Here is a 451617-nt window from a genome sequence, read left to right on the forward strand (position 1 = left end):
CGGCCCTTGTGTGCTCCGCTACGGGCCGATCCCGTCAACGGATGCCGAAGCCATGAGCCTCATGGCGCAGTTCAGGGGGATCCCGGTAAGGCAGTCGCGATGACCTGCCAAGAAAGTCCAGCGAGTCTGTTCTCTTCAGCGACGAGCCCGGTGCGACGCGGAAACGAGGGCTCCCTACGGGTCATTGCCATCATCGATGCCGTTCTCAGCTTGCCGGGCCACAACACAGCCAACGAACGGGACACCGCCGCCGGCACACGGCGGTTCACCTCATCGATGGTCACCATCCCGGAACCAATGGCACCTCCCGGCAAAGATGCCACCGGCCAAGCACCCGCCCGCGGACGCCGCCGAGCAGAAACGCCGAGAACCCATTGGCTGAACACACTTTTCCCACGGAGGTCCTAATGCTGCAGATCCCAAGCAACCGGGACAAACAAATTGAACGGCAGCCCCATGAAAGACACACGATAGCCGATGCGTCCCTCCCCAAGGGCCGCTTTAAGCCCCCCTTCCTTGGAACGTGGCATCCATCGGATCCCACGGCTCCGGGCGCCTTCTCGGCGTGCCCGCTGCCCGGCATCGGAGTGCGCCTGGTTCACTACGCAAACAGGGCCAGCGCGGCTCCTCACGAAACCTTGGCCTATTCCGCGTGGATCATCAATGATTCAGGGGAAGAGCTCACCAACGCCACCCTTGTCCTGCGGTCCTTCACCAACGCAGGAATGGAAGAACTGCACTACACGACTGGCCCATCAGCCTTGAGTGTCGGCCCTGTGCCCGCCGGAGGGGAAACCGAACTGGTCTTCACGTATGTCGTCACTGAAAACGACCAAAGCCATGCAGGAGAGCTCATCAGTGCCATGGCTGTCCAGGCGGTCACCGTCACCGGGACGAAACTCTGGGACGAACACGATGCCATCACACCCATTTCCTTGCCTTCATAGCCCCTGAGTTCACTCCGGGTCCCGCTCGGGTAACACAAGGCAGTTTGGCTACACAAGGCAGTTCGGCCTCCGTAGAGCTACCAGCCAGGAGTGATGCTGCCCTGCCGCGCCGTTTTGCGGATCTTACATGACTGACTTCGGGTGCCTCTGGAAAAAAGTTGAGAGTTTCCTACCGGAATCGTCGTCACGTTCTTCCGGAAACCGATACATACCTGTCAGATGCAAAGTTCCGGGCGTGGGCCTGGTCGTTACTACTAGTGAGGTGTCCGGTGATATTGAACAAATTCACCACAGCAAGGCCTGGGATCAGGGGCGGTTCCTGATGACCGTCCCGACATATCCGGGGGTCTTCAAGGAAGCGTTCGTAGGGCTGTCCCCGAAGTCACCCCACGTCTGGTCACGGCTGGCCTTGGGTTTTGCGGCTGTTCTGGTCCTGCTGCTGCAGATTGTGGCGATGCCGGCGACAGCGAACGCTGCCGGATCCTCCCCAGCAGCGGCCGGCCAGTCTGTCCCGGCGAATACCGGCATGGCGGCGTTGCCCATGGCGATGACCACGTCCCAGGTGTGCGCGCCCAACGTTTTCTACTCCATCGATAGCTCCGGGGGGATCTACCGATCGCACGTGAATTCCAGCAACAACCCTGTGCTCGACTACAAAATGGCAAACACCAATACGGTCCGCAACAACGCGAATGGGCTGGCCGTCAGCAGCCAAACCGGGATGATGTATTTCGTCGATCGTTTCGACAACGGCCCCACGGACCCTTCCTACGTCAACATCTACTCCTACGATCCCAAACCGACCACTCCCGGCGCTCCTGTTCTCGTCAAAGCGAATGTCGATACTTCGCTGGTAGGCAACAGTGTGGTGGCCGGTGCGGTCAACCCGGTCGACGGCGCGTACTACTTCGGCGGCTACCGGGCCATCCCTGTGACCGGGAGCAACCCGCAGCGGTGGACCGTCAATCTGTTCATCTGGCGCTACGATCCTGTATCCGGAGCCGTTGCCCTGGTCGTCAACGGTCTTCAGGTTTCCTCCTCCGCCTACCTGGGTTACAACTACAACCCTGTAACGGATTTCTGGGACCCGGTACCTGCCAACCGCAACGGCGACTTTGCCTTTGACAGCCAGGGAAATCTTTACGCCATCCTTTCCCAGGTCGACAACGCCGAGACGGCCTACCCCGGAAGGGTCAATATCTTCACCATCGCCGGGGTGGACGCCACCCCGGGCGCGACCCTGGCCAACTCCAGTGGAAGCATTCTGATCGGCAACGCGACCAACGATCCTGGGTACAACGGCATCGCCTTCGACTCCAACGGCTCGCTCATCATCCAGTCGAACAACAGCGGCACGAGCACCAACGTCACCGTCTATGACCCCAACACCTTCCAGGCTTTGGGGACCAGGACAGCACTCGCCTACGGCAACGGTACGGATCTGGCATCCTGCCAGCCAGCTCCGCCGCACGTGAAGTTGCAGAAGGAAATCGTCGGCGGCCGAGTCAGTGCCAGCGACCAGTTCAATCTGTCCATCAAACGTGGCGACACAGGGGCCAATGGGGCAGTGCTCGGAACCACTACCACCACCGGCAGCGCCTCAGGACTCCAGAGCAACGAGGTGGGCCCGGCCGCCGTGCTCGCCCAGGTGAGCGGTGTCTACTACACCTTCTCCGAAAGCCAGACCACGGCCACCGGCGGTTACACCACCACCTGGAAATGCTGGAACACCCCGGACCTCACCGCCGCACCGTTCAAGAGCGGCACAGGGACCTCGTTCAACGTCAACAGCACCGAAATTCCGGTTTCCTCGGGCACTGTCTCAACCGAGGTCACCTGCCGGTTCGTCAACACAGCCCTCCTGCCCAATCTGGTCGCCTCCAAGAGCGTCGATCCGGCGGCCGGAACCATGGTCCAACCCGGACAGGTTCTGACGTACACGTTGACCTTCGACAACACCACCGGTACCGCCCCGGCCACCGTCAGTTACACCGACTGGCTCGGGGACGTCCTCGATGCTTCGACCCTTGTAGCCAATTCCATCACCACGACCACCACAAGCGGGACTCCGTTGGTTGTCACGAACAACTCGGGTGCAGCAACGAAGACCCTGGGTATCACGGGCACTGTGGCTGCCGGCGCCAAGAGCGTGGTCACCTATCAGGTGAAAGTCAACAACGCCGGCAACCTGGGTGATGCTTCGCTCGAGAACTACCTGACCCCCTCGACCATCGTTACGCCTCCGACTTCCTGCCCCGCCGGCAACACCACCTGCACGGTCAATCCCGTGGGTGTGTGGACGCTGGGCAAGACCGCGTCGCCCGCTTCCGGGACCTCCATCAATCCGGGCGACCCGGCCGCGAGCAGGGTGATCACGTATACAGTGACGGCCACCAACTCCACCGTCAACCCGATCACCGGTGTCATCCTCACGGATGACCTGAGCCAGGTGCTGAACAACGCCACGTTCACTGCCGGTTCGGCGAAGCTGACCATCAATGGCGGTGCACCCGTCGCCGTTGCGGATCCTGGCGCGGACAGCAAGCTGGTCACCCCGTCATTCACTCTCCCCGGCAACGGCACGGCGGTTTTGACCTACTCGGTGACGGTCAACGCCAATGCGTGGCTGGTCACCCTGAAGAACGGGGCAACCGGCAATGGGGTCGTCCCGCCGGCACGATGCGTTACGGGCAGCGCGGCTCCGCTTGACCCGGCGTGTTTCACCACGAACCCCACCACGGGCCACCTGTTCCTGCAAAAAGCAGGGCCCGGTCCGACCCAGGGTTCCACCGTCCCCCTGACCGGCTCAACCTTTGAGATCCACAATGATGCCGCAGGGCAAATGGGCACCACGGTGATCGGCGTGAGTAGTGCCGTGTCCGGGTCACCTGGACTGGTCGAGGTCAGGAACCTGCTTCCAGGGACGTACTGGCTGCTCGAGACCAAGGCCCCGAACGGTTACTCGCTCCTGGCGACTCCCGTGAAGTTCACTGTTGCGGCCAACGGCAGCATCACTTTGGACGCGGCCACCGCTGGCACATCCGTGACGGCAAACGGCCTGACCATCACCGTCCTGGATATGGCGGCCGTGAAACTTCCAGCCGCCGGCGGACCCGGCAACGCCGGCCTCTTCGGAGGTGCCCTTCTCGGGATCCTCCTCCTCATGACTTCGCTCGCCCTCATCATGACCAGGCGAGCGGACAAAACCCCACATACCCAGATTGCTGAGCGCAGCTCCGTGCATCTCCCTGGGGACAACAAGAAAGGAAAACGATGAAATCATCGAAGGTGAGGCGCACAATAGTTGCTTCGCTAGCCGCAATTGCCTCAGCAGCAATGCTTGCCCTCGGGGCAGGGGGCGCGCACGCGGCGAACATTGCCAACATCGATCCGTCCAAGACCGGTTCGCTGACCATCCACAAGTACCAGACGCCGGCCACGCCGACCAACCTGCCCAATAACGGAACAGCGCTGACCCCTGCCCAGCTAGCGGGCCTGACGCCCATGGCCGGAGTCACGTTTACGGTTCAGAAGGTCAACAACATTGACCTGACGACCAACGCGGGCTGGACTGCCGCAGCAGCCCTGACACCGGCCCAGGCCGCCGCGCAGGCGGCCACCCCGGGCACCGCGGTCACGACCGACGCGACCGGAACAGCCACCCTGGGGAACCTTCCCTTGGGCCTGTACCTGGTGACGGAGACCGGCTACCCGGCCGGCGTCACTCCTTCGGCTCCGTTCCTGGTCACGCTTCCCATGACGGACCCCGTGAACGAGAACAACTGGATGTACAACGTCAACGTCTACCCCAAGAACGCGGTGACCGGCGCCACGAAGACCGTCACGGACGCCCCGGCCATCAAGCTCGGCGACAACGTGCAGTGGACCATCACCGGCGACATCCCCAATGTCAATCCGATTGACGGCTACCGGATCGTGGATCAGCTCGACCCGAAACTGACGTACAGCAACTCGACGGTCGCGCTCTCCAACGGCGCCACACTGACGTTGAACACGGACTACACCATCGCGTTCAACGCGGCCACGAACACCCTCACGGTCGACTTCACCGCCAGCGGCCGGGCGATCCTTGCCGCCAACCCCACGGCCAAAGTCGTCGTAACGGTGAACACCACCGTGAACACGGTCGGCCAGATTTCGAACACGGCCCTCGTCTACCCGAACGCGGCCAGCTTCACCATCACCCCGGGCCAGCCCGGCGGTCCAGTCGTCACCCCTCCGGTAGTTACCAAGTGGGGCGACATCGTCCTTCACAAGCAGGACTCCAAGACCTCCGCGAGCCTGGCCGGCGCCACGTTCTCGGTGTACCCGACCCAGGCTGACGCTCTGGCCGGCACCAACGCGATCACCATCGCCGGTGTCAGCTCCTGGACCACCGATGCCAGCGGCAATCTGGTGATCTCCGGACTGCGCTACTCCAACTGGGCCAACGGGGCTGCGGTAAGCCCGGGCCAGCCCGGCTACCAGTCGTACTGGCTGGTCGAGACCAAGGCCCCGGCCGGCTACGAACTCCTCGCCCAGCCGGTCGAGACCACGGTCACCAGTTCGGACCCGACGGTGGTCACCGTGACGATCAACAACGTCCTGCACAACGCCGGATTCCAGCTGCCCCTCACCGGTGGTGTGGGAACCTGGGCCCTGACCGCCGGCGGGATTCTTGTGCTGGCAGGTGCCGGTCTCTTCATGGTCACCGGCCGTCGGAAGCGCAAAGAGGCAAAGTAGCCATCCCTCGGTGACCTGCGTCCCGTGATGCAAGGTGTGGGGCATCCGCCAGCCTGGTGGAGGCCCCACACCTCTCCCGTCCATCAAAGCAAGAGGCTCCAATGACTCAAACCCTCGAAGAATTCATGGAGGGTTCCGAACCCGGCCCGAAAGACCCCCCTCGTCGCCGCAGAACCCGGAGACGGGCGGCTGGACGCTACGGCATCCGATCCGGTCTTGCTGACCGGAGGTTCGTGACGATGATGGTGATCGCGGCCATCGGGCTTGGCCTGGTCCTCTACCCACAGGCAGCGGACTGGTTCAGCTCGATATCCCACAACAGCCAGCTTTCCGGCTACGCACAGGAAGTTGAGCAGCTTGAACCTTCGGCCCGGACGAAAGTGCTGGACCGCGCACGAGAATACAACTCCCGCATCCCCCAGGGCAGCTGCGTGACCCCTACTCCGCACAGGCCCCGACGCCTGCCGCGGAAGGGCAATTGCGGGACTATCAGAGCCAGTTGAACGTGGCCAACGATGACGTAATAGGGCGGTTCCGTTACCCCTCGCTGAACATCGATCTGCCCATCTTCCACGGAACCAGCGACGACGTCCTGGCCAAGGGAGTCGGCCACCTCTACGGATCCTCCCTTCCCGTAGGGGGCCCCGGTACACACAGCGTCCTGACATCACATTCGGGAATCCCCAACGCCGAACTTTTCAACCCCCTCCACAGTGCCAAAACGGGCGACATCTTCTCCACCGAAGTCATGGACCACACGTTTCTGTACAAGGTGAACAAGATCGAGGTGGTGAAGCCGGACGACATCTCATCCCTCAAGGTCACCGCGGGCGAGGATTCCATCACCTTGGTGACGTGCACCCCCATCGGCGTGAACTCGCACCGGCTCCTCGTCCATGCCTCCCGGATCGCAGACATCCCCAAAGACGCCCCCGAACAGAAAACCCTGGCAGGACGCCAGACCAACATCGGATTCCCGTTCTGGGCTATCTACTTCATCGGTGGTTTGTTGGCGTTCTGCCTGGCCGCTGCCGTCCTGAAACGGCGCAAGAACGATCAACCTCCTGCGCCGTCGGTTCAGTGTCCCAAGCCGTGACGGGCATGTTCCTGCGAAGTCACCGGACGCGCAGCCAGTGCGTCAATCGCCGTCGTCAACAGGGAATGCGCATGGGCTGTAGTGATGAAACCGCTGAGCCAGCGGCCAGAGATCCCTTCCACCAAACACGTGAGAATCTCCGCCGTAACCGCGGACTCCTCTTCGCTGGTGCCTTCGGTGGCGGCAACAATGGCCTGAGCGATCTCACGGTTCCATTCCGCCGTTGTCCGGGACAGCGGTTCTGCCAGTTCGGGTTCGAAGATAGAGCAGGCCCGGAGCTCGTTCCAGGCCACCGAATTTCGGCGAACGCCGGCGTCGTCCTTGATTTCGTCGAGAAGCAGGTGCCTGAGGTACCGGTCGCGGTCGTCAGCGTCGGTGTCCGGGGAGGGCGCGGCGTCGTCCTTGCTGACCTGCTTGTTGATGAAGTCAAGCGTTGCCGCGAGCAGGCCGGCCCGGTCCGTGAAGTGGTAGTACAGGAGCCCTGGCGAGACGCCGGCTTCTTTCGCAACATCGTTGATCCGCATTCCCCGGACTCCGTTCCTGGCGATGCAGGTGGTGGCGGCGGTGAGGATCTGGGTTAGTTTGTCACTCATGGTTTGACACTAATACGTGTTCACCTTCCTCCTGTGCGGACTCCCGCGTGGCTGCGGGTTCAGGCCAAAACCGCAGGGCAATCAGGTACCCTGCTGCGCCTATGAGCGTGGAGCCAAGGAAGCTGAGGTCGATTCCTCCGGCGAGCTGCGAGAGCGGGCCGGTGTAGAGGGAAGTCTCCGTAGCCAGCAGACCGAACACTGATCCGACAGCCCAGGGAATGACCGCGCGCAGGTTCCAGCCGTTGCTGAACCAATACCGGCCGCGCGGTCCGCTGGCGCGGAAGAGCTGGAGGTCCGCGGCGTGGTATTGGCCTCGGCGGGCGATCAGGAATCCCAAAACGTTGATGGCCACCCAGGGCCCTGCGAATCCGTTGAGCACCAGAGTCATGGCAGTGATAGAGTCCACCGCGTTGAACACGAAGACGCCGAGGTAAAGGAGTCCGACGGCGATGACGGACGTTATCAGCGTGGTGTGGATGCGGCGCAGCCGCGGGAAGAGTGCTTCGAGGTCCAGACCGCTGGCGTAGAGGTTGAGCACGCCCTGTCCGAGGCCGCCGGCCAGGGCGATGATGAGTATTGGCAACAGGTACCAGGCCGGAGACGATCTCACGAGGTCCGCGACGTAGGAGCCGCCGAGCTCCGGAATGGCCGAGGCTGTGAACGCGCCGAAGAGTGCCGTGACAAACAGTCCCAGGAACACACCCAGGCAGGTGGCGCCGACTACGGACTGGTCCGAGTGGACCTTCCGAGAGATGCGCCGGCTGTAGTCGCCGAGGGTGGGCGCATACGAGAGGGGGCCGCCAACGGAAATGACCGCGGACAAAATCCATGTGGGCCAGAAACTGCCCAAAAGATAGTCGGCGTGGACGGTTGTGGGGCTGAAGGTGGGAGCGAAGGCGACGACGCCGATGAGCAGCAGGATACCGACCACCGGGGCAACAAATTTCTGCATCGCCACCACCGTCCCGTGGCCGAACAATGCAACCAGCACGATCTCAATGGAGATCACTGCGTACCCGATTGCCAGCGTGGTGCCATCGACAGGCACGCCCAGAAGCCGCTGGGCGGCGGCAACCAGTGCATCGCCCGACGTCCAGACAGCGATTGCGGCGTAGGCGAGGGCAAAGAGCAGCGTCAGGGCGGAACCGATCAACCGCCCGCGCGTGCCGAAGTGCGCGGCACTGGAAACGGTGTTGTTCGTGCCGGTCCGCGGACCGAGAAGTGCCATCGGAGCGATCAAGGCGGTACCAACGAGGAGCCCGGTCAGGCTGGCCGTGGCGGCGCCGACGAAGTCCAGTCCAAACGTGATGGGAAGCCAACCGAAGACGATGACCGAAAAGGCGAAGTTGCCCCCGAAGAACACTGTAAACAGGTTCCGGGGGCGGGAAGAGCGTTCCTCGTCGGGAATGAATTCAATACCGGCTGATTCAATACGGCCAAAGCTGTCCTTGTGCGCGGATGCGGCACCGGCGGAACCCGCGTCTTTGCGGGAGCGCGTGCTGATCATGGCAAGCCTTTCGTGAGCTGCATCACGGCGATGCGATTGCTCAACCATAATCCTGACTGAATTTTCAGTCAAGAGTCCACTGCCGGAGAATCCGTCGAAGGCGCCAAAAATAGCCCTTCCTTTTCCTCTACAGTGTCATGTACCATTGCACATATCACGTGACATAGACCACATCGTCGATGTTCACTTGCTCACCACATGGAAGATCACTATGACCCTTTCAGAAATTGCGGACGGCAGGATCGCTCCCCGTTTCGGCATCAAGCTAGACAACATTTCGAAGCACTATGGCGACCACGTCGTCCTTGATGATGTTTCCCTGCACGTCCAGCCGGGGACTGTCACTGCCCTTATCGGCCCCTCTGGCGCAGGCAAGAGCACCTTCTTGCGGTGCATCAACCTCCTGGAGCGGCCCGATTCCGGCACCATTCAGGTGGCCCAGCACACCATCGAGCCGGGCAAGGACGTCAGCAGCCGGGATCTCGCGGCACTTCGGCGCACGGTGGGCATGGTGTTCCAGTCATTCAATCTCTTCCCGCACATGTCCGCGCTGAAGAACATCAGCTTTCCACAGCAGAAGGTCCTCGGACGCAGCAAGGAAGAGGCCGACGAGCGCTCGATGCAGCTGCTTGAGCGGGTGGGCCTCAAGGAGAAGGCATCGCAGCACCCGGGGCGATGCTCCGGCGGCCAACAGCAGCGCATTGCCATTGCCCGCGCCCTGGCCCTGGATCCGGGCATCATGCTCTTCGATGAACCGACGTCGGCGCTCGATCCGGAGGTAGGGCTCGAAGTCCTGGCCGTCATGCGCGAGCTCGCCGCCGATGGCATGACGATGATCGTGGTGACCCACGAGATGCAGTTCGCCCGCGACGTCTCCGACACGCTCGTGGTCATGGCCGATTGCAAAATCATCGAGCAGGGTGATCCCCGGGCCATCATGAGCGATCCGCAGGAGGCCCGCACCCGACGCTTCCTGCGCGCAGTGCTGGAGCGCTGACATGGACGCACTCTCCGCGGTCCTTCAGGGGCTTCCCATGACGATCATGCTGACACTGTCTGCGTTCGCGATTGGCATCGTCGGCGCCGTTCCACTCGCGGTGGGCTTGTCGTCGTCGAACGTCCTGGTTCGCCTGGCGTCGCGGCTCTTCGTTGACCTCGTCCGCGGCGTGCCGATCATCGTGTGGCTGTTCCTGCTCAAGTTCGGCATCCAGATCGGCACTTTCAAGTTCAACCCGGTGGGCGCAGCGGTGGTGGGGCTCGGCGTCGTCTCCATTGCCTACCTTGCCGAGATCTACCGAGGCGGGCTACAGGGCGTGCCGCGCGGCCAGGGCGAGGCAGCGAATGCCCTCGGGTTGACCCGCGGGACCACGTTCTACCGCGTGATGGTCCCGCAGGCCTTCCGGATCGTCTCCCCCTCCATCGCGACCTACCTGACGGGCCTGCTGAAGGACTCCTCCATCGCCTCGACGATCATCGTCACTGAAATGGTCTTTCAATCCCAGGCCTTCGCCCGGCAGCACCCCAGCGTGGAAGGGATCCTGCCCTACATCATCGTGGGCATTCTCTACATCGTGCTGAGCCTGCCGGTGGCCTACTTGTCCCGCCGACTCGATTCCCGCATGAGGAAGGCCATCTACGCATGACCTGGCTAACAGAATGGGCGGGCTACCTCCCGCAGATGATGTCCGGCCTCGGCGTCAGTCTCCTGATCGCCGGCATCTCGATCTTCTTCGGCTATCCATTGGGACTGGCACTCAGCCTCATGGTGACCGCCAAGAACCTGGCCGTCCGCACCCTCGGACTCGCCGTCGTCGAGGTTGGCCGCGGCGCACCGGCCTTGGTGATCCTCTATCTCTTCTACTACGGCTTGCCGAAGTTCGGGATCGCCTTCGAAAGCATCACCGCAGCCTGCCTCGCCCTCACGTGGAACTCAGCGGCGTACTCAAGCGAGATCATGCGGGCAGGCCTACAGTCGGTGGCCCGCGGACAGCTTGAGGCTTCCAACGCCCTTGGCTTGTCGCAGCGCGACACCTTCTTCCGGGTCATCATGCCGCAAGGCATGCGCTCGGCAATCCCCGGGCTCATGGGAGTCGCGATCCAAATGTTCCAAGGGACGTCCCTGGCGTACGCGATCGCGGTCCCGGAGCTCATGAAGTCCGCGTACAACATCGGCAGCCAGGACTTCAACTACCTCCAGATCTTCACCCTCGCTGGCCTCTGCTACGCCGCCATCTCCATGCCGGCCACGTGGATCACCGTCTTCTTCGAGAAGCGCATGGCCCGGCACGCGTGAAGATCCCCCACCCCACCGCTCCACCGCTCCACCGCTCCACCGCTCCACCGCTCCACCGACATCCTGCAGCACCCCCAACACCACCAGGAGGAACCATGAATACCCACCGTCTCAAAGGCGCCGGCATCCTGACTGCCAGCGCGATCGCCCTCAGCCTCGGCCTGACAGCCTGTGGCGGATCCTCGGGCGCAAGCACCGCTTCGTGCACGCCAAAGCACCAGGGCGTCCAGACGGTCGCACCGGGAAAGCTCACGGTCGGCGTCATCGACATCCCGCCGTTCAGCAGCTACAACAGCGGAAAGCCCAATGGCATCGACATCGCGATCGTCAGCAAGATTGCGAAGGACGAGTGCCTCGAACCCGCCTACCAGCAGGCCACCTACGCAGATGCCGTGCAATCCATTTCCGGCGGCAACATCGACCTCGCGGTGGGCACCATCGACGCAACCGAGAAACGCCTCAAGGCCGTCGATTTCTCCGCGTCCACCTACCTCGACGGCATGGGCATCGTTTCCAAATCGGGCGCCACCACCGTCTCGGACCTGGAGAAGATGAACAAGGTCGGCACGATCGATGGCTACCTTTGGGTTGAGGACCTCAAGAAGATCCTGGGCGACAAGCTTGTCACCTACCCCAGCAGCGTCGAGCTCAAGGCGGATTTCGACGCCGGACGCCTGGACGCCGACGTCGACGCTTACGGCGTGCAGGTGCTTCAGTTCAAGGGCGCCTCCGGAGTCAAGGTCGCCCTCGCGAACGAGAAACCGGACGCACGCGTCGGGGCCATCGCCCACGCACCCGAGGCTGCCTTCCCCATGACCAAGGGCAACAAGAGCCTGCAGGAGGCACTCAACGCCGGCATCACCGCACAGCGCGCGGACGGCACCATCACCAAGCTACTGACCGACGCCGGTCTGTCCGAAGGCCTCGGCAAGGTCGCCGAGAAACAATACGTCGTTCCCGCGAGCTAGCCCCTTCAGCTGACGTAATTCAGCAAACCCGGGTGCCGGGTTTCGGCCCGGCACCCATTTTTAGACCACCTGTGCAATGTCACATGGTAGATTAGGCTGTGAGGTATCTCACGGCAGCACAATGACGGCGCCGCGTGTGCCCCACCGAAAGGACCAACCATGACTGAAACCCGCAAACCCTGGCACGGCGTACTCGTCGCAACCGCACTGCCGTTCAAGGACGATCTCAGCATCGACTACGACGCCTACGCTGAGCATGTCCGCTTCCTGGCCAACGCAGGCTGCGACGGCGTAGCCCCCAACGGATCACTGGGCGAGTACCAAACGCTGAGCGATGAAGAGCGTGCCCGCGTCATCACGACGGCCGTCGAGGCCGCGCCCGAGGGCTTCACCGTGATGTCCGGCATCGGCGCATACGGCGGGCTGCAGACGCAGAAGTGGGCCGAGCAGGCGGCCGAGGCTGGCGCCAAGGCGCTCATGTTGCTCCCTCCGAATGCGTACCGCGCCAACGACGACGAGGTGGTGGACCACTACCGCCGCGCCGCCGCCGTCGGGCTGCCGATCGTCGCCTACAACAACCCCATCGACACCAAAGTGGACCTGACTCCACAGCTCATCGCCCGTCTCCACGGCGAAGGCCTCATTGTCGGCGTCAAGGAATTCACCGGCGACGTCCGCCGCGCCTACGAAATCAAGGAACTCGCCCCTGAGGTGGACCTTCTCATCGGCACCGACGACACCGTCGTCGAGATGGGCCTCGCCGGTGCCGTCGGCTGGGTAGCCGGCTACCCGAACGCGATTCCGGAATCCACGTTGGAGCTCTACCGGCTTTCAACCTCAGGCGATCTCTCAGACCTAAACCGAGCCCGCGAGATCTACCGCGATCTGCACTCCCTGCTGCGTTGGGACAGCAAGACAGAATTCGTCCAGTCCATCAAACTGTCCATGGATATCGTTGGCCTCCACGGAGGAGCCTGCCGCCCACCCCGGGGACCCCTCGCCCCCGCAGTGCGCGACGCCGTCATCCGCGACACAGAAGCAGCCCTCGCCAAGGGCTACAAATAGCCCAAACGTGAGCGAGCGTCCACGCAAAACCCGCCAAACGTGAGCGAGCGTTTGGTGGGAGACGCACCAACCGGGCCGCGGTCCTTCGGAAAGGAGCGCATCGCGACCGACCGCGTCGCTAAGGTCGCTCAGCGACCGCAGTGACGCTTGTCGGTTGTGTCTAAGCGACGGCGAAGGGCCGTTGCCCGGCGAAGCTGCCCCTGACCGCCCACAAACCCAGCCACAACAAAGAGGAGAAGGAAAGCATGAGAACCAGCCGCATCTTCCACGCCGTGGACTCACACACCGAGGGCATGCCCACGCGCGTTATTACGGGTGGCATCGGAACGATCCCCGGCGCCACGATGGCCGAGCGCCGGCTGTGGTTCATGGAGAACAGCGATTGGATCCGCACCCTCCTCATGACCGAGCCGCGAGGCCACGCGTCCATGAGCGGGGCAATTCTTCAGCCTCCCACACGAGCGGATGCGGACTTCGGCGTCCTTTTCATCGAGGTCTCCGGGCTCTTGCCGATGTGCGGGCACGGCACCATCGGCGTCGCAACAGTGCTGGTGGAAACTGGAATGGTCGAGGTAGTCGAGCCGGTCACCACCGTCCGGCTCGACACCCCGGCCGGCTTGGTGGTCGCCGAGGTGGCGGTGAAGGACGGGCATGCCGAGTCCGTGACCATCCGCAACGTGCCTTCCTTCGTGGACCGACTGGATGCGGCGGTCGAGGTCCCTGGCTACGGCACCGTCGCTTACGATCTGGCTTTCGGCGGCAACTTCTACGCGATCGTGGACCTGGACAGCCTCGGATTGCCCTTCGAGCGCTCCCGAAAGGACGATCTCCTCAAGGCCGGTCTCGCCATCATGGACGCCATCAACGCCGACGACGAGCCTGTCCACCCTGAGCGCGAGGACATCCGCGGTTGCCACCACGTGTACCTCAAGGCCCCTGGTTCCACGGCGGAGCACTCCCGTCATGCCATGGCCATCTACCCCGGCTGGTTCGACCGCTCCCCTTGCGGCACCGGCACTAGCGCTCGGATGGCGCAGCTGCACGCGCGCGGCGAACTCGCCTTGGACACAGACTTCATCAACGAGTCCTATATTGGTTCGCGCTTCATCGGTCGGCTGGTGGAAGAGACCGAGGTGGCAGGGCACTCCGCGGTGGTCCCCACCGTGACTGGACGGGCTTGGCTGACCGGAACGGCCCAGTATTTCCTCGATCCCACCGATCCTTTCCCGGAAGGGTTCCTGCTGTGACCCTCCCCTACTTTGATGCGGCGGCGGTGCGGGCGGCCGCCCCGTGGACGACGGCGATCGCCGCCCTCGAGCGGGCACTCCTGGATGGCGTGGACCCGGAGGAGGACAGCCCCAGGATTTTCAGTCCCGCTCCGGGCGGGGAGTTCCTGCTCATGCCCGGGATCGGCCAACACTACAGCGGGGTCAAGGCCCTCACGGTTGCCCCTGGAAACCCGGCGCGGGGACTTGAGAAGATCCAAGGCGTCTACCTGCTGCTCGACTCTGACACCCTGGCTCCCCTCGCCGTCATGGATGGCAACGAGCTCACGGCCATCCGCACTCCTGCCACCACCCTCCTCGCCGTGAAGCATATTCTCGCCGCCGCTCCCGACAGCGGAACCGGTGCCCCGGAGACGCCGCGCGTGCTCGTCTTCGGGTCGGGCGTCCAAGCCCTCAACCACCTGCGGGCGGCGAGCGCCGTGCTCCCGGCGGCGAGCTTCGCCGTCGTCGGCCAGCGCCCCGAGCGCGTGAAGGTTCTCGTCGAGAAGCTTGCGTCCGAGGGAATCGAGGTCCGTCCGGCGAGCCCGGCAGGGGTATCCAGTGCCGATGTGGTGCTCTGCACGACGTCGTCGCGTACTCCGGTGTTCGACGGCGGTCTCGTGGCTCCAGGTGCCGTGGTCGCCGCGGTGGGCCAGCACGGGCTGGACGCACGTGAGGTGGATGCATCCCTCGTGCTCCGCAGCGACGTCGTGGTGGAGGGGCGGGCCTCGGCGTGGCGGGAAGCTGGAGACCTTATTCCTGCCCGCAGCGTCGAGGAATGGAAGACGATCCGTCCGGCCAACCTGCGGGAGCTGGTCAAAGGCGAGTTCGAACGGACTCCGGGCCGGCCCTGCCTGTACGCGGGAGTGGGCATGGCATGGGAGGACCTCGTAACGGCGGCCTTGGTGTATGAAGGAGGCACCAGACCATGACGCCTGCACAAGGAGTGCCCACCGTGCCAGCCAGCAACAAGCTTCCCATCGCGCCCCTGGGCCGCCAGCGAAGCCTCCGCGAGTCCGTTACTGAATCGCTTCGCGCGGCAATCATCGCCGGCACCCTCGAGGAAGGCACCATGTATTCGGCGCCGGCTCTCGGTGCGGCCTTCGGCGTCTCGGCCACTCCGGTGCGCGAGGCGATGATGGACCTCACTCGCGAAGGCCTGGTCGAAACAGTGAAGAACAAGGGCTTCCGCGTCACCAGCATGAGCGATCGTGAACTCGACGAAATCACCCAGATCCGCCTGCTGATTGAGCCGCCGGTCATGGCGGACGTCGCCGGAACGGTCCCACCGTCTGGCATAGCCGTATTGCGCTCACTGGCTGACAACATCGTCGAGTCGGCGCGCGAGGGAGACCTGGCCGGTTACCTTGCCGCCGACCGGGACTTCCATGCCGAGTTGCTCCGCTATTCGGGCAACAAGCAGCTCGTTGAACTAGCCACCAGCTTGCGCACCCGTACCCGCATGTACGGACTCAAGACTTTGAGCGAGAGCAACCGCCTTGCCGACTCGGCCCAGGAACACCACGAACTGCTTGACCTCGTGGAAGCCGGCGAGGGGGCCGCTGCGCAGGAATTCATGCGCCGCCACATCGGCCACGCCCGGGGGCTCTGGGCCACCGGCGAGAACGAGGCACCACCCGAGGAGCAACAGACATGAACCAAGGCAGCGACGTCCTCGTCATCGGTGCCGGGGTCATCGGGGCGGCCACCGCCTACTTCGCCGCGCGGCAGGGCCTCACGGTCACCGTTATCGACAAGGGCCTGCCTGCGAGCGGAACCTCATCCGCGTGCGAGGGGAACATCCTCGTCTCTGACAAGGAACTCGGCCCCGAGCTCGAGCTCACGCGCTACTCCCTGGGGGTCTGGCACGGGGATCTTGGCGAACACAAGAAGCTCTGGGAGTTCGAATCCAAGGGCGGGATCATCGTGGCCTCACGCGAGAGCAGCCTGGCTTCTTTGAATCGCGTCATGGCCGTGCAGACCGGCTATGGCGTGGCCGTTGAGGAACTGGACCAAGATGCGCTGCGCGAAGCCGAACCGCATATTTCCCGCGAAGCCCTGGGCGGCGCACGCTACTCCGAGGACTGCCAAGTCCAGCCAATGCTCGTCGCTGCCCACCTCGTCCGGCTTGCAACCGAGGCCGGAGCACGATTCCTGGCGGACACTCCCGTGACCGGCTTCCTGCGTAGCAGCAACCGTGTCACCGGCGTCAAGACTCCCCGCGGAGACTTCTCCGCGGACGCCGTGGTGAACTGTACGGGCACTTGGGCGGGCGAGCTCGCCGCAATGGCCGGGGTCAGCGTGCCGGTCCTCCCCCGTCGCGGCTTCGTCATGGTCACCGAGCCCCTCCCTCCGATGGTTCACCACAAGGTCTACGCCGCCGAGTACATCGACAATGTCGGCAGTTCCGATGCCGGCCTGCAGGCATCGCCGGTGGTTGAGGGCACCCCCAGCGGAACCATCCTGATTGGCTCCTCGCGTGAACGGGTGGGCTTCGACCGCACCGTGAGCACGAACGCACTGAGCCTGCTGGCCCGCAACGCCACCGCGTTGTTCCCCTTCTTGGAGCATGTCAAAGCCATCCGGCACTACCACGGATTCCGCCCGTACTGCCCGGACCACCTGCCCGTGATCGGACACGACGAGCGCGCTCCCGGGCTATGGCATGCCGCCGGCCACGAAGGGGCCGGGATCGGCCTCTCCGCGGGGACCGGCAAGCTCCTTGCCCAGGCGTTGGTTGGCCAAGCCCCGGACCTCGACCTCTCACCCTTCGCTCCGGCCCGCTTCGGCGACCGTGTTCCCCACTCCATTTCACCCCAGTCCGCAGAACCCCAGTCCCCAGAACCCCGAGAGGAGGCCAGCGCATGAGCACCCCAACACGAGGCGACGCAGGGGCGCCCCCAAGCGCCGGCGTCGTTCGCGTGAGCTTTGATGGGCGCCCGCTTGTAGCGGCTCCGGGCCAGAGCGTCGGCGCCGCGTTGACCGCGCAAGGCATCACAGCCTGGCGCAGCACCCGCAAAGGGGAGAGGCCGCGCGGGCTGTTCTGCGGCATCGGCGTGTGTTTCGACTGCCTGTTGACGGTCGATGGCGCCGCCAACCAGCGCGCGTGCCTTGTTGAGGTTCGCGAGGGCATGGAAATTGCAGGATCCTGCCCGGAGGACCCCTCGGAAGAACCCGGAGGACTAGCATGAATCCCATCGTCAGCGCGGACGTCGCCGTCGTTGGCGCGGGTCCCGCCGGTCTTGCCGCAGCCGTTTCGGCCGCCGAAACCGGAGCCACCGTGGTGCTCGTGGACGCAGGCGCCCAGCCGGGCGGCCAGTTCTGGCGGCACCGGCCCGAGACCGTGGTGCCGGTGCCGGATGGCCGCGGGCACCACGGGTGGAAGAGCTACCTTGACCTCCGTACGAGGTTCGACGCCGCCCGCCACCAAGGACGAATCACGTACCTTCCCGGACTCCAGGTCTGGATGGCACAGCGAAACCAGCCAGCTCAAGACGACGACGCCGGCTTCACCTTGCGCACGACGCCCACCGTCGCGGGGGTCGCTCCGGATGCCGCTTCGGACGCAACCACCGCCGGTGCCCAAACCGTCGTCGCGCGCCGCCTGGTCCTCTGTCCCGGCGGCTACGACCGCCAGCTTCCGGTTCCCGGCTGGGATCTCCCCGGCGTGATGGCCGCCGGCGGCATCCAGGCCTTCATCAAGGCCAACGGAATTCTGCCCGGGAAGCGCTTCCTGATCGCCGGAACCGGCCCTTTCCTGCTCCCGGTTGCCGCGAATATCGCCGAGGCCGGCGGCAAGGTCCTCGCGGTGCTCGAGTCTTCCTCCCCCACCGCCTGGCTGCCGCATTTGCATGCTGCCGTGGGAGTGCCGGAGAAAGCACTTGAGGGGGCGGAGTACGCCGCAGTCTTCGCCCGGCACCGGATTCCGTACCGCACGCGCAGCATCGTCACCGAAGTCCTCGGTACGGATCGCGTGTCCGGCGTGAGGACGGCCAAGGTCGATGCTGACGGGAACGTCAGGCCAGGCACAGAGCGCATCTACGAAGACGTGGACGTGGTGGGCTTCGGCTGGGGCTTCACGCCACAGATGGAACTGCCCCTGTCCTTCGGCATCGAAACCCGGCTCGACGCCGACGGCTCGCTGGTCGGAGTCGTCGATGAGCGCCAGCAGTCCAGCGTCCCGGGCCTTTATCTCGCGGGCGAGGTCACCGGCGTCGGCGGGGCAACATTGGCCGTCCTTGAGGGCATCACGGCCGGCACTGCCGCAGCGGGCGGCCCCGTTGTGCAGGAGAAAACCGCCGCACGGCATCGCCGCTTCGCAGAGGCGATGCACGGGGCGCATCCGGTTCCCGCTGCTTGGCAGGACTGGCTCACCCCGGAGACCACCGTGTGCCGCTGCGAAGAAGTCACTGCCGGCCAGATCACTGAAGCCCGGGAAAGCCTGGGTGCCCGCGATGCCAGGACCCTCAAGTCCTTCACCCGCGCCGGAATGGGTTGGTGCCAAGGCCGCGTGTGCGGCTTCGCGTCGGCCTGCCTTGGCGCAGGTCCGGGCGCTTCGCCAACCGCCGAGTCCCTCTCCGGCGTCGCCAAACGGCCCCTCGCAGCGCCCGTGGGCATCGGCGAGCTCGCGGCGCTGGTCCCTGACATCGAAGACCCCACGAACCCCCTCCTGAAAGGAGACCGAGCATGACCACCGTCGCCCAAAACACGCCCGGCAAGCAATCCAACGCCAGCGCCGTAACGCCCACTACTGACGCCGAGCTGGAAGCGTTCCTCGCTGCGGCCCAGTCCGCCGCGGCGCCGCTCGCCGCCTTGCGGCCTGCCGAACGCGCAACGCTGCTAGACGCCGTCGCCGCCGCCCTCGACGCCGCCGCAGACCAATTGCTCCCCGTGGCACAGCGCGAGACCCGCCTGGCCGAGGGCCGCCTCCGCGGCGAGCTCAAGCGAACCACGTTCCAGCTGCGCCTTTTCGGGGAGCTGTTACGCGACGGCGGTTACCTTGACGCCCGGATCGACCACGCCGACGCCGATTGGCCCATGGGCGCTCCCCGGCCGGATATTCGCCGTGTACTGGCACCCGTAGGGCCTGTGGTCGTGTTCGCGGCCAGCAATTTCCCGTTCGCATTCTCGGTGGCGGGTGGAGACACTGCCTCGGCACTTGCTGCCGGCAACCCCGTGCTGCTCAAGGCCCACTCCGGCCATCCCGGACTTTCCTTGCTCACCGCCGAGGTTGTCACGTCCGCACTTTCCTCCGCAGGCGCTCCCGACGGCACTTTCGCCCTCATCACCGGCACCGCCGCCGGAGCCGCCGCCCTGCGCGATCCGCGCATCAAGGCCGGTGCCTTCACGGGTTCCATTCCGGGCGGACGCGCACTCTTCGACATCGCGAGCTCACGCCCGGAACCCATCCCCTTCTTCGGCGAACTGGGCAGCAACAACCCCGTCTTCGTCACCGAGGCCGCGGCCGCAGAGCGCGGCCCGGAGATTGCCGAGGGCTTCGTCGGTTCCTTCACGCTTGGCGCCGGACAGTTCTGCACCAAGCCCGGCACGCTGTTCGTCCCGGCTGGTTCAGGGCTTGTGGATGCATTGCGTGGCGCCGTCCTCCCGCCGGCCGCGCCTCTCCTCAACGAGCGGATCCAGTCCGGCTACCTCGAGGGCCTGCAGGGTTTGCAGTCCAACCCCCGGCTGGAAGTCCTGGTCCAGGGCACTGATCCCCTCGCGGACCCGCCGAGCCCTACCCTCCTGCTGACCACAGCCACGGACATGCTTGCCGAACCGCACGCACTCCAGGCCGAGTGCTTCGGCCCCACCGCCGTGGTGGTGGCGTACGACGACGAGTCCCAGCTTCCGCTGATCGCTGAGACGTTCGAGGGCCAATTGACCGCGACAATCCACGGCACGGATTCCTGCCGTGTAGACGATCTCGTGGAGATCCTCGCACGCAAGGCCGGACGGGTGATCTGGAACCAGTGGTCTACTGGCGTCTCGGTCACCTATGCCCAGCAGCACGGCGGTCCCTACCCGGCGACGACGGCGGCCGGCAGCACCTCAGTGGGAACAGCCGCGATCGAACGGTTCCTTCGGCCGGTCGCATATCAGGGCTTCCCACAGCACTTGCTGCCTGAGGCCCTCCGCGAGGAGAACCCGCTGGGAATGCCGCGACTCGTGGACGGACGACGGGAGTGAAAGGTCTTATGGTTTGGGATGGGCGGCACCCTTGGGTCTCAGTCTTGCGGGTGCCGCCCGGGGTGCTGGCTGATTCTTCACGCAGGCACCCGGTGGGCAGGTCATCGTCCGGGGTTAACGGGGGCAGTCTCCGGACGGCTGGGTAGGCCTGCACACTAAGGTAACCGCCCAGGCTAGGAATCCTGACGCCAGAACCCTTTCTGGCCGTCACTGCCCACGCAGGTACCCACATGGGCACCACCCTGGAAAGGGGCGCGGACCGGGGAGGGGTGTTTGCGGCGCCCGCGGATGCCGTGGACGACGGCCACGATAGTGAGGACCAGGACCACGACAAGACCGATCGCGGCGGCACAACCAAGGAAGAGCACCAGCACGCCCAGATAGACCACGAGATGGACATCGATCATCTTCTGCCTCTGCCCGCGTCGGTGAGAACCCTGCGCACAGCCGCCAGGACATCGCCAGCCATGTTCAACACCCTGACCGGATCCCCGAGTTCGCCGAGGGCCTGCTCGTACAGGGTGTAATTATCGGCAAGATCGCGCATCACAGCCGCGTCCACGGCCACAACCGCATTCTCGCGCTTGGAAGGGTCCGGGAAGGTTCGGGTGTTCATGCTCTCCTCAAGATGCGGTTCATGCGCCGGCGGCCGAGACGGTCGGTCCGGTTGTGGTTTGGTGCTCATAAGCCGCGCGCAGCCCAGCCCTGGCACGGATTAGAAGGGCCGAGACCGCGTTCGCCCCGATCCCCATAAGCGGCGCGATGTCCCTCGGCTTCTCTTCCAGAACCTCCGCGTACCACAGCACCAGGCGCCAGCGCCTCGGCAGCGAACGCATCGCCACCGCGATCTGCTTTCTTTCATGCAACGACAATGCCGATTCAAGGCCAGGATCATCGAAAACCTCCCGTACCAGATCCTCGACGGGTGCCGGCCGCTCGGTCCCGTGTTTCTTCCAGAACGTATTCGCCGCCGAACGGATCGAGGTGAACAGGTAAGCCCCGAAAACATCGGTGGGCCCGTTTCCGTTCTGGATGGCACGCACGACCTTCGCGAAGGCATCGTGCAGAACGTCTTCGGCATCCTGCACACCACCCATCAGCCCGCTGGCGAACCGCAGCCCCGGTTCCCGGTAGCGCTCGTACAACACTGCCATCGCCTCCGGATCCCCCGCCCGGACACGGGCAAGCAGATCCGGCTCTTCATCAATGTCCACTGTTGCCCCCGCCCTACTGCATCGCGACCCGAAATAGCCAGGAACGCGAACCCCGCACGTCCATGCTTCCTAGTACTCGGCAATCGCGATTCATGACGCGGAAAATCAAAAAAGATTCCGGGAACAGTGAAGTGCACATGCTCGTGGGGGCTGGGGAACATAGCCAAGAGCCGACGCGGCATGCGTGGGTAGAGGAGAGAAAGAGTTCGGCAGGGTCCCGTCACACGCGGTTGTGCGCCACCTCGGGAAGGACCGGGGTTGTTTCAGCGGTGAAGGTGATTTTTCATCCTACTGAGCCAGTTCGGCGACTGCCTTCCGCACGGCGGCGCTCAGCTCGAGGTTGCGGCACCCAGCTCCACCCGGCTCGGCCTGTTGCGGCACGTACCCGAACGCGAGTTCATACACAGGGTCAGCGAACCCCAAAGACGCGCTGGCGCCGTCGTGCCCGAACGCCCGGTAGCTGCCGTATGGCGAGCGTGCATGCGATTTCATGAACACCGTGCCAAAGCAGCTGGTCTCGCCGAACACCCGGTCGATGCCGAAGACCTGTTCGGCCGTGACGGCCTGGATGGTCTCTTCGCTGAGGAGGGGCGCGACGGCGGGACGGTCGCCGTCCGGGGCAAGCCCGGTGAGTGCCGCGGCGTAAACGCGGGCCATGCCTTCGGCACTGGCAACGCCGGCGGCGGAGCTCAGGCCCGCTGCCCGAACCTCGCGGACGTTGGGCAGGTCCAGGATGTCACCCACCACCGAGTTGGCCGAAAGGCCGAAGTGGCTGGCGGGGTCGGTCCACGGAGCGGAGGGGTCGGCAACCCAGCGGAGGGTGGCATAGCGGGGTTCTTCGGAATCAGGAAGCCCCAGGAAGAAGTGGGCGCCCGTCACGGAACGGATCCGCTGCTCGTAGATTTCCTGGAGCGTCGACCCCGTGATTCGGCGGCACAGCTCCTCCATGAAGACGCCGATGGTCAGCGCGTGGTACCCAAACGCGGTCCCAGGCTTCCAGAGTGGCCGCAACTGCGCGAGTTTGGCCGCTGCCAGTTCGGAGTTGTTGTATTCCGCAAGAGTAAGGCCGCCCTCAACACCCAGCAGTCCTGCCTGGTGCGAAAGCAGCTGCGCCACCGTAATCGTGGCTTTTCCTTCGACGCCGAATTCCGGCCAGTACTTGACCACCTCTGCGTCGAGATCCAGGCGGCCTTCCTGGACCAGCAGTGCGATGACCAGTCCGGACACGCCCTTGGAGCAAGAGAAGACCCCGGTCACAGAATCCGGGCGGCGGTGGGGTCCACCGCTGATATCCAAAACTTTGACGCCGCGGTGGTAGGCCGCGAGCTGTGCTGAATATTCCGGGTCCTCACTGAGGTAGCGGCCAAAGAGTTCGGCGACTGGCTCGAATCCGGGGGCAATCGTCTGTGCATCCACCCGGACAGCCTAGCGGGTGTCCATGGTCACCACGATCTTGCCCTTGGCGCGTCCCTGCTCCAATGCGGCGAAGGCGTCCGCGATCTTTTCGAGCGGATAGCTGCTGTCCACCACCGGTTCCAGCTTTCCCTCGGACACCAGGCGTGCCAGGAATTTCAGATCCTCGCCGCTGGGGTGCATGAACAGGTAGCGGTACCGGACCTTCGCGTCGCGGGCACGGCCACGGATCCCGAGGCTGATGGCCCAGAACAGCACGGTCATCCAGGCCGGGGCGGCAAGATCCTTCAAGGCAGTCTGCGGTTCGGGCATGCCGGCGATGCTGACCACTTTGCCGCCCGGTTTGAGGATCTTGAACGTCTGCTCCAGCGTCTCCCCGCCCACCAGGTCCAGCGCCGCGTCGAAGCCACTCAGGACTTCGGCCAGGTTTTCCTTTGTGTAGTCGACGACGGCGTCCGCCCCGAGCCGCCGCACTAGCTCTTCTCCACGGGGAGACGCAGTGGTGGTCACCTCGGCGCCAAAGTATTTGGCCAGTTGAATGGCGAGGGTTCCCACTCCGCCTGCGCCTCCGGAGATGAAGAGCTTGGTTCCCGGTTTGACCTTGAGTTCATCACGTAGTGCCTGCAAGGCGGTGAGGCCGGCCAGGGGAAGGCTCGCGGCCTCGCTGTAGCTGAGCGACCTCGGCATGAGGGCCACAAGATCCTCATGGACCGCGGCGTGCTCGGCAAAGGCACCCAGCAGGGCTTTGTCCACGCGGGCAAACACCCGGTCTCCTGTGGAAAAGCGCGTGACGCCGGGTCCCACGGCTTCAACGATCCCGGCCAGCTCACTGCCAGCCACCAAAGGCAGCCTCGGCCTGGTGATCACACGCACGGCACCTTCGCGTTGCTTGTAGTCCACAGGGTTGAGGCCTGCGGCAAACACCCTGACCAGGACCTCGCCCGGACCGGCAATCGGCTTGGGGACGTCCTGCAGCTCCATTGCGTCGGCACCGCCGTAGCGGGTCAGCACGTAGGCCAGCACTTAGGCTCCTTTCCGGAGGGTCGACTGCTGATGGCCGCTCCACACCCACGGCTTGCGGGGCAAACTGGCCGGGTCAAAACTATCCAAGGCGTCACCGAGCGGACCTTCCGGCAACCCGAGCGATCCCAGGATCACGTCCCGCACCTCCCCGGCGGACAGTCCGACGGCGGCAAGGTCGCCTAGTGTCACCGCACCGTCGCGCTTGGCCAGCCGGGCGCCGTCGCGATTCAACACCAAGGGGACGTGCGCGTATTCCGGAACGGGCAAGCCCAACAACGAGGCCAGATAGGCCTGGCGGGGGGTGGAGGACAGAAGGTCGTCGCCGCGGACCACTTGGTCCACGCCTTGCTCCGCGTCATCCACCACCACGGCCAAATTGTAGGCGGTGACACCGTCGTTCCGTCGGAGCACAAAGTCATCCACGATGCCTGTGTAGGGCCCGTGTAACTTGTCCTCCACAGCCCATTCCTGGGCTTCGGAGCGGAGGCGAATGGCAGCCGGACGCGAGGCCCTGCGGATCTCGAGCTCCGCCGTCGAAAGGTTCCTGCACGTCCCCGGATAGGCGCCTTGCGGAGCGTGCGGGGCGGATGGCGCTTCCTGGATCTCGCGCCGTGTGCAGAAGCATTCGTATGTCAGCCCGGCGTCGGTCAGCCGCTCGATCGCGGCGTTGTAGAGCCCGGAACGGTTCGTCTGGCGAACGACGGCGCCGTCCCACGTCACGCCGATGGCTTCCAAGTCGCGGAGCTGGACTTCCTCGGCACCGGCCCGCGCGCGATCGAGGTCCTCGACGCGCAGCAGGAAGTCGCGGCCCGTGGAGCGGGCGAAGAGCCACGCAAGCATGGCGGTGCGCAGATTGCCCACATGAAGCTCGCCGGAGGGGCTCGGTGCGAAGCGGCCAGCCGAAGTCATGGCACAAGACTATGCGTCGCCGGGCGCGCCTGCAGGATTCCGGCGAGGGTGCGGGCCACTGGGACAATTACCTGCGTCTAGCTTCCAAAGAGAGGACCAACATTGAGTTCAGCTCGAGTCAAGGCGACGGTTTCCTTCTGGAAAGCCGAAGAAGGTTGGGGGAACTTATTCTTCCCGATGGGAAGAAATGCTTCGGGCATTTCTCGGTCATACAGCAATCAGGCGGATACAGGTCCCTCGAAGCCGGTGATCTGGTGGAGGTCGAGTGGACCGCCGCCTCTCAAGATGAATATGACTATGTCGCGGTGTTGATCCAGCCTCTCTGAGAACATGCCCGGACAGCACAAGAGCCCCTCAGCTACCGCAACGCGTTCGGTGGCTCAGGGGCTCTTATGATGGTGCCGGCCGCTGTGATGACAGCCCCGGCGGGGTGCGGAAAGACGATGCGTGAACAAGAGTCAATCAGCGGCTGCGTCTTTGCGGGACGGTGTTTCGGGTGGCCGGGTGGTGTACCGGGGGATCCGTAGCCTGCGGGGTCCGGCGGTAGCCATTCCCCTCGTTGCCACAATTTCAACAGGAACACTGCAGTTGGTGCAACAGACTCAATTGACACTGGTCAATCTGACCAATTCCTGTCCAGAAGATGAACAGGCGATGGTCACTTTGCCGAAGTTGGCTCTGCAGCGGCCCACGCTGCCATGGCTCCCCGAAGCGCAGCGCACAGCTTCGTGGACACTTGGTCCTTGTCCAGGCCGACCGTGTTGAGCAGATCGAAAATTTCACGGGGGTCAAAGAGGATGTTCCACAGGAACATGGCCTCGTCCCCCAGCGGCGGGAGGCCGAGTTCCTCACAAGCCTCCCGGAGTGGCCGCTCCAAAGCCTCGGCCTGGATGGTCAGGTAGTACGCACCGGAGCGAAGACGGGCCAGGTATCCCTCGCCGGAGCGGGTGTGGACCATGGAGCCGCCATGCTTGATGACGAGACCCACCCAATGCCGGCTGACACTCTCGAGCAGTTCCACTCCGGACGTTGTCTGGGCCACGCTGAAATCGCGCAGCTTCTCGCCAACGCCGAAGCGAAACGCGGCCAGCACGTCCTCCACCGACGCGAAATGGCGGTAGGCCGTTGCCGGGGAGATTTCGGCTTCACGGGCTATGTCCGTCATGCTCACCGGGCCCTTGGCCTTGGCGAAGAGCTTCCCGGCGGCTCGTACCAGCTGGCGGCGGTTGCGTTGGGTGTCGCTGCGCATGGGCGCCCCCTTCCGTGTCAGATTCCAGCGTAGCGCCTGAGCGGCAGGCGCTACGCTGGCCACGTCCGCGGCACTCACCGGAGCTCGGCCAGACCGGCCGCCAAGCGCTCCACACCGACGGTTATGGCCTCGGAGCTGGCTGCGTAGGACAAGCGCAGGTGGAACTCGCCGTTCCGGCCGAACTCGCTGCCGGGACGGACGGCCACTCCGTGGTTGCGCAGGTGAGCCACCATCGCGGCCGCCGGCAGCTCGACGTCGTACTTCGGGAAAAGGTAGAACGCGCCTTCTGGCGAGCTGACCGTGAGGCCGGGAATCTGCTGGAGGCCGCTCGCCATGAGCTCCCTGCGCAAGGCATAGGAAGCGTGCATGCGTTCGATGTCCGGTCCGCACGTCTTCAGGGCGGTCAACGCGGCATACTGCACGGCCTGGTTCATAGAGCCGTTGAAGGTGTTGTGGACCCGGGCGGCTGAGGCGATGACGTCGGACGGGCCCCAGAGGTAACCCACGCGCCAGCCGGTCATGGCGTAGCTCTTGGAAAAGGTCTGGCAGTAGATGGTCCGGCCGGCCAGGGTTTCGATTTCCAGTGCGGAGGTGAAGGGTTCGGCTGTGTAGACGAGGTCGCTGTAAGCCTCGTCGGAGAGGATCAGGGTATCGGTTCCAGCCACCATGTCGGCGAGGGCTTCGAGTTCGCGGCGGGAGTGGACGATTCCGGTGGGGTTGGAGGGGTTGCAGAAGACGAACATCTTGGCGCCCTCAAGCGCGGTGGCCAGTGCCTCGAGGTCCCAGTGCAGGTCATCGGCCAGCGGCACCGGCACGGTGATGCCCCCGGCCATGCTGACGAGGTCCGCGTACAGGGAATAGGTAGGGTCCGGGATGACCACTTTATCGCCCGGGTTGACGATGCCAAGGATCGCCGCGGACAGGCCGGCCGTGCCGCCCTGCGTGATGAGCACGTCGCCGGGGCTGGCCACTCCGCCGAGGAGCTGGCCGATACGGGCAGCCAGCTCCTCGCGAAGCACCAGCTCGCCAAGCAACGGCGAGTAGTGGGTGAAGCCGTCCTCGAGGGCGCGGGCGGCCGCTGCTCGAACCTGGGCCGGGGTGTCGAAGTCCGGTTCGCCCATGGCCAAGGAGACGAGGTCACCTTTGGATTGGGGCTGCTGAACGCGCAGTGATGTGCGCTGGATGCGCTGCACAGCTTCGGAGGGCTGGAAATCGGCGACGGCGGTGGCTGGCTCGAGTGTCATGAGGGTCCTGATCTGGGTGGTTGCTGAGGTTGTTCTGGCGGCGGTCTGCGCGGGGCCGGGCCCCTTGGTGGTTGCTCCGGAGGACGGCGCGTAGAGTCTGCGGGGTTTCATCGCTGTGGTGCCTCGTCGGTAGGCGACTGGTCGGCGGGGGCTCCGGCCCAGCGGCTGATCTCGATGTCGCCGGAGGTATCCCGCTGGATCGTGGGGGCGATGACGAGTTCCTGGACCACGGTGCGCTGGGGCAGCGTGGCGACGAGGTGGATGGCGCGGGCCACGTCCTCGGGCTGCACCATGGCATCGCGCTCCTCCGCGCGGGGCGGGCGGGCGCGATTGTCCAGGATGGGCGTGGCGGTTTCTCCGGGCAGGATGGTCACCGCGCGCAGCCCGTCGTTGCGGAAGGTGTTGTGGAGGTACGTCATGAAGTTCCGGACGGCGGCCTTGGCCGCACCGTACGCGGCACCACCCAAGAGGTTGGGGTTCACGGCAGCGAGCGAGGACACGGTGATGATGGTTCCGGTCTTGCGGGCCAGCATGTCCGGAAGGACCGCCTGGCTGAGCAGGTAGACGGCGTTGAGGTTGACGTCAAGGACGTCGTTCCACTCCGCCTGGCTGATCCAGCGGACGTTGAGGACCTTGCTTGCGCTTCCGGCATTGTTGACCAGGATGTCCACTTGGCCCAGATTCTCGTGGATCCAGTCCAGCAGCGCGTCCACATCGTCTTTGGAAGTGATGTCCGCGGCCCGGGCGGCGGCGCGGCCGCCGTCGGCGACGATTTCCGCAGCGAGTTCCTGCAGCACGTCTTCACGCCGCCCTACCAGCACCACCGCGGCACCCTCGGCTGCTAGCAGGGCCGCCGTCGAGCGTCCCATGCCAGTCCCGGCGCCGGTGATGATCGCGAGCTTGCCGTCCAGAAGTCCCATGGTTTCAGTTCCTTGCGTTCTTAGTGTGAATCATTTGAGATGCTCATCACATATGAGAAGAGTTTCTCACTTCAGGAGTTGATGGTCAAGTGTTTCCTAGGGCCGGAGCGTCACGCCGCGGCGGGACTCGGCGAGGACGCCGCTGCGGAACTTGCGGGGACGGGGAGCCCGACGGCGGCAAAAAGGGAATGCACGCGATCTTCCAGATGCGCCACGAGGCGCTGCTGTTCACGGTATTGCTCCACCGCCTCGGTGTTGCTGATCCAGCGGAAGGTCATCTTTCGGCCAGGGCTGGCCTGGCCCAACATGGACAAGGAAGCCTTAGCTGCCACTGCCACAATGGGGTAGCCGGCGGTAAGTGTCCGCGAGCGGCCCAGGATGATGAGCTCATCGCCATGCGGGATTTCGAACGCCCCGATCGGCACACCGTGGGACACAATTTCCCCGAGTCCCTCTGGATGCACCACCGGCCCGTCCAAACGCAGGCCCACGTGGTTGGATTTGGCGCCCACTGTGTAGTGGCTGGAGCTGAGGAGCTTCCGGATACCGGGGGTCCGGTCCGTTTCAGGGCCGTCGACGACGTCGATAGTCCACACATCCGGGCTGAAGTCCGGCGCCGGAACAGGCAGCCGGAACAGGGGCTGGGTCAGGAACGGGTGCGTGAATCCGCGGTACCGGCTGTGAAGGGTGAGCGTCTGGCCTGAGGCGAGTTGTTGCGGGAAGCCCATGCGGGATTCCGGCGCGGCGCTGCCCATGAACCGGGCAGTTTCCAGTTCGCCGCTGAAGGCCAAGTAGTTCCGCATGCCGCCGCGGGCTTTGGAAAGCACAACCCGGGTCCCCGCCGGAAGACAAAGGGGCTCCCACATGGCGACCGGATCGCCGTTAACGGTGACTTCCGCCGGGACTCCGGTCACGGCGCACATCACGTTGTGCGTGGCGGTGAATGCGAACCGTCCTCCCATGATTTCCAGGCACGTGGCCTTACGGCTGTTTCCGACCAGGATGTTGGCGACCGCCGCAGAGTGCTGGTCCGCCGCACCCCCGCAAGGGACGCCCATGAACTCGGAATTCTCGCGGCCCAGGTCCTGGAACGTGGACAGCCAGCCGGCTTCACTTACTTTGATGCTGATCGCGCGTTCAGGGAAGGTCACTGTTACCCCCTTCCGGTCCGTCCGAGGGAGTGCCGTCCGAGGTTGTGCCGTCCGAGGCCCGCAGGAATTTGCCTTCAAGCCGCGCCCATTCGCTCTCCGGAACAACCTCAAAGCGCACCAGATCCCCCGGCCTGTAGGACGTCGCGGGATCTTCCCGGATGTCGCAGATGGTGAGCGGAGTCCGGCCGATCACCTTCCAGCCGCTCGGCCCGGGGAACGGCTGGATGATGGCATTGGTGCCGGCAACCATCACGGATCCGGGTTCCACGTTGGTCCGCGGCTCGACGCAGCGGCTGACTTGGCCGGGGAATTGCACGCCGCCCATCATGGGAGCCATGGCCGCAGCCAACAGGTTGATGGTCTGCACCGAAGACTGGAACTGCTGCAGCACTGCCTCCGGACTCATTCCCAATTCCTGGGCGACTCCCGGAAGGTCCGGCGAGAATTCCTCGCTGACCACCATCGGGATGACGAAAAGTGATTGCGAGGCGGTATGGGCCCCCGGTTCCAGGCTGTTGCCGGCAACAGCCAAACGAATGGTCTGGGCCAGTTGTTTGTGGGTCACAGCCAGGCAATCGAACTCGACCAACAAGGACTCAACGCCTGCCACGATGTCCACCACCCCGTACGGCCGGACCTCCAGCAGCACATCGCGGAGCCGGCTGCCCGCCGCCCGGCGGAAGTCGGCGTCGTCGTCCTTGACCCTGAGCATGAGGGCTGAATCGCCGAATGGCTCGGCTTCCAGTTCGGGCGGGTGGTGCAGCCGCTCCGCGGATGCTGTGTGCGTGGTCATGAGTCCTGCTCGGTGGTACGGGTGATGGATCCGGGTTGCTCAGCTTCAGACCGTGGCGAGCCGGGCCTTTTCGGCGAGGACTTCCTGCAGTCCGGCGGCTTTGATGCCTGCCTTGTCCAGGGCCGCGCGGAGGGCGGTGCCGTTCTGGAGGACCTGCGGGTGGTCGCCGTGGAGGAGCACGACGTCGGCATCGTGGCCGAGCGGGACCACCTTGCCGGTGACGGCGCGGACGGTCCCCTCGGTGACCACCTGGACCACGCGGCGGCCGATCTCCTCGGGGTCGTGCAGGAGTGCGCCTTCGCTGTTGCGGGAGACGGGCATGCCGTCTTCGCCGTAGCCGCGGTCCGCGAGGAAGACGTAGCCAACCTGGAGGCCGCGCTTGCGGGATTCATCAGCCAGGAGGCCGTTCTGGCAGATCACGATGTAGGAGGGGTCGTAGGCCTTGATGGCGTCCGTGATGGCGCGGGCGTGCTTGGCATCGGTCTGGGCGATGCTGCCCATGCGGCCGTGCGGTGCCACGTGGCTGATCTTGCCCCCGTGGATGCGCGCGAACGCGTCCAGGGCACCGATCTGGTAGAGCACGTCGGTCCGGATTTCTTCTTCGCTGGCTTCGATCAGGCGGCGGCCGAAGCCCACAAGGTCCGGGTAACCGGGGTGTGCGCCGAGTTCGATGCCGCGTTCCACGCAGGCCTTGACGGTGGCATCCATGACCCGCGGATCGCCGGCGTGGAAACCGCAGGCGATGTTGGAGGCAGTGACGAGGCCCAGCAGGGCGTCGTCGTCGCCGATCGTGTAGTTGCCGTAGCTTTCGCCGAGGTCTGCGACGACGGCGACTGAATTGATGCTCAAGGTGACTCCCGCTTCTGTTCCTGTTCAAGGGGTTCTGTTGTGTTGCTGAGGGCTCGACGGCGGCGGCTGCCGTTTCGGTGGCGGGCGACCGCCGCCGTCGGGGTTCTGGTGGTCCGTTACTAGTGCGTCTGCAGGGGCTGGCCCTTTGTTTCCTTCAGGAAGAAGACCGAGGCGAGCGTGATGATGGCCGTGCCGATCGAGGCGTAGGCGGGAACCATGCTGTTGCCGGTGGCCTTGATGAGTTCAGTCATGACCAACGGTGCGCTGCCGCCGAAGATGATAGTGCTGATGCTGAAGCCGATGCTGTACGCGCTGTAACGGACCGTGGTGGGGAACATTTCGGTCAGCACAGTGTGGACGACGGCGGCGTGACCAGAGAATGCGATGGCCATCACGACAGTGGCAACGCAGGCCAGAGGCATGTTTCCGGTGGTGATCATGGCAAACATCGGGTACGAAACCAGTGCCATGAGCACGGCGGAGAGAGCCAGTACAGGCTTGCGGCCGATGCGGTCGGACAAGCGGGCCATGAGCGGGATGGAGATGATGATGGCCACGAGGCTGACGGCAGTGACAAGGAGCGCCTGGAGCATGGTGAAGTTGTTGCCTGCACCAAGCTGGGTCTTCAGGTACGTGGGCATGTAGGCGAACAGAAGGTAGTAACCGGGACCGTTCAGTGCCGGGAGGAAAATGGTCAGGGCGATGGCCTTAAGGTGGCGCTTGGAAGTGAAGACGGTACGCAGCGGGTTGCGTTCCACCTCGTTGCGCTCTCGGAGTGCCGCGAAGTGCGGGGTGTCTTCCATCTTGGAGCGGATGTAGAAGCCGACGTAGCCCAAGGGCAGGGCGAAGAGGAACGGAATGCGCCACGCCCAGGATTGCATGGTCGAGTCGCCGAGGGTGGTGATGAGGCCGGCGGAGAGGGCGCTACCGAAAAGCAGGGCGCAGAAGGAACCGACCGCGATGAAGCTCATGGAGTAGTTGCGGTGCTTGTTGTGGGCGTATTCGCCCACGAAGGCCATGGCGCCTGCCACTTCGCCGCCCGCGGAGAAGCCCTGAAGGATGCGGAACAGGATCAGCAAGGCCGGAGCGGCCCAGAAGATGACCGAGTAGGACGGGATGAGGCCAATGCAGGCGGTGGCCCCGGAGATGAGGAGCAGGAGGACGGCGAGCAGATTCTTGCGGCCCAGCCGGTCACCTAGGAAACCGCAGATGACGCTGCCGAAGGGGCGGGCCAGGAAGCTCACCAGGAAGCCGACGTTGGTCAGGAGCAAGGAGCCGACGTCCTTGGAACCCATGATGTTCATGGCCAGGTACGTGGTCAGCAGGCCGTAGATGCCGTAGTCGTACCATTCCACGAAGGAACCCATGGTGCCGGCAAAGGTTGCTTTGCGCACCATCCTGCCGTCAGCGGTTACGACTTTGATTTGAGCGGTGTTCAGTTCCACTGAGTCCGTCGATTGCTTTGTCATGGTGGGTGCTTTCAGTCTATGAGGGGGCTGGGGTGGGAGAAAGCGCTAGCTATATTCGCGGGTGATTTCCGCTGTCATCTCGGCCTCGTGCGCGGCCACTGCGATGACTCGTTCCAGGATTTCGGCGGCACGGGCCTGCGGGATGATGACCACTCCGTCGTCATCGGCGGCGACGATATCGCCCGCCGAGCAGACGATTCCGCCGATTGCTACGGGTTCACCGATGACACCCGGGCCGTTCTTGAACGGACCGGCGGGGGTGACACCCCGGGCAAAGACGGGGAACTTGATTTCGGTGATGGTGGCGCGGTCCCGGATGTAGCCGTCAATGACCGCGCCGGTGGCGCCCGCGGCTTCGAATCGCTGGGACAACTGCTCGCCCACGAGGGCGCGGTGTTCGTGGCCGAAGCCGTTGATCACCACCACGTCACCGGGCTGGATGTAGTTCAGCGCTTCGATGACGGCGGCGTTGTCTCCCGCGGCGCCCAGGACGGGGAGGGCCGAGCCGACACAGCGGGCGCCTTCCCAGACCGGGCTGATTCCGCCGTCGACGATTCCCAGCCGCTCCATGGCGTCACCGATGTTCGCCACGGGGAACGCTTCGAACGCGCGGACCAGTTCGCGGGGCGGCCGGGTCCAGGATGCGGTGCGGACGGTGAGTTCGAGTGTTGTTGCCATTTTCTTCGCCTTTGGTTTCTTCCCAAGAACCGGCGCTGAGGGCGTCGATCGTCTTGAGACGTCAATCACATATGAGAAGAGTTTCGCGTTTTAAATTCATGCCGTCAAGGGTTTCCCGTTACGGGCATGTAAATGATTCGCAACCATGGTTCGCGGATTGCCGGCTCCCGGCTGCGGGGTTCGGGGCGGAATTGTGCGGGAGAATGGGACCTGGTTGGACATTCTGACCAGCCGAACCTTCGGCGACTAGGCAGAAAGCGGCAGCTATGCAGGAATTGGACTCAACGGACAAGCGCATCCTTGCCGCGCTCGACGACGACCCCCGGGTGCCGATCATGGTCCTCGCCCAGCGCTTGGGCTTGGCGCGCGGGACGGTCCAGTCGCGCTTGGAGCGCATGACGGCGTCGGGCGCTTTGCGTCCAAACAGCAGCCGCGTGCTGCCTTCCGCGCTCGGACGGGGCGTCGCGGCAGCCGTGAGCGCGGAGTTGGATCAGAGCAGGCTGAACGAGGCGATCGCGGCCCTGCGCAACATCCCCGAGGTGCTTGAATGCCATGCTCCGGCCGGCGACACCGACCTCATCATCCGCGTGGTCGCGACAAGCCCGGACGATCTCTACCGGGTGTCCGAAGAGATCAGGCTATGCCCGGGAATCGTGCGCACGTCCACAAGCATGTTCCTGCGTGAGGTGATTCCGTACCGGACCACGGGGCTGCTGCAGAACTGAGGCGCCTCGCCGGACTCGGCCGCCATTTTTGGAAAGTGACTGCACAAACCTCCCCGAATTTCCGGGGTTTGTGCATACTGCTTCTGGCAATGCCTGGTCGGCACCCCTCGACACAAGAGCTGCGGAATCACGCGGATCTGAACGGGCGCTCAAGGCTGCCCGGAGGCGTCCGGTGGACGACCGGCTTACGGGCGGCGCGAGTCGTCTAGACTGTCCCCGATTGGAGGGCTAGCCATGTTGTTGAGTCATCGCGGTGTGGAACCATCAGTGGACCCGTCCGCCTACGTCGCACCATCGGCCGTCGTTGTCGGAGACGTCCACATCGGGGCTGGCGCCCGGGTGCTGCACGGCGCCGTCCTGACCGCTGAAGACGGTCGGGTCCGCATCGGCGAGAACACCGTGGCAATGGAACACGCCCTTATTCGAGGCCGTGATGGTCATCCCGCACTGGTGGGATCTTCAGTGATGGTCGGGCCCAACGCTCACGTGAACGGCAGCGTGATCGAAAACGGGGCCTTCATCGCAACGGGCGCTGCCCTGTTCCCCGGAAGCCGGATCGGTGCAGGTGCCGAGATCCGCATCCACGGTGTGGTCCAAGTCAACACCACGATCGCGCCGGGCGAGATCGTGCCGATCGCCTGGATCGCGGTCGGCACCCCTGCGCGCATCTTGCCCCCGGACAGACACGACGACATCTGGGCGGTACAGCGCGAACTCGACTTCGTGGGCACGGTCTACGGCGTCGACCGAGGAACGTCCATGGACGAGCTCATGCGTCGACAGTCGGAGTTCTACGGCGCACACAGGGACGATCGGATCCTCGAAGATTAGTCGAGTTCTCCCCTGTCCGGTGAGGGATCCCTTAGCGGGGTCCGTGGGTCACAGTGCCGTCGACAAGTGGGCTGCAGAGGAAGCTAGGAACAGTTGCAGACGGTCTACCACACAGTCAGTGCTTGGCGGGCAGCGTCCATGATCTGGGCGCCAATGACGTCCCGTTTTTGCGGCATGTCGTCCCAGTCATCCATGAGAGCAACCAAATGATCCAGTTCCGTGGGCTGCCCCAGCACCAGCCAACCCTTCCCGAAGACCAGACCCACACCGGTGCGCGGCGCCAAAGTGCCGCCAACAATTTCACTCAGCCAGCTTCTAACCAAGATGCGGCGGGCAACGCCGTCGTCCTCAAATGGCTTCCCCAATTCCTTCCTGGTTTGGATCCATAAGTCTCTGGCTCCCCGCGGATCATTTGGTGGGTAACCAGCCAATTCCCGGAGCGCCGGGGAATCGTAGCCAACGACAAGCAAATTTGCCGCGACATCCGGATATTGTTCGCTGGGCAGCAAGCCAACCTGATCCCGGAGAAACACCAGTCTCACGCTCTCAATTTCCTCGCCGCTCATGAACAAATCGTAATTGCAAGAGCTGCCATCGTGTCCCGCAGGGGGATCCTTACCGGACGCCGGCCTTTTGCGTCAGTGCCGTTGGTAGCTTGACGTGGGGTCCAAAGATGCCGTTGTGCGAGCCACAGGCTCGGGAGCACCCGCGGGCTCGAAAACTCTTTGGCAGATCGGGAACCTTTTAGGGTCCTGCGGACACGACAAGGCATGAGGCTAATGGGGGAAACCGACAAAGACCTGTGGCGTGAGTGCGTCGCGGGCGACGCCGATGCATTCGGGGTGCTGTTCAACAGGCACGCCGATGCGGTCTTCCGGTACTGCCTGTCCCGCTGCGGCTCCTGGCACGACGCCGAGGAACTCGTCTCGATCACCTTCCTGGAGGCGTGGCGGCAACGGAACAGACTCAGACCGGAGAGAGATATGGGACAAATGAACCCAGACGGACTCACCAATGACCTCATCCCCGCCGGTTTCGTGGATCCTCCCTACGGGCCTCCGGATGGCCGTCCCCTCCCTGAAGGGGCAGGCAAGGACCAGAACGGCAAACCCCTCTGGCCAGATCCAGGCATCAAGGCAATCGGCCACTACATTCCGTTACTGACCGAGTGCGTCGTCGACAACACCGTCGCCGTCGTCCCCGGAGGACCCGAAATCTGCGCCAGGCTCGGAATCCCCACCGTGGAAAAATAGCAGTAGCTCCTCGCATGAGTAGCCGGCTGGGCGGCACTCCAGCGAGGAGCCCACAGGCACTTCGCCGCCACAGATCACGTCCGTTGAAGGATCCTTCACCTGACATGTTCGGATTTGCTCAGTTGCGGCTACGGGCCGCCCATGAGATCGCAGGTGTAGGTGGCTTGGCCCGTCATGATTACGATCCAAGTCGCTGCGCCGCTTTGTGTTCCTGGCGCGGCTGAGTAGATGTCAGCTCCGCCTGCGGTCCTTCCTTGCTTGGTCAATCCGTCGAGAGAGTGCGTGTTTGGCATCGGGTTTGCCCCGCATTGGTAGTCACGATTGGCGAACTGGACTTTCGACGGCACTTCCTTTGGCCAGAGCGCCCAGTCAGAGGTCATCTGATGGACGTCCCAGACCCGAACCCCCGCTGCAACGAGCGCGACGACAATGACCGCGCCGAGGACCCCGCCTGCAACCCGTTTCACTCCGCAACTATCGCACGGGTCGCTCTTCCCTCACCATGGGCGCACCGTTTCGCCGCAGTTACCCTGTTTTGGGGTGCCCGTATGCCGATCCCAGACCGGGCATAGACCGCGGATATCGTGATGCCGTGAGCGGCAGTAGGGCGAAGAAGGAGCGCCAATCGAAGCGCGTGCGTTCCTGGCTGGCTCCGGAAGTCTCGGGTTATGAGATTGAGCGATGAGGGCAGCCATCCCTGTTGCGGGGGCCGCCCGAACTCAGGGAATCTAGGGGATAGAATTCCCGTCCTTGTCTGGGCGGCTGCCTGAGCTAGGCCCACTGGGTGCGGCCTCCGCGGCTCCAAGTTCATGCAGGCGGTTCTGCTGTGCTGATGGCTTCTGGCATTTGTGCAGCGACTCCTGAAACTGACATCGGCACCCGTCTCCGGCGTTGCGCACTCCCGACAGGCAAGACACGGCCCGTTTCGGGGTCATGTCTGGAAGTAGTGGTTTCTTCGGGGTTTCCGGTCCGGATCGGTGTGGGGTGGCGGGATGAACCAAGGGATCTGGTTGCGGACCTGGATGAGCCAGTCTTCCTTGTGGATCAGGTGATGGTGATGGCTGCAGAGCAACGTCCCGTTGGCGGCGCTGGTGGGTCCGCCGCGGGACCAGTACTCGATGTGGTGGGCCTCGCACCACGGTGCCGGCATGGTGCACCCGGGGAAAGCGCAGCCCTTGTCCCGCGCTGTGATGGCTTTGCGGATGTGGGCGGGGAAGATCCTTGAGGCCCGTCCGATGTCCAGCACCTGGCCTTCTCCGCCGAGGACCACGGGGATGATGTCCGCGTCGCAGGCGAGTTTGCGCAACGTGGCCGCCGGGACCGGCCCGGTGAACGTGAAGGACCCGGTGCCCCTGCCCCGCCGGGGGCGGTTGAACAGGGCAGGCTGGCTCGACGGCGAAGCTTGCCCCGACGGTGAAGGTTGCCCGGTGGGTGAAGGCTGCCCGGGCTGCGGATCCCGGCCGTATTGGGGGAAGAGTTCGCGGTGGTCGATGGTGGCCAGGATCTGCGGGCGGTGGCCGCCCGCGGCGGGCAGGGACCCCGTGGCCAGGGCGAGCCTGCAGGCGCCGATCAAACCGTCCAGGAGCTTCTGCGCCCTCGAACGCCCCTCCAGCGGCGCAGCAGTGTCCAGCGGCGCAGCAATGTCCGACGCCCCGCCGAACGAATCGCCGGACGGGTCGCCGGAGGGTTCCACGCAGCCAGGAACTGTGCCCCGACGTGTGCGGGTGCGGGGGTTCGCGGCGGTGTTCATGACCGTGAGCAGGTGTTCGTATTGCTCGGTGGTGGCGAAGATCTCCACATGCGCCAGTCCGTGCTTGGGACGGCGCAGGAACGCCCCTTGATGGTGGCGGAGGGATTCTTCGGACGGTTCCGGGCCGTCCTGGTCGATCGCCTCGACCCAGCGCCGGGCAACCCTGGCCAGGAAATCCTGATCGTTTTCCTCCGCGGTGCGGGCCAGGGCGTGTTCCATCTCCGCGGCCTTCTCCGGGCCGCACAGCGGACGCACCTTCCCCACGGCCATCGTGATGATCCCGGCCGAACGGGATCCGATCACCCCGGACGCCAGCGCCGCGGCGGTTTCCCCGTGCCGGGGAGGGACCGTTTGTCCGGTGAGGCCGCGGCCCGGTAGCAGCTCCTGAGCCGCGGCGAGCCGGCGCCTGGCCTCGACGGCACTGATGCGCAACAACGAACGCAGATGCTCGACCGTGGACCTGAACTCCCCGCCACGAACCCTCCCCGTTCCCATGGAAGAAGACGCACCGGCCTGCACCGGGCCGGAGGCACCACCCTGCCCGTCCGAGTGGGCTGCCGGGGCCCCGGACGTCCACCCCAAGCCGGGGGTCGTCTCCGCTTCAGCGGCCCAGCCCGTTGTCCATCCTGTTGTCCAGCCCTGCCGGGCGTCGGGTTCATCGTTCCGGGCCCCATCGTCCCGGGCCCAGTCCAGCCCCGACGCGGCGAGCAGTTGGAGATAATCCAGGGTCCGGGAGAGTTCCTCCACTCCGGACGCGAACGCGACAGCCTCCTGGAAACCCGGCCGCCCGACGTCGGCGGCCGCCTTTTCGGCCAACGACCTCACTGCCGCCACGGCCCCGCCCAGAGCGGCCTGCCGACCGCCCCGATCGCGCGGATCCACCAACGCCAGCCCGCCCGGAAGCCCGGCCAAGCGCGGACCGCGGGCATTGCGGGACACCCCGAAATACCCACGGTCCGCAAGGCCCGGCCGGGTGTCAAAGTATCCGATCGCTTCCATGGAAACACGCTGCCAGGAGGCTACGACATTTAACCGAACTCAGACCGGCGGCCCCGCGTTCGGCTTCAGGTTCTTCATCACCAACGTCGAATTGAGGCGCTCGACGGCGGGAAGTGCCGAGAGCTGGTCGTCGTAGAAGCGCTGGTAGGCCGGGAGATCGGCGGCGATCACGCGGAGGAGGTAGTCCGGCGAGCCGAAGAGTCGCTGGGCCTCGACGATATTCGGAATGGCCGCCACCCGGTCTTCGAACTCCGACATCGTGGCGCGGTCAGCCTGACGGAGGGTCACAAAGACTATCGCCTCGAATCCCAAGCCAATCGCACCCGGATCGATGTCTGCCCTGTAGCCGCGAATGACGCCGGAAGCCTCGAGATCCCGCAGCCTGCGATGGCAAGGAGCCACGGTCAATCCCACCTTGGCGGCGAGCGCGGTGGCAGTCATTCGGCCATCCTCTTTGAGGTGGCGCAAAATAGTTCTATCTATTCCGTCAATCACGCAAATATCTTACCGAAATGACGGCAAGTCTGGCTAAAAATGGGAACACTTATGGGCCGATTTTCCATAAAGTTCATGGTGTAACCGCCAGCCAGGAGCCACCATGAATCCCCAACTTTTCATCGCCTTCGTCATTGTCGCCGTCACTTTGGCGTGCACCCCGGGCGTCGATTGGGCATATTCAATTGCAGCAGGCCTGCGGCAGCGCAGTTTCCTCCCCGCCGTAGCCGGCCTGTGCAGCGGTTACGTGCTGCACACGGCCCTCCTGGTGGCCGGACTCGCGGCCCTTTTGACGGGCGTTCCGGGGCTTCTCGGCTGGCTGACGATCGCGGGCGCAGCCTACTTGCTCTGGCTCGGCGCGAGCACCATCCGCTCGTGGCGCGGCGCAAGCTTCAGCGCGGATGACGCCGTCGGGCAGTCCCGAAACCAGTTGCGCACCTTCCTGCAAGGAATGGGCACCAGCGGCATCAATCCCAAGGGCCTGCTGTTCTTCCTCGCCCTGGTGCCGCAGTTCGTGAGCCCGGAAGCGTCGTTGCCGGTGCCGGTGCAGTCAGGCGTGCTCGGCCTCACCTTCGTGTTGTTCGTAGGCATCATCTACACGGCGGTGGCGATGACTTCGCGAAAGCTGCTGCAGTCCCGGCCTTCCGCCGCACGCGTGGTGACCCTCAGCAGCGGCATCATTATGGTGGGGCTCGGGGCGGTCTTGCTCGGCGAGCAGTTGCTTCCGCTCTTGCGGTGACGTGGCCTCGGCCTCAACCGCCCGGCTCGTCGAAGTCCTTGTTCCACAACCGGCGCACCTCGACGTCCCTGCGGATCCCGTCGACAGCCTCAAGCTCAGTCCCTTCCGGCTTGGTGCCCCGAACCCGCTTAACGACAAGCGGCCGCAGGTTGGGCTTCCGCCTGATCTCTAGCATCGAAAGAGCCCGGTCCGTAAGCGCGTCATTGCGCAAAGCAAGGCTGGTCTTCTTCCTGCGCAGTACCTCGGCGAGTGCGGCCTGGGCCGCCGCCCGCTCCCCCAACGCCCGGAGTGACTGCGCCCGTATCAGCAAGAGCGCCGCCGAGAGGTCGTCCGCGTTACGGAGCCCGTTCGTCCACCCGACGACGTCGGTGTGCCGCTCAAGTGCCGCCGCTGCGGTGCAGCGGGCCAAGGCGGAGGGCAACGACGGCGGCAGGCTGGCCAGGATGTCGAGGGCTTCCACCGTCTGGCCAGTCTCCCGAAAACAATGCGAGAGGGCAAGGTACACCGATTCCTCGCTAAAGAGGACGGAAACGTCAATCCGTTCCGCAACCTCGACCCGAGTGACCACCCTGCCAAGGTAAGTGGCGGAGAACTGGCTGGCGGCGTCGTCGATCCGTATGGAGAGGCCCCGTTGCAACAGTTCCGACGCGCGCAGATATCCACCGTGCTTGTACGCAAGCAGCCCGGCAATCACGTAGCATAAGCCGGCCCAGCCGGGGTAGGCGCGGGCCAGGGTGATGAGGCGGTCCGGTTCCGTGCTGGTGAAAATGGCGTCGTACACAGATTTGGCAGTCTTGCCCGCCATCCGCTTGAGCTTGGGCACGTCCCCGTCGACGTCAATCCGGCCGGCGGCCTTCCCTTTCAGGACACCCGCGATCGCGCCGCTCAAGCCCTCAGTCAATCCACTCACCGAGGTGCGGACATGTCCATTCCGGAAGGGCGTGATGTCCCTGGTGTCGCCGAAAATCGCTCCCCGGGTGCCGGGAACCGATGGCTCACTCACGGTTGCCCTGCCGTCGCAGGATAATGCAGCGCAGAATTGGGAATCACAGAACCATGCTAGCTGCGCTATGTCCCACGCCCTCCCCTCTATTTCCGGGGTTTTCGGGAGTATGATATCCCCGTCGGCAGGGTTCCGACTCCTTGCCGCGATACGGCCCTCCATTTGAAGGGCCGATGGAAATCGTGATCGGGAGGAGCTATGACCACTGCTTCACACCCCGCGCAGCACCACCACGTGATGGGGCTGACGCTGCACAACACAGCACTGGGTTTGGGCTGGGTTTTCCTGGCTGTTGGCGTCTTGGGATTTATCCCGGGCATCACCAGCAACTACGGCGCCATGACCTTTGCAGGACATGATTCGGGCGCCATGCTACTCGGAATCTTCCAAGTATCCGTCCTACACAACATTGTCCATCTGCTGTTCGGCGCGGCGGGCCTGTACTTCGCGAGGACTGGAAGGATGGCGCGCGGTTACCTCATCGGTGGCGGCGCAATCTACCTCGTCCTTTGGATCTACGGCCTCATCACCAGCTCTAATATGAGCGCTGATTTCGTGCCAATGAACTCGGCGGACAACTGGCTGCACCTGGTTCTCGGCGTTGCCATGGTCGCCCTTGGCCTGTGGCTTGGGCGCGATGCCAGAGAGGAGATGAAGGGCCGCGCCATGTAGCGCACCCTGACTCTGCAGCACCTGCAGTTGCACGACGGCGGCCGTCCCCATCGGGGCGGCCGTCGCGCTGCGCCGTGGGTGCCTAGCCGAGAAGCCTGCGTTCGTCGGCGAAAACGCCGTCAAAAGTGAGCGAGGGTTTGTCAAAAGGGCGCTAAAAGTGAGCGAGGGTTTGTCGAGGCAAACCCTCGCTCACATATCCGGGTCCAATCCCCAACCCTCGCTCACATATCCGGCCAAAAGCCCTAACGCTCGCGCAGCAACGCGGACCGTAGCCCCTGCGAAAAATTTCGTAAACAAAAGAACGACGGCGACGATCCCCAGCACGGGAGCGTCGCCGTCGTCGGCTATTCGGGCTGAACGCGCGGGATTATTCAGCCGCTGCGGCAACGGCCGCCGTGACCGCAGGCGCAACGCGGGGATCCAGCGGGCTGGGCACGATGTAGTCAGCAGCGAGCTCTTCCTCGGCGAGCGCGGCGATGGCGCGGGCCGCGGCGATCTTCATGGCCGGGGTGATCCGGCGCGCGCCGGCGTCCAAAGCTCCGCGGAAGATCCCGGGGAACGCCAGGACGTTGTTGATCTGGTTCGGGAAGTCGCTACGGCCCGTAGCCACGACAGCCGCGTACTTGACGGCAACCTCGGGCAGGACTTCCGGATCCGGGTTGGACAGAGCGAACACGATCGAATCCGGGTTCATGAGCTTCAGGTGTTCCTCGGCCAGCTTGGACGAGGAAACGCCGACGAACACGTCGGCGCCTGCGAGGGCTTCGGCGGGTCCGCCGGAAAGGCCGCGGGGGTTGGTCCGCTGGGCGAAGCGGGCCTTGACACTGCCCGAATCCGCCACCAGATCGGCCCGCTCGGCGTTGATGATGCCCTTGGAATCCATCAGGACGACATCCTTGACGCCCGCGGTCAGCAGGATCTCGGACACGGCGATCCCTGCGGCACCCGCACCGGAAACCACAACCTTCAGTCCTTCAAGTTCACGGCCGGTCACCTTGGCGGCGTTCGTCAGGGCCGCGAGAACAACGACGGCGGTGCCGTGCTGGTCATCGTGCATGACGGGGCAGTCGAGGGCTTCGATGAGACGCTCTTCGAGTTCGAAGCAGCGGGGTGCGGAGATGTCTTCGAGGTTCACGGCACCGAAGCTTGGGCGCAGACGGACCAGGGTCTCGATGATTTCGTCCACGTTGGTGGTGTTGAGGACCAAGGGGATGGAGTCGAGATCGCCGAAGGCCTTGAAGAGCGCGGACTTTCCTTCCATGACAGGGAGCGAGGCGCTGGGGCCGATGTTGCCAAGACCCAGGACCGCGGTGCCATCGCTGACGACCACCACGAGGCGCTCGGCCCAGGTGTGGGTCCGGGCAAGCTCCGGATTGGCGTGGATCGCCCTGCTCACCTCAGCGACGCCAGGAGTGTAGGCAATGGAAAGATCACGCTTGTTCAAGAGCGGCACGGTGCTGGAAACGGAGAGCTTGCCGCCCACGTGGGCGGTGAAGATTTCCTCTTCGCTCAGCGCCAGGGCAGTCAGGTTCTGTTCAGGGTTGATGGTCTCGACGGACACGTCGTTGTCTCCTCAGGCTAGCCGTGAACCCACGGCACAATTCGGGCAGGTGTAGAGGCTTCGGTGCCGGACCAAGGGTGGTGGTCCTGCTGTGAAACTCCTGCGGATATGGGCTGCTAGCCGCTTAGCTCCTGGCTTCGTAGACAGGTGCTTGATAGGAAGACTAGAGACATCCAGCCATAAACACATACTTTTGGTCGTAGTGGTCTAGACCAATTACGTCGATTCCGACGAAAAGCTACGCCTCCGCAATCAACTTGCAGGCGTTCTTCAGGTCCTTCTCTGCATCGAAAAGTGAGATCCTACGGCAGTTGACCGACTGGACCAGACCACTGATCACGTGCAACAGAATCCGCGCCCTCCCGGCGTCGCCGATCGCCGCCGCGACCATCTCGGCGGAGAGCATTTCGATGTCGCGCAAGAGCACGGGGATGTCACCATCGCGGGTATCCCACGTGCGGGAAAGGCAGTGTTCGACGGCGGGCTGCATGACCCGCATATGGAAAATCTCCATCCCGAGCCCGGTGAGCTCCTGCTGGCTGCACCGCGAAGACGCCGGCTTGGCGTCGTTGAGTTCCCGGAGCTGCTGTCGGTAAACCGCGAGCATCAGATGGACCGTGGACGGAAAGTAGCGGTAGAGCGTCCCCAGCGGAACGTGGGCCCTGGTGGATACGTCCGAAAGGCTCACGGTATCGAACTGCCGCTGGGCGAATCCTGCGGCAGTCTTCAGTATCCGGGCGTAGCGCAGTTGCTGTCTCGGCGTGGTGGGAGCAGCCGCCATTTGGGGCAACCCCGCGGCCAGATCCAGCGAATACGGTTCCAAGGAGTTCGGTTCGGACATTTCCGGCGTTCTGTTGGTTTGGGCTTCGTTCGGGGAGATTGCGCGGCCCCCCATAGACCGAGCGCGTCCTGACAATGATACGGCAGCAAGTTGTCAGTTCCCTGAGAACGGATTCCCAGGCCTACAGGACGCCCTTGATCTTCACCACGAATACCGCTCCCAGCAAGCCAATGACAGCTGCGGCCACATACAGCGAGACGTACCCACCCCAGAACACAACGAAAACGGAGGCAATCGCCGGCGCAATCACCTGCGGCAAAGAATTGGCCACGTTGATAACCCCGAGGTCCCGGCCCCGGTCCAGCGCAGTCGGGAGCACCTGGGTAATGAGCGCGAAGTCGACCGCGAGGTACGCACCGAAGCCCACGCCGAGCACCACGGCACCCGCAACGGCCCCTGTCCACGTGGGTTCGAACGCGAGGATCAGGCTTGCGATCGAAATGACGATGGAGGAAACAATCACCAGAGGTTTGCGTTTGCCCATGCGGTCGCTGATGGCACCGCCCACCACACTGGTGATGATCACCATGACGGCATAGAGGCCTGTCAGGATGAGGACCCCGAACTCAGGCTTGAGGCCCTGGGTCTCCTCGAGATGCACGGCATCCTTGAGGAAGAACAGCAAGTACAACGTGACCATGTGGTTGCCGATATTGACCAGCAGGCGCGTCAACCAGGCCCACGCGAAGTCCGGGTATTTGACGGGCGAGATCCAAAATCCCTTGACGAATGTCCAGAGTTTGAACGGTGGCCTGGCCTCCGGAACGAGAGGCACGTCGCCACTCTTGAAAAGATAGAGCACGACGCCGGCCAGCAGCGCGGCAGCACACACGATGTAGCCGAGGGCAAAGTTCCCCGAAACTACGGAAGCGATCACAGCACCCGCGAGAATGCCCACGGTCTGGCCCATGGCCGCAAGGCCACCGACCGCGCCGCGTTGGGGCACCGGCACTTGATCCGGAATAGCCGCTGTGATGGCCGCATAGGCTCCATTACAGCCGGCCTGGACTAGGCACCACAGAATAGTCATGACCGCCACATTGGGAGCTCCCGCTAGGGCAAGCAATGCGGCGGTACCCAGGATGGCACCGAAGAGCACCCAAGGGACGCGCCGTCCGAAGCGGGACGTGGTGCGGTCGCTGAACGCACCGAAGAGGGGATTCGCGACCATCGACACCGCAGCACCACATCCCGTAACGAGCGCAAGGATGGCTTCCTTCTGGCCCTCATCGAAGTGGATGGCCTGCTGCCCTAGCAAAACCTGGAGAGGGCCGAAGAAGGCGGCGTTGATGCCCACATTGACGAGCACCACTCCGGTGACCCACAGGGAACGGACGCGTTCAACGGGCTCGGCGAGCGCCGTCGTCGGGCCTTGTGTTCGCGCAGGATCGCGGCCAGGATCCGTCGCCGGTCTTTCAGGCAGTGAACCGGGCAGATCGGGCAGGCTCATAATGGTGCTCCCCTAGCAGCTTGACGTGTGGATTCAGCCTAGCGCCGGAGGAGTCTGATCGGCCGTCATGAAGGCGCCTATGTGGATAAAGGCACCGTCCCGGACGCGCTAGGGCGAGTCCGCACGCGTTAGGGTAACTCCAACGGACCGAGGAGGATCAACGATGAACATGCCAGCGAACCCCATCAACACCGCCGATCTTTACGACGAGCGCGGCGAAGATGTTGAGTCAATATCACTGCAGTTCCAGGACCTCGGCGGCGCCTCGCACTTCAGTGGCCCCGTGCGCACCATCAAGTGCTTCGAGGACAATGCCCTGGTAAAGACCATTCTGGCAACTCCCGGCGAAGGGGCCGTGCTGGTGGTGGATGGCTACGGCTCGCTGCGCACAGCCCTCATGGGGGACATGATCGCGGAGAGCGCAGTAGCGAACGGTTGGGCCGGCGTCGTCATCAACGGCGCCATCCGCGATCGCGTGGCGATCGCGAAGCTGCCTTTAGGCGTCAAGGCCCTGGGAAGCAATCCCAAGAAGAGCTCCAAAGTGGGCCGCGGAGAAGTGGACATCCCCTTGGTGATTGACGGCGTGCACATCGAACCCGGCAACGTGATCTACTGCGATCCCGACGGGGTTCTTGTGGAGCGGTGACAATTCGTGGAGCGGTGACAATTTTCTCACCGTTCGGGTAAGACAGGGAATACAGGAGCGATTAGGATAGTTACTGAAAGCAACTATCCTGCTTAGTCCCCTTTTCTTCCACCCTTGGAGAAGCAATGTCCAAAGCCACGCCCGTCCGGGCCGCCGGTGAGGTCCTGACACACCGTCAGACGCTCACCGTCATGGTGGGCCTCATGCTCGGCATGTTCCTGTCCTCCCTGGATCAGACCATCGTGTCCACGTCCATTTACACGATCGCCAATGACCTCGATGGCCTGTCCTTGCAGGCATGGGCCACCACGGCGTACCTCATCACGTCCACGGTAAGCACTCCGCTGTACGGCAAGCTCAGCGACATCTTCGGGCGCCGCCCGCTCTACCTGGCCGCGATCCTGATCTTCCTGGCCGGCTCCTTGTACGCCGGTTCGGTGCACTCCATGACCGAGCTCGCCATTGCCCGCGGCATCCAGGGCATGGGCGCCGGTGGTCTGCTGGCCCTCGCCCTGACCATCATCGGCGACATCGTTGCCCTCAAGGACCGCGCAAAGTACCAGGGCTACTTCATGTCCGTCTTTGGCGTTTCCTCGGTGCTCGGCCCCGTCATCGGCGGTGCGTTCGCCGGTACGTCCAACATCCTCGGCTTCGACGGTTGGCGCTGGGTCTTCTTCATCAACCTGCCCATAGGCCTGGCCGCTTTGGCCGTGGTGTTCCTTTATCTGCACCTGCCCGCAAAGCACGTCAAGCAGAAGATCGACTACTGGGGAGCGGCCGCCATCACGTTGGCAATCGTTCCGCTGCTCCTCGTGGCCGAACAGGGCCGCAGCTGGGGCTGGACCTCCGTCAACTCATGGATCTGCTACGGCCTGGGCATCGTGGGCATCGTCGCGTTCCTGCTGGTTGAGAGGCGCGCCGGCGATTACGCGCTGATTCCCCTGCGACTCTTCAAGAACATCACCTTCGGCTTGTCCTCCCTACTGAACTTCATCATCGGTATCGGCATGTTCGGTGCCATCGCGATGCTCCCGATGTACTTGCAGTTGGTCAAGGGGCTCACTCCCACCGAGGCCGGCCTCATGATGATCACCTTCACAGTGGGCATCCTCTTCGGTTCCATTACGGCGGGACGGACCATCTCGGCGTCGGGCGTTTTCCGGATATTCCCCATCCTCGGCACGGCCATCCTCACCGCCGCCGCGATTGTCATGGGCCTTTCACTTGGCGTTGATACCGGGCTGTGGGTTCCCGGCCTGATCGCCGTGTTCTTCGGCATGGGCCTGGGCTTCTGCATGCAGCCGCTCACCCTCGCCATGCAGGTTTCCGTGCCGCCGAAGGACATGGGCGTGGGCACGTCAACCGCCGCGTTCTTCCGTTCCATGGGCGGCGCCGTGGGTACCGCGGTGTTCATCTCGATGCTCTTCAGCTTGGCGGCCGACAAGATCGCCTCGGGCATGAAGGACGCCATTGGGAACGCGGACTACCTGAAGGTGCTCAAGGATCCCGCGGTTGCCGCCGACCCCGCCAACGCCAAGCTGTACGACTTCTTCAAGAACGGTGCCAGCAACGATTCCCTGAACGACACCAGCTGGCTGCACCACGCCAACCCGGTGCTCACCCGGCCCATCACCGAGGGCTTCGCCCAGTCGATCGACGCCGTCATGCTCACCGCGGCGGCGCTGACGGGAATTGCATTCCTGATCAGCTTCGCCTTGCCGAACAAAAAGCTGACGGACCCGACAGCGGCAGCGAAAGAGTCGGTCTCGGCTCACTAGCCTCCGCTAGTCAGCGGACCGCGTCACGGCAGGCAGTCTTGTGGACTGCCTGCCGTTTCCGTTTCCGTTTCCAGCGTTCGCGCGTGGGAGTGCCCGACGGCGGCGCGAAAGTTTGCGTGGCGTGACACGTACGGCGGCGCCCCCGGCGTCGAGGGGCCTGCCCGACGGCGGCGCGCGTCACTGACTGGAAGTCACGCTGGCAGCGTGCCACACTGTGTAGCGCGAGTGCACCGGCGTCCCCGTCGGAACCAGCTGCCGACGACGACCGCGCCGCACAATCCACCAATTTTCCTCAAGGGAGAGCCATGCCCATTTCCAGCTCCGACACCCATTCGGGCGTCCCACGCAAGGTCATTGGCTTGGCCGTCGCCGGGGCCGTGGGCGGTTTCCTCTTCGGCTTCGACTCTTCCGTGGTCAACGGCGCCGTGGATGCCATGAAGGACGAATTCATGTTGAGCGAAGCCGTCACGGGCTTCGCTGTGGCGGTCGCTTTGCTCGGCTGTGCAGCCGGGGCCTATCTTGCGGGCAAGGTTGCCGACCGCTACGGCCGCATCCCGGCCATGAAACTTGGTGCGGCCCTTTTCCTGGTCAGCTCCATCGGGACGGGTTTGGCTTTCAGCATCTGGGACTTGGTTTTCTGGCGCCTGGTTGGCGGCCTGGGCATCGGCCTCGCGTCGGTGATCGCTCCCGCCTATATCTCGGAAATCTCGCCGCGCCAGGTCCGTGGTCGGCTCGCGTCGCTGCAGCAGTTGGCGATCACCACCGGTATTTTCGCGGCCCTGCTGTCCGATGCCGTCTTGGCAACGTCCGCAGGGAGCGCCCATCACGCGCTGTGGCTGGGAATTGAGGCCTGGCGCTGGATGTTCATCGCGTGCGCCGTACCGGCAGCGGTCTACGGCCTGATTGCCTTCCGACTGCCGGAATCCCCACATTTCCTGGTCCTCAACGGCAAGGAAGACACCGCACGCACAATCTTCGACACCCTGATGCCCGGTGACGATACCGAACGCCACATTCGCGAAATCCGCGACTCCATCCAGCAGGACAAGCTCTCCACCACAAAGGGCTCGCTACGTGGCAAAGCGTTTGGCCTTCAACCCGTGGTGTGGATCGGCATCATCCTGTCGGTGCTGCAGCAATTCGTGGGCATCAACGTGATCTTCTACTACTCCACCACCCTCTGGAAGGCAGTCGGCTTCCACGAGCAAGACTCCCTGGCCATCTCCGTGGCAACCTCCATCACCAACATCCTGGTCACCCTCGTGGCCATCGCACTGGTAGACCGCATCGGCCGCCGGCCCATCCTGCTGGCGGGCTCCATCGGCATGGCCGTGTCCCTGGGTGCCATGGCGCTGGCCTTTTCTTCCGCCACTGGGACGGGTTCTTCGGTGTCGTTGACCGGCGCCTGGGGTCCGGTGGCCCTGGTGGCTGCCAACGTGTTCGTGGTGAGCTTCGGCGCTTCGTGGGGACCGTTGGTGTGGGTGCTCCTGGGAGAGATCTTCCCCTCGCGCATCCGCGCCCGCGCGCTCGGCCTGGCCGCCGCGGCCCAGTGGATCGCCAACTTCGCCATCACCTTGAGCTTCCCCATCATGGCGGCCGGTTCGCTGCCGCTGACTTACGGCATGTACGCGCTCTTCGCCGCGGCGTCGTTCTTCTTCGTCATGTTCAAGGTGCCTGAGACGAACGGCATGTCCCTTGAACAGGCGGACACCTTGTTCGTCCCGAAGGGCTCCAATCCCGCAGAGCTGGCGATTGCGCCCAAGTAACTCGCATTTGTTGTCGTTTTGAAGCTTCATAACGACAACAACTGCTAGTTAGTTGGGCCCTCCTACACGAGGTGCGGTTCGTGCGACTTCAGGAACCGGCGGCCGCCCACGGCTACCAGGATCGCGAACGCGAGGGCAACGGCAGCGGCGAAGAACGGGACCTGCGGGCCGAAGTGCTCGCCCAGCTGTGCCGCGACAAACGGGGCCAGCGCCCCGCCCATCCAGCGCACAAAGTTGTAACCGGCCGAGGCCACTGGGCGCGGAGAATCGGAGACTTCCATGGCCAGTTCGGTGTAGAGCGTGTTGTTGATGCCCAGCAGGGCTCCGGCCACAATGACCAGCACGACGACGGCGGTCACCGAGTGCCCCGCGGCCAGTCCCAGGCCGGCGAGGTCCAGAAGGAGAGCTCCGAGGGTGCCGACCAGGACGTTGGTGGTGCCGAAGCGCCGCTGCAGCACGGGTGCCACGAAGACCGAGAACACGGCCACGGCCACACCCCAACCGAAGAACACGGCACCGATACCGTAGGCGTCCATTCCGAGGATGAAGGGCGTGAAGGCCAGGATCGTGAAGAAGCCGTAGTTGTAGAACAGGGCGCTGGCCGCGGTGGTGCGCAGGCCCTTGTGGCCCAGGGCAAGGAGCGGGTCACGCAAACGGGCCTTTGTGGCCGGCGTCGGGGTCTTGGGCAACAGGGCCAGCAAGGCGATGAAGGAAACGGCCATGAGGACCGCCGTACCGAAGAACGGTGCGCGCCACTGCCAGCCGCCGAGAAGCGCGCCGAGCAACGGGCCGAGGGAAATGCCCAGGCCAAGGGCGGCTTCGTAGAGAATGATCGCCGTTCCGGTTCCGCCGCTGGCGACGCCGACAATCACGGCAAGCGCGGTGGCCACGAAGAGGGCGTTACCGAGTCCCCAACCAGCTCGGAACCCGACCAGCTCACCTACGCTGCCGGACATGCCTGACAGCGAGGCGAACACGACAATCAGGGCCAGGCCGATCATGAGGGTCTTCTTGCCACCGATCCGCGAAGAGACGAATCCCGTTACGAGCATCGCGACTGCGGTCACCAGGAAGTAGCTAGTGAAGAGCAACGACACTTGACTGGGGCTGGCCTGGAGGTTTTTGGCGATGGCCGGCAGGATCGGGTCCACCAGGCCGATACCCATGAAGGCGAAGACGGCGGCAATCGCCGTGGCCCACACAGCTTTGGGCTGTTTGAGGAACGAGGCCTTCTCGGCCTCGAGGGTTTCTTCCGCTGGCTGCAGTTGATCTGCAAGCTGGCCTTTCATGGACTGCTCTCCTAGTTTCGGCTGGTTTTAGTTCTGGACTGAGTTGTTGATCTTGTCGAACACCGGAAGGGCGGCCTCGACGGCGTCGCGCTCGGCTTGGCTCAGGGTCCCGAGGATCCCTGCGATGAATTCATTGCGCCGGCGGTCCGCGTTCTCGACGGCGGCACGCCCCGCTGGAGTCGCGGCGACGCGGACGGCGCGGGAGTCGTCCGGATCTGCTTCGCGTTTGACCAGGCCCGCGCGCTCAAGCTTGATGATCTGCTCCGTGGCGCTGGGGACCTTGACCCCAAGGTTCCGCGCGATTCCCCCGACGCGGGCACCGCCGTCGAGCGCCATCTTGAGGACGCCAAGCTGGGCCGAGCTGAGTTGCTCCTCGGAATCGAGGCGACGCATCACATAGACGCTCTGCCGCAAGGCTTCCCGGAATGATTGGGCGAGGGCGAGCAGCGCGTCGTCAGCTGGATTGGTGTTCATATTTAGGTATCCTAACAGTTAGGTAACCTAAATATCAAGGGAGGCGCATCCCATTGCCAGGGCCCCCGTCGGAATTCCCGGCTACAGCGCCAGCTTCATTCCCTCGTGACTGGCGACGAAGCCCAGCCGTTCATAGAAGCGATGGGCGTCCTTGCGCGACTTGTCGCTGGTGAGCTGGACCATGGTGCAACCACGGCTCTTGGCCTCCTCGATGGCCCATTGCATCATTGCGGCACCCACGCCATGGTCCCGCAACTCGGCTGCGACCCGCACAGCCTCGATCTGGCAGCGGAGCGAGCCCTTCCGCGCCAAGCCCGGGATGAAGCTCAGCTGGAAGGTCGCCACGCAGGCCCCATTCAAGTGGCCCACCACCAACAACTGGGCGGGATCCTCGTTGATCTGTTGGAACGCCTGCAAATACGGGCCGACGTCCTCGGCGTTTTCGCGGGAGCTGCCCAATTGATCCGCTGCGAGCAGTCTCAGAATTGCCGGGAGGTCCTCCCAGTGGGCCCGGCGGAGCGTAAAGACCCCTTCGTCCAGAACCATGCTCAACAACGGCTTCACTCCTGGATTTGCGTGACTCATAACACTAGCCTGACACAGCCCGAGGCTTGTTGCATGAATTTCGAGTGAAACGTTCAATCACAATTTCTTGGATGGTTCGAGTTACTTTGGACTAGCAGATTTGTTAGCCACGTCACCATTGCGGCGAATCACCCGAAGGATGCAGATATGTCTGACCAGACAACAACGGGGCAACGCACTGCCTCCAGCAAAGACAGCGAGCCGCACCTGGCGCGCTCCTTGAGCAACCGCCACATCCAATTGCTCGCCATCGGCGGCGCCATCGGCACCGGCCTGTTCATGGGCTCCGGAAAGACCATTTCCGTGGCCGGCCCCTCCGTGATCTTCGTGTACATGATCATCGGCTTCATGCTGTTCTTCGTCATGCGCGCCATGGGCCAGCTCCTGCTGTCCAACCTGAACTACAAGTCCTTCAGCGACTTCGCGGGTGACCTCCTCGGCCCGTGGGCAGGCTTTTTTACCGGCTGGACCTACTGGTTCTGCTGGGTAGTAACCGGAGTGGCCGACGTCATCGCCATCGCGGGCTACGCCAATGAGCTCTGGCCGGGCGTCCCCCTTTGGATCCCGGGATTGGCGACCATCGCCATCCTGCTCCTCCTGAACCTCCCCACGGTGAAGGCCTTCGGCGAGACCGAATTCTGGTTCGCCCTCATCAAGATCATCGCGATCGCCGCTTTGATCATCGTGGGTATCGTGATGATCTCCACCGGTTTCACCTCCGACGCGGGAGCCGCGAGCTTCACCAACCTCTGGAGCCACGGCGGTTTCTTCCCGAAGGAGTTCATGGGCTTCGTCGCGGGCTTCCAGATCGCGGTCTTCGCGTTCGTGGGCATCGAACTGGTGGGCACCGCCGCGGCCGAGACCAAGAACCCGGAGCACAACCTGCCACGCGCCATCAACGCCATCCCGGTCCGGGTCATGCTGTTCTACGTCGGCGCGCTGATCATCCTGATGTCCGTCATCCCTTGGACTGAGTTCAAGGCCGGCCACAGCCCCTTCATCGCCATGTTCTCCTTGGCCGGCCTGGGCATCGCGGCCACCGTGGTGAACCTGGTGGTCCTGACCTCTGCCATGTCCTCGGCCAACTCCGGCATCTACTCGACGTCGCGCATGGTTTTCGGCCTGGCGAACGACGGCGATGCCCCAAAGGTATTCGGACGCCTGTCCAGCCGCAAGGTTCCCCAGAACGCCCTGTTCCTGTCCTGCGTGCTGCTGCTGGCCGGCGTCGCGCTGCTCTACGCGGGGAAGGACATCGGAGCAGCCTTTGATATGGTCACCACCGTGTCCGCCGTCTGCTTCATGTTCGTCTGGTCCATCATCCTGGCCAGCTACCTCGTTTTCCGGAAGCGTCGGCCCCACCTGCACGAGGCATCCACGTTCAAGATGCCCGGGGGCATCTTGATGGTGTGGGTGGTCTTCGCGTTCTTCGCTTTCCTGGTCTGGGCACTGACAACACAGCCGGACACCCTCACGGCCCTGCTTGTGACGCCGATCTGGTTCGCCATCCTTGCCGTGGCCTACGCCTTGGTCCGGAAGTCGCCGCTGCACCAGGCCCGCGTGGCCGAGTGGAAGGCCATGGCCGAAACCGAAACGACCGCCGTCGAGGCCGCCTCGCGCTAGGACCCCCGCTCACCTATAGCGGCGGCCCCACCCCACGCTCGCTCACCTTTAGGGGCCGTTCCACCGACGCTCGCTCACATAAAGGGCCAAATCCGGAAACCCTCCTTCACATCATGTGAAGGAGGGTTTCGCGTATCCGCCAAAGGTGAGCGAGCGTTTGGGAAAAACCCGCCAAAGGTGAGCGAGGGTCGGCAGTTCGGCCGGAAGATCTGCAGGAGCGTTAGCTGTGCCGATTTGGACAAGTGGCGTTCGCTCGCAGACAAGTCCCCAGCGCGGGGCCAATTTACGCTGGACCATACCGTCGCGCCGAAGTGATCTATCCCACAGTGCCGATGTCCACTTGCATTGCCGCTCCGAGAGAATTGAGAGCCTTCATGATTTCCAAGCTGACGAAAATCGGTGCCATCGCCGTGGCCAGCGCTCTGCTGATGACAGCCTGCGGCGAGGACACCAACAGCACCAAAGCGGCCGCGGCCGGAGCGAGCGGAGACGCCATCGTCGTAGGCTCGGTCAATGCGCTGAGCGGCGGAGCCACGTTCCCCGAGGCATCGGCTGCGTCCAAGGCCGTCTTCGATGCCGTCAACGCTTCGGGCGGCATCAACGGCAAGAAGATCAATTACGTCATCACAGACGACAAGGGCGATCCCGCCACCGCCTCCCAATCTGCCCGGGACATCGTTGAGTCCAAGAAAGCCGTTGCCATGGTCGGCTCGGCCAGCCTGCTGGACTGCGATGTCAACGCCAAGTACTACCAGCAGAACAAGATCCTCTCCCTGCAGGGAACCGGCGTGGACCCTGCATGTTTCTCCAGCCCGGCGGTCTCGCCCGTCAACGTCGGCCCGTTCCTCGATACCGAAATGACCCTGACGTACGGCTCTGAGAAGCTGGGCCTTACGGACATCTGCGGGTTCCTGGAAATTGCAGGCAGCACGGGCCCTGCCTACAAGGCGGCCATCGACAATTGGTCCAAGAAGACCGGCAAGAGCCTGAAATTCCTGGACGACAGTGTTCCCTTGGGCAGTCCTGATTTCACGCCCCAGGTGATCAAGGCAAAGAACTCCGGTTGCAAAGCGGTCTTCATCAACGCCATTGAGCCGGACGCGATCGGCCTGCTGAAAGCCGCGGAAGCCCAGGGTCTCACCGATGTGACGTGGCTGTTCCTGACGTCCACCTACACCAGCGAGTTCGCCAAGGCCGCGGGCAGCGCAGGCAAGGGCGTGTACGTTCCGGCGGAGTTCGCACCGTTCACCGACCCGAACGAAGCCGCCAACAAGGACTGGCGGGCCCTGATGGAAAAGAACAACATTCCGCTGACCTCCTTCGCCCAAGGTGGCTACCTGGCCGCAACCTACTTCATCGAGGTCCTCAAGGGCATCAAGGGTGACATCACACGCCAGTCCGTCACGGATGCGCTACTCGCCATGAAGCCGATTGAAAACCCCATGGTCGGCACCCCGTACGTCTTCGGCCCCGGCGACAAGCACGGCTCCAACACGGCCGCGTGGCCAGTCCAGCTCAAGGACGGGGCCTGGGTCAAGGCCTCCGACACCTGGATGCGCCAGAACTAGTGGTCTCAGGCAGGGCGCCAGTAACGGTCCGACAAGGCCGGAACCAGCACCCTGCCCCGTGGTCGAGAAAGAAGGGACACCATGCTCCAAGGCGCATTGGCCGGCCTGGCCGCCGGAGGACTCTACGCGGTGATCGCCGTGTGTTTAACCCTCATGGCGAGACTTGTGCGGGTCGTGAATTTCTCCCAAGTGGCGATCGGCATGTTCGCCGCCTACTTGGCGGTGATCTTCGCCGAGCAACACCTCCCCCAGTGGGCGGCAACCGCAGCGGGAGTCTGCGTCGGGGCCGTCGTCTCCGGCCTGATCGGCTGGATCATCGCGCAGTGGCTTCCAGAAGCCGGCATCGGAGCCCGCTCAGCAATTTCAGTCGCCTCCCTGCTGCTTCTGGTGTCCTTGTCGTTCATCCTCTTCGGCAGCAAGCCCAAGACCTTCAAATCACTGCTTCCGGGGCCCGCATTCAGCGTAGGCAACGTTGTGGTGACCCAGGTGACGGTGGTCATGGTGGCGTTGGCCTTGGTAGTTGCCGTCGGATGCCATGTGCTGCTCACGAAAAGCAAGATCGGCACCAAACTGCGCGCACTGTCAGAACGCCCGACGACGGCGGAACTTCTGGGAGTGCCGGCCAAGGGACTGAGCATCGCCGTATGGGTAGGCACCGGCCTCATCAGCGCGGCCGCGGTGTCCATCGTGGCGCCGACCCAGACGAACGACCCCATTTCCCTGTCCTTCATCATTGTTCCGGCCTCGGCCGCGGCATTGCTCGGCGGCTTCCGCAGGCTTGACCTGGCTGTTCTGGGCGGACTGGCCCTAGGCATGCTGCAGGGTGCTTTGGCCCAGTTCGAGCAAATGTCGGTTCTCCGCTACTGGGTCCCGTTCCTGATCATTGTCGTTTTCCTGCTGTGGACACAGAGAAAGGAAGTCTGGGATGTTGCGCGCTAACTCCTTTCTTGCCCGGGGGCCCGTGAAACCCGTTGCGATCGCCGTTGCCTGCGTGCTGGTCGGCTGGCTCCTCAGCGCGGTTTTGCCCGCCTACTTCGTCTTCCTCGGCACCACCGCGATCGTCGCCATGATCTCCTTGCTGGGCCTCGGCATTGTGACCGGGAGTGCCGGAATGATGGCCCTGTGCCAGCTCAGCTTTGCCGCAGTGGGAGCCTGGGTTGTGTCATGGCTTAACTCCGTGGATGCCCCAGGTGGCCTGATGGTGTGGCTCCCGCTAGGCGGGCTGGCCGCGGCAGCCGCGGGCGTCGTCGTCGGCCTTCCGGCACTCCGCCTCCGGGGCGTGAACCTCGCGGTAGTCACCCTCGGCTTTGCGGCCGCCGCAGACCTGACCTTGGGCAAGATCCAATTCCCCGGAACCCAAACGGGGATCCAAGTGACTCGTCCGGATCTCTTTCCCGGCGACCGCAGGTACTTCCTCTTCGCCGTGATTGTCCTGGTGCTGTGCAGCCTCCTGGTCCACTATCTCCAGGCGAGCCGCTGGGGAAGTGGTTGGAAATTCGTCGCTTTCTCGGAGCGCGGAACTGCTTCGGCCGGGACCAGCGTGACCGTAACCAAGCTGACCGCATTCGGGGCGAGCGCGTTCCTGGCGGGAATCGGCGGCGGGCTGCTCTCGGGCCAAGTAGGGCTCGTCTACCCCAGCAGTTTCACCACCATCCAGTCCCTGGCCCTCTACGTCCTGGCCATCGTCTCCGGCTCCTACTTGATCGACATGGCCGTGCTCGGCGGGATCCTCTGGGTGCTCGTTCCGGAATTGCTCAAACGCTTTGGGATTTCGCAGGACTGGGGATTTGTCATCTTCGGCGCCCTCGGCATTCAGTCCCTGACAACCGGCTCCAACCTCGGCGCCGACCTTCGCGCCATGTGGTGGCGCAGGACCCAGGGGCGTCGCAAGTCTGCTCCAGCATCTGCCGTGCCCGACGCCGAAGCTAAGGTCCTGACTGCGGCGCCACTCCCGGCGTCACTCCCGGCGGCGACCAGCCCGACGGCGGCTGTCCCGGCGGTGACCAGCCCGACGGCGGTGAGGCGTCCGACGTCGGCGGCGTCTGGGTCGGGGGCCGGCGCGCTGCTTTCGGTGCGCGGATTGTCGGTCACGTTCGGCCACGTGACCGCGCTCAGCGAGGTGGACCTGGACCTCGCTGAGGGCTCTGTCACGGGGCTGATGGGCCCCAACGGTGCCGGGAAATCAACCATGGTGGACGCGCTCGCCGGGTTCTTGCCACAGCACCAGGGAACCATCCAGTTGGCCGGCCAGCCCCTCAACGGGCTTTCCCCCATGGAGCGCGCCCGGTTGGGAATCCGCAGGACCTTCCAACAGGACCGCGTGCCACCCACGCTCAGCGTCGGCGCCTATGTCCGCTTTATCGCACGCGGACAGGCATCGGACGAGCGGGTGAAGGAACTCCTGGCGTTCTTCAACTGTCCGCCGCCGTCGACGCAATTGGCGAGGGTCGACGTCGGGACCCGCCGGCTGATCGAGGTCGCGGCCAATATGGCGGCGTCGCCCCGCCTCCTGCTGCTTGACGAGCCAGCCGCAGGGCTGTCCCACGAAGAACACGTTTCCTTCGCCGAGCAGTTGGTCCAGTTGCCCGATCGCTTTGGCACCACGCTGCTGCTGATTGAACACGATCTGGATATGGTCCGCTCGGTGTGCAATGACTTGGTGGTCCTGAACTTCGGCGAGGTCATCGCATCCGGCCAACGCGACGACGTGCTCGCAAATCCGCAGGTCATGACTGCCTACATGGGCGAATTGGAGGTCTCATGAGCGAGCTGATCCTCAACGACGTGAGCGTCAGCAGGGGCTCCGGTCCCGTGGTGTCCGGCGTCTCGTTGGTCGTGAAACCGGGGTCCTTGTTGACCCTGGTTGGCCCGAACGGTGCCGGGAAGACCAGCCTCCTGGAGTCGATTTCGGGCATTGTTTCCACCAGCAAGGGGGACATGTCCCTTGATGGTGTTCCGTTGGGCAAATTGTCCAGGATCAGGCGTTCGCGTTTGGGACTTGTCCACGTGGAGCAAGGCCGCACCGTCTTCCCGTCCCTGACCGTCCAGGAGAACCTGGAACTGACGGCCAAGTCTCCTGCTGGGGTTGATGAAGCCCTTGAGCTCTTCCCGGAGCTGCAAAAGCGAAGGAGTTCCGCGAGCGGCTTGCTCTCCGGCGGTGAGCAGCAGATGGTGGTTCTCGCCCGGGCCTTCGCTGCCCGGCCCAAGTACCTTCTGATCGACGAAATGTCCTTGGGACTCGCTCCAGTGGTTTTCCTGCGGCTTTTGCCCGTCATCCGGCACATCGCGGATTCGGGCGTCGGCATCCTGATGGTGGAACAATTCGCGCAACTGGCCCTCAAAATTGCGGATGAAGCCATCGTGGTGACTGGCGGACGAGTGACCTATGGCGGCCCGGCCGAACCGCTGATGACGGACCCCGCGCTGCTGCACCGCGCTTACCTCGGTTTGGCGGAAGTCTAGTTTCGCCCCCGCCGGGGCCCGACGTCGGCCCTCATCACAGCGACTGCCTGCCGGATGTGCAGGCCTCACCGAGCAAAAGGACAACACCATGACACTGCAGATCTTCGTCAACGCGGTCATCCGGACGCAGGACCCGAAGCGTCCCTGGGCCCGCTCCATGGCCGTTTCCGACGGCCGGGTGGTGGCCTTCGACGCCGACGCCGAGGCACTTGCGGGTGCCGGTACGGAATCTGTGGACTTGGACGGCGCCTTCCTCATGCCGGGCCTGATCGACGTCCACAACCACCATTCCCTGGCAGGGGCGGCCGATCTGTTCGAGTGCAATTTCCTTCCGACCGACGACGTGGACACCATTCTGGAGACCGTTGCCCGCTGGAGCGCAACCGTCGAGCCCGGCGCCTGGGTCATCGGAGGCAGCTGGGGCAGCGGCCTGTTCGCGGAACTCTCCCGCTTGGACACGCTCGCCCGGCTCGACCAAGCCAGCGGAGGTCGGCCTGTCTTGCTCAAGGACGACAGCAAACACAACCGCTGGGTCAATTCCGCCGCCATGGCATTGGCCGGGATCGATGCGACCACCAGCGACCCTGAAGGTGGCGAAATCCTACGCGACCCTGTGACCGGGACCCCCACGGGTGTCCTAATCGAGGCCGGCGGCGTGTTGGTTGAACGGGTCGTAGCAGCATCGCAGGGCTACAGCCTGGAACAGATGGCCCGTGCGTGCGCCCGGGGCATCGAGATTCTCCATTCCTACGGCGTCACAGCCTTCCAGGACGCAGCAACCTCGCTGCAAATAATGGAAGCCCTGCGGCACCTGGACCAATCCGAGGCTTTGGAGGCCTGGGTGGTCAGTTCCATGCAGGTCAACGACTTCATCTTCGGCACAACCCCGTTGGGCGAGGAACTGGTCTCCAGGGGTGAGGAATTCCGGACCGCCCACCATCGTCCCGACTTCATCAAGATCTTCCTCGACGGCGTGCCACCATCGCGCACCGCAGCTTTCCTGGAGCCCTACTTGCCGGACGAACACCACGCGCATGACTTTGCCGGCTACACCACCATGCCCGCGGAAGATCTGTTGGGGTGGCTTCGGCGGACCGCAAAGTCGGGCATCTCGGCCAAGATCCACTGCACGGGCGACGCTTCGGTCCGCATGGTGCTCGACGCCGTCCAAACCATCCGGGACGAGGGGTTCCACGAGGCGAAGTACCAGATAGCCCACGGCCAGTTCATCCACGAAGACGATCTCCCCCGCTTCGCGGCCCTGGACGTCAGCGCGGACATTTCGCCGTCGCTCTGGTTCCCGGGCGTCATCTACGAGGCCATCAAAACGGTGCTCCCACTGGAACGCGCCACGAAGATGCAGCCCAACCGCGACCTCCTGGACAGCGGCGCGACCATCGGCGGCGGCTCGGACTGGCCCGTCAGCGTCTCCCCCAATGCATGGGAGGCTATCCAAGGGCTCATCACCCGTGCCGACCCCACGGGACAATTCCCTGGAACCCTCTGGCCGGAACAAGCCATCACCCTCGAAGAAGCGCTGGCCTGTTACACGACTGCGCCCGCTCGAATGCTCGGACTGTCGGATCAGCTTGGCTCCTTGGAACCGGGCAAATCCGCGGATTTCATCCTGCTCGACCAGAACCCCTTCGAGGTGGAGCATACCGCCCTTGGCAGGATCCAGACCCTTCAAACGTGGTTCGCCGGCAAGCAGGTCTTCCAACGCGCCTGACCTCGGTGCCCACCCGCCGACGCTCGCTCACCTTTAAGGCGGGCAGGACGAACCCTCCATCACTTTTGTGGGTCCACATCGAAACCCTCCTTCATGTGAAGGAGGGTTTCGGCTATCCCCACCCAAGGTGAGGGAGCCGCTGGGGGCGGGAACTTATGCTGGCGCCGCCTGCAAATCCCGATGCCAGATCGGTTGCCGCGCGATGCTGGCGCACAGCGCCACGAAGGCCAATAGAGCAGCAAAAGTTCGTACGGCGTGGCCCAACTGCCACCGGTCACGAATGCCGGCCCAGTCCCCCGGCGGGTTCCGGACATTCCATCCGCCTTCCGACAGGTTGATGGGAACGTTGACCACAAGGGTTGTAACCAACGCCAAGAGCAGCAGCGCCAGTGCACCAGCCACCAACCAGAATCCGCCACCCCGCGTCCTTCGCTCCAGAAATACCAAAACCGCTGTGGCAGCCAGCCCGGGCAATAGCAGCACCGAGGCCAAAATAGGTAGCCCGATAAGGGCGATCTGCTGGAACTGGGCATAGACGGGGCCGTCAAATTGGCGAAGTGATAGCTCGAGGATGAGCACTCCGATGAGGAATCCAGCGAACAGGCCGACGAAAAGAAGCGCCGCGACACGAGCCACGGACTGGAACGGACGACGGTTCATGACAGCCTCCCCTCGGGCACACTGTCCGGCGAGGCCTTCTTGCTGCTGGCCTCACGGAAAAGGAGTTGAATAAGGCTTGGCTTCTGAGCGAAGGTGGCGACAGCCACGGTTTTGCGCACGAACTCATCCGAGGCGAGCTGCTGCAGCATGGAGTCTGCAAGGTCAGTCCGCGACGTAAAGATGCCATCGATATAGTCGACGGCCATCTTGTAGTCCGTGACGGACTCGGTCTCGAAAAGGCCGGAGGGCCGCATTATTGTCCAGTCCAAACCACTCGCGGCGACGGCCGTTTCCATCCGCCGCATGTCCTCGTACAGGGTCTTCCCCAGCAGCTTGGTAACGAGGGGCTGCAGTACTTTGTCGAAAAGGAACCCTCCGTGCGGGCCGGCCGTAGTGTCGGTGGCGCTTGAGCTCACGCAGACCAACCGACGGACGCCATGGCTGCCCATTGCCCGGATGATGTTGCCGGTGCCCACTGAATAGACCGTGATCGGCTGGCGGCTGTAGGGAACGCCGAGGGTTGAGAGGACGGCATCACTTCCTTCGACGACGGCGCTCACGTCCTCGAAGTTGTACACATCGGCGCCGACCACACTTAGGCCGGGAGCGGAAATCGGGAATTCGTGCGGCCTGCGCGTGACAGCGGTGACGACGTGTCCGGCGTCGAGCGCTTGTGCGGTGAGAATCCTTCCGGTGGGGCCGTTCGCCCCGAATACTGCAATCTTCATGTGATGCGGCCTCCGGTATTCTTGTCCTAGGAAAACCATACAATACAGAAACGATATCATATGAGTTCCATATCAAATCAAGAGGCGGCAACTCCCCGCCGTCGGCGGCGTGCTGTCGCTGAGCTCAAAGCCGAGCTTCGGGGCGTGCGCGTGCAACTAGCCGTACTCAATCACCAGGTCGGCACCCAAGCCGAGCTGAAGGACGTTGACCTTGATTGTCTTGACCTGATCTCAAGCCGCGGGCCGCTCAGCCCGAGCATGTTGGCCAAACACGCGGGCCTGCACCCGGCCACCATGACTGGCATCCTCGACCGGCTTGAACGCGGAGGCTGGATTGTCCGGGACCGCGATCCGTCCGACCGGCGCGCCGTAGTGATCCGGGTTCTTCCCGACAGAAACGCCGAGATGTTCCGCCTCTACTCGGGAATGAACAGCCTCATGGACACCATCTGCGCAGACTACGACGACGCTGAAATCGCAGTCATTACCGACTTCCTGCGGCGCGTCCAGGCCGCCGGAAGAACGGCGTCGGAAGAACTCGGCAGCTAATTGATGCTCGTTCACCTTTGAGGCATGAATGACGGAACCGTCCTTCACATGATGTGAAGGACGGTTCCTCGTTAACCCCCAGATCTGCAGGAGGATCGCCCGAAAGTGCCCCAAAGGTGAGCGAGCGTTCGGGAAAAAGCCCGCATATCAGAGCGAGCGTCGCCAGCCTGCCCCCGGGAGCCTAGGCCTCGGCCTTGCGGTCTTCGATGAGTTTCTGCACCTGCGGGAACAACGGGTGCGACGGCGGCAGGTCCGTGATGCGTTCCGTGGCCTCGGCGGCATCCATTTCCGCGAGCATCCGGGCGAGTTCCACGGCTTCGTCGTCTGCTCCGTCGTCGAAACGCAGGGCAGCGGACATCGCGTCGAGCAAGGCAACGGGAGTGACTCCGCGCTCGGCTAGTTCCGCGGCCGGTCCGATGAACCGTTCATGCCGGCCCAGCTTGCGCAGCGGAGCGCGGCCCACCCGGTTCACGGTGTCCGGCAGGTACGGGTTGGTGAAGCGGGACAGGATCTTCTGAACGTACGCTTCCTGCTCGGCCTCTACGAAGCCGTGCTTGGCCACGAGAAGCTGCTTCGTTTCCTCCAGCACGGCCCGTACTCGTGCAGCCACGGAGGCATCGGCCATCGCTTCGGAGATCTTCTCCAAGCCAGCGCCGTAGCCGAAGTAGGCTGCCGAGGCGTGGCCAGTGTTGACCGTGAACAGCTTGCGCTCGATGTACGGACCAAGTTCGTCCACGAAGGTCGCTCCCGGAATCACAGGTGCAGCACCCGCGAATGGGGTGCGGTCGATGACCCACTCGTAGAAAGTCTCCACGGTGACGTCCAAGCCTTGGCCGGGCGCCTGGTTGGGGACAATCCTGTCCACGGCGGTGTTGGCAAACACCGCCACAGAGGAAAGATCACCCGCGGCACCGTCCCACGCGGACTGCACTTCCGAGTGCAGCAGGTCGGTCGCGTTGATCGCGTTCTCACAGGCCATAACCTGGAGCGGAGCCAACGACGGCGACCGGCCGGCCAGGCCGCGGGCGATCACCGGCGCCACGAACTTGAGGATGTGCGGCCCCACCGCCGTGGTGACGAGGTCCGCCGTCGCGATTTCCGCGACGACGGCAACCTCCTCGGTGCCCGAATTCAGGGCCCGGAAACCGGACACGGTCTTGACCGCCGCATTTTCGCCAACCTCGTGGACCTCGTAGGAGGATGCGGAGGCGAGCTGGCTGATCAAGGCGTCCGCGACATCGGCGAAGACCACCTCATACCCAGCCTCGTGCAGCAGCAAACCGACGAATCCCCGTCCGATGTTCCCGGCCCCAAAATGGACTGCCTTCACTATGCGTTGACCTTTCCGAACAGATCCAGCACTTCCTGCACCGACGTGGCCTGCTCAAGCTGGGCCACCTGCGCCTTGTCCGTGAAGATCTTGGCGATGGAGGACAGGATGTGGAGGTGCTCGTTGTCGATGCCGGCGACGCCGACGACGAACTTGACCTGCTTGCCGCCCCAGTCGATGCCTTCGGGGTAGCGGACAATCGACACACCGGAGTGCAGGATGTGGTTCTTTGCGGCGTTGGTGCCGTGCGGGATTGCCAGGAAGCTGCCCATGTACGTGGACACGGATTCCTCGCGCTCATGCATGGCGTGAATGTAGCCCATGTCTACGGAGCCGCGGTCCAGCAGGAGCTTGCCTGCCTCGTCGATGGCCGAGTCACGGTCCGTCGCGGTGCCGTTGAGGATCACGCTTTCGGCGAGCAGGACATCCTTGCCCTCGACGGCGGTGGCCGGCTGGGCGGCAGGCTCGGCCGCCGTCGTCGAACCTTGAGCGCCGGGAGCCGCGTTGCTGCTCTTGACCAGCTCGACGATCTCGTCGTACCGCGGGCTGTTCATAAAGTTGTCCACGGAGACGTGCACGGCTCCGGTCGTGAGCGGCTGCGCGCGTTCGGCGAGATCCTGGTGCGTGATGACGACATCGTAGGTGTCGGTTAGGTTGGCGATGGCCGCGTTGGTGACCTTGACCTCGGGGAAACCGGCTGCCTTGATCTTGTTCCGCAGCACCGATGCACCCATGGCGCTGGAGCCCATGCCGGCGTCGCAGGCGAACACGATGTTCTGGATTGGGCGGGTCAGGAGAGCGGTACCGCCACCGGCACCCAGGAGGGCGGAGGAAACGGAACTCTTCTTGCCTTTCATTTCTTCCATCTTGGAGGTGGCTGCGCCAAGGTCAACCTCGTCGCTGTGATGCGTGGTACGGAGAATCAGCGAGGAGACGAGGAACGATACCGTCGCTGCCAAGATGACCGCCAAAATGACGCCCACGTAGCTGTCCCGGGAGGTCTGGGCAACGACTGCGAAGATGGATCCCGGCGCTGCCGGAGCCACGAGGCCGGAGTTGGTGATTGCGAGTGTCGCAATGCCTGTCATGCCGCCAGCGATAGCTCCGAGGATCAGCAGCGGGCGCATCAGGACATACGGGAAGTAGATCTCATGGATCCCGCCAAGGAACTGGATGATCAAAGCGCCGGGTGCCGAGGCCTTCGCTGCCCCGCGTCCAAAGAAAATATAGGCGAGAAGAATTCCGGCTCCCGGACCGGGGTTGGCTTCAAGCAGGAACAAGATGGACTTACCTTGGTCAAGCGACTGCTGGATCCCCAACGGCGTCAGTACCCCGTGGTTGATTGCGTTGTTCAGGAAGAGAACCTTGGCGGGCTCGATGAAGATGCTCGTAAGCGGAAGTAGTCCGTTGTGGACCAGGAACTGGACGAAATTGCCCGCCGCCGTACTGAAGGCCTGGACCAGGGGAGAAATCCCGAAGAAACCGAGCATCGCGAGCAAAGCTCCCCAAATACCCGCGGAGAAGTTGTTCACCAGCATCTCGAAGCCCGGACGGATCTTGCCATCCCAGATGGAGTCGATCTTCTTCATCGTCCAGCCACCGAGTGGGCCCATAATCATTGCACCGATAAACATCGGAATACCGGCGCCGACGATCACGCCCATGGTACCGATAGCACCCACCACGCCGCCGCGGACGTCGTAGACCATCTTGCCGCCGGTGTATGCAATCAGTAGCGGCAGCAGGTAGGTGATCATGGGGCCGACAAGGCCCACGTTCGGCGTGCCCGCGGCGTTGTTGCCGAAGCCGCCCAGTTCGGGGACGGGCAGCCAACCGGTCTTGATGAACAGGGCGGTAATGAGGCCCCATGCAATGAAGGCCCCGATGTTGGGCATGATCATGCCGGAGAGGAAGGTTCCGAACTTTTGGACACCAACGCGCACGCTGGTGCGCGGCTTCGCAACTGACGCTGTTGCCATGTGTGAATTCCTAACGTGAGTCCCGCATCAGTGCGGGATCAGTCGATATCTATCGAAGGAGGACAGCTCTAGGAGCTGCTGGAGATTCGGTGAAGCCATTCAAGGAAAAGCTTCAGTTCCGAACTGGATAGTTGGTCTGAATGCGAGGCTTGGAGTGCCGCATTCAGTGCGATTGCCGCAACAACAACGGACGACTTGCCGGAGTCGTCTGCTGCGGCGCCACGGGCTGTTTCCGTGGACACGGCGAAAATCATGGAATCCCGGGTCATGGTGGAGAGCTCGAGGTTCCGGTCTTCCAATGGCTCTGCAATGAGCATGAGCGTGACACCAACGTTGGCTGCCAGGATGCTCCTCGCTGCCTCTCGCGGGGGTACGTTGATCTGCCCGGCAATGGCCGCCTTGCCCAGCATTTCCTCCAGAAGCGACTCGGCATCAGCCACGATGGCCGGCCTGCTCTCCGGACGGATGTTACCGAACATCACCAGGTAAAGGTGCGGTTGGGTAAGCCCGAACTTGACGTGGTTGTCCCACATCCGTCGGACGTCCTCCAGGGGTTCCCCGGAGGGTGCGAAGTCCCGCTCTCCCGCCACGTACTCCTCGAAGCCGGCTGCAACGACGGCGTCGAACAGCCCCTCCTTGTCGCCGAAGTGGTGGTAAAGCGTGGGCGCCGTGACGCCGGCAAGTTTGGTGATTTGGCGCGTAGAGACCGGCGACCCGTCCGAATTCGCCAGCAACTCGGCAGCTGCACGGAGCAGCCGAGTTTTAGGCGGAAGCTGGTCATCGAAACTCATAGCCGCTACCCTAGCACCTATAGCAACGCTATATGAAGTGAGTCACAGGAGATTTTTTCGGACCCCGAGGCGCCGCAGCCGGTGGGTCCGATCCAAGAGCAGGAACAGAGGATTTCAGTGCAGAATTTCCAAGGAGTAGGCGTCAGCCCGGGCCGCGTCATTGGCACTATCCGTCAGATGCCCAAGCCAGTCAGCGAACCGCCGTCGGGCGAGCAGCTAGCCGTTTCCACCACGGCGGAAGAAGCCGTCGCCGGACTGAAAGCGGCGGCCCAATCGGTCCACGACGAACTCAAAGCACGCGCGGACAGGGCCAGCGGAGACGGCAAGGCCGTACTGGAAGCTACGGCGCTGATGGCCAAGGACACCATGCTCCTGAAATCGGCCACCAAGCTCATCAACAACAACGGCAGCTCAGCCGAACGCGCCATCTGGGAAGCCGGCGCCTCGGTATCGGAAATGCTCCACAACTTGGGCGGGTACATGGCCGAGCGTGCCACTGACGTCTTGGACGTGCGCGCCCGGATCGTCGCCGAACTTCGCGGCGTCCCCGCCCCGGGGATCCCGGCGTCGGACACTCCGTTCATCTTGGTGGCCGAAGACCTGGCCCCGGCGGACACGGCAACGCTGGACCCCTCCATCGTGACGGCACTGGTCACTTCAGGCGGCGGACCGCAGTCCCACACGGCGATCATCGCGCGCTCGCTCGGCCTGCCCGCCGTCGTCGCCGCCCGCGGAGTGGACGAAATCCCGGACGGCGCCGAGGTCTTTGTGGATGGCGCGGCCGGCTCCCTTTCCCTCGAACCCTCCGAAGAGCAGCGCGCCGCCGCCCTCGCGTGGGTCGAAAATGCCGCCACGCTGGCGGTTTTTGACGGAAACGGCACGACGGCGGACGGCCACTTGGTGCCGCTTCTCGCCAATGTAGGCGGAGCCAAGGACGCTGCCGCGGCCGCCGCGCTGGGCGCCCAGGGCGTAGGTCTTTTCCGCACCGAATTCTGCTTCCTGGAACGCGATACCGAGCCGACTGTGCTGGAACAAGCCGCCGCGTACAGGGGCGTGTTCGACGCCTTCCCGGGCAAGAAAGTGGTGCTCCGGACCCTCGACGCCGGCGCCGACAAACCCCTTCCGTTCCTCACCGACGCCACTGAACCCAACCCGGCCCTCGGTGTGCGCGGCTACCGCACCGACTTCACCACGCCCGGCGTCTTGGAGCGCCAACTCGAGGCAATCGCCATCGCGGCCGAGGAATCAGAAGCCGACGTGTGGGTCATGGCGCCCATGATCTCGACGCCGGCCGAGGCCGCCCGCTTCGCCTCGCTCTGTGACGCCGCCGGGATCAAAACTTCAGGCGTCATGGTGGAAGTTCCGTCCGCCGCTCTGACCTCGGCCTCGGTCCTGCGCCACGTAGGCTTCGCATCCCTGGGCACCAACGACCTCACGCAGTACGCCATGGCCGCCGACCGGCAACTCGGCCCCCTCGCCGAGCTCAACACCCCATGGCAGCCTGCCGTTCTGCGCCTCGTCCAGCTGACCGTCGCCGGCTCCGCCGAAGAGGGCAACAACAAACCCGTTGGCGTGTGCGGTGAAGCGGCCGCGGACCCGGCCCTCGCCGTCGTACTTGTTGGCCTGGGTGTGTCCACGCTGTCCATGACCGCACGGTCTTTGGCCGCCGTCGGAACCGTGCTCAAAACCGTGACGTTGGAACAGGCGCAGGAGCTGGCCCGCTTGGCGCTCAGCGCTCCCGATGCCCTCGATGCCAAAGCCTGGGTTCGTGCCAAATTGCCGATCCTCGAGGAACTCGGGCTCTGAGTCCGGCCGTACCAAACCCCTACCTGAACACAAGGAGTACCCATGCCCGAACGCACCGCCACCATTGCCAGCCGCTCCGGACTGCACGCCCGCCCGGCGGCGATCTTCGCCGAAGCTGCGGGGGAATCCACGGTTGAAGTGACCATCGCGATGGCCGGGGCGCCTGCCGATGACGCGCTCGACGCCGCCAGCATCCTTTCGCTCATGACGCTCGGCGCCGCGAAGGGGGACGTCGTCGTGCTTCGGGCCCAGGGCGACGGCGCCGACGCCGCCCTGGATTCCCTGGTAACCCTGTTGGAAACGGACCTCGACGCGGAGTAGGGCTAAAGCGCCGTCACCACCACGTCTTGGTAGGCGGCGCGGCCGTCGAAGACGTTGACGCCCACCCTTCCGGACGAGAACTGGGAATCCGCGATGTCGATCAGTTGCGCCCCGTCGATGGAAACCGTGATCCGGTTGCCCTGGACGGCGGCATCCAGGGCGTAGCTCACGCCATGGCTCAGCGCCAGGGGCACTGTTGCCAAGATGCTTGTGGCGGGATCGAACACGCCGTTTGTCAGCGTGAACACCCGGACCACGCGGAGATTCGGGTCCAGGTTCACGTAGTATGCGCTGGTCCCCTCGGTAGATGACCTCAGCAGCACCGATCCCGCCCCTCCATAGCCACGCTCGGGAGCAAGGTCGCGGTTGAGGGTGGCCCCGGCAAACGGCTCTCCGCCGAAACGGACGGTCGCCTGGACCCGGACGTCCGCGTAGGAACCCGGGCTCATGGCCGTGGAGTCCTTGTCGAACATTCCGGCCAAGCCTGCGCCCGTGCTTTCCCAGCGGCCGCCGGGAACCACCGAATAGCTGCCCAGGTTCTGCCGCGCCGCACCTGTTGAGGGCGGAAGCGGGTTCGACGGCGGCGCGTCGCCTTGGCCGGAATTGCTCAGGCGCGCTGTGTCGGCCAGTTGGTGGACTTTGACCGAAACCAGCCGGGCATTACCGCCCGTGGCCGTGAACGAAAGCCCTATGGAGGACGGGTCCGGGAAGGCCAACGACGTGATGGCCGCCGTGCCGTCAGCGCCGAATACTTCCACGGAGGAGGCATCCACCAGCACGCGCAAAGTTACGCGCCGCTCCGTTCCCACGGTGGTTGAGCCCGCCGTCGTCGAGTTGACCATTGTCGAACTCCAGGGGGCAGAAGAATTGTCGGCTGGGCTGCTCGCGAAGTACCGGCTGAAGTCCGCACGACCGGAAGCCGAGCGGTCCACCGTCATGGTGCCCGCACCGGCGTCGAACGCTATGGCCGTCTGCTGCGCGCCCGTGGAACCGGTCCCCTTCCGCAGCTCGAAGGCGAAGGACGTGGCCCCGCCACTCGTGGGAATCCCCACTTCGGCTTCGAGTTCGAACGATCGCCCGGACGCAGCGGCCAGTGGATTGGCCGACGACGGCGTCACGGTCACGTTTGATGCCTCCCAGCTCGACGTGCGCAGCGACTCCTCCTCCACAACCGGAGCCTGCGCCAATCGCAGCCCCGCGCCGGGAATGTCCTTCAAGGTCAACTCGCGCGGAATACTCAACTGACCGTTCCAGCGGCCTGTCGGCGAACTGAAGGCGTAGTCCCAGTTGCTCACCCAGCCGATCATGATCCTCCGACCATCGGGGGCACCGAAGAAGCTCATGGCGGCGTAATAGTCGCGCCCGTGATCCGTCTGGAGCACTTGCGAAGCGGAGGTGTCGGGCGTGAACGAGGTGCCATTCCACGTCCCAGTGACGTACTGTGCGGACGAGCCGTTGGTGGTCCTGACCGCCCCGGTACTCCAATACAAAACCCAGCGCGACACCCCGGGCTGTCCCTCCACAGGCATGGAGAAGAAGTCCGGACATTCCCAGACCCCGCCGCGGACCCAGCTACCGTAGCCGAAGGAGCTCGTGTAGCTCCAGTGGACCAGATCGGTGGACGTGTGGAACCTGATGTTGTCCCCTGCTGCCACCACCATGACCCACTTTCCCGCAACAGGATCCCAGCTAACCTTCGGGTCACGGAAGTCCCAGCCACCGTCGGGGCCGCCAGGGTTTTGTACTACCGGCGCTTCCTGGACCAGTTGCCACGAGCGGCCTTTGTCCGTGCTGTACGCAGCGCGGACCGACTGGTTTCCGTTGGGAGCGTCGTGGTTGAACGTGGTGAAGAACGCCACCAACCCACCACCCGGCTGGCCGCCGAACAAGCCGCTCGTGTTCCCGGTATCCACCACTGCAGAACCGGACCACGACTCCCCCGCCGCCATATGCGGCAACGCAATGGGCAGCTGTTCCCAGTGCAGGAGATCCGTGCTGACGGCGTGCGCCCAGCGTCCGCGGTCCTGGTGGAAGAGGTGGTACTCACCGGCGAAATAGACCAGGCCGTTGGGGTCCGAGCTGCTTCCCGCCTGCTGTGTGTAGTGGTAGCCGGGCTGATAGAGCCCGTTCATGAACTGCTCGACGCCGTCCGCGCGGACGTTCTGGAACCACGCCGTACCGCCGCTTGCCAGCAACGCGAAGCCTGTTCCGGATGCCGTCCCCACGGATCCTGAGAGAACAGCTGTCCCGTTGATGAGCACGGATGCGTCGCTCCCCCGCACCGTGAATTGCACGCGGTTCAGCTCCACGGGATGGGCAGGATCCGCGGTGAAACTCCCGGCAGGGAGCGCGGCAGACAGCAGCAGTGCCGACGTCGCGCGGTTGTAGAGCGATGCGGTCCCCGCGCCTGGATCGATCCTTAGCTCCGTCCCGCCGGTGCCGTCGGCACCGCTCCGCACCACGGCGGAGGCGGTTGCCGGAGAGGTGACGGTCAGATCAAAGCTGACGACGACGTCGGACGCTACCGCCGGGATGTACCGGACCGCGGTGCCGCCGGACGCTGTTCCGCGCAGGCCCTTCACGTCCGGTTCCCAGGTGCCGGCGGTGGTCCGCCAACCCTGCAAGGAAGATTCCAGGCCACGCAGGGTCATCCCCTGGAACACAGTGGTGCCGTTGTAGGACAGCAGCCCGACATGCCCCTTAGTTTGGCTCGAATCCGTCGCCGTAATGACGGGCATGGTGCCGTTCGGAGTCAGGAAATCGGTCTGCCAATAGACATTGAGTTGGCTACCGATGGCCGTGACGCGCAGACGGTAGACCTTGTTGAGGGCGATGGGGGTGGTGAAGGTGCCCAACGTGGCGTTGTCCGACATCCGGTACAGCCGCAGCCTGCTGGCGTTGGGATCCACCTCCGCCGCATAGCCCGTAGTGCCTTCCGCATTGCTGCGGAATAGCACGGCGCCCACCCCGTAGGTGGAGGTGAGCTGGATATCGGAGGTGAAGTCGGTATCCGTGGGGGTTTGGCCAGTGGCGATGGACCGAATGTTGGTGTTGGCCGGGGCGGCGGCACGGAAGCCCGTGGCAGTCGCTTGCCAACCGGTGGTTGAAGCGCCGCCCGTTGAAGGGACGGTCCAGCCATCAACGTTCGCGTCGATGGTCCGCACCCCCGGGGTCCCGAAGTTCACGGTTCCGTTGTACGCGTGCAGGCCGACGTGCCCGCTGCTATAGCGATAATCCGTGGCGTCGATCCTCTTGACCCCGTCCACAGCCACGTAAATCCGCGGTCCGTCAACGTGGACATCCACGGTGTAGGACTGCCCAGCGGACAACCGAACCGAAACCGGCGCCGCGATGTCCTCCCCCGTGCCGAGGTCGAACAGCCGAACCCGGTCCAGATTGGGGTCGATCGTGGCCGCATAGCCGGCCGAGGCGTCGGCAGTTGCGCGGAAGATGAGCGCCCCCACACCGTAGGGACTGCCGGCGTCGACCGCTATTCCTGCCGTGTAGCGCGCGGTGCCGGCCACGAGCTGCTCGCTCACGGCGGCAATATTCTGGCCAGAGGGCGCGACGGCGGTGTACCCGCCTTGCGGGGTCCGCGTCCAGTTGCCCGTGACCCCGACGGCATCCGGGATGGGGCTCGTGGTGCTGCCCAGGGTGACTGGGTCGTCGTCGTTGGCCGCGAAGGCCGGCGCGGCAACCCCCGTTCCCGCGAAACCCAGAACGAGGACTGTGGCAGCAAGGCCTGCAACTATTCTTTGGTGCATTTCAGATCGCCTTTGATCTCGGAAGGACCCGAACGGATGTGAAGGAGCGTTCGCCAAAAAGACCCCAAAAGTGAAGGAGGGTCGGTGGGAAACGCGCCAAACGTGAGCGAGGGTTTTATGGGAAGGGGGCTATGGAAAGAGGGTGCGCGCACCTCCGAAGATGTCCCGCATGGTCCAGGCGTCGAAGCCGAGGAGCCGCGCGCTGCCCGCTGCGGCGGCGAGGCTCACACGTCCTCCCCCGAGGGTTGGATACACCCGGGCCGTGAGCGGCTTGCCGTTCGCGAAGATTTCGACGGCGGAACGGTCCACCAGGACGCGCAGCGAGACGCGCCCTTCGATGGTCGGCACGGGCCCGGACTTCTCTTCGATATCCACGGTCGGATCGAGGCTGCTGCGATTGCGATCCAGCCTGAGTGACGCCGTGGGAGAATCCATGGGCAACGCCAACTCCACAATGGTTTCTTCCACCACATCGCCGTGTTCGTCTTCCGAACCGAGCAAGCCCAGGCGCACCACGGCACCGGGAGCGAGCTGCAGTTCGAGTTCCAGGTCCAGTTGGTTACCGGCGATCTCGGGCATCGTATCCCCGGAACCAGGAACTGACGCAGCGGTTTCCGGGCCCACCAACACACGCGGCGGCAACTGGACATGTCCATAACGCAGCTGCTCAATCTCCGGGACCGGCGCAAAATTCAGCGAGCCATCCGGCGCAGGCGTGGTCAGGCGGGGCAAGCTCATGACTCCGGACCAACCAGCTTCCACCATGGCTGCGTCGCTGCGTCCTTCCTGCAGCCAGCCGAACATCACGCGACGGCCGGAATCGTCCACGAAGGACTGCGGCGCGTAGAAGTAGCGTCCACCATAGTCGAGCCTGTGCAGCTGGGCGGGTTCAAAGGAATCGCCTGCGTAGCGACCGGTCCAGTACAGGGGGTGCCGGGTATCGCCGTCGTTCCAGGCGGAGAAGACGAGCACATCGGGTGCCGCCCGCTCGCTCGGAGAACCCAATGTCCCCGAACCGGCGCGGAACAAGTCCACGCATTCCCACATGGTGCCCTGCCAATCAGTAGCCGCCGGGTCACCCGCTGATGCGTCCCCGATGAACAAAGGCCCTACGTAGTCCCACGAGCGCAAATCAGACGACTCATAGAGGAACGCCGTGCCGCCGCGCCCTCGAATGCCCGAGCCCACCAACTGGCGCCACACCGTTCCCTCACGCCATACACAGTGGTCCCGATAGGCGGTGATCTCGACGCCGGCCGGCGGGGCTGCGATGACCGGGTTTTCCGGCGCTTTCGTCCAGGAGCGGAGGTCCGGGGAGCCCACTGCCACGCAGGGAAGTTCTTTGTCCCCGTGCCGCCCGGAGTACACCAAGGTGGGGGTACCGGCGTCGTTCACCAGCACGCCCGACCAGCAGCCCTCGGCATCCGGGCCGTCCGACGGCGAGAGCGCCACCGGCTCGTCGATCCAGTTCACCAGGTCCGTGCTGGTGGCGTGGCCCCAACGAATGCGGTGGTGGAAGGCGCCTTCGGGGTTGTATTGATAGAAGAGGTGGTACGTCCCGTTCCACTGGCTCACACCATTGGGATCATTGAGCCAACCCGCCGGGGAAACGAAATGGAAGCGGGGTCTGAGGGGATCGGCCTCGGCCCGGGCCAGGAGCTCGTCCCGAGGAACGGTGGCGAAGGGGTGGATCAATTCGGTCATGCTGAAGCCTGCGTTTCTGTGGTGAGGGCGTTGCTCGCGGCGCCTGCCCGGGGCCGGTAAAGGTGGCAGCGCACCCAATGCTGGCTGTCGGCTCCGCCAACGCGGTGGCGGACCGGATGCTCCGCGGAGCACGGTTGCTCGGCGTCGCCGTCGAACGCGCACGACGTCGACGCCATGACTGCCTGCCTCAGCCCGCCTCTGCGGACGGGATCGTAAGAGCCCGCCCGCGCGGGGTCGGGGACCGCGGAAACCAGCAGTTGTGTGTAGGGGTGCGCGGGATTGGCCAGGAGGTCCAACGATTCGCCTTCCTCGACGAGCTCGCCGGCGAACATGACGGCAATCCGGTCCGCGAGGTAGCGGGCGGAAGCGAGGTCATGCGTGATGTAGAGCATCGAGATGCCTTGATCGTCGCGGAGTTTGCGCATCAGGTTGAGGATCCCGATCCGCACGGAGACATCGAGCATCGAAGTGGGTTCGTCAGCCAGGATGACCTGCGGTTCCACGGCCAGCGCCCGTGCGATCGCGACGCGCTGGCGCTGGCCGCCGGAGAGCTCGTGGGGGTAGGAGTTGAGCATGTCCACTTGCAGGCCCACGGTGGTCATGAGCTTCTCGAGGCGGCCGCGCGATTGTGATTCGTTACCGGCTTTGCCATGGATCACAAGCGAACGTCGCAGGAAGTGCTCCACCCTGTGCACCGGGTTGAGCGAGCCAAAGGGGTCTTGGAAGACCATCTGTAGCTGCGAACGGTACTCACGGGACGCTTGGAAACGGTCACGCTTGAGGACGTCGACGCCGTCAAGCAGGACCTGCCCCGTGCTCGGCTTTTCGAGCCGGGCAATACAGCGCGCCAGGGTGCTCTTGCCGGAACCGGACTCGCCCACGAGGGCAACGATCTCGCCGCGTCCCAGGGTGAGGTCCACGTTGCTGAGGGCCGTGACCGCGCGGCGCGAGAGGAACCCGCCCAATGGAAAAGTCTTGCTAAGGTCGCGGACCTCGAGGGCCGGCGTCGTACCCTCCGCCGCCTGAGGTGACATGCGGGACAAAACAGAGTTGCTCATCGCGTTGCTCCTTCCAGGACGGGCGCGAATGGTGCCACAAAATGGCCAGGGGAAAGCTCGGCGAGGTCCGGGATGTTGGTGAACTTCACGCCGTCGGGCAGGCCCGCGAGGGGAACGCGCGGGCCGGTGAGCGGCGGGAAGGCGCCCATGAGCGCCTGCGTGTACGGGTGTCGCGGTGCGGCGTGGATTTCCTTGGCCTTGGCTGTTTCCACGATCCGGCCGCCATACATGACCGCCATACGGTGCGAAAGTTCCACCATGAGGGACATGTCGTGGGTGATGAACAGGACCGAGAAGCCAAGCTCGTGCTGCAGTTCCTTGATCTGGGCCATGATTTCCTGCTGCACCACCACGTCCAGGGCGGTGGTGGGCTCATCGAGAATCAACAACGAGGGCTTGAGGGCCACCGCCATGGCGATCACCGCGCGCTGGCGCATGCCGCCGGAAAGCTGGTGCGGGTAGGACTTCAAGCGGGCGGAGTCGATCCGCACGAGTTCCAGCAACTGGGCCGCCCGGCGGAGTGATTCTTTCCGGGAGTAGCCTGCGTGAGTGGTGTAGATGTCCACGATCTGCTCGCCGATGGTCAACACCGGATTGAGGGAGTTCATGGCCGATTGGAACACCATGGCCACGTCTTGCCAGCGGAAGCGGCGTAGTTCCTCGGGGCTCATGGCCAGGATGTCCTTGCCGCCGAACTTGATGCTGCCCCCGGCAATCTTCGCGGGATCCTTGAGGAGGCGCATGATCGAGTTGGCGATAGTGGACTTCCCGCAGCCGGATTCGCCGGCGAGGCCGAAGACTTCGCCCGTACCGATGCTGAAGGAAACGCGGTCCACGGCAGTGGTGGAGCGGGTGTCGCCGATGTACTCCACCGTCAGATCCTGGACTTCCAGGACGGGCTCGTGGGAGCCGAAGGAGATTTGCGAGATGGTCATTGTGCTGTGCTCTTTCCGGGAGTGGCCAGGGTTGCGGTCTTGGGCACCCGAATTTTCCGCAGGCGCGGGTTGGTCACTTCATCCACCGCGTAGTTGATGAGGGCCAAGGCAAACGCCACCAAGGCGATACACAGGCCGGAAGGAACAAACACCCACCAACTGCCGGTCAAAAGTGCGCCCTCGTTGCCGGCCCAGTAAAGATTCGTTCCCCAGGAGACCGTGCTGACGTCGCCGAGGCCCAGGAACTCAAGGCCAGCCTGCGCACCGATGCCGTAAATGACGCAACCCAGCAGGGTTCCCATCACAATCGAGGCCATGTTCGGCAGGATTTCGCGGAACATGATCCAGCCCGCCCGTTCGCCGGACACCACAGCAGCAGCCACGAAATCCTTGGAACGGATGGACAGGGCCTGCGAGCGCAGCACCCGGGCGGAACCCGCCCAACCGGTCACCACCAGCACCAGGATCACCGTGCCCAGTCCCGGCGGGAGGAACGCCGCCAGGATGACCAGCAGCGGCAGTCCGGGCAGGAGCAGGAAGACGTTGGTGACCAAGGACAGTGCTTCGTCGATGACTTTGCCGAAATACGCGGACGCCAGTCCCACCAGGATGCCCACAAACGTCGAGGCGAGGCCCACGGTCAGTCCTACGAAGAGGGAGCTGCGGGAGCCGTGGATGGTCAAGGCCATGACGTCCTGGCCCTTGGCAGTGGTGCCGAGCCAGTGTTCAGCCGACGGCTCAAGGGAAGCCATATCCGTGATGCGGGACGGATCGCCGGGGAACAGCACGGGAGCCAGCAGGGCCAAGGCGATGAAAGCGAAGAGGATGAACGCGCCCACCATGGCCTTCTTGTTGGTAAGGAGCCCGTGGATGAAGCTTTGCTTCGTTTTTCGTACACGGCGGGAACGCCCGACGGCGGGTGGCGGGGTCGGGGTGTCCGGCGTCCCGCTGTCCTGTGTGGTCGCGCTGTCCGGGGCAGAGGCAGGGGTGACGTCCGCGGGAAGCTGCCCGCCGGCGTCGGGCGCTGCTTCCTGTTCCCCTGCGGAGGCGGGTGTGGTGATGGAGTGTGTCATCGCGTTCTCCTAGTTGCTGCGCACGCGCGGGTCGAGGCGGACGTAAAGGACATCCACCAGGAAGTTGGCCAGGAGCACGGCGGCTGTGATGGTCAGGAACAGGCCCTGCATGAGTGGGTAATCCAGGCCTTGGACGGCGTTCAGGAGCTGGTAGCCGACGCCAGGGTAGGCGAACACCACCTCGGTCAGCAGGGCCCCACCCACCACGAACCCCAGGCTCATGCCGAAGCTCGTCACCGACGGGAGCATGGCGTTTCGAGCTGCATAGCGGAACATGATGCGTCCGGGGCGCAGGCCCTTCGCTTCGGCCATGGTGATGTAGTCCTCGGCGTTGGTGGCGATCATGGTGTTGCGCATGCCGAGCATCCAGCCGCCGATCGAGACCAGGACGATCGTCAACGCCGGAAGCACAAGGTGGGCACCGACGTCGCCGATGAACTCCCAACTGAACGCCGGATCCAAGCCGTCGGTAAACGCGTGCCGCAACGGGAACCAGTTAAGGATCACGCCGAACAGGTACAGCGCACCCATGGCGAGCCAGAAGTACGGGAAGGAGCCGATGAAGATCAGGAGCGGCGGCAAGGCGGAATCGATCGCGCCGCCACGGCGCCACGCCGCCAGGATGCCCAGGAGGTTGCCGACGACGGCGGCAATCACCAGGGCGGTGCCGCCCAGCAGGAGGGTCCAGCCGATCTGGCCGGCGATGACCTCGGTGACCGGGGTGGGGAAACGCGAGATGGAGACGCCCATCTGGCCGGTGACCACGTTGTGCAGGTAGTCGACGTATTGGGCCCAGAGAGGGCGGCCGTCCACGCCGAGCAACTTGCGCAACTGGTCGATCTGTTCGGGCTGCATCTTGTCCTGGGAACGGGCAAACATGCGCGAGACGGGGTCACCGGGCATGAAGCGCGGGAGCAGGAAATTCAAAGTGATGGACACCCAGAAGGCGATCAAGTAGAAACCCAGGCGGCGCAGGATGAAGCGCACGGTTTCCCTCCATTCGGGAATTGCGGAAAGTTTGGGGGCACGCCCGGCGCCGGGTGGTCAAACGCCGGGCGTGCTGGTTTGGGACCGCGGTGCCCGCGGTTGCGGTGCCCCGCGGTTGCGGAGCGGGCCGCGGTTGCGGAGCGGGCCGCTAGGACTTGGCCGGTTCCAGCGTGGTGAGGACCAGGACGGTGGTAGGTGCGCGTACCGAGAGGGTGGCGTACGGGTTGTCCTTGGTGGGCCAGCCGGTGAAGTGGGTGTCGTTGTAGGCGCCCCACTCCGGTCCGGAGAAGAGCGGAACAGCGGGGGCAACGGCGTCGTACTCCACCTGAAGCTTGTTGACGATATCGTGCTGCTTGCCCTGGTCCGCGGCGGCCGCGAAGTCCTTCAGGAGGGCATCAGCTTGGGGGTCGCCGAAACGGTGGTAGTTTTCGAAGGCTTGCGTGCCTACCGGCTTGACCGTGGAGGTACCCATCATGCCTGCGAAGTACTTGTACGGGTTGGGATCGTTGGCGGTCCACACAATGCCAGTGTCGAAGTCACCCTTCTCGTAACCCGCGACGACCGCTGCCCAGTCCGGCGAGTCAACCTTGGCGGTGATGCCCACGGCCTGCAGGTTCTGCGAGATCACGTTGGCGACCGAGAGCCAGTCGGAGGATGCGGAGCCCACGGAGATCTTGAACTCGAAGGGCTTGCCGTCCTTGAGCGTGCGCTTGCCGTCCGCTCCCTTGGGGTAGCCGGCCTTGTCGAGGAGCTTGTTGGCTTGGTCAACGTTGAGCTTGGTCCAGTCGCAGTTGTCCTTGACGGCGGCGTTCTTCCAGGTCTCGTAGTTGCCGGAGAGGCCTGTGCAGTCGGCAGGTGTGGCGTATCCGCTCATGCCGATCTTGGTGACCTGCTCGCGGTCAACCGCCATGCTGAGGGCCTTGCGGACATCGACGTCGTTGAACGGCGCCTTGGTGGTGTTCAGCTGCCAGTTGATCATGGAGCCGGTCGGCGGGAACCAGTAGTGACGGTGGGCAGGATCCTTGGAAACGAAGGTCTTCTCGATATTCGGCATGAACTGGGGAGCCCAGTCGACGTCGCCATTGACTGCGGCGAGGTTGGCGCCGTCGTTGCCGGCGAACGCGAGCATCTTGATGCCGGCGATCTTCTGCTTCCCAGGCTGCCAGTAGTTCGGGTTCTTGGTCAGCACGAAGGACTGAGCTTGGAACTTGTCCACCTGTGTGTAGGGGCCAGTGCCCACAGGGTTCTCGTTGGTGTACTTGGCGGGGTCGGCGATTGTAGACCAGATGTGCTTCGGGATCAGGGTCAGCTGTCCGACGTCGAACAGGGCCGGCGACCATGCGGACTTGAAGGAGAATTTGACCTTGTTGGCGCCCTCCGGAGTGACCGAATCCAGGTAGTCATAGCCACCCTTGAGCTTCTTCTGCAGCTCAAAGGTGTAGGCCACGTCTTCGGGAACCAGGGGTTGGCCATCGGACCACTTCACGCCGTCGCGCAGGGTGAAAGTGATGGACTTGCCGTCGTCGGCCGCTTTCCATTCCGTGGCGAGCCAGGGCTTGGTACTGCCGTCTGCCGGGTTGAAGATGAGCAAGGACTCGTAGATCGCCTGTTGCGTCATCGGGGCGACGTTGGGAGAGAACGGGTTGAAGTTGCGCACGAACGTGCCCATGTCTTCGCGGGGAATAGTCAGTAGCTCACTCTGGCTGGCCGAGCTGGCGGGTTTGTTGGCCGTGGCTGCACAGCCGGTGAGGAGCAGCGCCCCCACCGCCAGGCCGGCGGCGGTAATCCGCGCAGACCTCAAGAACCGGGATTGTGTCATGATGGTTGTCTCTTCCTATCTTTCATTCCTGAACGGTGGGTAGGGGTTTTGCTCTTCAGTAGTGATTTCGCGGTCAGACTGAAGAACGTTCTAGCAGCGGACAGTCGACCAGCTGCTGGTCGGCAGCTATCGGCTGTCCTGCTGTGAGAGCTGCGAGCGTCTGGACTCCCAGGGCGCCCATCTTTTCGAAAGGCAACGCAACCGTGGTGAGCTTGGGCCTGAGGTAGGCCGCAATCAGTTCTTGGTTGTCGAAGCCGATCACGGCGATGTCTCCGGGGATGGTCAGTCCCCGTTCCTTGATGGCGTCATAGGCGCCCATCGCCATCCGGTCGTTGAGGCAGAACAGTGCTGTTGGCCTGCCTGCCGCTCCCGGTTTTCTATCAAGAATTTCGCAGGCGGCGTCGTAGCCGCCATCCGCCGTCGCATGCCCCGAGACGACGAGTTCCGGGTCCAGTTCCAGCCCGGCGTCCGCAAGCGCGTCGCGGCAACCTTGCAAGCGTCCGACGGCGGCGGGAATGTCCGGGTCCAGGTTGATGACGCCGATCCTGGTGTGGCCCGCTTGGAGCAAGCGTTCGACGGCGCGACGGCCGCCCGCACGTTCGTCCGGGACGATGGACGGCAGCTTGCCCTCCGCGTCGAAGCAGTTGATGAGGACAGTCGGCACCTCGCGGGCGATCTCCGGGACGTGCACGGCCCGGTGCCAGGTGGCAGCGTACAGGAGGCCCTCGACGCGCTGTTCCAACAGCTTCTCGATCGCTGCGTCTTCCATGCCGTCGTTGGGTCCCGCCGAGGCAGTGTCGCCCTGCTCGGAGGAGGCGATCAGAAGGAAACGACGGTCCAGCCAGGCCTGGTCCTGGGCACCCTTGATGATGTCGACGGCGAATGGTGCCGTGACGATTTCAGTGACAATGCCGTACCAATCGCTGCGCTGGGACGCCAAGGCCCGCGCTCCGGCGTTGGGACGGTATCCCAGGGTGTGCACGGCTTCGTTGATGCGGTTCCGGGTTTCCTCGGAGATGCTGGCATTCTCCCGATTGCTCAGGACGAAGGAAACGGCGGTCCGGGAAACTCCCGCGTAGTTGGCGACATCCGTCATGGTCACGCCCCGCTGCCGCAGTTTACCTGCGGGCTTGCCAGTGGGGTTGCTCTTCGCCATTGAATGCTCCGGATGCTTGGGACAACTCGTGGATATTGGGGTAACACCTGGTGGTAACGCGCGTTACTTGGAACGTGTGATTTAGGTTACGCGCGTTACTCAGCGCTGTCAACGACTAGCTGTCAACGACCCACTCACCGACGCTCGCTCACAAATGGGGCGCTTTTGACCGATCCTCCTGCAGATATGTCCGCCTTCAATACGACGCTCGCTCACATATGGGAGAAAAATACGGAACGCTCTTGCAGATCATGATCTGCAAGAGCGTTCCGCCGTTTCGGCTCAAATCTGAGCGAGCGTTCCGCCGTTTCGGCTCAAATCTGAGCGAGCGTCACAAGGGGGCAAGGGGCACGTTTCAGGCGAAGGCGGACATGCCCGTAATGGAGCGTCCGATAATCAAGGCCTGGACAGTCTCCGTGCCTTCATACGTGTGGATGCCTTCGATATCGGCGAAGTGCCGCGCCACGCGGTTGGCCAACAAGATTCCGTTGCCACCCAGCAGGTCGCGCGCGTTGGAGGCGATGCTGCGGGCGGTACGGGTACAGGTGAACTTCGCGAGCGCCGCCTGCGCGGGGGCCAGCGCTCCCTCCTCGTCCAGCTTGGTCATCTGCATGACCATGAGCTGCATGGTAGCGAGCTCCGAGTGCATGCGGGCAAGACGCTCTTGCACAATCTGCGAGGCCGCCAGCGGGCGTCCGAACTGCCGGCGCTGGGCGGCGTACTGCACCGCAGTCTCGTAGCAGGCAGTTGCGTGCCCGACGGCGGACCACGCAACTCCCAGCCGGGTCGCCAAAAGGACGCGGGCGGTGTCCTTGAAGCTCCGAGCCCCAGGGAGGACGTTGTCCGTCGGCACGAAGACATTCTCCAAGCGGATGTGCGCCTGCCAGATGGCCCGCAGCGAGAGCTTGCCCTCGATGGTCGCGGCGGAGTACCCGGGCGAATCCTGCGGGACAAGGTAGCCATGGACCTGACCGTCGTCGCCACGAGCCCAGACCACCGTCAGGCCACCGATCGAGCCGTTGCCGATCCACTTCTTTTCGCCATTGAGGACATAACCGCCCTCGACGCCTGTTGCGGAGGTTTCGAGCCCTACCGAGTCGGAGCCGTGCGCGGGTTCGGTCAAGGCGAACGCGCCATATTCCTCGGCCCGGGAAAGCGCCGGAAGCCAGCGCGTCCGCTGCTCAGGGGAACCGCATTCGGCCACGGAACGCAATGCCAAACCGCCTTGGACCGCCACCACCGTGCCGATGGAGCCGTCACCGCGGCTCAGCTCCATGGTGACCAGCCCGGCAGCGGTCTTGCTCATGGCCGGGAACCCGTCGACGTCGATCCCGTCTCGCAGCAGGTCCAGGTCACCCAGGCGCTTCACCAGGTGCAGCGGGTACTCCGCGCGTTCCCAGTACCCCGAGATGACGGGGAGCACCTCGTCCTGGACAAAGGTCCGGGCACGGTTCCAGTAGGCGCGATCCTCGTCGCTAATGTCCTTGAAGACGGATGCCGGGTCCGGGTCCAGGGATTCGTTCAAGACATACTCGGGTTCCATAGTGCCGTGCGGGAAAGCAGTGCCGTCCGGGAAAACGGCATTCAGCTCTGCGGAAGTCTCGTCGGACGTCGTGGTCATGGGTGAATCCTCGCTCTGGGGTTGCATTCTGCGACTCCCAGCATGCGCTGACACTCAGTTTCATGTCAAGGAACTCAGTTCCAATGAGGGCTTCTGCTGGATCATTCCGCCCGCGACGAAAAAGGGCTACGCCAGGGCGTCGCGGACCGCGTCGAGGATCTGTTCCGTGCCTACCGTTGGATCCAGGACGGCAACCACGACGGCGGGACGGCCACTTTCCGCGGACGGCGCACCGGCCGCCTCGCTACCCGCCTCACCGGCCGAAACCCTGGCGAAGGTGTCAGCCAGCGCTCCCAAATCCCGCGCGAGCCGGGCGGTCAGCTCTTGGGCCTCAATTTCCCGCGCCTTGCCCTCGGTGTGCTCGCGGTCAACGGCCGCCCGCAGCCATTGGCGCAGGACGCCGTTGTGCACCGCGACTACCGACGCAGAAAAGGCCACGGCAGTGAGTTCCCGATTCTCGTCCTCGGGAAGTGCAGCCTGGAGATGACTTCGAAAAGCCCGCTGATAGCGATGCGTCATGACGAGTTCACGATCACGAAGGGCGGGTACCCGGCGCAGGAGCTCGTAGCGTGCCAGGGAGGTTTCCCTGTTGCCCATGTGGTGGTCGAAAACCAAGAGCGCCGCATCCACAACGGAACGTAACGGAGCCGCCGTCGTGCGCGAAAGCAGCTCCTGAACCCGGGCCAGAATCCGGTCGTGATCAGCGAAAACGATGTCCTCTTTGGAGCCGAACTTGCGGAAGAACGTGCTGCGGCTGATTCCTGCGGCATCGGCGAGATCGTCCACGGAGGTCGCGTCGTAGCCTTGCCGCACCAGCAGCTCGATTGCCGCGGCCACAGCGGGGCCTGGATCCGGATTGACGGGGTAGTTGACCATAGGCGTGAATCTAGCGCAGTTCCAACCAACAAGCAGTTCCGGGCAACAAATCGATGCGGCTAGGCTTCTGCCATGGCATTGATAGCTCCCCGCGTGACGCCTGGCCTGCCCGCAGACGACGCCCGGAACCTGGCGCGCTCACTCCAGGACAGCAACGACATCACGGTTTTCGTCGACGGCACGGTCCACCGGTTGCCAGATGAGGCGAGGGACGCCGTCGTCGATCTCCTCGGCCGGCTGGGCCGCGGCGAAGCGGTGACCGTCAGCAGCGTGGAGGAAATGCTCACGACGTCGCGGGCGGCCGAACTCGCAGGAATCTCGCACACCTATCTGCGCAACATGACCGATCGTGGCGAGATTCCCGTCGAATACCGTGGCACGCACCGCCGCATCAGGCTCGCGGACATCATGGCGTGGCTGGAGACGCAGAAGAAGAAGGCCGTGAGCAACGAGGAAACCACCAGCGAGTAGCGGAAGGCTACGCGAGGGCCGCCTTCAGCGCCGCGTGGATCCAATCCCGGTACCGCTCCGGTTCCCAGCCGAAATCCAGGACCAATGATCGATAGGTGTCCGGGTGACCGACCGACCAGATCAGGGCCGCTGCTTGCTCATCATTCATGCCGGAGGTCAGTGCGCCGCGTTGCCGGAGCGCGTCCGCCGCTTCGGCGTAGTTTCGCAGCCGGAGCTCGGCCCGGTCCTTCAGCACTTTGGCCGCTTCAGCATCGACGGCGGACGCCTGCCTCATGACGCTGAACAATTCGCTGGTACGCGGGTGCACCTCAGCGAACCAGTCAGCCAACAATGCAATGACCGCACCTGCGTCGGCGGCTGCGGCTGTCCGCTCGCGCATGGTCTCCGGAACGGAACGCGGGGCCTCCGGGCCCGCAGCCGTGGCATCGACCACGGCCGAGAGCAGCGCGGTCTTGTTGCCCACGGAGTTGTAAATGGTCTGGATGGCCACGCCAGCTTCCTCGGCAACGGCCCCGATAGTGGTGGCCACGTATCCCCTGCTCAGGAACAGTTTCCTGGCGGCCTCAACCACCGCAGCTTTAGTGGCGACAGCTTGAGCCATTCGCCTGTCGTTGTGCCGAATCTCCACGGAAAAAAGAATAGCATTCCAGTGACTGGAATGCTATTCTAATCGTGCCAGGACACCTCAGGAGGCTTCGCGATGGACAGCATTGAGCCAGTGAACACCGTGGTTGTGGGGGCCGGACAGGCGGGGCTCGCCACCGGATTCCACCTGAAGAAACAAGGGCAAGACTTCCTCATCCTGGATTCACGGGCCCGCACAGGCGATGTGTGGCGGAACCGATGGGACTCCCTGCGGCTGTTCACCCCGGCACAGCACGACTCCCTGCCCGGCATGCCGTTCCCCGCCGACCGCGGCACCTTTCCCGGCAAAGACGCCATGGCCGAATATCTCGACGCGTATGCCAGCAATTGGAACCTCCCCGTACGTCACGGTGTCCGGGTCACTGGAATCGAGCGCGAAGACGGGCGATACCGAGTCCAGTCAAGCTCCGGAGCGATCCTGGCCAAGAACGTGGTTGTTGCAACGGGCCCGAATGCGCACCCAAGGACTCCAGCCTTCGCAGAGGCCTTGGACCCCGGCATCCACCAACTGCATGGCGCAGAGTACGCCAACCCGGACTCCGTTCCGTCCGGAGATGTCCTGGTGGTCGGCTCCGGCACATCCGGCGTCGAAATCGCGCTGGAGCTCGCACCCACGCACCGTACGTATGTTGCAGGAAGTCCACCGTTCCACATTCCGGGCCCAGTGACGCGATACGCCGGAGGGCTTTGGTGGCTCTTCATCCACAATGTATTGAACCGATCCACCCCTATCGGCCGTAAAGTTGCGGTCGGCTTCACCAAACACGGCGCGCCCCTGATTCGGACCTCAACGAAAGAACTCGACGCCGCGGGAGTCACCCGCCTGCCACGCCTGGCCGGCACCCGCGATGGCCAACCCCTGACTGAGGACGGCAGGACACTCCCGGTCTCCACCGCGATCTGGGCAACCGGTTACCAACCGGAGTTTTCTTGGATCCAAGGACTTCCCGAGGACGAGGACGGTTGGCCGCTTACCTGCCGGGGCGCCGTGGAACAACTGCCGGGGCTGTTCTTCGTGGGCATGCCATTCCAATACGGACTGACCTCGGGCCTCGTGGGTGGCGTCGGCCGGGACGCCGAACACGTCGCCGGGCTCATCGCCAAGCAACCCGGAGCGCGGCAGGACTAGATCCGCGGGCGAAATCCCGCGGAATACCGGTCGCCCGGCCCGTTATCTAAATGTGACATTGCTGGCCGGCTGTTGTACCGTCGAAGGGCGACCCAATCCCCAGCTGGGCCGCTTCCGGGTTGACGCCGAGCTCTGCCGCAACCCGGATTCCGCTAGATCCGCGGCAGAGACGGGGGACCCAGAGTCTCCGGGCCTACTTCTCCACAGGCCCTTGGGGTGAAGCCGCCTTGGCGGCCGGACGGCCTCGTCCGAACCCGACAGCTAACCTCGAAGGCGTTGAGAGGCAATCACCATGTCCCCAACCATGGATCAGCCTCGCCGTGCCCACGTGGCGCGCGAGCGCACCAAACCAACCGGACGCCGTCGGGCCCAAGACAGCGGAACGTTCATCCCTGAGCCGGCACCCACCACCCCGACGAACCTGACGACGCCGGCACCCACCACGCGAGCGGCCGCCCGCGCGGCCGAGCGGGAGCGGGCCGCCCGGGCCAGCGAGACCGGGGACCTTCCGGCCCCGGCACCCGCAGCGGCGGAACCAGCCACCTCCCCGGAACCAGCCACCGCGGCCATTCCGACGGTGGCAACAACGACGGTGGCATCAACGACGGCGGCCCCCGCCACCGCGGCCCTCCCGACAGCCGTACCAGCCACCACGGTGCCCACGGCTCCCACAGCTCCTCGTGCCAGCTTCACTCCGGTGTCCTTTGCCGGTTCGTCGTTCAGCCGGGAACCACATGCAGTCCTGAAGAAGGCTGCGACCATCCGGTCCATGAGCAACCGAATGGCAGTGGTGGCCGGAGCCCTTGGCATCTTGTTGACGGCGGGTTCCTTGGGCCAAGCCCTTGAGTTGCCCTTCTTCGGCCAGGAATCCCAAGCCCAGGACGCGGACAGTCAAAGCTCCGTACAGCCCGAGGTTCCTTCCGCGGAGGCGAGCATCTCCCCTGATGCAACGGCTTCACCCTCGGCAACCGCAACAGCCGCCAAGGCGGGTCAAACCGCGGCAGGCCCGGCGCGAGGTCAGCAAGCGCCCGCCGTCGAGCCGTCGAGTGCGGGGACACCATCGGTCTCCATTCGGGTTCCCTCCGTCATCCCCTCAGCGCTGCCCCCAAGCCTCACACCGGTGCAGCCTGCTCCGGTTCCCAGCCCGGCTCCGCCGGTCACGGTCACTCCAACCCCGACGCCGACCCCAACGCCGACCGATCCGCCCTCACCAACACCTACCCCGACCGACCCGTCCTCGCACACCCCGCCTGGTCAATCGAAGCCGAAGCCGCCGGTTAATCCCAGCAGCGCACCGACGCCTTCGCCGGAGCCCACTCAGCCGGGCTTCGACCTGGGAGCGATTTTGGACGCTGCGAGCGGGGTCTTTAGGTGAGGATGGGACAGCATCGAACATCTTCCATCCAGTGGCATGGGCGGTGCTGCCAAAGCAACCGGACCGCAGCAGTCCGGCACCGCCCGGACCGCTGGCGCTGCAACCTTAAGCTGAGGGCTTTCAAGCGTTAAACCGGCGCAGCTCAAAAGACAACAACCTCAAATCCGCGGGCGCCCCGCCCAGCGGCGCGCTTTGAGCGTTGCGTGGAGTTCGAGGCGGATAGCGCCGTTCAACGGATCAGCACCAATGAGCTGCCGGACCCTGGCCAGCCGGTTGTAAATGCTGCTCCGGTGCAAGTGCAGCTTCGTTGCCACGTCCTGGACCGAACCGTCGCTGTCGTAAAGCAGTTCGAGCACGGGCAGGAGCTCGCCGTTGCGGTCCGCGTCCTCGATCGCCTGAAAATGCGAAGAGCCAGAATCATCCCAGCCGCCGGGCGCCTGTAGCCGTTCGAACAACTGGTAGATGCCGGCCGAGCGACTGTCCACGAGCTCGCCGAGTGGAGGATCGACGGCGGCAGCCTGGGCCGCGAGCTTCGATTGCCGGTAGGCCCGCCCTAGTTGGCGGACCACCGAAAACGGCTCGCTGATGCCCAGGATGACCCGGTCCACCTTCCGGCCGGCCCGTTTGGCGAGCTCGAGCTGATAATGGACCAGGACTTGGGCGTGCTCCGCCCGTCCGCCGGTTTCGCGGAACAGCAGGACCGAATGAGTCTCGGTGCCGGCGCTGAAAAGCACCGAATCGACGCCGATAGTGGCCTGCAGCGCCGCAGAACGATGCGTCAGGGTGGCCGCGATAGGATCGGCGACGCCGCGGCTGTCCTCCGCGTCGAGCACGGTAACCAACTGCCACGGTCCCCGGCCTTGGATCTCCTTCCATCCGGCCACGGCCGCCAACGCGTTGGATTCTCCTTGGCACGCCGCCAGGAATTCCTGCTCGCGGCGGCGCCGGAACTCCGACTCGGCAGTATTGGAATCGAGCAGCAGTCCCGCCAGGAGGTCCAGCTCGTCCCGGACGCCCGGCAGTTGGGCGAGGATCGCCGTCGCGGTCTGCTCGTCAAGGTCCTGCTGGACCCAGAGGTACCCCACCCGAAAACCGCGCACCAGCAGCGGGACGCAGACCCGCCCCACCATGCCGAGTTCTTCATTGGCGGGTACGACGACGGGACGCACCGCAGTGGCGATGCCGTGCGAAAGCTGCCAAGCACTGACGTCCACCGGGACTCGTTTGCTGAGGAGGAAATTCACTCGCACGCGATCTGCGTGGGACTGGTTGGAACTGTAGGCGAGCAGGACGCCGTCGAGGTCTTCCAGGGAGAGTCCGCGGCCCAGTTTGAGTGCGACGTCCTCGACGATCTTCTCCACGTCCTGTTGCATGCAGAAAAGACTACTTTGCCCACCGAACATCAGGCGACATCTGACGCCCCGGGATTCGACAAATGTCGAGCCTTGGAAGGCAAAAACCCCGAAAATCCAAGGAAGTTCACGACGGCTGTCATCGCCCTTCGTGTCGCCTGGCTCACAGCGGATTTATTCTGGAATCACAGTCCCCGCAGAGAAAAAAGGCCGTTGAAGCCTTTCGAACCATGGAGCCCAAAAAATGATTATCGGTGTCCCCAAAGAGATCAAGAACAACGAATTCCGCGTTGCCATCACCGCAGCCGGGGTCAACGAGTTCCGTACCCACGGACACACCGTCCTGGTGGAGCGCGGCGCCGGCCTGGGCTCCGGCATCACCGACGAGGAATACGCGGTTGCCGGCGCCGAGATCGTGGCCGAAGCCGACGACGTCTGGGCACGCGCCGACATGGTCATGAAGGTCAAAGAACCCATCAAGGCCGAGTACCACCGCTTCCGCAAGGGCCTCATCCTCTTCACCTACCTGCACCTGGCCGCCGAGCCCGAACTGACGCAGGAGCTGATCAACTCCGGCGTCACGGCCATCGCCTACGAAACCGTGCAGGAAGGCCGTACCCTGCCCCTGCTGGCACCGATGTCCGAGGTCGCTGGGCGACTGTCGGTCGTCGTTGGCGCTTCCTCTCTCATGGCCCCGGCCGGCGGCAAGGGTGTGCTGTTGGGCGGCGTTCCGGGTGTCCGCCCGGCGAAGGTTGTTGTCCTCGGCGCAGGTGTTGCCGGTACGAACGCCGCCGCAATGGCCCTGGGCCTCGGTGCCGATGTCACCATCATGGACATCAACATCAACCGCCTGCGCGAACTGGACGCCCTCTACCAGGGCCGCCTGAAGACGGTCGCCTCCAACGCCTACGAGATCGAGAAGTCAGTCATCGACGCAGATCTCGTCATTGGCTCCGTGTTGATCCCGGGCGCCAAGGCTCCCAAGCTGGTCACCAACGAGTTGGTCTCCCGCATGAAGCCCGGTTCCGTGCTGGTGGACATCGCCGTGGACCAGGGCGGCTGCTTCGAGGACACCCACCCCACCACCCACCAGGAACCCACGTACAAGGTCCACAACTCGATCTTCTACTGCGTCGCCAACATGCCCGGCGCCGTTCCGAACACCTCCACGTACGCGCTGACCAACGTCACCTTGCGCTACGCGGTGGCACTGGCCAACCTGGGCGTCAAGGCCGCCTTCGACCGCGACCCCGCCCTGGCAGCTGGCCTTAACGTCGTCGCCGGCAAGGTCACGCATCGCTCGGTTTCCGAGGCGCACAACCTGCCCCTCGTCGCCGACTGGCACAACCTGGTTTCGGCCTAGCCTTAGCGAGCGCGACGGCGGTTTGACGAGCCCGACGGCGGGGTGCGGCTTCCATGGGAAGCGGCACCCCGCCGTCGTGGTTTTTGGCGAAGACGGCCCCGGCCTCGCATTGTGAAACACCGGTGGCCCTCCGCTTCCGGAATCCCGAAGGTGGAGTGATGGGATTTAGTCGGTCTGCCCTTGATTCGTTCCGAGGCGGGAGCCTGCCGGACCTACTCGGGGACCACACACGGCTTTTGTTCGTCGGCATAAATCCCGGCCTGCGCGCCGTCGCGGTGCAGGCGCATTTCGGCGGCGGGAGCAACCGCTTCTATCCTGCTCTCTACCGGGCGGGCATCGTCGATCGGCGGATAGATGCTTCGGCGGGCTTCCGCCCCGAAGACCTCGCGCATCTGCGTGAGCGTGGCCTCGGCATCACGTCTCTGGTCGCGGGAGCGTCGGCGCGCGCGGACGAACTCACCGCAGAGCAGCTCGTCGCTGGAGCCGAAGCACTCTCAGAGCGCGTCGAACGCATCGCTCCGGCAGTGGTGGCGGTATTGGGAATCACCGCCTACCGGACTGCGTTCGCCCGGCCCCGGGCAACGGTCGGACGTCAGCAGGGCCATCTCGGCGGCGTCCCCGTCTGGGTGGTCCCGAACCCGAGCGGCTTAAACAGACACGCGAGCCTGGACGACCTGGCAAACGCGTACCGAGAAGTCGCAGTCGCATCCGGCATCGAACTGTTCACAACATCCGTATGACCGGCACGCTGCTCACGTCTGATCGTGGATTCCTTGCGACGTCACAATCCGTCGACGATGCCGTCGACGACGGCGCGGAACCTCCCCGACGCCATGCCTGCCTTGACGAGCACACTGAGCCCGATCACGGAGGCAAGCAGTTGGCTGGCGGCAGTGCCGGCATCGCGATCCACACCGAGTTCTCCGGACTCTTGTCCTTGCACGATTGCTTGCCGAAACACGGCTTCGATCTGCGTGAAGAGGTCGTCCGCGATGCGATTCACCTCGACGTCCGCGGGGCCGAGCTCCGCTGCAGCATTGACCATAACGCACCCCCGCTGATGCTCGCCCATGCCAGCAAGGACAGTCATGGCCCCTTTGAGACGAGGCCGGACCGGCCCAGGCGTTGAGAACAGCTCGGCCAGGTACTCGAGTCTTTTCAGGCTATAGCGTCGCAGGGCACGCAGGAACAGTGCGTGCTTGCTCTCAAACGTGTTGTAGAGACTGCCTTTGCCGATGCCCAGCTCACTGGCCAGTTCCTGCGGCGTCGTTCCGGCGTACCCCTGACGCCAGAACAGATCCATCGCCCTATCGACAGCCTCAGCCGCCTCGAACTGCATCGGTCTACCCATGGAAAAAGAGTAACCCGCATGATATTGTACTTCAAGGTCAAAAACTCATTTTTCGACCACATCTGGATCCAGCTGTCCTTTCAGGAAGGCACTCCTTGTCCATTCAACAGCCCCGGGCACACGTCACCCCGGTAACAGGCCTGCGCACGCGCGTCCCGTTGAACACGCTCGCCATCCCACTGGGCCTGGCCGGCCTCGCCCAGGTCTGGTCCGTGGCGGCTTCCGCGCTCGGTGCCCCGTTCGAGCTCGGGCAAGCGTTCTGGCTGGTTGCCGGGATCTCCTGGATCTGGACCATCGCGGTGCACATGCATCGCGGCAAGCGCACCGGCCAACCGCTCTCTCATCAGCTCACGCACTTCGCGCAGGGTCCTCTTGCGGCATTGCTTCCCATCGCCGCGATGCTGCTCGGAGCGAACCTTCACCGCACGATTCCGCTGGCCGGAACTGTGCTGACGTTGATCTCCATGGGCGCCGCGGCCGCGTTCGCCGCATGGATTCTAGGCTTCTGGATGCGCGGTCAGTTGCCGCTTGAATCCGTTCATGGCGGCTACTTCCTGCCCATCAGCGCAGCCGGTTTAGTCGGTGCACTCGCCGCGGCTCAGGCGGGGCTTGACTGGCTCGCCGTCGGAAGCTTCGCCGTCGGCATCTTCTTCTGGCTGGTGATCTCCGTGTTCTTCTTCCTCCGGCTCGCGCTCCGTCCAACGATGCCGGCACCGCTCCTCCCGACACTTGCGATCATGATGGCTCCCCCGGCCGTGGCGTCAGCGGCGTGGCTTACGATCTCAGGCGGCCAGCCGGATCATGTGTTCGAGGGGTTGACGGCGATCACGGTGCTGATGGTGCTGATCCAGGCGACACTCTTGCCGCGCTACAGCGCGCTGCCGTTCTCGCTCGGGTTCTGGTCATTCACCTTCCCCGTGGCGAGTGTCGCTGCACTCGCCATTACCTGGTTGCACCTCCTCCAACCGCCTGCCTGGCAGGCCATCACCATTGGAGTGCTCGCCGCCGTTACGCTCCTCGTCGTATCGATCGCGACGAAATCGATCCTTCTGCTCAACGCCACGACCCGCGCGGCACGGCAACATTCGTAGACAACATCACTGAAAGTCCTTCCGACCTTCCGGGTTTTTCGATTGGACGGGTTCTATGGGCCTAAAAATGTCGTAGGTCCCTGAAATGCTTGGTTTATGGCCGGCATTCGGGGAACACAGCTGATCGGACCAGGCGCGCCAACCGGCGGCACGGCTTCGGATGCCCCGGTGTCAGATACCTGGGTGCGGGATTTGATCGATGCCGTTGCCTCGTTCCGGCCCGACGCCGGCGGCACCGAACCGGGCGGGGGCACCGAACTGATAAGACAGTTGCGTGCCCTGGAGGACCTGAAGTCCGCGGCCGCGGCTGCACAGGCCCGGATCGCCGTCGCGTTCGACGCCGCCCAACGCAGCGCCGACGCGGCTGCGGGTGTTCCGGCCGAGGAGCAGGGACGCGGCGTCGGAGCGCAGGTGGCTTTGGCCCGGCGGGAGTCCCCCGCCCGCGGATCCCGGCTCCACGGACTCGCGAAAGCCCTCGTCACCGAAATGCCGCACACCCTCGCCGCCCTCGAGACCGGCCAGCTGAACGAGTGGCGGGCCACCCTGCTGGTGAAGGAAACAGCCTGCCTGTCCGCCGAAGACCGCTGTGCGGTGGACGAGGAACTCGCGGCCGACACCGGAACCTTCGACGGCGCCGGGGACAAGGCGATCATCGCGGCGGCCCGGACCGCGGCGTACCGGCGGGACCCGCGCTCGGTCACCCAGCGCGCTGCCCGTGCCGCCGAGGAACGGCACGTCAGTCTCCGCCCGGCACCGGACACCATGACCTACCTGACCGCCCTGCTTCCCGTCGCCCAGGGCGTGGCCGTGCACGCGGCCCTGTCCCGGCACGCCGACACCCTCCGCTCCGGAGGGGACACCCGCACCCGCGGACAGGTCATGGCCGACACCCTCGTCGAGCGCACCACCGGCACCCCCGCGGGGATTTCCGGGGTGGAGGTCCAGCTCGTCATGACCGACCGGACCCTCTTCCAGGCCGACAGCGAACCGGCACGCCTGCCCGGCTACGGCATCGTCCCCGCCGGCTGGGCCAGGACCATGCTCACCGCGAACCACAACCAAGCCGGGCCGGAGCGGGCGCAGGATCTGAAGATCTGGCTCCGGCGCCTCTTCACCGCTCCGGAGACCGGTGATCTTGTCGCCGCGGACTCCCGGGCCCGGCTTTACCCGCCCGGACTGCGGCGCTTCATCCAGGCCCGCGACGACACCTGCCGGACCCCGTATTGCGATGCACCGATCAGGCATTTCGACCATGTCGTCCCGTGGCACGACGGCGGACCCACCAGCCTGGACAACGGGGCGGGCCTGTGCGAGGCGTGCAACCACACCAAAGAACTCCCCGGCTGGACAGCACGAACCCGGACAGCACGAACCAGCCCCGGCAGGAGGCACCTCCTGGAAATCCGTACCCCCACTGGACACCACTACCGGTCAACAGCCCCGCCCCTACCCGGAATCGGGATACAGGGCACTGGCCCGCCCCATACCGTCGCATCAGATTCCAGACACCACCGGCGCGCGCTCCGACACCAAGCCAAAGCACTCAAATACGCCCGCGTCACTGAACTAGAAGCCGCCTAAGCAGCTCAGCCGAGCACGACGCCAGTTACGGCTTGGCCGGGTTGCCCGGGAGGATCTCCGAAGGAACGGGCTCAGGCAACGGCAGCTCGGGCGTAGGGACCACCGGCGTCGGGATCGTGACAGGTCCCGGACGGCCCTTGGCAATGTCTCGAAGTCCCTCACGCGGATCCGAGCCGGACCCGGGGGAGGTAGTGGAGTGCGGGGCTGGATGCGCACTGCTGCTTGGAGCGTCGGAGCTGGTGGGCGCCGTTGTGGGCGCCACGGGAACGCTTGTCTCGCGAGTGGGCATCTGCTCTGGACGCGTCCCCTGCTGTTGCGGAGCGTTGCCGCCCGATCCCGGAGTGAGCTGGGAGACGACCGATCCCACGACGGCGCCTAAGTGTTCAATCGTTCCCTGAATGCCGCCGTCGGAGGCAGCAGCTGCGGTAGCCCCAGCGGCGAGGGAAGCCGCAACTGCTAGTGCTGCGATGCCGGCACGGCGCTTACGACGGCGGCGCGCGGCCAGCTGGTCGATCGGTGCGGCGGTTACCGGGACGGCCGCAACGCTCGCAGGCACCATCAAGGCTTGCACAGCCGCTGATGGCTGCGGCCGGCTATTTGCAAGGGCGCGCAGTTCCAGCAGCTCGGTCCGGATCTCGTGCGCTTCGTCGAGCCCGGCTTCAGCAAGCAGGCGGTCAACGCCTTGCTCCCCGAAGGATGCGGATTTTTCGCTCATGATGTGCCATTCCTTAGTAGTGCACGTTCTCTCAGTGCACTCAATGCCCTGCGCTGCAACTGCTTCACGGCTCCTTGGGACTTGCCCATGATGTCCGCTGTTTCTTCCAAGGACAGGTCCGCCACGACCCGTAACGCCAGGACCTCGCGGTAGTCGGAGTTGAGGTCGGCCAGTAGCTCTGTCACGCCCAGCCCTTCCCCGTGCCCGAATGCTTGATCCTCCGCCGAAGGCGTTCGCCGCGCGTCCAGATCGGGCTCATAGGGCGCGGCATCAGGAGTGCGCTCCCGCTTGCGGTAGTGATCCACCATTCGGGCGTGCGCGATGGAGAAGAGCAGAGTTTTGGCCCCTTGGAGGCCTCCGCGGAGGGAATCCAATTTGGGATAGAGGGCCAGGAACACGTCCTGCGTGACTGCTTCCGGGTCATCTACGCCACGGGCGCGCAGGTATCCAAAGACCGGTCCGGAAAAATTGTTGTAGGCAGCCGTGAAGAGCAGTGCGGGATCGTCCTCGTCCGCCTGCAAATATTCATCAGCCAAAGGGTCAAGCACCCGCGACCCCTCCATCCCACGCAGTATGGTCATCGTCCCTGGCCTGGGAAATGACCATTACCGCCGTCTGTTGCGTCGCGGGGCTCCTTGTCAGTCTGCCAAGGAGCCCCGCCGTTCAAGCGTAGCTGTCGCGTTACGGGCGGACAGAATCCACAGGTGCAGTGGGGACGTGGGACGGCACTGCAGGAACAGACGGCACTGCGGGAACGGCCGGTGCGGACGGCACTGCAGGAACGGCAGGCGCAGACGGCAGCGTAGCGGTGCCTTCGGCGTCGGCCTTCGCGGAGACAGAACCGTCGGCGTTCAGACCGGCAGCCTTGCCTTCGGTCACTACTGTTGCGCAGTGTGCCTTGACGTTGGCTTCTCCGCCAGCGTCAACAACCAAGGAGGAGTAGCCGGGTACCTTAGCATCACCCTTCAGGCCACCGTTCAGCAGGGCCGTGCAGAGGCCGAATGCCTCGGGGTCGGTGGCCTTGGCGGAAGCGACTGCTGCTGCGGCCTTGGACTTGGCATCGCCCACGGCGTCAGTGGCCTTGGTCTTTGCGTCTGCAGCGGCGTCGGAAGCCTTGGACTTCGCGGCGTCCACAGCGTCAGCCGCCTTCGACTTAGCGGTCTCGGCTGCGTTGGAGGCGATGGGAGCCGGGGCTCCAACCAGCTCGTGGGCGGTCTGCTGGATTTCGGTGGGAAGCGCTCCGCTGAAGGCTGCGACGCCGGTTCCGCCAACCGCGACAGCTCCGGCAGCCAGGGCGCCGGCGGCGATTTTGCTGGTGGCAAGGACAGTGAACAAGGACATGAGACCTCCGACAAACGTTTTTGGACTGCTCCGGCAGCGGCTTTGTCGCTACCGGATGATCAGTGCGGACGTTGCCCACACTCCCCTTACATCGCTGGGGTCCCCGGAGAAGTTACGCCCGATCCAAAAAAACTTTCCGGCGAACTGGCAGTAGATGACCCTTCCCAAGCGTTTTGGGGTCATTTGATGCCAGTTCGCGCCGGTCAAACGAGCGCCCTGGCCTGCTCGATCAGCCTGAGTACCTCGACCGGCCCGGCCGGATCCACGGGGAGCGGCAACGCGGAGGCGGCACCGCCGTCGGCGATCTTCTCCCCAAGGATCCGGTAGAACTCCTGGTAGGCGCCGCGCTCGGTGGGAACGGTGGTCCGCACGCCGTCGATTTCCAGGGTGCCGTAGTGGTGCGGATCGTCCACGCCGTAGGCGCCGTCTGTGGGCAACCCGCCTCCCAGGATGAACGGTTCCTGGGGATCGATTCCGTACTTCACGAAGCCGCCCTTGGTGCCCAAAATGCGGAACCGTGGAGCGTGGAGCTGGCTGTTGACGTTCATGGCCACGTGGCTGATCACACCGGACGCGTGCTTCAGGACAAGGAAGACGTCGTCATCAGCCTTTTCTTGCGGGCGGCGCGCCAGTATTTCGGCGTGGATGACCGCCGCGGGACCAAACATCTGCACGGCCAGGTCAAGCAAATGGGTGCCAAGATCGAAAAGCAGCCCACCGCCGTCGTCGGCCGTTGCGCTGGCCTTCCACGCCTTGCTGATTTCGGGCGCCCACCGTTCCATCGACGCCTCGCAGCGCATGATTTCGCCCAGCGTCCCGGCGTCGAGCAGCTTCTTCACGGTCAGCGCGTCGCCGTCCCAGCGGCGGTTTTGGTAGACCGTGAGCACGCGGCCCAGCCTCACCGCGAGTTCGATCAGCTCCTGCCCCTGCGCGCTGGTCACGGCGAACGGTTTGTCGACGACGACGTCGAGCCCGGCTTCCAGCGCGGCCTTCGCGAGCGGGTGATGGGTCGCGGGCGGCGTGCCGAGCACCACGAGGTCCAGCTCCCCGGCAAGCGCCAAGACATCTTCCGGACTGTCCACGACCCTCGTGCCGGGATACCGTTCCTGCGCTTTGGCCTTGCGACCCGCGTCCGAGGTGGCGATGACCTCAAGGGAATACGCCGGATTGGCTGCGATGAACGGCGCGTGGAAGACGCTGCCGGAAAGGCCATAGCCAACGACGGCGGTGCGGATCGGTGTGTGGGTCATGCCGCTACGCTACCGGGCCAAGGCAGCCCGGCGAAGGTTTGTCAGGCGTCTTTCAGCAGGCGGGTGACGAGCTCGCGCCACGAGGCCGCCAGTCGCTCAGGCGCGACGCCGTGCATCCGCAGGGAATGCAACACGCGCTCGGGGTCCAGGGCGGCGCCCAGCGATTGGGCCAGCAGCCACGGATCGCGGTCCAAGCCCGCCTCCCGAAGCAGCATCTCGATGTGCCGGTGCCACAACACCACTGGCGGGGCGTCATGCCGGTTTAGCGGAGAATGCTCGGCCGCGGCGCGGGCCAGCTCGCCGTATTCTTCGACATACTTGATGCGCGCTTCGCCAAAGGCAATGAGACGCTCAAGGGGAGGGGCTCCCGGGCCTAGCGGCGGCGGACCGAAGATGAACTGGCGCTGGAAGTCCGATTCGGCGTCGCTCAAGAGGGTCATCATGAGTCCTGCCCTGCTGCCGAAGCGGCGGAATACCGTCCCCTTCCCGACGTCGGCACGGCAGGCGAGCATGTCCATGGTGATGGCGTCCACTCCATGTTCCGCCACAAGTTCCCTGGCAGCTTGGAGGAGCCGTTCGCGGTTGCGCGCGGCGTCGCTACGTTCCGGAGGTGCCCCAAAAGGCAACTCCGGCCGGATGGGAATGAGGCTCACAAGAAACATTCTAGCCTCGGGAATAATAAGCGGACCGCAGTCCGTTTAGAATCTACGAAGGCAGCAAAGCCTCAGAAACCGAGAGCCCGCGGCACCCCGCCCGCGGCCAGACCCAAGGAGTTCCCATGTCCAAGAACACCGTTCTCGCCCTTGTTGGCAGCCTCCGCGCCGATTCCCACAACCGCAAGCTCGCCGAAGCCATCCAGCTCAACGCCCCGGAAGACGTTGAGGTGCAGATCCACGGCTCCCTCGGCAACATCCCGTTCTACAACGAAGACATCGACGTCGAAGGCCAGGTCCCGGCCGAAGCCGCGGCCCTCCGTGCCGCCGCAGCAGCAGCCGATGCCCTCCTCCTCGTCACCCCGGAGCACAACGGCACCATGCCGGCATCGCTCAAGAACGCCATCGACTGGCTGTCCCGCCCGTACGGCGCCGGCGCGCTGGCAGGCAAGCCGACCGCCGTCGTCGGTACCGCTTTTGGCCAGTTCGGTGGAGTCTGGGCACAGGACGAGGCCCGCAAGGCCGCTGGCATCGCCGGCGCCAAGGTTCTCGAAGACGTCAAGCTGGCCGTTCCGGGTTCCATGATCCGCTTCGCCGAACTGCACCCGAAGGACGACGCGGAGGTGGTTGAGCAGATCAAGGGCATCTTCGAGCCCCTGACCGCCGTCCAGGAAGACGAAGTAGCAGCGTAGTCTCACCGGTTCGCCCTCGTCCCGCCATTGAGGCGTGGGCGGGGGCATTCTTTGTCGATACGATGGCGGCATGGCCAGCTACAAGCGCCACCCCGAGGTCGATGCCTACCTCAAGACCCTCCCGGACTGGCAGCACGCCATCGGCGAGCAATTGCGCGACCTCATCCACGAGGCCGAACCCGAAATCGTCGAAACGATCAAGCGCCGCACGCAGCCTTACTTCGTCCTCGACGGCAACGTCTGCGCACTCCTCGCCGCCAAGGACCACATCAATCTGTTCCTGTACGACGGCGCCATTGTTCCCGACCCGGGCAACATCATCACCTCCGGACACGGCAACAAAACCGCCCGGATGATCAGCTTCTACCAGCACGACGAGATTCCGAGTGCACCGCTCATCACCATGCTGAGGCAGATCGCGGCCAATAACCGCGCCGGGGGCTGGCGAAAGATCAAGGGAACGGATTAGCCGGGCTCCGACGGGCCGGGCTGGCGCCTCAATTCCGACCCCGCACCGCTACCATTCCGTGACTGAGCTGAGGCCGAACTGTCATGGACGGATCGGCCCACACCCGGATAGCCAGCCGTAACGTTGATTTACAGGCACCACGGGTGGATCAGGGCAGGAGCGGGGCTGTCATGGGGGTCAGGCGCGGCGTGGAAGGCACGACGACGGCGATCGCCGCATTGTGCCTATCGCTCGCGCTCTGCTTGGCTGGCTGCGCTTCCCCCGACGGCGGCTCTCCGGTCAGTTCGCCCTCAGCCCTGTCCGCTTCACGGGGTGACGCCCCCACGACGGAAGGGCCGGTGGCTGGACTGGTTCCGACGCCCCGCCCTGCGCCTCCTCCGACTGTCAACGAGCTGCCCGCGGCCACCCCTTCGGGCCCGGCAAGCGGCGCCTCCAGGCCATCGGCGACGCAAAGCCACGCCCCAGGGTCCGCCGGTCTACCCAGCACGGCCGCAGCCATTCCGTCGCCTGGGCCATCGTCCGCGCCGTCAGGAAGCCCGGGTTCGCAGGCGCCCTTGCCCCTCCCGACCGCTGGCGTGCCGTCCGGCACCGCCGTGTATTTCGTCGCAATCGGCGACGGCGGCAGCCGCGGCGTGCGGTTTGGCTGCGATGACAGCCTGGTGGCTGTGCAATTCAGTGCGCCAGCAGGCGGCGACCCGCTCGCCGTGGCAATGGGCGAGCTGCTTGCGCCCGACGACACCGCAACCCAGGCGGGCTTGTACAACGCGCTCTCAGGCTCGGCTTTGCGCTATGTTTCGGGCTACCTCGACGGCTCCACCGCCGTCGTGAACCTGAGCGGGTCCCTTCGGCCCGGAGGCGTGTGCGACCACCCGCGGATCGAAACCCAGCTGACCCAGACCGCAGTGGCGGCTACGGGGGCGTCCCAGGCCGCGATCTACATCGACGGGCGCACCCTGGCGGACGTCCTGAGCTTGCGTTGAGGCCGGCCGCGCTACCGCCCGCCGAAGAGCGCGTCCATGTCTGCATAACTCAGGGTTCCGGCGAGGCCCGACCAGTTCCCGTCGCCAAGAACTTCCATTGCGAGCCGGGAGACCGTCGCGTAAGCGGCCCTGGCAGTGCTGCCGCCGATGCTGATTCGCCGGACTCCGGCGTCGTGCAATTCTCCGGGCGACGGCGAACCCAAACCGGCCAGCGCATTGAGCGGCACGCTGATCCGTCGGGAAAGTTCGTGAAGAATATGGAGATCCGTCACCCCCGGCACGAATATTCCGTCCGCCCCGGCCTGCTGGTAGGCGTCCGCACGGCGAAGCGTTTCCTCATATGCAGTGTCCGGAAACTTTCGGGACCAATAGGTGTCCGTGCGCGCATTGATGAAAAGCCGGACGCCGGCATCTTCTGCTGCCTGTCTGATCAAGGCAATGCGCTTTGACTGTTCCGCGATGTCGCTGAGCGGCTGTTCCGCTGAGTCCTCGATATTGATCCCGACGGCGCCCGCGTCCAGGACCGCCCGGATCGTGGCCCGGAGTTCCTCGTCAGTGCGTCCGTAGCCCGTCTCGATGTCTGCAGTCACCGGCAAGCGGGTGGCTTTTGCGATCCGCGACAGTGCTTCCATCGCGAGCTGCCGCGGCAGGTGGTCCCCATCCTGGTACCCCAAGCTCCACGAGATTGCCGAGCTGGAGGTGGCCACCGCCGTCGCGCCCGCTTCCTCGACCATCCGCGCAGATGCGGCATCCCACGCATTCACCAGCACCAAGGGCGCTTGCGGCACAGCATGGAGCTCGTGGAAGCGGAGGGCCTTGGATTCGAGTTCAGGATGCATCGTCATGGCTCTATTCCAGCCTCCCGCCAGCCGGACGTAAAGCGAATCGCACCCCGAATCGTGAAATTGGGATGAAACATCTGTTGCCTTGCTGGCAACTCTGGGGAGTATCCTGTCCATGTGACCCACGAAACATTGGATGCAGGGCCGGAGTTGCCCGCTGAAGCAATTGACGCAATAGAGCGAGCAGCAACTGCCGCCCACCGCCACGAGGAACTCTTCTCGGAGCGCGCCGCCAACATCAAGCAGTCCGCCGTGCGTGATGTCTTCGACATTTCAATGCGCCCGGGGCTCGTCTCCCTCGCTGGCGGAAACCCTTACCTGCAGTCCCTCCCCCTTGAGAAGCTTGGCCAGACCGCCGCGCGCATCATTGCCGAAGAGGGCATGACGGCACTGCAGTACGGCGGCGGCCAGGGCACCGAGGAACTTCGCACCCAGATCTGCGAGATTATGGCTGCCGAAGGTATCACCGACGCCCGGCCGGAAAACGTCGTGATCACCGCAGGCTCCCAGTCGGCCCAGGACGTGGCCACCAAGGTCTTCTGCAATCCGGGCGACGTCGTGCTCGTGGAAAACCCCACCTACGTGGGCGCCCTGAACACCTTCGAGGCCTACCAGGTCCAGGTTGAGACAGTGGACATGGACGACGACGGCCTGGTCCCGGAGCTGCTCGAAGCCAAGATCGCGGAGCTTCAGGCCGAGGGCAAGAACATCAAGTTCCTCTATACGATCCCCAACTTCAACAATCCTTCCGGCATCACGCTTGCCCCAGCGCGGCGTCAGCGGATCGTAGATATATGCCGTAACGCGAATATCTTGGTCCTCGAGGACAACCCGTACGGTCTCTTGCGTTTCGACGGCCACCCCTTGGCCCCGATGCGGGCCGCGAACGCGCATGACGTCATCTACATGGGGTCGTTCTCCAAGATCTTTGCCCCGGGACTGCGGATCGGGTGGGCGCTCGTTCCCGAACACCTGCAGCGGCGCTTCTACCTGGCATCGGAAGCCGTGACCTTGTGTCCTCCCACCTTGAACCAGATGATCATCTCGGCATATCTTCGCGACTACGACTGGCGCGGGCAGATTGAGACTTATCGCGCACTGTACGAGGAACGCTGCAATGCCCTGCTCGTAGCGTTGGAGGAGCACATGCCTTCCGGCCTCAGCTGGACCAGGCCCGAGGGCGGTTTCTTCGTCTGGGTAACCTTGCCCGATGGCGTGGACACGTACCCGCTACTCAAGAAGGCGATCGAGGCAGGGGTCGTGTTCATCCCCGGCGCGGCGTTCACGCACTCGGACGAACCATCCAACAAACTGAGATTGGCCTTCAGCGCAGTCCCACCTGAGTCCATTGCCGAAGGCGTCCGCCGTTTGGCACCAGTACTGCGCGGGGCGATCGACACCATCAACAAAGGAGTTACATCATGAGCGGAATCGTAGTGGTCGGCGTAGACGGCAGTGAGACCGCAATGAGGGCAGCCGAGGCAGCCAGGGACCTCGCGGTCGCCCTGGGAGCCAGCCTTCGCGTCTTGACAGCATTCGACAGCGACCGCACCGAGGTCTTTGAAAGCGGCAGCGACCGGTGGATCGTCTCGGACGCAGACGACGCCGAGAAGGTTGCCCGTGGAGTTGCGGACAAGCTGAACGGCGACCAGCTTGAAATCAGCTACACAGCGGCACGCGGCAAGCCTGGAGAAGCCTTGATCCGCGAGGCCGAACGCGTCGGGGCGCGCTTGATCGTGGTCGGCAACCGTCGCATGCAGGGGCTGGCGCGAGTTCTCGGCAGCGTTGCCAACACCGTGGCCCACAACGCCCCGTGTGACGTCTACATCGCCAAGACGGACGAACCCTAAGCCAGCCAGGCACTAGACGGGGATCACGCGTTGTGGTGGGCGGTCTCACCCCCATTTGGGCCGTGCGGCTAGGAGGCCGCCGGTAAAATTGGAGTGGCCCCCAAGGGCGCGAGCCGTCCATCACAACAACCCGTAGGGGATCCCTTTTGCTTACTCTGCAGCCGCGCCAGCGCGTCGGACATGACATTCTGCTCGCCCGCCACGGAAACCACATCAGCTCCATGCGCTTCGACCGCGCGAATGACCGCATTGTGGCACTTCTTGACGACGGCTCCGTGGACAGCGCTCCAAACATGATTTCCCCGATGCTGCAGATGCCGGAGACGTTCCGCAGCATCATGCGTTCCGACTGGAAGTTGCTGCTTGTGGTTGGTTCCGCCATGTTGGCCGTTGGTGCCCTGGCATTGGTGCTGTCGTTTGGAATGGTCGGCGGCATGAGCGACCAGCAATTGCGCGACCTCGCGGTCAGCTACACGTCTTATTAGATCAGCCAACCCCGCAGGACCCACCAAAGGCCGGCGATAACCACTCCGCCGAACAACGAGCCGGCGATGACCTGGCCGCGAGTGTGGTCCCGCAGCACCACCCGGGACCAGCCGACGGCTGGCACCAGAAGCAGTAGCGGAAGCCACGCCGGTCCGAACATGAGCGCCGCAATGACTGCGGCCGCGGAGATCGCCGAGGCATGACCGCTGATCTTCCACACAAGGCTGACCGCGGCCAACACTGCGATCCCGCCAATCAGGGCAAGGATCATCACTGAGACGCTGGTCGGCGCGTGCATGAGGTTGAGCACCAGCAGTCCGAGGACCACCGACACGAGCGCGAGCATCAGCAGGGGAGCACGCTCCTTGCGATCGCTGACGTGGTGGTCACTCAGTTTGCCAAGCCTCACCAGGACCAGCACGTAGGCCAGCGGCAGGACGCACACAAAGAGCGCGCCAAGGATTCCGAACCATATCGTTCCCGGGAAACCCGGTTCCACCGCTGGGCTGATGAGCAGCAAGATGGACACCACCGCTGGCGGCTGGAAGACCTCGGTCAGGATCCGCGCAACACGGTGCCGGACGCCGAAGGAGGGCATAGCCACCGCCTGGGCACTTCCTCCGCTGCCCTCGAGGCCGCGCTGCCCTACCCCAACGCCGCGCCGCCCTCTCCCAACGCCGCGCCGCCCTCTCCCAACGCCGCGCCGCCCTCCCTCAACGCCGCGCCGCTCAGTCAAGCAGCAGCGCCGGCTCTTCGAGGATGGATGCGACGTCGGCCATGAAGCGGGCGGAGAGGTCCCCATCGACCACCCGGTGGTCGAACGAGCCGCCCAGCGTCGTGATCCAGCGAGGGATGACTTCGCCATCGAGCACCCAAGGCTTTTGCTTGATGGTGCCGAACGCGACGATCGCCACCTCGCCCGGGTTGATGATGGGCGTTCCAGTGTCGATGCCCAGGGCGCCGATATTGGTAATGGTCAGCGAGCCACCCTGCATCTGCGAAGGCTGGGTCTTGCCCGCACGCGCCGTGCTCGCCAGCTCGTTGAGCGCTAGGGCCAGTTCCTTGAGGGAAAGGTCCTGTGCATCCTTGATGTTCGGCACCATGAGCCCGCGCGGAGTGGCGGCCGCAATACCCAGGTTCATGTAGTGCTTGACGTGGATCTCCGCGTTGCCATTGCCGTCGGCATTCTCCACCCAGGTCGCGTTGACGCTTGGATTGCGGGCCGCGGCCCAGATGACAGCCTTGGAGAGGATCAGCAGCGGCGACACCTTGATGCCCTCAAAGTCCCTGGAGGCCTTGAGCCGCTTAACAAATTCCATCGTGCGGCTGGCATCGACGTCCACGAAGATACTCACGTGCGGCGCCGTGAAGGCCGATTCCACCATGGCCTTGGCTGTGGCCTTGCGGACGCCCTTGACGGGAATCCGTTCCACACGCTGATCCTGCGGTTTCTTGGACGCACCCCAGAACGTGTCGGCCTGGTCCACCTCGGCATCGCGCTGCGCCTGGTAGCTGACCAAATCCTCGCGAGTCACTTCACCGCGGGCTCCCGTGGGAACAACGTCGGCAAGGTCAATGCCCAGTTCGCGGGCGATCTTGCGTACTGGAGGCTTGGCCAAAACGCGGTTGACGAGGCCGCTTACGGTTGCACCAAGGCCCGTGAGGCCCGGGGCCTGGGTCGCGACTCCTTGGGACGCAGCTGCGGCCTGTTGTCCGGCAACGGTCCGCAGCGGCGACGCCGTCGCGGCGGGTCCGACGGCGGGTTCGACGACGGCGGGGGCCGTCGTCTGCTCGGCCGCGAGTGTGGCGGAAGCAGTGGGCGCACGATAAGCGGCGGCAGCAGAAGAAGCGACGGTTTCCGGGCGCTTACGCGGGCGGCGCTTGACGGCGTCGGCCTTGGGACCGGAGCCCACCAGTGGACCGCCCGCCGGACCCGCGTCGGACGTTCCCGGGTCTTCGGGCAGCTTGCCGTACATCGAAGCCTCGAAGGCCTGTTCGGCGGCAGGCGTTGCCGAAGCCGCGGGGGTCTGCGCAACGGCAGGCGCGGCAGGCTGCGCGGCGAGCGGTGCAGCGGGTGCTGGCGTGGTCGCGGTCTCGTCCGAGGCATTGTCCGAGATGCCGATAATCGCGGTTCCCACTTCAACCGTGATCCCCTCAGGGACGAGCAATTCCGCCACCGTGCCTGCGTATGGGGACGGCAATTCCACGAGGGACTTAGCGGTCTCGATCTCGCAGATGACGTCGTTGATTGCCACGGTGTCCCCGGGCTTGACCTTCCAGGAGACAATTTCTGCCTCGGTCAGGCCTTCGCCGACATCCGGCAGGTTGAATTTCTTAACAGTCACTTAGGTCCTCGATTTCGGCTGGCCCGTCCGCGTGGCGGAGGGTGCAATCAGGGGCGGCTAGTAGGCCAGGGAACGGTCCAGGGCTTCGAGGATCTTGTCGATGTCCGGCAAGTAGTCCTCCTCCACCTTGGCCACGGGATATGGCATGTGGAAACCGCCCACCCGGATGACCGGGGCCTCAAGGTGCAGGAACGCACGCTCACTGATCCGCGCAGCGATCTCGCCGCCGATACCACCGAACGTTGGCGCCTCGTGCGCAACGATCAAGCGCCCGGTCTTCTTGACGGAAGCCGTGACGGTGTCGAAGTCGATGGGGGAAATCGAGCGGAGATCGATCACTTCAACACTATGCCCGTCCTCTTCCGCCGCTGCGGCGGCGGCCAGCGCAACGGGAACAAGCGGACCGTACGCCACGATGGTGGCGTCGGAACCTTCCCGCAGGACGTGCGCCTGGAACGGGTCCGACGCCGGTCCGGGGTTTTCAGTGTCTACCTCGCCTTTGAGCCAGTAGCGGCGCTTGGGTTCGAAGAAGATCACCGGGTCCGTGCAGTCGACGGCCTGCTGGATCATCCAGTAGGCGTCGTGTGCGTTGGACGGTGTGATGATGCGCAGGCCGGCCGTGTGGGCGAACAGGGCTTCCGGCGATTCTGAGTGATGTTCGATCGAGCCAATGCCCCCGCCGTAGGGGATGCGGATGACCACCGGAACAGTCAGTTTGCCGCCGCTGCGTGAGTGCATCTTGGCCAGCTGCGTGGTGATCTGGTTGAAGCCGGGGAAAACGAAACCATCGAACTGGATTTCGCAGATGGGACGGTAGCCGCGCAAGGCAAGACCTATCGCGGTGCCGACGATGCCGGACTCGGCCAGGGGGGTATCCACAACCCGGTCTGCGCCGAAGTCCCTGATCAGTCCGTCAGTCACGCGATAGACGCCGCCCAGCGGCCCGATGTCTTCTCCCATGAGCAGGGACTTCGGGTTGTTGGTAAGTGAAGCACGCAGGCCTTCGTTGATGGCCTTGGCAATCGTCATGGTGGTCATCAGTTACTTGCCTCCCTCTTCGTGGTCGCCTTCGAACCCGGCGGAGTATTCCTCGAACCAGGCAAGTTCCTCGGCCACCAGGGGGTGCGGCTCGGCGTAGACTCCGGCGAATGACTCGCGAAAGTTCGGGCCCTGTAGGCTTTGGGTGGTGCTGCGGACGTGGGCTGCAAGTTTGTCTCCGTCAACCCTGACTTGCTCAAAGAAAGCTTCATCGGCCAAGCCTTCGCTGCGGAGGTACTTCTCCAGGCGGTCCAGCGGATCCTTCCCGCGCCAAGCGGCTTCTTCGGCGGATTCACGGTACTTGGTGGGGTCGTCCGCCGTAGTGTGCGCGCCGACGCGATATGTATATGCCTCGATGAGCACAGGACCGCGGCCTTCGCGTGCATGCTCAAGAGCCCATTCAGTGACTGCATGGACCGCTATGACGTCGTTGCCGTCCACTCTGATACCCGGGAAGCCGTATCCCTTGGCCCGGTTGAAAAGGGGAACCTTGGTCTGGACCTCAGTGGGAACCGAGATAGCCCAGTGGTTGTTCTGGCAGAAGAACACCACCGGAGCGTTGTAGGACGCCGCGAAGACCATGGACTCGTGGACGTCGCCTTCAGAGCTGGCGCCGTCGCCGAAGTAGGCCACAACAGCGGCCTTCGGGTCGTTGGAGCCGTTGGATTCTGCGAACTTCTGGTCCCGCTGGATTCCCATGGCGTAGCCAACTGAATGCAGTGTCTGGGCTGCCAACACCAGGGTGTAGAGATGGAAGTTGTTCTCGGTGGGATCCCATCCACCATTCGAGATTCCGCGGAACAGCTTCAGGAGCTCAGCCAGATCCACGTCGCGGGTCAACGCAACGCCATGCTCACGGTACGTGGGGAAGATGTAGTCCTGCCGCTGGGTGGCCCGTCCGGAACCGATCTGGGCGGCTTCCTGACCGGTCAGGGGGACCCAAAGGGCCAGCTCGCCTTGCCGCTGGAGGGCCGTGGCCTCCTGATCGAAGCGGCGGACCTCGGCCATGTCGGCGTAAAAACCTCGCAGCTGCTCCGGTTCAAGTCGCTTCGCATAGTCCGAGAAGACAGGATCGGTTCCTAGCTTGCCGTCCGGCCCCAGCAGCTGGATCATCTCGGCTGCGGGATTGCTGGAGGCGCCTTCCGCAGGAGACTGCAGGTGCAGTCCCGTCCCGTTGATCCCGGGGGTGGGCAATTGAGTTGCGCCCATTCCGTCTCCTTGCCTGCTTCAGCCAGACGCTGAGCAATATTTCGCTGATATATGCCGATTCCGGAATGCATTCCGGAATCGGCATATCTTGGCTTTCGTCCCTTACTTTATCCGCAGTAAGGGACGCAGGGGCATTTGTTAACCGCTAGGAAGCCTGCGGCGCTTTTGTATAGGACGCACAGAGCTCCAGGAATCGGGTATTGGCCTCAACCTCGCCGATGCTGACCCGGACGCCTTCGTTGCCGAAAGCCCGCACGGACAACGCCCGTTCACCTGCCAGCGTGGCGAATTCGGCGCTGTTCTCTCCCAGATTCAACCAGACGAAGTTGCCTTGGGCCTCAGGGACGAACCATCCCAACTCCCGGAGTCCTGCCGTAACACGGTCCCGCTCATCAACCAGGCTTTGTACCCTTTCAACAACCTGGTCGAAATTCTGCAAGGAAGTAATAGCGGCGCGTTCAGCTATCTGTGACACCGCAAAGGGCGTGGCCGCGACTCGCAGGTGCTGGGTGAGATCCGGACCGGCAACGCTGTATCCAACGCGCAGCCCTGCAAGGCCATGAGCCTTGGAGAATGTGCGGAGGACCACCACATTGGGGTACTTGCGGTACAGCTTGATGCCGTCCACGGCGTGCTGGTCCCGGACGAACTCCTGGTAGGCCTCGTCGATAACAACAACCACGCCGGCCGGCACTGACTGGATGAACCGCTCCGTCTCCTCCGCGGTGAGGATGGGGCCCGTGGGGTTGTTGGGCGTGCAGAGCAAGACCACCTTGGTGCGGACGGTGACAGCAGCCGCCATGGCCTCGAGGTCGTGGCGTCCGTCGGAAAGCAAAGGGATCTGGACACTCTCAGCACCAGCCAACCCCACGCAGATGGGATAGGCCTCGAAGGAGCGCCATGCGTAGATGACCTCGTCGGCTTTACCGTCGTGGTTCTGTCCCGCAAATGTGGAAAGAATCTGGTTCAGGGCCCCGAGGCTTCCGGCTCCCGTGACGACGTCGTCGGCGGGGATTCCTAGAAATTCAGCGAGCGCCGTGCGCAGCTTGGTGGAAAGAGGGTCCGGATACCGGTTGATGTCCGACTGATCGGCAATGGCCTTGAGCACCGCGGGGATCGGGGGCAACGGGTTTTCGTTGGAAGACAGTTTGTAACTGGTCAGGCCTTCTATGGCTGCGGGGGGCTTGCCTGCCGCATATTTGGGGAGCCTGTCCACAACCGGGCGGGGACGCACGCCCTCCGGTGCGTTGTCAGAAGAATTCATGGAACCAGCCTACTTGTAGGCATTCGAGACATGAGTGTGGGCCTTCCGGTCTGCGCATGTGAAAGCATGGGCGGATGGGTTCATTCATTGTGCGTGTCCTGATCAACGGGCTGGCCCTCTGGGTTGCCAGCTGGATTCTGCCCGGGATGGATATTTCCACCTCGGCAACCACCAACGCAGTCAACAACGCAGGGGTCACACAAGGCAGCGACACCTTGGGTGTGGTTCTTGCCTATCTCTTCATAGGGCTCATTTTTGGCATCGTCAATGCCTTCGTCCGGCCATTGGTCAAGTTGCTCTCCCTTCCAATCACAATCCTCACTCTCGGCTTGTTCACGATTGTCATCAACGCGGCCATGCTGTCCCTGACTGCTTGGCTAAGCAGCTACACCCCGGTACACCTCACCATCGATAGCTTCTTCTGGACCGCAGTTCTCGCCGCCATCATCATTAGCCTCATCTCCATGGTGTCCAGCTGGATCCCTGGCGCTAACAGGCGCTAGGTCCGCGAGTTAACGGGCGCTAGGTCCGTCCATTAGCAGGCGTTAGGAAGACTTGGACCTGTCCGCTCGGCGGCCTTCCTAGCGCCCTCCCGATCCGGAGCGGATATCTGACGGGGCGGGCGGTTCGATCCTCGGAGCGGGCATCGATGGGGAGGGCACGGGCACCCGGGGAACCGGAACCCGTGCAGGCCGGGCCGCTTCACGATTCAGCCTGAATCTACTCACCTTGGCTACTCCGCCAGCACCCAGTATCCCGCCCAGGGTGGCTGTGGACGCCGCTAGGGAAGGATCGGAACTGAGCTGCACAAGGTTCGCCCCTTCCTCATAGTGCGCGAGCTTGTGTGCAGGACCCAGGCCTGGGTCCTCCCCAGGGGCCAGGCTCAGCGGATTGGTCATGGTGACCGTGACCCTGTCCTTGGTATCAGCGTTGGCTTTGCCGTCAGCGCCCGGCACCCAATCGTGTTCGTGCTCCAAGTGCAAGCTCCCGATGCCGGCTTCCGGCGTGATTCCCCCGACAGGCGATCCTGCCGTCACGACAAACTTGAGGTCGTACTCGGCGAGGAACGCCTTGTCCTGGCTCAGGTTCATGGCGTGGATCCCTCCCTGGCTGTGACCCACCGCCACCACCGACTCACCCGCAGCCGCGCCTGCCTCGCGCAAGGCCTGACGGATGGCCTTGCTGGTTTCCGCGGACTCGTAGCCAAGTGCTTCGGCGATGCCGGCCTCATCCAACGGATTGCTGCCCCCTGGCGGTTTGCCAAGTTGGGTACCAGGAATCAATACCACCCATGCTCGTTCTCCGTCCCTATCTACTTGGACTACTTCAATTTCTCCCTCCGAACTAGCTGAGACGTGGTTCAGCTCCCGGAGCAATCCTGAAGCTGAGAGGTCAATGCTTTTCGTGGTGGTCTCGCTCCGACTGACGTTGATGGGACGTGGCCTCAGGAACGCCAAACCAGGGGCAGCTACGATGGCTCTCAATACGGCGCCCACGTCGGTTGGTCCAGCCATAGTCCCCGCAAGGTTGGCCGCTGCGAGTGGCAGCCCCATCATCCATGCCAACATCAGGGGTAGATTCTGGACTGCTCCCTCCGTGGCGTCTCTTGCCCCGAGGCCCAGAGGATTGAGACCCGCCCCGAAGACGGGCATTCCTAGGCCCATTCGCAGACGGATCGCCGCATGTGATTCCGCAAACTCATATTCACGGTGGCTTGCCCTGACATCGTCGCCAATCCGCTGAAGCTGTTCACGGACCCTCCCAATGTCCCGGCCACTTTCCCCGACGGCAATGATGGCATTGCTTCCACTCGTGTAAGAGGAGGCTTGGTACGGAAAAAGAGCCACCCGCACCGCCTCGGCCTCCCTTTCTATGGCCTGCAGTTGGTGCACAAGGTCGTCCAGCGCGGCCGCGCCAGCAAGCAGCTCTTCGAATTGGAAGTTGATTCCGCCAACACCGCCGCGAATACGCAGGGGGCCGTCCGGCTCGGGTGTTTTGGGGCGGGGCGACCCGCCACCGCCGACGGGAGCGATCTCGACCATCAGACGCCTGGCTGGCCGTTCGATGCCACATTCTGGGAATGCCGGAGAGTCACTACGGCAGCCTCACGCAACGCGTCACGCCCCCTTCGGAGGGACGCGGCCTGCAAAGCGACAGTAGTCCTGTAGGCGCGGCCTGCCGGCGACTCCCAATGATCGAGCTGCAGCTGTGCCAACTTGGCAAGCACGGCGTCGGCCTGGTCTGCACAGACGGTCATCCGCCATCCGAGCTGCTGGACTTCCGCTCCACGTGAAACACATTGCCGGGAATCCAGGTCCGGTCCTCCAGCCGTCATCTGAATGACGCTCACGATGTTGCCCCTCCCCTAGGTCCAATTGATGTTGTGGCACCGACGCTACGTACGCTCAGGTGCGTGCGGAACCACCATGGTGGGCTATGTGGACAAACTGCCGGAAACACTGCTGTGGAGGGGAAGCCGAGGGGTTATGCACATAGAGAAGTACCGCTTAATGACGCAGAGCGAGTTCATGAAAGAATTGCCTCATGCCTGAAACCGTCGCCGCCGCTGTTACCCGTACGCCCTCTGGACGCTTGGCCCTTGCCGCGTCGCCGGAGCCGATCGCCCTTGGCCCGCTGGACGGCCGGTACCAGTCCGCCGTCGCCCCCCTCGTCGACTACCTTTCCGAGGCCGCCCTCAACCGCGACCGTGTGGCCGTCGAGGTCGAGTGGCTCATCCACCTGACCAGCAACAATGTGCTCCCTGGTGCCGGCCCCCTGACCCCCGAACAGCAGGAGAAGCTGCGCGGCATCGTCACCGAGTTCGACGCCGCTTCGGTCACCGAACTCGCCGAAATCGAAGCAGTCACGGTCCACGACGTCAAGGCTGTTGAGTACTACATCGGCCGTCGCCTTCCCGCGATCGGTATCGAGAACCTGACCGCGATGGTGCACTTCGGCTGCACCTCGGAAGACATCAACAACCTGTCTTACGCCTTGGGCGTCAAGGGCGCTGTGGAGGATGTCTGGCTCCCCGCTGCCAGCGCCTTGGTGAAGCAGATCGAAGCGATGGCCGAGGAAAACCGCGCCGTCCCCATGCTTTCCCGGACCCACGGCCAGCCCGCCACACCTACCACGTTGGGCAAGGAACTGGCAGTCATCGCGCATCGCCTGAACCGCCAGCTGGACCGCGTTTCCAGGACGCAATACCTAGGCAAGATCAACGGCGCTACCGGTACATACGCGGCACACGTCGCTTCCGTTCCGGGCGCCGACTGGCAGGCCGTAGCCCAGTCCTTCGTTGAGGGCTTGGGCCTGACCTGGAACCCGCTGACCACCCAGATCGAGAGCCACGATTGGCAGGCTGAACTCTACGCCGACGTTGCGCGCTTCAACCGCATCCTGCACAACGTCTGCACGGACATCTGGAGCTATATCTCCATCGGATACTTCCGCCAGATCCCGGTTGCAGGCGCCACCGGGTCCTCCACCATGCCGCACAAGGTCAACCCGATCCGCTTCGAAAATGCCGAGGCCAACCTTGAGATTTCCAACGGGTTGTTGGACACTTTGGGCGCCACCCTGGTTACTTCCCGGTGGCAGCGAGACCTCACGGACTCTTCTTCGCAGCGCAACATCGGCGTCGCATTCGGGCACTCGCTCCTTGCAATCTCAAATGTCGCCAAGGGATTGAAGGCCCTGGACGTTGCTGAGGAGGTACTCGCGGCCGATCTCGACACCAACTGGGAAGTCTTGGGCGAAGCCATTCAGATGGTCATGCGGGCGGAGGCCATCGCCGGCGTTGAGGGCATGGAGAACCCGTACGAGCGGCTCAAGGACCTCACCCGCGGTCAGCGCGTCGACGCCGCCCGCATGCAGGAGTTCGTCTCCGGCTTGGGGCTTTCTCCAGAGGCCGAGGCACGGCTGCTGGCACTGACTCCGGGCAAGTACACCGGTATCGCCAACCAGCTTGTGGACCACCTGAAGTAGAACGCAGCACTGCGGAACGGTAGCAGCCGTTCGACGGCGGCCAGGGCACGGAGTTCCTGGCCACCGTCCGGGTCTGGCCACCGTCCGCGTCTGAGTCGGCTTGTCGACCGCCTGGGTCCGCGTCTGAGTCGGTTTGTCCAAGTCTGGGTCGGCTTCGATCCGGTTCGTCCCTGGTTGCGCTGTCTGACGAACGGCGTGTCGGCCCGGCGCTTAAGTGCCGGGCCTGCTTGGCTGAAAGCCACCGGGTCGAAACGCTGCGTGGACCCGGCATTTCCGAATCGAGCGTAAGGAACTGTGTCAGCATGAGGCTCTTGCTTATCCGCCACGGGCAAACCCCCGGAAACGTCCTGGGACAGTTGGACACTGCGTTTCCCGGTCCGGGACTGACTGAACTCGGCGAGCGCCAGGCCGCCGCACTCCCAGTGTCGCTCGCCAACGAAGACATCACGGCCATCTATGCGTCCACGCTGATCCGCACCCAGCTGACCGCCGCACCGCTCGCCAAGGCCCTGGGACTCGAGGCCACCGTGTTGGAGGGCCTGCAGGAGATCGAGGCAGGTGTTTTGGAGAAGCTTACCGACCACGAATCGCACCACCGGTATATGAGCACCGTTTTTGCGTGGACGGACGGCGAATTGGACGTCCGCATGCCAGGAGCGGGTGACGGGCACGAGTTCTTCGCCCGCTACGACGCGGCCATCGCCAAGGTGGCAGCGGCGGGCGACGAGACCGCCGTCGTAGTCAGCCATGGTGCCGCGATCCGCTGCTGGGCCGGTCGCCGTGCAGTCGATGTCGGCCGCGAATTCGCCGCTACCCACCAGCTCCAGAACACCGGAATCGTGGTGCTTGAAGGCGATCCGGAAGGTGGTTGGCGCCTGCTGCATTGGGACCAAAGCCCTGTGGGCGGACTTGCCTTGGCCGACCGGACGGCGGAAGATCCTACCGGCGACGCCCTCGAATAGCCCGTGTCTGAAGGTCAGGCTAACGCCCCGGTATTTCTCCGGACGCTTACGCGGAGGAAACACCGCGGTAACCCCCGCTTCCTAGGCTTGATTTGCATAACCCCCTCCGGCGAAAGAGGTTCCGATGCAGACCAATCCGCGGCTCAACATCAGACAGGTCACCTGGGGCAACCCAGTGGGTGCAGACCTCCGCGCAGCGCAGCAAGCGGAACTGGACGCGCGTTTTGGCAACTCAGACCACGAGCCCGGACCTGCACCATCGGAAGCTGATACCGCGGTTTTCGTCGTGGCCTACGAAAAGTGCTCAGGACAGCCCCTGGGTTGCGGCGGTCTGCGGATCTTGGATGCTGAGACCGCAGAAATCAAACGCCTCTACGTTGTCCCTTACGCCAGGGGTTCGGGAGTGGCCAGTTCCATTCTGGCCGCGCTGGAAGCGCAAGCGCACTCCCACGGCTTCAGCGTGATCACAGCGGAAGCAGGATCGGCCCAATCGGACGGTCGCAGCTTCTACGAAAGCGCCGGCTTCGCCCCAGTGCCCAACTTCGGCCCGTACATCGGCGTCAGCCACTCGCAGTGCTACGCGAAGCCGATCGATTCGCACAGCGCATCGCACACCGCGATGGCCTAAGGACCCCCGCCGGCCGCCTGGAGATCAGTCCAGGCTACGTCCGCCTTGCCCCAGATGTGCCCGATTCAGGGCTTCGATTTCTTCATCGCTAAGGTCGTCAAAGCTCTTGGCCTCGTGTTTGTCGCTACGGGAGAACCGGACAAACATCAGGATGATGAGGGGAAGGTCCACGATCTCCGCGAGGAACCACATGAGGTCCCCGGCGAGTTGCTGGTCCCGCAGCGGTGAGGGGAACCAGCCTGGTTGATTGCCCAAAACCGATGTGGCGCCGTCGAGGATTCCCGGGCTGAGCCGCATCAGGACGCCTGGCACGGCGTCTGCAAGCAACTCGATGAAGACGAAGATGAATTCGACCACAATGAGTGATCCAGTGCGTCCTGCACCGTCTTCCATGATCGGCACTGTCATGAGGAGTCCCATGACAGGCACCAGCAGAGTCAGGATGATGTCGGCGGCCGGGTTGGTCCGGAGCACATAGAACAGCGGGGTCAAGAACACGGTGAACATGGCGAGCCCCAGAAGCGCCGCCACGAGTGTATTGCTAAGCATGCGGACCAGCCTGTGCCCGAGGACCGCTTCCACCCTCGCCGCACCCACGGGGCCAAGGGTCTGCCTTGCCAACGTTAGCGGCTTGCCCAGGCCAATCAACAGCGGGACCACAAACAGATAAGACGTCACTTTGAGAGTGAAGGCCCACCGCAGATCGTGACTATAGCTGCCCGGGAATCCAAAGCTCAGCGCCGCGAAACTACCCAGTCCAAGGGCGAAGAAGGCGAACGAATTCCACAAAGGCCAGCGGATATCCCGGCGCTTGGCGGCAACCAGGCCCTTTGAATACAGGACGACGGCGGCAACAAGAATGGCCAGCGCGGGCCAGTTCATCGACCAGGCGCCCAGCACAACGTTCAGCGGTGGCATGGTCAGCGGTTCCAGCCGGAAGCCAAGGCGCTCAGCCCAGCACTACGGTGGGTCTTGTCGATCTTCATGGTGTTCCTCCAGAGCGTTCCCGGTGTGCCGCGTGGTGCGCGAATCGGCGTGTCGTTTTGTGCCCTGAACCGGGTGCACCCTATCCATGTTACGGAGTCGCGCAAAGCATGGCACGCCGTATAAGACGCAGGCGTCCGGCCTCGGCTAATCTCGCATTATGGAAAAGGCTGACATCACGTTCCGGACCCGCAAGTGGGTACGTCCGGAGGACCTCAATGCCAACGGCACGCTGTTCGGTGGAAGCTTGCTGAAATGGATTGACGAGGAAGCGGCAATCTACGCGATCCTCCAGCTTGGAAACGGCCGCGCGGTCACCAAGTACATCTCCGAAATCAACTTTGTCAGCTCAGCCGTCCAAGGCGATCTGGTGGAGATGGGCCTGACGGCAGTCCGCTTCGGCCGGACTTCGCTGACCATGCGCGCGGAGGTGCGCAACATGATCACTCGCGAGAGCATCCTAACCATCGAGGAAATCGTCTTCGTCAACCTCGGGCACGACGGGCGGCCGGAACCGCACGGCTACACGGAAATCACCTACGACCGCGACCGCATCCCCACGCACCACCTGACGCAAGCGCTCCACGAGGACTAAGCGCCCGACGTCGGGCCCTCCTAAAGCGTCGGGCCCCCTGAAGTGGCGGCCCAGTCCAAAAGCTTCTCCGCCGGAAACGGGTGCTGGCGGCCGCGAAATTCGCGGCCGCCAGCTTGTATTTCCGGTGACGGGAGTGGTGTCATCGGAACCTTTGGGGCGCCCAGGGCGGGGCGCGGCGCCTCAGGCGAGGCGAGGGTTAGCGCCGGTCGAAGGTGAGACCGCCGGGAACCTGGAAGGTTGGCATGAGTTCAAGCATGCCCACATTGACGTGGCGCGGGGTTTCGATGGCGTAATCGAGGGCGTTGACGATGTCGTCAGTGGTCAGCGACTCGTAGCCTTCGTAGTACGTCTTCCACGCTTCTTCCATGGCCTCAGGCGTGCCGCCCATGTTCCGGCCGAAGATCTCGGTTTCCACCCGGCCGGGGCAGATCTCGGTCACGCGGATGCGTTTGCCGACCGTGTCGTTCCTGAGCTGCCGGGAGATTTGGTGCACCGCCGCCTTGGTGGCGTGGTAGACCGTGTGGCCGTAGAAGTTGTAGACGCCGGCAATCGAGCTGATGTTGATGATGTGGCCAAGGTCGCGCTCCACCATGCCCGGCAGGACCAGCCGCGTGAGCTGAAGCAGGCCGCGAAGGTTGACATCAATGAGCTCGTCGATGTCCTGCTCGGAAGAGTCCAGGAGGTTGCCGGGCCGGGAAACCCCGGCGCAGTTGACCAGGACGTCGACCTTCAGGTCACTCACGACGGCGGTCAGGGCCGCTGTGTCGGTCAAGTCAACTACGTGCGGGATAGCACCCGTACGATCGGCCAGTTCGCTGAGGCGTTCCTCATTGCGGGCCACGGCGTGAACGGTCAGGCCCCTCTTGGCCAGCCGCTCGGTGATCGCGGCACCCATACCGGTTGACGCTCCGGTGACGAGGGCGGTGTTGTAGTCGGAAAAAGACATCGGTTCTCCAAAAGAGTGGAAATGGAAGGCACGAGCTGTGCCCGGAGGTCAGCGGCGCCTAAGCGTCGCGCAGGGGTTCGTGTGCCCGGTCCTTGACCGTGCTCACGGCTGCCAGCGTGCCGAGGGCCGTGATGACTGCGTAGAAGGCCGGCATGTAGATGTTGCCGGTGCTGCTGATAAGCCAGGTCATCAGCAACGGAGCAGTTCCGCCGAAGAGCGCGGAAGAGATGTTGTAGCCGAGTCCGTAAGCGGAGTACCGAACCCGGGTGGGGAACAGCTCAACGATCAGGATGTGGATAACGGCCGTGTGGCCGGCGAAGACGATGGCCATGATCGAGGCGCCAAGGATAGCCAGGCCCATGTTTCCCGTTGCGATGAGGGCGTAGGACGGGATGCCCAGGATGGTCATGGCGATTGCGGAGCCGGCGATGACCTTCTTGCGGCCGATGCGGTCGGAGAGGGCACCCATGAAAGGAATGGCGATGCAGATGACAACCAGGCTGCAGGCGGTGATGAACAGTGCCTCGCCGATGGTGAAGTTGAGCTGCTTGCCCTTGAGGAACGTAGGCATGTAAGAGAACAGGACGTAGTAGCCGGAGCCGTTCATGAGCGGGATGAAGAGGGCCAGAACCATGGCCCGGCGGTGCTCAGCGGACTGGAAGGCTTCCTTGAGCGGGTTCTTGGAGAGGCCGCCCTCTTCCTTGAGCTTTGTGAAGTTGGGGGTGTCCGCGATGGCCTTGCGGATGTACCAACCGATGACGCCCATGGGAATGGCGACCAGGAACGGAATGCGCCATGCGAAGGAGCCGAAGCCACCGCCGTCGATGGCAGCCGCGGTGAGCCACGGAGACATGGAGAACGCCACAAGGGTACCGGTGAGCAGTGCTGCGAACGAAGCGATCTGTGCGTAGGAGGTGATGATGCCGCGCTTGCCCTCGGGAGCGTGTTCAGCGAGGAAGGTCATAGCGCCGGCGGCTTCGCCGCCAACCGAAAAGCCCTGCAGGAGCCGCAAAAGGACGAGCAGGATGGGCGCCGCGATGCCGATAGCCGCGTACGTGGGCAGGATACCGATACCGGCGGTGGCCACGCTGATCAGCAGAATGACGAAGACCAGTAGCTTTTGCCTGCCGATCCGGTCGCCCAAGTAGCCACAAACAACGGCGCCAAGGGGCCGGACGAAGAACGACACGGCGTAGCCGGCGAACACGAACAACAGGGCGTTGTCCGGGTTGCCCGGGGCGAGGAACACCAGGGCAAGTGTTCCAGCCATGAAGGCGAAGATGCCGTTGTCATAGAGTTCCACGAAGATGCCAACGCAGCCTGCGGTGACAACCTTGCGCGTTTGACGGCCCGTGAGCCGTTCATGCTGCACTTGTGCAGCGTTGGTGTTTGCGGTCATGACATTTCCTTCTTGATGTTGAGCGTAGCAACGCCTATTGGTTTTGACGACGGGTTTTTAGCTGCATGCGGCAACCGGGAGGTCCTGCCACTGGGGTCGGCATCCAATGCCAAGTAGTCCGAAGACTGTGTTGACTGATTCGCGGAGGGTTTCAAGCTGCGCCCGCGAGCGCCGGTGGGCGGAAGTTGCCTCCGCCACTGTTGTTTTCCTGAAGTGGACCTTGTCGCCCGGGCGGGCTTGAGCAAGGACGTCCAGGCCATTACTGGTGACCACAGCGAGGACCGGATATCCGGCAGTGACGCCGCGTCCCCGATGCAGTACCAGCAACTCTTCCCGGGAGGGAACCTCGACGGCTCCCACCGGCACCCCGCGTGAAAGCACTTCACCACTTGAGGTTCTTTCCGGAAGTTCGCCACCGAGCCTCAGGCCGATGTGATTGCTCCGGCCACTCACGGCGTACTCCGACGTGAAGAGCAGCTCGGCGGAATCGCCAAACTCGGCGACGTCCGGACCATCGGTCACATCGACCATCAGCTCCTGCCCCATGTTCGGCCGTTCAAGACCAAGCCGGAAGAGCGGAAGGTCGAAGTACGGTTGGCGAACCGGGCCCACGCTGCGGCGGGTCAGGAGCGTGGTTCCTTCCTTGAGCTGCAGGCCGAAGCCCACAACGGTGTCCGGAGCACAACTACCCAGCAGCGTCGGCGCCTCCACGGAGCCGTGGACGGCCAGGTAGGCACGGAGGCCCCGGTTGATTCCCCGGATGGCCACCGTCTCGCCCGCTCGGACCGAAACCGGTTCCCATTGGCTGCACAGACGCCCGCCGACGGTGAGCGTCAGCGGAGCCCCCGTGACTGCGATCAGGATGTCGGAGTGCGCCTTCATCCTGAAGTCGAGGGCCGTGATCTCCACCAGGGGATCGTTGTCCAGGTTGCCGGCCAGGATGTTGGCGGCCCGGGCCGAATACTGGTCCAAGGCGCCGTTGACCGGCAGTCCAAAGCGAGGTCCGCGGAACCGGCCAAGGTCTGTGACCACGGCGTTACCGGGTTGCTGGATGAGAATATGCCCGCTCATGGCCGTGGTTCCAATTCCTTGCCGAGGTACGAGTGGAAATCTCCGGCCTCGACACGACGGAACCGAAGAATATCTCCGGGCTTGTAGGGGACCAGTGGTTCACGGCGAATGTTCAGGACGGTCAAAGGGGTCTGGCCGATAACGCACCAACCACCCGGCGCGGACGCGGGGGCGATGACGGCTTGGCGTCCTGCCACTGCCACCGCCCCTGCCGGGACGCTGAGTCGCGGATCCTTGAGGCGCGGCACGGGCTTGGGGAAAGCGGGGCCGTCCATCATGGGCGAGCCGGCAGGAGCGCCCAGGCAGCGGACAGTGTACGTCTTTTCGGTGTGGAGGCGGATGACTTCCTCGGCGTCGATGCCTTGGTATTCGGCAACCCGCTCCAAGTCGGGACCGTAGTCGCCCCCGTACACCACCGGGACGTCAAACTCACGGGGTGCCGTTGCGGCGCCGGCGGAACGGCCCATTTCGAGGAGTCCCAGCTTGACGAACGCGCGCACCTGGCGTGCCGACACCACGACGGGGTCGAATTCCACCAGCACGGAATCGTAGGTGGGTACCGCGCCGTAAAGGCCCTCGGCACCACAGCTCTCCAGCCAGTCCGCAAGACGGTGGACCGTGAGCCAGTTATCCTCGCTTGCTTCAGCAAGGGCGACAACGCGCAGTGCGGAGTCTCCGGATTCGTAAATCTCGGTGGGAGCCGCAGTGAGAACGGACATGTCAGGCCGCCTTCCTCTTGGCATCCATGACCTCTACCAATGGGGCGATACGGACGCCGGCCAAAATGAGTTCCGAACGGATGAGCCGGGCAAGTTCCACCGCACCCGGGTTGTCCCCATGAAGCAGGACGGTGTCCGTGGAGATGTCGATGTCAGTGCCGTTGGAACAGCGGATCTTGCCCTCACACACCATGCGGACGGTTCGTTCGACTATGGCCGAGGGATCGTGAAGGACGGCGCCGGGCTGGCTGCGCGGGACGAGTGTCCCGTCTTCCTGGTACGCGCGGTCCACAATGCCCACAATGGCCACGTCCAGGCCGGCGGACCGCGCCGCTTTGGCCAGCTCGCCCTCCTGGGCGACCACGATGAGATCGTTGTCCACGCGGGCGGCGGCCTCAGCCACGGCGGCGGCGTAGTCAGCGCGAACGGCTACGAGATTTCCCAGCCGGCCGTGCGGCGCAATGTGGTTGACCTTGGTTCCATGGAAAGCCGCGAAGCCGTTCAGGGCGCCGAGTTGGTACAACACATCGGAACGCACCTCGTCAGCACTGAGGCCCATGTCCCGGCGGCCGAAACCACGCAGGTCCGGGAAGCTCGGGTGCGCTCCGATGCCGACCCCGCGGCGAACACACTCGGCGACTGTGGCATCCATGATGTCGGGATCGCCCGCGTGGAACCCGCAAGCGATATTGGCGCTTGAAACGATCTCCAGAAGATCGGTGTCGCTGCCCATGGTGTAGGCACCGAATCCCTCTCCAAGATCCGCTACAAGATCAATTATCGGGTTCACGTGGTTCTCTTTCCGTGGTTCTGCATTGGGGTCCCGTAATTCCACACGAACGGCTGGAATATCGGAAGAATTCAGTTGCCTGTTCGATTGAAAGTGTTTAGCTAAACTTCTTCAATCAGATGCACTGTCGATAATTCTTTGGTGATAGAAGTCTCGCACCGACGAACTTCCCGCACAAAGACCTATTCGCTATCACGGGATAGCTCCCGGTTATGACCTACGGCACATGTGCTGCCCTGGCGGGGACCGCATGGCGCCGGACCGCCGTCGTCGACCTCTTTACTGGAGGTCGACGACGGCGAGCCACCAAATGCGTCTATATTTGGGTATCGGGACAATTGGTTGATGGGGAGTCAACGAAGTGCCAGTAATGGTTGGGAAACGCCACCATGGGGATGTGGATCTCAAATTAGTCGCTGAGAGACAGGTCACACAAAGACGGATTGTGTGTCCCTACATAGAATTTCCTTATGGCATCCAGGCCCCAATGGGGGCTTGGAGGAAGGCAGACCCATGGACACGCGGAAGCTCTCATATTTTGTAAAGATCGTCGATTCGGGGAGCATCACCAAGGCCGCCGCGGCGCTCCACGTCGCCCAGCCTGCCCTTAGCCAGCAGGTATCAGCGCTGGAAAGCGACCTGAAGCAACGCCTGCTGATCCGCAGCAAGCAAGGAGTCGAGCCAACTGCCGCAGGGCACACCCTGTATCGCCATGCCCAGACCATCCTGCGCCTCGTGGAACAAGCACGGCAGGATGTGGCGACGTCCGGCGCGGCACCGTCGGGCAGGGTTTCCATCGCGATCGCACCTTACAGCATGGCCTCGAGCCTGACGCCGCAAATCATCCGCGAGGTTGGCCGGCGGTACCCTGACATTGTGGTGCACCTGACGGAGATCTTCGGCGGAGTGCTGAGCGAGGCAATCAAGAATGGCCGCCTGGACATGGCCCTGATCTACGAGCCGGGGAAGATCCGTGGAGTGCAGTTCACCACCATGATCGTCGAAGACCTGCACCTCGTGACCCATGAAGACGTCGATGTGGCCCAAGGCCGAACAACGGTCACCCTAGAAGAAGCCAGCACCCTTGGACTATTCCTCCCCGAAAAGAACCACACCCTGCGCCAGATCATCGAGAAGGGGCTGGCCGAGCAGGGGTTGCCCCTGCGGCTCGTAGGAGAAGTGGAATCGGTTCCGTCGCTTGTTCGGCTCATCCGTGCAAACCTCGGGGCGACGGTCCTTCCGAAGTCAGCCGCTGATGCGCTCTTCCCCGATGAGAACTTCAAGGTATTGCGGATCGTCGAACCCGCCCTGCAGAGCAAGATTGCCCTGTGCACCCCTGACCATGAGCCACTGTCCGAGGCCGCCTCGGCCGTGCTCATCCTGGTCAAGGAGATGCTGCAGCAACAGTTGATCAGCAAGTACGCGGCCGATCCATCCGAAGCCTGATCCATCCATAACATTGCCTTATCCGGACAGATATCTTTGGTCTTATTCACGGAAGTTTTAATTTCCTATTATCGAATTATCAAGTAATTCGAAAGCGGCTCACGGATCCCGTGAACCAGACTAAAGGAACCAGCGGTGAAAAAGATCAGCCAGACCAGGTGGGCTTCGAATCCAACCATCGGAACGATCAGCGCACGGACCGGATTCCACTGCCCAAGGAACGGTTTCTGGCGTCCCTTGGGCGGCGTGGGCGAACCTCTCTTCGTCTTCGAAGGAAGCCTCATGCCGGCGCACGCTGGACACAGCATCGAATGGTATCTGGTCGACGCCCGGCCAGGACACCCCGGGCTGGACTGATTCAACCGGCCACCCGCCGCACCACGAAGGCGCCTTGCCCCCGGCAAGGCGCCTTATTCGTGCCCGGAAACGCGCGCGCAAAAGCTCTCCGGTGCGCAGACTCTCCGGGCGCGCAAAAGGCCGGCCACCGCATTCGGTGACCGGCCCCTTCGAGGCAATCAGTCTTCGACCAGGAGCCCCTTGGCCTTCAGCTTTTCCGTCAGTCCGCACAACTCGATGGTGTTGCCGCCGGCGTGGTACTGCTTGATGAGTTCGCGCTCGTGGTCGTCGCGGGCCTGGGAGAGCGCGATGACCTCCTCGGCTTCCTCACGGCGGACGACAACGACGCCGTCAGCGTCACCGCGGAGGATGTCTCCGGGGTAGATGATCTCATCGCCGAAAACGAGCGGGTGGTTGATCGGCCCAAGAGTTTCCTTGACCGTGCCCTTGATACAGACGCTGCCCGAGAAAACAGGCAGGCCCAGCTCGATGAGGTCCTGGGTGTCGCGCACACCGGAATCCGTCACCATAGCCGCAATGCCTTTGGCCTTCATGGCGTTGCCCAGGACGTCGCCGAACGTCCCTGCATCGGAGAATTCCTGCGCCCCCACCAAAACGACGTCACCGGCCTGGGCGTAGTGGATCGCGACCTGCAGCATGAGGTTGTCCTGCGGGGCACACGCCACGGTCACGGCCGGACCACAAAAGGACATCGAACGGTCGATTGGCTTGATCTTCGAACTCAGGGCGCCGCGGCGGCCCTGTGCTTCGTGGATAGTCGCGGAGGAGAACGCCGCGAGGCGGCTGACGACGTCGGCGTCGGGCCTCTGGAATTTGGTCTTAACGTGGATCATTTGCTGAATCTTTCTCTTGGCTGACTTCTGCGGTGCCCTTGGGGCTTAGTTGAGGGCGCTGACTGCCTTGCGGATCGACTCCACGCCAGCGTTGATGGTCTCCAACGATGTCGCGAAGGAAATCCGGAAGTAGGGGCCGAGGCCGTAGGCCGAGCCCTGGATGACAGCGACGGAGGCCGCGTTGAGGAGGTACAACGTGAAGTCCTGGTCGTTCTCGATGACCGTCCCGTCCGGAGCGGTCTTGCCGATGACGCCGCTGCAGTTCACGTAGGCGTAGAAGGCCCCATCGGCCGGCGCGACGGACAACCCGTCAATGGCGTTGAGGCCTTCGACGGCGACGTCCCGGCGCTTGCGGTACACCTCCACGCTGTCCCGGACGAAGGACTGATCGCCGTTCAGCGCAGCTGCCGCGGCGGCCTGGCTAATGGAGGAGGGGCAGGAGGACGTCTGCGACTGCAGCTTGTTCATGGCCGCGATCAAGGGTGCCGGACCCACACCGTAACCAAGTCGCCAGCCGGTCATCGCGTAGGCCTTGGAGACACCATTGACCAGCAGGATGCGGTCACGCAGGGACGGAACCGCGGCGACGAGGCTGGTCACCCGGCCGTCACCGAAGTGGATTTCGTCGTAGATTTCGTCGGTAAGGATGTAGACGTGGGGGAATTCCTCAAGGACGGCACCCAGCGCCTGCAGTTCTTCGCGCGAGTAGACGGCGCCGGTCGGGTTGGACGGCGCGTTCAGGATGAGCCACTTGGTCTTGGGCGTGATGGCTTCGCGGAGCGCGGCCGGCGTGAGCTTGAAGCCAGCGTCCTCTCCGCAAGCGACGATCACGGGCGTGCCATCGTTGGCGAGGACCATGTCCGGGTAGGACACCCAGTACGGTGCGGGGACGATGACCTCGTCTCCCTCGTTGAGCGATGCCATGAGGGCAACGTAAAGGACTTGCTTGGCGCCACCGCCGATGGTCAATTGATTCGGTTCGTAGTGCGCTCCGGTGTGGCTTTCGATCCGGCGGAGGATGGCGGTCTGCAGTTCCGGGGTCCCAGTGACCGAGGTGTATTTTGTCTCCCCGGCGTTGATCGCCTCGATAGCGGCTGCCTTGATGTGTTCAGGGGTGTCGAAGTCCGGCTCGCCGACGGTCAGGTCGATGATCGGGATGCCTTCAGCTCGTAGTTCGCGGACGCGGGCAGCGGCCGCAACGCTCGCTGAGGACTTGATGCGGGTGACCCTCGACGCCGGCAGGTAGTCGGACATTGTCTCCTCCAGAATCGTAAAACTCAGGACCCGCGGATTCGCGAATCCCCAATTTCGAGACTAGGCACTGCCGGGCGCCATGGATAAGACCTAATGTGCGTGGATCAATAAGGGGCACTTATGACCGCCTCAGCCATATGGGGCATTTGGGGTGGTTTGCGACTTTTCTACCCCATATGGGGTTCTTTCCATGCACTTTCCTTATGGGTTCACGCGGTATTGGTATTTCCGCAGCTCTGCGAACGCCGCCTAGATTTCATAGATCAGAAGTTCGCGAAGCGTCCGAAAGGGATCCAATGCCAGCCCAATCCGGGTCCCTTCGGGGCCCGTCAACCACCGGCAGGTACAGCTACCGGGCCAAGGTTCCGGCCCGGCCCCAAACCGCGGCCAAAGGAGAGCGTGCCAAGCTCACCCACGCCCTCGCGGCGCACAGGCAACTCCTCACCCATGCTTCGAGCGCCATCCGCACATTGACCGCAGCCCGCAACGAGATGATCGCCCAGGCCCTTGAAGACGGGCTCACCCTGGCCACAATTTCGGCGGTGACCGGGGAAAACATTCGAGCTGTCCGGACCATTGGCTTGGCTTATGACGACCTCCACCCGAGCGGGGTTCCGCGCGGCGCACATCTGGACGCCTTGAGGTCGAAAAGCGAGCAACTCAAGGCAGCCGAAAGGCACCGGGACCAGATCGTTAATCAGCGGGAGGCGTTGATTGTCATGGCACTCCGCACCCAAGCCTGCGATGACCTTGAACTTGCCTCGCTGACCGGCCTCACGCCCGACCATATCCGCAGGTCAACAAGGGGGCTTGCGCGTCCAGCCTAGTTTCCGCGGGACAGTCCAGACCGCGCCTCTGACCCAACTGACTGACAATTGTTGTCGTTATGAGGCGTCAAAACGACAACAACTGCGAGTTAGTTGGGAGTGCCTACTTCGTTGCCTCTTTCTTTGTCAGAGGCGTCCTGCAGCTAAAAAGTTCCTGTGTTCCTGTTTTCCTGGCGATGAGCACCGTCAATGCGCGGGCTGACGTTGAAATCGGTTCAAAATGTTGGATCGATCGCGCACCAACGTTCCAGATGCGCTTCACGCCAAGCACACGGTCGTGCTCATCCGTGGCAACCAGGGGCGGACTTCCCTGCCCTGCCATGGGCCTGCGTTTCCAGCACAGACTGACTACCGTCGCGTGCTCCCAGAATTCCACGGCAGTTACGAAGAATTCGCGCCCCTCATCATCCAGGAAGAGCCCGGACTGCGGGACGTAAACCGCCCGAAGATCGTACTCCACGGGGCCTGAACGCCTTGCAGCCGGCGGTTGGACAGTGGCTACAGCTTGTTGAGGATTGAGATCTGGTTGCGCGACCACGGCATGCTCCATTGAAATTGCGGACGGCCGCCTCCTCGACCGCCCCCGAAGGGCCTCGGGGATATCCAATGTAGCTCCGTCCACGGTCCTCCGGAAGAGTACCGACTACCTACCTAGTTCAGTAGCTCGACGGCGTGTCACCTGTCCCGCCAAAGGTCGCTCCGCCGTCGGGGGCTGCTGGGATGAACGTGTCGGCGAGCGCTTCGGTACCGCGCGCCAACAGCGCGACATCCGCGCCGACCAGCACGAACGACGCCCCGGCGTCCATATACGCGCGCGCCGTGCCTTCGCTGAAGGCGTTGACGCCGGCCGGCTTGCGTGCCGTCTTCGCCGCAGAAAGGCAGTGTTCGACGGCGGCCCGCACCTTCGGGTGTTCCTGCTGTCCCAGAAGGCCCATGGACGCTGCGAGGTCGGACGGCCCGACGAAGATGGCGTCGACGCCGTCGACCGCCAGGATCTCCTCCACGGCGGCGACGGCGGCCTCGGTTTCGATCTGGACAGTGACGCTGACGGTCTCGGCCGCGCGGGCGAGGTAATCCGGGATGCGGTTCCAGCGCGAGGCGCGGGCCAGGGCCGAGCCGACGCCCCGCACGCCGTGCGGCGGGTAGCGCACGGCCGAGACAGCGGCCTTGGCCTCCGCGGCGGAGTTGACCATGGGGATGAGCAGGTCCTGCACGCCCAGGTCCAGGTATTGCTTGAGGAGCACGGTGTCGTTGGCCGGAGGGCGGACCACGGCCTGGACAGGGTAGCCGCGCACTGCCTGCAGCTGGGAAAGGATGGATTCGAGGCCGTTGGGGCTGTGTTCGGCATCGATCAGTAGCCAGTCCAGCCCGGCCCCGGCGCACAGTTCGGCGATGAGCGGGCTGCCGGAACATACCCACATCCCGGCGAGGGGACGGTCCGCTGCGGCCAGGGTCTCGCGGAACGTGGGGTCTGGATCTACTCGAACCGGCATGTGACAACTCCCAAGGGTCCGTAGTCGGCGTGGATGGTATCGCCTTTGTACACCCAGAGCGGGCGGGTGAAGGAGCCTGCGAGGATGATCTCCCCGGCCTTCAGCCCGTCACCGTGCGGGGCGATCTTGTTAACCAGCCAGTGCACGCCGTTGGCGGGGTGGTCCAGGACGCCGGCAGCGACGCCGGTCTCCTCCACGGTCTGGTTCTTGTACAGGATCGCCGACACCCAGCGGAGGTCGACGGCGTCCGGGCGGACCGGGCGTCCGCCCACCACCATGGCGCCCATGGCCGCGTTGTCCGAGATGGTGTCCACGATGGTCCGGCCCTCCATCTCAATCCTGGAATCGAGGATCTCAAGGGCCGGAACCACGTAGTCGGTGGCGTTCAGGACGTCGAAGATGGTGCAGCCGGGACCTTTGAGCCCGGATTTGAGCACGAACGCCAGCTCCACCTCCACCCTTGGGTGGGTGTACTGGTCCCACGCCACGGAGCACCCGGTGTCGAGGACCATGTCGTCGAAAATCGCGCCGTAGTCCGGTTCGGTGATGCCGGTGGCGTCCTGCATTGCCTTGGACGTCAGCCCGATCTTGCGGCCTACCAACTTCCGGCCCGCGTCCTCGTTCCGACGGCGCCACAACTGCTGCACGGCGTAGGAATCCTCCACCGTCATGCCCGGGTACCGGGCAGTCAGGCGCGGAACCGGGGTCCGGCTCCGGCCGGCTTCCAGTAGTTCGTCCGCAATGGTTTCTATCGTCTTCGGGTCAAGCATCTCCACACTCCGTTCGGCCATCCTGCGGTCAGCATACTTTTTGGCTGCGGGCCTAGAGCTGCGAGCCGACCTTGAAGCCGGCGGTGTCGCCGTCGGGCTGGCGGGTGTAGGAGAACCCGTCGGCGCCCACGGTCACGGCCATTTCACTCTTTTCCTCGCGGATGATGACGGGCTGGGGGTTGCCGTCCAGGTCCAGGACGAGGGAGGCCTCGGTGTACCAGGACGGGACCACGGGGTTGCCCCACCAGTCGCGGCGCTGGTTGTCGTGGACGTCCCAGGTGACGGTGGGGTTGTCCGGGTCCCCGGTGTAGTAGTCCTGGGTGTAGATCTCGATGCGGTGCCCGTCGGGGTCCAGGATGTACAGGTAGAAGGCGTTGGAGACGCCGTGCCGGCCGGGGCCGCGTTCGATCCGGTCGCTGATGCGCAGGGCGCCCATCTTGTCGCAGATCTGGATGATGTTGTGCTTCTCGTGTGTGGAAAACGCGATGTGGTGCAGGCGGGGTCCGTTGCCGCCGGTCAGGGCGGTGTCATGCACGGTCTGCTTGCGGTGCATCCACGCAGCGTAGGTGACGCCGTCGGAGTCCTTGATGTCCTCGGAAACACGGAAGCCCAGGTCCTCAAGGTACTTGCGTCCGCGGGGCACGTCGGGGGTGACCTGGTTGAAGTGGTCCAGGCGCACCAGCTCACCGGCGGAGTACAGGTCGTAGCGCTGGGTGAGGCGTTCGACGTGCTCCACCTCGTAGAAGAACTCATACGGGAAGCCCAGCGGATCCTCCACGCGGACCGAGTCTCCCACGCCCTTGGTGAAGCCGTCCTTGCGGCGCTCCACCCGGCAGCCGAGCTCGCGGTAGTAGGCCTCGGCCGCGTCCACCTCGGCCGGTGACTTCACCCTGTAGGCGAACGCCGCGGCCGCTGCAACGGGTCCCTTGCGCAGGACCAGGTTGTGGTGGATGAACTCCTCGAAGGAGCGCAGGTAGATGGTGTTTTCGTCTTCCTCGGTGACGTGCAGGCCGAGGAGGTCCACATAGAACTCGCGGGACTTGGCGAGATCCGTGACCACGAGTTCCAGGTAGGCGCAGCGGACGATGTCCGGAGCGGGGACGGTGGGCTTCGGGATGATGTTGTTCATGGGGTTCTCTCTTCTTTGAAAGGGGTGGAAGCGCTCTTAGGCGCCGAACTTGGGGGTGTGGACAGTGCCGAGGGTGATGTGCACGGCCTGCTGGTCGGTGTAGAAGTCGATGGAGCGGTAGCCGCCTTCGTGGCCCAGGCCCGAGGCCTTGACGCCGCCGAACGGGGTGCGGAGGTCCCGGACGTTGTGGCTGTTGAGCCACACCATGCCGGCTTCGACGTTCTGGGCGAAGTTATGGGCGCGGGTCAGGTTCTGGGTCCAGATGTAGGCCGCCAGGCCGTACTTGGTGTTGTTCGCCAGGGCGAGGGCTTCGTCGTCGTTCTCGAACGGGGTGATCGCGACGACGGGGCCGAAGATCTCCTCCTGGAAGATCCGCGCGTCGGGCGCGACGTCGGCGAACACGGTGGGGGCGATGTAGTTGCCTTCCGGGAGGTGTTCCGGGCGTCCGCCGCCGGCCAGCAGCCGGCCTTCGGACTTGCCGATCTCCACGTAGGAGGCCACCTTGGCGTAGTGCTCGGGGTGGACGAGGGCGCCGACTTGGGTCTTGGGGTCGTGCGGGTCGCCGACGACGATGTTCTTCGCGCGGGCGGCATACTTTTCGCAGAACTCGTCGTAGATGGCGCGTTCGACGAGGATGCGGGAGCCGGCGGTGCAGCGTTCGCCGTTGAGGGAGAAGACCCCGAACAGGGCTGAGTCGATCGCAGCGTCCAGGTCGGCGTCGGCGAACACGACGCACGGGGACTTGCCGCCAAGCTCCATGGACAGGCCCTTGAGGTTGGCCGCGGCGTTGCGGAAGATCGTCTGGCCCGTGGTGGTCTCCCCCGTGAAGGAGATCAGCGGCACGTCCGGGTGCTTCACAAGGGCGTCGCCGGCTTCTTCGCCGAGTCCGTTGACGAGGTTGAACACGCCGTCGGGCAGGCCCGCGTCCTTGAAGATCTGTGCCCAGAGGGAGGCCGAGAGCGGGGTGAACTCGGCCGGCTTGAGGACCACGGTGTTGCCGGTGGCCAGGGCCGGGGCGAGCTTCCAGGACTCGAGCATGAACGGGGTGTTCCACGGCGTGATCAGGCCCGCGACGCCGATCGGCTTGCGGTTCACGTAGTTGATCTGGGAACCCGGAACCTTCATGGCGTCGTCGAACTGGGCCACGATCAGGTCCGCGAAGAAGCGGAAGTTCTCCGCCGCGCGCAGCGCCTGGCCCTTGGCCTGGGTGATCGGCAGGCCGGTATCGAAGGTCTCGAGCTCGGCGAGGCGTTCCTCCTGGGCTTCGACGGCGTCGGCGATCCTGTTCAACACGCGGGCACGCTCGCGGGGCTTCATCTTCGGCCACGGACCGTTCAGGAACGCTTCGCGGGCGGCGGCGACGGCGAGGTCGATGTCTTCCTTCTGCCCTGCCGCGGCGGTGGCGTAGTTGGTGTTGGAGACCGGGTCCAGGACGTCGAAGGTCTTGCCGCTGACGGAGTCAACGAACTGGCCGTTGATGAAGTGCTGGATGTGGCCGGGAAGGTCCTCCGGGATGTAGTGGGTGGTGGTTTCTGGTGCAGTGAACGTCATTGTTTCTTCCTTTACTGGTGCAACGCGGGGTCATTTACGGCCCATGTTGGGCCGTTTAATGGGCGCGAAGTGACCCCGCGTTGGCTTGTGCGAGCGGTTGGGCTTGCGCGAGGTACGCGTCGAGGGTGGCGGCGCGGTGCCGACGGGCGGCTTGTTCGATGGTGCCGGCGTCGGCGTTGCTTTCGATGAGTTGGAGCAACGCCTCGTGTTCGTCCACGGATTCATGCGCGCGCCCGGGAACGAAGCGGAACGTCGAGGCCCTGATCGAGGCGAGCCGGTTCCAGCCGCGGTGCACGAGGTCCAGGATGTGCGGATTGGGGCAATGTTCAAAGAGCACACTGTGGAAATCCTGGTTCAGCGCCGTGAATCGGACGGGATCGAAATGCTCCAGGCAGTCACGCATCTCGGCGTTCACCGCGCGGGCCCGGGCGATGTCCGCGGCGCCGATCAGGGGTGCGGACAGCGCCGTCGCCGCTCCTTCGATGATGCTCAGGGTCTGCATCGTGTACAGGTATTCCGTCGGGTCGATCCCGGAGACCGTGGCGCCGACGTTGCGCTCGAACTTCACGAGCCCCTCTGCCTCCAGGCGGCGGATGGCCTCACGGACCGGAACCACGCTGACGCCGAGGTCCTCGGCGATCTTGGCCAGCACCAGCCGGTATCCGGGCGAGTAGGTGCCATCCACGATGCGCGCCTTGACGGCGGCATAGGCCTGCTCGGACTTGCTCCCGACGGCGGTGCTGCTTACGGCGGTTTCAGTCACCTTGGGTTCCTTCCCACTCCTCGTAACGGGCACGCCACTGGGCGTTCATCGGATACAAACCGTCCACGCTGTTGCCCTGCTTGACCATCTCGAAGATGAAGGCCTCTTCCTTCTCCTGCTCGATGCACTCGTCCACCAGTTCCTCGGCGATGGCCGGCGGGATCACCAGGATGCCGTCCGAGTCGGCCACGATGATGTCGCCGGGCTGGACCGTGGCTCCGCCGCAGGCGATGGTGATGTCGGTGTCCCAGGGGATGTGCCGGCGGCCCAGCACGGCGGGGTGTGGGTTGGCGAAGTAGGTGGGCATGTCCAGTCCTGCCACCGCGGAGTAGTCGCGGACACCGCCGTCGGTGATGATGGCCGCGGCGCCGCGCATCTGGGCACGGAGCGCCAGGATGTCGCCGACCGTACCGGTGCCCTTTTCGCCCCGGGCCTCCATGACAAGGATTTCGCCCTCGTTGACGGAGTCGATGGCACGCTTCTGCGCGTTGAAACCACCGCCGTGGGTCTTGAACAGGTCCTCGCGGTTCGGAACATAACGCAGCGTCCGGGCGAGCCCGACGACGCGACGGTCCGGGCGGGTGGCCTGCAGGCCGTCGATGCTCACGTTGTTCAGCCCGCGCTTGCGCAACTGGCTGGACAGTGTGGCGGTCGCGACGCTTTCGAGTTTCTTCTTCAGTTCCGGAGCCAGGACTGGCGCCGGATTTTCCAGCAGCGGCAAACCGGCGGCTTCACGGGAACCGTACGCTTCCTCCCGCTGCGTGTCATCGGTCTTGGGCCGGGCACCGAAGTCAGCGAACGGCGTCGTACCTTCCGTCACTTTGGTGGCCAGGCGGCCGCTGCTGAAGTCACCAGTGGTGACCTCAACCTCGACGACGTCGCCGGGCTGGGCGACGGAGGCGCCGGCCGGGGTGCCGGTCAGGATGATGTCGCCGGGTTCGAGCGTGAGCAGTTGGGACAGATCGGCAACGAGGCGCGCGAAAGGGAACAGCAGTTCCTCAGTGGTGTCGTCCTGGACGAGTTCGCCGTTGTGCCACGTGCGGATGCGCAATTGGGAGGGGTCGACGTCGGCTGCCGGGATGAGCGCGGGGCCTACCGGGGTGAAGCCGTCGCCGCCCTTGGACCGGAGGTTGGAGCCTTTGTCCGCGTAGCGGAGGTCGTAGACGCCGAGGTCGTTGCTGGCCGTGACCCACTGGACGTGGTTCCAGGCGTTCTCCATGCTGACTCGGCGGGCAGGCTTACCGATGATCAGCGCGATCTCGCCTTCGTACCCGAGGAGTTCACAGCCGGCCGGACGCTCCACCGTTGAAGGGGCTCCTGCCGAGCCGAACGTCAGGGACGACGAAGGCTTCAGGAAATACGACGGCTGCTCCGGGGTGCGGCCGCGCTGGGCGGCACGGCTGGGGTAGTTGATATGCACCGCGATGACCTTGCGGGCCGCGGCCAGGATGTGGTCGGTGACCTTTTCCAAGATTGTCTCCTCATCGAGTACGAAATCGTATACGATAACTATGTCTGGGGAACTTCGAGACGTCAACCCCCCGATTCCGGGAGTTTTCAAGAGCTCTTGTAACCCGTGTCATATCTACCGTACAGTTTTGAGTCAGATAATTGGTTCGATTATTGAACATCAAATTCTAATATCGAACACTCCGAACGGTTAAGACAACCACACAACGAAGTGAGGAAAGCCCGTGCAGTTCCACCACCACGGTTATGTATCCGGTGACCCGCGAGTCCAGCCGGCCGCCGGCGTCGGCATCGATCGCCCCACCGACCTTCCCGATGAGGTCGACGTGCTTATCGTCGGCAGCGGGCCTGCCGGCATGCTCGCCGCCGCGCAGTTGTCCCAGTTCCCGGGTGTCACAACCCGGATCGTGGAGCGCCGCGACGGGAGGCTCGCGATCGGCCAGGCCGACGGTATCCAGGCCCGCAGTGTCGAGACCTTCCAGGCATTCGGCTTTGCCGAGCGGATCATCGCCGAGGCGTACCGGATCACCGAGATGGCGTTCTGGAAGCCGGACCCCACGGACCCCTCGCGCATCATCCGGACCGCCCGCGCCCTCGACGATCCGACGGGAGATATCAGCGAATTCCCGCACCTCATCGTCAACCAGGCGCGCGTGCTGGACTACTTCGCCGAGTTCATGGCGAACTCCCCTACACGCATGTCTCCCGATTACGGATACGAGTTCCGTGGCCTCGAGGTCACCGGCGAGGGCGATTACCCTGTCACGGTCACCCTTCTCCACACCGCCGGACCCAACGAAGGCCAGGAGCGCACAGTCCGGGCCAAGTACGTCGTGGGGGCGGATGGCGCGCGGAGCAAGGTACGCGAATCCATCGGCTGCACCCTCGCCGGCGACCAGGCCAACCACGCATGGGGCGTGATGGACGTCCTTGCCGTCACAGACTTCCCCGACATCCGCACAAAGTGCGCCATCCAGTCCGGCACGGGCGGCAGCATCCTGCTGATCCCCCGCGAAGGCGGCCACCTCTTCCGCATGTACGTCGACCTCGGCGAGGTGGACCGGAACGACAACCGCTCCGTACGCAGCACCACCATCGAGGAAATCATCGCCAAGGCCAACGAAATCCTCCACCCCTACACCCTCGACGTGCGCAACGTCGCCTGGCATAGCGTCTACGAAGTGGGCCACCGCCTGACAGACCGGTTCGACGACGTCCTGCCGGACGAGCGCGGCACCCGCACCCCGCGGGTATTCATCACCGGCGACGCCTGCCACACCCACAGCGCCAAGGCCGGCCAGGGCATGAACGTCTCCATGCAGGACGGCTTCAACCTAGCCTGGAAGCTCGGACACGTCCTCGAAGGCCGTAGCCCGGAAAGCCTGCTCTCGACGTACTCCGCCGAGCGCCAAGTCGTTGCCAAGAACCTCATCGACTTCGACAAAGAGTGGTCCACGCTCATGGCGAAAAAGCCCGAGGAATTTGAGGACCCCACCGAACTGGAAAACTTCTACGTGAACACCGCAGAGTTCCCCGCCGGCTTCATGACCCACTACGCCCCCTCCGTGCTCGTCGCCGAGCCAACACACCAAGGCCTGGCCACCGGGTTCACGATCGGCAAGCGTTTCAAGTCCGCGCCGGTGGTGCGCGTCTGCGACACCAACCCGGTGCAACTCGGCCACCAGGCAAAGGCCGACGGACGGTGGCGCATCTACGTCTTCGCGGACGCGGCCGAGGCTGGCGCGCTCTCGCCGGTCGCGGACTTTGCCGGGTGGATCGCGAACTCGCCGGACTCACCGCTGGCCGCAACGCCGTCGGGCGCGGACCGTGACGCCTGGTTCGACGTGAAGGTGATCTACCAGCAGGAGCACACGAGCATCGACATCGGGGCCGTGCCGGACGCATTCAAGCCGCAGGTCGGACCGTTCAAGCTCACGTACCTCGAGAATGTCTACGGCACCGATCCTTCGGCTGACATCTTCGAGTTGCGCGGCCTCGACCGCGGCGGCGTCGTGGTGGTGGTGCGCCCGGACCAGTACGTAGCGAACGTCCTGCCCCTGACCGCGACGGCGGAACTCGCCGCGTTCTTCGCGCCGCTCCTGCGATCGGGACGGACCGCGGCAGTTTGACCTGCTGGCACGGCCTGGCGCAGCCTGGCGCGCGGGACCAGGGGAAGGGTTCATTCTGTCGGTGGCCCGTCGTAGGGTACCGGCATGGACATCATCATGGTTCCCGGATTCTGGTTGGACGCGTCTTCGTGGTCGGAGGTCACGCCGCCGCTCGTTGCTGCGGGGCACACGGTCCACCCGCTCACGCTGCCCGGGTTGGAGGCCGTTGACGCCCCGAGGTCCGGCATCGGCCTCAGGGATCACATCGACGCCGTAGTGGCCGCTATCGACGCCGTTGGCAATCCCGTTGTGCTGGTCGGCCACTCCGGTGGAGGTGCCATCATCCACGGCGCCGTCGACGCCCGCCCGGACCGCGTGGTCCGGGCGGTGTACGTGGACAGCGGCCCGCTCGGCGAGGGCGGCGTCATCAACGACGAGCTGCCGGTTGAGGGCGATGCCGTGCCCTTGCCGCCATGGGAGCTTTTCGAAAACGAGGACCTCGTTGACCTCAATGAGGAGCTGCGGGCAGCCTTCCGCGCTCGCGCCATCCCGGAGCCAAAGAACGTGACCACCGATAAACAGCGCTTGCACGATGTTCGCCGCTACGACGTCCCGGCCACGATCATCGCGTGCGAGTTCCCCTCCAGTCTGCTCGGCGAATGGATCGAATCCGGCCACCCCTTCGTGGCCGAGCTCGCGCGCATCAACGACGTCGAATTCATGGACCTGCCCACCGGACACTGGCCCCAGTTCACCAAGCCGACCGAACTCGGGCAAGCCATTCTTGCTGCGGTTGAGCGGACGGGGTAGGGCTTCAACTCAGCTGCCCGTTGGGGGCTTGCGGTAGCTGTCCACCGTGATCTCCAGCGCTTCGTCCCATGGTGTTGCCGTCACACCCAGGATCTTCTGCGTCTCCGTGGAGTCGATCACGAAGGGCGTCCTGAATTTGGTAGCTGGAGGCGGAGACCTCGCGCAGGATGGGAACCACGGCGCCGATGGCCCTGAGTGACCATTGCGGGATCGAGGCGACCCGGCCTTGCACGCCCCAGCGCTCATTCACCTGCCGCACGATTTCCGAGCGCGGGACGGATGCGCTCGGCACATGCCAGGCACGACCCCATTCGCCCGTGTGGCCTGCGGCCGCGATTAGTGTCGCGGCTATATCAGGCAGGAAGGTCCAACTGTGCTCTAGAGCGGGGTCCCCTACGACACGCGCCGTTTTGGAGGCCAGGAGTGGTTCGAAAAAGCCACCGCCAAGGTGCGTCGACATCCCCACCGCCCCAGGACCGAAGTAGTCGCTCGCCCGAACCTCCACGGCCCGGATTTCACCACGTTCGTGCGCGGCGAGCACCTTCTCCCAACCAGCCTTGCGTACCAGGCCCTTTTTCTCGGTCGTGGCGAGCTGCGAATGCTCGGTCATCGGCCCGTCCGGCGATCCGTATGCATAGAGGTTGCCCATGAGCACAAGCGCGGTCCCGGAGTCACGCGCCGCCCTAATCACGGCGTCGAAGATCGGAGGCCAGTCAGCCACCCAGTCGGTGTACGGCGGGTTGGTGCAAACAAAGATTGTGTCAGCGCCGCGCGCAGCCTGCGTGACAGCGGCCGGGTCACCGGCGTCCAGCTCCACGGGTGTCGTGCTAGGGACTGCAGTGCCCCTGCGGGTGCCGAGTGTGACCTGGTCTCCACGGGCGGTGAGCTGCCTCGCGAGCGTCCCGCCTACGAGTCCCGCGCCGAGGATGAGATGGCTTGCCACGATGGTTACTCCCTAACTCTCCGGCGATGCGCTGCTGGGTGACATCGCACACCCTACAACACAACGGAGGCCATCACCCTTGACAAGATCCGAGGGGGCATGAATGATACGAGCCTCACCAGCTTTGCCCCTATCTCTTGGACATGGCTGAATTGGTGTCCGGCATCGTCGAAAGAGTGTATTGACAGTAATCGTGTGGGCGTGTTTTTCAGTCGGGTTGCTAGGGTTGCTCCTGAACTGGATGAGTGTGATCGGAACGCTGATCGTGCCGCGACCGCTGCACAGCAACCTTTCACGGGTGACCCATTTGGTCACTGCGAAAATCTTCTTTGTCATCACAAAGCCCCTCACCTCGTACGAAGTACGTGATCGGATCCTTGCCTGGCAGTCTCCTATGGCGCTGTTCGTCCGCCTGCTGGTTTGGGTGATCGTGTTCGACTTGTCGTTCAGTCTCCTGCTTCTTCCATTCGTCGACGGTGACCTCTGGCAAGCCGCAAGCGAGGCCGGCTCCGCGATGTTCACGCTTGGCTACGCTGCTCCATGGAATGTCGGCAACACGGTGTTGGTTTACGTAGCCGCTTATACCGGGTTGATCGTGATTGCTTTGCAGATCGGTTACCTCCCAACGCTCTATGCGGCCTTCAACAGGCGGGAGGCGGAAGTAACGCTCTTGGTATCGAGGGCGGGCTCACCCTCATGGGGACCGGAGCTCCTGGTGCGCACGCGGTTCGGGATGGCCGCTCAAACCAGCACCAGCGAGCTCAGCGAGCTTTACCAAAGGTGGGAACGATGGGCCGCGGACGTAGCCGAATCACACAGCACCTACCTCACTTTGGTATGGTTCCGTTCGCCTTCACCGCAATCGAACTGGCTCAATTCCCTCCTCAGCGTTATGGACGCGGCCGCGTTGCAGCTTTCCCTGAGTCCGGGTTCTGCCCCGAGCACCCGGGCGCGGCTGGTCATTCGGATGGGGTTCACCTGCCTGAATCAAGTGGCCCGGGCTATTCGTATTCCTGTCGAGGAAGACCCCGATCCCGATTCCGAACTCGATGTGACTTTTGAAGATTTTCAAGCGGCCGTGGAACTCATGAGGACTGTCGATTACCCGATTGAGGTGACGGCGGAGCAAGCCTGGCCCCATTTCAGGGGCTGGCGCGTCAACTACGAAAGGGTCGCATACGCCCTCGCCTACGCGATCGACGCCCCGCCATCAATGTGGAGCGGCCCACGACGCTTCGCGTCCGAACCGATCATGCCGCACCGGCCGAAGAACCGCACTTCCAAGGACGTCAAGCCAGATGACCCGCAAATGCTCGGCCGGCGGAAGACTGGGTGATCCGGACGGCGCAGGGTTCACCCGCTACCGTTCGTGAGCGCCTTGAGCTGGTCAATAGTCGCTCTCGCGACGATGTCGAGCGGTTCGATCCTGGCAGCGGCGCGGCTCATGACCACCGCGCCTTCGCTGGCGGCGATCAGAGCTACAGCCTGCGCATCAGCAGCTACCGGCGGCAGCCCGCCCTGGGTGAAGAGATCGGCAAGGCGGGCACGCCATGATTCGAAGATCAAACCCGAGCGTTCGCGCAACTCAGGCGAGTCGGTCTCGATCGTAACTGCGGCCACGGAACAGCCGGCTCGATAATTCGATCGGGTCAGGAGTTCCCGCCACGAGGCGAAGAAGCGCTCCGCGACTGCCGCCGGGGACTCGCCGTCGAGCCCATCGAGGATTTCTATCGAGCGAACCCCTGCTCTTGCGATGGCCTCCGCAACGAGCTCGTCCTTGCCTCCCGGGAAATGGTGATAGACCGAGCCACGGGGCGCCTCTGCGAGTTCCAACACATCGGCGAGCGAGGCGCCCTGCAAGCCGTGAGTCGCGAGCAGGCGCAGCGTAGCAGCAATCATCCGTTCTCTCGTGTCGCGTCCCATGGCCTCCAACTCCGAATCTCTGCACTGAGCATGTTTCCCGGTCAGAACGAATCTCCGAATAACCCTTGACGCGGGTTCCGCGACGTTCCACCATCGATATTATGACGGTTGACCTACATAAAAAAGGAGAAGCATCATGCCCATGATCGACGTATATGCCACCGCCGGGACTTTTGCAGACAAGCACCAGCTCGCGATTGACCTGGCATCGACTGTGATGCGGGTGGAGCAGGTTCCGGACATTCCGATGTTCCGCAAGAACACGGCAGCATTCATCCATGAGCTCCCGGAAGGGGACCTGTCGAACGTCGATGGCGACAGCGGATACGTGCGGGTCCAGGTGCTCACGAACGCGGGCGCCTTGGATCGCGACAAGCAGATTACTTTGGTCGAACAGCTCACCGCCCTCATCGCGACGGCCGCGGCGGACCCGACGCTACCCGAACGCACCTGGGTTCTGCTCACGGAAGCGCCCGACGGCGGTTGGGGCCTCAACGGCCACGCCAACACCAACGATGAGCTCATCGCAGCCGCGCGTGCACAGATCGCTTCTCTCCAAGCAGGGGCGCCGCAGTCCTGAACTTCCGGTAGTAGCCGGGGAAAGAGGTGCCCGGCACCCTCGGGCGCGAACGCTGCTACTCGGCAAACACCTGCTTGGCGACTGCCATGGCGGACATCGCCTTCGGCCAGCCCGCGTAGAACGCCAAGTGCGTGATCGCCTCGCTCAATTCGGTCTCGCTCAGTCCGTTCGCCTTCGCCAGGCGCAGGTGTCCAAAAAGTTGTTCGGTGCTGCCGCTCGTGACGAGACTCGCAACGGTGATGAGGCTCCGCTCACGCTTGGCCAACTCGGTCCGTTCCCAGACGTCGGCGAAAAGGACGTCGTCTGTAAGGGAGGCCAGTTTGGGCGAGATGTCCCCGACGAGTTGCTGGGCGCGGGATTGTTCGGTCATGTCGTTCTCCTTGTTCGTGTTCCGGGTGCAGAAGGGGGTCGGCTTCGCGTTCAATCCTAGGAACGCACGACGGAATGAGGGAGGGCCGGTCATTACCTGTTTCCCGGCGAGTCACACGCTCCTTGGGCCCGGCAACTTTGAGTCTGCGGGAAGCTCTACGCTGGCGAAGCCAGCTCTGATGATGTCTTTGAGTTCTTCGCGTTCGTCCAAAGGGAGAAAGGCTGCCGCTGCGGCGTTGCGCTGGAAGGCTTCGATGTCTTCGAGTCCATAGTTGAATGCGCTGATAAGGAGCGACAGTTCCTTGGTAAGGGTCGTGTTGCTCATGAGTCGGTTGTCGGTGTTCACTGTGACGCGGAAGCCGAGGCGGTAGAGCAAGTCGAATGGGTGATCCATTAGCCGGGTACCCCAGTGCGCGATCGCACCGGTCTGGACGTTCGACGACGGGCTCATCTCAAGCGTAATCTGGCGGTCCCTCACCCATTGGGCCAGGTCTCCCAGGACAAAACCCGTCCCGGCTTCTTCCGGTACGGGGGCTATGTCTTCGGCCAGCCGAACGCCGTGGCCAAGGCGCAGGGCCCGGCCATCGAGTAGTGCGGAGCGAATGCCTTCAAGTCCGTCGCCTTCCCCTGCATGCACGGTAACGGGCAGGAGGCCTGCGGCAAGGTGGTCGAGTGCCTCCGCGTGCATGGAGGCGGGGAATCCCGCCTCTGCGCCGGCTATGTCGAATCCGACGACGCCATGGTTCTTATGTCGCATTGCAAGCTGGGCAATCTCGTGTGCCCTGGAATCGTGGCGCATAGCGGTGATGAGTTGGCCAATCCTTATCCGCTTTCCGGTGGCTTCGACGTCGTCTATTCCGACCTGAATCCCTTCCTGGACAGCGTCGACAGCTTGGTCGAGAGATAGTCCGCGTCGCTGGTGGTTTTCAGGTGCCCAGCGGATTTCGCCGTAGACGACTCCGTCTTCGGCAAGGTCCTGAACGAACTCCCTGGCAACGCGCACGAGGCTGTCGCGCGTTTGCATGACAGCTCCGGTGAAGTGGAATGGCTGAAGGTAAGCGGCTAGGGAACCGGCGTTTGACTGCTCGGCGATCCATGCGCCGAGCTTGCCTGCGTCTTCATAGGGCAGTGAGAGGTTTGCCGCGTCCGCGAGCTCAATGATGGTCTCCGGTCGCAGTCCGCCGTCGAGGTGGTCATGTAGCGAGACCTTGGGCAGGGATCTGAGGGTGGTCCTGACCGCGGCCAGATGAGCCGTCGCGCTGAAAGTGTCCATGTTCTGCGTACTCCTGGTCGTTCTGGTATTGAAGGTCGGAATTTTGAGCGCGACGCACCGCAATTCGCGTCCGCCGGGCAGGGCTGTGTGGTCAGGCCTTGGATGACTTTCGGACGATCAGTTCGAAGTCGAAGATTTCGCTCACGATCGGATCGTCGGCAGACCTGTCTACAAGGATCTCGACCGCCCTCCGGGCGATGGCTTGAGTGGGCTGGCGGATGGATGACAGCGGCGGCACGGAATAGGCGGACGCCTCGGTGCCGTCGACGCCGATCACGGCGATTTCCCCCGGGACGCTCAGTCCAAGGGAATATGCAGCGAAGAGCACCCCATGAGCCTGTTCGTCAGTGGTGGCGTAGATGGCGCGCGGGGCATCCGGGGAGCGCAGCCACTCTGCGGTCACTTCGGAAGCTCCTGCCCTGGAAATGGCAGAGGCCCGCTCCGTCACCCGGACGCCTGATCCGGAAACTGCACGCGCGAATCCTGCTGCATGCTGCCTGGTTCCCACAGAGTCGACCGGCCCATTGAGCAAGCCAATACTGTCGTAGCCCTGTTCAATCAGGTGGCGTGTCGCTACATACGCGGCCTGTTCGTAATCGATTGTCAGCGACGACGCTTGCTGCTCTTCGGAGAGCGGGTGGAGGGCAACTACCGGCAATCGAGCCGCATAAGCGGGCTTGAGGTCGGGTTCGTCCAGAAGCGAGATGAGAATGAGAGAGTCAACCTGGCGCTCGATGAAGGTTTCGATGAGACGGTGTTCCTGGTCCTCAACCGTCGCGGAGTCTCCGATAAGAAGCAGGTGGTCCCTTCCGGCTGCCGCGACCTCTACCGCCCTGGCAAGTTCTGCGAAGAACGGGTTGGCAATGTCCGGAACAATCAGACCGATCGATCGGGTCTTGCCGGCGCTGAGCGCCCGCGCCAGTGCGTTCGGCTTGTAGTCGAGCTCACGGGCGGCCCTCAGAACCCGTTCCCTGGCATCGGCTGACACAGCCCGGGGACCGTTGTTGAAGACGTAGCTCACCACCGCATTGGACGTTCCGGCCAGTTTCGCGACATCCCTGGCTGTTGGCATGGTCCCCTCCTCTTCAAACGTCGAAGTCTAACCGCATAGACGTGTTGATCATACCGGCTGTTGCCGCAGAGCGAATCGCAAAGAAATCCCTTGTGAAACCATTCGCCCCGGAGTAGTCTAACCGGTTAGATGCTCCAAGGCATCCCCCCACACATCAGAAAGGCTTCCCGTGAAGCGCAAACTTCTCGCAGCCACGTCGCTGCTTGCAGCCGGAACACTCTTCCTTGCGGGCTGTTCAACGAGCTCCCCGAATTCCGGTACGGCAATAGGAAGCGAAGGCTCTGGAACCGGAACCGTGAATCTGCTTGGTCCCGAAGATCCCGCGACTTTCGCGCCGGTCATCGCGGCATTCAAGGCAAAGAACCCGGATATTTCCGTCAAGTACTCCCAGGTACCCTTTGACCAGCTCAACCCGACGCTGCAGCAACGCCTCGGCGCAAAAGACGAGACGATCGACGTTTACACCGTGGACCAGCCACGTTTGTCGCAGCTCGCTGCCCAGGGTTTCCTCGAGGATCTCAGCAGCCTGAAAGGCCAGACCAAGGCAGCCGTACCTGACGCGCAATACAGCGTGAATCTGTTCCAGGACAAACTGTGGGCCCTGCCCGTATGGAATTCAACCCAGCTGCTGTTCTTCAACAAGAAGGCCCTCGACGCGGCAGGCGTCAAGTACCCCTCCATTGACCCGGCACAGCGCATGACCTGGGAGCAGATCGTCAAGGACGGCAAAGCCGTGCAGGCAGCAGGAACCCAGTTTGGGCTCCTCTTCGAACAGGTCGAGGCCTACTACCAGCTGCAGCCGCTGGCCGAATCTGCGGGAGGCGGCTCAGGCATCAAGGGCGACAAAATGCTCACGACCGACATCACCAACCCTGGCTGGGAGAAGGCCATGCAATGGTATGCGGACACGTTCTCCTCGGGCCTGTCCCCTCGTGGCGTTGGCGGATTCCAGACCAGCCCTGTCTTCACCTCAGGGAAGGTGGCCTACTTCATCGGAGGTCCGTGGGACATCGGCAACTTCGCCAAATCAAACATTGACTGGGGCGTAGCCCCGATGCCGTACTTTGCCGGCGGAAGCCAGGCCACCCCGACCGGTTCCTGGTCCTGGGGCATCAACCCCGCGTCGAAGAACAAGGCCGCAGCCAAGAAGTTCCTGGAATTCGCGTCCCTTGACCCTGCAGGCAACCTCGCCACCACCGAGGCCCAGACCATCATTCCTGCCAACACGGCGGCAACCGCCCAGTACCTTCCCAAGCTCGAAGCCCTCGGCGGAGACAAGAGCAAGGGAGTGGCCGCCCTGATCGCCCACGAAAATACCGAGACGGCAAAACCCCGCCCGGTGAGCGTCGGCTACATCCAGTTCGAGGAAATCATGGGCAAGGCCTTCGCCGACATCCGCAACGGGTCCTCCGTAAGTGAGAGGCTCAAGCAGGCTTCTCAACAGATCAACGATGCCTGGAAGCAGCTGTAGCGATGTCACAGACAACTGATCGCCGAGCTCCGGTAGAAGGGCGGGCCGCCCTCACGCGGCCCGCCCGCCGCAGGCGGCCGGCACCACTGATAGCAGTAGCGGCGGCCTTCCTGGCCCCGGCCTTCATTAGCCTGCTCGTGTTGCGGATCGCGCCGGCAGCGGTGGCCCTGTGGGAGAGCTTCTACCGGCACAGCTTCCTCCAAGGCGGAACGGTCTTCGTCGGCGTTGAAAACTACGTTGATCTCTTTGGCAACGCGGACTTCACCAACGCCCTGCTGGTCACCCTCGTCTTTTCCCTCGTCGTGAATCCACTCCAGATCGGAGCCTCCTTCCTCCTCGCGGTCCTCTACACCAGGAAAGCCGCGGGCGCGAAGATCTGGCGGTCCCTTGTGGTCCTGCCGATAGCCGTTCCTCCCGCCGTCTCTGCAGTCGTTTGGAGCGTCATCTACCGACCCGACGGATTCGGCAACTCCTTCCTCTCCCTGCTTGGCGTGCCCGCCCAGCCGTTCCTGACCTCGCCCCAGCAATCACTAGCCTCCATCATGGTGCTGCTGAGCTGGATCGGCGTCGGCTACTGGATGCTCTTCCTGATCGCCGGCATCAACGACGTTCCGACCGAGCTCTACGAAGCAGCGTCCATCGACGGCGCTTCAGCATGGCGAAAACTATGGTCAGTGACCCTGCCACTGGTCCGCCGCCCGCTCGCCTTTGTCCTCGTTGCTGACACCGTCTCCAACTTCCTGATCTTTGCCCCGGTCCAGATCCTCACAAAGGGCGGACCGTCAGGATCAACAAACCTACTCATGTACGACATCTACACCCGGGCCTACACGCTCGGAGACCTCAGCAAAGCCCAAGCAGAAGTGATCATCCTCGTGCTAGTAACACTCGTCATTGTCGCCTTGCAGTTCCGGCTACTTCGCAGCTCTGATGCCGCATGAGCGCCACAACAACACAAGCCGGAGGCACGAGACAGCGAACGGTCGCCTACCTCGGATTGAGCGTGCTGGGAGCCTGTATCGGCATCCTCTTTCTGGTACCGCTCTGGTGGACATTCGTGAACTCCCTTCGCCCCGGAAGCGATACATTCCGCTACCTGAATCCCCTACAGTGGGAGACGTTCTTCACCGCGACTCCCTCGCTGGACAACTACGCCACCCTCCTGCGCAGCGATCTCGGACTGGCGACCCTGAACTCGATCATCGTCAGTGGCATCACTGTGGTTGTGGGCCTGGCAATATGCTCCATGGCAGCGTTCGCCCTCGCGGCCATCCCCTTCCGCGGAAGCGGCATAGTGTTCGTGGTCGTCGTCGTGAGTTTCCTGATCCCCTTCGACGCGATCGCCATCCCCTTGGCAAATCTGTTCCGCGACTGGAACCTCCAAAACACCTATGCGGGACTGATCCTCCCAGGCCTCGGGAACGGCATGGCCATCTTCCTGCTGAGGACCTTCTTCCTGGCCATACCCAAGGACCTGGTCGAAGCCGGACGGCTGGACGGCTTGGGATGGTGGGGAATCTTCCGCCGGATCTACCTCCCGTTGTCGGTGCCGTCACTCATCGGGGCGGGACTGACGCTCTTCCTGTTTCAATGGCAGTCATATGTCTGGCCACTCCTGAACGGAACCGACAGCCAGCACATCCTTGGACCAATCGCACTATCGAACATGCAGGGGCAGTTCAACGTCGATTACGGGGTGATGTTCGCCGGCTCGATGATCCTGACACTGATCCCGCTGGCCATCATCATCGCGTTCCAGCGCTACTTCATCCAGTCGGTTTCCACCACCGGACTCAAATAGCCTCCCTCCCAATCCTGCCTGGCACAGCCATGCCGACAAACGACCTCTTAAGGAAGACCCCATGGGTGCTGAACACCGCATCATTCTTGACACCGACATCGGATCCGATGTCGACGACGCCCTCGCCCTCGCCCTCATTCTCGGCTCCCCGGAGGCCGAACTGCTCGGAGTCACCACCGTTTACGGCGACACGCTGCTTCGGGCTCGGCTCGCCAAACGGCTGGGGAAGCTCGCAGGGTGCGATGTACCCGTGTATTGCGGGATCGGAACACCTCTGTCAGGCCGCGAAGTCTGGTGGCCTGGTCACGAAGGGTCCCTGCATGAGGGACTGGAGAATGAAAGCATTCAGCACGAAGATGCCGTCAACTACCTCTTGCGCCAAGTCTCTGAGCACCCCGGTGAAATCGACATTGTTGCTATCGGCCCGCTGACCAATATCGCAGCCGCACTCAAAGAAGACCCAGCCTTCGGGCGGAATGTGCGGCACCTGTGGATCATGGGCGGAGCCTTCGGCTCAGATGAAGCCGAGCACAATTTCCGAAGCGATGACCTATCAGCTTCAATCGTTTTCAGTTCCAACCTCAACATCACCGTCACCGGGCTGGAAATCACCCGCGAAGTTGAAATGCGCCGCGACCAACTGGAACTCATCGCCGCGGCAGGTCCCCTGGGAGCGGCCCTGAACGCAGACATCCGCCAATGGTGGGACTTCTGGAACGAGGAATGGAACGTACCGCACGACCCGATCACGGTCCTGACCCTTCTCCGGCCCGAACTCTTCGGGTTGTCTGCCCAGGGCGCTGTGTCCATCGCAGGCAGAGGCGACTCAGCTGGGCTCAGTACGTTCACCCCGGACACGAGCGGCAAGGTCCGCCGCGTCACCACCATTGATGCCGACTCCGTGGCCGCCGAAATCAGCTCAAGAATCGTGAAGGCCGGCACACGACAACTACACGAAATTGACTAGCTCACCCATCACCCGGCGAGTCCAAGAACCTTGGACTTTGGGCGAGATCCAAAGACGAAAGTAACCGCACCATGACTTCAAACCACGAAACGGCCGGAACCATCGTCGTCGTGGGGTCAATGAACGCAGACCTCACCGTCCACACCAGCAGGCTCCCGGCTGCCGGCGAAACCGTCATCGGAGGGGGCGTCAGCCGCCGGCCCGGCGGCAAGGGATCCAACCAGGCCGTCGCCGCGGCCCTCCTTGGCGCAGCAGTCCATCTCATCGCAGCCGTCGGAGACGACGACAACGGCACGTACTTGATTGGCCAAGCCGCGGAAGCAGGGGTGGCAACCGACATGATCAGAATCGAACCAGGGACAGCGACCGGGACTGCCCTCGTAACCGTCGATGATTCGGCCGAGAACGTCATCGTCGTTTCCCCCGGAGCCAACTCCTGCCTCCGACCGGTTGCAATCCAGCAGTCTTTGCGCTCCCTGGGGCGTGCGACCGTCTTGAGCCTGAGCCTTGAGGTACCCACCGAGACGGCGTACGCGGCTGCCCGTGCAGCTGCAGCGCTCGGTGCAAAAACGCTTCTGAATCTCTCGCCCTACTCACCCGACGCCGCAACAATCCTGCCGATGATCGACGTCGTAGTCCTCAACGAGCTGGAGGCCCTCCAAGCCGTCGGCTTGGCACAACTCCCGGCGGAGCGGCCATGGGAAGTAGTCGGTGCCCTTCTCGGAGAGAAGGGACCGCGAAACGCCGTCATCACGCTAGGCGCCGCCGGTGCCATCGTCATGGAAAACCTCCAGGCTTGGCCGATCAAACCCGCGCATATTGCTGCCACAAAAGTCCGCCCGGTAGACACAACCGGCTGCGGGGACGCATTTGCCGGCGCGCTGGCCGTCGAGCTGGCCAATGGAAGGGACCTGATTCCAGCTGCCATCCTGGCGAGCACCGCCGCCGCATACGCCGCGACGGGACACGGCGCGCAGAATTCCTACCCAAACCGCAGCCGTCTTCAAGACTGGCTTAAAGCGAAGGATACCTTCTGAGACCTACCATGCCCCCGGCGGTGATCAGTGCTCCGCCAAAGGCCAACAGCAACCCCGCCACAGAAAAGGACGATGCTACGGGCTGACTGTTCCTGGCAGGGCCGCCCGGGTCAAACCTGGGGCCGGCCGCCGACGCTGAGTTCTGGGTCGAAGGAGCAGGATGGGTGGCGGTCGACGACGGCGCTGCGCCCCCTGCCGTAGGTGATGGCGCGGCTTTAGTGGGGGCGGGCTCCGCAGCCACCGCCGGTGACGGAGGCGAGGCCCCACCATCTGGAACCGTAGCTCCCGGATCAGGCTGCGGTTGCGGTGGAGCCGGTGGACTGGGCGTAACTGGCTGGGTGGGTTTGCCCGACGGCCGGGGAGTTGGGGAGCTACTTGGAGAGCACGCACCCACCAGTCCAAGAAGGCCCGGCGAATCGCAGGGCGCCGCCACTGCAGTCCCCGCCGCGGCAAGTGCGATCAGGCACAAAGCGAAAGGAATCGCGACAAGGGCAACTGGAACCTTCCGGCGAGTCATGGCTTCGACTCTACCTACTGAGCGCCAACTTGGGAGACCGGTACGGCCGGGCCGAGTCACAAGGCCAGCTCACCAACGACCACTGCCGTATGCACAAGCCGCTCGGACATCCTGGGATTCTCAGGGCGTGATTGGCCCTTGGAGGACTCGGAGCGCAAGGGAAGCGTCGCCGTCGATGGCGGCAGCGCCTGCGAGGTCTGAACGTCCCCAGAGACCGAGATACATGCTGCGCAGAGGTGCAGTAATCGATGCCGCGACGGGACCCGAACCAACCGTCCAACTGCCGGATCCTGGGATGTTGAAGGTCACGGCCGCTTCAGGTTGCGGCATCCGCCCCAGCCGCAACTGGCGTGGGGTGAACATTTCCAAGACCTCGTCGATTCCATCCAGCATGAAGTCTTTGCTAAAGGCGGGGGCCTCCAAACCCGATGCCAATCGGGCGTCAACAAGGTGGATTGAATGTTCGTGTGCTTGGCGCCTGAGCCAGAAACCGGCCTTGCGCGGAGCGGGCCCGAAAGTCCAGCATTCTTTCTCGGGATCAAGCCCGGCCATTGTCTCAAGAAAGGTTTTCGTACCCTTGAGGAACCACGCTGCAGCGGCTACGGCCGGTGCAGGACGTTCTTCGACGAGCTTCCCCCAAGAACTATCTCCGCAGCCCATCGTTCGATCGAGCCGAGGTGCCCGAAAAGTCCGTCGAGTGTCCAACCCGGACATGTGGGAACCGAATGTGCAAGCTCTTCTTCAGGTTGTCTCGCAAGGGTGCTGAGCTGATCGACAAAGTTGGACAGCTCGGCAAGGTAGAGATCGGGCGACATGGGTAGAGCATAAACCGCCCCTAGCTTCAATCCCCGAGCTGCCCCAGAATCCGCGCCAGCTCGGCGCGATCCCCTGCGCTGAGCCGGGCAAAGTACTCGGAGGACTTGCCACGCCGTTCGGCACTGATCTTCGCATACAGCTGCTGCCCTGCGGCCGTGGCGGCGACCAGGGTGGCCCTCCGGTCCGTAGGATCCGGGTCGCGACGGACGAGGCCCTTGGCCTCGAGCTGGTCCACCACCTCCGTGGCCGAACGCGGGGCGATGCGCAACCGCTCCGCGAGGTCTTTGAGGCGCATCGGGTCCCCGGCCGCTTGGGAATCCGCCGCGGAACCCGTCGGGCGCCGTCGCATCAGCGTCATGAGCGCCCGCCACTGGTGCGGTGTCATCTCCCACGGCGCCAACTGCTCGGCCCAGGTCCGGCGCAGCCCTCGGAAAGCGGCATGGAAGAGATCGCCGAGGTCGGCAGAATCAGAGGGCTGTGAGTGCATGCTGCCAGTCTAGCAATTTGACCCGCTACCACATAGTGAGGTAGCCTCTGTATTACCAAAGCGCGATTCCCGCGCACGTTCACCACTGGAGGTGGTGCTCATGACGGAGAACATCCTCACCCACAATCCCCATCGACCGCGCCCGGGCGCCCGAAATCCCGGCCGCGGCCCCGCCCGCCTCAATCCCGCCGACCGCACCCAGTTGAAACAGCATCCCGTGAGCCTCAAACGGATCGCCGGGCTGTTCACCCCGCACAAGGCGACCATCGCCGTCGTCGTGCTTCTCATCAGCGCTTCAAGCATCATCGGCCTGGCGCAGCCGTTCCTGGTCCGCCACATCATCGACGTCGCGCTGCCCGGCAAGGATCTGCCACTGCTCGCGTGGCTGGCCGCCGGATTGATCGCCGTGGCCGCCGCAACCGCGCTCATTGGCGTGGTGCAAACCTGGATGACCACGGGTATGGGACAGAAGATCATGCACACACTGCGCACGCGCTTGTTCACACACTTGCAGCAGCAGTCACTCGGATTCTTCACCCGGACCCGCAGCGGCGAGGTGCAGTCGCGCTTGAACAACGACATTTCCGGCCTGCAGCAGGTCATCACCTCCACCGCCACGGGTGTCGCTTCCAACCTGACCACGGCCATTGCCACGGCGATAGCGATGGTGGCCATTTCCCCCGGGCTCTCGCTCCTGTCGCTGATTGTGGTTCCGCCGGCGGTCTGGTTCTCCCGCCGGGTGGCCCTCCTCCGGCGGGACATCACGTCCACGCTGCAGGGCGAATTGGCCACCATGAACACGCAAGTCGAAGAAGGGCTGTCGGTCTCCGGCGTCCGGCTCTCCAAAACCCTCGGAACCACCAAGCGCGACGCCCACCGCTACACGGAAAGCTCCAAACGGCTGATCGGCCTGGAGATGCGCTCCCAGTTGGCCGGACGCTGGCGGATGTCCACCATGGGCATCATCTTCTCGGCCATTCCGGCGCTGATCTACCTGGCTGCCGGGTTGCCCGCCACCAGAGGCGGCATGACCATCGGCACCCTGGTGGCGTTCACCGCACTGCAGGGCGCCATCTTCCGCCCCGTCATGAGCCTGCTGGACCTCGGCGTCCAATGGGTCACCGCGATGGCCCTGTTCAGCCGCATCTTTGAGTACCTGGACTTGACCCCCGAGATCACTGCCCCGGCACGGCCCATCCCGCTGGACCCGGCCGCAGTGCGCGGCGAGGTTCGCTTTGAGGGCGTCCGTTTCGCGTACGACGGCGGCACTGACGTTTTGCTCGGCATCGACCTTGCGCTCCCGGCCGGCACCAGCACGGCAATCGTGGGCCCCACCGGCTCCGGAAAATCGACGCTGGGCTCGCTGGTCCCTCGCCTGCATGACGCCACCGCCGGGCGGATCACCATCGACGGCGTGGACGTGCGTGACATCGCACCGGAGGACCTGACGAAAATCGTGGGTGTGGTGTCCCAGGAGACGTACCTGATTCACGACAGCATCCGGGAAAACCTGCTGCTAGCCGCCCCCGACGCAGACGACGCAGTCCTCTGGAGCGCGCTGGCCTCGGCACAGATCGCGGACCTGATCGCAAGCTTGCCCGACGGCCTGGACACCATGGTCGGCGCCCGGGGCCACCGCTTCTCCGGAGGAGAACAGCAGCGCTTGGCGATTGCCCGAACCATCCTGCGCAATCCGAAAGTGCTGGTCCTCGACGAAGCTACCTCCGCCCTGGACAACGCAACCGAGGCCCATGTCCAGGCGGCGCTCGACCGGCTGGCCGTCGGCCGGACTACGCTCACCATCGCCCACAGGCTCTCCACCGTGGAGAAAGCCGATCAGCTGGCGGTCCTGGCCGGGGGTTCGATCGTCGAGGTCGGATCGCCCGGCGAGCTGCGCGATGCCGGCGGCGAGTATGCGCGGCTTGTCGAGGCAGGAGAGACCATGGAGTTCACGGCATGAACCGGTACCCGATCCCTACCTCGGTGATCAAGTGGCGCGGGTTTCCCGGCTCCGGTTCAAGTTTCCGCCTGAGCTGCGCCATGTACACGCGTAAGTAGTTGGCCTCCTTGGCATAGGCCGGCCCCCAGACCTCGCTGAGGAGCTGCTGCTGGGTGATCAGCTTCTCCGGATTCCGTACGAACAGATCCAGGATCCTCCACTCGGTCGGCGTCAGCCGGACGTCTTCGCCGTCGCGCGTCACGCGCCTCATGGCCAGGTCCACCGTGAACGAGTCGGTGACCAGCACGGGCAGCTCTTCCCCCGGATCCGCGGTGCGCCGCAGGATCGCCCGGAGGCGCGCCAGCAACTCGTCGAGCCCGAACGGCTTGGTGATGTAGTCGTCCGCGCCGGCGTCGAGTGCTTCAACTTTGTCATCGGAGCCATGGCGGGCGGACAGCACGAGGATGGGCACGCTGCTCCAAGCCCGCAGCCGGGTGATGACCGTGGTTCCGTCGATATCCGGCAACCCCAGGTCAAGGATCAAGACACCCACGGGATGCTGGGCGGCAGAGCGCAAGGCCGATTCGCCGTCGGACGCGGTAGCCACGGTGTAACCGTGGGCTTGAAGCGTAATCCGCAAGGCCTTGACGATATGGGGATCGTCGTCCACCACCAAGACGTTGCTCATCTCGCCTCCCCGGAGGCGCTACCTGGACTGCCCGACGGCGGCATGTGGCGGCGCTCCATGAGCACCGATTGCGCTTCCAAGGGAGCTTCCGCCTCCCCGTGCGGGAACGCGGCACCCGTAGACAGTGGCAGCCGGACGACCATGGTCAGTCCGCCACCCGGAGTCTCTTCCGCGGTGAGCGTGCCTCCCATCGCTTCCGTGAATCCCTTGGCCACGGCGAGGCCAAGGCCAACCCCGGTGGTGGAGGGGACGTCGTTGAGCCGCTGGAACGGCTGGAACATCCTGACAACACTTTCGGCTGGAACTCCCTGGCCGTGGTCGATGATGCGCAGTTCTCCGGACGGCCTTCCGTTCAGGGTTGAGGAGCTGAGCCCGCCGGCGGCACCCACGAGCACCACATCCGAGTCCCGGGCGTATTTGATGGCATTCTCCACAATGTTGGCTATGACGCGTTCCAGCATCCCGGCGTCGGCGTCGATCTCCGGCATGTTTCCGGGAAGGTCGACGCGCACCCTCCCCGGGGGTATGCCATGCAGGGCGGCCGGAATCACTTCGTACCAGCGCACCGGACGGATGAGCGCGTTCACCGAGTCCGAGGTAATGCGGGACATGTCCAGGAGATTCCCCACCAGGACGTCGAGTCTGTCCGAGCACTCCTCGATGGTTGCCAACAGTTCCTGCTCCTCCTCCGGCGTGTAGTGGACGTTGCTTTGCCGCAAGCCGCCCACGGCCAACTTGATCCCGGCCAGCGGAGTCCGGAGGTCATGCGAGACGGCCCGGAGGATAGAGGTGCGCATGGTGTTGCTCTCCGCCAAGCGCCTGACTTCACGGCGGCTGGCCGCCAATTGCCGCCGTTCGAGCTGGGCCGAAAGGTGGGCGCCGAAAGCGCTGAGGAGCCGGCGGTCGCTCGCGGGCAGGATGCGGCCGGACAGGACCAGCCGGGTTCCGGCGTCGATCTGTTCGGTGTTGTCGCCGCCGTCGGACGATATGGGCGCGACCTCCCCTGCTTTGGCGACAAGCCGCCAGCCACCACTCCCTGTACTGGCACCCCCAGCCGGGCTCCCGGCCCGGTACAGTGCCGCGCCGCGCATCTGGAACACGTCCAGCGCCTGCTTCAAGAGTCCTTCCACAGTGTCCTCCGCGCTCGACGCCCCACGGGTGAGGTCGCCCAGGGTGGTGGCCTCCGCCCTCGCCCGGGCAGCCTCCTTGGAACGCCTGGCCGAGACGTCCACCACGGCGGCAACAGCGGCTGAAACACCCACGAAAACCAGCAACGCCAGGAGATTTTCGGGGTCGCTGATGGTGAGGGTGCCCACCGGCGGAGTGGAGAAGTAGTTCACCAGCAGGCTGCTCCACAGGGCGCCGAGGAGGGCCGGCCACAATCCGCCGACCAAGGCCACGGCAACCGAGCCCGTCAGCTGCACAAGCACGGCCGTCGCAATGTTATGGGAAGGACTCGCGGCCAAGAGGAACTGCAGCAGGGCCGGCAGAATCACGGCCAGCGCAAAACCGATCGTCACCCTCGCACGGCCAAGGTCCCGCTGCCGCGGACGGTCGACTCCCCGGCCGCCCAGGGGATGCGAAACCATGTGCACGTCGATGTCGCCGGAGTCGCGCACTACCCGGTTGCCGATCCCCCGGCCAGTCAGCCTGCCAACCAGCGATCGACGCCGGGAAATCCCGACGACGATCTGCGTCGCGTTCACGCTGCGGGCGAAGTCAAGCAAGGCTTTGGCCGGGTCCTCCCCTGCCACCGTGTGGTAGCTGCCGCCCAAATCCCGGACCAGCAATCGCTGGGCTTCCAACGCTTGCGGAGATTCCGAGGCAACGCCGTCGGCGGCGCGGACGTGAACGGCGAGCAAGTCGCCGCCGTTGACCCGCTTGAGGATGCGTGCGGCACGCCGGACGAGGACCTCCCCCTCGGGCCCTCCTGTGAGGCCAATGACGATCCGTTCCCGGGCGGGCCAGCTCGCCTCGATTCCCTGCTCCGAACGGTACTTCGCGAGCCCTTCGTCCACTCGATCAGCCAGCCAGAGCAGGGCCAGTTCCCGCAGCGCGGTCAGGTTGCCGAGCCGGAAATAGTTGGACAGCGCTGCGTCGATCTTGTCAGCGGAATAGATCTTGCCGTCGCCCAACCGTTGCCGCAGCAGCTCCGGTGAGATGTCCACAAGGTGGATCTGGTCGGCGCGCCGCACGACGTCGTCGGGCACTGTCTCGGCCTGCCGCACATCGGTGATCGCGCTCACGACGTCACCCAAGGAGGCCAAATGTTGGACGTTGACGGTGGAAAGGACGTTGATGCCGGCGTCGAGCAGTTCCTCGACGTCCTGCCAGCGCTTGGGGTTACGGCTTCCGGGGATGTTCGAGTGGGCGTATTCATCGACGACGGCGATGCGCGGCTTGCGTGCCAGGACCGCGTCGACGTCCATCTCTTCGAAGGTGGTGTCCCGGTACGCGATGGTGTGCGGCGGGATGACTTCCAATCCGTCCATCAAGGCACGGGTGTCGCTGCGCCCATGGTCCATGGCGAAGGCCACCACCACGTCCTCGCCACGTCCGCTCAGCCGGTGGGCCTCCTCGAGCATGGCGTAGGTCTTACCGACCCCCGGGCTGCCCCGAGGAAAATGCGCAGCGTTGCCCGTGCCATGTGGTCATTCTTTCACTTGTTGAACGCGCCGGTTCTTTGCGCGGGTCCTGGCCCTCCCGCGGATCCAGCCACGCTCATTTGGCGGGTTTCTTTCACTTGGTCGGCACCGCTGCGGCCACGTCCAGGTTCAACTCCGTGACATTGACGGACGGCTGCCCCAGGAAGGCCTCAAGCCCCGTGACCGTGCGCCGGTCCACCATTGCCTGAACGGTCCCAACACTCAGCCCGTGCGCCTTGGCCACCCTGGGCACTTGGAGGCGGGCGTAGGCCACCGAGATCTGCGGGTCCAGCCCGGAACCACTCGCCGTCACGGCGTCGGCGGGGACGTCGGACTCCTTGACCCCCTCTGCAGCAGCGATGGCGGCACGGTTGGCCTTGACGGCGTCGAGCAGTTTGGGATCGTTGGGTCCCAGGTTGCTGGCAGTGGATGCCCCCGGGTCCCACTTGGCCGCCGAAGGGCGGGCGTGGAACCACAGCGGGCTCTGGGCGCCGGCGTCGTTGGCGGAGACTTGCGCAATCAGCGCGGAAGCAGCGGGCTTTCCGGCCGCGTCTTTTACGATGGAGCCGTTCGCTTGGAACGGCGCGACGGCCTGCCCGATACCGAAAATCGCCAGCGGGTAGATCATTCCAAGGACCGCGGTGGCGAGGAGCAGGAACCGCAGGGCCGTTCCTGCTTGCCGAAGGTAGCCGGGAAAGGTGTTCATGGTTGCTCCTAGCCGATGCCGGGGATGAGGGAAGTGAGCAGGTCGATGAGCTTGATCCCGATGAAAGGTGCCACGAGACCGCCAAAGCCGTAGATCGCCAGGTTCCTGGCCAAGGCCTGCGTCGCCGAGACTGCACGGTATTTGACGCCGCGCAAGGCGAGTGGAACCAAGGCGATGATGATCAGCGCGTTGAAGATCACCGCGGACAGGATCGCCGACGACGGCGAGGACAAGCCCATGATGTTCAAGAGGCCGAGCCCTGGAAACGCTGCCGTGAACAGCGCCGGAACGATCGCGAAGTACTTTGCGACGTCGTTCGCCACCGAGAACGTGGTCAGGGCGCCACGGGTGATGAGCAGTTGCTTGCCGATGCCCACGATGTTGATGAGCTTGGTAGGGTCTGAATCCAGGTCCACCATGTTGGCGGCTTCCTTGGCTGCGGGAGTGCCCGAGTTCATGGCGACGCCGACGTCCGCCGCGGCGAGCGCGGGAGCGTCGTTGGTACCGTCGCCGGTCATCGCCACCAGCCGGCCTTGCGCTTGCTCTTCCTTGATGACTGCCAGCTTGTCTTCCGGGGTGGCTTCGGCAACGAAATCGTCAACGCCTGCCTCGGCTGCGATCGCCTTTGCCGTGATGGGGTTGTCACCCGTGATCATCACCGTCCGGATGCCCATCTTCCGGAGTTCGGCGAAGCGGGCGTGCATGCCCGGCTTGACCACATCGGCAAGGTGGATGGTGCCGAGGACCCGGGCTCCGCCGTCGTGCCCGACGCCGGCCACCAACAGTGGGGTGCCGCCCTGGGCGGAGATTTCCCGCACCTTGCGGTCCACCTCGGCGGGCGTCTGGCCGCCGGCGTCGGCGACAAACTTCGCGACGGCGGTTGCGGCGCCCTTGCGGATCTTCCGTCCGTCGAGGTCCAGGCCGCTCATGCGCGTGCTGGCGCTGAACTCGACAACCGCGAAGTCCTCCGAACCCTTCAAGAGCGCTGCAAGGTCCGGACCACCGACGCCCTTTTCCGCCGCGAGATCCACGATCGAACGGCCCTCCGGTGTCTCGTCGGCCAGGCTGGAGAGCCGGGCCGCTTCGATGAGTTCGGTCCGCTCGACGTCCTGGGCGGGGAAGAAGCTGACCGCGCGGCGGTTTCCGTAGGTGATGGTGCCGGTCTTGTCGAGCAGGAGGGTGGTGATGTCGCCGGCGGTCTCCACCGCACGGCCGGAGGTCGCCAGGACATTGTGCTGCACCAGGCGATCCATGCCGGCGATGCCGATAGCCGGCACCAGCGCCCCGATCGTCGTGGGGATCAGGCAGACGAGAAGCGCCACCAAGACAATCGGCGACGGCGTTGCGCCCGCCAGGGACGCGAACGGCGCCAGGCTCATGGTCACCGCCAGGAACACGATGGTCAGGGAGACGAGGAGGACGTGGAGTGCGATTTCGTTGGGCGTCTTTTGCCTGACTGCGCCTTCCACGAGCTTGATCATTCGATCGATGAACGTCTCCCCGGCTTCGGCCGTGATACGGATGGCGATACGGTCCGAGAGGACCTTGGTGCCGCCGGTCACCGAGGAGCGGTCGCCGCCCGATTCGCGGATCACGGGCGCCGACTCACCTGTGATGGTGGACTCGTCCACGCTGGCCAAGCCCTCGATGATTTCGCCGTCGGAGGGAATGACGTCACCGGCTTCGCAGATGACGACGTCGTTCTTCCGCAGTTCCGTTCCCGGCACCTCCTTGAGGGTGCCATCCGCACGTTGGAGCCTGGCGACAACGCCTTTCCGGCTGGCTCGGAGGCTGTCCGCTTGGGCCTTGCCCCGCCCTTCGGCGATGGCCTCCGACAAGGTCCCGAAGAGCACTGTCAGCCAAAGCCAGGCCGTCAGCGCGATGCCGAACACAGCCGGCTTGAGGATGCAGATGACCGTGCAGAGGGCCGCCCCAACGAGCACGGTGAACATCACAGGAGAATGGATCATCTGGCGCGGTGCCAGCTTTCGAACCGCGACCGGCAGGGCAGACCGGATGCTGGCAAGATCGAGCTTGGCTGGCGCCTTGGTGTGGTGCTTGTGCTCCCCGGGCGTACCCAGGGGATTGCCGTCTGCGTAGGTCTGGGCCGCTGTGTCCTTGGCGAATGCCGTGCTGGACTTGGTCATTTGAGGAGTCCTTCTGCGAGGGGGCCCAGGGAGAGAGCCGGGAAGTAGCTCAAGGCGGTCATGATGACCGTGACGCCGAGCAAGAGGGAACCGAACAGCCAGCCGTGGGTCGGGACCGTACCGGACGATGCCGGGATCCGGGGCTGTTTTGCCAGGGAACCGGCCAAGGCCAGCACCAACACGATCGGCAGGAAACGGCCCAGCAGCATGGCGAGTCCCATCATCGTGGACAGATACGGTCCAGAGCTGGTGATCCCGCCGAAGGCCGAGCCGTTGTTGTTGGCTCCGGACGTGAAGGCGTACAGCACTTCGCTGAACTGGTGCGGTCCGGAAGCAGGCGCATTGGCCATGGCGTCCGGAAGCAGGACCGTGATGCCGGCGAGCGCCAACACCACCACGGGCGTCACCAGGATGTACATGGCCGTGAGCTTCATTTCCCGGGGTCCGATCTTCTTGCCCAGGAATTCCGGAGTCCGGCCCACCATCAGGCCAGCGATGAACACGGAGACAATAGCGAGGATGAGCAGGCCATAGAGCCCTGATCCTGTGCCGCCGGGAGCCACTTCACCGAGCATCATGTTCACCATGGCGACGCCACCGGCCAGGGGCGGCAGGGAATCGTGGGCCACGTTGATGGCTCCTGTGGACGTCAACGTGGTGGCCGTGGCAAAGATCGAACTCTGGGCGGCGCCGAGTCGCTCCTCGAAGCCCTCCCCCAAACCTCCGGCAGCCGCCGTCGCGGTTCCTTGCGCCGAGGCGACGGCCCAGCCCATCAGGGCGGTGGAACTCAGCCAGAGCGTACCCATCACACCGGCCACCGTGTATCCCTGCCGCTGGTCCCCCACCATGCGGCCATAGGCATATGGCAGGGCGGAGGGGATGAGCAGGATCAGGAAGACCTGGAACAGGCTGATGAAGACGTTGGGATTCTCGAACGGGTGCGCCGAGTTGGCGTTGAAGTAGCCACCTCCGTTGGTGCCCAGGACCTTGATGGCTTCCTGGGAGGCGACCGGCCCGCCCGGGATCGTCTGGGTAATGCCGGTTGCCTGGTTGGTCACGTCAGTTGACCAGAAATTCTGCACGACGCCGCCGATCACCATCACGATGGCCGCGAGGGCAGCCATCGGGAGCAGCACGCGGAACGACGTACGGGCCAAATCCACCCAGAAGTTCCCCAGCCTGTGCGTCCGAGTTCGCACGATGCCACGGATCAGCGCGACCACCACCACAATTCCGACGGCGGCCGACAGGAAGTTCTGCACGGCCAGGAGGCACATCTGCGCGAAGATGCCCACCGTTGCCTCAGGGACGTACGTTTGCCAGTTGGTGTTGGTGGCAAAGGAGATGGCCGTGTTCATGGCCGTCCAAGGGTCCACGCCAGGCAGGGAATTGTTTCCGGGCAGGACGCCTTGGAGCCGCTGGAGCAGGAACACCACCAGGATTGAGACGGCGGAGAAGACCAGGACACTGCGCAGGTAGATGGACCAACTCTGCTCGGTGTCTGGATCAACCCCGGACAGCCGGTAGAACAACCGCTCCACGCGGGTCGATTTCCTGCCCTCGAACACGCGGGCGAGATATATCCCCAGAGGCTTGTGGACCAAGACCAATAGCAGGAGCAGGACGGACGCTTGGGTGATGAAGGAGGCAATGCTGAAAACCATCCGTCATCACCACTTTTCCGGGTGGATCAAGACGGCCAACAGGTAGCCGAAGAGACACAAGCCTGCAATGAACAGGAGCAGCCACATCACGGCGTCCGCGCTCACTGCCCGTTCACCGGCCCGTCGCTGTCGACAATTTTCCCCAGAAGGTGGGCTATCCACATCACGATCCCCATGGACACCACGAAGATCCCCACAACAGCCACGTCGGCCACTGGAACGTCCTTTCATCCGCGCCCCGTTTGCGGGGCTGATGTCAGTCAACTCCTCGGCATACGGCGAAAAGCCGTTTCTAACGGTTCCTTAACACGGTGCCGGCTTATCTTGACGCGGTCTTAATACCGGGCGTCAATGCCCCGGCCTGATGCCCGACGGCGGCGGGTCACTTTGGCGTCGTCGGAACCCTGCAAAGGTGAGCGAGCGTTCGGGAAAACAACCACATAAGTGAGCGAGCGTCAGATGGTGCGGACGCTCGCTCACTTATGCGCCACAAAAGCACGATCCTCGATCAGATATACGGCCTCAAACCCAAACGCTCGCTCACAAGAGGCGCCCGACCGGCCCTGACAGTACCTACGCCGGCGGCGCCGTGGATTCGCGGACTACCAGGTGCGTAGCAAGCTCCACCCGCCGCGAGTCCACCGCATCGCCACGCATTTGGCGCAGCACGAACCGCAGGGCGGCGCGGCCCATTTCCTGCAGCGGCTGGGATACGGACGTCAGAGGGGGCACTGATTCCTCTGCCTGGTAGGTGCCGTCAAAACCGACCACACTGATGTCCTCGGGGATGCGGATCTTTTGCCGACGGGCCTCGGCGAGCACTCCCAGGGCGATGCTGTCGCTTGCGGCGAAGATCGCGGTTGGACGATCTTCGAGCTGAAGCAGGGTTTTCATTCCCGCCACACCGTTCTCGGAGCGGAAGGGTCCTGACAGGACGTAGCGCTCCTCGACGGGCACCCCTTTCGCCATCAGTGCGGCCATGTAGCCGTGAAGCCGGGCCTGGTTGCACTCGGCGGCTTCCGGCCCACCCAGGTAGGCGATCCGGCGGTGGCCAAGATCCAGCAGATGGGCCGTGGCAGCCTTGCCACCAGCCCAGTTGCTGGCGCCGACGCTGACCACGTCGTCTGGAGGCGGGTTGAGCGGGTCGATGACAACGATAGGTATCTGCCGCCGTCGAAATGGATCCAACTGGGCCGAGCTGAAGGCCGAGGTCACCACGATCATGCCGCTGCGCCCCTCGTCGATGATCCGCTGCGCCCTCTGCTCGGGGCTCAGCGTCGATGCCGATTGCTGGCCGGTGATGTTGAGCAGGACTTCGACGTCGGAGGCGGCGGCGTGCTCCAGCACGCCATTGAGCACTTCCACTCCATACGCCGAGTTCAAGGTGTCGAGCACTACCTCCACCACAGGCCGCCGGCCGGCGATGGTCTTCCGCTGCAGCGGTGACTTGTACCCGGTCCGCTCCAGGGCAGTCAGAACCTTGGCGCGAGTAGCCGCGGCAACATCCTCGCGCCCGTTGACTACCTTCGAGACTGTAGGCATCGAGACGCCCGCTTCCCGCGCGATGGCGGCCAATGTCAGCTTGGCCGGGCGCTCGTTACTAGCCATGGCTCCCTACTCTTTCGAAATATTTCGTTTTCACAAGTCTGGGTGCCAACGCCCGCAGAGTCAATCATCATTTCGTAAAAGAGTTGAACTTTATCCACGAAAGTCCTTGACGGTGACTCAGGCCACAGCTAAATTTGCCTAACGGACCGAAAAGATTGTCGAAATATTTCGAGGATTCGGATCAAGCATATTCAGCGGCAGTGCAGCCTCGCTCCCCGAAGGCCGGACTCCCGAAACCAATAGCCGGGCAATCAACGTCGAGCCCGGAGGACGAATGGAATTGCAAATGGTAAAACTCACGTTGCGTTCAGCAGCGATCGCCGTCACTGCTGCGGCCGTATCGATCTCCCTCGCAGCTTGCGGATCCAGCGGACCGGCAAGTTCTGCAGGCAACGCCGATTCGGCCACCATGTGGGGCCTCACGGGCGGTAACCAGCCCGTGCTCCAGAAATCCATCGATGCATGGAACAAAGCACACCCGGATGAGGCCATCAAGCTCGACTTCTTCGCGAACGACGCGTACAAGACCAAGGTCCGCACCGCCGTCGGCGCCGGCCAAGGGCCCACCTTCATCTACGGTTGGGGCGGCGGCGTCCTAAAGTCCTATGTCGATTCCGGCCAGGTGGCCGACATGTCCGATTTCATCGCGTCAAACCCCGACGTCAAGAGCCGCTACCTGCCGTCCGTGCTCAAGAACGGCGTGATCAACGGCAAAACCTATGCCCTGCCGAACAACAACGTGCAGCCGGTGGTCCTGTATTACAACAAGGAAGTCTTCGACAAGATCGGCGCCCAGGCACCCAAGACCTGGGATGAACTGATGGCACTGGTCCCGAAGTTCAAAGCGGCCGGCGTTGCCCCGTTCTCCCTCGGGGGCCAGTCAAAGTGGCCTGACCTGATGTGGCTGGAATACCTGGTGGAGCGCATCGGCGGACCGGACGTCTTCGCGAACATCGCCGCGAACAAGCCCGGCGCCTGGTCCGATCCAGCCGTCAAGGAAGCCCTGACCAAGATCCAGGACCTGGTTGACGCCGGCGGATTCATCAATGGCTTCTCCTCCATCGCTGCCGACAGCAACGCAGACCAGGCCCTCCTCTACACCGGCAAGGCAGCCATGATCCTGCAAGGCGGCTGGATCTACCAGGGCATGAAGAAGGACGCGGCGGATTTCGTCAAGAACGGCAAACTGGGCTACATCACGTTCCCGAGCGTTTCCGGCGGCAAGGGCGATCCGGCCAACGTGGTAGGCAACCCGTCCAACTTCTGGTCGATTTCTTCCAAGGCCACTGACAGCCAGAAGAAGGCTGCGCTCGACTACGTCAAGAGCGGAATGTTCACCGACGCGGACACCCAGGCCTTGATCGACTCCGGAGCCGTTCCCGTGACCACGGGCATCGAGAGCAAGCTGGCAGCATCGCCGGACAAGGACTTCCTGAGCTACGTGTACGGCATGGCCAAGAACGCCCCGAGCTTCACCCTCTCCTGGGACCAGGCCCTTAGCCCCGCCCAGGGAGACGCTATGTTGGCGAACCTGGACCAGATCTTCCTGAAGAAGATCAGCCCCGATCAGTTCGTCTCAACCATGAACGCAACGATCGGAAAGTAACCAGTGTCCTTCTCTTCCGGTTCTTCCCGGCGGGTCCTTGAAAAGGGCCCGTCGGGGTGGCTGGCCGCACCAGCCCTCGTCTTCTTCCTCCTCTTCGCCATCATCCCGCTCCTTGGCGTGCTCTTCCTCAGCTTCACCAAGTGGGACGGGCTGGGCGAAATCAAACTGGACGGCTTGTCGAGCTGGACCACGGTCCTGACTGATCCTGTCACCGGCAACGCGCTGTGGGTCACCGCCAAGATCATGTTCTTCTCCTTCATCGTCCAGGCTCCCATCAGCCTGCTGCTCGGCGTCTTCACTTCCGCTTCCCAGAAATACCGTGCAGCCCTCGCGGTCCTGTACTTCGTGCCGCTGCTGCTCTCCTCGGCCGCCGTCGCTATCGCGTACAAGGCCCTGTTGGACCCGAACTTCGGCCTTGGCCCGGGCTTGGGCCTTCCGTTCCTTGCCCAGGACTGGCTCGGCAACTCGGATCTGGTGCTGTTCGTCGTCGTCTTCGTCATCGCCTGGCAGTTCGTGCCGTTCCACACGCTCATCTACCAAGGCGGCGTGCGCCAGATCCCGGCGTCGCTGTACGAAGCGGCCCAAATCGACGGCGCAGGACGCGTCCAGCAGTTCTTCGCCATCACCTTGCCCCAGTTGAAGTACACCATCATCACCTCCTCCACCCTCATGGTGGTCGGCTCGCTGGCTTACTTCGACCTCGTCTTCGTCCTCACCGGAGGCGGACCCGGCTACTCCACGCGGCTGCTACCGCTGCACATGTACCTGACGGGCTTCAAGGCCAACGACATGGGAGCCGCGAGTGCCCTGGGCGTCATCCTCGTGGTGATCGGCCTTGCATTGGCCCTCATCCTGCAACGACTCGGTGGCAAGAACCGCAACGCAAGCCAATTGGAAGGTGCCTGATGGCTTCCACAACCCAGCTTCCCGTACCGCCGGCAAGGCGCACCGCGCTAAGCAACAACCAAGACCACAATCATGGCCCCCGAGCAAAACGGACCAAAGGGCCCGGACGCTTCCGTCCCAACTATCTGGGCGGTCTGGGCGGTTGGCTGTGGTTGGCGGTCATCATCGTTCCCATCTATTACGTGGTGGTCACCAGCCTGAAGAACCAAGCCGGCTTTTTCACCTCGAACCCGATGATGCCGCCCACCGAGCCGACCCTGGACAACTACAAGCTGGTCCTGGACAACGACTTCGCCATGTACTTCGCCAACAGCCTGATCGTCACCGTGGGCAGCGTCGTGCCTGCTCTCTTGGTCTCGTTCATGGCCGCTTACGCGATTGTCCGCGGCAAGGGCCGGTTCCTGGCGTGGACGAACAACACGTTCCTCCTGGGCCTGGCGATCCCGCTCCATGCCACGATCATCCCGATCTACTGGATGATCACCAAGGCGCATCTCTATGACACCTTGTTGGCGCTGATCCTCCCGTCCATCGCGTTCGCCATTCCTATTTCCGTCCTCATCCTGAGCAACTTCCTGCGCGATGTTCCCAACGAGTTGTTCGAGTCCATGCGGCTCGACGGTTGCTCGGACTGGGCCATGATGTGGCGCCTCGCGCTGCCCATGACGCGCCCCGCCGTCGTCACCGTGGGCATCTACAACGCACTGGGAGTCTGGAACGGCTTTCTCTTCCCGCTGATCCTCACCCAAAGCCCGTCCACGCGAGTGCTCCCGCTGTCCTTGTGGACCTTCCAGGGCGAATTCAGTGTCAACATCCCCGCCGTGCTGGCTTCCGTGGTGCTCGCCACCTTGCCGCTGCTGGTCATCTACGTGGTGGCCCGCCGTCAGCTGCTCAGCGGACTGACTGCCGGATTCAGCAAATAGCCAACGCTCTTTGAAGAGCACGAAAGGAAACTCAATGACCACCGCAAAGCCCTTGCGCGTCGGCATGGTCGGCTACGCGTTCATGGGCGCCGCCCACTCCCACGCCTGGCGGACAGCGCCGCGGTTCTTCGATCTCCCGCTGGACCCCCAGCTCACCGCACTGTGCGGCCGGAACGACGACGGCGTCCGGGCCGCCGCGGGCAAGCTCGGCTGGGGATCGGTGGAGACTGATTGGCGCCGGCTCCTTGAGCGGGACGACATCGACCTGATCGACATCTGCACCCCGGGCAACACGCACGCCGAGATCGCGATCGCGGCCCTTGAGGCCGGCAAGCACGTGCTCTGCGAAAAGCCGCTGGCCAATTCGGTGGCGGAGGCAGAGCGCATGACGGAAGCCGCCCAAGCCGCAGCGCAACGCGGGGTGGTCTCAATGTGCGGGTTCAGCTACCGTCGCACCCCCGCGTTGGCGCTCGCCAAGCGGATGGTCGAGCAAGGCCGGCTGGGAACCATCCGGCACGTGAGGGCCCAGTACCTGCAGGACTGGCTCAGCGACGAAAACGCGCCCATGACCTGGCGGCTGGACAAGTCCAAGTCCGGATCGGGCTCCTTGGGCGACATCGGAGCGCACAGCATCGACGCCGCGCAGTGGGTCACCGGGCAGCAGATCACGGGCGTTTCCGCACTCCTGGAAACCTTCGTCCACGAACGCCCGCTGGCCGGAGACCTCGTGGGACTCGGCGGTCATGGCGACGTCGGCGCGGATGCGCCGCGTGGCTCGGTCACCGTCGATGACGCCGCCATTTTCACCGCCCGCTTTTCTGGCGACGGGCTCGACGGCGGCACTACTTCCGCGGGCGCCGTCGGGGTCTTCGAGGCCACGCGTTTCGCGCTCGGACGCAAGAACGCCATGCGCCTGGAGGTCAACGGCACCAAGGCGTCCCTCGCGTTCGACTTCGAAGACATGAACGTCTTGTCCTTCTACGACGCCGCCGAATCGCCCGACGCCGGATTCCGCCGGATCTTCGTGACGGAACCCGAACACCCCTATGTCGGCAACTGGTGGCCCACCGGCCATGGCCTTGGATACGAGCACGGCTTCACGCACCAGGTGGTGGACCTCGTGACCGCGATCGGCGCAGGCGAGCAGCCCTCGCCGTCGTTCGCGGACGCCTTGCAAGTGCAAAAGGTGCTTGCCGCCGTCGAAGGCAGCGCCGCAGAGTCCAGCCGCTGGCAGAAAGTCTAGGAGGGAACCCCGATGACAAGACCCATCACCCTGTTCACCGGCCAGTGGGCCGATCTACCCTTCGAAGAGGTCGCCCGGCTCGCCGGCGAGTGGGGCTTCGACGGGCTGGAAATCGCCTGCTGGGGCGACCACCTGGACCCCTACCGGGCCTCCATCGACGACGGCTACGTCCAGGAACGCCTCGACATCCTTGAGAAGAACGGCCTCAAGGTCTTCGCGATCGCCAACCACCTCACCGGCCAGGCCGTGTGCGACGACCCCATCGACGAGCGCCACCGGGACATCCTGTCCGATGAAGTCTGGGGCAACGGTGATCCCGAAGGGGTGCGTCAACGCGCTGCGGAGGCCATGAAGGTCACGGCACGGGCCGCGGCACGCCTCGGCGTCAAGACCGTCACGGGATTCACGGGCTCCTCCATCTGGAAAGCAGTGGCCATGTTCCCGCCCGCCTCGGAGGCGATGATCGAGCGCGGCTACCAGGATTTCGCGGACCGCTGGAACCCGATCCTCGACGTGTTCGACGAAGTCGGGGTCCGCTTCGCCTTGGAAGTCCACCCCTCCGAGATCGCCTACGACTACTGGACCGCAAAGCGTGCCCTGGAAGCTGTGGGCTACCGGGAGAGCTTCGGGCTGAACTTCGATCCGTCCCATTTCATCTGGCAGGACCTGGATCCGGTGATGTTCCTCCAGGATTTCGCGCCGAAGATCTTCCATATGCACGTCAAGGAATCCATCCGCCAGCTCAACGGACGCAACGGCCGGCTCGGGTCCCACTTGCCATGGGCGGACCCGCGCCGGGGCTGGGACTTCGTCACCGCAGGCCACGGCGACGTGAAATGGGAGCCAATCTTCCGCACCCTCAACGCCATCGGCTACGAAGGGCCCACCAGCGTCGAGTGGGAAGACGCGGGCATGGACCGACTCGTCGGCGCGCCGCAATCCTTGGCCATGGTCCGGAAACTCGCCGCCATCGCCCCGCCGGTCGCCGCTTTCGACGCGGCATTCTCAAGCCGCTGACCATTCGTTTTTCGGCTGTATGGCCGTATTTCTAAGCAAAGGAAACCATGACTGACAAGAAGACCGCCCTGGTGGTCCGTGGCGGCTGGGATGGCCACCAGCCATTCGAGGCCACAGAACTCTTTATCCCGTTCCTCAAGGACAACGGCTATGACGTCCGGGTGGAGGAATCCCCCAAGGTATATGCCGATTCAGCATATATGTCCGGCGTGGACTTGATCGTGCAATGCGTGACCATGTCCACCATCGAGAAGGACGAGTTCGAGGGGCTCCGCACCGCCGTCGAAAACGGCACCGGACTTGCCGGCTGGCACGGCGGCATCGCCGATTCCTACCGGAACAACTCGGACTACCTGCACATGATCGGCGGCCAGTTCGCCTGCCACCCGGGCAAACATCCGGACGAACGCATCGGCGAGCAGTCGGACAACTACGTGCCGTACACCGTCAACATGCTCCCGGCCGCCGCCAGCCATCCCATCACGCAGGGGCTGAGCGACTTTGAGTTGGTCACCGAGCAGTACTGGGTCCTCTCGGACGACTACATCGACGTCCTCGCCACCACCACCCAGAAGGTCCGCGAATGGGACCCGTGGAACCGGGAGGTCACCTCCCCTGCGATCTGGACCCGGCAGTGGGCCGAAGGACGGATCTTCGTGTGCACCCCAGGACACAGGGTGGAAATCCTCCAGGACAGCAACGTCCGCACCATCATCGAAAGGGGCATGCTGTGGGCAAGCCGCTAGACACAGTCAAGCCAATCAAAGTAGGAATCATTGGGTGCGGCGCCATCATCGCCCAGTACCTCACAAACTTCCGCCGGCTGGACGCCATTGACCTGGTGGCTGTCGCGGACCTCGATGCCGCACGCGCGCAAGCGGTCGCCGATTCTTACGACGGCGTTCGCGCGGTGACCGTCGACGAGCTCCTGGCGGCCGACGACGTCGAGCTCGTCCTGAACCTCACCATTCCGGCTGCGCATGCGCCGATCGCTTTGAAGGCGATCGCCGCCGGCAAGAGTGTGTATGGGGAAAAACCGCTCGCCGCGACGACCGCCGAGGCACGGCAAGTGCTCGACGCGGCGCGGGAGGCCGGCGTCGTGGTCGGATGCGCTCCGGATACGGTGCTCGGTACCGGCATCCAGACCGCCCGCAAGGCAATCGACGACGGACTGATCGGCGCGCCGATCTCGGCCACGGCGACCATGGTCACCCCGGGTCACGAGCGCTGGCATCCCAATCCTGATTTCTACTACCTGCCCGGCGGCGGACCCCTGCTGGACATGGGCCCCTATTACGTGAGCGCGCTGGTCACGCTGCTGGGCCCGGTGGTCTCGGTCATTGGAGCCTCAAGCCACACGCGGAACACGCGCACCATTGGTTCGGGACCGCGCGAGGGCGAAGTGATCCCGGTGACCATCGATTCGCACGTGACCGGGGTCCTGGTGCATGCTTCGGGAGCATTGTCCACGCTTGTGATGAGCTTTGACGCTGTGAAAACCAAGTCGCCCAACATCGAGGTCCACGGCGCCACAGGGTCCCTCGTTGTTCCTGACCCGAACCACTTCGACGGCGACGTTGAGCTTTTCACGCTCGGCGCCGACTCCTGGCAGACGCTTCCGGTCTCGGCCGGCTACATCGATTCGGGCCGGGGCTTCGGCATTGCCGACCTCGCGGCAACCCCGGCCGGGGCCGAACCGCGGGCGGGAGGCCAGCTGGCGTTCCATGCGCTGGAGGTCATGGAATCCGTGTTGGCATCTGCCCGCAGTGGCTCAGCGGTGTCGATCGAAAGCACGGTTGCACGGCCGGAACTCGTGGAGCTGACCGCGTTGGCGGCTCCGGTCGCAGAGGTTCAGGGAATCAGCTCGTAGGCCTGGCCCAGAATTCTCCGGACTGAGGTGGCCGCGGCACCCCTGATGGCCCCCATCTGCCCCAGTCCGGAGAACGCCACGTTTCCTTCCGGGATCAGTCCCGGCGCGTAGTGGTCCAGACTCCGGCGCAGTGCGGGCGCGATCCACGCCTCAAGTGCCGCGAAGTGCCCGCCCAGCACGACCGAGGAAATGTTCGCCACCCGTGCCGTGGAGGCCACCGCGATTCCGAGGTATTGTCCGGCCTGTTCCACCGCTGAAACCGCGAGCTTGTCGCCGTCGGCAACGCGGCTCAGCAGGTGATCCATTTGCTTTGAAGTCGAACCCTGATGTATTCCTGCAGCAGAATATATGGCGTCCTGGCCCGCGAGGGTCTCAAGGCAACCGTGGCCGCCGCAGGCGCACAGCGGGCCGTCGGGATGCACCACCACATGCCCGATCTCACCGGCATGACCCTGGGGGCCGTCGAAGAGCTGGGAGGCCATGACCAGGCCGCCACCAACGCCCACTTCGCCGGAAATGTACAGGAAGTCCCGGAACCGATCCCTTGTACCGTGATCTGCGCCGTGGCCAAACCAGAGTTCCGCGAGCGCGGCGCTATTGGCCTCGTTCGAGAGGGTCACTCCGAAGGGGGCTTCGGGCAGGAGCCGGGGCAGCTCTTCGGAGAGCCCGACGTCGGCCCAGCCCAGGTTCGGTGCGGCCACCACCACGTTGTGTTCCGTATCCACCAATCCGGGCACCGTCAGTTCCCCGCCAAGAAGCTCGACGCCCGCGTCCGCCGCCTTTGCCGCTGCCCGCTGAGCCATGGCGACGAGGAGCGGCAGCATGTCGGAAGGCCGGCTCCCACGGTTGTGCCGTTCAAGGGTTTCGTGGAAGACCAGTTCCCCTGCGAAGTCCAGGACTCCCACCGCGAGGTAGTCCACATTGATTTCCGCGGCCAAAGCGCCGCGAGCCGGATTGAGGACAAGACCGGTTCCGGGCCGTCCCCGTTCTCCGTCGCGGGTGACACTTGTTTCCATGACCAGGCCGGACTCAAGCAGATCGGCTACCAGGCTCGAAACGGAGGCCTTCGTCAGGCCGCTTTCCGCGGCAAGCTGCGCGCGCGTGGCCCCGCTGTTCCCCTGGATCCCGGCGAGCACGAGTGCCAGGTTCTGCCTGCGGACATCGCCCACTCTTCCGGGCGACGACGTGGCGGGCATGTTTCCTCCAGAATCCTGTTTCGACAAGGTGATCTTCATCATCATTCAGGGTTCCGCGGTTCCGGGCCATTTGGACCGTGCCGTGCGGCCTGGCGACGATCCTGCGCCGGGGGCGGGGACGCGAGTCGCCCCCAAACGCAACGAGGCAGTCTCAGGCTACTTCGGAACATTCCCGTTTGGTCGTGTCAGCGCAGTTGGTCCACCTGGACGATCAAGTAAGAGGTCTTCTTTGAGAACCGTCCAGTCCGGACGCCCGTGAACTCGTTCTGGGCTAGCTTCCCGTCAACATGGAACACAACATTTAATGCGACAAACCGTATCGGCTGGCTCTGACAAAAAGTCATGCGAAGCCCCCGCCGTTGGTCCCCAGTCCCCCGGGTAGCTGATTCCCGCTTGGCTACGTGCTTCATCCAGGAGGGACATGGTGGTCAGGGTATCCGCCAACGGCATCGTGGGGCTCTCGAGCAGGCCCTGCTGCAGGCAGCGAATCACTTCGCGCAACTGGTACGTATAGCCATGGCCGACCGTAGCGAATTTCTCCACACGTTGCTCGCCGGAGCCGGAGGTGATGGTTAGCTCGCTTGGATTGAACAGCGGGGCGTTGCAGCGCAGCATCCCCTTCGTGCCGCATACGGTGGCCGTCTGCGGGGTGGCCGCGGTCAATGACGTCATGGCCTGGACCTGCGCCCCGGACGAGTAGGACAACGTCAGCGCGGTCTCGGAATCCACTCCGCCATCGGTGATGTGCGCCGTGGCGGCCAACGAGTCGGGGCGTCCCAGGCTAAACAGCGCCCACGTCAGCGGATACACACCCACATCCATCAGGGCGCCTCCGCCGTCCTCGCGCTTCCACAGCCGGGATTCCAGGTGGTGCGGCGCGGGAAATCCGAGATCAGCTTGCAGCCACCGGATCTCGCCGAGTTCGCCGGATGCGATGATTTCCGCCGCCCGTTGCACGCTGGGAAGGAAGCGGGTCCATACGGCTTCCATCAGGAACAGGCTTTTCTCCCGTGCCAGGCGGACCAGATCCACTGCTTCACGGGCGCTGATGGTCAACGGTTTCTCGCACAACACGTGCTTCCCTGCTTCGAGGGCAGCCCTCGTCACCGCATAGTGGCTCGTGTGCGGCGTTGCCACATAGACAACATCTACCGCAGGATCCTGGAGCAGACGCTGGTATCCCGGAAGCCCGCCGTCGTCGCCATAGGCGCCCTGGAAACCGTGCTCGGCGGCAAACGCCTCCGCGTTCTCCTGGGTCCGGGAACTCACGGACTGCAGGACGGCGTCGGGCAGGAGCGCGAGGTCCTGCACGACGGTCGACGCGATCCGTCCGGTGGAAATGACTCCCCACCGGACGGGATCGCCCGATGCAGGCACCGGGTCCTGGTTCAGGGAATCCAGAAGCGGTGTCCTGACGAGCAGCGGTTCAGTTGCCGGTGTCAACGCGGGCACTGGCCTTCCTGTAGTTCCGGCCGATCGAGGCCCGGAAATCCGGCTCGGGCGTGGCATCCACGGCAACCGGCCAGTCCGGACGGTGCCCTGCGAGCGCCCATGCCGCCTGCACCGCCGCGCCGCGGGCCACGTATTCGCCGGGGCTTGGAACCACAACGGGAAGGTCGAACACCTGCGCTGCAATCCGTTGCACGGCGGGATTCTGAACGGCACCTCCGATCAGCAGCAACCGCTCAGCGCGGCCACCTTGGGTACGCAGCGCCTCAAGGCCTCCGGCGAGCCCGCACAGCATGCCCTCGATGGCCGCCCGCGCTATGTTTGGGCGGGTGGTGGAGGCGATGCTGAGGCCGTGGAAACTAGCTTTTGCATGAGGCAGGTTGGGTGTCCGTTCCCCTTCGAAGTACGGCACCAGCACCACACCTCCCGCGCCAGGTTCGGCCTCCAAGGCGAGCCGGGAAAGCTCGTCGAAGTCGACGTCGAGCACTGCCGCAACAGAGCTGAGCACGCGGGCGGCATTCAGCGTCACCGCGATCGGCAAGTACTCCCCGCTGGCATCCGCGAAGCCCGCCACGGTCCCGCTCGCATCACGTCCGGGTGAAGAGTCGACGGCGAACACGGTGCCGCTGGTGCCCACGGACACGACGACGTCGCCGGGTTTGGCTCCAAGGCCCAATGCCGCGGCGGCATTGTCCCCCGCCCCGACACCGAGCAGGATCCCACCATCCAGCGTCTCGCCTGCGCTGATGCCGCCGAAACACGCCGGATGCACGCGGCCTGCGGTTTCGCCAGGGCCCAGCACGCGTGGAAGAACGACGACGCCGGGCGCCGCCGTCGCTGTCCCGCCCGAGGCTTCCCGCGCGTCTTGGCCGAACGCCAGCTTGAACAAGTCCAGATCGTAGCGTCCGGTCAGCGGGCTCCAGTAGCCGGTGCCGCTGGCATCCGAGCGGTCGGTGGTCAGCGCGTCCAGGTCCGGCCCCAACGGGCTGGAGCCCGCCGGGCCGTAACCGCGGAGACGCCATGTGAGCCAGTCGTGGGGGAGCGCGACGGCGGCCACCCTCGCCATGCTTTCTGGTTCCTGGTCCCTGACCCAGCGGATCTTCGTGATCGTGAACGAAGCCACAGGCACCAGCCCGGTCCGCCGGGCGAAGTCCTCCGCCCCTACTTCAGCGGTGAGATCCTCGGCGGAGCCGGCCGAGCGGGTGTCGTTCCACAGCAGCGCCGGCCGCACCACGTTGCCCTCGCGGTCCAGCAGCACCATGCCGTGCTGCTGGCCCCCGACGGACAGTGCGCTGACATCGGCCAGCCCGCCGGCGTCGTCGAACGCTGCGGACAGCGCCCGCCACCACTCGTCCGGATGGACTTCTGTTCCCTCCGGGTGGCTCGCCCGGCCCGAACGCACAGGCGCACCGCTTTCAGCGTCCAGGACCACCACTTTGCAGCTTTGAGTAGAGGAATCAACCCCGGTAACCAGCGTCATGAGATCAGCGCGCTCCGAGAAGGTGCTCAATGAAGAGCTGCTGGAGCTTGACGAATCCGAAGCCCTTGCCGCCGAAGTAGGCGTCGGCGTCGAAGTCCTCATAGGCGGACTTGTCGGCCCGCAGCTGCTCATAGCCTTCACCCGGGTTCAAGGTCGGCTCGTTGATTTCGGCCACCCGCGAAGCCTGGAGGGCTTCCTGGACCTCGGGGTCGGCGCGGAATGCCTTGGCGCGCTCCTTGAGCAACAGGTAGGTCTGCATGTTCGCGGCAGCCGAGTCCCACACGCCGTCGATGTCCTCGGTGCGGCTGGGCTTGTAGTCAAAGTGGCGCGGGCCCTGGTAGGACGGGCCGTCGGGACCGCCGTTTTCGAGCAGGTCCACAAGGGAGAAGGCGTTCTGCAGGTCACCGTGGCCGAATACCAGGTCCTGGTCGAACTTGATGCTGCGCTGGCCGTTGAGGTCGATGTGGAAGAGCTTTCCCTGGTACAGGGCCTGGGCGATACCGTGCGTGAAGTTCAGGCCGGCCATCTGCTCGTGGCCGGTCTCGGGGTTGATACCCACGAGCTCGGGGCGTTCCAGGGTTTCGATGAAGGCCAGGGCGTGGCCCAGGGTGGGGAGCAGGATGTCGCCGCGGGGTTCGTTCGGCTTCGGTTCGATGGCGAAGCGGATGTTGTAGCCCTTGTCCGTGACGTAGTCGCCCAGCAGGTTCACGGCCTCGCGGTAGCGTTCCAGCGCGCCGCGGATGTCCTTGGCAGCGTCGTATTCGCTGCCTTCACGGCCGCCCCACATGACGAAGGTTTCGGCGCCGAGTTCAGCGGCGAGATCGATGTTGTCCAGCACCTTGCGCAGGGCGAAGCGGCGGACGCCGCGGTCGTTGCTGGTGAAACCGCCGTCCTTGAAGACGGGGTGGCTGAACAGGTTGGTGGTAACCATGGGAACGATCATCCCCGTGGACTTGAGCGCTCCCTGCAACCGGTCGATTTCGCGCTGGCGATCGGCAGCCGAGCAGCCGAAGGGGAACAGGTCATTGTCGTGGAACGTGATGCCATAGGCGCCGAGGTCACTGAGCCGGTTGACGGCTTCCACGGCGTCCAGGGGAGGGCGGGTGGCCGAACCGAATTGGTCCTGCGCCTCCCATCCCACGGTCCAAAGGCCGAACGAGAACTTGTCTTCACGGGTGGGCTGAATCGTCATTGAGTGCTCCGGGTAGTTGAGGTGGGTTTGCCCGCTGGGGCTAATTGTTTCGCTATCCAACATATTATGGATTCCTGTGATGTCAACCACCTGCGCCAATAAAATTCCTTGGGAGGCCGCGCCGAAATTTCGCGAAAGTTCTGGTGTAGCGGCCAGCGCACTGTTATGTTGTTGTAAACATCAAATATGCCGGGCACCTCTGGCCCGGACCCCTGAACGAAGGATTCAACCGTGACTGATCAGCTGGTGGCCGAACGCAATTGGGCAGGAAACTACAGCTACCAGGCACCGCAGATCGCCCACCCCGCAAGCGTGGAGGAACTCCAGGCGCTGGTGGCAGGGTCCCGGCAGGTCCGGGCGCTGGGGTCCCGGCATTCGTTCAACTCCATCGCGGATACGGCCGGCACCCTCGTGGTGCTGGACCGGCTGGCCCCGGGGATCAGCGTAGATCGGGTGAACATGACCGTCACCGTGAGCGGTGGCACGCGGTACGGGACACTCGCGGCAGAACTCCAGCGTCAAGGTTTCGCCCTTCACAACCTGGCATCGCTCCCCCACATTTCCGTGGCCGGAGCTGTCGCCACTGCCACGCACGGCTCCGGGGACGCCAACGGCAACCTGGCCACCGCCGTCGCGGGCCTTGAACTGGTCACCGCGGACGGTAGCATTCTGAGTGCTCACCGCGGTGACACCGATTTTGACGGCATGGTGGTGGGGCTCGGCGCACTGGGCATCGTCACCAAGCTGACCCTGGACATCCAACCAAGCTTCGACGTCGCCCAGAGCGTCTTCGAAAACCTTAACTGGGACCTCGTCCTGGAAAACTTCGACCAGATAACCTCTTCTGCGTATAGCGTCAGCCTGTTCACCGATTGGAGCGGAGAGACCGTGGGGCAGGCGTGGCTCAAGCGACGCAGCAGCGATCCCGCGCCGGAAACGTCGGATTTCTTCGGCGGTACCCCAGCAACGGAAGCCCGGCATCCCCTTCCCGGCGTGTCCGGGAGCAACTGCACCCAGCAGCTTGGCGTCCCCGGGCCGTGGTCCGACAGGCTGGCCCATTTCAAGATGGAATTCACGCCGAGCCAGGGCGACGAGCTGCAAAGCGAATACCTCATCCCCCGGGAGCACGCCGTGGACGCGCTCCGCACCATGCGCAGGCTTTCCGACGTGGTGACTCCCCTGCTGCTGGTGGGCGAGATCCGCACAGTGGCTGCCGACCAGCTCTGGCTAAGCGCCAACTACGGCCGCGACGGCATCGGTTTGCACTTCACTTGGCGCCAGGACCAGCCAGCGGTCGAGGCTATCCTGCCGCTGCTGGAAGCGGAACTGGGCCCGTTCGCGGCGAGGCCGCACTGGGGCAAACTGTTCGACGCCGGTGCTGCCGCCGTCGCGCCCTTGTACCCCCGCTTTGGTGACTTCATCGCACTGGCAGGCCGCTTGGATCCGTCAGGAAAGTTCCGCAACGCTTTCCTGGACCGCACGGTGTTTGGCAGCTGATATTGTCGCGATGATGCCCTCCCCCACCCGAACTCCCGCCACCGCCAGCGAGCCCGATCCCTCGCGGCGAAACAACCTGGCGCTGCTGACCTCGCTTGTCCATCACAACGGCGTGCTCAGCCGCGCCCAGCTGACCAAACGCACCGGACTCAACCGGTCCACGGTAGGGACGCTGATTGGGCAACTCGTGTCCCTGGGACTCGTGTATGAAACGGCGCCGTCGGGTGAAGCCCAGGTGGGAAGGCCCAGCCCCAACGTCCATCCGATCCCGTCCATCGCTGCGCTGGCAGTGAACCCCGAGATCGACGCCGTCACCATAGGACTTGTCGGCCTCGGCGGGAAGGTCCAGAAAAAGATCCGTTTCGAGACCGAGCGGATCCCGACGGCCAGGGAAGCAGTGAACATTGCCGCCGCGGTCATCGCCGGCATGCGGTCCGAGCTGGACGCTTCGTACCGGATCACCGGTGTGGGCATCGCAGTGCCCGGGCTCGTCAACCGTGACAACGGCGTAGTGCGGCACGCCCCGCACCTGGGCTGGCGCAATGAACCGGTGGCCAGCATGCTTAGCGAGGCCACCGGCTACCCCTGCCACGCGGCCAATGACGCATCACTGGGCGCGGAGGGCGAGCTACTCTTCGGCGCCGGTGCAGGGCAGAAGAACCTGATCTTCCTCAACGGCGGCGCGAGCGGCATCGGTGGTGGAGTTATCGCTGACGGAGAATTGCTTCGCGGGGCATCGGGCTACGCCGGGGAACTCGGTCACACCTTTGTCCGCTCGTCCGGCAAGGCTTGCCACTGTGGCGCCACCGGTTGCCTTGAAACGGAAGTCTCCCAGTCACCGCTTTTTGAACTGGCAGGGTTGGGTGGCGGCGACGCCAGCCAACTCGAGCAAGCGCTTCGGGCGAACAGCAGCGAAGCTGTGGCCACCGAGGTGGCACGCCAGCTCGAGTATCTTGGCATTGCCCTTCGGAACGCCGTGAACATCTTCAACCCGGAAGCGATCGTCCTGGATGGCTTCCTTGGTGTCCTGCACACTCTGTCTCCCGGGACATTGGACAGCCTGCTCCGGTCCCAGGCCATGGACGGACCGGCTGGCCAAGTAAAGATCTACCGAGCTGCCCTCGGCTCCGACCTGATGATGATCGGAGCGGCAGAACTGGCGTTCACGCAATTCCTTGCTGATCCTGCCGGCGCCTTCCCTATCCCTACTCCTTAGTCAGGCCGACCATGCCGAATCAAGCCCCCTCCCTCAATCAAGCACCGCGTCACCGTGCGCCATCGCCCATGGGCGAACACTTCGAACTCACGGCTCGCATCGGCGGCCGCAGCCAGCGCGTTGTGGTGACGGAAGTCGCCGCAAGCTTACGGGAGCTCGACGTCGACGGCGTGGCCCTCGTTCAGGACTACCCTGCCGACGTCCAACCGCCGTGGTGCGCTGGCTGGGTCCTGGTCCCATGGCCCAACCGGGTGGCCGGAGGTACCTGGAGCTACAACGGCATCCCCCAGCAACTCGACATCACGGAACCGGACAACGGCAACGCCTTGCACGGACTGCTGACGCACACTCCATACGGGATCAGTGCGCGCACCGCGGACAGCATCACGCTCGACGCCGGGCTCTCCCCACAGCCGGGATACCCCTTTGAGCTGGCGACGTCGGTCCGCTATCAGCTCGTGGAGGACGGTCTGCTTGTCACGCATCGCCTGGAAAACACGGGCCACCGATCCGCGCCGGTCGCGCTCGGTGCACATCCTTTCCTCCGTCTGGGCAGCGTACCGACGGAGGAACTCACGCTCTACATCAACGCCGATACCCACATCGAGGTGGACGAACGCTTGAACCCGAGCGGAATCACCACGGACGTCAGCGGCACGCCGAGCGATTTCCGCACGGGCCAGCTGGTTGGCTCCGTGGACCTCGACGATGCATGGGCCGATGTCCGCCGGGAGGACGATGGCAGCTCACTGCACTATCTGGAGGCGCCCGACGGCAGCCAAGTTCAGCTGCTCATGGACGCCTCCTTCGGCTACGTCCAGGCATTCACCACGAACGAGTTCGCCACCGACCGCGGCATGGTGACCGCCGTCGCGGTTGAACCGATGACGGCCCCGGCCGACGCCTTCAACAGTGGCGAAGGCCTACGCTGGCTGGAACCCGGCGAGGTCTGGGAAGCCAGCTGGGGCATCCGGTACCTGACGACGCGCAAATAGCCAGCCGGTCCGGGGAATGCCTGACGACGCCGGAATACTCGCCGCGCCAGGCATCCAGGGTGGCGCCAGGCCGCTCGCGGCGGGACTACTTCGCCCCCGGCCATCCCGTGTACGACTCAGCCAAGTACGCACGGGCGTGCCGGGAAGAGACCACGGAGTGGAGTTCGCCCAGCTGGCGGGCACGGCCGAAGGCGTCCGAGCCGGGGACGGTGTGCAGCATGGACGTCATCCAGTAGGAGAAGTGCTGGGCCTTCCAGACGCGTTCCAAGGCGCGGTCGCTGTAGGACTCGAGCAGCGCGTCGGAACCGTTTGAGTAGAAGGACTCGAGGCCTTCGAAGAGCACTTTGACGTCGTGGAGAGCCAGGTTCAGCCCCTTGGCACCCGTCGGCGGGACGGTGTGGGCTGCGTCGCCGGCGAGGAACAGGTTCCCGTGGCGCATCGGGGTGTGGACGAAGCTGCGGAACGGCAGGACCATCTTTTCGAGGACCGGCCCCTCCTTGAGCTCAAAGCCGTTTCCGTTGACGCGCTTGCGGAATTCGGACCAGATGCGCTCGTCGTCCCAATCGTCCACGTTTTCCTTGGGGTCGCACTGGAAGTACATGCGCTGCACATTCTCGGTCCGTTGGCTGATCAGGGCGAAGCCGCTCTCGGAATTGGCGTAGATGAGTTCGTCTGAACTGCGCGGAGCCTGGGCGAGGATGCCGAACCAGGCGAACGGGTATTCGTGGAAGTACCACTTACGGTTCGCTTCCGGGACCTGGAAGCGGCAGTGGCTGCGGGAACCATCGGCACCCACCAGGAAGTCCGCTTGGATTTCGAATTCCTGGCCCTCGGCGTCGGTGAACCAGACTTTCGGCTTGCCTTCGAGGTTGTGGATAGTGGTGTCCGTGACGCTGTAGCGGATGTCGCCGTCGTCGCCATTTCGCCGTGCGGCGAGGTCGAGGAACACGTCGGTCTGCGGGTAGAGCCACACCGATTCCCCCACCAGCTCCTTGAAGTCGATGCGGTGGCTTTCGCCGTTGAACCGCAGTTCGATTCCGTCGTGCCGGTCGCCGTCGCGCAGCACGCGGTCGGAAACGCCGCTGTCCACGAGCAGGTTCACTGAGCCGTGTTCCAGGATTCCCGCACGGACTGTTTCGGCTATTTGCTGATGGCTGCGGACCTCGATGACGGTGGATTCGATCCCCGCTGTGGCCAGCAGGTGGGAGAGCATGAGGCCGGCCGGGCCTGCGCCCATGATGGCCACTTGGGTGGTGATGGTCTTGCGTGCCATGGTGTTCCTCGCTTCATTGCGGAACCGCGGCTGGAGGGCTGCGGTGGGTTCTGCTGATCAGTGTGACTCCCACCGCATGGTCGGTGTTAGACGAATTCCGTTCAACGGAAATTCGCTAAGCCTTCCGTTGTTCCCCAAGCTGACGCCCGATGCCGCGGGCCGCGGTCTGCAGCGCCGGGACCAGCGCCTGCAGGCGCATCTCAGCAAGCGGGACCACGACGCCGAGCGCCGCCACAGTGCGCCGCTTACCGTCCGCGACCGGTACCGCGATGCCCCACGTGTCCGGATCCACCACGCCCGCAAGTTGCGCGTACCCCTGCTGGGCGGTTTCGGCCAAAAGGTGACGGACGACGTCGGCCGTCACCTTTCCGGCAGGGTCCCTGAATTGCTTGAGGTACTCAGCCTGGTGCTCGCGTGGCTGGTTGGCCATCAGCGCGAGCCCGGCCGAGGAGATGTGAACGGGCATGCGGCCTGCCACACGGGCGCGGTTGGCCACGGATCCCCGGCGGGACAACCGCTCAACGAACAACGCCTCCCAGCCGTCCAGCACCGCGAGGTTCACGTTCTGGTTCAGGACCTGCTGGATGTCCTCCATGAACGGCAACGCGGCTTGCCGGAGGGCCAAAGTGGGTGAATTGCGGTTGACGAGTTCCCACAGCCGCAGGCCCAGGCGGACATTTCCGCCAGAGGCCAGTTCCAAGAGACCGTGATCGGCTAGTTGCCGGACCAAACGATGGGCGGTTGTGAGCGGCAAGCCGGCAGTGTCCGCGAGTTCGGAAAGCTGCAGGGACGTGGACCCTTCGGGGAAAGCTTCGATGATCCGGACGATGCGATCCACCACGGAATCACCGGACGCCGAGTTGGCCACGGAGCGCTTCCCACCTCCCTATGGATTCCATTGAATGGTGACGCGCTCCAGCTTACACGGGCTCGGCGGGACTGGCGGGCGCGCTTTCCGTGGGGGCCTTCCCAAGGGGATCCACCGCGGCATCGCAGGTCTTCCGCCGCGAGATTTCCATGCCAATAGCGTCGTAGTGCGCCAACACTACCGGAGAGGCAGATGCACCGGGCTGGTCCAGCAACCCAAAAGCGAAATCGCTGGCGGCCAGAAGTTCGTCATCGGAGTACTTGTCCAGCGGCCGGAATCCCCCGGCGTCGATCGAGGCTGCGAACTCGCCGGTGATCTCGACGAATTTCGTCCCCGCCGCGGCCTCGACGGGGACTGTGGCCGGCCGATCCATGAATTCCAGCGAAACTCCGGATCCGGTGGCAAGTCCTACTTCCGTGGCACCGCCGTCGATCGCGTTGAGGTCGTTACGGAGCCCCGCCAAGGCCTGCGATTCCACAAGCGCTGAGCGGGAAAAGTCCACTCTAATGTGGGAAGTGATGCCCATGCGTCGGATCCGGCGAACGATGTGGACGAGAGCGGGGCGGGAATCCTCGTTCAGGCTCCCCCGCACGTCTATCTCAACTGCATCCGTGGAAACATCGAACTTTACGAGGGCGTGCAATCTGCGGTCCATAGGTACTCCAAAAAAAGGGTGTCTATGGCCGGCTGCTCAACCTCAAGAAGCCTAGCCTCCGGCACCCTGTTGAGGCAACAGGCCCACGCGCCGCCTCACGAAAACCCCGACTCATCCCGCCCGGTTGTGTCCTTGGCGGTGGTCCGGTTCCTCGAAATGGGTCAGGGTGCCCGCCGCGTCGACCGAATCCACCAAGGACTTGGCGACATCGCGCAATTTCACGTTGCGGTTGCTTGAGGCATCTGTCAGGATCCGGACGGCGTCCTCCTGGCTGCAGCGGCTCTGTGCCATAACAACTCCCACGGCGATGTCGATGATCGTGCGGGACTCCATCGCAGCCCGGAGATTCCTGGCGCTGTCCGCGTGGAGTGCGAACCTGACGGCAAGACGCAAGGCCTGCGATACCTCGCGGGTGTACCCCCGGGCCCGCTCAGCGGCCCTCTCGTCGAACTTGTACGGGGCCTCCGAGTAGAGGTTGAGCGCGGCCTTCGCCTCTCCCTCGAGGTTGAAAGGCAATGACAGCACCGACCTCAGCCCGTAAGACGCAACGGCGGTCGCATAGTCAGGGCCCCAGCGATCCTCTTCCAGAAGATCCGGAACGTGGACTTCCCGCTCCTCTTCGGCGGCCGTCAGGCAGGGACCTTGTGCCAAGGAATACTGGATCTCGTCCACTTTGCGCGCCACATCACTGCTCCACCCAACCGTGACTGCCTTGCGCTCGCGCAGCAGCGTGATCCCACAAAGCGCGTCATCGCCGTCGCCCGCCATCTGGTGGGCCGAAAACCGTGCCAGTTCATTGAGGAAGTCCTCGAAATCGGCACTCTCCAGGATCAGGTTCTGGATTTGGTCAATGGTGGTGGGGGCAGAATCTGCAGGGAGCATGGCGCGTTCTCCAGGTGAATATGCTGATGGGGGCATGCGGAAATAATAAGTCCCCTTACATACTCTGGCTAGCGCCGCATGAAGAGCGCTGTCTTCGCGTACATGGCGCTCGCCGCAAGTTCATAGAACACGACGATCAGTCCGAGCACTTGGCCAGCATCCGCTACCGTGCATTCGACCGAGCGGTCGCTCGTGCGTCGCGCACCCGGAATCGACATCGCAAGCTCAGCGGCGCTTGCCGTCGGCATATCCACAGCAACCGTGAACTGCTTTGGCAGTTCCGAAACTGTGAGAGTTGCCGCGTTACGCACGACGCGCGCCGCGGCTTCGCGAATGGCGTCGCGAGCCACCGAAGGCGCAACCGATGCTGTGGAAGTGTAACCGTGCGCGGCTTTGACCTCGACTACCTCGACCCCCGGGAACTGCTCCCGAGCGATACGGCAGATCACGTCATCGCCGCTGACGAGCCCGACTGGTACACCGAGTGAACTCGCGTACATGGCGTTGACCTCGGCCTCCGAGACCACCGCTCCGTTCACCCGCACCTCCGTGAAGTGGCTCGAAAAGGTGTGCGCAAGTACCCCGTATTCTCCTGCGGGGGCGTGGTAGCCGATGAACAAGGCGACGTCGCAATCCGCGGTGAGTCCCTCGGCCATGCACTGTGCCTTCGGACTGCCGAACACGACAATGGCCCGAGGGTCGAGAAGCTCGTGAATCAGGTTGTCCATGGTGCCGTGCGAATCGTTGATGACAACCTCGTCCGCACCCCCGTCGAAGGCACCCGCGATTGCGGCGTTCGCCTCGAGCGTCATCAATTCTTGCGCACGTGGATAGCCATAGCCGCCGCGGACGACCTGGTCAAACGTCGCGACGCCGGCGACGCCCTCCATGTCGATCGAGATGAATGTCTTGACGCTCACGAGCTCTCCTTCGAATGTGGGGCGCGCAGACGGGGACTGCGCTTACAGAACCTCAGTATTGCAATGGCACACCTAGCCGCGCCTGAGTCAGAGCAACCAAACAAGGCCTAAGCATTGTGCGATCGGACGAAGTGCGGGGGCGGTGGAGCGTCGATTGTAGAGGGACAAGACACCAATGGACTCACCGCCACGAGAAGGGGAATCACCGTGACGAGCAACACCTTTACGAACCGCCCGCTTGAGCCCGAAGATATCGCGCGCTTCGTTGTGCCAGCGGAGACCGCCATCTCGCCAGATGGCAAGCTCGTGGTCTTCACACGCACGGAAACCGTGAACGGCAGGGCGCACAGCTCACTCTGGGCGGTCAGCGACGGCTCCGAGGCTCGCCCTCTGACGAGCGGCCCGGCCGATTCCGCGCCGCAATTCGTTCCCGATGGCTCCGCAGTTCTATTCCTGCGAGCATCCGCTGGACCAGCCCAGGTGTATCTACTGCCGATCGGAGGCGGCGAAGCCCGGGCACTTAGCCGCACCGCCGATTTCCCCCGGGGTGTTACGGCTGCGCGCGTCAGTCCAGACGGCCTCCGCCTCGCCATCACCGCACCAGTTTCGCGCAACGAAACGGTATCCGCGGTGGAAGAGCCGATCGTGATCGACAGGCTCGGCTTCAAGACCGATGGGGTCGGATGGAACGGCGCCGTTCGACTGCACCTCTTTGTGGGTGAGATCGCATCCGGCCGAGTGCGACGACTCAGCGACGGCGACTGGAATGCGAGCGAGGCAAACTGGTCGCCCGACGGCCTGCTGATCGCCTTCACGGCCGCCATCGAACCTGGCAGTGACGTCGATTGGACGAGCGGCGCCTACGTGCTCGAAGTCGACGCCAAAATGCCGCTGCCGCGCCGCATCGGCCAGGCCAACAGCCTCAGCGGGGCACTCGCATGGTCACCGGATGGTGGCTCCGTGATCGCGGTCGGGAATCCCGCCCCGCGCATCGGGAATGCCGAGCTCCTTCGTCTTTACGTCGGCACGGATGCGACCGACGCCTCGTTGGCTGCGCCGCTCGACCGCAATGTCATGGCTGGTTTTCCGGGCTACCCAGGTGGGCGCCCAACGTTTCGTGCCGACGGCTCCGAGGTCCTCTACTGTCTACGAGACCGCGGCTGGACGCAGCTACACGCGGTCACCCCCGATGGCACGAGCTCGCGGGTACTGGTCGCGGGGCCCCACCAGGTGGTGTCTGCCCTGTCTGTTGCGTCTGCTTCCGCACATGTCGCGTTCGTGCTCACGACTCAGCAGAGCTTGGGTGAGGTCGCGACGCTGGACCTGACGACGGGCGTTCTCACGGTGCTCACGAGCTTGCGCGAGAGCACCCTCGCCGGCATCGAGCTGTTCGAGGCCGAAGAACGCGAGTTCACAATCACGGATGGCACGCGCGTTCATGGCTGGTTGCTCTCGGCCCCGGAGACGGATGGCGCGGCGCCCCTGCTGCTCGACATTCACGGCGGCCCACACAACGCCTGGAGCGGTGTCGCTGACGCCGTTCATGTTTACCACCAGGTCTTGGCGGCGAAGGGCTGGCGCATCCTTATGGTGAACCCACGCGGCTCGGATGGGTACGGGGACGCCTTCTACCGGGCGGTAAACGCGGGATGGGGCACCGCTGATGAACGCGACTTTCTCGAGCCGATCGACACGCTCGTTGCCGAGGGCCTCGCCGACCCCGATCGACTCGCCGTGACCGGTTACAGCTATGGAGGCCTCGGCACCTGTGCGCTCACGGCGGCGACCACGCGATTTGCCGCGGCCGTCGCCGGTGGCCTGATCTGCAACTTCTCCAGCATGGCGGCCGACGGCGAGCACGCCGCGTACTTCTCAGAAATGAGCACCGGGGTTGCGCCGCTCGGCCACTACCGCGAGCTTCTCGATGCCTCGCCGATCGCTCGCGTCACCAATGTCACGACGCCGACTCTCATTCTGCACGGAGCCGAGGACGCATCCTGCCCCGTCGGGCAGGCAGAGGAATGGTTCAAGGCCCTTCGCCTCGCCGAGGTACCGGCTCGCCTTGTTGTCTACCCGGGCGGGAGCCACTTGTTCATCCTGGACGGCCCGATCGAGTATCGCATCGACTATAGCCGCCGTCTCATCGAGTGGCTCGAAAGCCACGCGCGGCCCGTCTCGCGCGCGCGGCCGCGCGGTCTCACGGCCGTCGGTCAAGGTGCCAGCTTCTGGCGCCGTCGCCTGGACGTCCTTCGCACGCGCTACGGGGTCACGGCTGCGCAGTTCGGTATCGTACGGCTCAACGAGAACGGCACCCCGATCGAGTGCACCACGGCGAGCTCGGGAGTACTCGACGTCGGCTCTGGCGTATCCACGACGGACGACGCGCTTTTCCAGATTGGCTCGATCACCAAGGTTTGGACAACGGTCCTGATCATGCAACTCGTCGACGAGGGGCGCCTGGACCTGGATGCGCCGGTGCAGAGCATTCTGCCCGATTTCGCCCTCGCGGATCACGCCACCGCTGCCGCCGTCACCGTGCGGCACCTGCTGATTCACACGAGCGGCATCGATGGGGACCTCTTCACAGACACCGGCCCCGGCGACGACTGCGTCGAGCGCTACGTCGAGTCACTGAAGAGTGCCAGGCAGGTGCACCCGATCGACGAGCGTTTCTCGTACTGCAACGCGGGCTTCGTCGTCGCGGGACGGATCATCGAGGTGCTGCGAGGCTCCACCTGGGACGCGGCGCTACGCAAGCACATCATCGCGCCCATGGGACTCGAACACACGATCACCCTGACCTCGGATGCCCCACGCTTCGCCACCGCAACAGGGCACTCTGGTTTCGGCGATGCGGCCCAGCCGGTTTCGACCTGGTCGATCACACGGTCCATGGGGCCAGCTGGCCTGATCACGGCGAGCATCGGCGACCTGCTCAGCTTCGCCCAGACCGCGCTCCGTGGTGGTGTCGCTCCCAACGGCACACGCATACTCTCCGCCGAATCGGCCAGGGCCATGCTCGAGGAGCAGGTGAGCCTGCGCGCAGTGTCGCCCGCGACCGTTGGCTGGGGGCTCGGTTGGTTCCTCGAAGACTGGAAGGGAACATTCGTCTACGGCCACGATGGTGGCACCATCGGCCAACGGGCCTATCTGCGGGTCTTCCCGGAGGACGGTTTCGCGCTCGCGCTGCTGACCACGGGAGGCCAACCGGATGGTCTGTACCGGGAATTATTCGGCGACGCCGCTAGTGCCGTCTCGGCGGCGCAGATTCCGGATGCCTTGCAGGTGGACTCGAACGGCGCGTCCGACGCGCTTGCCGGAGAGACTGCTTGGAAACCGGTTAGCTACGCCTCCGGCGGAGCGGCGCTCACTTTCGAGAACGGCGAGAATGGTCCGCAGCTCACAATGCGCGAACTCACCGACATACTGCAGGACGGCGCGGAGCCCAAGGCAACCACTCTCAAGCTTGTCCCCGCTACCCAGCCCGGGGTCTTGCTCTTCACCGCGCCCGACTCCGCGGGCTGGGCACAATTCCGTCCGCTTGAGAAGGGCGCCTATCTCGGTTACCGCTACATGCCGCACGGTGATGCCTCGTGATCAGTGGTTTGCTCACGAGCGAGGCCAGTCGCGACAAGATCGCCTCACTTGCCGAGGCCGAGGCTGACGCACTAGCTGTAGCCAGCGGGGTCAACATTCGCACCCTGCACGACCCAGCCGAAATGGAGCTGGCGTCTGCTCTTCTCGCGACGATCTGGAAGGCCGAGGGAAACGAGCCGCACATCGATCCGGGCCTTCTTGTCGCGCTCGCCCACGCGCACAACTACGTGGCGGGCGCTTACCGCGGCGCGGAACTGATTGCCGTGTGCGTCGGGTTCTTCCACCCGCCGCCCGACCGGGCGCTGCACTCACACATCGCGGGCGTCGTCGGCGGGAGCGACGGGGCCGGGGTCGGCAAGGCGCTCAAACACCATGAGCGGGCCTGGTGCCTTCGCCGCGGGACCGACACCATGACGTGGACCTTTGACCCGCTCATTGCGCGCAACGCCTACTTCAACATTCACCGGCTCGGGACAGCCGCAGTGGAATACTTGCCCAATTTCTATGGAGCGATGACCGACAGCATAAACCGCGGCCAGGACAGTGACCGGATGCTACTGGTCTGGGATCTGCTGCGGGAGCCCGGCGCCCGCATTGCGGCGGGCACGCCGGAACCGGAGGCCTGTGTCCTGTACAACGACGACGGTCTGCCGCGTCTCTCCCTCCACTCCCTGGGCTCGGCGCAGCGCGTCCGGGTCGAGATCCCCTCCGACATCGAAACGATGCGGATCGAGCATCCCGATCGGGCCGCTTGCTGGCGCTCCGCGCTCCGTGACGCGCTCGCAACACTCATGAACGACGGTTGGCAAGTCACCGACTTCGCCCGCCGAGGCCACTACAGTCTCGAAAGGACCCCCACACGTGCGCATTCTCAGCATTGACCTCATCGATATCACCCTGCCCCTTGTCTCGCCATTCACCACCTCGTTCAGCACCCAAACCTCGCGCGCACCGCTGCTCGTCAAGGTGACGGCCGAGCACAATGGCCGTGAGGTGACCGGTTGGGGCGAGTGCGTGGTTCTCGACGAGCCCGTTTACTCGCCTGAGTACCTCGATAGTGCGCGCGAGGTGTTGCAGCGCTTCCTGATTCCGGCGCTCTACGCCTGGCAGGATACGGGCAAGGCGCTCACCGCCGAGCTTGTCGGCCACGTGCTTGAGCACTTTGTTGGCCACCGCATGGCGAAGGCCGCGCTCGAGATGGCGATCCTCGATGCCCAGCTGCGGGCGACCGATGTCTCCTTCGCCTCCTATTTCGGCGCGACAGTCGACGCGGTCCCGTCCGGCGTTTCGGTCGGAATCCAGAAGTCAATCCCGGAGCTGCTTTCTGCGGTAGGCGACTATGTCGACCAGGGTTACGTGCGCATCAAGCTCAAGATTCAGCAGGGCTGGGACATCGAGCCTGTCCGTGCAGTGCGCGAGCGCTTTGGCGATATCCCGTTGCAGGTGGACGCGAATACCGCCTACCGGCTCGTCGACGCCCCGCACTTGCGCAAGCTCGACCCTTTCAACTTGCTGCTGATCGAGCAGCCGCTTGCTGAGGACGATCTGCGTCAGCATGCCCTCCTCGCCCGTGAAATCTCGACACCGATGTGCCTGGACGAGTCGATTGTCTCTGCCGCCTCTGCCGCCGACGCCATCGCCATGGGAGCCGCCGCAATTATCAACATTAAGCCCGGACGCGTTGGCGGATACCTCGAAGCCAAACGCATTCACGACATCGCCGTTGCCAATGGGGTCGCTGTGTGGTGCGGCGGGATGCTCGAGACCGGCCTCGGCCGCGCGGCAAATGCGGCACTCGCCGGCCTGCCCGGATTCACCTTGCCCGGAGACATCTCGGCATCCGACCGCTTCTACAAGCAGGACATCACCGAACCCTTCCGCATCGAAGACGGCCAGATCCGGATCCCGAACGGCGCGGGCATTGGCGTCGAGCCGATCCCTGCGGTGCTCGCCGAGGCGACGACACGGACCGTGACGGTCGCCCCGCGGCGAGCTCAGACGCTACGGCGAGCGATCGCCGTCGGTAAGTAGGCGCAACTGGATCATGGCTGCGAAGCGTGCTTCCGGGTCGTTCAGGTCGATCTGTCCTATGGCGGAGAGCCTGCGTAGGCGATAGCGGAAGGTGTTCGGGTGGGTGTACACGAGAGCGGACGCCGCGGCGACGTCGCCGAAGGCATCCAGCCAAGCGCGGAGAGTTTCAACAAGTTGTGCGTTGCGTACCCGGTCGTACTCAAGCAGCCGCGCGACCGGGCCGCTCGGGCGGTCGCCGCGGGCGGCGGCAAGATCTCCGAGTTCGACGAGAAGCGCCTCAACCTGCACATCGTCGAAGATCACGACCTGCGCGTGCGACTTACCGAGTTGAAGCACGCGCAGGGCGCGATCCGCGCTGACGCGGGAAGCGGGGAGTGCCGAATGGTCGTCCGCGATTGTGCCGATACCAAGCAGCAAGCGCCGGTCGCCCCCGATGCGCGCGAGGAATTCGTTGGCAACTCGTGCGGTGCGCCGGTCGGCATCCGCTTGATCCGGGCGAACGCTGACCACACCGTAGACGATGTTGCCGATGAGAGCGGCGGCGGAGCGGGGGTATACCGCGCCCAGGTGCATCGAGAGGGCGTCGGCGATGCGTTGCCGTGCGGCGAGAACGCGCGCATGTGCGGCCCCGCCTTCCTCGTCCTCTTCGGAATCCGCGGCAGCGAGCGCAAGTACAACACAGCGGTGACCGGTGAGGCGCAGCTGTGACGCGGCATCGGCCGCGCCCGAGCCGCCCTCAAGCACCGTGGCAAGTAGATCGGCCCGCAGCCTGCGCTCGACGTCTGCGCCGGCGCGTATGCGCAGCATATGGAGCGCGACGAGCTTCGCGGCATCCTTGAGCGCCCCGATCCGATCTTTCGGCATTGGTTCGCGCACCGCAACCCAGATGGAGCCGAGAATCTCGTCGCCCGCACGCACGGCGAGCGCCACACGAGGGTAGGAGGCCACTTCGGCGTCGACATCGACGGGGGCGACCTGGATGGGGTCGGTGCTGCGGTACAGCTCGCGGAACACGCCGCGCTGTTCCAACTGGCGCATGTAGCGCTCGGGAACCTGACGGCCGAGAATTGTCTCGACGCGGGCGGGATCGGCTTCGTCCTGCTTGCCGGAGAAGGCGACGACTCGGGAGTTGCGGTCCTCGATCGTGACGGGCGCATTGAGAAGCGTCGAAATTGCATTGGCGAGCGAGAAGAGGTCACCGGCGGGCATTCCACCGAGGCCTTGTGGTCCGCTCTCGCCGACATCGCCTTCCGCGATGAGCGAGCGCAACATAGAAGTGAGTTGGGCCCAGGATGCACCGCGGGTCAGCGCGAGCACGGGAATGCCGGTTTCCTCGGACGCGCGTATGATCGCCGGGCCTGCATTCACTGGCGCCCGGAGCACGAGGCCGGCAGCGTCTTGCGTGGCGAGTGTTGTGAGCAGCTCGACGATCTCCTCGGTCTCGCGCATTCCAACGCCGAGCACGAGCGCACCGTGTGAGGGGATCGCATCGTCGAGGGAGTCGTGGATGATCACAGTCTCGATCGGCTTTTGACCCTCCGCGTTTCCGCAGACGAGTTCAAGAAGGGTCGTTCCGAGGTCTTCGAGCACCCGGCCAAGGCTTGAGCGCGGCTGCGTCGTCATTGACATAAGCACGCCTCCGACACTACGGGCAGACGGTACGACTCGACATTGTTGCGCACGACGAAATCGTACCCCGATTTCGTCGGCCGCTACCGAATGTAGTCCGGCTGTGTTCCGCGGACGACCGGGGCGGGATCCGCCTGTGCAAACTCGTGTATGAGCTCGGCGATAAGAGCATGGACGAGGCCGGTACGTTCGATCCATGCGCTCACGAGCGCGTGTTCATGGTTCGCGTGCGCGCCACCGCCCACTGCGCCGAGCCCGTCGAGCGTTGGAACGCCGATCCCGGCCGTGAAGTTGCCATCGGAGGCTCCGCCCACCGAGGCGCCCTCGAGGCGGCCGAGCCCGAGCTCCGCAGCCAACCGGCTGGCGCGGGCGAACAATTCCAGCGCGGCCGATTCCTCGAGTGGCGGACGGTTCGCCCCGCCGGTGATGCTCAGCACGGCATCAGGTAACGTCGCTGCGAGCGCGCGCATTGCCGTGTCCACTCTGTCTTGCTCGGCGATCGTCCGCACGCGCACGTCCACGGCGAAGCTGGATGCGGCGGGGACGGTGTTCGTGGTGGTGCCGGAGCGTAGCAATGTCGGTGTGACCGTCGTGCCGAGTTCCGCGTCGCCGAGGCTTGCGACGGCAAGGATCTGGTGCGCGGCCTCGATCGAAGCGTTGACACCTCGCTCGGGCTCGAGACCGGCGTGTGCCGCCCGCCCCTGTACTGCGACCTCGTAGAGTGAGACGCCCTTGCGGGCAACCTTGAGGGCGCCGCCGTCGGCCGATGCTTCAAGAACGAGGGCAGCGGCGCATCCGAGAGCCTCCTCTTCGATGAGCTGGCGGGAGCTGGGCGAACCGAGCTCCTCGTCGCCGGTTATCAGGAGGCTCACGCCATCGCGGTTCGGAAGTGCCGCAATGGCATGGAGCGCCATCACGAGTCCCACCTTCATATCGAAGGAGCCCGGCCCGCGCAGCACGTCTCCGTTGATCTCAAACGGATGCTCGATGAGCGATCCGATCGGCCAGACCGTGTCGTGGTGGCAGAGTACGAGAACCCGGGGGGTACCGAAGCGCCAGCGCAGGTGCGTTCGCCCCTCGATCACAATCCGCTCCGGGGAGCAGCCGAGCAAGCGTTCCCCGAGCTCGGTGATCGTGTCCGCGCTGCGGGCTATGGCAGCCAGGTCTGTGGAAGGCGACTCGCATTCGACGACCGTACGCAGGTCTTCGACCATCTGCTTGGTGTCAAAGTTCACTGCGCCACCTTGGGCATTGCCCGAGCACCGAAATGCACGTACTGCTCGCCCGTCGGCAGTGCATAGAAAACCAGCGAGAGCCACCCCTGGGTGCCGGGCGCCCGCAGCGCGAATTGGCCATCGCCCACCGGGGTGAGGGCGTACTCTTCGACGGGGTTCGGCATGGATTCGGCGACGACGCCGCTCACGGTCGTGCGCATACGCACGGCCTCCTCCTCCATAAAGACCTCCATGACAACGCTGGAGCGCTCGTAGGTACCAAGGTACGGCGACATGTCGCCCGTGTACGGCTCGGCTGGCGGGCCGAACGATCCCGTAATGGAGATCTCGGCCAGCTCGCCGAAAATCTCGTTGTAGAGCTCGGTGTACAGATCGTGTGTGTTGCCGCCGTTGGTGAGCAGCGTCACGGCGATGCCATCTTCTGGCAGGATGCGCAGGAAGGCGGCCTGGCCGATCGTGTTGCCGTCGTGACCGTAGAGGCGCTTTCCGCCCCAGTCGAAGCGGATCCAGCCCAGGCCCCAGGAATCGCCGAGCACGTACGGGTCGGGAACGTCGGTCTGGTGCGTGGTCATGAGCTCGGCGCTCTCCGCCGACAGAATGCGGGTACCGTCGGCCGCGAGCCCGCCCTTGAGATGCATGCGGGCGAACTCGAGCACGTCTGCCGCGCTGGCATCGATGAGTCCGGCCGGGCCAAGCGAACGGGGGAGTGACCACATCGGGGCGAGAATCGGGCCGTTCTCATCCGCTCCCACATGGCCGGCGGCGGCACGGTGAAGCAGAGCCTCCTCCGGCAGAGTCACGGTGTGCTTGAGGCCGAGCGGCGTGAACAGGCGATCGCGAAGGGCGTCATCCCAGCTGAGACCGGTGAGCTTCTCGATCACGCGGCCCATGAGTGCGAAGCCGGAGTTGCAGTACGAGAAGGTCGCCCCGATGGGGTGGTTCTGCTTGACCTCGGAGAGGGCATCGACGTACTTTTCGAGGCAGTCGTCGCCACGGCCGGTGTCGGTGAAAACGTCACCGTCTATGCCGCTTGTGTGGGTGAGCAGATGGCGCATTGTCACCGCCTTGCTCACCTCGGCGTCGGCAACCCGGAACTCCGGGACGACGTCGAGGATCGGAGCATCGAGGTTGAGCTTGCCCTCGTCGACGAGCTGCATGATGACGGTCGCCGTCCACACCTTCGAGATCGAGCCAATCTGGAAGACGGAGTCGTCGGTGGTCTCGACACCGGTGTTGATGTTGAGAACGCCGTGACTCGCGAGGACAGGCTCCTCGCCGAGGCGCAGGATGCCGAGGGTGGCCCCGGGAACTTTATGGGCGGCCGCCAGCTCGCTCAGGCGCTGCTGCCAGTGCGCGGCGTTGAGGGCCTTCTTGCGAACGGGGGTGCCGGCGGCCGGGGCATAGCGCTCCACCCAGTCGACGATGCGCTCGTTCCAGTCGGCGCGGTGCGAGGGCGCCCCGCCGAGAATAAACAGGTGCGAGCCGCCCGGGTAGAGCACGAGCTCGCTCGGCACATCCTGTTCGCGGAGGGCAGTGAACCACTGCTCGGCCTGGCCGACTGGGCAACGGTGGTCCTCGCCGCCCTGCACGATGAGCGTCGGAGTGCGAACCTGGCCCACCTGGCTGTAGGGCGATTGCGGGACGAGGAGTTCCGGGTTCTTCCACGGCATGGCACCGCTCTCGAGGCGCGACAGGAAGTGGCCGGCGTCCGACGTGCCGGCGACGCTCGTGAGATCGGCAACAACGCCACCGGCGACGGCAGCGGCGAAGCGGTTGTCGCGCGAGGTGAGATAGCAGGTCATGAAGCCGCCATAGCTGTAGCCGGTGACGGCGAGGCGTGCGGGGTCGGCAACACCCTCGGCGACGAGATCGCCGATCGGCTCGAGGAAGTCCTTGGCGTCACTCGTGCCCCAGCCGCCGAGAGCTCCGCGGAAGAAGTCGTTGCCGTAGCCGTCGCTCCCGCGCGGGTTGACCGTGAGCACAGCCCATCCGCGGGCAACGAGTTCGTGGTGGTAGGCGTGGAAGGGGTCGGCGGCTCCGTTCCACGCATTGTGCGGCCCGCCGTGCACATCGAGCAGGAGCGGGAGGGGGCCGGTGCGTTGCGGGTCGCGGCGCAGCCAGCCGTGCACGACCAAGCCATCCGAGATCGTGAAGCTCCGCGGCTCGGCGACGATGACGCCGGTCTCCTCTGGCGAGTAGCTCGTGAGCGCCGTAACGGCGCCAGAGGACAGATCGACAGTGGCGACTTCACCGAAGGACGTTTCCGTCGCGAGCACGATCGCGGCGGTGTTGCCGACTACAGAAACGCCGGACACGTTGGCCGCTCCCCCGACGATGACACGCTGCACCGCACCGTCGATGCTCGTAGCGTAGAGGTGGGTGTACCCGCCGTCGCGCAGGCAGAAGATGATTGTCTGGCCATCGGCACTCAGCTGCGGGAGAGCGCCGGGGTAGCCCGCGCCACCTGGCATGACATTGCGGTCGAGGGCCGAAGTGATGTCTCGCGGCGCTTCGCCGTCGAGGGGAAGGAGCAGCACGCTCGCGTTTCCCACCTCGGCATCGGTGCGGCCGACGGCGATGAGCTCGGCGGCATCAGGTGTCCAACCGGTGACGGAGAGCTGCACGTCGGCGGCACCCACGAGGCGTGGCCTGGCATTGCCATCGCTCGAGGACACCACATAGGCGGCCGACTCGAAGGTGAGGTCTGAATCGGCCTCTTTGCCGGTGGAGAAGGCGATCCTATCGCCATCCGGCGACCAGACCGGATCGCCAGCGTGCCAGTCGCCACGGGTCAGCTGGGTGATCTCGCCACTGCCGAGGCTCACGACATGGATGTGGTTGCGAAGCGTGCCAAGGAGACCGGCACCGTCGGCCTTGTAGCCGAGCCTGTTTGTGACGATTGGTGCCGTGCGGCGCTTCGCGAAGTCATCGCTGCCTTCTCCGGGCAGCGCAGCAGAGTCGATGGGGCCGGAGAACGCGATGCGCGTGCCGTCGCCGCTCCACACGGGGGCGCCGGCGCCAACGGTCTGCGTCGTGACCTGCTCGGCTTCGCCGCCGCCGATCGGCAGAACCCAGATCTGCGGCGGCCCATCCTGGGAGCGCAGGAAGGCGAGCCGTGTCCCATCCGGGCTCCACCTGGGGGTCGAGTCGCCGGTTCCCCGGGTCAACCGGCGCGGCTCGCCGCCCTCAGCGGCAACGAGCCACAGCGAGCGTTCGTCCCGGTCTTCGGCGCGGTTGGTGGTCTTGAGAACATAAGCGATGCTGCCGCCGTCCGGCGACAGAGCGGGCTGCTCTGGAAGCTGCGTGGCAATGAGGTCGTCAATGCTTACACGTTGTTGTGCCATCGTGGGTCTCCTGATCAATGAGTTACGCTGTGCGGGGTTTAGCTGGAGCGGATGCTCTTACCAAGCGGGTTCGAAAGGTTGAGATAGACGGTCCCTTGTGAGCTCGACGAAGTGGCAGGCTGCTGCGTGCGGCGGCGTCGCGGGAAGCGGTGGCGAGCTCTGCACGCAGATCTGGCGCTCGGGGTGGACGAGCGGCCCAATCGGGCAACGGGGGTTGAAGCGGCAACCGCTCGGCGGGTGATGTGGGTCTGCGGGTTCGACGTCCAACGGAGCGGCCGGATCAACGGCAAGAAGGTTGCCGTTGCGGGTCGGCACGGATGCGAGCAGCTCCCGGGTATACGGGTGCTTGGCGTTGTTCAGCACCTCATCGACCGGTCCGAGCTCGACGATGTGGCCGAGGTACATCACTGCGATGTAGTCGCTCAGATAGCGCACCACCGAAAGGTTGTGCGAGATGAATAACATCGTGAGCTCCAGCTCGGCGCAGACATTGCGCACTAGGTTCAGAACCGAGCCCTGCACCGAGACGTCAAGCGCCGAGGTGATCTCGTCGGCGATGATGACCTCGGGTCGTGCGGCGAGCGCCCGGGCGAGCCCGATGCGCTGACGTTGGCCGCCCGAGAGAGCGCCCGGGAGCGAACCCGCACGGTCGGGGTCAAGGTTGACAAGCTTAGCAAGCGCCCCACCTCGGCGCGCTTGGCCGCGGCTGAGGAGAACGTGCCACGCGGAATCATCTCGGCGATGGACTCACCGATCGTCATGCGTGGATCGAGCGAGGAGAACGGGTCCTGGAAGACCATCTGAATTGGATGCCGGCGCCGCAGTTTCGTGACGTCGACGCCGTCGAGCGTGATCGTGCCGCCCGTGATAGGGGCGAGCCCGATGGCGGCGCGGGCGAGCGTCGACTTGCCCGAGCCTGATTCGCCGACGAGGCCGACGACCGAACCGGAGGGGATGGTCAGCGAGACGTCATCGACGGCGGTCAGGCCCGTGCCGCGGGATCCGTATCTCACGCTGACATGATCAAAACGCAGCTCGCTCACTGAGCGCCTCCCACAGTTGCGACCGGCGCAGCTTCAGCGTGCGCGGCGGCGGTGCTTAGTTCCGGTAGTGTCACGCGGATATCGCCTTCAACGGGGTTCCAGCAGGCGACCCGGTGCTTATCCGTGTGGATCTGAAGCTCGGGGTCGGATTCGCGACATTGTGCCGTCGCCAGCGGACAACGAGCGGCGAAGGCGCATCCGAGCGGTACCTCGCCGGGAGCCGGCGGGCGGCCGGGAATCACGCCGAGGGGCTGTTCGCGGTCGGTGTCGAGATCGGGCACGACCTCAAGCAGGGCGCGGGTATAGGGGTGGCGTGCGCCCGTGTAGAGTTCCGCCGTCGGAAGATCTTCGACGACGCGGCCGGCATACATGACAAGCACGCGTTCACAGCTTTGCGAGACGACGGCGATGTCGTGGCTGATCAGCAGGATCGCCGCGTTCGTCTCGGTGCGCACCCGTTCAAGGAGCCGAAGAACCTGGCGCTGCACCGTGACATCGAGGGCGGTGGTCGGTTCGTCGGCGATGATTAGTTTGGGGCTGTTCATGAGGCCCATCGCGATCATCGCGCGCTGTCGCATCCCGCCGGAGAACTCGTGTGGGTACTGTTCGGCACGCCGGGTGGCCGCGGGCACGCGCACTGCCTGAAGCTGCTTGACGGCGCGCTTCATGGCGTCCTTCTTGCTCATGCCCTGGTGTTCCTGTGCGGCCTCGGCGAGTTGGCTGCCGATGCGGCGGGTGGGGTTGAACGAGGTCATTGGATCCTGAAACACCATTGCGAGTGACGTGCCGAGCAGCCCACGAATGGTCTTCTCCGGCGCGGTGAGCATCTGGATGCCGTTGAACTCGAGTCGATCCGCGTCCACGACGCCCGGCGGCTCGATGAGCCGGGAGGCGGCCAACGCGGTCAGGCTCTTGCCCGAGCCGGATTCGCCGACCACCCCCAGCGCCTCACCCTCCCTGACCTCGAAGCTCACTCCGCGAACGGGGTGCACCAGGCCGCTGGGTGTTGGGTAAGAGACGCGGAGGTTCTCGATGCTGAGAATCGTGGCAACGGAAACGGTAGAAGAGACGGGCACCGCACGGGTGGTGGGCTGCGGCAGCGGCGGGAGCGTCCACCGACCGGTGGCGACGCGGCCGCCCGCAACGGATGCGGCGGTCTCGCCGAGCAGGTTGAACGCGAGGCCGGCAACGACGACGGCGACTGCCGGGCCGAAGGCCGCTGCGGGGTTGATGTAGATGCGGTTGAGTCCCTCGCTGAGCAGCTTTCCCCAGTCGTAGGCGGGAACCTGTACGCCGATACCGAGAAAAGACAGGCCGGCGAAGGCCAGTAGCGCACCGCCGGCCGCAACGGTCGCGTTGACGATGAGAGGCTCGGCAATGTTTGGCAGTACGTGCCGGATGAGCACGCGCAGCCGCGAGACGCCGGCGGCGCGCGCGGCAGAGATGAAGTCACGGCCGGCGATCGCGGCAGACATGGTCTGGGTGAGGCGGGCAAAGCTCGGTGCCATGGCCAAGCCGATGGCGAGCACGGCCCCGGTTGTGCCGACGCCGAAGACCGCGGCGAAGAACAACGCGAGCAGGAGGCCGGGGAAGGCGACGGCGATGTTGACGATGCCGACGACGATGCGTCCGGCCCAACGCGGGAGTACTGATGGGGCCGTGCCGAGCAGGGTTCCGACCGTGACGCCGATGACGACTGCGATGACCGCGAGTGCGACCGAGAGCTGGGTGGCGATCAACACGCGGGCGAGAACGTCGCGACCCAGCGCATCCGTTCCAAGGAGGTGCCCAGCGCTTGGACCCTGCTGTGTGCCGAAGGTATCGATGGCCTCGGCCTGTGCGCCCCAGACCAGGGGGGCAAAGATCGCAAGCAGGGCAACGAGAAGGACGAGAACAGTGGCGGTGGCCCCGACCGGGCTACGGACGATGGAAAGCCATTTCAGACGAGCGGGCATCAGGACTCCCGAATTGTAGAGCGCGGATCGAGAAGTGCAAGCACGACATCGATGACGAGGTTGACGAGAAGTACGCCGATTCCATAGATGAGCACGATGGACTGCACCACCGGGTAGTCCTTGGACAGGATGGACTGCACGATCATGGTGCCGAGGCCGGGCCAAGCGAAGATGTTCTCGACGAGGACGGTGCCCGCGACCATGCCGCTGAGGAGGAGACCGGTGAGCGTGAGCGTCGCCGTCATGGCATTGGGCAGGGCGTGGCGGATGTAGATCTTGCGGGGCGCCAGGCGCTTGGCGCGGGCGGTGCGAACGAAGTCCTGGCTGAGGACGCTGAGGACCTCGACGCGGATGATGCGTGAGAAGACAGCGACTGGTCCGACGGCCAGGGCGATAACGGGTAAGACCAGCGCTAACGGACTGTCATTGCCCGCGATCGGGAACCACCCGAGGTTGACCGCGAAGATATAGACGAGCCCGACGCCGAGGAGGAACTCGGGGATCGCGGCGAACACCACACAGATGATGGCGAAGGTGAGTTCGAGCCCGCGTCTGCGGCTGCCGCGGGTCGCCACGGCCATTGTGACGCCAAGCGGAAGGGCGATGAGTAGAACGAGGAGGCAGGCGAGCAGGGCGAGCTGCAGGGTGGCAGGGAACCGTGTCGCGATTATGTGGGCTACCGGCTCGTTGGTGATGGTGGAAACCCCCAGGTTGCCGGTGAAGAGCTTGGCGAAGTAATTCACGTATTGCACGATCAGCGGCTGGTCGAGACCGAGCGCGGCGCGCCGGGCCTCGACCAACTCGGCTGGTGCGTTCATGCCGAGTGCCGCACGAACGGGGTCGCCGGGCACGAGGTGGATCATGAGGAAGGCCGCCGTGATCAGCACCCACAGCGAGAGGATGAACTGTCCGCCGCGTCGCACCGCGAAGGTCAGCCAGGGGCTGATTCCTGCGCGTGAATCGGCAATGGGTGCCGCCACCGTTTCGGTCATGGTGCTGGTCATGGGGCTACCAAACTTCTCGGGTTACTTGAACAGACGAATTGACGTGGGCACGAGGCTGTCGCTCTGAACGAACTCTGCCTTGCTGCCGAACACTGACACGACCGAGTTCGCGAACGGGATGACGTCTGCGGCGGCGATGAGTGCTGCCTCAGCGCGCGACCAGTCGTCACAGCCTTCTTTGCCCGGCTTCGTCGCGGCAGAGGTCGTGGCGGCGATGTAGTCGGCGTTGTCGGTGTAGCCGAAATTTGAGCCTTTCGGCGGGGTTGAGCCGGAGAAGAATGGCACAATCTGGCTGGGCAGGCCAACGCCGAGCGAGATGAGTGAAATGTCCCAATCGCCGGTACCGAAGAGCGTCTTGCTCACGCCGTTGGCATCAACACCCTTGAGGCTCGCCTCAACGCCGATCTCTTTCCACATCGACTGGAGCAGCTCCGCGGTCGCGCCGAAGGAGTCGGAAACATACGAGGGGTAGATCACGGTGAGTGAGAGCTTCACTCCGTCCTTCTTCCGTATGCCGTCCGATCCGGGCTTCCAGCCGGCGGAATCGAGTGCATCGGCTGCGGCCTTCACATCGAATGCCGGGATGTTGGCCGTCGCCACGTCGGCATGGCAGGGGTTCGGCGCCAGGTTGACGAGGTTGGTCGGCGCGGTGCCCGTGCCGCTCGAGAGAACCGCGCGCAGCTTTGCGAGGTCCAGGCCCCGGGTGAGTGCAATGCGAAGTGCCTCATCAGAAAGCAGCTTCTTTGGGTTCTTGTTGAAGTGAATCTGTCCCAAACCGGCCTGAGCATCATGGGAGAAGAGCTTCTTGGCACGCAGCCGCTCGGAATCGGGCCCCACAACCTGTGCGGCGTTCAGCTCGCCGGAAAGCAGCAGATTTGTCGCAGTGGTCTCATTGGGCAGGACCTTGAAGATGACCATGGCGGGGATGCCAGCCTGCTTCGGGTCCCAGTCGCCCGGGCCCCAAACGAACTCCTTGCGCCTGGTCAGTGTGTACTGCGAGTTCGGGGCGATCTCAGTCATCGTGTACATGCCGGTCGCGCCTTCACCCTTGGCGAGCGCATCCGCGTGGCCGAGAGCCGGCCCGCACACCATGTGCACGCTGCCGACATTTTCGAGTAGGAAGGCATCGGGCGCGCCGCTCTTTACGCTCAGCACGCCGGTGGCGTCATCGCCTGTCGCGACGGTGCCGGCTTGTACGTTTAGCCCGACGAGCGGCGAGCCGTTCTTCGGGTCCGCAATGAAGTTGATGTTGTCCGCGAGCATTGACGCGGTGATCGCGGTGCCGTCAGCGCAGGTGGCGTCCTTGCGGACGGTGAATGTGGCGTTGGTGGTGTCGGCCTTCCACTTGCTCGCGAGCCCGGAAAGGATGGTGCCGTCATTTCCTACCTCGACGAGGCGCGAATAGAGGAAGCGGTCGATGGTGCGCGCGACACTCATCGCGGTGATCATGGGGTTGAGGTTTCCCGGGTCGGCGCCGATTGCCATCGTGAATGCGCCGTCGGTAGCAAGGTCGTTACCGGAGTGGTTGCCGGAAGCGCCAGGCGCCGCGCAGGCCGTGAGAGTGAGTGCTGCCGCCCCAACGAGGGCGACGAGTGGGGTAATGGAACGCATGGGATGCCTCCAGCTGGTCGTGTGCGGGATGGGATGTGTGCGGGTGGAGTTACGAGGAGAGCGCCCGGAGGTGCTCAACCGCGAGGTGGCCGGCCACGCCGATGGAGGCGTCGACGGCGGGCAAACGGTCTGCCAGCGAGTCGGCTCTGGTGAAGACGGCGACCGCATACTGCCGTCCGTCCGGGTAGGTGACGACTCCCGCCTCATTGCGCACTGCGGGCACGGTTCCCGTCTTCGCGGCAATCAGCACGTCACTCGGGAATCCCGACGACAGCCGGTGCGGCCAGATCTGCTGCGCCATGATGTCCCTGGCGATCTTGCAGGCCGCTGGAGACGCCGCGGTGTCAGTCCAGATCGCATTCAGGAGTGTCGTGATGTCCCGCGGAGTCGACGCGGCAGTACGCAGCGGATCAAGGATCGAGAGGCCCCAGATCTGCTCGGCCGTCGCCGCCTCCAGCAGTTCCGCGAGGGCGCTCTCCGCCCCGCCGCCGAGGTCTTCGACGACCGAAGCGAACAAGTCTTCGCAGCAGCCGATCAGACGCGTTTGGCTGAGCCCGAGGTCGCTTACCACCTGGTCAACTGCCTCCCGACCGAGTTGGTGGTAGAGGACGTCGGTTGCGGCGTTATCGCTCATCACCATCATGTTGTGGGCAAGGTCGCGCCAGCTGGCCTCGACATCGTCGGCGAATCCCGCGGTGCCAACTCCGCCAGTGCGGTAGCGCGCGGTGACAGTTGTCCGCCCGCTTGGATCCAGCCTTCCGGCATCAACCGCGCGGACAAAGGCGACCAGGACGAAGATCTTGAAGACGGACGCGAGAATTACGCGCTCGTCGGAGCGGACGGAGACCTCGTGGTCGCAATCCGCTCCGATTTCCCGCGCGTGCAGGAAGCCGGTGGCTCCAACCCGTGTGAAGACATCCGAGATAGCGGCGTTCATGCCGACACCCGCCGGTCGGCGCGACCGGTGTGCAGGTACAGAGCGTTGCCGTTGCCGTCGTTGCCCACGAAGGCGTGCGGCGTGTGTATTCCGTTGCGGGCTTTACGCGGGATGAGGGTGTCGCCCTTCCAATGCACCAGCTCGACCGGGGGCCGCTCCGGGCCAAGCTCGGCGAAGATTCCCTTCATCTTCTGTTCGATCCAGATCCGCCCCTCTGTGTCCTGGGTGACGTGGGAGTCCGCGAGCTGTGAGCTGTAGGTGCCGACGTAGCGCGAGGCATCGATGGCGTGGACGTCGTTGGCGGGGGTGGGAAGCTCCGGCACGACAATGCCGGTGAGACGGTTGATGACGGTGGAGATGAGCTCCTTGTAAAGGCCAATAACGTCGCCGCCGTTTGTCAGCACCGCAATCGCGGCCTTGTGCCCAGGGATCACGCGGAGGAAAGCGCTCTGGCCGATTGTTCCTCCGTCGTGGCCGATGACGGGGCCGCCCTCCCAGTTGAAGAGCTCCCAGCCAAGACCCCAGCTGTCGCCCATGAGACCGAGCTCCGGAAGCTTGACCTGCTGTTCCTGCATTGCTGCGACGCTTTCGGCGCTCAGGATCTGTTTGCCATCCGGGCCAACTCCGCCGTCGATGTGCATCTTTGCGAAGGCGATGAGGTTGCTCGCGCTCATGGCGAAAACGGATCCGGCCGGAGCGTTCGAACGCACAAGTGACCAGACCTGTGCCGGCTCTGGGGCGGCGTCCTCGGTGGGGCTGATGTGACCAAGCGCCGCCCGGAACATGATTGCCTCGCCCGCCCCCGTGGCCGCGTGCTTGAGTTGCAGCGGATCGATGAGGTATTCGCGCAGGCAAGCCTCATAGTGCTTGCCACGAACAACCTCGACGATGCGGCCGAGAACCGAGAAGGCAGCGTTGTTGTAGGAGAACATTTCGCCGGGTTCGAAGAGCTGTGGCACATCTGCGAGGATCGGCATGAACTTCTCGACGGCGTCTTCGCCCTCGGTCGTGGCCGTGAAGATGTCGCCCTCAAAACCGGAGAGGTGGCTGAGGAGCTGACGAACGGTGATCTTCGCCGCGGCGGCCTCGTCGGCGATGACGAAGTCCTTGACGTAGCGGCGAACGGGTGCGTCGAGGTCGACGAGTCCCTCATCGACAAGCTGCATCACGAGCGAGGCTGTCCAGACCTTGGTGATGGAACCGATTTGGAAGACCGAGTCGGTGGTGGCCTCAACACCGCTCGCTTTGTTCAAAATTCCTGCCGCGGTCCGGACCACGTCGCCATCACTGAGAATCGCCACGGATGCGGCGGGTACCTGGTATTTGGCGATGAGGTCGGGCAGCTTTTCCTCGACCCAAGCACCGATCTGTGACAGTGATTCCACCATGAAAGTTCCTCCTCGTTGAGAATGCGAATTCGCTGAGCCTATTCGCTGCGGCTGCAGTACGAACTGGTAGCAAACGACGAGACTTGCGTGCAGCTTGGTTCGATCGCACAAAGTCGCGCGCTCGCCGGTAGATGCGTCGCGCACGCATCCCGAGCAAAGAAGGTTTTGGTCATCGGGGGTCTCCCTTGAGTGCGCGGCCGGGGAACGCGTCCGTCAGCATGAGACCGCCCCGCACGACGGCTGTACCGCCGACGAAGAGATGGCGCACACCGACGGAGGGACGGGTGGAATCGAGGTAACTTGCGGTGTCGGAGAAGCGCTCCGGCTCGATCACGACGATGTCGGCGTCCGCACCGATACCGATGTGGCCCTTGGCCCGTGCGCCGGATGCTGCATCGTCGAGAACGCGCGCCGGCAAGTAGGAACAGCGCCGGAACGCCTCGAGCCAGCTCCAGGCGCCGGTCTCACGCACCATCATGCGAATCGACCGGGCAAACGTTCCTGCCGTGCGGGGGTGCGTGGCGCCGCCGGCAGGTAGCGGCCATCGAAGCGATTCGCGAACTTCGCCGGCCCAATTGACGGGCATGGCATCGCTCGCGACGATGGCATCGGGAAAAGCGAGGGCGCTCTGGAGCAGGGACCGGTCCCTCGGATCCTCTTCGTTGAGGAACGCGACTACGCATTCGGCGGCGGGGTCGGTGTGGCGAATCTCGCTCAGGCGCGCGGCATCCGCGACCCGTTCGCCGGTGGCGACCATCGTGATGTCGCTCGGCTTGATGCCCCAAGCGCCGAGGCGTTCCGGAGCGAGGAAGAATGCGCCCACCGCGGTGCTGCCCGCGCCATAGGGGTAGGTCTCCACGGTGACGCGGTTTCCCTCGGCCTGGGAGCGTTCGAGCATGCCAAGCACACGGTCGATGTGGCGGCGGGAGGTGCTGTTGACGTGACAGTGGTGCATGGCCGCGCCGGTCTCGGCGGCGGCAATCATGATCTCCGCCGACCCGTCGATCGGTGTCGTCGGGTCGGCCTCGATCAGTTCACGCACGTGGGTGAATGTGGGAGCGTTTGCTGTGGCGGCGAGACGCGCGACCGCAAGGAATTCCGCCGGATCGGTGCGCGGCGCATAGCCGAGCAGGATGCCGATTCCGAGAGCGCCGTCTGCGATCTCCGTCTCGAGCTGCGCGAGCCAGGTGTTCAACTCACGCGGGGTCGAACTGCGCTGCCACTCCGGTTTGGCGAGTAAGCCGAGGGCGTTGTGCACATCGGCGACCGGAGCCTCGCCTAGGTGGGCAAAAGCGCGCGCCTGCGCCCAGGAGGCCGAAAAGCCGTAGTTGAGGGGACGGCCCTCGCGGGCGGCATTGGCCATCGCCGCAGACACCGGGGCCAGCCCGGCTTCGAGGTCGAGCGCCGTCGTGACTCCGTCCATGGCCTGCAGGCGCTGCCCGGCGACAGAATGAACGTGGCTGTGGAGGTCGACGAAGCCCGGGCCGACTATGCATCCGCTGACGTCGATGACCGTGGCCCTCTCGGATTCGGAGCGGGACAGCTGGGCCCCTGCCGCGGCTATGCGGCCGTTGTCGATGAGGAGATCGCCGATGTCGTCGTGTCCGGTGCCGGGGTCAATGACCCGCCCGCCCTTCAGAAGTGTGCGCATTGGGCCAGCTTTGCAGAATTCGGATGCATGCCAATTGGTCATTCTGACGATCGGCACCCGGTGACATCGTCGGGTTGAACCACAACGAGCGCCGTCGTTCGCTTAGCTCCGGGCGCGCTCGGTCCCGAGCCGGGACCACGCTGTCGGCGCCAATACCACCGCGACGCCGACGACGGCCCCGATCACGGTCTCCACGATGCGGTCCCGCAGCAAGAGCCCAGGCGGGACGTTGGCCACCAGAAGAGTGGAAATCAGCGCGAGCGGCGTGACGAAGATCTGTGCCACAAGATACTGGCGGGCAATGAAGAGCTCGGCCCCGAACTGGCACACGGCAATCACCAACACCATTTGCCACGGCGCCGGACCTAGCCACAGGATTCCAGCCAGCACCAGCAAACCCAGGACAGTACCAATGATTCTCTGGATGCCCCGCTGCACCCGGTGCCGGGTACTGCGCCCCACCAAGGGAACCACCGCTGCGACCATCGCCCAATAGCCGTGTCCGAACCCGAGCGATTGCCCGGCCAAGGTAGCGAGGGTCCCGGCCAACCCGGCAGCGACGAAGTAGCCCAAGCCTTCCAACCACGCGGCCCGGATTTCCTGCGGCAACAGCCGTTCCGCCGGTGGTCGCTTCCAAGGCGTCCGGTGGCTGGGGACAAGCCGCGCCGACATTCCGATCAGCAGGGCCAACGCCGCAGTCACCACAGCCGCCAGCATCCCCTCCCAGAGCGTCGGCTGTTGCGGCACGGAGGCGATCGCAGCGAAAGCGAAAATATGGAACAGGGAGCCTGCCGGGCGGAGCCGCCAAAGCGCAGTCACTACAGAGCAAAGCGCAGCAACCAACGTGGTGCCGAGCGTGAGGATCCACACGTACGCGTCCGAGCCCTGTCCAACCCTGGCCGTCAGGGTGGCGAGCAGGATGATGGCCAGCAGCAGCGAACCGGCTCGGAGCTGGCTCCGAAAACGGTGGCTGTGCGGCTCGTTGCGGCCATAGATATTCGTGAACGCGGCAAAGCTGGCGAAGACCACAAGGTCGAGCCGCCCTATCAACACGAGGGTGATCAGTGGCAGAAAGACGCCCACCGCGCAGCGCACAGCGGGGTGGTGGTCCTTGTTGCCGGGACCGATCCTGAACATCTCTGCCAGGGCGTTCAACGGATTGCCTGCCTCTGTTCGCTTCTTTTGAGAGTTGTACTGCTCACCTAATACTGCTCGACGGCGGCACTGGCATCCGTTACGAGCTTACGCCGGGCGGCCCTGGCAGCCCGATTGAGTACCGTTGAATGGTGAGCGCAGACCCGGCGTCACACTCCGGGCGACGTTCGATTGATAGTGTCATTCCGGTTGTTCATTGCCGGGCCGGCCCCATTCGGCCACATCCCAAGTACCGATTCACAAGTACCGATTCACAAGCACCGACTCACCGGAGGATTTTCCATGCTCAAAGGTTTCAAGGACTTCGTTCTTCGAGGCAACATCATCGAACTGTCCATCGCCGTAGTCATCGGCACCGCGTTCACGGCCTTGGTCACAGCGTTCACAACCAACATCATCAACCCGCTCATCGCCGCCGCCGGCGGAGTCAACGCCGAGGGACTGGGCTTCTCAATCTGGCCGGACAACGCGAAGACCTTCGTCAACTTCGGCGCGGTCATCACCGCGTTCGTGACCTTCCTGATTACGGCCGCAGTGGTGTATTTCATCTTCGTTGCGCCCATGAACAAGATCAACGAGCTGACCAAGCGCCGGGCGTCGATCGAAGAGCCTGAGGACGAGCCGCTGCCGGCAGACACGGCCCTGCTGGTTGAAATCCGTGATCTCCTGACCGATCTCGCCGCATCCAACAAGGAAATCTCCCGCTAAGTCCTTCGCGGGCCGGTTCAGTACTTCCGCCTATCGCTGGACTGGCCCGCACTAGCGTTATATAAGATCGTGACGCAGGCGCAATCCGCCTGAAACAGGGTTCGGGCACGATTGGTGCCATGAAGCCCAACACGAGGACTCCCGCTACCGCAGAGCTCTCCTGCGAGGTCTGCGGCCAGATGCCCGAGGCTCCGAAGGCCCGGGTGACAGTGGCCCAAATCGCCGTGATGCTGCCGATCGAACTTCTTGTGCACGCCATCGTGGTTGAAACTCATCTGCCCTATCTGGCCAAGGTGCTCCTCCTGACCGTAACCGCCACAGTGCTGGTGATTTGGGTGGCCGAGCCCTCCGCGGCCAAAGTCCTGCGGCGCTGGATCCATGCCCCGGCCCTACGCCTCCGCCGGAAGCTCCATTCGGCCCCGGCGCTTTGGCGGGCGAGGACCGTGCTCCGAGACCAACCAGGCTCCCTCCAACGGATCACCCAATCACTGGCCCGGACAGACATCAACATCCTCAGCATCCATCTCCATCCGGTGGATGGCGCCGTCATGGACGAATTCGTACTATCCGCCCCGGGCCACCTCAGCGAGCAGGATCTGCTGACAGCCCTCGACGACGGCGGCGGCCGGGATTCGCACGTGTGGCCCACCACCGCACTCGCTATGGCGGACGGCCAGACCAAAGCCTTGAGCCTGGCTGCCCGTATCGCGGACAACCCGAACGAATTGTCCCTTGCGGTCGCGGAACTTCTCTCGGCGAAAATCGTCACTCCGGAACCCGAAGGCCCGGCAGCCGAGGCGGGCTCCGCCGTCGGGCCTTCCACGACGCTCCTCAAGATTCCTACCGCGTGGCACGGACCGCTCCTGTTTTCCCGGCCGGGTGAACCGTTCACGCCGGCGGAATCAGCACGCGCCCATCGCTTGGCCGAGCTGGCGGAAATCCTGGCACACACCCGGAGCGCCGAATCCAAAGACCGGGCCTAGGCCCGGACCCTAACTGGAAGGTGGTGGCGGGATGAACGCCATGGACACGACGCACCTGGATGCCGCTGAGACACATGGGGCGCCTAGTCCTGGCCTACCCAGTGCCGAGGCGGTGGCGACGAGCCGGGATCACCACCACTGGGGCCGGGCGATGGCCGTTGCCATCGGCAAACTCGCGGACCAGCTGGCAGCGGAAGATGGGCATGAAGCTTTGATGGGCCGGAACCTGGGTCTCCGCATCACGGAAGATCCCGAAGGTGTACGCATCGCAATATGGTGTTCGCCCGAGTAACTGGGCGTCGATGCCCGCAGACCAGCTACGCCGGAAATCTCCGCATGTACAGTTTGTCGAGTGACTACCAAGATTGATCTCGAGCGTGCTGCCGATACCCTCCGGGCGTGGGCATTGGATGAAGACCTGAAGCAACGTGTCATGTCCTCGCCTGGCCTAGCGACGATGGCTACGCGCGTGGCAAGGCGATACTCGGCCGGGGATACTACCGCCGACGCCATCGAGGTGGCCACAGCGGCGGTGGCCCGCGGGCACGCCGCCAGCATCGAATACGCCGGCGAGAGCGTGCGCGACGCTGGCCTCGCAAGCTCGGAAGCCGGGGTGTTCCTCGATTTGGGGGCCGCCCTCGGGAAGTCCGGCCTCCCAAGCACCATCTCTTTTGACCTCTCCCACTTTGGCGCACTCGTGGACCGCGATCTGGCCATGGACCATGTACGCCAGCTCGCCGCAGTTACTGAACCGTCCGGAACGAAACTGATGATCTCGGCCGAAGGTTCGGATCGCACCGACCTGGTCCTCGACCTGTACGACGAGCTCGCGGCCGAGATCCCCCGCGTCGGCATCACACTCCAAGCCCGCCTGCACCGCACCCCGGGAGACCTCGAGCGGGTCCTTCGCCACCCGGGTACCGTTCGCCTGGTCAAAGGGGCGTTCCTAGAACCCGAGTCCGTCGCCTACCCTCGCAACAGCGCCGAACTGACTTCCGCATACCTCGATCTGGCGAGCCAACTCATCCTCTCCGGCCACCCGCTTTCCCTGGCGACGCACGACGATGCGCTCGTCAACACGCTCATCGCCAGGCACGGCGAGGCGCTGAAGACCGACGCGATCGAATTCGAGATGCTCCTCGGACTGGGGACCGACCTTCTCGACCAGCTCCACAAGGACGGCTACCGGACGCGCGAGTACGTTATCTTCGGTGGCGAGTGGTGGTTGTACGTCCTCAACCGCATCGCGGAACATCCTGAACGCGTACTGACGGCTCTCGCCGACCTCAACCCGAGCTAGCTGCTCGCCTCTCGACGCCCCGAAGACCTCGTGACGCGGAAATTCCATATCGACACGGGTATTCGCGCGTCACCAAGCCTTCTCCTCGTCGCATAGCTCTTAGCGCGTCGCCAGCCAAATAGGGCGTCGCCAGGCAGACAGCGCGTCGGCGGGCGGGTCCACGCGCGCCCGGTATCCCACCGACAGCCTGCAGGGCCTCGTCATCGCTTCGGTATCCCATCTCCGCACCACCGCAAGTGACTGCGCCTACATTCCGGCACACCTCGCACCAGGTCACATTTCGTTTCTTATGTTTGTATACCAAAACCCTTGACAGTGCGCGGGGTCACATCTAGCTTTGATTTTGGGATCCCAAAACGGGATCCCAAAACGGACTCAATGAACCGGCAGCGTCCCTCCTCCCAGAAAGAGGACCGGCCGCTACAGTTGCCGCCGGCGCGGGTCCGGCTGCCGCGGCAACCCGCCCAGCTCAAAAATTCAAGACTTTCCCCGCTCCCCAAACTCCCCCTGAAGGAGAAACTGTGTCTCTCCAAAACACTGAAGCAACAGCGCAAGCAGTCGAAGGAAAAACAGAAGAAAAATCCGGCAAGGACGGCGTGCAGCGACGCACGAGTGTCCGTTGGCGGCTCTTCGTCCTGCTGCTGATCCTGGTAGCCGTCAACTACATCGACCGCGGCTCCATCTCCGTGGCCCTGCCCATTATCCAAAAGGAATTCAACCTCGCACCGGAGCTCGTCGGGCTCCTTCTCTCGGCATTTTTCTGGACTTACGCCCTCATGCAGATCCCGGTCGGCTTGTTGATCGACAAGTTCGGGCCCCGCAAGGTCGTCACGGCCTCGTGCGTCGGCTGGGGAGCTGCTACGGCAGCATCCGGCCTGGCCGGCGGCTTCCTGAGCATGTTCATCGCCCGCCTGGGTATCGGCGTCGCTGAAGCAGGAGTCATGCCGGCCGGCGGCAAGCTCAACGCCATCTGGATGCACAAGAAGGAACGCGGCCGCGGTGCCACGATCCTTGACGCAGGCGCCCCGCTCGGCGCAGGCCTGGGCGGCATCCTCATCACTTGGCTCATCGCCTCCACCGGCAGCTGGCGCTACTCGTTCATCATCGCCGGCGCCGCCACCGTCCTCATGGGCCTTGCAGTCTGGTGGTACGTCCGCGACAACCCCCGCAACCACAAAGCCGTCAACGACGCCGAGGCCGACTACATCGAGGCGTCCCACGCCGAAGAGGACGCCGAGGCCACGAAGGACGGCGTCAAGGGCAAGCGCGCACTCCTCCCCTACCTGAAGTTCCGTTCCTTCTGGGCCATGTGCTTTGGCTGGCTGGGATTCAACGGCGTGTTCTACGGCCTGCTGACGTGGGGCCCGCTCTACCTCGCCCAGGCCAAGCACTTCAACCTGAACACCATCGGCTGGTCCACGTTCGTGATCTTCGGTGCAGGCTTCGTCGGTGAGATCCTCGGCGGCACTATCGCTGACAAGTGGCGCGCAGCCGGCGCCTCGGCCAACCTGGTCATGCGCACCCTACTGGGCATCTCCAGCGTCGTGGTGGTCGGCGGCCTGGTTGGCGTGACGGTCGTCGCAGACCCGATCACCGCCGTCGTACTCCTCTCGGTGGTCCTGTTCTTCCTCCGCTGGGTAGGCCTCTTCTGGTCCATCCCGGCCATCCTCGGCGGCCGCACCAACGCTGGCGTTCTGGGCGGTGCCATGAACTTCAGCGGCAACATCGCAGGGTTCGTCACCCCGATTGTGGTAGGCCTGATTGTCGGGGCTACCGGCTCCTACACCTGGGCGCTGCTGTACTTTGTAGGATCCGCCGTGATCATGGGCGTCTCCGTCCTGACCCTGAATTACAACAAGCGGCTTCCGGTCTAACTCGCCTGACCGGGCCGGCCGTGCGGTCCTGAACCGCCGCACGGCCGAACCGCCTCCGGGACTGCCGGGCGCAACGACCCAAGAGAACACGAATGGAGCAAAGATGCTGATTGCGGCTGAAACCCCCACCACGGACCGTCCCCTTCGGGAATCCGTCCGGGACACCATCCGTTCGCGAATCTTCGAAGGCCACTATGCGCCCGGCACCCGGCTGGTGGAGCGCGACCTTGCCGCCGAATTCAACGTGTCGCGCCTGCCCATCCGGGAAGCCCTCCGCATGCTGCGGCAGGAAGGCCTCATCCAGGACCGGGCCTCCCGCGGTTCGGAAGTGGCAGGGCTGAGCCCGAAAGACGTCGAGGATCTGTTCGATGTCCGGCAGTCTCTCGAAGTACTCGCTTGCCGCCTGGCCGCGGCCCGGGCCACGGACACGGACCTCAAGCGCCTGGCAGGGCTCCTTGACGAGGCCGATCGCTTCCTCGGCAAAGGCTCAATCCTCGAGGCCCACCGCGCCAACAGCGAATTCCACGATGCCATCACGGCCATCGCCAACAATGATTTTCTCCGCACCGCGTTGGAACCGCTCCAAGGCCGCATGCACTGGCTCTTCCGCCACGTGGACGACCTTCCGGAATTGATCCAGGAACACCGTGATCTCTACGCCGCCATCGCCAGCGGCGATCCCGAGCTCGCCGCGGCCCAATCGGCGTCGCACATTGGAAAGTACCGCGAGCAGTTCCCTCAGGATGCTCCCGCCACCGAACTCAAATTGCAAGGCAAACGACCATGAAATTGCTAGTCATCAATCCCAACATCAGCGAGGATGTCACTGCGCTGATCGACGCCGAAGCCCGCCGCTCGGCGGGGACTGACACCGAGCTGATCGTCAGGACCGCCGGACATGGCGTCGAATATATCGAGACCCGATTTGAAGCCCTCATTGCGGCGGGCGCCGTTGCCGAAATCATCGCCGAGCACTGTGGCGGCGATCCGGCCGCGGACCACATAGACGGCGTCGTGGTGGCTGCCTTCGGCGACCCTGGAATGCCAGCGCTCAAGGAACTCACCGACGTGCCGGTCATCGGGATCACGGAGGCCGCCCTCTGCGCCGCGGCCCTGCAGGGCCAACGCTTCTCCATCATCGCCATCTCCGACCGCATCACGGCTTGGTACCGGGACTGCGTGGAGCATTTCGGACTCGGCAGCCGTCTCGCCTCGATCCGATCCATCAACCAAAGCCTCAACGGCATCGGCACTGTGCAACAGGACTTCAAAGAAACCCTCCTGGCACTGAGCCGGCAGGCCGTCGCGGAGGACGGCGCCGACGTCGTCATCTTGGCAGGTGCCCCGCTTGCGGGACTCGCGCGCGAGCTTGAAGGACAGATCCCCGTGCCCGTGGTGGACGGGATCTCCGCCGGCATCCGCATGACCGAAGCGGTCGTGGCGCTGCAGTCCGGCTTCCACCGCCAAGGCGCTTTTGCGCCGCCGCCCGTCAAGCACCGCCGGGGGTTGTCTGAAAACCTCGACGCCGCCCTGACCGCCATCCAATCCTCCGCCAGCGCCTCAGTTACTGCCAATGCTGTCGCAGCGGCCGTTCCAGCCGGAAAGTAGGGACAACCGTGACCATTCCCGATCTCGTCATCGCCCACGGCACCGTGGTCAACAGCTTTGGCCGGCAAACCGCCCACGTAGTGGTCGACGGCGGCCGCATCACCCATCTGATCGACGCCACAGAGCCGGTCCCCGCAGCTTCACGCACTGTCGACGCGTCCGGCAAGCTCGTGATCCCGGGCGGCGTGGACGGCCATTGCCATGTTGCCCAAGTGACCGGCCGTTTCCGCACCTTGGACGACTACCGCACCACCTCCACCGCGGCCCTGTGGGGCGGCACCACCACCATCATCGACTTCGGCATTCCCCGTGATGCGCAGGAATCCCCACTGGATGCTGTGCTGAACAAGAAGCGCTCGGCCGCCGAGTCCCGCTGCGATGTCGCGCTGCACGGCTCCGTGGTCAGCTGGGACGAGACTGTGCCGTGGCAGCTGGAGCAGCTCGCCGCCGAGGGCGTCCGTTCGGTGAAGATGTACACCACCAACCGTGGCTCCACCATGGCTGACGGCGACACCATCCTGAAGGTCATGCGCGAAATGGTGCGCCTGGACGGACTCACGTACATCCATGCCGAGCACGATCCCATCATTGCCGACTGCACCGAACAGCACGCCTCGGATGGCCGGATCGGCATCGGGCACCTGCATTCCACGCGGCCCGAGCTCGCCGAGGAAATCTCGGTCAAAGAGACCCTGGCCATGGCTGAGTACACTGGAGCGCCCGTCTACTTTGTGCACCAGTCGACCCCCGGCGCGGTGGATCTTGTGAGCGAGGCCCGCGGCCGTGGCCAGGAGGCGTACTCCGAGACGTGCCCGCATTACGTGACGCTTGATGACACCGTCTACGGCGGCGATTTCCCCGAGTGGTACGCCTGCTGCCCGCCCATGCGCAGCGCTGAAACCGTGGCTGCGCTGAAGGAGCGCCTCGCGGCCGGAGCCATCCACACTGTGTCCTCGGACCACTCCTGCTACGACCTCTCGCAAAAGCGCGAGCGGACGGACGACGTCCGCTTCATGCCGCACGGATTGCCCGGCGTCGAAACGCGTATGCCGGTCACGTTCACGGCGATGGCGTCCAGCAGCACCGTGGAAGACTTCGTCGAGGTCTTCTCGGCGGGCCCCGCGCGGATCAACGCCGTGCCCGGCAAGGGCACTATCGCGGTAGGGTTCGACGCCGATCTGGTCATCTTTGATCCTGCCGAAGAACGCGAGGTCGACGGCGGCGCGCTCCACATGGGGACTGACTTCTCACCTTTCGAAGGGAGGACCCTGAGCGGCTGGCCCGCCGTCGTCGTCTCCGCCGGACGCGTGGTGATCGACGACGGCGGTTTCCACGATCCCGGCCCCGTGGGCCGTTTCGTGCCCCGCAACGGCTTCACCGCCCACCGCGGCGCCCTGTCTGTTCAAAAATCCCTGTCCGTTCCCACCGCCGTGTCTGCATAGGAGAACCATGCCCTCGGAACACCGTCCCACCCGCATCGGCATGATCGTGCCGTCGTCCAACACCTGCCTGGAGCCGCAGAGCTACCGCATCCTCGGTGACCGGCAGGACGTCACGATCCATTTCACGCGGATTCCGGTCACCCGGATCGCACGGGATGATTCCTCGGACAAACAGTTCGATTCGGCCGTCATGCGGGAGGCAGCCGCCTTGCTTGCGACGGCGGATGTGGACGTGATCGCGTGGAATGGAACTTCAGGTTCCTGGCTCGGCGCCGCGCATGACGAGGCCCTCGTCCGGGAAATCACTGAAGCCACGGGAATCCCGGCCACGACGTCAACGCTGGCCTACCTGGAAGCCTTCAAAACGTTCGGCACGGAGCGGATCGGCATGTTCACGCCCTACACCGGCGACGTCAATCAAGCAGTCATCGAGTCCTACGCGCGCGAAGGAATCAAGACGGTGGACCACCGCCATTTGGACCTCAGCAACAACGAATCCTTCGCGCGGGTCACGGACGCGGAAATGCTGCCCGGGTCCTTGGAACTTGCTGCCTCGAACCCGGACGCACTCATTTACTTGTGCACAAACCTTTACGGAGCCAACATCACCGCGGTGGTAGAGGAAACCACCGGCGTGCCGGTGCTGGATTCCGTGGCGGTGACGTTGTGGCACTGCCTCAAGCTTGCCGGAGCGCCTCTCTTGGCACCCAACTGGGGCCGGCTGCTTGCAGAACTGCCCTGATTCGTAAGTGGTGCCCTCTTAAAGAGGTTGGATGTTCTCCGCCTGGGGGCCTTTCGGGCCCTGCACGACGTCGAACTGGACCCGCTGATTCTCGTCCAGTGATCGGTACCCACTCGAGGCGATCGCCGAGTAGTGGGCAAAGACGTCCGCCGAACCGTCGTCGGGGGCAATGAAGCCGAAACCCTTTTCGGCGTTGAACCACTTGACAATACCTGTTGCCACGGCCATGTTCCTTCTCTGAATCTGACTGACCATCGGCTTCAAACCCGATGCCCCCGGACGCATACGTCCGCTTCCTCAAACCTACGGTGCGGGGTCCGGGGGCGCAAGGATCTTCGGGGGTCTCAGTGTTCCCGGGCGTGGCGAATCTTGAGGGTTTCTTGCTCCTCTGCAGTGCGGGATCTTGAAGTTGGGGAAGCAGAGTGGTTGACGATTAACGTCGTCGGCCACAGGGGGAACACATGGGGTTGTTCCGACGACGGTTCGAGACGGCAGAGCCAAAGATCCACGTGGATATCCTCGAAGACCACGCAGTGCTCCGCGAAGGCCTGGCTTCCTGGCTTGAGGCCAAAGCCGCAACCGTGAAGGTGGTGGGACGGTACGGTTCCTGGGCTGAGCTCGCGGCATCACTCGGCCACTTGTCAGACGTGGTCCTGCTGGACATCATCCTTGGCGACCGGATCCCGCTGCGGTCCAAGATCCAGGCCATTATCTCCACGGGATCGCAAGTGGTGGTCTGCAGTTCCCTGACAGCGCCACTGGTGATCCGCCAAGCGTTCGACGCCGGTGCCCTGGCGTACGTACCCAAGACGGCAGGGGCTGAAGTGCTCACGTCCGCCGTTCTCGCCGCCGCGCGCGGCGAACAGTTCATCTTGCCAGAGCTCGCCGGCGTCTTTGATGCCCCGGGGCCGCGGATCCGCCTCACTCCGCGCGAACACGAGGCCGTCTCGCTTTATCTGGGCGGCTCGGGCGGGACAATGGCCGACGTCGGCGCCAGCTTGGGCATCAGCGCCGACGGGGTGAAGAAGCTCCTGGTGTCGGTCCGCCGCAAAGCCCACGACAGGCCGGAACCACTCAGCCGGCCCGCGCTCCGGGAACTGCTGATCGCCGACGGATGGCTCCTCCCCGATCAATGAAGTGAATCCGCTCTCCTCAGGGCTTTCGGCCCATCGAGGCGTGAGGCATACTTCTCATAAGTGAATGCCATTCACTTATGAGAAGTATGCCCGGTCGCGCCGAAGTTGCTGCGGCCCAGGCCAAGCCCGGCCCCGGACCGGATCCGATGGAGGAGCAGCATGTCGCACACTACAACCGGCCAAAGCAATATCACTGTTGGCAACTGGCAGGAGCCAGAGAACCTGTCCTGGTCCTTCCTCCACATGGATGATCTATTTCCCACCGCCGGAATTCCTGCCGCAATCCCCGGCCCTGTCAACACGGAGCCCGGCACATTGCTTGAAGATCCCTTCGACCTCCGGGGAGTGGCGGTGCGCCTGCCCGATGGCTCGGACAGCACTGTTGCCGAGATTCTGGCTTCCACCAGGACCGATGCATGGATGGTCCTGCGCGGCAACGAGCTGCTCATCGAGGAGTATTTCGGTGGGATGGGCCCCGGGACCAAGCACCTGCTCATGTCCGTCAGCAAGTCCATTGTGTCCGCAGTGGTGGGCACCTTGGTGGCCCAGGGGAAGATCGATACCGCAACGCCGATAGAGCACTATATTCCGGAGTTGCGCGGCAGCGGGTACAAGGGCGCCACGGTGCGGGACTTGCTGGACATGCGCAGCGGCATCACGTTCTCCGAGGAATACCTCGACGCCGGGTCCGAGGTGCGGAAACTGGACGAGGCAGTGGGTTGGGCGCCCCGCAACGGCGGACCAGGCACGCTCAAGGAGTTCCTGCTGACCTTGGAACAGGCCCGTGAACACGGAGGTCATTTCGAATACCGCAGCTGCGAGACCGATGTGCTGGGCTGGCTTTGCGAAGCCGCGAGCGGGAAACAGTTCGCGGAACTCGCCTCCGAGGTCCTCTGGTCACGGATGGGCGCCCGTCACGACGCCTATATCTGTCTCGACGCGGCCGGCACCGGCATGTTCGACGGCGGAATCTGCGCCACGCTCGGCGACTTGGCCCGCTTCGGAGCGATGATCCGCGACGGCGGCGTTTCACTGGACGGCGAGCGAGTCTTGGAGACCGAGTGGGTTGATGACATCTTCGGCGGCGGCCCCGATTCCACAGAGGCGTTTGCGGCCAGCAGTCATGCGGAAGTGATGCCCGGCGGAAGGTACCGTAGCCAGTTCTGGTTCCTTTCGGAGGACCGGAACACCGCATATTGCCTCGGCATCCACGGACAGATGGTCTATATCAACCGAAAGTCCGGCGTGGTGGGGGTCAAATTCTCCTCGACAGCGCTGCCCGTTGACTCCGTCGCAGGCCCTGCAGCGGCCGCGATGTTCGAGGCGATCAGCACGCGGGTGACGCCGGCGCCGTCGAAGTGAAAGAAATCATAAAAAGTATTCAGACTGTAGACAGCTTGTATACAACTGGTCTACAGTGTTGGAACGGCATCAAGTGAGTCGCATCACGAGGGCCGGCCGAGACGTCCGGCGATATGCATCTCTTGCGCAACGGTGCGCACGAAACACATCGACCAGAAACCCAAGGATCCCCCCATGAGCAATGTGTACGAACAGGAGCGAGCGGTGCGCAAGCACACCTCCCTTCCTGCGGTTGCCGCATCCAGCCTCGCCGGCACCGCCGTCGAATGGTACGACTTCTTCCTCTACGGCACAGCCGCGGCCCTCGTCTTCAACAAGCTGTTCTTCCCCAGCGCCGATCCCTTCGTCGGCACCATGCTGGCCCTTGGCACCTTCGCGGCGGGCTTCGTCGCCCGCCCCCTCGGCGCCATTGTCCTTGGCCACCTGGGCGACAAGCACGGCCGCAAATCCACCCTTGTCGCAAGCCTGCTGCTGATGGGTATCGCAACGGCCCTCATCGCGTTCATCCCGTCCTACGCCTCCATCGGCATCGCCGCCCCGCTGATCCTGCTCATCCTGCGCCTGGTCCAGGGCTTCGCGCTCGGCGGTGAATGGGGTGGAGCCGTGCTACTGGTATCCGAATACAGCGACGACAGCACCAAGAGGGCCTTCTGGGCTTCCTGGCCGAATGTCGGTCCTCCGCTGGGCAACCTCATGGCGGCCGGCGTCCTTGCCCTGCTGTCGGCAGTCATGCCGCAAGCGGATTTCCTGGCCTGGGGCTGGCGGATCGCTTTCGGCCTTTCCGCCCTGCTCGTGATCATCGGACTGGTGCTGCGCCTCTATGTCCAGGAAACTCCGCTCTTCCAGGCCTCCCAGGCCAGGACCGAGGCTGATCACGCCAAGCAGGCCAAGCTGCCGCTGGCGGAACTCTTCCGCGGAAACTGGCGCGAGATCCTCATCGCCACCGGCAGCCGCATGGGCGAAAATGCGGGCTTTTACATTTACTCGCTGTTCCTCATCACGTATGTCACTGACATCCTCAAGATCGACCGGCAGACCGGCCTGACCGCCGTCATGATCGGCCAGGGAGTCGCCGTCGTGGCAGTCCCGCTGTTGGCGATCTACGCCGACCGCATCGGCCGCAAGCCCATGATGATCGGAGCCTCTGTAGCGACCGTGGTGTGGGCGTTCGCATTCTTCGCACTGCTCGACACCCGCGAACCGGCGGCGATCATTCTCGCGGCGGTCGGTGGCTTGTTGATCTTCGCGGCCTACAGCTCAGTCATCGGCGCGTTCTTTTCCGAGATGTTCCCCACCAAGGTCCGGTACAGCGGAACCTCCGTGGCGTACAACCTTGCCTCGCTCATCGCCGGCTCGCTCTCGCCGATCATCGCACTGGCCCTCTACAAGACCTTCGGCACAGGCCAGGCAATTGCCCTCTACCTCGCGGGCATGGGCCTGATCTCGATCATCTCGGTTGCCTTCGCCAAGGAAACCAAGAACATCAAGCTCAGCGACCTTGACGCGAAGCTTGACCACAAAGTGGCACAGTCATGATGTAGTCAAAGTTCGTGGCGGCCTGACCGCCGCCATGAACAGCACACATGACCGTATGAAGGCACCAGAATCGAGGACCAATGAGCATTTTCCAGAAACCCGCACCAACAGCTCCGGAGGCAGCCTATCTTTGGCTGCGCAGGGAAATCTCGTCACTTCCTTGGGACCAGGAAGCCTTCCTCAGCGAGAACGCAATTGCGGAGGCCGCCGGCGTTTCCCGTACCCCGGTCCGTGAAGCCCTCCTGCGGCTCGAAGCCGCCGGACTCCTTCGACGAGTCCCGCACAAGGGCGCGTATGTCCCGGCGCTGACCGCTCAGGACATCGAAAGCATGATGGAAGTCCGCCAGGTCATTGAGGACTGGGCGGTCCGCAAAGTCACATCCCTTGGCCGTCTGGGGCCGGAATTGGACCGACTCCTGCAAGCCCAGGAAGAGAGCCTGGCCGACCCAGTGGCATTCATCGAATGCGACATCAGCTTCCACAAATACATCGTGCACGCAGCTGGCAACCCGGCCCTGGAGGAACTCTACGACTCGCAGCGGTTCAAGCAGCAGCGCATGGGCGTCAAGGCCATCCAGGACAGCGAGGGCCGGAGCGACCATGTGGTGGCAGAGCACCGGGCCATCGTGGAAGCGATCCGGGGCCAGGACTCGCAGATTGCCTCGGCCGCCGTACGGAGCCACCTCGACTCCACACTCGCCGTCCTCAAAGCCATACCCAACCACGCAAACCGAAGCTAGGCCCGACTGGCCGCAGCTTCACCCGCAACACATAAGGAGCACACATGGACATTGCACTCGTCCAATTGTCCAGCCCGGACAACGAGACCCAGAGCCAGCGCATCGAGCGCGCAGAGGCAATCCTGCGCGAACAGCGCGGAGCTGATCTCATCGTGCTCCCGGAGCTCTGGAGTGCGGGCTACTTCCACTTCGAGCAGTACCCGGAACTTTCAGAGACGGTGGACGGGTCCACCGTCGCCATGTGCTCTGCCGTGGCGAAAGAGCTCGGGACCTACGTGCACGTCGGAAGCATCGTGGAGAGGGTCGAGGGCGGTGCCCCCGGCGGCTCTCCGATGTTGCGCAACACCTCGGTGCTGGTCGACCCGCAGGGCAAGGTCGCCCACCGATATTCCAAACTCCACGTCTTCGGCTACAAGTCCCTCGAAGCCGATCTGCTCACTCCGGGAGTTTCGCTTCCGGTCGCTGACACCCCCTTCGGGCGGATGGCGGGCACCACATGCTACGACCTTCGCTTTCCGGGCCTCTGGTCCGAACTGAGCGTCCGCGGCGCGGAAATCGTCGTCGTTCCCGCCGCTTGGCCGGCCGCGCGCCGGGAGCACTGGAAGCTCCTGACGTCAGCACGCGCCGTCGAGCACCAGGTCTTCGTCCTCGCCTGCAATGCCGCAGGGATCCAGGACGGCGTTGAGCTTGGCGGCGCCAGCCGCATTGTGGATCCGGCCGGCCGGCTCGTAGCCGAAGCCGGCGCCAGCGAAGAGGTGCTGCGTGCCAGCATCGACCCCAGCCTTGTCCAGACCACCCGCAGCGAGTTCCCGGTCATCGCCGACCGGCTCGCCGACTACTCGGGCCTTGCCCGCTGATCAGGAAAGATCACCCATGAGGACCAGCACACAAACGTTGACGTTCGACGTCGCGGGTACCGGCGAGGCGATCGAACTCACCGACTTCTACGCCGTCGTCGCCGGCTATACCGGCCGTGACGCTGCCGCCGTCCAGCACCACATCGATGAACTTGCCGCCATCGGCGTCGCCCCGCCGCCCTCGGTGCCGATGTTCTATCCGGTGGAGAGCGTGACCGTCAGTTCCGCCGCGGAACTCGCCGTCGCGGGAGAAAGGACTTCCGGCGAGATCGAGCCGTTGTATATCCGCCACGGCGGACGCTACTACCTGGGCATCGCCTCGGATCATACGGACCGCCACGTCGAGACGATCGACATCGGCGACTCCAAGCGGGCCTGCCCCAAGCCCGTGGCCGGCACCGTTGTGGAGGTGCCGGAGCTCGACGGTCTTTCGCTCGACCAGTGCCGGGCCCGCAGCTGGGTGGACGGCCGCCTGTACCAGGACGGCACCCTGGACAACCTGCTTACCCCCGCCAACGTCGTCGGACTCCTCCTGGAGCGGAACGGCATCGGCGAACGGGACTTTGTCTGCCTTGGGGGCACCCTGCCCGTCATCGGCGGCGAGTTTATTTACGGCCGGGAATGGCGGATCGAACTGGCCTTCCCCAACGGAAACACCATTGACCACACGTACGTGATCACGAAAGGACACCAGTCATGAGGACCGGAGAAGAGTACATCAAGACGCTCAATGATGGGCGTACCGTCCTGATTGACGGAGAAGCCGTAGAGAACGTTGCCGAACACCCGGCTTTCCGCAACGTCATACGCACCATCGCCGAACTGTTCGACATCGCAGCCGATCCGGCCAACGGAATGCAGTACCACAGCGAAGAAATCAACAGCACGGCCAACCGGGTGTTCAGCATCCCGCGCACCGCGGAAGAGCTGAAGCTGCGCCGCCAGGCGGTTGAGCGCTGGGCCAAACACACCCATGGCTGGGTGGGCCGCAGCCCCGATCACGTAGGCACCTTCTTCGCGGCCTTCGGCGCCCACCCGGAGGTCTTCGAGAACTCCGAACGGGACTTCGCCGGCAACATCCGCCGCTACTACGAGCGAATCCTGCGCGAGAACCTCTACGTCTCCTACGCGATCATCCCGCCGCAGGTGTCCCGCGCGACGACGGCGTCCGGATGGGAAGGCGACTTCCTGCAGGTCGGCGTGGTCCGGGAAACCGAGGAAGGACTGATTGTCCGCGGCTCCCAGATGCTCGCCACCGGCGGCGCCATCGCCGACGAAGTATTCGTCACCTGCATCAAGCCCTTGGGGCCGGACGACGTCGACTTTGCCATCAGCTTCGCTCTGCCGACCGCCACGGAAGGCCTCAAGTTCCTTTGCCGCCGCCCGTTCAGCCCGGCGGCCACGAGCGAGTTCGACTACCCGCTGACCAGCCACTACGACGAGCCCGACGCCCTGGTCATCTTCGAAGACGTCCTGGTTCCCTGGGACCGCGTCTTCGTTGACCGCAATGTGGAGACCCTGCGCCGACAGTTCTTCGAAACCGGCGCCCACGCCTTGGGAAACTGGCAGGCCCAGACCCGCTTCACCACCAAGCTGCAGTTCATCGCTGCGGTGGCACGCAAGGTCACCCAGGTCAACGGCACCGACAAGATCCCGGGCGTCCAGGAGAAGCTAGGCGAGCTTGCAGCCTTGGTTTCCTCGGTCGAATCCGCGCTGATCGCCGCCGAGTACACGGCCGAGGCCGACTCGTCCGGAATGCTCGTTCCGGGCAAGCGCGCCCTCTACGGCGTCATGGGCCTGCAGTCCGAAACCTACCCACGCGTCATTGCGATCCTGCGTGACTTGGTGGGTGGCGGAGTCCTGCAGCTGCCGTCCAGTGTGGTGGACATGAAGAGTCCGGTGACGGCACCCGACGTCGAGCGTTACATCGCGTCCCCAGGCGTTCCGAGCGAAGACCGCATCAAGCTCTTCCGCCTGGCCTGGGACATCATCGGCTCCGAATTCGCAGGACGCCACCAGCAGTACGAGCTCTTCTATGCCGGTGCACCGTTCGTTGTCAGGGGCGTCTACACCTACAGGAACTACGGCTACGAAGCGCAGGTCGCCGAACTCGACGAATTCCTGGCCAGCTACGGCGTGGACGGCCGCAAGGAGGAGAACTAGCCATGGCAAAGCCGGAGTTTGAATTCACGCCCACCTCATCAGTGGAGTTCACGCCGTGCGTACCCCCTATTGATGGTCTCTCCGAGGCCATCCTGGCCCGCGACGACTCCAATGACTCCGTAACCCGCATTCTGAAGTTCGAGCCGGGCACGGACACCTCTCCCAACGGCGCCCTGACCCACGACTTCTGGGAAGAGGTCTTCATCTTCGAAGGTTCGTTCGTGGACCAGCGGCTAGGCAGGACCTTCCGCGCCGGTGACTGGGCCACCCGTCCGCCGGGAATGGAGCACGGCCCGTGGGTCTCGGAGGGCGGGGCCAAGATGTTCGAAGTCCGGTACTACCAGGGTGGAAAGAACTGACATGGGCACTCCCGCAGTCTTCGCCGAGCCCGACGGACTGGCCATGCGCCGAACCATGGGCCGTTTCCTCACCGGTGTGGCCGTGGTGACCACGGAGCACGACGGCGAGCAGTACGGCATGACGATCAACTCCCTCACGTCCATCAGCCTCGACCCGCCGATCCTGATGATTTCGCTGAACTTCAACACCCGCACGGGAGACGCTGTACAGGCCAGCGGAAGATTCGCGATCTCGATCCTGGGTGCAAAGCAGGAAGCGGTGGCACGGCAGTTCGCCACACGCGGCGGCGCCCGCTTCGAGGCCGGCGAGTTCGACACCACCGAAGGCGGCCTGTCCGTCATCGCCGGCGCACTATCCCAGGCGGAGTGCAAGGTAGTCCACCAATACGACATCGGCGACCACCAGGTGTTCTTCGGCCAAGTAGTGGCATGCCGCGACCGCGACGGCGAAGGTCTCGCGTTCAACGCGGGCAAGTTCGGCTCGTTCCGGGACTTCAACCACGACGCCATGCCCTGGACGTTCTAGGACCGCCGGAACCGTGTCTCCCGAACAGCCCTAGGGCCGGCCTGCAGCGGCAAGCCGGCCCCTGGGGCTGAGGATCCTGGGAACTAGAGGAGCCCGACCTTGGTCATCAGCTCTGTGACCTTTTCGCTGTTGAGCTTGGCGGGGTCTACCGAAGGTGCCTGGAGATCCTTAAGCGGGACCAGCTTGGAGTTGGCTGGTACGTCGGAGCCAACGGTGTATTCAAAGGAGTCTCCGGTCTGGAGGACCTGCTGACCCGCTTTGCCAGTGATGAACTTCAGGAACTGCTGGGCCTGGGCTTGCTTCTTGCTCGAGGCCAGGACGGCACCGCCGGAGACGCTGACGAACGCGCCCGGGTCCTGGTTCTTGAAGTAGTGGAGATCAACATTCTTGCTGTTCTCTCCAGTCTGGGCCTGGTCCACGAAGGAGTAGTAGTGGTACAAGACTCCTGCGTCGACCTCTCCGGCGTTCACAGCCGCGAGCACCGGAGTGTCGTCCTTGTATGACTTGAAGTTGCTTTTCGCCGCCTCCAGCCATTTCTGGGTTGCGTCTTCTCCCTTGAGCGCGAGCATCGCGCTGACGATCGCCTGGAAATCCGCTCCGCCGGTGGACGCGCCGATGCGTCCCTTCCAAACGGGGTCGGCGAGGTCCATCAAGGACTTGGGGAGCTGGTCTGCGGTGAGCTTGCCCTTGTTGTAGGCCAGCACGGTGGAACGGGCCGCGATGCCCGTCCAGTCGCCAGTGGAGGGCCGGTACTGCGAGGGGACCTGGCTGAGGGTTGCCTGATCGACCGGAGCGAGCAAGCCGGCACTCGCGATGCGGACCATCGCCGGGGAGTTTTCCGTCAGGAAGACATCCGCAGGAGAGTTCTTGCCCTCCTCGGTGAGCTGGTTGCTCATTTCAAGGTCGTCACCATTGCGGAGCGTGACCTTGATTCCCGTTTCCTTGGTGAAGGCGTCCACCCAGGCGCCGGTGAGGTTTTCGTGCTGCGCGTTGTAGACGACGATGCCGTCGCCGGACGCCGCCGCCCCGGATGTGGAGCTACCGGCGGCGGTTCCGGTGGGTGAGCCGCTGCACGCCGAAAGTGCCAGCAGCGTGGCCGTGGCGGCGGCAAGGGCCGTAGCGGGTTTGATGCCGAATTTCATGGGGGCCTTTCAAGGTTCCGGCTGGGACCGGAACAGTTGGGGAGATGCAGTTGGGGAGCAGCGCCGTGGTAGGCAAGGCAAACCTTACTGTAATAACAACATGCCATTGTTGCGTAATTCAGAACACGCTGAAGTCGACTGTTACAAAGGACCTGCCGCGTCGCCCCTAGTGGATCCCCCGTATCGTCTTGGCGCTGCTTCCACCGTTAAGAGCGCGCTAAATCTCTGCGGGTCGGCGTAAGGAAACTATCAAGACCGGCGGCGGCGGACCTGTTTGGTGATCTGATGAAGAGAGGAAGCACCCGCCATCCGGGTTTCGGACTGACCCTCCGTAGGAGCTGAATTCACCATGAAAAGGATTTCCCTCGCCACGGGAACGGCACACAGCGCCGATCTTTCGGGCGTGCGTCCCAAAGACTACGTCGTGGTCGATGACCTCGGTGATTTCACGTACTACCCGTCCGAGGCGACCATGCTCGAAGACCTGGAGTACGTCGACGAAGCAGCCAGTATTCTCGACCGCGCGGGCAACGACTTCCGCTTGACGTTGGAGGAGGACCGCAAGCTAAGGTTGGGCTCCTCGTTCGGCCGCGTGGAATTCACCTGGCTACGCCAGGCATGGATGAACGACCGGCGCCGGGACCCGCGGGCGCATCGATTGCTTCGCCTCTACCCCACCACTTTGGACGCCCTTCTGGCTGGAATATTTGAAACCCTGACCCTTGAGCTGGTGACCCAAACCGCCAGCTCAACATGGGTATTGGACGTAGGGGGAGAAGAAACGCACCCGGCGACGCTCAAGGACGTCGATGGCCTGCTCTCCCGGCTGGATCATCTTGAACTGGCCACCGTGCGCGACCCCTTCGGACACGATTACCGGCCAGTCCGTCGCGCAGCTCACCCGTTCCGCTCCCTTCGCGTGGGGGCGATATATTACGTGGAAATTGAACACCGGACGGGAAAAACGGGCCGTCCGGGCGTTTCCGACAATTTGCCGTGAGGGGCACTCCTGGTTCACGTTCCAGTAGTTTGAGTATGTGAATTCCGCGCAGAACGCACTCTTTGATCTCCGTACTCTGGAACGCCCAATCCTCCAAGCCCCAATGGCCGGCGGCCCTTCCACTCCGGAACTCACCGCCGCCGTCAGTGCGGGGGGAGGCCTTGGATTCCTGGCGGCCGGGTATAAGAGCGCGGCGCAGCTGGAGGGTGAAATATTGCGAACACGCAAACTCACGTCGGCGCCGTTCGGCGTCAACCTCTTTGTGCCCCAGGAATCGTTCGCGGACCCGGCACAGTTGGCTGCCTATGCCACCGAGCTCGCGTTGGACGCGAGAAGATACGGCGTTGAAGTTGGCGCCCCTGTTTATGATGCTGACGATTGGGACAAGAAGCTCGACGTCGTTCAACGACTCGAGCCAGCGGTGGTCTCGTTCACCTTTGATGTCCCTGACGCATCGGTAGTCGCGCGGATGCATAAGGCTGGAATTTCCGTCCTCATGACAGTTACGACGGCGGCCGAAGCTGTTGCGGCAGAGGAAGCCGGCGCGGACGCAGCCTGTGTTCAAGGACCCGAAGCCGGTGGTCACCGCGGGACGTTCGCCGCGAGGGCGCCCCTCAACCAGACCCCGCTCGAGCCCCTCCTCGAGGAGGTTCTAAACACCGTCGAGCTTCCCGTCATTGCGTCAGGCGGTATCGTCACCGGAACCGACACGGCGCGAGTCCTTGCCAAAGGGGCGGTCGCTATCCAGGCGGGGACAGCTTTTCTCCGCGCTGCCGAAGCCGGCACCCGGCCTGCACACCGGGCCGCGCTTTCCTCTCCTGAATTCATCACCACCCAGGTGACCAGGGCATTTTCTGGAAGATACGCCCGCGGCCTCTACAACAGGTTCATGAAGGACCACGATGAGTCGGCTCCCGCCGGGTACCCCGAGGTCCATCACATGACGACGCCCATCAGATCGGCGGCGGCAAAGGCCGGCGACCCCCACGGCGTCAATCTCTGGGCCGGGACAGGCTATGCCCGGACTTTCGAAGGCACGGCGACGGAGATCCTTCGGTCCCTCACCCCTTCCCCTCAAGACGAATAGCCAACAACCATGGACCTCGCCGAAACTACAGCGCCTTAACCGCGCTCAACACCTTGGCCAGGGATTCCTTGGCATCGCCAAACAGCAGCGTTGTCTGCGGCTCGTACATGAGTTCGTTCTCGATGCCCGCGAATCCCGGGCGCATGGACCTCTTCAGGAAGACCACCTGCCGCGCGTCGGCCACTTCGAGGATGGGCATACCGTAGATCGGCGAACCGGCGGTGGTCTTCGCGGCCGGATTGACGACGTCGTTCGCGCCGACCACCAGCGCGACGTCGGCCGTGCGGAATTCCGAGTTGATCTCGCCCATTTCCTTGAGGGACTCATAGGGCACATTGGCTTCGGCAAGCAGGACGTTCATGTGCCCGGGCATCCGGCCCGCCACCGGATGGATCGCGAAATCCACATCGATGCCCCTCGACTCCAATGCAAGGGCCAGCTCCGCCGCCGTGTGCTGCCCTTGGGCTACCGCGAGTCCGTAGCCCGGAACGATGATCACCCGTTGCGCGTAGCCAAGAAGCACGGCCACGTCCTCCGGGCTGGAGGAGCGGACGGGGCGGTCGCTCACCGCCGTCGACCCCGCCGTCGAACCTCCCTTGAACGCGCCGAAGAGGATTCCCGCAACGCTGCGGCCCATGGCCGCAGCCATGGCCCGCGTGAGGATGGTGCCCGAGGCGCCCACCAGCGTGCCAGCCACCACCAATAGCACGTTGCCAAGCACCAGGCCTGAGGCCGCCACGGCCAGGCCCGTGAAGGCGTTCAGGAGCGAAATGACGATCGGCACGTCCGCGCCGCCTACCGGCAACACGAGCAGCACGCCCGCGGCCAGTCCCAGCAACAAAAGCACCAGCGCGAGCGCCAGGGAACCACTGAAAACGACCGCGACGGCGGCACCCACCGCCGCGAGCAACACCGCTCCCATGAGTGTCGGCAAGCCGGGAAACACCACCGGACGGGTGGTCATGAGCTCCTGCAGTTTGGAGAACGTGATGGCGGAACCTGCGAACGAGACAGCCCCTACCAACAGCGTGAAGACAATGGCCACGCGCACCCAGTGGTCCCCCGAGTGCGCGAGTTCCAGGAGTGCCACGAGCGCCGCGGCACCACCGCCAACCCCATTGAACAGCGCCACGAGCTGCGGCATCTGGGTCATCTTGACCTGGCGTGCGACCGGCGCGGCCACGCCCGAGCCGACCACCATTGCGCCCAGGATCCAGGGAACGTTGTCCATTTTGACCGAGAAGAAGACCGTGGCGACGGCGAGCGCCGCGCCAAAGGCACCCACCAAGTTCCCGCGCCGAGCGGTGCGGGGAGAATTCAATCCCTTGAGCGCCAGGATGAAACATACGGCGGCCGCGAGGTAGAGCAGCGAGGTCCACACTGGATCGATGAAGGTCATCGCATGCGCTCCTTGGACTCGGGCTTGATGGCCTCGGGTTTTATGGACTCGGGCTTCCCGCCGGGCGGCGCTACGCGTTTGCGTCCGCGGAACATCTCAAGCATGCGGTCGGTCACCACGAAGCCGCCCACGAGATTGGCGGTGGCGAGAACGACGGCGAGCAAGGCCACCGCGAGCACCCACGGGTCCGAGGCCTGCCCGGCAACAATGATGGCGCCCACCAGGATGATCCCGTGGATGGCGTTGGCGCCGGACATCAAGGGCGTATGCAGCGTGCTCGAGACCTTGGAAACCACCTCGAAGCCGACGAACACCGCCAACACGGTAATAGTGAGCAGGGCGATTCCGTCCATCACGAAACCCCCTCGTTTTCCGACTCCCGAGTCGCAGCGAGCGCCTCAGCCGTCGGAGCGTGCCGCACCTCGCCGTCGTGCGTCAGGCACGCACCCGCCACCACCTCATCGCCGAAGTCCGGAACAACGGCTCCATCACAAGTCATGAGGGCCAGCAGGTTGGCGACGTTCTTCGCGTAGAGGCGCGAGGCGTCGGCCGGCATCGCGGAGGCCACATCCTTCATCCCCACCAGGGTGACCGTACCCTGGCCGTCCGCCGTCGGGATCTGGAGATCCATGCCGGGCACCGAGCCTTCCACGTTGCCGCCGGATTCGGCGGCGAGGTCGACGACGACCGAGCCGGGGCGCATGTGCTGGACCATCTCGCGGCTCACCAGGAGCGGGGCCCGCCGTCCGGGGACGGCCGCCGTCGTGATGAGCACGTCCGCCTGGGCGACGTGCGGCGCGAGCAATTCGCGCTGCAGGGCGCCGCGATCGGCGCTGAGCTCGCGGGCATAGCCGCCGGACGCCTCTGCCGTCTCCACGTCGAGCTTGATGAAAGTCCCGCCCATGGATGCCACCTCGTCCGCGGAGGCCGGCCGGATGTCGTTGGCGGAGACGCGGGCACCCAACCTCTTCGCGGTCCCGATGGCCTGCAGTCCTGCCACGCCCGCCCCCAACACCAGCACTCGGGCCGGAGGAATGGTTCCGGCGGCCGTCATGTACAGCGGGAAGAAGCGCGGCAGGCGCATCGCCGCTTCAAGCACGCAGCGGTATCCGGCCACGAGGGCCTGTGACGTGAGCGCGTCCATGGATTGTGCGCGGGAAATGCGCGGCACCAGCTCGAGCGCGAAGGACGTCACGCCCGCTTCGGCGAGCGCGCGGACGGTGGGAAGTTCCGACGACGGCGAGGCCAGGCCCACGGTGACGGCGCCCCGGCGCAGCGCGGCCGCCGTCGTGGGTTCGAGGGGGCGGACGTGTGCGTAGACGTCCAGTCCGGCGAGATCCAAGGCGGGGACGATGACGGCGCCCGCCTCGCGGTAGTCGTCATCGCTGTGGCCTGCGGCCGTTCCGGCTCCGCTTTCGACGAAGACCTCCAGCCCCAGTCCTGCCAACTGCTTGACGGTCTCGGGCGTCGCAGCCACCCGCCTTTCACCGTCCAGGCGTTCCCGCGCTATGCCAAGCTTCACCTGCGCTCCCTTCCCGAAACCCCATTGCCCCGAGCCGTTGTTGGCTTGAGTCTAGGACGCGGAAGGCCCGGGCGGGAGTAGGTGCCCGGCGGCGTCCGGCCATTCCCATCTTCGGACTGCTCTACTAAGCTCGCTGTGGGCTGGGAGCCTCCAGTTACCGCACCGTCGATGAGCCGGTTCCGGCCGCGCCGTCGGGAAGGAACATTGCCATGGCCACGTACAAGATCGGATATTTCGTCGGCAGCCTTTCAAGCCACTCCATCAACCGCGTCCTGTCCAAGGCGCTCATTAGCGTAGCGCCGGAGGAACTCGAATTCACCGAGATTCCCATCAAGGACCTGCCCCTCTACAGTTCCGACTACGACGCCGATTTCCCGCCTGCGGGCCGGGCGTTGAAAGACGCGATCGCGGCGTCGGACGGCATCCTGTTCGTCTCGCCCGAGTACAACCGCTCCATCCCCGGCGCCCTGAAGAATGCTATTGACTGGGGATCCCGGCCTTGGGGAACCAACTCCTTCGCGCGCAAGCCCACGGGCATCATCGGCACGTCTCCCGGCAGCATCGGCACGGCGGTGATGCAGTCCTCCATGCGCAGCGTCCTGAGCTTCCTCGACGCACCGCAGCTGAACGCCCCGGAGGCCTACATCAAGTTCGATCCGGCGTCCTACAACGAGGACGGATCCGTCCGGGACGAAGGAACCGCGTCGCTCCTGCGCCACTACATGGAGGAGTACAGCGCGTTCGTCCAACGCGTCCTGGCCGCCAACGCTCCCGGGCACATTGGCGACGAGCACCCGGACGGCGCCAAGCTGACGCGGTAGCGGGGCGGATTCGCAGCAGGGGCCTACTCCCCCGTGAGCGCGTCCACCGACTCGCGGAGCAGGTCGGCGTGGCCGTTGTGTCGCGCTACTCCTCGATCATGTGCACTACGATCCACCGCAGGCTGGGCGCCCGGCCATCAGGCCAGGTACGCGCGGCCAGCCGATCCAGGCCGCCCTCGTCCATTGCTTAGCCGGACGCGTCCAGCCCCGCGCACTTCCATGCAAGTGTGGCTCGCTGGTAATCCAGGAAGCCCAGCAGGGTTGCGGCCTCGTCGGCCGCGAGGGGAGATTCCGGTCGTCCTTGCTCGTCCACGTCGGTCATGGGCCGTGAGCCTACGCGCTGCAACGCGCGGTGGCAACGCGCCGTCGCAACGCTCCCAAAGCTAGTGCTTCGCCGAGACGTCCTGCGATATCGCCCGCGCGGTCTCAACAATCTGCTCCTTGACCGATTCGAGGTAGGCCTCCGGGTCCGGTTGCGCAGCGACGTTTTGGGCTTGAAGCGAGACGTTGACCGCGGCAGCCACATGGCCGGCATTGTGGTTCCATACCGGCGCCGCGATGGACATGAGCCCGAGTTCCAGCTCCTGGTCCAGCAGGCACCAGCCCTGCCTGCGCACTCGGTCCAGCTCGGCCAGCAGTTCCTCGCGGGACGTGATGGTCCGCGGCGTCAGCGCCTCGAACTCCACCGAGGACAGGTACTCGTCCAGCTTCTGCTGCGGCAGGCCGGCCAGAAGCACCCTACCCATGGACGTGGCGTAAGCGGGGAAGCGGGTACCCACCGAGATGCCGACCGTCATGATGCGGCGCGTGGTTACCCGGGCCACGTAGAAGATGTCCGCGCCATCCAGCACCGCGGCCGACGTCGACTCCCCCAGTTTCAGCGACAGTTCTTCAAGGTGCGGCTGCGCGAGCTGGGGCAAGGACAACGCCGACAAGTACGAGTAGCCAAGCTGCATCACCATCGCCGTGAGCGCGAAGGTCTTGCCGTCAGTGCGGACATAGCCGAGCTCCACCAGGGTATGCAGGAACCGCCGCGCCGTGGCCCGCGTCAGGTTGGTACGCGCCGCCACCTCGCTGAGCGTCATGACGGGGTTGGCCGCGTCGAAAGAACGGATCACGGACAAGCCGCGTGCCAGCGACTGCACGTACTGGTCACTCGCCTGGGGAGCACCGGCCTGCGGGCCCGCGAACGATGCGTCGGTCATGGTTACCAATCTTATTGGCGCGAACGGGCAGCAGGTGCCGCCTGAAGTGCTTCCAGCGGGCATCTGCTCCCTGTTCGCGCTCCTGTTTAGAGGCCGACGACGGCGCCAGCCGCCTTGTCATTGAACGGCACCAGCGGGACCGGCACCAGCGCTTGGAGTTCTTCGAAAGTGCAGCCGAACGTCTCACGCACGGTCACGCCGTCGGGCCCTATCAGGAAGACGGCCTTGTCCGTGTACACGCGGGTCACGCAGCCCACACCGGTGAGCGGGTAGCTGCAGGTGTCGACGAGTTTGGACACGCCCTCGCGGGTCAGGAGCGTCATCATGACGAACACGTCCTTGGCACCCGTGGCCAGGTCCATCGCCCCGCCGACGGCCGGGATGGCGTCCGGTGCCCCGGTGTGCCAGTTGGCGAGGTCGCCCGTCGCGGAGACCTGGAAGGCGCCGAGCACGCAGATATCCAGATGGCCGCCGCGCATGATCGCGAAGGAGTCGGCGTGGTGGAAATACGAGGCCCCTGGGAGTTCGGTGACGGGGATCTTGCCGGCGTTGATGAGATCGCCGTCGATCTCCTCTCCCTTGGCTTCCGGACCCATCCCGAGCATCCCGTTCTCCGTGTGGAGCGTGATGTTCTGCTCTTCCGTGAGGTAGTTGGAGACGAGCGTGGGCTGTCCGATGCCGAGGTTCACGAACGAGCCGGGAACGATGTCCCGCGCAACGAGCCGCGCGAGGTCGTCACGGCCCAGCGGCGTTGTTGAGGTTTGGACGCTCATATCAGGCCACCTTCACGATGCTGTTGACGTAGATTCCGGGGGTCACCACGTTCTCCGGGTCCAGGGCGCCGGTCGGAACGATCTCGGACACCTGGACGATGGTGTGCTTGGCCGCGGCCGCCATGATGGGGCCGAAGTTCCGGGCGGTCTTGCGGTACACGAGGTTGCCCTTGCCGTCGGCCTTGAGCGCCTTGATGAGTGCGACGTCGGCGTGGATGGGTGTCTCGAACACCTGCCATTTACCGTCGAGGAAGCGTGTGTGCTTCCCCTCCGCTAGCATGGTGCCGTAGCCCGTGGGAGTGAAGAAACCGCCGATCCCCGCCCCGGCAGCCCGGATGCGCTCGGCCAGGTTGCCTTGCGGCACGAGTTCCAGTTCGATCTCCCCGGCCTTGTACTTGGTGTCGAAGTGCCAGGAATCGGATTGCCGCGGGAAGGAGCAGATCATCTTGCGGACCCGTCCTTCCTTGATGAGCAGTGCAAGGCCCTGGTCGCCCTGGCCGGCGTTGTTGTTCACCACGGTGAGGTCGGTGGCACCGGAATCCAGCAGTGCGTCGATGAGTTCGAACGGCTGGCCCGCGTTTCCGAAGCCCCCGATCATGACGGTGGAGCCGTCCTTGATGCCTGCGACTGCCTCGCCGACAGTGTCAATGAATCTCAGCATTGTCTTAGCCCTTCACTCCGGCGGTAACGTTTTCGAGCACCACGGCCAGGCCCTGCCCGACGCCGATGCAAATCGCCGCGACACCCCAGCGCTCACCGGAAGCCTGCAGGCTGCGGGCCAAGGTGCCCAGGATGCGCGTGCCGGAGGCGCCCAGCGGGTGGCCCATCGCGATCGCGCCGCCGTGCCGGTTCACGATGGTCGGGTCGATTCCCCATGCGTCGATGCAGGCCAGGGATTGTGCGGCGAAGGCTTCGTTAAGTTCGACGGCGCCCACCTGCTCCCAGCCGATGCCTGCCTTCGCGAGGGCCTTGTTGGCGGCCTCCACCGGCGCGTAGCCGAAGAACTGGGGATCGTTTCCGTGCGCGCCGCGGCCGGCGATGCGGGACAGCGGCTCCAGCCCGAGCAGCCCGGCGGCGCTTTCGCTGCCGATCCAGGCCGCGGAGGCGCCGTCGGACAGTGGCGAAGCGTTGCCTGCCGTGACCGTGCCGCCCTCCGGACCCGAAGATTCGGGACGGAAGACGGTCTTGAGTCCGGCCAGCTTCTCCGCCGTCGAGCCTGCCCGGATGCCTTCGTCACGGACCAACTCGGTGCCCGGAACCTGGCTCACCAACTGATCGTAGAAGCCCTCGTCCCAGGCAGCGGCGGCGAGGTTGTGCGAGGCCGCAGCGAATTCGTCCTGCCGTTCCCGCGTGATCCCGTACTTCTCACGCAGCCGCTCGGTGGCCTCGCCCAGGGAAATGGTCCAATCCTTCGGCATCGCCGGGTTCACCAGGCGCCAACCCAGGGTGGTGGAAGCCAGGGTCATGTCGCCAGCAGGGTACGGCTTGGACGTCTTGGGCAGCACCCAGGGTGCGCGCGACATGGACTCGGCCCCGCCCACCAGGACCAGTTCGGCGTCGCCGGCGTTGATCTGGCGGGAGGCGATGATCGCGGCATCCAGGGACGAACCGCACAGCCGGTTGACCGTAGTGCCCGGGATCGACGTCGGGAGCCCGGCCAGCAAGGTGGCCATGCGGGCGACGTTGCGGTTCTCCTCGCCGGCGCCGTTGGCGTTGCCGAATACCACTTCGTCGATCCGCTCAACATCCAAAGCGGGGGCGCGCTTGACGGCTTCGCGCACCACGTGGGCCGCGAGGTCGTCCGGCCGGACCCCGGCAAGGCCCGAGCCGAATTTTCCAAAAGGTGTGCGCACGGCGTCGTACACATACGCCTGGTTCATGGGGTCTCCTCTAAGTGTCAGTAGTCCCAACTACCTCGCAGTTAATGTCGTTATGAGGGCTCAAAACGACACCTAATGCGAGCTAGTTGGGTGGGGTGGGGCTCGCGGGTGGGGTGGCGGCTTCGGGGGTCTTGTCGAGCTCCGCGAAAACGCCCTGTGCGGTCTTGAATGCGGTGTTGGCGGAGGGAACTCCGCAGTAGATGGCGGTCTGCAGCAGGATTTCCTTGATTTCGTCCCTGCTCAGGCCGTTGGTGATGGCGGCGCGGATGTGCATGGCCAGTTCTTCCCAGTGCCCGTGCGCCACCATCGCCGTGATGGTGACGGCCGAGCGCATGCGCCGATCCAAACCAGGCCGGGTCCAAATGCCGCCCCAGGCGATGCGGGTGATCATGTCCTGGAAGTCCTCGGTGAAGGAATCCTTGTTCGCGTTGGCACGGTCCACGTGCGGATCGCCGAGCACTTCGCGGCGGGCCACCATGCCGGCGTCGTAGATTTCCTGCGAGGTGGCGTCGCGCTGAACGGCGCCCTGCGAAGGGTTAGGCTTCATTTTCCGGCCGCCTTCATGAACGTCCTCATGAGGTCCGCGACGACGGCGGGCGCCTCCGCGGGCGCAAGGTGCCCGACGCCGTCGAGCGCTACGGAAACAGCGCTACCGCCCCCTGCGTTGATGCCGTCCGCCACTTCTTCAGCGAACGACGGCGGTGCAACAGTGTCCTCGACGCCAGCCAGCGCCTGCGTTGAGACGGTGATGCTGCCGAGCTCGGAGCGGACATCGAAACCGGCGAGCGCCTCGCAGCAAAAGGCGTAGCTGAAGCGGTCGGCGTCCCGCAAGGCATGCAGGAGACGGCTGCTGACGACGGGCTGGCGGTCCATGAAACCGGGAGCGAACCAGCGCTGCGCGGAACCCTGGATCATCACCGCGGTGCCTTGCGCACGAACGGTTTCAGCGCGTTCCAGCCATCCCTCCGGTGTGCCGAGCTTCGCTCCGGTGCATTGCACGGACAAGGATCTGAGCCGCTCGGCGTGTTTGATGCCGAGCTGCAGTCCCGTGGCGCCGCCCAGGGAGTCCCCGGCGTAATGGAACACCGTGCCTGGCGCGATCGAATCCACCAGATCAACCACCGCGTCGGCCAGTTCGGCGACGCTGAACGTTTCCGAGGCCGCGGGCGAGACGCCGTGGCCGGGAAGGTCCCAGCCGATGACGTCGAAGTCGTCGCCGAGGAGGGCTGCCGTCTCGGTCCACAGCACGGTGGATGTTCCGAGCGAGGGCCCCACCACCAGGAGGGGCTTCTCCCCGAGGGCGCGCTGCGGGGACAGCAACACCGCCTTGACGTTGGGCTTAGCCACGATCGGCTCCCTTCGGATCGATTTGTGTGAATTCGGGGTACGCGGCGAGGATGCGACGGCTGATCTCGGCTGCCTCACCGACGTAGTTCGGTGGGTCCAGGAGCGCATTCAGTTCCTCATCGGACAGCTTGCTGGCTGGCACGGTCTCGCGGAGGAGCTTGGTGTAGATCCGGGCTTGCTCCGCTGCGGGTGCCCGGAGGGTCTCGTCGACGACGGCCTGCAGCTTGGCCTTCGCTTCTCCCTTGTCCGCGCCGAGGAGCGGAGCAACGGAGGACGCTACGGCTTCGCTGAGGAGCAACGGTCCGGAAATTTCCAGGTTGCGGCGCATTGCCTCGGGGAAGACGCGGAGTCCTTCAGCGAGCTCGCGGAGCTGCGTGGCGGCGCCGAGTGCGAGCCGTAGCAAGCCCCGCAACGCCTGCCATTCGCTGTGCCAGGCACCGTCGGCGCGTTCGTCATTGAAGTGAGTTGCAGCCAGGTGCAACTGCGCCGCCAGCCCGGGAGCCTGGAGCGCGGCGCTGCGGACCAGCACGGACAACACCGGGTTCTGCTTTTGAGGCATGGCCGAGGAGACTCCGCGGCCAGCGGCAAGGGGTTCACCCAACTCGGCAACCTCGGGGCGGCTGAGGAACAGGAGGTCCGCGGCGATCTTGCCAAAGGAGTCCGTCAGCGAAGCCAAAGCGTCGCCGAGTGCAGTGACGGCAAGGCGGTTGGTGTGCCAAGGAGCAGGAACGACGGCCAGGCCGAGCTTCCCCGCCAAGGCGTCTGCCAAGTCAAAAGGGCTCGACGACGAGCCTTCCGTGAGCACGGTACCGGCAGCCAGGGTGCCGCTGGCGCCGCCGAACTGCACGGGCAACTCCAGGGATTCAAGGCGTCGGGCCGCGGCGGCCACTCCGTGGAACCATTGCGCCGCTTTGAGCCCGAAGGTGAACGGAAGCGCATGCTGCGTCAGGCTCCTGCCCACGCACAGCGTTGCCGCATGCTGTTCCGCAAGGCCGGCGAGCGCCGTCGTCGTGCCTCTTACTTCGGCGAGGAGCGCGGACACCACGCGGTGCGCTAGTAGCATCAGGGCCGAATCCAGGACGTCTTGGCTGGTCAGGGAGGTGTGCACAGCGGCAAGCGCGCCGACGGCCCCGCCGGGAAGCTCGGCGTCCAGCCTTTTGACCCTGCCCCGGAGGTCGGCCAGCAGCGGGATGACCGGGTTGGCGCCGCCCTGTGCGCGTTCGGCGATGGAAGCGGCGTCGTAGGCCCAGGATTCCGCGGCCTCGGCGACGACGGCGGCCGAACCGGCGGGTGCGAAGCCCGTCCCTTCGAGCACGGCTGCCCAAGCGGCCTCGACGTCGAGGATGGCCGCGATGACCGCACGGTCACCGGTCAGCGCCACCACGGCGGGCGACGCAGAAACCGGGCTGAGCAGCCCGAAATCGCCGTCGCCACTCACTGGGAGGCGCCTTCGAAGCGCTCGAAGTCGAGAAAAACGGTCTCGTTCTCGCCCTGTAGGCGCAGATCCCACGTGAGGCCGCCATCCGCGTCGCGCCGGGCGATGAGCGTCTTGCGGCGCTCGGGATCGAGGGAGCTGAGCAGCGGATCGGCCGCGAGCGCTTCCTCGTTCTCCGGCAAGTAGATGCGGGTGAACAGTCGGTTCATGAGGCCACGCGCAAAAACGGCGACGGAAATGAACGGAGCCGCACCTGGCTTTCCGGGGACCGGGGAGGTCGAACCGGGGTTGACCGTGGTGAAGGTGAAGACGCCAGAGTTGCCTACCGCGGCGCGGCCCCAGCCGGTGAACGTGTAGCCATCGCGGACCAGGGAGCCGGTGCGCTGGACCACGTTTCCTTCGGAGTCCGGCTGCCAGATCTCCAGGATGGCGTCCGGGATCGCGTCCCCGGCGCCGTCGTACACGGTGCCTTGCAGGCGGATGCTTCCGGCGCTGCCCGGAGCAAGGAGCTCGTTGTCCTTATTAAAGGGGAGTGCGTAGCCGTAGAACGGGCCGACGGTCTGGCCGGGTGTGGGCGTCAGCTTGCTCATGTTCTACTCCTCATCCCCGGCGTCGCCAAAGGCTTCGTTTTCGGTCCAGGTCCGCTTCGACCCGCTCAGGACGATGTCCCAGTTGTAGCCGAGGGCCCATTCGGGGCTCGTGAGTTCGTGGTCGTACTTGGCCACGAGGCGGTCGCGGGCGTCCTGGTCCACGATCGACTGATAGATCGGGTCCAGCGGGAACAACTGGTCACCCGGGAAGTACATCTGGGTGACGATGCGCTGCGTGAAATCCGTGCCGAACAGCGAGAAATGGATGTGCGCGGGGCGCCAGGCGTTGAGGTGGTTCTTCCACGGGTAGGCGCCGGGCTTGATGGTGGTGAAGCGGTAGGAGCCGTCCGGCCCGGTGATGCAGCGTCCGACGCCGGTGAAGTTCGGGTCGAGCGGGGCGGGGTGCTGGTCGCGCTTGTGGATGTAGCGGCCGGCGGCGTTTGCCTGCCAGATCTCCACGAGCTGGCCGGTAACCGGGCGGCCGTCGCCGTCGAGCACTTTGCCCTGCACGATGATCCGCTCACCTTGGGGTTCGCCGTTGTGCTGGATGGTGAGGTCCGATTCCAAGGCGTGCACGTCCTGGTGCCCGAACGCCGGCGAGTACAGCTCGATGGTCTCTGGATCCGCGTGGTGCAGGCTCTTGGTGGGGTGGCGCAGGATGCTGCTGCGGTACGGCGCGAAATCCAGCCGAGGTTGGGTCTCCTGCGCGGCACCGTTCTTGAGCGCCTGGACGTACGCCTCGCCGATGGCCTTGATCTCAGCGCTGAGATCCGCTTGGGTTTCGGCTGCGGCGTCCGACGACGCGTGCGCGGCATGCGGTTCGGCCGCCGGTACGAGCTCGTCGTCTTGGTAGTGCCCGGCATTTGCGTCTAGCAGCACGGCCGGCTCCTTTCGGGTGGTTGCTTTCCTGGTTTCTGCTTGCGTTTCTGCTCAGCGGTGCACGTGATGGGCGTGAAGCGAGTCGTATTGGACGGCGTGGCGCACGGGGGCGTTGGGGGCGCCGTAGCCGTCGTAGTTGCCGCGGCGTTCCACCATTTCGAAGAACACGCTGCCCACCGTGGCGGTATAGAAGTGGAGGAATTCACCGTTGGCATCCCTGTCATAGAGAAGGTTCAGTTCCTCGAGGGTGGCTAGGAAGGCAGGATCCAGGGCGAAGCGCGCATCCAGGTCCTCGTAGTAATTGGCAGGGATCTGCAGGAACTCGAGTCCCCGTGCCTGGGCCGCCCGGGCCGTGGCCACGAGGTCACCTACCGCGAAGGCGATGTGTTCCTGGTAGTTCTTGCGGGCGCCGGGTCCCTGCTGGCCGGGCTCCTGCTGAAGCACCGGAGCAAGGTTCAGCACCAGGCGCACGGCGCGGTCAGAAGTCTGCATGACCTGCGAGCGCACCAGGCCGCTGGGACTTGGCACTTCGGCGAACGGCTGCGGTTCCAGCGCGAGGGCGCTCGTGTAGAAGAGGACGGCTTCGTCGAAGTGCTGCCACGGCTGGGCCAGGTTCACGTGGTCAATCACCGCTTGCGCTCCCGCTGAAGGGTGCTCCAGGCCCTCGCCGAATTCATGCGTCCATGCCGCCGTCCCGTCCGGGCTGCCCTGGCACAGGAAGATTTCCGTGGAGTCCGGTGCGGCGATGCCTTGGAACACTTCCTCGTCAGCCTGGACTTTGCGGGGAACCACGGGAGCCTTGAGTTGCTGGGCGCGGGCCGAGGCAATCACGGGAGAGTCGACGTCGAAGCCCAACGCCGCAATGGCGGGTTCACTGTGCGACGGCGCTTGTTCGTTGATGATCACGCGTGCCTGGCCCATGGACCACAGCTGCACGTCCTTGGTCCGGTGCCGGCCGTCGAATTCGAAGCCGAGCTGGCCCAGAAGCGTTTCGAGCTGCGCGGGGTCATCGGTTTTGACCTCGGCGAAGTTGAATCCCGCCGGTTCCGCCACCTTGGGCAGCGTGGCCAGTTCCATGGGATAACGACGGCGGCCGGCAGCGTTGGCGAGCGAGTCACCGCTGGCGCCTCCCGACGCTCCTCCCACCGCAAAGGACGCCGCGTTCGCGTCGAGCCACTTGGCGCTCTGTTCCTCAAGCCAGATCAGCGAGCGCATGGCGTCGACCGCCGTGCGCTCCACATCCGATTGACGGAAGACGTCGTTGAAGACTTCCAGCGAGACCGGACCGGAGTAGCCGGCGCGGGCAACGTGGCCCATGAACTTGGCCAGCTCGAATTGTCCTTCGCCCGGGAACACGCGGTAGTGGCGGCTCCAGGACAGCACATCCATGGAGAGCTTCGGGGCATCGGCCACCTGGACGAAGAAGATCTTCCCGGGCTTGATGGCCTCGATGGGTGCCGTATCCCAGTCGCGGGAAAGGATGTGGAAGGAGTCAAGGCAGGTGCCCAGGTTGGGGTGGTCCACCGTCTCCACCAAACGGTGCGCATGCTCATAGTCGTTGACGTACTTACCCCAAGCGAGTGCCTCGTACGCGACCTTGACGCCGTGGTCCCCAGCCAATTCCGCCAGGCGGGAGAGCTGCTCGGCCCGGAGGCCGTCGTCGTCGATCGTGGCAGTTCCCACGTTGGTGCACACCAGGATGGTGTCCATGCCCAGGCGGGACATGAGCTTGAACTTGGCTTCCGCCCGGCGCAGGTTTTCCTGCAGGATTTCCTCGGAGACGCTGTCGAAGTCGCGGAACGGCTGGTAGAGGTCCAGTCCGAGCCCGAGGTCCGCGGCCATCTTCCGCACATCCTCCGGGCTGAGCGGGGAAGTGACGAGGTCCTGTTCGAAGATTTCGATGCCGTCAAAGCCCGCGATGGCGCAGGCCTGCATCTTTTCCTTGAGCGTGCCGGAGAGGCAGACCGTGGCGATTCCCGTGCGCATCAGTGCCCCGCCCCGGCGAGTGCCTTGTCTGCCTTCGACGCTTCAGCCTTGGTTTCTTCGGCGCTCACAAGCGCCAGGAAGTGTGCCCGCATCCGTTCCGGATCGGCGTCGCGGCCGGTGAAGATGCGGAAAGCGTCGGCGGCCTGCCCCACGGCCATGCGTCCGCCGTCGAGCACGCGGCAGCCCTTGGCGCGCGCCTCGAGCACCAGTTGGGTCTCGATCGGCCGGTAGACGATGTCGGCGACCCAGTGGCGGGATTCCACGAGGGACATGTCCAGTGGAAGGCCTGGATGCGCGGCCATGCCCACCGGGGTGCAGTGCACCAAACCGTCGGCCAGCGGCATCAGCTGCGGCAGCTCCGCCGTCGTGCGCGCCGTGACGGTGCTGCCAGGGAACAGGGCGGCGAGTTCCGCCGCCCGTTCGGCGCAGCGCGCCGGATCGACGTCCACAAGGTCCAGTGACTTGACCCCGGCAGAAAGGAGGGCGTATGCGACGGCGGAGCCGGCACCACCGGCGCCGAGCTGGACGACGCGCTCCAGGCCCGCGTCGGGAAGGCCAGTGGCCAAAGCTGATCCGAAGCCGGAGAAGTCTGTGTTGTGGCCGATGAAGCGACCGTCCTGGATCAGCACGGTGTTCACCGCTCCGAGCCGCCGGGCGTCCGCGGAAACCTCGTCCAGGAACGGCAGGACCAGTTGCTTGCACGGATGCGTGATGTTGAGGCCGTTGTAGCCAAGCCGGGAAGCGGCAGTCAGGAGATCGCCGACGGCGGAGCCGGGCAGGGAGAGCTCCAGCAGGTCGATGGGCCGGTACAGGTAGCGGAGCCCCTGGACGTCGGCTTCCTTCTCATGCATGGGCGGCGTCAGCGAAGGCGTGACGCCTTCGCCGATCAGGCCCACCAAGAAGGACTCGGCTCGGTTGCTCATGCTCATTGCTCCTTTGACAACTGCACCCGCGGATTGGCCTCTGGATTCCCTTGGGACGTCCAGAGCATGCTGCTCCGCCGGGCGGTATGAATCAGACTACACAAAATGTTCACATATTGCACTTGTGTTCTTATCGCGAACAAAAGTGAGTGCCGCTTAGCGCTGCGGCAGGCGATCGGCAAGCTCGGACGCCGCGCTCTTCAACAGGGGAACGACCGCCACGAGCTGTTCCACGCTCATGCGGAAGACGGGGACCGCTGTAGCAAGGGACGCGAAGGCAACGCCCTGGGAGTTGAGTACGGGTACGGCGACGGCGCGCATGCCCACCTCGTTCTCCTCATCCATGATCGCGTAGCCCTGGCGCCTGACCTTCTCGATTTCCAAGCGGAACGCATCGCGATCCGTGATGGAGAACTCCGTCAGGGGCTCCAAACCAAGCTCTTCCACCAACTGCTGCCGCTCGTCGTCGTCCGCGAAAGCAACCAATGCCTTGCCTACCGCCGTGGTGTGCAGCATCCCAAGATGCCCCGGATCGCTCGTGACCCGGAACATCTGGGGGCCATCCACCTTGTTGACCGTGAGGTGGTGATGGCCATCCCGGACCGAAAGGATGGTGGCCTCGCCAGTCCCCTCCGTCACGCGCTGCAAGATAGGACGCGCGGTACCCGCAAAGCCATGATGATTGGACACCCTCTGCCCGAGCTGGAAGACGCGAAGGCCCAGGTGGTAGCGGCGACCATCGGCCTCATAGTCAACAAAACCGTCGCGAGTCAGAGAACCGAGCAGCCGGTAGGTAGTGCTGAACGGCAGCTCCGCCTGGCGGGCGAGTTCGGAAGCACTGGCCCCCTTCGGTTCATTGCCCAGCAATACGAGGAGGCCCAGGGCCTTGCCGATCATGTCGGTCTTTGTGTCTTCCTTCACATCCATAACTAAAGATTGCCACATCGTGAGAGCTATATCTAGATGGTGAGTAAATATCTTGACAAGTGACTGCGCTCACAGTCATTATTGCTATATCGCACAAGTAGCTCTCACAATGTGGCTACAGCGTGAGGCCGCTGCCGGACCCACAACGACGTTCCAGGTACGCACATTTCAGCCAGATGCGACATCGCCGTCACACAAAAGGAACACCATGAGTCACACGATCCCGTCTACGACGCCGGGCACCGCCACGGCGGGGACGCCGAAGAAGGCCGCCCTCGCCAGCTTCCTCGGTAGCGCCGTCGAGTACTACGACTTCTTCATCTTCGGTTCGGCCGCGGCCTTGATCTTCCCGCACGTCTTCTTCCCCAGCGCCGACGCCAACGCCGCCATCATGTCCTTCGCGACATTCGGCTTCGCCTACGTGGCCAGGCCGGTCGGCGCCATCATCCTGGGGCACTTCGGCGATCGCATCGGCCGCCAGCGCGTGCTGATGTTCACCCTGGTGCTCATGGGCGCCGCGACGTTCATCATTGGCTGCCTCCCCGATTTCAAGTCGATCGGGTGGTGGGCTCCGGCGCTGCTGGTCTTCGCGCGCCTCTGCCAAGGCCTCTCGGCTGCAGGTGAGCAAGCCGGCGCCTCGTCCATGACCTTGGAGCACGCACCGGACAACCGGCGCTCCTTCTTCACGTCCTGGACCCTCACGGGAACCCAGGGTGGCCAGATCCTCGCAGCATTGGTGTTCATCCCCGTCGTCGCCCTCCCCGACGAGATCAAGTACGGCATCGGCTGGCGCATCCCGTTCTGGCTCAGCGCCGTCGTCGTCCTGGTAGCGTTCTTCATTCGCCGCACCCTCCACGAGCCGCCCGCATTCGCCGAGGCCAAGAAGAACAACCAGATCGCCAAACTCCCGGTGGCCGACCTCCTCAGGCTGCACTGGGCCGACGTCCTGCGCGTCATCTGCTGTGCCTTCATCTCCGCCGTGAGCACGGTCTTCGGCACCCTGGCCATCAAGTACGCCCAGGACGTGGCCCACGTCAACAGCACCATCACCCTGTGGCTCGTCGTTGCAGCCAACATCGTGGCCCTTGGCACCCAGCCGGTCTTCGGCAAGCTGGCTGACCGGATCGGCCGCAAGCCCGTCTTCATCTACGGTGCTGTTGCCAGCGCTATCATGACGCCCGTGTTCCTCCTGACGCTCGAATCCGGAAACGTGCCGCTCATGTTCCTGGTCTCGGTGGTGTACTTCGCCCTCGGATACGCCGCTGCAAACGCCGTGTGGCCCTCCTTCTACGGCGAAATGTTCAGCACCAAGGTCCGCTTCTCCGGCTTGGCCATCGGCACGCAGATCGGCTTCCTCATGGCAGGCTTCGCCCCGACCATCGTCACCGCAATGGGCGGCACCAAGGCCGGCGGCTGGGTCCAGATCAGCGTCTTCACCGGCGTCATCTGCGTCATCGCTGCTGTCTCCGCGATGACTGCCCGCGAATCCTTCAAGACCCCGACGGCGGAGCTCGGCCTCAAGTAGGGCGCTCCCCGGAACCTTACCCCCATCGATTGCTCCGTAACGGTCGTTTTGAACCCTCAGAACGACCGTTACGGAGCAATCGATTTTTGTGCTCACACAAGTCTTACCCACGGCTAACCCGTACGAAACCACCCTGCAACATTCGCCCGCCACACTGGAATAGCCGGCAAACGCTGGCAGCTCCAGCCAGGGAGGCCACCATGTTGAAGGAAGTATCAACCCACCCCACACGAATCCGCGCACTTGACCAGCTGCACCGCGGCGACCAGATCGAAGCCCGCCTCTCCGTCGGACCCTCCTACGATGACGTGGTCATCCGCAGGGGGAGCGTCCAAGAGACGGCCCCGGGCATCGGCGTCGTCTGGATCATGGACCAGCTGACCGGCCTGCGCAAGGCCATCAATACCGACGAATGCACCGTCTGGCGAGTGGCCTGATCCTGGCCCCGAACCGCTCAGCCGCCAGCCACGGACTGGATGATCAAGACCTCCTGGCCGGCCGCAACCTCAGTATCCAGACCTTTCAGGCGCCGGACCTCCTCGCCATTGACGTAAATATTCACGTAGCGGCGGAGGGACCCGGTTTCGTCCCGGAGCCTCCGGGCAAGCACCGGGTAGTCCCCGGTCACAGCATCAAGCAAGCTTTCCACGGTCACAGCTCCGTCGGCGGGCGTAGTCAGGTAGGACTGCCCGCCGGCGAGGGGCTGGAGGACGCTGGGCAAAACCACGGTGATGTCGGACAAGATCCGTCCTATCCCGGGACACCGGATGCCGCGGCGGCGGCGGCCAATTCGGCGGCCAGCTCGCCCGAGACAGCGGCAACCCGGACGCACAAAACATCAGGCAAGTGCGAGGCAACTTCAATGAAGGACTCGCCCTCGTCAGCGCTGGCGTAGACCGAGCCACCGCGTGTTCCGAAGTACACCCCGGCAGGTTCAGCTGAATCCACCGCGGCCGCGTCACGGAGCACGGCATTGTATTCATGGTCCGGCAGTCCCACATCCAAACGTTTCCAGGTATTCCCGGCGTCGTCCGTGCGGTGCACCGCGAGATGGCCATCCGGCGGAATCCGCTCGCTATCTGCCTTGATCGGGACCACCCACGCGGTACCTTCGCGACGGGGGTGGGTGAGCATCACAAAGCCGAAATCGGCGGGCAGACCGTCCGCAATTGAAACCCAGTTCTCACCGTTGTCATCCGTGCGGTACACGCCGTGGTGGTTCTGCGCATACAGACGGCCCTCGACGGCGGCATCCGCGGCGATCTTATGCACGCATTGGCCGAACTCCGGGTTGGGATCAGGCATGAAGTAGGCCGAGATCCCCTTGTTGCGCGCTTCCCAGGAGGTTCCGCCGTCGAGCGATCGGTAGACGCCGCCCGTGCTCATGGCGACGTGGACGTTCTCCCCGGAGGGGTTGACGACTATCGAGTGGGCGGCGGCGCCGCCGTAACCCGCTCCCCATTCGCTGCGGTGCGGGTGGTCCCACAGGCCCCGGTTCAGCTCGAAGTGCTCGCCGCCGTCGGTGGATTTCCAGACGGAGATCGGTTCGCAGCCGGCCCAGACGACGCCGGGCCGGGACGCGGAGTCCGGATAGATCTGCCAGATCCGTTCGAGCGCGGCGTCGGTGCCCTCAGGGAATTTGATGGCGCCTTGTTCGGGCTCAGTCCATGTGGCGCCTAGGTCATCGGAGTGGGCCACGGTGGGCCCCCAGTGTTCGGAGCGCACGCCCACCATGATCCGGGGGGCGTCCCCGCGGGTATCGATCCCGATGCTGGGAATCTCGCTCATGAGGAAGTGCGGGCCGGAGAGGGACCATTCCTTGCGGTCTGGACTGTGTGCCAGCCATAGTCCTTTTTTGGTCCCGATCGCCAAGACATAACTCTCTGCGGTAGCCATGAACCCCATGCAACCATCCCCGCGCGGGAGCCGCAACGGTTTTGTGAACCGGTCTAGGAAACCGGCTCAGTCCACGAACTCGGACTGCGTCTCAATAAAGTCCCAGTCGGCATCGGTCAGCCCGCCAGCCAGCTCTTCAAGGCGCGGCCCACCGACTTCGGCAATCCGCTGCACGACTTCCAGTGGAAGTTCCGCGGCACGCAGGTTCTCCCGCAGCCATTCCTTGCTCTTGAGGTCAATGTCCAGCCACCACATGAAGATCTCCACGTGGACCACCCCTTCCTTTGCAAGTTAACGCTAGGCCCGCGGAGGGTGCTCTACAAGGGGCGGGAGCCTGTTCAAACCACGGTTCCCGGGGCAACAATTGGGTATGGCCCCGGATAGTTTCAGTGGGCGTGTTCCGTTGGTTCTCGGCGTCTTGCCCGGGCAGCACCCCCAGGTGCTGCAGACGGCACTGGACCTCGCACTCCATCTCGCCGCACCGCTGGTTTGTGCCTACGTGGATGAGGCCAGCTATTTGGTGGAATGGGACCCCGCGAAGGAAACGCACCGCGTGTCACTGCACCCCGGCAAGGTTGACGCCGACATCACGGCAGTCCAAAACGAGTTGCGTTCCCGGATCAACAAAGCCACCGCGGCAGGCACCGTGGACTGGACCCTGCGCACACTCGCCGGCGACCCGGCGCGTGCAATCAGCCGCCTCGCGGACGATGTCCAGGCGTCGATGATCATCCTCGGCTGCCCTGAGCCCGGCCTGGGCCACAGAATATCCGAAGCCCTGAACGGCTCTGTTGCCACTTGGCTCAGCCGGCACCAAAGCCGCCCCCTGCTGCTCGTCCCGCTGCCCAAACACGGCCGTCATGGTTCCGAGCAACGGTCGGAGAATGACGCCGACGGCCGGATTCGGCCCTAAATTCGGGCCCGGAAAAACTAAAGTGAAAGTAGTTATTCGGATTGGTAGCGGAGTGCCGTCAGGGCACGTAAGCTAATTGTCAGCAGGAACCCCAAGAACCTGCTCCAAAGTCCGCTCCGGAGTGCGTATCCCCCAATAACGCACTCCGGAGCTCTTTGTTTAAGATGCGCAAAATCCCTGGCGACACCGGAATTCCGGCGTCGCCAGGGATTGGCCGCGTCGCTCAATAGGATGCGTGGCGCGTACTAGACGAACTGGTACAGCAAGGCCGCCATGCCGAAGCCCACCACGGAGAGCACGGTTTCCAGTACGGTCCACGTCTTCAAGGTGTCCTTGACGGACATGTTGAAGTACTTGGAGATGATCCAGAAGCCGCCGTCGTTCACATGGCTGGCGATGATGGAGCCCGAGGAGATGGCCATGACGATCAGGGCCAATTGCGGCTGCGAATAGTGTCCGGCGGTGAGCGCAGGGGCCAGGATGCCGCCGGTGGTAACGATCGCCACTGTGGCTGAGCCCTGGGCAATGCGCATACCGCAGGCGATCACGTAGGCGGACACGATGACCGGGAGCCCCGCTTTGGACAAGGTGTCGGCTACCGCGTTACCTACTCCAGTTGCCGAAAGGACCGCGCCGAAGAACGCACCCGCTCCAACAACAAGCAGGATCATGCCGACCGGCTTGAGCGAAGCCGAGCTCAGTTCGGAGAGCTCCTTGGCGCTCATCCCCCGCCGGACGCCCAGCAACCACATGGACAGTCCCACGGCAACGGTCAGCGCAATGGCCGGGTTGCCGAAGAACACCAAGGTGTCGCGGAATCCGCCGGCGGGCAAGAAGACGTTACCGAAGGTGGCGCCGAGGATCAGGACCATCGGCAGGCCAATGGCGAGGGCAACAAGGCTCATGGGCGGCTCGTGGCCCACGGCTTCTTCGGCTTCCGGGATCACGCGGTCCTCCGGAACGGCGATCTGCACGCGCTTGCCGATCCACCGGCCCCAGAGGATGCCGGAGGCGAACCAGGCGGGGATGCCGCAGGCCAGGCCCATGATGATGATCCAGCCGAGTTCCACGTGGAAGAGTCCGGCCGCGGCCACGGGTCCTGGGTGCGGCGGCAGGAAAGCGTGGGTTACGGAGAGGCCGGCGAGGAGCGGCAGGGCGTACAAGATGAGGGACTTCCCGCCTCGCACCGCCGCCACATAGACCAGGGGCGCGAGCACGAAGATACCGATGTCGAAGAAGACCGGGATGCCCAGGACGAAGCCGGTGACACCCATCGCCACGGGGGTGCCCTTTTCGCCGAAGACCTTCACGAGCTTCCCCAGCAGGACTTCAGCACCGCCGGAACGTTCCAGGATGGCGCCGAGCACCGTACCCAGGCCGATGATCAGTGTGATGTGTCCGAGGATCCCGGCGAAGCCCTTCTCAATGAGGGCATCTCCGCTCTTGATGGGCGAGCCGACGAGGGCGTCGATGCTGACTCCGCCCGCCAGCGCCACGAGCACGCTGGTGCCCACCAAGGCGATGAACGGTTCGACTTTGACTTTGATGATCAGAAACAGCAGGAGGGCAATGCCCACACCCGCCAGGAGGAGCAGGCCGGCTGTATCGTGCCGCAGCCAGTTCAGGAATTCATTCATGGACGTTACTTTCTGGGGATTCCTACGTGAGGGTGGCGGTGAAGGCGGAGGCCCTGGCCGAGATGTCTGCCCAGTCGCCCGAGGCCACGGCGGCGGGAGGGACAACGCTGGTCCCGCAGCAGACTGCTGCGGCGCCGGCGTCGAGATAGCTCTTGGCGTTCGACGCATCGATCCCCCCGGAGGGAAGGAGCCGAATGCCCGGGTAAGGTCCCTGGAGATCCTTCAAATAGGCCGGGCCGAGCTGCCGGGCCGGAAAGATCTTGACCGCGGCGGAACCTAGGTCAAGGGCCTGCGCAACCTCGGTGGGAGTCATGGCGCCCAAGCTGAAGGGAATGCCGGCCGCGGCAGCCACTGCGGCGACCTCCGGACGGAGCCCCGGGGTCACCAGGAACCGGGCCCCGGCGTCGATGGCTGCCTTAGCCTGCTCGGCCGTCATGACGGTGCCGATCCCGACGGCGGCGCCGTGCTGGGCGGCGGTCTCGACCGCCCGCCGCACATGGCTAAGCACGTCCGGCGTGGTGAACGTCAGCTCGACGCTGCGGATGCCGCCGTCGGCCAGTGCCCGGCAGAGCTCGGCGGCATCGGGGATAAACGACGTCCGGACGACGGCGAGGGTGCGGTCGGCTTCAAGCTGCTGGACGAATTCTTCAGGAGTCATGCGATTCGATACCTTCTTCTGGAGCTATTCGGGTGCGTCCGTCGGGGCTGCGACGCAGGGCGCGGCCGGCGCGGGCGCCGGTGGGTTGCCCGCCGTCGATCGCGGCTGTCCCGTTGACGAACACATAGTGGATGCCGGAGGCTGCCCGGCGGGGGTTGTCAAAAGTGGCTTCGTCGCGGATGCTCTCCGGATCGAAGAGCACGACGTCGGCCGCGTAGCCTTCGCGGACCAGGCCGCGGCGGTCGAGTTTGAGCCGCCTGGCGGGGCGGCCGCTCAGGTGGTGGACCATGTCTTCGAGCGTCAGCAAGCCCAAGTCGCGGCTGTAGTGGCCCAGGTAGCGGGGAAATGTTCCCCAGGCGCGGGGGTGTGGCTTCGCTCCGACCAAGAGGCCGTCGCTGCCGCCGGTGTGGGTGCGGTGGACCATGATGGCCTGCACGTTTTCTTCGTGGCCAACGTGCTGCAGGATCCCGGTGCCGAGGCGGTCCTCCTGGAGGATCCCCGCGAAGACGTTGAACGGCTCTTGTTCCGTTTCCTCGGCGATCGCAGCGATCGTCTTGCCCACATGGCCGGCGAGCGCGGGATTCTGGACGCCGCTGATCTCAAGCGTGTGCCACTCAGCAACCACTCCGTGGCAGCCGTCGGAGCCGTAGATCTCAACGCTCTCGCGGATTTTCGCCCTGGTTCCAGGGTCGGCCAGCCGGGCCAGCGTGGCCTCGGTGCCGCCCGAGGATGCCCAGCTTGGCAGGATGGCCGAAAGGGTGGTGGCTCCGGGGAGGTAGGGGTAGGTGTCGAGCGTGATGTCGGCGCCGGCGTCGAGGGCTGAGTCGATCAGCTCCAGCAGCTCGCCCGCACGGCCCTTGTTTTCGGCGAAGTTCATGGTGGCGTGGGACAGGTGCAGGGCGCAGCCGGTATCCCGGCTCAGCTCGATCATCTCGGCGTAGGCTCCGAGCGCGCCCTTGCCGTACGAGCGGTGATGCGGGGCGTAGAAACCGCCCAGCTCTCCCACGGTGCGGCAAAGTCCCGCCAGTTCCTCGGTGCGGGCGTACATGCCGGGGGTGTAGGTCAGTCCGGACGACATCCCCACGGCGCCTTCCTCCATGGCGGTGCGGACCACGTCCTGCATCCGCTCCTGCTGCTCCGGCGTCGGGTCACCTTCGGCGAAGCCCATCACCATGGCCCGCACGGTTCCCTGCGGCACGAGGTAGGCGGCGTTCGTGGCGATCCTGCCTTTGTTGTCTGCGCGGTCGAGGCGGTCAAGGTACTCGCGCACCGATCGCCAGTTCCAGTCGAAATCCTGCGGATTGTCGTTCCAACCGGCTATCTTTTCGCGGACTCCGGCGAGGGTGGCCTCATCTACCGGAGCGTAGGACAGTCCGTCCTGGCCCAGGAGTTCGGTGGTGACGCCTTGGCTGAGCTTGGCGTAGTGGTCCTTGTTGACCAGGAGCTGGAGATCCGAGTGCGCATGCATGTCGATGAATCCGGGGCTCAAGACGAGCCCGGTGGCATCGATGATCCGCTCGGCGCCTGTTCCGCTGGCGGTGAGGGATCCGGCGTCGGCGACGACGGCGATCACCTCGCCGTCCAGCAGGACGTCCGCTGGGCGACGGTCCGATCCGGTTCCGTCCACCAGGACGGCGTTGCTGATGAGTGTCTTCATGGCGCGTGTCCTAGAAGAAGGTGTGGATGAGGTCGACGACGGTTTGGTCGCCATCTGTGTCGGCCAGCACCGGGATGAGCGTCCACTTGTCGAAGGCGGTGCACGGGTGCGAAAGTCCCAGGCGCACCACGTCGCCGGGCCGGACGGTGGTGGTGCCGGCGTCGAACGTCATGAAGCAGTGCTGATCGTTGACGGCGGTGATCTCTGCGCCGGCGAGCGGCTGCATGGGACCGCCGAGGGCGGGTCCGATCAGCTGCGGCCGGGGCAGGCCTTCGTCTACGGGGAGGTCGCGTTTGCCGGCGTCGAGGATGGCCAGGCCGGGTTCCGGTTGCGATACGACTCGCGCCCAGCCGTGCATTCCTGCCTTGAACGGTTCGCCGCCGTCGCGGGAAAACGGTGAGATGCCGCGGTAGAAGCCGTCGTCGTGGATGATGTAGGCGCCGCTGCGGATCATGAGTTCCACGCGGGGGCCAGCCTCGGAGCCGGCCGTGACGCACGGCGACAGGACGTCGACGACGTCGTCGAAGTAGGCGCTGCCACCCGCAGTGAGGATGACGGCGTCGGACCCGTAGAGACCCTCACTGAGCAGCCGCTCGTGCAGCTCACGCATCTGGCCCAAGTAGCCGCGGACGGCGGCCAGGCTGCCGGCGTCGGCCGTGTGGGCCAGCGATCCTTCGTAGCCGCTGACGCCGACCAGCCTCAGGTGAGATGAAGCGGCCACGGACCGGGCGACGTCGAGCGCTGCTTCGACGCCCCGCGCGCCGGTGCGGCCACCCATTCCGCCAAGCTCAACCAGGACATCCAGGTTGGCGTCGCTTCCGGCTGTTTCCAGGGTGCGTCCGATGACATCGACCGTGACGGTGGAATCCACCCAGGACAGGATCGGCTGATCCGGGCTGGTGGTCGCGGCAACCCATTCGATGGCATGCGGGTCGGTGAGGCTATTGGCCAGCTGCAGGCGCCGCACGCCGAATTCACGGGCAACGCGGAGCTGCGCGAAGTTCGCCACGGTGATTCCCCAGGCGCCGCGGTTGAGCTGTTCGGACCACAACTGCGGTGCCATGGTGGTCTTGCCGTGCGGAGCCAGCAGCACGCCGTGCTCCGCGCACCATGAGGCCAAGCGATCGGCATTGCCGCGCAGCGCCCCGGCATCAAGGGTCAGCAACGGCGTCTGGAGTTCCGCAAGGGTGGGGCCTGTCGAGAGGAACTCGCGGTGGCTGGTGCCGTTAGCGGTGGCGGGCACTGCCTTGTGCCGCCAATCGAGCCGGACATCTGCCAGGCGGGCCACGGCGTCGGACGCAATTGCGCCGGACTCTGTCCCGGCTCCGGCCTCTATCCCGGCTCCGGACGTGGAAGTGTTCACCAGTTCGATCCCTTCACGGTGCGCATTTTGCTCGCAAACTTGTCCGCAACCTCCATCGCGTTGCGTATTTTGCAACGCAGGTTGCAAAGCTGTTGGTGATATGTCTAACATGGTGCAGGACTGGGAGTCAAGGCCGTGGCATGTCCCGGCAGGCCTGGTCCGGCTACGAAAATCCCTTCTTCATGGGGGCGTCGAGTGCCGCTGGAAGCGGCAGAGGGAGTGCGGGAGTTTCATGCTTTCAGCTGTATGTGTGGGCGAAACGATGGCCATGCTCACCCCCGTGAAGGCCGTCCCGTTGCACCAAGCCACGGAGTTGCACTGCGGCATCGGCGGCGCCGAATCGAACGTTGCCATGGGCCTCGCTGCCATGGGCCTGGACTCCCATTGGGTGGGCAGGGTTGGCCGGGACGGATTCGGTACCCGGATCCTCGACGAGCTCAGCAGCCACGGCGTAGGCGTCGCCGGTGTCGAAGTTGACCCGGGGCGGCCCACGGGCCTGTACGTCAAGGTCCCCGCCCAGGAATCTGACCCCGACGGCGGCAGTTCAGTTTTGTACTACCGGCAAGGTTCCGCGGCTTCGGCCATGGGCCCGGGCACCCTGGCGAATGCCGCCGTCGCGCGCTTGTTGGACGAAGCCTCACTCATCCACCTGAGCGGCATCACAGCGGCGCTCTCAGCGGAATGCCTGGAGCTCACGGAGGCCATCCTCACCGCACCGAGGCACGGCCGCCTCATCAGCTTCGACGTCAATTGGCGTGCCGCCCTTTGGACCGGGCAGGACCGCTCTGTGCTGCGCCGGCTGGCCAATCTTGCCGACATCGTGCTGGTGGGCAAGGACGAGGCCGAGCACGCCTTCGGCACCACGGACGAAACTGAACTTCGGCGCCTCATGCCCGATCCCGCCGTCGTCGTTATCAAGAACGAAGCCATTAGCGCCATCGCCCTGGAACGGGACGGCTCGCGCTCGGAAGTGCCCGCCTTGTCCGTGGACGTGCTTGAGCCGGTCGGCGCGGGCGATTCCTTTGCTGCCGGCTACCTGAGTGGCATGCTGTTCGGCCTCGAGCAGAAGGCGAGCCTCCGCCGCGGTCACGTCGCCGCAGCCTGCACCCTCACCGTGCACGGCGATCGCGGCCCCCTTCCCAGCTCCGCCCTGCTTTCGGCCATCCTCGATTCCACAGACGCCGAATGGGCTGCGATCCATGTTGCCAGGGGGCATTTCAGCAGCCAGAACCGGAGCGTTCAAGATCGGAACACAGCGCCATGAGCCAGAGCCTGATGCGGGCTATCGACCTGCTTGCGGAACTCGCGGCCAAACCGGCCACCCTTGACGAGCTCGCCTCCAAAGCGTCCGTCCACAAAACCACGGTGATGCGGCTCCTGCATGCCATGGAGGAAAAGCGCTTCGTTGTCCGCGACGAGGACCAACGATTCATGCTCGGCTCCAAGCTGTTCGAGTTGTCCTCCCTCGCGTTGGAGCAGCGGGACATCCGCAAAGTTGCGCACCCGTACCTGGCCGAACTGAACGGAAAGACCGGCCACACTGTGCACCTTGCCGCGTTCGAGGGAAACGACGTGGTGTACATCGACAAGTTCGAGTCCCACCATCCAGTGCGGATGTACTCCCGGATCGGCCTGACCGCGTCCCTGCATTCGGCAGCGGTCGCAAAGGTCCTGCTTGCCGACATGCCCCGCAGCCGGCAGGAACGTATCGCGGCGGGCCTGGACTACACAAGAATTACCGACACCACCCTGACCTCACCGGAGGCCCTCTTGGCCGAACTGGAGGAGGTCAGGATCCAGGGCTGGGCCCACGACAACGCCGAGCACGAAGCCTTCGTGCACTGCATCGCGACCCCCATCCGCGACGCAAGCGGCGCCGTCGTGGCCGCAGCCTCTTGTTCGGTACCGGTGGTGATGCTCAGCTACGAAGGCTTGCTTGAGCTGCTGCCCGACCTCAAAGCCAGCACCGAGGCCATCTCCCGCGACCTCGGCTGGATCAGCCATGAAAGGAACTCAGCATGAGTGAAAAGACTGTAGTACTGACCGAAAACGCTCCGGCCCCGGCGCATGTATTCTCCCAAGGCATCCAGAAGGGCGGCATGTTCCAGGTGTCCGGGCAGGGCCCCATGGATCCTGCCACCAACCAGTACATCGGCGAGGGCGACGTCCGCGTCCAGACCCGCCGGACTTTGGAAAACGTCAAGGCGATCCTCGAAGCCGGCGGCTCCTCGGTGGAGGACGTCATCATGTTCCGCGTCTACCTCACAACGCGCGACGATTTCGCGGCCATGAACGATGTCTACGGCGAGTTCATCACCGAGAACGTCCCCAGCGGCCAACTGCCGAGCCGCACCACGGTGTTCGTCGACCTCCCGCACGAAGTCATGCTGGTGGAAATCGACGCGCTGGCGGTTACGGCCTAACTTTGGTTTACGACGCGCAAATGGACCGGCGACACACAGGGAATTCCGGTGTCGCCGGTCCATTTGCGCGTCGCCAGTCCGTTAGAGCATCGCTACCCCTCGGGCTGGTGCGCCGTCACCAGCCCATCGAAGTTCCGAACGACAACACCATCAACCGTCTCCACTGGCAGGCCGTTCCGGGCCCAATACTCAATGCCGCCGATCATCTCCCGCACCGGGTACCCGAGCTCGGCGAACGCCAGGGCCGCGAAGGTGCTGCCGTTGCATCCCGGTCCCCAGGAATAGACCACTACTGAAGTCCCGGCCGGGATCAGCTCGGCGGCGCGTGCAGGGATCTGGGCCGTCGGCAAATGCACGGCTCCGGGGATATGCCCGTGATCCCACGAAGACTTCCGGCGCGTATCAACCAGCACGAAGCTACCAGGAGCCGAGTCGGCGACGTCCATGACGTCAATCTCGAACTGCAGCTTGCCACGAAAGTAGGCGGCCGCGGCGCCGCCCGGTGCCCCAGCACCTGCGGCGGTCACAAAACCCCCGGCGCCCCCGGCGCCAGCCGCGCCGCCCGCCCCAACCGCAGCACCGACGTCGTTCATTGGCTTTTCCATCCGCACCCCTAGGCCAGCTTCGCGAGTTTTGCGTTGGCCCGTCGCGATCCCAGCTTGGCCGAGATGCGGAGGCTGGTTTCGGCGGCCATCGGGCCCACTTCGCGGACGCGTTTGGCGGTCATCCGGGAAGACAACGAGGAGACGCTGAGGGCGGCAACCACGTGGTCGTCGTGGCCGAAAATCGGGGCGGCGACGCACCGGACCTCGGGCTCGTTCTCGCGGTCGTCGATCGCATAGCCTCGGCGACGGATTGCGGCGAATTCCGCCCGCAACCGCTCGGGATCCGTGATGGTCCTGGCGGTGATCGGCACCAGCTCGCTGGCCAGGATCGGCGCCACCACTTCCTCGGGGCTGAACGCCAGCATGGCTTTGCCGACCGCGGTGCAGTATGCCGGCATGGTCGCACCAACGCGCGATGCCATGCGAACCGTTGCCTCATCTTCCACTTTGTCCAGATAGACCACGTCGTGACCGGACAGGACCACCAGGTGGCAGGTACTTTCCGTGGCCCTCATCAGCACGCGGAGTTCGGCGTTGGCGACGCTGCGCAGATCCAACCGATCCAAATAGGCCTGCCCCAGGCGGAGGCAACCGTGACCCAAGCGGAAGCGACCGCTCTCCGCGTCGCGCTCCAGCAGGTTTTCCTCCACCAAGGGCGCGGCCAAGCGCAACACCGTGCTCTTGTTGAGCCCGGAGAGCTTGGTCAGCTCCACCAAGGCGAGTCCGTCCGCGCTCACCGGATGCTCCGCCACTACCGCGAGCAGAGCCAGCGCCTTCCGCAACGAGGCCGAGGAGTTCCGGGCCTCCGTGCCTTCTGTACCCACGTGTGTCCTATCCAGCGGCGTTGCGCTGCTCGGCGTCGTAATCGCGTTTCCAGCCAACCACGCCGGGCCTCAACTGCCAGGGTTTGGGTCCTGACAGGGGCCGGAATTCCACTCCCATGGCTTCCAGCCGTTCCAGGTGCGCGCCTTCGAGCCTGGCCAGGAAACCATCGTAGTCCCGGCTCTCGGGCCGGGACCAGAGCACCTCCGCGATGGCGCTCAGACGCGGAAACGCCGCGAAGTGGACCCGCCGCGGAGAATCCAGGTGTTCGGTCCAGATGTTGGCCTGCGCTCCGAGGAGCCGGCCGGGATACGCCTCATGGGCACCGGCTGGCAGCGGCTCGAATTCGTAGACGTCCTTCAGCGTGGTGACAAAACCTACGGGCACGGGCTCATCGTCGCCGTCGGCCTGCCGGTGGTCGAGGTATAGCTTGTGCTCGGGGCACATGACCACGTCGTAGCCACTCTCGAGCGCATTGAGGCCTCCTTCATAGCCACGCCACGAGGCAACCAGCGCGCCGTCGGGGAGTTCGCCGTCGCCTATTTCGTCCCAGACGGACGTCACGCGCCCCTGCCCGGCAAGGTGCTTTGCCAGCTGCCCGACAAACCAACTGTGCAGCCCGGAAATGTCCGGCAAGCCGAGCTCGGCGGCTTTGGCTTGGGCCTGCGTACTGGACTGCCATTGGGTCAACGGGACCTCGTCCCCGCCCAGGCTGATCCAGCGGGAGGGGAAAATCTCCACCACTTCGTCGAGCACATTGCGGTAGAACTCCAGCGACGCGTCCGAGACCTCCAGGACGGTCTCGTTGATTCCCCAGCGGGTCCAAACCTCTGCGTCCGCGCCCGTGCCCAGTTCCGGGTAGGCGGCGATGGCGGCTTGGCTATGTCCCGGAACATCGATCTCCGGAATGACAGTGATGTGCCGTTCCGCGGCGAACGCGACCACTTCGCGGAGATCGTCCTGGCTGTAGAAACCGCCGTGCGGAACCCCGTCGAAAACGCCGGCCCGCCACGAACCCAGCGACGACTCCCGCCGCCACGCCCCGATCTCGGTGAGCTTCGGGTAGCGGTTGATCTGGATCCGCCAGCCTTGGTCATCGGTGAGGTGCAGGTGCAGGACGTTGAGTTTGTGCATGGCCATCACCTCGATGAACCGCAGCAGATTGTCCTTGGGCATGAAGTGCCGGGCCACGTCCAGCATCGCGCCGCGGTAACCGAAGCGGGGCTGGTCCTGGATGGACACCTCGGGAACCTGCCATACACCCCCGGCTTCTGCGACGGGCGCTTGCCGCAAGGCTGCGGGTCCCAGCAACTGCAGGAGCGTCTGCGCGGCATAGAAGGCTCCGGCAGGGCCGCCCGCATGAATCACGACGGCGGCGCCCACCTCCAGGCGGTACGCCTCGGCGTCGAGCTCCGGGTCAAGACGAAGGCTGATGCGCGCATCAGCCACGGCGACCGGAAACAGATCCCAGCCGGTGGCTGCGCCGAGGGTGCGGGCCAGCCAGCGGCGCGCGCTGTTCAGTTCCGGATCGGCAGCCAGGGTGGTGGCTGCGTCCAGTTCCAGGAAACCGCCGCCGGACTCCACCAAGCACGGAACGGGAACCAGCAGATCCGCGGCGCTCATCCCTTCACCGCCCCGGCCAGGCCGGACACGAGCTTTCGCTGCACGGCAATGAAGAAGATGAGCACCGGAATGGTCATGATCACGGAACCGGCCATGATTGCACCCCAATCGTTCTGGTCGGGCTTGAAGAAGGTCAACAATGCCATAGGCAGGGTCTGGTTCTCCTGGGCGGAAATGATGAACGTCTTCGCGAAAAGGAAGTCGTTCCACGTTGAGATGAAGGAAAACACCGAGCACGCCACCACGCCGGGTGCCACCAGCGGGAAGAGGATCGAGCGGACAAAACGGAAGCCACTTGCCCCGTCCAGGCGCGCGGCTTCCTCGATCTCCACCGGCACGGCTGCCACAAAGCCACGAAGCATCCAGATCGCGAACGGGATGCTGAAGCCTACGTGCACCAAAACCAGGGAGCCGAGCTGGTTCAAGCCCACTAGCGGTATCGCCTCCCCCGCGTTGCGGAGCAGGAAAAACAGCGGAATCGTCAGCGCCTCCACTGGCACCATTTGAGAGACCAAGACCACGATCAGCAGCTTGGTGCGCATCTTGAATTCGTAACGGGTCAGCGCCACGGACGCCAGGAAAGCCAGCACTGTCGAAATGATGACGACCACAAGCGCCACAATCACGCTGTTGAGGAAGTACCTGCCGAAATTGTTCACGGACAGGACCCGCATGAAGGAATCGAAAGACGGTTCCAGCGTGAACGGTGCGGCGTCGCCGGCGTCGAGCGCTGTCTTCGGCTTGAGGGCCGAAAGGACCATCCAGAACAGGGGGAAGGCGACGATAAGCGCGATGGCGAGTGCCGCGGCGTCGGCGCCGATCCGGCGTCGTCCGCCTTTGCGGAACTTTTGCTGGGCTTCCGGCGCGGGCCGGTTCTTGCGGAGTGAAACGTCGACGGCGGTCACAGGGCTTCTCCCGTTCTCTTGAGGATGCGGAGGTAGACCAAGGTGATGATCATCCGGAGGGCGGTCATGATGACGCCGAGGGCCGAACCAAGGCCGTAAAGGCTCGCCGCGAAGGCCTGTTGGTAGCCGTAGACGTTCAGTACGAGGTTCTGGCCCGCGATGCCACCGCCGTTGGTCATGATGTAGATCTGCGAGAAGATCTTGAAGTTCCAGATGATCGACTGGATGGTCACCACGATGACGATGGGCCGCAGCATCGGAAGCATGATGCTGCGCGCGATCCGGGGCATGGAAGCACCGTCGAGCCGCGCCGCCTCAATCACTTCGGTGGAGATCGCCTGGATGCCGGCGTAGACCGTCACGAGCACGAACGGGAACGAACACCAGACCACCTCGCTGGCTACCAGCCCAAAGGCCGACCACTTGTCGTAGGTCCAGGAGTAGCCGTTGAACTGGGTCAGGCCCACGGACACGAGCATCTTGTTGACGAGCCCCAAGGTGGGGTCGAAGAGGAAAAGCCACACCGCACTGCCGGTGACGGCCGGGGTTGCCCAAGCGCCAAGCGAGACCACGAATAGCGCCGTCCGGACCCAAGGCCGCAGTCGCGTGGCCAGTACTGCCAGGGATGTTCCCGCCAGCAGAGTCAGGACAACGCAAGCGCCCGCGAAGAGCACGGTGTTGCCCAAAACAGACCAGAACTCGGGATCGGCGACGAGCTTCTGGTAGTTCTCCAGGCCCGTGAACTGAAGGGGTGCCTTGCCGCTGACTTGGGCTTGGCGGTAGTCGTACAAGGAGACGTTGATCAGCTGGAAGATCGGATATCCCAGCAGCGCGATCAGGACGATGAAAGCCGGAGCCAGGTAGAGCCACGGTTCCAGGCCCCGCTTGCCTGGCGAACGACGGCGGGACGTGCCCGCCGTCGTCGGCTTGCGGTTCTGCGTTCCGCTGGTGTTCGCTTTCGCCGACGCGAGCGCGGTCATGCCGCACCGACCGGCGCGGATCCGGCTCGGGACAGGAGCCGCATCATTTGGATCCGAAGACCTTGTTCATGGCCTTCGCAGCGTCGGCGCTGGCCGTGTTGACGTCCGCCTTGCCGGTGACGATCTTCTGGTACATGCCGGTGAAGATGCCTTGGGCGTCGATCGTGGACCAGGTTTCCGTCACGGGGACAAAGTTGGTGCCAGCAGCGAGGGTCTTGATGAACGGCGCGACCTGCGGGTTGGAGTCCGCCACGGTCTTTTGCACATCGCTGAAAGTCGGCAGGTTGCCCATGGAATCGAACATCTTTTGCTGGTACTTCTTGCTGGCCAGTAGCTTGACGAAGTCGGCGGCCAAGGTGTGGTGCTTGCTGCTGTTGAAGACGCCAAGATTGTTGCCGCCCGCGAAGGCCGGGGCGATCGATCCAGCAGTCTTACCGGGGACCGGAACCACGGCGAACTTGTCCTTGACGGCACTGGCAGCGACTGCCTTGTAGTTGAAGTCGCCACCGATCGTCATTGCTGATTTTCCGGCGATGAACTGCTGCACGCTGGCGTTTCCGCCGAATTCGGCGCACGTCTGCGGCGGGCAGATGTCGTCCTTGAGGAGGCGGGCATAGGCAGAGATGCCGTCTTTGGATTCCGTCGAGTCCAGCCCGGAGACAAAGGAATCGCCCTTCTTCGTGGCAATGTTGCCGCCGTTGGCCCAGAGGTAGGGCATAGCGGAGAACTGGGCAGCTCCGCCAACGGAAATGCCGAGCATGCCCGTGTTCGCCGCGCGGACGGCGCGGGCCACGGTTTCGACGTCGGCGAGGGTCTTGGGAGCCTCAAGGCCTGCCGCCTTCAGGAGGTCGGTGCGGTAGTAGAGGGCACGGACGCCCACGAACCACGGCACGCCGTAATTCTTGCCGCCAATGTCCGTGGTGGCCAGGATCTTGCTGTCCAGATCCTTGGACTCGTCCCAGCCCTTGATGTCGGCGGTCATGTCGGACAATCCGCCCGATGCCACGTAGCTGGCGAGGTCCGTGTTGCCGAATTCGGCGACGTCGGGAGCGCTGGAGGGATCGTTGAACGCTGCCTTGAAGCGCTCCGCCCGGCTGTCGACCGGGATGTACTGGACATCAACCTTGGCGCCACTGTGGCTGGCTTCGAAATCGGAGACGGCTGCTTTGACTACGGCGGACTTGGGGTCCTGGTTGACTTCCGAGAAGAGCCACACGCGGATGGTTCCGGATTTGTCATCCGAGGATGATGCGGCGTTGTTCGACGTGGGCGGGGCGCAGGCCGTCAGGGCGAGGGCGGCGAGGGCAAAGGCAGCCGCAGAGCGTGCGATTTTCAATGGATCCTCCATGAGAAAGGGGTTGAGTGCCCGGCGGTTCCCCCGCGTCGGGTATGGAAGGAAACTTTACAAACATACTTTTGTGAGCGGAAGCACAAGCAGCAAAAGGTTTGCATTGCAAAACGAGAATTTGTAAAAGCGATCCCCTCTCATGATTCGACGCATACCCCCTGGGGGTACTTGATTTATACCCCCAGGGGGTATACCTTTGCAACATGAGCACGGTCGATGTGAACCCCACAGATTTGAAGTCCACTTTGAAGTCCACAGAGTTGGACCCGGCTGGCTTGAGCCCGGTTGGCTTGAGCACGGTTGACTTGAGCATTGCGCAGCCCGGCATCGAGATCGAGGATGGGGCGCATTCCCAACACGGCTACTCCTCCAACAAGGACGCTTACCTGCGGCGCCTCAAGCGGATCGAGGGTCAAGTACGCGGTATTGCGCGCATGGTCGAAGAGGACAAATACTGCATCGACATCCTCACCCAGGTCTCGGCGGTCACTAAGGCCCTGCATGCCGTGAGCCTCGGGCTCGTGGAGGAACACATTGGGCACTGCGTAGTAGGAGCCGCATCCGAATCCGATCCCGTGATTCGCGCAGAGCAAATCGACATCAAGGTCAAGGAGGCCGCCGATGCCATCGGGCGCCTGCTGCGGTAGTACCGCAAGCACTCACCACACCATCCAACTCACCACCAGGGAGCATGCCATGGGCCACACAGCCACCATCCAGACGAACGTCAGCGTTTCCGGCATGACCTGCGGGCATTGCGTTTCAGCCGTTAGCGAGGAAATCGAGTCCTTGGCCGGCGTGGAGAGCGTCGAAATCGACTTGAACGCCGGCGGGATCTCGACGGTCACTATCACCTCCAGCCAGGAGTTGTCGCCGTCCGAAATCGGCGAGGCTGTCGCCGAAGCCGGCTACCTGGTAGTCGCCAACGAGGCCTAGGGGCCAGCGTGAGCAATCAGGACATCTTGCGCCAGCCAGGTACACGCATCATCGAACTCGATATAGAGGGCATGACGTGCGCATCGTGCGTGGCGCGCGTGGAACGGAAACTGGGCAAGCTCGACGGCGTGGAGGCCTCCGTGAACCTACCCCTCGAATCAGCCCAGGTAACAGTGCCGGCAAACGTCACGGACCAACAAATCGTGGATACGGTCAACGCCACCGGCTACAAAGCCTGGATCCGCGAATCGGGGCCAACGCCTACGCACGCCCATTCCCAGCCTGAACACGCCCACAGCGACGGTGCCGGTGACTCGGCGCACGAGCTCGCGCAGGGAGATATGCGGCAGCATGCGTCTAAGCGAGGCACGAGCGAGCATGCCGAGCATGTGTCCCGGAGCGAGCGGACTGAGCACGACTCGCGCGCCCACGAAGACCACATGCACCACGGGCCAGCATCCCGCCAGCTAAAGCCGCGCCTAATCGCCGCTGCCATACTGACGGTCCCGGTCTTCGCCATCTCGATGATTTCGGCCGTGCAGTTCCCCCAGTGGGGCTGGGTGGCCGCCGTGCTGACACTTCCGGTGGTGACGTGGGCTGCTTGGCCCTTCCATCGCGCCGCGGCCATCAACGCCCGCCACTTCGCTTCCACCATGGACACGCTTGTCTCCATCGGCGTCCTGGCCGCTTACCTTTATTCGGCGTGGCAGCTCGTCGCCAACCCGATGATGACGGAACACCCCGGCATGGAATCCACGGGGATGGGCGGCGGGCTGTACTTCGAAGTTGCCGCGGTCGTCACCACGTTCCTGCTCCTCGGCCGCTACCTTGAAGCCAACGCCAAAGCCAAAGCCGGCGATGCCCTCAAAGCCCTCCTGAATCTGGGTGCCAAGGACGCAACAGTGCTGCGAGATGGCGTCGAGCACAAAATCCCGGCCGAGCAGCTCGTGGCCGGGGACGTCTTCGTGGTCCGTCCGGGCGAGAAGATCGCCACCGACGGCGTGGTAACGGGCGGTGCATCCGCCGTCGACGCTTCGCTGATCACGGGCGAATCCGTGCCGGTTGAAGTCGGCCCGGGCAGCCAGGTTACCGGCGCCACCATCAACACCTCGGGACGCCTGCTGGTCCGCGCCACACGAGTCGGTTCCGAGACAACACTGGCGCAGATGGGGCGGCTGGTCAGCCAAGCGCAGACGGGCAAGGCCCCGATTGCGCGGCTCGCCGATCGCATTAGCGCCGTGTTCGTTCCGGTGGTGCTGGTCATCGCCGTCGTTACTTTCGTGCTGTGGCTGTCGCTGAGCGGAGACCTCAATGCCTCGTTCACGGCTGCGGTTGCCGTGCTCGTGATTGCCTGCCCTTGTGCGCTCGGGCTCGCGACACCGGTGGGCCTCCTGACCGGAACCGGCAGAGGCGCACAACTCGGCATCCTCATCAAGGGCCCCCAGGTCCTTGAAGATACCCGCACTGTGGACGCCATCCTGCTGGACAAAACGGGTACCGTGACCAGCGGCAAGCTGGCGGTCGGACATACGGTGGCGCTGAATGGCCACTCCCCTGCCGAGGTTCTGTCTATCGCGGGTGCTGTCGAGGCAGCTTCGGAGCACCCCGTTGCGCACGCCATCGCCGCCGCCGCCAAGTCCGCAGCGCCCGACGCCGGCACGCTCCTCAGCGTGAAAGACTTCACTTCCGCCCCGGGCGGGGGAGTTCGCGGGACAGTTCCGGCGAACGGATCCGGAAGCGAAGCTGGGCGCATTGTTGTCGCCGGCAGGACCGGTTGGCTGGAACAAAACGGGATCTTCCCCGACGATACGCAGCGCCAGGCGTTGGCCGCTGAGGAAGCCGGTGGTGCCACAGCCATCTGGGTTGCCGTGGATGGGAAACCTGCCGGAATCGTCACCCTCAGGGACACCGTCAAGCCCGGTTCGGCTGCCGCGATAGGGAGGCTCAAGGAGCTTGGAATCCGGCCCATGCTGCTGACTGGAGACAACGCCGCGGTCGCCGCCCAAGTGGCTGCCGACGTCGGGATCGCCCCGGAAGATGTGTTCGCGGGCATCCTGCCGGAAGGCAAAGTGGACGCGGTCAGGAAACTACAAGCCCAGGGCTCTACCGTGGCCATGGCCGGGGACGGAGTCAACGATGCAGCGGCTCTCGCCCAAGCCGACCTCGGGATCGCCATGGGATCGGGCACGGATGTTGCCATCGAAGCCTCGGACCTGACCGTGATGGGTAGCGATCTCGGCCAGCTCGTTCAAGCCATCGAGCTATCCCGGAAGACCCTGACCACCATCAAGACGAATCTGTTCTGGGCGTTCTTCTACAACGCCATCGGCATCCCCGTGGCCGCCCTTGGTTTGCTCAACCCGATGATCGCCGGCGCGGCTATGGCAGCAAGCTCGGTCCTGGTGGTCGCGAACTCCCTACGGCTCCGGTCGTTTGCAAAGTAGCGGTCGTTCGCAAAGTTGCCCCGACGCACCCAACTAACTAGCAGTTGTTGTCGTTATCCGGCGTGAAAACGGCAACAACTGCCAGTCAGTTTGGAGAGGCTAGGCCGTTCCGAAACGCACGGCGGCCCGGGCCCTGGCTTTGGCGGCTTCCTCGTCGCGGCTCCGTGCTGGGGCGTGGGTCACGAGGGAATCGAGCAGATGCTGGGTGATGTGTGCGATCTCGTGGACGGCCTCAGCGAAGGCCGCCTCGTTCGCCTTGGACGGCTTGGTGCTGCCACTGATTTTGCGCACGTATTGAAGGGCTGCAGCTTCCACCTCCGCCGAGGTGGCTCGTGGCTCGAAGTTATGAAGGGTGTGGATGTTGCGGCACATACCAACATGCTAGGCCCCGGCCCCCTCTTCCGGGACCTCTGAAATGACATTGTGCCCCCGGAGCAGGCTTCCCGCTAAGACGGTGAACAACCAAGCGCCAACGCGCGCGGGATCGACCTAGAGGACCCTCTCAGAAGGAACCGGCTCGACGTCGTTCGCGTGGTCAAGCTCCCGGGCCACCCCATGCTTACCGAGCTCCGCGGTATCACGTTGGTCGGCCCGCAGCTCGTCAATGCGTACAAAGACCACTCCGCACACGATGAGCGCACCACCCAAGAGCTGGATGGTTCCAGGCAGTTCGGAAAGCAGCAGCCACGCCCACACCACGGCGAACAGGACTTCAGTAAGCGAGACAAAGGACGCCACCTTGGAACCCAGGCTGCGGGCGGCCATGATCCCCGTGACATAGGACAGCACAGTGGACAGGATGACCAGGCCGGCGATGGAAACCCACCACGGCGTGGTCCACGGCCCGAGTTGGGTGTCTGCGGTGGCGAAAGTCATGGACACCAGTCCGGTTCCACCCGCAATCCAAATGAGGATGGAACCCGCCATGAGACCGCCGGAGGCCAGGACGATCGGTGGAAGGGTGTCGTTCTGCTTGGCCGTGATGAAGAAGTAGATCACCAGGCAGACGGCGGCGGCCATACCCCACAGGACGCCAGCGAAGTCCACCTTCACGGAACCGGTCAGGTCAAGCACCAGGACAAGTCCCCCAAGGGAAAGCAGCGTTCCGATAGCGGTGAGCGCCCGGGGACGGCGTCGGCTCGCTGCCCACAGCCACAGCACGATCATGGTGGGCGCGAGGTATTCGAGTAGCAGCGCTACTCCGACGGACAGCCTGGACACCGCATTGAAGTAGAAAAGCTGGCATCCCGCAACGCCAATCACACCGAACAAGGCAATGGTGAGCCAGTTGTCCTTGAGTTGGTGCCAACGGCCCCGGAGGGCGACGACGGCGGGGATCACCAAGACGAGTGCGGCACCGCTCAGCCGAATGGCAACAGCAGCGCCGGGGGTCCACCCCGTTTCAAGCAGGGACTTGGCAAATGAGCCGGACAAACCGAAGACCGCTGAGGAGAAGAGCGCGAGCCCCAGGCCCGATGCCATGAAGCCTCCAGCACCAGCCCTGTTTGTTGCAGCTGACACAGCAGCCTCCTGTCAGGAGTAAAATGGGTTACGCTGCTGACAATACTCCCGAGAGATGTAAGGAGTCAAAGTGCTTTTTGCACCTGACACTGAAGTGGCGCTGCGCAGCGTGGTCAATTTGATCAATACGTCCGCCAACGGCACCGAATCCCTCACGAGCGTCGCCGACCTTCACGCCTTCCTGGATGCGGAAGAATTCACCGGAACAAGAGCCGGGACCGAGGCCGAGCTACTCAGCGTGAAGCGCCTGCGGAGCCAGCTGGCGTCCCTGTGGACCTCCGACGAGGATGCTGCCGCGAAGACCGTCAACCAGCTCCTCATGGACGCACGGGCACTCCCCCAGCTGGTCAAGCACGACCACTGGGATTGGCACCTGCACGCAACTACTCCGGAAGCGCCCCTCGCTGAACGTATGGGGACGGAAGCTGCCATGGCACTCGTGGACGTGATCCGCAGCAAGGAAATGGAGCGGCTACGGGTGTGCGCAGCGGACGATTGCGACGCCGTCGTGCTGGATTTGAGCCGCAACCGCTCCAAGCTCTACTGCGACACCGGAAATTGCGCCAACCGAACGCACGTGGCCGCTTATCGGGCCCGGAAAGCGTCAGGCACGGAATGAGCTAGCTGCCGGCGTCACGTCCGGCAACTTTCGGAGCGGACGACGGCGGTCTGTCGCGTGTTTCCGGGGTTGCCGCGGTGGCCAGGCGGCTAAAAGTTGCGGCCCGTGACGCGAACCAGTCACCTAGCGAGGGTCGGCGTCGGGGTTCTCCGTCTCGCTGCCCGGCTGGGGGGCCGCAGAACCGTGGCCGTGGCCCGGCTTCCTGGAACTCAGGTTGACGCCCGAGCCCTTGCCGAGGTGCTCGGCGTTTTCCTTGTGGCTCATCGAAAGCATGGCGGCGATAACCAGACTCACGATGAATGCGATGCCGGCGCCGGTAAAGGCGAGGTCAAAGCGCGGAGTGCGGGCACTGCCGCCGGAGGCGAAAATCAGCACGGCGAAGAAGATCACGACGCCCCAGAACACGGAGAACATCAGCGGTCCCTTAACCGAGGTCCGCATCTTGCGCGGCTCTCCTGGTTTCTGGTCAGCCAAGGTCATTCCTCCAATGTGGCGTGGGGTGCCGGCGCCGTGCGCGCCATGAGAGTTCTACGCAGAGTAGAAACGTACTGTTACTAGTTTACGGCCTCGGCGGAGGGGGTTCGCCCATCGTGCCGCAGGCTCAGCCCGGAGAGCACCCACAAGACTCCCGAGATGATGGCGCCGCCACCGGCAACACCGAGCAGCGCGTGTGCGCCAAGGCTGATGAAGAACGGCAATGCCACGGCGGTCCCGAGTCCTACCACCCCGGAAATCATCCAGTCGCGGGCAAGCGCGTGCCGTCCGCGGTGACGGAATCCCTGGACCAGCTCAGACACCCCAAGCGCCAGCAGTCCCACGAGCGCGGAAACCGCCACCCCGGTATCGGACTGCGTGATGAGGGCGCCAACGCCGCCCAGTGCAACAACGACCGCTACGGCGGCAGGAGCACTGGCGGCCAGGAACGCGGTGCCCGCTGTTGCCAGAAGATAGAGCCCGGCAGCCCAGGCCAGAACATGCACGGACGGCGAGCCCCAGAAGACGGTCACGGCCCCGAACACCACCGCAACACCGGCACGGAGAAGGACGGGCTTCCAGAGCCCGGCTGCAGTAGGCGTGGATGAAGTCGCTGAAGAGGCGGGGAGAGTCACCCGTCCAGTTTAGTGCGAACCGAGGACCATCCACTTGTCCGTGCGGGCCCGCAGCCCCAGCGTGACTCCGCGGGCCAGCATGTAGCCCAGCGCAAACGCTGCCCACAGCCACACGAGCCCCGCCGCGCCGTCGGGCCTTGTCAGATGGACTGCCGCCAAAAGCGGCAGGTAAACGGCAAGGTTCACGACGCCGGCAATGGCCAGGTAGCGCGCATCGCCCGCGCCGATGAGGACGCCGTCCAGGACGAAGACGTAACCCGCGAGGGGCTGCCCGACGGCGAGCACCCACAGTGCCGCGGTGAGCGCCGACTGAACGCCGGCGTCGGGAGTAAAGAGGAAGCCCGCCCACGGAGCCGCCACCGCCAGGAGCGCGCCGGTCACCACACCGAAGCCCACGCCCCAGCGGATCATGGTGCGGGTGAGTTCGCGGGCCCGGGCCGGATGGGAAGCTCCGAGTTCCTTCCCGATGAGGGCCTGCGCCGCGATCGCCAAGGCGTCCAGGGCGAAGGCAAGGAAGGAGAAGATGGTCATCGCGAGTTGGTGCGCGGCGAGGTTCACCGACCCTTGGACGGTGACCACCAGGACGGTGGCCAGGATTGCCAGGCGCAGGCTGAGGGTGCGGAGCATGAGCCAAGAGCCCACGGTGGTCATCGTGCGGATGCCATGCCAGTCCGGACGCAGCGAAACGCCATGGCGCCGGGCATTTCGGCCCACCATCACCAAATAGACGGCAGCCATGGCCCATTGCGCAATGCTGGTGCCGATGGCGGACCCCGCGACGGAAAGGTGCAGCCCGTAGACCAGGACCACGTTGAGGGCGATGTTGAGGGCGAAGCCCGCTGTCGCGACGACCAAGGGTGTGCGGGTGTCCTGCAGTCCGCGCAACACACCAGTGCCGGCGAAGATCAGGAGCATGGCTACGAGTCCCGGCATGGACCAGCGCAAATAGTCCACGGCGTATGCCCGGACGTCGCCGCTGGCACCGAGCAGCCCCACCAGCGGTTCAGCAGCGAGAAAGCCGGCCACCGCCAGGACCGTACCCAGCAGCAGTGCCAGCCAGACGCCGTCGCGCCCTGCGGACAACGCCTTGGCGAGCTTTCCGTCCCCGATGGCCCGCGCCACGGCCGGGGTTGTCGAATATGCCAAAAAGACCATAAGTCCGACGGCGGTGTGCAGCAGCGTGGAGGCCAGCCCCACGCCCGCCAACTGCGGGACGCCGAGATGCCCCACAATCGCTGAGTCGGCCAGCAGGAAGAGGGGTTCGGCAATGAGCGCACCGAAGGCAGGGACGGCCAGGCGCAGAATCTCGCGGGCGTTGGAGGGCGCGGTGGGACGGGTCACTGTTTGGGGCACTTTCCCAGCCTAGCGGGGCAGCGGCGGGTAGATTGTTGAGGTGTCGCTTGAGCATCCCATTACCGTTTCCGTTGCCCGCACCATCACGCCCGGCTACACCCGCCAAGCCAACGCATGGGCCCACGCAGGCCAGGAGTTGGCCCGTGAATGGCCCGGCTACCTCGGTTCCGGGTGGGTGCGCACGGCCGCCGATTCCGATGAATGGCACATGCTCTACCGATTCGCCGACGCCGAGACCCTGCAGGCCTGGGAGGAATCCGAGGAGCGCCGCTGGTGGATCGAAAGCGCCACCGAGCTCATGGAGGTCACAAGGGTGGAGCGTCGTTCCGGGATCGAGGGGTGGTTTTCCCAACCCGGCGATGTGACCCTCATCGTCCCGGAGACGGTGGTGCCGCCGCGCTGGAAGCAGGCCGTCAGCATCTTCCTGCCGTTCTTTCCGTTGAGCCTTCTGGCCAATTTCCTGTTCCACCCGCTGGTGCAGGGCTGGCCGCTGGTGCTCCAGGTGCTGCTGAACATCTGCATCCTGACGCCACTCATGGTCTACATTTTCCTGCCGGTCACCACGCGGCTCCTGAAGCCTTGGCTGGAAGCAAAGCGCAGGGATCAATAGCGGCTCAGGGTGGTGGAGGCGGTTCGGCCGAGTCACATTTGTTTGACACTTCAAGCAAAGTTCGAAAGGCTTGTGTTGAAGCTTCAACAAATTGGCTCCGGCCACAGGAGCTTCTAGACAGCCAACCGCTACCCGAAAACGGTGCAATCACATGAACCAGTCCACCCTGACCAACACAGCCCTTACCGTCCTGCGCGTCATCGTCGGCTTCATCTTCGCCGCGCATGGCTGGCAGAAATTCAACGAGTTCACCATCGCCGGGACCCAAGCCGCCTTCGGCAAGATGGGCGTTCCGGCCGCCGACGTTGTAGCCCCGATCGTTGCAACCATCGAACTGGTCGGCGGGATTGCCCTTATCGCGGGCGTGCTGACCCGCGTCTTCGCTGCCCTCCTTGCACTGGACATGCTCGGCGCCCTGTTCCTGGTCCATGCCCCGGCCGGCCTGTTTGCCGACAAGGGCGGCTACGAATTGGTGCTGGCACTCGCCGCCGGAACGGCGGCCGTAGCCCTGACCGGCGCCGGGCGGATCTCCGTCGACGCCGCGGTGTTCGGCAGGAAGGGTTCCAAGCTGGGCATCCTCGCCTGAGGTAGCGGGCGCATCAGCGCTGGCGACACCCAAAGGGGCTGGCGCATAGGGAATTCCACCATCGCCAGCCCTTTTGGGTGTCACAGACCGATTTGGGACAGTCCGTCATACTGCGCATCACCATCCGCGCCGTCGATACACTCACGTCATGAGCGAGCTCCCCTCCCATTCCGTCACGCTGCGGTTCCTTGCTTCCCCCACCGACGTCGGACACAGCGGGTCCGTCGACGCCGGAACAGTTCTTGAGTGGGTGGACAAGGCCGCCTACGCGGCAGCCGTTGGCTGGGCGAAGTCCTACTGCGTCACGGCGTACGTGGGCAACATCCATTTCGCCGATCCCGTGAACAGCGGAGACATGGTGGAAGTGGAAGCCACCATCGTCTACACGGGGCGCTCTTCAATGCACATCCGGACCATCGTTTCCTCCGGCGACCCCAAGGGCGGGCCAGCAACGATGCGCAGCCAGTGCCTGGTGATCTTCGTTGCCGTCGGACCCGACGGCCGGCCGGTTCCAGTCCCCCAGTTTGAGCCGTCGACGCCGGGGGAGATTGAGCAGCGGGAGAACGCCCTCGCCAGGATCGCCGTGCGTGAACAGATTGTCGAAGCCATGAACGCACAGGAATATACCGACGCCGGGACGGCCGAACGGGTTGTTCTGCGCTTCATGGCGGCCCCTACCGATGTGAACTGGGGCGGGAAGGTCCACGGCGGCATCGTCATGAAGTGGATCGACGAGGCCGCCTACGTCTGTGCTTCCCGCTATTGCGGAAAGGACACGGTGGCCGTGTTCTCCGGCGGCGTGCGCTTCTACCGCCCGCTCCTGATCGGCGACGTGGTGGAAGTCGAAGCCCGCCTCGTCTACACAGGCCACAAAGGCATGCACATTGCCGTGCACGTGCGCTCAGGAAACCCGAAGAGCCGCGAGATGAACCTGACCACGTATTGCCTCACGGTTATGGTGGCCCGGGATGAGACCGGCACGTCCGTTCCGATCCCACAATGGGTACCGGAAACGGACGAGGACCGGCGACTTCACGCCCACGCCCGCGAACTGCTGGAGATCCGAGGAAGGGCACCGGGAACCCGGATGCCGGACCACCTGCTCAACGGCGAAGTTTGAATGGCTGTGCCTGGCCTCCAAGTCCGGCAGTGTCTAGCGTGAGCGTTGAGCGGCCTTCGGTGTCAGTGCCGAGGGTCGCCCCGGAGCCTTCCACCACGGTGGACCATGTTCCTCCGGGCAGCGTCAGCGTGATGCTGGAAGCTTTCTGCGTGGGTTCGCTGACCGCCAGACTGAGCACATTTCCGTGCCTGGAGTAGACAACGCACGCGGGGCCCGAGGCACCAAGGTCCCCGGCCGTTCCGGCCTTCCAGAAGGTTGCTGCCGTGGTCTTTTCGGTCTTGAATTCCACGGACTGGGCTGTGGAATCGTTGCGGATCACCGTGTGGTTGTTGCCTTTCGCGATCTGCCTGATCTGGGCGATTGATGCCCCTGGGGCCACCACGTAGGCGTAGCTGCCCGGCGCGCTGCCTGCGCCGTGGTCAATGTAGACGGTGGCGAAGTTGCGCTGCTGCACGGTTGCGCTGCCTGCAAGGAGGTTGACCGCCGACCAGCTTCCGGAGCGGCTCTCGCGGAGGACCGTAAGCGGTGAGGCATCGAGGATGGCGTAGCCGCCGAACCCTTCCAAGTGGACCCATCGATCGTCGTCCAGAACCACGGCACTGCCGGCCGATTCGGCGATGGTGCCTGACGCCGTCGTGAGGGTGTTGACTCCTTGGTGAAGATTGCGGTGGTCCACAATGCTTTCCACGCGGGCACCGCTCCTGGTGCTGATGTCGGCGCCGAGGCATACGGCCACGTCCCCGCTGACGAACCAGGACTTCCTGGCCGACAAACCGGTGCCACCGGGCCCCACCAGATGCTGTCCGACGGCGGCCACGTCGCCGAGGGCCGCGGAGCCCGTCCACTCGTTTGCGGGGCGAGCTGCGCCCCATTCGCCCTCGACTTTGTCGGGCAAGGGTGTGGTGTCCACGGTGGTGCCGGGCAGCCGGTAGTAGTTGGCGGTGGCCCAGTAGGCGTCGTCGTATTGGGCCAGGTCAGCCGTGTAGAAATGTGTCATGCCAGAACCGGTATGGTACCCGCGGTTGTTTTCGCCGTTGCCGCATTCGTACCAGGCAATGCGGTTACTTGACATGGATAAGGACAGTGCCCAGCCGCTACCGCGGTGGATGGTACGGTCCATGGCAGGGAAGAGCCGGTGTCCCGGGGCCTCCGCGGCCGCCGCAACACCGCTGGCCTGAAGTTCTTTGACCAGGGCAGTCCGGGGCACGCTGGCCCCTGCAAGAATCGGGCGGTAGGTGTTGCGGGTGATCCATCCGGCGCACAGGCCCCGCCATCTTCCAGCGGTTGCGGGATCCATGGCGCGTGCCAGGAGCAGGATGGCTTCAATCGCGGAAGCCCCGAGATCGTAGCCGGTGTTGGCCTCCCGGCTGATTGTGCGGCCACGGACGGCATCCGCCATGGCTCCGTTGATGATGAACGGCGCGTACGAACCCTCAACGGCGTCGAGGAAGATGCTGCGGCTTGGATCGGTGATTTCAGAGGCCGTGCCGCCAAGGAGCGCGAACAGCTTGGACAATCCAGTGAGCAGCACTACCCCATACGAACCTGTGTATGCGGTAGTACTGTGCTGGATGAAGGAGCCGTCCCTGAAGAATCCGTCTCCGCTGGTGACGTATTGCCATACTTGGCTGAGTCCCTTGGTGGCGTGCTGAAGCTTCGCGGTATCTTCCCCGGCCAAGGAGCGGATGATGATTGCTTGGCTAAGGTCGACGCGGTTGGCTCCCACGGACGTGACCTTGGCTCTTGGTGCCGTGAACTGCTGCCATGGGTCGGGCACGAAGTGGTCGATGGCTGCGCAGTTGGCGGCGATCTCAGCGGCGGACAGTTCGCTGTGAATCAGGACCAAGGTATCGGCCAAGGCCCTTGTCGCACCGATTTCCCAGTTCCACCAGTTCCCGAATTCCACTTTCGTATCGTTGTAGGCAACGGCGTGCGCGTCCGCCAGCCCCGCTTTGATGTCGGCAAGCACGGAGGCATCCCCGAACACTGCGGCTGTTGGGGTCGCCCAGGCTATGGCGAGCTGCTGCAAACGCTGGTAGGTGGCAACAATTTGGACGTCGTTGGCGAGCGACAGGTCGGTGAAAACCGAGGTACGGCCTGCCGCCCGGTTGACCTTGGCCAGCGAGGAGGCGGCCTTGTTGTTCAGCGCGGTGATAGCCGTGGCGAAGTCTGAATCCCCCGCCTGGATCACCGTGCGGCCGGTGATCTGGTCTACCCAGCGGCTCCGCAGCGCGGCGAAGTCCGCGGCGCTCGGCTCTGACGCCGCCCAGGAATTTTGGGCAAACATGGAGCTGACCACGGCCGCAAGGGACAGCGTGCCTGCGGCCTGGAGAACCGTTCGGCGTGAGATCTGTGGTGACACGGAGTTGCTCCTAAGTATTTGTGGTGGACGTGCCTCGGCGCACTGAACGCCGAGGCACAAAATAGACGTGACTTGAGAACTAGGCGGTGATGCCGAGATCTTCGGCGCGGACGCGGAACTCGAGGGGGTCGCCCCGGGAAAGCCGGAGGGCTTCCTGGACGGTGCTGGCTGCCATGCGTTCCAGTTCGTTGCCCAGGGAACCGGCGATGTGCGGGGTCAGCAGCACATTTGGGTGCGCGTAGAAGCCGGAGTCCGCTGGCAGGACCCAAGGGGTGGTCACATCTAGCACGGCATAGAGGTCACCGCGCTCCACCCGCGCCAGCAAGGCGTCTTGGTCGACGAGGTCACCCCGGGAGGTGTTGATGAACGTGGCTCCGGGGCGGAGCCGCTCGATCCGGCCGGCGTCGATGAGGTTCTTGGTGGAGGGGAGCGACGGCGCGTGGAGGGACACGACGTCGCTGCTCGCCACGAGCTCGTCCAAGGTGACGAGCTCGACGCCGAGCGCGGCCGCCTCGGCGGGGTCGAGGTAGGGGTCGGCCACCACGACGTCAAGCTCGTACGGAGCCAACAGGCGGATGACGTGGCGGCCGATCTTGGAAGCACCGATGATCCCGACGCGCTTGCGGTAGTTGCCCATGTCGGGGAAGAGTTGTTCCGGCAGGACCTCTGTCCGGGCGGTGTGCAGGGCACGGGCGATCTGAAGGACGCGCTTGTTGGCCAGGACAATCATGGCCACGGTGTATTCCGCGACCGGAATGGCGTTGGCATCCGCCGCAGAACTGACCTGGACGCCGCGTTCCCAGCAGGCGTCCCCGACGTGGTGCTTCACGCTCCCGGCCGCGTGCAGGACGTAGCGCAGCCGCGGTGCCACATCCAGGACGGCGTCGTCAATCATGGGGCAGCCCCAGCCCGTGATGAGGATGTCCGCATCCGCGAGCAGCGCCTTGCCTTCGGGTGTGTGGAAGTCCTGGATGGGCTCAAGGCTCAGGAGGTTCAGTTCAGGCTCGAGGGTGTCGAGGCTGCGTTCCGGGAACAAGGCCCGGGCGGTACGGGCCGGCATGGCCAAGGCAACGTTGAGGGTCACTTGACGCTCCCTGCCGTCAGGCCGGACTTCCAGAAGCGCTGCAGCATGATGAACGCGAGCAGCAGGGGCACGATGGACAGAAGGGACCCAGTGATTACCAGGGGAGTGAATTCCGGCTGCGGTACGGCGTAGCCCTGCCAGATGGAAATACCGACGCTGACCGGGAGCAGCTGCTGGTCCTGGAGCATCACCAACGGAAGCATGAAGTTGTTCCAGACGCCGACGAACTGGAACAGGGCGATCGTGACGTATCCGGGGAGCATCATGGGCAAGCCGAGTGAGAAGAAGGATCGGATGGGTCCGGCCCCGTCCACACGAGCGGCTTCAAGCGTTTCGGCCGGGACGTAGGCCGCGGAGTAGACCCTGGCCAGGTAGACGCCGAAAGGGTTGCAGAGCACGGGGATGAGGACGGCCCAGATGGTGTTGGTGATCCCGAAGACCGATGCCAGCAGATACATGGGCAGGACGGTGGCGGTATTTGGGATGAGGACGCCCACCAGGACGATGCCGAAGAAGGAGTCCTTGCCACGGAACTCGAACTTGTCGAACGCGTAGCCTGCCATGACGGAAATGAGCCCGCCGAAGACTGCGCCAGACGCAGCGTAGAACATGGAGTTCGCCATCCAGCGGAGGAACACGCCGCCGTCCTGGTTCAAGACCGCGGCGACGTTTTCAAAGAAGGCCGGGTGCCCGAAAGCGTAGGCGGCCGTTCCGTAGAGATCCGCGGTGTTCTTGGTGGAGGCGAAGAAGAGCCACAGGACGGGCAGGACCATGTATGCGCAACCGAGGATCAGGAGTGCGTTCACCGTGAAGGCGCTGGCGAAGCCCCTTCGGGCGGCGCTGCGTCGTTTCAACGGTGCAGGTGCAAGCACCGTTTGGGGCCGGGGGAAGGTGGTGGCGCTCATGCTTTGTTCATCCTTGAGCTGAAGCGGGTGACGGCCCAGGACAGCACGGCGGCCATGAGCGCGATGATGATGGAGGCGGCCGCGGCCTGGTTGAGGTTGTGTCGATTGAAGGCCGCGTCGTAGGCCCACATGTTCGGAACCCATGTGCTGGTGACGGACGCCGTGGCCTTGGAGATGATGGAGGGTTCGGTGAACAGCTGCAGCGTGCCGATCACGGTGAAGAGCATGATGACGCTGAGTGCGGGCAGGATCAGCGGCAGCTTGATGCTGAGGGCTGCACGGATTTCCCCGGCTCCGTCCACACGCGCGGCCTCCAGGACCTCCCGCGGAACGGCCTGCAGCGCTGTGAACAGCACGATCACGTTATAGCCCGTCCATTCCCACACGGCGATGTTCACGATCGACGGCAGGATCAGGTGGGCGTCCAGGAAGTTCAGCGAAATGCCGCCGGTTTCGAGGACCGAGACGATGGGACTGACTCCCGGCGTGTAGAGGTAGGCCCAGATCAGCGCGGCGATGACGCCCGGTACAGCATGGGGCAGGAAGACAAGGAGTTGGAACAGTTTTCGGGCACGTGCGACGGCGGCATCCAGGAGGAGCGCGAACGCCAAGGCACCGCCTACCATGCAGGGAATGTACAGCGCGCAATAAAGCGCGAGGCGGCCGATGCCGCCCACGAAGGCTTCCGATTGCAGGACCTGCAGGTAGTTCTCGAGGCCGACGAATGCGGTCTTGGCCTCGCCGAAGCCCAGACCGGATTTCTGCTGGGCGAAGAAGCTCAGCCCGATCGAATAGATGACGGGTGCCACCATCGCCACGGCGAAGACGGCAAAGAACGGGATCAGGAACAGGGCGGCAGTGCGGCCACCGGTCCCGGACAGGCTGCGTGGCTTGCGGACGGTAGAAGCGGGTGCGGCCGCAATGCGGCTGGCCGGTTTTGTGGGTGCTTGGTTCACCATGATGAATCTCCTCGCTGGCGGGGTGGCTTGCGATTGAAGCCACCCCGCCGGGCGGGCCTACTCCTTGACGGAGAGACCATTCTGCTTGAGTCCGCCCACCGTGGCAGTCTGCGCGGTTTCGATGCCTTGCTTGACGGTGCCGCCTGTGGTCAGCTTGCCGAACGCATCCTTCATGGCGGTGTTGGTGAGGTCCCAGCTCGGTCCCCACTGCCAGCCGCTATTGACGGTGGCGAAGGCCTTGTCGAAGACGGCGTAGATGTCGTTGCCGAAGTAGCTGGCGTCAAACGCCTGCCGCGCCACGGGAGTCAGTCCCGGGAACGCCAGGTAGGCCGAGCCGGCATTGCCGCGGGCCTTGACGGCATCGGGGTTGGTGGTGAGGAATTCGATGAACTTCGCTGCAGCGGCGGGGTTCTTGCTGTTCTTGGGGATATTGAAGCTGGAACCGCCCAGGAAACCATTCGAGGGAGTGCCCCAGTTGGGCACCTCGGCCGCGATCCACTGGCCGGCCTGGTTGCTTGCTTTCGTACGCGACTGTAGACCAGGGGCACTCCAGCTCGCGCCGAGGACACCGACAACGGTGCCGCTGGCCAGATCGGCGGACCATTCGTCGCTGAAGGACTGTTCGACCTTGACGATCTTCTCGTCGATCAACTTCTGCCAGTAGTTGGCCACCTTCTGGGTGGCCTCATCCTTGACGCCGATCTTCCAGCTCTCGCCCTCGGTTGAGAACCACTTGGCACCGGCCTGCCAGGCCAGGCCCGCGGTAACCACCGGATCGTTCGGGTAGAAGCTGGCGAGGTAGGCGTTCGGTGCCACTGCCTTGACCTTCTGGCCGGCCTTCTCGAAATCATCCCAGGTCTTTGGAACCTCAACGCCGGCCTTTGCCAGCAGGTCCTTGCGATACCACATGACCATCGGGGTGGTGTCGTAGGGAAGGGCGTAGGTCTTCCCGCCAAGCTGCACCAATCCACGGGCTTGGTCCGAGAGCTTGTCCAGTGTGGCGGACTTGTCGATCAGTCCGTCCAGTGGCTGGAGCTGGCCGTTGCTGACGAACTGGGCCAGCTGCGGGTACTCGATGGTGGCCACGTCCGGACCGTTACCTGCCGTGATGGCGGTGGACAGCTTGGCGTAACCGCCGCTGGCGCCGTTGGGGACGGTTTCGAAATTGACCTTGATCTTGTTCTGGCTTGCGTTGAACGCGGCTGCGACTTTGTCCATACCGGCCAGCGAGGACCAGAAGGTGATGGTGCCGGTAGGGTCTTGAGCCGGGGTCGGGGTTGCGGACGGGGTGGTCCCGCAGGCTGTGATGAGGGCGGCACTGGCCACGAGGCTGGCCGCTCCGAGCAGAAGCTGGCGACGCTTCATTCTGTTCTCCTTTGAAGTTCACGATGCGAAGTCGTGGTGTGCTTTGGAGCACTTAACTCAATGAAACGGCCAGCGAGTAAACATATCAACGGAATGAACAGAATTGAACACTAGAACCGGAGTGGGCTTGTCTTGGCTTCCGTCATCCGGCGGCCCCGACTTTAAGCGCCTGGCTCTGGGTAGAATCCCGGATGTTGAGGCTGGGAGAGAGACTAAGTCGCTGCAGCGCCGACACACCCCGTCGCTGGGTCCCGATCCTGTTCAGGCACATCAGCAGCGCTTCATGTCCGACGTCGTATTTTGGCGGTGCCACGGCGGTGAGGGGGACTGTCCCCAGCGCCGCGATTTCGTCGTCGTACGCGATGATCGCCAAGTCCTCCGGGATGCGGACGCGGCGATCCTGACAGGCGCTGGCGAACTGCAGCGCGTCCTCATCGCTGTGCACGATCGCGGCCGTCACGTGCGACTCGGCGCACCAGTCGAGAATCCCGTCCAACACGAGGCGGTGCGCCTGTGGATCGTTCAGCGCACGCGACACGGGGCGCACCATCGTGGAGTCCTGCGGCGTCCCGGCCCGCCGCATGGCGAGGTGGTAGCCCTCGATGACCTGCGAGGCTGTGGGAGTCTTCTCCCGAACGCACAGGGCAATCCTCCTGTGGCCGATGGACAGGAGATGGTTGACCGCAATCTCCGCCCCGCGCACATGGTCGCTGCGGACGGACTCCAGGCGGCACTCTTCAGAAACGTCGTCGATGGAGCGTTCGACGACGACAACCGGCACCGCTGCTTCAGCCAGCAAGGCCAGGGTTTCAGTTCCGGCCAAGGAAACCTCACTGGGCGTAACCAAGATGCCGTCAACCCCGTGTTCGAACAGACGGCGAAGCTGGCGCCGCTCCTCGGCCCCTGAGTAGTTGGAAACCCCCAGCACCAGCCGAACGCCCGCTTCCTGGGCGGCCGCCTCGGCGCCCCGGATAACCCCGGGAAAATAGTACGACGCCGACGGGACGATCATGCCGATCGTCGCCAACGGGCGCCTCCCGCCCGGTCGCCCCGACAACGTAGGAACGGCGCCAGGACCCGAAGCTCCCCGACGGATCATGCCTGTAGCGGCACCCCTGCCGCTTTCAACGGCGGTCCCGGCAACCGGGACGGCACCACCTCGGACGCGTTGCAGGAGCCCCTGTTCCGCGAGAGCTGCCAAATCACGACGGACCGTCATCCCGGACGTTCCCATTCTTGCGGCGAACTCTTCGACGCTCAGGGAGCCATGGAAAGCCAACTCCTTCAGAATCTGCAGGTGCCGGTCCTCTGGCAGCATGGGAATCTCCGATCGAGTTCACTTGTGTTTGATCTGTTCACTATGAACTAGAGCGGACACAGTCCCTGAAGTCAAGAACAGGAAAGCCCCACAAACATCGGCCGCGGGATGTGTGCATTGTTGTTCAAATGACCTACCAATGCTTGACCTCAGGTTGCTCTGGGACCTTTCCTTGAATCGAGGCACGTTCTGAGGAGAAGAATTGATAGTAAAGCGGGAAGAAAGCTCCGCCGCTGACCGCCGGGTTGGTGGGAACTTCGTGAAGGCGAAGGTTGCCTTTTCTACGCTCGGTTGCCCGGAAGCATCTCTCCAGGAGATTCTGGACATTGCGGCCACCTACGGGATTCAAGGGCTCGAACTCCGCTCCACGGCAGGACAAGCAGTGCATACTGGCTTGTCCCGTGAAGAGCGCGGCTGGATCCGCAGGCGGATCGACGAGGCAGGGTTGCACGTCGTCTGTATAGCTACGTACGTACGTGTAGGCGATCCGGGGCAGAGCGACGACCACGTACTCGGCGAGCTTGAGGCTCAGATCCTTCTCGCTCGTGACTTGGGAGCGGCAGGGGTCCGCGTGTTTCCGGGCGGGGCTGGCACGGATTCGGATGCGCGCATCGCGAGGCGGCTCGCGGCGGCCACCCGCTGCGCACCTGATGTCCGAATATATTTGGAAACGCATGACTCGCATCCCCGGGGCAGGGACATCCGGCGGGTCATGACGCTGTTGGAAGAGATATGCCCCGGTCATGGCGTCCAAGTCATCTGGGACGTCCTCCACCCTGTCACTGCCGGTGAGCTGCCTGCGACGACGTTGGAAGCCATCGGCCAGTGGTTTGGCTATGCGCAGCTCAAAGATGCCGACTTGGACGGACGGTTACGGCTCCTCGGTGAGGGTGCCATTCCGCTGCGCGAAATCCTCGCTCTCCTTGAGGACCGAACCGAGTGGCTTTCGTTGGAGTGGGAGCGCCCGTGGCATCCCGAACTTCCGGAACTGGCCGTGGCCTTGGCCGGAATGAGGCAGTGGTTTGCTGCCTAGAACCCGCCGCCGCCTGTCTCGCCCGCCATGTTCGCGAAGCGGGAGTAATGGCCTTGGAAGGCCACCACAATGTCCTTGGTAGGGCCGTTACGGTGTTTGGCGATGAGGATGTCGGCCTCGCCGGCACGGGGGGATTCTTTGTCGTAGACGTCCTCGCGGTGAAGCAGGATGACCATGTCGGCGTCCTGCTCAATGGAGCCCGATTCACGAAGGTCCGAGACCATGGGCCTCTTGTCCTGGCGCTGTTCGGATCCACGGTTCAACTGGGAGAGCGCGATGACCGGAACCTGGAGCTCCTTGGCCAACAGCTTGAGGGCTCGCGAGAATTCGGAGACTTCCTGCTGGCGTGACTCAACCTTCTTGCCGGAGCTCATGAGCTGGAGATAGTCGAGGATCACCAGTTTGAGGTCGTGCTGCTGCTTCAAGCGGCGGCATTTGGCCCTGATTTCCATGAGGGACATATTGGGGCTGTCGTCAATGAAAAGCGGTGCGTCGTTCATGCGGCCCATGGTGGTGGCGATCTTGGACCACTGTTCGTCCTTGATGGTGCCCTTACGGAGGTCCTGAAGGCCGATGGTGGCCTCCGCGGACAGCAGGCGCATGGCGATTTCGTTCCGGCCCATTTCCAGGGAGAACATCACGGTGGCGAGGTTGTTCTTGATGGCAGCGGAACGGGCAAAGTCCAGCGCGAACGTGGACTTACCGACGGCGGGGCGCGCGGCGATGACGATCATCTGGCCCGGGTGCAGGCCATGGGTGAGCTCATCAAGTTCATAGAACCCGGTAGGGACGCCCGTCATGCCCTCTCCGCGGTGACCGGATGCCTCGATCTCGTCAACGGTGGATTCCATGACGTCCTTAAGCGCCACGTAGTCCTCCGCGGTGCGGCGTTCGGCCACCGCATAGATCTCGGCCTGGGCCTGGTTGACGAGGTCTTCCACCTCGCCGTCCTGGCCGTAGCCCATTTGGACGATCTTGGTGCCGGCGTTGACGAGGCGGCGCAAAACGGCGCGTTCTGCCACGATTTCGGCGTAGTAACCGGCGTTGGCGGCCGTGGGTACGGTCTGGATGAGCTCGTGCAGGTAGGCGGGGCCGCCGATCCTGTTGATCTCGCCACGCTTGGTCAGCTCATCGGACACCGTGACGGCGTCAGCGGGTTCGCCGCGGCCGTAGAGGTCGATGATGGACTCATAGATGGTTTCGTGCGCGGGACGGTAGAAGTCGTGCCCGCGGACAATTTCCACGACGTCCGCAATGGCGTCCTTGGAGAGCATCATGCCGCCGAGAACCGATTGCTCGGCGGGGATGTCCTGCGGAGGTTTGCGGCTGGCGTCCGACGTCCGGCCGCCCTCGATCGAATCCAAGTGCGTAACTGACAAGCCGTCCTCCATTGTGTACCGCGGCAGATAACTGTTCCCGGCGGTTCGGTAGGCCAATACCCCGGTGTGGGTTGGCCCGGCCGCCCGGCGTGCCGGCTGGTCCAACTCTTTCGCGGAGCACCGACAATTTTGGATTCCCCGATTTCCACAGCTTTTCCACAGACCGGCCGCGGGCATGCTGGTTACCGACGGCGTCAGGGCGCCGCACACGAGAAACAGGGGTTTTCCAAGTACCTAAAGCAGGTACTCAGCCACGTTAGCCCTGCTTTTCCGAGGCACCAAGCCGGGCATGTGGATAAAGTGTTGAAAACATACCCCTACTTGTGCACAGTCTGTGCAAGACCCTGTGGAAAGAGAAATTCTTTTTGCGGAAAATAGCCTCTGAACTGGGAAAACATTCTCCACGCCATGTGGATGAAAAGTATTTTGATCCGCCACTCATCCACAGGCCGATTCGCTCAATCCACACCCCCGGCCCCGCTCAATGGCCCAAAGCGGGATAAATATGCCAATAATGTGATGCCGCCCACAATCGCTCCCAGAATTTGACAGCAGGCTCTCAGAAGCTATGCCGAAACAGGAATGTGCTGTGGATAACTGCGTTCTGACATAAGCTCTAAGTATGGGTTTCACTGTTGGGGATGTACTGCTGGTCGCAATGCCCGTTGTCATCCTTGTGGCGGTGATCTGGGCCCTGACGGCGGCGTTCAAACCACGCGACACAGGGTTGTCCGACGCCGAACGCTATCAACGGGAGTTGGCCGCCCGTTCGGCAGCCCACCAGGCTGCCCAGGTGCAGGCCGCAACGGCGGCAAGGGCGCGCATCGATGCGTCCACAAGGCCAAGCCAGAACGCACAGCAACAGTCCCAGCAGGACAGCCAGTCGCGGGCGGCACTTAAGGCGCAAGTCGGGGCCAGCCCAGGGGTCGGCCAAGCCGGCTACAACGGCCCCATCCTGCCCAACGGGCAGTTGAATCCCCAGTTTGCGCTGCAATTGCAGGGCATGGTCCGCAGCGGACAGAAGATCCAGGCCATCAAGCTTCTCCGCCACGAAACGCACTCGGACCTGTTGACCGCCAAGAACTACATAGATCGGCTTTAGTGCATGGAATCCCTACTCGTTCCGGTCTTGATCCTGGCGGCCGTCGCCGTCGGCGTGCTTCTGATCAGCCGCGTGCTCTCCCGCCGCGCAGCAGAACGTCTCGGCAATGCGGCCACAGGCAAGGGTGCCGTCGACCCGGTGGAGCTGGCCCGCGAGGCCGCGGCGAAGCTGAGCGAGGATCAACATCGGCTGCTGTATTCACTGATCGCCCAAGGCCAGGCCATGGCGGCCATCAAGCTGTACCTCAGCGCCACCGGAGAGGGCCTGCGTGCCTCCCGGGACGCCGTCAGCGCCCTTGCGGCGCACCCACAGCCCTTCCGCCAGCCTGAGCCCGCCCCACAGGACCTCATGCCCGACGACGACGAGCCGGAGCGCTTCCCGTACCGCTACCGGGCGATCGCCAGCAAGGGCGACGTCACGCGCGAGGTAAGCAGCAACATGCTCAACGACGAAATCTACGGCAGGATCCGGACCTTGGCCAAGAGCGGAGACGTCGAGGCGGCGGCGTTGGCATTGACCAAACATTCCGACATCAGCATGAAGCAGGCACTCGAGTTCATCGAGCTGCTGGACGACTAATAGCTGCTTGCGCGGTAACGCGGCCTAGCGTCCGGCCGTGATCCCCGCGAGGAGCTGCTCAAAAGGCAGGGATTCCATCGCCTCCGCCTTGCGGTGCGGCTGTTCGCCACTCAGGAGCTGGGTAAGCTCGCCCGCCGCCCGGTCCACGCGGACCGACAGCGGGGACGCGCCGTCGTCGGTGTTTCCCCAATCTTGGGGGCCGGCGAAAACGGATGTCTGGGTCATCCTGGTGCGAAGGTAAGTGAAGAGCGGACGCATGGCGTAGTCGAGCACCATTTGGTGCCGGTCGGTGCCGCCAGTGGCGCCGAGGAGGACCGCCTTGCCATCGAGGGACTTCGGGTCCAGGACGTCAATGAACGACTTGAACAGCCCGCTGTAGGAGGCGCTGAAGACGGGAGTGACGGCGATGATGCCGTCGGAGTCCTCGACGCCGGCGATCACCCCTGCCAGGCGCGGCGCGGCATAGCCTGTCACGAAGTTGTTGGCGATATCCACGGCCAGGTCCCGGAGTTCGATGACGTCTACCCGCACCTCATACCCGGCGTCGCCCAGCTGGCGCTTGGCCGACGCGGCGAGCTGGTCCGCAAGGAGCCGGGTCGACGACGGGACACCAAGTCCGGCGGAAAGGACAGTTATGCGGCGGGTTTCCATGACGATCTCCTGTTGCTCGGCGGTTCGATGGTTTCAAACCAGAGTACATGCATTTGCATCTATACTCCCAAACTGTGCCCCCGCTCCTTTTATTCCCCGCTATAGCTGCACGGTTCCCTGGATGCACGTCACGGTGTTTCCTCCCACCCAGATGTCCCCGCCCTCCGCTGTGACGTGGATGCGTCCCGCCCGGCCCAGCACAGTACCCTGGGCGGCGACGTACTCTCGGGGCGCCCGGCCGCTTCCCATCAGCCACTGGGCAGCACCGGCATTGAAGCTGCCTGTCACCGGATCCTCCACCATGGCGTCGCCGGGAACGAAAGTACGGACTTCGAAGTCGACGCCGGCACCCGGTTTATGTGCACCAATGACCCCCACCTTCAACTCCCCCATCGCAACAAGGTCCGGTTCGATGCCGAGGACCTGTTCGGCCGATTCGAGCAGCACACCGATCCATTGCGGGCCATTGACCAGCCACGAGGCGTCCAGGAGTGCGGTTATCGGCAGCCGAAGTCCACCGGCCAACTGTTCCATGGTTCCCCCGTCCACTGGCCCGAAACGGGTCATCGGGGGCGCCGCAAAAGCGAGGCGGCCGCCGTCGACCTTAACCTTGACCAAACCGGCACCGCACTCCTGCACCAGGACCCCGGCCTGTTTCGGAACTCCGCCGGCTTCCAGCCATGCGTGCGCCGAGCCGAGAGTCGGATGCCCCGCGAAGGGGAATTCCTCGCTGCCGGTGAAGATCCGGACGCGGTAGTCGGCCGCCGGGTCGCTCGGCGGGAGCAGGAAAGTGGTCTCGGACAAGTTGGTCCAATTGGCGAAGTGCTGCATCTGGTCTGCAGTGAGGCCTTCGGCGTCGACGACGACGGCGAGCGGATTGCCGCCGTACGGCACGTCGGTAAAAACGTCCACCTGGGAGAAGGGCCTGGTGCGCATGGGTTCAAGGTTCACCGGTGCAGGCTATCAAGTCCGCCCCCCACCCAGCGCAGGCTCCCTAGCGCGAACAGGCAGCTGATGCCCCCAGCTAGGCCGCCAGAGGGCATCTGCTGCCAGTTCGCGCGCCCCAAAACCCCGCAACACCCCCGCAACGCAAAGGACCCCCGCCTCCGGAAACCGGAAACGGGGGTCCTTCGAGCTACGTCAGAGACTACTTCCCTGCAACGACCTCAAGGTCGATCACAGCGGAAACGTCCTCGTGCAGGCGGACGTTGGCCTGGTACGAACCAACAGACTTGATGTGGTTCGGCAGTTCAACGTTGCGCTTGTCGATGGAGCCGAGGCCAGCGGCCTCAACTGCAGCAGCGACATCAGCCGGCTTGACGGTGCCGAAGAGACGACCGGACTCGCCGGCCTTCACAACGAGCTTGACCTTCTTGGCGGAAAGCGCAGAAGCCTGGGCCTGTGCGGCTTCAACCGAAGCGTGGGCACGAGCAGCGCGGGCAGCCTTGATGGACTCAACCTGCTTCTCGCCACCCTTGGTCCAGGTCAGAGCGAAGCCGCGGGGCAGCAGGTAGTTACGTGCGTAACCGTCCTTGACCTCGACAACATCGCCAGCAGCACCGAGACCGGTTACTTCGTGGGTCAGAATGAGCTTTGCCATGTTCGTTAATCCCTTCCTTAGCCGCGGCCAGCGCCGGAGTAAGGCAGCAGAGCAACTTCGCGGGCGTTCTTGATTGCCTGGGCGATTTTGCGCTGTTCCTGCACCGTGACGCCAGTGACGCGACGGGCGCGGATCTTTCCGCGGTCGGAGATGAACTTGCGCAGCAATGCTACGTCCTTGTAGTCGATGACAGTGATGTCAGCGGCCTTCAAGGGGTTGGACTTTGGTTTGGGCTTACGGAGTTCAGCCTTAGCCATCGTGGAGCTCCTTTTCTATGGAGCCCGTGGATATGGATCCACGGGATGGTGGTGCTCGACGGCGGTGCCACCCAGGTGCCTCGCGGCACGTCCGGCGGGTTCCGGCGTCGAACTTTTATGAATGTTTAGAAGGGAGGTTCGGAATCCGGGCCATTGCCCCATCCGCCCGCATTGCTGACACCCGGGGTAGCCCAGGGGTCTTCCTGCGGTGCGGACTGGCCGCCGCCCCAAGTTCCACCGGAGTTGCCGCCCTGGCTTGCACCAGCGCCGCCACCCCCGAAGCCGCCGCTGTTGTTGCCGCCGCCGAAGCCACCCTGGCCACCCTGACCGCCGGAGCGCTGGGTGCGGTTGACCTTGGCGTTGGCGTAACGCAGGCTCGGGCCGATTTCATCGACTTCGAGCTCAATAACGGTGCGCTTCTCGCCTTCCTTGGTTTCGTAGGAACGGCTCTTCAAGCGGCCGGAAACGATCACGCGCATGCCCTTGGTCAGGGATTCGGCGACGTTTTCAGCTGCTTCGCGCCATACCGATGCGCGGAGGAACAGGGTTTCCCCGTCCTTCCACTCATTGGACTGGCGGTCGAAGGTCCGGGGAGTAGAAGCGATGGTGAAGTTCGCTACCGCCGAGCCTGACGGCGTGAACCGCAGTTCGGGGTCATTGGTGAGATTACCGATGACCGTAATAGTGGTTTCGCCTGCCATCTACTGCCTCCTTGTTCGTTCCTGCGGGGTAAAGAATGAAAGCCGGGAGCTGAAATTACTCAGCAACGACCTTCTGCTCTTCGGGGCGGGTGATCTTGGTGCGCATGATGGTCTCGTTGAGACTCAGCTGGCGGTCAAGTTCCTTGGCGGTTTCCGGCTTGGCGGTGAAGTTCACCACGGCGTAGATACCTTCGGACTTCTTCTTGATGTCGTAAGCGAGGCGACGGCGGCCCCAGATGTCAACCTTTTCGATGGTTCCACCATCGGTGGTGATGACACTGAGGAACTTCTGAAGCGTCGGCTCTACCGTACGCTCTTCGACCTCGGGGTCGATGATTACCATCAATTCGTAAGGACGCATATGTGAACCCACCTCCTTTGGGCTAAGCGGTTACGGCATTTCCGTAACAGGAGGTTCATTTGCGATGAACAGTGCTGCTGACCGCTTCCAGAAGCGGAAGCAGGGCGCAGCACAGACTTCAATATCTTAGTCCATTTCCCGTGTCTAAGCCTATTCGGCGTGTCGGCGAGGTGGAACGGGCGGCTTCGCTTATGTGGATAACTCAAAAAGCGCCGATCAACCGTCGACCAAGAGCGGCAAGGCTCAGGCAGACTGAATCAATGACCATCCTCAAGTCCACCGCCCTCTTTGTCCTCGCGGCCTTGGCCGAGATCGGCGGGGCTTGGCTAGTGTGGCAATCGGTCAGGGAGGCCAAGCCCTGGTGGTGGGCAGGCCTGGGGATTGTGGCCTTGGGCATCTACGGTTTCGTCGCGGCGTTCCAACCGGACGCGCATTTCGGGAGAGTCCTTGCCGCCTACGGCGGTGTGTTCATCGCCGGATCCTTGGCCTGGGGCATGCTCCTCGACGGTTTCCGGCCGGACCGCTGGGACATCATCGGAGCCGTGATTTGCCTTCTGGGCGTCGCGGTCATTATGTTCGCGCCGCGGCCGGGAAGTTGACGGCCGTCCGGCTGGCCGACGTGTCATGATCTGACTATGAATGCTGCCGCGGCAAAGAACCAACGGCCAAAGTCCACCCGGGCCAAGCGTTCCCAATTGCGGTTCCTGCTGATGATCGTCACTGGCATCGCCGCTGCCGTGGCCACCGGAATATGGGGCCAATGGATCTACGCGCCGGCCGTGGGCTGGGCAGTGGCAGCTGGGGTCTACAACGTCTTCGTCTGGACAGTCATCACCCCCATGAAAGCCGATCAGACGGCAAGCCATGCCAAAGAAGAGGATCCGCGTCGAACCACTACCGACCTGCTCATCTTGTGTGCCGCCGTCGGATCCCTTGCTGCGGTGGTGCTGGTGATGATCGGCGCCAAAGACGCGCACGGCGTCGACAAATTCCTGCTCGCCCTGCTGGCCCTCGGTAGCGCGGCGGTTTCCTGGCTCCTGGTGCACACCCTCTTCACCTTGCGTTATGCCGAGGTGTACTACACGGCCGAGCCGCCCCGTGGAATCGAATTCAACCAGAAAGAAGCGCCGCAATACGCGGATTTCGCCTACATGGCGTTCAGCCTCGGGATGACTTACCAGGTTTCGGACACATCCATCACCACCAGGGAAATGCGATCTGCCGCCTTGCGTCACAGCCTGCTTGCCTATGTTTTCGGGGTCGGGATCCTGGCCACCACCATCAACCTTGTGGTGAGCCTCGCGTCTTGACGCGGGTCGACTGAACCGGAGCCGCAGTAACGCGCTAGATCGCCGTGCGGAAGAACAATTCCGTCACCGTGGCCAGGTGGCGCGGGTCCTCAACGCCGCACAGTTCGCGTGCCGAGTGCATCGACAAAAGGGGCACGCCGACGTCGACCGTCCGGATCCCCAGGCGGGTGGCGGTCAACGGGCCGATAGTGGAGCCGCACGGCACGTCGTTGTTGGAGACGAACTCCTGGTACGGGACGCCCGCCCCGCCGCAGAGCCGGGCCCAGAAGGCCGCGCCGGTGGCGTCCGTGGCGTAGCGCTGGTTGGCGTTGATCTTGAGGAGCGGTCCGCCGTTGAGGATGGGCCGGTTGGCGGGATCGTGCCGCTCCGAGTAGTTGGGGTGGACGGCGTGGCCGGCATCCGCGGAAACACAGAACGACGCCGACAACGCCTGGCGCCGTTCGCTCACCGTCGCGCCGAGGCCGTCAGCGATCCGGGTGAGGATGTCTTCGAGGATGGGTCCGCTGGCGCCGGAGCGCGACGCGGAGCCGATTTCTTCGTGGTCGAAGGCAGCCAGGACCGCGATGGGCCCGCCGGCCGGCGTACCGGTGGCTGCGTGCGCGATGAGTGCTGCGAGTCCGGCATGGGTTGAAGACAGATTGTCGAGCCGTCCAGAAGCGAAGAATTCACCCTTGGCCCCGAACACCTCCGGCGCCTGCGTGTCCGCGACGACTATGTCGTAGCCGCCGATCAGGGCGGGATCCACGGAAGCCCCGGCCACGGAATCAGCCAGGATTGCCAAGACGTCCGCGGAATTGGGATCGCCGAGCCCGAACACCGGGTTCATGTGCTGCTGCTTGCCCAGCGTGAGGCCGTCATTGACGGCCCGGTCGAGGTGGATGGCCAACTGCGGAAAGCGCAGGAGCGGTCCAGTTGCCGTGAGGTGCTGGGTGCCGTCCAGCATCACCAGCCGCCCCGCGAGCCGAAGCTCGCGGTCCAGCCATGAGTTCAGCAATGGGCCGCCGTATACCTCCACGCCGGCCTGGAGCCAGCCGAACTTGCCTGTTGTCGGCTTGGGCTTGAGCTTGAAGGACGGTGAATCCGTGTGGGCGCCGAGGATATTGAATGCTGTGGTGGGCGTTGCGCCTGCCGGTGTCACCCAGGCGATGAGGGCGCCATCCCGGATCACGTAAAAGCTACCCGCCCCGCCTTCCCACGGCTGAAGTTCATCCAGGGCCGTAAAACCGGCGTCGTCGAGCCTGCGCGCCGCCTCGGAGACAGCGTGAAAGCTCGACGGCGATGCGCTCACATATGCGCCAAGGTCCTGGATGTGTTCTGCAGCGGAGTTCGAAGGCATGGCTCCGAGTCTAGTCTCGCCCACCTACGACGCGGCCCCGGACCCACGACGCCTACCCGTCCGCGCTACACCGTTACGTTGAGCGCAGCGGCATACCCGGCGGATACCGATCCGGAGATCGTGGCGAGCTGGTAGATACCGCCGTCATCGCCGAAGACGTTGTCCGATTTCAGGGTGGTGTTGGGGAAGTTCCGGGCACTGGACTCGTAGCCCGCGGTGGCGTAGACCGCCTTGCAGGCGGCCTCGGTGAGCGCGATCTGCGAAACCGCCAGTACCTGGCCCGCCTTGGTGGCGTTGCTCATGGATTCAAATACCTCAAAGTGAATATGTGGCCAGCGGCCGTTATACGCCCCGGGGTAGATGGTGGTGAAACTCAGTTGTCCGTTGGCATCGGACTCCTGCACGCCACGCAGGTAGTTCTCGTTTTCGAGGCCGGAATCGTAGAGCGAGTATTTGCCGTTCCGGTCGCAGTGCCAGGCATAGACCGCAGCCCCGGCCAGCGGGACACAGCCGTTCGCGTTGTCCAGCAGGGTCAGGGTCACCGTGAGGGGTACGCCGGTGGCTTTGGTGGTGGATGTGCCGAAGCTCGAGGTGATGTCCTTCCGAACCACCCCAGACGCTGCCAGGACGTTTGGTCCGTTGGACCCGTCTCCCGGGTAGGGGCCGAGCGTCTCCTGCGGGATCTCGACTCCGCACTCAGCAATGGCGCGTGTCACCGTGGGCGAGGCAGAGGCGCTTTGGCTCGCCGTCGCCGTCGTGCTCGCGGAAGCAGTGCCCGACGCCGGTGCTGTGCTCGTGCTGTCCGTGCTGGTCCCAGCCGGGGTACAGGCCGCGAGTGCCGCGGTGGCAGCGCCGCCGATCAGCACGCCGAGCGTCCGGCGGCGGCTCAGGAGCGTGGAGAGGTCGAATTCCAGGCCGCGATCGTGGTCGGGGTGGGGCTCGTGGGAGGGCTTCGGTGAAGGAGTCATGTACCCATGGAAGCGCCCAGGACTATGCGGGGTACATACCAAGGCTGTGTTCCGGCTGTGCGATACCCCCGGGCTCGCCCGTCATAGCCTGTCCTACCGTCACGCAACCCCTAGTAATCCGGATTGCTAGGGATCACGAGTCCTGTTTCGTAGGCGTAGACCACCACTTGGACCCGGTCCCGCAGGTGCAGCTTGGTGAGGATCCGCCGGACATGGGTCTTCACTGTGGCCTCGGACAGGAAGAACTTGTGGGCGATTTCCGCGTTGGATAGCCCTCCCGCGATGGCCTCCAGCATTTCTGTTTCGCGGGGTGTGAGTTCCTCGAGCAGGGGATCGCGGGGTTGGGCTATGGCCTGGCCAGGAACCCGGCCTCCACGGACGTAGGTCTCCAAGAGCCGCTGGGTGACCCTCGGAGCCACCACGGCGTCGCCGCTGGCTACGAGCCGGACGCCCTGGACCAACTCGGCGGGCGCAACATCCTTGAGCAGGAAGGCGGATGCCCCCGCCTGCAGCCCGGAGAAGGCATATTCATCGAGGTCGAAGGTGGTCAGGATGATGATCCTCGCGTTGGACGCCGAGGCCGTGATCCGCCGTGTGGCTTCGATTCCATCCATGGCAGGCATCCGGACGTCCATGAGCACAACGTCCGGTTCCAGTTCGTCCACCTTTCTCACGGCTTCGGCACCGTCCGAGGCTTCGCCGACCACCTCGAGGTCCTCCTCGCCTTCCAGGATGAGCCGAAATCCCATGCGCAGCAGGGGCTGGTCGTCCACCAGCAGAATCTTGATGGGAGCGTTGTCAGTCATGATTTCCCCTTTTCTCCATTCCAATTCAGCTCCGCATGAACCCTCCACCCGCCGTTCATGCCAGGACCGGCATCCACGGTGCCAGCATAAATTCCCGCACGTTCACGCATCCCCGCGATGCCCTGGCCCGTTCCCAAGGCAACCTCTTCGGTTCCCGGATCCCGGGAGCCCCGGCCGTCGTCGCGCACTTCGATGGTGACCGAGTCGCCGTCCCGCACGATCTGCACATCCACCTGGCTCAAGGAACGCCCGTACCTGAGCACGTTGGTGAGGGATTCCTGCACAATCCGGTAAACGGTGAGCTGAAAGGCCGGGTCTTCGGGAAGGGCAGGGCCCGTGTGCGAATAGTGCAACGGCAGCCCTGCCGTCCGGAATCCATCGAGCAGCTTGCTCAGGTTGTGGCCGCTGACCAGGGGCGCCAAAGGCGCCGGACCACCGGAGTCCTCCCGCAGCACGCCGAGGACACGACGCATATCGGCCAACGCCGTCCGGCCAGTGCGCGACAGCTCACCGAGCACCTCACCTGCACGCTCCGGATCCTTCTTGACCACGACGGCGGCGCCGTCCGAGAGGCTGATCATGACCGTCAGGGAGTGGGCCACGACGTCGTGCATCTCGCGGGCGATCCGGTTGCGTTCGGTGACCGAACCCAAGCGGGCCGTACGCGCCGCCCAGGCCCTGATTTCGTTCTCGTGCTCACGCCGCTGCCGCACCGAAATGCCGATGCCGGTCGCGATCAGGTTGGACAACAAGATGCTGACCGCGGCGGTGATGTTGCTGATGAGATGGAAGTTCTCCGGAATCGCTTCAGCGTTGGACGGCGTGGCCGGGCTGATCCACATGAAAAGGTACACCAGGGTCAGCGGCAGGCTCGCCGCGCCAAACACCGTCAGCGTGAAGGTCCGGGTCCTCGCCACGGCCACCGCGTAGAGCGCAAACCACAGCCCTGCAGAGACGTTGGATCCCCAGGGGTTCAGTAGCGTCACGGCCACTTCGAGGACGGCAACCGCCGCAGTGACGCTGAGCGGATTCCGGCGTCGCAGGAACAGGATGGCGGCAATGGCAACCAGCAGCGCGGCGGCGAACCACTTGCCGTCCACGATGGAGCCAATGAAGGTGGGCAGTGCCAGGAGCGAATAGCAAAGCACCACCACCGTGTCCATGACCCGTGGGTGTTCGAAAAGGTAGCGACGGATCCTGCCGCGGCGGCGCAGGGTGATTTCAGCAAAGGACGCATCGGCCACGTGGGCCGACGCGTCCTGTGCTGGCGACTCTTCACTCATGGGTTGAGCCTAGTGTGGCCTTGCCTGGAGTGGCTGTTCCTGGATTTCAAACCGTGCGGTTGCGGATCGGACGTCTCGAATCAGACGTCGCGCTTCTTGAGCGCTATGAGGGCCGGAACCATGAACAGGATCACGTAGCCGAGGAACACGAGTCCGCCCGCCCACGGGTCCAGGATGCCGTCTGCGTGACCGATCGACAAGAAACGGCCACCGGCTTCACTGGGCAGGTACTGCGGGACGTACTTCCAAAAATCTCCCGGTGCGAAGCTGAGGAACTGTCCGGCGAACGGAAGCACGAACATGATGCCTACCAGGACGGTGATGCCGCCGGCCGGGTTCTTGAGCAGTGTTCCGAGCGAGAGCCCGATCAAGGCAACTCCGGAGACGTACAGCCCTCCGGTGAAGACGCTATAGAGGACACCGTTCGTGTTCCATCCGAGGTCAAGGCCAAAGTTGGAGAACATGGGCGACGCCAGCAGGAAGGTCACGACGCCGGCCACGATCGACAGCACATAGGAAACAACAATCAAGACGACGGCCTTGGCCCCGAAGGTGGAGAGCCGGCCCGGGGCTGCGTTCATGGTCGAGCGGATCATGCCTGTTGCGTACTCGGAAGCAATGAACAGTACGGCCAGGGATCCCATGATCAGGATGCCGATATTCAGGCCGGCGTTCGGAAGGTTGTAAAGCTCGAACCCGGATCCAGGCGGGAAGGAGTCAACGGCTTGCTGCACCGATTCCTTGTGGCCCTGCCGGCCGACTTCGACCATCTGGTTGATGAAGTTCCAGCGGACCAGCGCGGACAGCAGGCCGATGCCGACGATGGCCACGAAAGTCAGGACCAAGAGGAGCTTGGTGCTCATAAGGGTCCGGAACTTGATGGATTCGGAGTTCAGTACCCGGAGGAAATTGACGCCACCGGTCCCGGCTGACGGGATCGCATGTTTCTTGCTAATGGTATTGGTGCTCATGACTGGATCCCTTCCATGGTGGCAGCGGAGGTGGCGCCGACTCCGGCGGGGTTGGCGTCCACCGGTCCGCCGGGCGCCGCCGGTCCACCGGTGATGTGCGAGTGGTATTCCACCTCGTCCTTGGTCAGCTGGAAGTACGCCTCTTCCAGCGAGGACGTGAGCGGAGTGAGCTCGTAAACCAGCACCCGGTTATCGAGGGCGAGCTCGGCGATACGGAGCGGCTCCACCCCGTACACTTCCAGGGTTTCTCGTTCGTTCTGCTCCACCCGGACGCCATCGCGGGCCAGCAACTCGGACAAGCGTGTGGTCTCCGAGGTACGAACCAAGGTGCGCTTGCGGGTCTGGCTCTCAATCAGCGCATCCACCGTGGTGTCAGCAATGATCTTGCCGCGACCGATCACAATCAGGTGGTCCGCGGTCTGGGCCATCTCGGACATGAGGTGGCTGGAAATGAATATCGTCTTGCCCTGGCTTGCCAGGTAGCGTGCGAGGTTCCTTACCCACTGCACGCCCTCGGGGTCCAGCCCGTTCACCGGTTCGTCGAGGATGAGCGTCTGGGGATCACCCAGGAGCGCGTTCGCGATGCCGAGCCGTTGGCCCATGCCGAGGGAGAATCCGCCGGCCTTCTTCTTCGCCACCGCGGTGAGGCCCGTCATTTCGATGACTTCCTCAACCCGCGCGTTCGGAATCCCGTGCGTTGCAGCCATGGCCCGCAAGTGGTTGTAGGCGCTGCGGCTCGTGTGGACCGCCTTGGCATCAAGCAAGGCTCCTACTTGGTGCAACGGAGCCTTGTGCTGGGCGTAGTGCCGACCATTGACGGTGACGTCGCCCGACGTCGGACGGTCGAGCCCCATGATCATGCGCATGGTGGTGGACTTGCCGGCGCCGTTCGGGCCAAGGAAGCCCGTGACTTTCCCGGGCTGTACGGTGAAGCTGATTCCGTCGACGGCTGTCTTTGCGCCGTAGACCTTCCTCAAGCCTGTTGCCTCAATCATGGAAGCGTTCCCTCCGCTTGCTGCAGCTGTGTGTTGACTGTAGGTACAACGCTAGCCACCTACGCAGCGGATTTCGCCGGTCTCAGGGATGATTCAGGGTCCGGCCAGGGTAGTCCCTATGGATGATGCCGGCCGGGTCCGCGGGAGCTTCCGGCTCAGGGAAAACCCTAGGCAAGCGGCGAATAGACCCGTAATGCGCGACGCCGGACCGCGAACTTTGCGGTCCGCACGCCAGGCAGCGGCTCGCCGTCGACCGCTATCACGAGCGGTTCTCCGACCGCTTCGATGCTGATCTCCGCTGCCTCACTGAGATGCGTCACTTTCGACGTGGCCACGGTTCCCGTGAGGACCGCCCACAACAGCCGCAGCCGCGCGAAGGGCTCGTCGGCCGTCACCATGCGGATGTCCAGCACGCCGTCGTCCAGCACTGGCCGCATCAACGGCGCCAAATCCCGTGGGTAATAGCGTCCGCGGCCCAGGTAAAGGATCCACAGCTTGTGGTGCACACCGTTGATCAGGAGGGTGGTGGGGGTTGCAGCGCCAAACGTGCGCAGTCCGGCAACGAGCCCTGCAAGAGGCTTCCCCAGGGCGGGCTGAAGCCGCTCGCGACGCCGCACCAAGTTGGGGTATACGCCAATGCTGGCTGTATTCAACATGGTGAGTTCAGTGATCTCATCCTTGCCGTCGACGCCGCGTCCCGCCGTTACGTGGCCCAGGTCCGTCCACGCCGCGGCTCCCGTCTTGGCAGCCTCAAGGGCACCTTCCAGCGATCGGGCATCGACGTCTCGCGCGAAATGGTTGAGCGTCCCGCCAGGCAGCACCAGAAGCGGGAAGGAATGCTCGACGGCGGCATCCGCGGCGGTGCCGACAGTTCCGTCGCCGCCCCACACGCCCAAAGCCTTCGTCCCGGGCTTCTCTGCCGCGGCCTGGATTTCGGCCGCGATGTCCTCGCCCTCAGTAATAAGGTGAATATACGCCTTTGGGAATATTTCTCGAAGCTGCATCTCGGTGTCCGGCGAGTAGGAACCGCCGAGGGTGTTGACCGCGATACTCAGGCCCTCGCCGTCGTCGATTGCCGGAGCCTTGGCCGGCGAACGCTCCGTGTCCGGGACGGGCGGTCGGAGGGGCCACCATTTTCGCGTCAGAAGGGCCGCTCCAGCACCAATCGTTGAGCCGAGCAGTACGTCAGAGGGCCAATGGGCGCCCGTGTGCACGCGGGAATACGCCACTCCCGCAGCCACCGGGGCCAGCGCCGCCCCTAGCCGGGGGTGTACCAGCGCAACGCCAAGAGTGAAGGCGACCGCCGACGCCGAATGGCCCGAGGGCATGGAGGAACTGGTGGGCTGCGGGTTCACAAAGCGGAAAACCGGAAGGTGCTCGGGCAATGGCCGGGCCCGCGGAAGGAGGGACTTGAAGCCGAGATTGGTGACGGCCGACGCGACACCAAGAGCCAGGAGACCGTGGATTGCTGCATTTCGAGGCTTGCCGGAAACGGCCCCCAGGACGCCCGCCACGGCAAACCACAGCTTGCCCTTGGTAGCGGCCTCCGAGAGGTTTTTCAGAATGGCGTCGTGCCGGCCTTCCGGCAAGCGCGAAACGGCACGGACCACGGCCCGATCAAGTCGCGCAATGCTCCTGGTGTCCCAGAGGCCCCTTCGCAGCATGCTTCGCATCCCCCCAGACTAGCGGCGGGCTGGATAGGATGTGGGGATGGTGAGGGTCCTCCTACCCCGCAGGCTCAATCCGGGACGCACAGTGGTCATCGCAACCGTGCTGCTCGCTATCGCCGTGGTACTCGGCGGCATGCTGCTGGCGGAGGACCAAAACCCGCCTTTCCAAGGCCTGGACGACGCTTCGTATGGGTTCATGGCAACCATTCACACACCGTTCTGGGACGCCGTGAACCTCGTTCTCAACTGGACCGGCTACACGGGCATGCTGATCTTCCACATACTGTTGGCCTTGGCATTGTTGATCCGCAGGAGACCCCGGCTGGCGGCCTTCTCGGCGGTGGCAGGACTCACCGTGATGCTGCTGACCCAGTTGATTAAATGGGTTCTCCACAGGCCACGGCCAATCAATGCGACTGTCGCCACTGACACCTACTCATACCCTTCAGGGCATGTATCTGCCACAACTGCGTTCGTGCTCATCGTGGCCCTCTTGATCGGTCGCGGCTGGGCCTGGCTCCTCGCGATCAGTGGAATGCTGGCCATGATGATCAGCCGGGGCTATTTGGCCGCCCATTGGCTCACGGATGTGGCGGGTGGCGCTTGCCTCGCGTCCGCCGTCGTACTTCTCCTGTGGCTGGCGTCCCAGAACATATGCATTCAAGAGAATACATATGCGCGGCGCGCGCTCACCTGGAAGTCGAGGGCCGCGAGGCGCAAGCGGCATTCTGAGCAACACGTCACATAAGGTAAACCCTCAGGTAGCACTCGGCATGCTCCAAGCGAGCGGCCATAGTGTTCGGGCATGCTCTCAAAGCCTCAACTCATCAACAGCGGCATCGGGGTGGCCGTCGTCGGCATTGCCGCCGGTGCCTTCTTCGTGCTGAACGGCGTACCGCAAACAGCCGCCGACACCACAGCCCGTACAGTCGCGGTCAGCGCTGCGGACCTCACGGCTGTGTCCACGGCGAGCGGTAACGTCTCGCCCGCAAGCACCACCGTCATCAACGCGCAGAACTGCACCGGGCCCATCGCCACGGTCTCCGCAGTGACGGGCCAGCAAGTCACGGCAGGGCAAGTGCTGGTCACCATTGATCCGACCAACGCCCAGAACGCCCTTGCCGTTGCCCAAGCCCAATTGGATTCGGCCGCGGCACAGGCAAACCAACAGGCGGCTTCGGCGAGCAACCAGGTAGCTTCGGCAAACCAAAACCTGGCCAACGCCCAACAGACGGCCAATCTGGACGCGAGCCAGCAGGCCAGTGCCGTCGCCGCGGCGCAGACGGCCGTGAACAATGACACGGCAACGGTAGCGTCCGCGCAGGCCGCTGCCAGCGCCCAGCCCTCCAGCCAGCCGGCCCAGACTGCGCTCAACGCTGCCCAAGCCCAACTGGCGAAAGACAACCAGGCGCTGACCCAGGCAGTCAACCAGCAAGCCAGCTCGGCCCTCAAGGACAAAGAGCAGCTCGCCTCGGCCCAGACGGCCCTCAACTCCGCCCAAAGCGGCGGCGGCGCCACGTCCAACACCACGTCTGCCCAGATCGCCGTGGACACCGCAACCAAGAACCTGGCGTCCTGCTCCCTCGCCGCCCCGGTTTCAGGCACGGTCACAGCAGTCAACGCCGTGGTCGGTGGCAACGCCGGCAGCAGCTCCGGATCCTCCGGTTCCGGCTCCTCCGGAGCATCCGGCAGTTCGGGCGCCTCGGGCAGCTCCTCCACGAGCACCTCGAGCACATCCTCCTCCGGACTCATCACGATCAGCGATACCGCCCATCTTCAGGTCATCGCCAACTTCGCCGAATCGGACATCGCCGCCATGAAGACCGGCGACTCCGCGACCTTCACCTTCCCGGCACTCAAGACCGACCCCTCCGCTGCACCCGTCACCGGCACCATCACGGCGATCGCGCAGAACGCCACCACCACTAACAACGTGGTCAGCTACCCCGTGACCATCTCCATCAAGAACCCCCCGGCAGCCCTCCGGCTTGGCCAGAGCGCAAACATCTCCGTGACGACGGCGACCGCCAAGAACGCATTGACGGTGCCTTCCCTGGCAATCACCACCACCGGGACCCGGCAAACAGTCAACGTCCTCAAGAACGGAACCTCGACGGCGGTGACCATCACCACCGGGATCACGGACAACGGACGCACCCAGGTGCTTACCGGTCTCAGCGCGGGTGACCAGATTGAACTCCCGGCCATCTCCTCCACCTTGGACACCAGCACCACCACCGGACGGACCGGGGCGGGCGGCCTCGGCGGCGGTACGGGCGGGTTTGGCGGAGCAGGGGGTACCGGCGGCGCTGGCGGCACCGGTGGTACCCGCGGAAATGGCGGGTAAGCAGCCGTGAACAACGCTGTCATCCAACTGGAGTCCGTGAGCAAGATCTACGGCAAAGGGGAGGCCGAGGTCCGGGCACTGGATTCCGTCAGTATTTCCATTGACCGCGGCGACTTCGTGGCCATCATCGGCGCCTCGGGCTCTGGAAAGTCCACCATGATGAACATCATCGGTTGCCTTGACGGAGCCACCGAGGGCACGTACCACCTGGACGGCATCGACACCGGGACCATGGACGAATACCAGCTGGCGCAGATCCGGAACCGGAAAATCGGCTTCGTTTTCCAGAACTTCAATCTGATACCGCGAACCCGGGCCGTGGACAACGTCTCCATGCCCCTCGCCTACGCAAAAGTACATCGGAAAGAACGGCGTGAGCGGGCGTTGGAGGTGCTCGATTCCGTGGGTTTGGCTGCCCGCGCAGACCACAAGCCTTCGCAGCTCTCGGGAGGTCAGCAACAGCGCGTTGCCATCGCCCGGGCGCTGGTGACCAACCCGGTGCTGCTGCTGGCGGACGAGCCGACAGGTGCCCTGGACACCAAGTCTTCGCACGAGATCCTGGATCTCTTCGAGTCCTTGCATGCCAACGGAAGGACCATCGTGATGATCACCCACGAGGCCGACGTAGCGGCCCGGGCCAACCGTGTAGTGCGATTCCAGGACGGCCACATCATTGAGGACCACCGGGTCCGCGGCGTCCACGGACACCCCCTCGCGACGGCGGTGCCACTATGATGATCGCCGAATCCGTACGCTTCGCCCTGACGGGGGTGATGGCCAACAAGATGCGCTCCATACTCACCACACTGGGCATCTTGATCGGCATCGCATCCGTCATCATCCTGCTGGCAGTGGGCGCCGGTACCTCCAATGCCATCAAGGCCCAGATCGGCAAACTCGGAACCAACGTGCTCACCGTCAGCCGCCAGACGACGGCGGGCGGGCGCGCCGCGGGTGGCGGACAAACCGTCACGGGTCCACGCTCCCGCGGCACCAACCTGACCCTCCAGGACATGGCCTCGCTGACTGACCCTGTCATGGCCCCCGACGTAGCCGCGACGGCGCCCGTAGTCACCGCCCAGAACGTCACGGGAACCTATAAGGACGCAACCCACGCGGTCGCAACTTTTGTGGGGACCACGCCGTCGTACTTTGGCATTTCGAACGACACGCTGGCGGCGGGCTCGTACTTCAGCGACGGCGACGCGAGCAACGGCACTGCGGTGGCAGTCATCGGCAACACCGTGGCCCAAGATCTGGTGGGTAACTCCGTAGCCTCCGCCGTGGGGCAGACGATCGCACTCAACGGCCAGAACTTCGTGGTCTCCGGGGTGCTGACCCAAAAGGGCTCGTCGGGCCTGAACGATCCTGATGACATTGTGGTGATCCCCTACAGCGCCGCCCAGGACAAGTTCACCGGATACTCACCCTCCCTCGCCTCCATCAGCGTCCAGGCGAAGTCGGCGGATGTGATGAACCAGGCCCAGAACGAGGTCCAAATGATCCTCGATGCCAGGCACAACGTCACGTCTGCCAACCGTGACTACCAAGTCCGGAACCAAGCGCAGATCCTCACCACGGCCACCACGACCACGGCCACGCTGACCATCCTCTTGGGTGCCGTGGCCGGTATTTCGCTCCTGGTGGGCGGAATCGGTGTCATGAACATCATGCTCGTCACGGTCACCGAACGCACACGCGAAATCGGCATCCGCAAGGCGATTGGAGCCTCGCGGGGGAGCATCGTGAGCCAGTTCCTGATCGAATCGCTCATCATTTCGCTGATCGGTGGGGTGTTGGGCATTGCCGCAGGCTACATCGGCAGCGCCTTCCCCCTATTGGGAACACAGCCCGAAGTCCAGTGGTGGACCGTGTGGCTGTCGTTCCTGGTCTCCGCGGCGATCGGCCTGATTTTCGGCATCTACCCGGCCAACAAGGCGGCGAAACTCCGGCCGATCGACGCCCTGCGGTACGAATAGCCGCCCACAGTTCCACCCCCAGCAACCAAAAGAAGAAACAGCCAACAGGAGATCCACAAATGTCCTATTCAGCGCCGGAGCCCGGTCCCTTGAACCAACCGGAGCCCCAACAGCCATACTCCCAGGAGCCCTACGCCGGCCAGCCGACCGCGGTCCTGCAGGCCACCGGACAGGAACCTACCGGGCAGCCTTGGGGCCAAGCACCTGAGCCGTTCGTGCCCAAGAAGCGCTTCCAGATGGGACGCCTGACGCAAATCCTCCTCGCCGTGCTGCTGGTGGCCGTCGGCTTCTTCGGAGGCGTCGGCGTCACCAAGCTCATGGACGCCGGACAGGCCCGTCCTGGCCGCGGCCAGTTCCAGAACTTCAACGGACAAGGCGGTCAGGGTGGTCAAGGCAGGAACCGGCAAAGCGGCGCTCCGACCAACGGGGCATCGCCGAGCGCGGTTCCGTCGGCGCCCGCAACCTCGGCGCCGTAGCCACCCGCCCCTGGTCACCCAACTAACTCGCAGTTGTTGTCGTTAAACGGCGTCATAACGACAACAACTGCTAGCTAGTTGCTTTTAGGCAGGGGCTTCGCGGCGCCGGCCAGCCACAGGGCGATCAGGATCGGCGCCCCGATCGCGAGCAGTGCCATGTGGATACCGGTGTGGTCGCCCAGGTATCCCAAAAGCGGCGGCCCGGCGAGAAACGCTACATAGCCAATGGTCGAGACCACCGAAACTCGGGCGGCTGCGTGATTGGGATCATCGGCAGCGGCGGACATGCCCATTGGGAACGCCAGCGCGGCGCCGATGCCCCAGAGGGCCGCGCCTACCCCGGCAAGGATGAGGTTGTCCGCGAAGACGAACAGCGCCAGGCCCACAGCGGCGGCGGCCATGCTCGCCCGGAGCACCGCAACGCGTCCGAACCTGTCGATCGCGCGTCCGCCGAGGAAACGCATCAGGGTCATCGCCGCAACGAAGAGGGCAAACAGGAGGGCGCCCGTCGACTCGGTGGCCTGCAGGCCATCCACCGTGGCCTTGGCAATCCAGTCGTTTCCGGCGCCTTCCGTGAGGGTCGCCCCGAGGACTACGACGCCGATCAACAGGGTACGGGAGTCCCGCCACGCTGAGGGGCCCTTGACGGCGGGAGCGCCGTCGTCGGACGTCGTTACGGCCGCTTCGTGGGGCATGAAGTAGCGGGGCGCGGTCAAGGTGAGAAGAACTACGACGCCGGCAATCACCAGCAGGTGCTCCGGAAGTCCGACGCCCATCTGGGAAAGCCACGCACCGATCAGCGCCCCCACGAAGGCGCCCCCACTAAAGGCGGCGTGGAACTGCGGCATGATGGTGCGCCCGAGCCGGTGTTCGACGTCGGCCCCTTCGATATTCTGAGACACATCCCAAAGGCCGACCCCCACACCGAAGAAAAACAGCGCAACTGCGGTGGCGGCCACAGAGCCGGCCATGAGGGAGAAGGCGATGCCCGCTCCAGCAGAGGCGGCCAGCAGCCCGGCGGCGCGGACGGTGTTGGCCGTGCCGATCCTGCCGACCACCCACCCCGCAGATGGCAGCGCCACAAGGGACCCGACGGCGGTGCACAGCAACAGCGTGCCCATCTGTCCGGATGTGAGGTTCAAGGTCTGGGTGACCGCGGGTATGCGGGCCGCCCAGCTGGCAAAGACGAGCCCGTTCATGCCGAAGACCAGGAAGGTGGCGATTGCCGCGGCTTTGACGTTGGGGGCGGTTCTGGTGCTGGTGGTCATACGGTCACAACTTCCACGGAGAGATTTTCAAGTAGGGTGCGTTCTTCAGTGCTTGGCTTCCGGTCCGTCACAATGACATCAACCGCGTCCATAGCTGCAACTAAGGCCACGGCCTGTGCGTTCCATTTACTTCCCGTGCAGGCAACGATCACCCGTCCGGCCGATTCCAGTCCTGCCCGCTTAATCGCGGCGTCCTCGAGATCGTGCGCCAGCAGGCCGTCTTTGAGGTTGATGGCACAAGGCGTGACGATCGCCGCGTCAAAGCGCAGTGAGCGGATATTGGCCTCTGCCATCGGTCCCCGGAATGACTGCTCGCCGGGAACCAGGCTGCCGCCGGGCAGCAAGAGACCCGGACGCCGTCCAGAGGGAAGGTCTGTGGCCAGGAACTCCACCGCACGAAGGGACATCGGCATGATGGTCAGTTCCCGCTGCGCGAGCCGGCGCGCGATCTCCGTTGCCGTGGAACCGCTGTCCAGCCAAACGTGATCGCGGTCGCGGAGTAGCCGTTCGACGCCGACGGCGATCCTCTCCTTGGCGTCCTGCTCCTCGAGTTCGCGCTGCCCGTAGCCGGGATTCTCGCCGCGGTCCACGAGGCTGCGTGCACCGCCATGCACCCGGCGCAGGACGCCGTGGGAGGCGAGGATTTCCAGGTCGCGCCGAATAGTGGCCCCCGACGCTCCGCATTCGGCAACCAGTTCGTCAACGGTGATCTCTTCGCGTTTGCGCAGCAGCTCACCAATGAGCCGGTGGCGGTCAGCAGTCCTCATGCTCATATGTTATCCAGAAATGATCATTTAATCACCACCGATGATCATGTGGGCGCGCGGGTGCGTGGTTCGGGCATGGAAAGTCACCCTGCGTGCCGAACGGCTCAGACGCTCGCTCGCCTTTGAGGCGTTTCCGGCCGACGCTCGCTCACTTGATGAGGTGAGCGAGCGTTCCAAAAAAGTGCCCCAAAGGTGAGCGAGGATCGCCGGGGGAGCTGCCCGCCCGGGGGCTGCCCGCCCGGGGGCGGTTGGCGGTCCGGGGAACTAACTGGACGTCAGCGCGCCCGCTCTACCCGGGACTCGTCCCAGACCGGCTCGGCGGATTCGTAGACCTTGCCGTCGGATCCGAAGACAAGGAAACGGTCGAAGGACTTCGCGAACCATCGGTCGTGCGTGACAGCCAGGACGGTGCCCTCAAACGCGTCGATGGCGCGTTCCAAGGCTTCGCCCGAGTGCAGGTCCAGGTTGTCCGTGGGCTCGTCCAGGAGCAGGAGCGTGGCACCGGAGAGCTGGAGGAGCAGGATCTGGAAGCGCGCCTGCTGCCCGCCGGAGAGCGACTCGTACTTCTGCTCAGCCGAGCCCACCAAGCCGTAGGAATCGAGCGCACCGGAAGCAGCCTCGCGGCCAAGCCCGGAGCGGTGTTCGTCGCCGCGGTGGAGGATATCGAGGAGTGTCCGGCCCAGGAGGTCCGGGCGGGAATGCGTCTGCGCGAAGAATCCCGGGCGGATCCTGGCACCCAGTTTCACGGTTCCCTCGTGCGGGACTTCGGCGATCTCGACGTCCGAAACCGGCAAGTGTTCGCGCTCCGGATCGGTGCCGCCGGCCGCCAGCAGCCGCAGGAAGTGGCTCTTGCCCGAGCCGTTGGAACCCAGCACGCCCACGCGGTCCCCGAACCAGATCTCGGTGGAGAACGGCTTCATCAAGCCCGTGAGCTCAAGCTTTTCAGCCACCACGGCGCGCTTGGCCGTTCGGCCTCCCTTGAGCCGCATGTGCACGTTCTGTTCCAGCGGCAAGGCTTCGGGCGGACCGGCTTCCAGGAACTTGGCGAGACGGGTCTGCGCGGCCTGGTATTTGTTGGCCATGTCCGAGCGGAACGCAGCCTTGGTCTTGTACATGATGACGAGTTCCTTGAGCTTCAAGTGCTCCTCGTCCCAGCGCTTGCGCAGTTCCTCGAAGCGCGCGTTGCGGTCGATACGTGCGTCCACGTACGTCCCGAAGCCGCCGCCGTGCACCCAGGCGCCGGCGCCGTTGATGCCGGGTTCAAGCGTTACTATGCGGCCCGCGGCGTTGTTGAGCAGCTCGCGGTCGTGGCTGATGAAGAAAACCGTCTTCTTGGATTCGTTGAGTTTGCTTTCGAGCCAACGCTTGCCCGGAACGTCGAGGTAGTTGTCCGGTTCGTCGAGGAGCAGGAGCTGATCGGGTCCGGAGAACAGGGCCTCAAGGACCAGGCGCTTTTGCTCGCCACCGGAAAGGCTCGACGCCGGACGGTGCTGGGCGCGGTCAAAGGGGATGCCGAGCGCGGCCATGCAGACCTCGTCCCAGACGGTCTCGACGTCGTAGCCTCCGGCGTCTCCCCAGTCCACGATCGCTTGGGCGTACTGCATTTGGGTGGGCTCGTCGTCGTGCTCCATCATGGCGAGCTCGGCGTCTTCGACTGCCTTGGCGGCCGCGGCAAGAGCCGGCGGCGCGGCCGAGACAAGAAGATCGCGAACGGTGGATTCATCACGGACCTGCCCCACGAACTGGCGCATGATGCCCATGGTTCCGGAGCGTCCTACTACCCCTTCGTCCGGAGTGAGATCGCCGGCGATGATCTTGAACAGGGTGGTCTTGCCCGTCCCGTTGGGCCCGATCAAGGCTGTTTTGCTGCCGTCCGGGACCTTGAAGGTCACGCCGTTGAGCAGCTGGGTGCCGTCGGAGAGGAAGTAGTCGATGCCTGAAACGTCAATATGGGCCACTGCCCAATCTTCCCACGGACCGCGGGGGACTCCTCAGCCGCCCACTCAGGCCGACAGTTCGCCGATTACCGCACCGGTGAGATAGCGCTGGATTGTCGGCCCCAGCGCCCGGACGACGACGGCGTGCGGGGCCGAAGCGATCGGCTCCAGTTTGATCAGGTAGCGGGTCAGGATTAATCCGGAAAGCTGCGACGCCACCAGGCTTCCGCGCCACGAGGCCTCTTCCCCGGGCACGCCAAGTCCAGCCAGCAGCGGGTGGATAGCCCGGTTGAGGATGAACTCGCGGACCAATGCCGCACTCCATTCGTGTTGCATCGCCGTCCGCAGCACGGCGACTCCGGCCGCCCCCTCGGGCGAGTCCCAAACAGTCAGGAAGCGCGATACAAGCCTCTCTCCGACACGGTCCCGCGGCCCGTCAAGGACGGCCGTCAGGTGTTCCTTGGGGTCCACGGGAGACTCAAGCGCAGCCATGAACAGCTGTTCTTTGGTGCCGAAATGGTGGTTGATCATGGACGGGTCCACGCCAGCCTCCGCCGCGATCGCCCGGACTGTTGCGGCGTCATATCCTCTCCGGCTGAATTGTTCGCGGGCCGCGCGGAGAAGGGCGTCGCGGCTGCTTACCTGTCCCGGGCGGCGACCCCTGCTCACGCCGCGTCCCGGCTCGCCGCGGCCTTCCGGCGTGCGAAGTCCGGGGCATGCTCCGGCCGGGGCCCGAAGGCGATCATGAGCGCTGGGAGTTTTCCGAACCACGGAACGTGGCTGGCGACAAAGACCAGCGGACTCGGCGGACCCACAAGTTGCCCGGACAATGCCGGGCCGAAGACCGCTTTCTGGATGAGGAGCTGTACGTTCTGGATCACCACGGTGGGGAACCAGCGGCGCTTTTGCACCGAGGCGAGATCGGTCTCCTCCAGGGTGCCCCGCAGCAACGGCTGGGCAATGCGCTGTGCCGCGGCGACGGCGTCCTGGATGGCCAGGTTGATGCCCACGCCCCCAGCGGGAGACATCGCGTGGGCAGCGTCGCCGATCAGGAGGAGCCCGGGTTTGTGCCATTGCTTGACCCGGTTGAGCTTTACGTCCAGCATGTGGAGATCGTCCATGGACCTGATCTCGTCCATCCGGTCCGCCAGGTCCGGGCGGAGGCGGGCCACGCGTGCCCGGAAGCTCTCCACCCCTTCAGCACGCAACTGGGCATCCTTGCCTTTCTCCGCGATGTAGGCGATCTGGTAGAAGTCCTTGCGGGTCAGGCTGAGGAGCACATCCGTGCCGGAGAAACGCGGCATGATGGAGGCCAGCTGTTCCTGTTCGTCTGCACGCCGGGAGAGCCGGAACCACCAGGTGTCGAATGGCACCGGGAATTCGTGGGGGACAAGTCCGGCCTTTTGCCGCAGCACCGAACTGCGGCCATCGCAGGCCACCGTCAACGTCGCGCGCAGCTCGCCTGTGCCGGTCTCCTCTCCCGACGCCGCGTCCCGGGTGCGGTACGCCACCCCGGCGACTTTCCCGCCGTCGTCGTACACCAAATCGGTGGCTTCAGTGTTCATCCTGAGCGTGAACTGCGGCTCTTGCCGCGCGGCGTCCACCAGGAAGTTCAAGAGGTCCCACTGCGGAACCATGGCTACGTAATCGTACGGAGGCTTGAGGCGGTCGAAGGCGGCCAGGGTCACTTCTCCGCCACCCGCGGGGAGCTTGAAATTGCCGAGCTTGCTTTGGGGCAGGGCCCGGAATCCTTCGCCCAGGCCGAGCTCATCCAAGAGCCGGATGGTGGAGGGGTGGACAGTGTCGCCACGGAAATCGCGCAGGAAGTCGGCATGCTTTTCGAGGACGGTGACCTCGACTCCGGCCCGGGCCAGCAAGAGTCCGAGCATCACCCCAGCAGGGCCTCCGCCCACGACGACACATGTAGTGCTTTCGAACTGGTCCATGGCCACTCCCACCGGTGCAAATAATTCAACGAGTGTTGAATTAAGTGTGCACCCGCAGTCAGGGCGTGTCTAGAGGTTCCCGGCCGGGGCAACTCCTAGTGCCTGCAGCCAGAAGACTCCGTCCTGTGCCCGGCGTCGGTGGCCGCGCCAGCCGGCACTGGCGGAGCATCATTGAGTTCGTGGTGCGCATCGTGGACGACGTCGCCGCCCACAATGGTCAGATCGGCCCTCTCGCCGAGCAGTTCTGCGGCTTCGAGGCGGTACAGGTTCGCCGACCAGACCACGACGTCGGCCCGCGCGCCCACGCGGATAACCCCGAGCTCCCGCTCGGCATGCCAGGCCCAGGCGCCACCTTCCGTGTACGCGCGCAGGGCGGTGTCCAAATCCAGTCGCTCGGCCGGGGTCCACGCCGAACCGCCGTCCAACCCCGCCCGGGTGAGTGCACTGTAAAGGCCAACGAGAGGATCCATTTCGCCCACCTGCCAGTCGCTGGAGAAGGCGAGACGTGCACCGGATGAGGCGAGTGAGTTGAAGCGCCAGGCACGATCCCAACGGTCCTGGCCGACGTTCTCCATCCAGGTGCCCGCAACCAGGTCCGGAGAGCAGTGCCTCGGCTGCATCGCCGGAACCACGCCAAGGTGGGCGAAACGCGGAAGGTCGGCGTCGTCCAGGCATTCGACGTGCACGATCCCGTGGCGGCGGTCCGTGGTGGCGTTGCTGCGCTGGGCATGCTCGATGGAGTCCAGCGCCAGCCGCACACCCCAGTCACCTGTCGCGTGAGTATGGGTCTGGAAACCCAGCCGGTCCAGTTCCGCCAACATGGCAGTGAATTCGTTCGGCGGGCAGCTCGGCGCACCCCTGTGGCCGGGACGGTTCGCGTAGTCGGCAAGCATCGCCGCTGTGTGCGGTTCGATCACGTCGTCCGCATACAGTTTGATCGGCCCCAGCCGGAGCATGTCATCGATGGGGGACTCGTCGACTGCTTCACGCAGTTCCCTGCGGAATGCGGCGTCGGAACCGACCGGATGGAAAAGGGCGGTGATGACGCGGGAGTGCATTTTCCCCTCCCGCCGCGCCCGGTACATGAGGTCCAATTCGGCCAAGGGTACTTGTGGCTCCACAACGGTGGTGATTCCGGTGGCGGTGGCCATCTCCAGGCTTGAGGTGATGCGCCGGTAGCGGCGATCCGGAGAGTACATCGGGATGTCCCGCTGGAGGCCCTTTAGGCCCGCCGTCGTCATGGCGCTCGTGTAGAAATCGGTCACCCATCCGGTGGGCCGGCCGTCGTCGTCGAGCTCCGGACGCCCCCAAGGTACGGACGAACCGCGCTCGATACCCAGCACCCGGATCGCGGCGTCGTTGAGCCACACCGAATGCTGGTCATAGGTGGTGATGAAGATGGGACGATCGGTCAGGCCACGCAAGTCCCCGGCGTTCGGCCGGCGTCCCTCGACCACCGAATACACGGCGTTTTCGGCACACACCCAATCCTGTTCGGGCCGAGCTGCGGCGTGTTGCGCTATCCGGCTCCGCACTTGCGCGAGGGTGTGGGCGCCTTCGAGGCTGACGGCGTCGGGATCGAAACCCAGCAGGAGGTGGTTGTGGCTATCGATGATCCCGGGACTCAGGAGCCTGCCGCGCAGGTCCAGGCGACGGCGGGCCGGCGGTGCATCCCGGTCCGTCCCCACGTAGCTGATGAGCCCGTTGCTGATGCCGACAGCTTCGGCCCAACCTGTTCCGTCGAAAGTCCGCACGGCTCCGTTGTAGAGCAGCAAGTCAAGCATCAGTGGTTCTCCTCTTCAATCGAGGACAAGGTGATGAGGATGTTGCCGCCCAAGCCGAGACTGCGGGACAGGGAGGCACTATAGCTCTGGCCAGCGGTTCCGGGCCGCGCCTGGACTGTGCTGCTGCGTTGTTCCATGAGGGTCCATTCGGGGTTGCGCCCACCGCGCCGGCACTGAACGCTTCTGCGACCGCCGGGACCAACTGATCGCCGGGCTGGATTCCCCGGCAGACAAGCTCCGTGCTGCGATTGACGCAGGACTGCCGAGCGGTCCGGACGATACCCTCATGCGGCTGCTCTACGAATTCGACTTCATGGCCGGCCACTCAGAACTACACGACACCCTCGTCCAACAGATGTACCTGCGGCAAACAGCCACCTATCGCGCAATATTCGAGGAAGGAAACGCCACAGGCGCCTTTGCCATCACCAGCGAGCTAGCCCAGGCCGCTATGAATATGGTTGCCCTGGAAGACGCCTATGGACTTCATATCGTGGCCGGCAACAGGCTCGTCACCGTCGACATGGCCCGCGACGCCATGCTTGCCTTCGCAGGCCAGATTGGCGCCATCCATCCATGATGGGACCGCTGTTCCCGAGCTAGCAGCGCGAACCCTTCGGCAGGCGGAGGCATAGATCTGGCCGGCGCCCGGCCCACGGAAGCAGGGCCTCCACCGCAGCACCCACCCTGAAAACCGTGGCATCGTCGAAGGGGTGGCCAACAATCTGCACGCCGCTCGGGATCCCGCAATCCGCCATGCCGCTCGGCACCGCGAGCACCGGGCAGCGGTTGGCAATGTTGAAGGGGGCTGTCATGTGGCCCTGCCAGTAATGCTCAAGGCGCCTTGCCCCGGCGTCGATTCCGTCAAGGTAATTGCCATCCGCTTCCAAAGCCGGAACCGCCGAGGCCGGGCACACCAACGCGTCGAAACCGACCATGGCGTCCGCCAACTGGGTCTGGATAAGGGTCTCGGCCCGGATCCCCTCCACAAAACGGTTCCGTTCCGCAGCCCGGCGCGCATCGGCCATGAAACGGCGGGTGTACGCGGCCAGTTGTTCCTCGGTGCCGGCAGTCTCGTCCTCCATTGCCGGACCCAAAAGGTACCCGAAGTGCGTGAACATGGTGCGGTTGATCTCCTCAACAGTCCAGGGCAGCTCGATTTCCTCGACGACGGCGCCGGCGTCCCGCAGGGCAGAGGCAACCCGCCGGGTATTGGCCTCGACGTCGGGCGCCACGGGGTAGTTCCCGAGCCGGATGCACAAGGCGATCCTCATTCCGGCCACGAACGCGGATCCCCATGACAGCGGCGGCGCGTCCGCCAGGGACGTGTGGTCTCCGGGGTGCCGTCCCGACATAACGTTGGCCAGGAGTGCGGTATCGGCCACGGTCCGCGCCATGGGACCGTCCCCGCGGTAGTGGTCTGCGGACAGCGGCGCCATCCCTGGAATCCGGCCGTACGGGGCTTTGAAGCCGACCGTTCCCGTGAACGACGCCGGCAGCCGGGTTGAGCCGGCGATGTCGGAGGCAGTCGCCAAAGGAGTCAGCCCGGCGGCCAAGGCTGCCCCTGCCCCGCCGGATGAGCCGCCCGGTGAGTACCGCTGGTTCCAGGGGTTGCGGGTCACTCCCCAGAGCGGGCTATGGGTGATGGTCGCGCAACTGAATTCGGGAGTGGTGGTGCGGGCATGGACGATCCCTCCGGCCCGGCGGATACGCTCTATGACCGGATGGTCCTCGTGGGCGATATCGGATTTTCTCGCCATAAGCCCCTGCGAGAGGGTGCGTCCTTTGAGCCCGTGTTTCTCTTTGGCCGCCACGGGCAACCCCAGCAACGGAGTCAGGTCACGTCCGCGGGCGTAGGCCGTTGCGGCCCGCCTGGCCTCCAGCAGGGCTTCCTCAAAGAGCGTCTCCGTCAGGGCATTGATGCTGCCGTTGACGGCCTCGGTCCGGTCTATCAGTGATTCCAGCAGTTCCACCGGGGATAGCTCCCGGCTGCGGAACAACGTCAATGCGGACGAAGCGTCGAGGTAGTGCAGCTCAGTCATGCGCCGCCCCGGTCCGTGTCTGCGGCGGGAACGGCACCGCCCACCATTTCGCGGGCCACTCCGGTGAGCATGTCCACTCCTGCCACCATGTCCTCGTCGGTGGTGAATTCGCGTTCACAGTGCGAAACCCCGTCAACGCTCGGGATGAACATCATTACGGAGGGAACCATGGTGTTCAGGGCGACTGAATCGTGCCCGGCCATGGTCTGGATGCGGCGTGAGGAGAGGCCAAGATTTGCCGCTACTTTCGCCGAAAGTTCCAGGCCGTTCTCCGGGAATCTGCGGATGGGACGGATGTCGAAGTCCGTGACATTGACCTTGATGTCGTGCTCGCGGGCCAGGACATCAATGTCCGCAAGCAGCTTGGAGCGGGCAGAACGAACGATCTCCGGATCACCTGAACGCAGGTCCGCCACCAGGTGGACGCGGCGCGCGACGACGATTGGCGAGTTGGGCTCGAGCGTCAACTGACCGACTGAGGAAACAAGTTCTTCCCCGGGAAAATCCTTGGTGACATCGTGCACCATCAGGATGATCTTGGAGGCCGCCACGAGTGCGTCGTGCCGATCCGCCATTGCGGTGGCGCCGGTGTGCGATTGCTCGCCGAGGACTTCGATGTCCAGCTTCTGCGTGTACCAGCTGCTGTCGACCAAGCCGATGGCGATCCCTTCGCGTTCCAGGATGCGGCCCTGCTCGATGTGGATTTCCGCATAGCCAGCGGTTTCCGGCCCGGCATCCGTGCCCAGGTAGCCGATGCCTTCGAGGGCCTCCCGGACTGAAACGCCTTTGAGATCCGTGACGGAAAGCATCTGTTGGCGATCGAACAGGCCTGCGAAAACGGAGCTTCCCATCACGCTGGGGGCAAAACGGCCGCCTTCCTCATTGAACCAATTCACCACGGCAAGGTTGAAACGCGGCGCCTCCCCGGATTCACGTATCTCCCGGTCGATGGTCCGGGCCGCGTGCAACGCAGCGACGACGCCGTAGGCGCCATCGAAGCGGCCGCCCAGGGGCTGGCTGTCCAGGTGTGAGCCAATCAGGATGTAAGGGGCCCCTGGCGTCCACTCCAGCAGCCCGAACATATTGCCGATGCCGTCAACCTGAAGTTGCCATCCGGCGTCGTGCACCCACTGCTGAAACCAGGCGCGGGTCTGCGCGTCTTCGGGGGTTGCGGCTTGGCGGTCGACGCCGCTGTTTGCTGTGGCGCCGATGCCGGCCACGTGGTGGAAGTCCTGGAGGAAAGCTGCTGCGCTCATATGAAGTCCTTGATGGGATAGAAGAAAGAGGGAGTCAGCCCATGCGTCCGCGGGTTTCGGGCACTTTGGTGATGATCACCAGCAGGAGTACGACGGCGGCAGCGGCAGCCATGTAGATGCCCGGCGCGTGCGGTACACCGCTTGCCCCTACCAAGGCGGTGCCGATGAACGGGGCTGTGCCGCCGAAGATGGCGTAGGCCCCGTTGTAGCTGACGGCTGCGGAAGTGAATTGGGTCTTGGTAGTGAAGATTTCAACGAAGAAGGTGTAGCAGCCACCGCCGTAGATGCAGAGGGCCACCACGAACAGCGCCTGCCCAAGCAGGGCAAGCGGCAGGGCGCCACTCGTGACCAGCATGAAGCTCGGGACGGAGACCACGGCCAACGCGGCGGCACCCGCGATGAGCATCGGCTTGCGGCCAAGGCGGTCGCTGAGCCGTCCGCCGATGGGCAAAAGCACGGCGTAGAGGGCAAGGGCGCCGGCGTTGATCAAGAGCGACTGTTCGCGGCTCAAGTGGCCGGTGGTCTGGACGTAGGAAACGAAGTAGGCCGACAGGAAGTAGAACCCCATGGCCGTCAGGCCCATGACGAAGATGACTTGGACCATACGGAGCTTGTTCTCGCGGAAGGCCTCGCGGACCGGGCTGAATTCCTTGCCCTGGTTTGCTTTGGCGTCCTTGAACACAGCGCTCTCTTCGGTACGGCTCCGGATCCAGACGCCAAAGAGGGCTAGGGGGAGGGCCAAGATGAACGGCAAGCGCCATCCCCAGGCCGTGAAGACCTCGTTCGGCATGGACTGGCTGAGGATCAGGATCATCGAACCGGCCACCACCGAAGGCAGTGCTGTCGCGGCGATGGTGATGTTCAGCCAGAATCCGCGTTGGTTGACGGGGGCATGCTCAAAGACGAATGACGGCGCGCCCACGGATTCGCCCCCGGCCGAGAAACCCTGGATAAGGCGGCAAAGGACCAAAAGCACGGGCGCCCAGGCGCCGATCTGCCCGTAACCGGGCAGGATTCCCATGACGGCGGTGGCCCCGCCGATCGCGATGAGCGTGATGGTCAAGACCCGGCGCCGGCCGATCCGATCGCCGAGGGCTCCGAAGAACAGGCCGCCAAGTGGGCGGACCACGAAGGCGACGCCGAAGGTAGCGAAAGTGGCCAGCATCGCGGCGAGGGGGCTGCTGCCTGGGAAGAACAGCTGGGAAAAGATCACGGCGGTGAGGCCATACAGCGTGAAGTCGTAGAACTCGATGAACTGGCCGACGCTGCCGCCCGCCAAGACCCGCTTCTGCATTTTGGTGATCTTGGGGATCCGCCCGGGCTTCGCGTCGGCGGGGGCTATCGGAGTTGCGTCTTGCATTGGCTGGGGTTGCCCGGAGAGCTCGTTGATGGTCATGGCAGCCACGCTAGGCGGACAGTATTTCCGCCGGCGGCTGCACTGTTTCGGCCATGAGAAATGATTTCGGTGGTTATTGCTTCCATATTGCGATAGGACCGCTTTGGAGAAACCTCGCGGACACCTTCGGCGAAATTCATCACCATCGAATCTCCTTTGATCAGGATGGCATTCTGGCGTCCGGTTCCGTTTGGTGAGCTGCGTTGGCGGGCTTCTTGAAGCTTGAGCGCCTCCGCGGGCTACCGGACTTGTTCAACCTTCGGTGACCCGCATCACATCTGTCCAATTGATTGTTTTTGAACCTGCCATAGATCTAGTTGATGGCAAATATCGCGGTTCCTGGCGCCGGCCTAGGTTCGTTCCGCCCCATACAACTTCAGGCACGTCTCTTCGAAGGCGAGAACCCGCTTGGTTGCCTGCACCCCTTCGGGCCGCACCAGCATGACTTCGATGGGCGGAAAATTGTCCGTCAGGGTCAACGGCACCACCTTGCCGCCGGAATACGTGACATCGCTGTGAAGTCGCTGATTGAGGAGGGCGTAGCCATGCCCCTTGGCCACAAAGGAGCGGACAGTCTCGTAGCCCGCAAAGCGGTGCCTGACGTTCTGGACCACTCCGGCCATGGCATAGAGCTGCTCGAAGTACTCCCGGGTGTGGGGAGATCCAGTACCACCGAGGGCTCGCCGTCGAGCTCCTTAAGGGCAATCTCCCGTTCCGGACGGATGGCCGCAGGATGTCCCTCATGGACCAGTACGTGCGGCGGAACCCGTTCCACCACTTTGTATGTGAAACCCCGGCCCAGCCCCAGCCCATAGGTGAGCGCCACGTCGCAACGGCCGTCCATCAGCGCCTCCTGGAGCGTTGCGAGGTCTGTCTCAAGGAAGGACACATCAACCCCTGGATGCCGGGCTTCGAAGGTCTGCAGGATTGCCGGGAGCCGGAAAGGTGCAAGCGGCGTGAAGACCCCCACCTTGAGTTCGCCAACAAGGGTGGTGGACAGGCCGCGCGCGGATTCGTAGAGGGAATCTGCATGCTCCAGAAAGGACTTGATGTCTTGCGCGAACTGCCTCCCGCTCTGGGTGAGGCGGAGGCCCCGTGAACGATGACGTACGAAGAGTTGGGTGCCCAGGCTGACTTCCAGCTGCCCCATTGCGGTTGAAAGAGCCGACTGGGTGACCAGCAGTCGCGCCGCGGCCGCCGTCATGTTCTCCAGCTCGGCCACCACCGCAAAATACCGCAACTGGGTGAGAGTAAAGGGCTTCGCCATTTGTCCATGATGACACCCCGGGGGGGGGAAGCCGCGTCCAGGGACGCTCGCTCACATATGCGCCACTTTCCGGCGATCCTCGCTCACATATGGCGCCCAAATCGGAATCCCTCGAGCAATTCAAGACATGCAGGAGGGATTGTGTTTTGGCGCCCAAAAGTGAGCGAGCGTCTGCTATCCGCGCAGCCGGTGCAGCATGAAGGCCACATGCAAGGAGGTCCGCGATTCCGCGTCCTCCAGAGCCACGGCGAGCAGGTCTTCCAGCTTGGCCAGCCGGGCGTAGAGGGTTGGCCGGCTCAGGTGGCCGCCGCGTGCCATCGCGGCCTTGTTGCCGCCGGATTCCAGGTACCGGCCAAGTAGTTCAAGGTAGCCAGCCTTGCCTTCTGCCTCGGCCTGCAGTACGGGGGCAAGCTCCGATTCCACGAACTGCTGCACCCGGGGATCGTTGCGGATCAGGGCCAGCAGGCCGCGGAGGCGGATATCCGTGGCGCGGTAGTACGGTTTGCCCGGCTCGCGGAGGGTGGCAGCAGTCTCGGCAACGTGCGCGGCCTCGTCGATTCCTGCCGCCGCTTCCAGCAGCGAGGAACGGTAGCGCCCGACGCCGATGGTCCACTGAGGGGCAAACTCGCCGCCGTGTGCGGCCACTGCGCCCGCGAGGCGCTGCAGGGAAGGGTCTTCGAGTTGCCGCGCCGGGAGGGCAAGGATCATCCCTACCGAACCGGATTGGATGCTGGCCGTCAATCCGCTGCTGGCCGTGGATTTCAGTGCCTTGGCCAGGATTTCCAGAAGCACGCGCTCCTCCTGCTGGCCTGCCAAAGGATCGCCGGAAGGGGAGGCCGTGGCGGGAAATGCCGTCCGGAACACCAAGGGAACGTAGTAGGGCGATCGTTTCAAACCCAGAGATCCAGCGCGCGCAAGAGCCTCAGCTTCGCTGAGTCCGCGGGGCTGGCGGAGGGCGTTGAGGAGCCCGGCCTGCGCTTGTTGGGAAAGTTCGCGCTGGTCCCGTTCGGCCAGGCGGTTGATGGCGAGGGTTTGCGCGGCCCGTTCAAGCACCATGACCGCCATGTCATCGTCGGCTCCGGCGCTCTGGGGCACCGGAACCACCAGGCGGCCCCAGAGTTGCCGCCGAACACCAACAGGGACCTGCAGCCATCCCTCGGGACCGATCCGTTTGGCCGAGCCATCGGCCTGCGCTGGCGAAGGAGTGGTCCGCGATCTCCGCTCCCAGTCGTCCAACAACTCCGTGGTTGCCAGGTGGCGGGCGGAATAGGCCAGGACGAGGTGCTGCAGGTCCTCCAGCACCACCGGCGCCCCGATCATTGCGGCCGCCGTCTCCACCACTTGCTGTGTCCCCGCGCTTTCGAGGCTCAGCACGGTGAAAGCCTCGTGGACGTCCCTCGCCCGCTCCACCCGTTCGAGCTGCTCGGCAACGATCAAGCGGTGCACGATCTCCGTGATCTCCACGAAGCGCACGCGCCGCCGGACGATCACTACCGGCATCGAAGCCGAGCGGGCCGCGGACCGCAGTGCCGCCGTCGTGCGCTCCCGGGCTCCGGTGAGTTCCACGACGAGGCCCGCCGCTCCGGCGCGTTCCAGCGAGCGGATGTACGACGCCGCGCGGCCGGGTTCGCTAAGTTCTTTGTCCAGCTCCAGGCCCGTGGTCAGTACCAGTTCGCCGCCGGACAGCAGGCCCGTCAGGTCCAGGATCTCGCTGACGTGAACCCAGCGCACGGGATCGTCCAGCCTGCCCTCTCCGCCCAGGACCTCCGGGCCGGCGTCGCGCACCACGGGAAGATCAAGGATCGAGCGGAGGGAGGGCAGCATTTACACATTGTAAATACAACGCGGACATTCTTTACATATCGACTCTTACAGGACCTCCGCGGTGCGGACAAACTGAACGCAACGCAGAAGCGAACACCTCGTTCAGACGACCAGAAACCCAGGAGAACCCTTGAACACGATCGAGCACTGGATCAACGGCAGCTACGTCCCCGCCGGCGAACGCACCGCCCCCGTGAGCAACCCCGCTACGGGCAAGGTCGCGGCTCAGGTGGCTTTGGCCAGTGCGGAAGACGGCAACGCCGCGGTCGCCGCCGCCAAGGCCGCCTTCCCGGCGTGGCGCGATACCTCCCTCGCCCGGCGCACCCAGATCCTGTTCTCCTTCCGCGAGTTGCTGAACTCCCGCAAGGAAGAACTCGCCGCGATCATCACCTCGGAGCACGGCAAGGTCCTGGACGACGCTCTAGGCGAAGTCACGCGCGGCCAGGAAGTCGTCGAATTCGCCTGCGGCATTCCGCACCTGCTCAAGGGCAGCTACACGGAGAACGCCTCCACCAAAGTGGACATCCACTCCATCCGGCAGGCCCTCGGTCCTGTGGCGATCATCAGCCCCTTCAACTTCCCCGCCATGGTGCCCATGTGGTTCTTCCCCATCGCCATCGCCGCCGGAAACACGGTGATCATCAAGCCCAGCGAAAAGGTCCCCACTGCCGCTGTCTGGATGGCAGAACTCTGGAAGGAAGCCGGACTGCCGGACGGAGTCTTCAACGTCCTGCAGGGCGATAAGGTGGCCGTTGACACGCTCCTGACCCACCCGGACGTCAAGGCTGTCTCCTTCGTCGGTTCCACCCCGATCGCCAAGTACGTCTACGAAACCGCCACCGCCAACGGCAAGCGCGTCCAGGCCCTGGGCGGCGCGAAGAACCACATGATCGTCCTGCCCGACGCCGATCTGGACCTCGCCGCCGACGCCGCGATCAACGCCGGCTTCGGTTCCGCGGGCGAGCGGTGCATGGCCATTTCGGCGCTGCTGGCCGTGGGCGACATCGCCGATTCCCTCGTGGCGAAGATCGCCGAACGCGCCCGGGGCCTTCGCACCGGAGACGGACTCCGAGGCTGCGACATGGGCCCGCTCGTCACCGCCGTGCACCGGGACAAGGTGGCCGGCTACGTCGACGCCGGCGAAGCGGTGGGTGCCACGCTCGTCGTCGACGGCCGCTCGGTCATGCCCGACGCCGAAGGGGAAGGCTTCTTCCTCGGCCCCACCCTGTTCGACAACGTCAGCACGGACATGTCCATCTACCAGGACGAAATCTTCGGCCCGGTCCTCTCGGTGGTCCGCGTCGACTCATACGACGAGGCCCTCGCCACGATCAACGCCAACCCCTACGGCAACGGCACCGCAATCTTCACGAACGACGGCGGAGCGGCCCGCCGCTTCGAGAACGAAGTCGAAGTGGGCATGGTGGGCATCAACGTTCCCGTTCCGGTGCCCATGGCCTACTACTCCTTCGGCGGCTGGAAGAATTCGCTCTTCGGCGACACCCACGCGCACGGCACGGAGGGCGTCGGCTTCTTCACCCGCGGCAAGGCCGTCACCACCCGCTGGCTGGATCCGAGCCACGGCGGCATCAACCTCGGCTTCCCCCAGAACAACTGATTCTCCCCACCGGAAAGGATTTCCGTCCATGACTTCCACGATTGAAAACGGCCGGCTTCCCGACAGCACCGAGCCGCGCACCGCCGTCGACGCCGCTGCGGCCCGCCGCGCGTACGAGCTGGACCGAAAGCACGTGTTCCACTCCTGGTCTGCACAAGATCTGCTGGACCCCATGGTCATCTCGGCCGCCGAGGGATCGTACGTGTGGGACGGCGAGGGCAACAGGTACCTCGACTTCTCTTCCCAGCTGGCCAACACCAACATCGGACACCAGCACCCCGCCGTCGTCGCCGCGATCGCAGCCCAGGCCGCGAAGCTGTGCACCATCGCACCCAGCTACGTCAACGACGCCCGCTCCGAAGCCGCACGCCTCATCGCCGAGCGGACCCCGGGCGAACTCAACAAGATCTTCTTCACCAACGGCGGGGCCGATGCAAACGAGCACGCGATCCGCATGGCGCGGCTGCACACCGGCAAACAGAAGGTCCTTTCCGCATACCGCTCCTACCACGGCGGCACCCAACTGGCCATCAACATCACGGGCGACCCCCGCCGCTGGCCCAACGACAACGGCTCCACCGGCACCATCCACTTCTTCCCGCCCTATCTCTACCGCACCGTCTTCCACTCCACCACGGAAGAGGAGGAGAGTCAGCGCGCCTTGGAGCACCTCGAGCAGCTCATCGCTTTCGAGGGGCCATCCACCATTGCGGCACTCATCCTGGAATCGATCCCCGGAACCGCGGGAATCTACGTGCCGCCAGCGGGGTACATGCAAGGCGTCCGCGAACTCTGCACCAAGTACGGCATCGTGTTCATCGCCGACGAGGTCATGGCTGGCTTCGGCCGCACGGGCAAGTGGTTCGCCGTGGAGCACTTCGACGTCGTACCGGACCTGCTGACCTTCGCGAAGGGCGTGAACTCCGGCTACGTGCCGCTGGGCGGGGTAGCGATCAGCCCGGAGATCGCGGCGACGTTCGGCAAGCGCGTGTACCCCGGCGGGCTGACCTACTCCGGCCACCCCTTGGCCACGGCCGCAGCCGTCGCCGCCATCAACGCGATGGAACGCGAGGGCATCGTGGAACACGCTGCCCGGTTGGGCGAGACGGTGATCGGGCCGGCGCTGGCCGGCTTCGCCGCCCGGCACAAATCCGTAGGCGAGGTCCGCGGCAAGGGCGTCTTCTGGGCAATCGAGCTGGTCCGCGACCGTGAAACCCGCGAACCCTTGGCCGCCTATGGCTCCTCAAGCCCGGAAATGAACCAACTCGCGGCCGCCTGCAAGTCCCGGGGCCTCATCCCCTTCGCCAACTTCAACCGCATCCATGTGGTCCCCCCATGCAACGTCAGCGTGGAGGACCTGAACTCCGGCCTGGCAATCCTGGACGACGTCCTGGACATCGCTGACGGCCTGGTTCCCTAAAGCCGTGGTTCCCTAGCGATCCTCGCTCACATATGTGCCCCTTTCCGCCGACCCTCGCTCACATATCGCGCCAAAACACCCGATCCTCCTGCACATATGGGGCATAAGACGAAATCCCTCCTGCACCAGATGTGCAGGAGGGATTCCGCTGTGCAGCTCAAAAGTGACAAGCGTCCGGCGGAGGCGTTAGCCTGCCGCGGTCAGGAACGACTTGAGCAACGGGCCGCTGGTGGTGGCCCCGAGGCCGCCGTCCTCGACGAACACCGCCACTGCCAGATCGCCGTGGACCGCAACGATCCAGGCGTGCGTCTTGGGCGGGTTGTCCTTTCCGAATTCCGCCGTCCCTGTCTTCGCGCCCACGGGCGCCCCCGGCACCGACGCGAGGAATCCGGCATGGCCGGAGGTCACCACGGCGCGCATCATGTCGCCCAGCGCGGCAGCCTCCGCAGGGGTGACCGGCTTATCGGAGGCGGGCGCGGCGGGAGGAGCCGACGACGACGGCGAGCCGGACGGCGTCGTCGTAGCACCCGCGGCGGGCGAACCTGAGCCGGGGTTCAGGACGAGTTGCGGCGACACCGGTGCGCCGCGGGCCACCGAGGCGGCCATGATGGCTGCGGCGAGCGGCGAGAGCAGCACTTTACCCTGGCCAATCATCGAAGCAGCGTGTTCGGTACCGTCAGCGCTTCCCGGTACTGAGCCCAGGAAGGCAGCGGCACCCAGCTTCGGCGCCTGGACGGCCAGCCCAAGGGAGGTTGCCGCGGATTCGAGTTGGGCCTGGCTGACCTTGTCCCTGGCGCTGATGAAGGCTGTGTTGCACGAATGCGCAAAGGCGTCCCGCAAAGCTACAGACCCCAAGGACGACGCCGGATAGCCTTCGGCGTTCTTGAAGGTGCGGCCATCCACTGTGATTGTCGGCGTGCATTCAACCTTGGAATCCGGTGTCATTCCATTGCGGATCATGGCAAGGGAATCCACGATCTTGAACGTCGAGCCCGGCGCGTACTGGCCCAGCATTGCCGTGTTGTATCCGTTGCTTCCGGGGCCGGAGGCGGCAGCAAGCACGGCTCCCGTGGACGGGCGGAGCGCCACAATTGCCGAGGCAGGTCCGACCCCCGACAAAGTGTCCTCGGCGAGTTGCTGCAAGCGCGGATCCAGGGTGGTTTTCACCGGTTCGCCGGGCTTGGCGTCAACGGCAAAAAGCACTCGACGGGGATCGGGCTTCGCGGCCTTGATCTGGTCGTCGGTCATGCCCTGCGGCCGGGCCTTGATGGAGACTCCATCCTGGCCTCGGAGCTGCACGTCATACTGTTCCTGCAGGCCGCCGGTTCCTACGGTGTCTCCCACTTTGAGGGCACCCCCGGACTTTTGGATCTGTTCGGCGCTTGCCTCAGCCGCAGTACCCAACACAGCGCGGGCGAACGTGCGGGTCGGTGCCAGGGGCAGAAAATCGGGAATGCCACGAGCGCCCGGAATCGACGCAATCTGCTGGTCTGTAACTGTCCGGTTGCCGTCCTCGCGGAGGGTGATGGCACTGACGAAGGCTTGCGGGCCGGACGCCTGGACTTGCTTCACATACGCCGCTTCGTCCACACCGACCAGTTGCGCGAGCTTCGCCGCCGAAGCAGCGGGATCCGCCGATCCAATCGTGGTCTTGTCGATGCCCACATGAACCACGGGACGGTAGCTGACCAATTTGGCGTCCCCCGCACCGAGGATCTCGGCCCTGGATGGGGCAGTCACCGCCTTGTCCAGGACTTCACCGTCCTTGAGGTCGGGCTCCAGGAGTGCCGTGGTCCATTGGACGGCCCATTTGTCGCCCGATTTCTTCAGCGAGGCCTGGGAGGTGTACTTCCACTCCGCGGTTCCGATCTTCCACGTGTAGTTGAGCGGGACCGAGGCTTTGTCGCCGTCGAGCTTCACCGCTCCGCTTTCGACGGAAGGCTTGGCTGGGTCGAGGGCTGCAAACACAGCCTTGAGCTGCTCATTCGCCGCAGCGGCGTCCTTGCCGTCGACGGCGAGCGAGCCGACGTCGAGGCCTGCCAACGAGGAAGCGAGCTGCTTGGCTGCACCTTCCGCCCCGGAACGGCCGTCATCGCACGCGGACAGCGAGCCAGCAATCATCAGGGCTGCAAGCCCTAGGACAAGATTCTTAGTTTTCCCCATTTGCGCAATTATGCCTTCTTGGGGCGACAGGAATGATGCAGAGCACAGCACGTTGCCCAACTAACTCGCAGTAGGTGTCGTTTTCAGCGCTCAAAACGACACCTACTGCCAGTCAGTTGGGTCCGCCGGCCACCCCGGTTGCGCGCGGATCCTATTGGCCCCGGATGATCCTGCGCTGTGTTGCTACGGCAATGGCCGCCGTCCGATTGTCCACGCCCAGCTTGGCGTAGATGTGCACTAAGTGCGTCTTCACCGTGGCCTCGGAAATGAAGAGCTGCTTCGCCATCGCGCGGTTGCTCATGCCGGTGGCGAGGAGCTCTACCAGCTGGACTTCACGCGTGCTCAGGGCGGGCGCCGGATTTCGGATCCGGCCCATGAGGCGCGCCGCAACCTCCGGGGCAAGTGCGGTCCGGCCCGCCGCTGCAGACACTACGGCTTGCCGGATTTGCTCTGGCGGTGCGTCCTTCAGCATGTATCCGCTCGCGCCTGCCTCCACCGCGGCAAGGATGTCGGCGTCGTTGTCGTAGGTGGTCAGGATCAGGACCGGTGGCGGGGGAGTCCCGGCTTCACCAGCCTTGATCTTGCCCGTGGCGGTGACGCCGTCCATCCCCGAGCCCATTTGAAGATCCATGAGGACCACGTCCACGGGCTCACCCAGGGTATGGAGCTTCGACAGTTCCGCCAACGCGGCCCCGCCGTCGGAGGCTTCCGCCACAACGCTGACTCCCTCGAAGTCGGCAAGCATGGCGCGGAGCCCCGCGCGGACCACGGGATGGTCGTCCACCAGCAAGACCCTGATGTTATCGGTCACTGGGATGCCTCCTGAGTTGGGTTGCGGGTACCCAGCGGCAGCCGGATTGCCACCACGGTCCCCTCCCCGGGTGCAGACTCGACGTCGAGCGTTCCGTCCAGCGCGGCAAGCCGCTCGCGCAGGCTTTTGAGCCCGACGCCGGTTCCGTCACCACGCGCTTCCGCGGCATCTGCCGCGACGGGATCGAAGCCCGCACCGTCGTCGAACACGTCCATGGTCACCTCGGCGTCCAGGAAAGACAGGGTAACGACGGCGGTGTTCGCGTGCGCATGTGCCCACACGTTAGCGAGGGAAGACTGGGCCGCGCGCAACAAAGTGGTTTGGTATGGATTGGGCAGCGGTACCGGCGTGCCCTGAAGCTCGAAGCGGCAGCGCAGCAAGGCTCCGCGCGCGGCGGCCTCAGCCTCGGTCTTGGTGCAGAGACGCCGTAAAGTGTCCGCCAGGCCAGACTCCTCCAGGTCCGGCGGCCTCAGCCCACGGACAAAATTCCGGGCCTCAGCCAGGTTGCTGGCCGCGGTTTCGCGGACTGTCCTGAGGCGGTCTCGGGCCGCGGCGTCGTCACCGACGTCGAGGGCTTTCTCGGCCGAACGTCCCATCAGGACGATGCTCGAGAATCCCTGGGCCAGGGTGTCGTGGATTTCGCGGGCGAGCCTTTCGCGCTCAGCCAGCACACCGGCGTCGTGCTGGCTGCGTGCCAGTTCGGCGCGGGTGCGGCGCAATTCCTCGGCGGCGAGGCGTTGGTTCTCCCCCTCGACATAGAGCGCCCGATACGCCAGGCCGGTAACCCCGGCGAAGGCTGCACCCAAAACCGGCCCGAGAACCATGGGAAGTTGCAAGGCATCCGCCCCGGCACCGCGGTTGTGGAACCACATGGCTGCAATCAGGAGCGCAGTGCTGGCAGCGATCGCGGGCAGGGCCAAACGCCGCGGCAAGACGTGCAGTTGCAGGAAGAACAAGGGGAAGGCCATCCAGGCGAAGTCCGGAGTGATGAGCATGAGCAGCAGCCACAGGAAACCAACGACGGCGAGCCACCACCGCGCGTAGGGCTTCGGATCGAGGCGCTTGGGATTGAGGGCGTGCCTCTTCTCAAGGACCGTCCCCACGAGGTAGACGGCCGCAAGCAACAAGGCAAGCACCAGGCCTGCCGTAGTGGCCAATGGCGAAAGGCCCGCGGCCACAAGCCTGAGGACGGCGACCAGCAGAAGCACGGCAAAACCAACGTGCAGGCTGACACGCAGGACGCGCAAAATCACCGCAGCGCCGCTGGACTGCGCTCTGACACTGGACTGTGCGGTGAGGCTGGGCTGCGCGGTGAGGCCGGGCTGCGCCGCGTCGGCTCCTGGCAAATCGGCTTCCTGCATGCCCTCCAGCGTAGCCCCGCCCGCCGACAGTTTTGCCCCGATTCCGCGGTATTCGAGCCCAATCAACCAAACGGTTGATCCACGGGTCAACCAAGGCGATCCAACGGATCCATCCGCCTCCCGATGCCGCGCGCCCATTCAGGTCGGAGAGTTGAAACAAGACCAGAAGATCGCCTCAATGGCACCGAACAAAGGAATGACATGTTTCTCGCCTTGCGCGACATCCGCTTTGCCAAGGGCCGCTTCGCCCTGATGGGAAGCGTCGTCGCCCTCATCACTTTCCTCCTCGTCATGCTGTCTGGACTCACCGCGGGCCTCGGCAACCAGTCGACGTCGGCTATCGCGGACCTCCCGGTTCAGCAAATCGTGTTCGGCGCGCCCGCCGGAGGCGAGGCCAAGGCGTCCTACACGGAGTCGGAGGTCTCCGGCAAGCAACTTGAGGCATGGCGAGACCGGCCTGGTGTCGCCTCTGCCGAGGCCGTTGGCATCGCGCAGACGCGATTCCAGTCCCTCGATTCGTCCAACAATGCCTCCGGCACGGCCAACGTGGCGGTATTCGGGGCCGACGGCGGCATCTCACCTGTCCCGGTCAAGGACGGTGAGGTGGTGGTCGGGAAGTCCTTGGCGAAGGAACTCTCGCTGAGTACCGGAAGCCGGGTGACAGTCGGCGGTACCGGCCTGACGGTCACTGCGATAACTCAGGATGAGTGGTATTCCCACACCGGAGTCGTCTGGACCTCACGCGCCACGTGGCAGAAGCTCGCGCATATTCCCGCCGGCGCGTCCATAGGAACAGTTCTCGCTGTGACGTACGGCGCCGGGGCCTCCGTGGACGTCGATGCCGCCAATGCGACGGCCGGCACGGTCAGTGCCAGCCCCAGCGGTTCGTTCCAGGCCCTCGGCTCCTACAAGAGCGAAAACGGCTCCCTCATGTTGATGCAAGCTTTCCTGTACGGCATCTCGGCCCTCGTCATCGTGGCGTTCCTGACCGTCTGGACCGTCCAGCGAACGCGCGACATCGCGGTGCTCAAGGCCATGGGCGCCTCTTCCGGCTACGTGGTGCGGGACGCGCTGGTCCAGGCGGGAATCGTCCTGCTCGCGGGTGCCGGAGTGGGTGGCGGGCTTGGCGTGCTGGGTGGCTTCTTCGCTGCCCAAGCCGCCCCGTTCCTGGTGACTCCGCTGACCACGCTCCTGCCCATCGCCGGAATCGTCCTCTTGGGCTTGGCGGGGTCTGCCCTTGCCGTCCGAAGCATCACCACAGTGGATCCTCTCATCGCCCTCGGCGGGAACTAGAGCCAACACATTCCTGACAGCAAATATTCCATGAAAGGCATATCAATGAGTTCCGCTCTCAATCTCGTCAGCGTCACCCTGGAGTACCCGGACGGAGACTCCACCCTCAAAGCCCTGGACGCTGTGGATCTCAGCGTCGACCGCGGCGAATTCTTCTCCCTCGTGGGTCCGTCCGGCTCCGGAAAATCCTCCCTTCTGGCGGTGGCGGCCACGTTGGTCCGGCCAAGCTCCGGGCTCGTTGTCATCGACGGCGTGGATGCCACAGAGCTCAAGGACACCGAACTTACTTCCTTGCGCCGGGAGAAGGTGGGCATCATCTTCCAGCAGCCTAATCTCTTGCCCTCCCTGACCGCCGTCGAGCAGCTGATCATCGGCCACCATCTCCGGGGGAAGCCAGCCAAAGCGGCACGAACGCGCGCCACGGAACTGCTCGACGTCGTCGGGCTCGGAGCTTCACTCAACAAGCGGCCGCACCAGCTCTCCGGTGGACAGCGGCAGCGCGTGAACATCGCGAGGGCGCTCATGGGCCAACCCCGCGTTCTACTCGTCGACGAGCCCACAGCAGCGTTGGATCACGAGCGCAGCGAATCGATCGTGCGGTTGCTGCGACAGGTCACGGACGAATTCGCGACGGCGACCGTCATGGTGACGCACGATACCGAGTTCCTGCCGCTCACCGACTCCGTTGCAACAATGCGGGACGGGCGTCTTGGTGTGGGCGTACCCGTCGGGACACCCAACTAACTCGCATTTGTTGTCGTTTAGAGGGCTCTAAACGACACCTACTGCGAGTCAGTTGGAGGAAGGGCGGCAGGGATCAGCCCCTGAGGACGGCCTCGTCCTGGGCATCGTCATAGGCGTCGCGGGCCTCAAGAATGCTGGGCACGTGGTCCTCCGCCCAGAGGCGCAGGAGGGTCAGTGGTTCCAGCAAGGAAGTTCCAAGTTCCGTCAGTTCGTAGTCAACCCGTGGCGGCACTTGGGCGTGAACAGTCCGCGTGATGAGACCGTCGCGTTCGAGGGTACGGAGAGTCTGGGTCAGCACCTTGGGCGTCACCACGTGGACCATTTTGCGAAGCTCGGAGAAACGGATGGGACCGTCTGCGAGGACCTGGACAACCAGCGAGGCCCATTTGTCGCCGATGCGTTGGAAGATCACACGGGACGGGCAATCAGGGTCTAAAACGTTTGCTGGCAGTTCATTGGTTTCCATGAGGTAACTAAGTTCCTTTGAAGCTATCAGTATCAAATAGATACCGTTTTCGTATTGCAAGGATAGCAACCTCAAGGAGAGTCATGAAAATCGCAGTTTACGGCGCAACAGGCATGGTCGGAAGCCAGATCGTCAACGAGTCCCTCACGCGTGGCCATGAAGTCACCGCCATCTCCCGCAAGGGCTCGGAGGTCCCTGGAGCGAAGTCCCTCGCCGCCGATCAAGCTGATGGCCGGAGTTTCGCGGAGATCGCCAAAGAGCACGACGCCGTCATCCTCGCCACCGGCCCGAGCCGCACCGGCGGAGACCACGGAGAATGGCTTGCAGCGATGGATACCGCCTACAGCAATGCCGAAGGCACGCGCCTCATGATCGTCGGAGGCGCCGGTACCTTGGAGATCGACGGTGTCCGCCTCCTCGATTCGCCTGATTTCCCGGAGGCCTACAAGGCCGAGGCCACCACAGCTGCCGCCGCCTTCGCCGCGGTCAAGGAAGCCCCAGATACCCTGGACTGGACCGTGCTGGCACCGGCACCCCTCATCCAGCCCGGTGAGCGCACGGGCAACTACTCCACGGCCAAGGATTCCCCTGCCGGCAACAGCATCTCCACCCAGGACTACGCCGTCGCCATGCTGGATGAGATCGAGACTCCGGCCCACCGCCGCGCACGTTTCACAGCAGCCAACTAACCCATTTCACGGCAGCCAACCCACCTCACGCTCGCTCACATCTGACGGCCCATCTCCCGACGCTCCTGCAGATATGTCGGCTTCAAGCCCGACGCTCTTGCACATATGAGGGAAAAACACCGATCGCTCCTGCATATCATCTGCAGGAGCGTTCCGTCGTTTGGGCTCATATCCGAGCGGGCGTCGGGGGATTCAAGCACAGATGTGAGCGAGCGTCGGCCGGGAGGGCCACATAAGTGAGCGAGCGTCCTGGGGAGGCTACACGCCCAGGCCCAGCCCGGGTACCTGCAGGCCGAATATGTCCTTCAAGGCATGTTTAGCAGCATGGTACCCGGGCATTCCTGTGACTCCGGGTCCTGGCGGCGTGGACGATGAGCACAGGTACACGCCAGGCAGCGGCGTCCGCCACGGCACGGGTGAAAGCACGGGACGCCGCACCAGTCCCCGAATATCCATCAGTCCCGCGCTGAAGTCTCCGCCCACGTAGTTTGCGTTGTAGCCGGCCAAGCCCGCCGCCGTCGTCGTCTTCCAGCCGACTACCAGATCCCGGAAGCCTGGCGCGAATTCCTCGATTCTGGCCATGACTGCCTCAGCCATGTCCACCGTTGACCCCTGGGGCACGTGGCAATAGGACCAGAGAATGTGCCGTCCGGCTGGAGCGCGCCCGGGATCCACTATCGATGGCTGAGCCACAAGCACGTAGGGCTTCGTGGGGTGCCGGCCAGCGGCTACCAAGTTCTCGGCCTCGGCCATGGCGGCACGCGAACCACCGACGTGCACGGTCCCTGCACCGGCAAGCCCCGGAGCGGCCCACGGCACCGGCCCGGACAGGATGAAGTCCACCTTGCACGCCGCATTCCCGAAACGGAATGTTTCCAGGACCCGCAGGTAAGGCCCCGGAAGCGCCGAACCGGCCATGCGCAACATGCCCGGCGGTGCAACGTCCAACAGGATGGCCTTCGCGGGCCGCAACGCTTCCAAGGAATCGATCTGCACGCCGGTCTCAATCACCCCGCCGTGGGCCTCGATATCCCGGGCCATTGCATCCGCTATCGCCGCCGAGCCGCCGATCGGGATGGGCCAGCCACCGGCATGCGCCAGCGCGCCCAACAAGAGTCCAGCCCCCGCTGCTGCGAGCGAGGGCAGCGGCGCCACAGCATGGGCCGCGACGCCGGTGAGGAGCGCTGGAGCGGCGTCCCCGGTGAAGCGCCGGTTCCACCACGGCGAACCCTGCTCCAGCGTCGCCAACCCAAGTCGTAATGCAGTCACGGGATTCGCCGGCACCCGCAGCAGCTGGTTCTGCGTCACGTCCAGAACTCCACCTAGGTGCTCCACCAGCGGTCCCATCAGGCGGGCAAATGCAGCTCCATCGGCTCCAAGTTCAGAAGCCGTCTGCTGCAGCGATCGGTAGGCGAGGGCTGCCCGGCCGCCGTCGAGCGGGGTGCCGTACTGAACTTCCGGCAACCGCAGCTCCACGCGCCGCTCAAGTTCGAAATCCCGGAAAAATCGGGAAGCCAGCGCCATCGGGTGGACCGCGGAACAGACATCGTAGACATGGCCGGGTTCCAAGAGTTCGGCGGTACGTGTTCCGCCCCCAATGGTCTCCGCAGACTCATACACCCGGACAGCCAGGCCTGCGCGCGCCATAACCACCGCTGCAGCCAGGCCATTCGGTCCGGAGCCGACGACGGCGACCTCAGCCATCGCGCTCGGCCTCGCCTTTCGCGGAGGTGACCGAGCCCTGGGTGGGCTGCTGCTCTTCAGGGAACGAGGCAACGCGCCGCCAAGGCAGCACGGATGCGGCAGGGTTCTTGAGGTCCACTCGGAACCGATCCTTGGCACCGTCGAACACCCCACCATGGGGGTCGTCCTCGCCTTGGACCCGTAGGGGGTCCAGATGTGGTTCCCAGATGTCCCAGGCAATCCTCAACATCAAATATGCCGTTGCGACCATATGCAGCATCACGGCCATGACGTAGTAGGGCATGTCGATGTTGTTCTGCGCAGGCCCGCCGCTGCTCGTCTGGCCCAAATACATCCACGTGGCGGTCCAGTGCAGAGCCTCGGCGGCCTGCCAGAGCAGGAAGTCGCGCCAGCGGGGCCGGGCCAAAGCCAGTAGTGGCACGAGCCACAGCACAAACTGGGGCGAATAGACCTTGTTGCTCAGGATGAAGGCAGCAACAATCAGGAACGTCAGTTGCGCAAGCCGAGGACGCCGCGGTGCAGTCAAAACCAATCCCGCAATGAGGACGCATGCAAGCAGGAACACGTTCAATGCCAGGGCATTGATGGCCTGCGGACCAAGTTGAACCAAGTGCAGGCGTTCTGCCACCAAGTTGTAGGCGAACCACAACGAGCTGTATCCGGCCGGGCGGTCCTGGGTGAAGTCGAAAAAGTACCGCCAGCCAGCCGGGTTGACGGCGACGATCGGGATATTGACGGCAAGCCATGCCAGAGCCGCCGAAAGGGTGGTCGCAAAGAAAGCCCGAAACCGGCCGCTGCGCAACGCGAGCAGAAAGACCGCGCCCAGGATGAGCACGGGGTACAGCTTGGTGGCCGTTCCCAGACCGATGAACACGCCGGCCAGGACGGGACGTTCCTTCGCGAAGAAGTACATCCCCACTGCGAGCATGGCTACGGCCCACATGTCCCAGTTGATGACGCCGGCCAGGACGATCCCCGGGGCCAGGGCAACCATGGTTGCGTCCCAGGGTCGGCGTCGGTTCATGCGCGCGGTAGCCAGGACCGCCACTATCCACAGGGCCGCAATCAGGGTGGCATTCACATCGAAGTAGGCCAGGATCCGTTCGGGGCTGGCGCCATGACCCGGTACCAACCATGCCGTGGCACCAGCTATGAGCCCCGCGATTACGGGATATTCGAAGAGGCTTTTCTGGTCGAAGAACGGAAAGACGCCATCGGCAAGGCCTCGGCTGCGGAAGAGCTCGGGGAAATCCGAGTAGCACGTGGCGTAGAACTGCTGGGGTGCCTGCCAACCGTTGACCCTGCAATAGCCCTTGATCAGGATCGACAGCAGTGCGGCCACGATCGTGAGGATGATGAGGACCCGTTCAACGGTGAAGAATCCGGGGGAGATGGCTCCGGGGGAGGAACGCCGCCCGAGGGGTCCTCCGATCAGTTCGGTGAAGTTCCTCAGCAAGGAGTCGCTACGGCTGGGAACTACAAAGCGCGCACGCTTTTGCTGGATGTGCGGCTTCGTCTCCTGCATGGGATCGAGCTTACCTTCAGACGCCCCCGACGGCGTCGGGTCCCCGCCTACGCCCGACGCTCCGCACCCGGCTGAGTCCCCGTCCCAGCCGGCACGCCAGAAGCGGAAGCTGCTTTAAAGGCGGAAGCCCACGCATAGCCGCGTGGGCTTCCGAGGCGAACGGTCCGATGTGTGCCATCAGTCCCTCCTGAATTGCAGTGGTGGGGACACTCAGCGGATGATGCCCATTTGGTGCAGGACGACGTAGACGTCTTCCCTGCGCTGGTCCAGCAGTTGTCCGTTGAAGAGGGTCCTGTCTTTGACGACAGGCTTGCCGTTGAAGACCATCAGGTCCCTGAGGCGCTTGGCCATGGTGTCACCTCCTTTCGTTGTTGAAGAGAATTGCCGGAATTCGGGCATGACAATTAAGCCCCACTGAATTCGAAAGAAGACAGTGCGGAAATAGGCACGTGAATGCCGGGCAATGATGGGGTGGATTAAGCGGTTTGTTCGAATGACCGTTGACAGTACCGGAGCATGGAGTTCCGATACGTGGTATCCAGGGGGCAGCCGTCCCCAACAAGAAGCTGGTTCCGAACTATGAGGAAACTGCGCACCACGTCAATCGCGTGATACCGCTCAATGGCAAGCCAACTCGGCGGCTGATTGCACCTCGAACCGCCCCGATATTCAGGGGCGGAAGTACATCAGGAGACGTTAGGCCGCAAAACGGCGTCGAGCAGCGAAGGCCGGGGTGCCAGCTTCGGTCATCTTCCATCCGCTAGTCAAAGTAATCATTTTCCCAACCTCCTTTTCTGCTTTGGCACCACCGCAGCTGACTGACTGGGTAGTGCACGCCTTAATCCCGGCGGATCGCTCTGGGATCAAAAATAAAGTTACACCATGAATCGCGCTGTTGACCAGCCAAATACAAACAATTTAGAAATTAATTCCTCTTACAGTCCCCAGCGAAGAATGGCCGGCGTCCGCTTGTCCCATCCCAAGGTACAAACTTTGGCTGTTCCCAGGACAAAGTGGCGTCCTTCCCTGGCATCCAATTCAAGCCAACGGGCCGTGAGGATGCGGGAGAAATGGCCATGGGCAACAATCAGGACGTTGTCCATCCCGGACTCCAGGACGCGGGCAATGATCTTGTCGGCACGGGCCGCCACGGAGTCAAGCGTCTCGCCGTTGGGGACTCCATCGAACCAAATGAGGTAGTCCGGATTGTCCTTGCGGATGAGGTCCGAGCTGATGCCTTCGTAGTCTCCGTAGTTCCACTCCACGGCCAACGGTTCATGGACGGCGTCGGGGAAGCCCGCGAGCTCCGCGGTACGCCGTGCCCGGCGCAGCGGGGAGGTCAGGACGAGGTCGAAGTCGATCCCTTCCAGGATCTTGCGTGCTTCCACCGCCTGCTGCTCGCCTTCGACAGTCAAAGGAAGATCGGTCAATCCCGTGTACTGGCCACTCTTGGACCATTCGGTCTCCCCATGGCGCATGATCCAGAGCTGTGGCCGGGCCGGCTTGGCTGCTTCGTTCACTTAGGACTCCTCTGGTTCGGCGATGCCGGCATGGGCATCGACGGATGGTTCCGATGAAGGTTCGACGGCGGACTCGGGCTGCTCGGCCCACCACGCCAAAAGCTTGGATTCAGCGTCCTCCGCGGACGACGGACCGTTTTCCATGCGTTCCTCCAGCAGGAACTTGTAGGCACGGCCAACCACCGGTCCGGGCTTGAGTCCCAGCAAAGCCATGATGCGCGCTCCATCCAAGTCCGGCCGGATGGCATTGAGCGATTCCTGTTCGGCCAGGACCTCAATCCGTTGTTCAAGGTCATCGTAGGCAAAGGAGAGCCGCTCTGCCTTGCGTTGGTTACGCGTAGTGACATCGGATCGGGTCAGGCGATGCAGTCGCTCCAGCAAGGGGCCCGCATCTGCCACGTAGCGGCGGACGGCGGAATCGGTCCAGCCCGCATCCCCGTATCCGTAGAAGCGCATGTGCAGCTCGACGAGCCGCGCCACGGCCTTGATGGTGTCGTTGTCGAAACGCAAGGCTTTCATGCGCTTCGCGGTCAGCTTCGAACCCACCATGTCGTGGTGGCGGAAGCTCACCGCGCCGCCCGGTTCGAAACGGCGCGTAGCCGGCTTCCCGACGTCGTGCATTAACGCGGCGAAGCGCAACACAAAGTCGGGGCCAGGTACGGGGCCATCCGGGCCGGTCTCGAGCGAAGCGGCCTGCTCCAGGACTTGCAGGGAGTGCTGGTAGACGTCTTTGTGCCGGTGGTGCTCATCGGCTTCAAGGCGCAGCGCAGAGACCTCGGGCAGGACGAACTCCGCCAGGCCGGTGTCCACGAGGAGGTCGATGCCCGCCCGCGGATGGGCGCCATTGATGAGCTTGACGAGTTCCTCGCGCACACGCTCGGCGGAAATGATCTTGATCCGCTCAGCCATCCCGGACATGGCGAGGCGGACGTCGTCGTGCACTGCGACGCCGAGCTGCGCCGCGAAGCGGGCGGCGCGCATCATGCGCAGCGGGTCATCGGAGAACGACGATTCGGGGGATCCAGGGGTAGCAAGCACCGAGGCGTGGAGATCGCGCACCCCGCCGAACGGGTCCACAAGCTCCAGCGAGGGCAGCCGGAGCGCCATCGCATTGATGGTGAAGTCGCGGCGTAGCAGGTCGTCCAGCAGCGACGAGCCGAAGGCCACCACAGGCTTGCGGGAATCGGCGTCGTAGGCCTCAGCACGGTACGTGGTGATCTCAATCTGGAAGCCGGATTTCTTCATCCCGATCGTTCCGAAGGCGCGGCCAATCTCCCAGAAATTGTCGGCCCATCTCTTGATGATGGAAAGCGTCTGGTCCGGAGTGGCGTCAGTAGTGAAGTCCAGGTCCGGCGAGACGCGTCCCAGGAAGAGGTCCCGCACCGGCCCGCCAACCAGCGACAGTTCGAATCCAGCGTCCACGAACCGCTGACCGAGGTCCAGGACCACTGGATCCATCTGGAAATTAACTGAAGAACTGTCCAATACTTGCGCCATAGTTCCTTAAGCTTGTCAGATTTCACCGCGCCATCACACCGGATCCTTGTCATTACGGGGCGACACGGCGCGATTGCACGATGACAACACCGGGATCACGGCCGAACGCCATCCGCAGGTCACCGTGAGTCCATGTCCCGGTCATCACCAACGGGCAAGAGTCGTTAGAGTGGACTTCATGGCCAACCCGATCCCGAGTGCTCCTGGCAGGAGGACGAATGCACCATTGCCGTCGGCAATTGGTGCCCACGTCGCGCCCGCTCCGCACACGGCCCAGGCCGCCCTTCCGACCGTGGAGGAGGTCTCCGCCGGGGGCGTCGTAGTAGACACGTCCGACGGCGAACTGAGGGTTGCGATCATCGCCCGCCTTAACAGGGGTGGCCGGCTTGAGTGGTGCCTGCCGAAGGGGCATCCGGAAGGCAAGGAAAACAACGAGGAAGCCGCGGTGCGGGAGATCGCCGAAGAGACCGGAATCGAAGGCAACGTCCTGGCTCCGCTCGGCAGCATCGACTACTGGTTCACCGTGAGCGGGCATCGCGTACACAAAACCGTGCACCATTTCCTCCTCCGCGCCACGGGCGGCGAGCTGACCATCGAGAACGATCCTGATCAAGAGGCCATAGACGCGGCTTGGGTTCCCCTCCAGGACCTGGCACGCAAGTTGTCCTTCCCCAATGAGCGGCGCATCGCGGATCTCGCCCGGGAAGTCCTGCCCGAACACCTCTAACGCCGCCTTTGATACAGTCTTGACGCATCAGGCAGCCCGGCTCGTGGGACGATAAGGACAATGTCTGCCGCCAAAACAACCCAGTCAGTCCAGTCCGGAGAAACCCGTTCCAGCGCCGTCATGGCCGCCGGGACGCTTGTTTCGCGGTTTCTCGGCTTCGCCAAAACGTGGATGCTTGGCGCCGCGTTGGGCCTGGGATCGACGGTCAATGACACCTTCATCAATGCCAACAACCTGCCCAACCTGATCTTCCTTCTGGTGGCCGGTGGCGTCTTCAATGCCGTGCTGGTGCCGCAGATCATCAAAGCCAGCAAGGGACCGGACCGCGGCGCGGACTACATCAGCCGGCTCCTGACCCTCGCGGTGCTGGTTCTCCTGACGCTGACAGCGTTGGTCACGCTAGCCGCGCCAATGGTCATTGACCTCACCACCCAGGGCTACTCGCCCCAGCAGAAATCCTTGGCCGTAACCTTCGCGTTCTACTGCCTGCCGCAGATCTTCTTCTACGGCCTGTATGCGCTCCTGACCCAGATACTCAACGCCAACGGCGCCTTCGGTCCCGCGATGTGGGCGCCGATCCTGAACAATGTGGTGGCCATCGCAGGGCTGGGCATGTTCATCTGGATCCTCGGTGCCAACAACACCAACCCCCACACCCTGGACAATTGGGGGCCCTTCCAAACTTTCCTGATCGCGGGTTTCTCCACTGTGGGCGTGCTCGCCCAGACTGCCATACTCCTCATCCCCGTGATCCGCTTGCGGCTCGGTCTCCGGCCCCGCTTCGGCTGGCGGGGCGTGGGACTGGGCCAGGCGGCAAAACTGAGCGTCTGGACGCTCCTGACCGCCGCCGTCGGGCAGCCCGCGTTCCTTTATGTCATGAGGATCGCCACCATTCCCGGATCCGAGCGCCTTCGCCTTGAGCACGCGCAGGACCCTGCCGCCGCCACGCTTCCGGGTAACGCGGTCCTGGAAGTCGCCAGCCAGCTTTACCTGCTGCCGCACTCGATCATCGCGTTGTCGCTCGCCACGGTGTTGTTCAACCGCATGACCCACGCTTCGCAAGCCGGCAACAAAGCCGAGCTGCGGGAAGCCCTTTCCCACGGACTGCGGACCATGGCCGTCGCCACCGTTTTCGGGGCACTGGCGCTCTTTGCCCTCGCCGGTCCGCTGGGCATGTTCTTCTCCGGCGGAAAGCCCCAAGACGGCGTCATGCTGGCCCAGACGCTCACGATCCTCGCGTTGAGCACACCGTTCATGAGCGCCAACTTCATGATGTCCCGCGTGTTCTACGCCAACGAGGACGCCCGCACCCCGTTCTACATCCAGCTCATGCTGGCCCTGCTGAACGTTGTGGGCGCGTTCATCATCCAGTTCCTGCCGGTCGCCCAGATCATCTTCGCGATCGCCGTCCTCTACACCCTCGGCAACATCCTTTCCGTTGTCATCAGCGTCTGGTTCCTGAGGCGCCTCCTGGGCCATGTAGACGGCCCCCGGATTGCGAACTCTTACATCCGCATGGGGTACGCGGCCCTGGGCTCGGCAATCGCCGGCGCTTTGGCCCTGTGGCTCCTCGGCAGCTACCACGCCGACGGCTTCGCCTGGAGCAGCAGGCCCGCCGCTTTGGTGACGGTGATCGTCGTCGGGCCGGTCATGTTGCTTGCGTATTTGTTCCTGCTACGCGTCTTCCACGTCAGCGAGCTGCGCGACCTGCTCCGTCCGGTGCTGGGCAGGCTGGGCCGGGGCGTTCCGGTCGCGCCAGCGCCATCCACCAGCGGAAAGCAGCCCCCGACGCCGGTTCGCGCCACCGTGTCCGACGATACCGGGCTCATTCCGCGCATCTCGGGCGAATTCGACGCGGCATCATTCCGCGCCGGTCCCGCCTTGGAAACCCTCCCGTCCAAGGATGTACGGGCTGCGGGCCACGACGGCATGGCCGATGCGGCCGTTGCGGAAGGACAAGGCAAGGTGGATGCCTGGTCCGACGTCGAGAAGTCATACCTGCCGGACGAGGACCTCCCCAGCACCGCCCAAGGAGGCGTGGGCCGCCCGGGCATTCCGCTGCCTGGCCGCCGCACCTATCAGGGGCCGCTGGGAAACAACCCCTATTTCCGCGGTGGAGCTCGCCGCAAAAGGTGACGCATCGGCGCAAACCGGGGGCCGGAACGGCCCAATCGGCTAGGATCAGAAACTAATACAGGTAGTTGCAGACCACGGGTCACCCGGCTGGCCGGATCCCGTATTCAGGACCCGCAGCTTCCGGACAGTCTAGGAGGAACCCGTGTCCCACCCGATCGATGTCGGATCAGTGCTTGGCGGCCGCTACAAAGTCACAGCCACCGTGTTGACTTCGCACGACCAAGATCTGGTGCTCGACGGCGTCGACCAGGTCCTGAACAGACCCGTCAGTATCCTTGTGGCCGGCCCCGGAAACGCCGAGCAAGTTGCCAAGAGCGCCCGCGAGGTAGCCACCGGTGAACGGCCCGGGCACGTCCAGATCCTCGATCTCGGCGTCAGCGACAGCACCACGTACCTCATCACCAACCACAGCAGTGCTCCTGATCTGCTGGACCTCGTGGTGGCCACCAACCCGCCGTACGTCGAGCCGTTCTTCACGGACACGCTCGGAAGCGAGATCTTCGGCCAAGCCCGGTCCCACGAGCCCGAAACCTATGACGGACTGTACGACGACGAAGAGCACGACGCCGAGTACATCAATTACGACGACGTCGAGCCCAACCCGGCCGGTGGGTCACAAGCCGCAGCCGCCGAAGACACGCGCCGCCCGGCGGTTCCTCCCATGCCTGCTAGCCGTCCGGCGTCGGCCCCTGGTGGCATTGGTTCCCGCATCGCTGCTGCAGCAGCGGGAGCAGGGGCTGCAGCCGCCGCGGCCGCCGCAGCTGTGAAGGGTGCAGGCAAGCCAAACGACGACGACGGTCAGCGCACATCCGCGGCCACCGCTTCCACCGAGGCCCCTTCGACTGTCCAGCCGAACCAGACCGCCCCCCAGCAAATCCAGCAGGGGCCGGCGACGCAGGCCGTTCCAGCGTCGACTCCTCCCGCGCCGACGTCCGCGAACCCCGCCCAGGACGCCAAGGTCTCGCTCTGGTCCGAGGACGACTACGGTTTCATCAACGACGACGCCGCCACTTCCCGCGGTGCGAGCGGCGGCGCTTCGGGCGGGTACAGCCGGGGCGCGTCGAGTTTCCCGGCCACGGCCCGGGAGCAAGCCGATCCCCTTGACGAGGACGAATACTACGACGACGAGCCCGTGCGCGAGCCCCGCTCCTTCCGGTGGCTGGTGGGTGGCGTCCTTGCCGCCGTCCTGATCGTCGGATTGATTCTGGCAGTCACCAACCTCGGTAATCTCATCCCAGGCGGCACTCCCGCGGCCAAACAGTCCACCCCAGCGTCTCAAACAGGATCCGGACAGCCGAGCAGCACCGAATCGGCCACTGCCGTTGCCGCGCCGCCGGTCGTTGACGGCGTCACCCGCATGGGTGATTTCGAGTTTGCGGCGACTTATGACAAAGACTTGGTCAAAGCCTTCGACGGTAATGCCGCGAGCTATTGGTCAGACATGGAGTTCGCCACTGCGGACTGGGGCGGACTCGCAGCTGACGGAGTTTCCCTGCTGGTCAAACTCAAGGCACCGGCTCAGGTCAAGTCCGTCACGCTGAGCCAGTTGGGTGCCTCCGGTGGAAACATCAGCGTCTACACCAACGATCGTCCGGCGATGGACGGCGCCAAGCTGGTAGGCACCAACAGCTTCACCTCGCCGGAACTCACCATGCCGCTCAGCACCCCCGCAACAGCCCAGTACGTGATCGTCTCCATCAAATCGCTGCCCAAGCTGACCGCGCCCAAGACCCGCTACGGCTTCGGCCTGCGCCTCGCCGAGATCAAGGTCCAGTAGATCAGTACCCAGTAGATACACAGTCCAGTAGTCGACGGCGGGCGGCAGTTTTCGGCCCGGTGTGGCAGTTTCGGACGATTACGTGAGGTGTGCTCCGTTACCCGAGGATCGTCAACTCGGGTAACGGAGGCTGCGCCCTTCCATGCCCTGCGCCACCAGACGGTACCCTGAATGGTGGTGGATATTAGGGTCCCCGGAAACACCGGAATATTCGACGCCGCCATGAGGTTGTGCCATGTGGCCGGCCGCGAAAATCCGGTGCATCGACTAAGGAAGAGGTTCACCCAACAGTGAGCAACGCAGAAAACACCGCGTCCCAAGTACGTGATGTCATCATCGTAGGCTCCGGGCCTGCCGGCTACACGGCGGCTGTCTACGCAGCACGCGCCAACATGAACCCGCTGCTCATCGCCGGTTCTGTGACTGCCGGTGGCGAACTGATGAACACAACAGACGTCGAAAACTACCCGGGATTCCCCGACGGCGTCATGGGACCTGACCTCATGGAGAACTTCGAAAAGCAGGCCGCGCGCTTTGGTACAGAGATCCAGTTCGAGGATGTCACCGAACTGGATCTCGACGGAGACATCAAGTCCGTGACCATTGCCACGGGGGAGACCTTCAAGGCTCGCGCGGTAATTCTGTCGACCGGTTCCGCCTATCGGGAGCTCGGCCTGGCGAATGAAAAGCGTCTCTCCGGCCACGGTGTGAGCTGGTGTGCAACCTGTGACGGTTTCTTCTTCAAGGACCAGGACATCGCAGTGATCGGTGGCGGAGACTCGGCCATGGAGGAGGCACTCTTCCTCACCAAGTTCGCCAAGTCCGTCACTGTGGTGCACCGTCGTGACACCCTGAAGGCTTCCAAGATCATGGGCGATCGTGCCCAGGCCCACGAGAAGATCAACTTCGTGTGGAACACCGCGGTCGAAGATGTCATCGGTGGCGATAAGGTGACCGGCTTGAAGCTGAAGAACCTCGTGAACGGCACCGAGTCCGAACTCGCCGTCACCGGCGTATTCGTGGCAATCGGCAATGACCCCCGCACGGAACTCGTGAAGGGCAAACTGGAGCTGTCCCCGGAAGGCACCATCGCCGTCGAGGGCCGCAGTTCCAAGACGAGCATCAAGGGCGTCTTCGCTGCCGGCGACGTCGTCGACCCCACCTACCGTCAGGCCATCACGGCAGCTGGTTCCGGTTGTGTCGCGGCCCTGGACGTCGAACACTATCTTGCAGACCTGCACGCCTAATCGGCACAGCAGCCATCCATTCGAAGGGAAAGAATTATGAGCAACGCTAAAGACGTTACCGACGCCAGTTTCAGCACCGACGTCCTGGCCGCTGAAAAGCCGGTCATCGTGGACTTCTGGGCAGAGTGGTGCGGCCCGTGCCGTAAGTTGGGTCCGATCCTCGACGAGATCTCTGTTGAATACGGAGACAAGGTTGACGTCGTCAAGCTGAACGTCGACGACAACCCGGCCATCGCCGCGGAGTACGGCATTACGTCGATTCCGGCCGTATACCTCTTCAGTGGGGGAGAAGTGAAGAGCACGGTTATCGGTGCAAAGCCGAAGCAGTTCTTCGAAAAGGAATTTGAGTCCGTCCTTTCCTAAGGCACGTCCTTTCTTGGGGCTCGAGCGCCGCACTCTAGTGGCGCTTCATGACTCAGCCGGTGGTTCCCGCTTGTCAGCGGGAGCCGCCGGCTTTTTCGTTTCTTCTGCGCTCCTGGTACCCCTTCACTCCGTTGCTATTCCGGTTCCAGGTGTATTGGCTTCACGTTCAAGCGATGCCTGGAGGTCCCATTACCCGCGTTGATCCCACGTTCGGCATGTCCGGAACCTTTTTCGATTTCGAAACCCTGGAGTTTTGGGGGAGAACCGCCCAGCAGACAAGTCCCATCTTGCCCATACGGGGTAAGGGTGGAATGTGGGGCCCTAATAGTCAGCCGCCCCAGAATTTTGTCGTTCTCTGTTTTCCAAGTCTTTCGCGAAGCCTCTTGCCAGAATCCTTGTCTCCGGCCAGGGATAGCGGCCGGTTGCTTCGATACAAAAGGGCTTAGATGTCGAGGAGCCGTTTCACGTGAAACAGTGTGGGCGTCGCCGGGAAGTCACGATGCACTTGGGGTTCGAAGGCTGTGCAAAACAAATTTGCGCGGCACCTATTGTGTGCACTGTTTCACGTGAAACGCCCATGACCATTACAACCGCTGTTCTCCGGGTCTCCTGATCCAAGGGCCGCGTTGCTTGCAGACTCTACACGCGCGATGCTTTAGAAGATGTCCCTTACCGAATGGTGGTCGGGAGTGACGCGATGATCCTTGGCAGGTGTGGACCACTGTGGCCGGCGGCGTCCGCGCGCATGAGCGGAGTTCTGAGCGATGCACACACTCCTAGCCAATGGGAGGTGGGGGACTACCCAAGGCCCGTCCACGCATAGGGAGCGCAACCCATGCACCACCTCCACCCACTGTTTCACGTGAAACGACGCGTGCGTCTGGCGCGAAGCCAGCGTCTAGCACGGTAGGCGCCCCTCATGATGGGAGTCTCTGTCCATCTCATACCCAGTGAATTGGCGGAGGGAGACTCCCAGTGTGAACCTAGTGCCGTCAGGACGGCGGAAATGGATGTCACGGGCGCCAGAACGGCTCCCTCCCGTCGCCCTGATCAGTTCCCAGCCCGCGTAGCCACAAGGCCTGTTAGGGACTAACCTGGGGCCCAGACGACAGACTAAAGACCTCCCAAGTCGGAGATCCACCGAATCTTCAGGCACTTCGTACCCCAGGCATCCACCGCCGAGCTAAGCACGCCACCAAACTCCATCCTCCGATCGGCCCCTGGAACCGTCGATACAGTGCCCAGCCTCAACTCCCGCGGCCACGATTGCTGCGGACTACGGTGCGCAAACCTTGTCCTTACACGAAGCTTGCTTAGTACCCCGCTGAATTGGCGCCCGAATAGGGCACAGGTTCAACGACTCACGCAAATGAAACTAAGACAACTTCTTTCTCCAAGTCACCAATCTAAATCTGCATGCATCGATCGGTCCGCACCCCAGAGGAACCGTCGGTAGTTCTTGGGGATCGGTCTTGATTCTTCACAGGCATGCGTCATGGTCTACGAAACTCAGTGAGAGGACTAGATTGGCCGGCTCAACATCGCTGCCCTTTGGGCTGGCACCAGTGCCTTTTGTGTCCGGGGCTCGTTGCCCTCAAATGAGTGGAAGCTCAAATGAGTAGAAGCTCAAAACATGAAGCTCGCACTGACTCCAAGCCTTGAGAGCTGACGCCTGGCTCGCGAAGGAGCAACCCATCACAACGAATCCAAGGGCGCAATGACAGCCTTCCATGCGGTTTCGGCGCCCCAGCCCGCGAGTAGACCACCGCCGGCTTCCGACCGTCCTGCCGGCACCACGAGGACCCATCGCTAGCGCTGGAAGAAGAACAGACGCGCGCCCCAAGCGAGCATTGCCTCAGTTGCTATAGGGAGCGAGCGCATGAGGCCACGAGGCAATCAAGCGCCCACCAATGTTCCCTTTCCACCCGCACTGACGGGGCACTTAGGTCCGCGCGATCTAGCGGTAGGGGCGAGCGAAACCACCCAGCCGCAGGCCGGAATCTGACGACCCAGACGCAGGTGCTATGCAGGGCTCGCACAGCACCCAGACTCACAAAGCTCGGCTCCAATCCATCCGCGGAGTCAGGGGCACCACGTCACCCGATCTATCAGGGCCATGTCTGCGAAAAATCTGGAGTCGCCGGGACCTAGGCGTGCTCGAGGCTACTTCGCCGTCCGGGGGATCTTCTGGATCCTCGGAACAATCGTTACTCCACGTGTGCACCGCTGATTGAGCGTGACGGTGGTGCCACACCGTGAGACCAAGCCCGTGGCTGCCAAGGGGAGTAGTCCACAAGCGCTCGCCCCACGTCTTAGGTCAGTCCAGTACTGGCCTCCTATGAGCGCCTACCTGAGCGCTGGATCCGGCAAAGCCTGGGTACCTGGCATCTAGGCAGGCTAACCCAGCTGGCAATGAGCCCTGGTCCAAACAGCGTTGAGTAGCCAGCCCAATGAACGGTGTCGGCCTGGACCTTTCGGGATGACACGTGACCAATTTTGGAATGAGACGTGACTAAATCTGTGAGAACGCGGTTCTTCCGACGGGCGGTCTTCCGTGCGATCCACTCCCTTGAACGCGGCGTATCGGAGTCAATGGCACGCTCTGCGAATACCAGGCTCAGCCGCCAGAGAAGTCATCCGTAGGAAGGCCTACCCAGGTTCCACAGATCTCGTGCTCGTCAACAGCTAGCCACTCAATGGGGTGGGTCTCAGAATGCCCGCGGGTTTCTCAGCCACAAGAGTTGCGCATGGCTTCCACCCCCGTCAGATACCCGACGCCACGCAGGCGTCGAGGTCCGGCGCTTCATCACTGCTGCACGAAAGTCCTTGGCACATGACGTCAACAGCTCGGGTGCCGTTTCACGTGAAACATGAGCGGAGCCGGATGCCGGCGGCGCTCCGGCACCAACCGCGTCAACTACGCACTCCTAGCTCTCGGCTCAGGATCGCGGTCCAATAGCCCAACGGAGGCTATCCGCTAGAGCCAGCTGCATTCACGCCAGGGGAAGATATCCACCGAGCGCCCGAGAGTTATGCACATAGTTATCCACAGCGATATCCACCGGCTAGAAGACTGTGCACAACCGCCCCTCCGCACGGGCAAGAGGCGCCGCGCGCACGGGACAGATTTCGACTGCATGTGCATTGCGTGGTCGGCCCTTCGACTGGGCCGAAATGGGGCTCAAAAGCGCGAAAATGGGCCCGGATACAAAGCAAAATCAACATTTTGGCCACGTTCATGGTCTGCGGGCCTGTTTCACGTGAAACAGAACGACCGCGTGCTCGAGTCTGCCCAAAGTCGAGACGCAGACCGATCGGAGGCGGACACGCTTGTGACCCTTAGCTTCGAGGAGTGGACAAGTTATCAACAAAGTTATCCACAGCGATATCCACCGGGGCGCTTGGAGTTTTCAACAGCGACGCAACACCTTCGCTGAACCACGCAGACTAACATATTGGGCCCAACCCGCCGTCTCACGCCCGATTTTCACCGACCATTCGTGGCCACATTCTGAGAGCGCCTGCACCCCTACGATCGCCAAACAGTAGTCTCTGGCAGACCTCGGATAAGCTCCGAACAAGGTAGCGGGCCGCACTTGGGAAGCCCACGAACGCATCGTCGCTCGAACCTCATCGCGCCCGATGATGGAAGGCCAGCGCACCGACGGCTCGCCGCTAGCGGCGCCGTGCTCAATCAGGCGAGGGGCGGATCGAGGCACCACATGCTCGCACAGCGTCGATGAAGCAGTTGCCGTCCTGGTCCGCGAGCATCCGATGTAGATCTCAGTACCCCCGGGTAGAGCTGAGTGGAAGGGGGCTGGACAAGCTCTGGAGGGAAGGTCTGGTGGCTCTTGCCGAAGCGAGGGCGCGAGACAAACAATGCGGACCGTCCCCGTTTGACACGATAAACTCCATATCACCACCCAGGCGGGCCGTGTGCGCGTCAGGTGCCCAACCTTATGGACCCCAGAAACACCTAGCCCAGGTTCCTGGAGGAATTCAGAATAGTATGCCGGCTGGGGGTGGCGCGGCCGGGCCCTGATTAGAGTCTCGTCCGACCACAGGATCCTGACTGAACTCACGAGCATTCCAGGATCAGGGCCAGGTGAAGATGTTGAGTCGGAGGCAGCGCCATATAGGGCGCAATCTCGCGGCCCACGCTCAGCCTCAGAGCCAGCCCGGGAAACGTCAAGTCCAGCAGAACCTCTCTGTCGCCCCGAACCGCAGGACTGGCGAAGAGTACTTAGCAACGGTTGGAAGGGCAGGGAAGGCCGTCGAAAACGGATCGCGCAGCGGATTCGGCGTGCGTCCAATCCATAGTCTGCTCGACAATGCCTCGCAGGAGGACTTCGACAATCTGAAGTCCGAAGCTGTGGACCAGGACTCCACGGACAGGCCACCGGGCCGCGGCGCTGGCCAAGACCACCAGCAGCCAATTCGCGCCCTCAGCCTGCCCGCGCAGACTACGCGAACCCCCTGTTCCAACCTCACGCATGTCGTCCCACATGACCTGCGTCAAGGAGGTTCCCCGACAGCTGCACAGCCAGAGACCATGAACAAGATCTAATGTCTGTTCGCAGAAATGTTCACCCAACGAACCGGAATAGAAGGCAAGGCGGGAGAACTCAACGCTGCCGTGAATGGGTTATACAAAGGGTACCGGACCATCGCAGAGTCATGACCACCGCAGAGTCCGCTTGGAGACAGTGCCTTTTGGAGATAGAAGGGTACTGCCTTTCATGGGCTATGGACCTCTCATCCCATCGAGGGTGAGTACATGGTCCAGTCCGGACACCACGCCGCCCAACTAGCCATCTCGCTGCACCCGCCCATAGCGGCCACATACTAGAATTCGCGAGTGAGCTCCCAGTTTTATGAAGGAGGAATTTTCGGGGTCGGTGTTATGGACCTCCAACCCTCTCGTTTCACGTGAAACAGGAAGAGAATCGCCTAACCCGGTGAACTTGTCAGACGATGGAACGGTCCACCGGTCGAGCGTCACGAGAGTGCCATGCCTCCTGCAGTGGGTTTCACGTGAAACAGTGCGCCCCACCTCCCATTCCAGAGCGGCAAAATCCACGAAGATGCATCCGGCTTCATAGGCACGGTAGTCAGTCAGCTCGGCAGTCGGTCAATAGCCCAAGCAGTCAGTACAGCATCGGGCCGCAGCCAGCACACTTCCCGATCGGCCCGTCGCCCAATCGACCCGTCGCGCGGGCAGCCCGCGGATGAGGGGAGCGTGCAGGGAATGTTCCTATCATCAGCGGCAATCCAAGACCGCCTATGCAGACAACTCCCGGTGCGCCAGCCCAAGGGCACGGCTACTCGGGACTCTCGAACCGCGGAACCCGGGGGAGAGGATCTCCGCGCGTGTTTCACGTGAAACGCAAGAACCTGTCTCGCACGCTGTGGCTACGTTAGCACAAAGGCCCAGGTCATTTGCAGGAGACTGCGCTTTAGACGACCACTGTGTACGCCGCCGGGAAATTGTACGTAAGCTGCAGCCGTACATGATCCCGCAGGGAACGATCGTCCAATAAAGGACCAGGAATCAGGAAACCAATACGAATCTGACCATTGATCATGAGAAGACCTTCCTTGCGGCCCGCGAAGTCCCCGCCAGAGACGCGCCTTCCCCCAAGCCCAAATCCAAATCCGCAACACCCGGCCACCGTTTCACGTGAAACAATCGCCATTGCTCAGAGATGTAACGAGGACTGCTCGACGACAAGGACATCTGCCACGTCTTGCGCCCCGCTGGCGTGGCTCTCACCCCGCGCGCCCGCCATCGGCACACGGCAGGAGGCAACGTCCTGCCGGAAATCCGCCGGCAGGGAGGTACCAGAACAACGCCCCAACAGACTGATTCAGCGAAGGCATGGACAGTCGGAAAGCCGCACAAATGAACAGCGCGCGAGCCTTCTCCCCGGCAACCGCCAGCGGAAAGCCCCAGTACGGAGCGCCCACATCGGTAGATCCAAGGGTAGCGAGCACCCAGAACGCCCCAAACAACCAATCCGAGCCCGAAGCGCCTCATCAATACTGACAAAAAATGGGGCCTGCTTCTTCAGAAGCAAACCCCATTCCAGAGATCGGACAGACTAGCCTTCGGCGTCGGGCGACAACACATCCATGATGCGATTGAGGTCCTCGACACTTGCAAACTCGATGCTGACTCGTCCCTTGCGGGCTCCCAACGTGATTTTCACGTTGGTGTCCAAACGATCAGAGAGAGACGAAGCAAGATAATCCAGGCGCTCGTGGCGTGCGTTAGGGCGCGGGATGCTGTTCTTAGGCGGCACCGTAGGATCCTGGTACAGCGCCACGGCCTCCTCGGTGGCCCGCACGGACATTCCTTCGGCGACGATCTTCTGAGCAAGGCGCTCCATCGCAGCGGCGTCCGGCAGCGCGAGCAATGCGCGCGCATGACCAGCCGACAGCACGCTAGCGGCAACACGCCGTTGGACCAGAGGAGGAAGCTTGAGAAGACGAAGCGTGTTGGACACCTGCGGACGCGAGCGTCCAATGCGATCAGCCAACTGCTCGTGGGTGGTACCGAAATCCTCAAGCAGCTGCTGATATGCAGCTGCTTCTTCCAAGGGATTCAGTTGGCTGCGGTGGAGGTTCTCCAACAGAGCATCGCGCAGGAGGTCATCGTCATTGGTGTCACGGACGATCGCCGGGATAGTTTCGAGGCCGGCGGCCTGAACTGCCCTCCAGCGTCTCTCACCCATCACAAGTTCATACGGTTCTCCACCCTTTTCGGTTGAAGTACGTACAACAATTGGCTGGAGGACGCCGATTTCCTTGACGGAGTGAACCAGCTCCGCCATGTCGTCTTCATCGAAGACGCTGCGCGGCTGTTTGCGGTTGGGGTGGATGTCACCAACGGGAATTTCGGCGAAACGCGCACCTGGAACCTCGACCAGCTCAACCTCGGGCGCATTCACTGGAACAGTGTCAGAAATAGAATCTTCCGTAGCGTCCGCAGTAGCTGCCTTCGCTGTGGCTGGCTTCGATCTCGCGGGGGCCTCCGCAGACGGCGACTTCGCCGCGGGAGTCTTTGCCGCCGTCGAACCCTTAGTCGAAGATCCTCGCGATGGGGAGCTCTTCGCTACCTCGGTGTCAAGCACCTCCGGAGTATCCACCGTCTCCGGTGCCTTACGCGCCTCGGGAAAGAAGAGATCTACCGGACGCGATGCCGGAACGCCATTGCCCGATGCACCGGCCGAAGCGGAGCTGGGAATGAGAGCCCCAAGACCTCTACCCAGGCCTCGTCGCTTTTCGCTCATTAGTATGTCCCTCCGGTGGAATGGCAAGAATGGAGCCCGCCAAGGATGTTGCAGTGATTCAGAAAGTCTAGCGCTCGGCGATTTCCGCGGCGGCTTCCATGTAGGACAACGCGCCGCTGGATGACGGATCGTAAGTCATCACCGTCTGTTGGTAGCTCGGGGCCTCTGAGATGCGCACAGAGCGTGGAACCACGGCGCCGAGAACCTGCTCAGGGAAGTGCTGGCGAACTTCCGACGCCACCTGCGCGGCCAGGTTGGTACGGCCGTCGTACATCGTCAGCAGAATGGTGGAAACGACCAGATCAGCATTGAGGTGCTTCTGGATCATTTCGATGTTTTAAGGAGTTGACTGAGGCCTTCCAAGGCGTAGTACTCGCACTGGATGGGAATGAGGACCTCGCTGGCCGCGCAGAAGGCGTTGACGGTCAGCAGGCCCAGGCTCGGCGGGCAATCGATGAAGATGAAGTCCAGGCGGGCTTCACCGTTCTTCGCGCGTTCCTTCGAATACACATCGATTGCACGGCGCAGGCGCTGTTCCCGAGCAACCAAGGAGACCAGCTCAATTTCGGCGCCGGCCAGGTGAATCGTGGCCGGCGCGCAGATGAGATTGGGAATGTCGGGGCAAGGAGCCACAACGTCACGGAGCGGCAGGTCATTGATCAGCACATCGTAAATGCTGTCGACATCGGCGTGGTGTTCAATACCAAGAGCTGTGGACGCGTTGCCCTGCGGGTCTATGTCGATCACCAGGACATTGAGTCCAGCGGAAGCCAGGGCGGCTGCGATGTTGACCGTGGTGGTGGTCTTTCCCACCCCACCCTTTTGATTGGACACGGTGAAAATACGGGTCTTCTCCGGCTTGGGAAGCTCGCGTCCCACCAGCCGTTCCCGGCGTCGGGTCTCATTGGCGAGCTGGCGCGCAATGGGGCTGGAGTCATCAATGGAGTCCATGACATTGTCGCTTCCGACAATCAAGGTTTCACGTGAAACAGCGGCATTTGCAACCAAATTCGTACGCATCAGCGCAGATTCGAACGACGCCGAGGGCGCAGCCATTGCCCGCGCGGACCCCAGGGAAATAAACGGCGGGATCCGCTGCGTGGAGGTTTCGCTACTGCCCACTGTCACACTCTCACTCTCATTCGGCTCTAGCTGCCGTTCTCTAGCTTAACCGCTCAGCTGCGGACACGCGGGACACAGCGCCGAAGCTAAGCGATCTTCCGCTGTTTGTTGACGACGATCCTCACCACTGTGGTGGGTTCCTCCAAAAGTCCCTGTCCGCAAACCACAACGGATGTTTCCACGCCCCCGAGCTTGCGGATAACCTTTGCTGCTTGCTCAATCTCTTCGGCTGCGCTGCGGCCCTTGATGGCGACCACTTCACCCTTGCCGTTGAGCAAGGGAATGGTGAGGCCAGCCAGTTTGGACAAAGCAGAGACTGCCCTCGCAGTGACGACGTCAGCGTTGACCATTCCCACCGCGAGCTCAGCCCGGGTGCGCATGACGGTGACGTTGTCCAGCCCGAGATCATCCACTACTTCCTGGAGCCAGATAACCCGGCGTTCCAGGGGTTCGATCAGCGTGAGTTCAAGGTCGGGACGTGCAATTGCCAAGCACAAGCCGGGAAGGCCGGCGCCTGAACCAACATCCGCAACATGGCTTCCATGGGCTATGGCCGACTCGATGACGGCACAATTAAGGACATGCCGGCCCCACAGGCGGGGAACTTCACGCGGGCCGATCAGCCCGCGCTCGGTTCCCGACGTCGCCAAATGTTCTACGTACCGTTGGGCGAGCCCCAGACGGTCACCAAAAATCTTCTCTGCCGCCTGCAGTTCGGCCGCCGTAATTTCAACCATGATCCGTTAGTCGGCCGAAACCACAATGTGGCGGCCAGGACCTTCACCCTCGGACTCTGAAACAAAGCCGAGGTCGGCAACGGCATCGTGCACAATCTTGCGTTCGTAGGCGCTCATCGGCTCAAGAGCCACTGAAGCGCCGGTCTCCTTGACCTTGGCGACGGCGTCTTCGGCAATCTGCTGCAGATCGCCTGCACGCTCCTTACGGTAACCGTTGATGTCCAGCACGAGGCGCGATCGGTTCTCGGTTGCAGACAGTACGGAGAGGCGAGCAAGCTCCTGAAGGGCTTCGAGCACTTCACCGTCGCGGCCTACAAGGGCCTCAAGGCCCTCGGAATCGTCTTCGGCTGCGATGGAGATGTAGGTGCGGCCATTGCGGATCTCGATGTCGATGTCGCCGTCGATATCGGCAATGTCCAGGAGTTCCTCGAGGTAGTCCGCCGCGACGTCGCCCTCTTCCTCAAGGCGGCTCACCGAGGAGCCCTTTTCGGTGGACTCGTCCTCAGCGGCAGTTTCTACCGTAGTCTCTGCCAGTTCCTCGGTGGCCCCAGCGGCCGTTGCCTCTTCGGTGCTTTCAACAGACATTACTTCTTCTTCCTGTTCTTACGTTGTGGCTGGATGCGCTGCTGTGCCTTGAGTTCGACGGCGGCCACTTCGGCAGCAGCGACGTCGGCGTCCTTCTTACCGCCCAGGAGCGGGATGGACGGCAAGCCCTTGGCGGCGCGACGCTCAGCAAGTGCCTTGGCTGCGGGAGATCCCGGTGTCGGCATGCGGCGGATGACAAAGAACTGCTGGCCCATGGTCCACAGGTTGGTAGTGGTCCAGTAGATGAGCACGCCAATCGGGAAGTTGATGCCGCCCACACCGAAGACAACCGGCAGGATGTAGAGCATCATCTTCTGCTGACGCATGAACGGGCTGGCCATGGCCTCTTCGGACATGTTCTTGGCCATGATCTGCTTCTGCGTGATGAACTGCGAAGCCGTCATGGCGAGGATCATCACGATCGACAGGACCCACACCGCCACGACGTCGCCGCCCGCAGGCGTGCCGTGAAGCAGCGTCGCGGACAGGGGCGCTCCGAAGATGCTGGATTGATCGAACTGGACCACTTGCTCGTGGCTCAGTGCGCCGATGCCCTGGCCAGCTTCCTTGGCAGCACTGATACCGGAAAGCACCTGAAACAGCGCGAAGAAGAACGGCATCTGGATCAGCATGGGCAAACACGCGGAGAACGGGTTGGTGCCGTGCTTCTTGTACAGCGCCATCTGTTCCTGAGCCATGGCCTGCCGGGACAGCTGGTCGGTCTTACCCTTGTACTTCGCCTGCATCTTCTTCAGATCAGGCTGGAGAAGCTGCATCCCTCGCTGTGCCTTGATTTGCTTGACGAACACAGGGATAAGGGCGGCACGGATCACCAACACCAGGCCGATGATGGACAGCGTCCAGGTCCAGCCATTCGCCGCGGGCAGGCCAATGAAGCTCAGGCCGTCGTGGAACCCCAGCATAATCGCGGACACAAGCCACTTGAACGGGGCCAGAATTGTTCCAAAGATGTCCATACGTTTTCCCTATTTCCTCAGGCCGCTGTGCGGCGACCGTCTTCATCAGACCGCACAGCCAGGAACTGGTCCGGGTTGTTCAGTACAACAATTGTGGGCGTCTGGCCTTCGGGCCAGTGACGATGTCCAGCGGGGACGTGGTCCACGCCGCCGGCGTTCCAGGGGTGGCAACGCGCAAGGCGCCGCGCTGCGAGCCAACTTCCCTTGACGGCACCATGTACCGTCACCGCTTCGAGGGCATAAGCCGAGCAGGATGGGAAGAATCGGCACACTTGGCCGTATAAGGGAGAGATGATCCTGCGATACGTCTTCAGCAAGATGATGAGGACGTTGCGCGGCAGCTCCCACAGAAATGTTCCAAGGACTCTCGGTGAGACTCTCAAGAAGCGGACGACGGCGGAGCTCAGCTCATGCACGCGGTGTCCCTTCCGTTGTGGTGCCCTGGGTGGGCGAAACAGCCCGCGGAGACGATCCGCCGAGCCGTTTCGTGGTTGCCGCCAAGGCGGCGTTGTAATCCGTCAGCAGCTGGTCCCAGCTCGCCGTCGCAGCTGCGGGCAACGCCCGGACAACAACAGCAAGACCCGTGCCATGCCTAATCAAAGACAAAGCACCTGCTTCTCTCAGTCTCCTCTTAACGAGGTTCCTGGTCACAGCGTTCCCGACAGCTTTGGAAACGATGAAGCCGATGCGGCTCGGTTCTTCGACACCAATAGGTGCCGTATATAACACTAAGTTCCGGCGTCCATTGCGGACGCCGGAACGTACAGTTGTTGAAAAGTCGGTTGAAGTCCGTAGACGGTTACGGGTGGCTAGCACCTAGTGACTCGCTTGGAAGACTGACCGACGAGTCAGTTATTTAGGCCGACAGTTCGACGCGGCCCTTGCCACGACGGGCGGCCAAGATGGCGCGGCCGGCACGGGTGCGCATACGAAGGCGGAAGCCGTGCTTCTTGGCCCGACGGCGGTTATTCGGCTGAAAAGTCCGCTTGCTCACGTTAGTTACTCCAGTGGATCAAAGGTGCGCCCACCCGATCAAAAGGGGAAGAACTGGCCGACGCTAAGTTTATTTGTGTATCCGCCGCCGCCCAACGCCGGATTTACCGGAGGTGCGGGTGGTCGAAAAGCGGACACATAGGACTTCACAACGTTAGGGCAAAAAGACCCCCCAGGTCAAACCGGGAGCCGCCTTGCCCCCTATCCCCAACTGTGGCTAAGTACACCCAACAGCCTGTGGATGAAGTGGCTCACAGGGCCCGTTTCAGAACCACAACGGTGTAATTATCCACAAGCATGTTCCCAGCTATCTTCTGGGGTTTCCATCCCCTAGAGTGGCTCAGTAGCCGATTATCCACGGACTGTGCATAACCCTGTGGATTCGGTTCGAAATCCACTCATGGTTTGGACCTTTCGGCTGCCGCAATCCAGGCAAGCAAGCACTCGAGGGAACCAATTGATGACGGTAGACGACGCCAACCACGCCAACACGGTCGGAAGTTCCTGGCGGCGGGTGCTGAGCCTGCTGGAACAAGACGATCGCGTCACACCCCGGCAACGTGGTTTCGTTATCCTCGCCCAGGCGCAAGGCCTGATCGGCTCCACCCTCCTGGTGGCCGTGCCCAATGAGCTGACCCGCGAAGTTCTCCAGACCCAAGTCAAGGACGCCCTCGACGACGCCCTCCGCAGTGTCTTTTCCGATGACATCCGGTGCGCGATCGACGTCGACACAGACTTGGTGCCCATCCACGAAGAGCCGGCCCCCGCCGTCGAACTCTCTTCCGCGAACGACTTGGCCGTGGAACTGAAGCCGCAGCCCACTCCGCCGAGCACTTCGCACGAATTCGGCCGGCTGAACCCGAAATACGTCTTTGACACCTTTGTGATCGGTTCGTCCAACCGCTTTGCCCATGCTGCTGCGGTCGCAGTCGCGGAAGCACCGGCCAAGGCCTACAACCCGCTGTTCATCTACGGTGATTCCGGGCTGGGCAAGACGCACCTGCTGCACGCGATCGGCCACTATGCCCGCCGGCTCTACAGCGGCATCCGGGTGCGCTACGTGAATTCCGAGGAGTTCACCAACGACTTCATCAACTCCATCCGCGACGACGAAGGTGCCAGCTTCAAGACCACCTACCGCAACGTCGACGTGCTGCTGATTGACGACATCCAGTTCCTGGCAGGCAAGGACCGGACGCTCGAAGAGTTCTTCCACACCTTCAACGCCTTGCACAACAACAACAAGCAAGTGGTCATCACCTCGGACCTTCCGCCCAAGCAGCTGGCGGGCTTCGAAGACCGCATGAAGTCCCGTTTCGAGTGGGGCCTGCTGACCGATATCCAGCCTCCGGAACTCGAAACCCGCATCGCCATCCTCCGCAAAAAGGCGCAGAGCGAGGGGCTGTCCGCCCCCGACGACGCCCTGGAGTACATCGCTTCCAAAATCTCCAGCAACATCCGCGAACTCGAAGGCGCGCTGATCCGCGTCACGGCGTTCGCCAGCCTCAACCGCCAGGCCGTGGATGTGGCCCTCGCCGAAATGGTCCTGAAGGACTTGATCACCGACGACGGCGCCCAGGAGATCACGGCTGACCAGATCCTGAAGCAGACGGCCGAGTACTTCAAGCTCAGCATGGAAGAGCTCTGCAGCAAGTCCCGTACACGCACCTTGGTGACCGCCCGGCAGATCGCCATGTACCTGTGCCGTGAGCTCACGGACATGTCCCTGCCCAAGATCGGCCAAGAGCTTGGCGGCCGCGACCACACCACTGTCATCCACGCCGACCGCAAGATTCGCGAACTCATGGCCGAGCGCCGTGTGATCTACAACCAGGTGACAGAGCTGACCAACCGCATCAAACAGCAACAGCGCGATTCGTAAGCGGCCACTACATACCTTATTAACAGGCACATGTGGATAAGCCTGTGGATACTTAAGGGGACAAGCGCGGTTAATGGGCTTAAACCCTTAAGGCATCTGTGGATCGTTAAAAACGGCCCTGGGGGTTATCCACGTCCACACCCTGTTTAAAACCCGCGTCGCCCACACATCGTGAACAGGCCTTAACCCCGGAACTGCGGGTCCAGAAGCGGTTATCCACAGTTTCCACAGGGGTTATTAACACTACTAATCCCAAAAAAATGAATTCCCTCAAATAACAATCTCCTTCCGCCCACTCACCGACGCAGCCCGTGGCTGCCTGAACCGCGAGCCAGCAGCCCGGGGATGGGTTAATGCCCGAACTTCCGGCTAAGCTGTCTGCATCGCGTCCATCCTTGGCGCTGCTTTGTAGTTCGCTCACCGCGGACCATGCAGCTTTCGGGTTTCGGACGCTGGTTTTCGGGGCTCCTGGGGAGTTCCGGTGGAACACTGGCAGCAGCAATGAAAGGCGGCACCCTTCCGTGAAGTTCAGAGTCGAGCGGGATGTCCTGGCAGAAGCCGTCACATGGACAGCCCGGTCGTTGTCTCCGCGGCCGCCCGTCCCGGTCCTTTCAGGTCTCCTGCTCAAGGCAGAAGCCGGAACAGTGAGCCTCTCGAGCTTTGACTACGAGACCTCTGCCCGTCTTGAGATTCCCGCCGACATCACCACCGAGGGAACGATCCTGGTTTCCGGGCGCCTCCTGGCCGACATTTGCCGCAGCTTGCCATCAGCGCCGGTCGAAATCGAAACCGATGGCAGCAAAGTCACCCTCACGTGCCGTCGAAGCAGCTTCCATCTCGCTACGATGCCGGAATCCGAATACCCGCCGCTCCCAGCGCTTCCCGCCATCAGCGGAACCTTGCCCGGCGACGCCTTCGCCCAGGCCGTTTCACAGGTCATCATCGCGGCCAGCAGGGATGACACCTTGCCGATCCTCACTGGAGTCCGGATGGAGATCGAGGATGACATGATCACCCTCCTCGCCACGGACCGTTACCGCCTCGCCATGCGGGAAGTGCCGTGGAAGCCCGTTACTCCGGGAATTTCCACGAGTGCCTTGGTAAAGTCCAAGACCCTCAACGAAGTGGCCAAGACCCTCGGTGGCAGCGGAGACATCCACCTCGCCCTCGCCGATGACGACAGCCGACTGATTGGCTTCGAAAGCGGCGGGCGCACCACCACATCCCTGCTCGTAGATGGTGACTACCCCAAGATCCGCTCGTTGTTCCCGGATTCCACGCCGATCCACGCAACTGTCCAGACGCAGGAGCTTGTTGAAGCCGTTCGCCGCGTGTCCTTGGTCGCCGAACGAAACACCCCGGTCCGCCTGGCGTTCACCCAAGGCCAGCTGAACCTTGACGCGGGTACTGGCGAAGACGCCCAGGCATCCGAGGAACTGGAAGCCCAGCTCAGCGGCGAAGACATCACGGTAGCTTTCAACCCGCACTATCTGGTGGAAGGCCTGAGCGTCATCGAAACCAAGTTCGTGCGTTTCTCCTTCACCACAGCGCCCAAGCCGGCCATGATCACCGCCCAGGCTGACGCCGACGGCGACGACAAAGGCGACTACCGCTACCTCGTGATGCCCGTCCGCCTGCCCAACTAGCTCGCAGCAGATGTCGTTCTGGACGCCCAAAACGACAACAAATGCGAGTCAGTTGGGACGACAAAACCACCAACGCAGAAAAGAGTTCACACCGTGCACATCGGACTGATCGGCCTTGGAAAAATGGGTTTCAACATGCGCGAACGCATGCGGAACGGCGGGATCGAAGTCACTGGCTTTGACCGCAACCCCGACGTCGCCGACGTCGCTTCCATCGATGAACTCATCGCGGCGCTTCCGGCCCCGCGACTGGTCTGGGTCATGGTTCCTTCCGGAGACATCACCGATGCCGTGATCAGTGAACTTGGCGAGAAGCTCTCTCCCGGGGACATGGTGATCGACGGCGGCAACTCGCGCTTTACCGAAGACCAGAAGCACGCAGCTCTCCTGGCATCCAAGGACATCCGCTTCGCCGATTGCGGTGTTTCGGGCGGCGTCTGGGGCCTGCAAAACGGCTACGGACTCATGGCGGGCGGCTCCGATGAAGACATAGAGCTCGCCATGCCGGTGTTCGACGCGCTCCGCCCCGAAGGCGATCGTGCCGACAGCTTCGTCCACGTGGGCGGGGTGGGTGCCGGCCATTACGCCAAGATGGTGCACAACGGCATTGAATACGGTCTGATGCAGGCGTACGCCGAAGGCTACGAACTGCTGGCGGCCAAGGACATCATCAAAGACCTTCCCGGCACTTTCCGCGCCTGGCAAAAGGGCACGGTTGTTCGTTCGTGGCTGTTGGACCTCATGGTCAAGGCATTGGATGAAGACCCGGGCCTGGCCTCCATCGGCGACTACGTCGAAGATTCCGGCGAGGGACGCTGGACGGTGGAAGAAGCCATCGCCAACGCGATCCCCGCGCCGGCCATTACGGCTGCGCTGTTCGCCCGGTTCTCCTCCCGCGAGGACAACTCACCGGCCATGAAGATGGTTTCGGCGCTGCGCAATCAATTTGGCGGACACGCCACCCGTCCGGCCAACTAGGCCCAGGCCAACCAGCAGTACGCGTGTACCTCGAACATCTTTCCCTCACCGATTTCCGCAGCTACGCGCAGGTTGACCTCAAGCTCGGCCCCGGCGTCACTGTCCTGGTGGGGTCCAATGGCATCGGCAAGACGAACCTCATGGAAGCCATTGGATACCTGGCCACGCTGAGCTCGCACCGGGTCAGTACGGATGCGCCCCTCTTGCGTTTCGGCGCCGAGAGGGCTTTGATCCGGGCGAAGCTTGTCCGCGGCGAACAATCGACAGTCGTCGAACTCGAAATCAACGCGGGCCGCGCCAACCGTGGCAGGATCAACCGCGGCAATCCGGTGCGTGCCCGTGACATCCTGGGCATTTGCCACATGGTGCTTTTCGCTCCCGAGGATCTCGCCTTGGTCAAGGGTGATCCGTCCAACCGCCGACGCTTCCTCGACGAACTTCTGGTCAGCCTCATGCCGGTACACGCGGCGACCCGCAGCGACTACGACCGCGTGCTCAAACAACGCAACGCCCTCCTGAAATCGGCGCGTACCGGGAAGTTCAGCTCGGGCCATGAAGCAACCCTCGATGTCTGGGACCAGCACATGGCCCGGGCGGGGGCGGAACTCCTGCACGCGCGGCTGGAACTCGTGGAGCGGCTCCAGCCACACCTCAAGAACGCCTACGCGCAACTGACGGATGGCACCAAGGAAGCCGGCGCGGTTTACCGATCTACCATCCAAGGCGTGTTGGACGACGACGGCGGTCCCGCCGAACGCCTTGACGAAGGTTCGGACGGGGTTGAGGATCTCCGCTTGCTTTCCGTGGAACAGCTCACCGAGCGTTATGTCCAGGCCTTCGCCGCCTCGCGCCGAAAGGAGCTGGAACGGGGGATTTCCCTGGTTGGACCGCACCGCGACGAACTCGAATTGGTTCTAGGGCAAGCTCCGGTCAAGGGCTATGCCTCCCATGGCGAAACATGGTCGATGTGCCTTTCCCTGCGCCTCGCCTCGTACTACGTCATGCTCGATGACACGCGGACCGGCGGTTCTGCCCCGATCCTCATTCTTGACGATGTGTTCGCCGAACTGGACGTCCAGCGCAGGCGTAAGCTGGCAGCAATAGTGGCCGGCGCCGAACAGGTGCTGGTGACAGCCGCCGTCGACGCCGACATCCCCGAGGAACTGGCGGGGCGGCGCGTGAAGGTTGTGCCCGGAGGCATTGATGGAGAAGGATAGCCCCGGCGGACGCCAGCCGGGCAGGGACCCTGACGAGATTGATGCTGCCCAATCGGCCCTGAACCGGATGCGCGAAGCGGCCGCTGCACGCGGCGAAATCCGGCGTGCAGCGCCACGGACCGGTGCCGCTCCGAAACGGAAAGGCGTCCGTGATACCCGTGGATTCAGCCAATTCCACGGCAGTGGCCGGGACCCGCTTGGTTTGGGGAAAGTCGTGGGGAGGCTAGTCGCCGAACGGGGTTGGACTTCTCCGGTGGCTGTCGGTTCCGTGATGGCGGAATGGGACGCCCTCGTCGGTCCGGAAATTTCCGCGCACTGCACCCCTGAGAGCTTTACCGACACCACGCTCCACGTCCGTTGTGATTCCACGGCGTGGGCGACGCAACTCCGGCTCCTAAGTACCAGCCTCTTGGAGATGTTCCGGAGGGAGCTGGGCGATGGTGTGGTGACGTCGATCCAAGTGCTCGCGCCAACCGCACCTACCTGGCGAAAGGGTGGCCGGAGCGTCAACGGACGAGGCCCCCGGGATACCTACGGGTAACTTCCCAGGCACCCGCGTCAGCCGGTTTCCTTGAACGGCGCACAGGGGCGAGAAACCTCCCCGGACCGTATAGCTCCCTAGAGGGTGCTCTTTTGACGGCTTGCAGATGGGGCCAGCGGCCTCCTACAGGTACATTCGTGAGCATTCGGGCCGGGTTTTGCAAGGAACTGCGCTCAGTCACGATAGAATCGGCATAGACAACTGGGCGCCGGCGAACGTTGATTGGCTCCGCTAAACAGCAATGTAAAAGCGGATCCGCCAGTCACGAAGTAGCCGGCGTTAGCAGTGACGTCCCTGTTGGCGGCTGCCGTATCCCTGTGGTGTGTCCTGACGGACGTGCTTCCTTGGTGCGGTGACGGCCGGCGACCATCGAGTACAGAGGAGTCGAAAGCGCCTGTGGCTAACGACAATGCAGAGACCTTGGCAGTAGAGCCCGCGAAGGGAAACGCCCACACGCCTGATACGCCCGGGGAGGCCAAAGGATACGGTGCGAGCGACATCACCGTTCTTGAGGGTCTCGAAGCGGTACGTAAACGCCCCGGCATGTACATTGGATCCACGGGTCCGCGCGGGCTCCACCATTTGGTGTACGAAGTGGTGGACAACTCGGTGGACGAGGCGCTAGCCGGGTACTGCAGCCACATTGAAGTGACCCTCCAGGCCGACGGTGGCGTCAAGGTCGTGGACGACGGCCGCGGCATCCCGGTGGACATGCACCCCACGGAGAAGAAGCCGACCGTCGAAGTTGTCATGACTATCCTGCACGCGGGCGGCAAGTTCGGCGGCGGTGGCTATGCCGTGTCCGGTGGCCTCCACGGCGTCGGTATTTCCGTCGTCAACGCGCTTTCGCGCAGGGTAGACACTGAGGTGCGCCGCCAGGGCCACGTTTGGCGGATGAGTTTCGCCGACGGCGGCAAACCGCAGGGTGGACTCGTCCAGGGCGAAGCAACGGACCAGACCGGAACGTCCCAGACGTTCTACCCTGACGGCACTATCTTCGAGAGCACCGATTTCGATTTCGAAACCCTCCGCGCGCGCTTCCAGCAGATGGCCTTCCTCAACAAGGGTCTTCGGATCACCCTCACGGACGAGCGTCCCGTTGCAGGAGCCGGCGACGATGACCTGGATCTTGACGCAGTGGCGACTGATGGCGAAGTGGCGGCTGAACACCGCACCGTCGTTTATCAATACGACGACGGCTTGCTCGACTACGTGAAGCACCTGAACTCGAACAAGAAGGTGGACGTCGTCCACGAGGACGTCATCGCCTTCGAAACCGAAGACACGGAGCGGCACATCGCCGTAGAGGTCGCGATGCAGTGGACCACGGCCTATTCAGAGAGCGTCCACACTTACGCCAACACCATCAACACGCACGAGGGCGGCACCCACGAAGAAGGTTTCCGCGCCGCGATGACGTCGCTCATCAACCGCTACGCGCGCGAGAAGACCATCATCAAGGAAAAGGATGACAACCTCACTGGCGACGACATCCGCGAAGGCCTCACGGCCGTCATCTCGGTGAAGTTGTCCGAACCCCAGTTCGAGGGCCAGACCAAGACCAAACTGGGTAACTCCGAGGTCAAGGGCTTCGTCCAGCGGGTAGTCACCGACCAGCTTGGCGACTGGTTGGAACGAAACCCCGGCCCGGCCCGCGACGTCATCCGCAAGGCTGTCCAGGCTGCCCAGGCCCGTATGGCAGCCCGGAAGGCACGCGACAACGCACGCCGCAAGAGCCCCTTGGAATCCTTCGGTATGCCGGGCAAGCTGTCCGACTGCTCTTCAAAGGACCCCTCGCGCTGCGAGGTCTACCTCGTGGAGGGTGACTCCGCCGGCGGTTCGGCCAAGCGCGGACGGAACCCCGAGACACAGGCCATCCTGCCGCTGCGCGGCAAGATCCTGAACGTGGAGCGCGCACGGCTGGACAAGGCCCTTGGCAACAATGAGGTCCAGTCCATGATCACGGCCTTTGGCACCGGGATCGGCGAGGACTTCGACATCTCCAAGCTGCGATACCACAAGATCGTCCTGATGGCCGATGCCGACGTGGACGGCCAGCACATCACCACGCTGCTGATGACCCTGCTGTTCCGCTACATGCGTCCGCTGATTGAGAACGGCTACGTCTACCTGGCCCAACCGCCGCTGTACCGCATCAAGTGGTCGAACGCCCCCCACGACTACGTCTATAGCGACCGTGAGCGCGACGCCAAGCTGGTCTCCGGCCAGGCCGCCGGCCGCCGGATCCCGAAGGACAACGGCATCCAGCGCTACAAGGGCCTCGGCGAGATGGACTACACCGAACTTTGGGACACCACCATGGACCCGGACCACCGCACGCTCCTGCAAGTCACCATGGACGATGCCCTGGCGGCGGACCAGACCTTCTCCGTGCTGATGGGTGAGGACGTGGAATCGCGCCGGAACTTCATTCAGCAGAACGCCAAGGATGTCAGGTTCCTGGATATCTAGAGACTTCAAAAGCCCTAGGAATATTCCAGTACTGACATATACCTGAAACGGAAATCATAAACTATGAGTGAAGAAACACCCGAGGTTCCCGCCGAGTCGGCCGGCATTCCGGAACCCGTACTTGAGGGCGATGTGCTGACAGACCGCGTGGACCAGGTGGACCTGCAGACAGAAATGCAGCGTTCCTACCTGGACTATGCCATGGCCGTGATCGTTGGCCGTGCGCTTCCGGACGTCCGGGACGGCCTGAAGCCTGTCCACCGCCGAGTGCTCTACGCGATGTTCGACGGCGGTTACCGCCCGGACCGCTCCTTCAACAAATGCGCCCGAGTGGTGGGCGAGGTCATGGGTCAGTACCACCCGCACGGTGACACCGCGATCTACGATGCCTTGGTCCGCCTCATCCAGGACTGGACGATGCGCTATCCGCTCGCGCTTGGGCAGGGCAACTTCGGTTCCCCGGGCAACGACGGCGCCGCGGCTCCGCGATACACCGAAACCAAGATGGCCCAGCTGGCCATGGAGATGGTCCGCGACATCGACGAGGAAACCGTCGACTTCCAGGACAACTACGACGGCAAGAACCAGGAACCCACCATCCTGCCGGCGCGTTTCCCGAACCTGCTGGTCAACGGTTCCTCCGGCATCGCCGTCGGCATGGCCACCAACATCCCGCCGCACAACCTCCGCGAAGTCGCCGATGGTGTGCAGTGGTATCTGGCCAACCCGACGGCCAGCCGTGAAGAGCTGCTTGAAGCGTTGCTCGTGCGCATCAAGGGCCCAGACTTCCCGACCGGTGCAACCATCCTCGGCCACAAGGGCATCGAGGACGCGTACCGGACGGGCCGCGGCTCCATCACCATGCGCGCCGTGGTCAACGTGGAGGAACTCCAGGGCCGCACATGCCTGGTGGTCACCGAACTGCCCTACCAGGCAAACCCGGACAACCTGGCCATCAAGATCGCCGAACTGGTCAAGGACGGCAAGATCCAAGGCATCGCGGACCTCCGCGACGAGACGTCCGGCCGAACCGGCCAGCGACTCGTGATCGTGCTCAAGCGCGATGCCGTGGCCAAGGTAGTGCTCAACAACCTCTACAAGCACACCCAGCTGCAGGACAATTTTGGTGCCAACATGCTGGCGATCGTCGACGGCGTACCCCGCACCCTGAGCCTGGACGCCTTCATCCGGCATTGGGTGGCCCACCAGATGAGCGTCATCGTCCGGCGGACCCGCTACCGCCTGCGCAAAGCCGAGGAAGAGGCGCACATTCTGCGCGCACTACTCAAGGCGCTGGACATGCTGGATGAGGTCATTGCACTCATCCGGGCCTCCAACACCACCGAGGCTGCCCGCGACGGCCTGATGGGTCTCCTGGAGATCGACGAGCTCCAGGCCCGCGCCATCCTCGACATGCAGCTCCGCCGCCTTGCAGCGCTGGAACGGCAAAAGATCCAGGACAGGCACGCCGAGCTTGAAGCCATGATCACGGAATTCAACTCGATCCTGGCCTCCGAGCAGCGCCAGCGCGACATCATCAGCCAGGAACTTGCCGAGATCGTGGCCAAGCACGGTGATGACCGCCGGACCCATATCCTCATGGGGTTCGACGGTGACATGTCCATGGAAGACCTCATCCCCGAGGAAGAAGTGGTGGTCACCATCACCCGCGGCGGATACGTCAAGCGGACCCGCAGCGACAACTACCGTTCGCAGCAGCGAGGCGGCAAGGGCGTCAAGGGTGCCCAGCTTCGCGGCGACGACGTCGTGGAGCACTTCTTCGTCACAACCACGCACCACTGGTTGCTGTTCTTCACCAACCTGGGCCGCGTGTACCGGGCCAAGGCGTACGAGCTTGCCGAGGCCGGCCGTGACGCCAAGGGCCAGCACGTGGCAAACCTGTTGGCGTTCCAGCCGGACGAGCACATCGCCCAGGTCCTGGACTTGCGCGATTACGAGCAGGCTCCGTACCTGGTGCTTGCCACCAAGAACGGCCTCGTCAAGAAGACGCGCCTCGAGGACTATGACACCAACCGCACCGCCGGTGTTATCGCCATCAACCTCCGGGATGAGGACGAGCTCGTCTCGGCGCAGCTCGTGTCCGAAACGGACGATCTCCTGCTGGTGTCCCGCAAGGGCCAGTCGATCCGCTTCACGGCCACCGACGAGGCACTGCGACCCATGGGTCGCGCCACCTCGGGTGTGACCGGCATGAAGTTCCGCGAAGACGACGAACTCCTGGCGGCCGACGTCGTCCAGGACGGTTCGTTCGTGTTCGTGGTGACCGAAGGCGGCTACGCCAAGCGCACCGCCGTCGAGGAGTACCGGCTCCAGGGCCGCGGCGGCCTGGGCATCAAGGTGGCCAAGCTTCAGGAAGAGCGCGGCGATCTTGTCGGTGCGTTGATCGTCAACGAGGAAGACGAAGTCCTGGTGGTCATGGAGGGCGGCAAGATTGTCCGCTCCGCCGTAGCCGGTGTGCCTGCCAAGGGCCGTGACACCATGGGCGTCATCTTCGCGAAGCCTGACAAGAACGACCGCATCATCGAGGTGGCCCGCAACAGCGAACGCGGCCTTGATGGCGAGGAATCCGACGACGAGCACGGCGATGGCGCTGACAACGGCTCAGCCGTCAATAGTGTCGAAAATCCTCTCGGAGGACCGTCCGAGGCGGCCGATGACGTAACGTTGGCTGCAAACGGCGGCGCCGATGAGGCGACCGCAACGGCCGAATCGGGATCGGCCGCGGGATCCGCAAATGGGTCCGGCGTCGAGCTGAACGAAGACAACACCGGAGGTAACGAGTGAGCAATTCGGACTCATATCCCAAGCCGAGTACGGGTGTCCCTGGAGGATTCCGGCAGCCGTCGGCTACTCCGCGGGTAGACGCACCGGCCCGTCCCCAGCAGCGCCCTGCGGCATCTGCTTCAAGCCCGGCAGGAACTGGTGCGGAAAGGGTCCCGGGCCAGCGCCCGGCCGTTCCCGGCCAGCGTCCCGTGCAGGGTCAGCAGCGTCCCGCCGTACCCGGCCAGCGTCCTGCACCTGGCCAGCGTCCCGCTCAGGCCCAGCAGCGTCCAGCCGCCGGGACTCCGGGGTTGGTGAAGCCGGCACCGAAGGCAAAGGTCCGCCGCGCCCGCCTGCTGGTCAGCAAGGTTGATCCGTGGTCGGTGCTGAAGATGGCATTCCTGCTGTCCGTTGCCCTGGGCATCGTGACGGTGATCGCCGCAATCGTTCTCTGGACCGTTCTGGACCTCACTGGCATTTTCAACCAGGTGGACAGCCTCCTGGGCACGCTGGCAGGTTCGGAAAGCGGTGGCTTTGAACTGAAGAAGGTCGCATCGCTCGGGCAGGTTGCCTCCTTCGCCACCATCATTGCCGTGGTGAATGTCGTCCTGTTGACCGCCCTCTCCATGCTGAGCGCCGTGCTGTATAACATTTCGGCAACACTCGTAGGTGGCATTGGAGTGACCCTCACGGACGACTAGCCCAAATGGTCGGAAAGAGGGGGAAACTGCCGGAAAACAGTGGTGAAAATACCTCGATTTGAGATCGGGCCGGGATGTGCTGTAAAGTCATGTCTCGGCCCGAAGAGGTATCGGGGCGTATAGCTCAGGCGGTTAGAGCGCTTCGCTGATAACGAAGAGGTCCCAGGTTCAAGTCCTGGTACGCCCACGGAACCTGCACAGGTTTTGCTAAAGGTTCAGGAAACTGAATCGGAACGGGGTGCTTGTGAAGAAGTTGCTCATAGTTGCAGCTGCGATCGCAGGCGTCCTGCTCTACAAGAAAGTGCAGGAATCCGAAGCCCGGAAAACGGTCTGGAGCAAGGCAACCGACACGGTTGACTAGCCAGGACGCCCGGTCCGGACATGGTGAAAACCATGGAAGGATCTAAGGTAGTATGGATGGGTTGCTTCTTATGGGGGCATGGCGCAATTGGTAGCGCACCTGCTTTGCAAGCAGGGGGTTCGGGGTTCGAGTCCCCGTGCCTCCACCATAAGAAAGAGTCCCGGTCAGAAATGACCGGGACTCTTTGCGTTAACCCCTTCACTAAGGTTGAACTGTGAACTTCATTGTTGCTGCTTTGGGCGTGCTCGGTGTCGCATCATCCGGACCCCTTATCGCAGGAACGCTGGGTGCCACGTCGGTCACGGCACTGGCTATAGCCTTCTGGCGCAACGCGATCGCCGCCGTCGTCATGGCGTCTCCGGTCCTGATCCGCGAACCGCGACAGTTCCGGAAGATCACGCGTTACGAGTTCACCTGGTCCGCTGTGGCGGCAGTCGCGCTGGCCTTCCACTTCGCCTGCTTCATCACCGCCCTTCAGTTGACGTCCGTTGCTGCCGCTACCGCCTTGGTGTGCCTGCAGTCGGCGTGGATCGCTGTTTTCCAGCTCCTTCGCGGCACTCGGCACCGCTGGCCGGTCTTGGTGGGCCTGGGCATCGCGCTGGGCGGCGTCGCAGCCATCACGGGCTTCGATATGGGATCTTCGCCGAAAGCCTTCCTTGGTGACGTCCTGGCCCTCGCCGGAGGTGCACTGGCCGGCCTTTACACCTTGGCCGGAGGCAAGGCGCGCCAGAGCATGGGGACCGGGACCTACACAACGCTTTGCTATGGGATCTGCGCGGCCATTGTTGCGGTACTGGCACTCTTGGGCGGCCAGCCCCTTGTAGGGTTCGACGCCGGCGGCTGGCTGGGGATTGTGGTCATCACCGTGTGCGCGCAACTGGTGGGCCACACCGCCTTCAACCACCTTCTGGCCACGATGAGCCCACTGCTGGTCTCGATGATCATCCTGCTGGAGATTCCCGGCGCAGCCCTCCTGGCCGGGATCTTCCTGCACGAGACCCTGCCGGCCGGGACCTATGCGGGGCTGGCCTTGATCCTGGCCGGACTCGCCGTCGTCGTGGCCGGTCAGCGCCGCGGCAAGGCCGGACCCGAAGGCAAGATTGCAGAGCTCGGTACCGACTGAGCCAGGTACCGACTGACGGGGCAGGTTACCGAGCGCGAGGCTACTGGCCGCCGCGGCGTGCGCCCTGGCTCGTGTTGGCTGTGTGAATGGCCCGGAGTAACTTGGCAGGGAAATAGACCGAGAAGAACACCACCATGGGGGCCTTCAGCGCCATCTTCTTGACGTTGTGGGCCTTGTAGGTGCGGTCGAAGCGGGTCACGTAATAGCGGTAGTCGCGCGGTGAATCCTCGAGCCTGCGGGCAGACATGCCGGAGACCATCTGCGGCCAGTACTGCACCCTGAGGTCGTGGTCGGCAAGGTGCAGGGAAAGATCAATGTCCTCATGCATCTCGTCCTTCTCGTCCAGGCAGGTCTCGTCACGGATGGTTTCCCACGCGGAGCGGCGTAGCGCCATGTTGGAGCCAAAAAGGAAGTGGTACTGGTGCTTCGCAAGCCGAAGCATGAGCTGGCGCATTTTGTCGTCGGCCTTGAGCCCGAATCGACGCATGGGCATGTCGTAGTAGACCACGGGACCCGTGGCGGCCTGCGCAGACGGATCCGCGAAGGCCTTCTGGACTTGCTCAACCCAGTCCGGTTCCAGGACCGAGTCGGCATCGATCCGGCCCAGGATCTCAGATGTGGCGCTATTGAGGCCGAAGTTGCGGGTGGGGATGAGTCCTTGTGACCTGTCCTGGCTCAGCAGGATGATGGGACTCTCCGGGTATTCCTGTTGCATCTGCTGGACGATCTGGGCAGTGCGGTCCTTGGACATGTTGTCCACGACGATGATCTCGTCCGCAGGCACCGACTGGTAAACGGCCGCGATGAGGCATTGCCGGATGACGCTTTCTTCGTTGTACGCCGGGATGACGATTGAAACGCTCGGCTTCACGGGCGCGACGACTGCGTTACTGGCTGCATCTGCGGAAGTTCTATCGGCTAGCATCCCCATAAATCTAGCATCAGGCCGGTGTCCGTCGAGGAAGCCTACGGTGACATGTGGCCAAACAATTGAAGGGACCCCGGCGAACCGGAATCCCTTCAACGTGTGGCTTTCGCCTAGGCGTCGTGCTTGCCCGCTTCGTCCGCGGCTGCCTCGTGCTTGCCTGCGTCGTCCTTGTGCAGGCTGGCGGCGATGTTCTTCACCGCGGTCTTGGCGTCGGTTGCCACCTTCGCAGCGGCATCCTTGGCGTCCTCGACGGCGTCCTTTGCCTTTTCGCTTGCAGTTTCGGCCTTGTCAGCTACCTCGGCAGCGGCTTCGTTGACCTTCTCAGCTACCTTCTCTGCTGCCGCGGCGGCCGGAACCGGTGAAGGGGTCACGGGGGCCGGGGTCTTCCACGGGTCCTCCACGGGGCGGCTGGCCTTCCATGCGGCAACGCCGGCTGCCGCCGCTGCTGCCAGAACCGTGAAGATCAAGAGTCCGCGCTTCTTGGGCTTCTTGGTCTTGGCGAGTTCGTTCGAGACTGCCTTTGAGGCTTCCTCGGCTGCAGCCTTCAGCTGGGACTTGGTGGCCTGGGCTTGCTCCTGGAGATTGTGCACGACACCGGAGTCGACAAGCTTCTGGGCGACGGCATCCACCTGCGCGGGTGCATTCTCGAGGACATGGTGGACAACTTCGGAGGCTTGACCGAGCTGCTCGGAGAGCTTGGGCAGATACTCCTCGACAACTTTGTCCCGGGCGTGGCCGAGTGCCGGGGTGGCCTTGTTGAGTGCTTCCTGGATCTTCGGCGAGGCGTCCTCGACGGCGTCGTGGATCCGTGGCGCGAGGTTCGCCAAGCCTTCCTGGAGCTTCGGCGTGACGGTCGCAACGCCGTCGGCGAGGTTGTGCGCTGCCGATTTCAGGCCTTCTTGAAGCTTGGGCGAAGCGGTGTCGATGCCGTGCTGGATACGGGGAACCGCCCAGTTCACGGCTGCCTCGACGCGCGGCGTCGCCCAGTCCTTGGCATTCTCGACACCATTCACAACGGTGTGTTCAAGTTCGCGGGCAATCCGGTCCGATTTCTTCACAACTACCTCCCGATCAACATGCTCGTTTGTTGTTAGCCTACGTCGCTTGACCGGCACCGGCTATTGATCCAGTGGATTCATGGAAGATTTCACCGAACGCGGAACCGCCTTCCTGGCCACCTCGTCGTTGACCCTGCATGAAAGAATGGCGCTATGACCATCGCAACCGCAAAAGCAACTTTCCACACGAGCCTCGGCGATATCGTGGTTGACCTCTTCGGCAACCACGCGCCCAAGACAGTCGCCAACTTCGTGGGCCTGGCCACCGGCGAAAAGTCCTGGACGCACCCCGAGACCGGCGAAGACAAGACCGGTACTCCCCTGTACGACGGCACCATTTTCCACCGCATCATCAAAGACTTCATGATCCAGGGCGGCGATCCCCTCGGCCGCGGCATCGGCGGACCGGGCTATAAGTTCGACGACGAGATCCACCCGGAACTGAACTTCAACGCCCCGTACAAGCTGGCCATGGCCAACGCCGGCGTCCAGATGGGCAAGGGCACCAACGGCTCCCAGTTCTTCATCACCACTGTCAACACCGACTGGCTCTACGGCAAGCACTCCATCTTCGGCGAGGTTGCTGACGAAGAATCCAAGAAGGTTGTCGACGCCATCGAGGCCGTCCGCACCGGCATGGGCGACCGCCCTGTTGAGGACGTCGTCATCAACAGCATTGACGTCGTACAGCTCTGATCCCCGGAGCCTGAGCAACATATGAGTTACGGAATCCCGGCGGCAGAGCCGTCCGCAGACATTCCGGTGTGCCCCAGGCACCCGGACAGGCCTTCCTATGTGCGGTGCCAGCGTTGCGGGCGTCCTGCATGCCCCGAATGCCAGCGGGCGGCCGCCGTCGGGTTCCAATGCATTGACTGCGTCAACGAAATAAAGCGTTCGACGCCGGCCGTGCGCTCCGCCTATGGCGGTGCCGTTTCGACAGGCCGGCCCTTGGCGACGTACGTGCTTATTGGGCTGTGCGCCCTGGTGTACGTCCTGCAATGGCTGATTCCCGGCAACGTGGTGGAGGATCAACTCGCGTTCGCGTCTGTCTACGCCACCCCGCAGTTTGGTGCCTTCGAACCCTGGCGGATGCTGACCTCTGCCTTTGTCCATTCACAGGGCTTTGTCCTGCACATCGTGCTCAACATGTACATGCTCTGGATCTTTGGCCAGGTGCTTGAGCCCGTTCTGGGGCGCATTCGCTTCCTGGCCGTTTACCTGCTGTCCGCAGTCGGCGGCTCTGTGGGTTTCCTGCTCCTCACGCCCGCGTTGCCTCCAACCGGAGTGGAAGGTGCTTCCGGTGCGATCTTCGGCCTGTTTGGCGCACTCCTGGTAGTCCAGAGCCGGCGCGGCGGAGACACAAGGCAGCTGTGGATCCTCATTGCCATCAACGGCGCCATTGGATTCCTGGTCCCCGGCATCGCCTGGCAGGCCCACTTGGGTGGCCTCGTTACGGGTGCCCTGTCCGCGGCCGTCATCGCCTTTGCACCGCGTGGACCGCGCCAGGCATTGTTGCAGACTGCCGGGATGGCAGTGGTGGCCGGGATTCTGGTCCTGGCTACCATCCTTCGGGCGACGGCAGGTTAGCCGCTCCTAGAGCTTTTACCCTAGGAGTTCCTCCAAACGATCCATCGATTCCTTGATGCCCGTTTCCATACCGCTGGCGACAGCCATATCCCGGGCCTCCACCGAAGGAAACACGGAGTGCTGCACCACGCGTGTGCGGCCCCCGAGATCTTCGAACCTGGTGGTATCCAGGGTGACCTGACCGGGGGCCCCGTCGAACTCAAAGGTCTGGATGATCCGCAAAGGTTCCTGGACCTCGTGGAAAACCCCGCGGAAGCCGAATTCGTTGCCTTGGCCGTCCGAATGAATGTAGCGGTAGCTGCCTCCGGTCCGTGCATCGTAGGACACAAGACGGACTTCCAAGCGGCGCGGACCCATCCACTTGACCACCAGTTCGGGGTCCGTGAAAGCCCGGAACACGCGATCCGGTGCGGCGTCGAAGTCGCGGCTGGTGTCGATGAACGGCGTGCCGGCCGTGACGTCAATGGTCGTTGTGTTGGTGCTCATTGTTCCTTCTCCTCTTCCGAATAGTCCCCTTCGGCCGGGTCAGCGGCTAGCGGGGTTTCGCCGGCCAATAGCTCGTCCAGCCGGGCGAAGCGTTCCTCGGCCTGAAGGCGGTAGTTCTCGATCCACTCGGCCAAGGGACCCAGCGCCGTCGCGTTCAGGTGACAGGGACGGCGCTGCGCTTCCCTGCTCCTAGTGATGAGCCCGGCACCTTCCAGTACCTGCAGATGCTTTGAAATGGCTTGGACGGTGACGGTGAATGGCTGGGCGATCTCATTGACCGTGGCATCGCCCAAGGCCAATCGCGCCAGTATCCTGCGGCGCACGGGATCGGCGAGGGCCATGAAAGCCCTATTGAGCTGGTCTTCAGGATCCAGCACCGATGTTCCAACAGTCTCCGGCATGCGTCTCCCCTGCCTGTTCAAAGCATTGCGGACGGGTTCCGTAGCGCTCTGCTTCTTCGACTAGCTGACTCTTCAATCGGGTTATTCAAATGAGCGGTTTATCAACTAATTAATTGAATACGACAAGCCTAAGACTGTGCACGAGGACCGTCAAGACCCTGGATATGTTTTCCACAGGGGTTATCCACAATGTGTGTAACTTACAAGGATGTAGTTCACTTGTGGATTGGCTGTGCAGGGCGAGATGGCGGGGGTGGCAGATCGCCCTGGGGATTAACGTCCACAGCTGTGGATAACTTTTGCCCACACGCCTGTGGCTATGTGGATAAGAAGCCTAAAATTCGGGGGCGTGTGGACAACCTCACCGTTGGCGGCGGGCGGTGCGCAGTATCAACAGGGTTATCAACATTGTTAATAACTCACACGGTTGTAGTTCGCCGATTCCCGGTTGCCCCGAAAGCGCGCCGTTCCGGGAGTTTTCCACGGTGAAGGCAATACTTTTCCCCAGCTGTGGATAACTTGTGGGTAGCCGCCTGTTGTTAAGTGTGTAACTCCGACGATTGCAAGTCGCGTACATCACGCGCTACCTCCACAATTGTGCGCCCCGAACTGCTGCTGCGCGGGTCCGGGGCGTTCGCAGCGGCCCGAACCGGGACCCGAGTGTTGTCCCTTACATGGACGAGCTTTCGCTTTTCCTGCCTCTGGAACATTCCGTCAGTGACTTCACACGCCTGGAATCGCTGCCCGAAGCGGATCTTGTACTCTCGTGCGCAGGAATGCCGTACGTGCCGCGCGAGGATTTCCAAGGGTTCTGGGAGCTGATCCTTGTGTCGCTCAGGCCGGGGGTATCGTGGCGGCGGACTTTTTCGGCGATCGCGATGAATGGGCAGAAGGGCCCGGGACGTATCTGAATCGTGCAGAGATCGACGATATGGCGTCCGCCCTTCGAATCATCCGGCTCGATGAGGAAGAGCACGATGGGATGGCATTTTCAGGAATGAAGCGTTGGCACACGTACGCGCTCATCGCCCAAAAGAGTGCCGCGGGGTGAATCGCGGTTTCACACCGCCAGAGACACGCCTTCCTGTCGTCCGTCATCGAGAACCAGGAGGGCACGGCCGGTGAAGTCGATTGCCCTCGTGACGCCGCCGACAGTCGGTCGTTTAACCACCACGTGACCTCGCGCTTCAAGTTCGGAAATCGTATCCGGGGCGATTTCTTCGTCGACCCAAAGCTCTTCGGCCATTTCCGCCTCAGCCTTGTCGGGACCGGGGTAGTAGGTCCACTTGGGCCGGGTCAACGCTTCAAGGAGATCGGTGTTGTCGAACACCAAGGATCCGACGGTTTGGAGGTTCCATTGCGTCTGGCCATCTCCACCGGGTGTGCCGCCGGTTGATTCCTGTGGACACGGCGTGGCGCGATCCCCATTGGCGTCGACCGCGAAGCGGGTTCACGAGGCCTCCAGCTGCCCTGACGGTGCATGAGAGAACCGATCCACGGGCTGTCGCAAGCCAATAATCTCGCGTGTCTTCGCGGGATCGGCGGGCTCCCGGCCAAGTTCCTTGGCGATTCTGACGACGCGCTCGACAAGTCGCGGGTTGGTCGCCGGGGTGCGGTCGGTCCAATCCTCATAGGGGTTGTCCTCCAGCCCTACACGCACGTGACCTCCGAGGGCGAGAGCAAGAGTATTGGCCTTGAGCTGGTACCGGCCGATGCCCGCGAATGCCCAGGTCGTGTTGCCCGGCAGCGTTGCAAGAACGGCAGAGACATTGGCCGCAGAGAGATCTGCCGTGCCGCGCGAACCCCACAGGACATTGACGCAGGTCGGGTCTGTCAGGATGCCTTGTTTCCTGTAGTAGTGAATGACATTCGCCATGCCAACGTCGAACACCTCGAGCTCCGGTACGATTCCTTGCCGGCGCATTCGACCCGCCAGTGCTTCGATGGTTTCGGGAGAGTTCACCGACGGGCCTGATGGAAAGTTCATTGAGCCGAGGGTGAGCGACGCCATTTCGGGTCTTGCAGTCCCCTGGGGATCGAGGGACTCAGAGCGTTTGTCGACGTCCTGCCAACCTCGTCCGCTGGTAGTGACGACCAAAACGATCTCAGGAACGGCATCGACGACGGAGGCGATAATTTCTTCAAAGCGTTCGCGCCGCCATGTAGGGGTGCCGTCGTCCTCTCTTGCGTGTAGATGCACCATGGATGCTCCGGCGTCAGCGCATCGCCGAACGTCGGCGGCTATCTCTTCGGGAGTGATCGGAACATGAGGCACGGTTTCCCTGCGTGGAACCATCCCGGTTGGACACAGATTGATGATGGCTTCGCTCATTGGCTTACGTTCCCATCTGATGCTTGAGCTGAATCGTGCTGATGCAAATCGTTCAATTCCGTGTCTTGCGGCCATTTGCGGACCACCCCGACCACTGAAATGGCAAGCACGGCAAGTGCTCCCCAATAGGCCGTGTTCCAACCAGCAGCTTGGGACACGGTGAACACCGCGCCGCCAACGAGGCTGCCAACGGATTCGCCGATGCTCGTGGAGATTTGTCGCATGTTGAAGAGCTCGAGTTGCGAGCGGTGACCGCCGATGCCTGCGAAAACGGTGTTCAATATGGGTGTAAAGAAGGCTTCCGCTATTGAGAAAACAACCACCGCAAGCAGGACTCCCGAAAGTGTGCCCCCTAACAGGGCCATGACGAGGTACGCGCTGGCGAAGAGAGAAACTCCTCCGCGCATGAATGCAAAGGGGGGGCGTTCCACCGCGCATTCTTCTGTTCATGAGCATGCTGATGGGAGCCTGGATGGCCACCACTAGCAAGGCGTTCACGACAAAAACAGACGACCTTAGTGGGCCGGACTCGGCAACGGAGAGGAGGTGGATCGAGATCGCTGAGAAGAGCTGCGCGTAGAGGAAACAACCAGTCGCAGAGGTGATCGCGGCTGCCCGGACTTGCCGATCCAGGACAATCGCGGCGAACGTTTCTCTTGTGAGCGGTGGCCGTTCCTTAGAGGTGCGCGGTCGCGTTGAGGGAACGAAAATCGCAGAAACGATGGCAGCAGCAACGTATCCTGCCGCAACCGACCAAAGAAGAGCAGCCGTTGAGCCGCTTAGGAGCAGCGCACCCAGAAGGGGGCCAGCTGCTGCAGCCAGATTTGCGCCCACTTGGATTGCGGAGAAGACGGTCGTTCGCCGATCAGAGGACTGGAGTGATTCTGTGGCGAAGACTCGAAGAGCCATTCCGCTGACGCTGATCCCTACGCCCGCGACCACGCTATGTTTTCATGTACCCGATCGAGATCAAGCAGGGTCTCCAAACCAATCCTCACCACGACTTGTATACGAAGCGGACAAAGCCCGCGGACCTCAGACCCGAGGCCCGCGGCCTTCGCTTATTTCCGTCATTCTCAGATGGTTGTGCTCTTGCACGGTGCCAGCTCAAACTCCAGTTCCTTCTCCATGTATCCCCCTTCCGCTCTCAGCTTGAACACCGTAGGAACAATCGCTTCCAAGCGAAGTAATGGCCAGGCATCAATTAGGTGCCATGAGGTGGCCGATCGTGACACGAATCGGGCAGGTCAACTTCGGAAACCCGACCCCTCACTCGGAAGCGGTCCCTCTGTGGCATTTCGGGATTGCCGGTCGAAGCCCTTGAGGGCAGCAGCAATTTGGCCGCCATATTGTCCAGAACAGCCAGAAAATTCAATGGCTTGGGAAGTCTGCTCGTCTTCGTCCACGCCACCGGCCACAGCGACGGCACGTCTCGACGACGGACAGGAACTCCCGGGACTCAACGAGGTCTTCGTAGGGCACGCCTCGCATCAAATAGTGCAAAGGTCCATTTCCAGACGCGCGTCACGCCGGGGAGTGTTCGGCCTGGGAAGCGATCGCTTGGGGCCTGCGGGCTGCGTCACTGATCCGCAACAGCAGGGCGACGATGATCCAGTTGGCAAGGAGGGAGGACCCGCCCGCGGAGAGGAACGGCGTGGTCAGTCCAGTGAGGGGAATAAGGCGGGTGACGCCGCCGATGATGATGAAGCACTGAAGGGCCATGGTGAAGGCCAACCCGCAGGCCAGGAGCTTCCCGAACGCATCCCGGATGCCCAACGCGGCACGGAATCCCCTGGTGAAAAGCAGCAAGTAGAGCAGCACGATCGCGAACAGCCCGATCAAGCCGAGTTCTTCGCCAAGGGAGGCGATGATCATGTCGCTGTTGGCGAAGGGCACAAGGTCCGGGCTTCCGAGCCCGAGGCCTTTCCCGATCAGGCCGCCATCGGCCATTCCGAAGAGGCCTTGGACAATCTGGGCGCTACCTCCGGGAAAGCGGGTGTACACCTGGGGGTCGAAGGCATTGATCCAGGCGTCGATGCGCAAGCCGACATGGGAAAAGATCTTTGCCGCGGCGTATCCGCCCACTGCCATGAGTATCAGGCCGAGAACCAGCCAACTCGCCCGACTCGTGGCAACGTAGATCATCACCATGAACAGGCCGAAGAGCAAGATCGACATGCCGAGATCGTGCTGGAAGACAAGGACGCCTACGCTGGCGGCCCAAGCGGTGATCATCGGCCCCGTGTCCTTGATTCTGGGGAACTGCAGGCGTCCGAATTTCCTGCCGGCCAACAAGATCAGGTCCCGGTTGGAGGACAAATACCCCGCGAAGAAGACGGCGAGCGTGATCTTCACGATCTCCCCTGGCTGGAACTGCAGGGGCCCGAGTCGTATCCAGACATTCGCACCGTTGATATCGCCGGCGGAAATGCCCGGGACGAGGGGAAGGATGAGAAGGGCAGCGCTGACAGCAAGGGCAATGAACGTGTACCGGCGCAGTAACCGGTGATCCTTCAGCAGCCACAGTACGGCGGCCGCGACCAGGACCGAGACGATGGTCCAGTTGAGCTGGTTGGTCCCCGCAGTGCTGCCGGTTGACGCGTCCAAGCGTCGGATCATGGCGATGCCCAAACCGTTCAACGCCACGACGATAGGGAGGATCACCGGATCCGCGTACCGTGCCCTGAACCGCAGGACAACGTGGAAGACCCCGGCCAGCACCGTCAAGGTTCCGGCTTGGAGCCAGAATCCAAAGTCGAGGGCTTCCTTCTTGTCCACGCCGGTCATGGCGATGGCCCCGACGCCAACGCCAAGGGCGAGTACCAGCAATACCATTTCAACGTTCCGGCGAGGCTTCGCCGGAATCGCTTGCTGACTCATGGGCATCTTCTTTCATGGATTTTTGGGCGGGGCGGGCGGGTCCCTTCTCAGCAGGTTCGTGTTCAGTGGGTCATCATAGCCCCAACAGCTGGGCACCCGTTGGGAAGGGAACCCGGCCTTTCAGCGGCCCCGCCCTGTCACAGGCTGTATCACCATGTCGTCGAGCTTTGGCAGCGCGCGCTCAAGCTGATGCCGCGCGTCGTCGATAGTTTCTTCCACGGCTGAGAGGGCCGCGTTGGCGACCATGATGGTGGCCGTCCCCTGAAGGCGGTGGCCAACCCAGCGAAGCTGGAGCTTCGGCACGGAAAGCACGCCGGGAGTCCTTTCCAACGCCGCTTGGGCGTGGTCGAGCAGTTCGGGTTCTATTCCGTCCATCAGGCGCCGGCCGACACTGCGTACAGTGCCCCAGAGCAGGACGATGATGGCCGCCGAAATCAGCAGGCCGACGATAGGGTCGGCCAAAGGGAATCCAAGCAGCACGCCGCCAGCGCCAAGTACCACCGCGAGGGAGGTGAATCCGTCGATGCGCGCATGGACCCCGTCGGCGACCAATGCAGCGGACCCGATCTGCCGGCCGACCCTGATGCGGTAGACAGCCACGATTTCATTGCCCGCAAAGCCGATGAGTCCGGCAGCGAGAACCCACCACAGGTTGTGCAGGGGTTGCGGGTGGAACAGGCGGTCGATGGATTGCCAGGCGGCGACCACCGCCGAAAGTGCAACCACGACGACGATGAACAGTCCCGCAAGGTCCTCGGCCCGCCCGTACCCATAGTTGTAGCGGCGAGTTGCCGCCCGGCGCCCCAGGATGAACGCGATCCACAGGGGCACCGCGGTGAGCGCGTCCGAGAAGTTGTGGATGGTGTCTGCCAGCAAAGCGACGGAGCCGCTGATGAGGACCACGAGGAACTGCAGGACGGTGGTGCCGAGGAGTATGAAGAGGCTGATCTTCAGGGCCCGAACCCCCTGCGTGCTGGACTCGAGGGCGTCGTCGATGGAATCGGCGGCATCGTGGGAGTGCGGGACAAAAAGCTCGTAGAGCCATCCCTTGAGACCCCCGTTGTGATCGTGGTCGTGTCCGGCGTGGTCATGTTCATGCACATGGTCTTCGTGATGACCAACTTGCTGGCCGCTGGTCATGCCGATGCCTGTTCCGCACGGTGGTGTGCAGGGGTGCTGCCCAAGGCGTGTTCTGCTTGGAAGATGGCATCTGCCACCAGTTGGCGGGCGTGTTCGTTCTCAAGCCGGTACATCACCTTGGTTCCGTCCTGCCGCGTGGAAACCATCCTCGCCAGGCGCATTTTGGCAAGGTGCTGCGATACCGCCGCCGGGGACTTCCCCACCAGGTCCGCCAGCGCGCCGACGGCCATTTCGCCGTCGCGGAGGGCCAGGATGATCCGCACCCTCGTGGCGTCAGCCAGCATCGCGAACACTTCAACGGCCAACTCAACGTACTGACTGTCGACTCCCAGCGAGCAGGCATTCTTATCTGCATTCATACGCAGATTCTTTCACATTTCCCGGCCAAAGCCCCTTCGGGGAGCCGAGACGGTGAACCGAAAGCACATCCGGCCGCCAAGGCGCGAGGCGCCTGAATGAAGTTCTCAATGCCTCCGCGATGAACTCTCGATGAACCCGGGAACACTATCCACAGGGTTGTTCACACTGGGTAAAACCTCATGTGGAAGGCGTACCGGCCTGGTATCCACCTGAATCTCGGGGATTTTCACGCCATGTGCGTGGATGTCCACAAGAATTGTCCACAGCTGTGGATAAAGTTACGCACTTCTGTGGAAAGAAATGGGGGTATCAGGGCCAAATTCCTGAGCTGCCACGACGATGGCTGTCCACGAGATGGGTATCGATGATGCCGATCGCCTCCATCAACGCGTACATGGTGGTGGGCCCGACGAAGGCGAAGCCCTTCTTACGCAGGGCCTTGGACAAGGCGATCGATTCCGGCGACTGGGTGGCGACATCGGCAAAGGTACGCGGTTCGGGCGTCGACTCGGGTTGGAAGGACCACACGAAGTCCACCAGTCCGCCTTCGCTGCGCAGGGCGATGGTGGCTTTGGCGTTGGTGATGGCCGCGCGGATCTTGAGCCGGTTGCGCACGATCCCCGGATCCTGCATCAGCCGTTCGACATCCGCCTCGGTAAAGGCCGCGACACTTTCCGGGTGGAAGTTCAAGAAAGCGGATCTGAACGCTTCGCGTTTGCGCAAGATAGTGGCCCAAGAGAGGCCCGCTTGGAAACCCTCGAGGCTGATGCGCTCGTACAAGCCCTGCTCGTCCCGCACGGGCATGCCCCACTCGTGGTCGTAGTACTCGCGCATGAGCGGGTCAGCGGATGCCCACGGCGGCCGGGCGAGGCCGTCATCGCCAATGATGGTGCCGTTCTCGGGCGGGGTCATAAGTGTTCCTCCACAGGAAGCCGGGCAGAAGTTGTTGTTGACATTGTGCCCCAGCCCTACGACATTCCAGTGACGCGCATGGTGATATTGATCCGCCCGCTGGGCAGTCCGCAGCCCTCGGGGGCCGTTCCGGGGAGCACCTTGGTGATGCCGTGGTACGCAAGACGCGATGAACCGCCGAAGACGAACAGATCACCGGAGGACAGTTGGACGTCGGTATACGGCTTGGTGCGGGTCTCAGTGTTCCCGAAGCGGAAGATGCTACTGTCACCGATGCTCAGTGACACCACAGGGGCCCGGGACTTTTCGTCCTTGTCCTGGTGCATCCCCATCTTGGCGGCGTCGTTGTAGAAGTTCACCAGCGCGGTGTCCGGCGTATAGTCGGCGGCTTCCGCGGCATCACCGTATGCCTCGAAGAGTGCTTTGCGGCCAAGCCGCACCATCCAGTCGGGAAAGTCCAGGACCCGCCGTCCGTTGACGTCGAAGGCTTCGCGTGTGTACCTGTAGGGCTGCCAGTGCCAGCCCAGGCAAACCGTCTGAACGGACATCGGGTGCCCGCCGGGAAGAACCGCGGCACGCAAAGGAACGGGACCCCGCGTCCACTCACCGAAACGGGTCGTGATCCACCGCTGCTGTTCCAGGCTCAGCCAGCCCGGAACGTGCACGGCGCCGGGCGCGATCTCCCGCGGACCGGCGTCGGGCCCGTCCGGCAACTCAAGCGGAAACAGCGGTTCCGTCCACCCTGAGCTCATGCTGCCTCAAGGGCCAACAAGGTGCGCTTGGCCTCCGTACCGCCGAGGTAATTGCCGAACGATCCATCGGACTTCACCACCCGATGGCAAGGAACTATCACCGGCAGCGGGTTGGTGGCGCAGGCAGTGCCGACGGCGCGCACGGCTCGAGGGCTTCCGGCGGCCAAGGCCACCTGCGCGTAGCTTTCCGTATGCCCGTAGGCGATCTGCGGCAAATGCTCCAGGACGCTGAGCCGGAATCCACGCGAAAGCCTGAAATCCAAGGGCAGGTCAAAATTGTGCCGCGTCCCGGCGAAGTATTCATCCAGTTCCCGGGCAGCGGGATCCAGGCGGCCTGCCGAGAGGAGGATCCGCGGACTGAGCTTTTCAGCGAGCAGTTGCAGCACGGCGTCGTGGTCTTCCACTTCAAAAGCAACGCGCACCACGCCACGCTCCGTTGCCGCCAATAGCAGTTTGCCGATCGGGGAATCCACGGTGCGGTAGGCGATATCGAGTGTGTGTTGTTCAGCCGCCGCTGCTGCAAGACGGTCGTGGAGCAACTGCAGGACCTCTGGTTCCACGGATTCGAAGGGTGCGAGGAGCTCGGAGGCGTCCGGTTTGTTGTGGTGGATGGTCATGGGGTCTCTTCTTTCACGTAGCTCACGGAGCTATCGACGAGAATGGTGCGAAGTGCCTTGACGCCGTCGGCACCTGCTCGACGCGCGGCGTCGGGGGTTCCGCCGAGAAGCGCGGCGACGTCCTTGTACGGAAGCCCCGCGAGGTAGTGGTACGCCACCGCCTGCCGCTGTTTCGGCGGAAGCTGTCCGACGGCGTCGAGCACTTCCGTATGGCCGTCGCCGGGGATGCCGAGCCCGGAATGGCTCACCGGCAGCACTTCCACGGGAAGTGGCTGACGGTTACGCGCACGGACGATGTCGATGGACTTGCGGTGCGCAATGGTGACGAGCCAGGCCTGGACGTTCGCGCCTGCAGGAAGCCCGGGATAAGCCCTCAACGCGGAAAGGAACGTTTCGGACCAGCCGTCTTCTGCGTCGTGGGGGCCAAGAACCGCACGGCATACACGGAGCACCGTGGGTTCGTGCTCCCGGACGATCAGCTCGAACGGCTTCTTGGGCTCCATCAGAAGAGCTTGCTTTCCTTCGCCGCCGCTGGTTCCTCGAGTTCCAGGAGGAACCGCTTGTTGTCGAGTCCGCCGGCGTATCCGGTAAGCCGCCCGTCGCGCCCGATTACTCTGTGGCACGGAATGACGATACTTAGGGGATTGCGGCCAACCGCTGAACCGACCGCTTGGGAAAGGTTGCGATCGCCCAGTTCGGCGGCCAGTTCCCCGTAGCTGACGGTTTGCCCATACGGAATTTGTTCGAGCCTGGCCCAGACTTGTTCCTGGAAAAGATTCCCGGAAGCCTTGAAAGGGACGTCGAACACCGTCCGTTCGCCGGCCAGGTATTCGCCAAGCTCAGCGGCGGTTTGCTGGAACAGGGGATCATCGGCCGGGACGGCTTGACCGAAGAATTCCTGAGGCGGCATATGCCAGTGACCCTCGAAGAAGATGCCCGTCAGCAGCCCGCCCTGGGCGGTCAGCGTGAGCTGGCCCAGTGGGGAATCAATGGTGGTGTGCCTGGTGGTCATGCCTAGTAGACGGTGCAGGCGGCTGAAATGTGAGGTCGCCGCTTAGGAGCGCCAGCGCGTGGTCATGAGGAAGCCGACAATCGCGATGCCGAAGCCAGCCACGATGTTCCAGGACTCCCATGCCGGCACGGGAAGTTGGCCACTGGTGATGTAGAAAGTGATGATCCACAGCAAGCCGATGATCATCAGGCCGAACATGACCGGCTTGTACCAAACGGGGTTCGGCTTGTACTGCTGTGCGGTGGCCGCCTCGGTGGGGCGGGCGGCCCTCTTGCGGGGCTTGGACTCGGGCACGGATCCTCCTTGGCCGGCTGAATGAATGGCCACGCGCTGGCTTGATATCCTGCAGGAAGGAAAATTCCAGCGGTCAACGCGCGCGCGGCAATTCCGGGTTCGTACTAGCAGTCAAGTCTAGCCGGATTTCGGAGACCGCCCGTCGTCGGGCGTCCGTGCCTGTGAAGAGGAGATCCAGTGGCGCAGCAGCAGACGCAGCAGCCCGCTGCCGTGCCCGACGACGGCGCAGGAACCGGCGCGGAGGGTCCCCGCCGGCCTCGCTCGGGGAAACGCAAGGGACGGCCGAGCATCGGCGACGTTGTGCGCAAGATCGTCCAGGTCATCGGTGAGCTGCTCCTCACTGCGGGAGTCATCCTGTTGCTCTTTGTGGCTTGGGAGCTGTGGTGGACCAACATCGAAGCTGATGCCAAGCAAAGCCAGGCCATCCAGGGGTTCGCCAAGGACTTCGCGGGACCCGTGGCACCGGTAGCCCCCGCCGGACCGACCGACTATGGGAAGCCCGTGGTTGCCCAGGCTCCCGGGCACGGCGGAATGATCGGCATCATGTACATTCCGCGGTTCGGCCCTGATTATTCGCGGCCCATCATGGAGGGAACCGGTTCCGACATCCTGGACACCCTGGGCCTAGGCCACTACGGGACCACGAGTATGCCCGGTGCGCCCGGAAACTTCGCCGTCGCCGGGCATCGCCAGACCCATGGCGCTGTGCTGGACAACATCCATCTTCTCGTCCCGGGCGACAAAATCTACGTGCAGACCAAAGACGGTTACTACACGTACGTCTTCCGCAACAACCAGATCGTGCTGCCCTCGCGGACGGACGTTCTTCTTCCGGTCCCCACGCAGCCTGGTGCGACGCCTACCGAAAGCTACTTGACCATGACCAGCTGCAATCCGCGCTTCGGTGCGGAGGAACGCATCATCGCGTACTCCCTGCTGGAAGCCTGGCAACCCGCGTCCGCCGGCCCACCACAGGACATCGCCAAACAAGTCGCCCAGACGCGCGGAAAGGGCTAAGCATGTACGGATGGATCTTCCGCCACCTCCCGGGACCCCTGTGGGTGCGTATCCTGACTTCAGTGGCCCTCGTGGCATGCGCGCTTGTCCTGATGGTCCAGTTCCTCTTCCCCTGGATGTCACAGTTCACTACCTTCACCGACTCAACGATTGGTTCAGCAAAGCAGCCATGAGCACAACAAAAATCCTCGTCGTGGACAACTACGACAGCTTCGTCTATACCCTCGTCGGCTACTTGCAGGAACTCGGTGCGGAAACCACAGTGGTCCGCAATGACGATGTCACCCTCGCCGAAGCGATCGAGCTTGCGGATGCCCGGGACGGCGTGCTGATCTCCCCGGCCCCGGCACCCCTGCCGAAGCCGGCGTCTGCATAGAGTTGATCAAGTGGTGCGGCGACAACAACAAGCCGATGTTCGGCGTCTGCCTTGGCCACCAGGCGCTGGCGGAGGCCTACGGCGGGACCGTTACACACGCACCGGAGCTCATGCACGGCAAGACTTCGCCCGTGCATCACGAGGGCAAGAGCGTTTTCGCCGGGCTGCCCTCGCCGGTGACGGCCACGCGCTACCATTCCCTGGCAGCTGTGCGGGAAAGCATCCCGGACGTTCTGGAAATCACTGCTGAAACCGCCAGCGGGGTGGTCATGGGCCTACAGCACCGCACGGCACCGCTATGCGGGGTGCAGTTCCACCCGGAATCGGTGCTCACTGAAGGTGGTTACCTCATGCTCGGCAACTGGCTCGAATCGCTCGGGATGTCCGGTGCGGCCGCCCGTGCGGCCACGCTTAGTCCGCTGATCCATCGCTAGCCGCCCAAGCCGCCCCCCAGGCCGCCCCCACGGCTTCGGGTGTCGCTTGGGCTGGGCGTGGGACTGGGCGTCGGAGCGGGAGCCTTCGCAACGATCACACTGATGGTTTTTCCCTGCTCCACAAGGGATTTGAACGCATCCCCCTGGCTCGTGACCTTTCCAGGAGCTACTTGTGAATTCTCCTGCTCGGTGACGGCGATGGCCAGGCCGTTCTCTTTAAGCAGGGCCTCTGCATCCGCCACACTCAAACCAACGAGCTGAGGCACGGCCACCTTGCCTGTGGACACCACCAAATCAACTGTGCTGCCCGCGCCCACAACAGCCCCAGGAGCGGGCTTGGTGCTGATGACGGAGCCTGCGGGAACCGTAGGACTATTGGCCAAGGTGCTCGACCCGCCCACGAGGCCGGCTTGGCGCAGGAGGTCACGTGCGGCGGCTTCGGTGAGCCCGCTCAGGCCCGCAGGAACGGTTACCGAGACCGGACCGCCAGAAACGTTCAGTATGACGTGTGAGTTCGGCGCCACTTGAGACCCCACGCTCGGGTCGGTGCTGATCACCGTACCCTTTGCGATGGTGTCGTGCGGGACGGTGCGTGACTCCGGGCTGAGATTGGCACCATAGAGCGCTTGCAAGGCCATGGCTTCGGTCATGCCGGCCACTTGCGGGACCGCGATCAGCGCCGGCGGTGCCGGCTTCTGGTTCACCGTGTTGTACAACCAGAAGCCGCCGCCAGCCAGGACAAGCAGCGTAAAGATGACCACAACTGCGGCCCATGCGCGACGGCGGGACTTCTGCCGGGGGGTCCGCTCGCGTTCAGGGGTGAAACCGAGCGGCATGACGCCGTCGGGGTCTGGCTCCGTCACCGGTTCGCTGGCGTGCAGGGCCAACAGGGTGTCCTGGTCACCGGCGTCCTGGATATTGCCCGGTCTCCCGGTCAGGGTGCTGTCCAGGAATTCGGCGCCCGACAGGCCGCGGGCCAAGCCACCCTCGGGAAGGTGCTGCGTCGACGGTACGACGTCCTGGGGGTCCGTGGGTGTCCCGGTGGCAAACGCAGGGACTGCCACGCCGTTCTTGGCGGCCCGCAAGGCACGGCGGAAGGCGGCCGCGTCCTGGAAACGGTCGGCACGGTCCTTCTGGAGGCCCTTGGCCAGGACGCTGTCCAATGCTTCCGAAACGGCCGGATTGAACGTGCTGGCGGGCTCGGGGATTTCCCGGACGTGCTGGTAGGCCACGGAGACAGGACTGTCTCCGGTGAACGGAGGCCGGGACGTGAGCATCTCGAACAGCAGGCACGCCGCAGAATACAGATCACTACGGGCATCCACCGTCTCGCCGCGGGCTTGCTCGGGCGAGAGGTACTGGGCTGTTCCAACCACGGCCTGGGTCTGGGTCATGGTGGCCGCGGAGTCGGCCATGGCCCGGGCGATGCCGAAGTCCATGACCTTGACGTCGTTTGAATCCCCGGACACCATGACGTTGGCCGGCTTGATGTCGCGGTGGACGATTCCTGCTTTGTGACTGTATTCCAGGGCGGACAGGACGCCAAGGATGAACTCGATGGCTTGATCGATGCTCAGTTCCTTGGCACGGATCAGGTCGCGGATAGTCCGGCCGGACACGTATTCCATGACGATGTAGGGGACCCGGACGTCTTCCCCGGACCACCGGACACCGTGTACTCCCCGGTGTCATAGATGGCCACGATCGAGGAGTGGTTCAGGGCTGCCACTGCTTGGGCCTCGCGTTTGAAGCGGGCATGGAACTGCGGATCGCGGGCAAGATCGGCCCGGAGCAGCTTCACCGCCACGGTGCGGCCGAGCAGGGTGTCGGTGCCTTTGTAGACATCCGCCATACCGCCACGGCCGAGCAATTCACCGAGTTCGTACCGCCCGTTGAGGACGCGCTGGGTTGTCATGGGAGTGCTGTCCTCTCTGTGGGCAGGGGTGGAGCGTCCGGTTGTCATGGTGTCCTACTTGGGAGTGGGAGACGAAGACGCGGTCGACTTGGACAGGTGGTAGGTCACGACGGAGCCGGAGGGGACCTTCTGTCCACCAGCAGGATCGGAACTGACGAACGTCCCCGGCGCCTGGCCGGTTGCTCCATCAACGGGGGTTCCCGCGACCCAGCGCAGGCCGGCGCCTTCGATGGCGGCCTGCACTACTGACTCGGAGGCGCCCTTGCCGATGGTCGGAACCGAAACCATCTGCGGTCCCTTCGAGTAATTGACGGTGATGGTAGTCCCCTTGGGCTGGGGGCCGGACGGATTGATGTCGATGACCGTGCCCGGCGTCGAGGGATCGAAGACCTGGACTCCGTTGACGCCCATGCCGAGCGCGCTCAGGTCTGCACGGACCTTGTCATACGGTTGGCCCTTGTATGCCTCCGGGATCAGGTTGACAGTCTCGGCAGTGGACGTGGTGGGCGTCGGGGTGGCCGACGTCTCCGTGGCGCTCGGACTCGCCGAGCTTGGGGGCGCGCTTGAGACCTGGACTGGAGAGTTCGAGGTGGCTGGAGCCGGATTGCTTGGCGAGAACAGCCCCGACTGGGACAGGATCACACCAACCAAGGCGAAGAGCAGGAGCACGATCAGCGCGACGAGGGGCCAGGTCCACGGGCTGCGCTTCTTGCGCTGGGGTTCCTCCTCGTACGTCTCCTCTTCCGTGAGGTAGTGGTCGTGCTCGTCAGCCTGCTCCAAGCTGCGTTCGGCGGCCAGGGCATTGGCGCGGGAGAGTGCATTTCCACCCTCGGCGGCGGCTCCTCCGGCGGCGGCGCCCGCTGCTGCGGCGCCGATCACCGGGAGGGCCGACGTCGACGTCGAACGCGTTTCCCTGCCGTATGGCGAGGTGACAATGCCCGTAGGGGCTGTGGCTATGTCAGTGGGCGCGGTGATGGGGCCCGTGGCGGATTCGAACAGCAACATTCCCGGTACGGCGGCGTGCGCGGCGGCAATGTCGCCTGCGCGGATGGCTTCCGCGGCCTCGGCAAGCTTGATCGCGTCTGCAGGACGGTTCTTCGGGTCCTTGGCGAGCATCGACATCAGCAGGGCGCGCACCGGAGTAGGGAGGCTCTCCGGCAGCGGCGGCGGGGCGTCGTTGACCTGGGCCAGCGCAATGGCGATCTGGGATTCACCGGAGAACGGACGATGCCCTGTGAGGCATTCGTATCCGATAACCCCGAGGGAATATATGTCCGAGGACCCCGTGGCGGTCTGTCCCGTGGCTTGTTCCGGGGCCAGGTACTGGGCCGTTCCCATGACCTGGCCGGTTTGCGTGAGGGGGACCTGGTCGGCGAGGCGTGCAATGCCGAAGTCGGTGACCTTGACGCGGAAGTCCGGCGTGATCAGCAGGTTGCCCGGCTTGATATCCCGGTGTACCAAGCCCTGGGCGTGGGCAGGCGCCAGCGCACGGGCGGTCTGGGAAATGATGGACAGCGTGCGGTCCGGCGAGAGGACCTGCTCGCGTTCCAGGATGCTGCTCAGCGGCTGTCCCGGCACGAGCTCCATTACCAGGTAGGCAGATCCGTCTTCTTCGCCGTAGTCGAAGACGTTGGCGATCCCCACGTGGTTAAGCAATGCGGTGTGGCGGGCCTCGGCGCGGAAACGCTGGAGGAACCCGGGGTCACCCGTGTATTCCTCTTTGAGTACCTTGATCGCGACGATCCGGCCAAGGATCTGGTCCTTGGCCCTCCAGACCTCTCCCATGCCGCCAATCGCAATGCGACTGGTCAGCTGGAACCTGCCGCCGAGGGTGATTCCTGACGTAGGTCTCACTTATTCAACACCGCCTCAAAAATCTTCTTCGCGTTCGGACTGGTTAGCTTTGCGCCGGTAGACACGTCAACACCTTCCATGACAATGGTGACGGCCACTTGCGGGTCATTGGCCGGGGCGAACCCGGTAAACCATGAGTTGTTCAAGCCCGTGTCGCCCAACTGCGCGGTGCCGGTCTTGCCGGCCACCTGGACTCCGGGGACTGCCGCACCACTCGCAATGCCCTTGGACACGACGTCGGTCATCCAAGAGGTGATCTGGCTGGCGATCGCGGGCGTAGTGGAGGTGCGCAAGGTCTCGGCTTTGGGTTCGCTGATGACACGGAGGTCAGGGGCGCGCACGGTCTTAATGAGGTTCGGCTTCATCTGGACCCCATGATTGGCAATTGCCGCGGTCATCAGTGCGATTTGCAGTGGAGTAGCCCTGACGTCGCGCTGCCCGACGGCGGACTGGGCGAGCTGCGCCTGGTCCAGGTCCTTGGGGAAGACGCTGACGGCGGACTGAAGCTTGAGGAGGTCCCCGAAATCTTGTCCGAAGCCAAACTTGCTGGCCTGGTCCGCGATGGCCTTCTGCCCCAAGTCCAGGGCAATGCTGGCGAAGGGCGTGTTGCAGGACTGCTCCAAGGCGAAGGCGAAGTCGGCCGTGTTGCGGGTTGAGCAGTTGCCGCCCGCATAGTTGGGCAACGATGCATTGGACCCCGGCAAGGGCAAGCTGTCAGGATTCGGCAGCACGCTGTCCTTGTTGTACTTTCCGGAGCTCAAGGCAGCCGCGGTATCGACGAGCTTGAACACTGAACCAGGCGCAAGGAGATCGCCGGTGGGCCCGCTCACGGACTGGTTCAGGTTGATGCCCGGAACCTGGTTGAGTTGCTCGTAGCTGGCTTTTTCCTTGGCGGGATCGTGGGTGGCGATCAGGTTGGGATCGTAGGACGGTTTGGAAACCATGGCGATGATGGCTCCGGTCTTCGGGTTGGTGACCACGATCGAACCGCGCTGGCCGTCGGGAATGAGGTCGTAGGCGAGCTTCTGGATGACGGCATCGATGGTCAATTCCACGGAGGCACCCTTCGGCTGGCTGCCGAGGAAAATCTGGCTGACCCGGTCCAGGAAGAGCTGGTCGGAGCTGCCGGCCAGTTCATCGCGGAGCTGCTGCTCAAGCCCTGTGGATCCATAGGTCCTGGAGAAGTATCCCGTGATGCCGGCGTAAAGCTCCGGCTGGGCGTAACTGCGCTGGTACTTGCAGGTTTCATCCCCGGCGACGGATTCGGCGATGGGCTTGCCGCCCACGATGATGGCACCGCGGTCGTTGCAGTAGTTCGCCAGAACGGCGCGCTGGTTCCACGGATTGTCATTGAGGTCGCCGGCGCCGATGACCTGGACATAGCTGATCGCGCCGAAGAGGAGGGCGAACATGGCAACGGCTGCCATCCACGAGTTGCGTATGGAATGGTTCATGGGGTCTTCACCGCCTCTGTGGGGGCATGGGTAATAGGCGTAGTGTCCACCGGGCCGCGCGCGGTGTGGGAAATCATGAGCAGCAAGCCCACGATGATCCAGTTGGCAAGCAAGGAGGATCCGCCTGCCGCAAGGAAGGGAGTGGTAAGTCCTGTCAGCGGGATCAGCCTTGTGACACCGCCGATCACCACGAAGCACTGCAGTGCGATGGCGAAGGACAGCCCGCAAGCTAGGAGCTTGCCGAAAGCGTCTCGCGTGCCGAGGGCTGCACGGAACCCGCGGGTGAAGAGCAGCAGGTAGAGCAGTACGACGGCGAAGAGTCCAATCAGGCCCAGTTCCTCACCGATGAGGGCGATGATCATGTCGCTGTTGGCGAACGGGACCAGATCAGGCCTGCCCTGTCCTAGGCCCGTGCCTGCAAGGCCACCGTCAGCCATGCCGAAGAGCCCCTGGACAATCTGCTCGCTACCGCCCGGGAAACGGTCGAACACTTCCGGGGTGAAGGCGTTCCACCAGCTGTCCAGGCGGAAAGCGACGTGCGAGAAGAACTTCGATGCCAGGAATCCGCCACCCAGGATGAGCGCGACGCCGATGACCACCCAGCTGATTCGGCTCGTTGCCACATAGATCATGACGATGAACAAGCCGAAGAAAAGCACCGAGGTTCCGAGGTCGCGCTGGAAGACCAGGATGCCGATGCTCACGAGCCATGCTGTGATCATGGGGCCAAGGTCCTTGAAGCGCGGCAATTGCATTGGGCCGATCTTGCGGCCAGCCAGAAGGATGAGGTCCCGATTGGAGGAAAGGTAGCCCGCGAAGAATATGGCCAGGGTGATCTTGGCGATTTCCCCCGGCTGGAAGGTCATGGGACCCAGCCGTATCCAGACGCTGGCGCCCAGCACTTCGCCGGCAGAGATACCGGGAACGAGCGGGAGCACCAGGAGAAACGCGCTGGCGGCCAGCGAGATAAAGGTGAAACGACGAAGGAGCCGGTGGTCCTTGAGCAGCCAGATCACGGCGATTGACACGGCCATGGCCAGGAGGGTCCAGCGCAGCTGGTTGTTGCCAGTGTCTTCTCCGGGCTGGTCCATGCGATGGATGAGGGCAAGCCCCAAGCCGTTGAGCGCGACGACGATCGGAAGCATGATCGGATCGGCATATTTTGCACGGAACCTAAGGACCATGTGGAAGGCGAATGCGGCCACTACCAAAAGGCTCGACTGGAACCAGAAATCGCTATCGAAAGCGGCCGGACTGTTGAGCCCCACCATGGCGCTGGCACCGATTCCCACGGCAAGGGCAAGGACCAGGAGGACGAGCTCCACGTTGCGGCGCGGTTTGGGTGTCATGAGGGCTTGGGTCATGGGGACACCGCGCAGGTAGGGACCGGCGTGGACGTGGGTGACGACGTCGGCGCGTTCGAAGGGCTTGGGCTTGCTGGCGTGGGGTTTGCCGTGGTGGTGGAGCTCGCCGTTGGCTTGGGCGTGCCCGTGGGGCAATTGGCTGGCAGGCCGGTTGTGCCCCTGTCCTGCAGGCTTTTCACGATCTGCTGGGCATCAGCGAGATCGCGTGCCGGGACGGTCTGGCGAAGGCTCTGTTGGGTGAATTCAGGCAACGAGTCCATGCGGATTTTCGTCACGGCCTCTACTTTTGAAAGCTGGAAAGGGCCAAGGCTTTGCGAAATGCCGTTGAAGATCGCCACGCGCTGGTCGAATTCACCGACGTAGTAGCGTGTTTGCGTCCATGCATAACCCAGCCAGAGCCCCGCGACCACAAGAATGGCCAGGACTGCGGCGATGGCAGGAGTCAACCAGCGACGCTTCCGTGCGACAAACGGTTGTACCTCGGAGCGGTCCTGCTCAGCCTTGTGCGTCAGCACCGTGGCAGCACGGCGCGCAACGCTGCGTCCAGCCACAGTGGGGATCGAACCGGTTTCGGCCGCCGTAGCGGCAGCGCCTACCAATTCGTGCGGCCGGCTTGAGAGTTCTTCGCGGAGGATCTCCGCCGACAGGTGTTCGCCCAAGTGGGGGTCTGTCGCCGTCGGAGGCTCGGTTGTCCCGGTGGGTTTGGCGGGAGCCGCGGAAGCTCCGGCGTCGGGGGTTGTTTCCCCGGCTTGGCGGCCGGTTTGTCCGTCGGCGAGGCCTGGCTGGCCGCAGCTCCGGCCGCTGGAGCGTCTTTCGCAGGGGCTTTCGCGTCGCCGTCGCGTGTGGTTTCCTTGCCCGGATCGGCTTTTCCGGTAGTTTTGCCGGAGTCGGCGGCCTTCGGCGCCTCTGCTTTTGGTGCGGCGGGATTGGGTCCTGTTCCCGGCGTGACGACCTCGACGGCGGCCGTGCTGAGGTCGTCGCTGGCCTGTTCCACGATTTCCAGGAGCACCACAGTGACGTTGTCCGGAGCTCCATTGGCCAGCGTGAGTTCAATGAGGAGCTCGGCGCATTCGGCGAGGTCCTTGGTTTCCCGAACCACTTGCTCCACCACTGCTCCCTGGACATAGTTCAGGCCGTCGGAGCAGAGGAGCCAGCGTTCGCCGGGTTCGACGTCGAGCGCGTCCAGATCCAGTTCGGGGCTCGCGTCCACGTCGCCCAGAACGCGCATGAGGACGTTCTTGTGCGGGTGGGTTTCAGCTTCCTCCGGGCGCAGGCGGCCTTCGTCGATCAGCCTCTGGACGAAAGTGTGGTCCACGCTGATTTGCTCGAATTTGCCATTGCGCAAACGGTAGGCGCGGGAATCGCCGATGTGGGCGAAGTGCAGCCGCCTGCCTTCGAGGAGAAGGGCTGTGACCGTGGTGCCCATACCTGCGAGCTTCGGGTCCACGTGGACAAGCTCGGAGAGCAGGGAATTGGCGGTCTGGATTTCGTCGGCCAGGACCGTTTCTGCGCCGTCGGGGTAGGAATCGTGATCAAGGTGGATCATGTCCAGCACCGTGGAGGCCGAGGCGACATCGCCGCCCGCATGCCCGCCCATGCCGTCAGCAACGACGGCAAGGTGGCGGCCCGCATAGGCGGAGTCGTCGTTCTTCGAGCGGACACGCCCGACGTCGGACCGCGCCGCGTAGCGCATGATCAGCGGGCGTTCCGGAGGCAGTGCCTTACCCTCGGAGGTCTGGGGGAAGCCATGGGCTACGCCCTCAATTCGATGACCGTCTTGCCGATCCTCACGGGGACGCCAAGCTCCACCGGCAGGGCGCGGGTCAATTGTTGGTCGGCGAGGTAGGTGCCGTTGGTGGAGCCGAGATCTTCGATGAACCATCGGCTGCCTTGGGGGAACAAGCGCGCATGCCGCCCCGAGGCGTAATCATCCTCGAGGACCAGGGTGGCCTCTTGCGCGCGGCCCAGCAGGATGGGACTCGCGGCCAATGGAACCGTGGTCCCCTTGAGTGGACCCTCGACGACGACGAGCTGACGCGCCTGCTGCTTGACGGGCTGGGGTGGCGCAGGGGCGAGTTCGGGATGCTTTCGCACTTCGCGCGCCGTCGGTGTTCCCATGGCTGCCTTGCGGCCGATCACCAGATCTCGACGCATGGTCGAGACGATGCTGAAGATCAGCACCCAAAGCAACAGCAGGAAGCCGAAACGGAGTGCGGTGATGGTCAGTTCGCTGATGTCGCTCACGGGCGCCCACCAGAGGGCAGGGAAAGAAGTCTGAAGATGATCTTGGTCCGTCCCATGGTGATGGTGGATCCGTCAGTAAGTTCCACACTACCGTCCACTTTGTGGCCGTTGACATAGCTTCCATTGGTGGAACCGAGGTCGACGGCACGGATCACTCCGGCCGCCGTCTGGATTTCCAAGTGCTTGCGGGAGACACCGGTATCGTCCACCAGGATGTCGGCCTCGGAGGACCTGCCCAGCACGACGGAAGGTGCGTTGAGGGAATAGCGCTGTCCGCCGATATCCAGGACAGGCTGGAGCGGTGTGGGTTCGCGGCTTGGGGCTGCGGGGACATTGGGCCTCGGAGTAGCAGGCGCGGCGGACCCGTTGGATTTCGCAGTGCTGGAGGTGATTTCGAAGTGGCCTTCGCGCTGGGCTTCGTCGTGGAGGAAGGAAATCCGTACCGGTCCCTGAAGGATGTAGCCCTGGCTGCGGACGTGCTGTATCACGACATCACATAATTCTTCGGCCAGGGGAGTTCCCCATTCTTGGGCGCGGCCGAAGTCTTCATTGCTCAGGAGGACCTCAAAGACGTTGGGAGCCAACGTACGGCCAGCGGCGATCGTGATGGACTTGTTGTCCAGTTCACGGCGAAGTTTGCTGGCGATCTCCACCGGCTCCACCCGCGCACGCGACCCGGTGGAGAAGACGCCGCGGACGGCCTTTTCGATGCCGCGTTCAACCCTGTCAAGCAAACCCATGGTCCTTCTCCTTCCGTTTCGTTGCCCTGCAGTATGAGTAGTCAGGACGAATCCCTGCAGTTGCCGGAGCGCACGCAAAGAGCCTGTCCTCAATCCCGATACTACTGGGCAAGACTGTGAATGGCCTTATTCCACAACGCGCGGAAAGCCGGAAAAGTTCGCTTGCGGGCGTCATTTCGGTTCGCTTCCCGCGTGATTTCTGGATCCTGTGAGACCCTGACAATCCGCGGATTTGCGGGGTTTTTACGGCCCCGTCCTTGGTCGATTGGTGTTTTCAAGTGATTGTCCGTTATGCTTGATCTCGCTGCTTTCGCAGGGGTGAGGCCGGGGAAACCTGGTACGGCCCGGGCGGAAGAAGTTGCGCGCGAGTGGCGGAACGGCAGACGCGCTGGCTTCAGGTGCCAGTATCCGAAAGGGTGTGGGGGTTCAAATCCCCCCTCGCGCACGCAATTTAAAGGAACCCCGGTCTTGGACCGGGGTTCCTTTGTTTAACTCGCCAACTCCGTCGTACCTCCCAACTGACCCGCATTTGTTGTCGTTTTGGAGGCTCAAAACGACAACAAATGCGAGCTAGTTGGGCTACACCCGCAGCGCCCCGAGCCCGGCGATCAGTGCATCCAAGCCCATGCTGAACGCGAGGTCCGAAGGGTAGTTGTTCCGCTCGGGTCCAAGGCTGCGGACCGCCGAGGTGAAGTGCGGCGTGGAGTCGGCCAAGCGGCCGGAATCGAAAATGTCCGCCGGCGCGTTCGCGTCGAAAGCGGCACCGAAAATGTAGGCCTCGAGGGCCACGATGCTGGGGATGATCTGCTTCTCCGGGAAACCCGCACGGAGGAATCCCTCCGTCACGGCTTCGTACATTGCAAGGGTCTGCGGGGCGTCCGTCACCGGAAGGACGGCGATCACAGAGATCAGCGGGGTGTGCCTTGCGAAAATGCCGCGGTAGGAATAAGCCCATTGCCGTACGGCGTCTTCCCAGGGCAGCGTGCTGAAGCCGCCGAAGTCCACCTTGGACATCAGATCCTCTTCCACGAGCTTGAGGACCTCGTCTTTGGAGGACACGTGGTTGTAGAGGGCCGACGGCGCCACGCCCAGGGAGCGGGCGAGTGCGGCCATGGTGAGGCCGTCGTAGCCCTTCTTGCTGATCAGTTCCAGCGCCGCTGCAGTGATACCGTCCTGGTCCAGGACCGCCGCCATTGGCCGACCTGCCCTGCGGCGCGCTTTGGTCTCGCCGGGAGCGGGGGTGGGTTCAGGCATCGCTGACCTTTCTGGAGGCTGTGTCAAAGCATTATTCCACTGGGGTCTTCACAGCAGGAGCCAAGCCAGCTACAGTTGAGATAAATGAACGTCATTCATTTATTGGTCAGCCAACGGGGACGGCCAGAGAAAGGACATCATGTTGAATCTTGATCGCGACGTCGTAATTGTCGGTGCCGGTCCGTCGGGGTTGACGGCCGCCCGCGAATTGAAGAAGGCCGGACTCAGCGTTGCCGTGCTCGAAGCACGCGACCGCGTCGGTGGCCGTACGTGGACCGACACCATTGACGGGGCCATGCTGGAAATCGGCGGACAATGGGTGTCCCCGGACCAGACCGCGCTCATGGGGCTCTTGGACGAACTGGGCCTGAAGATGTACTCCCGCTACCGCGACGGCGAATCCGTGTACTTGGCACCGGATGGCAGCCGCACCCGCTTCACCGGGGCCTCCTTCCCGGTCAGCGAGACCACCGCGGCCGAAATGGACAAGCTCACCGCCATCCTGGACGGCCTCGCCGCAGAGATTGGTCCCGAGGAGCCCTGGGCCCACCCCAAGGCCCGTGAATTGGACACCATCTCCTTCCACCACTGGCTGCGCCAGAACTCGACGGACGAGGAAGCCTGCAACAACATCGGCCTCTTCATCGCCGGCGGCATGCTCACCAAGCCAGCCCACGCTTTCTCGGCGCTGCAGGCTGTGCTGATGGCGGCTTCGGCAGGTTCCTTCTCCAACCTCACTGACGAAGACTTCATCCTGGACAAGCGCGTCATCGGCGGCATGCAGCAGGTCTCCCTGCTGATCGCCGCAGAACTGGGTGACGACGTCGTACTTAACAGCCCGGTCCGCACCATCAATTGGGAGCCTGCCGGCGAAGGCCATCGGGTCACTGTTGAGTCCGAGCGCGCAACCGTCAACGCGCGATTCGTCATCATGGCGGTCCCGCCGAACCTCTATTCCCGGGTGTCCTTCAATCCGCCATTGCCGCGCCGCCAGCACCAGATGCACCAGCACCAGTCCCTCGGCTTGGTCATCAAGGTCCACGCCGTCTACAGCACGCCGTTCTGGCGCGAAGACGGCCTGTCCGGCACGGGTTTCGGCGCCGACGCCCTGGTCCAGGAGGTCTACGACAACACCAACCACGGAGATACCCGCGGGACCCTGGTGGGCTTCATCTCGGACGAAAAGGCAGACGCCGTCTTCGAACTCAGTGCCGAGGACCGCAAGAAGGCTGTCCTTGAGTCCATCGCCGGCTTCCTGGGTGAGAAGGCCCTGGACACCGAGGTCTACTACGAATCCGATTGGGGTTCCGAGGAATGGACCCGCGGAGCCTACGCGGCCAGTTATGACCTGGGTGGTCTGCACCGCTACGGCAAGGACCAGCACGCCAACGTCGGACCCATCTACTGGTCCTCTTCCGATCTGGCCGCTGAAGGTTACCAGCACGTGGACGGCGCAGTCCGGATGGGCCAGGCAACGGCCGCCCGGATTGTCACCGCCAACAACCGCGTCGCCGCGGTACCAGTTTCCTAGTCGATCCAATCCAAATGTGAGGTCTCGACTCTTTCGCTCGTTGAAAGGGTCGGGACCTCACGTATGAAATTCCGTCCCCGATCCCCCAGCACCAAGATTGTTGAACAATCTTGGCATTTCAGGCATGATAGTGGAGTATTCAACCTGAGACGGGGATCACAATGCCTTATATCGACCTCAACAGCGACGTCGGAGAATCCTTCGGCAACTGGACCATGGGCGACGACGCCGCGGTCTTCCGCTACGTGTCGAGCGCCAATGTGGCCTGCGGATTCCACGCCGGGGATCCCAGCACCATCGCCAGCACCTGCCGTGAAGCCGTCGCCGCCGGAGTGACCATCGGAGCACACGTAGGCTACCGGGACCTCGCAGGCTTCGGCCGACGCTTCCTGGACTGCTCCGCAACGGAACTGGCCGACGACGTTCTCTACCAGCTCGGCGCGCTCCAGGCCCTGGCCCGCGCTGCCGGCTCCGAGATCAAGTACGTCAAGCCGCACGGTGCCCTCTACAACACGATCGTCCACCACGAGGTCCACGCACAGGCAGTGGCCGACGCCGTGCATGCCTTCAGCCCCGGACTCCCACTCCTTCTCCTGCCGGGCTCAGTCGCACTCGCCAAAGCCGAAGCCAAGGGCCTCCGCGCAGTAGCCGAAGCCTTCGCTGACCGCGCATACAACCCGGACGGCACCCTCGTTTCGCGCCGGGAAGATGACGCAGTGCTGCACGATCACGCTGCCATCACGGAGAACATGGTGCGCCTGGCAACCGAGGGCAAAATCGTGGCCCGCGACGGTTCCGTGCTGGACGTCCACGCCGAAAGCATCTGCGTCCACGGCGACACTCCCGGCGCCGTAGCCATGGCAGCCGCCGTCCGCAGCGGGCTCGAAGCCGCTGGCGTCACCGTTCGGAGCTTCGCGTGAGCGTCACAGGAATACGCTGGGCAGGTCCGCGCGCCCTGCTGGTGGAACTGTCCGGCCTTGGTTCCGTGCTGGCTTTTCATTCGCGGCTGCTTGCCGAGCCGCTGCCCGGCCAGCTCGACGCGATCGCCGCGGCAGCGACCGTACTGCTCAAGTTCGGCACGCATACCGAGGCACTTGCTGCGCGCTCCGCCGTCGGGCATGTTGACCTGGACGAGGTGCCACACGACAATTCCCGCGAAGTCACCATTGACGTGGTGTACGACGGCGAGGACCTCGCCGAGGTGGGCATGCTCACCGGTCTGGGGGTGGACGGCGTCGTGGCTGCCCACACGGGGCAACTCTGGACCGCCGCGTTTGGCGGCTTCGCCCCGGGATTCGCATATCTGCTCGGCGAGAACCACAGCCTCGACGTTCCGCGGCGCAGTTCGCCCCGCACCGCCGTGCCTGCCGGTTCCGTGGCGCTCGGCGGGACCTTCTCTGCGATCTACCCGCGGCAGTCCCCGGGCGGCTGGCAGCTGATCGGACGCACGACGGCGGTCCTCTGGGATCTTGAGCGGGAGTCACCGGCGTTGGTTCGACCGGGAGATAGGGTCCGGTATGTGGCAGTCCGAGAGGCAGTTGAGCTGACGCCTGTGCCGCCTGTGGTCCGTGAAGTCGCTGGTCCCGCCCTCGTGGTTCGATTCCCTGGTCTGCAATCCTTGATCCAGGACCTCGGCCGCCCCGGACTGGGGGACCTGGGAGTGTCCGCCGCGGGTGCCGCGGACCAGCAATCGGCCCGCCAGGCCAACCGTTTGGTCGGCAACGAACCCGGTGCGGCCGTTGTGGAAACGGTGCTGGGCGGACTCTCTGTCCAAGCCGACGGGGACCACGTGCTCGCGATTGCCGGAGCCGTTGCGCCGCTGGATATCCGCGACGCATCGGGCGCTCCAGTACGGCGGGCCTCCATGTGCACGCCCTTCGCTCTGCTCGACGGAGAAACCCTCAGCCTGGGCGAGCCGACGCTCGGGGCCCGCAGCTACCTTGCTGTCCGTGGCGGGCTCGACGTGCAGCCGGTTCTTGGCAGCCGCTCAAGCGACTCGATGTCCGGAATCGGTCCCGCACCACTGTCGGCCGGGACCCGCCTCCCCGTTGCAAGCGCCCCGCTGTTCCAAATGGTCGGCGCGCCGGAGACGTCCGCCCTCCGTCTCGGAAAGCGATCCGCGGAGCTCCGCATCACCTTGGGCCCTCGGGAAGACTGGTTCGACGCCGATTCCCTTAAGACGCTCACGGAGGAGGACTGGATCACAACGGAACAGTCCAACAGGATCGGTGTCCGGCTCAGGCCTGGAAGCGACCGTGCGCTCGAACGAAACCCTGACCGCGGGGCCGGCGAGCTCCCCAGCGAAGGTGCCGTTGCCGGGGCACTCCAGGTCCCGCCCAGCGGACATCCCGTCCTGTTCCTGGCCGACCATCCCGTGACGGGCGGCTATCCGGTGATTGCCGTCGTCGTACCCGAAGACCTCCCGACGGCGGCGCAATTGCCTCCCGGTCATAGCGTGCGGTTCACGATCGTGGACCCCGCAACCCTTGAACCCCTTGAACTTGCCGCTACCGGCGCCGTCCCCGAAGGAACCCAGCCATGAAAAAGGTCCTGATCGCCAACCGCGGCGAGATCGCCGTACGGATTGCCCGTGCCTGCTCCGACGAGGGCCTGCAGTCCGTTGCCGTGTACTCCGACCCCGACGCCGATTCCCTCCACGTGCGGTTTGCCGACGAGGCCTACGCACTGGGCGGCTCCATCGGCGCCGAGACGTACCTGCACATCGCCAAGCTGATCGACGTCGCCCGCCGTGCTGGGGCGGACGCAGTGCATCCCGGATATGGCTTCCTTTCCGAGAACGCAGATTTTGCGCAGGCCGTGATCGACGCCGGACTCACGTGGATCGGCCCCGCACCTCAGTCGATCCGGGAGTTGGGCAATAAGGTGACGGCCCGCGAGATCGCCGTCCGTGCCGGGGCTCCGCTTGTCCCGGGCAGCGATGGGCCCGTAGCCAACGCGGCCGAAGTCCTTGCTTTTGCCTTGGAATACGGCATGCCGGTGGCCATCAAGGCTGCTTTTGGCGGTGGCGGACGCGGGCTCAAGATCGCGCGACGGCTGGAAGACATCGAGGACGCCTTTGAATCGGCCGTTCGCGAATCCAAGGTGGCCTTCGGACGCGATGAATGCTTCGTGGAGCGCTTCCTGGACCAGCCAAGGCACGTCGAGGCCCAGGTCCTGGCCGACATGCACGGCAACGTTGTGGTGCTCGGTACGCGCGACTGCTCACTGCAGCGCCGAAACCAGAAGCTCGTGGAAGAGGCCCCCGCGCCGTTCCTAAGCCCCGAACAGCGCTCCCTCATCCACGAATCCGCCAAGGCCATTTGCCGCGAGGCCGGATACTACGGTGCCGGAACCGTCGAATACCTCGTGGCCGTGGACGGCACCATATCCTTCCTGGAGGTCAACACGCGCCTGCAGGTGGAACATCCTGTCACCGAGGAAACGTCCGGGGTGGACCTGGTCCGCGAGCAGTTTCGGATCGCCGCAGGCGGAACCCTGTCCCTGACCGAGGATCCCGAGCCGACAGGCCACGCCTTCGAATTCCGGCTTAACGCCGAGGACCCCGCACGCGGCTTCCTGCCGAGCCCCGGCACGGTGGACGTGTTCGAAGCGCCCACCGGTCCGGGCATCCGCGTTGACTCGGGGGTTCGATCCGGCTCGGTGGTTCCCGGAGAGTACGATTCCCTCCTGGCCAAGCTGATTGTCCGTGGCGAAGACCGGCAGCAGGCCCTGCGCCGTGCCCGGGCCGCCCTGGACGAGATGCAGATCAAGGGTTTGCCCACCGTGCTGCCCTTCCATCGTGCTGTGGTCCGCCACGAGGCCTTTACCTCGGAGGACAAGCTGGGCGTCTACACCACGTGGATCGAGACCGAGTTCGCGGAAGAGCTGGCCGCGTCTGCCGAGATCGCCCGCGTGGCTCCCGGCTCCGAACGCAGCACGTTCACAGTGGAACTCGACGGCAAGGCGGTTCAGCTTGGCCTCCCGGTTCGTTTGTTTGAAGCGCTGATGAGTGGTGGTGGCGGTTCCGTTGCTTCAGCTTCGGTTCCGGTTGTGGCCGACGACGCCGGACTGGCCTCGCCGATGTCCGGCTCGCTGGTGAAGTGGTTGGTTGAAGACGACGCGGCCGTGGAAGCTGGCCAACCCGTGGCCGTGCTGGAGGCCATGAAGATGGAAACCACCGTCCCAGCCCACCGTTCCGGCACCGTGGCGCGAGGTCCGCACGAGCCGGGTGCCGCCGTCGGGCGCGGAGACGTGCTGGCGAGCATCGGCTGAGGTCCGTGGGCATCGCCATTCGGTAGATTTGATGGCATGCCCATGAACGCTGCGCTGCAAGGAATCGCCGACGCCGGCCACGCCACCCATGCCCACACCGGAGCGTGGGTTGCCGCCCAGCTTCGCCAGCGCATCTCCGACGGCTTGTTGCCGCCCGGCACGAAGCTTTCCGAACAGGCCCTGTCCGAGGCACTCGGCGTTTCCCGGAACACCCTGCGTGAGGCCTTCACCGTCCTTGCCGGTGAATCCGTGGTCCAGCGCATCCCCAACCGCGGCGTGTTCGTGGCAGCCCCTGGAGCGGACGACGTCCGGGAAATCTACCGGGTGCGCCGCCTCATCGAGCCAGCGGCTGTCCTATGGGGCGATGTCCCGGCCGAGGCCCTCGACGCCATGGATGTCATCATCGACAAGGCCCGGGCAGCCCTCATGGAAGGATCGGTTGCCGGCATGGCAGACGCCAACCAGGAGCTGCACAAAGCCTTGGTGTCGTTGTCCGGAAGCGCCTCCCTGGAAGCCCTGATGGAGAAGGTGCTGGCCGAGATGCGCTTGGTCTTCCACGCCATGGCCACCACCCCCGACTTCCACAGCCACTATGTGGAACGCAACGCTGCCTTGGTTGCCCAGATCCGTAGCGGTCAACGCGAGGAGGCCGCGGCCGAGTTGCGCCGTTACCTGGACGGGGCCGAGCACGAGCTCCTGGTGCACATCGGGGCTATTCCCTGAGGCGTGGGCACTGGGTTTCGGGCGGCCGATCGCGAAACCAAAGTGGGCATAGGGTGCCAGTCGCTTGAAACCGGTGTCATTGGAATTCCCACTAGATTGTTTGACCGGCAATGTTTGCCTGAATGAGGCTAATTCTGATGTAGATTCTATTCATGGATTCCCTGTCGCATCGGACTGCAAGCCTCATGGATGTTGCGCGCCTCGCCGGCGTTTCACGTTCGACGGCGGCGCGGGCCTTGGGCGGGTATGGATCCGTCAGCAGTGAGCTTGTCGCGATGGTGGCGGCTGCTGCGGAAACCCTGGGATACCGCGGAAATGCCCTTGCCCGCAGCGTTAGCTCGGGGCGGTCCCACACTATCGGCGTGGTTGTCAGCGACATCGAGAATCCGTATTTTGCCCGGGCAGTCCGGGGTATCGCGGACAAAGCCAAAGAAGCCGGGTTCGACGTCATCCTTGCCAACACGGACGAGAACGTCGAGGCGGAAAGGGCTGCGGTTCAGGTTTTCCTCGACAAGAGGGTGGACGGATTGGTAGTTGCTTCGGCGACGCGGAGCGACTCAGCACATTTGCTTGACGTCGTCCGGATGGAAAGGCCCCTGGTCCTGTTCGACCGCAGACCGGACGACGTCGTTGCGGACCGGGTGGGGACGGATTCATACGCCGACGCCCGCAAGGTCCTGGCTCACCTGGCGGAACATGGTCACAGAAGGATTGCTTTCGTCTCGGCGACCACCAAGACGCCGGCGGAACTGGAAGCGGGGCACCCGTTGCCCATTTCGACCATCGCGGACCGCGTGCGCGCCATCAAGGATGAGTCCGCCGAGACCGGCCTTGAGTACCGGTTCATTTCAGGAGTCATGAGCCCTGAGCTTACACATGCCGCCGTAACCGAGCTGCTGCGCTCTCCGGACCGCCCCAGTGCCCTGATTATGTCCTACAGCCGACTGGCCCTCCCTGCCTTTCAAGCCATCAAGGCGCTCGGGTTGCGGGTTCCGGATGACGTGTCCTTGGTTTGCCTGGATGACACCGACTGGATGACCGTCAGTGCGCCCCCTGTCTCCGCGGTGCACGTCCCGTCCTATGAATTGGGCGTTCGTGCCGCGGAGATCCTGCTCGCCAGGATTGCCGGTGGGGGGCCTGAATCAACGGATCACCTCCTTCCCACTGAGTTCGTGGAACGCGAATCAGTGGGACACCTCAGCCTCGCTACTCCGTAATCTCCGCACACCGACAGTGGCGGTTAGCCACGCCCCGGCCGGCCGCTCGCGATCGTTGAGCGCGCCTTCACACCTCGCCTGCCTGGCGCCGCGCTTGCCTTGGATCCTGCCTCAACGCGCCGACGTCGATGTAGCAAATCAAAAAACTATTGATGAAGATACCGGTGTCCTGTACGGTTCGTCAGAAGAGACACCGGTCTCTCCAAAGAGACTGATACCGGTGTCTCAGATGGTGATGGCGCATGTTTCAAACATGAACATTTTCTGTAAATTGCATGTTTCAATCACAGAAATATCTCAAATTTCATTGACCTCACTGGTTTACTAAGGAAATACTTTAGTTGCACCCAAGGTGACGTAGCTCACCAGATGCAACCCACCACTGGTAAGACGCCGATAGATCTAGGAGTTTCACTCATGACAGGACAGACCAAGCTGTGGGGCGGCAGGTTCGCCGGCACGTCAAGTCCGGAGCTGTCCCGCTTTTCCCGCTCGGACCCCCGCTACTTTGCCTTGGCCCCTTATGACCTCCATGGTTCCCGGGCCCACGTCCGGGAGTTGAACCGCGTGGGACTCATCGACGACGACGAGCTGCCCGGCTTCCTCTCCACGCTCGACGAGTTGGCGGATGATGTTGTGCAGGGAAAGGCAGTTCCGCAGCAGGGGGACGAAGATGTCCACACCTTCTTGGAGCGCCTTCTGATCGAGCGCATGGGACCCGTTGGTGGCAAGATCCGGGCAGGCCGGTCCCGCAACGACCAAGCAGCCAACGATCTCCGCCTCTACATGCGGGACAAGGTCCGCGGGGTCAGCGCCCTCGTGTTGGAGCTGGCCGAGGCACTGGCTGGACAGGCCGAGCAGCACCTTCGCACCCCGGTGCCGGGATTCACCCACCTCCAGTCGGCCCAGCCGGTGGTCTTCGCCCACCAGCTTCTGGCCCACGCCCAGCCGCTGCTGCGGGATTTGCACCGCTTCCAGGATTGGGACCGCCGCTCAGCTGTCTCTCCGCTCGGCGCAGCAGCTCTTGCCGGTTCCACTTTCGCACTCCACCCCGAGCTTGCCGCCCGGGAGCAAGGGTACGAAACGAGCGCCGAGAACTCGATCGACGCCGTTGGAAGCAGGGACGCGGCAATCGAATTCCTGTTCGTCTGCTCGCTGACCTTGATCGACATCTCCCGGCTGTGCGAAGAAATCATCTCCTGGGCATCGCAGCAATTCGGCTGGATCCGCATGGATGACGCCTACTGCACCGGCAGCTCGATCATGCCGCAGAAGAAGAACCCGGACATCGCCGAAATCGCCCGGGAAAGTCGGGCCGGGTCCTTGGCGACCTCATGGGCCTCATGGCCAGCGTCAAGTCGCTTCCCCTGGCATACAACCGGGACCTCGCGGAAGACAAGAACGCGGTCTTCGACGCGGTGGACACCCTGGAGGTGGCGCTTCCGGCCCTCAGCGGGCTCGTGCGCACCTTCACAGTCAACGTCGAGGTGACTACAAAGCAGGCGACGGCGGGGTTCACCCTCGCCACGGAAGTCGCCGATTGGCTCGCCAAGCAGGACATCCCGTTCAGCGAAGCGCATGAGATTTCGGGAGCCTTGGTCCGCTTCTGCGAAACGAACGGACTGGACTACGGGGATCTCAGTACAGAACAGCTCGCATCCGTGGATCCGCGCCTCACTCCCGAGGTGAAATCGGTCCTCACCATCGAAGCCGCCCTTGAGGCACACTCCGGGTTTGGCGGAACCGCACCGCATCGCGTTGCGGAACAGCTCACCCGCCTACGGGCAAACCTTGACCAGGTGAGGAGCTGGACCGGCGACTATCAAGGCCTGCGGGTCGCCCCGGAAGACCATGGCTAGGAAGGTGGTCCGTGCCATGACCACACTCTCTGCCGCACATCGATCCCCAACCTAGGAACAGCCAGGAACAGCTATGAATACTCAAATCGAGCCGCACGTCGCCAGCGACGTGCCGGAGCTGAAAATTGTCCCGCGCCGCCACATAGGCCGCTGGGCCGGGGCGGCCTTGGTGGTGCTCCTGTTGGCCTGGCTGGGAATCTCCTTTTCCCGCGCACAGATCGACTGGGGGACTGTCCAGGAATACCTGGCAGTCCCGGTGTTGATCCAGGGCATCGGGGTGGCGATTGTCCTCACGGTGATCGCCATGGTCATCGGACTCGTCCTGGGCGTCGTTACGGCGGTCATGCGGCTGTCCAAGAATCCGGTGGTGTCGGGGGTGGCCTGGCTGTACATCTGGGTCTTCCGTGGAACTCCGGTCTACCTGCAACTGCTCATGTGGTTCAACTTGGCCCTGATCTTCCCGTACATCGGGATCCCGGGGGTGTTCCAGGGCAGGATGATCGACCTCCTGACCCCGTTCGTGGCGGCCTCGATCGGCCTCGGCCTCAACCAGGGCGCCTACACCTCCGAGGTAGTGCGGGGCGGCATCCTGTCCGTCGACGAGGGGCAGACCGAGGCCGCCCAGGCAGTCGGCATGACCCGGCTGCAGGCGATGCGGAAGATCGTTCTTCCACAGGCCATGCGGGTCATCATCCCGCCCGTTGGCAACGAGGTGATCGGCATGCTCAAGACCACCTCGCTCGCATCGGCCATCGGCGTCAGTGAAATCCTCTCCGAGGCCCAGCACATCTACTACGTGAACAACCGAATCATGGAGCTGCTGATCGTCTGCGCCGTCTGGTACCTGGGAGCGGTATCGCTCTTGAGCATCGGGCAGTTCTACCTGGAGCGCTTCTTCGCCAAGGGTTCTTCCAGCAGGCAGCTTCCACTGACACCGCTCCAGCACCTGAAGAAATTCTTCGGCACCAACAGAAAGGCCATCCGATGAGCGACGTCCTTGTCCGGGCCGAAAACGTCCACAAGAGCTTCGGCCTCAATGAGGTCCTGAAAGGGATCAACCTTGAGGTCAGGTCCGGCGAAGTGGTCTGCCTTCTGGGCGCCTCGGGATCCGGCAAGAGCACCTTCCTGCGCTGCATCAACCACCTCGAGACGCTTTCCAATGGCCGAATCTGGGTTGGCGAAAGCGTGGTGGGTTACCGGCAGGAGGGGAACCGCCTGTTCGAGCTTTCGGACAAGCAGGCTGCCCGGCAGAGGCAGTCCATCGGCATGGTGTTTCAGAGGTTCAACCTGTTTCCCCACATGACCGTCCTGGAAAACATCATCGAGGGCCCGGTCCTGGTCAAGAAGGAGAAGCCGGCCGAAGCCCGCAAATTCGCTTCGGAATTGCTTGCGCGGGTCGGGCTCGCAGGCCGCGAGGACTCCTACCCCCGCCAGCTCTCCGGAGGCCAGCAGCAGCGGGTGGCAATCGCCCGGGCGCTGGCCATGAGACCCGAACTGATCCTTTTCGATGAGCCGACGTCGGCCCTGGACCCTGAGCTCGTGGGCGAGGTCCTCGACGTCATGAAGGACCTCGCTCTCTCGGGCCTCACCATGATCGTGGTGACCCACGAAATCGGCTTCGCCAAGGAAGTCGCTGACCGTGTGGCCTTCATGCACAACGGACAGATCGTCGAGATGGGCCCGCCGTCGGAAGTCATCGGAAACCCCCAGCACGAACGCACGCAGGCATTCCTGTCGCGCGTCCTCTAGCCGCTTTACCCCCATCGCATCCGCACCTCCCCTCACAACAAACGGAGCCAACATGAAGCACCTCAAGACTGCTGCCCGCCTCGCCGCGGTGGCCGCCGCCGCAACCCTCGGCCTGACCGCCTGCGTGGGCGGACCGGCTGCCGCCCCTTCCGCATCCGCTCCTGCCGGTCTTCCGCAGGAAATCAAGGATGCTGGCAAGCTGCGCATCGGGCTCTCTCCCGATTTCCCCCCAATGGAATTCCGGGACAATGCCAAGAACCTGGCAGGCCTCGACATCGAGCTCCAGCAGAAGCTTGGCGAAGCCCTCGGCGTGAAGGTCGAGGTGGTGGAATCGCCGTTCGACCAGCTGATCAACTCGGCCCAGACCGGCCGCGTCGATGTGGTCATGTCCGGTATTTCGGACACCTTGGAGCGCCAGAAGACCGCGGACTTCGTGGACTACTTCAAGTCCCAGGGCCGCTTGTATACGTCGGGAAGCCGGGCGGGCGAGTTCACCAAGCAGCAGGACGCTTGCGGCAAGAAACTGGCTGTGAGCGGAAAGACCGATTACTTCGAGCAGGTGAAGGCCTTGAGCAAGACCCTCTGCACGGACAAGGGCCTGCCGGAGATCAGCATCCTTCCCACGGACTCCGGGGCAGCCGCGCGCTTGCAGATCGATCAGGGACGCGTGGACCTGGCCGTCCAGGGCGCCGAGAACCTCGCGTATTTCGACAAGACCGAGCCTGGGAAGTACAAGGCCGTGCTTGATTCGCTTCCGGCCAAGCCGTTCGGAATCCTGGCCAAGAAGGGCAACACCCAACTGGTCAACGCCATTCAGGACGCCCTCAACAAGGTCAAGGCCAACGGCGACTACCAGAAGATCCTGGACAAGTGGGGCCTCGGCTACGGCTCGATGACCCCGGAAGTCAACGGCGTCAAGTCTTGATCCCGTTGCACAACGAAGCGGGAGCGGCGGTGTGGCCCGCAAGCAAGCGGGCCGCCGTCGCCCTCGCTTTCGACCTGGACGGTCCCACAGGGGACGCCATGCTCACGGGCACCATTTGGGACCGTCCCGAGTATTTCACCCAAGGCGCTTACGGCCCTTGGCGCGCCCTGGATCGCATCCTTAGGCTCCTTGAGCGGCACTCCTTCCCGGCAACCTTCTTCACCCCTGCGTGGGTGGTGGAAACCTGGCCGGAACAATGCCGCCGGATTGTGGAGCAGGGGCACGAGGTGGCGCACCATGGCTACCGGCACGAGAAATACTGGGACCTCAGCGTGGAGCAGCAACGCGAGGTCATCGAAACCAGCCAGCGGATCTTCCACAACGTCCTGGGGACCACGGCCGTCGGTTTCCGGACTCCGTCAGGGGACTGGCGGCCCGAAACGCCGGCACTCTTGGATGAACTCGGCTTCGAATACTCCAGTTCCATGCGCGGCGACGACCGGCCGTACTTCCATCCCGGCGGACGACTCGTGGAGATTCCGGCCCGCTCCGAAATGGACGACTACTCGTCACTGGCGTTCACCACCAATCCGGACTGGCCCTCGGGCGGCGACCGAATAGCGAGCTACGAACTGACTTTGGACAACTGGATGCGTGAATTCGACGGCTACCATTCCGAAGGTCTGTGCCTCTCGACGATCTTCCACCCCAAGGTGGTGGGCCGGCCGGGCCGCGCCGTGCTGCTGGACCGCTGGATGGAACACATGGGCGCCCAGGACGACGTGTGGTTTGCCAGGTGCCGGGACGTGAGCCGCTGGTGGCAATCGCGGCAGGAGCCCGATCTGCGGGAGAAGGCATCATGACGACGCCGGAACAACAGTCCCCGACGACGGTCCGGGGTCCCGTCCCCGGCGCGACGCCCGAACAACAGTCCCCGACGCGCGCCCGCTGGCCGGAAGGCAAGAAGAGCGCCTTCGTCCTCACCGTGGCGTTCGAAGCCGAACTGTCCATCCTCTCGGCGGCCCCGGACGCCGTCGACCGCGCCAAAAGCCTTTCCGTGGGGCAATATGGCGCCACGCGCGGCGTCGACCGCTTGCTCGCGGAGCTCGAGCGCAGCGGCACGCGAGCCAGCTGGTTCGTCCCCGGACGCAATCTGGAGGTCTATCCGAGGCAACTCGAGGCGGTGGCCGCGGCCGGCCACGAACTCGCCAACATGGGCTGGGCCCTGGAGGATTTCGGCAGCCTGGACCTCACCACACAGCTGGAATCGATCCTCAAGGCACAGGATGTTTTCCGTGACCACCTCGGCTTCCGGCCGCAGGGTTTCCGGGTTGGTCGGGGATCGTATGCCCGCGGCCTGCCCGCGGCGCTGGCGGATCATGGGTTCAACTGGTCGTCCTCGTGGCACGGGGACGACATTCCGCACTTCCACGCGGGGGAGGCGCACCGGCTGGTGGAGATCCCCAGGCACCACGAACTGGACGATTTCCCCTACTTCGTCTTCAATCTGGACCCGCCCATTCCCAAGGGCAGCCCCCGCATCGCCTCCACCCGTGAGGTCCTGCGGAATTGGATCATCGAATTCGAGGCCCACCGTGCCGAGGGTCTTTGCTTCGTGCTCACCGTCCACCCGGAGATCATCGCAACACCGGGCCGAATCGGCATGCTGCGCGAATTCATGGACCGTGTGAACCGCCACGACGACGTCTGGGTTGCCACGGGCGGCGAGGTCTCGGCGTGGTGGCGCGAAAACGGTGAACCGAATGCAGCTGGCCATCCCGCGGAAATCTTCCACACCATCACCACGTCAGGCAAAGGCAAATGAACCATTCCCGGAGCGCATCCGAGATCTTTTCAGACTTCATCACCTCGCTCAGCTTTCAGGACATCCCGGTCAGCGTGCGCCACCGGACGAGGATCCACATCCTGGATACGCTAGGCGCTGGGATCGCGGGGGCCGCTTCACGGGAAGTCGCCATCAGTCGTTCGGCGCTCCTGGCCGGGTACGGCTTGGCCGGTAACGAGGTGGGACACGTCGAGGGACCAAAGGCCGTGCCCCTGTGGGGAACTCCCGCCGTGGCACCGCCCCTCGCAGCCGCCTTCATCAACGGCGTCGCGAGCCACGCCTTTGAACTGGACGATTCCGGCGGCTGCGATCATTCCGGGGCCGTTGTCCTCCCTGCTGCCCTCGCCGCGGCCGCCATGCGGGACGAACCAGTGTCAGGCGCGCAACTGATGCACGCGGTGGTGGCCGGGTACGAGCTCGCCCGCCGGGTGCAGGACGCCTTGGGAGGGTACGACGCCGTCAACAACCTCGGATGGCACTCCACCGGCGTTTGCGGGACTTTCGGCGCTGCCGCCGCCGCTGGCATCATCTTCGGACTCGACGCCGGGCAGATGGCATCGGCAATCGGACTGGCCGGTTCCTTCACAGGCGGAACGTGGGCGTTCATCGGAGATGGTGCAATGTCCAAGCGCATGCACGTGGGCCGGGCCGCGGAGGCCGGACTTAACAGCGCCTTGCTGGCTCGCGGCGGCTTCACCGGTCCCACCGACCTCTTCTCCGCGCCCTGGGGCAGCTTCCTGAAGATCTACGGCGGGAGCTCAGGCGTCTCCACGGACGAGTCGGCGATCCATGCCACCCTGGGCGAAGAGTGGCAGATCGAAAAGGCTTCCATCAAGCCATACGCCAGCTGCCGCAGCACGCATTCCGCCGTTGACGCCGCGTTGGAACTCCAGCGGAACCACGGCTTCATTCCGGAGGACATTCGCGGCGTCACGGTCCGGACCAGCTCCCTGATCATGGACATGTGCGGCAACGCGGATGTTTCCTCCCTGGTATCGGCCCAGCTCAGCATGCACTTTGCCTTGGCTACGGCTTTGCTCCGCGGCGGCGTCGGGCTGGACGACATCACCGAACAAGGCAGGACAGATCCCCGCGTCAGCGCGCTGATGGGGCGAATTTCGCTGGAACTGGATCCGGGCCAGCAGGGCGGATCCGCCGAACCACACCTCACCGTCAGCACGGCCGACGGCGACTACTCGCTACAGGCTGTTCGGGCGCGCGGAGCCTCCACCAACAGGCTCAGCGATGAGGAAACCATCGGGAAGTTCCTGTCCCTGGCCGGTACGCGCCTTGCGGCCGATGACGCCGTCGAACTCGTCAATCTGGTCACCGGGCTGGAGGACGTTCCGGACATCGGGCGAGTGCAGCAACTGCTGCGCGCCTCCCGCGAGGCGAGCGTCATCAGCTAGTTACGGCGCAGAAACGCCCGCGGCTGCTTCGGCTTCGGCCATCGCAACGTCCAACTGCTCGACGGCGCGGGCGTAGTCCGTCCCGGCGGCGATGCGGCAGCGCTGGGCTTCTTGGAGCGCGCGGACCAGGGCGGCGGTTTGGGGAACGTTGACGTCGCTCATGCCGGGGAAGTCGATACCCTTGGCGGGATCCAGTTCATACCTTTGCCAGCGAGCCAAGAGGGCGTCGTGACGGGCAGCGGCTTCGGCAAACCCTGGCCGGTTTTCCGGCCTGCTTTGGCGCTTCTGCTCCAGTTTCCGGCCGACGGAGAAGGCCGCAAGCGCGGCGCCTACGCCCAGGATGAGCATCAAGAGCCCGACGGCGGGCGAGGCCAACGCGGGGATGAGAACCGCCGGGACAACTACCACGAGTCCGGCAAAGACGTTCCAGAAGACGGCATCGGGCTCTTTGACAAGGTCCCGATCGCGGTGGCCGAGGGGCCCCTGCAGGGCGAGGTGGCCGCCGTCGGGGGTTCCGTGGATGACCCCTTTCCGGACGGCATTGACCGTGAAGGCAACAGCACACATGAGCAAAATTGCCCACAGCCCGATCTCCCAGACCGTCAGCTGGACTCCAGTTGTGGCGGGCAATCGGACCACCTCCAAGCGAATGCGCACCGCTTCAAATTCAGTATGCGCCGAGGAAGCGTTGGAGGCGAGGGCGGCCTGATCGGGGCGCAAACGCAGGAAGGCAGATCGCCCTGGCTGGGCTGATCTGCCTTCCTGTTGAGGGCCAGATGGAGCTTAGGCGTGGTCCCGCTTGGATGCCTTGGGCGCATCCCGCTTGGCCGATGCGTTCGTCTTCGCTTCCTTGGTGGCTTCCTTCTTGGCAGCTTCTTCCTTGATGCGCTTTGCCTCGGAGCGGACGGCTGCGTGGGTGGCGCGTTCGACGACGAGCCACTGCGGCGGGGCTGCCAGCAGTTCGGTGATTTCCGCCGTCGTCAGGGGTTCGGTGATGCCGCCGCGCGCGAGGCCGCTGATGGAGATGTTCAGCTTCTGGGCAACCACGGGACGCGGGTGCGGACCTGTCCGGCGGAGCTCGGCGAGCCACTCCGGTGCGTTGGCCTGGAGCTCGGCGAAATCGGCGCGGGTGATTTCCGAATCCTGGAACTCCTGGGGTGTTGCGGGCAGGTAGATGCCAAGTTTCTTGGCAACGGTGGCCGGCTTCATGGACTGGGAGTTTGCAGAGGTCATGGTTCAAGGGTATCTGCCGCCGCAGGGAAGTGGCACAGCGGCTGACGGGATCACCCGGACGTTGCTCCTCGTGCTCGGCGGCGGAGGTATCGGCAGATAGCAGGTCACATACGGTTTTGCGGTCAATAGTTCTTAATGAAAGCGCATATGAGGTTCTAGGATGAATTCATGCCGCATATACGAGTCTCCGAGGCCGCCCGTTTCCTTGGCGTGAGTGACGATACCGTCCGCCGTTGGATTGATCACGGAGCCCTCACGGGAACGAAGGACGATTCGGCCGCCTGGTGGTGGATGGGCTCGAGCTTGCCCACCTGGCCCGTGAACAGGCGGCGCTGCCCGAGGACCCCAGCAAGGTGGGCCGTTCCGCGCGCAACCGCTTCGTAGGCCTGGTCACCGGCATCACCACGGACAAGGTGATGGCCCAAGTAGAGATGCAATGCGGACCCTTCCGCGTGGTTTCCCTGATGAGCAGCGAAGCCGTCCGGGAACTGGGCCTCGAGTTGGGATCCGTTGCCACGGCCGTCGTCAAGGCCACCACTGTCATTGTCGAAACAGCGCAGGGGAAGAGCATCACGTGAGAGTCGCCCGCAGGAACGTTGGGGTTTTGTTGGCAGCGGGGAGCTTGCTCGCCGGTCTCGCTGGCTGTGCCGGCACCCCCGGAGCCGGTTCGCCCGGAGCCACAAGCAGCAGCGCTGGAAGCGCCGGTTCGCCAAACAGCAGCTCGCCCCGGCTCTCCGGCACCGTCACCGTTTATGCCGCCGCTTCGCTCAAAGCAACATTCACCAAGCTGGCCTCCGAGTTCGAAGCCAAGAACCCCGGCACCAAAGTGGTCCTGAGCTTCGCGGGGTCCTCGGACCTGGTCACGCAGATCACCCAGGGAGCCCCTGCAGATGTGTTCGCTTCCGCGGACACCAAGAACATGGGCAAGCTCTCCGACGCTTCCCTCGTGGACGGAAAGGCAACGAACTTTGCCACGAACGTCCTGACCATCGCCGTCCCGCCCGCCAATCCGGCGTCGATCTCTTCCTTCGCGGACCTCGCGAAGCCCGGCGTGAAGGTAGTTGTCTGCGCGAGCCAGGTACCGTGCGGGGCTGCCGCCCAGAGCGTGGAAAAGGCCACCGGCACCACCATCAAGCCCGTGAGCGAAGAGTCCTCCGTGACCGATGTCCTGGGCAAAGTGACCTCGGGCGAGGCCGATGCCGGCCTGGTCTACGTCACCGACGTCAAGAGTGCCGGTGACAAGGTCAAGGGCGTCCCGTTCCCCGAGGCCAGCAACGCCGTCAACACCTACCCGATCGCGACAGTGGGCACCAGCACGCACAAGGACCTGGCCGCCGCGTTCATCAGCCTGGTCACCGGCAACGAGGGCAAGAAAGTCCTGGGAGACGCAGGCTTTGGCGTACCGTAGGCGTTGATGAACTACAGCGGGGTTCCACGGTGGGTCTACGGCTTGGCGGCAGTGGGTGGATTGTTCGTCCTGCTGCCACTGGCAGCCATGGTCGCAAAGGTCGATTGGTCCCGGTTCATCCCTCTGATCACCTCCGAGTCCTCGCTGACTGCGCTGGGCCTTAGCCTCCGTACCTCCGCGGCGAGCACCGCCCTCTGCCTCGTCTTCGGCATCCCCTTGGCTCTGATCCTCGCCCGGCTGCCCTTCCGCGGCCAACGGCTCCTCCGCGCCTTCGTCCTCCTGCCCTTGGTGTTGCCGCCGGTGGTGGGCGGCATTGCCCTGCTCTACACCTTTGGGCGGCAGGGGCTACTGGGCAAGAACCTTGAGCTCGTGGGGATCCAGATCGCCTTTTCGACGACGGCGGTGGTCCTGGCCCAGACGTTTGTCGCCCTGCCGTTCCTGGTAGTCAGCCTCGAAGGCGCCCTACGGACGGCCGGCAACCGCTACGAAGCCGTTGCCGCGACGCTCGGCGCCCGCCCCACCACCATCCTGCGGCGCGTAACCGTTCCCATGGTCCTCCCTGGACTCGCTTCCGGAGCGGTGTTGTCCTTTGCCCGCAGCCTGGGGGAATTCGGGGCCACCCTCACGTTCGCGGGAAGCTTGCAGGGTGTCACACGGACCCTGCCGCTGGAAATCTACCTGCAGCGCGAGACCGACGCGGATGCCGCCGTCGCTCTTTCGCTGGTTCTCGTCGCGGTGGCGGTGATCGTGGTCGGGCTGTCCTACCGGCGTCCGCATCGCGCGGATGTTCCCGCGGAGGCGGCCGCGTGAGTTTCCATATCGACGCCACCGTCCGCGCCCGCAACTTGGACGTCTCATTGAGCGTTGGACCGGCGGAAACCGTCGCGATCCTGGGGCCCAACGGCGCGGGAAAATCGACACTGCTGTCCGTCGCGGCGGGTCTCTTGCGGCCTGACGCCGGCTCCGCCCGGCTAGGTGAGCGGGTCCTGTTCGACCTCGACGGCGGCAGCCGGGTGTGGACCCCGCCGCACCTTCGGGGCACAGCACTGTTGGCCCAGGAACCGTTGCTTTTCCCGCACCTTAGCGTCCTGGACAACGTGGCTTTCGGTCCGCGCAGCGCAGGTGCCTCCCGGGCGCAGTCACGCGAAAGGGCGCGGCACTGGCTTGCCGAAGTCGATGTCACGCACTTGGCCGAACGGAAGCCCGGCCAGTTGTCCGGCGGGCAGGCCCAGCGCGTTGCCGTGGCCCGGGCACTTGCAGCGAGCCCCGAGTTGCTGCTCCTTGACGAGCCGATGTCCGCCTTGGACATCCACGCCGCTCCGCATTTGCGCCGGCTCCTCAAACGCGTCCTGTCGGGGCGTCGCGCCCTCATCATCACCCACGACGTCCTGGATGCCCTCATGCTCGCGGACCGCGTGATCGTCATGGAAAAGGGCGGGATTGTGGAGGAAGGCGCCACCCGGGACGTATTCCGGCGGCCCCGAAGCCAATTCGCCGCGGGACTGGCCGGGGTGAACCTCCTCGCGGGCACGGTCACGGAGGACGGACTCAGGACGTCCGCCGTCGCGGGCGGCGTCAGCGTTGCGGACGTCACCAGCCTTGCGGGCGGCGGCCTGCATGTTGCAGGACATCTCGAGGACGAAGCGGAACCGGGCCAGCCCGGCGTCGCCGCCTTCCCGCCGTCGGCCGTTTCAGTATTCTTGGACGCCGCGCACGGCAGCCCGCGAAACTCTTTCCCGGTTGCCATCACGGATCTTGAACCGCACGGGGACCAGATCCGTGTCCGGGCCGGCGACCTCGCAGCGGACATCACGCCGGCTGCGTCCGCGGAGCTGGGACTCGAACCGGGATCGCGCGTCTACTTTGTGGTCAAAGCCACGGCAGTCCAGGTGTACGGGGCATAGCTGGGGCGGGCGCTGCGTTGGGCAGATAGTGCGCGGTACTGTGAACTGGTGCCTGCCGATCAAGAATCCCTGTCCGCCTCCGGAGCCCCCGACGCCTCCGACGCCTCCGATGCCGAAACCAGCGGTCCCCGGGAGCTGCGCTTCGCTTACGTTGCCGGCGTGACGCCCGGGAAATGGATCCGGCGCTGGGAAGAGCGCATGCCCGGTGTTCCGCTGCACTCGTTCATGTCCGACGACGGCGCGCAGCTTGCGGTGTTGCGCGACGGGTCCGCGGACCTCAGCTTTGTGCGCTTGCCGGTGGACCGCGACGGGCTCCACGTCATTCCCCTCTACGAAGAGCAAGCCGTGGTGGTGGCCCCGAAAGGACACGAAATCTCCGTGTTTGAAGAGGTGGCACTGGAGGATCTCGCGGAGGAGAACTTCCTGGATGTCGCCGGGTTGGGCGGGGCGGAGATGGCCATGCAGGTGGTGGCTTCCGGTGCCGGGCTCGTGATCCTTCCGATGTCCGTGGCCAGGCATTTCAACGTCAAGGACACGGTGGCGCGTCGCCTGACCGGGGCGGAAGGGACGCAGATCGCCCTGGCGTGGCCGAGCGATTCCACGAACGAGGTCATTGAGGAATTCATCGGCATCGTCCGCGGCCGCACGGCCCAGAGCTCGCGGCAACCTTCGGCGCAGCAGGAGAAACCGAAGAAGGCACCGAAGCCGGACAGGCGCGGCACCGGCGCCAAGAAGCCGGCCGTTGCCCAGCGCTATGCCCCGAACCCGGACAAGGGCCGCGGCAAGGGTTCCCGCAAGAAAGGAAAGCGCTAGGCCATGGGACTTGGAGCGAAGCCGACCATCCGGGACGTCGCAAAGAGCGCCGGCGTTTCCCTCACCACCGTGTCCTATGTCTTGTCCGGACGCCACGGCGGCACCACCCGCATCAGCGAGTCAACGCAAGCACGCGTTCAGGCGGCTGCCAAGGAGCTGGGTTACGTGCCCAACCAGGCAGCCCGCGGAATGCGCCGTGGCAAGACCGATCTGGTAGCGATTGCCATCGGTGATCTCGAATGGCCCTGGGACCGTGCTTTGGCTACGTCTGCGGCACGCATCTTGCCCGAGCACGGTTACCAGCCGGTGATCCTCATTGGCGAAGGGTGGCGGCGGTTCATGCTCTCCGGCGGTGCCGACGGCGCCATCATTGGTGCCCTTCCGCCCGGCACTCTTCTTGACCTCACAGTGGGCGAGCTCGCGCGGCGCGGAGTGGCCCAGGTTGTCATTTCGGACACCATGCAGCCTGCCGGTTTCGACGTGCTGGCCCCGGGAACCGCCGGCGGGACCCCGGAACCGGAAGCCCTCGAAGGAGCCATCACGCTGCTCCTTGACCGGCTCGCCGGCCGCACCATCGGAGTTGGAACCACTGTGGCTGCGCCGTGGAAGTTCCGCTCTCCGTAGCTGTCAGCCTGCGTTGAGCTTGCCTGCCAGCCGTTCGCGCATCCGGACGCTTGCCGCGTTGAGGCCTATGAGCTCCACCTCGCGGCCATGCCTGCGATATTTGTCGGTGACGGAATCCAGCACGGCAACGGTGGAAGCATCCCAGATGTGCGATGCGTGCAGGTCGATGACCACATGGTCGATTCCATCCGAGGAGTCTTTCGCGTAGTCGAACTGCGTGTAGAGGTCGTTGGAGGAAGCGAAGAACAACTCGCCGTCCACCGTGTAGCTCGCTACGGTCCGGCCGTTGAGCTCAAGCTCGCTCCGTTCCACCGTGGCGAAATGAGCTACGCGGCGGGCAAACAGCACCATGGCCGTGACGACGCCGGCACCGACTCCGATGGCCAGGTTGTGCGTCGCCACCACCACGGCCACCGTCACCAGCATGACGCCGGTTTCGGACTTCGGGAGGCGCTTGAGCGTTGTTGGCCGGATCGAATGCCAGTCAAAGGTGATGAGGGAAACGAAGATCATCACGGCCACCAATGCGGCCATGGGGATCATGCCCACCACGTCCCCAAGAACCACTACAAGCACCAGCAGGAACGCGCCGGCAAGGAAGGTCGAGAGCCGGCTGCGGGCACCTGAACCCTTGACGTTGATCATGGTTTGCCCGATCACGGCGCAGCCACCCAGGCCACCCAGGAAACCGGTGACGATGTTGGCTATGCCCTGGCCCCACGAAACCCGGGTCTTGTTGGAACGGGTATCCGTGATGTCGTCCACGAGTTTGGCCGTCATGAGGGATTCCAACAGGCCCACCAGCGCCATGGACAAGGCGAACGGGGCGATAGTCTGGAAGGTCTCCCAGGTCAAAGGCACATTCGGCACGAAGAAACCGGGAAGGCTGTTGGGGAGTTCACCCTTGTCGTGCACCGTGGGGACGTTGATTCCAGCTAGCGCCGTGACAATCGTGAGGGCCACCACCGCCACCAAAGGTGCGGGCACCGCCGTCGTGATCCTGGGCAGGCCGAAGACGATCAGCAGCCCGACGGCCACGATCGGGTAGACCATCCAGGGAACGCCGATCAGCTCGGGCAATTGGGCCATGAACACCAGAATGGCCAAGGCGTTCACGAATCCGATCATCACCGAACGCGGAATGAAGCGCATGAGCCGCGTGACACCCAAGACCGCCAGGACAATTTGGAAGATTCCCGCCAAGATGACCGTGGCAATCAAGTAGTTGAGCCCGTGGTCCCTCATGACGGGCGCAATCACGAGGGCGACGGCGCCCGTGGCCGCGGAGATCATGGCAGGCCGGCCGCCCACGATCGCCGTGGTGACTCCCATCGTGAAGGACGCGAAAAGCCCGATCCGCGGATCCACGCCGGCAATCACAGAGAACGCGATGGCTTCTGGAATGAGGGCGAGGGCCACCACCAAACCAGCCAAAGCTTCCGTCTTGAGCCTGCGGGGGGAGCGCAGCGTGGAACGGAGGGACTGGAGCTGCTCGGGTGTCATGGGTCCTTAGCTATTGGTCAGGCGGTACCGCTCAATCTGCTTGAGGCGCCGCTGGAGGCTGTCCCGCCGGGGGTGGGGGACGACGTCGGGAGCCTCGGCGGTGAGGTCGATGTGTTCGGTGCCGTACTGCCACAGCAGGAGGTCATCCAGGAGGCGGTCCGGTCCGGGGGAGTAGCGATGGTCCAAGGCTTTGCGGACCTCGGTGATCCGGTTGGCGCTGAGGAGTCCGGCTAGCTCCACGGTCTTGTTTAATCCGTGCGCAGCGAGAAGCTCCGCGGCCCAGCCCCAGTCGTCATCAACTTTACGGTCAACGTGCGGAAGAAGCGTCCGCCAGACGTCCCTCACCCGGTTGGGGGTGAGGGGCATGGAACCTTCGCCCTCCAGGTCCCAGTAGCCGCGGACTTCCTCGTAGCGCTCGTGGAGGTCGGCGAAGGCGCTCTCCACGGTTTCCAGCATTGCCGCGGTTGCGGTGAATTGGCGGTCGAAATGTGGCGTCCAGGCGCGCGGATCCTCGGCCTTGAAGCGGATGTCGTGTTCGATTTCGCTCCAGGCGTGCGCAAAAACTGTGCGGATCTGGCATTCGAAGAAATAGCTGCCATTCGGCGGAATGTCCGGATTGAAGACCTGCTGGTACGCCTTCACGGTTTCGTTCTGGATGGTGCGCAGGATGAGGTGCCGGCTCGAATACCCATAGGTGCCGGACTCAATGGAGCCGATGTCCTTTTCAAGGTCGCCGCGGCAATCAAAAAGCTGGCGCTGGCGCTTGATGAGGTTGGCCACCGCCGCGTTCTCGGCAGGAAGCTTGGTGATGACGCGCAGCCCCACCATGTCATTCAAGGTCCGGAACGGGTCCGGGAATTTCAGCACCCGTGGGCCGCCCTCCAGCGGTACTTCGGTGCGCGAAATCTTCTCCCGGAAGGATTCGACCGTCTTGGTGCGTCCCGTGACGAAAAGGGGCACGGACTCGCTGTTCTTAAGCATGTCCCGCAAGGTCAACAAGACGTCGCGGGTGACGAGCTTCAAGGCAGGCCGGACACGGGAATAGAGCTCCACATTCGCCTGTACCGATTCGCGCAGCTCAGGTTCCAAGCTGTCCCAATTGCTAGCCATGCCTCCAGCTTACGGGGACGGGCCGACAGTTTCGGGAGCTGGCTGCGCTAACGATATGGGTCGGCCTCGTCCGCCAGCGGAAGGCTCCGCAGGGGTGCTATATTTCCTCGGCTCCCCCTCCGCGTGGTCCCTCCGCGATAGGCTCGGCACAAAGGAGGACACGATGAAGCGGCACAAGTACTACTACGGCGACCACTCCAGTCAATGGGGAGAGCTGTTCGTACCAGACAACTCGCTGGAGGCACACCGCAGTCGGCACGACGGAGTGGTGGTGGTGATCCACGGTGGCTATTGGCGCTCGCAATACGGCGCGGAACTCGGTGAGCCGATTGCCAGGGATCTCGCTGCGCATGGGATCGCCGCCTGGAACCTTGAGTACCGCAGGGCAGGAAACGGCGGCGGGTGGCCGCACACGTTCGAAGACGTCCTCGATGGAATCGACCACCTGGGCGAGATTGCCGGCACGCATGGACTCAACCTGGACAAAGTGGTGGCGCTGGGACACTCCGCGGGCGGCCACCTTGCGGTTTGGGCGGCTGGCCGGGAGAAGCTCTCCAAGATTGGCGCCCCCGACGCCGATCGGCAGCTCCATCGTCACGACAATGGCACAGCAGTGCGGCTGACCGGTGTCGTGAGCCAATCAGGGCTGCTGAACCTGGCTGATGCCGAGCGGCTCAACCTGAGCAACGGCGCCGTCGACAACCTGATGGGTGGCGACTCCATAAGATACCCCAAGCGGCATATTTATGCGGATCCCATGAGGTCACTCCCCATCAGTGTTCCGGTTTTTGCCGTCCACGCTTCTGCTGACGAGGATGTTCCGTGCAGCCAGTCCGAGGCCTATGTTGCCGCCGCTACTGCTTCCGGAGGCGCGGCGCAGCTCCTCAAGGTACCCGGGGACCATTTCGACCTGATCGACCCCAGGGCGGTTGCGTACAAGAAATGCCGGGAGTTGGTGCAGCGGCTGCTGGCGTGACGGTTCGCTGACAAGTCACCAACTGGCATTGCGAGACGCGCACCACATCTGCGTGGCAGAGTTGTCCCATGCTGACAGTCATAGGTGAAGCACTGGTTGATGTGGTTCAGAGCTCCTCGGGAGTCGACGCCCACGTGGGCGGCAGTCCCCTCAATGTTGCAGTGGGGCTGGCCCGGCTGGACCACGCCGTCCAGTTCATCGGCCGGTTCGGCAAGGATGCCTACGGCGACTCGATCGCAGCACACCTGCGCTCCAGTTCCGTCATGGTGCCGCTGCCGCCGGACGAGAATCCCACCAGTGTGGCTACCGCCTTGATCGACGACGACGGCGCGGCCAGCTACACGTTCGACCTCACCTGGGAGCTTCCCGGCTTCGCAGCGCGACTGCCTTTCATGCTTCAGGGGACATCCCTCCTGCACACCGGCTCCATTGCCACCATGTTGGAGCCCGGTGCAGCGGAAGTGCTTGCCGCCGTCGAGCATGCCCACCCGAACGCGACCATCAGCTTCGATCCCAACTGCCGGCCCAGCATCATCACAGACCGGGACTATGCCCGCGCCCAAGTGGAGCGCTTCGTGTCGCTCTCGGACGTCGTCAAGGCTTCCGACGAGGACCTTGAATGGCTCTATCCCGGCGTCGACGTCCAGGAATCGGCACGGCGCTGGCTGCGCCTGGGCGGTAGTGCGGGACCGGCCGTCGTTGTGGTCACGCGGGGTGCGGACGGCCCCTGGGGAGTCACGGCCGCTGGCGATGCCCAGGTGGACGCTCCCAAGGTAGACGTGGCGGATACGGTGGGAGCCGGCGATTCCTTCATGGCCGCGCTCCTTTCAGGGATCGTCGATCACGGACTGGCCGGGGCGCAAAACCGGGACGAGCTGCATGCCATGCCTGCCGAAGTGCTCGAAGGAATCCTCAACCATGCAGCGCGCGCCGCGGCGGTGACTGTCTCCCGGCCAGGCGCGAACCCGCCGACGCGAGCCGAAATCAACGCCCTGAACGCCATGGAGTCCGGGGCAAGCATTGAAGTGCAGCCGTGAGCTACTCCGACCTTCCCCGCGTCCCCTCCTTCGACCTCACCAGCGAGTCGTTCAAGGACGGCGACGCACTCAAACCGCCACAGACCAGCAAGCGCTTCGGTGTGGCCGGGGGCAAGGATGAATCTCCGGAGCTGAGCTGGAGCGGCGTCCCGGAGGGCACCAAGGGTTACGCGGTCACCGTCTTCGACCCGGATGCTCCCAAGGCTGGTGGTTACTGGCACTGGGCCGTGGTCAACGTCCCGGCCGGTGTGCGCTCCTTGCCTGCCGGTGCCGGCGCCCAGGGCGGTTCTCACCTGCCGTCCGGCGCTTTCCAGTTGAAGAACGACGCCGGATTCCCCGGTTATCTGGGCGCCGCGCCTCCGCCCGGACACGGCCCGCACCGGTACATCGTGGCCGTGCACGCCGTCGACGTCGAAGAGTTGGGCATCGACGCCGGTGCCTCCACAGGTGCGCTTGTCCGCAAGCTGGCAGCGCACACGCTGGGCCGGGCCATCATCACGGGCCATTTCGAACAGCGCTAGCCTCGGGGGCGAATCCGATGCGCCCCCACGTAGACTGACATAATGCGGCTCGTAGCAAGTGACATTGACGGAACCATCCTTGGCCATGACGGCAAGATCAGCAGCCGCACCATACGCGCTTTCCATGCTTGTCGTGACGCGGGCATCGAGGTGGTGTTCGTGACCGGTCGGCCGCCGCGCTGGCTCTACCCGCTCCGCGAACAGATCGGCCACAGCGGGACCGTGATCTGTTCCAACGGGGCCGTGGTGTGGGATCTTGAGGCTGACAAGCTGATTTCCGCCAATGCCTTGAGCATCGAGTCCGTGCTGGAGGCCCGCCGGATCATCAAGCAGCTCCGCCCCGACGCATTGTTCGCGGCCGAAACCCTCACAGGATTCCATCTTGAGCCGGGTTTCATCGAGAACGAGACCAGCGAGCTCCTGGCCGAGTTCACACCCGCATGGCTGGACGAAACGCTGACTATGGACGACGCCGTCGTGAAGTTCCTTGCCGTGACGCGCAGCGGAACTCCGGATGATTTTCTGGCAAAGGTCCAGCCCGCCGTCGCGCATCTCGTGGAGACCACCCACTCAGCGCCGCGGACCGCACTTCTTGAGATGTCCGCTCCCGGTATCAACAAGGCCGTCACACTGGCCGCATATGCGGCGTCCAGGGGCATCGAGGCCGCTGAGGTGGTGGCTTTCGGTGACATGCCCAACGACGTCGAGATGCTGCGCTGGGCTGGCGACGGTTACGCGATGGCCAGCGGCCACCCCGAGGCCATCAACGCCGCGGGCCAGCAAGCACCGCATTTCGACGACGACGGCGTGGCCCAGATTCTCGAGGCAAAGCTCGCTTCGCTGCGGGTCTAGGCAACCCTGCGCACGTGCGCCCTGCCGCCACGTGCGCCCGCCGCTAGCCCTGAGCCCGCAGTCCGTGGCTGTGCGCCAAGGCAATGGCCTCTGTTCGTGAACCCACGCCGAGTTTCCTGAAGATATTCCTGACATGGAATTTAACTGTGTTTTCGCTGATGTGCAGCTTGGCGGAGATGGTCCTGTTGCGCTGGCCTGCAGCCAGTAACTGCAGGACTTCCAGTTCGCGCTCGGCCAGGCCCCATCCGCCGATATCGCCCACGGGAACTGATGGCGGATCCAGCGGCAGGACCACCTGCACGTCCGCTCCCCAGCCGGCCATGACCTCGATGTTCATGCGGCCGTCCAGCGCTGCCACTCTGCTGTTGAGCCGGGCAATGTTGGGCGAATCCGCAGTCAATTCGCCCAGGCCGTCGTCGCGCACATTGATGAGCAGGTTCACGCCATCGCAGTCCCATTGCACCCGCACACGCCGCACCGCGGGCTGCTCCACGATGGCCAGTACCAGGCCCCGCACGATCGCCCGGGCAGCATGCGCGACTTCGCCGGGCAAGGCGCGGCCGTTGACCGGTGGTTCGATGAACTGGATGTCGAGCCCGCTGAAGTGCATGAGTGGCCGTAGGTCCTCCCGCAGCCTTTCAAAGGCGGTGGCCACAGGCTCTTCCACGAGATCCGATGTGCGGTCGCTCAACGTCCGTAGGTTCACGAGTGAGGTAGCGGCAAGGTCCGTGACGGCCTTGCGGGCCGCAGCATCGTCGAGGGAGCCCGATCGTAGCGCCGCCAACATCGTCTCGAGTGTGGTGGAATGCCTGTCTACGAGTTCGGCCGTGACGCGGAGCCGCTCGGCGGAAGCCGCCCGGGATTCCAAGAGGTACGACGGCGGCGCGTCCGCCACTTTCTCCTGGATGCGCCGCGCCGTCAATTGCCATAGGTAGTCGAGCATCCGCAGTGCGGACTCACGTTCCAACGGTTCTTCGGGCAGGACCGGCTCTGTGAGGGTCAGCAGTGCATTGGTCTCGGACGTCAGTGCAAGGACGGGCCGCTGCCCTCCGGCGATGGTCGCGTCTCCCTGCCAGGCCTCGCCTTCAGCAACGCGGGACCGCAACTGGTCCAGTTCAGGAATGGAGACGCGGCTGATGATGCCCTCCGCCCCGGCCTTCTTCTGGGGCCGGCCAGTGCAGTCCTCGGTGAAAATGACCAGCGCGCTACTGCGCACGTAGGGCAGCGCCGCTTCCCGAAGTCGTTCGGCGATGCTCATCAACGGGGCGTTCGCTAGTGCGGCAACCGCTTCCAGGAGCGTCCACGTGCTTGGAGTCATCCCGCCACTTTAGCGCCTTACGCCTTCCGCCTACTACCCAAACGGGTAGGAATGACTGCCCATGCTCAGCGTTACACCTATCCGTTCAATCCTGAACGATTGATTCAAACGGAGCATTCATATGAGCAGGAGGTAACGCATGACCACCACCGCAGAGACCGTCCACGCCGGATCGGACGTCGACCTAACTCTGGACGTCGACCTGAGCCTGGCCCTCGTGGGTAGCGAGATAGCGGAAACGGCCGCTGAAGTGGACCTGCGGCAACTGTCCCGCCTGGCCACGGAAGTCCAGACCGCCGGGAACTCGGCCACCGGCCGGATTTTTGTTGCAGGAGCCGGCCGCAGCGGCCTCGTCCTGCGGATGGCTGCGATGCGGTTGATGCACCTCGGATTCGACGTGCACATTGCGGGGGACACCACGACGCCGGCTATCCGCTCGAGCGACCTCCTGCTGCTTGCCTCTGGCTCGGGGACGACCTCCGGCGTCGTGCGCGCCGCTGAGACAGCCTCCAAAGCCGGCGCCAGGATCGCCGTGTACACCACGAACGCAACGTCCCCGCTCGCGGAACTGGCCGACGTCGTCGTCATCATTCCCGCTGCGCAGAAGACAGACCACGGATCCACGCTGTCCCGCCAGTACTCCGGCAGCCTGTTCGAACAGGTGCTCTTCCTCGCTGCCGAGGCAGTCTTCCAGACACTGTGGGACAACGACGAAACCCCGGCCGAGGAACTCTGGCTCCGCCACGCCAACCTCGAATAACCCCTGATTTCCACCGCACCAAAATCACAACAAACTACGGAAAGAGATTCCTCCATGAAGCTGCAAGTCGCCATCGACGTCCTCACCACCGAAGCTGCCCTCGAGATCGCGGGCAAGGTGGCCGAATACGTGGACATCATCGAACTCGGCACTCCCCTCGTGAAAAGCGAAGGCCTGTCCGCCGTGACCGCCATCAAGGAAGCCCACCCGGACAAGATCGTGTTCGCCGACCTCAAGACCATGGACGCCGGCGAACTCGAAGCCGACATCGCATTCAAGGCCGGCGCGGACCTCGTCTCCGTCCTCGGTGGCGCAGACGACTCGACCATCGCCGGTGCAGTCAAGGCGGCCAAGGCACACAACAAGGGCATCGTCGTTGACCTGATCGGAGTGGCGGACAAAGTGACCCGTGCCAAGGAAGCCCGGGCCCTCGGTGCCAAGTTCATCGAGTTCCACGCCGGCCTCGACGAGCAGGCTAAGCCGGGCTACAACCTGGATGTCCTACTGAGCGCTGGGGAGGAAGCCCGCGTGCCGTTCTCCGTGGCGGGCGGCGTAAACCTGTCCACCATCGGAGCCGTCCAGCGCGCCGGAGCGGATGTCGCCGTCGTCGGTGGTTCCATCTACGGCGCAGACGACCCCGCCCTTGCCGCGAAGCAACTCCGCGCCGCCATCATCTAGGGCCCCTTTTCAGCCCGGCGGGCCCAACTGACTCGCATTAGATGTCGTTATGAGGCTTCTAAACGACAACTAATGCGAGTCAGTTGGGCCCGCTCACGCATTACACAGCTTCAGTCCAACTGCCGTTCAACTTGCCCCCATAGTCTTTTGCCATTCGATACCGAACAAATATGGGGACAAGATGGCAAAGAGAAAAACAACCGGGTGGCCCGATGCCCCGGTTCGCCGCGCAGAGCCGGCAGAACATTGGAAGCAGTTGCGCCGCGGGGACCGCGTGCGCGTCAAGCTCGGGCCGGGGTTCGAGAACCCCGGTCAGGTGGACGCCGTTTCCAGTGACCACAGCGTGGTTTGGGTAAACCTCGACGGCGGCCGCGGCCGCACGCTGGTGCACTGCGGCGACGGCGTGGAGATCGTCCCGCAGGAATCCTGACCGGATCATCCGGCTGCATGACTATGGGCCGCTCCGCAGCGGGTTACGCTACCCGTGTGAGCCTGAATTTGCCCTTCTTCAGCCGTCCTGATGGACAAACCGCGCCGCTTGCCTTCGCGCACCGCGGGTTTTCGCCGGACGGACTCGAGAACTCGGCCTCGGCTTTCAGGGCCGCGCTCGAGCTTGGCTTCACGCACTTGGAAACCGACGCGCGCACTACCGCCGATGGCGTGGTGCTCCTTTTCCATGACGACACACTGGACCGTGTCACGGACCGCCATGGCCGGATCTCCAACCTCAGCGCTGCTGAGGTTGCCGAAGCACGCATAGGCGGCCGCGAAGCGGTTCCCCACTTGGCAGACGTCCTGACGGAATTCCCCGAGGCGCGGCTGAACGTCGACGTCAAGGATTGGCATACCGTCAAAGCCCTCGCCGGGGTCATCGAGCGGCTCGACGCCCATGACCGCGTGTTGATTGCGAGCTTCTCCGATCGCCGGCGTCGCGCTGTCCTGCGCCTGCTCGGCCGTCGTACGGCATCTTCGGCGGGCATCGTCTGCAATGCCGTCTTCACTCTCCTGGGACCGGTTCTTCCGGAACGCTTGCTGCGGAAAATCCTGCACGACGTCGACGCCCTCCAAGTACCGGTTCGCTACGGCCCCGTGACGGTAGTGACGCCCGGTTTCATGCGGAGGGCGCACCGGCTTGGGCTGCAGGTCCACGTCTGGACCGTCAACGATCCCGCAGAGATGGCCAGGTTGCTTGATATGGGCGTGGACGGTATCGTCACCGACCGTGCTGATCGTCTGAAGTCGGTACTGCTGGGCCGGGGGCAGTGGTGGTGAGCGCCCGGGCGCGCGCTTCCAGGAAGTCTCGCTCGGCGTCGTTATCGGTGCGCTCCTGTGCGGCGCGGTAGGCGATGACAGCTTCGTCATCGCGGCCGAGGCGCCGGAGCAGATCCGCCCGCACGGCGTGGAACAAGTAGTAGTTGCCCAGTTCAAGGAGTTCGACGGCGGCAAGCCCCGCGGCGGGTCCTTCAACCTCCGCGAGGGCCACCGCCCGGTTCAAGGCAACCACGGGCGTTGGCTCCAAGGCCAGGAGTTGCCCGTACAGCGCGAGAATTTGACGCCAGTCGGTGTCCTCCGGGCGCGCGGCGTCGCTGTGCACCGCGTTGATGGCAGCTTGGAGTTGGTACGGTCCTGGCTGGTTCCTCTTCAAGCATTGCCGCACCAGCACTTGTCCTTCGGCAATCAGTGTGGTGTCCCAGAGGCCGCGGTCCTGGTCCGCGAGCAGTACCAGGCCACCGTCGGGACTTGTCCGGGCGGCACGGCGGGAATCGAGCAGCAGCATGAGGGCTAGGAGCCCCTTGGCTTCGGGCTCATCGGGCATGAGTTCCACGATGAGCCTGCCCAGGCGTACGGCCTCGCGGCAGAGGTCTTCCCGCACAAGCTCCGCGCCCGAGCTTGCCGCGTAGCCCTCATTGAACACCAGATAGACCACGGCCAGCACCGATTTCAGACGCTCCGGCAGCTCGGCCCCAGTCGGTACACGGTAGGGGATGTGGGCGTCGCGGATCTTGCCCTTCGCCCGCACGAGGCGCTGGGCCATGGTTGGCTCGTGTACCAGGAACCCATGGGCAATTTCGGCCGTGGTGAGCCCGCCCAGGAGTTTGAGCGTCAGCGCTACCTGCGCCGCCCGGTTGAGGGCCGGATGGCAGCACGTAAAGATCAGCCGGAGCTGGTTGTCCTCCACGGTGTCCACCTCGATTCCTTCGCTTTCATCGCCGTGCAGGAGCGCCACGTGGGCGAGTTTCTCCCTGCCGGATGACTCGCGGCGCAGCCGATCGATGGCGCGGTTGCGGGCGGTGGTGATGATCCAGCCGGCCGGGCTTGGCGGCAGGCCGGACTCGGGCCAGCGGGCCACAGCCTCGGTGAAGGCATCCTGGACCGCGTCCTCGGCGGCGTCGATGCTGCCCAAAACACGGACCAGGACAGCCACGGAGCGTCCATACTCTTCGCGGAATATTTGTCCGATCTCCGAAATATGGACCATGGGGAAACTAATCCCGGTAGCCCGCGAAGGGCCGGACTTCGATGGGCAGCGTGGTGGCCTGGGCGGCTTTGCGTCCCCATTCAAGTGCAACGTCCAGGTCCGGGGCTTCGATCACCCACAGGCCGCCCACGTGTTCCTTGGCCTCGGCGAACGGACCGTCCGTGGTGAGTACTTCACGGTCGTTCACCCGCACCACAGTGGAGGTGCTGGCGGAGTGCAGGCCGCCCGTGAAAACCCAGGCGCCGGCGTCGCGCATTTCCTGGTTCAGGATGTCAAGATCGGCCATGATCTTGTTCAGGACGTCGGGTTCCGGGGTGGGGCCATCGGGCTGGTAGATGCTGAGCAGATAGCGTGACATGACTGTTCCTCCTTGGGATGTGGCGCCGGCACCTTGCCTGCGTCTCACCCTCTATACGAACGGCGTGTGCTGTTTTCGACATATCCCATACACGAATCTGCGAAAATCTTAGCCCCGCTGGCAGGATGGGATGATGCGCATCCTGATTGCCCCGGACAAGTTCAAAGGTTCCCTCACCGCTGCCGAAGCGGCATCGGCCATGGCCGAGGGGGCATTGCGGGTGTATCCGGATGCCGTGGTGACGCAGTTCCCCATCGCCGACGGTGGCGAAGGAACACTCGAAGCGGCCGTGGCGGCAGGCTACGAAGAGCGGATCAACGCCGTCGTGGGCCCGATTCTCAAGCCGGTGGGCGCCGCCTGGGCGATCCGGCAAAATGCCTTCGGCGGAGCCACCGCGGTGATCGAAACAGCGCAAGCATCCGGATTGGCGCACATGGAGCCGACGCCGGAGAACGCCTTGCGCGCCCACAGCTACGGTTGCGGGCAGCTCATCGCCGCGGCCCTCGACGCCGGGGCCACCGAGATTGTGCTCGGCCTGGGCGGCTCCGCGATGTCCGACGGCGGCAGCGGCGCCTTGCGCGCGCTTGGGCTCAAGCCCTTGGACGAGGCCGGGAATGTGGTTCCGCTGGGCGGAGGCTCGCTCGCCGACGTCGTGGCCCTCGACGTCTCCGGGCTGGATCCGCGGCTGACCGCAGTGAGGTTCCGGATCGCCGTCGACGTCCAGAACCCGCTCTTTGGCGACGACGGCGCGGCCCATGTTTTCGGTCCGCAGAAGGGCGCGGATGCGGACGCCGTGGAGCTGCTCGACGCCGGCTTACGCAACTGGGCGTCTCTGCTGCGGGAAGCAGTCGGACAGGACGTCAACGTTCCCGGGGCTGGCGCCGCGGGCGGGTTCCCGGCGTCGTTCCTGGCCTTCACGCAGGCGACGCTGGAAGGAGGCTTCGCGCTCGTGGCGGGGCTCACGGGGCTTCCTGAACAGCTCGGTAGCGCAGACTTGGTGATCACCGGCGAGGGCTCCATGGATTCGCAGTCGCTGACGGGCAAGGCGCCCATCGCCCTGGCCGATTCGGCCCACGGCCACGGCATCCCTGTGATTGTGGTGGCCGGCAGGATTCTGGTGACGCCCGAGGAACTCGCGGGCCATGGGGTTGTGGCCGCGGCACAGTTGCTCGACGTCGCGCAGCGCAAGAACGGACTGCCTGACGCCGAAGACGCCGTAGCCAATGCCGCCAAGTACCTCGCATGGGCCACGAGCCAGGTGCTTGAAGGGGTCTAATTGCGGGGGTTACCCGGCGTCGTCACCGGGCAGATAATGAATGTACAAGTATGGCTATGACTTCTGCCATGCACCTACGATGCGACGACCCCGCCCGGGACGCCGTCACCGCCTGCCGGGCTGGCAGCCGGCCAGCACGGCAAATCGAATCGAGGAGCACACCATGTCCACCTTGAAAGAGCGGCTGCACGCAGACGTCGTCAGCCATATGAAGGATGGCAACCGCGTCGCCCTGAACGCCACGCGCAACGTCCTGAGCGAGATTGACACCCGTGAGAAGGCCGGACAGGCGCCGATCCACCTGGACGACGCCCAGATCACGGCCATGTTGCAGAAAGAGGCCGCGGAGTATCACGAGGTCGCCCGCCTTTACGAGGAGGCCGGAGAGTCCGAGCGTGCCGCCACGGAGATCGCGGACGCCGAGGTTATCGAGGCCTATCTTCCGAAACCACTGACTTCCGAAGAAGTCGAGTCCATTGTTGACGAGGTCATCGCGTCGCTCAGGGCCGACGGCGTGGAACTGTCCCTGATGCACATGGGCTATGTCATGAAGCCGGTCTCCGAAAAGGTCGCCGGCCGTTTCGACGGCAAGGCGGTCAGTGAGATTGTCCGCGGGCGCCTCTCGTAGCTAAGGTTGCCAGCCTGCTGTTCGGTAGAGGGCTACCGTCGTTCGGAGCAGATCGGTGGCCAGGGAAACAGAGACAGATGTCGCCAAGAATTTCCAGGAATTCATTGGCTGGCTGCGCACTGAGGGCTCCCTTGGCTCCGATTTGATCGTGAACTCCAAATACCCGGATGTCACAGGCGGCATGGCGTCAGCCGGTGTTGGGTGAACCTGTGTCAGTGCCGAAACGATGGCCATGAACAGCGACATCAGGCAAGACGACTCGACGTCCGCCATCCGCTTTTGCCTGTGCCCGGCGGCTGAGTATTGAGAGCCGGAGGCCCCGCGCAGCCACGAATGCCCCTCGCTCTTCGCTGAGTTGAGAACAGCTCACCAAAACCTCGCTTAAGGAGGAGGGTACGGGCTGATGCCATCTGAGGCTGCATCGCCGCGAGCTTAGGGAGCGAAAGGCTAAAGCTGCCTAGCTGGATCGGACGAGCACAACTGCTGCGTACTTGATCTGGGAAAGGGGCAGCGCCAGTCGGTCTGCCGAGTACGGCACAGCGGGCTTGGAGGGATCCTTCTTGACAAACAATGGAGATCCGAGCGCCATGACTTGCTCATCAGCTGCTCCGTCAGGGGTGATGCCTTCCAGATACCCCTCGAAAACTCTTCCGTCAAGAAGTTCCGCACTGATGTACTTGTGGCGCTTTGTGTCTTCTGCCATGAGAGCGTTCACCCACATACTCGAGCGATCGTTGAGACGCCTCTGGGGGAGGGGCATCACCCGTGCTGCCAAGTGCGCCGTGGCGGTGGCGGTCAGGAGCACCAAGACCGCACTTATTACCAGGGTGTTCAGATTTCCCTTCAGATAGCTGTCGCCCTCACTCAACCACTGTGGAATGTCAACAAGCCACCCCAGCCTTCCCCACGGCCAAAGAATGAGTACGGACAACGAAACACCTGTGGTGGCCAATCCGGCAACGAGAACCTGTAGCAACTCGTCTAAGCTCGACGCCCTCAGGTCTCCGACCTTCCGCTCGCGCTGCCGGACGAACCACCACCCTGGGATGAGCGCCACTAGGACCGCGAAGCCACCAAGCTCGCTAGGCAACTATTTTTTCTTATCTGCAGCGGGCGCGGAAACCTTCGGTGGCGACTGCGGCCGCGAGCCTGGGGCCGAAACGACTATGTATGACCCTCGGCTGCTTTCAGTGAGTTTTGCTGTCTTACCCGGCTTCGCGCCGCTGCTGTCGTTATTGGATGCCATGGCTCCATTATTACTTGGCTGCGCGTCGTCCACGACGGGAGGCATCGCCGGGACGCCTGAGTGAGGCGGCGATCCTGGCGAGATGGCACTAGTCAAAGGCCCGGTCGCTGTGGCTTTCTTGCCGCCAAGGTGGTCCGTGGGGAGCGACTTAGCCATTGAGTGCGCCACGCCTGCCGTCAAGGACGCGGCAAAAGCTCAAACGATTGCGCACGCCGGGCGGAAGGGGGATTGGATTCAAGTCTTCATGCGGCCGCGAGGCTGCATTATGCATAGAAGAGACTTTTTAGGCGTGGTATTGTGCCTAATATTGAATTTTTTGGTTCCAAGAGCAGTGCTAAGTGAGTGAGAACGTGGAGAACTTCCCAACAGTCCTAGCGATTTGCAGAACGGCGATGCGATCAGCCAATCCGACCCTATCCCGCAACATCACCAAGCTGCGAGATGCCCTTGCGAAGCAGGGACATGAAGATCAGGCCGACGCCCTCTCCCAAGTTTTAGCCGCGAAACAGGCCACGGATTCACTCGCCCCATCTCGGGTCGTCCTTGCGACAGCGACTGGGGAGCATATGACGCGCTCTGTTCACGCGCCAGTTGACAAGGAATCGGGTGCTCCCCTAGCTTCAGTGGCCTTTCCGGGTGACTCGGAACAGGGACTAGAGCCGATATTGGATTTAGCCCTCGGTAAGGCCATTGAGGCACTTGTGGCGGAGTGGCAGAGTGCCGCTATGCTCATCGAATCGGGCATCCGGCCGCCGCTGAGCCTCCTGCTGTACGGTGCTCCGGGAACCGGTAAGACTGCGCTCGCAAAGGTCATCGCCTCGCAAATGGAACTCCCTCTAGTGACAGCTCGCCTTGACGGACTGATTTCATCTTTCTTAGGAACCACTGCGAGGAATATCGCGAATCTCTTTGAGTTTGCAAATCGGTACGAATGTATCCTCCTGCTCGACGAGTTCGACGCAGTTGCCAAGGTCCGAGACGACCCGCATGAGTTGGGCGAAATAAAACGAGTTGTGAACACACTTCTCCAATGTCTCGATGACAGACGAGAGCGTGGTTTCACGATTGCCATTACGAATCACGAACACCTGCTGGATGCCGCCATTTGGCGGCGATTCGACTCCCGTGTTGCAATCCCGAGGCCTGGAGCTGAGTCAAGGCTGCGGATGGTGTCTCGCTTCTTGGGTGGCGTTCCTGTGGAAGACGTTGATATCGACTTCCTGGCGTGGCTTACCGACGGCAGAAGCGGTGCTGAAATAGAGACCTTGTGTAGCTCGATAAAGCGCTATCTCGTGATGAACGGTACCGGGCGGAAATCGCTCTTGGATGCGCTTAGAGTCAACTCCCTCCTCAGCGCCGATCACTCAGGCTCTCCTCGGCAGGCGGTGTTTGCTGACGATACCGAAAAGCTGGTTCGACAGCTAAGCAGCGACGAGGAGATTCGCTTCACCCAGGAATCTTTGGCCCGTTTGTTCAACACGACACAGTCGACGATAAGTCGCTGGGTAAGGAAGTAGGCTGAGGCGTGGCCAATAACGCACTTCAAATAGTGCTCAACAGCGGATCGTTCGTGGACGATGTCCAGACTACTGCGATGGGTTCAAACACGGACTTCTTTGCGCACCGTGACCAAGAGTTCGGCGTGCACAAAGCGGGGCTAATTAACCAATTCTCGGCAGCAAAAGCATCTCTGGCTTCGTCGGGACACTCGACCGGATTTGCACGCGTAGCTCTCCGGCCAGCAGCCTTGGCAAAGTCTCACAGGCCCACGCGATCCATCCTCAAGCCTGACGCGCTTCCCGTCTGCGGGGTTTCGGATTTCGGCGAACTGCTTGTCGAATTCACTACTGGTGCCGTAGACGATGTAATTCGGAGTATCGAGAAGGCAGAGCCCGAGACAAGATTAAAGTCCGACAAGAGTGGAAAGGCCAAGCCAAGTCCAAGCCGCATCAGGAGCGAAGTGGGCGCAATTTCCCAGGTTACTCCTTACGGCGCCAGCGATCGACGTCAGTTTTCGCTGGACGAGGCGATCGCTTGGTTAAGTGATCCCCGCTCTGGTCGGTGCTTTCTGATCCAGATGTTCGTTCCGGTACCTGAACTTGCTCGAAGCGAATCCGGCAGGCGGGTCAAGGGCTTCGCCGATTTCCAGAGGCGGCTTAAGGTCATTGATGATTCGCTAGTCCTGGCTGAAGTCACTGACTGGTGGAGCGAACGCGGATTCCTCCGGCTGAGTATGGGCAAAGGAGATTTGATTGCGCCTGCCGAACTATTCAGGCGAGTATTGAGCGTTTTGGAAGATGAGCCGTTTGTCCGCAAAATTTGGCTCCCCTCGATAATTGAGCCCACGGACCACTCAGTTGTGGAAATCAGTCACTCCGGTGACCACCATTTCGAAGCGCCTGTCAGCGACTCAAGCTATCCCATTGTGGGCATTATCGACACCGGCATCGCTGCGATCGATCCATTGGAGCCGTGGATTGTGGGTAGGACGGCTGCGGGTGATCCGGCATCGCAAGATGCTAGTCACGGGACGTTCATAGGGGCATTGATCTCAGATGCTCAAAGGTTGAACGGTCATGCTGAAGCCGCGGAGAGCCCCTGTAAGATCTATGATCTTGGCCTTCATATTACTGAAGCGCAGGGCTACGCAGAAGCATACCCCAACGGCTTCATGGACTTCCTGGAGCAATTGGACTTTGAAATCGAGTCCGCGGTAGCAGCGGGAGCCCGTGTCTTAACATGTCCCTTGTGGTTCATGAACTCGTACGGGACGACGTGTATAGCCCGTTTGCAGCTCGCCTTGATGCCATCGCAGACAAGCATGACATTGTATTTGTACTGCCAACAGGAAACCTTCCTGAATGGCAGTTTCGTCCTGATTGGCCAAATCACGCGGATCAGGCCTTAGCCATGTTGGCCAACTACAGGTATGCGGGCTTAGACCGTATGCACCAGCCCGCAGACAGTCTTAGGGCGGTCGTGGTTTCCGCGCTAGACCCCCGGAAATCGTCGAGCAGCCCGTTAGTGCCTAGCGTGTACTCGCGACGCGGTCCAGGTCTGGCTTTGGGAAGCAAGCCGGATCTCTGTCATCTCGGAGGCTCCGCTGATCCCGCTAACCACCTGAGGTCGCTCGGCCTCAGAGGCGAGGTGGTAGGGGGCTGCGGTACGAGTTATGCGGCCCCGTTGGTTGCGAAGACTCTCGGACAGATTGACCACAAGATTGCGGGCAAAGTGAAGAGGGAGACGCTGGCTGCTTTGGCCATCCACGGGGCGGAAATCCCTGCACACATGGCCCACCAGAAGTTGGCTCATGTAGCCAAGGATTTTGTGGGCTTCGGGCTACCCCAGGCATCCGAAAACACGCTTGTGACGGACGATCACTCAATTACTCTGGTCTTCGAAGCTCAACTCAAGAATAGGAAGGCCTTGACCTTTGACTTCCAATGGCCTCAGGCGTTGGTTCATGCGGGCGGAAAGTGTGCTGGTGCAGCCAAGCTGACCCTGGTGTACAGGCCGCCGCTAGACCTGGGCTATGGAAGTGAGACCGTCCGCGTCAACCTCGAAGCTTACCTCCGCCAAGAGAAAGTCGATCGCGCCACGGGCGAGCTGTCTTATGAGGGGTTCTTCAAATCCAAGGCTGGGTCCGGACTTGAGCGAGAAAGAGTCAAAGAAGGTCAAAAATGGGGAGCCGTGAAGAAGTGGTCGAGGACGACTTCGAAGGCTGGTGTGGGAAATTCCTCGCAGTTTCGGCTCGTTGTTGAGCCGTTAGCACGGAGTGGATTCGCATTACCAGCTGAGGGCATTCCTTTCGCAGCGATATTGACAATTTCAGACCCTTGGGGGCGAGCGCCTGTGTTCAATCAGCTGCGCCGGTCTCTGCAGGCCAGGGATGTTGTGATGGCTGACATCAGGACTGCAGCGCAAATCCGGCCACGCACAGGCTTCTAGTACCACCTGACATGCGGACTAGGGGCTGGTTGCCGCCAACTGGTTCAGCCAGGTGGCGGCATGACCGTCTCAAGGAACGCCGCCATTTGGTCTTGTCTAGCCTGATAGAGTGCTCTGTCGCGCGATGCTCAGTGAATTGCCTCGAGGACAGGCCTCTAGCCCTTCTTCCCGCTCCGCTTGGCCGCCGCATTCATCGCGGCCTTAGCCGCCGGCGGCAACCCCGCCGTTTCCATCTCCGGCTCGGCAACCGTTCCGCGCCAGCGCGCCAAGCCCTTCATGCCGTGGTACACCACCAAGGCAGCAGCGGAGCCCAGCGCGATGCCCGTGAACTTCAGTTCGCCAATGGTCCAGGTGTAGTCCGCAATCCCGATGATCAAAGCAACGGCGGCCGTCGTCAGGTTGATCGGGTTGGAGAAGTTGACCTTGTTCTGCACCCAGATCTTCACGCCCAGGACGCCGATCATCCCGTAGAGCATCGTCGCGGCACCGCCCAGTACGCCAGCGGGAACGGTGGCAATCAGTTCGCCGAACTTGGGCGAGAAGCTCAGCAGGATGGCGAAGGTCCCGGCAACCCAGTAGGCCGCCGTCGAGTAGACCTTCGTGGCCGCCATGACGCCGATGTTCTCGGCATAGGTGGTGGTGCCGGAGCCGCCGCCTAATCCAGCGAGGACCGTCGCGACGCCGTCGGCCATCAAGGCGCGGCCGGAGACGTCGTCGAGGTTGCGTCCAGTCATTGCGGCCACGGACTTCACATGCCCCACGTTCTCAGCCACAAGGACCAAGACCACCGGCACGAACAAGCCCACGACGCCGAGGTGGAATTCCGGCGTCTGGAAGTGTGGCAGGCCGATCCATGAGGCCGCGTCCATCTTGGAGTAGTCCACTTCGCCGCGTGCCATGGCGGTGAAGTAACCCACCACGACGCCCACCAGGATGCTCAGGCGGCCCAGAATGCCCCGGAAAAGGACGCTCACCAGGATGATCGTCACGAGGGTGACGAGGGCGGTGATCGGGGCTTTGTCGAAGTTCGCCTTCGCGGCGGGCGCCAGGTTCAGCCCGATCAGGGCAACAATCGCGCCCGTCACGATGGGGGGCATGGTGCGGTTGATCCATTCGGCGCCGAACTTTTGCACCACTGCACCGATAAGCGCAAGTACGACGCCGGCAAGCACCACTCCGCCCAGCGCACCGGGAATGCCGAACTGCTGCTGGGACGCGAGGATGGGGGCGATGAAGGCAAAGCTCGAGCCAAGGTAGCTGGGTACGCGGCCCTTGGTGATGGCCAGGAACAACAGGGTGCCGATGCCGGAAAAGAGCAGGGTGGTGGCCGGTGGCATGCCTGTAATGATGGGCACCAGGAAGGTGGCTCCGAACATCGCGACGACGTGCTGCATGCCGACGCCGATGGTCAGCGGCCACGCTAGCCGCTCCTCGGGCGCCACGACGTGTCCGGGCCGGATCGTCTTGCCGTTGCCGTGCAGCTTCCATTTGGTTCCGAGCATGCTCATCGACGGGAGCCTTCCCTGAAAGTTGTGATTGTCCGGGTGCAACCTTACCGCCCGGACCGCCCACTGCTTTCGCTGTGTGGAACGTCACGTGGCTTCATGGGAAGAGGCGAGGGGAAGTTGAAGTTGCAACCATGGAAAGCACAAGCGCCCCGCCAGCCATGGCCGCGGGCCCAGCGAAAGGTACGCGAATGACGATCGCCCACGAAGAAGCAGTGATTGACGCCGCAGCAGTCGACGCCATCTTTGCCGAAGCCCGCACTGCCAACTCCTTTGCCGGTGAAGTCTCCGAAGAGCAGGCCCAAGCCATTTACGAACTGACCAAGTTCGGCCCGACGGCGTTCAACTCCCAGCCGCTGCGCGTCACCTACGTCCGTTCGGACGAAGCCCGCGCCAAGCTCGTCGAGACGCTCTCTCCGGGCAACAAGGCGAAGACCGCCTCCGCCCCGCTGGTCGCCGTGCTCTCCTACGACACCGCCTGGCACCAGCAGTGGGACAAGTTCCTTCCCGTCTACGCCGCCCCGAAGGCCATGTACGACGCCGACCCCGAGTTCGCCGCAACCACGGGCAACAACAATGCCCACCTGCAGGCCGGCTACTTCATCCTCGCCGTCCGCTCCCTCGGCTTCGCTGCCGGCCCCATGACCGGTGCCGACTTCGCCGCGATCGACGCCGAGTTCTTCCCTGCCGGGGACCAGAAGAGCTTCCTCGTGGTCAACATCGGCCAGCCGGGTCCCGACGCCTTCGGCGAAGCCAAGCCGAAATTCGCGTACGAGGACGTCGTCCGCACCGTCTAACCCTCGCTCACCTTTGGCGGCTCTTGCGCCGACGCTCGCTCACCTCTTGTGAGCGAGCGTTCGCGCTTAAGGCGGTATATCTGAGCGAGGGTTGGGGGTTTCGTGCCGATATCTGAGCGAGCGTTTACCCCGGCGGACTCTCTTCCACCAGCGGTGGCAAAATTTCCTTATGCGGAACCTCATTCTGGTGGCGTTCGTCGAAACGGTGACTGACGGGCTTGTCTTCCCGCGCAGTGACTGGCCGCTGCACATCACCCTGTTGAGGTTCGACGTCGAGCCCTCAGATGGCGACGACGTCGCCGCCCGCCTCAGCAAGCTTGTTTCGGCGCCCGCGATGGGCGCCCTCGGGGCGGAACTCACGGTGGGGCCCGACGCCGGATTCGGTCACCAAGGGTCCATCCCGGTCAGCCTCGTGGAGCACCATCCCATTTTGCAGGGCTTGCACGAGGAACTGTTCGACGCCGTGGAGAGTGTCGGAGGGCGCGCGGCAACCCCGCGCTACGTCCTGGACCACTACCGTCCGCACATTTCGCATCACGACGGCAAGCGCCCCAAGCCGGGTGACGCCGTCGTGCTCGACCAGATCGCGCTGGTGGACATGGCGCCGGAAGGCAACCACACGATCCGCAGGATCTTGAAGCTGTGGCACCTTCCGGCGGAGCCAGCTAGGTAGCGTAGGAAATCACGCCGTCCACAAGGGCCTTGGCCTCTTCCTGGACCTGCTTGAGGTGGTCGGCGCCCTTGAAGGACTCGGCGTAAATCTTGTAAACGTCCTCGGTTCCGGACGGGCGGGCCGCGAACCAGGCGTTCTCCGTGACCACCTTGAGGCCGCCGATTGACGCGCCGTTGCCCGGAGCCTCGGTCAGCTTTGCGGTGATTTCCTCGCCCGCCAGCGTAGTGGCCGTAACATCCGCAGCGGAGAGTTTGCCCAGCTTGGCCTTCTGCTCACGCGTGGCGGCGGCGTCGATCCGGGCATAGACGGGCGAGCCGAACTGGTCCGTGAGTCCCTTGTACAGCTGCGACGGTGACTTGCCTGTGACGGCCGTGATCTCCGATGCCAGAAGGGCCAGCAGGATGCCGTCCTTGTCGGTGGTCCAGACGCTGCCGTCGCGCTTGTTGAAGGACGCGCCCGCAGATTCTTCTCCGCCGAAGGCACCCTCGCCGGAGAGCAAGCCGGGCACGAACCACTTGAAGCCCACCGGAACTTCCACGAGCTTGCGGCCCAACCCGGCGGCAACGCGGTCGATGATGGAGGAAGACACGAGGGTCTTGCCGACGACGGACTGCGGGTTCCAGCCTGTGCGGTTGCGGTACAGGTAGTCGATCGCGACCGCGAGGTAGTGGTTCGGGTTCATCAACCCGCCGTCCGGGGTCACGATGCCGTGGCGGTCGGCGTCGGCGTCGTTTCCGGTGGCGACGTCGAAGGCACCCGTGCCAGCCGAAGCGCTGTCCGACATGCGCTTGATGAGTGACGCCATAGCCGACGGTGACGAGCAATCCATGCGGATCTTCTCGTCCCAGTCGAGGGTCATGAATGCCCACTGCGGGTCAACGGTGGGGTTGACCACGGTGAGGTCCAGTTGGTGACGCTCGCCGATTTCACCCCAGTAGTCCACGGATGCGCCGCCCATGGGGTCTGCCCCGATGCGGACGCCGGCCTTGCGGATCGCGTCGAGGTCCAGGACGGCCGGGAGATCGTCCACGTAGCTGCTGAGGAAATCGAACTTGCCGGTGCCCTCCGCTTTGAGGGCGTCGTTCAGCGGGATCCGCTTGACGCCACGCAGCCCGTTTTCCAGGAGTTCGTTGGCGCGGTTGGCGATCCAGCCGGTGGCATCCGTGTCGGCAGGGCCGCCGTGCGGGGGGTTGTATTTGAATCCGCCGTCGGCAGGGGGGTTGTGGCTCGGGGTGACCACGATGCCGTCCGCCTGGGGCTGCCCGGGCCGGCCTCATTGTTGTACTTCAGGATCGCGTGGCTGAGCGCGGGGGTGGGCGTGTAGCCGTGCCGGGCGTCGATCAGGACGTTGACCCCGTTGGCAGCGAGGACTTCAAGGGCGGAATTCTGCGCTGGTTCGCTCAGCCCGTGGGTGTCCTTGGCCAGGAAGAGTGGGCCGGTGATGCCCTGGCCCGCACGGTATTCCACGATGGCCTGGGTGATGGCGAGGATATGCCCTTCGTTGAACGAGGCCTTCAGGCTCGAACCCCGGTGTCCGGAGGTGCCGAACGCAACGCGCTGGGCAGGATCGCTGAGATCCGGCGTCACGTCGTAGTACGCGTCAAGAAGAGCGGTGATGTCTACAAGGTCCTGGGGAAGGGCAACAGTGCCCGCACGGCTAGCCATTGACCCAGCATGCCAGACGGTCCGGTGCGCTTGAAGAGAAAACCCACTATTGCGGCGCCTATGACATCGTATTTCCGCTTCACCAACGAAGATTCACTACCCGTTTACCGGAGTGCGGCAGGGGTTTGGGAGTTGGCGCGGGAGCTTATGTGCGCCTTGGCTCGGCGGTAGGCTGGGCAGAAAGACTCACGAGGGGGATCTTCAATGACCGACCAGCCAGCTAAACCCGAGAACGCCCCCCAGGGTGATGAACCGCCCAAGGGCTACGAACCGCCGTCGTATGTGCCACCGGCACCCCAAGCAAGCGAAAACCCCTACGGCGAGCAGCCGTTTGCCTCGCCGGCTGCTCCGGGCCCATACGGCCAGCCCGAAACGCAACCCCAGGCGCAGCAGCCGCAGGAACCGTATGGCCAGCCTCAAGGCGGTCCGGCCCAATTCGGCCAGCCCGCTTATGGACAGCAACCGCCTTATGGCCAGCCCGCTTCGCCTTATGGGCAACCTCCCCAAGGCCAGCCTGCATACGGGCAGCCGGCCAGCCCCTATGGCCAGCCTGCCTACTATGGCATGCCCGTCGAGCCTAAGGGCCTGAGCATTGCCAGCATGTGCTGCGGCATCGCTGTTTTTGTGGGCTTTGGCTTCTTTGTCCTTCCGCAGGTTGCTGCCGTGATCCTCGGGCACATGGCCATCAAGAAGGAGCCGGCAGGTAAAGGCATGGCCATTGCGGGCCTCGTGATGGGTTACCTGGGTATTGTCGGCGTGATCATCTTCTTCGCGATCATTGCGATTTTTGCCGCGACCGCTTCGCGCTACAACTACAACTACTAACGACGACGGCGGCCGGCGCGTTGGGTGGGAATCCCGCCGAACGCGCCTGCCGCCGTCGTTGTTTAAGCTGCCGCTGTTAAGGGCTAGCGGACGCCGCCCATCAACTTCTTGATGGCGGGCGAACCGGCGGCCAAGGCCACCGCGATCACCACGGCCGTGCCGCCGACGCCCAGGAAGTAGGGGAGCTCGTCGGCCGGGTTGTACAGCCCGGCCAGAATGCCGGCAAGGGTTGTGCCGAGGGACACCGAGAGGAAGAACAGGGCCACCATCTGCGTGTGGAAGGCCTTGGGGGCCAGCTTGGTGCTCACTGACAGCCCGATGGGGGACAGGAACAGCTCCGCCAAGGTGAACAGGAACAGGATTCCCACGAGCACCAGCAGCGGGGTCTTGCCGGCGCCGGTCAGCGGGATGAAGGCCAGGAACGCCAGGCCCATGATGAAGAGTCCGGCAGCAAATTTGATGGGGGAGCCGGGCTGCTTCGGTCCAAGTTTGGTCCAGAGCGCTGCCATGACGCCGGCAAAGACGATGATGAATACGGGGTTGATGGACTGCACCCACGCAGCCGGCATCTCCCAGCCGAAGAGGTTGCGGTCCAGCTTTTCCTCTGAGTAAACGGCAATGAACGTGAATTGCTGCTGGAAGAGCGCCCAGAATGCCGCCGAAGCGATGTACAGCGGGATGAATGCCGTCACTCGTTTGCGCTCAAGGGGCGTGACCTTCTTGCTGCTGAAGATCAGAGCGAAATACAGCACGGAGGCGGCGATCGCTGCGTAAGCCATGCTGCGGGCCAGATTGCCCGGATTCACTACGCCAGTCAGCAGCAGCGCGGCGATCACGACGGCGATGCCCAGGAAGATGAGCCCGTAGCGGGCTCGCTGTGCCGAGGGAAGCGGGTTCGGGACGCGGTGGGCTTCTTCCGGGAGCTTGTTGCGGCCGAGCGAGTAGATGGCGAGGCCGATCGCCATACCGACTGCGGCTGCGCCGAAGCCCCAGTGGAAACCGCTGCTTTCCTGCAGCCAGCCGGTCACGAGCGGGCCGATCAGCCCGCCGATGTTGATGCCCATGTAGAAGATGGAGAAGCCGGCGTCACGGCGTTCGTCCTTCTCCCCGTAGAGGCTGCCGACCAGCGCCGTGGCATTCGCTTTGAGGCCGCCGGACCCCACGCCCACCAGTATCAGGCCTGCCACTAGTCCGGGAATGCCGGGCAGGAGCGCCAGCGCTATGTGGCCGGCCATGATCATGATGGCGGAGCCGAACAATACCCGTTCCGAGCCGAAGATCCGGTCCGCCAACCAAGCGCCAAGGATCGTGGAGAGGTACACGCCTCCGCCGTAGGCGCCAACCAGTCCAGCCGCGAGCGGCTTGTCGATCGCGAGTCCGCCTTGGTCCGCGGTGAAGTACATGTAGTACAGCAGGATGCCCTGCATGCCGTAGAAGGAGAAGCGTTCCCACATCTCCACGGAGAACAGGCTGGCCAGCATTTTTGGGTGGCCGAAGAAGGACGTATCGCCCGTGATTTTGGCGGGCGCCGCCGTGTCTAGAGGTGTGCTCATTTATCCCATGCTGGCATCGACGACGCATTAAGTCATATTTGCGGATGCTCTGGACAAACGTCGAAAGGGGCTGAATGGGCGTCTCTTACTGGGCTTCAAGTTGCGTCGCGAGTTGCAGGAGCAGGAGTTCGGATCCCGGTTTTCCAATGAGTTGGATGCCCATCGGAAGCCCCGCGCCGGGCGTCTCTCCGGTCCAATGCACGGGCAGCGTAATTGCCGGCAGCCCGCACACATTCACCATGGAGGACCACGGCGCAAACTCGCATTGCTTGCGGTAGTCATCGTCCGCGTCGCCTGGCCAGTCCGGAGCCGGCCACTGTTCTCCGCCGGGGTCTTTCCCCGTGAACCAGCCCACGGGCCTTGGCGTCTGTGCCAGGGACGGCGTCAGTACGAGATCCCACTGCGCGTACTGGACAACGGTGTCGTGAGTGAACTGCCGCAGGAAGCCCGTGGCCTCGTTGACCTTCGCCGCGCTCCGTTGTTGCGCGCGACGCCGGAAGGTCCGGGTCAGCGGGGTCAGCAGGGCTTCGCGCTGTGGCAGGATCCGGGCGCTCCCGACGCCGGCGGTCCAGGCAGCGGTGAACGCTTCCGGATAGCGGTTGTCGTAGCGGATCTCGGCGTCGAACACTGAATGGCCGGCGTCAGTCAGCAGCTTGATGCCTGTGTTGAGGGCATCCAAGGCTTCCTGCTCCGGGGTGAAGGGAAAAGTGGTGGACCATGGGCTGTCCCGGCTCACGCCGACGCGCAAAGCGGCGGGCGCTTCTCCGAGGGACCCAAGATAGCCCCGCTCTGGCTGGTTCTCGCGTGGAACCAGGGCATCCATCATGAGTGCGGCATCCGCCGCGGAACGCGCCAACGGGCCGGCAACTACCAGGCGTGCGGAGTCTCCGACGCTTTCGCCGGCGGGCACCAAGCCGCGGCCCGGCTTTAGTCCCAGCAGGCCACATGCCGCAGCCGGAATACGTATGGAACCGCCGCCGTCGCTGCCGGGTGCGAAGGGAATCAATCCAGCGGCAACCGCGGCAGCGCTCCCTCCCGACGATCCGCCTGAGCTGCGGCTCAATGCGTGCGGGTTGCGCGACGGCGGTGCGATGCGGTTTTCGCTGTAAGCCGTCAATCCGAATTCCGGAACCTGAGTCTTGCCCAGTGAGATGGCACCGGCGCCTTTGAGCATGGCGGCGAGGGCTCCGTCCTCGGGGGCGGGTTTGCGGTCCAGCGCCGCGCTGCCGTGGGTGGTCGCGACTCCAGCAACGTCTGTGAGGTCCTTGAACGCCACCGGTATGCCGTGCAGGGGCGGAAGTTCTGTCGATTTCCCGTGCTGGCGGACGTATGCCGAGTCGGCCGCACGGGCGTCGAGTATCGCCTGGTCGGCGGTCACGGTGACGAAAGCGCCCAGCGCGTGGTTGTGCTTTGCGATCCTCGCGAGGAAGTGTTCCGTGGCCTCAACTGCGGAGAGCTGGCCCGTGGCCAGGGCTTCGCGCAATGCTACGGCGCCGAGTTCGTGGATGTCACCCAAGGAAACGGGACTCCAAGCGCTCTTCAACGGCCGTGGCCGAATCTCCGGCTGCGGCGGTGACCCGATATGCGGCCTTACCCCTGACTTCCGCAACGACGTCCACTAGTTCCGTGCCCCGGTAGACGAGCCCGACGCCGTCGTCGGTGCAGTGCGTTTCCCCCAGCACCCCTTCGGCGACAAGGCGATGGACCAGCGGTCGACGGCGCGGCTCGGAGTCATAGTGGACGCCGTTGGCGAAAGGGAGGAAGCCGAGCCCATTGGTCACGGCGCGTAGTTCAGGGCCATAGGAATCCGTGGTACCGCCCCGGAACCAGCAAATCGAGCCTGCTGACACCCCGGCCAGCACCACTCCCTGTTCCCAGACGCGCCTCAGAATGCCGTCCAGTCCATGTGCACGCCAGACAGCTAGGAGATTGACCACTGAACCGCCGTTGACCCACACCACGTCCTGTTCCAAAAGGTATGCCTCGGGGTCGCTGTAGTTGGGCATCGTGAAAAGGTTCAAGTGGCTGAAGTCGAAACCGGAAACCCGGGCGGCCTGGTCCAATTCCGCGGCGAACCAACGCTGGTCACCGGAGGCTGTGCCGATATGCGCCACTCTTGGAGCACGTCCGCTCACACCGGAGAGTTCCACCGCGTGGTGCACCAGGAGATCGAACTCCATCCGGGTGCGATGACCGGACTTGTACCCGCCGGACGTCGCAAGGATGGTGGGCTCGCCAGCAGCCATGTGGCCTCCTGCCTTGTGTGGTCGCGGTCCCTGCAACGGTAGGGTGGATTCTAGACCTGAATCAACTGGAAGGAGCTCACGTGAGTGATTTCGAGACCGTGCCTGTCGGCGATGTTCCGGCCGACGCGAAAATCTTGGATGTCCGGGAGGACTACGAATGGGTGGCAGGCCACGCTGAGGGCGCCCTTCACATTCCGCTTGACCAGATCCCGGCACGGCTTGACGAACTTGATCCCGACGATGACCTCTTCATCATCTGCCGCACCGGCGGGCGGTCCTACCGGGCTGTCCAGTGGCTCGTGGGGCAAGGTTACACGGCCACGAACATCGCCGGTGGCATGGACATGTGGTTCGAGTCCGGCCGCCCCATGGTTTCGGAGAACGGCCTCAAGCCGGTCGTCCTCTAGCCACGACGCATAACACCTAAGGAATATTTGATGTCGGCATCCGCGCTCACCTACACCTTCCTCGGCCCGGAAGGCACCTTCACCGAGGCGGCACTCCTGCAGGTCCCCGGCGCGGCCGAGGCCAACAGGGTGCCGTGCACCAACGTGAACACGGCTTTGGAGCGGGTTCGTCAGGGCGAGGCGGACGCGGCCATGGTGCCGATCGAGAACTCGGTGGAGGGTGGCGTGACCGCCACCCTGGATGCCATTGCCACTGGAAGTGAACTTCGGATCATCCGTGAGGCCCTGGTCCCCATCACGTTCGTCCTGGTTGCCCGCCCCGGTGTGGAGATCTCGGACATCCGCCGGGTCTCCACCCACGGCCACGCATGGGCCCAGTGCAGATTGTGGGTCGACGAACATATCCCCAATGCGGAATACGTGCCGGGATCCTCCACCGCGGCTGCCGCCGTCGGGCTGCTCGAAGGTGACGCGCACTATGACGCGGCCATCTGTGCCCCCCTCGTCGCCGCCGAACGGCCTGGCTTGAATGTCCTCGCTGAGAACATCGGCGACAACCCCGGCGCCGTCACCCGCTTCGTCCTGGTCAGCCGGCCCGGCGCCCTGCCAGAACGTACCGGCGCGGACAAGACCACCGTCGTCGTTCCACTCCCGGAAGACCGCCCAGGCGCCCTGATGGAAATCCTGGACCAGTTCGCCACCCGCGGTGTCAACCTCAGCAGGATCGAGTCCCGGCCCACCGGACAATACCTGGGACACTACTTTTTCAGCATCGACGCCGACGGCCACGCCTCCGACGCCCGCGTGGCCGACGCTTTGGCGGGCTTGCACCGGATCAGCCCGGCCACCCGCTTCCTGGGTTCCTACGCCCGGGCCGACGCGCAACAAGCCTTGGTTGCTCCGCATACCTCCGACGCCGCGTTCGCGTCCGCACATGCGTGGGTTCACGCCATTTTGGGCGGGGAATCCGCTCCGCAAAGCGTTGGATAATTGACTCTTCAACCCCTATCGCGTGGATAAAACTGTGCGTATGCTTGCTTGATCCACAATTGATGGACGCATGCCCCTAACGGAGGGAGCGGGCCATGTCGGGAAATAGCAATGACACCAGCGGCCAGGGAATGATCGTCAACCCGAAGCCCAAAGCGGACAACCAGGACTGGGACGGCGACGAAGCCGACCGGGCCGATCGCTTGCGCTTTGAGGAAGAACAGGCAATGATCCGCGAGCAATCGGAAGCGCGCGCAGCCGCCAAAGCGTTGGCAGAACACAAAGCGGCAGAAGCGGCGAAGAACGCCAAGTAGCGTCTCGCGCTATTGCACGCACGCCAGTTATTGCACGCGGACCAGTTATTGCACGCGAACCAGTTATTGCACGCGGACCAGAAGTGAACGCGGCTCCACCTTGACGGTGACCTTCGTTGCCTCACCCGAGGGATCACCGTCAAGTTGCGTGGCCATAGGTTCGTTGCTCCGGATGACCACCTTGCCCGAGCGGTAGAAGTTCATGACCGGCAGGTTTCGGTTGTGCTTGAACAGAATCTTGGCATACACGGCGAGCCAGCCGATGGCGCTGCGGGGGCTCATCACTACAACGTCGAGGACGCCATCGTCGATCATGGCCTCGGGAATGAAATCAATTCCGCCTGGGATCAAGCCGCAATTGGCGAACAGGACGCTTCGGATCTTCCGGGACTGCTCGGGCTCGTCGTCCATGGCGATGCTGACTCTCTTGCGCCGGCCGGGCAAGTGGCGGACGCCCGCCTCCGTGTAGGCCAGCCAGCCGACTGCCTTCTTGAGGTCATCGTTGGTGTCTCCCACAACCTCGGCATCCAGGCCCATGCCCGCGATCACCAGGAAAGCATGTTCCGAGGAGGCTCCCGTGCGCTCATTGTGGATGGCCATGCGGGCGGTGTCGATGTAGCGCTGGTGGCCGAACAGGGCGGTGTGGACGTTCCCCCGTAGGTCGTTGACGTCCAGGTTCACGTTGCGTGCCAGGAGGTTTCCGGTCCCCAGCGGTATCAGGCCCATCGCGACGTCGGTGTGTGCGAGGGTCTCTGCCACGACGCGGACGGTGCCGTCACCGCCGCCCACCAGTACGACGTCGGGCCCGTAGGCCAGTGCCGCCTTGGCTTGCGAATGGCCAGGGTCTTCCGCGGTCGTGTCGAAGAAACGGGGTTCGTCCCAACCGGCGAGGTGGCATGCTTCCCGGATGATCCTGCGGGCATCTTCGGCCTTGGCCTTGACCGGGTTAAGGATCACGGCGACCCGCTGTGAACCGGGGTCGGGCTCATGTGCGTCTTCGCGCACGGCGCTGCGGGTATGCCTTGCCCTGAGCCGGCGCACGCCCCACCAACTGGAGACGGCGAAGACCACGCCCCCAGCGAGAATCACGTACAGGATCCAATCGCTCATGGTACTTAAACCCTATCCCGCCGCGGGGTTCAGCCGCGCATGCCGCAAAGGGTACCTGCCGCCGTCGGTCGCTGGCCGCGGAGCTGCGCCCGCATTCGATACTCTTGTCTGGTGATCGACGTAAAAGACCTCAGCGAAAACCCGGACAAGTTCCGTGCCAGCCAGCGCGCCCGCGGCGCCGACGAGTCCGTGGTGGACGCGATCATTTCCGCCGATGCAGACCGCCGCGCGGCACTGATCCGCTACGAGAACCTCCGTGCGGAGCAGAACGCCTTTGGCAAGAAGGTGGCACAGGCGAAGGGCGAGGAAAAGCAGGCGCTGCTGGCCGAGGTCAAGGAACTCGCCAATGCGGTCAAGGCTGCCTCGGCTGAGGCGGACGTCGCTCAGGCCAAGCAGGAAGAGCTGCTCCGCGTCATCCCCAACTTGATCGTCGACGGCGTGCCAGAGGGCGGCGAGGACGACTTCGTGGTGGTCAAGACCGTCGGCACCCCGCGTGAATTCCCGGACTTCGAGCCGAAGGACCACCTGGAGATCGGCGAACTTATTGGCGCGATCGACATGGAACGCGGCGCCAAGGTATCCGGCGCGCGCTTCTATTTCCTCCGGGGCGTGGGTGCGCGATTGGAGATGGCCCTGCTGCAGATGGCTATGGACCAAGCCATCGAGGCTGGCTTCGTGCCTATGATCACCCCCACTTTGGTGCGTCCCGAGACCATGCAGGGCACAGGATTCGATGTAAAGCACGACGCCGAGATCTACCGTCTCGCTGAGGACGACCTTTACCTCGTGGGAACCTCGGAAGTGGCCCTCGCCGGCTATCACGCGGACGAGATCCTGGATCTTTCCGCGGGTCCCATCCGCTACGCCGGGCAGAGCTCCTGCTACCGCCGCGAAGCCGGTTCGCACGGCAAGGATACCCGTGGCATCATCCGCGTCCACCAGTTCAACAAGGTGGAGATGTTCATCTACACCACGGTTGAGGAGGCCGCTGCCGAGCACGAGCGCCTCCTTGCGTGGGAAGAGGAGATGTTGGCCAAGGTCGAGATCCCGTACCGCGTGATCGACACCGCGGCGGGCGATCTCGGCATGTCCGCGGCCCGGAAGTTCGACTGCGAAGCCTGGGTCCCCACCCAGAACGCGTACCGCGAGCTCACCTCGACCTCCAACTGCACCACTTTCCAGGCCCGGCGCCTCAACATCCGTGAGCGTGCTGTCAACGAAGACGGCGTGGCGAAGGGCACCCGCGCTGTCGCCACCCTGAACGGCACGCTGGCCACCACCCGCTGGATCGTGGCCATCCTGGAGCACCACCAGAACCCGGATGGCTCGGTCAACGTCCCCAAGGCACTACAGAAGTACCTTGGTGGGCTTGAGGTCCTGCCGGTCCTGTAACCCGCTTTGGGAAGGATCCCGCCCTTGTTCGCTCTCCTCCGCGTTGTTCGGTGGGGACTTCGAACAAGCATGTGTTTCGGGGGCAATCCCCAGCCCAAGTGAATACTCACACTGTGGACAACGTGGGAGTATTCACCCCCTGTTAATCCCCTGCTGTGGCCTGCGTCCTAGCTGGTCTGGGTGGGGTCTGCTTCACTGTAGGCATGACTATTTTGACTGGTACCTCAGTCGCTGGCATCGATGACCAGCGGAATTTCAATCACAAACTCATGGTCGCACTGGATGTTGACGGAACCCTCGTGGACCACGATGGCCACATGTCGCAGGGAGTCCGCGACGCTGCGAGGGCCGTCGTCTCCGGCGGTCACGATGTCCTGATCGCCACTGGCCGCTCGTTGAACGCCACCTTGCCCATCATTGAGCAGATCGGCCTGGAACGGGGCTACGCGGTGTGCTGCAACGGCGGCGTCACGTTGAGGCTCGATCCCCAGTTGGATGCCGGTTACGAGATCATCCACAAGGCCACTTTCGATCCCGCCCCGGCGTTGATGGCCCTCCGCGAGCAGCTTCCGTCCGCCAAGTACGCGCTTGAGGATGAGGACGGAAACTTCCTCTCCACCGAGCGATTCCAGGACGCGAGCTTCGGCGTCGAGGCAATTGGCGTCGATTTCCAAACCATGCTGGATGCCACTGCGGTACGCGTCGTAGTGTTCAGCAGCGAGAACACCGCAGAGGAATTCTCCACCGCCATCCGCAAGATCGGGTTGTCCGGGGTCACTTACTCGGTGGGCTGGACGGCCTGGCTGGATATCGCCGCCGCCGGAGTTACCAAGGCCAGCGCGCTGGAGCAGCTGCGCCAGCGGCTCGGCACACATCCGCGCCACACCGTGGCGGTGGGAGATGGCCGCAATGACATCGAGATGCTCAGCTGGGCCGGCCGCGGAGTTGCCATGGGCCAAGCGCCCGAGGAAGTCATCGCCGTGGCGGACGAGGTCACGGCTTCGGTGTACGACGACGGCGCGGCCCTCATCCTGCGCGGCCTGCTGTAACCGCCGCAGGCCGGCCGGGCTTCCGGGTAACCGCTGACTGGTAACCGCTGGCGCTTATCTCCAGTTCAGGCGGGGTCGGAGACCAGGGTGATGATACGCCGGAGGCTCATGGCCACCGAAGCCGTAGCGTTCACGGATGCTTGGTCGGCAGCGGCCTCCGTGACGCTTTCACCGAGGGCCTCTACGCTGTCCTTCGCTTCTGCCAAGCTGCTCTTGAAGTCTTCTGCGTCTCCATTTCTCCATTGCCCGATCACCGATGCGATGTCTTCCAGGGCCTCAGACAAATTCCTTGGGACGCCCTCCGGAATAACCGTTCCCGCGTTTTCTTCCCAAATCACGCTCGCCAGGACGTCCGTGATGTCCTGGACGTGGAAGGTCAGCAGTTCCACTGTCCGCAAAGCGTCCAGGTCGCCGGCCAGGCGCTTGGCTCGACGGCGGGACCGCGGGTTCGCTTTGGCGCTCAGTTTCGCCTCGTCAACCACGGTTCGTACCGCTGTCGCGGTACGTGCGAGCTCTCCGCTGCGGCTCGCCCACGCCTCATGGTTCGGCGGCCAGGATTCCGTCATGGCGTTGGCCATGTCCGCGAGTTGCTTGGACAGTGCCTGTTGGTGCCCGTCGATGGCCGGATCGATGCCTTCAAGATGCAGGGGAGGGAAGACCAGCCAGTTCACCGCGAAACCGACGGCAACTCCCATGGCCATTTGCAAGACATACGCGAGAGAGAAACCCTGCGCATTCGAATAGCCCAGGACCAGGACAAACAAGGCCGCCATGGGAACCCATTCGGAGGCGCTTCCAAGCCTTGGCAGGCCACCGATGACCACGCCCAGCCCGACGACCAGGGCCACGGCCATCGCTGTCGGGCCGGTCACTGTGGTCACGGCGAAGGCCATGGCAATGCCTAGGCAGAGTCCCAGCAGGCTTTGCAGGCCGTGTTTGGCTGAAGCCGCAACGGTAGGGTGCATGCTGACCAAGACGCCCAAGGGCGCGTAATAGGGGTAGGAGGCGGCTGGCCCGGGCATGAGTGGCGCGAGGTACCAGGCCAGCCCGGCAGCGACGGCCGTCTTGGCAGCAAACAGGAGACGGTGGCCTGTGGCGGCCTGCCTGAGCGATGGAAGAATCCGCCGAACATTTGGTTTGGGGATCATGGACCCAAGGTAGGCGGACGGAACCGGGCGTGTCGAGGACGAGGTCAGTAAACCTCGAGGATCATCGCGAGGAGCCGGGCGGCTGCGGGCCTGGCAGCATGCTCCTCCACCCACTGTGCGCGGGCAAGTGCCTTGCTCACGGCCTGGGTACTGATCCCCAGTTCCTGGGCCACGGCTTTCTGTTGTCCGCGAACGCCCGGCGTCAGCAGATCCAGCACGCGCCACTCGGCAACACTCCGGTGCTGCACAATGTGTCCTAGAAGCCTCAGCACGGCCTCCGACTCGGCAGCCAGGGAAGCAATCGGGCCCTCAACGGCCACTGGGATGCGCTCCTTGCCGTTCCGCAGGCGGTCCACGGCGCGGCGGGCGTAGACCAGACCGTGCCCTGAGGCGTCTTTGATCTGGTTGGGCAGGGGTTCGTTGACGGGCCCGACGCCGATCCCCACATACCACTGCCCGCTCCGTAAAGCGATGAGTGCCGTATCCACAGCCTGGTGCGGGGAATCCATGATGCCTTGGACTTCATCCTCCACCGAGCGGTCAAAGTCCAGGCGCGCAGGGATGTGGCGCAGGTCTTTCAGCAGCTGCGGAACGAGGTCTCCGTTGCCGCGGCTGTCGCGTTGGTTGATGGTCAGCGTGAACATGGTGGATCAAACATTACCGGCAGGTAGCTGACTTTCAAGGGGTTAATCCAGAGCCAACTGGTCGTGACGACGGCGGCCGGCAGCGACGATCCTTTCCGTGCCGGGGAGCTACTGGTTAACGACGACGGCGGCGGGTGCGGTTCACATGGAACCGCACCCGCCGCCGCGTGCACGTTGGCTGGGCCCACACCGCTAGGGCTCCCTGGCCGAGCGGAGCGAGGTTAGGGTGGCGGTGGGTGGGCCCACGCTACCGAGGGGCCCCAAACGAGCGTGCGAGTTTGGGGAGGTAGCGGGGACTAGTGGGAGACCGGAACGTAGCGCTTGATCGAAGCTTCCAGCTCGGCTTCGGCAGCTGCGCGGTCGGCCCAGCCCTCGGCCTTGACCCATTTGCCCGGTTCAAGATCCTTGTAACGGGTGAAGAAGTGCTCGATTTCCTTGATCAGGAATTCGCTGACGTCGGAGATTTCCTGGATGTGGTCGAAGCGCGGGTCGGCCGGAACGCACAGGACCTTGGCGTCTCCGCCGCCGTCGTCGGTCATGTTGAAAACGCCGATGGGGCGGGACTCAACGATGACGCCGGGGTACAGGTCGAAGTCCTGCAGGAGAACCAGTGCGTCCAACGGGTCGCCGTCCTCGCCCAGGGTGTTCTCGAAGAACCCGTAGTGGGTGGGGTACTGCATGGACGTGAACAGGACGCGGTCCAGGCGGACGCGTCCGGTCTCATGGTCAACTTCGTACTTGACGCGCGACCCCTTGGGGATCTCGATCGTGACGTCGTGCTTCATGGAATGCTCCTTGACGGTATTGGCATGGGCGCGGCAACAGAGCAGCCGACGCCGCCGACTACTATTGAGGATATAGCGAGAGGCCCAAGTTTCTTGAAACGGTGGGGACATTCAAGACTTTGAGGACTAAAGCTGCATGAAGGGCGTTGACGAGGCGGGGGCTGTAAAGCAGGCTTCGGACCAGCAGGAGACCCCCATTTCCAGACCCAGGAAGCCCGCGAAGCCTGCGTCGAAAGGCTTTGTCCGTTTTCTTCCACTGATCTTCCTGACTTTGGTCATCGGCGCCTTGGCGGTGCCGATGGGGCTGGGCGTGGCGCCCGGATTCTTCGGCCCAACGTTCCTGGGGGCCGCCAGCAAGCCCACGCCCAAGGTGCCTGCTTGGCAACAGATTCCCAACGAACTCAGCCGCACCCAGGTAGTTGCGCCCTTGGACCCTTCAGCCCCGGTCCCGTTGCCAGCTGATGTCACCCGCCAGCTCAACGCCACACTGACGCCCGACGGCGGGGAGACTTCACCGGCGTCGTTGAGGATGCGTTGACCGGACTTCCGCTTTACGATCGCGACGGCGCCAAGAACCGGGTGCCGGCGTCCAACATGAAGCTGCTCACCGCCGTCGCGGCGCTGCGGGCGATCGGCCCGGAGACACGCTTCAGCACGAGGGTCCTTGCAGGGCCCTCGGCGTCGACCATCGTGCTGGGCGCCGGAGGCGATGTCCTCCTCGGCGCGGGCCAGTCGCAGCCAGGCGAAGTGATGGGCCATGCCGGACTCGAAACGCTCGCGGCGGACACCGCCAAAGCGCTCAAGGACCGCGGCGTGACGGGTCCCGTCACCGTACAGTTGGACGACACGATCTTCACTGGACCAGCCTTGAACGCGGCGTGGAGCCTTGACGACGTCGCAGCCGGCGAAACGGCACCGGTCTTCCCGCTCGCGCTGAACTCGGCGCGGAACAGCCCGGGTGCCACTACTGGTCCGCGCCCGCAAGACGCAGCGCTCACGGCCGCGGAGGCTTTCGCCGGGAAGCTCCAAGCCGCGAGTGCCGCTGCTGGATTCACGGTGTCTCCCGGTGTGGAACGCGCCAAGGCTCCTGCGGGAAAGCAGGACGTCCTCGCGAGTGTGGAGTCCGCCACCGCCCGCGAGCAGATTGACCTGATGCTGGAAACCTCGGACAACTACCTCGCCGAAACATTCGGCCGGATGGCTGCGCTGTCCGCGGGAAAACCAGGATCCAACGACGGCGCCACCGCGGCCGTGAGCACCCAGTTGGCGGAGCTGGGGATCGCCACGGACTCCATGCACTTGGCAGACGTCTCCGGCCTTGCGTTGGGCAACCAGGTATCCGCCCGGCAATTCGCGGACGTGGTCCGGGCCATTACCTCCGGACCGGACACCCGCCTCCGTGCCGCGCTCGCCGGATTCCCGGTGGCCGGACTGACCGGTACCCTCGGAGACCGCTACGGCGACGCCAGCACTTCCCAAGGGGCAGGGTTGGTGCGGGCCAAGACCGGAACCTTGAATTCGGTCATTGCCTTGAGCGGCTATGTGGTGGACGCAGACGGCCGTCTGCTGGTCTTTTCCTTTATCGGCAACGGGCTGACGCCGGGAGCGGCCGGGAACAAAGTGGCGCTGGACAGATCCGCCACCGCGCTCGCCGCGTGCGGTTGCACTGGTGGTTGACGTTCGCCGCTGAGCGAACTTAAGGGCGCAGATTCAGCCTGCTGTGTTCTGATGGATCGTATGGAGTCTCAGCAGCAAGCCCAGTCCCTCATCAACTGGGAGCTGGCCGCCTCCACGGCTGCCCGGCTCGCTCCCCCGGTCCGGCCATGAGTCCGGGCGAAATCGGCAAAGCCGTGGATAGCCTGCGTTTCAGTGCGGACATCTCGGTACCGCATGTGCATGACATCACCGGTTTGGAAGCCGCACGCGATCTCCGCGATTCCCACGTCCTGGTAGTGGACCGGGCCTCGTGGGCGAAGGCGAACACCCAGAGCTTTGCGGTGATGCTCCAGCCGGCCCTTCAACAGATGCTGGATTCCCGCCGCGGTCCGGCGATGACACCGGCGGCCGCGGCCGCGAGCGGCGCCATCACGGGCAGCCAGCTCGGAGTTGTGCTTGCCTTCTTGTCGAGCAAGGTCCTGGGCCAATATGATCCGTTCGCGGCACTCGCCCCGGAGTCGAAAGCGCCTCCCGCCGGCCGACTCCTGCTGGTGGCCCCGAACATCGTCTCCGTGGAGCGCGAGCTCAACGTGGACCCGGACGATTTCAGGCTTTGGGTCTGCCTTCACGAGCAGACCCACCGCGTGCAGTTTGCCGCCGCGCCTTGGCTCCGGACCCACATGCTTGAGGAGATCGAGCGGCTCAGCACCAACCTGCTCGGCAATGTGGACTCCATCATGGACCGTGCCACGGCCGCCGCGCGGTCCCTGCGCGACCGCTCCACTGGGGCCACGCCCGGCCGCGGGGCCATCTTGGATCTGCTGCAGAACCCCGAGGAAAAGGCCTCCCTCTCGCATCTCACGGCTGTCATGAGCTTGCTGGAAGGGCACGCCAACGTGGTGATGGACGCCGTCGATTCCACCCTGGTCCCTTCAGTGAAAACCATCAGGCAGCGCTTCAACGCACGGGGCAAGGACCGCGGCGTGATTGAGAAATTCATCCGCAACATCCTCGGCCTGGATGCCAAGATGCGCCAGTACAGCGACGGAGCCAAGTTTGTCCGCGAAGTGGTTGCGGCGGCTGGCATGGAGGGCCTGAACCGGGTATGGGAATCGGCCGAACAACTTCCCACGGAAGCCGAAATCCACGATGCCAAGCTGTGGCTTGAGCGGATGGGTCTGTGACCGCGGGCACCGAATCGAGCCCCGCGGGGCCAGGCAGCAGCCCACAAAGCAGCGGACGACGACGTCCCGGGCGATTGGCGCCGGTCGTCGGCAAAGCACGGAATATGCTGCAGGACGCACTGGCCTCCGCAGGCTATCCAGAGCGAATCCTGGTGGCTTGCAGCGGCGGCCCTGACTCCCTGGCCCTCGCTTCCGTGGCCGCCTACTTCGCTCGTCGCAGCCACGTGCATGGCCACCCCGTGAGCGTGGCCGCGGTCGTGGTTGACCACCAGCTGCAGGAAGGCTCGGGTGAGGTCGCGGCACGCACCGTAGCGATCCTGCAGGAGCTGGGACTTTCGCCTGTCCAACTGCGGACCGTGGACGTAGCGGCCACCGGTTTTGGACCCGAGGCCGCTGCGCGCGACGCCCGGCACGCGGCCCTTGAAGCGGCCGCCGCGGAGCTTGATTGCCAGGCAATCCTGCTCGGGCACACCTTGGATGACCAGGCCGAACAGGTCCTGCTGGGCCTGGCCCGCGGCTCGGGAACCCGCTCCCTCGCCGGAATGCGGCCGGTTCGCGGCAAGCTCCTCCGTCCGTTCCTTGGCCTGCGCCGGGCGGAAACACTCGAAATCTGCGAAGTCGAGGAACTC

Annotated in this window: 418 protein-coding genes, 3 tRNA genes, 13 pseudogenes and 1 riboswitch (2 of these 435 running past the window's edge); of the genes and pseudogenes, 197 read left to right on the top strand and 237 right to left on the bottom strand. The window is 63.9% G+C overall.

Translation table 11 applies throughout. The features are described from left to right. The 6 genes from ACX5I4_RS20090 to ACX5I4_RS20115 form a co-directional block, all read left to right on the top strand. Positions 1-103, top strand: the 3' end of a protein-coding gene (locus ACX5I4_RS20090) for a hypothetical protein (protein WP_461838218.1). Its footprint begins 659 nt before the window's first position; the window shows 103 of its 762 coding nt (coding positions 660-762); the start codon falls outside the window, past its left edge; its stop codon occupies positions 101-103. Positions 104-407: 304 nt separating this feature from the next. Further along, positions 408-947: a hypothetical protein gene (locus ACX5I4_RS20095; protein ID WP_461838219.1), complete on the top strand. Its 540-nt coding sequence runs from the start codon at positions 408-410 to the stop codon at positions 945-947. Between the two features lie 322 nt (positions 948-1269). After that, positions 1270-4224: a DUF7927 domain-containing protein gene (locus ACX5I4_RS20100; RefSeq protein ID WP_461838220.1), complete on the top strand. Its 2955-nt coding sequence runs from the start codon at positions 1270-1272 to the stop codon at positions 4222-4224. Continuing rightward, positions 4221-5690: a SpaH/EbpB family LPXTG-anchored major pilin gene (locus ACX5I4_RS20105; RefSeq protein WP_461838221.1), complete on the top strand. Its 1470-nt coding sequence runs from the start codon at positions 4221-4223 to the stop codon at positions 5688-5690. The genes ACX5I4_RS20100 and ACX5I4_RS20105 overlap by 4 nt, the downstream gene beginning before the upstream one ends. Positions 5691-5791: 101 nt before the next feature. Continuing rightward, on the top strand, positions 5792-6193 hold the full coding sequence (locus ACX5I4_RS20110; protein ID WP_461838222.1) for a hypothetical protein: 402 nt from the start codon (positions 5792-5794) through the stop codon (positions 6191-6193). Continuing rightward, a complete protein-coding gene (locus ACX5I4_RS20115) occupies positions 6169-6786 on the top strand; it encodes a class C sortase (RefSeq protein ID WP_461838223.1) in 618 nt (205 codons plus the stop codon). Before ACX5I4_RS20110 ends, ACX5I4_RS20115 begins: the two co-directional genes overlap by 25 nt. Here ACX5I4_RS20115 and ACX5I4_RS20120 read toward each other — a convergent pair. Both ACX5I4_RS20120 and ACX5I4_RS20125 read right to left on the bottom strand, forming a co-directional pair. Continuing rightward, complete coding sequence (locus ACX5I4_RS20120) at positions 6768-7379, bottom strand: TetR/AcrR family transcriptional regulator (RefSeq protein ID WP_461838224.1); 612 nt, start codon at positions 7377-7379, stop codon at positions 6768-6770. The two genes, ACX5I4_RS20115 and ACX5I4_RS20120, sit on opposite strands and share 19 nt — an antisense overlap. Continuing rightward, positions 7372-8886: a purine-cytosine permease family protein gene (locus tag ACX5I4_RS20125; RefSeq protein WP_461838225.1), complete on the bottom strand. Its 1515-nt coding sequence runs from the start codon at positions 8884-8886 to the stop codon at positions 7372-7374. Before ACX5I4_RS20125 ends, ACX5I4_RS20120 begins: the two co-directional genes overlap by 8 nt. 211 nt (positions 8887-9097) lie before the next feature. Between ACX5I4_RS20125 and ACX5I4_RS20130 the strand changes: the two genes are divergently transcribed. The 12 genes from ACX5I4_RS20130 to ACX5I4_RS20185 all read left to right on the top strand — a co-directional run bounded on the left by ACX5I4_RS20130 (position 9098) and on the right by ACX5I4_RS20185 (position 20663). Beyond that, positions 9098-9883: an amino acid ABC transporter ATP-binding protein gene (locus tag ACX5I4_RS20130; protein WP_390283062.1), complete on the top strand. Its 786-nt coding sequence runs from the start codon at positions 9098-9100 to the stop codon at positions 9881-9883. Between the two features lies 1 nt (position 9884). Further along, a complete protein-coding gene (locus tag ACX5I4_RS20135) occupies positions 9885-10529 on the top strand; it encodes an amino acid ABC transporter permease (RefSeq protein ID WP_461838226.1) in 645 nt (214 codons plus the stop codon). Then, on the top strand, positions 10526-11179 hold the full coding sequence (locus ACX5I4_RS20140; protein WP_461838227.1) for an amino acid ABC transporter permease: 654 nt from the start codon (positions 10526-10528) through the stop codon (positions 11177-11179). Before ACX5I4_RS20135 ends, ACX5I4_RS20140 begins: the two co-directional genes overlap by 4 nt. A gap of 95 nt (positions 11180-11274) precedes the next feature. Beyond that, entirely contained in the window at positions 11275-12147 is an 873-nt protein-coding gene (locus tag ACX5I4_RS20145; protein ID WP_461838228.1) for a substrate-binding periplasmic protein, read from the top strand. A 159-nt stretch (positions 12148-12306) separates the two neighbouring features. After that, on the top strand, positions 12307-13212 hold the full coding sequence (locus tag ACX5I4_RS20150) for a dihydrodipicolinate synthase family protein (RefSeq protein ID WP_461838229.1): 906 nt from the start codon (positions 12307-12309) through the stop codon (positions 13210-13212). Positions 13213-13457: 245 nt separating this feature from the next. Beyond that, entirely contained in the window at positions 13458-14459 is a 1002-nt protein-coding gene (locus tag ACX5I4_RS20155) for a proline racemase family protein (RefSeq protein ID WP_461838230.1), read from the top strand. Beyond that, positions 14456-15409 (top strand): ornithine cyclodeaminase family protein, encoded by a 954-nt coding sequence (locus ACX5I4_RS20160; RefSeq protein ID WP_461838231.1) that lies wholly within the window; start codon positions 14456-14458, stop codon positions 15407-15409. The genes ACX5I4_RS20155 and ACX5I4_RS20160 overlap by 4 nt, the downstream gene beginning before the upstream one ends. Beyond that, positions 15406-16134: a GntR family transcriptional regulator gene (locus ACX5I4_RS20165; RefSeq protein WP_461838232.1), complete on the top strand. Its 729-nt coding sequence runs from the start codon at positions 15406-15408 to the stop codon at positions 16132-16134. The genes ACX5I4_RS20160 and ACX5I4_RS20165 overlap by 4 nt, the downstream gene beginning before the upstream one ends. After that, the gene (locus tag ACX5I4_RS20170) at positions 16131-17345 is read left to right on the top strand and encodes an NAD(P)/FAD-dependent oxidoreductase (RefSeq protein ID WP_461838233.1); all 1215 of its coding nucleotides are present in this window, start codon (positions 16131-16133) and stop codon (positions 17343-17345) included. The genes ACX5I4_RS20165 and ACX5I4_RS20170 overlap by 4 nt, the downstream gene beginning before the upstream one ends. Further along, a complete protein-coding gene (locus tag ACX5I4_RS20175; protein ID WP_461838234.1) occupies positions 17342-17668 on the top strand; it encodes a (2Fe-2S)-binding protein in 327 nt (108 codons plus the stop codon). Before ACX5I4_RS20170 ends, ACX5I4_RS20175 begins: the two co-directional genes overlap by 4 nt. Beyond that, complete coding sequence (locus ACX5I4_RS20180) at positions 17665-19167, top strand: FAD-dependent oxidoreductase (protein ID WP_461838235.1); 1503 nt, start codon at positions 17665-17667, stop codon at positions 19165-19167. The genes ACX5I4_RS20175 and ACX5I4_RS20180 overlap by 4 nt, the downstream gene beginning before the upstream one ends. Further along, a complete protein-coding gene (locus ACX5I4_RS20185) occupies positions 19164-20663 on the top strand; it encodes an aldehyde dehydrogenase (NADP(+)) (protein ID WP_461838236.1) in 1500 nt (499 codons plus the stop codon). The genes ACX5I4_RS20180 and ACX5I4_RS20185 overlap by 4 nt, the downstream gene beginning before the upstream one ends. A gap of 173 nt (positions 20664-20836) precedes the next feature. Here the strand turns inward: ACX5I4_RS20185 and ACX5I4_RS20190 are convergent, their stop codons facing one another. The 14 genes from ACX5I4_RS20190 to ACX5I4_RS20255 all read right to left on the bottom strand — a co-directional run bounded on the left by ACX5I4_RS20190 (position 20837) and on the right by ACX5I4_RS20255 (position 33575). Next, positions 20837-21070, bottom strand: coding sequence for a hypothetical protein (locus tag ACX5I4_RS20190; RefSeq protein ID WP_461838237.1), 234 nt, complete (start codon positions 21068-21070; stop codon positions 20837-20839). Next, on the bottom strand, positions 21067-21279 hold the full coding sequence (locus ACX5I4_RS20195) for a hypothetical protein (RefSeq protein ID WP_461838238.1): 213 nt from the start codon (positions 21277-21279) through the stop codon (positions 21067-21069). The genes ACX5I4_RS20190 and ACX5I4_RS20195 overlap by 4 nt, the downstream gene beginning before the upstream one ends. A gap of 19 nt (positions 21280-21298) precedes the next feature. Next, the gene (locus tag ACX5I4_RS20200; protein ID WP_461838239.1) at positions 21299-21877 is read right to left on the bottom strand and encodes an RNA polymerase sigma factor; all 579 of its coding nucleotides are present in this window, start codon (positions 21875-21877) and stop codon (positions 21299-21301) included. Positions 21878-22165: 288 nt separating this feature from the next. Further along, positions 22166-23293: a serine hydrolase domain-containing protein gene (locus ACX5I4_RS20205; protein ID WP_461838240.1), complete on the bottom strand. Its 1128-nt coding sequence runs from the start codon at positions 23291-23293 to the stop codon at positions 22166-22168. 9 nt (positions 23294-23302) lie between these two features. Then, positions 23303-24313 carry an NADP-dependent oxidoreductase gene (locus ACX5I4_RS20210; protein ID WP_461838241.1) on the bottom strand — a complete coding sequence of 337 codons (1011 nt, stop codon included), beginning with the start codon at positions 24311-24313 and terminating at the stop codon, positions 23303-23305. After that, entirely contained in the window at positions 24314-25222 is a 909-nt protein-coding gene (gluQRS, locus tag ACX5I4_RS20215; RefSeq protein WP_461838242.1) for a tRNA glutamyl-Q(34) synthetase GluQRS, read from the bottom strand. 658 nt (positions 25223-25880) lie between these two features. Beyond that, positions 25881-26471, bottom strand: a complete 591-nt coding sequence (locus ACX5I4_RS20220; protein WP_268020064.1) for a TetR/AcrR family transcriptional regulator — start codon at positions 26469-26471, stop codon at positions 25881-25883. Between the two features lie 74 nt (positions 26472-26545). Next, complete coding sequence (locus ACX5I4_RS20225; RefSeq protein ID WP_461838243.1) at positions 26546-27826, bottom strand: pyridoxal phosphate-dependent aminotransferase; 1281 nt, start codon at positions 27824-27826, stop codon at positions 26546-26548. Then, entirely contained in the window at positions 27823-28635 is an 813-nt protein-coding gene (locus tag ACX5I4_RS20230; protein WP_461838244.1) for an SDR family oxidoreductase, read from the bottom strand. Before ACX5I4_RS20230 ends, ACX5I4_RS20225 begins: the two co-directional genes overlap by 4 nt. A 110-nt stretch (positions 28636-28745) precedes the next feature. Then, the gene (locus ACX5I4_RS20235; protein WP_461838245.1) at positions 28746-29786 is read right to left on the bottom strand and encodes a 5-oxoprolinase subunit C family protein; all 1041 of its coding nucleotides are present in this window, start codon (positions 29784-29786) and stop codon (positions 28746-28748) included. Then, the gene (locus tag ACX5I4_RS20240; RefSeq protein ID WP_461838246.1) at positions 29773-30579 is read right to left on the bottom strand and encodes a 5-oxoprolinase subunit B family protein; all 807 of its coding nucleotides are present in this window, start codon (positions 30577-30579) and stop codon (positions 29773-29775) included. The genes ACX5I4_RS20235 and ACX5I4_RS20240 overlap by 14 nt, the downstream gene beginning before the upstream one ends. A gap of 45 nt (positions 30580-30624) precedes the next feature. Further along, positions 30625-31428 carry a LamB/YcsF family protein gene (locus tag ACX5I4_RS20245; RefSeq protein ID WP_284756054.1) on the bottom strand — a complete coding sequence of 268 codons (804 nt, stop codon included), beginning with the start codon at positions 31426-31428 and terminating at the stop codon, positions 30625-30627. Positions 31429-31547: 119 nt separating this feature from the next. Next, the gene (locus ACX5I4_RS20250) at positions 31548-32897 is read right to left on the bottom strand and encodes an MFS transporter (RefSeq protein WP_461838247.1); all 1350 of its coding nucleotides are present in this window, start codon (positions 32895-32897) and stop codon (positions 31548-31550) included. A gap of 45 nt (positions 32898-32942) precedes the next feature. After that, complete coding sequence (locus ACX5I4_RS20255) at positions 32943-33575, bottom strand: RraA family protein (protein ID WP_184741514.1); 633 nt, start codon at positions 33573-33575, stop codon at positions 32943-32945. A 266-nt stretch (positions 33576-33841) separates the two neighbouring features. On the opposite strand from ACX5I4_RS20255, the gene ACX5I4_RS20260 reads away from it, so the two are divergent. Continuing rightward, positions 33842-34300 (top strand): Lrp/AsnC family transcriptional regulator, encoded by a 459-nt coding sequence (locus tag ACX5I4_RS20260; RefSeq protein WP_461838248.1) that lies wholly within the window; start codon positions 33842-33844, stop codon positions 34298-34300. Positions 34301-34567: 267 nt separating this feature from the next. After that, positions 34568-35131, top strand: a complete 564-nt coding sequence (locus ACX5I4_RS20265; protein WP_461838249.1) for a gamma carbonic anhydrase family protein — start codon at positions 34568-34570, stop codon at positions 35129-35131. 104 nt (positions 35132-35235) lie between these two features. Here the strand turns inward: ACX5I4_RS20265 and ACX5I4_RS20270 are convergent, their stop codons facing one another. After that, entirely contained in the window at positions 35236-35697 is a 462-nt protein-coding gene (locus ACX5I4_RS20270; RefSeq protein ID WP_461838250.1) for a hypothetical protein, read from the bottom strand. A gap of 213 nt (positions 35698-35910) precedes the next feature. On the opposite strand from ACX5I4_RS20270, the gene ACX5I4_RS20275 reads away from it, so the two are divergent. After that, positions 35911-36384, top strand: a complete 474-nt coding sequence (locus ACX5I4_RS20275; protein WP_461838251.1) for an RNA polymerase sigma factor — start codon at positions 35911-35913, stop codon at positions 36382-36384. A 128-nt stretch (positions 36385-36512) separates the two neighbouring features. Here the strand turns inward: ACX5I4_RS20275 and ACX5I4_RS20280 are convergent, their stop codons facing one another. From ACX5I4_RS20280 to ACX5I4_RS20290, 3 genes are all read right to left on the bottom strand, one after another. Continuing rightward, the gene (locus tag ACX5I4_RS20280; protein ID WP_461838252.1) at positions 36513-36851 is read right to left on the bottom strand and encodes a hypothetical protein; all 339 of its coding nucleotides are present in this window, start codon (positions 36849-36851) and stop codon (positions 36513-36515) included. Positions 36852-37315: 464 nt separating this feature from the next. Continuing rightward, entirely contained in the window at positions 37316-39133 is a 1818-nt protein-coding gene (locus ACX5I4_RS20285) for an HNH endonuclease signature motif containing protein (protein WP_461838253.1), read from the bottom strand. A 39-nt stretch (positions 39134-39172) separates the two neighbouring features. After that, positions 39173-39628: an Lrp/AsnC family transcriptional regulator gene (locus ACX5I4_RS20290; RefSeq protein ID WP_234751876.1), complete on the bottom strand. Its 456-nt coding sequence runs from the start codon at positions 39626-39628 to the stop codon at positions 39173-39175. Positions 39629-39731: 103 nt separating this feature from the next. Here ACX5I4_RS20290 and ACX5I4_RS20295 point away from each other — a divergent pair, with 103 nt between their 5' ends. Beyond that, a complete protein-coding gene (locus tag ACX5I4_RS20295; protein ID WP_461838254.1) occupies positions 39732-40367 on the top strand; it encodes a LysE family translocator in 636 nt (211 codons plus the stop codon). 13 nt (positions 40368-40380) lie between these two features. On the opposite strand, the gene ACX5I4_RS20300 is transcribed toward ACX5I4_RS20295, so the two are convergent. After that, positions 40381-41370: a hypothetical protein gene (locus ACX5I4_RS20300; protein WP_461838255.1), complete on the bottom strand. Its 990-nt coding sequence runs from the start codon at positions 41368-41370 to the stop codon at positions 40381-40383. A gap of 198 nt (positions 41371-41568) precedes the next feature. Between ACX5I4_RS20300 and ACX5I4_RS20305 the strand changes: the two genes are divergently transcribed. Continuing rightward, positions 41569-42042 carry a DUF4383 domain-containing protein gene (locus ACX5I4_RS20305; RefSeq protein ID WP_461838256.1) on the top strand — a complete coding sequence of 158 codons (474 nt, stop codon included), beginning with the start codon at positions 41569-41571 and terminating at the stop codon, positions 42040-42042. Positions 42043-42409: 367 nt separating this feature from the next. Here ACX5I4_RS20305 and ACX5I4_RS20310 read toward each other — a convergent pair whose 3' ends face one another. The 3 genes from ACX5I4_RS20310 to ACX5I4_RS20320 all read right to left on the bottom strand — a co-directional run bounded on the left by ACX5I4_RS20310 (position 42410) and on the right by ACX5I4_RS20320 (position 45894). Continuing rightward, positions 42410-43603, bottom strand: coding sequence for an NAD(P)-dependent malic enzyme (locus tag ACX5I4_RS20310; protein ID WP_461838257.1), 1194 nt, complete (start codon positions 43601-43603; stop codon positions 42410-42412). A gap of 238 nt (positions 43604-43841) precedes the next feature. After that, complete coding sequence (locus ACX5I4_RS20315; RefSeq protein WP_461838258.1) at positions 43842-44444, bottom strand: TetR/AcrR family transcriptional regulator; 603 nt, start codon at positions 44442-44444, stop codon at positions 43842-43844. Between the two features lie 121 nt (positions 44445-44565). Next, positions 44566-45894 carry an MFS transporter gene (locus tag ACX5I4_RS20320; RefSeq protein ID WP_461838259.1) on the bottom strand — a complete coding sequence of 443 codons (1329 nt, stop codon included), beginning with the start codon at positions 45892-45894 and terminating at the stop codon, positions 44566-44568. 169 nt (positions 45895-46063) lie between these two features. Between ACX5I4_RS20320 and rraA the strand changes: the two genes are divergently transcribed. The 3 genes from rraA (at position 46064) to ACX5I4_RS20335 (ending at position 50084) form a co-directional block, all read left to right on the top strand. Then, entirely contained in the window at positions 46064-46540 is a 477-nt protein-coding gene (gene rraA / locus ACX5I4_RS20325) for a ribonuclease E activity regulator RraA (RefSeq protein WP_461838779.1), read from the top strand. A 125-nt stretch (positions 46541-46665) separates the two neighbouring features. Beyond that, positions 46666-48318: an MDR family MFS transporter gene (locus ACX5I4_RS20330; protein ID WP_461838260.1), complete on the top strand. Its 1653-nt coding sequence runs from the start codon at positions 46666-46668 to the stop codon at positions 48316-48318. A 305-nt stretch (positions 48319-48623) separates the two neighbouring features. After that, positions 48624-50084 (top strand): sugar porter family MFS transporter, encoded by a 1461-nt coding sequence (locus tag ACX5I4_RS20335; RefSeq protein WP_461838261.1) that lies wholly within the window; start codon positions 48624-48626, stop codon positions 50082-50084. A 62-nt stretch (positions 50085-50146) separates the two neighbouring features. Here ACX5I4_RS20335 and ACX5I4_RS20340 read toward each other — a convergent pair whose 3' ends face one another. From ACX5I4_RS20340 to ACX5I4_RS20350, 3 genes are all read right to left on the bottom strand, one after another. Further along, positions 50147-51373 (bottom strand): MFS transporter, encoded by a 1227-nt coding sequence (locus ACX5I4_RS20340; RefSeq protein ID WP_461838262.1) that lies wholly within the window; start codon positions 51371-51373, stop codon positions 50147-50149. 27 nt (positions 51374-51400) lie between these two features. After that, entirely contained in the window at positions 51401-51847 is a 447-nt protein-coding gene (locus tag ACX5I4_RS20345; RefSeq protein ID WP_461838263.1) for a MarR family winged helix-turn-helix transcriptional regulator, read from the bottom strand. An 81-nt stretch (positions 51848-51928) separates the two neighbouring features. Then, complete coding sequence (locus ACX5I4_RS20350) at positions 51929-52432, bottom strand: GNAT family N-acetyltransferase (RefSeq protein WP_461838264.1); 504 nt, start codon at positions 52430-52432, stop codon at positions 51929-51931. Positions 52433-52579: 147 nt separating this feature from the next. On the opposite strand from ACX5I4_RS20350, the gene ACX5I4_RS20355 reads away from it, so the two are divergent. From ACX5I4_RS20355 to ACX5I4_RS20380, 6 genes are all read left to right on the top strand, one after another. Beyond that, positions 52580-54052, top strand: coding sequence for an amino acid permease (locus ACX5I4_RS20355; protein ID WP_461838265.1), 1473 nt, complete (start codon positions 52580-52582; stop codon positions 54050-54052). 374 nt (positions 54053-54426) lie between these two features. Then, positions 54427-55620 carry an ABC transporter substrate-binding protein gene (locus ACX5I4_RS20360; protein ID WP_461838266.1) on the top strand — a complete coding sequence of 398 codons (1194 nt, stop codon included), beginning with the start codon at positions 54427-54429 and terminating at the stop codon, positions 55618-55620. 81 nt (positions 55621-55701) lie between these two features. Next, entirely contained in the window at positions 55702-56559 is an 858-nt protein-coding gene (locus ACX5I4_RS20365) for a branched-chain amino acid ABC transporter permease (RefSeq protein ID WP_461838267.1), read from the top strand. After that, complete coding sequence (locus ACX5I4_RS20370; protein WP_461838268.1) at positions 56546-58384, top strand: branched-chain amino acid ABC transporter ATP-binding protein/permease; 1839 nt, start codon at positions 56546-56548, stop codon at positions 58382-58384. Before ACX5I4_RS20365 ends, ACX5I4_RS20370 begins: the two co-directional genes overlap by 14 nt. Next, on the top strand, positions 58381-59082 hold the full coding sequence (locus ACX5I4_RS20375) for an ABC transporter ATP-binding protein (protein ID WP_461838269.1): 702 nt from the start codon (positions 58381-58383) through the stop codon (positions 59080-59082). Before ACX5I4_RS20370 ends, ACX5I4_RS20375 begins: the two co-directional genes overlap by 4 nt. An 88-nt stretch (positions 59083-59170) precedes the next feature. Next, positions 59171-60811: an amidohydrolase gene (locus ACX5I4_RS20380; RefSeq protein ID WP_461838270.1), complete on the top strand. Its 1641-nt coding sequence runs from the start codon at positions 59171-59173 to the stop codon at positions 60809-60811. Positions 60812-60964: 153 nt separating this feature from the next. Here ACX5I4_RS20380 and ACX5I4_RS20385 read toward each other — a convergent pair whose 3' ends face one another. After that, the gene (locus ACX5I4_RS20385; RefSeq protein ID WP_461838271.1) at positions 60965-61471 is read right to left on the bottom strand and encodes an anthrone oxygenase family protein; all 507 of its coding nucleotides are present in this window, start codon (positions 61469-61471) and stop codon (positions 60965-60967) included. Beyond that, positions 61468-62199, bottom strand: a complete 732-nt coding sequence (locus ACX5I4_RS20390; RefSeq protein WP_461838272.1) for an NAD(P)-dependent oxidoreductase — start codon at positions 62197-62199, stop codon at positions 61468-61470. Before ACX5I4_RS20390 ends, ACX5I4_RS20385 begins: the two co-directional genes overlap by 4 nt. Positions 62200-62259: 60 nt before the next feature. On the opposite strand from ACX5I4_RS20390, the gene ACX5I4_RS20395 reads away from it, so the two are divergent. Beyond that, positions 62260-62748, top strand: a complete 489-nt coding sequence (locus ACX5I4_RS20395; protein ID WP_461838273.1) for a MarR family winged helix-turn-helix transcriptional regulator — start codon at positions 62260-62262, stop codon at positions 62746-62748. Between the two features lie 181 nt (positions 62749-62929). Here ACX5I4_RS20395 and ACX5I4_RS20400 read toward each other — a convergent pair whose 3' ends face one another. From ACX5I4_RS20400 to ACX5I4_RS20410, 3 genes are all read right to left on the bottom strand, one after another. After that, positions 62930-64078, bottom strand: a complete 1149-nt coding sequence (locus ACX5I4_RS20400) for a mannitol-1-phosphate 5-dehydrogenase (RefSeq protein WP_461838274.1) — start codon at positions 64076-64078, stop codon at positions 62930-62932. Then, positions 64078-66057 carry a PTS mannitol transporter subunit IICBA gene (locus tag ACX5I4_RS20405; protein ID WP_461838275.1) on the bottom strand — a complete coding sequence of 660 codons (1980 nt, stop codon included), beginning with the start codon at positions 66055-66057 and terminating at the stop codon, positions 64078-64080. Before ACX5I4_RS20405 ends, ACX5I4_RS20400 begins: the two co-directional genes overlap by 1 nt. A gap of 68 nt (positions 66058-66125) precedes the next feature. Then, positions 66126-66848, bottom strand: coding sequence for a TetR/AcrR family transcriptional regulator (locus ACX5I4_RS20410; protein ID WP_461838276.1), 723 nt, complete (start codon positions 66846-66848; stop codon positions 66126-66128). 117 nt (positions 66849-66965) lie between these two features. On the opposite strand from ACX5I4_RS20410, the gene ptsP reads away from it, so the two are divergent. Together ptsP and ACX5I4_RS20420 are read left to right on the top strand one after the other, a co-directional pair. Next, entirely contained in the window at positions 66966-68654 is a 1689-nt protein-coding gene (gene ptsP, locus ACX5I4_RS20415) for a phosphoenolpyruvate--protein phosphotransferase (protein WP_461838277.1), read from the top strand. 42 nt (positions 68655-68696) lie between these two features. Next, positions 68697-68975: an HPr family phosphocarrier protein gene (locus ACX5I4_RS20420; RefSeq protein ID WP_461838278.1), complete on the top strand. Its 279-nt coding sequence runs from the start codon at positions 68697-68699 to the stop codon at positions 68973-68975. A 2-nt stretch (positions 68976-68977) separates the two neighbouring features. On the opposite strand, the gene ACX5I4_RS20425 is transcribed toward ACX5I4_RS20420, so the two are convergent. The 10 genes from ACX5I4_RS20425 to ACX5I4_RS20470 form a co-directional block, all read right to left on the bottom strand. After that, positions 68978-72739 carry a GH32 C-terminal domain-containing protein gene (locus ACX5I4_RS20425; protein WP_461838279.1) on the bottom strand — a complete coding sequence of 1254 codons (3762 nt, stop codon included), beginning with the start codon at positions 72737-72739 and terminating at the stop codon, positions 68978-68980. A gap of 129 nt (positions 72740-72868) precedes the next feature. Then, positions 72869-74443, bottom strand: a complete 1575-nt coding sequence (locus ACX5I4_RS20430) for a glycoside hydrolase family 32 protein (protein WP_461838280.1) — start codon at positions 74441-74443, stop codon at positions 72869-72871. After that, on the bottom strand, positions 74440-75501 hold the full coding sequence (locus ACX5I4_RS20435) for an ABC transporter ATP-binding protein (protein WP_461838281.1): 1062 nt from the start codon (positions 75499-75501) through the stop codon (positions 74440-74442). The genes ACX5I4_RS20430 and ACX5I4_RS20435 overlap by 4 nt, the downstream gene beginning before the upstream one ends. Then, the gene (locus ACX5I4_RS20440) at positions 75498-76436 is read right to left on the bottom strand and encodes an ABC transporter ATP-binding protein (protein ID WP_461838282.1); all 939 of its coding nucleotides are present in this window, start codon (positions 76434-76436) and stop codon (positions 75498-75500) included. The genes ACX5I4_RS20435 and ACX5I4_RS20440 overlap by 4 nt, the downstream gene beginning before the upstream one ends. Further along, positions 76433-77509 (bottom strand): ABC transporter permease, encoded by a 1077-nt coding sequence (locus ACX5I4_RS20445; RefSeq protein WP_461838283.1) that lies wholly within the window; start codon positions 77507-77509, stop codon positions 76433-76435. The genes ACX5I4_RS20440 and ACX5I4_RS20445 overlap by 4 nt, the downstream gene beginning before the upstream one ends. Before the next feature lie 9 nt (positions 77510-77518). Next, complete coding sequence (locus ACX5I4_RS20450; RefSeq protein ID WP_461838284.1) at positions 77519-78496, bottom strand: ABC transporter permease; 978 nt, start codon at positions 78494-78496, stop codon at positions 77519-77521. Positions 78497-78644: 148 nt separating this feature from the next. Further along, entirely contained in the window at positions 78645-80315 is a 1671-nt protein-coding gene (locus ACX5I4_RS20455; RefSeq protein WP_461838285.1) for an ABC transporter substrate-binding protein, read from the bottom strand. 73 nt (positions 80316-80388) lie between these two features. Next, positions 80389-81471, bottom strand: coding sequence for a LacI family DNA-binding transcriptional regulator (locus tag ACX5I4_RS20460; protein WP_461838286.1), 1083 nt, complete (start codon positions 81469-81471; stop codon positions 80389-80391). A gap of 355 nt (positions 81472-81826) precedes the next feature. Next, positions 81827-83092, bottom strand: coding sequence for an acyl-CoA dehydrogenase family protein (locus ACX5I4_RS20465; protein WP_461838287.1), 1266 nt, complete (start codon positions 83090-83092; stop codon positions 81827-81829). Positions 83093-83218: 126 nt separating this feature from the next. Then, entirely contained in the window at positions 83219-83968 is a 750-nt protein-coding gene (locus ACX5I4_RS20470; protein ID WP_461838288.1) for a TetR/AcrR family transcriptional regulator, read from the bottom strand. 72 nt (positions 83969-84040) lie between these two features. Here ACX5I4_RS20470 and ACX5I4_RS20475 point away from each other — a divergent pair, with 72 nt between their 5' ends. Further along, complete coding sequence (locus tag ACX5I4_RS20475; RefSeq protein ID WP_461838289.1) at positions 84041-84439, top strand: helix-turn-helix domain-containing protein; 399 nt, start codon at positions 84041-84043, stop codon at positions 84437-84439. Positions 84440-84446: 7 nt separating this feature from the next. On the opposite strand, the gene ACX5I4_RS20480 is transcribed toward ACX5I4_RS20475, so the two are convergent. After that, positions 84447-85040 (bottom strand): TetR/AcrR family transcriptional regulator, encoded by a 594-nt coding sequence (locus ACX5I4_RS20480; protein ID WP_461838290.1) that lies wholly within the window; start codon positions 85038-85040, stop codon positions 84447-84449. Between the two features lie 99 nt (positions 85041-85139). On the opposite strand from ACX5I4_RS20480, the gene ACX5I4_RS20485 reads away from it, so the two are divergent. Continuing rightward, a complete protein-coding gene (locus ACX5I4_RS20485; RefSeq protein ID WP_461838291.1) occupies positions 85140-86213 on the top strand; it encodes a flavin-containing monooxygenase in 1074 nt (357 codons plus the stop codon). A 140-nt stretch (positions 86214-86353) separates the two neighbouring features. Next, a riboswitch (cyclic di-AMP (ydaO/yuaA leader) is annotated at positions 86354-86503 on the top strand. A 2-nt stretch (positions 86504-86505) separates the two neighbouring features. Then, positions 86506-87588, top strand: a complete 1083-nt coding sequence (locus ACX5I4_RS20490) for a hypothetical protein (protein WP_461838292.1) — start codon at positions 86506-86508, stop codon at positions 87586-87588. A gap of 158 nt (positions 87589-87746) precedes the next feature. On the opposite strand, the gene ACX5I4_RS20495 is transcribed toward ACX5I4_RS20490, so the two are convergent. Further along, complete coding sequence (locus tag ACX5I4_RS20495; protein ID WP_461838293.1) at positions 87747-88961, bottom strand: PucR family transcriptional regulator; 1215 nt, start codon at positions 88959-88961, stop codon at positions 87747-87749. Between the two features lie 223 nt (positions 88962-89184). Here ACX5I4_RS20495 and ald point away from each other — a divergent pair, with 223 nt between their 5' ends. Together ald and ACX5I4_RS20505 are read left to right on the top strand one after the other, a co-directional pair. Next, positions 89185-90303 carry an alanine dehydrogenase gene (ald, locus tag ACX5I4_RS20500; protein WP_461838294.1) on the top strand — a complete coding sequence of 373 codons (1119 nt, stop codon included), beginning with the start codon at positions 89185-89187 and terminating at the stop codon, positions 90301-90303. A 158-nt stretch (positions 90304-90461) separates the two neighbouring features. Continuing rightward, entirely contained in the window at positions 90462-91043 is a 582-nt protein-coding gene (locus ACX5I4_RS20505; RefSeq protein WP_461838295.1) for a mismatch-specific DNA-glycosylase, read from the top strand. Between the two features lie 41 nt (positions 91044-91084). Here the strand turns inward: ACX5I4_RS20505 and ACX5I4_RS20510 are convergent, their stop codons facing one another. Further along, a complete protein-coding gene (locus tag ACX5I4_RS20510) occupies positions 91085-91654 on the bottom strand; it encodes a TetR/AcrR family transcriptional regulator (protein ID WP_461838296.1) in 570 nt (189 codons plus the stop codon). 95 nt (positions 91655-91749) lie between these two features. On the opposite strand from ACX5I4_RS20510, the gene ACX5I4_RS20515 reads away from it, so the two are divergent. After that, a complete protein-coding gene (locus ACX5I4_RS20515; RefSeq protein WP_461838297.1) occupies positions 91750-92745 on the top strand; it encodes an SLAC1 family transporter in 996 nt (331 codons plus the stop codon). 96 nt (positions 92746-92841) lie between these two features. Continuing rightward, complete coding sequence (locus tag ACX5I4_RS20520) at positions 92842-94326, top strand: HNH endonuclease (RefSeq protein ID WP_461838298.1); 1485 nt, start codon at positions 92842-92844, stop codon at positions 94324-94326. Positions 94327-94351: 25 nt separating this feature from the next. Here the strand turns inward: ACX5I4_RS20520 and ACX5I4_RS20525 are convergent, their stop codons facing one another. From ACX5I4_RS20525 to ACX5I4_RS20545, 5 genes are all read right to left on the bottom strand, one after another. Continuing rightward, on the bottom strand, positions 94352-95041 hold the full coding sequence (locus ACX5I4_RS20525) for a hypothetical protein (RefSeq protein ID WP_461838299.1): 690 nt from the start codon (positions 95039-95041) through the stop codon (positions 94352-94354). Continuing rightward, positions 95038-95589: an RNA polymerase sigma factor gene (locus tag ACX5I4_RS20530; protein WP_461838780.1), complete on the bottom strand. Its 552-nt coding sequence runs from the start codon at positions 95587-95589 to the stop codon at positions 95038-95040. The genes ACX5I4_RS20525 and ACX5I4_RS20530 overlap by 4 nt, the downstream gene beginning before the upstream one ends. Positions 95590-95722: 133 nt before the next feature. Next, entirely contained in the window at positions 95723-96382 is a 660-nt protein-coding gene (locus ACX5I4_RS20535; RefSeq protein ID WP_461838300.1) for a hypothetical protein, read from the bottom strand. 203 nt (positions 96383-96585) lie between these two features. After that, complete coding sequence (locus ACX5I4_RS20540; RefSeq protein ID WP_461838301.1) at positions 96586-97632, bottom strand: Gfo/Idh/MocA family protein; 1047 nt, start codon at positions 97630-97632, stop codon at positions 96586-96588. Positions 97633-97673: 41 nt separating this feature from the next. Further along, positions 97674-98285, bottom strand: a complete 612-nt coding sequence (locus tag ACX5I4_RS20545) for a TetR/AcrR family transcriptional regulator (RefSeq protein ID WP_461838302.1) — start codon at positions 98283-98285, stop codon at positions 97674-97676. 125 nt (positions 98286-98410) lie between these two features. On the opposite strand from ACX5I4_RS20545, the gene ACX5I4_RS20550 reads away from it, so the two are divergent. Together ACX5I4_RS20550 and ACX5I4_RS20555 are read left to right on the top strand one after the other, a co-directional pair. After that, positions 98411-98977, top strand: coding sequence for an NAD(P)H-dependent oxidoreductase (locus ACX5I4_RS20550; RefSeq protein ID WP_461838303.1), 567 nt, complete (start codon positions 98411-98413; stop codon positions 98975-98977). A gap of 70 nt (positions 98978-99047) precedes the next feature. Next, the gene (locus ACX5I4_RS20555) at positions 99048-99446 is read left to right on the top strand and encodes a DUF1801 domain-containing protein (RefSeq protein ID WP_461838304.1); all 399 of its coding nucleotides are present in this window, start codon (positions 99048-99050) and stop codon (positions 99444-99446) included. A 148-nt stretch (positions 99447-99594) separates the two neighbouring features. Here ACX5I4_RS20555 and ACX5I4_RS20560 read toward each other — a convergent pair whose 3' ends face one another. Further along, positions 99595-99945, bottom strand: a complete 351-nt coding sequence (locus ACX5I4_RS20560; RefSeq protein ID WP_461838305.1) for a hypothetical protein — start codon at positions 99943-99945, stop codon at positions 99595-99597. 55 nt (positions 99946-100000) lie between these two features. Between ACX5I4_RS20560 and ACX5I4_RS20565 the strand changes: the two genes are divergently transcribed. Then, positions 100001-100426: a GerMN domain-containing protein gene (locus ACX5I4_RS20565; protein WP_461838306.1), complete on the top strand. Its 426-nt coding sequence runs from the start codon at positions 100001-100003 to the stop codon at positions 100424-100426. A gap of 11 nt (positions 100427-100437) precedes the next feature. Here the strand turns inward: ACX5I4_RS20565 and ACX5I4_RS20570 are convergent, their stop codons facing one another. Then, positions 100438-101271, bottom strand: a complete 834-nt coding sequence (locus ACX5I4_RS20570) for an isocitrate lyase/PEP mutase family protein (RefSeq protein WP_461838307.1) — start codon at positions 101269-101271, stop codon at positions 100438-100440. A gap of 114 nt (positions 101272-101385) precedes the next feature. Here ACX5I4_RS20570 and ACX5I4_RS20575 point away from each other — a divergent pair, with 114 nt between their 5' ends. The 3 genes from ACX5I4_RS20575 to ACX5I4_RS20585 all read left to right on the top strand — a co-directional run bounded on the left by ACX5I4_RS20575 (position 101386) and on the right by ACX5I4_RS20585 (position 103603). Then, a complete protein-coding gene (locus tag ACX5I4_RS20575; protein ID WP_461838308.1) occupies positions 101386-102693 on the top strand; it encodes an aminotransferase-like domain-containing protein in 1308 nt (435 codons plus the stop codon). Next, on the top strand, positions 102690-103118 hold the full coding sequence (locus ACX5I4_RS20580) for a universal stress protein (RefSeq protein ID WP_461838309.1): 429 nt from the start codon (positions 102690-102692) through the stop codon (positions 103116-103118). Before ACX5I4_RS20575 ends, ACX5I4_RS20580 begins: the two co-directional genes overlap by 4 nt. A gap of 146 nt (positions 103119-103264) precedes the next feature. Continuing rightward, positions 103265-103603 carry a hypothetical protein gene (locus ACX5I4_RS20585; protein ID WP_461838310.1) on the top strand — a complete coding sequence of 113 codons (339 nt, stop codon included), beginning with the start codon at positions 103265-103267 and terminating at the stop codon, positions 103601-103603. Here ACX5I4_RS20585 and ACX5I4_RS20590 read toward each other — a convergent pair. From ACX5I4_RS20590 to ACX5I4_RS20610, 5 genes are all read right to left on the bottom strand, one after another. Further along, entirely contained in the window at positions 103600-104202 is a 603-nt protein-coding gene (locus ACX5I4_RS20590; protein WP_461838781.1) for a phosphatase PAP2 family protein, read from the bottom strand. The genes ACX5I4_RS20585 and ACX5I4_RS20590 overlap by 4 nt on opposite strands. Positions 104203-104332: 130 nt before the next feature. Then, the gene (locus tag ACX5I4_RS20595; RefSeq protein WP_461838311.1) at positions 104333-105949 is read right to left on the bottom strand and encodes a dihydrolipoamide acetyltransferase family protein; all 1617 of its coding nucleotides are present in this window, start codon (positions 105947-105949) and stop codon (positions 104333-104335) included. 57 nt (positions 105950-106006) lie between these two features. After that, complete coding sequence (locus ACX5I4_RS20600; protein WP_461838312.1) at positions 106007-106987, bottom strand: alpha-ketoacid dehydrogenase subunit beta; 981 nt, start codon at positions 106985-106987, stop codon at positions 106007-106009. Between the two features lie 3 nt (positions 106988-106990). After that, complete coding sequence (pdhA, locus tag ACX5I4_RS20605) at positions 106991-108196, bottom strand: pyruvate dehydrogenase (acetyl-transferring) E1 component subunit alpha (RefSeq protein ID WP_461838313.1); 1206 nt, start codon at positions 108194-108196, stop codon at positions 106991-106993. 145 nt (positions 108197-108341) lie between these two features. Beyond that, the gene (locus ACX5I4_RS20610) at positions 108342-109460 is read right to left on the bottom strand and encodes a histidinol-phosphate transaminase (RefSeq protein ID WP_461838314.1); all 1119 of its coding nucleotides are present in this window, start codon (positions 109458-109460) and stop codon (positions 108342-108344) included. Between the two features lie 74 nt (positions 109461-109534). Here ACX5I4_RS20610 and ACX5I4_RS20615 point away from each other — a divergent pair, with 74 nt between their 5' ends. Continuing rightward, positions 109535-109963 (top strand): phage holin family protein, encoded by a 429-nt coding sequence (locus tag ACX5I4_RS20615; RefSeq protein ID WP_461838315.1) that lies wholly within the window; start codon positions 109535-109537, stop codon positions 109961-109963. A gap of 78 nt (positions 109964-110041) precedes the next feature. On the opposite strand, the gene ACX5I4_RS20620 is transcribed toward ACX5I4_RS20615, so the two are convergent. Both ACX5I4_RS20620 and ACX5I4_RS20625 read right to left on the bottom strand, forming a co-directional pair. Next, the gene (locus tag ACX5I4_RS20620; protein WP_461838316.1) at positions 110042-111502 is read right to left on the bottom strand and encodes an alpha/beta hydrolase family protein; all 1461 of its coding nucleotides are present in this window, start codon (positions 111500-111502) and stop codon (positions 110042-110044) included. Beyond that, positions 111502-111810 (bottom strand): hypothetical protein, encoded by a 309-nt coding sequence (locus ACX5I4_RS20625; protein WP_461838317.1) that lies wholly within the window; start codon positions 111808-111810, stop codon positions 111502-111504. Before ACX5I4_RS20625 ends, ACX5I4_RS20620 begins: the two co-directional genes overlap by 1 nt. Positions 111811-112004: 194 nt before the next feature. On the opposite strand from ACX5I4_RS20625, the gene purB reads away from it, so the two are divergent. From purB to ACX5I4_RS20640, 3 genes are all read left to right on the top strand, one after another. Next, positions 112005-113447 (top strand): adenylosuccinate lyase, encoded by a 1443-nt coding sequence (purB, locus tag ACX5I4_RS20630; protein ID WP_461838318.1) that lies wholly within the window; start codon positions 112005-112007, stop codon positions 113445-113447. A gap of 302 nt (positions 113448-113749) precedes the next feature. After that, positions 113750-114409 carry a histidine phosphatase family protein gene (locus tag ACX5I4_RS20635; protein ID WP_461838319.1) on the top strand — a complete coding sequence of 220 codons (660 nt, stop codon included), beginning with the start codon at positions 113750-113752 and terminating at the stop codon, positions 114407-114409. Positions 114410-114533: 124 nt separating this feature from the next. Then, on the top strand, positions 114534-115037 hold the full coding sequence (locus ACX5I4_RS20640; RefSeq protein WP_461838320.1) for a GNAT family N-acetyltransferase: 504 nt from the start codon (positions 114534-114536) through the stop codon (positions 115035-115037). A 24-nt stretch (positions 115038-115061) separates the two neighbouring features. Here ACX5I4_RS20640 and ACX5I4_RS20645 read toward each other — a convergent pair whose 3' ends face one another. Then, entirely contained in the window at positions 115062-115955 is an 894-nt protein-coding gene (locus ACX5I4_RS20645) for a cytochrome c oxidase assembly protein (protein ID WP_461838321.1), read from the bottom strand. 226 nt (positions 115956-116181) lie between these two features. Between ACX5I4_RS20645 and ACX5I4_RS20650 the strand changes: the two genes are divergently transcribed. Next, positions 116182-116616, top strand: a complete 435-nt coding sequence (locus tag ACX5I4_RS20650) for an acyl-CoA thioesterase (RefSeq protein ID WP_184740220.1) — start codon at positions 116182-116184, stop codon at positions 116614-116616. Between the two features lie 196 nt (positions 116617-116812). Here the strand turns inward: ACX5I4_RS20650 and ACX5I4_RS20655 are convergent, their stop codons facing one another. The 5 genes from ACX5I4_RS20655 to ACX5I4_RS20675 are packed head-to-tail and all read right to left on the bottom strand — an operon-like array spanning position 116813 to position 121541. Further along, positions 116813-117562, bottom strand: a complete 750-nt coding sequence (locus ACX5I4_RS20655; protein WP_268020000.1) for an SDR family oxidoreductase — start codon at positions 117560-117562, stop codon at positions 116813-116815. A gap of 58 nt (positions 117563-117620) precedes the next feature. After that, entirely contained in the window at positions 117621-118961 is a 1341-nt protein-coding gene (locus ACX5I4_RS20660; RefSeq protein ID WP_461838322.1) for an MFS transporter, read from the bottom strand. A gap of 57 nt (positions 118962-119018) precedes the next feature. Further along, positions 119019-120032, bottom strand: a complete 1014-nt coding sequence (locus ACX5I4_RS20665) for a 5-oxoprolinase subunit C family protein (RefSeq protein WP_461838323.1) — start codon at positions 120030-120032, stop codon at positions 119019-119021. Further along, positions 120029-120751, bottom strand: a complete 723-nt coding sequence (locus tag ACX5I4_RS20670; RefSeq protein ID WP_461838324.1) for a 5-oxoprolinase subunit B family protein — start codon at positions 120749-120751, stop codon at positions 120029-120031. Before ACX5I4_RS20670 ends, ACX5I4_RS20665 begins: the two co-directional genes overlap by 4 nt. Before the next feature lies 1 nt (position 120752). Beyond that, complete coding sequence (locus ACX5I4_RS20675; RefSeq protein WP_461838325.1) at positions 120753-121541, bottom strand: LamB/YcsF family protein; 789 nt, start codon at positions 121539-121541, stop codon at positions 120753-120755. 513 nt (positions 121542-122054) lie between these two features. Between ACX5I4_RS20675 and ACX5I4_RS20680 the strand changes: the two genes are divergently transcribed. Next, the gene (locus tag ACX5I4_RS20680; RefSeq protein ID WP_461838326.1) at positions 122055-122987 is read left to right on the top strand and encodes a LysR substrate-binding domain-containing protein; all 933 of its coding nucleotides are present in this window, start codon (positions 122055-122057) and stop codon (positions 122985-122987) included. Positions 122988-123122: 135 nt separating this feature from the next. Beyond that, positions 123123-123344, top strand: a complete 222-nt coding sequence (locus ACX5I4_RS20685; RefSeq protein ID WP_461838327.1) for a hypothetical protein — start codon at positions 123123-123125, stop codon at positions 123342-123344. Positions 123345-123502: 158 nt separating this feature from the next. Here ACX5I4_RS20685 and ACX5I4_RS20690 read toward each other — a convergent pair whose 3' ends face one another. Together ACX5I4_RS20690 and ACX5I4_RS20695 are read right to left on the bottom strand one after the other, a co-directional pair. Continuing rightward, positions 123503-124177 (bottom strand): 4-carboxy-4-hydroxy-2-oxoadipate aldolase/oxaloacetate decarboxylase, encoded by a 675-nt coding sequence (locus ACX5I4_RS20690; protein ID WP_461838328.1) that lies wholly within the window; start codon positions 124175-124177, stop codon positions 123503-123505. Positions 124178-124222: 45 nt separating this feature from the next. Beyond that, entirely contained in the window at positions 124223-125431 is a 1209-nt protein-coding gene (locus tag ACX5I4_RS20695; RefSeq protein ID WP_461838329.1) for an aspartate transaminase, read from the bottom strand. Between the two features lie 296 nt (positions 125432-125727). On the opposite strand from ACX5I4_RS20695, the gene ACX5I4_RS20700 reads away from it, so the two are divergent. Next, positions 125728-126258: a hypothetical protein gene (locus ACX5I4_RS20700; RefSeq protein ID WP_461838330.1), complete on the top strand. Its 531-nt coding sequence runs from the start codon at positions 125728-125730 to the stop codon at positions 126256-126258. Between the two features lie 656 nt (positions 126259-126914). Here the strand turns inward: ACX5I4_RS20700 and ACX5I4_RS20705 are convergent. The 6 genes from ACX5I4_RS20705 to ACX5I4_RS20730 are packed head-to-tail and all read right to left on the bottom strand — an operon-like array spanning position 126915 to position 133435. Beyond that, on the bottom strand, positions 126915-127751 hold the full coding sequence (locus ACX5I4_RS20705) for an HpcH/HpaI aldolase family protein (protein WP_461838331.1): 837 nt from the start codon (positions 127749-127751) through the stop codon (positions 126915-126917). Then, positions 127736-128521 (bottom strand): 2-oxo-hept-4-ene-1,7-dioate hydratase, encoded by a 786-nt coding sequence (gene hpaH, locus ACX5I4_RS20710; RefSeq protein WP_461838332.1) that lies wholly within the window; start codon positions 128519-128521, stop codon positions 127736-127738. Before hpaH ends, ACX5I4_RS20705 begins: the two co-directional genes overlap by 16 nt. A 52-nt stretch (positions 128522-128573) precedes the next feature. After that, a complete protein-coding gene (gene hpaD / locus ACX5I4_RS20715; protein WP_461838333.1) occupies positions 128574-129650 on the bottom strand; it encodes a 3,4-dihydroxyphenylacetate 2,3-dioxygenase in 1077 nt (358 codons plus the stop codon). 36 nt (positions 129651-129686) lie between these two features. Next, complete coding sequence (hpaE, locus tag ACX5I4_RS20720; RefSeq protein WP_461838334.1) at positions 129687-131201, bottom strand: 5-carboxymethyl-2-hydroxymuconate semialdehyde dehydrogenase; 1515 nt, start codon at positions 131199-131201, stop codon at positions 129687-129689. A gap of 55 nt (positions 131202-131256) precedes the next feature. After that, complete coding sequence (locus tag ACX5I4_RS20725) at positions 131257-131964, bottom strand: GntR family transcriptional regulator (protein WP_461838335.1); 708 nt, start codon at positions 131962-131964, stop codon at positions 131257-131259. After that, positions 131957-133435: a fumarylacetoacetate hydrolase family protein gene (locus ACX5I4_RS20730; RefSeq protein ID WP_461838336.1), complete on the bottom strand. Its 1479-nt coding sequence runs from the start codon at positions 133433-133435 to the stop codon at positions 131957-131959. The genes ACX5I4_RS20725 and ACX5I4_RS20730 overlap by 8 nt, the downstream gene beginning before the upstream one ends. Positions 133436-133658: 223 nt before the next feature. Here ACX5I4_RS20730 and ACX5I4_RS20735 point away from each other — a divergent pair, with 223 nt between their 5' ends. Continuing rightward, positions 133659-135563: an FAD-binding monooxygenase gene (locus tag ACX5I4_RS20735; protein ID WP_461838337.1), complete on the top strand. Its 1905-nt coding sequence runs from the start codon at positions 133659-133661 to the stop codon at positions 135561-135563. Positions 135564-135647: 84 nt separating this feature from the next. Next, positions 135648-136352, top strand: a complete 705-nt coding sequence (locus ACX5I4_RS20740; protein ID WP_461838338.1) for an alpha/beta fold hydrolase — start codon at positions 135648-135650, stop codon at positions 136350-136352. A 4-nt stretch (positions 136353-136356) separates the two neighbouring features. On the opposite strand, the gene ACX5I4_RS20745 is transcribed toward ACX5I4_RS20740, so the two are convergent. Beyond that, positions 136357-137295, bottom strand: a complete 939-nt coding sequence (locus ACX5I4_RS20745; protein WP_461838339.1) for an NAD-dependent epimerase/dehydratase family protein — start codon at positions 137293-137295, stop codon at positions 136357-136359. A gap of 241 nt (positions 137296-137536) precedes the next feature. On the opposite strand from ACX5I4_RS20745, the gene ACX5I4_RS20750 reads away from it, so the two are divergent. Next, positions 137537-138631: a hypothetical protein gene (locus ACX5I4_RS20750; protein ID WP_461838340.1), complete on the top strand. Its 1095-nt coding sequence runs from the start codon at positions 137537-137539 to the stop codon at positions 138629-138631. A 17-nt stretch (positions 138632-138648) separates the two neighbouring features. On the opposite strand, the gene ACX5I4_RS20755 is transcribed toward ACX5I4_RS20750, so the two are convergent. Then, on the bottom strand, positions 138649-139194 hold the full coding sequence (locus ACX5I4_RS20755; protein WP_461838341.1) for a TetR/AcrR family transcriptional regulator: 546 nt from the start codon (positions 139192-139194) through the stop codon (positions 138649-138651). Between the two features lie 160 nt (positions 139195-139354). On the opposite strand from ACX5I4_RS20755, the gene ACX5I4_RS20760 reads away from it, so the two are divergent. Beyond that, complete coding sequence (locus ACX5I4_RS20760) at positions 139355-139798, top strand: hypothetical protein (RefSeq protein WP_461838342.1); 444 nt, start codon at positions 139355-139357, stop codon at positions 139796-139798. A gap of 55 nt (positions 139799-139853) precedes the next feature. Here ACX5I4_RS20760 and ACX5I4_RS20765 read toward each other — a convergent pair whose 3' ends face one another. The 3 genes from ACX5I4_RS20765 to ACX5I4_RS20775 form a co-directional block, all read right to left on the bottom strand. Continuing rightward, complete coding sequence (locus ACX5I4_RS20765) at positions 139854-140168, bottom strand: carboxymuconolactone decarboxylase family protein (RefSeq protein WP_461838343.1); 315 nt, start codon at positions 140166-140168, stop codon at positions 139854-139856. A gap of 111 nt (positions 140169-140279) precedes the next feature. Next, positions 140280-141440, bottom strand: coding sequence for an adenosine deaminase (locus ACX5I4_RS20770; protein WP_461838344.1), 1161 nt, complete (start codon positions 141438-141440; stop codon positions 140280-140282). 91 nt (positions 141441-141531) lie between these two features. Further along, positions 141532-142512 carry a LacI family DNA-binding transcriptional regulator gene (locus tag ACX5I4_RS20775; protein WP_461838345.1) on the bottom strand — a complete coding sequence of 327 codons (981 nt, stop codon included), beginning with the start codon at positions 142510-142512 and terminating at the stop codon, positions 141532-141534. Positions 142513-142681: 169 nt separating this feature from the next. Between ACX5I4_RS20775 and ACX5I4_RS20780 the strand changes: the two genes are divergently transcribed. The 5 genes from ACX5I4_RS20780 to ACX5I4_RS20800 all read left to right on the top strand — a co-directional run bounded on the left by ACX5I4_RS20780 (position 142682) and on the right by ACX5I4_RS20800 (position 147788). After that, the gene (locus ACX5I4_RS20780; protein WP_461838346.1) at positions 142682-143983 is read left to right on the top strand and encodes a sugar ABC transporter substrate-binding protein; all 1302 of its coding nucleotides are present in this window, start codon (positions 142682-142684) and stop codon (positions 143981-143983) included. Between the two features lie 2 nt (positions 143984-143985). Continuing rightward, a complete protein-coding gene (locus ACX5I4_RS20785; RefSeq protein WP_461838347.1) occupies positions 143986-144924 on the top strand; it encodes a carbohydrate ABC transporter permease in 939 nt (312 codons plus the stop codon). Further along, complete coding sequence (locus tag ACX5I4_RS20790; protein WP_461838348.1) at positions 144921-145784, top strand: carbohydrate ABC transporter permease; 864 nt, start codon at positions 144921-144923, stop codon at positions 145782-145784. Before ACX5I4_RS20785 ends, ACX5I4_RS20790 begins: the two co-directional genes overlap by 4 nt. 61 nt (positions 145785-145845) lie before the next feature. Then, a complete protein-coding gene (locus ACX5I4_RS20795; RefSeq protein WP_461838349.1) occupies positions 145846-146751 on the top strand; it encodes a nucleoside hydrolase in 906 nt (301 codons plus the stop codon). A 71-nt stretch (positions 146752-146822) separates the two neighbouring features. Beyond that, entirely contained in the window at positions 146823-147788 is a 966-nt protein-coding gene (locus tag ACX5I4_RS20800; RefSeq protein ID WP_461838350.1) for a ribokinase, read from the top strand. Between the two features lie 637 nt (positions 147789-148425). On the opposite strand, the gene ACX5I4_RS20805 is transcribed toward ACX5I4_RS20800, so the two are convergent. From ACX5I4_RS20805 to ACX5I4_RS20815, 3 genes are read right to left on the bottom strand one after another with little or no spacing between them, the layout of a single operon-like run. Next, positions 148426-148965 (bottom strand): maleylpyruvate isomerase family mycothiol-dependent enzyme, encoded by a 540-nt coding sequence (locus tag ACX5I4_RS20805; RefSeq protein WP_461838351.1) that lies wholly within the window; start codon positions 148963-148965, stop codon positions 148426-148428. After that, on the bottom strand, positions 148905-149120 hold the full coding sequence (locus ACX5I4_RS20810; protein WP_461838352.1) for a maleylpyruvate isomerase N-terminal domain-containing protein: 216 nt from the start codon (positions 149118-149120) through the stop codon (positions 148905-148907). Before ACX5I4_RS20810 ends, ACX5I4_RS20805 begins: the two co-directional genes overlap by 61 nt. A gap of 26 nt (positions 149121-149146) precedes the next feature. After that, positions 149147-149608 (bottom strand): MarR family winged helix-turn-helix transcriptional regulator, encoded by a 462-nt coding sequence (locus ACX5I4_RS20815; protein ID WP_461838353.1) that lies wholly within the window; start codon positions 149606-149608, stop codon positions 149147-149149. Positions 149609-149708: 100 nt separating this feature from the next. Here ACX5I4_RS20815 and ACX5I4_RS20820 point away from each other — a divergent pair, with 100 nt between their 5' ends. After that, the gene (locus tag ACX5I4_RS20820; protein ID WP_461838354.1) at positions 149709-151568 is read left to right on the top strand and encodes an ABC transporter ATP-binding protein; all 1860 of its coding nucleotides are present in this window, start codon (positions 149709-149711) and stop codon (positions 151566-151568) included. Here ACX5I4_RS20820 and ACX5I4_RS20825 read toward each other — a convergent pair. The 7 genes and pseudogenes from ACX5I4_RS20825 to ACX5I4_RS20855 all read right to left on the bottom strand — a co-directional run bounded on the left by ACX5I4_RS20825 (position 151558) and on the right by ACX5I4_RS20855 (position 161005). Beyond that, positions 151558-152235, bottom strand: coding sequence for a response regulator (locus ACX5I4_RS20825; RefSeq protein ID WP_461838355.1), 678 nt, complete (start codon positions 152233-152235; stop codon positions 151558-151560). The two genes, ACX5I4_RS20820 and ACX5I4_RS20825, sit on opposite strands and share 11 nt — an antisense overlap. After that, a pseudogene (locus tag ACX5I4_RS20830) lies at positions 152232-154882 on the bottom strand (ATP-binding protein). Before ACX5I4_RS20830 ends, ACX5I4_RS20825 begins: the two are co-directional and overlap by 4 nt. Positions 154883-154974: 92 nt before the next feature. Further along, positions 154975-155586 carry a K(+)-transporting ATPase subunit C gene (gene kdpC / locus ACX5I4_RS20835; RefSeq protein ID WP_461838356.1) on the bottom strand — a complete coding sequence of 204 codons (612 nt, stop codon included), beginning with the start codon at positions 155584-155586 and terminating at the stop codon, positions 154975-154977. An 8-nt stretch (positions 155587-155594) separates the two neighbouring features. Continuing rightward, positions 155595-157733 carry a potassium-transporting ATPase subunit KdpB gene (gene kdpB, locus ACX5I4_RS20840; protein WP_461838357.1) on the bottom strand — a complete coding sequence of 713 codons (2139 nt, stop codon included), beginning with the start codon at positions 157731-157733 and terminating at the stop codon, positions 155595-155597. Further along, on the bottom strand, positions 157730-159397 hold the full coding sequence (gene kdpA / locus ACX5I4_RS20845; protein ID WP_461838358.1) for a potassium-transporting ATPase subunit KdpA: 1668 nt from the start codon (positions 159395-159397) through the stop codon (positions 157730-157732). Before kdpA ends, kdpB begins: the two co-directional genes overlap by 4 nt. 6 nt (positions 159398-159403) lie before the next feature. Continuing rightward, positions 159404-159502: a potassium-transporting ATPase subunit F gene (locus tag ACX5I4_RS20850; protein WP_461838359.1), complete on the bottom strand. Its 99-nt coding sequence runs from the start codon at positions 159500-159502 to the stop codon at positions 159404-159406. Positions 159503-159970: 468 nt separating this feature from the next. Further along, positions 159971-161005, bottom strand: a complete 1035-nt coding sequence (locus ACX5I4_RS20855; protein WP_461838360.1) for a LacI family DNA-binding transcriptional regulator — start codon at positions 161003-161005, stop codon at positions 159971-159973. Positions 161006-161291: 286 nt separating this feature from the next. Here ACX5I4_RS20855 and ACX5I4_RS20860 point away from each other — a divergent pair, with 286 nt between their 5' ends. The 7 genes from ACX5I4_RS20860 to ACX5I4_RS20890 are packed head-to-tail and all read left to right on the top strand — an operon-like array spanning position 161292 to position 168570. Beyond that, a complete protein-coding gene (locus ACX5I4_RS20860) occupies positions 161292-162611 on the top strand; it encodes an extracellular solute-binding protein (protein ID WP_461838361.1) in 1320 nt (439 codons plus the stop codon). A 3-nt stretch (positions 162612-162614) separates the two neighbouring features. After that, entirely contained in the window at positions 162615-163517 is a 903-nt protein-coding gene (locus ACX5I4_RS20865; protein ID WP_461838362.1) for a carbohydrate ABC transporter permease, read from the top strand. Next, positions 163517-164440: a carbohydrate ABC transporter permease gene (locus ACX5I4_RS20870; protein WP_461838363.1), complete on the top strand. Its 924-nt coding sequence runs from the start codon at positions 163517-163519 to the stop codon at positions 164438-164440. The genes ACX5I4_RS20865 and ACX5I4_RS20870 overlap by 1 nt, the downstream gene beginning before the upstream one ends. 34 nt (positions 164441-164474) lie before the next feature. Then, positions 164475-165683: a Gfo/Idh/MocA family protein gene (locus tag ACX5I4_RS20875; protein ID WP_461838364.1), complete on the top strand. Its 1209-nt coding sequence runs from the start codon at positions 164475-164477 to the stop codon at positions 165681-165683. Positions 165684-165695: 12 nt separating this feature from the next. Next, on the top strand, positions 165696-166700 hold the full coding sequence (locus tag ACX5I4_RS20880; RefSeq protein ID WP_461838365.1) for a sugar phosphate isomerase/epimerase family protein: 1005 nt from the start codon (positions 165696-165698) through the stop codon (positions 166698-166700). Between the two features lie 47 nt (positions 166701-166747). After that, positions 166748-167446: a ThuA domain-containing protein gene (locus ACX5I4_RS20885; RefSeq protein ID WP_461838366.1), complete on the top strand. Its 699-nt coding sequence runs from the start codon at positions 166748-166750 to the stop codon at positions 167444-167446. Then, positions 167431-168570, top strand: a complete 1140-nt coding sequence (locus ACX5I4_RS20890) for a Gfo/Idh/MocA family protein (protein WP_461838367.1) — start codon at positions 167431-167433, stop codon at positions 168568-168570. Before ACX5I4_RS20885 ends, ACX5I4_RS20890 begins: the two co-directional genes overlap by 16 nt. Here ACX5I4_RS20890 and ACX5I4_RS20895 read toward each other — a convergent pair. The 4 genes from ACX5I4_RS20895 to xylA all read right to left on the bottom strand — a co-directional run bounded on the left by ACX5I4_RS20895 (position 168552) and on the right by xylA (position 173887). Then, on the bottom strand, positions 168552-169766 hold the full coding sequence (locus ACX5I4_RS20895) for an ROK family transcriptional regulator (protein WP_461838368.1): 1215 nt from the start codon (positions 169764-169766) through the stop codon (positions 168552-168554). The genes ACX5I4_RS20890 and ACX5I4_RS20895 overlap by 19 nt on opposite strands. A 282-nt stretch (positions 169767-170048) precedes the next feature. Then, on the bottom strand, positions 170049-171218 hold the full coding sequence (locus ACX5I4_RS20900) for a Gfo/Idh/MocA family protein (protein WP_461838369.1): 1170 nt from the start codon (positions 171216-171218) through the stop codon (positions 170049-170051). Then, on the bottom strand, positions 171193-172695 hold the full coding sequence (xylB, locus tag ACX5I4_RS20905) for a xylulokinase (protein ID WP_461838782.1): 1503 nt from the start codon (positions 172693-172695) through the stop codon (positions 171193-171195). Before xylB ends, ACX5I4_RS20900 begins: the two co-directional genes overlap by 26 nt. Positions 172696-172699: 4 nt before the next feature. Then, a complete protein-coding gene (xylA, locus tag ACX5I4_RS20910) occupies positions 172700-173887 on the bottom strand; it encodes a xylose isomerase (RefSeq protein WP_461838370.1) in 1188 nt (395 codons plus the stop codon). Positions 173888-174118: 231 nt separating this feature from the next. Between xylA and ACX5I4_RS20915 the strand changes: the two genes are divergently transcribed. The 3 genes from ACX5I4_RS20915 (at position 174119) to ACX5I4_RS20925 (ending at position 177595) form a co-directional block, all read left to right on the top strand. Next, positions 174119-175384 (top strand): FAD-binding protein, encoded by a 1266-nt coding sequence (locus ACX5I4_RS20915; RefSeq protein WP_461838371.1) that lies wholly within the window; start codon positions 174119-174121, stop codon positions 175382-175384. A 10-nt stretch (positions 175385-175394) separates the two neighbouring features. Further along, complete coding sequence (locus tag ACX5I4_RS20920) at positions 175395-176600, top strand: ROK family transcriptional regulator (protein WP_461838372.1); 1206 nt, start codon at positions 175395-175397, stop codon at positions 176598-176600. A gap of 68 nt (positions 176601-176668) precedes the next feature. Further along, positions 176669-177595 (top strand): aldose 1-epimerase family protein, encoded by a 927-nt coding sequence (locus ACX5I4_RS20925; RefSeq protein WP_461838373.1) that lies wholly within the window; start codon positions 176669-176671, stop codon positions 177593-177595. Between the two features lie 85 nt (positions 177596-177680). Here ACX5I4_RS20925 and ACX5I4_RS20930 read toward each other — a convergent pair whose 3' ends face one another. From ACX5I4_RS20930 to ACX5I4_RS20950, 5 genes are all read right to left on the bottom strand, one after another. Then, on the bottom strand, positions 177681-178868 hold the full coding sequence (locus tag ACX5I4_RS20930) for a 4-hydroxybenzoate 3-monooxygenase (RefSeq protein WP_461838374.1): 1188 nt from the start codon (positions 178866-178868) through the stop codon (positions 177681-177683). Between the two features lie 115 nt (positions 178869-178983). Beyond that, a complete protein-coding gene (locus tag ACX5I4_RS20935; protein WP_461838375.1) occupies positions 178984-179736 on the bottom strand; it encodes an IclR family transcriptional regulator in 753 nt (250 codons plus the stop codon). A gap of 52 nt (positions 179737-179788) precedes the next feature. Beyond that, positions 179789-180391, bottom strand: a complete 603-nt coding sequence (locus ACX5I4_RS20940) for a hypothetical protein (protein ID WP_461838376.1) — start codon at positions 180389-180391, stop codon at positions 179789-179791. A 111-nt stretch (positions 180392-180502) separates the two neighbouring features. Further along, entirely contained in the window at positions 180503-181273 is a 771-nt protein-coding gene (locus ACX5I4_RS20945; protein ID WP_461838783.1) for a GAF and ANTAR domain-containing protein, read from the bottom strand. A 68-nt stretch (positions 181274-181341) separates the two neighbouring features. After that, positions 181342-182193 carry a M55 family metallopeptidase gene (locus ACX5I4_RS20950; protein WP_461838377.1) on the bottom strand — a complete coding sequence of 284 codons (852 nt, stop codon included), beginning with the start codon at positions 182191-182193 and terminating at the stop codon, positions 181342-181344. Between the two features lie 207 nt (positions 182194-182400). Here ACX5I4_RS20950 and ACX5I4_RS20955 point away from each other — a divergent pair, with 207 nt between their 5' ends. Genes ACX5I4_RS20955 through menC form a run of 3 tightly spaced genes read left to right on the top strand, consistent with a single transcriptional unit; the run spans position 182401 to position 187821 of the window. Then, a complete protein-coding gene (locus tag ACX5I4_RS20955) occupies positions 182401-185790 on the top strand; it encodes a serine hydrolase (protein ID WP_461838378.1) in 3390 nt (1129 codons plus the stop codon). Next, complete coding sequence (locus ACX5I4_RS20960) at positions 185787-186671, top strand: hypothetical protein (protein WP_461838379.1); 885 nt, start codon at positions 185787-185789, stop codon at positions 186669-186671. The genes ACX5I4_RS20955 and ACX5I4_RS20960 overlap by 4 nt, the downstream gene beginning before the upstream one ends. Further along, positions 186652-187821: an o-succinylbenzoate synthase gene (gene menC / locus ACX5I4_RS20965; protein WP_461838380.1), complete on the top strand. Its 1170-nt coding sequence runs from the start codon at positions 186652-186654 to the stop codon at positions 187819-187821. The genes ACX5I4_RS20960 and menC overlap by 20 nt, the downstream gene beginning before the upstream one ends. Here menC and ACX5I4_RS20970 read toward each other — a convergent pair. The 12 genes and pseudogenes from ACX5I4_RS20970 to ACX5I4_RS21025 form a co-directional block, all read right to left on the bottom strand. Then, the gene (locus tag ACX5I4_RS20970; RefSeq protein WP_461838381.1) at positions 187792-189444 is read right to left on the bottom strand and encodes a PucR family transcriptional regulator; all 1653 of its coding nucleotides are present in this window, start codon (positions 189442-189444) and stop codon (positions 187792-187794) included. The two genes, menC and ACX5I4_RS20970, sit on opposite strands and share 30 nt — an antisense overlap. A gap of 89 nt (positions 189445-189533) precedes the next feature. Continuing rightward, complete coding sequence (locus tag ACX5I4_RS20975) at positions 189534-190685, bottom strand: M20 family metallopeptidase (protein WP_461838382.1); 1152 nt, start codon at positions 190683-190685, stop codon at positions 189534-189536. Further along, complete coding sequence (locus tag ACX5I4_RS20980; protein ID WP_461838383.1) at positions 190682-194029, bottom strand: serine hydrolase; 3348 nt, start codon at positions 194027-194029, stop codon at positions 190682-190684. The genes ACX5I4_RS20975 and ACX5I4_RS20980 overlap by 4 nt, the downstream gene beginning before the upstream one ends. A gap of 57 nt (positions 194030-194086) precedes the next feature. Next, complete coding sequence (locus ACX5I4_RS20985; RefSeq protein ID WP_461838784.1) at positions 194087-194494, bottom strand: oligopeptide/dipeptide ABC transporter ATP-binding protein; 408 nt, start codon at positions 194492-194494, stop codon at positions 194087-194089. A gap of 132 nt (positions 194495-194626) precedes the next feature. Beyond that, positions 194627-195072: pseudogene (locus ACX5I4_RS20990) on the bottom strand (ATP-binding cassette domain-containing protein); the annotation flags it as partial. Further along, entirely contained in the window at positions 195069-197027 is a 1959-nt protein-coding gene (locus ACX5I4_RS20995) for a dipeptide/oligopeptide/nickel ABC transporter permease/ATP-binding protein (RefSeq protein ID WP_461838384.1), read from the bottom strand. The pseudogene ACX5I4_RS20990 and the gene ACX5I4_RS20995, both read right to left, overlap by 4 nt. After that, positions 197027-198031, bottom strand: coding sequence for an ABC transporter permease (locus ACX5I4_RS21000; RefSeq protein ID WP_461838385.1), 1005 nt, complete (start codon positions 198029-198031; stop codon positions 197027-197029). The genes ACX5I4_RS20995 and ACX5I4_RS21000 overlap by 1 nt, the downstream gene beginning before the upstream one ends. 21 nt (positions 198032-198052) lie before the next feature. Further along, positions 198053-199642, bottom strand: a complete 1590-nt coding sequence (locus tag ACX5I4_RS21005; RefSeq protein ID WP_461838386.1) for an ABC transporter substrate-binding protein — start codon at positions 199640-199642, stop codon at positions 198053-198055. A 49-nt stretch (positions 199643-199691) separates the two neighbouring features. Continuing rightward, positions 199692-200579, bottom strand: coding sequence for a serine hydrolase (locus ACX5I4_RS21010; RefSeq protein ID WP_461838387.1), 888 nt, complete (start codon positions 200577-200579; stop codon positions 199692-199694). Beyond that, positions 200576-201967, bottom strand: coding sequence for a serine hydrolase domain-containing protein (locus tag ACX5I4_RS21015; protein ID WP_461838388.1), 1392 nt, complete (start codon positions 201965-201967; stop codon positions 200576-200578). Before ACX5I4_RS21015 ends, ACX5I4_RS21010 begins: the two co-directional genes overlap by 4 nt. Before the next feature lie 169 nt (positions 201968-202136). Then, the gene (locus ACX5I4_RS21020; RefSeq protein WP_461838389.1) at positions 202137-203660 is read right to left on the bottom strand and encodes an amidohydrolase family protein; all 1524 of its coding nucleotides are present in this window, start codon (positions 203658-203660) and stop codon (positions 202137-202139) included. Positions 203661-203720: 60 nt separating this feature from the next. Beyond that, positions 203721-204773, bottom strand: coding sequence for an FUSC family protein (locus tag ACX5I4_RS21025; RefSeq protein WP_461838390.1), 1053 nt, complete (start codon positions 204771-204773; stop codon positions 203721-203723). A 282-nt stretch (positions 204774-205055) separates the two neighbouring features. On the opposite strand from ACX5I4_RS21025, the gene mscL reads away from it, so the two are divergent. The 9 genes from mscL (at position 205056) to ACX5I4_RS21070 (ending at position 213430) form a co-directional block, all read left to right on the top strand. Beyond that, positions 205056-205481 (top strand): large conductance mechanosensitive channel protein MscL, encoded by a 426-nt coding sequence (mscL, locus tag ACX5I4_RS21030; RefSeq protein ID WP_461838391.1) that lies wholly within the window; start codon positions 205056-205058, stop codon positions 205479-205481. A gap of 119 nt (positions 205482-205600) precedes the next feature. Then, entirely contained in the window at positions 205601-206464 is an 864-nt protein-coding gene (locus ACX5I4_RS21035; RefSeq protein WP_461838392.1) for an amino acid-binding protein, read from the top strand. A 31-nt stretch (positions 206465-206495) separates the two neighbouring features. Beyond that, positions 206496-206756, top strand: a complete 261-nt coding sequence (locus ACX5I4_RS21040) for a hypothetical protein (RefSeq protein WP_461838393.1) — start codon at positions 206496-206498, stop codon at positions 206754-206756. A gap of 60 nt (positions 206757-206816) precedes the next feature. After that, a complete protein-coding gene (locus tag ACX5I4_RS21045; protein ID WP_461838394.1) occupies positions 206817-207764 on the top strand; it encodes a proline dehydrogenase family protein in 948 nt (315 codons plus the stop codon). A 521-nt stretch (positions 207765-208285) separates the two neighbouring features. Next, a complete protein-coding gene (locus ACX5I4_RS21050; RefSeq protein WP_461838395.1) occupies positions 208286-209638 on the top strand; it encodes an MFS transporter in 1353 nt (450 codons plus the stop codon). A 103-nt stretch (positions 209639-209741) separates the two neighbouring features. Next, positions 209742-210425: a GntR family transcriptional regulator gene (locus ACX5I4_RS21055; protein WP_461838396.1), complete on the top strand. Its 684-nt coding sequence runs from the start codon at positions 209742-209744 to the stop codon at positions 210423-210425. Beyond that, complete coding sequence (locus ACX5I4_RS21060) at positions 210422-211246, top strand: aspartate/glutamate racemase family protein (protein WP_461838397.1); 825 nt, start codon at positions 210422-210424, stop codon at positions 211244-211246. Before ACX5I4_RS21055 ends, ACX5I4_RS21060 begins: the two co-directional genes overlap by 4 nt. 8 nt (positions 211247-211254) lie before the next feature. After that, positions 211255-212688 (top strand): amidohydrolase family protein, encoded by a 1434-nt coding sequence (locus tag ACX5I4_RS21065; protein ID WP_461838398.1) that lies wholly within the window; start codon positions 211255-211257, stop codon positions 212686-212688. A gap of 7 nt (positions 212689-212695) precedes the next feature. Then, complete coding sequence (locus ACX5I4_RS21070; RefSeq protein WP_461838399.1) at positions 212696-213430, top strand: maleate cis-trans isomerase family protein; 735 nt, start codon at positions 212696-212698, stop codon at positions 213428-213430. Between the two features lie 18 nt (positions 213431-213448). Here ACX5I4_RS21070 and ACX5I4_RS21075 read toward each other — a convergent pair whose 3' ends face one another. Further along, complete coding sequence (locus ACX5I4_RS21075) at positions 213449-213652, bottom strand: cold-shock protein (RefSeq protein ID WP_035743560.1); 204 nt, start codon at positions 213650-213652, stop codon at positions 213449-213451. Positions 213653-213891: 239 nt separating this feature from the next. Here ACX5I4_RS21075 and ACX5I4_RS21080 point away from each other — a divergent pair, with 239 nt between their 5' ends. The 9 genes from ACX5I4_RS21080 to ACX5I4_RS21120 all read left to right on the top strand — a co-directional run bounded on the left by ACX5I4_RS21080 (position 213892) and on the right by ACX5I4_RS21120 (position 222109). After that, a complete protein-coding gene (locus tag ACX5I4_RS21080) occupies positions 213892-214566 on the top strand; it encodes a hypothetical protein (protein ID WP_461838400.1) in 675 nt (224 codons plus the stop codon). A gap of 159 nt (positions 214567-214725) precedes the next feature. Then, positions 214726-215928, top strand: coding sequence for a serine hydrolase domain-containing protein (locus tag ACX5I4_RS21085; protein WP_461838401.1), 1203 nt, complete (start codon positions 214726-214728; stop codon positions 215926-215928). A 174-nt stretch (positions 215929-216102) separates the two neighbouring features. Next, the gene (locus ACX5I4_RS21090; protein ID WP_461838402.1) at positions 216103-217464 is read left to right on the top strand and encodes an MFS transporter; all 1362 of its coding nucleotides are present in this window, start codon (positions 216103-216105) and stop codon (positions 217462-217464) included. An 80-nt stretch (positions 217465-217544) separates the two neighbouring features. After that, positions 217545-218204, top strand: coding sequence for a GntR family transcriptional regulator (locus ACX5I4_RS21095; protein ID WP_461838403.1), 660 nt, complete (start codon positions 217545-217547; stop codon positions 218202-218204). A 44-nt stretch (positions 218205-218248) separates the two neighbouring features. Beyond that, positions 218249-219061, top strand: a complete 813-nt coding sequence (locus tag ACX5I4_RS21100) for a carbon-nitrogen family hydrolase (protein WP_461838404.1) — start codon at positions 218249-218251, stop codon at positions 219059-219061. Positions 219062-219077: 16 nt separating this feature from the next. Further along, on the top strand, positions 219078-219761 hold the full coding sequence (locus tag ACX5I4_RS21105; RefSeq protein ID WP_461838405.1) for a DUF2848 family protein: 684 nt from the start codon (positions 219078-219080) through the stop codon (positions 219759-219761). Next, a complete protein-coding gene (locus tag ACX5I4_RS21110) occupies positions 219758-221224 on the top strand; it encodes a 4-hydroxyphenylacetate 3-hydroxylase family protein (protein WP_461838406.1) in 1467 nt (488 codons plus the stop codon). The genes ACX5I4_RS21105 and ACX5I4_RS21110 overlap by 4 nt, the downstream gene beginning before the upstream one ends. A 2-nt stretch (positions 221225-221226) precedes the next feature. Next, the gene (locus ACX5I4_RS21115; protein ID WP_461838407.1) at positions 221227-221583 is read left to right on the top strand and encodes a cupin domain-containing protein; all 357 of its coding nucleotides are present in this window, start codon (positions 221227-221229) and stop codon (positions 221581-221583) included. Between the two features lies 1 nt (position 221584). After that, entirely contained in the window at positions 221585-222109 is a 525-nt protein-coding gene (locus ACX5I4_RS21120; protein WP_461838408.1) for a flavin reductase family protein, read from the top strand. 83 nt (positions 222110-222192) lie between these two features. Here the strand turns inward: ACX5I4_RS21120 and ACX5I4_RS21125 are convergent, their stop codons facing one another. Further along, complete coding sequence (locus ACX5I4_RS21125; protein ID WP_461838409.1) at positions 222193-223251, bottom strand: iron ABC transporter substrate-binding protein; 1059 nt, start codon at positions 223249-223251, stop codon at positions 222193-222195. A gap of 349 nt (positions 223252-223600) precedes the next feature. On the opposite strand from ACX5I4_RS21125, the gene ACX5I4_RS21130 reads away from it, so the two are divergent. Both ACX5I4_RS21130 and ACX5I4_RS21135 read left to right on the top strand, forming a co-directional pair. Next, on the top strand, positions 223601-224251 hold the full coding sequence (locus ACX5I4_RS21130; protein WP_461838410.1) for a hypothetical protein: 651 nt from the start codon (positions 223601-223603) through the stop codon (positions 224249-224251). 37 nt (positions 224252-224288) lie between these two features. Further along, positions 224289-225338: a nitronate monooxygenase gene (locus tag ACX5I4_RS21135; protein WP_461838411.1), complete on the top strand. Its 1050-nt coding sequence runs from the start codon at positions 224289-224291 to the stop codon at positions 225336-225338. Between the two features lie 25 nt (positions 225339-225363). On the opposite strand, the gene ACX5I4_RS21140 is transcribed toward ACX5I4_RS21135, so the two are convergent. The 3 genes from ACX5I4_RS21140 to ACX5I4_RS21150 are packed head-to-tail and all read right to left on the bottom strand — an operon-like array spanning position 225364 to position 228259. Next, entirely contained in the window at positions 225364-226737 is a 1374-nt protein-coding gene (locus ACX5I4_RS21140) for an NAD(P)(+) transhydrogenase (Re/Si-specific) subunit beta (RefSeq protein ID WP_461838412.1), read from the bottom strand. Further along, positions 226734-227090, bottom strand: a complete 357-nt coding sequence (locus ACX5I4_RS21145; RefSeq protein ID WP_461838785.1) for an NAD(P) transhydrogenase subunit alpha part 2 — start codon at positions 227088-227090, stop codon at positions 226734-226736. Before ACX5I4_RS21145 ends, ACX5I4_RS21140 begins: the two co-directional genes overlap by 4 nt. Next, complete coding sequence (locus ACX5I4_RS21150; RefSeq protein WP_461838413.1) at positions 227090-228259, bottom strand: Re/Si-specific NAD(P)(+) transhydrogenase subunit alpha; 1170 nt, start codon at positions 228257-228259, stop codon at positions 227090-227092. The genes ACX5I4_RS21145 and ACX5I4_RS21150 overlap by 1 nt, the downstream gene beginning before the upstream one ends. Positions 228260-228468: 209 nt before the next feature. Here ACX5I4_RS21150 and ACX5I4_RS21155 point away from each other — a divergent pair, with 209 nt between their 5' ends. Beyond that, positions 228469-229080 (top strand): NADPH-dependent FMN reductase, encoded by a 612-nt coding sequence (locus ACX5I4_RS21155; RefSeq protein ID WP_461838414.1) that lies wholly within the window; start codon positions 228469-228471, stop codon positions 229078-229080. Positions 229081-229267: 187 nt separating this feature from the next. On the opposite strand, the gene ACX5I4_RS21160 is transcribed toward ACX5I4_RS21155, so the two are convergent. The 13 genes from ACX5I4_RS21160 to ACX5I4_RS21220 all read right to left on the bottom strand — a co-directional run bounded on the left by ACX5I4_RS21160 (position 229268) and on the right by ACX5I4_RS21220 (position 241025). Beyond that, on the bottom strand, positions 229268-229402 hold the full coding sequence (locus ACX5I4_RS21160) for a hypothetical protein (protein ID WP_461838415.1): 135 nt from the start codon (positions 229400-229402) through the stop codon (positions 229268-229270). A 61-nt stretch (positions 229403-229463) separates the two neighbouring features. Continuing rightward, positions 229464-230285, bottom strand: a complete 822-nt coding sequence (locus ACX5I4_RS21165; RefSeq protein ID WP_461838416.1) for an IclR family transcriptional regulator domain-containing protein — start codon at positions 230283-230285, stop codon at positions 229464-229466. 86 nt (positions 230286-230371) lie between these two features. Continuing rightward, a complete protein-coding gene (locus ACX5I4_RS21170; RefSeq protein ID WP_461838417.1) occupies positions 230372-231058 on the bottom strand; it encodes a 3-oxoacid CoA-transferase subunit B in 687 nt (228 codons plus the stop codon). 1 nt (position 231059) lies between these two features. After that, entirely contained in the window at positions 231060-231719 is a 660-nt protein-coding gene (locus tag ACX5I4_RS21175) for a 3-oxoacid CoA-transferase subunit A (RefSeq protein WP_461838418.1), read from the bottom strand. 4 nt (positions 231720-231723) lie between these two features. Beyond that, positions 231724-232938, bottom strand: a complete 1215-nt coding sequence (locus ACX5I4_RS21180; protein WP_461838419.1) for a thiolase family protein — start codon at positions 232936-232938, stop codon at positions 231724-231726. An 82-nt stretch (positions 232939-233020) separates the two neighbouring features. Continuing rightward, on the bottom strand, positions 233021-233485 hold the full coding sequence (gene pcaC / locus ACX5I4_RS21185; RefSeq protein WP_461838420.1) for a 4-carboxymuconolactone decarboxylase: 465 nt from the start codon (positions 233483-233485) through the stop codon (positions 233021-233023). Next, complete coding sequence (locus tag ACX5I4_RS21190; RefSeq protein ID WP_461838421.1) at positions 233482-234285, bottom strand: alpha/beta fold hydrolase; 804 nt, start codon at positions 234283-234285, stop codon at positions 233482-233484. Before ACX5I4_RS21190 ends, pcaC begins: the two co-directional genes overlap by 4 nt. Continuing rightward, complete coding sequence (locus ACX5I4_RS21195) at positions 234278-235723, bottom strand: lyase family protein (protein WP_461838422.1); 1446 nt, start codon at positions 235721-235723, stop codon at positions 234278-234280. Before ACX5I4_RS21195 ends, ACX5I4_RS21190 begins: the two co-directional genes overlap by 8 nt. Then, the gene (pcaG, locus tag ACX5I4_RS21200; protein ID WP_461838423.1) at positions 235720-236310 is read right to left on the bottom strand and encodes a protocatechuate 3,4-dioxygenase subunit alpha; all 591 of its coding nucleotides are present in this window, start codon (positions 236308-236310) and stop codon (positions 235720-235722) included. Before pcaG ends, ACX5I4_RS21195 begins: the two co-directional genes overlap by 4 nt. A gap of 3 nt (positions 236311-236313) precedes the next feature. After that, complete coding sequence (pcaH, locus tag ACX5I4_RS21205) at positions 236314-237186, bottom strand: protocatechuate 3,4-dioxygenase subunit beta (protein WP_461838786.1); 873 nt, start codon at positions 237184-237186, stop codon at positions 236314-236316. 54 nt (positions 237187-237240) lie between these two features. Next, positions 237241-239175 carry a bifunctional sugar phosphate isomerase/epimerase/4-hydroxyphenylpyruvate dioxygenase family protein gene (locus ACX5I4_RS21210; RefSeq protein WP_461838424.1) on the bottom strand — a complete coding sequence of 645 codons (1935 nt, stop codon included), beginning with the start codon at positions 239173-239175 and terminating at the stop codon, positions 237241-237243. Then, positions 239175-240098: a shikimate dehydrogenase gene (locus ACX5I4_RS21215; protein ID WP_461838425.1), complete on the bottom strand. Its 924-nt coding sequence runs from the start codon at positions 240096-240098 to the stop codon at positions 239175-239177. Before ACX5I4_RS21215 ends, ACX5I4_RS21210 begins: the two co-directional genes overlap by 1 nt. 156 nt (positions 240099-240254) lie before the next feature. Next, a complete protein-coding gene (locus ACX5I4_RS21220; protein ID WP_461838426.1) occupies positions 240255-241025 on the bottom strand; it encodes an IclR family transcriptional regulator in 771 nt (256 codons plus the stop codon). 208 nt (positions 241026-241233) lie between these two features. Here ACX5I4_RS21220 and ACX5I4_RS21225 point away from each other — a divergent pair, with 208 nt between their 5' ends. Further along, positions 241234-242550, top strand: coding sequence for an MFS transporter (locus ACX5I4_RS21225; protein WP_461838427.1), 1317 nt, complete (start codon positions 241234-241236; stop codon positions 242548-242550). A gap of 200 nt (positions 242551-242750) precedes the next feature. Beyond that, positions 242751-242987 carry a hypothetical protein gene (locus ACX5I4_RS21230; RefSeq protein WP_059388807.1) on the top strand — a complete coding sequence of 79 codons (237 nt, stop codon included), beginning with the start codon at positions 242751-242753 and terminating at the stop codon, positions 242985-242987. Positions 242988-243004: 17 nt separating this feature from the next. Here the strand turns inward: ACX5I4_RS21230 and ACX5I4_RS21235 are convergent, their stop codons facing one another. Genes ACX5I4_RS21235 through ACX5I4_RS21245 form a run of 3 tightly spaced genes read right to left on the bottom strand, consistent with a single transcriptional unit; the run spans position 243005 to position 244713 of the window. Beyond that, on the bottom strand, positions 243005-243292 hold the full coding sequence (locus ACX5I4_RS21235; protein ID WP_184740006.1) for a MoaD/ThiS family protein: 288 nt from the start codon (positions 243290-243292) through the stop codon (positions 243005-243007). A gap of 8 nt (positions 243293-243300) precedes the next feature. Continuing rightward, the gene (locus ACX5I4_RS21240) at positions 243301-244455 is read right to left on the bottom strand and encodes a WD40/YVTN/BNR-like repeat-containing protein (RefSeq protein ID WP_461838428.1); all 1155 of its coding nucleotides are present in this window, start codon (positions 244453-244455) and stop codon (positions 243301-243303) included. 57 nt (positions 244456-244512) lie between these two features. Then, positions 244513-244713 (bottom strand): hypothetical protein, encoded by a 201-nt coding sequence (locus tag ACX5I4_RS21245; RefSeq protein WP_461838429.1) that lies wholly within the window; start codon positions 244711-244713, stop codon positions 244513-244515. 103 nt (positions 244714-244816) lie between these two features. Here ACX5I4_RS21245 and ACX5I4_RS21250 point away from each other — a divergent pair, with 103 nt between their 5' ends. Continuing rightward, entirely contained in the window at positions 244817-245359 is a 543-nt protein-coding gene (locus ACX5I4_RS21250; protein WP_461838430.1) for a universal stress protein, read from the top strand. Between the two features lie 245 nt (positions 245360-245604). Here the strand turns inward: ACX5I4_RS21250 and ACX5I4_RS21255 are convergent, their stop codons facing one another. From ACX5I4_RS21255 to ACX5I4_RS21270, 4 genes are read right to left on the bottom strand one after another with little or no spacing between them, the layout of a single operon-like run. Beyond that, positions 245605-246996, bottom strand: a complete 1392-nt coding sequence (locus ACX5I4_RS21255) for a GntP family permease (RefSeq protein ID WP_461838431.1) — start codon at positions 246994-246996, stop codon at positions 245605-245607. Positions 246997-247018: 22 nt separating this feature from the next. Beyond that, a complete protein-coding gene (locus tag ACX5I4_RS21260; protein WP_461838432.1) occupies positions 247019-247654 on the bottom strand; it encodes a bifunctional 4-hydroxy-2-oxoglutarate aldolase/2-dehydro-3-deoxy-phosphogluconate aldolase in 636 nt (211 codons plus the stop codon). Next, positions 247644-249311: an N-acyl-D-amino-acid deacylase family protein gene (locus ACX5I4_RS21265; protein ID WP_461838433.1), complete on the bottom strand. Its 1668-nt coding sequence runs from the start codon at positions 249309-249311 to the stop codon at positions 247644-247646. Before ACX5I4_RS21265 ends, ACX5I4_RS21260 begins: the two co-directional genes overlap by 11 nt. Positions 249312-249321: 10 nt before the next feature. Next, positions 249322-250674, bottom strand: coding sequence for a type III PLP-dependent enzyme domain-containing protein (locus tag ACX5I4_RS21270; protein WP_461838434.1), 1353 nt, complete (start codon positions 250672-250674; stop codon positions 249322-249324). 232 nt (positions 250675-250906) lie between these two features. On the opposite strand from ACX5I4_RS21270, the gene ACX5I4_RS21275 reads away from it, so the two are divergent. From ACX5I4_RS21275 to ACX5I4_RS21285, 3 genes are read left to right on the top strand one after another with little or no spacing between them, the layout of a single operon-like run. After that, on the top strand, positions 250907-251938 hold the full coding sequence (locus ACX5I4_RS21275) for a sugar kinase (protein WP_461838435.1): 1032 nt from the start codon (positions 250907-250909) through the stop codon (positions 251936-251938). Beyond that, a complete protein-coding gene (locus tag ACX5I4_RS21280) occupies positions 251935-252696 on the top strand; it encodes an IclR family transcriptional regulator (RefSeq protein WP_461838436.1) in 762 nt (253 codons plus the stop codon). The genes ACX5I4_RS21275 and ACX5I4_RS21280 overlap by 4 nt, the downstream gene beginning before the upstream one ends. Beyond that, the gene (locus ACX5I4_RS21285) at positions 252693-253097 is read left to right on the top strand and encodes a RidA family protein (RefSeq protein ID WP_268019892.1); all 405 of its coding nucleotides are present in this window, start codon (positions 252693-252695) and stop codon (positions 253095-253097) included. The genes ACX5I4_RS21280 and ACX5I4_RS21285 overlap by 4 nt, the downstream gene beginning before the upstream one ends. A 92-nt stretch (positions 253098-253189) precedes the next feature. Here the strand turns inward: ACX5I4_RS21285 and ACX5I4_RS21290 are convergent, their stop codons facing one another. The 6 genes from ACX5I4_RS21290 to ACX5I4_RS21315 all read right to left on the bottom strand — a co-directional run bounded on the left by ACX5I4_RS21290 (position 253190) and on the right by ACX5I4_RS21315 (position 259368). After that, on the bottom strand, positions 253190-253543 hold the full coding sequence (locus ACX5I4_RS21290) for a rhodanese-like domain-containing protein (RefSeq protein ID WP_461838787.1): 354 nt from the start codon (positions 253541-253543) through the stop codon (positions 253190-253192). 167 nt (positions 253544-253710) lie between these two features. Further along, positions 253711-254526, bottom strand: coding sequence for an IclR family transcriptional regulator (locus ACX5I4_RS21295; RefSeq protein WP_461838437.1), 816 nt, complete (start codon positions 254524-254526; stop codon positions 253711-253713). 7 nt (positions 254527-254533) lie between these two features. Continuing rightward, positions 254534-256147 carry a beta-N-acetylhexosaminidase gene (locus ACX5I4_RS21300; RefSeq protein WP_461838438.1) on the bottom strand — a complete coding sequence of 538 codons (1614 nt, stop codon included), beginning with the start codon at positions 256145-256147 and terminating at the stop codon, positions 254534-254536. Continuing rightward, a complete protein-coding gene (locus ACX5I4_RS21305; protein ID WP_461838439.1) occupies positions 256144-257052 on the bottom strand; it encodes a carbohydrate ABC transporter permease in 909 nt (302 codons plus the stop codon). Before ACX5I4_RS21305 ends, ACX5I4_RS21300 begins: the two co-directional genes overlap by 4 nt. Further along, the gene (locus tag ACX5I4_RS21310; protein ID WP_461838440.1) at positions 257049-258032 is read right to left on the bottom strand and encodes a carbohydrate ABC transporter permease; all 984 of its coding nucleotides are present in this window, start codon (positions 258030-258032) and stop codon (positions 257049-257051) included. Before ACX5I4_RS21310 ends, ACX5I4_RS21305 begins: the two co-directional genes overlap by 4 nt. A gap of 43 nt (positions 258033-258075) precedes the next feature. Next, positions 258076-259368, bottom strand: coding sequence for an extracellular solute-binding protein (locus ACX5I4_RS21315; protein ID WP_461838441.1), 1293 nt, complete (start codon positions 259366-259368; stop codon positions 258076-258078). Between the two features lie 317 nt (positions 259369-259685). Here ACX5I4_RS21315 and ACX5I4_RS21320 point away from each other — a divergent pair, with 317 nt between their 5' ends. From ACX5I4_RS21320 to ACX5I4_RS21330, 3 genes are read left to right on the top strand one after another with little or no spacing between them, the layout of a single operon-like run. Further along, positions 259686-260027, top strand: a complete 342-nt coding sequence (locus ACX5I4_RS21320) for a metal-sensitive transcriptional regulator (protein WP_461838788.1) — start codon at positions 259686-259688, stop codon at positions 260025-260027. A gap of 49 nt (positions 260028-260076) precedes the next feature. Continuing rightward, positions 260077-260316, top strand: a complete 240-nt coding sequence (locus tag ACX5I4_RS21325) for a heavy-metal-associated domain-containing protein (protein ID WP_461838442.1) — start codon at positions 260077-260079, stop codon at positions 260314-260316. An 8-nt stretch (positions 260317-260324) separates the two neighbouring features. Next, positions 260325-262760 carry a heavy metal translocating P-type ATPase gene (locus tag ACX5I4_RS21330; protein WP_461838443.1) on the top strand — a complete coding sequence of 812 codons (2436 nt, stop codon included), beginning with the start codon at positions 260325-260327 and terminating at the stop codon, positions 262758-262760. 99 nt (positions 262761-262859) lie between these two features. On the opposite strand, the gene ACX5I4_RS21335 is transcribed toward ACX5I4_RS21330, so the two are convergent. Next, positions 262860-263132: a DUF2277 domain-containing protein gene (locus tag ACX5I4_RS21335; protein WP_461838444.1), complete on the bottom strand. Its 273-nt coding sequence runs from the start codon at positions 263130-263132 to the stop codon at positions 262860-262862. Positions 263133-263249: 117 nt separating this feature from the next. After that, positions 263250-264281 (bottom strand): EamA family transporter, encoded by a 1032-nt coding sequence (locus ACX5I4_RS21340; RefSeq protein WP_461838445.1) that lies wholly within the window; start codon positions 264279-264281, stop codon positions 263250-263252. 70 nt (positions 264282-264351) lie between these two features. Here ACX5I4_RS21340 and ACX5I4_RS21345 point away from each other — a divergent pair, with 70 nt between their 5' ends. Next, positions 264352-264900: a CGNR zinc finger domain-containing protein gene (locus ACX5I4_RS21345; protein ID WP_461838446.1), complete on the top strand. Its 549-nt coding sequence runs from the start codon at positions 264352-264354 to the stop codon at positions 264898-264900. 123 nt (positions 264901-265023) lie between these two features. On the opposite strand, the gene ACX5I4_RS21350 is transcribed toward ACX5I4_RS21345, so the two are convergent. The 3 genes from ACX5I4_RS21350 to ACX5I4_RS21360 form a co-directional block, all read right to left on the bottom strand. Continuing rightward, positions 265024-265380 carry a hypothetical protein gene (locus ACX5I4_RS21350; protein WP_461838447.1) on the bottom strand — a complete coding sequence of 119 codons (357 nt, stop codon included), beginning with the start codon at positions 265378-265380 and terminating at the stop codon, positions 265024-265026. Positions 265381-265454: 74 nt separating this feature from the next. After that, complete coding sequence (locus ACX5I4_RS21355) at positions 265455-266009, bottom strand: DUF308 domain-containing protein (RefSeq protein ID WP_461838448.1); 555 nt, start codon at positions 266007-266009, stop codon at positions 265455-265457. 9 nt (positions 266010-266018) lie between these two features. Then, complete coding sequence (locus ACX5I4_RS21360; RefSeq protein ID WP_461838449.1) at positions 266019-267362, bottom strand: MATE family efflux transporter; 1344 nt, start codon at positions 267360-267362, stop codon at positions 266019-266021. 40 nt (positions 267363-267402) lie between these two features. Between ACX5I4_RS21360 and ACX5I4_RS21365 the strand changes: the two genes are divergently transcribed. From ACX5I4_RS21365 to ACX5I4_RS21375, 3 genes are all read left to right on the top strand, one after another. Continuing rightward, positions 267403-267972 (top strand): antibiotic biosynthesis monooxygenase, encoded by a 570-nt coding sequence (locus ACX5I4_RS21365; RefSeq protein WP_461838450.1) that lies wholly within the window; start codon positions 267403-267405, stop codon positions 267970-267972. A 151-nt stretch (positions 267973-268123) separates the two neighbouring features. Further along, entirely contained in the window at positions 268124-268558 is a 435-nt protein-coding gene (locus ACX5I4_RS21370; RefSeq protein ID WP_461838451.1) for a DoxX family protein, read from the top strand. A 148-nt stretch (positions 268559-268706) separates the two neighbouring features. Then, the gene (locus ACX5I4_RS21375; protein WP_461838452.1) at positions 268707-269678 is read left to right on the top strand and encodes an acyl-CoA thioesterase; all 972 of its coding nucleotides are present in this window, start codon (positions 268707-268709) and stop codon (positions 269676-269678) included. Here the strand turns inward: ACX5I4_RS21375 and ACX5I4_RS21380 are convergent. The 6 genes from ACX5I4_RS21380 to ACX5I4_RS21405 all read right to left on the bottom strand — a co-directional run bounded on the left by ACX5I4_RS21380 (position 269662) and on the right by ACX5I4_RS21405 (position 277671). Continuing rightward, positions 269662-272040, bottom strand: coding sequence for a polysaccharide lyase 8 family protein (locus tag ACX5I4_RS21380; protein WP_461838453.1), 2379 nt, complete (start codon positions 272038-272040; stop codon positions 269662-269664). The two genes, ACX5I4_RS21375 and ACX5I4_RS21380, sit on opposite strands and share 17 nt — an antisense overlap. 79 nt (positions 272041-272119) lie before the next feature. After that, on the bottom strand, positions 272120-273124 hold the full coding sequence (locus ACX5I4_RS21385; RefSeq protein WP_461838454.1) for a hydroxyacid dehydrogenase: 1005 nt from the start codon (positions 273122-273124) through the stop codon (positions 272120-272122). Then, complete coding sequence (locus ACX5I4_RS21390; protein WP_461838455.1) at positions 273121-274029, bottom strand: carbohydrate ABC transporter permease; 909 nt, start codon at positions 274027-274029, stop codon at positions 273121-273123. The genes ACX5I4_RS21385 and ACX5I4_RS21390 overlap by 4 nt, the downstream gene beginning before the upstream one ends. Further along, a complete protein-coding gene (locus ACX5I4_RS21395) occupies positions 274026-274988 on the bottom strand; it encodes a carbohydrate ABC transporter permease (RefSeq protein WP_461838456.1) in 963 nt (320 codons plus the stop codon). Before ACX5I4_RS21395 ends, ACX5I4_RS21390 begins: the two co-directional genes overlap by 4 nt. Before the next feature lie 57 nt (positions 274989-275045). Beyond that, positions 275046-276353, bottom strand: a complete 1308-nt coding sequence (locus tag ACX5I4_RS21400) for an ABC transporter substrate-binding protein (protein WP_461838457.1) — start codon at positions 276351-276353, stop codon at positions 275046-275048. A gap of 142 nt (positions 276354-276495) precedes the next feature. Continuing rightward, on the bottom strand, positions 276496-277671 hold the full coding sequence (locus ACX5I4_RS21405; RefSeq protein WP_461838458.1) for a LacI family DNA-binding transcriptional regulator: 1176 nt from the start codon (positions 277669-277671) through the stop codon (positions 276496-276498). Between the two features lie 202 nt (positions 277672-277873). Here ACX5I4_RS21405 and ACX5I4_RS21410 point away from each other — a divergent pair, with 202 nt between their 5' ends. Further along, entirely contained in the window at positions 277874-278704 is an 831-nt protein-coding gene (locus ACX5I4_RS21410; protein ID WP_461838459.1) for a sugar phosphate isomerase/epimerase family protein, read from the top strand. Here ACX5I4_RS21410 and dnaB read toward each other — a convergent pair. Next, the gene (dnaB, locus tag ACX5I4_RS21415; RefSeq protein WP_059388830.1) at positions 278701-280083 is read right to left on the bottom strand and encodes a replicative DNA helicase; all 1383 of its coding nucleotides are present in this window, start codon (positions 280081-280083) and stop codon (positions 278701-278703) included. The genes ACX5I4_RS21410 and dnaB overlap by 4 nt on opposite strands. Before the next feature lie 622 nt (positions 280084-280705). Here dnaB and ACX5I4_RS21420 point away from each other — a divergent pair. Both ACX5I4_RS21420 and ACX5I4_RS21425 read left to right on the top strand, forming a co-directional pair. Next, positions 280706-281185: a hypothetical protein gene (locus tag ACX5I4_RS21420; protein ID WP_265978082.1), complete on the top strand. Its 480-nt coding sequence runs from the start codon at positions 280706-280708 to the stop codon at positions 281183-281185. A 3-nt stretch (positions 281186-281188) separates the two neighbouring features. Next, positions 281189-281764 (top strand): hypothetical protein, encoded by a 576-nt coding sequence (locus ACX5I4_RS21425; protein ID WP_461838460.1) that lies wholly within the window; start codon positions 281189-281191, stop codon positions 281762-281764. 24 nt (positions 281765-281788) lie between these two features. On the opposite strand, the gene ACX5I4_RS21430 is transcribed toward ACX5I4_RS21425, so the two are convergent. The 6 genes from ACX5I4_RS21430 to rpsF form a co-directional block, all read right to left on the bottom strand. After that, complete coding sequence (locus ACX5I4_RS21430; protein WP_461838461.1) at positions 281789-282415, bottom strand: FMN reductase; 627 nt, start codon at positions 282413-282415, stop codon at positions 281789-281791. Between the two features lie 99 nt (positions 282416-282514). After that, a complete protein-coding gene (locus ACX5I4_RS21435) occupies positions 282515-283351 on the bottom strand; it encodes a PhzF family phenazine biosynthesis protein (RefSeq protein WP_461838789.1) in 837 nt (278 codons plus the stop codon). A gap of 211 nt (positions 283352-283562) precedes the next feature. Then, positions 283563-284015 carry a 50S ribosomal protein L9 gene (gene rplI / locus ACX5I4_RS21440; protein WP_461838462.1) on the bottom strand — a complete coding sequence of 151 codons (453 nt, stop codon included), beginning with the start codon at positions 284013-284015 and terminating at the stop codon, positions 283563-283565. A 17-nt stretch (positions 284016-284032) separates the two neighbouring features. Beyond that, entirely contained in the window at positions 284033-284272 is a 240-nt protein-coding gene (gene rpsR / locus ACX5I4_RS21445; protein ID WP_003800144.1) for a 30S ribosomal protein S18, read from the bottom strand. A gap of 125 nt (positions 284273-284397) precedes the next feature. After that, positions 284398-284973: a single-stranded DNA-binding protein gene (locus ACX5I4_RS21450; protein ID WP_265978099.1), complete on the bottom strand. Its 576-nt coding sequence runs from the start codon at positions 284971-284973 to the stop codon at positions 284398-284400. Between the two features lie 55 nt (positions 284974-285028). Continuing rightward, complete coding sequence (gene rpsF, locus ACX5I4_RS21455; protein WP_265978101.1) at positions 285029-285334, bottom strand: 30S ribosomal protein S6; 306 nt, start codon at positions 285332-285334, stop codon at positions 285029-285031. A gap of 260 nt (positions 285335-285594) precedes the next feature. Between rpsF and ACX5I4_RS21460 the strand changes: the two genes are divergently transcribed. Further along, positions 285595-285933 carry a YnfA family protein gene (locus ACX5I4_RS21460; protein WP_461838463.1) on the top strand — a complete coding sequence of 113 codons (339 nt, stop codon included), beginning with the start codon at positions 285595-285597 and terminating at the stop codon, positions 285931-285933. Positions 285934-285969: 36 nt separating this feature from the next. Beyond that, entirely contained in the window at positions 285970-286644 is a 675-nt protein-coding gene (locus ACX5I4_RS21465; protein WP_461838464.1) for a DUF1345 domain-containing protein, read from the top strand. A gap of 34 nt (positions 286645-286678) precedes the next feature. Here ACX5I4_RS21465 and ACX5I4_RS21470 read toward each other — a convergent pair whose 3' ends face one another. The 7 genes from ACX5I4_RS21470 to ACX5I4_RS21500 form a co-directional block, all read right to left on the bottom strand. Beyond that, positions 286679-287980, bottom strand: coding sequence for a M18 family aminopeptidase (locus ACX5I4_RS21470; protein ID WP_461838465.1), 1302 nt, complete (start codon positions 287978-287980; stop codon positions 286679-286681). Positions 287981-288045: 65 nt separating this feature from the next. After that, a complete protein-coding gene (locus tag ACX5I4_RS21475; protein WP_461838466.1) occupies positions 288046-288948 on the bottom strand; it encodes an intradiol ring-cleavage dioxygenase in 903 nt (300 codons plus the stop codon). A gap of 110 nt (positions 288949-289058) precedes the next feature. Beyond that, entirely contained in the window at positions 289059-289754 is a 696-nt protein-coding gene (locus ACX5I4_RS21480; RefSeq protein WP_461838467.1) for a response regulator, read from the bottom strand. Continuing rightward, positions 289751-291037, bottom strand: a complete 1287-nt coding sequence (locus tag ACX5I4_RS21485; protein ID WP_461838468.1) for a sensor histidine kinase — start codon at positions 291035-291037, stop codon at positions 289751-289753. Before ACX5I4_RS21485 ends, ACX5I4_RS21480 begins: the two co-directional genes overlap by 4 nt. An 80-nt stretch (positions 291038-291117) precedes the next feature. Then, the gene (locus ACX5I4_RS21490; RefSeq protein WP_461838469.1) at positions 291118-292008 is read right to left on the bottom strand and encodes an ABC transporter permease; all 891 of its coding nucleotides are present in this window, start codon (positions 292006-292008) and stop codon (positions 291118-291120) included. Continuing rightward, positions 292005-293003, bottom strand: a complete 999-nt coding sequence (locus ACX5I4_RS21495) for an ABC transporter ATP-binding protein (RefSeq protein ID WP_461838470.1) — start codon at positions 293001-293003, stop codon at positions 292005-292007. The genes ACX5I4_RS21490 and ACX5I4_RS21495 overlap by 4 nt, the downstream gene beginning before the upstream one ends. Before the next feature lie 167 nt (positions 293004-293170). After that, a complete protein-coding gene (locus ACX5I4_RS21500; protein ID WP_461838471.1) occupies positions 293171-294676 on the bottom strand; it encodes a phosphatase PAP2 family protein in 1506 nt (501 codons plus the stop codon). 37 nt (positions 294677-294713) lie between these two features. Here ACX5I4_RS21500 and ACX5I4_RS21505 point away from each other — a divergent pair, with 37 nt between their 5' ends. From ACX5I4_RS21505 to ACX5I4_RS21525, 5 genes are read left to right on the top strand one after another with little or no spacing between them, the layout of a single operon-like run. After that, the gene (locus ACX5I4_RS21505; RefSeq protein ID WP_461838472.1) at positions 294714-295421 is read left to right on the top strand and encodes a phosphatase PAP2 family protein; all 708 of its coding nucleotides are present in this window, start codon (positions 294714-294716) and stop codon (positions 295419-295421) included. Between the two features lie 57 nt (positions 295422-295478). Then, positions 295479-297020, top strand: coding sequence for an efflux RND transporter periplasmic adaptor subunit (locus ACX5I4_RS21510; protein ID WP_461838473.1), 1542 nt, complete (start codon positions 295479-295481; stop codon positions 297018-297020). A gap of 6 nt (positions 297021-297026) precedes the next feature. Then, positions 297027-297755, top strand: coding sequence for an ABC transporter ATP-binding protein (locus ACX5I4_RS21515; protein WP_461838474.1), 729 nt, complete (start codon positions 297027-297029; stop codon positions 297753-297755). Next, positions 297752-298999, top strand: coding sequence for an ABC transporter permease (locus tag ACX5I4_RS21520; RefSeq protein WP_461838475.1), 1248 nt, complete (start codon positions 297752-297754; stop codon positions 298997-298999). The genes ACX5I4_RS21515 and ACX5I4_RS21520 overlap by 4 nt, the downstream gene beginning before the upstream one ends. 59 nt (positions 299000-299058) lie before the next feature. Then, positions 299059-299475 carry a hypothetical protein gene (locus tag ACX5I4_RS21525; RefSeq protein WP_461838476.1) on the top strand — a complete coding sequence of 139 codons (417 nt, stop codon included), beginning with the start codon at positions 299059-299061 and terminating at the stop codon, positions 299473-299475. 74 nt (positions 299476-299549) lie between these two features. On the opposite strand, the gene ACX5I4_RS21530 is transcribed toward ACX5I4_RS21525, so the two are convergent. From ACX5I4_RS21530 to ACX5I4_RS21560, 7 genes are all read right to left on the bottom strand, one after another. Next, positions 299550-300743: an MFS transporter gene (locus ACX5I4_RS21530; protein WP_461838477.1), complete on the bottom strand. Its 1194-nt coding sequence runs from the start codon at positions 300741-300743 to the stop codon at positions 299550-299552. Further along, positions 300740-301510: a DeoR/GlpR family DNA-binding transcription regulator gene (locus tag ACX5I4_RS21535; protein ID WP_461838478.1), complete on the bottom strand. Its 771-nt coding sequence runs from the start codon at positions 301508-301510 to the stop codon at positions 300740-300742. Before ACX5I4_RS21535 ends, ACX5I4_RS21530 begins: the two co-directional genes overlap by 4 nt. A 275-nt stretch (positions 301511-301785) precedes the next feature. Then, positions 301786-303468: an ABC-F family ATP-binding cassette domain-containing protein gene (locus ACX5I4_RS21540; protein WP_461838479.1), complete on the bottom strand. Its 1683-nt coding sequence runs from the start codon at positions 303466-303468 to the stop codon at positions 301786-301788. A gap of 45 nt (positions 303469-303513) precedes the next feature. Continuing rightward, complete coding sequence (locus ACX5I4_RS21545; protein WP_461838480.1) at positions 303514-304116, bottom strand: TetR/AcrR family transcriptional regulator; 603 nt, start codon at positions 304114-304116, stop codon at positions 303514-303516. Beyond that, positions 304113-305393, bottom strand: coding sequence for an FAD-dependent oxidoreductase (locus ACX5I4_RS21550; RefSeq protein WP_461838481.1), 1281 nt, complete (start codon positions 305391-305393; stop codon positions 304113-304115). The genes ACX5I4_RS21545 and ACX5I4_RS21550 overlap by 4 nt, the downstream gene beginning before the upstream one ends. Positions 305394-305488: 95 nt before the next feature. Then, positions 305489-307177, bottom strand: coding sequence for an amidohydrolase (locus tag ACX5I4_RS21555; protein ID WP_461838482.1), 1689 nt, complete (start codon positions 307175-307177; stop codon positions 305489-305491). Further along, a complete protein-coding gene (locus tag ACX5I4_RS21560; protein WP_461838483.1) occupies positions 307177-307314 on the bottom strand; it encodes a hypothetical protein in 138 nt (45 codons plus the stop codon). The genes ACX5I4_RS21555 and ACX5I4_RS21560 overlap by 1 nt, the downstream gene beginning before the upstream one ends. Before the next feature lie 149 nt (positions 307315-307463). On the opposite strand from ACX5I4_RS21560, the gene ACX5I4_RS21565 reads away from it, so the two are divergent. After that, positions 307464-307757: a hypothetical protein gene (locus ACX5I4_RS21565; protein ID WP_461838484.1), complete on the top strand. Its 294-nt coding sequence runs from the start codon at positions 307464-307466 to the stop codon at positions 307755-307757. Positions 307758-307776: 19 nt separating this feature from the next. Here ACX5I4_RS21565 and ACX5I4_RS21570 read toward each other — a convergent pair whose 3' ends face one another. From ACX5I4_RS21570 to ACX5I4_RS21590, 5 genes and pseudogenes are all read right to left on the bottom strand, one after another. Beyond that, positions 307777-309219: an amidase gene (locus ACX5I4_RS21570; protein ID WP_461838485.1), complete on the bottom strand. Its 1443-nt coding sequence runs from the start codon at positions 309217-309219 to the stop codon at positions 307777-307779. Then, the gene (locus ACX5I4_RS21575; protein ID WP_461838486.1) at positions 309216-310475 is read right to left on the bottom strand and encodes a M20 family metallo-hydrolase; all 1260 of its coding nucleotides are present in this window, start codon (positions 310473-310475) and stop codon (positions 309216-309218) included. Before ACX5I4_RS21575 ends, ACX5I4_RS21570 begins: the two co-directional genes overlap by 4 nt. Before the next feature lie 34 nt (positions 310476-310509). Further along, positions 310510-311871, bottom strand: coding sequence for an MFS transporter (locus ACX5I4_RS21580; protein WP_461838487.1), 1362 nt, complete (start codon positions 311869-311871; stop codon positions 310510-310512). Positions 311872-312221: 350 nt separating this feature from the next. After that, positions 312222-313138 (bottom strand): annotated as a pseudogene (locus ACX5I4_RS21585) (LysR family transcriptional regulator). 174 nt (positions 313139-313312) lie between these two features. After that, complete coding sequence (locus ACX5I4_RS21590; RefSeq protein ID WP_461838488.1) at positions 313313-314962, bottom strand: PucR family transcriptional regulator; 1650 nt, start codon at positions 314960-314962, stop codon at positions 313313-313315. Between the two features lie 130 nt (positions 314963-315092). Between ACX5I4_RS21590 and ACX5I4_RS21595 the strand changes: the two genes are divergently transcribed. Both ACX5I4_RS21595 and ACX5I4_RS21600 read left to right on the top strand, forming a co-directional pair. Further along, positions 315093-316580, top strand: coding sequence for a CoA-acylating methylmalonate-semialdehyde dehydrogenase (locus ACX5I4_RS21595; protein ID WP_461838489.1), 1488 nt, complete (start codon positions 315093-315095; stop codon positions 316578-316580). Positions 316581-316608: 28 nt separating this feature from the next. Then, complete coding sequence (locus ACX5I4_RS21600) at positions 316609-318000, top strand: aminotransferase class III-fold pyridoxal phosphate-dependent enzyme (RefSeq protein WP_461838490.1); 1392 nt, start codon at positions 316609-316611, stop codon at positions 317998-318000. 186 nt (positions 318001-318186) lie between these two features. Here the strand turns inward: ACX5I4_RS21600 and ACX5I4_RS21605 are convergent, their stop codons facing one another. From ACX5I4_RS21605 to ACX5I4_RS21615, 3 genes are all read right to left on the bottom strand, one after another. Beyond that, the gene (locus ACX5I4_RS21605; protein ID WP_461838491.1) at positions 318187-320163 is read right to left on the bottom strand and encodes a penicillin-binding transpeptidase domain-containing protein; all 1977 of its coding nucleotides are present in this window, start codon (positions 320161-320163) and stop codon (positions 318187-318189) included. A gap of 151 nt (positions 320164-320314) precedes the next feature. Then, the gene (locus ACX5I4_RS21610) at positions 320315-320974 is read right to left on the bottom strand and encodes a response regulator (protein ID WP_461838492.1); all 660 of its coding nucleotides are present in this window, start codon (positions 320972-320974) and stop codon (positions 320315-320317) included. After that, entirely contained in the window at positions 320971-322335 is a 1365-nt protein-coding gene (locus ACX5I4_RS21615) for a sensor histidine kinase (RefSeq protein WP_461838493.1), read from the bottom strand. Before ACX5I4_RS21615 ends, ACX5I4_RS21610 begins: the two co-directional genes overlap by 4 nt. 201 nt (positions 322336-322536) lie before the next feature. On the opposite strand from ACX5I4_RS21615, the gene ACX5I4_RS21620 reads away from it, so the two are divergent. Both ACX5I4_RS21620 and ACX5I4_RS21625 read left to right on the top strand, forming a co-directional pair. Next, positions 322537-323628 carry an ABC transporter permease gene (locus tag ACX5I4_RS21620; protein ID WP_461838494.1) on the top strand — a complete coding sequence of 364 codons (1092 nt, stop codon included), beginning with the start codon at positions 322537-322539 and terminating at the stop codon, positions 323626-323628. A 45-nt stretch (positions 323629-323673) separates the two neighbouring features. Then, a complete protein-coding gene (locus tag ACX5I4_RS21625) occupies positions 323674-324372 on the top strand; it encodes an ABC transporter ATP-binding protein (RefSeq protein WP_461838495.1) in 699 nt (232 codons plus the stop codon). 73 nt (positions 324373-324445) lie between these two features. Here ACX5I4_RS21625 and ACX5I4_RS21630 read toward each other — a convergent pair whose 3' ends face one another. After that, a complete protein-coding gene (locus tag ACX5I4_RS21630; RefSeq protein ID WP_184741295.1) occupies positions 324446-324838 on the bottom strand; it encodes a winged helix-turn-helix transcriptional regulator in 393 nt (130 codons plus the stop codon). An 83-nt stretch (positions 324839-324921) separates the two neighbouring features. Here ACX5I4_RS21630 and ACX5I4_RS21635 point away from each other — a divergent pair, with 83 nt between their 5' ends. Continuing rightward, on the top strand, positions 324922-325527 hold the full coding sequence (locus ACX5I4_RS21635) for an NAD(P)-dependent oxidoreductase (protein ID WP_461838496.1): 606 nt from the start codon (positions 324922-324924) through the stop codon (positions 325525-325527). Positions 325528-325785: 258 nt separating this feature from the next. Here ACX5I4_RS21635 and ACX5I4_RS21640 read toward each other — a convergent pair whose 3' ends face one another. The 5 genes from ACX5I4_RS21640 to ACX5I4_RS21660 form a co-directional block, all read right to left on the bottom strand. Beyond that, on the bottom strand, positions 325786-327231 hold the full coding sequence (locus ACX5I4_RS21640; RefSeq protein WP_461838497.1) for a phytoene desaturase family protein: 1446 nt from the start codon (positions 327229-327231) through the stop codon (positions 325786-325788). Continuing rightward, a complete protein-coding gene (locus ACX5I4_RS21645; protein WP_461838498.1) occupies positions 327224-328756 on the bottom strand; it encodes a glycosyltransferase family 87 protein in 1533 nt (510 codons plus the stop codon). The genes ACX5I4_RS21640 and ACX5I4_RS21645 overlap by 8 nt, the downstream gene beginning before the upstream one ends. A 210-nt stretch (positions 328757-328966) precedes the next feature. Next, positions 328967-329107 (bottom strand): hypothetical protein, encoded by a 141-nt coding sequence (locus tag ACX5I4_RS21650; RefSeq protein ID WP_461838499.1) that lies wholly within the window; start codon positions 329105-329107, stop codon positions 328967-328969. Positions 329108-329691: 584 nt separating this feature from the next. Continuing rightward, positions 329692-330276: a histidine phosphatase family protein gene (locus ACX5I4_RS21655; protein WP_265978165.1), complete on the bottom strand. Its 585-nt coding sequence runs from the start codon at positions 330274-330276 to the stop codon at positions 329692-329694. Beyond that, complete coding sequence (locus tag ACX5I4_RS21660) at positions 330277-331773, bottom strand: CCA tRNA nucleotidyltransferase (protein WP_461838500.1); 1497 nt, start codon at positions 331771-331773, stop codon at positions 330277-330279. A 226-nt stretch (positions 331774-331999) separates the two neighbouring features. Here ACX5I4_RS21660 and ACX5I4_RS21665 point away from each other — a divergent pair, with 226 nt between their 5' ends. The 5 genes from ACX5I4_RS21665 (at position 332000) to trxA (ending at position 338023) form a co-directional block, all read left to right on the top strand. Next, positions 332000-332500: an NUDIX hydrolase gene (locus ACX5I4_RS21665; RefSeq protein WP_265978167.1), complete on the top strand. Its 501-nt coding sequence runs from the start codon at positions 332000-332002 to the stop codon at positions 332498-332500. Between the two features lie 60 nt (positions 332501-332560). Continuing rightward, entirely contained in the window at positions 332561-334636 is a 2076-nt protein-coding gene (gene murJ / locus ACX5I4_RS21670; protein ID WP_461838501.1) for a murein biosynthesis integral membrane protein MurJ, read from the top strand. Between the two features lie 142 nt (positions 334637-334778). Beyond that, a complete protein-coding gene (locus ACX5I4_RS21675) occupies positions 334779-336413 on the top strand; it encodes an ABC transporter substrate-binding protein (RefSeq protein ID WP_461838502.1) in 1635 nt (544 codons plus the stop codon). A 290-nt stretch (positions 336414-336703) separates the two neighbouring features. Next, a complete protein-coding gene (gene trxB / locus ACX5I4_RS21680) occupies positions 336704-337660 on the top strand; it encodes a thioredoxin-disulfide reductase (RefSeq protein WP_461838503.1) in 957 nt (318 codons plus the stop codon). Positions 337661-337696: 36 nt separating this feature from the next. After that, the gene (trxA, locus tag ACX5I4_RS21685) at positions 337697-338023 is read left to right on the top strand and encodes a thioredoxin (RefSeq protein WP_133203770.1); all 327 of its coding nucleotides are present in this window, start codon (positions 337697-337699) and stop codon (positions 338021-338023) included. 4243 nt (positions 338024-342266) lie between these two features. On the opposite strand, the gene ACX5I4_RS21690 is transcribed toward trxA, so the two are convergent. The 9 genes and pseudogenes from ACX5I4_RS21690 to rpmH all read right to left on the bottom strand — a co-directional run bounded on the left by ACX5I4_RS21690 (position 342267) and on the right by rpmH (position 349730). Next, on the bottom strand, positions 342267-342542 hold the full coding sequence (locus ACX5I4_RS21690) for a hypothetical protein (RefSeq protein WP_461838504.1): 276 nt from the start codon (positions 342540-342542) through the stop codon (positions 342267-342269). Between the two features lie 1582 nt (positions 342543-344124). Then, positions 344125-345315 carry a ParB/RepB/Spo0J family partition protein gene (locus ACX5I4_RS21695; RefSeq protein WP_461838505.1) on the bottom strand — a complete coding sequence of 397 codons (1191 nt, stop codon included), beginning with the start codon at positions 345313-345315 and terminating at the stop codon, positions 344125-344127. A gap of 67 nt (positions 345316-345382) precedes the next feature. Next, a pseudogene (locus ACX5I4_RS21700) lies at positions 345383-346437 on the bottom strand (ParA family protein). Positions 346438-346523: 86 nt separating this feature from the next. Beyond that, entirely contained in the window at positions 346524-347174 is a 651-nt protein-coding gene (rsmG, locus tag ACX5I4_RS21705) for a 16S rRNA (guanine(527)-N(7))-methyltransferase RsmG (RefSeq protein WP_461838506.1), read from the bottom strand. Between the two features lie 6 nt (positions 347175-347180). Continuing rightward, on the bottom strand, positions 347181-347759 hold the full coding sequence (locus ACX5I4_RS21710) for a Jag family protein (RefSeq protein WP_461838507.1): 579 nt from the start codon (positions 347757-347759) through the stop codon (positions 347181-347183). Continuing rightward, positions 347759-348736, bottom strand: a complete 978-nt coding sequence (gene yidC / locus ACX5I4_RS21715; protein WP_461838508.1) for a membrane protein insertase YidC — start codon at positions 348734-348736, stop codon at positions 347759-347761. Before yidC ends, ACX5I4_RS21710 begins: the two co-directional genes overlap by 1 nt. A gap of 17 nt (positions 348737-348753) precedes the next feature. Continuing rightward, positions 348754-349152: a membrane protein insertion efficiency factor YidD gene (gene yidD / locus ACX5I4_RS21720; protein WP_461838509.1), complete on the bottom strand. Its 399-nt coding sequence runs from the start codon at positions 349150-349152 to the stop codon at positions 348754-348756. Then, positions 349145-349552 (bottom strand): ribonuclease P protein component, encoded by a 408-nt coding sequence (gene rnpA / locus ACX5I4_RS21725; protein ID WP_461838510.1) that lies wholly within the window; start codon positions 349550-349552, stop codon positions 349145-349147. Before rnpA ends, yidD begins: the two co-directional genes overlap by 8 nt. A gap of 40 nt (positions 349553-349592) precedes the next feature. Continuing rightward, positions 349593-349730: a 50S ribosomal protein L34 gene (gene rpmH, locus ACX5I4_RS21730; RefSeq protein ID WP_011776797.1), complete on the bottom strand. Its 138-nt coding sequence runs from the start codon at positions 349728-349730 to the stop codon at positions 349593-349595. A 459-nt stretch (positions 349731-350189) separates the two neighbouring features. Between rpmH and dnaA the strand changes: the two genes are divergently transcribed. The 12 genes from dnaA to ACX5I4_RS21790 all read left to right on the top strand — a co-directional run bounded on the left by dnaA (position 350190) and on the right by ACX5I4_RS21790 (position 363431). Next, complete coding sequence (gene dnaA / locus ACX5I4_RS21735; RefSeq protein ID WP_461838511.1) at positions 350190-351611, top strand: chromosomal replication initiator protein DnaA; 1422 nt, start codon at positions 350190-350192, stop codon at positions 351609-351611. 521 nt (positions 351612-352132) lie between these two features. Then, positions 352133-353257 (top strand): DNA polymerase III subunit beta, encoded by a 1125-nt coding sequence (dnaN, locus tag ACX5I4_RS21740; RefSeq protein ID WP_461838512.1) that lies wholly within the window; start codon positions 352133-352135, stop codon positions 353255-353257. A 93-nt stretch (positions 353258-353350) separates the two neighbouring features. Continuing rightward, positions 353351-354235 carry a phosphogluconate dehydrogenase (NAD(+)-dependent, decarboxylating) gene (gnd, locus tag ACX5I4_RS21745; RefSeq protein WP_461838513.1) on the top strand — a complete coding sequence of 295 codons (885 nt, stop codon included), beginning with the start codon at positions 353351-353353 and terminating at the stop codon, positions 354233-354235. Positions 354236-354258: 23 nt separating this feature from the next. Further along, positions 354259-355452: a DNA replication/repair protein RecF gene (gene recF, locus ACX5I4_RS21750; protein WP_461838514.1), complete on the top strand. Its 1194-nt coding sequence runs from the start codon at positions 354259-354261 to the stop codon at positions 355450-355452. Continuing rightward, positions 355439-355993, top strand: a complete 555-nt coding sequence (locus tag ACX5I4_RS21755; protein WP_461838515.1) for a DciA family protein — start codon at positions 355439-355441, stop codon at positions 355991-355993. Before recF ends, ACX5I4_RS21755 begins: the two co-directional genes overlap by 14 nt. 396 nt (positions 355994-356389) lie before the next feature. Continuing rightward, the gene (gene gyrB, locus ACX5I4_RS21760; RefSeq protein ID WP_461838516.1) at positions 356390-358465 is read left to right on the top strand and encodes a DNA topoisomerase (ATP-hydrolyzing) subunit B; all 2076 of its coding nucleotides are present in this window, start codon (positions 356390-356392) and stop codon (positions 358463-358465) included. 63 nt (positions 358466-358528) lie between these two features. After that, positions 358529-361270: a DNA gyrase subunit A gene (gene gyrA / locus ACX5I4_RS21765; protein ID WP_461838517.1), complete on the top strand. Its 2742-nt coding sequence runs from the start codon at positions 358529-358531 to the stop codon at positions 361268-361270. Continuing rightward, on the top strand, positions 361267-361947 hold the full coding sequence (locus ACX5I4_RS21770) for a DUF3566 domain-containing protein (RefSeq protein ID WP_461838518.1): 681 nt from the start codon (positions 361267-361269) through the stop codon (positions 361945-361947). Before gyrA ends, ACX5I4_RS21770 begins: the two co-directional genes overlap by 4 nt. Positions 361948-362060: 113 nt before the next feature. Next, positions 362061-362134 (top strand) — tRNA-Ile (locus ACX5I4_RS21775). 57 nt (positions 362135-362191) lie between these two features. Beyond that, complete coding sequence (locus ACX5I4_RS21780; protein ID WP_311770615.1) at positions 362192-362308, top strand: DLW-39 family protein; 117 nt, start codon at positions 362192-362194, stop codon at positions 362306-362308. 72 nt (positions 362309-362380) lie between these two features. Further along, positions 362381-362456: transfer RNA gene (locus tag ACX5I4_RS21785), tRNA-Ala, on the top strand. A gap of 66 nt (positions 362457-362522) precedes the next feature. Continuing rightward, on the top strand, positions 362523-363431 hold the full coding sequence (locus ACX5I4_RS21790; protein ID WP_461838519.1) for a DMT family transporter: 909 nt from the start codon (positions 362523-362525) through the stop codon (positions 363429-363431). A 40-nt stretch (positions 363432-363471) separates the two neighbouring features. On the opposite strand, the gene ACX5I4_RS21795 is transcribed toward ACX5I4_RS21790, so the two are convergent. Continuing rightward, positions 363472-364356 (bottom strand): glycosyltransferase family 2 protein, encoded by an 885-nt coding sequence (locus ACX5I4_RS21795; RefSeq protein WP_461838520.1) that lies wholly within the window; start codon positions 364354-364356, stop codon positions 363472-363474. A gap of 113 nt (positions 364357-364469) precedes the next feature. Further along, complete coding sequence (locus tag ACX5I4_RS21800) at positions 364470-365417, bottom strand: hypothetical protein (RefSeq protein WP_461838521.1); 948 nt, start codon at positions 365415-365417, stop codon at positions 364470-364472. A gap of 153 nt (positions 365418-365570) precedes the next feature. On the opposite strand from ACX5I4_RS21800, the gene ACX5I4_RS21805 reads away from it, so the two are divergent. Together ACX5I4_RS21805 and ACX5I4_RS21810 are read left to right on the top strand one after the other, a co-directional pair. After that, positions 365571-366113: a peptidylprolyl isomerase gene (locus ACX5I4_RS21805; RefSeq protein WP_461838522.1), complete on the top strand. Its 543-nt coding sequence runs from the start codon at positions 365571-365573 to the stop codon at positions 366111-366113. A 21-nt stretch (positions 366114-366134) separates the two neighbouring features. Further along, positions 366135-367004 (top strand): rhomboid family intramembrane serine protease, encoded by an 870-nt coding sequence (locus tag ACX5I4_RS21810; protein WP_461838523.1) that lies wholly within the window; start codon positions 366135-366137, stop codon positions 367002-367004. 15 nt (positions 367005-367019) lie between these two features. Here the strand turns inward: ACX5I4_RS21810 and ACX5I4_RS21815 are convergent, their stop codons facing one another. Together ACX5I4_RS21815 and ACX5I4_RS21820 are read right to left on the bottom strand one after the other, a co-directional pair. Further along, a complete protein-coding gene (locus ACX5I4_RS21815; protein WP_461838524.1) occupies positions 367020-367490 on the bottom strand; it encodes an SRPBCC family protein in 471 nt (156 codons plus the stop codon). Continuing rightward, positions 367487-367891 (bottom strand): ArsR/SmtB family transcription factor, encoded by a 405-nt coding sequence (locus ACX5I4_RS21820; RefSeq protein ID WP_461838525.1) that lies wholly within the window; start codon positions 367889-367891, stop codon positions 367487-367489. The genes ACX5I4_RS21815 and ACX5I4_RS21820 overlap by 4 nt, the downstream gene beginning before the upstream one ends. Before the next feature lie 674 nt (positions 367892-368565). Between ACX5I4_RS21820 and ACX5I4_RS21825 the strand changes: the two genes are divergently transcribed. Further along, entirely contained in the window at positions 368566-368802 is a 237-nt protein-coding gene (locus ACX5I4_RS21825) for a hypothetical protein (RefSeq protein WP_461838526.1), read from the top strand. Between the two features lie 149 nt (positions 368803-368951). Here ACX5I4_RS21825 and ACX5I4_RS21830 read toward each other — a convergent pair. The 13 genes and pseudogenes from ACX5I4_RS21830 to ACX5I4_RS21890 all read right to left on the bottom strand — a co-directional run. Further along, positions 368952-369266 (bottom strand): annotated as a pseudogene (locus ACX5I4_RS21830) (gamma-glutamyltransferase); the annotation flags it as partial. A gap of 75 nt (positions 369267-369341) precedes the next feature. Beyond that, entirely contained in the window at positions 369342-370223 is an 882-nt protein-coding gene (locus tag ACX5I4_RS21835; protein ID WP_461838790.1) for a beta-keto acid cleavage family enzyme, read from the bottom strand. Further along, entirely contained in the window at positions 370220-370654 is a 435-nt protein-coding gene (locus ACX5I4_RS21840; RefSeq protein WP_461838797.1) for a hypothetical protein, read from the bottom strand. The genes ACX5I4_RS21835 and ACX5I4_RS21840 overlap by 4 nt, the downstream gene beginning before the upstream one ends. Before the next feature lie 16 nt (positions 370655-370670). Beyond that, positions 370671-371165: pseudogene (locus ACX5I4_RS21845) on the bottom strand (MFS transporter); the annotation flags it as partial. Between the two features lie 582 nt (positions 371166-371747). Then, a complete protein-coding gene (locus ACX5I4_RS21850; protein WP_461838527.1) occupies positions 371748-373103 on the bottom strand; it encodes an FtsW/RodA/SpoVE family cell cycle protein in 1356 nt (451 codons plus the stop codon). Positions 373104-373223: 120 nt separating this feature from the next. Continuing rightward, positions 373224-374243: a cation diffusion facilitator family transporter gene (locus ACX5I4_RS21855; protein WP_461838528.1), complete on the bottom strand. Its 1020-nt coding sequence runs from the start codon at positions 374241-374243 to the stop codon at positions 373224-373226. Beyond that, the gene (locus ACX5I4_RS21860) at positions 374240-374602 is read right to left on the bottom strand and encodes an ArsR/SmtB family transcription factor (protein WP_461838529.1); all 363 of its coding nucleotides are present in this window, start codon (positions 374600-374602) and stop codon (positions 374240-374242) included. The genes ACX5I4_RS21855 and ACX5I4_RS21860 overlap by 4 nt, the downstream gene beginning before the upstream one ends. A 310-nt stretch (positions 374603-374912) precedes the next feature. Beyond that, entirely contained in the window at positions 374913-375515 is a 603-nt protein-coding gene (locus ACX5I4_RS21865; protein WP_461838530.1) for a DNA-3-methyladenine glycosylase I, read from the bottom strand. Between the two features lie 56 nt (positions 375516-375571). Next, positions 375572-376267 carry an alpha-ketoglutarate-dependent dioxygenase AlkB family protein gene (locus tag ACX5I4_RS21870; protein WP_461838531.1) on the bottom strand — a complete coding sequence of 232 codons (696 nt, stop codon included), beginning with the start codon at positions 376265-376267 and terminating at the stop codon, positions 375572-375574. Continuing rightward, complete coding sequence (locus ACX5I4_RS21875) at positions 376264-376884, bottom strand: methylated-DNA--[protein]-cysteine S-methyltransferase (protein WP_461838532.1); 621 nt, start codon at positions 376882-376884, stop codon at positions 376264-376266. Before ACX5I4_RS21875 ends, ACX5I4_RS21870 begins: the two co-directional genes overlap by 4 nt. Beyond that, on the bottom strand, positions 376881-377387 hold the full coding sequence (locus ACX5I4_RS21880; RefSeq protein WP_461838533.1) for an RNA polymerase sigma factor: 507 nt from the start codon (positions 377385-377387) through the stop codon (positions 376881-376883). The genes ACX5I4_RS21875 and ACX5I4_RS21880 overlap by 4 nt, the downstream gene beginning before the upstream one ends. Further along, positions 377387-377896: a methylated-DNA--[protein]-cysteine S-methyltransferase gene (locus tag ACX5I4_RS21885; RefSeq protein ID WP_461838534.1), complete on the bottom strand. Its 510-nt coding sequence runs from the start codon at positions 377894-377896 to the stop codon at positions 377387-377389. Before ACX5I4_RS21885 ends, ACX5I4_RS21880 begins: the two co-directional genes overlap by 1 nt. Before the next feature lie 42 nt (positions 377897-377938). Then, positions 377939-378190, bottom strand: coding sequence for a cell division protein CrgA (locus ACX5I4_RS21890; RefSeq protein WP_461838535.1), 252 nt, complete (start codon positions 378188-378190; stop codon positions 377939-377941). A gap of 177 nt (positions 378191-378367) precedes the next feature. Between ACX5I4_RS21890 and ACX5I4_RS21895 the strand changes: the two genes are divergently transcribed. Together ACX5I4_RS21895 and ACX5I4_RS21900 are read left to right on the top strand one after the other, a co-directional pair. Further along, positions 378368-379207 (top strand): class E sortase, encoded by an 840-nt coding sequence (locus ACX5I4_RS21895; RefSeq protein ID WP_461838536.1) that lies wholly within the window; start codon positions 378368-378370, stop codon positions 379205-379207. A gap of 169 nt (positions 379208-379376) precedes the next feature. After that, positions 379377-380017, top strand: a pseudogene (locus ACX5I4_RS21900) (aminodeoxychorismate/anthranilate synthase component II). On the opposite strand, the pseudogene pknB reads toward ACX5I4_RS21900, so the two are convergent. From pknB to ACX5I4_RS21935, 7 genes and pseudogenes are all read right to left on the bottom strand, one after another. After that, positions 380014-381980, bottom strand: a pseudogene (pknB, locus tag ACX5I4_RS21905) (Stk1 family PASTA domain-containing Ser/Thr kinase). The pseudogenes ACX5I4_RS21900 and pknB overlap by 4 nt on opposite strands. A gap of 6 nt (positions 381981-381986) precedes the next feature. Continuing rightward, a complete protein-coding gene (locus ACX5I4_RS21910; protein WP_461838537.1) occupies positions 381987-383786 on the bottom strand; it encodes a protein kinase domain-containing protein in 1800 nt (599 codons plus the stop codon). Then, complete coding sequence (locus tag ACX5I4_RS21915) at positions 383783-385240, bottom strand: penicillin-binding transpeptidase domain-containing protein (protein ID WP_461838538.1); 1458 nt, start codon at positions 385238-385240, stop codon at positions 383783-383785. Before ACX5I4_RS21915 ends, ACX5I4_RS21910 begins: the two co-directional genes overlap by 4 nt. Next, complete coding sequence (locus ACX5I4_RS21920; RefSeq protein ID WP_461838539.1) at positions 385237-386604, bottom strand: FtsW/RodA/SpoVE family cell cycle protein; 1368 nt, start codon at positions 386602-386604, stop codon at positions 385237-385239. The genes ACX5I4_RS21915 and ACX5I4_RS21920 overlap by 4 nt, the downstream gene beginning before the upstream one ends. After that, positions 386601-388297, bottom strand: a pseudogene (locus tag ACX5I4_RS21925) (PP2C family protein-serine/threonine phosphatase). Before ACX5I4_RS21925 ends, ACX5I4_RS21920 begins: the two are co-directional and overlap by 4 nt. A 59-nt stretch (positions 388298-388356) precedes the next feature. Beyond that, positions 388357-388839: an FHA domain-containing protein FhaB/FipA gene (locus ACX5I4_RS21930; protein WP_184741314.1), complete on the bottom strand. Its 483-nt coding sequence runs from the start codon at positions 388837-388839 to the stop codon at positions 388357-388359. A gap of 5 nt (positions 388840-388844) precedes the next feature. Continuing rightward, entirely contained in the window at positions 388845-389588 is a 744-nt protein-coding gene (locus tag ACX5I4_RS21935; RefSeq protein WP_461838540.1) for an FhaA domain-containing protein, read from the bottom strand. Positions 389589-389950: 362 nt separating this feature from the next. Here ACX5I4_RS21935 and ACX5I4_RS21940 point away from each other — a divergent pair. Beyond that, positions 389951-390033 (top strand) — tRNA-Leu (locus ACX5I4_RS21940). A 134-nt stretch (positions 390034-390167) separates the two neighbouring features. Here ACX5I4_RS21940 and ACX5I4_RS21945 read toward each other — a convergent pair. Further along, on the bottom strand, positions 390168-390842 hold the full coding sequence (locus ACX5I4_RS21945) for a TetR/AcrR family transcriptional regulator (RefSeq protein ID WP_461838541.1): 675 nt from the start codon (positions 390840-390842) through the stop codon (positions 390168-390170). A gap of 139 nt (positions 390843-390981) precedes the next feature. Here ACX5I4_RS21945 and ACX5I4_RS21950 point away from each other — a divergent pair, with 139 nt between their 5' ends. From ACX5I4_RS21950 to ACX5I4_RS22015, 14 genes are all read left to right on the top strand, one after another. Then, positions 390982-392373 (top strand): flavin monoamine oxidase family protein, encoded by a 1392-nt coding sequence (locus tag ACX5I4_RS21950; RefSeq protein WP_461838542.1) that lies wholly within the window; start codon positions 390982-390984, stop codon positions 392371-392373. Positions 392374-392534: 161 nt separating this feature from the next. Continuing rightward, on the top strand, positions 392535-393293 hold the full coding sequence (locus ACX5I4_RS21955) for a LamB/YcsF family protein (RefSeq protein WP_461838543.1): 759 nt from the start codon (positions 392535-392537) through the stop codon (positions 393291-393293). Next, on the top strand, positions 393290-394915 hold the full coding sequence (locus ACX5I4_RS21960; RefSeq protein ID WP_461838544.1) for a 5-oxoprolinase subunit B/C family protein: 1626 nt from the start codon (positions 393290-393292) through the stop codon (positions 394913-394915). The genes ACX5I4_RS21955 and ACX5I4_RS21960 overlap by 4 nt, the downstream gene beginning before the upstream one ends. Continuing rightward, positions 394912-396645 carry an acetyl/propionyl/methylcrotonyl-CoA carboxylase subunit alpha gene (locus ACX5I4_RS21965; RefSeq protein WP_461838545.1) on the top strand — a complete coding sequence of 578 codons (1734 nt, stop codon included), beginning with the start codon at positions 394912-394914 and terminating at the stop codon, positions 396643-396645. Before ACX5I4_RS21960 ends, ACX5I4_RS21965 begins: the two co-directional genes overlap by 4 nt. A 36-nt stretch (positions 396646-396681) precedes the next feature. After that, a complete protein-coding gene (locus tag ACX5I4_RS21970; RefSeq protein ID WP_461838546.1) occupies positions 396682-397368 on the top strand; it encodes a GntR family transcriptional regulator in 687 nt (228 codons plus the stop codon). Between the two features lie 152 nt (positions 397369-397520). Further along, positions 397521-398585, top strand: coding sequence for a LacI family DNA-binding transcriptional regulator (locus ACX5I4_RS21975; RefSeq protein ID WP_461838547.1), 1065 nt, complete (start codon positions 397521-397523; stop codon positions 398583-398585). Between the two features lie 417 nt (positions 398586-399002). Next, positions 399003-400076 (top strand): argininosuccinate lyase, encoded by a 1074-nt coding sequence (gene argH / locus ACX5I4_RS21980; protein ID WP_461838548.1) that lies wholly within the window; start codon positions 399003-399005, stop codon positions 400074-400076. Further along, on the top strand, positions 400073-400444 hold the full coding sequence (locus tag ACX5I4_RS21985) for a hypothetical protein (protein ID WP_461838549.1): 372 nt from the start codon (positions 400073-400075) through the stop codon (positions 400442-400444). Before argH ends, ACX5I4_RS21985 begins: the two co-directional genes overlap by 4 nt. Positions 400445-400517: 73 nt before the next feature. Further along, positions 400518-401432, top strand: coding sequence for an amino acid ABC transporter permease (locus tag ACX5I4_RS21990; RefSeq protein ID WP_461838550.1), 915 nt, complete (start codon positions 400518-400520; stop codon positions 401430-401432). Further along, entirely contained in the window at positions 401429-402193 is a 765-nt protein-coding gene (locus ACX5I4_RS21995; protein ID WP_461838551.1) for an amino acid ABC transporter ATP-binding protein, read from the top strand. Before ACX5I4_RS21990 ends, ACX5I4_RS21995 begins: the two co-directional genes overlap by 4 nt. 52 nt (positions 402194-402245) lie before the next feature. Then, positions 402246-403118, top strand: a complete 873-nt coding sequence (locus tag ACX5I4_RS22000; protein ID WP_461838552.1) for an ABC transporter substrate-binding protein — start codon at positions 402246-402248, stop codon at positions 403116-403118. After that, positions 403115-403981 carry a polysaccharide deacetylase family protein gene (locus tag ACX5I4_RS22005; RefSeq protein WP_461838553.1) on the top strand — a complete coding sequence of 289 codons (867 nt, stop codon included), beginning with the start codon at positions 403115-403117 and terminating at the stop codon, positions 403979-403981. The genes ACX5I4_RS22000 and ACX5I4_RS22005 overlap by 4 nt, the downstream gene beginning before the upstream one ends. Continuing rightward, positions 403978-404943, top strand: coding sequence for a polysaccharide deacetylase family protein (locus ACX5I4_RS22010; protein ID WP_461838554.1), 966 nt, complete (start codon positions 403978-403980; stop codon positions 404941-404943). Before ACX5I4_RS22005 ends, ACX5I4_RS22010 begins: the two co-directional genes overlap by 4 nt. After that, positions 404940-406373 carry an MmgE/PrpD family protein gene (locus ACX5I4_RS22015; RefSeq protein ID WP_461838555.1) on the top strand — a complete coding sequence of 478 codons (1434 nt, stop codon included), beginning with the start codon at positions 404940-404942 and terminating at the stop codon, positions 406371-406373. Before ACX5I4_RS22010 ends, ACX5I4_RS22015 begins: the two co-directional genes overlap by 4 nt. On the opposite strand, the gene ACX5I4_RS22020 is transcribed toward ACX5I4_RS22015, so the two are convergent. Further along, positions 406374-407003 carry a hypothetical protein gene (locus tag ACX5I4_RS22020; protein ID WP_461838556.1) on the bottom strand — a complete coding sequence of 210 codons (630 nt, stop codon included), beginning with the start codon at positions 407001-407003 and terminating at the stop codon, positions 406374-406376. It abuts the gene before it with no gap. A gap of 153 nt (positions 407004-407156) precedes the next feature. Continuing rightward, positions 407157-407606 carry a DUF5997 family protein gene (locus tag ACX5I4_RS22025; protein ID WP_461838557.1) on the bottom strand — a complete coding sequence of 150 codons (450 nt, stop codon included), beginning with the start codon at positions 407604-407606 and terminating at the stop codon, positions 407157-407159. Positions 407607-407774: 168 nt separating this feature from the next. Between ACX5I4_RS22025 and ACX5I4_RS22030 the strand changes: the two are divergent. From ACX5I4_RS22030 to ACX5I4_RS22055, 6 genes and pseudogenes are all read left to right on the top strand, one after another. Continuing rightward, positions 407775-408184, top strand: a pseudogene (locus tag ACX5I4_RS22030) (TOBE domain-containing protein). Further along, positions 408181-409014 (top strand): molybdate ABC transporter substrate-binding protein, encoded by an 834-nt coding sequence (gene modA / locus ACX5I4_RS22035; RefSeq protein ID WP_461838558.1) that lies wholly within the window; start codon positions 408181-408183, stop codon positions 409012-409014. Before ACX5I4_RS22030 ends, modA begins: the two are co-directional and overlap by 4 nt. Positions 409015-409020: 6 nt before the next feature. After that, complete coding sequence (locus ACX5I4_RS22040) at positions 409021-409824, top strand: ABC transporter permease (protein WP_461838559.1); 804 nt, start codon at positions 409021-409023, stop codon at positions 409822-409824. Next, positions 409821-410918: a sulfate/molybdate ABC transporter ATP-binding protein gene (locus tag ACX5I4_RS22045; RefSeq protein ID WP_461838560.1), complete on the top strand. Its 1098-nt coding sequence runs from the start codon at positions 409821-409823 to the stop codon at positions 410916-410918. The genes ACX5I4_RS22040 and ACX5I4_RS22045 overlap by 4 nt, the downstream gene beginning before the upstream one ends. A gap of 135 nt (positions 410919-411053) precedes the next feature. Then, entirely contained in the window at positions 411054-411731 is a 678-nt protein-coding gene (locus ACX5I4_RS22050) for a LysR family transcriptional regulator substrate-binding protein (protein WP_461838791.1), read from the top strand. Positions 411732-411734: 3 nt separating this feature from the next. After that, on the top strand, positions 411735-412355 hold the full coding sequence (locus tag ACX5I4_RS22055; RefSeq protein ID WP_461838561.1) for a LacI family DNA-binding transcriptional regulator: 621 nt from the start codon (positions 411735-411737) through the stop codon (positions 412353-412355). Positions 412356-412358: 3 nt separating this feature from the next. Here ACX5I4_RS22055 and ACX5I4_RS22060 read toward each other — a convergent pair whose 3' ends face one another. Together ACX5I4_RS22060 and ACX5I4_RS22065 are read right to left on the bottom strand one after the other, a co-directional pair. Further along, complete coding sequence (locus ACX5I4_RS22060; protein ID WP_461838562.1) at positions 412359-413858, bottom strand: SulP family inorganic anion transporter; 1500 nt, start codon at positions 413856-413858, stop codon at positions 412359-412361. 6 nt (positions 413859-413864) lie between these two features. After that, positions 413865-414968 carry a GTP pyrophosphokinase gene (locus ACX5I4_RS22065; protein WP_461838563.1) on the bottom strand — a complete coding sequence of 368 codons (1104 nt, stop codon included), beginning with the start codon at positions 414966-414968 and terminating at the stop codon, positions 413865-413867. Between the two features lie 163 nt (positions 414969-415131). Between ACX5I4_RS22065 and ACX5I4_RS22070 the strand changes: the two genes are divergently transcribed. The 4 genes from ACX5I4_RS22070 (at position 415132) to ACX5I4_RS22085 (ending at position 418354) form a co-directional block, all read left to right on the top strand. Next, positions 415132-415944 (top strand): alpha/beta hydrolase, encoded by an 813-nt coding sequence (locus ACX5I4_RS22070; RefSeq protein ID WP_461838564.1) that lies wholly within the window; start codon positions 415132-415134, stop codon positions 415942-415944. Positions 415945-416012: 68 nt separating this feature from the next. Further along, complete coding sequence (locus tag ACX5I4_RS22075; protein ID WP_461838565.1) at positions 416013-416981, top strand: carbohydrate kinase family protein; 969 nt, start codon at positions 416013-416015, stop codon at positions 416979-416981. Continuing rightward, positions 416978-417502: a YbhB/YbcL family Raf kinase inhibitor-like protein gene (locus ACX5I4_RS22080; protein WP_461838566.1), complete on the top strand. Its 525-nt coding sequence runs from the start codon at positions 416978-416980 to the stop codon at positions 417500-417502. The genes ACX5I4_RS22075 and ACX5I4_RS22080 overlap by 4 nt, the downstream gene beginning before the upstream one ends. A 42-nt stretch (positions 417503-417544) precedes the next feature. Further along, complete coding sequence (locus ACX5I4_RS22085) at positions 417545-418354, top strand: HAD family hydrolase (RefSeq protein WP_461838567.1); 810 nt, start codon at positions 417545-417547, stop codon at positions 418352-418354. A gap of 43 nt (positions 418355-418397) precedes the next feature. Here the strand turns inward: ACX5I4_RS22085 and ACX5I4_RS22090 are convergent, their stop codons facing one another. After that, positions 418398-419672 (bottom strand): helix-turn-helix transcriptional regulator, encoded by a 1275-nt coding sequence (locus ACX5I4_RS22090; protein ID WP_461838568.1) that lies wholly within the window; start codon positions 419670-419672, stop codon positions 418398-418400. A 139-nt stretch (positions 419673-419811) separates the two neighbouring features. Between ACX5I4_RS22090 and hxlB the strand changes: the two genes are divergently transcribed. From hxlB to ACX5I4_RS22110, 4 genes are all read left to right on the top strand, one after another. Next, positions 419812-420432, top strand: coding sequence for a 6-phospho-3-hexuloisomerase (gene hxlB / locus ACX5I4_RS22095; RefSeq protein ID WP_461838569.1), 621 nt, complete (start codon positions 419812-419814; stop codon positions 420430-420432). 54 nt (positions 420433-420486) lie between these two features. Continuing rightward, complete coding sequence (gene hxlA / locus ACX5I4_RS22100) at positions 420487-421110, top strand: 3-hexulose-6-phosphate synthase (protein ID WP_234753024.1); 624 nt, start codon at positions 420487-420489, stop codon at positions 421108-421110. Positions 421111-421291: 181 nt separating this feature from the next. Then, entirely contained in the window at positions 421292-421540 is a 249-nt protein-coding gene (locus tag ACX5I4_RS22105; RefSeq protein WP_461838570.1) for a KOW domain-containing RNA-binding protein, read from the top strand. A 23-nt stretch (positions 421541-421563) separates the two neighbouring features. Next, complete coding sequence (locus ACX5I4_RS22110) at positions 421564-422382, top strand: glycerophosphodiester phosphodiesterase family protein (RefSeq protein WP_461838792.1); 819 nt, start codon at positions 421564-421566, stop codon at positions 422380-422382. Here the strand turns inward: ACX5I4_RS22110 and ACX5I4_RS22115 are convergent. Both ACX5I4_RS22115 and ACX5I4_RS22120 read right to left on the bottom strand, forming a co-directional pair. After that, positions 422324-423589, bottom strand: coding sequence for an RNA polymerase sigma factor (locus ACX5I4_RS22115; RefSeq protein ID WP_461838571.1), 1266 nt, complete (start codon positions 423587-423589; stop codon positions 422324-422326). The two genes, ACX5I4_RS22110 and ACX5I4_RS22115, sit on opposite strands and share 59 nt — an antisense overlap. A 7-nt stretch (positions 423590-423596) precedes the next feature. Beyond that, positions 423597-423947: a YciI family protein gene (locus ACX5I4_RS22120; RefSeq protein WP_461838572.1), complete on the bottom strand. Its 351-nt coding sequence runs from the start codon at positions 423945-423947 to the stop codon at positions 423597-423599. A 133-nt stretch (positions 423948-424080) separates the two neighbouring features. Here ACX5I4_RS22120 and ACX5I4_RS22125 point away from each other — a divergent pair, with 133 nt between their 5' ends. From ACX5I4_RS22125 to ACX5I4_RS22135, 3 genes are all read left to right on the top strand, one after another. Beyond that, positions 424081-425223, top strand: coding sequence for a glycerate kinase (locus ACX5I4_RS22125; protein WP_461838573.1), 1143 nt, complete (start codon positions 424081-424083; stop codon positions 425221-425223). Between the two features lie 163 nt (positions 425224-425386). Beyond that, the gene (locus tag ACX5I4_RS22130; protein ID WP_461838574.1) at positions 425387-425851 is read left to right on the top strand and encodes a GatB/YqeY domain-containing protein; all 465 of its coding nucleotides are present in this window, start codon (positions 425387-425389) and stop codon (positions 425849-425851) included. A 55-nt stretch (positions 425852-425906) separates the two neighbouring features. Further along, the gene (locus ACX5I4_RS22135; RefSeq protein ID WP_461838575.1) at positions 425907-426056 is read left to right on the top strand and encodes a hypothetical protein; all 150 of its coding nucleotides are present in this window, start codon (positions 425907-425909) and stop codon (positions 426054-426056) included. A gap of 252 nt (positions 426057-426308) precedes the next feature. Here ACX5I4_RS22135 and ACX5I4_RS22140 read toward each other — a convergent pair whose 3' ends face one another. After that, complete coding sequence (locus tag ACX5I4_RS22140) at positions 426309-426941, bottom strand: DUF6338 family protein (protein ID WP_461838576.1); 633 nt, start codon at positions 426939-426941, stop codon at positions 426309-426311. Between the two features lie 494 nt (positions 426942-427435). Between ACX5I4_RS22140 and ACX5I4_RS22145 the strand changes: the two genes are divergently transcribed. Genes ACX5I4_RS22145 through ACX5I4_RS22155 form a run of 3 tightly spaced genes read left to right on the top strand, consistent with a single transcriptional unit; the run spans position 427436 to position 431045 of the window. Then, a complete protein-coding gene (locus ACX5I4_RS22145; protein WP_461838577.1) occupies positions 427436-428614 on the top strand; it encodes an AAA family ATPase in 1179 nt (392 codons plus the stop codon). 8 nt (positions 428615-428622) lie between these two features. Beyond that, positions 428623-430005: a hypothetical protein gene (locus tag ACX5I4_RS22150; protein ID WP_461838578.1), complete on the top strand. Its 1383-nt coding sequence runs from the start codon at positions 428623-428625 to the stop codon at positions 430003-430005. Continuing rightward, on the top strand, positions 429936-431045 hold the full coding sequence (locus tag ACX5I4_RS22155; protein ID WP_461838793.1) for a S8 family serine peptidase: 1110 nt from the start codon (positions 429936-429938) through the stop codon (positions 431043-431045). The genes ACX5I4_RS22150 and ACX5I4_RS22155 overlap by 70 nt, the downstream gene beginning before the upstream one ends. 155 nt (positions 431046-431200) lie before the next feature. On the opposite strand, the gene ACX5I4_RS22160 is transcribed toward ACX5I4_RS22155, so the two are convergent. Further along, the gene (locus ACX5I4_RS22160) at positions 431201-432553 is read right to left on the bottom strand and encodes a uracil-xanthine permease family protein (protein WP_461838579.1); all 1353 of its coding nucleotides are present in this window, start codon (positions 432551-432553) and stop codon (positions 431201-431203) included. Between the two features lie 188 nt (positions 432554-432741). Here ACX5I4_RS22160 and ACX5I4_RS22165 point away from each other — a divergent pair, with 188 nt between their 5' ends. Both ACX5I4_RS22165 and ACX5I4_RS22170 read left to right on the top strand, forming a co-directional pair. After that, positions 432742-433347, top strand: a complete 606-nt coding sequence (locus ACX5I4_RS22165; protein ID WP_461838580.1) for a malonic semialdehyde reductase — start codon at positions 432742-432744, stop codon at positions 433345-433347. A gap of 169 nt (positions 433348-433516) precedes the next feature. After that, a complete protein-coding gene (locus ACX5I4_RS22170) occupies positions 433517-434020 on the top strand; it encodes a 2'-5' RNA ligase family protein (protein ID WP_461838581.1) in 504 nt (167 codons plus the stop codon). On the opposite strand, the pseudogene pgm reads toward ACX5I4_RS22170, so the two are convergent. Further along, positions 434013-435685, bottom strand: a pseudogene (gene pgm / locus ACX5I4_RS22175) (phosphoglucomutase (alpha-D-glucose-1,6-bisphosphate-dependent)). The gene ACX5I4_RS22170 and the pseudogene pgm overlap by 8 nt on opposite strands. Positions 435686-435889: 204 nt before the next feature. Between pgm and ACX5I4_RS22180 the strand changes: the two are divergent. After that, positions 435890-436510: a DUF4190 domain-containing protein gene (locus tag ACX5I4_RS22180; protein WP_461838582.1), complete on the top strand. Its 621-nt coding sequence runs from the start codon at positions 435890-435892 to the stop codon at positions 436508-436510. Between the two features lie 83 nt (positions 436511-436593). Here the strand turns inward: ACX5I4_RS22180 and ACX5I4_RS22185 are convergent, their stop codons facing one another. From ACX5I4_RS22185 to ACX5I4_RS22195, 3 genes are all read right to left on the bottom strand, one after another. After that, positions 436594-438063: a peptide MFS transporter gene (locus ACX5I4_RS22185; protein ID WP_461838583.1), complete on the bottom strand. Its 1470-nt coding sequence runs from the start codon at positions 438061-438063 to the stop codon at positions 436594-436596. Positions 438064-438148: 85 nt separating this feature from the next. Next, positions 438149-439579, bottom strand: coding sequence for an amidase (locus tag ACX5I4_RS22190; RefSeq protein ID WP_461838584.1), 1431 nt, complete (start codon positions 439577-439579; stop codon positions 438149-438151). Further along, a complete protein-coding gene (locus ACX5I4_RS22195; protein WP_461838585.1) occupies positions 439572-440309 on the bottom strand; it encodes a Type 1 glutamine amidotransferase-like domain-containing protein in 738 nt (245 codons plus the stop codon). Before ACX5I4_RS22195 ends, ACX5I4_RS22190 begins: the two co-directional genes overlap by 8 nt. Before the next feature lie 80 nt (positions 440310-440389). On the opposite strand from ACX5I4_RS22195, the gene ACX5I4_RS22200 reads away from it, so the two are divergent. From ACX5I4_RS22200 to ACX5I4_RS22210, 3 genes are all read left to right on the top strand, one after another. Then, positions 440390-440716, top strand: coding sequence for a rhodanese-like domain-containing protein (locus ACX5I4_RS22200; RefSeq protein ID WP_461838586.1), 327 nt, complete (start codon positions 440390-440392; stop codon positions 440714-440716). A gap of 30 nt (positions 440717-440746) precedes the next feature. Further along, positions 440747-441706: a prephenate dehydratase gene (pheA, locus tag ACX5I4_RS22205; RefSeq protein ID WP_461838587.1), complete on the top strand. Its 960-nt coding sequence runs from the start codon at positions 440747-440749 to the stop codon at positions 441704-441706. Positions 441707-441801: 95 nt separating this feature from the next. Further along, a complete protein-coding gene (locus tag ACX5I4_RS22210) occupies positions 441802-442020 on the top strand; it encodes a hypothetical protein (protein ID WP_461838588.1) in 219 nt (72 codons plus the stop codon). 63 nt (positions 442021-442083) lie between these two features. Here the strand turns inward: ACX5I4_RS22210 and ACX5I4_RS22215 are convergent, their stop codons facing one another. Then, the gene (locus tag ACX5I4_RS22215; RefSeq protein ID WP_461838589.1) at positions 442084-443130 is read right to left on the bottom strand and encodes a diacylglycerol/lipid kinase family protein; all 1047 of its coding nucleotides are present in this window, start codon (positions 443128-443130) and stop codon (positions 442084-442086) included. A 111-nt stretch (positions 443131-443241) separates the two neighbouring features. Here ACX5I4_RS22215 and serS point away from each other — a divergent pair, with 111 nt between their 5' ends. Then, a complete protein-coding gene (gene serS / locus ACX5I4_RS22220; RefSeq protein ID WP_461838590.1) occupies positions 443242-444522 on the top strand; it encodes a serine--tRNA ligase in 1281 nt (426 codons plus the stop codon). Positions 444523-444725: 203 nt separating this feature from the next. Continuing rightward, positions 444726-445571, top strand: a complete 846-nt coding sequence (locus ACX5I4_RS22225) for an HAD family hydrolase (RefSeq protein ID WP_268024169.1) — start codon at positions 444726-444728, stop codon at positions 445569-445571. A gap of 65 nt (positions 445572-445636) precedes the next feature. On the opposite strand, the gene ACX5I4_RS22230 is transcribed toward ACX5I4_RS22225, so the two are convergent. From ACX5I4_RS22230 to ACX5I4_RS22240, 3 genes are all read right to left on the bottom strand, one after another. Then, complete coding sequence (locus ACX5I4_RS22230; protein WP_461838591.1) at positions 445637-446719, bottom strand: FUSC family protein; 1083 nt, start codon at positions 446717-446719, stop codon at positions 445637-445639. Positions 446720-446763: 44 nt separating this feature from the next. Continuing rightward, entirely contained in the window at positions 446764-447363 is a 600-nt protein-coding gene (locus ACX5I4_RS22235; RefSeq protein ID WP_461838592.1) for a hypothetical protein, read from the bottom strand. A gap of 296 nt (positions 447364-447659) precedes the next feature. Continuing rightward, entirely contained in the window at positions 447660-448148 is a 489-nt protein-coding gene (locus tag ACX5I4_RS22240; RefSeq protein ID WP_059388921.1) for an inorganic diphosphatase, read from the bottom strand. Positions 448149-448446: 298 nt separating this feature from the next. On the opposite strand from ACX5I4_RS22240, the pseudogene dacB reads away from it, so the two are divergent. The 3 genes and pseudogenes from dacB to tilS all read left to right on the top strand — a co-directional run. Beyond that, positions 448447-449825, top strand: a pseudogene (gene dacB, locus ACX5I4_RS22245) (D-alanyl-D-alanine carboxypeptidase/D-alanyl-D-alanine endopeptidase). Positions 449826-449876: 51 nt separating this feature from the next. After that, a pseudogene (locus tag ACX5I4_RS22250) lies at positions 449877-450988 on the top strand (zinc-dependent metalloprotease). A 104-nt stretch (positions 450989-451092) separates the two neighbouring features. Further along, positions 451093-451617, top strand: the 5' portion of a protein-coding gene (gene tilS, locus ACX5I4_RS22255; protein ID WP_461838593.1) for a tRNA lysidine(34) synthetase TilS. It continues 513 nt past the right edge of the window; the window shows 525 of its 1038 coding nt (coding positions 1-525); it begins with the start codon at positions 451093-451095; its stop codon lies off the right edge, out of view.

The organism is Arthrobacter sp. MMS24-S77 (genome assembly GCF_054888235.1).

What these genes read in the sequence shown, in the direction of transcription:
- ACX5I4_RS20095 (WP_461838219.1), top strand. Translation starts at nt 408, where the DNA reads ATGCTGCAGATCCCAAGCAACCGGGACAAACAAATTGAACGGCAGCCC.
- ACX5I4_RS20100 (WP_461838220.1), top strand. Translation starts at nt 1,270, where the DNA reads ATGACCGTCCCGACATATCCGGGGGTCTTCAAGGAAGCGTTCGTAGGG.
- ACX5I4_RS20105 (WP_461838221.1), top strand. Translation starts at nt 4,221, where the DNA reads ATGAAATCATCGAAGGTGAGGCGCACAATAGTTGCTTCGCTAGCCGCA.
- ACX5I4_RS20110 (WP_461838222.1), top strand. Translation starts at nt 5,792, where the DNA reads ATGACTCAAACCCTCGAAGAATTCATGGAGGGTTCCGAACCCGGCCCG.
- ACX5I4_RS20120 (WP_461838224.1), bottom strand. Translation starts at nt 7,379, where the DNA reads ATGAGTGACAAACTAACCCAGATCCTCACCGCCGCCACCACCTGCATC.
- ACX5I4_RS20125 (WP_461838225.1), bottom strand. Translation starts at nt 8,886, where the DNA reads ATGATCAGCACGCGCTCCCGCAAAGACGCGGGTTCCGCCGGTGCCGCA.
- ACX5I4_RS20130 (WP_390283062.1), top strand. Translation starts at nt 9,098, where the DNA reads ATGACCCTTTCAGAAATTGCGGACGGCAGGATCGCTCCCCGTTTCGGC.
- ACX5I4_RS20135 (WP_461838226.1), top strand. Translation starts at nt 9,885, where the DNA reads ATGGACGCACTCTCCGCGGTCCTTCAGGGGCTTCCCATGACGATCATG.
- ACX5I4_RS20140 (WP_461838227.1), top strand. Translation starts at nt 10,526, where the DNA reads ATGACCTGGCTAACAGAATGGGCGGGCTACCTCCCGCAGATGATGTCC.
- ACX5I4_RS20145 (WP_461838228.1), top strand. Translation starts at nt 11,275, where the DNA reads ATGAATACCCACCGTCTCAAAGGCGCCGGCATCCTGACTGCCAGCGCG.
- ACX5I4_RS20150 (WP_461838229.1), top strand. Translation starts at nt 12,307, where the DNA reads ATGACTGAAACCCGCAAACCCTGGCACGGCGTACTCGTCGCAACCGCA.
- ACX5I4_RS20155 (WP_461838230.1), top strand. Translation starts at nt 13,458, where the DNA reads ATGAGAACCAGCCGCATCTTCCACGCCGTGGACTCACACACCGAGGGC.
- ACX5I4_RS20165 (WP_461838232.1), top strand. Translation starts at nt 15,406, where the DNA reads ATGACGCCTGCACAAGGAGTGCCCACCGTGCCAGCCAGCAACAAGCTT.
- ACX5I4_RS20170 (WP_461838233.1), top strand. Translation starts at nt 16,131, where the DNA reads ATGAACCAAGGCAGCGACGTCCTCGTCATCGGTGCCGGGGTCATCGGG.
- ACX5I4_RS20175 (WP_461838234.1), top strand. Translation starts at nt 17,342, where the DNA reads ATGAGCACCCCAACACGAGGCGACGCAGGGGCGCCCCCAAGCGCCGGC.
- ACX5I4_RS20180 (WP_461838235.1), top strand. Translation starts at nt 17,665, where the DNA reads ATGAATCCCATCGTCAGCGCGGACGTCGCCGTCGTTGGCGCGGGTCCC.
- ACX5I4_RS20185 (WP_461838236.1), top strand. Translation starts at nt 19,164, where the DNA reads ATGACCACCGTCGCCCAAAACACGCCCGGCAAGCAATCCAACGCCAGC.
- ACX5I4_RS20190 (WP_461838237.1), bottom strand. Translation starts at nt 21,070, where the DNA reads ATGATCGATGTCCATCTCGTGGTCTATCTGGGCGTGCTGGTGCTCTTC.
- ACX5I4_RS20195 (WP_461838238.1), bottom strand. Translation starts at nt 21,279, where the DNA reads ATGAACACCCGAACCTTCCCGGACCCTTCCAAGCGCGAGAATGCGGTT.
- gluQRS (WP_461838242.1), bottom strand. Translation starts at nt 25,222, where the DNA reads ATGACTTCGGCTGGCCGCTTCGCACCGAGCCCCTCCGGCGAGCTTCAT.
- ACX5I4_RS20220 (WP_268020064.1), bottom strand. Translation starts at nt 26,471, where the DNA reads ATGCGCAGCGACACCCAACGCAACCGCCGCCAGCTGGTACGAGCCGCC.
- ACX5I4_RS20225 (WP_461838243.1), bottom strand. Translation starts at nt 27,826, where the DNA reads ATGAAACCCCGCAGACTCTACGCGCCGTCCTCCGGAGCAACCACCAAG.
- ACX5I4_RS20230 (WP_461838244.1), bottom strand. Translation starts at nt 28,635, where the DNA reads ATGGGACTTCTGGACGGCAAGCTCGCGATCATCACCGGCGCCGGGACT.
- ACX5I4_RS20240 (WP_461838246.1), bottom strand. Translation starts at nt 30,579, where the DNA reads ATGACCACGCACACAGCATCCGCGGAGCGGCTGCACCACCCGCCCGAA.
- ACX5I4_RS20250 (WP_461838247.1), bottom strand. Translation starts at nt 32,897, where the DNA reads ATGACAAAGCAATCGACGGACTCAGTGGAACTGAACACCGCTCAAATC.
- ACX5I4_RS20255 (WP_184741514.1), bottom strand. Translation starts at nt 33,575, where the DNA reads ATGGCAACAACACTCGAACTCACCGTCCGCACCGCATCCTGGACCCGG.
- ACX5I4_RS20260 (WP_461838248.1), top strand. Translation starts at nt 33,842, where the DNA reads ATGCAGGAATTGGACTCAACGGACAAGCGCATCCTTGCCGCGCTCGAC.
- ACX5I4_RS20270 (WP_461838250.1), bottom strand. Translation starts at nt 35,697, where the DNA reads ATGAGCGGCGAGGAAATTGAGAGCGTGAGACTGGTGTTTCTCCGGGAT.
- ACX5I4_RS20275 (WP_461838251.1), top strand. Translation starts at nt 35,911, where the DNA reads ATGGGGGAAACCGACAAAGACCTGTGGCGTGAGTGCGTCGCGGGCGAC.
- ACX5I4_RS20285 (WP_461838253.1), bottom strand. Translation starts at nt 39,133, where the DNA reads ATGGAAGCGATCGGATACTTTGACACCCGGCCGGGCCTTGCGGACCGT.
- ACX5I4_RS20295 (WP_461838254.1), top strand. Translation starts at nt 39,732, where the DNA reads ATGAATCCCCAACTTTTCATCGCCTTCGTCATTGTCGCCGTCACTTTG.
- ACX5I4_RS20305 (WP_461838256.1), top strand. Translation starts at nt 41,569, where the DNA reads ATGACCACTGCTTCACACCCCGCGCAGCACCACCACGTGATGGGGCTG.
- ACX5I4_RS20315 (WP_461838258.1), bottom strand. Translation starts at nt 44,444, where the DNA reads ATGTCCGAACCGAACTCCTTGGAACCGTATTCGCTGGATCTGGCCGCG.
- ACX5I4_RS20320 (WP_461838259.1), bottom strand. Translation starts at nt 45,894, where the DNA reads ATGAGCCTGCCCGATCTGCCCGGTTCACTGCCTGAAAGACCGGCGACG.
- rraA (WP_461838779.1), top strand. Translation starts at nt 46,064, where the DNA reads ATGCCAGCGAACCCCATCAACACCGCCGATCTTTACGACGAGCGCGGC.
- ACX5I4_RS20330 (WP_461838260.1), top strand. Translation starts at nt 46,666, where the DNA reads ATGTCCAAAGCCACGCCCGTCCGGGCCGCCGGTGAGGTCCTGACACAC.
- ACX5I4_RS20335 (WP_461838261.1), top strand. Translation starts at nt 48,624, where the DNA reads ATGCCCATTTCCAGCTCCGACACCCATTCGGGCGTCCCACGCAAGGTC.
- ACX5I4_RS20340 (WP_461838262.1), bottom strand. Translation starts at nt 51,373, where the DNA reads ATGAAAGGCCAGCTTGCAGATCAACTGCAGCCAGCGGAAGAAACCCTC.
- ACX5I4_RS20345 (WP_461838263.1), bottom strand. Translation starts at nt 51,847, where the DNA reads ATGAACACCAATCCAGCTGACGACGCGCTGCTCGCCCTCGCCCAATCA.
- ACX5I4_RS20350 (WP_461838264.1), bottom strand. Translation starts at nt 52,432, where the DNA reads ATGAGTCACGCAAATCCAGGAGTGAAGCCGTTGTTGAGCATGGTTCTG.
- ACX5I4_RS20355 (WP_461838265.1), top strand. Translation starts at nt 52,580, where the DNA reads ATGTCTGACCAGACAACAACGGGGCAACGCACTGCCTCCAGCAAAGAC.
- ACX5I4_RS20360 (WP_461838266.1), top strand. Translation starts at nt 54,427, where the DNA reads ATGATTTCCAAGCTGACGAAAATCGGTGCCATCGCCGTGGCCAGCGCT.
- ACX5I4_RS20365 (WP_461838267.1), top strand. Translation starts at nt 55,702, where the DNA reads ATGCTCCAAGGCGCATTGGCCGGCCTGGCCGCCGGAGGACTCTACGCG.
- ACX5I4_RS20370 (WP_461838268.1), top strand. Translation starts at nt 56,546, where the DNA reads ATGTTGCGCGCTAACTCCTTTCTTGCCCGGGGGCCCGTGAAACCCGTT.
- ACX5I4_RS20375 (WP_461838269.1), top strand. Translation starts at nt 58,381, where the DNA reads ATGAGCGAGCTGATCCTCAACGACGTGAGCGTCAGCAGGGGCTCCGGT.
- ACX5I4_RS20380 (WP_461838270.1), top strand. Translation starts at nt 59,171, where the DNA reads ATGACACTGCAGATCTTCGTCAACGCGGTCATCCGGACGCAGGACCCG.
- ACX5I4_RS20385 (WP_461838271.1), bottom strand. Translation starts at nt 61,471, where the DNA reads ATGAACCGTCGTCCGTTCCAGTCCGTGGCTCGTGTCGCGGCGCTTCTT.
- ACX5I4_RS20390 (WP_461838272.1), bottom strand. Translation starts at nt 62,199, where the DNA reads ATGAAGATTGCAGTATTCGGGGCGAACGGCCCCACCGGAAGGATTCTC.
- ACX5I4_RS20395 (WP_461838273.1), top strand. Translation starts at nt 62,260, where the DNA reads ATGAGTTCCATATCAAATCAAGAGGCGGCAACTCCCCGCCGTCGGCGG.
- ACX5I4_RS20405 (WP_461838275.1), bottom strand. Translation starts at nt 66,057, where the DNA reads ATGGCAACAGCGTCAGTTGCGAAGCCGCGCACCAGCGTGCGCGTTGGT.
- ACX5I4_RS20410 (WP_461838276.1), bottom strand. Translation starts at nt 66,848, where the DNA reads ATGAGTTTCGATGACCAGCTTCCGCCTAAAACTCGGCTGCTCCGTGCA.
- ACX5I4_RS20420 (WP_461838278.1), top strand. Translation starts at nt 68,697, where the DNA reads ATGCCCGAACGCACCGCCACCATTGCCAGCCGCTCCGGACTGCACGCC.
- ACX5I4_RS20425 (WP_461838279.1), bottom strand. Translation starts at nt 72,739, where the DNA reads ATGCACCAAAGAATAGTTGCAGGCCTTGCTGCCACAGTCCTCGTTCTG.
- ACX5I4_RS20430 (WP_461838280.1), bottom strand. Translation starts at nt 74,443, where the DNA reads ATGACCGAATTGATCCACCCCTTCGCCACCGTTCCTCGGGACGAGCTC.
- ACX5I4_RS20435 (WP_461838281.1), bottom strand. Translation starts at nt 75,501, where the DNA reads ATGAGCAACTCTGTTTTGTCCCGCATGTCACCTCAGGCGGCGGAGGGT.
- ACX5I4_RS20440 (WP_461838282.1), bottom strand. Translation starts at nt 76,436, where the DNA reads ATGACCATCTCGCAAATCTCCTTCGGCTCCCACGAGCCCGTCCTGGAA.
- ACX5I4_RS20445 (WP_461838283.1), bottom strand. Translation starts at nt 77,509, where the DNA reads ATGACACACTCCATCACCACACCCGCCTCCGCAGGGGAACAGGAAGCA.
- ACX5I4_RS20455 (WP_461838285.1), bottom strand. Translation starts at nt 80,315, where the DNA reads ATGACACAATCCCGGTTCTTGAGGTCTGCGCGGATTACCGCCGCCGGC.
- ACX5I4_RS20460 (WP_461838286.1), bottom strand. Translation starts at nt 81,471, where the DNA reads ATGGCGAAGAGCAACCCCACTGGCAAGCCCGCAGGTAAACTGCGGCAG.
- ACX5I4_RS20465 (WP_461838287.1), bottom strand. Translation starts at nt 83,092, where the DNA reads ATGACCACGACGTCCGACGAGACTTCCGCAGAGCTGAATGCCGTTTTC.
- ACX5I4_RS20470 (WP_461838288.1), bottom strand. Translation starts at nt 83,968, where the DNA reads ATGGTCAACTACCCCGTCAATCCGGATCCAGGCCCCGCTGTGGCCGCG.
- ACX5I4_RS20475 (WP_461838289.1), top strand. Translation starts at nt 84,041, where the DNA reads ATGGCATTGATAGCTCCCCGCGTGACGCCTGGCCTGCCCGCAGACGAC.
- ACX5I4_RS20480 (WP_461838290.1), bottom strand. Translation starts at nt 85,040, where the DNA reads ATGGCTCAAGCTGTCGCCACTAAAGCTGCGGTGGTTGAGGCCGCCAGG.
- ACX5I4_RS20485 (WP_461838291.1), top strand. Translation starts at nt 85,140, where the DNA reads ATGGACAGCATTGAGCCAGTGAACACCGTGGTTGTGGGGGCCGGACAG.
- ACX5I4_RS20490 (WP_461838292.1), top strand. Translation starts at nt 86,506, where the DNA reads ATGTCCCCAACCATGGATCAGCCTCGCCGTGCCCACGTGGCGCGCGAG.
- ACX5I4_RS20495 (WP_461838293.1), bottom strand. Translation starts at nt 88,961, where the DNA reads ATGCAACAGGACGTGGAGAAGATCGTCGAGGACGTCGCACTCAAACTG.
- ald (WP_461838294.1), top strand. Translation starts at nt 89,185, where the DNA reads ATGATTATCGGTGTCCCCAAAGAGATCAAGAACAACGAATTCCGCGTT.
- ACX5I4_RS20505 (WP_461838295.1), top strand. Translation starts at nt 90,462, where the DNA reads ATGGGATTTAGTCGGTCTGCCCTTGATTCGTTCCGAGGCGGGAGCCTG.
- ACX5I4_RS20510 (WP_461838296.1), bottom strand. Translation starts at nt 91,654, where the DNA reads ATGGGTAGACCGATGCAGTTCGAGGCGGCTGAGGCTGTCGATAGGGCG.
- ACX5I4_RS20520 (WP_461838298.1), top strand. Translation starts at nt 92,842, where the DNA reads ATGGCCGGCATTCGGGGAACACAGCTGATCGGACCAGGCGCGCCAACC.
- ACX5I4_RS20525 (WP_461838299.1), bottom strand. Translation starts at nt 95,041, where the DNA reads ATGAGCGAAAAATCCGCATCCTTCGGGGAGCAAGGCGTTGACCGCCTG.
- ACX5I4_RS20535 (WP_461838300.1), bottom strand. Translation starts at nt 96,382, where the DNA reads ATGTCCTTGTTCACTGTCCTTGCCACCAGCAAAATCGCCGCCGGCGCC.
- ACX5I4_RS20540 (WP_461838301.1), bottom strand. Translation starts at nt 97,632, where the DNA reads ATGACCCACACACCGATCCGCACCGCCGTCGTTGGCTATGGCCTTTCC.
- ACX5I4_RS20550 (WP_461838303.1), top strand. Translation starts at nt 98,411, where the DNA reads ATGTCCAAGAACACCGTTCTCGCCCTTGTTGGCAGCCTCCGCGCCGAT.
- ACX5I4_RS20555 (WP_461838304.1), top strand. Translation starts at nt 99,048, where the DNA reads ATGGCCAGCTACAAGCGCCACCCCGAGGTCGATGCCTACCTCAAGACC.
- ACX5I4_RS20560 (WP_461838305.1), bottom strand. Translation starts at nt 99,945, where the DNA reads ATGGCTGCGGCCGTGCTGGGTAGACCGGCGGACCCTGGGGCGTGGCTT.
- ACX5I4_RS20570 (WP_461838307.1), bottom strand. Translation starts at nt 101,271, where the DNA reads ATGACGATGCATCCTGAACTCGAATCCAAGGCCCTCCGCTTCCACGAG.
- ACX5I4_RS20580 (WP_461838309.1), top strand. Translation starts at nt 102,690, where the DNA reads ATGAGCGGAATCGTAGTGGTCGGCGTAGACGGCAGTGAGACCGCAATG.
- ACX5I4_RS20590 (WP_461838781.1), bottom strand. Translation starts at nt 104,202, where the DNA reads ATGCCCTCCTTCGGCGTCCGGCACCGTGTTGCGCGGATCCTGACCGAG.
- ACX5I4_RS20600 (WP_461838312.1), bottom strand. Translation starts at nt 106,987, where the DNA reads ATGACCACCATGACGATTGCCAAGGCCATCAACGAAGGCCTGCGTGCT.
- pdhA (WP_461838313.1), bottom strand. Translation starts at nt 108,196, where the DNA reads ATGGGCGCAACTCAATTGCCCACCCCCGGGATCAACGGGACGGGACTG.
- ACX5I4_RS20610 (WP_461838314.1), bottom strand. Translation starts at nt 109,460, where the DNA reads ATGAATTCTTCTGACAACGCACCGGAGGGCGTGCGTCCCCGCCCGGTT.
- ACX5I4_RS20615 (WP_461838315.1), top strand. Translation starts at nt 109,535, where the DNA reads ATGGGTTCATTCATTGTGCGTGTCCTGATCAACGGGCTGGCCCTCTGG.
- ACX5I4_RS20620 (WP_461838316.1), bottom strand. Translation starts at nt 111,502, where the DNA reads ATGGTCGAGATCGCTCCCGTCGGCGGTGGCGGGTCGCCCCGCCCCAAA.
- purB (WP_461838318.1), top strand. Translation starts at nt 112,005, where the DNA reads ATGCCTGAAACCGTCGCCGCCGCTGTTACCCGTACGCCCTCTGGACGC.
- ACX5I4_RS20635 (WP_461838319.1), top strand. Translation starts at nt 113,750, where the DNA reads ATGAGGCTCTTGCTTATCCGCCACGGGCAAACCCCCGGAAACGTCCTG.
- ACX5I4_RS20640 (WP_461838320.1), top strand. Translation starts at nt 114,534, where the DNA reads ATGCAGACCAATCCGCGGCTCAACATCAGACAGGTCACCTGGGGCAAC.
- ACX5I4_RS20645 (WP_461838321.1), bottom strand. Translation starts at nt 115,955, where the DNA reads ATGCCACCGCTGAACGTTGTGCTGGGCGCCTGGTCGATGAACTGGCCC.
- ACX5I4_RS20650 (WP_184740220.1), top strand. Translation starts at nt 116,182, where the DNA reads ATGGAAAAGGCTGACATCACGTTCCGGACCCGCAAGTGGGTACGTCCG.
- ACX5I4_RS20655 (WP_268020000.1), bottom strand. Translation starts at nt 117,562, where the DNA reads ATGTCTTTTTCCGACTACAACACCGCCCTCGTCACCGGAGCGTCAACC.
- ACX5I4_RS20660 (WP_461838322.1), bottom strand. Translation starts at nt 118,961, where the DNA reads ATGACCGCAAACACCAACGCTGCACAAGTGCAGCATGAACGGCTCACG.
- ACX5I4_RS20665 (WP_461838323.1), bottom strand. Translation starts at nt 120,032, where the DNA reads ATGAGCGGGCATATTCTCATCCAGCAACCCGGTAACGCCGTGGTCACA.
- ACX5I4_RS20670 (WP_461838324.1), bottom strand. Translation starts at nt 120,751, where the DNA reads ATGTCCGTTCTCACTGCGGCTCCCACCGAGATTTACGAATCCGGAGAC.
- ACX5I4_RS20680 (WP_461838326.1), top strand. Translation starts at nt 122,055, where the DNA reads ATGGACACGCGGAAGCTCTCATATTTTGTAAAGATCGTCGATTCGGGG.
- ACX5I4_RS20690 (WP_461838328.1), bottom strand. Translation starts at nt 124,177, where the DNA reads ATGATCCACGTTAAGACCAAATTCCAGAGGCCCGACGCCGACGTCGTC.
- ACX5I4_RS20695 (WP_461838329.1), bottom strand. Translation starts at nt 125,431, where the DNA reads ATGTCCGACTACCTGCCGGCGTCGAGGGTCACCCGCATCAAGTCCTCA.
- ACX5I4_RS20700 (WP_461838330.1), top strand. Translation starts at nt 125,728, where the DNA reads ATGCCAGCCCAATCCGGGTCCCTTCGGGGCCCGTCAACCACCGGCAGG.
- ACX5I4_RS20705 (WP_461838331.1), bottom strand. Translation starts at nt 127,751, where the DNA reads ATGCCGGTTCGAGTAGATCCAGACCCCACGTTCCGCGAGACCCTGGCC.
- hpaH (WP_461838332.1), bottom strand. Translation starts at nt 128,521, where the DNA reads ATGCTTGACCCGAAGACGATAGAAACCATTGCGGACGAACTACTGGAA.
- hpaD (WP_461838333.1), bottom strand. Translation starts at nt 129,650, where the DNA reads ATGAACAACATCATCCCGAAGCCCACCGTCCCCGCTCCGGACATCGTC.
- hpaE (WP_461838334.1), bottom strand. Translation starts at nt 131,201, where the DNA reads ATGACGTTCACTGCACCAGAAACCACCACCCACTACATCCCGGAGGAC.
- ACX5I4_RS20740 (WP_461838338.1), top strand. Translation starts at nt 135,648, where the DNA reads ATGGACATCATCATGGTTCCCGGATTCTGGTTGGACGCGTCTTCGTGG.
- ACX5I4_RS20750 (WP_461838340.1), top strand. Translation starts at nt 137,537, where the DNA reads ATGAGTGTGATCGGAACGCTGATCGTGCCGCGACCGCTGCACAGCAAC.
- ACX5I4_RS20755 (WP_461838341.1), bottom strand. Translation starts at nt 139,194, where the DNA reads ATGATTGCTGCTACGCTGCGCCTGCTCGCGACTCACGGCTTGCAGGGC.
- ACX5I4_RS20760 (WP_461838342.1), top strand. Translation starts at nt 139,355, where the DNA reads ATGCCCATGATCGACGTATATGCCACCGCCGGGACTTTTGCAGACAAG.
- ACX5I4_RS20765 (WP_461838343.1), bottom strand. Translation starts at nt 140,168, where the DNA reads ATGACCGAACAATCCCGCGCCCAGCAACTCGTCGGGGACATCTCGCCC.
- ACX5I4_RS20770 (WP_461838344.1), bottom strand. Translation starts at nt 141,440, where the DNA reads ATGGACACTTTCAGCGCGACGGCTCATCTGGCCGCGGTCAGGACCACC.
- ACX5I4_RS20775 (WP_461838345.1), bottom strand. Translation starts at nt 142,512, where the DNA reads ATGCCAACAGCCAGGGATGTCGCGAAACTGGCCGGAACGTCCAATGCG.
- ACX5I4_RS20785 (WP_461838347.1), top strand. Translation starts at nt 143,986, where the DNA reads ATGTCACAGACAACTGATCGCCGAGCTCCGGTAGAAGGGCGGGCCGCC.
- ACX5I4_RS20790 (WP_461838348.1), top strand. Translation starts at nt 144,921, where the DNA reads ATGAGCGCCACAACAACACAAGCCGGAGGCACGAGACAGCGAACGGTC.
- ACX5I4_RS20795 (WP_461838349.1), top strand. Translation starts at nt 145,846, where the DNA reads ATGGGTGCTGAACACCGCATCATTCTTGACACCGACATCGGATCCGAT.
- ACX5I4_RS20800 (WP_461838350.1), top strand. Translation starts at nt 146,823, where the DNA reads ATGACTTCAAACCACGAAACGGCCGGAACCATCGTCGTCGTGGGGTCA.
- ACX5I4_RS20805 (WP_461838351.1), bottom strand. Translation starts at nt 148,965, where the DNA reads ATGGGCTGCGGAGATAGTTCTTGGGGGAAGCTCGTCGAAGAACGTCCT.
- ACX5I4_RS20810 (WP_461838352.1), bottom strand. Translation starts at nt 149,120, where the DNA reads ATGTCGCCCGATCTCTACCTTGCCGAGCTGTCCAACTTTGTCGATCAG.
- ACX5I4_RS20815 (WP_461838353.1), bottom strand. Translation starts at nt 149,608, where the DNA reads ATGCACTCACAGCCCTCTGATTCTGCCGACCTCGGCGATCTCTTCCAT.
- ACX5I4_RS20820 (WP_461838354.1), top strand. Translation starts at nt 149,709, where the DNA reads ATGACGGAGAACATCCTCACCCACAATCCCCATCGACCGCGCCCGGGC.
- ACX5I4_RS20825 (WP_461838355.1), bottom strand. Translation starts at nt 152,235, where the DNA reads ATGAGCAACGTCTTGGTGGTGGACGACGATCCCCATATCGTCAAGGCC.
- kdpC (WP_461838356.1), bottom strand. Translation starts at nt 155,586, where the DNA reads ATGAACACCTTTCCCGGCTACCTTCGGCAAGCAGGAACGGCCCTGCGG.
- kdpB (WP_461838357.1), bottom strand. Translation starts at nt 157,733, where the DNA reads ATGACCAAGTCCAGCACGGCATTCGCCAAGGACACAGCGGCCCAGACC.
- kdpA (WP_461838358.1), bottom strand. Translation starts at nt 159,397, where the DNA reads ATGGTTTTCAGCATTGCCTCCTTCATCACCCAAGCGTCCGTCCTGCTC.
- ACX5I4_RS20855 (WP_461838360.1), bottom strand. Translation starts at nt 161,005, where the DNA reads ATGGCTAGTAACGAGCGCCCGGCCAAGCTGACATTGGCCGCCATCGCG.
- ACX5I4_RS20860 (WP_461838361.1), top strand. Translation starts at nt 161,292, where the DNA reads ATGGTAAAACTCACGTTGCGTTCAGCAGCGATCGCCGTCACTGCTGCG.
- ACX5I4_RS20870 (WP_461838363.1), top strand. Translation starts at nt 163,517, where the DNA reads ATGGCTTCCACAACCCAGCTTCCCGTACCGCCGGCAAGGCGCACCGCG.
- ACX5I4_RS20875 (WP_461838364.1), top strand. Translation starts at nt 164,475, where the DNA reads ATGACCACCGCAAAGCCCTTGCGCGTCGGCATGGTCGGCTACGCGTTC.
- ACX5I4_RS20880 (WP_461838365.1), top strand. Translation starts at nt 165,696, where the DNA reads ATGACAAGACCCATCACCCTGTTCACCGGCCAGTGGGCCGATCTACCC.
- ACX5I4_RS20885 (WP_461838366.1), top strand. Translation starts at nt 166,748, where the DNA reads ATGACTGACAAGAAGACCGCCCTGGTGGTCCGTGGCGGCTGGGATGGC.
- ACX5I4_RS20895 (WP_461838368.1), bottom strand. Translation starts at nt 169,766, where the DNA reads ATGCCCGCCACGTCGTCGCCCGGAAGAGTGGGCGATGTCCGCAGGCAG.
- xylB (WP_461838782.1), bottom strand. Translation starts at nt 172,695, where the DNA reads ATGACGCTGGTTACCGGGGTTGATTCCTCTACTCAAAGCTGCAAAGTG.
- xylA (WP_461838370.1), bottom strand. Translation starts at nt 173,887, where the DNA reads ATGACGATTCAGCCCACCCGTGAAGACAAGTTCTCGTTCGGCCTTTGG.
- ACX5I4_RS20920 (WP_461838372.1), top strand. Translation starts at nt 175,395, where the DNA reads ATGATGCCCTCCCCCACCCGAACTCCCGCCACCGCCAGCGAGCCCGAT.
- ACX5I4_RS20925 (WP_461838373.1), top strand. Translation starts at nt 176,669, where the DNA reads ATGGGCGAACACTTCGAACTCACGGCTCGCATCGGCGGCCGCAGCCAG.
- ACX5I4_RS20930 (WP_461838374.1), bottom strand. Translation starts at nt 178,868, where the DNA reads ATGGCACGCAAGACCATCACCACCCAAGTGGCCATCATGGGCGCAGGC.
- ACX5I4_RS20940 (WP_461838376.1), bottom strand. Translation starts at nt 180,391, where the DNA reads ATGGACCGCAGATTGCACGCCCTCGTAAAGTTCGATGTTTCCACGGAT.
- ACX5I4_RS20945 (WP_461838783.1), bottom strand. Translation starts at nt 181,273, where the DNA reads ATGCTCCCTGCAGATTCTGCCCCCACCACCATTGACCAAATCCAGAAC.
- ACX5I4_RS20970 (WP_461838381.1), bottom strand. Translation starts at nt 189,444, where the DNA reads ATGACGACGCAGCCGCGCTCAAGCCTTGGCCGGGTGCTCGAAGACCTC.
- ACX5I4_RS20980 (WP_461838383.1), bottom strand. Translation starts at nt 194,029, where the DNA reads ATGGCACAACAACGTGTAAGCATTGACGACCTCATTGCCACGCAGCTT.
- ACX5I4_RS20985 (WP_461838784.1), bottom strand. Translation starts at nt 194,494, where the DNA reads ATGTTATTCATCTCGCACAACCTTTCGGTGGTGCGCTATCTGAGCGAC.
- ACX5I4_RS20995 (WP_461838384.1), bottom strand. Translation starts at nt 197,027, where the DNA reads ATGCCCGCTCGTCTGAAATGGCTTTCCATCGTCCGTAGCCCGGTCGGG.
- ACX5I4_RS21000 (WP_461838385.1), bottom strand. Translation starts at nt 198,031, where the DNA reads ATGACCAGCACCATGACCGAAACGGTGGCGGCACCCATTGCCGATTCA.
- ACX5I4_RS21005 (WP_461838386.1), bottom strand. Translation starts at nt 199,642, where the DNA reads ATGCGTTCCATTACCCCACTCGTCGCCCTCGTTGGGGCGGCAGCACTC.
- ACX5I4_RS21010 (WP_461838387.1), bottom strand. Translation starts at nt 200,579, where the DNA reads ATGAACGCCGCTATCTCGGATGTCTTCACACGGGTTGGAGCCACCGGC.
- ACX5I4_RS21015 (WP_461838388.1), bottom strand. Translation starts at nt 201,967, where the DNA reads ATGGTGGAATCACTGTCACAGATCGGTGCTTGGGTCGAGGAAAAGCTG.
- ACX5I4_RS21020 (WP_461838389.1), bottom strand. Translation starts at nt 203,660, where the DNA reads ATGACCAATTGGCATGCATCCGAATTCTGCAAAGCTGGCCCAATGCGC.
- mscL (WP_461838391.1), top strand. Translation starts at nt 205,056, where the DNA reads ATGCTCAAAGGTTTCAAGGACTTCGTTCTTCGAGGCAACATCATCGAA.
- ACX5I4_RS21035 (WP_461838392.1), top strand. Translation starts at nt 205,601, where the DNA reads ATGAAGCCCAACACGAGGACTCCCGCTACCGCAGAGCTCTCCTGCGAG.
- ACX5I4_RS21040 (WP_461838393.1), top strand. Translation starts at nt 206,496, where the DNA reads ATGAACGCCATGGACACGACGCACCTGGATGCCGCTGAGACACATGGG.
- ACX5I4_RS21055 (WP_461838396.1), top strand. Translation starts at nt 209,742, where the DNA reads ATGCTGATTGCGGCTGAAACCCCCACCACGGACCGTCCCCTTCGGGAA.
- ACX5I4_RS21060 (WP_461838397.1), top strand. Translation starts at nt 210,422, where the DNA reads ATGAAATTGCTAGTCATCAATCCCAACATCAGCGAGGATGTCACTGCG.
- ACX5I4_RS21070 (WP_461838399.1), top strand. Translation starts at nt 212,696, where the DNA reads ATGCCCTCGGAACACCGTCCCACCCGCATCGGCATGATCGTGCCGTCG.
- ACX5I4_RS21080 (WP_461838400.1), top strand. Translation starts at nt 213,892, where the DNA reads ATGGGGTTGTTCCGACGACGGTTCGAGACGGCAGAGCCAAAGATCCAC.
- ACX5I4_RS21085 (WP_461838401.1), top strand. Translation starts at nt 214,726, where the DNA reads ATGTCGCACACTACAACCGGCCAAAGCAATATCACTGTTGGCAACTGG.
- ACX5I4_RS21090 (WP_461838402.1), top strand. Translation starts at nt 216,103, where the DNA reads ATGAGCAATGTGTACGAACAGGAGCGAGCGGTGCGCAAGCACACCTCC.
- ACX5I4_RS21095 (WP_461838403.1), top strand. Translation starts at nt 217,545, where the DNA reads ATGAGCATTTTCCAGAAACCCGCACCAACAGCTCCGGAGGCAGCCTAT.
- ACX5I4_RS21100 (WP_461838404.1), top strand. Translation starts at nt 218,249, where the DNA reads ATGGACATTGCACTCGTCCAATTGTCCAGCCCGGACAACGAGACCCAG.
- ACX5I4_RS21105 (WP_461838405.1), top strand. Translation starts at nt 219,078, where the DNA reads ATGAGGACCAGCACACAAACGTTGACGTTCGACGTCGCGGGTACCGGC.
- ACX5I4_RS21110 (WP_461838406.1), top strand. Translation starts at nt 219,758, where the DNA reads ATGAGGACCGGAGAAGAGTACATCAAGACGCTCAATGATGGGCGTACC.
- ACX5I4_RS21115 (WP_461838407.1), top strand. Translation starts at nt 221,227, where the DNA reads ATGGCAAAGCCGGAGTTTGAATTCACGCCCACCTCATCAGTGGAGTTC.
- ACX5I4_RS21120 (WP_461838408.1), top strand. Translation starts at nt 221,585, where the DNA reads ATGGGCACTCCCGCAGTCTTCGCCGAGCCCGACGGACTGGCCATGCGC.
- ACX5I4_RS21125 (WP_461838409.1), bottom strand. Translation starts at nt 223,251, where the DNA reads ATGAAATTCGGCATCAAACCCGCTACGGCCCTTGCCGCCGCCACGGCC.
- ACX5I4_RS21130 (WP_461838410.1), top strand. Translation starts at nt 223,601, where the DNA reads ATGAAAAGGATTTCCCTCGCCACGGGAACGGCACACAGCGCCGATCTT.
- ACX5I4_RS21140 (WP_461838412.1), bottom strand. Translation starts at nt 226,737, where the DNA reads ATGACCTTCATCGATCCAGTGTGGACCTCGCTGCTCTACCTCGCGGCC.
- ACX5I4_RS21145 (WP_461838785.1), bottom strand. Translation starts at nt 227,090, where the DNA reads ATGGACGGAATCGCCCTGCTCACTATTACCGTGTTGGCGGTGTTCGTC.
- ACX5I4_RS21155 (WP_461838414.1), top strand. Translation starts at nt 228,469, where the DNA reads ATGGCCACGTACAAGATCGGATATTTCGTCGGCAGCCTTTCAAGCCAC.
- ACX5I4_RS21160 (WP_461838415.1), bottom strand. Translation starts at nt 229,402, where the DNA reads ATGACCGACGTGGACGAGCAAGGACGACCGGAATCTCCCCTCGCGGCC.
- ACX5I4_RS21165 (WP_461838416.1), bottom strand. Translation starts at nt 230,285, where the DNA reads ATGACCGACGCATCGTTCGCGGGCCCGCAGGCCGGTGCTCCCCAGGCG.
- ACX5I4_RS21170 (WP_461838417.1), bottom strand. Translation starts at nt 231,058, where the DNA reads ATGAGCGTCCAAACCTCAACAACGCCGCTGGGCCGTGACGACCTCGCG.
- ACX5I4_RS21175 (WP_461838418.1), bottom strand. Translation starts at nt 231,719, where the DNA reads ATGCTGAGATTCATTGACACTGTCGGCGAGGCAGTCGCAGGCATCAAG.
- ACX5I4_RS21180 (WP_461838419.1), bottom strand. Translation starts at nt 232,938, where the DNA reads ATGAACCAGGCGTATGTGTACGACGCCGTGCGCACACCTTTTGGAAAA.
- pcaC (WP_461838420.1), bottom strand. Translation starts at nt 233,485, where the DNA reads ATGAAGCCTAACCCTTCGCAGGGCGCCGTTCAGCGCGACGCCACCTCG.
- pcaG (WP_461838423.1), bottom strand. Translation starts at nt 236,310, where the DNA reads ATGAGCAAGCTGACGCCCACACCCGGCCAGACCGTCGGCCCGTTCTAC.
- ACX5I4_RS21210 (WP_461838424.1), bottom strand. Translation starts at nt 239,175, where the DNA reads ATGCGCACGGGAATCGCCACGGTCTGCCTCTCCGGCACGCTCAAGGAA.
- ACX5I4_RS21215 (WP_461838425.1), bottom strand. Translation starts at nt 240,098, where the DNA reads ATGAGCAACCGAGCCGAGTCCTTCTTGGTGGGCCTGATCGGCGAAGGC.
- ACX5I4_RS21220 (WP_461838426.1), bottom strand. Translation starts at nt 241,025, where the DNA reads ATGGATGTGAAGGAAGACACAAAGACCGACATGATCGGCAAGGCCCTG.
- ACX5I4_RS21225 (WP_461838427.1), top strand. Translation starts at nt 241,234, where the DNA reads ATGAGTCACACGATCCCGTCTACGACGCCGGGCACCGCCACGGCGGGG.
- ACX5I4_RS21230 (WP_059388807.1), top strand. Translation starts at nt 242,751, where the DNA reads ATGTTGAAGGAAGTATCAACCCACCCCACACGAATCCGCGCACTTGAC.
- ACX5I4_RS21240 (WP_461838428.1), bottom strand. Translation starts at nt 244,455, where the DNA reads ATGGGGTTCATGGCTACCGCAGAGAGTTATGTCTTGGCGATCGGGACC.
- ACX5I4_RS21250 (WP_461838430.1), top strand. Translation starts at nt 244,817, where the DNA reads ATGGCCCCGGATAGTTTCAGTGGGCGTGTTCCGTTGGTTCTCGGCGTC.
- ACX5I4_RS21255 (WP_461838431.1), bottom strand. Translation starts at nt 246,996, where the DNA reads ATGAATGAATTCCTGAACTGGCTGCGGCACGATACAGCCGGCCTGCTC.
- ACX5I4_RS21260 (WP_461838432.1), bottom strand. Translation starts at nt 247,654, where the DNA reads ATGACTCCTGAAGAATTCGTCCAGCAGCTTGAAGCCGACCGCACCCTC.
- ACX5I4_RS21265 (WP_461838433.1), bottom strand. Translation starts at nt 249,311, where the DNA reads ATGAAGACACTCATCAGCAACGCCGTCCTGGTGGACGGAACCGGATCG.
- ACX5I4_RS21275 (WP_461838435.1), top strand. Translation starts at nt 250,907, where the DNA reads ATGCTTTCAGCTGTATGTGTGGGCGAAACGATGGCCATGCTCACCCCC.
- ACX5I4_RS21280 (WP_461838436.1), top strand. Translation starts at nt 251,935, where the DNA reads ATGAGCCAGAGCCTGATGCGGGCTATCGACCTGCTTGCGGAACTCGCG.
- ACX5I4_RS21285 (WP_268019892.1), top strand. Translation starts at nt 252,693, where the DNA reads ATGAGTGAAAAGACTGTAGTACTGACCGAAAACGCTCCGGCCCCGGCG.
- ACX5I4_RS21290 (WP_461838787.1), bottom strand. Translation starts at nt 253,543, where the DNA reads ATGGACGTCGCCGACTCGGCTCCTGGTAGCTTCGTGCTGGTTGATACG.
- ACX5I4_RS21300 (WP_461838438.1), bottom strand. Translation starts at nt 256,147, where the DNA reads ATGAGCGCCGCGGATCTGCTGGTTCCCGTTCCGTGCTTGGTGGAGTCC.
- ACX5I4_RS21310 (WP_461838440.1), bottom strand. Translation starts at nt 258,032, where the DNA reads ATGACCGCGCTCGCGTCGGCGAAAGCGAACACCAGCGGAACGCAGAAC.
- ACX5I4_RS21325 (WP_461838442.1), top strand. Translation starts at nt 260,077, where the DNA reads ATGGGCCACACAGCCACCATCCAGACGAACGTCAGCGTTTCCGGCATG.
- ACX5I4_RS21335 (WP_461838444.1), bottom strand. Translation starts at nt 263,132, where the DNA reads ATGTGCCGCAACATCCACACCCTTCATAACTTCGAGCCACGAGCCACC.
- ACX5I4_RS21350 (WP_461838447.1), bottom strand. Translation starts at nt 265,380, where the DNA reads ATGACCTTGGCTGACCAGAAACCAGGAGAGCCGCGCAAGATGCGGACC.
- ACX5I4_RS21370 (WP_461838451.1), top strand. Translation starts at nt 268,124, where the DNA reads ATGAACCAGTCCACCCTGACCAACACAGCCCTTACCGTCCTGCGCGTC.
- ACX5I4_RS21375 (WP_461838452.1), top strand. Translation starts at nt 268,707, where the DNA reads ATGAGCGAGCTCCCCTCCCATTCCGTCACGCTGCGGTTCCTTGCTTCC.
- ACX5I4_RS21390 (WP_461838455.1), bottom strand. Translation starts at nt 274,029, where the DNA reads ATGAGCGCCACCACCTTCCCCCGGCCCCAAACGGTGCTTGCACCTGCA.
- ACX5I4_RS21395 (WP_461838456.1), bottom strand. Translation starts at nt 274,988, where the DNA reads ATGGTGAACCAAGCACCCACAAAACCGGCCAGCCGCATTGCGGCCGCA.
- ACX5I4_RS21400 (WP_461838457.1), bottom strand. Translation starts at nt 276,353, where the DNA reads ATGAAGCGTCGCCAGCTTCTGCTCGGAGCGGCCAGCCTCGTGGCCAGT.
- ACX5I4_RS21405 (WP_461838458.1), bottom strand. Translation starts at nt 277,671, where the DNA reads ATGCTGCCAGAGGACCGGCACCTGCAGATTCTGAAGGAGTTGGCTTTC.
- ACX5I4_RS21420 (WP_265978082.1), top strand. Translation starts at nt 280,706, where the DNA reads ATGGGTTTCACTGTTGGGGATGTACTGCTGGTCGCAATGCCCGTTGTC.
- ACX5I4_RS21425 (WP_461838460.1), top strand. Translation starts at nt 281,189, where the DNA reads ATGGAATCCCTACTCGTTCCGGTCTTGATCCTGGCGGCCGTCGCCGTC.
- ACX5I4_RS21430 (WP_461838461.1), bottom strand. Translation starts at nt 282,415, where the DNA reads ATGGAAACCCGCCGCATAACTGTCCTTTCCGCCGGACTTGGTGTCCCG.
- ACX5I4_RS21435 (WP_461838789.1), bottom strand. Translation starts at nt 283,351, where the DNA reads ATGCGCACCAGGCCCTTCTCCCAGGTGGACGTTTTTACCGACGTGCCG.
- rplI (WP_461838462.1), bottom strand. Translation starts at nt 284,015, where the DNA reads ATGGCAAAGCTCATTCTGACCCACGAAGTAACCGGTCTCGGTGCTGCT.
- rpsR (WP_003800144.1), bottom strand. Translation starts at nt 284,272, where the DNA reads ATGGCTAAGGCTGAACTCCGTAAGCCCAAACCAAAGTCCAACCCCTTG.
- ACX5I4_RS21450 (WP_265978099.1), bottom strand. Translation starts at nt 284,973, where the DNA reads ATGGCAGGCGAAACCACTATTACGGTCATCGGTAATCTCACCAATGAC.
- rpsF (WP_265978101.1), bottom strand. Translation starts at nt 285,334, where the DNA reads ATGCGTCCTTACGAATTGATGGTAATCATCGACCCCGAGGTCGAAGAG.
- ACX5I4_RS21460 (WP_461838463.1), top strand. Translation starts at nt 285,595, where the DNA reads ATGACCATCCTCAAGTCCACCGCCCTCTTTGTCCTCGCGGCCTTGGCC.
- ACX5I4_RS21465 (WP_461838464.1), top strand. Translation starts at nt 285,970, where the DNA reads ATGAATGCTGCCGCGGCAAAGAACCAACGGCCAAAGTCCACCCGGGCC.
- ACX5I4_RS21470 (WP_461838465.1), bottom strand. Translation starts at nt 287,980, where the DNA reads ATGCCTTCGAACTCCGCTGCAGAACACATCCAGGACCTTGGCGCATAT.
- ACX5I4_RS21475 (WP_461838466.1), bottom strand. Translation starts at nt 288,948, where the DNA reads ATGACTCCTTCACCGAAGCCCTCCCACGAGCCCCACCCCGACCACGAT.
- ACX5I4_RS21480 (WP_461838467.1), bottom strand. Translation starts at nt 289,754, where the DNA reads ATGACTGACAACGCTCCCATCAAGATTCTGCTGGTGGACGACCAGCCC.
- ACX5I4_RS21485 (WP_461838468.1), bottom strand. Translation starts at nt 291,037, where the DNA reads ATGAGTGAAGAGTCGCCAGCACAGGACGCGTCGGCCCACGTGGCCGAT.
- ACX5I4_RS21490 (WP_461838469.1), bottom strand. Translation starts at nt 292,008, where the DNA reads ATGAGCACCAATACCATTAGCAAGAAACATGCGATCCCGTCAGCCGGG.
- ACX5I4_RS21495 (WP_461838470.1), bottom strand. Translation starts at nt 293,003, where the DNA reads ATGATTGAGGCAACAGGCTTGAGGAAGGTCTACGGCGCAAAGACAGCC.
- ACX5I4_RS21500 (WP_461838471.1), bottom strand. Translation starts at nt 294,676, where the DNA reads ATGCGAAGCATGCTGCGAAGGGGCCTCTGGGACACCAGGAGCATTGCG.
- ACX5I4_RS21505 (WP_461838472.1), top strand. Translation starts at nt 294,714, where the DNA reads ATGGTGAGGGTCCTCCTACCCCGCAGGCTCAATCCGGGACGCACAGTG.
- ACX5I4_RS21510 (WP_461838473.1), top strand. Translation starts at nt 295,479, where the DNA reads ATGCTCTCAAAGCCTCAACTCATCAACAGCGGCATCGGGGTGGCCGTC.
- ACX5I4_RS21520 (WP_461838475.1), top strand. Translation starts at nt 297,752, where the DNA reads ATGATGATCGCCGAATCCGTACGCTTCGCCCTGACGGGGGTGATGGCC.
- ACX5I4_RS21525 (WP_461838476.1), top strand. Translation starts at nt 299,059, where the DNA reads ATGTCCTATTCAGCGCCGGAGCCCGGTCCCTTGAACCAACCGGAGCCC.
- ACX5I4_RS21530 (WP_461838477.1), bottom strand. Translation starts at nt 300,743, where the DNA reads ATGACCACCAGCACCAGAACCGCCCCCAACGTCAAAGCCGCGGCAATC.
- ACX5I4_RS21535 (WP_461838478.1), bottom strand. Translation starts at nt 301,510, where the DNA reads ATGAGGACTGCTGACCGCCACCGGCTCATTGGTGAGCTGCTGCGCAAA.
- ACX5I4_RS21550 (WP_461838481.1), bottom strand. Translation starts at nt 305,393, where the DNA reads ATGGACCAGTTCGAAAGCACTACATGTGTCGTCGTGGGCGGAGGCCCT.
- ACX5I4_RS21555 (WP_461838482.1), bottom strand. Translation starts at nt 307,177, where the DNA reads ATGCTTGACTTGCTGCTCTACAACGGAGCCGTGCGGACTTTCGACGGA.
- ACX5I4_RS21560 (WP_461838483.1), bottom strand. Translation starts at nt 307,314, where the DNA reads ATGGAACAACGCAGCAGCACAGTCCAGGCGCGGCCCGGAACCGCTGGC.
- ACX5I4_RS21565 (WP_461838484.1), top strand. Translation starts at nt 307,464, where the DNA reads ATGCGGCTGCTCTACGAATTCGACTTCATGGCCGGCCACTCAGAACTA.
- ACX5I4_RS21570 (WP_461838485.1), bottom strand. Translation starts at nt 309,219, where the DNA reads ATGACTGAGCTGCACTACCTCGACGCTTCGTCCGCATTGACGTTGTTC.
- ACX5I4_RS21575 (WP_461838486.1), bottom strand. Translation starts at nt 310,475, where the DNA reads ATGAGCGCAGCAGCTTTCCTCCAGGACTTCCACCACGTGGCCGGCATC.
- ACX5I4_RS21580 (WP_461838487.1), bottom strand. Translation starts at nt 311,871, where the DNA reads ATGACCATCAACGAGCTCTCCGGGCAACCCCAGCCAATGCAAGACGCA.
- ACX5I4_RS21590 (WP_461838488.1), bottom strand. Translation starts at nt 314,962, where the DNA reads ATGCTGCCCTCCCTCCGCTCGATCCTTGATCTTCCCGTGGTGCGCGAC.
- ACX5I4_RS21600 (WP_461838490.1), top strand. Translation starts at nt 316,609, where the DNA reads ATGACTTCCACGATTGAAAACGGCCGGCTTCCCGACAGCACCGAGCCG.
- ACX5I4_RS21605 (WP_461838491.1), bottom strand. Translation starts at nt 320,163, where the DNA reads ATGGGGAAAACTAAGAATCTTGTCCTAGGGCTTGCAGCCCTGATGATT.
- ACX5I4_RS21615 (WP_461838493.1), bottom strand. Translation starts at nt 322,335, where the DNA reads ATGCAGGAAGCCGATTTGCCAGGAGCCGACGCGGCGCAGCCCGGCCTC.
- ACX5I4_RS21620 (WP_461838494.1), top strand. Translation starts at nt 322,537, where the DNA reads ATGTTTCTCGCCTTGCGCGACATCCGCTTTGCCAAGGGCCGCTTCGCC.
- ACX5I4_RS21625 (WP_461838495.1), top strand. Translation starts at nt 323,674, where the DNA reads ATGAGTTCCGCTCTCAATCTCGTCAGCGTCACCCTGGAGTACCCGGAC.
- ACX5I4_RS21630 (WP_184741295.1), bottom strand. Translation starts at nt 324,838, where the DNA reads ATGGAAACCAATGAACTGCCAGCAAACGTTTTAGACCCTGATTGCCCG.
- ACX5I4_RS21635 (WP_461838496.1), top strand. Translation starts at nt 324,922, where the DNA reads ATGAAAATCGCAGTTTACGGCGCAACAGGCATGGTCGGAAGCCAGATC.
- ACX5I4_RS21640 (WP_461838497.1), bottom strand. Translation starts at nt 327,231, where the DNA reads ATGGCTGAGGTCGCCGTCGTCGGCTCCGGACCGAATGGCCTGGCTGCA.
- ACX5I4_RS21645 (WP_461838498.1), bottom strand. Translation starts at nt 328,756, where the DNA reads ATGCAGGAGACGAAGCCGCACATCCAGCAAAAGCGTGCGCGCTTTGTA.
- ACX5I4_RS21650 (WP_461838499.1), bottom strand. Translation starts at nt 329,107, where the DNA reads ATGGCCAAGCGCCTCAGGGACCTGATGGTCTTCAACGGCAAGCCTGTC.
- ACX5I4_RS21660 (WP_461838500.1), bottom strand. Translation starts at nt 331,773, where the DNA reads ATGGCGCAAGTATTGGACAGTTCTTCAGTTAATTTCCAGATGGATCCA.
- murJ (WP_461838501.1), top strand. Translation starts at nt 332,561, where the DNA reads ATGTCTGCCGCCAAAACAACCCAGTCAGTCCAGTCCGGAGAAACCCGT.
- trxA (WP_133203770.1), top strand. Translation starts at nt 337,697, where the DNA reads ATGAGCAACGCTAAAGACGTTACCGACGCCAGTTTCAGCACCGACGTC.
- ACX5I4_RS21695 (WP_461838505.1), bottom strand. Translation starts at nt 345,315, where the DNA reads ATGAGCGAAAAGCGACGAGGCCTGGGTAGAGGTCTTGGGGCTCTCATT.
- rsmG (WP_461838506.1), bottom strand. Translation starts at nt 347,174, where the DNA reads ATGGTTGAAATTACGGCGGCCGAACTGCAGGCGGCAGAGAAGATTTTT.
- ACX5I4_RS21710 (WP_461838507.1), bottom strand. Translation starts at nt 347,759, where the DNA reads ATGTCTGTTGAAAGCACCGAAGAGGCAACGGCCGCTGGGGCCACCGAG.
- yidC (WP_461838508.1), bottom strand. Translation starts at nt 348,736, where the DNA reads ATGGACATCTTTGGAACAATTCTGGCCCCGTTCAAGTGGCTTGTGTCC.
- dnaA (WP_461838511.1), top strand. Translation starts at nt 350,190, where the DNA reads ATGACGGTAGACGACGCCAACCACGCCAACACGGTCGGAAGTTCCTGG.
- ACX5I4_RS21755 (WP_461838515.1), top strand. Translation starts at nt 355,439, where the DNA reads ATGGAGAAGGATAGCCCCGGCGGACGCCAGCCGGGCAGGGACCCTGAC.
- gyrA (WP_461838517.1), top strand. Translation starts at nt 358,529, where the DNA reads ATGAGTGAAGAAACACCCGAGGTTCCCGCCGAGTCGGCCGGCATTCCG.
- ACX5I4_RS21795 (WP_461838520.1), bottom strand. Translation starts at nt 364,356, where the DNA reads ATGCTAGCCGATAGAACTTCCGCAGATGCAGCCAGTAACGCAGTCGTC.
- ACX5I4_RS21805 (WP_461838522.1), top strand. Translation starts at nt 365,571, where the DNA reads ATGACCATCGCAACCGCAAAAGCAACTTTCCACACGAGCCTCGGCGAT.
- ACX5I4_RS21810 (WP_461838523.1), top strand. Translation starts at nt 366,135, where the DNA reads ATGAGTTACGGAATCCCGGCGGCAGAGCCGTCCGCAGACATTCCGGTG.
- ACX5I4_RS21815 (WP_461838524.1), bottom strand. Translation starts at nt 367,490, where the DNA reads ATGAGCACCAACACAACGACCATTGACGTCACGGCCGGCACGCCGTTC.
- ACX5I4_RS21820 (WP_461838525.1), bottom strand. Translation starts at nt 367,891, where the DNA reads ATGCCGGAGACTGTTGGAACATCGGTGCTGGATCCTGAAGACCAGCTC.
- ACX5I4_RS21825 (WP_461838526.1), top strand. Translation starts at nt 368,566, where the DNA reads ATGGACGAGCTTTCGCTTTTCCTGCCTCTGGAACATTCCGTCAGTGAC.
- ACX5I4_RS21835 (WP_461838790.1), bottom strand. Translation starts at nt 370,223, where the DNA reads ATGAGCGAAGCCATCATCAATCTGTGTCCAACCGGGATGGTTCCACGC.
- ACX5I4_RS21850 (WP_461838527.1), bottom strand. Translation starts at nt 373,103, where the DNA reads ATGAGTCAGCAAGCGATTCCGGCGAAGCCTCGCCGGAACGTTGAAATG.
- ACX5I4_RS21855 (WP_461838528.1), bottom strand. Translation starts at nt 374,243, where the DNA reads ATGACCAGCGGCCAGCAAGTTGGTCATCACGAAGACCATGTGCATGAA.
- ACX5I4_RS21860 (WP_461838529.1), bottom strand. Translation starts at nt 374,602, where the DNA reads ATGAATGCAGATAAGAATGCCTGCTCGCTGGGAGTCGACAGTCAGTAC.
- ACX5I4_RS21865 (WP_461838530.1), bottom strand. Translation starts at nt 375,515, where the DNA reads ATGACCCCGCCCGAGAACGGCACCATCATTGGCGATGACGGCCTCGCC.
- ACX5I4_RS21870 (WP_461838531.1), bottom strand. Translation starts at nt 376,267, where the DNA reads ATGAGCTCAGGGTGGACGGAACCGCTGTTTCCGCTTGAGTTGCCGGAC.
- ACX5I4_RS21875 (WP_461838532.1), bottom strand. Translation starts at nt 376,884, where the DNA reads ATGACCATCCACCACAACAAACCGGACGCCTCCGAGCTCCTCGCACCC.
- ACX5I4_RS21880 (WP_461838533.1), bottom strand. Translation starts at nt 377,387, where the DNA reads ATGGAGCCCAAGAAGCCGTTCGAGCTGATCGTCCGGGAGCACGAACCC.
- ACX5I4_RS21885 (WP_461838534.1), bottom strand. Translation starts at nt 377,896, where the DNA reads ATGACCACCAGGCACACCACCATTGATTCCCCACTGGGCCAGCTCACG.
- ACX5I4_RS21915 (WP_461838538.1), bottom strand. Translation starts at nt 385,240, where the DNA reads ATGAACCATTCCATACGCAACTCGTGGATGGCAGCCGTTGCCATGTTC.
- ACX5I4_RS21920 (WP_461838539.1), bottom strand. Translation starts at nt 386,604, where the DNA reads ATGACCCAAGCCCTCATGACACCCAAACCGCGCCGCAACGTGGAGCTC.
- ACX5I4_RS21935 (WP_461838540.1), bottom strand. Translation starts at nt 389,588, where the DNA reads ATGGGTTTGCTTGACAGGGTTGAACGCGGCATCGAAAAGGCCGTCCGC.
- ACX5I4_RS21945 (WP_461838541.1), bottom strand. Translation starts at nt 390,842, where the DNA reads ATGCCTGAACCCACCCCCGCTCCCGGCGAGACCAAAGCGCGCCGCAGG.
- ACX5I4_RS21950 (WP_461838542.1), top strand. Translation starts at nt 390,982, where the DNA reads ATGTTGAATCTTGATCGCGACGTCGTAATTGTCGGTGCCGGTCCGTCG.
- ACX5I4_RS21955 (WP_461838543.1), top strand. Translation starts at nt 392,535, where the DNA reads ATGCCTTATATCGACCTCAACAGCGACGTCGGAGAATCCTTCGGCAAC.
- ACX5I4_RS21965 (WP_461838545.1), top strand. Translation starts at nt 394,912, where the DNA reads ATGAAAAAGGTCCTGATCGCCAACCGCGGCGAGATCGCCGTACGGATT.
- ACX5I4_RS21970 (WP_461838546.1), top strand. Translation starts at nt 396,682, where the DNA reads ATGCCCATGAACGCTGCGCTGCAAGGAATCGCCGACGCCGGCCACGCC.
- ACX5I4_RS21975 (WP_461838547.1), top strand. Translation starts at nt 397,521, where the DNA reads ATGGATTCCCTGTCGCATCGGACTGCAAGCCTCATGGATGTTGCGCGC.
- argH (WP_461838548.1), top strand. Translation starts at nt 399,003, where the DNA reads ATGACAGGACAGACCAAGCTGTGGGGCGGCAGGTTCGCCGGCACGTCA.
- ACX5I4_RS21990 (WP_461838550.1), top strand. Translation starts at nt 400,518, where the DNA reads ATGAATACTCAAATCGAGCCGCACGTCGCCAGCGACGTGCCGGAGCTG.
- ACX5I4_RS21995 (WP_461838551.1), top strand. Translation starts at nt 401,429, where the DNA reads ATGAGCGACGTCCTTGTCCGGGCCGAAAACGTCCACAAGAGCTTCGGC.
- ACX5I4_RS22000 (WP_461838552.1), top strand. Translation starts at nt 402,246, where the DNA reads ATGAAGCACCTCAAGACTGCTGCCCGCCTCGCCGCGGTGGCCGCCGCC.
- ACX5I4_RS22010 (WP_461838554.1), top strand. Translation starts at nt 403,978, where the DNA reads ATGACGACGCCGGAACAACAGTCCCCGACGACGGTCCGGGGTCCCGTC.
- ACX5I4_RS22015 (WP_461838555.1), top strand. Translation starts at nt 404,940, where the DNA reads ATGAACCATTCCCGGAGCGCATCCGAGATCTTTTCAGACTTCATCACC.
- ACX5I4_RS22025 (WP_461838557.1), bottom strand. Translation starts at nt 407,606, where the DNA reads ATGACCTCTGCAAACTCCCAGTCCATGAAGCCGGCCACCGTTGCCAAG.
- ACX5I4_RS22040 (WP_461838559.1), top strand. Translation starts at nt 409,021, where the DNA reads ATGAACTACAGCGGGGTTCCACGGTGGGTCTACGGCTTGGCGGCAGTG.
- ACX5I4_RS22055 (WP_461838561.1), top strand. Translation starts at nt 411,735, where the DNA reads ATGGGACTTGGAGCGAAGCCGACCATCCGGGACGTCGCAAAGAGCGCC.
- ACX5I4_RS22060 (WP_461838562.1), bottom strand. Translation starts at nt 413,858, where the DNA reads ATGACACCCGAGCAGCTCCAGTCCCTCCGTTCCACGCTGCGCTCCCCC.
- ACX5I4_RS22065 (WP_461838563.1), bottom strand. Translation starts at nt 414,968, where the DNA reads ATGGCTAGCAATTGGGACAGCTTGGAACCTGAGCTGCGCGAATCGGTA.
- ACX5I4_RS22070 (WP_461838564.1), top strand. Translation starts at nt 415,132, where the DNA reads ATGAAGCGGCACAAGTACTACTACGGCGACCACTCCAGTCAATGGGGA.
- ACX5I4_RS22075 (WP_461838565.1), top strand. Translation starts at nt 416,013, where the DNA reads ATGCTGACAGTCATAGGTGAAGCACTGGTTGATGTGGTTCAGAGCTCC.
- ACX5I4_RS22085 (WP_461838567.1), top strand. Translation starts at nt 417,545, where the DNA reads ATGCGGCTCGTAGCAAGTGACATTGACGGAACCATCCTTGGCCATGAC.
- ACX5I4_RS22090 (WP_461838568.1), bottom strand. Translation starts at nt 419,672, where the DNA reads ATGACTCCAAGCACGTGGACGCTCCTGGAAGCGGTTGCCGCACTAGCG.
- hxlB (WP_461838569.1), top strand. Translation starts at nt 419,812, where the DNA reads ATGACCACCACCGCAGAGACCGTCCACGCCGGATCGGACGTCGACCTA.
- hxlA (WP_234753024.1), top strand. Translation starts at nt 420,487, where the DNA reads ATGAAGCTGCAAGTCGCCATCGACGTCCTCACCACCGAAGCTGCCCTC.
- ACX5I4_RS22105 (WP_461838570.1), top strand. Translation starts at nt 421,292, where the DNA reads ATGGCAAAGAGAAAAACAACCGGGTGGCCCGATGCCCCGGTTCGCCGC.
- ACX5I4_RS22110 (WP_461838792.1), top strand. Translation starts at nt 421,564, where the DNA reads ATGGGCCGCTCCGCAGCGGGTTACGCTACCCGTGTGAGCCTGAATTTG.
- ACX5I4_RS22115 (WP_461838571.1), bottom strand. Translation starts at nt 423,589, where the DNA reads ATGGTCCATATTTCGGAGATCGGACAAATATTCCGCGAAGAGTATGGA.
- ACX5I4_RS22120 (WP_461838572.1), bottom strand. Translation starts at nt 423,947, where the DNA reads ATGTCACGCTATCTGCTCAGCATCTACCAGCCCGATGGCCCCACCCCG.
- ACX5I4_RS22125 (WP_461838573.1), top strand. Translation starts at nt 424,081, where the DNA reads ATGCGCATCCTGATTGCCCCGGACAAGTTCAAAGGTTCCCTCACCGCT.
- ACX5I4_RS22130 (WP_461838574.1), top strand. Translation starts at nt 425,387, where the DNA reads ATGTCCACCTTGAAAGAGCGGCTGCACGCAGACGTCGTCAGCCATATG.
- ACX5I4_RS22160 (WP_461838579.1), bottom strand. Translation starts at nt 432,553, where the DNA reads ATGAGCATGCTCGGAACCAAATGGAAGCTGCACGGCAACGGCAAGACG.
- ACX5I4_RS22165 (WP_461838580.1), top strand. Translation starts at nt 432,742, where the DNA reads ATGACGATCGCCCACGAAGAAGCAGTGATTGACGCCGCAGCAGTCGAC.
- ACX5I4_RS22170 (WP_461838581.1), top strand. Translation starts at nt 433,517, where the DNA reads ATGCGGAACCTCATTCTGGTGGCGTTCGTCGAAACGGTGACTGACGGG.
- ACX5I4_RS22180 (WP_461838582.1), top strand. Translation starts at nt 435,890, where the DNA reads ATGACCGACCAGCCAGCTAAACCCGAGAACGCCCCCCAGGGTGATGAA.
- ACX5I4_RS22185 (WP_461838583.1), bottom strand. Translation starts at nt 438,063, where the DNA reads ATGAGCACACCTCTAGACACGGCGGCGCCCGCCAAAATCACGGGCGAT.
- ACX5I4_RS22195 (WP_461838585.1), bottom strand. Translation starts at nt 440,309, where the DNA reads ATGGCTGCTGGCGAGCCCACCATCCTTGCGACGTCCGGCGGGTACAAG.
- pheA (WP_461838587.1), top strand. Translation starts at nt 440,747, where the DNA reads ATGTCGGCATCCGCGCTCACCTACACCTTCCTCGGCCCGGAAGGCACC.
- ACX5I4_RS22210 (WP_461838588.1), top strand. Translation starts at nt 441,802, where the DNA reads ATGTCGGGAAATAGCAATGACACCAGCGGCCAGGGAATGATCGTCAAC.
- ACX5I4_RS22215 (WP_461838589.1), bottom strand. Translation starts at nt 443,130, where the DNA reads ATGAGCGATTGGATCCTGTACGTGATTCTCGCTGGGGGCGTGGTCTTC.
- ACX5I4_RS22225 (WP_268024169.1), top strand. Translation starts at nt 444,726, where the DNA reads ATGACTATTTTGACTGGTACCTCAGTCGCTGGCATCGATGACCAGCGG.
- ACX5I4_RS22230 (WP_461838591.1), bottom strand. Translation starts at nt 446,719, where the DNA reads ATGATCCCCAAACCAAATGTTCGGCGGATTCTTCCATCGCTCAGGCAG.
- ACX5I4_RS22235 (WP_461838592.1), bottom strand. Translation starts at nt 447,363, where the DNA reads ATGTTCACGCTGACCATCAACCAACGCGACAGCCGCGGCAACGGAGAC.
- ACX5I4_RS22240 (WP_059388921.1), bottom strand. Translation starts at nt 448,148, where the DNA reads ATGAAGCACGACGTCACGATCGAGATCCCCAAGGGGTCGCGCGTCAAG.